Raw genomic sequence first — 461,373 nt, 5'->3', positions numbered from 1 at the left:
CCTTCGTGGGAAAAATTTGTGGAATTGGCACAAACGCTTGGTAAGCCGTTGGTAATGAGAATGAATCTCAACCAGCAAAGTCACGGCTATATGTGGGATGTTCATCGCAACCTCATGAAAAGCCTAAGCCCAATTGTAGATTGCGGTGTGCACTACATTGATGTAATGTGCCAAATGACGCGCTCAAAACCCGTGTGGGTATCGGCCATCGGGGCGCGCATGACCGAAGAAATTCCGGCCGGAAATTATAATTATGGACAACTGCAAATTCGCTTTGAAGACGGTTCCGTGGGTTGGTACGAAGCAGGGTGGGGGCCTATGATGAGCGAAACGGCGTTTTTCGTAAAAGACGTTGTTGGGCCAAAAGGATGTGTCTCCATCGTGGCCAAAGATGCAGGTGGAAGCGGGAAATCAGATAACGTAGATGCGCATACCAAAACCGAATCGTTGCGATTGCACCACGCGGATCTGGACGCAAACAACAATTTTGTGAAAGAAGACGAGTGGATAAACCTGACCGATGAACCGAATCACCAAGAGCTCTGCAACCGCGAACAAAACTATTTCCTGAAAGCAATTGCAGAAGATGTTGACCTCACCGACCACATGGCCGATGCTGTCAATAGTCTTCAAATTGCTTTTGCGTGCGATGAATCGGTGCGTTCGGGTGAAGTGGTGCGGTTGTAAATAACTTGTATTAATGTAAAATGTAAAACCGAGAAATGTAAAATATAGAAGGGATTTTTAAAAACAGAATACTCATTAACAAAGTATCACTTTTACATTTCTCGGTTACATATTTATTATTTTTCGGTTCTTAAGTAACCCTCTTCAAAAGGAAGACTTTATTAATTCACTACATATCGTTTCCCTTTTTCTGTTTTAAAGTCCAATGTAATTCCCTGAACAACAGGGGTTGCATTGGACTTTGTTTTGTCTTTGATGATGGGTGTACCTGCGTTGATAAAGCTAAAAAACGGATTCGGATTTTCGCCGTTTACAGTTTCGGAAGGCGTATTTTGCACGCTCATTTTTTGCATTGTTCTGACTCGGCAATGACCTCCCAACGTTGAATGAACAACAGCTTTGGTCAATTTGCCGTCTTTCCATTCCATATCAATTTCAAAACCGCCTCGGGCCTTTAGCCCTTTTACGCTGCCCGTATGCCATGCTTGGGGCAATGCCGGCAACAAATGGATTTCTCCCGCGTGACTTTGCACGAGCATTTCGGCAATACCCGCCGTTGCCCCAAAATTGCCATCGATCTGAAAGGGAGGGTGTGCGCAAAAAAGATTTGGGTACGTGCCGCCACCCTGCATGTGAGTCGAATTGGTTTTGACCAATTTAAACAGATTTGTAATGAGTTTTAACGCGCGGTTGCCGTCGTGTAGGCGCGCCCAAACATTGACTTTCCAACCCATCGACCAACCGGTGGCTAAGTCGCCTCGGCGTTCCATGACTCGCTCAACGGCCGCGGCTAATTCGGGCGTGGTTTGCCGATTGATCTGATTACTTGGGTGGATGGCGTATAAATGTGAAAAATGGCGGTGTTGCACTTCACCGTCTTCAAAATCCTCCTGCCACTCCTGCAATTGACCGTATTTGCCTATTTGATAAGGTAACAACTGCGCCAAATTTTGACGAACATCGTTGACCAATGGCTCATCTATTTCCAAAATTTTGCAAGCCTCCAAATAACGCGCAAAAGATTCGCGGATGATGGCCATGTCCATCGTGGGGCCGGGACTGAAAGTAGCTTGTTTTTTATCCTCGTAAATGAAATTATGCTCGGGCGAATGACCAACGGGCGTGACCAAATAGCCCTGTTCGTTTTTTACCAACCAGCCTTGATAAAACTGAACCGCGCCTTTCAGCAACGGAAAAACCTCTTTTTTCAGAAAGGTTCTATCGCCGTTATACAGGTATTTCTCCCAAAAATGGCTCGTTAGCCAACCGCCGGCCATCGGCCAAAATGAGCAGTTACAATTATCAATGGGCTCGGCATGACGCCAAATATCCATGTTGTGATGCGCTACCCAGCCATCATTGCCGTACATATTTCGAGCCGTTTCCTGCCCATTGACGGCAAGTTCTTTAATGGCTTTAAAAAATGGCTCCTGACACTCAGATAAATTGGTCAGTTCTGCCGGCCAATAATTCATTTGTGCGTTGATATTGATGGTATAAGCACCGTTCCAGGGAGGCACCATAAGGTCGTTCCAGATGCCTTGCAGGTTGAGTGGCTGCCCGCCCGGCCTTGAACCGGCAATCATCAAATAGCGTCCATATTGGAAATAAAGAGCGGCAAAGGAAGGGTCTTTTCCATTAGCGAAAAGCTCTACCCGTTTGTCGGTCGTCAACAGCGATTGTTCTGTTTCAGCCGCCAGATGAATGTCAACTCGGTCGAATAGTTTTTTATAATCGGCCAAATGCGCTTTATACAGATCAACATAGGTTTTCTTTTCGATCGCTTTAAAGTATTGATTAATAAGCAGTTTTGGGTTAGTGCCTTCATACGCCGGGCTTTTGTCAAAACCGTTGAAACTCGTGGCGGCGGTTAGCACAAAGATCACTTCGTCGGCATTTTTTATGCTTATCTTGCCTTTTTCATCTTTGATAGAGCCGCCTTTGTGGATCGTTTTTACCCGAGTTTCAAAGGTCATACCTAATCCTTCTGTTTTTTTATCGTATAACAAATTCTCTACTTCCGGCTTACGTTGGCCGTTTTTATCGTACAGTTCGGGATATTTATACTGATCTCCCAGTTTTTCCACCTGTTCAAAACTCCTTCGCAGGCCAAAACCCGGTACTTTCCCCTGCATGGTCAAGGTATTCCCCTGTACAGAATAGTGAGCAGTAGATTCGTGTGGGGTAGAAAAATGAAATGTGCCGTTGAGCTTACCACCTCCCTCGGCGGTCATTTTTACCACAATCACATGGTCGGGATAATTGGCAAAATAAGTTCTTTTGTAAGTGGTATTGCCCGCTTTGTATTGAGTATGAGCCGTGCCCGTTGCTAAATCCAAACTGCGTTTGTAATGAGTAATTGCCTCATTTTTATGGTCGATTTCTACCCAAAAATCGCCCATTGGCTGGTACAGTTGATGGTTTCGCCCCAGCCACTCTTTGGCAATAACCGCCTGTGCTTCTTGGTATTTCTTCGCTTTCAACAGATTGCTGACTTCTTTAAAGTCTTTGCGAATAGTGATGTTTTTGAACGTGCCTTTTGGGTCACCCGAGTATAATGTGCCTTCATTGAGTTGCAAATGTTCTTTCAAAGGGTCACCAAACACCATTGCACCCATGTAGCCATTGCCCAACGGCAACGCCTCCGACCATACAGCCGCAGGTCTATCGTACCATAAGGTCAGTGAACCGGTTTGGGCAAAAAGGTTGAAAGGGGAAAGAAAAAGGAATAGAAAAAATCGTGATTGAGGTCTCATTGTATCCTGCTTTTTAAAGCAAAGCATCCGTCCGACGGTTTATAACGCTACCCGTCCGACAGTTTTGAACTCTCGGACGGATGTATTTTATTTTTGCGAAGGTAATTTTAAAAGATAACCTGCTAAGTCGGACAGGTCTTTTTCTTTTAAGCCCAACGAAGAAGGCTCCGGCATGAGGCTGTTTTTGAGTTGTTGACGCGAGGCGATGGTACTTGCTTTGATTGAGGTTGTTTTTCCGGCAGCATCTTTTAACATGACCGTCGCGCCATCGCCTACCAAAAATCCGTAGTAGGTATTTTTGTCTTTGGTTTGGATGATCCAAGGTTCGTAACCAAATGCCAAACTGGCACTTGGATTGATAATGGCATCGAGCAGGCCGTTTTTATCAAATTTTTTACCAATTGAGGTTAAATCAGGGCCAATGTCTTTTCCATCTTTCTCAAAACGGTGACAGGAAGTACAATTGGTTTGGAAAATCTTTTTCCCGTTTTCTGTATTAAATGGCATGGCGGCGGCCAAACTCACCGATAGACCTTTGCCACTTGGGCGCGGAAAATAATCACCGGCCATCATCCGAACGCTTCGGTCAGGGTTGTTGAAAATATGTTCGGCAATGGTAGCTCTCACTACTTTCGGGATTTTGTATTCACTTGCAGACGCCAACAATAATTGCCCGCCGTAAAGGTCGGCAGCTAAAATCTTGGCGGCATTCTCACGTTCAGGAGTAGCAATTGTCGTATCCATCATTACTTTTTGCCACTCCAACATTTTTTTCTGCCCCGGTGAAAGTTGAGCAACGGTGGCTTCCTTCCAATCAAGCAAGTCTTGCCAATCGTTGGTTTTACGGAAATTGACCCAATAAAAAGCCTGCTCTGATACATCTTTCAGCGGACTTTTTGTCAATTCAAGCATACTCAAGGCTGCGGCTTTGTCTTTGATAAAGCCCAACGCTGTAATGGCACGTTTGCGCTCATCAGCTGATAATGTTTTGGCATTGGCCCGAAGCTGCAAATCCGTTACTGCACTTTTGGGATGCAATCGCCACGTTAGCCAAGCCTGTTTTGGTGACCATGTGGTTGGGTCTTTGGGCCAGGAATTACGTACTTCTTTATAAAATGCTTCTTCTTTTCCGTCTAAGCCGATGCCTAATGCTTCGAGATAGTAGCGGTCTTGTCCATCGAAAGCGGCTACGAGCTCCTTGAACTGATCTTTACATTGGTCATACGGAAGGTCGCGAAGGGAGATGGCTATTTCGCGCAAAACCCCTATCCCCAACCCTTTCCCCTCTGAGGGAAAGGGGGCTGTTACCCCGGACTGCCCGTCGGGATTTGCAATCCCGACGTTTGCTTTGGCCGATTTGTAATCGGCTTTTAAAGCCCTAAAAGCCGCAATCCGTAAATTTTCATCTTTATTTTCGTTCAATACTTTGAGCACTTCAGCTTTTCCCTGCCCACCCAATTGTGCAAGCAGCCATATTGCTCTTGCCTGTACGTAAGGATTTGGGTCATTTAATAACCCTTTTACCACAGGAACAGCGCTTTCTCCTTTCGCCTGTAACGCGACAAAACCTAAGTTTCTGACATTGATCGCAGGATTTCGGAGGGCGGCGATTTGACCTTCGGTAGTGCTTAGATCAATTTTGGGTGTTGTGAGTTTTTTGCCTTTGGGCGTAATTCGGTAAATGCGTCCGTAGCCTTTTTTATCGTGCATTTGGTGACCGCCTACGACGGGATCGTACCAGTCGGCCACGTAAATAGCACCGTCAGGGCCGGTAGCGGCATCGCTGGGGCGGAACCATTTGCGTTTGTCCTGACCGGTTTCGTTCCATATATAATGGGCCTCGACTTTTGGAAATGAACTTATCAGGTCAATGCGTTTGCTGAAATCATAACCCGCACCTTTGGGTTGCGGCCAATACGCCCACACTACATTACGCCCTGCTTCGCAACTGAGTACAGTACCACGGTATTTTTCGCCCAATGCATCGCCTTCGTACACAAGCATCCCTGTCGGAGAACCTGCCCCCGTGTTCTCACCTGCCGGGAGTACACCGGGGTCTTCCTGATGCCAATGTACCGTGAACATGTCTTGGTCGGGGCGGCGGTCAGCTTGCCAGAAACGTGAACCATCTGCGCTGAAATAACCTGCATTTGAACCTTCCATGACCCAACTTGTACGACAGGTAACGACTTGGTCATCGTTGTCGTTTTGCCAATAATTTCCGTAGCTGTCAATGGCGATCTCGTAGCTGTTGCGGAAGTTGTGGGCCATTACTTTCAAACCGGTTCCGTCGGCATTCATGCGTAAGGCCAAACCACCGACCCAGACGCGCCCGTCGTCGCTTTTTTGATTTGCTTTATTTTCTTTGTTATAGGGCGTGCCTCCTGTGTAGATACTTCCGGAGCGGAGTGCCCAGCCGCTTTTGTCTTTAACATTGTGCGGACCGGCGTTTCCCGTATTGAAGTGCCAACGTCCGTCAGGGCCGGCCGTGAGTGAGTGCAGCGAATGGTCATGGTCGAGGCCACCGAACCCGGTCAATAAGATTTCCTTTTTGTCGGGGATATCATCGCCGTTTTCGTCGGTATACACAATGATATTGGGAGCACAACTTACGATCACTTTATTTCCGATTACCCCAATTCCTAAAGGCGCCACCAAGTCTTTGTCCTGCACAAAAATCTTCGATTTGTCGGCTTTCCCATCGCCGTCGGTATCTTCCAAAATCATGACGCGGTCGCCTTCTGTAAAGCTTAGTTTTTGGTCAGGTTTATTATTGAAATTACGATAATTGACCGCTTCTGTGATCCAAACGCGCCCTTTGGCGTCAATATCCATGTTGGTCGGATTATAAAACAAGGGAGCTTCGGCCCAAAGTGTGGCTTCCAGATCGTCAGGAACATACACTTGGTTAGAATCAGCTTCCGTTTCTGCACGGTATTCATTTTGAATGGTATTGGTCCCGGTAAATGAAAGAACCGTGGCCAAACTCAGTAAGACAATGATTTTAAATGGTGCATTAGGCATCTTCATTGGGAGGTTTGAGTTTTTTATAAAAAGAGACGTACTGCTTCAACATACTTATCACTTATTATAATAAGTTGCGGGAAAGTATACCTTTGATAACGACTTCTTTTAAGTACATGAAAACATTAGCCGATCTGCTTCTTTTAGGCGACCCTCGTTTGTACGAAACCTGTTCTCCGATTTTGCCCGAAGAAAGCCATTTAGTGGAAGGTTGGGTAGCCGACCTGCACAATGTTATGCAGGAAGTGCGTGCCCAATATGGTTTTGGCCGAGCCATTGCCGCACCTCAATTGGGCATTATGAAGCGCCTGATCTACATGAACATTGACAGACCGGTCGTTTTTATTAATCCTGAATTGACGCATCTCAGCGAAGATTTGTTTGAATTATGGGACGATTGCATGAGTTTTCCCAACTTATTGGTCAAAGTGAAACGTCATAAATCCATTACCATCAATTACTTGGACGAACAATGGCAACCTCAGGAATGGACTATGGAAGACAGCCTTTCGGAATTGTTGCAGCATGAATATGATCACCTCAACGGCGTATTGTGTACCATGCGGGCCATTGATGCAAAGTCGTTTCAGTGGAGAAAGTAACCCATTTTTGTCATTCCGAAGGAATCTGAAATCTGCAAACAAATTATTCAGCCAATGCTCAGAAAAGTTGTTTTTGCTTTAGTGCTGTTGTTTGGTATTTATCTGCTTTGGTCGGTGATCGGAAAAACGCCGCCCGTCGCACCGCCGGCAAACATTAGCTATGTCCGATCTTTTGGAAAAGATACCGATAAAGGCAACTTATTGGGCATTCAGCCCTATGTGTTACCTGCCTGTTACGCTTCCGAAGCCAATTTTGAGCAATTTTTAGACGCTTATTTCGAAAGAGCCAAGACTGAAAATTGGCTGATTCCTCAAAAAACCATCGTCGTTTTACCCGAATATTTAGGAACATGGTTGGTGGTAGCCAACGAAAAAAGCAGCGTGTATGAAGCAAAAACGATTGATGAAGGACTTACCTCAATGGTAATGAGTAATGTATTCAGTTTTGTAACGCAATTGGCAAGCGTGCCTGATTCGACTAAAGATAGCGTAAAACACGCTGTTTTTGCCCTAAAAGCCCCGCAAATGGCGGAAATCTACCAACGAGTCTTTGCCAAATTAGCCAAAAAATATCAAGTTACCATTGTGGCAGGGTCCATTTTATTGCCTGACCCGCATGTGGTTGGAGGAGAGTTAAAAACGCATAAAGGAAGGCTGTATAATGTAACGGCGGTCTTTCGCCCAGACGGAAGTTTATACGATAAATTGGTTAAAAAAGCATTTCCTACCGGCGATGAACTGTCGTTTGTTTGTCCCGTTGATCCTAGGGAAAACCCCGTTTTCGACACACCTATTGGTCGTTTAGGGGTAATGGTTTGTGCTGATTCGTGGTTTAGCAGTGCGTATCAAAATTTAAAAACCAAAAAAGCCGATTTTGTGGTTATCCCTTCCTATTCATTGACTGACGGGGCTTGGGACAAACCATGGGGAGGTTACAGCGGAGCGCCAACGCCCGGCGATGCGAAAGCCGACATCGGCAAAATAACCGAAGGTCAGGCCTGGCTCAAACACGCGATGGGTGGCCGAGCCAAAGCCGAAGGAGGCCTTACAAAAGGCGTGAATGTGTTTCTTCGAGGTCAATTGTGGGATCTGGGGGCAGACGGCACCACGGTAGTGTTGGATGATTCCGCCACCGTAACCAAAAAAGTGAAAGGCGGAACGTTGGTCAATCTTTGGTTATGAACCAACGTTCCCGGACCGGTCAATACCGATCTTCTTTTCTTCGTATCTTAAAATAACCGTCTTTAATTTTAATGGGATTAGGCTTATGCTCAATGGGTTCGTTGGCTTTATAGACCGCAATCGCCTCCCCGCTGAACGTGCCTTCCACAAATCCCCCGACGGGATCATATCGGGTGACATTAATGTGGACACGTACCGGGCTGATGCTCCATTCACAACCGTTCCAACAGCCGATACCCGTTGAAAAAGTGGCAGTTTTACCCGACATTTCTTCCGAAGTCAATACGTCAAATTCACCCGTTTTTCGAATGAACGGAACCGTAATATCGGCAAATGGATACGGAGTGCGAAGTTTAGTGTCGCCATCTTCCTGAATAAGTAACCGAGTAACCGCATTTTGGGTTACGTTAGGGTCGGGATGATTGTTGCGCAGGTAGGCCTGCTCCATCGTTTCGGAATGTTTGATCATCACCTTTTGATTTGTAAACGGACCACCGTCAACGGTATACCAAAACACGTTTTTACCTTCAAGGGGTTTGACCGGCGGTTTTTCCTTGGCATTGGAAACCGTGATGACTTTTTGATTTAAGAAATTTTGTCCGATCAATGCCTTGAGTCCCTGTGTGTTCAACTTTTTGAGGAATTCTTCACGAATGGCAGGCGTGGTTTTAACGTACATTTTCAATGCTTGAATTTGCCCCATTGATACATCGGTACGTTTAACGGCTCGGCACGCAAGCTCTACGCCGTCGTCAGTGGGTTGATTTTTGGTCAATTTCCAATCTCCCAAAAAGAATTTTCCGGCTTTAGGGCCCCAAAGCGTTAGGTTGAAAGGCGCAATAGTTTTGGTTGCCGGTGCCGTTTTTGACCGGGTTTCGTCTTCAAAATAGTTGACCCAAATTTGCACTTCTACGCGCGTACCGGCCTCCAATTCTTCGACTTTCACCATCATATCTCGTGTGTCGCGCTCAAAGGCAGTGCGTCGGCGTTGGGCTTCTTCGGGCGTTAGGTCAATGACATACGTAATTTTATATTCGTGCTGAAAAGGATATTTACTCGCCTCGCTGCCTTCATGAAACCATTCCCGACCTTGCAATGCCGTTTCATCTTCTACCTTCCATCCTTTCCAGTCGCGGGGCAATGCATCGTGAATGGCCTGTAATACGCGCAGTTCTTCGGCGGTTTCGGCGGGTAGGGCAGGGCGACCTTCCTGAGCGAGGAGCAGGGTCGTTGATAAAATAAAAAGTATACCAAAAGATAGGTAGTTTTTCATTTCGGCAGGTATTACATTTTTACAAATTCAACACGTCGGTTCTTAGCTTTCCCCTCGGGAATGGCATTGTCGGCAATGGGTTTGGCTTCGCCGTAACCTTTGGGAGAAAGGCGGCTTGCATCAATGCCCATGCTGACCAATTGATTTTTGACGGTATCGGCCCGTTTTTGCGAAAGCGTTAGATTCGCGGCATCGTCACCGTCGGCATCAGTATAGCCGCCCACTTCAAATTTGGCACTTGCATTAGCTTTCATGAACTTGGCCACTTCATTCAAAACGCCCATACTTTCGCGCTTAAGTGTTGCTTTATTTACGTCAAACAGAATGGCGCTGGTAATGAATTTGCCATCGGTAAGGGCTTTGTCAATGAGGTTCATATCGCCTCCTTCGGCCAACCGAAAATTCTTGAAGAACATTTTTTTGCCGTCGCTGGCGTTGCCTTTGATGGTCAGGGAAGTAGCGGCAAATCCGACTTCCGGAACGCTCAGTACGCGGTGTTGGTTCACGTACACTTTGAGCTGATTGTCTTTGGCCGCTACCGCAATGTGGTTCCACTTGTCAAAAAAGAGTTCGTTGAGAATATCGGCGGGCATTTCGCCCGTTAAATTTCCGCCCGGGTACGAAAAAGTGACTTGAGCGCGGTCGGGGATCAATACCGCCACTTCGTCGCCTTTCATAAATCCAAGCATGATGCCCGGATTGCTGTCATATCCGGCATCAAGATAACAATCAAACTCGACGGTATAATTGGCAGGAAGGTACGTAGGCGTTTTTAAACGGGGAGAAATAACAGTGTAATATTTGGTAACAGCCATATACTTCTCGTCATTTTGAGTATTGATCACGCCTTGTCCCTCGATCAATTTCCAACGGGAAGGAAACTCACCGTCTTTATCCTTCGAAAAATCATCGGCAAAAATGAGTTTATCGCCCGCCACAAAATCATAATTTTGATACGCTTTAAGGTCTTGGGCATTGATCTGAGAAATCCACAAGGAACTGAAAAGGCAAAAAATGAAGACTTTTTTCATGAACAAAGAGTGTTTTTAGGGTAAACGATCCGGAGTCAAATGTAAATTGAGTTTAACAAATATGCAATTCCCAAAGTAAGAGGGAAATAGAATCTTTGGTGGTGGAAGGAGAAAAAATTACTTTTGCCCCGCGAGTTATTAATTAGTGACGAAGGCTAATTTTTCAATAACCCACTAACAAATAACGAACCTCAATTTCAATAACTCCATGAATCGCATTGTATCGCTTTTTCAAAACCACCCCACCCACAATCTTAACCTGTATTTTACGGCCGGTTATCCAAAACTGGAAGACACCCGCACGATCTTAAAAGCACTACAGGAATCAGGCGCTGATCTGGTCGAAATCGGAATGCCTTACTCTGACCCCGTAGCCGACGGCGAAACCATTCAGATCAGCAATCAACAGGCATTGGAAAACGGCATGAGTGTCAAAAAACTGTTTGAACAACTGCGCGGTATGCGTGAGGAAGTTTCATTGCCCGTATTGCTGATGGGATACATCAATCCGGTGATTCAGTTCGGGATCGAGAATTTCTGCCAACATTGCGCTGAAGTAGGTGTTGACGGACTGATCTTGCCCGATATGCCCGTCGATGAATACCTTGAATTCTACAAACCGATCTTTGACCGCTACGGTATCCTTAATATTTTCCTGATCACGCCTCAAACCTCCGAAAAACGCATTCGTCAGATCGACAGCAACAGCGAAGGGTTTATTTATATGGTTTCTTCGGCAAGCGTAACAGGCTCACAAACAGGCGTAAGCCAAGACATGGAGGCGTATTTTGCACGGGTTAACGCCATGAATTTGCGTAATCCACGCTTGATCGGCTTTGGAATCAAAGACCACGAAACCTTCGAAAAAGCCTGCCAACATGCAAGCGGTGCCATCATCGGAAGTGCGTTTATTCGGGTAATACAACAAAACGAAAACCTCGCAGAGGCAATTACTTCCTATGTATCAAGCGTTAAACAAGGTGCTTGATTTCATCTAAAGCTTGTTTTCGCTCTTTTATTTCGTTTTACCTTTCGCCTAAAATCGGCATTTTAATCGTTTTAAAAATATGAAAAAACTAATTGTACTAATTGCCCTCTTCGCAGGTACTGCGATGACGGTGGCAGCTCAAACCGCCGAAGAGATTTTAAACAAATCGATTCAGGCGAGGGGAGGAGCGGAAAAGTTGAACAGCTTGAAATCGTTGCGGATGGAAGGTACTTTGAGTGTAATGGGGATGGATATTCCCACCAAATCGGTCATTGTACACAAGCGTGGGATGCGGAATGAAATGGACGCAATGGGCCAATCCATCATTATGGCCATTGACGGAGACAAAGGTTGGATGATCAACCCAATGGCCGGTACAACACCCGTTGCGTTGCCCGAAGATCAACTGAAGGCCTCGGTAAGCCAACTGGATTTGTCAGGAATTACGAATTACAAATCGGTGGGCACAACGGCCGAATTATTGGGCAAAGAAACCATTGACGGAACCGAAGTCTATAAAGTGAAAATGGTTTCCAAAGATGGCACAAGCATGACCCATTTTATTGACAGTAAGAATTTTAATATCATCAAAACCGCCATTAAGGTCAATGTGAGCGGTCAGGATGTAGAAGTGGAAACCAAAATGTCCAATTATAAAGTTTTTGACGGCATTTCTTTCCCTACGATCACCGAGATCACCAATCCACAGGCAGGAGTGATCACTACCACTATCACAAAAGTAGAAGTCAATCCGACAATAGATGTGAGCATTTTTGCAATGCCTAAAAACTAGGAGGTTTTAGCCGATAGATAAAAAATCCGGCAATTACAGGCGGTTCGACACCTGTAATTGCCGGATTTTTTATTTAAGTACCCGTAGGCATTTATGTTAACTGTCACGCAAAGCTGCGGCTTTGCGTGAATAATTTTGTCGTATTACTTAAACGCAGGAAAATAATATTATTTGATCACCACTTTTCGGGTTAACACCTTATCGCGTTTTTCATAGCGAATCACATAAGTGCCTGAGGGAACGCTGTTAAGTGTAGTTTCGAAGAAATGCCTGCCCACGGGAAAAAGATCATTCGCTAAGGTTCTGATGACTTTTCCTTCCTCGTTGATCATTTGAATACTGATACGGGCAGGGAGTTTCATGGCGATCTCAATGGTGACCAATTCGTAGGCAGGGTTGGGGTATACTTTAAAATACTCAACGTCAGGATAAACCGTTGCTGATTCAGTAGATGAAGCCAAAAAATACGGTAGACTATTCACTGCCGGAAGCAAAGAAAAGCGAAAAAAGGTCATTAAAAAGAATAGTAGCACTATCTTCATATTAACCGGAAGCTATACAATAGTAATCGTTGCGTTAAAGGGTTCTGCACCTGCGAATGAAGATAACGGTATATTTTCAGAAAAAAAAATCCCACTCTTCAGCGCAATTTTCCCATATATCGAATAACCTGTCATTTTCAAATGCTGTAACTTTTAGGGATATTCTCCCGAAAGTGTTTAAAAAGCAGTCATTACGGCTGAAAGGCCCGGTAGTAGGTAGCTCCTGAACTAATGCACCTCTTCTTTGAAGTAATATCAGTAAAAGTGGTAAATAAATCAGTAATATATATAAACCGAAAGAGCGTTGTACATCCGACATTTGTACTGAGCATCAGTTGAACGTACGGTTGCTCTTCATTGTCAATAAAACCCATTCAATAATGCGCTTTTCAATAACACAAACAGTTTACAATGAGAACAAAATTACCGGCACCGGTGGCATTTATCGTATGTATAGTATCAATAACGGCTTGCAATAATCCTAAAAATCATACTGAAATGGCTGATCAAACCACCACTCCCATTTTTCCCAAAGGAGAAAGGATAACGAATGGATATTTTACCGGAAATGCGTATTTAAAACCTTTACTGGCAAAGGACAAAAACAATGAGTTTGCCTTGGGAAACGTAACGTTTGAACCCGGAGCAAGAACCAACTGGCATACACACCCGAAAGGACAGGTATTGATCATTACCGAAGGCGAAGGGTTCTATCAGGAAAAAGGCAAACCGGCACAGGTCTTGAAAAAAGGGGATGTGATAAACATTCCGGAAAATGTAGAACATTGGCACGGCGCTTCGGCCAACAGTGGAATGGTTCATATCGCTGTTACCAATTTCAAAGGCGATGAGAATGTAGTGTGGTTACAGGGAGTGTCTGAAGAGGAATACAATGAAGTCAATAAGAAATAAATCAAAAGTTACAATCTTACTTAGGAGTAGGAATGAATACCGGCCTTACCGAATATCAATTAGAACAGGTAGTTGTGGTAATAGAAAAACACGTCGGAAAACGCCGGGCAGCAGCGGCTAAAAAAGTGTTGGAGAAAGTCAAAGCCGCTGCTAAATCAAAGTGATAAGTACAACTGCAAAACAAACAAAACAAAATGAAGCAGAATATCATCCGTTTTCAACCTAAGGTTACTAAAACTGCCTTTCTTTTTCTATTAACAATCGGTCTGGTTTTTTCGTACAAAACAACGTCTGCTCAACAAAAAGAGATGATGGTACGTATTGCGGAAGTTGAAATTTTTCCTGACAATCTCGAAGAATACAAAGCGATCTTGAAAGAAGAAGCGGCAGCATCGGTAAAATTGGAGCCGGGAGTTCTGGCCATTTTTCCAATGTACCAAAAGGAAAATCCCGCACAAATAAGAATTTTGGAAATATATGCCAACCGAGAGGCGTACGAGTTGCATTTGAAAACGCCTCATTTTCAAAAGTATAAGACCTCTACCCTTAAAATGGTGAAGGCACTGAAGTTGGTGGATATGAATGCGCTGGATTTGGCAACAATGCCGGAAATATTCCTCAAACTGAAGTAACGTTTCTCATCAAAAATACCGAAAGCAATCAAACAAACACCTATAACGCAAAGGATATTGAACTCATCAATGTAGATCAGACCAACGAAGCCTTTGAACGTTTGGAAAGAGAAGATGTTAAATATCGTTTTGTTATTGATATGGCTTCTTTGAACAATTAGCAGCGGAAGACCCATATAAGGCATATAAATAAATAACATTACCTTATATGTCTTATATGGTTCAGTAAAAATAATCTCTACAAAATCTAAAGTAAAGTGGGAGTGAATGGCTGATTATAGAATCGCTTCCCTGTAGCTTTGTAAAGGGCATTGGCCAACGCACCGAAAACCGGGGGATAGGCCGGTTCTCCCATTCCCGAGGGAGCTATGACTACCAAAAAGGCACGCTGGTGTTCATCGCCCCCGGACAGGTGATTAAGGTGGAGAGCAGCGGAGAACCTGCGCTGCCGAAGGGGTATGCTTTGGTGTTCCATCCTGATCTGATTCATGGTACGCCCTTAGGAAAACATATTCAAGACTATACCTTCTTTAGTTACCAGTCCAATGAAGCCCTGCATATATCGGAGAGGGAGCAACAAATTGTGTTGGACTGCTTTTCTAAAATTGGCTATGAATTGGAACATGCCATTGACAAGCACAGCAAAATGCTGATCGTAGATAACATTGAACTGTTTTTGAAGTATTGTACCCGGTTTTATGACCGCCAGTTTATTACGCGTGATACGGTCCACAAGGGAATTTTGGAACGATTTGAGACGATGCTGAACGATTATTTTAAGTCAGAAAGCCTGCAAACCATTGGCTTACCTACGGTCGCTTATTGTGCAGATGCATTGAACTTATCTGCCGGCTATTTTGGCGATTTGATCAAAAGAGAAACAGGAAAAACAGCTCAGGAGTATATACAAACGAAAGTGATTGATGTGGCGAAAGAAACACTCTTTGACCAAAGCAGATCCATCAATGAGATATCCTATGAATTGGGCTTTAAGTATTCGCAGCATTTTACCCGCCTGTTCAAACAAAAGGTGGGGCAGTCGCCGACGGAGTATAGAATGCTTAATTGAAAGTTAAGTGACCTGATCAATTAGGGAAATACTCTTTTGATACAAATCCGGGCATTGGAAAAATGTTTGAGGTATATCAGGAAGTGAAAACTCTTCTGTGCCTTCCCGGCAATTCCCGGAATTTTTCCTTCAGGTAAAGTCAGGCTTATATAATGATGAATACGGCATTGACCCAAATAATGCAGATTCAGTAGCGACGATCGCATCGGCGCTCCGATTATGAATACGCATAAATCCATGCTCTTCCAATAACGTCGCATAAATACATAATGGTAATGAGGTCAACACCTGTTCGCCGGTTTCCAAATGAAAGACCGTATAGTTTCCCTGCGCACTCAGATACATAATGCGCCGCAGATCAATGACCGATTCTCTCGCTTTGGTTGGAAGGCGCGGCAAGCTTACCGCGCCTTCCAACCCATACACTCCGGCTCCACTCATCCTTCGTTATTTTTGAGAATCACTTAATACCTGATTGAGTATATTGGTCTGACATCCGCTGATGAGAGCTTGGAAAACGGCATTTGATGCACTGAAACCCGGCAACAGTGTCACCGACTCGCCGCCCCTATATTCTACCACGCCGCCTGATACTTGGTTGATGGCCGTGATCTTACCGGCCGTTTTCTGTACGTTTCCGCTTGAAATGTTTTCCGTTACGCTCAAGGTGGCAGGGCCTGCGCTGCCGATGCTTTGACTTTCATAGGCTCCCTTGTCAACCACGCCGGCATAGGGACGAAAAGTGCCGTCCAAATCTTCCATCGGAGCACCCGTATTGTCGCCGGAGTTGATGGCCGGTGAGCAGTTTTGCAGATGATAATCGCCCAAACCACCCAAAGGCGCCAAACCATTTGAGCCTGCATTGACAAATAACGGATTCTGACTGCTGTTACCCAAACCAACATAGCCGCCTTCAACGATGCTGTATGTAATGCCAATGGCGTCGGTAGTCTGCGGCGAGGAGTTCCCCCATAGGATGCTGTTGCGTACTATCGTTGCCGAATTGACAGTAAAGATACCGCCCGCTGTACCGCCGTTACCTTGATTGGCCGCAATTGTAGCATGAAGGATCAGTGGCTGACTGTGATTAATGTACAATCCGCCACCCAACGCTTTGTTGGTGACGATCAGCAGGTTTTCCAGTCGCGGCATGCTGCCGCCCAATACGTAAACGCCCCCGCCAAAGGTGGCTTCGTTGCCCCAAATGATCGTCTTGGTGATGCTCACCTTGCTGCTGTCCTGCAATAACAGTCCCCCCCCCGTGATGGCGCGGTTGTTGGTAACGATACAGTTCGTAATTAAACCCAGACTCCTATTGATCACTAAAATCCCCCCACCTGATGAAAGAATTGCCGGTTCGGTCAATTCGGTAGTTTGATTCCCCGTGACAAAATCGGCGTAGCCTTTTTCAATGGTAAGTCCATCCAGTCGGGTATCGGCATTGGTGGCGTTAAAGACTACGACGTGGTTGATGTTGTCATTCAGGGAATTGGTTGTACCGATCTCACCGCTGAGAATGGTTTTGTTGGTTTTCCAATTGCGTTGACTTAACTCGGTTTCTGTGCCGACAAAACCACCGTAGACCTGCACGCCTGAAGGGATTTCAAAAGCATCTTTTCGTTGGGTGCCGGGAATGTAAGTTCCCTGCGCTATCCATATTTCCAAGGGTGAATAAATCGAATTGCGGGCGGCTGTCAGGGCGGCCTGCAAATTTGCGAACGCTTTTTGCCAGGAAGTTCCGTCCTGAGTTAAGTTGACATTGGCCGCATTGACAAAAATTCGTTGCCCCACCGTGACGGTAACATCGGCCGTTTTGCTGCTCAAACAGTTTGTTTGTCCGCTGCTTTGCTGACAACGAGCGTAATAAGAAGTAGTGACCACCGGCGAGACAGGCATGGTTACTGACGTGTTATCCAAACTTTTATACCAAAGCAAAGTAAACCCTTCTCCCGAGCAACTGCCGGCCGTCAGAGTAGCGGATTGGCCGAGAGAAATGGTTGTGCCGGTAGGCGATGCGGGAGTCGATGGTGCCAACACGGTAACAGTCGCCGAGCCGGTTTGAGCTTGGGTACAATGGTTATTGTCGCTGACGCTCACTAAGGTATAGGCAAAAACGCCCCCAACGTTTGTCGTTTGGGAATAGGTCACGGAATTGCCGTTGGTAGTCGTGACGGTCAGATTGTTGGAAGTATTGAGGGTATAGGTAAAGGTGTAAGGTGCTGTACCACCGCTGCCGGTAAAGGTGATGTCAGGAGCGGTAGCGTCTTTGCAAACGGTACTTGTGCCGGTCATGGTAGCGGTAGGAATGGAGTTAACCGTTACAATTGTAGCAGTAGACGGTGCCGAACTACACCCTAAGGCTGTTACAATCACCGTATAACTCCCTGAAGTATTCGCAGAATAGATTGAATTAATGGCTCCGTTAAGGAGATTGCCATTCTTATACCACTGATTGCCGGAAGCCGAACTTGACGTCAGGCTCACCAAACCGCCTGCGCAGAAAGTCGTTGCGCTGCCTGCGGCAATAGTTGGGGTGGGCGGCAGCGGATTGATCGTCACAGAACCGGTGATGTTCTCCGAAACACAGCCGGTTGTTTCGTTTTTAACCGTCAGTGTAAACGAAATGGAACTTCCCGAAGCACCGCTGCTTAACTGAACGGTAATGGGGCCGGTCAAATTTCCATTGGTGACGCCGGTAATGCCTGCGCCCGAAATTGAGTAAAGATTTGGTGAGCCTACGGGGTTCGTAAAAGGAATACTGAATGTGTTGGTTCCGGCACAAATGGCCGAGATTGCCCCCACCGTCAGCGTGGGTTTGGCAGGGTCGCTCAATGTTGCTGAAACGGCATTACAGACACAGGCTCCGTAGACGGCCACAATCTCGGTGTAGCTGCCGGCGGTCAGGTTGGTTAAGGTAATGACTCCGTTGGCATTGGATGTAAAGTTAGCAGCAGCAACGTTGACAGCACCTTTGGTGTAGGAAACTGCGTAAACGGTATTGGCCAAGAACCCGCTCAGGGTGATAGAGCCATTGGTGCCTCCGCAGGTCGTTGGAGAGATTACATTGACCGTAGGAGTAATGGCCGAAGGTGAGGCGGCTTGGTATTCATATGCGCCCAAATCCACGCCGGTGAATTGAATACGGGGCTTGTTGTCTACATCTGTGGTGATCGATGACAAATCAGGCGTTTGACCGGCAGCAAAAACGCTGTTATCACCTGCATTGATGACCGGCGAACAGAGTTGCAGCCGCAGATCTCCTGCGGTGGTGGGGGCGTTATTAAAATCAGGCGGATTGACAAACAGGGGGGCTTCACTGCCGGTAAAACCGCCGACATTTTGTCCCCGAACCAACGTTTTGATGTAAACGGGGGTGCTGTTGTAATTATAAACCTCGACACTGTTGCCCCATAGGATACAGTTTTTCAGGATCGGGTTGGATCCTTCATTGCATATCCCGCCGCTGAGAAACCCTGTATTTCCGGCAAAGCTGCAATTGACCAAAGTTGGAGATGAATAGTAATTGTACATTCCACCGGATATAAACGTTGATTGGTTGCCCCAAAAAGAACAGTTGATCACCGAGGGAGATGAAAAGAAATTGTGCATCCCACCGGCGCCACTGGCACTGTTGCCCCAAAAAGAACAGTTGATCACCGAGGGAGATGAACTTTCATTGTACATCCCGGCGCCTCCGTCGGTCGTTATCGCAGCTTGGTTTCGCACAAAGGAACAGTTAATTACCGAGGGAGACGAACGAGCATTGTACATGCCTCCTCCAAAAGCCCCGCCCGAAGTGGTATTTCCCCCCTCAACCGTGAAGCCATCCAACAGCGCCGCCGAGGTCAAACCGTTATCATGGTTATAAATGACATGGTAGGAGTTTCCATGATAATTGCCAAAATCAGGTTGGTCGTTTTGGTCAATGTCGCCGCTGAGGATGGTTTGGTGCGTTTTCCAATCGCGCTCATTCATTGTCGGTGTACCCGTAGTGGGGAAACCTCCATAGATTTTCACTCCCTCTTTCATCACAAAGAATTGATTGCGGTTATTGTCGATCATCCCCGGCCCCTCATCAGGATAATACGTTCCCTTAGCTACCCAAATCTGCGTACCGGCGCAGGCCGCTTGCAGGGCTTTTTGCAGGGTTTTGAAGGGGGTCTGCCAAGAAGTGCCTGTGTTAGTATCATTGCCGTCGGTTTTGACATAGAGGGGCGACGGAGGTGTGTTTTGTTGTTCGTAGGCGCCCAAATCCACGCCGGTGAATTGAATACGGGGATTGTTGTCTACATCTGTGGTGATCGATGACAAATCAGGCGTTTGGCCGGCAGCAAAAACGCTGTTATTACCTGCATTGATGACCGGCGAACAGAGTTGCAGCCGCAGATCTCCTGCGGTGGTGGGGGCGTTATTAAAATCAGGCGGATTGACAAACAGGGGGTCTTCATTGCCGGTAAAACCGCCGACATTTTGTCCCCGAACCAACGTTTTGATGTAAACGGGGTTGCTGTCATGGTAATCCACAACCTCCGTACTGTTGCCCCAAAGGATACAGTTTTTCAGGATCGGGTTGGAAGGAGGATATAACCCCGGTTCATACGGAAAATTATCATTAAACATTCCATCACCCCTATTGCCTGAGATGGAACAATTGGTCAATATGGGACTGGCACTCCAATTGTATATCCCGGCACCCGCAACGGCTATATTACCTGAGATGGAACAATTCGTCAGGGTAGGTTTAGAATAACGATTACTTATCCCACCACCATAACCGGAAATTTCGTTGCACCGATTGCCCGTAAAGGAACAATTTATAATATTGGGATTGGAACCGTAGTTGAACATTCCCCCTCCATCAGAGCGAGACATATTCTCTACAAAGGAACAATTTACTACTGTAGGATTACTGAGTTGATTATACATTCCACCGCCAAGCGCAAAGTCGTAACTGCCATAATTAGCATTCCCTCCCTGCACCCTAAAACCGTCCAACAGTGCGTCCGATGTCATGATATCGTTGCTGTAATGGTAGTTATAAATGACATGGTAGGAGTTGTTGTCATAATTGCCAAAATTAGGTTGGTCGTTTTGGTCAATGTCGCCGCTGAGGATGGTTTGGTGCGTTTTCCAATCACGCTCATTCATTGTCGGTGTACCCGTAGTGGGGAAACCGCCGTAGATTTTCACTCCTTCTACCATCACAAAGAATTGATTGCGGTTATTGTCGATCATCCCCGGCCCCTCATCAGGATAATACGTTCCCTTAGCTACCCAAATCTGCGTACCGGCGCAGGCCGCTTGCAGGGCTTTTTGCAGGGTTTTGAAGGGGGTCTGCCAAGAAGTGCCTGTGTTAGTATCATTGCCGTCGGTTTTGACATACAGCACCTGTGTAATGCTTTGTCGTTCATATGCCCCTAAATCGACAGTGGTGAATTGAATGCGGGGATTGTTGTCCACATCCATGGTAATACCCATGGGAATAAGGCTGTTGTCGCCTTGGTTAATCAGAGGACTGCAGGGCTGCAGTCGCAAATCTCCTGCGGTGGTGGGGGCGTTATTAAAATCAGGCAGATGGACAAACAGGGGGTCTTCATTGCCGGTAAATCCTCCGACATTTTGTCCGTGAACCAACGTTTTGATAAAGACGGGATTGCTGTTGTTATTATAAACCTCGGAACTGTTGCCCCATAGGATACAGTTTTTTAGGATCGGATTAGAGGCGGAAAAATTGTATATCCCGCCGCTGAGAAGCCCTGTATTTCCGGCAAAGCTGCAATTGACCAAAGTTGGAGATGAATAGCTATTGTACATTCCACCGGATTTATGTGTTGATTGGTTGCCCCAAAAAGAACAGTTGATCACTGAGGGAGATGAAAAGACATTGTACATCCCGCCGGCGCCTCTGGCCCGATTGCCCCAAAAAGAACAGTTGATCACCGAGGGAGATGACTCGTTATTGTACATCCCGGCGCCTCCTTCGGTCGACATCATATCTTGGTTTCGCACAAAGGAACAGTTAATTACCGAGGGAGATGACTCGTTATTGCTCATGCCTGCTCCATTAGTCCCTACATCATTGATATTTCCCCCCTCAACCGTGAAGCCATCCAACAGCGCCGCCGAGGTCAATCTGTAATAATAGCCGTTATAAATGACATGGTAGGAGTTGTTGTCATAATTGACAAAATTAGGTTGGTCGTTTTGGTCAATGTCACCGCTGAGGATGGTTTCGTGCGCTTTCCAATCACGCTCATTCATTGTCGGTGTACCCGTAGTGGGGAAACCGCCGTAGATTTTCACTCCCTCTCTCATGATAAAAGAAAAAAAACGGGAATTATTGGTTGTACCCGGTCCTTCATCAGGATAATACGTTCCCTTAGCTACCCAAATCTGATCTCCTGCCGTCGCCGTCGCCAAGGCATTTTGCAGGGTTTTGAAGGGGGCAGACCAACTTGTGCCGGCGTTTGTGTCGTTGCCGTCAGTTTTGACATGATATACCGTGGCCTGCGCCGAGAGTCCCGTCAGGCAACTTGCCAGCAGAAGCAACACAAAACGGGTAAAGCTCCGGAAAGCGGCTTTTGGAGGCAAAGTGTGAAGGGCACACCATTGGGAGTAAACAGAACAGTTCATACGTGAGTGGAGTTAAGCGGCCGCAGAGGCCGGATGGTTTGGTAAATAATGATCAGCAGGCGGTAAGCGGTCAAGTTGCCAATCGTACCAATACCAGACCCCGAGCACGGCGGCGGCAAAAAGCAAAACCAGCAGCAGCAGCGCCAGTCTTTTTTTACGAAACAGAAAGGGAATGGGCATTGACTTTGGCATGGGTCAAAACTAGGGGGAGCGGCAGGTCAACACCAAAAAATCAGCGTCGCAAAAGCGTCACAGTGGCGTCACAAAAGCGTCACAATGCCTTGTTTCAGGCAAAAAGAGAGTAAAATGGCTGAGGCATGGTATAAAAAGCAGCCTGCCGCCTTTCATTTTGTATTGATATGTTGATTGAACCCATCGGCATTCAGCCATTGAATTCAGAACACTTATTTTTGATTGACTTTACTCATGACGCTTCTTTTCGGCCGGCATTTTCTTAGAAACTGCGTTTTCGTTTGGGTATGTTTATGCCTGACCGATACGGCGGCCGCTCAATACGAAAAGTATCTGCACAAAGACTATAAGCAAAGAGCGGCTCTCTTTGGTAATTTTTGGGAGGTTAAAACGACCAACGACAACTACGACTCCACGCTTTTTTTTAATGAAGTATTGGGGTTGCGACAAGCCGCCGCCGAGCACGACGATGCCGGTCTGGAGATGGATACTTACATGATGGAATTGAGCTTTTTTCTGTATCGAAAAAAATACGCCAATAACTTGGTAGTGGGCAAACTGGAGTTGGACAAAGCGTTACATTTCGCCCATGACAAAAAGTTGTTAAATGAAGCCTCCGTCGAAAAGCATTTCGGGCAGTTCTATTTTCGAAAGGTTAAAAACTATGAGTTGGCCTTTGAGCATTATCTCAACATGTATGAAATCATCAGGGACAAAAGTTTGGAGGAGTTTCCCGACAAGATCAACTGCATCAATCAACTCATCTATGCCTACTATGAATTCGCCGATTATGAAAAAGCGATACATTTTGCCAAAATAGCGCTCCACTATGAGCAGAAGTATCAACTGACTTCTGTTTTCTTCCGAAATTATGCGTTTATCGGCAATTGTTTCCGCGATCTGAATCAACCGGATTCGGCCATGTTTTATTACCAAAAAGCCCTGGACAATGCCCTTTCCGAAAAAGATACGTATGCGGTCGAACTCGCAAAGGGATGTTTAGGGTATATTCTGTACCGAAAAAATGACGTAAAAAACGCGATTCCATTGTTAAAAGCGGGCATTGAAGCAACCAACACGTTTCCCGCCTCCGATAAATACAAACACCTCTTTTCGCGGTCACAATTGGAAGAGCATGCCATGCTTTGTCGGATCGGATTAAGTGACATTGAGGCGGCTTCCGGTCAGTTAAGCAAAGCGGAAGCGTTGGCAGCGCAGGCCGTTTTTTACCAACGACAATCGGGAGAATGGACGTTAAAGGAAAAACTGTTTCCCCATTTGTCTAAATTGTACATCCGAAATGGGAACAAAGCATTGGCGTTGATGTACTTTGATTCGACAATGATGGTGCGCGATAGCCTTAGTCGGCAATTTAATACCCGAAAGATGTTACGAGCGCATCAGAAAGCAGAATTGGCCGAACGAAATGCCGAGTTGGAAACTCAAAAAAAGATCAAAAAAACAGAACGGAATGCGCTTATCGGGTTGTTGGCAATGCTGTTTTTGGCCTCTTTGTATATTTATTTTACCCAACGCCATCGGTTCATGCGAAAGCAGCGCCGGTGGAAAGAAAAGGAAGTGGAAATGCAGACGGCTACGGAACAATTGCAGGAATTTATTCAAAACGCCAAAAACCGATGGGCGGAAGATGCGGAGAATGTTTTGTTGAACACTTCGTCTCATCAGGCCATGCGACAATTGCAACAGGCTGTTATTACTACCGATGCCGAATGGGAACGCTTTCGTCGCTTATTTGATCAGGTACATCCGGGCTATTTACAACGGATGAAAGACAAACTGTCGCCGTTGACTCCGGCGGAGATCCGGTTTCTGGCCTTGGTCAGACTTGGATTATCTACAAAAGAAATGACATTTGTATTGGGGATTTCTTCGCAAAGTGTTCGAACGATCTGGTATCGTCTTCGTAAAAAACTCAATTTCCCCGAAGACAGTACGCCTGAACAACTGGCCGAGTCGATCTGATCATTATAAGGCTGATATACAAGCCTTAATAATAGCTTGTATATCAGCCTTATATCTCTGTTTTTTGAGTACATTTATACACTCTTTTTTTGAGGCAGATAAGTCACATCGGCTGTTAGACTTTTAGAGGTACTTACAATTTTCCTACCTCCCGCCAAACGTTCAATTCCTCTTTAAATCGATCCTTGATTAGCTCCAATTTAGTATCGATACGCATGGTAGACCGTTCCTTTAGATTATACGCTTTCCATTCGGGGGCATCTTTGGCAAACGGTTTTCCTGTTTTGGCAAAATTAGTCCATAACTCCGCAAAATTGTGAGAAGCGATGGCTTTCTCGGGTTTGTTCCCCCCCAAAAAACTCGGCTTGTTGGCGGTTTCATTATTGAATTTGAATGAAATATCCATGGCGTGCGGTGTACCCATCTCATAGTCGGTTCCCGGTATTTTCATCTCTGATTTATACCCAAAATTGTAAAGATATACCGGAGCACCCCCCTGTTTTACTTTTTTCTCCGCAATATCTATCGAACCCAAACCCATCAGGGTGATTGATGCTATGGCAATGTAAATATCAGCCGCAGAAGCAGTCGGCCTTGCTTTTCGGTAGGTGTCGATTATTTTTTTAGCATCGGTACCATACTGTGGTTCAAGCTTTTTCTGTAAGCTCTCAAAATCATATTTCACAAAGTCGGTTTCTTTTCTTTCCCAGGCAAAAAACGTATGTTCGTCTTCGTTCCAACCGACCAAAAGCGGTTTGTTTTTGGAAAGTGAGGGAGCTGAAGGGTCAAAAGGATGATGCGGCAACGCTTTGCCATCCACTACCGGTCCAAAACCTCCGTAGTTTCGTCGCATAAAACCTCCATTTTTATTTTTTTCAACGAATGGCGGTACAAATGGCAGTTTGCCCTGCATCGCCAAAAGATCCGCAACAGGTACATCGAGTAGTTTTTTCCAATCTTTCGGTTCGATATTCAGCTCTTTTAACAGCATCAGCGTGGTTTCTTGGGCGATTTCTTTGGGAGTCATTCGCACGCCGGGACCGCTTTCAATTGAGGCTTTATTAAAATAAGGAGCCGCCGCCGGCATTGCATAGAGGCAAGAGGTTTTGGCTCCGCCTCCCGATTCTCCCCATATCATGACGTTGTTGGGATCACCGCCAAATTGGGCAATATTTTTGTTGACCCATTTTAAACCCTCGACAATATCCAACATGCCATTATTGCCTGAACCTTCGTAGTCGGCACCACCGATTTCGTCGAGGTACAAAAAGCCCATTAAGCCTAAACGGTGATTGGTCTCTACAACTACCACGTCAAAATTGCGGGCTAAATTAGCCCCATCCTGTCCGGCAGAACCGCCCGAACCGATCACGAAACCGCCCCCATGGCTGTAAAACATCACAGGGCGCTTTTTAGTATCATTGGCAGGAGTCCAAACATTCAGGAACAGGCAATCCTCAGAAGGGGGTGGCTCATTTCGTCTCGGATTTTGGATGGCCGGAGCACCCAACTGCAACGCTTCGCGTACCCCTGGCCAAGGTTCAAGCGGAGCAGGACGACGGAATCTTCTATCCCCCGACGTTTTTCCGGCATACGGCACCCCCTTAAAAATACTCACCCCCTGCTCACGATATCCTTTTATTTTTCCATGCGTGATTTCAACTTCAACAAATTCTTCCATTAAACCTTTATTGGCAAAAAGAGTAGCAGCAGAGAGGGTAATCGCCCCGGCCGATAAAGACATTTGGGCTACAAATTGCCTTCTGTTCAGTGTTTTCATAGTTTCAGGTCTTATTGGTTTAGTTGATTTACTCCTTCTTTCAATCCAATCGTTTTGCCTTTCCAAATCAACTTACCGGTCACCGTCTTTGGCAATTCAATCTGTATTTTCCATTGGCCGTTTTCCAATTGATAACTTGCCGAAATCATTCCTTTGGAATGCGGGATACTGCCTTTGGCCTGAGTCAATACGCCCAAATGCGGCTCAATTTTGACTTTTGAGAAACCCAACCCGTCACTGTCGATGCCCAGAAGTGTCCGATAAAATTCAATATTCGGACTTGCTCCCCAGGCATGACAGTCGGAACGAGAGGTGGTAATGTCGGAGGTCTCGGCCCATGTGGTAAGCCCCATCCGGATATTTTCACGCCATTTGTCCAACCATTTCAGATAGTCATTGCCTTTGCCTGCTTTGATAAGTGCCAAGTGAAGATAATATTTAAAATAAATAGAAGCCGGGGCTAATGTGCTGTTGGTCACCAGTTGTTGGGCTGCTTCGGCAGACTGTTGAGGGGTAAACAACCCCGTTAAAATCGCCAACGAATTGGTATGTTGCGAAAACACATCTTTCTCGGCACGGTCGGCCAGCAGTTTTTTAGAACCATCCCAATATTTCGCCAAAATGGTCTTTTTAAGTTGATCAATAAGGGTTTGATAATGTGCTGCATACGCAGGAACGCCCAATTTGGTTTCCAGATCGGCCGCTACCTGATACGCCCACAAGAGTTGCAGGTCCAACACCGCAGAGGAACCGTCGGGACTCATGGGAGCAGTACCGGCCCGCCAATCTTTGGCCGTGACCCAGTCGGTAAACATCCATTGCGGCACGTTTTTCAGCGAACCATCTGCCTGTTGATAGCCTTTGAAATACTCCAGGATCTGGCGAGTCCCTCCGATTTTCTTTTTCACAAAATCCAAATCGCTCCCGTAGCGTGCATAGTCGTGCAGCATACCGATATACCACAACGAAAACGTAGGAATGTACTGAGGGGTGTATGATGGGTGACGGCTCAATGTAACACCTTCGGGCTGCCGTGAATAATCCATCAGATTGAGTGCATTTTTAACCATACGTTCATCCCCGCTGTTGTACAGCGTGACCAATGCCTGAATCCGTGCATCACCGATGTACTGAAGTTGCTCATAATAAGGACAATCCATGTAGGTCTCCCCCGCGCAAAGGCGGGCTGTGCGCCAACCTATCTCGGCAATTTTGTCAATATCGCTGTTTTGCGTGGTGATACCGGACTTCAACTCAAAGGGATAACCCGTAAATGTGCCATAAATATCGTTCAGAACCAACGGCTCGTTTTGGGTCGTGACCTTCAGTTGAATATACCGATAGGTGCGGTAGGCCAAAGGCACAAAATGCTGTTGGGCGGTACCGTCTGAGATCAAACTGTCGGCTCGGCCAACAAATACTTTACCTTTGGTTTCGTTCCGATTGCCTTTGCTTTGATTGCTGCTGTACAAAGCTTCGGTGTAGCCTACGGAAATTGTGGCATTTTTGCCGCCGCTGAACAGTACCGTTGGATAGGCATTTGTCAAATAGGTTTGGTCTAAAAGAAGTTTGACCGACGAGTTGGCAGGAATCGTAAGTGAAGTTGTTTTTTGGGGAAAACCATCGGGAATTTTTACTTCACCTATTACCTCCACTACTTTTTGGATGCGTTCATCCTTCATTTCCATTTGTGGAATCGTTGAAGGTACCAGCATCCAACCGTTGGGAGAACCAAAAGGCCCCAAGAGGCTTTTGGGCGTGCCATTGAACAGTCGTTTCGGAGCCGGCCATTTACTGTCATCAAAATCAGGTTTTTCCCATTGTTTGGGCGAGGCAGCCATTTGACGAATTTCCCCCGGGCCCGCTGCATAATACCCCCGTATCGTAAATTTTAGGGGAGCATAGCTGTCATCACGCACGCATTTCCACGTTTCGTTGGTATTGAGTGCGGCTTCGACATGGGTATTTCCCTGCAAAATAAACCCCGTTCGTAACGAGATTTGCGCTTCGGGTCTCAAATCACCTTCGTTCCAAACTTGGGCAGCAACAGTATTTTTACCGCTTTGAAGGTAGGGGGCAAGGTCTACGGTTTCAAAATTCCAATGACTCAAATCGCCCCGCGCGGGGCCCATTGAAATCATTTTTTCATTCACAAAAAGCTTGTAGCGATTATCGGCCGATACATGAACAACAAACGAACTTGGTTTGGACGGCAGTTCAACCGATTTACGAAATAAGTACACTCCGTAGCCGTCGGGCGTAGCATTGGAGGCGGTAATCCACCAGGCCGACCACCGTTTTTCTAAAATGGCAGGGTCTATTTTTTGGGCAAACGAAATTTCCGCCAAATAAAACATAAATGTGCAACAGAAGCTGCTCAGAAGTAGTTTTTTCATTAAACTTTGGTAGTAAAGGGTTATTGAACGAACGATTTCTTTAAAGGTTTCCTATGGTTGGTTGTATGATACTTTGCGGTTAAATCATTCGAATGGTTCTATTTTTACCCGTAATAAGAACAAATAACCGCTTAAGAATGAATAAAAGAATCATGTACTTACATGGTGTTCTGTCCTGAATCAGTTTTACACAACTACCGGAATGATGGATAATCAATTTCAGGAATTTAAAGACAAAAGTTCTTCCCAAGCCTTACGAGAGAAGTTTATTTATAGTGTTATGGGCATTCACCCCCGGACAAAAATTTACTCGGTTTAACACTGGTGTATAAAGATTCTAAACAGACATTCATTCTGAAACAGGTTGTATATCCCACAGCAAGAGCCCACCGAAAAAAGGGCGAGCGGACTCGAAAAAGCGTACAAAAGCACATTCTGAAATGGGATCAATCGGTACTCAAAAAATGTCTTAAATTTGTCAAGCTATTTCAGGGAGTTACAAGGCCGATGTTTTGAGGAAATTTCTTCTGGATAGTAGGTTGCTGTTCATGGTTCGTAATCAGTTGAACGCGGTTGCTGTTATGATTTGGGGGCAAACGCCCCTTTTTGGATCCACGTCAGCCACGCTTTTTTAAATTCTGCGTGACTCATCGGAGGCAATGTCCTTCCTTCACCGGGATTCCAGCCTGCCAGTACAAGGCCATCGTCAGCATGCTCAATAAGCTTCTTCATGTCCTTATTCCCATTTTGCTTCTTATCAACGAGCTGTTTAGCCAACTGATGCGGTGTTCGACCCTGAAAAACCATCTTCATCGACGCCGGCGGCAAGTGCCATTCAGGATTGCCGGGCGGGGTATGTAAGCCGGGTGTATTGGTAGGCTGGTGGCAGTTGGCACATTTCATGGCATAGAGCCCTTTGCCATTCGTGCCCCGTTTGGGAAGCATGGTATGCTCGTGGCTGTCATCCCCCTGAAGCGGCACATCGCCTGAGGGGTGACAGTTCATGCAACGGGGACTCATGAGCACTTTGTAGACCTGTGCAAATGCTTTGACGGATTCAATGCTGTCGGGGTTAATCAGGGCAGACTTTGTCGGGCTTTCCGGATCGTCATTCTTCACGTTAAATGCCGTCGTTAGAACAGCCGTTACAAAAAGAATGATCGACAGGGCGACCGTTGTTTTCAGAGAGAATGGATTCCGTCTTCCGGTTTCAGAAGGGTGTTTCATAATGAAGTTAAATTTAAAAACGAGCTAACAATTGCAATAGTCGTTTGTTATTTACTGCCCACTTTCCGCTCCATGCCTTCTGCCGCTAAATGAATCGCTTTTCGGATACGCAGATAAGTGCCGCATCGGCAAAGATTACCCGACATGGCATTGTCTATGTCCTCATCGGTCGGGTTGGGATTCTCCCGAAGCAACACGGCGGCAGACATGATCTGTCCCGATTGGCAATAGCAGCACTGCGGCACATCCACTTCCTGCCAGGCGAGTTGGAGAGGATGGGTGTTAGTTTGCGATAATCCTTCAATGGTAGTGATCTGTTGCCCTTCGACGCGACTGACTTTGGTGACGCAGGAACGCACCGCTTCGCCGTTGAGATGCACGGTACAGGCGCCGCATTGGGCTACCCCGCAACCGTACTTGGTACCCGTTAATCCGACTACCTCCCGCAGGGCCCACAGCAATGGCATTTGAGGATCTACATCGAGTGTTTGATTCTTGCCGTTGATTTTACATTTGATGATTGCCATAAACGTGATTTGTAGAAATTGAAACTGATTTTTTTTGAGTATAAAATCCGACTGATCGGCACCGGCATCTTTTCTTTGATTGACCAACTACAATTGTTTCACTTTTCAAGTTTTCTTTCAAAGTGCCAAAAAGTGTTAGCGACGGTCATTGTAAGAATCAAATGAATTTTGACTAAAAATCTATGCCAAAAGCCGATAACCGATTATTGGTCAATTAAAAAGTTCGTTTTTGAGCAAAAGAGAAATTATCTTTTATAAAAATCAGGGACTGCGATTCACAGCCCTGATCTGTTCATTTTTAACCTATAAAAAAGGGTACTCACTTAATGACGATTGGAAAGAAGCATCTAACCGCCTCTGATATTTACTGTTGGTCAGTATTGATAATTTTATGAAAATAATGTTGCATTTGAGTCAGTGTGTATTCAGCTCTCAGTATAGCGCAACTTCACCGGCGCTTCCTTTTTTGCGAGAGGTTGCTTATTGGTTCACCAAAATTGATTCCGGTGTACGCACACCCGCTACCTTAATTTTTGATAATTCAGTCCTGAAGTCAGTTAATTCTTTGAACGTAAATTTAACATCCCAAGCTCTGACATTTTCCTTCAAATGGTCTGCATTAGCACAAAGGCGATTCCGAGTTCCTGACAGGTATCTAAAAGTTGATTTTCGGCTACTCTCTCAATCAATGAATATTCGGTCGGTTGTATGGTGTGCGCCTTACGGATCGTAGCCGGGGAAACTTCCGACAGACCAAAATTCCTGATCTTGCCCTGTTGGATCAGGTCTTTCACCGTTCCCGCGACATCTTCAATGGGCGAGTTGGGATCGAGCCTGTGCAGATAAAACAGGTCAATGGTTGCTATTTTAATCGTTTTATGGTTCGATAGTTTAAAAGGCATAAAAAGTACCCGGAGAGTAAGACCCTGAGCGTAGCTTACTCAATTATCTATCTACAAATATCCTGAAAACGAAAATTATAGCATATACTAAACGATCATACCTGAAAGAAATGGCTCCGGATCAGACTTAATACAATTATTACTATTGAAGCCATTCGCTTCAATCTGTTCTATTTAAATGTTTGTCTAATGTAAATTCCCTGATTCTACCGCTTTTTCAATCACATCAAGCCTTGCTTTTTTGGGGTCCGGCTTTGCTACTGCTTTCCCATCCGATTGAAATTCAATCAATTCGTTCTTTTTGGGGTCAAACGCAGGCCATTCCGGTAATCCTTTCGCGTTGGGATTACCCGTTTTGGCAAAGTTTGCCCAGTAAACATTCATCAATCGGGCTACTTCCTCATCTTGTGGGGTTGCCGTTGAAATTCCTCGGCGTGCGTTCAAATTGTTAAATACGTAAGCAATTTCGGACGCATGCGGAGCTCCGTATTTAGCTCTTGCTTTCAATGCTTCAGGCACATAGGAGAAAAGATAGATGTAGGCCTTGTCGCCTTTTTGGGTTACCGCATTGGCCGTAAATCGGGCCGGCTCAGCCCATACTTTGTCGGTATTGACCCGGGTGAGCATTTCGGCCAATTCTGCGGTTCCCTCGGGGTCGTACACCTTTTTTGCCTCTTCTTTCATGTTACCAAACAAAGACAACAATGCTTCTTTTGATTGCGCATTGACAAAACCGGCCGGCACCTCGGCACTGTTGGAGCCAATCATGATTGGCACACGATTTTGCCGGCCGGCCTTATAGGCACTCTCGGCTGTTTCTACTACCTGCTTTCCGTCGAGAATGGGTCCGGAGTAGATCAATGGGCCGCCCTGCCCGTTGCTTTCCTGCCCTCCGTCAATTATATCGGCGGCTGACAGCGCCCTAAGTTTGGCTAATGCAGCGGCATCCGTCCCTTCTATTCCCTGTTTTTTGGCAAAGTTGATCCCGGTCGTTTCGGCGGAAATGGGGTAATAGTTGTCGGCATTTTCTTTGCTGATGGGCCGGCCCGTAAGCACGCCGTCCCGACCGCCGCCCGATTCGACAATTGCTTTGTGGAAAAGCCCTTTGGCAGACGGTATCGTTAGAAGTGACTGGACCGAAACCCCGCCGGCGGATTCGCCGAAGATGGTGACATTTTTAGGGTCTCCGCCAAATTCGGCGATGTTTTTTTGCACCCACCTGAGAGCGGCCATTTGGTCCATGTAGCCGTAGTTTCCTTTAGGTTCATTGGGGTATTCTTTACTTAAAGCAGGATGTGCAAAAAAAACAAGTCGCCCCAATCGGTAATTGAAAGTAACCAAAAGGACTCCCTGTTTGGCGAAAGGTATACCCGAATTTTCAGGACTTAAACCGCTGCCAAACACAAATGCTCCCCCGTGAATCCAGACCATTACGGGTAATTTTGCGCCTTTTGCGGCAGTGGCAGGTTTCCAAATATGTAAGAAAAGACAGTCTTCCGAAGCGTTAGGGCTGATTTTTGGAGCATTGGGTCCAAAAGCTGCCTGCCCGCAGTCTTTACAGGGCTTGGTTGCATCCAATTCACCTTCCCAACTTTTCACGGGTTGCGGCGGACGCCAGCGGTGAGGCATAGGGAATTGATTTAAAGATGGAAACCTCGCCTTCGATGGTTCCTCGAACAATACCGGATTCGGTTTTAACTTTCGGGGCATTGCTGTCCGGCTGTTGAGCCTGCAATGAACACGCAGTCAGCAAAAAAAGAAAAGGTATTTTTTTGGTTAAATTTTTCATACTGTATCTGTTATTTAACTGTGCCGGCGTAAAACCGCTTTTTCAAATTACCTGTGATTCTTACCTCATTTTGAGTTTCTGCAACCATTCTTTTACCTGCGTTTCTGCTTCCCCGGCCTTTTCATCTTTGATCCCCAAGTAGATTCCGTCCCTTTCCGATCCGCCTCCGGTTGTAAAACCTTCCAGAACTTTGCTGTCGGGACATAGTTTCTTCACCGTCTCGAAACTGCTTCCAATACCATAACCTGCATTCGTGTTAAAAGGAATAATGGTTTTTCCCTTTAAATTATAGTGCTTCAAAAAGCTTTTCATGGGTGGTGGCAGCTTCATACCCCACGTGGGAAAGCCGATAAACACCACATCATAGGTTTGAATATCGGCGATTTTAGTTTTTAAAGGGGGTAAAAATCCCGTTTCATTTTCCTTCACTACCTGATCTACGGTAGCTCGGTAATTCTCGGGGTAGGGCTTTTCCAATTCCAGAGCCACCAACGTTCCGCCAACCTGTTTTTGAATGATTTCCGCAATGGTTTTTGTATTATTTGTCCGCGACAAATACACGATCAGTATTTTGTCGGGAGCTAATGCAGATTCACCCGCCACCGGAATATCCTTCGTTTGGGTGGAAGAACAAGCGGAAATCAAAAGAAAAAGAGCAAAAAGCAGGTGTGTCATAGCCGTAATTATTTTCTTTCGCCCAACCATTTAACCATCGCGGGGTCGCGGTGGTCGAAGAAGCTGCTCGTTCCGGTATCCAATGATTTGATGGATTCCAACTCTTCGGTACTTAGTTCAAAATCGAAGACGTTGAAGTTCTCTTCCATTCGTTCTTTGCGAACGGATTTCGGGATAGCCACTATTCCCCGTTGGATAAGCCACCGCAACACTACCTGTGCCACGGATTTACCGTATTTTGTGCCAATAGAAAGTAATAGTTCATTTTCAAAAAGGTGATTTTTGCCTTCGGCAAAAGGCCCCCACGATTGGATTTGCACCTTGTTTTCTACTAAAAAATGTTGCGTCTCAATTTGTTGATTAAAAGGATGGGTTTCGATCTGATTGACGGCCGGGATGATTTCGTTGTGAACGATCAGGTCAATCAGTCGGTCCGGATGAAAGTTGCTGACACCAATGGCTCTGATTCTGCCCTCTTTGTACAACTCCTGCATGGCTCTCCATTCCCCATACACATCCCCAAAGGGTTGGTGCATCAGGTATAAGTCCAGATAATCCAGTTGCAATTGTTTTAATGAATGTTCGAAGGCCTTCAGGGTGCCTTCATACCCATTGGACTGAATCCACAATTTGGTCGTAATAAAGAGGTCTTCTCTTGGAACGCCGCTTCTTTTAATCGCCTTTCCCACCGCCTCTTCGTTTCCGTAAGAAGCGGCGGTATCAATCAAACGATATCCTGTGTTGATGGCATCTGCTACGCTTCTTTCACATTCTGCCAAGTCTACTACCTGAAAAACACCGAATCCGAGAATGGGCATTTGAATGCCGTTATTTAATGTAACCTGTTGCATAGCTGATTCTTTTACATTGCAAAGGTCTTACCTATTATTGGCCTGCGTGGTATACAGATTACGGATTCTTCTACCAATATTACTGATTGAGGGTGCTTCATTCATTAGAGAATGAATAAAATGTTAATTTTGAGTAGGTTAAAACAATAGTGATATGGACACCATGCGTCGGTTTGAGACCATAACTGATTATAACAAATTCAATAACAATGAAACACGCCACCCGTTGGTGAGTGTGGTTGACCTGTCGAAGGCGGCTCCCCGACAGGGTTCCCAAATGTATTTCGGCTTCTATACCATATTCTTAAAAGATGTGAAATGCGGTGATCTGGTCTACGGTCGACATACGTATGATTATCAGGAAGGTACGTTGGTTTTTCTGGCACCGGGACAGGTGGCAGGCGTTAGCAGTAACGGAGAAACCTATCAGCCAAAGGGGTATGCGCTGGTCTTTCACCCGGATCTGTTGCTCGGTACTTCTCTCGGACGACACATGCAGGATTATACGTTCTTCGGCTATCAATCCAATGAAGCGCTGCATTTGTCCGAGCGTGAAAGGGGCATTGTGTTGGATTGCTTCTCGAAAATTGACTATGAATTGGAGCACGCCATTGACAAGCACAGTAAACGACTGATTGTCTCTAATATTGAGCTGTTTTTGGACTACTGCGTCCGCTTTTACGAACGCCAGTTCATTACCCGTGATCATGTATATCAAGGCATTTTAGAAAAATTTGAAGCTTTATTGAATGATTATTTTCAATCGGAGAAACCGCAAACAAGCGGTTTGCCTTCCGTTGCCTATTTTGCTGACCAATTACACTTGTCGGCGAACTATTTTGGCGATCTGGTAAAAAAAGAAACGGGGAAATCCGCTCAGGAGCACATCCAATCCAAGTTGATTGAGTTGTCGAAAGAAAGAATCTTTGACCGAACAAAAACCGTTAATGAGATTGCCTATGAATTGGGGTTTAAATATCCTCAACACTTCAGTCGCTTTTTTAAAGACCGAACGGGACAATCACCCAACGAGTACCGGACGTTACATTCCAATTAATGCTTACCTTTTATCGTTTGAATTGTATAAGTATGTATTTGAAAATCGTAACTTTCTGAAGATAAATCCCATTACTTTTACAACTTTTAATATAATTTTTTTGCGCTCATGGCTAAATATAATCTTAAGATCAACGGTAAAATTCGCCCGGTGGATGTAGACCCTTCTACCCCCATTCTCTGGGTATTGCGAGACCATCTCAACATGCCGGGGACCAAATTTGGTTGCGGTATGGCTCAATGCGGAGCCTGCACGGTACATTTAGACGGAAAAGCCGTTCGCTCGTGCGTTTTGCCTGCCTCAGCCATCGGTAAGCAGGAAATCACCACCATCGAAGGCTTATCGGCCAACGGCGATCACCTCGTACAGAAAGCTTGGCTCGAACACGATGTGGCACAATGCGGCTACTGTCAGTCGGGGCAGATCATGAGTGCCGTGGCCCTGCTCAAAAACAATCCTCATCCGAGCGATGCCGATATTGAAGCCGGCATGAGTGGAAATATCTGCCGTTGCGGAACCTATCTGCGGATCAAAGAAGCCATTAAATCAGCCTCCAAAGCATAGCTGTGAAGCAGGGCGGTGCGCCGCTGCGCTTCTCAGAACCTGCCTGAGGTTGCTCACAACCTTGTTAAAATACCAAAACTGCATAACCGGTGCATTTGCAACACTAAAAAAAACAGTAAACATGGAAGAGAAAAACACATACAGCAGACGTTCTTTCCTTAAATCTTCTGCGTTGGCAGGAGGGGGAATGATGCTTAGTTTCAGTTGGTTCTCGAGTGCAAAAGCCGCCGAAAAAATACAGGAGCGGAACGACGCCCGCATGAACCTTCCTGAGCAATGGTCAGAACTGACGGCATACATCAAAATTACGCCCGACAACGTCGTTAAAATCATTTGCCCCAACCCCGAATTTGGCCAAAACGTCATGACGTCTTTGCCGATGATCATCGCCGAGGAGTTGGATGCTGATTGGAAAAATGTGATCGTAGAAATGGGGCCGCACGACAATGCGAAATTAGGTGCACAATTTACCGGGGGAAGCAATTCAGTAAGAATGTATTGGAGACCCCTGAGAAATGCAGGCGCATCGGCAAGGCAAATGCTCATCGAAGCCGCGGCTCAAACCTGGAGTGTTCCGGCCGGTGAAATCACGACCAAAGCAGGCGTATTAGCTCATTCGAGCGGCAAATCAGCAACATATGGCGAAATGGCGAGTAAAGCCGCTACCGTGGCGGTGCCGAAAGACGTGAAATTGAAAGCCCCCAAAGATTTTTCGGTGGTAAGAAAATCGAAGAAAAATGTGGAAGGACAAAAAATAGTCACCGGCAAGCCCCTTTTCGGGATGGATTATCGCGTTGATGGTATGTTGATCGCCATGATTCAACATCCACCCGCCTTCGGAATGAAATTGAAATCCTTCGATGCTTCGCAAACCCTCAAAATGCCGGGCATCAAAGATGTTTTCACCCTGAAATTGTATGAGGAAGGTTTCGAACAGGGAGGTTTTGATACGCGTACGTTCAACGATCTGCTGGTCGTGGTAGGCACTACTACCTGGGAAGTAATGAACGCCCGCAAAAAGCTGATCGTACAATGGGAAGCTACCGGTGATGTGAAAGATACCATGATGGGCAGGGGCGGGAAAAGAGAAGTGACCGTTCCGGGTAGATTGGAGACGACAGGCAGCCAATTTGAAATGATGGCGGAATATGCCAAAAAACCGGCCCAGCAATTACGCAAAGACGGCGATCCCGAGACGGCTTTCAAAAATGCGGCTCTGATCATCGAACGTACCTATAATGCTCCGTTTTTGGCCCATAACTGCATGGAACCGATGAATTTCTTCGCCCATGTGACAGATGAAAAAGCGATAGTGGCAGGGCCTTTGCAGGCACCGGGTTGGGTAGAACCTACGCTGTCAAAACTGTTGAATCTACCCGCCGACAAGATTGAAATTCAGATGACGCGCATGGGTGGGGGCTTTGGTCGCAGAGCGTATGGACAATATGTCTATGAAGCGGCTCGTATCTCCCAAAAAATCAAGGCACCGATCAAGCTCATGTATACCCGCGAAGATGACATGACTTACGGTATTTATCGGCCCATGTATACGGCCACGTATCGTGCGGCGTTGGATGCCAATAAAAACCTGATCGGGTTTCATGTAAAAGGGGGCGGTATTCCCGAAAATCCTGTTCATGCCAATCGTTTTCCGGCCGGGGCAGTGGATAATTATCTGGCAGAAGGTTGGGAGATTCCTTCGAATATCACGATTGGAGCATTTAGGGCACCGCGTTCCAACTTCAATGCCGCTGCCGAGCAATCGTTTCTCGACGAAGTGGCCGAAGCAATGGGTAAAGACCCCATCCAACTTCGCCTTGATTTGTTAAAAAGGGCAAAAGAAAACCCTGTTGGCAAAAACAATGATTACGATGCAGGAAGATACATCGGCGTTTTGGAACTGCTGAAAGAAAAATCGGGTTGGGGAAAACCCGAAAATGCCGGTAAAAAACGGGGAGTAGCCGCGTATTTCTGCCATGCCTCTTATGCCGGCCATGTGGTAGATATGGTCATGAGAGACGGACGGCCGTATGTGGAATCGGTAACTTCTGCCGTGGATTGTGGCGTGGTTGTCAACCCCGATGCTGCCCGAAATATGGTGCAGGGAGCCGTGGTAGATGGTATCGGCAATTCCTTTTATGGCGCTTTAACGCACAAAGACGGCGCCGCCGAACAAAGCAATTTTCATAATTACCGAATCATTCGTCACAACGAAGCACCTAAGAAAATAGATGTTCATTTTGTAGAAAATGACATTGATCCGAGTGGATTGGGTGAACCGCCATTTCCACCGGTTTTCGGAGCAGTAGCCAATGCTTTGTTTAAAACGACGGGTAAACGCTATTATAATCAGCCATTTGGAACTGAAATTGCCGGCCCGAAATCATAATTATGGCAATGTGACTTCTATCATTAAGAACTGTCATTTGCCGCAAATTCAGACTTTGAGTTCCCCAAGATGAATCAATTAAAAAGGCACCGAATTTCGGTGCCTTTTTAATTTTCAGGATACTATAGCGCTCTTTGCATTACTATCGAAGGCGCACTTTATTTACTTAGGACTAAGCCAGATCAAATCTGTCCAGGTTCATCACTTTATCCCACGCTGCTACAAAGTCTTTTACAAATTTGTCCTGAGCATCGGCACTTCCGTACACCTCAGCAATCGCTCTCAGTTCTGAACTGGAGCCAAATACAAGATCTGCACGAGTGGCTGTCCATTTGGGTTGACCGTTGGCACGATCACTGCCTAAATACAATGATCGGTCTTCAGACATGGCCTTCCATGCAGTACTCATGTCGAGCAGGTTTACAAAGAAATCGTTGGTAAGTTGGCCCGGACGTGAAGTGAAGACGCCATTTTTGGATCCGTCAAAATTGGTATCCAATACACGCATACCACCTACTAATACCGTTAATTCAGGTGCCGTAAGAGTAAGCAATTGTGCTTTATCGATCAATAAGGCTTCGGTAGATACCGCGAATTTTGATGATTGATAGTTGCGGAAACCGTCGGCGATGGGTTCCAGATGACCGATTGATTCAACGTCAGTTTGCTCCTGCGAAGCATCCATACGGCCCGGTGTAAAAGGAACGGTAATCGTATTTCCGGCGGCTTTTTCAACACCTGCACACCCTGCCAATACGATCAGGTCGGCCAATGAAACTTTTTTACCTCCTGACTGAGTACCGTTAAACTCTTCCTGAATGCTTTCCAGAATACCCAATACTTTTTGCAACTGTGCCGGCTTGTTTACCTTCCAGTCCTTTTGGGGAGCCAGACGAACACGGGCACCATTGGCACCACCGCGCTTGTCAGAACCACGGAAGGTAGAAGCAGAAGCCCATGCGGTTGAAACCAATTCAGATACGCTCAAGCCTGATGCCAATATGTTTGCTTTTAAAGCTGAAATATCATTTTCATCGATCAAAGCATGGTCTACTGCGGGAATAGGATCCTGCCAGATCAATATTTCTTCGGGCACATCAGGACCCAGGTAGCGGGCACGCGGACCCATATCGCGGTGCGTTAATTTGAACCAAGCCCGGGCAAAAGCATCGGCAAAAGCATCGGGATTTTCCAGAAAGTTTCTGGAAATCTTCTCATAAGCAGGATCAAACTTTAACGCGAGGTCGGTGGTAAGCATGGTTGGTGCATGCTTCTTACCACTGTCATAGGCATCAGGAATGATTTCTTCGGCATTTTTGGCGACCCATTGGTGAGCACCGGCCGGGCTTTTGGTTAATTCCCAGTCGAAAGCAAACAGGTTTTCAAAGAAGTTATTACTCCATTGGGTAGGCGTTTTTGTCCAGATCACTTCCAAACCACTCGTAATGGTGTCGGCACCTTTGCCCGAACCGTAACTGTTGTTCCAGCCAAAGCCCTGCAATTCAATGCCGGCCGCTTCGGGTTCTTTGCCAACATTATCGGAAGGAGCTGCCCCGTGCGTCTTACCAAAACTATGTCCTCCGGCGATCAGAGCAACCGTTTCTTCATCATTCATTGCCATGCGGCCAAATGTCTCGCGTATATCTCTTGCGGCGGCAATCGGATCAGGATTACCGTCGGGACCTTCCGGATTTACGTAAATCAGGCCCATATGGGCAGCAGCAAGCGGTTTTTCAAGGTTGCGCGAGTGGATGCCGCCATCAGCATTTTCATCTGATGATACCACACCATGCTCCGCCACGCCTGTCGAACCGTGAGCGTAGCGCTTGTCATTACCCAGCCAAGTGGTTTCAGAACCCCAATACACATCTTCCTCCGGTTCCCATACGTCGGCACGTCCGCCGGCGAATCCAAATGTTTTAAAGCCCATTGATTCCAGGGCTACATTACCGGTAAGGATCATCAGATCGGCCCATGAAATTTTGCGGCCATATTTTTGTTTGATCGGCCAAAGCAATCTGCGGGCTTTATCAAGGCTCACGTTATCCGGCCAGCTGTTCAATGGAGCAAAACGTTGTTGCCCTGCACCTGCGCCACCACGGCCATCGCCCACACGATACGTACCTGCACTATGCCATGCCATGCGGATGAACAAAGGACCATAATGCCCGAAGTCAGCCGGCCACCAGTCCTGTGAGTCGGTCATGAGGGCATGAAGGTCTTGTTTTACTGCCTCCAGATCTAGGCTTTTAAAAGCTTCAGTATAATCAAAACCTTCATCCATTGGATTTGATTTGGAAGAATGCTGACGCAAAATGCTCAGTTTTAACTGATTGGGCCACCAGTCACGGTTTCTGGTGCCGTCACCGCCAACATTTTGCTTCATCGTGCCATTGTGAAACGGGCATTTACTGATATCATCTGACCCTTTTTCCATGTTTTGTTCAAGGTTATTAGTGAATGAATGCTTAACTGCATTTGGTATGTATGCAACGCTGTAAAGGTAGGTTGTTGAAAAAAATATTCAAAATCAATTAATTCTATATTTAGATAGATAAAATCTATCAAGGTGTAATCAATCCGAGCCTGTGTATAGGTATTAAAAAAAATCTTTAACTCGGTAGAATTGTACTCAACCCCTTGCAGTAAAAAGCATAAATCCGGACTGTAAGCGCTATTGGGTTAAAAGTAAAATGGCTGAAATATCTTACTCTTTAACTTCAAAACAGGATTATCAATGAGAAGATGCGCCGATAAATATAATTTAAGAAGCTGCTGTACTTATGTTATACCAAATAAAAAAGCCGTTACAGATTTATTCTATAACGGCCTGATAATCAGTGTAGCGGGGAGCAGGATCGAACTGCCGACCTTAGGGTTATGAATCCTACGCTCTAACCATCTGAGCTACCCCGCCATTGTTTTGGTGGTGCAAAAGTAGTAGAAAAAATTTTAATGCACAAACAGATTTTGAATAATTGCAGGAAGTTTCTATTTTGCCGCTGCCGTTGAGAGACTTAACATCATTACAGACTTTACTATAGAAACTAAAAGCTGAGAATACAGAAGAAAGACAAACCTATTACCTTACCGAAGAAAAATAAACCGACCTTTTTTAAAACCTTAAACAAGCCAAATTACTATGCAAAAGTTCAAATACTCGAATGAATATGAACTAAGGGCTTCGCCAAAGATGCTTTTCCCTTACATAAGTTCTGCCTCAGGCTTGTCGGAATGGTTTTGTGATAAAGTCAATACCAAGCCTGACCATACCTTCGATTTTATCTGGGATAAAGAAAGTCATATAGCCGAGCAAAGCTCTCTTCGCCTTAATAAAAGCGTAAAATTTGAGTTTCTTAATACAAGTGAAAGTAATCGAGACAACAATTATATTGAGTTTAAAATTGACGTAAGTGATTTGACCGGTTCGACCTATTTACGGATTACGGACTATTCCGTCAACACTGATGCGGAAGAACTAAAAGACCTTTGGGACGGTTTAATAGAGAGTCTCAAAGAAATTGTGGGAAGCTGACGGAATACGAATGAAAAAAATTGATAAATTGGTATTACGGTCATTTTTAGGGCCGTTTGTGTTGACATTGTGCATTGTAGTTTTCATTTTTTTAATGCGCCTTATCTCGCAGTACCTGAATGAGCTGGTGGGAAAGGACATCGATTTCTTAAACTATGTTAAACTCTTCAGTTTTTTCAGCCTCATTACCATTCCGGTAGCTTTGCCCTTGGCCGTTTTGCTGTCGTCGTTGATGACCTTTGGGAATTTGGGAGAGTTTTTCGAATTAACAGCCATTAAAAGCGCGGGAATCTCTACATGGCGTGCTATGCGTTCGGTCATGGTGATGGTAGGCTTGATCACGCTCTTCTCTTTTTGGTATAACAATGAAGTAGCACCATGGGCCAACCTTAAAGGATATAGCCTCCTGTACGATATCAAAACCGCAAAAGCTACCCTTAATATTAAGGAAGGAATCTTCTACAATGATCTGCCGGGATACAATATTAAAGTTGACAAAAAATTCCCTGACCAAAAAAGCCTGAAAGGGCTGGTTATTTACCGACACCCAACCGCTGATTTTAATGCCGGCAATCGCGAGGTAACTTTAGCGGATTCGGGCCAGATGTTTATTATCAATAACCAAAGTTATTTGGTCTTTGAATTGTATAAAGGGAATCAATATTCTGAGAATGGCCAAACGGGAGGAACGGGCAGTTATGCGTCCAATGAAAGCAGACAGTTTACGCGTTCTTCTTTTGACCATTACAAGATGGTTGTAAGTCTGGAGTCATTTGGTCTCAAACGAACCGATGAAAATCAATTTCAGTACCACGAGTACATGAAGAATGCAAAAGAGCTGCGTAAAGTAGCAGATTCGCTTAAAAAAGAATACAGAAAGACCAAAGACGGGCTTTTTCCGCAGTCTAAACAATATTTCAGTTATGCTTTTCGGGCCGAAACACTGCCCAAACAGTCGGCTCCCAAATACGGAAAATGGGTTGATTCATTGCTGAAAAAGAAACCGATCGTTTTACCCTCTGAAAAAGAGCAGGTAATAGCCGGTGCGCTCAATCAGGCACAAAATGTAAAATCATATGCCCAAAGCAATAAGACCTATTTGTCGGAAAAAGGAAAAACGTGGTATCGCTACGACTTGGAAATGCACCATAAATATACCCAGGCAGTTTCCTGTTTTGTGATGTTCCTGCTGGGCGCACCCTTGGGCGCGATCATTAAAAAAGGAGGATTCGGAATTCCCGTGTTGGTGTCTGTGCTGTTCTTTATTTTATCCTATGTCCTTACCCTGCAAGGCGATAAATGGGCTAAGGACGGATTGATAATGGTTCCTTTGGGGGCTTGGTTTTCCAATGCCATTCTTATCGTGGTTGGATTTTATTTCGCTGACCGTGCCCTGAAGGATTCTCGGTTATTTGACAGTGATGTTTACGTGATCTGGTGGGAACGGATGACCAAAAAATGGAAACAAAGCACCTTTCTGAAAAAATGGCGTGGAGATAAAGCGGTTTATTCAAACTAATTTCTTACCTTTGCAGCCGTTTTTGTATAAATGTTCCATCTAAATTAATCTGAGGTTACAATCATGTATTTAACATCGGAAGTGAAAAAAGACTTGTTCCAAAAATATGGCAAGTCAGAAAGCGATACAGGTTCTCCGGAATCACAGATCGCATTATTTACTCACCGTATCAACCACCTGACCGAGCACTTGAAGCAGCACAAACACGATAGTGCCACTCGTCTTGGTCTTTTGAAATTGGTAGGTAAACGCAGACGGTTGCTGAATTATCTTCAAAGAACTGAAATCGGCCGTTATCGTTCTATCATCGCTGAACTGAACATCAGAAAGTAACGCGATACGCTCAAACAGGGAATTTCATTCAATGAAATTCCCTGTTTGTCATTTCTCTCCCTTTCAAAATACAAGTAGAAAATAATTTTTTGCGGTTTATTCAATAAATAGCTTGCGTTGTTGTCTTTATAAAGAAGTTAAATGTCAACGTGACATTCGGTTCACATTTAATAGATAACAGAAATAACAGTCTTAAGCGGAAGCGCAGGCACAAAGCGGTTTTAAATCTTCTTTCATGTTTAACATCATCACTAAGACCATTACACTTCCTGATGGTCGCACCATCACAATCGAGACGGGGAAACTAGCCAGACAGGCCCATGGGTCTGTTGTTGTGCGTATGGGCAACACCATGTTGCTTGCTACGGTTGTTTCCAATCCCGATGCCCGACCCGGTACTGATTTTTTGCCTTTGTCGGTAGATTACCAAGAAAAATTCGCATCAGCGGGACGTATTCCCGGAAGCTTCCAGAAGCGGGAAGGCAAATTGTCGGATCACGAAGTATTGGTTAGCCGTTTGGTAGACCGCGCCCTTCGCCCGATGTTTCCCGATGATTTTTATGCTGATACTCAGGTAAACGTATTTTTAATTTCGGCAGATGCCGAAGTATTGCCGGATGCTTTAGCAGCGTTGGCGGCATCGTCAGCATTGATGCTTACGGATGTTCCTTTCAACGGCCCTATTTCCGAAGTTCGGGTGGCAAAGATCAATGGCGAATATGTCATAAATCCGCTTACTTCACAACTCAAAGGCGCCAAATTAGACCTTATCGTTGCGGGATCTGCCAAAGATATCTGTATGGTGGAAGGCGAAATGAACGAAGCGTCAGAGCTGGAAGTCATTGAAGCCATCAAAGCAGCCCACGAAGTGATTAAATTGCAGTGTGCTGTTCAAAAAGAACTTGAAGCGGAAGCCGGCAAAACCGAAAAACGTACGTTTGAATACGTAGTTCACGATGAAGAACTTCGTGAAAAAGTACGTGCGGCTACCTACGACAAAATATACGCCGTAGCGCGTCAGGGAAGCGCAAATAAGCAAATTCGTAAAGATGGCTTTAAAGCGGTTATCACTGAATTCTTAGAGCAATATAAAGCGGAAAATCCCGAAACGTATGATGCAAAAGTAGGGCTTATCAAGCGTTACTATCATGATTATGAGTGGGAAGCTTCTCGCCGGTTGGTATTGGATGAACGCAGCCGTTTGGACGGACGTGCGCTTGACCAGATCCGCCCCATCATGTGTGAAGTTGATCTGTTGCCTTCTCCACATGGTTCCGCATTGTTTACCCGTGGCGAAACCCAGTCGCTAACTACCGTAACATTGGGTACTAAAATGGACGAGCAGATCATTGATACTACCATGTATTATGGTTATAGCCGCTTCATGCTGCATTATAATTTCCCCGGGTTTTCAACGGGTGAAGTAAAACCAAACCGTGGTCCGGGACGCCGTGAAGTAGGTCACGGAAACTTGGCGCACCGTTCGTTGAAAAAAGTATTACCTCCTGATGATGAAAACCCGTACACGATACGGATCGTGTCTGATATTTTAGAATCAAACGGTTCATCTTCAATGGCTACTGTTTGCGCAGGTACGCTTGCGTTGATGGATGCCGGGATAAAGATCAAAGCACCGGTAGCGGGAATCGCGATGGGCTTGATTACCGACAACGCCGGAAAATATGCAGTACTCTCCGATATTTTGGGCGATGAAGATCACCTTGGCGACATGGACTTCAAAGTGACGGGTACCGAGCAGGGAATCACGGCGTGTCAGATGGACTTGAAAGTGGATGGTCTTTCGTACGAAGTGCTTGCCGAAGCCCTTGATCAGGCGCGTCGCGGACGTTTGCATATATTAGGTGAAATGAGAAAAGCGATCGTTGAAAGTCGCGAAGAACTCAAACCTCATGCTCCTCGTGCGGTTGTTATTCAAATTGCCCAAGAGCAGATCGGTGCTGTAATCGGGCCGGGTGGTAAAGTGGTTCAGGAAATCCAACGGGTATCCGGCGCAACCGTAACCATCGAAGAACGCGACGGTGCAGGCTATGTCAGCATTTTTGCAACCAACGGGAACAGCATGGACATTGCGGTAAAACGCATCAAAGGCATTGTGGCTATTCCGGAAGTAAACGAAGTGTACACTGGTATCGTAAAAACAATTCAACCGTTTGGCGCCTTTGTAGAATTCATGCCGGGCAAAGACGGTTTGCTGCACATTTCGGAAATCACTTGGGAAAGACTCGAAGCGATGGACGGCGTGTTGCAAATTGGAGAAGAGATTCAGGTAAAACTTGTAGAACACGATAAAAAAACGGGTAAATACCGCCTTTCACGGAAGGTATTGTTGCCTAAGCCGGAAGGGTACGTAGAAAAAGCACCGCGCGAAGACCGCGGTGACCGCCGTGAGCGCGGCAATGACCGAGGCGGTGATCGTCGCAATGACAATCGTCGATAAAAATGGGGTCGAAAAGGGCTTTTAATCGAATGAAATCAAACTGATTTTCAGCGCATATAGGCTCTTTTCGGTATTTTTTACTAAAAATCCAAGATAGTCAGTAGATTTTAGGTTTTTTAACTTAAAGTTGAAAGTAAAATCAACTTTTGACTCTCTTTTTTCGTTACCAAATAGTATTAAGATAGCACCAAAGTTTATAAAATGAGACAGCTAAAAATCAGTAAGCAGATTACCAACCGCGAAAGCCAATCGCTTGATAAGTATTTACAGGAAATTGGTAAGGTAGATTTGCTGACTCCCGACGAGGAGGTGACTTTGGCGCAACGAATTCGGGAAGGTGATCAGCAGGCATTGGAGAGGTTGACCAAAGCAAACCTGCGTTTTGTGGTCTCTGTGGCTAAACAATATCAAAACCAAGGATTGTCGCTCGGTGACCTTATCAATGAAGGAAATTTAGGACTTATCAAAGCGGCACAACGTTTTGATGAAACCCGCGGTTTTAAATTTATCTCTTATGCTGTATGGTGGATTCGTCAGTCCATTTTGCAGGCATTGGCCGAGCAGTCCCGTATTGTGCGCCTTCCGCTCAACCGCGTAGGGTCTCTCAACAAAATATCAAAAACATTTTCGGATCTCGAACAAAAATTCGAGCGTGAGCCTTCTCCCGAAGAATTGGCAGAAGTTTTGGATATCTCTGCCAATGAAGTGGTAGATACGCTCAAAATATCAGGTCGTCATGTCTCAATGGACGCACCTTTCGTGCAAGGGGAAGAAAACAGCCTGTTGGACGTTTTGGAAAACGACATGGAAGAGAAGCCCGATCAAGGGCTGATCAACGATTCGCTTCGCAAAGAAGTAGCCCGGGCGCTTTCTACGCTTACTCAACGCGAGTCAGACGTGATTGCCCTTTACTTCGGATTGAACGGCGAACATCCTATGACGTTGGAAGAAATCGGTGAGAAATTCAATCTTACCCGTGAGCGTGTACGTCAGATCAAAGAGAAAGCCATTCGTCGTCTGCGCCATACCTCGCGCAGCAAAGCGTTGAAAACGTATTTGGGATAAATTAGATTCCTCCTGTCGTCGGAATGACAAAGTGTTGGAATGAAAAAATAATACAAAGAGACTGTCTCAAAAGGGCAGTCTCTTTTGCGTTTTAGGAGGTCGTTTATGTAAATCCACTTTTTGTTCTTTGATTTACATAAATAAAATATCGAAACCTGATAACTCGAACCTTGGTCTCTCGCCTGAGAAACTTCTTATTAAATTTTTCATACTATCGCTGACCGGCCCGAGGCAGTCGGAAGAAGCGACACTGCTGCGTCAGCTTTCGGGCAGTAATTGTAATTATTGGGCTGATGGCAGTTGGTGAAGTAAGCTGAACAAGGGCGTTGCCGAAATCAGCTGCAAATACAGCACGTTGTCGCAGCGTTGGGCAATGTTTAGATAATATCTTTTCCATCAAATGCTGATGATAAATAATTAAGGTAGCTTTTTTTGTATTTTTAGGAATAGTTTACTCCTTACTCTTTTATCTGCCGTATTTTGATGGTGAGAAATTTACTTATCTGCCTAACAACGCTCTTTATAGCGAGTTTCAGTACGCGCGCCCAAACGCTGACGGGAGTGGTAAAAGACAGCAAAACCAATGAGCCAATTCCTTTTGCGAGTGTATTTCTAAGCAATACGACCTTTGCCACTGAAACAAACCCGGAAGGAGCTTTTAATCTCAAAAACATACCTATTGGAAATCATACGTTGGTGATTCGCTTAATTGGCTACGAAACACTGTATAAAAGCATTAAAGTTGCGAATGGTCAAACTCTTACCTTTAACGAAAGTTTGGTGCCGTCGGCGCAACAATTGGCGGAAGTGAAAGTGCAGGCCAATCGGGATAAAACGTGGGAGCGGAATTATCGAACTTTTGCTCAGCAATTCATGGGAGAGACCGCTGCCGTGAAGTATTGTAAATTGATCAATCCGTGGGTGATTGATTTTGAGGAACGAAACAATGAACTGACTGCTAAGGCAGAAGAAGCGATTGAAATAGAAAATCGGTATTTAGGGTACCGTATATTGTATACGTTAAAAAGCTTCAAAACTGACGGTAACGAAACCAAATTTACCGGGCACGCGCAATTTGCCGAACTTTGGTCCGATAAGCCTGCCGAAAAATCGTTTTGGGCAGCCAATCGTGAGCAGGTTTTTGCTTCTTCGGATATTCATTTATTCCAATCCATCATTACCCGAAAAACGCAGGCCGACGGTTTTGAATTGTACGTAGATAAGCCCGGAGAAAACCCAAATGCACGAAACGCTTTTTTTTACCAAAATCAAAGCATAAAACTGCAAGCTGTCAGTTTCGATAGTTTGACCCTCAAAAAGACAAAAGATAATATCTATCAACTGTATTTGCCGCCACGGTCTGAATTACACTTGACCAATACAGAAGGAAGTTTTGCCATTTACCGCGATAAATTGGCACGTGTGTCCTGGTTGGAAACGCGCGGGCCTTTATTCATTGACCAAAACGGTTTAGTACTTAACCCGTCGGAATGGGTGGCATCGGGGTATTTGGTAAGCCAACGCATGGCCGAGATCTTACCGTTGGATTATCAGTCAAGCGCCGTCAAAATCAGCCAAAAAGCAGTACCGCAACGTTGGAAAAGATCAACGGAAAAGCCTTTTTTTACGTTGGATAAGCCCTATTATTACGCCAAAGATGTGGTGCAGGTCAGCGGAGTTATGCAGTATGAGAACCCACTGTTCGGGGATTCACTGAGCAAAATTGCCAGGCTTGAATTAGTGGATATTGTTCATCAAAAAGTAATTCTCAGTCAAAAAATAGCCATTGAAAACGGTTCTTTTCAGACCCGGTTCATGCTCAGAGATTCTCTGCCGGCGCAGGATTATCTGCTGCGAATCTACACAAGTTGGATGCAAAATTTCGGTAAAAATAGCTATTCGTACCGTTGGCTGCGTGTTTTGAACGAAAATGAACAGGTAAAACAGACGCAATTTGAGCCGGCCGGGCAATCGTTGTTAAGCGCTACCGTTCGAGACACAACCATCGAAGCTGTGTTGGATGCCGAGATAAGCAAACGCGCTAAATGGATGTCGGTGACGTTTTACGATACAGCGCTTATTAAACCGATGAATGACAGTTTGTTTTTTGCGCAGGATGTTAGTGTACCGGCAGATACTTCTCTGAAATTCAAGGTAGAAAGAGAAATTGAGTTAACGGGAACGGCGGCCAATGCGAAAGGAAAGACAGAAGAAGGAGACGTTGTAGTATTGGTTATTCCCGAACAAAAAACGACGCTGACCGCTTTAACGGAGCCAAACGGCCATTTTAGATTTGGTAATCTGTCGGTTACGAATACACAACCGGTATTGGTGAGTGTAACTTCCAAAAAAGGGAAAAACCTGCCCAACATAACCATCGTTCCGGATACGATTGTGATAGCATTGCCTGAAAATGTACTGCCACCGCCAATGGACACGTATTCGTTGACTGATAAAGCACAATCAACCCATTGGTCAGCGGCGGGAGTGGCCTTGCAGGAAGTAAAAGTAAAAGCAAAGCGGGCACCCATTGCCATTTCCAACATTTACAAAGAAGCAAATTACGTCGTTCAGGGGAAGGACATAGCGGAAGCAGCCGTTGGAATGAATATCTTGGTCGCCTTGCAGGGGCGCGTTCCGGGGCTTCGGGTAGTAGAAGTGGTAGACGGGGCCGGTTTCCAAAAGGTGGTTCTGCTGCTGCGTTCAAGTGTCACAGGGGAGGGGTTTCTGGCAAATGGGTTTGGGGCAGCAAAAACGGCAATTCCTTTGGTTTTGGTCGACGGTGTTCCGTTTGATAATGTGAGTCAAATTGCCAATATACCTCCGAGTCAGGTAGATAGGGTAGAGATCGTGCAACGAGCAGAGGCATTTTTGGGCTTGCGCGGCTACACGGGTGCTATTGCGATTTTTACAAAGAAAAAATCAAGCGAAGAAATAAGGGCGTATGAGAATGACCCCAACTTCATCAAACGACCGGTAACGGGTATAGCGGAAGTGACCGATATACCGAGAGATTCGCAATCGGTTTGGTTACCGGATTTAACTTTACAGCCATTTTCAGGTACTGCTTTTCAGTTGCCCAAGCCCAAAGAAAAAGGAACGTATGCCATTAAGGTAGAAGGAGTTGATTATAGCGGGAAGGCTATTCGTTTACTTCATTACGTTACAGTTAAGCCATAACTCATAAAAATAAAAACAACGTTATTTTTGAAGTATAAGAGCAGTTATGCCGAAAATTCAGTTCCTTCAGGCACATCGGTACTACTTTCAAAATCAAGTCGATAGCCATCGGGATCGGACAATGAAGTAACCCACATTGAATTGCCGACAAAGGGATTGGAAGCTTCGATGCCTCGGGCGGTAACTTCGTGATAAAAGGCCAACGCATCTTCACAGATAAAACATATAGAAATGCCTTCGCCCACTTTGCCCGGTGAAACGATGGAAGGGTGCCTTTCCTGTAGCATGATGGCCGCACCGCCGAGTTGGAGCCAACACCAGCGTAATTTACCTTCATCAATCCAATGGTTCGTCATTTCAAAACCCAACCCCTCGACGTAGTAACGGAGAGACGTTTCCATATTGGACACGATAAAAAAGGGGACGGCCTGTTTGATGTTTGCCTGAACTTGGGCTGTTTGTTGCATGGCTATGAATGGTTTTTACGTAAAGATACTGATAGCCAATAATATAGGCAAAAATCTTTTGGTAAAAATCAAGCTATTTCCAGATACCCAACTTAAATGTTTTCTGAACTCCCGTTGGATGAAACAAACTGGTGGTATGATTGTCAAGGTCGCCGATCAACAAAATATCCCTCGTGGGTTGATAGCCGGCTTTTTGTGCTTCCAAAGCAATACTGCTGACAAAAACAGACGTAGGACGCTCCGCCAACGTATCACACACGCAGGTGTGGCCTTTGTGTAAATCATGGATGGTAGCCAAGAGCGCTTTGGTATCTTCGACTTTGGCTTCTTTTCCGGCGGCGATCATGGCTTGAACGCGATTTTTGAAATAACGAACAAAAGGTTCGTATTCAAAACGCAAGCCGGGAAGTTTTTGTAAAAGCTCGGCAGAATTGGCAAAATACTGAACATGGTTCGGATCAACAAAACCAAGAAAATTTCCACCCCAAGTGAGTGAATATTGACTGCCGATTTGACCCAAAAACGTCTTATAATAATTGATATTTTGCAACTGCCGGCCTTTGTGGAGGATGGCAATGTCGGAAGCCAAACCAAATTGGTGTTGGGATAAAGGCGCAACGCTCTTGCCCATGGTCAGGTGGCGTTTTTGTTTACCTCCGCCCCGCAGATCCGACTGCACCCGAAGTTTGTATTTGGGGTATTGACGTAAATACGTCTGCATCATCGAATCCCTTTTCACCAAAAAAGAATCCCGCACGGCTTTCAAAAGCGGCTCATATCGGTTGTAAGGATAATCGTAACGGTCTGCTAATGACCACAGATAAGAATGGTCAAGGGCAGAAATAGAATCAAGGAATAACGAATCGGCAGGAAGCGACAATTGATAGGGATGTTCCTGAAAAGACCCAGCCGTCAGCGCTTTCCACGGCTGAATTTGACCGTTTTGAATGATGGTCACAAAAACGCGGGGAACAACAACAAGCACGTCTTTGAGGGTGTCCGCCTGTGAAAAAGGGAGTACCAGATCAATGAATTCGAACGATTCGAGGCGCTGAGTAGTATCGCAACGTTCTTTTTCCCAAGAACTTGTATCGGTGAGACTATCCACGACCCGGCAGGCAATGGATAGCAGCATGAGCGCTGAAATGCCGATACAAAAAGCGACTCTGCCCATGCTGCTCTATTTAGTTGATTCGGGAAAATCGCCCTTAAAACGCGGCGGCTTTCAGGCGCAGACCCGCATCTTCGGGCAAGCCGAAAAGCAGATTCAAATTTTGCACCGCTTGCCCCGAAGCCCCTTTGGTCAAATTGTCGATCTCGCTCGTTATCAGGAGATTGTCGCCGTGCTTTTGGAGTTGGATCAAGCACTTATTGGTATTGACCACCTGTTTCAGGTCAATGTCCTGCGTGCTTACGTGCGTAAAAGGATGCGATGCGTAGTAGGTTTGGTAAAGCGCGAGGGCCTCTTCCAACGTTCCCGAAAATTTAGTGTATACATTGGCCATGATGCCGCGCGCAAAATCTCCGCGATAAGGAATGAAATTGACTTCTTTGGCAAAATTGTGCTGCAAAGAAGTTAAACTCATTTTGATCTCTTTGAGGTGTTGGTGCGTAAAGGCCTTATAAATAGACATGTTGTTGTTGCGCCACGTAAAGTGCGTGGTCGCGCTCAACGCCTGACCCGCGCCCGTAGAGCCGGTAACGGCGCTTACGTGGACATCATCGGTCAACAGCCCTGCGGCCGCCAATGGCAACAACGCCAACTCAATGCTCGTAGCAAAACAGCCGGGATTGGCAATTTTGTCGGCGGTTTTAATGCGTTCGCGTTGCAATTCCGGTAAGCCGTACACAAATCCGTTGGATTGATCCCGAAAGTCGGTACTCAAGTCAATGATCTTTACTGAGGGAGGTACAGGATTGCTTTCTAAAAACTTTTTAGATTCGTTGTGCCCCGAACATAGAAAAATGGCGTTGAGGCCATCAATCGCCAATAGATCAGCGATTTCTGCTCCCGAAAAAGCTAGGTCTGTATCTCCAAATAAGTCGGTATGGGTGGAATAAATGGGTTTTCCTGCCTGACTTTTAGAGTGCGCCCAACTGATTTCAACGCTTGGGTGATTGAGTAAAATCCGTAGCAATTCCCCTCCCGTGTATCCTGCCGCTCCGACGATTCCGATAGTAACCATTGAATAATAAAGATAAATAAACGATAGACGTTTTATAACATGCTGAAAGAAAAACGATTGTATTATTGCCCTTTTTGGGCGGCCTGCATTTCTTTTTGAAGGCGTTTGCTCAGGCTCATGCCTACTTCATCAATTTGAGCGGCCATGATCTCGTCGCCGGTAGCATTGCGTAAGGTATCGGCCACGCAACCGAGCATTTCGATGCAAAAACGCTTCATTTCAGGCACTTCCATGTCTTTCGTCCACAAAGGGATAAAGAGCGTACCCTTATGGAAATGATCCCAAACTCCTACCGCAATCGCTTTGGTTTCTTCCAATCCTTCATTGGGGTTGTCGGTTGCTTCCCAATATATTTTTTCGGGAATCTTCTCGTGATCCTGTTCAATGGTAAAATGTATTTCTTTCTTTGTCATTGGTTTTATTCCTAATTAATAATGTAAAACTAAGAATTAGAACCTATGTATACGAAAAATAGTTCTGTCTTACCCTTGATATGTACGAGTGAAACAGACGATTAAGAAACATAAAAAGCCAATTTTACAGCTTCCCTACAATTTTAGTTTTAGCGCCGTTCAGCTCTTTGGACTGCAAATGGATTTCTCTTTTTGAAATATATCCGATCACTTCATTGGTCGTTATTTCGATCAATTGCACCTTATTTTGTTTGTGTAAAAGACTGCATATCGTTTCTACGGGAGTAGGTTCGGCGTGCTTCGGTCGAATATCGATCGTTAATTTTACGCGTAAGGCATTGATTTTTGATATACTGACGACGCCTTCAACATCGCGGACAGTATCCATTTTTTTATCAAAGACCTCAAGTTGGTCAATGGCATAATCGCCGGACAATTGAGATGCTAAATCCGGCTTAGTTTCAGAAGCTTTAGGTTTGAACGTAACGGTTTGATTTTCGATAGGCGTGAGTGATTGAAGGTAGCTGTAGATAGCGCCGAGATCTTCTTCGTTCATTCCGCCGTAAAAAAGCCACGGCATGGGCGTATTAAAACCACCCTGTGTTTCAAAAGAGTTAAACGTTTCGGGGTCAAAAGCCTTAAAACGGGCAATGAAAGCTTCTTTTGTCCAATGACCCAAGCCTGTTTTCAGATCAGGCGTTAAATTGGCCGACTGCACCGTACCGCCGGATAATGGAAAGGCCAGGCCACCCGCAAATGCCTTTTTTTTGACCGACAATCCCATACGTCGTTTGGTATGACAATCCCCACAACCCGCAAATGTGACCAGGTATTTTCCATACCCGATGGAATCCTGCAAAGCGGGTTTGGCCTGCGGCTCTGATTTTTGAGGCATTTTTTTCAAAATAGGTTTTAACCAAAAGTCGGGTTTGGATGCCGGAACGGTGTTTTCGATGGAAGGAACGGTACGTAAATAAGCGATGATGGACACAATGTCTTCGCGGTCCATTTTTCCGTAATTCAGGTAAGGCATCATCGGCAATAATGCTGTCCCATCTTTGGAAACGCCGGTGGTAATGGCGCGATAGAGTTCACCATCCGTCCAATTTTTTAGCGTTGCAGGTGTTAAATTTTTTCCGTAAAAGGTGCCCGGAAGCCCCATTTTTTTGTCAAATACTTCGCCGCCGGCGCCATGCGTTCCCGGTATTATGGGGCCGGCAAATTGAGAATGATCGCGTCGGGAATGGCAATCCATGCACACGGCGACGTGGTTAGCCAAATAGTCGCCCCGCTGAACGCGCTCGGGAGTGATGTTTACGGCTAAGTTGGCAGGCTGCCCTATGCGTGCCTGTGGGCTTTTACACCGCACAAGGGCAAAGCACACAACTACCTGCGTGAGGAGAATAATTGAACGAAATTTCATTGTTTTATGACTGTTTTTGAATTCGGACAACCAAATTAGAAATTTCCCCCAGTTAATTATCCGAATTTTTTGCTGTTTTATTAAACGTTCTCATCGAATTTAGATCATTATGGCATTGCGCAGGAATTGGTAGCCTTGAAGTTGGGTTTCAATGCCTTGCAAAGTAAACTCGAAAAAGTAGCGCCTGCCGAATCGCAGACCTTAACTCAACTGCCAGAACAATTAAATGAATCCTGTACGGAAGTGCGCAACATCGCGCACGTACGGCAAAAGCTTTGATTTTGAAGAAGCCAAGCGCAAAGGCAGCATGGGATTGTTGAATATTTTGAGTCGCATAAGTATTTTGGGTGGCATTTACACTTCCGAACCGGGGCAATCTTTCGGAACGATTTCGACAATACGAGTGCCGGTAGATTAAGGGGGTAGCCACTACGTGGCAAAACGCTCGACAATGTGTTTTATGCTACAAATAGGTAGTGCCTACGGCACAGAAATACCATGTAATGCCGAATGGCCTATGCGGCTATCTGTTTGCAGCATAAAACTATGGAATTTCAGCTAGCCTGATGGGGATGTAGGAAGTGGCTGCTACGTGGCATTTTTGTGCCGTAGGCACTATCTATTTGTAGAAAAAAAAGATTTTTAACATCAATATTCCTCGTAGAGGCTATCCTAAGCATTGGCGTTACACCAATTTGTGTTGCAGCGCAAACCGTACCAATCCCACAATGCCATTCACGTTGAATTTTTGAATGAGATTATTACGGTGAATATCTACCGTACGGGGTGAAATGAAGAGTTTTTCACCGATCTCAGGACTTGAATAGCCTTCAGCAATGAGTTTTAGAATTTCAAGTTCCCGTTGCGAAAGTTGTTCAAAGAGTGCGTTGGCGGGAGAATGCGAAGAATGCACCAAGACTGCGGCCACTTCACTGCTAAAATAGATATCTCCCTGCGCTACTTTGCGGATGGTTTCACTGAGTTCGGATTTGGACGTATTTTTAAACAAAAAACCTTTTACTCCTTTCTCTACGGCACGGTGAATGATATCTTTTGTGTTGAGCTGCCCGTTGGCGGCTTCTCCGACGATTTCTACAAATTCCAAACTCTCCAACAACGCCCGAAAACCTTGTCTGACCGGATGATGATCGTCGGCGAGGATGAGTTTTATTGTAGCCATTTCGTAACGTCAAGCAGAGGAAAGAAAGCTTATGCCTAACAAGAATACTAACTATTGGAGAGACAATCAATAGGCGTTCCCTACTTTTTAAACACCAGTGCCTGTATTGGTCGGATACGGCTGATGATCAGCGTAGGCAACAGCAAAATAAGCGCTATGAGCAGGATGATACCAACGTTAAGCAAGAGAATTGCTTTCCAGTCAAACACAATGGGAACCGTGTTCATGAAATAATTGGTAGGGTCGAGGGGAATGAGGTGAAAGTAAGATTGAATCATGCACAGACCTATGCCAATGATGTTACCAATAAGTAATCCTTTTACGGCCAATTGAATACCGACGTAGAAAAAAATGCGCCGTATTTGGGTGTTGGGGCTGCCGAGGGTTTTCAAAAGTCCGACCATTGGAGTGCGTTCCATCATCATCACGAGCAATACGGAAGCAATATTGAAACAAGTGACAAACAGTACCAATACCAGCAAAATGCTCGTATTTTGGTCCAGTAATTGAAGCCATTCAAACAAAGGCCGAAACCGATCCGTGACCCGTTCCATGCGCATGTCTGAGGGGAGTTGCCCGTAGAGTGCTTTGGCAGTGGTTTCCAATTGATCAAAATCGTTGACAAAGTATTCGTACGCACCCACCGAATCCGATCCCCAACCGTTGAGACGTTGTACCAACCCAATGTCGCCCAAAACCAACTGATTGTCAAATTCTTCCAGATTGGTTTCATAAATACCTACAATGTTGAGTTTACGAACGCGCGGCGGGTTTTGCACAAAATACATGATGATGTTATCGCCGACTTTCAGATTTAATTTTTGAGAAATGACGCGGCTCAAAATAATTTCCTCGGCATAAGATGTATCCGAAAACTGAATGGGACGACCTTCTACCAGACTTTCTTTCAGCAGTTGCCAGTCGTAGTCGCGTCCAACGCCTTTGAGAACGGCTCCCTGTATTTCATCGGATGTTTTGAGAATACCGGCCTTGTGCGCCACGGCCTGCCGATGGCGAATGCCCGGGATCTTTTGCCATTGGTCATAAACAGGTGTATGCAGCAAAATGGGCGATTCTTCAAACGATTGATTAAGCGTCAGTTTGGAAACCTGTATATGTGAGCCAAAGAGGAAAACTTTTTGGTAAATAGTACCTTTAAACCCAAATAATACGGCCAATGCCACGATACCCACAACCACACCCAACGCGATGGAAGCAATACCTACTCTTGAAACGGTCGCCGAAAAGGTGGCGTTTTGGGGCTGACGAATGCGACGGGCAACGAAAACGGGGAAATTCACAGCCTGCGTTTGGTTGAAAGATTGATAGTTTGTATGTTTGGAAAGTCCCTGCAAAGGAAGCACATTCTTTTTAATCAACCTAGCGGCCTGAACCGGCCTGAACCGGTCAAAGCCGGTCAGAGCATAATTGGAAGGTATTCAGAAAGAAATAATCACAGTACAGAGCGTGCTTGTGAAGCAACAATCAACAAAATTGTACATCCGAAATCAACAATCGAAAATTCGTTAAACCTATGAGCCTTACGTTTCTCTGTATCACTTGTTACTTTAAAGGAGGGGATTTTATGCGGGCTTGTAAAGAAGCCGGCAACACGGTCTATTTGCTTACCGCCAAAAGAACAGAAGGCAAGGCGTGGCCGTATGAATGCATCGACGAAACGTTTTACCTGGAAGACGATTCCAATACGCTCTCTAATTTTGAAAACATGATCAAGGGGTTGGCGTACGTAATGCGGACCCGTAAGATAGACAGAGTGGTGGCCTTGGATGACTTTGATGTAGAGAAAGCGGCCATTGTGCGAGAGCATTTTCGAATTCCGGGTATGGGTCAAACCACCGCCCGCTATTTCCGCGATAAGCTGGCCATGCGCGTACAGGCTCGTGACGAAGGCATTAATGTGCCGGTGTTTAGTGGATTGTTCAATGACGTTGAAATCACCGAATATTTGCGCGCCTCCACACCGCCGTGGGTCATTAAACCTCGCGCGGAAGCTTCCGCCGCAGGAATCAAAAAAGTATATAGTTTTGACGAAGCGTGGCAGACCATCCATAGTTTGGGGGAAGAAAGGCACCTTTTTTTGATCGAGCAATTTAAACCGGGTGCCGTTTATCATGTAGATGCGCTGACGTTGGGAGGGAAGGTCATTTTTCAGCGCAGCAGCGAATACCTCAATACTCCTTTTGAAGTGGCGCACGGCGGCGGTATTTTTCGTTCGGTAACGGTGGAGTTCAACTCCAAAGATGCCAAAGCGCTCAAAAAAATGAACGAGCAGGTGCTGAAAGCTTTCCATATGAATTACAGCGCTTCGCACACGGAAGTCATCAAATGCCACGAAGACGGCGAATTTTATTTCCTGGAAACGGCCTCCCGGGTAGGTGGGGCGCATTTGGCCGAAATGGTGGAAATGTCGTCGGGCATAAACTTATGGCGTGAATGGGCTAAAGTAGAAAATGCGCAGGCAATTGGCGAAAGTTATTCTCTGCCGGATGTTCGAAATGACTATTCAGGCATTATTATATCCTTGGCGCGCCAGCAATGGCCTGATTCTTCGCCGTTTAACGACCCTGAGATCGTTTGGCGAATGAACGAAGAATACCACGTAGGGCTTATTGTTCAGTCTGTGAGCCGGGCGCGTGTGCTTGAATTGATGGACAAATACGCCCAAATGATTCAAAACGATTACCACGCTTCGGCTCCTGCAAAGGATAAACCAACCCATTAATTAATGAGGAGTGAGTAAGCAACTCACTCCTGAACACTCACTCCTTCACAACATGTCTATTTTCGATCAAATCATTGATCTGCGCGATGTTAACAGTTATAAATGGGATAAATATGCCGATCCTGACGTAATTCCCGTTTGGGTTGCAGATATGGATTTTGCTCCCGCTCCCGCCATTACAGAAGCACTCAACCGAGTGACACAGAAGGGATTTTTTGGGTACACCCATGTGCCGGATGAATTAACTGAGGTAATGATCCAACACCTCAAAACGAAGCATGGATGGGAAGTGAAGAAAGAATGGTTTCTGTGGTTTCCGGGATTAGTACCGGGCATAGCGTTGGCCATTCGCGGTCTGACGCCCGAAGGCGCAGGAGTTATGATGACTCCGCCGGTCTACCATCCGTTCATGCTCGAAACCCGCAGTGCAGAGCGCGTACTTCAAAAAGTGCCATTGTGCGAAAAAGACAACCGTTGGACGTTTGATTTCGACAAAATAAAAGCAAGCATTATCCCCGAAACAAAGCTGTTTTTGCTCTGTAATCCCCATAATCCCGGCGGAACGGTATTCAGTCGGGAGGAATTGCAGCAGTTGTTGGACATTTGTTTGGAAAACAACATTTTGATCTGCTCCGACGAAATTCACTGCGATCTGATTTTGGACGAAACCAAACACCATATTTCGATTGCCACATTGAGCGAAGAAGCCGCCCAAAATTCCATTACGTTGTTGGCCCCTTCCAAAACATTCAATATTGCCGGTTTAGGCTGTTCATTGGCCGTTATCCCCAACGATGAACTGCGCGCCAAATTTATCAAAGCCAAAGCGGGTTTGCTGACTGCGGTATCGGGACACGCGTATGAAGCAGCGTTGGCCTCTTACCGTGACGGTGCCGAATGGCACAAAGAGTTGTTGGTCTATCTTCGGCAAAACTATAAATTGGTCGATCAGGCAGTGCAGGAATGCAAAGGACTGAAAATGCTGCCCGTGGAAGCTACTTACCTGGCATGGATCGACATTCGACAAACAGGCATGAGCGATGCAATTCAGCGATTGGAAAAAGCGGGAGTAGGCGTTTCGGATGGTATTCAATTTGATGGAGAGGGATTTATTCGCCTCAACTTCGCCTGCCCAAGGTCGCGCTTGGAAGAAGTTTTACGACGGATGAAAACGGTTTTTGTGTAAATTTACGTTTGAAGTAACCGAAATCATGGAAAATCAACCTAATTATATTCGCGGAATTGTAATTGAAAATGTTCGTTGCTTTGGTAATACTCAATGGATTTATTTTACTGAAAATAATCAATTTGAAGGTAAAATAGCAATGTGGAATGTGATTTTAGGAAATAATGGAACTGGTAAAACAACAATTTTAAGAAGTATTACAAAATTGCATTATGCATTTTTTGAAAATAATCAACCTGTTTTTCTGGAGACTAAACACAAAGAAAAGGAAGGAACATTAGCATTGCATGCTGCAGATCGATCAGTAGTTGCAATTAAAATTCAAAATTTTTTACTTAGAGAAAACACTATCATTAACGCTAACCAAGACTTGCCGCCTATTTTTGGCTATGGAGCTTCTCGGAAAATAGGCACATTTGGAATAGCAGAAGAACAGGATAACTTCCCAAGAACACTATTTAGTGATGAGGCTACACTTTTAAATGCAGAAGATTGGTTGATTCAGGCAGAATATTTATCCTTAAAAGAAGGAGATAAATACAAAAGAAGATATGAAATAATAAAAGATATTTTACAGAAACTCCTAAAAGATGAAATTTCAGAGTTTAGCATAAAAACAGAAAATAATACACCTAAGGTTTTTTTTAAAACGCATTATGGAGAAGTGCGTTTGCATGATTTAAGCTTGGGCTATAAAACATTAATAGCTTGGGTTACTGATTTAGCTCGTGGGTTAGTTGAAAAGTATCCTGATAGCATTAATCCATTAGCCGAACCTGCTATCTGTCTTGTTGACGAAATTGATTTGCACATGCACCCGCAAATGCAGCGGAATGTAATTAAGTTTTTACGGGAAACGTTTCCCAAAACGCAGTTCATCTGCACAGCGCACAGTCCTTTAATTGTCCAGTCGGGAGCGGATGCCAATCTTATATTATTACGCCGAAATGGAGAAGAAGTGGAAGTGGTAAATGCTGTAGATGATGCCAAAAACTGGCGTGTCGATCAGATATTGGACAGTGATTTGTTTGAAAATGTGAGCAGTTATGCACCATCAGTTCTACAAAAGGTCAACAAACGGCGTGAGATATTGCTCAAAGACAAGCCTTCTAAAAAAGATAAAGCCGAATTGTCAAAATTAGATGCTTCATTGGATAATCTTTCGGTGACTGAGTCGCCCGAGTACCTTCAAGCGCTCAAAATTCTGAGCAAAGTACAAAAGAATGGTTAAGATAGATAAAAGCAAGGTTAATATTCCTGCTATTTTAGGTGTTGAAGGAAAAGGAGGAGTCGCAACTAAAGAGCTGATTGAACTGTATGAGAACGGAAAACGCGATTTCAAAACCACTGATTTCTCTTCTAAAATTTATGGGGACAAAACTGTAAAAGCGCTTTTATTAGGTATTCAACACGGGAAATGTTGCTTTTGCGAGCAAAAACGCCCTTGCGGTCGTGAGGGTGATGTTGAGCATTTTCGCCCTAAAACCGGATTTCAAATAGATAATTCAAATGTACTTGTAAAGCCGGGGTACTATTGGCTTGCTTACGATTTCGACAATCTCTTTTATGCCTGTAAGGTTTGTAATCAGGAATACAAAAAGAATTTTTTCCCGCTTGCCGATGAGACAAAACGAGCTTACTCTCATCATAATGATCTTAGACTTGAAGAATGTCTGATAGTTCACCCTGAATTTGATAATCCGGAAGACCATATTGAGTTTGTAGCTGAAATAGCTAAACCTAAAAATAATTCACTTAAGGGAAAAACAACTATTGAATTGGCAGGATTAAATGATAATAGATTGGCAGATGAGCGATTAAAATATCTTAAACCACTCCTGATATTAGCACCGTTTGCCAGAGAAGGAAATCAGGAATCGCAAGAACATTTTAAAGAAATAGGAAAAAAAGAACACCTCTTCTCTCTCATGGTTCGCTGCAATTTTCCTGATTTGGTCTAATAAAAAGCCCTATATGTTTTGTCTGCTGATTTATTTTTCCCATTTTAAAAATCCACTTACCATCACTTTTTATTGGGTAAAGCAAAACTATCTTTACGTCAATTTATAAAATTGACATTTTGATAGATAAAATCTATGACAATCGTACAGCTCGAATATTTAGTTGCACTGGATACCTACCGACACTTTGCCCTTGCTGCCGAAAACTGTTTTGTGACGCAACCAACGTTGAGTATGCAAGTACAAAAGTTGGAGGATGAGTTGGGGGTAAAACTGTTTGATCGGAGCAAACAACCGGTGGTTCCGACCGAAATAGGGGAGTTGATCATACGCCAAGCGCGCGTCCTGCTGCGTGAATCTTCTAAAATAAAAGACATTGTCGACGAACATCGCGGCACCGTGGCGGGCGAAATTCGGGTGGGGATCATCCCCACGTTGGCGCCGTATCTGTTGCCTTTGTTTCTGGATAATTTCATCAAAAAATACCCGCAGGTCAAACTGAAAGTAATAGAACTGACGACCGAGCAACTGCTTTCCAAATTGAATAAAGATTTGCTCGACGTTGGCATTGTGGTGACGCCGTTGCAGGACGACAGAATCACGGAATATCCCCTTTTTTATGAAGAATTTGTGGCTTATCTGTCAGAATCAGAAAAAGCGTACCAAAAAGAATTTATCCTCTCGGAAGACATTGACCCCAACCATTTGTGGCTTCTGGAGGAAGGACACTGTATTCGCGGGCAGATCCTTAATATATGTGAATTACGGAAGCAGAACGCTCACATGCGCAATTTTGAATACGAAGCCGGCAGCATCGAAACGCTCAAACGAATGGTAGAGCACTACGGTGGGGTAACAATTTTACCCGAATTGTCACTGAAAGATCTAACCGACCGGCAGCGGTTGCAGATTCGGCGCTTTCATGCGCCGATCCCTATCCGGGAAGTAAGCATCGTCACGTTGCGACATCATATCAAGAAGGGCATCATTGAGGCAATGAAAACCGAAATTCTGAGCGTAATCCCCGAAAAAATGAAACAAAGCGATGCCGGGAAGGTGATAGATTTGGGTTAAACGGCATGTAAGCGCATTTACGAAGAATATCCCTATTAGATGCAATTTCGTCTAAATATTCGCGCTAAACGTCGCTTCGTTAAGGCTGATACATCCGTATTTCATAACTTTAAGGTAAAGGGTGGTTAAATTTTAATTAAATTTAACTATACCGCTAGCCTTTTATCGTTTTAAATCGTATTCGTATGATAGCTCAACCGATCACTTTACCTGCGCCTGCCAAAAAAATTCCCTGGAAGCAGCTTTTAGTTGTTATTACCCACATTTTCTTTTGGGCCTGCTTTATTTTTCTGCCCTTTATTTTGATTCAATCTCAGCAACCCTCTGCTGATACGCAACCAAAGTTGAGTGCAGAGCAACGGGAACGTATTTGGCAGCTTACCTTTTATTTTAGCCAACTTTTCTCCGTGTTGCTGTTTTATGCAAACTCAGAAGTATTCCTTCCAAAAATATTCAAAAAGCAGGGACTCGGAATTTACCTGCTTATCTTATTGACTTCATTTATCGTCATTTTGACAATAACCTATTTCTTTCGGTATGGTTTGATGGGTTTTGCACCACGGACGTGGTTTACGTATTCCACCTTCTATTCATTGATCTCTGTCATTGGAATCAGCACGTGTTTTCAGTTACTGAGTGATTATCAAAGAGAGCATCGACTTCAGAATGAACAGGAGAAAGTACGATTACAGTCGGAATTGTCGTTTTTACGTTCGCAGATAAGCCCTCACTTTATGTTCAATCTGATGAACAGTTTGGCGGCATTGGCGCGTAAGAAATCAGATATGCTTGAGCCCATGATCGTGAAAATGTCGGATCTGCTCCGGTATATGCTGTATGATTCGGATGATGCCAAAATTCCTTTGGACAAAGAGATCAATTATCTGAAGAGTTACGTAGATTTACAACAAATGCGTTTTGGTAATAAGGTGAAAGTAGAAATGGACTTTAATACACCCGTCAACGGATTGGCATTGGAGCCTATGCTGCTGATTCCTTTTGTCGAAAATGCGTTTAAACACGGGACAGGGTTTATTCGGGAGCCTTACATTCAAATTGCGCTGGCAACGGATCGGCACAAACTTCGTTTTAGGGTACAAAACCGCTTCAACAGTGATTTTGTCGAGTCAAAGGATGGAAGTTCAGGCATCGGATTAGCCAACGTTCGGCGGCGTCTGGAGTTACTTTACCCCGAACAGCATACATTTAAAATTTCGAAAGAAAAAGACATCTTCATTACAGAAGTAGAAATTATTCTAAAATAATTCGCTTTTTTTTGAAGGCCTTTTCATCAACTTAACCATTTTTTTATGCGTAAACTTCGCTGTATCGCCGTTGATGACGAGCCTTTAGCGCTTGAACTCTTGGAAGATAATATTCGTCAGGTTCCTTTTTTAGAATTGGCGGCCGGTTGTCAGAATGCTTTTGAAGCAATGGATATACTCCACGAACAAAATGCAGACTTGGTTTTTTTAGATATTCAAATGCCGGGGATCACGGGAGTTCAGTTCCTGAAATCATTACAGGGACAATCCACCTCGCCCATGGTCATTTTTATTACGGCTTATGAGCAATACGCCCTGGAAGGGTTTGAGTTGGATGTGGTTGATTATCTGTTGAAACCGGTTTCTTTTGACCGCTTTTTAAAAGCGGCCAACAAAGCATTTGAACTGTTTAAATTACGTCAGCAAACGCCTTCTCCGGAATTGTTGTCAACGCATTTTTTTGTCAACGCCAATTATGCATTGGTAAAAATACGGTACGACGAAATTACGTACATTGAAGGCTTAAAAGACTACGTAAAAATTTACCTGACCTCGGCGCGCCACCCCGTCATAACGCGTATGACGTTGAAAGGGATCGAGCAAAAATTGCCAACGCACGAGTTTATGCGGGTACATAAATCGTACATTGTTTCGCTGGATAAGATACAATCGGTACGCAATCTGAAGATCCATATTGGAGAGGCCATCATTCCGGTCGGTGAGCAATACGTGGAAGAGTTTATGAAATCCATTGGAGAAAGTTGATCGCTTCCTCTCTTTTTACGGTTTAATCGTCGCGACAATTCAGGTTTTGATATACATATACGTTTGTGGTATTGAACTTTTTACGACTTTAACATCTAAAGTTCACACCATCAAATCGTTCCGTTATCTGTACCATGAAATACGTATGCGTAAAATGCGACGAAGAATTGCCGTATGAGCAAGCCTTCAATGCTCATACTGAAATCCTTGACCGGAAAGATGAGACTGTATACCTTGAATCCGTAGATGATGAATGGATCGGCGAACGTTGCCAGATATGTTCTAAGATATGTTCGTTCGGCAACCTTTTTATCATTAACAGGATCAACCAATCCCTTAAAAGATAATACCCGGAAAAGGCTTTTTAAGTATAAAAAAGCCTTTTTGCCTTTTTATGGCTATACACTATATTGCATGAAATATTTCGTTTTCCCTCTTCTTTTTTCTTCTTTTTGTCTTGCCCAAAAAAGCCCTGTTCAGTACGTTAATCCTTACATAGGTTCTGCTCCCGCCACGACCGAAAGCGCTCGTAGACACAGCGAAGGTGCCAGTGAACTGCGCGGTCAAATTGCACCTGTCATCGGGCGTCCTCACGGCATGACCACGTGGACGCCTCAAACGCGTGCAACGGAAACAAAATGCATAGCGCCCTATTATTTCAACGACCCAAAGATCAACGGATTTCGGGGGAGCCATTGGCTCAACGGGAGTTGCGTACAGGATTATGGCAGTCTGGCAGTGATGCCGCTTTCGGGAAAATTAGTGGTTTCGGCTGAAGAAAGAGCCTCCCGTTTTACCCACGAACAGGAAGTAATTACCCCCGCTTATTACTCCGTTGAACTCCTCGATTCGAAGATCAAAGCCGAACTGACCGCTACCCAAAGAGCGGGGATTTTGCGTTTTAATTATAGAAAAAAAGAAGCGGCTTTTCTGGTCATTGAACCCAATAGTGATGAAGGTGAAGGCTACGTTGAAGTCTTTCCTGAGCGCAAAGAAGTGGTTGTTTATAATCCTGTACACCGCATTTATCAGGGTGCCGGCCAATCGGCGGGATTTAGTGGATATTATGTGATTCAGTTTGAAAAATCCTTCAAATCTTACGGGGTATGGAAATCTAACAGTGTTCAACCCAGTGAAAAACAGGCGAAAGGAAGCGGGAGGCGAGAGAAGGTAGGTGCTTATATAGAATTTGAACCGGAAGAGAATTTAGTGGTAAATGTGCGGGTAGGGTCATCCTTTACGGATTTGGAAGGCGCTCGGCGCAACCTTGCGGCCGAACTTCCGCACTGGAATTTTGACCAAATAAAGCGCAGCGCAGAGCAGGCCTGGAACCTGGAATTAGGCAAAGCGCAAGTAAAGGGCACGGAGCAGGATAAGGTCGTTTTTTATACTGCGTTATATCACTCTAAACATACTCCTAGACTTTTTTCTGACGTTGACGGACGCTATCCCGGCTTTGCCGAAGACGACCAAATTCATACGGCCAAAGGCTTTGATTATTACTGTGATTTCAGTCTGTGGGATACCTTCCGGGCGGCTATGCCGTTGCATGCATTGTTGGAACCCAAACGCTCCGCTCACATGATGCAATCGTTAGTAAAGAAAGCAGAGCAGGGAGGATGGATGCCCATTTTTCCGTGTTGGAATCACTACACCGCCGCCATGACCGGCGACCACGTGGCATCCGCGATGGCTGATGCCTACGCCAAAGGGATTCGTGGTTTTGACGTTGAAACGGGCTATCATTATTTACGGCAAAATGCGTTTGTGGCTAACCCCGATCCCAAGAGCTATGAGTCCGGCAAAGGCCGCCGAGGCATGGAAAGTTATTTAAAATACAACTACATTCCGTTGGAAGATTCGGTATGGCAGGCATTCCATAAACGCGAGCAAACGTCGCGTACGCTTGAATATGCTTATGATGATTTTTGCCTCGGTACGTTGGCAAAAGCGTTGGGGAAAACGGCAGATGAAAAAACGCTTGCACTGCATGCTTCCAGCTATCGAAATGTGATCGATCCGCAAACCGGTTGGGCGAGGGGAAGGTACGCGGATGGGCGTTGGAGTACCAATTTCAATCCTTTTGCTACGCGAGCATCTTTCATTACAGAAGGCTCCCCGGCACAATACACGTGGTTTGTGCCGCACGCTATTGGCGGCCTGATGAAGATAATGGGCGGCAAAGAAAACTTTGTTGCCAAATTGGATTCTATGTTTGAGAAAGGATACTATTGGCACGGCAACGAACCCGGACACCATACGGTTTATCTGTACGCTTATGGAGGTGCTCCCTGGAAAACGCAACGTTGGGTGCGCAAATTGATCAAAGAAGAATATACGGCTGAACCGGGCGGATTGAGTGGCAATGAAGATGGCGGTCAAATGTCGTCGTGGTTGGTGTTCAGCATGATGGGCTTTTATCCCGTGTGCCCCGGCAAGCCATATTATGTGTTGGGGAGTCCGAGTTTTAATGAACTGTTGCTTACGTTGCCCAATGGGAAATCGTTTAAACTTATTGCCACCAATAATTCACCCGAAAATTGCTATATTCAATCGGTACTATTCAATGGGAAACCGTTTACAAAGCCTTATTTAACGCACAAACAATTGACGGAGGGCGGAATATTGACGGTGAAAATGGGGCCAAAACCAAACACTGCATGGGGGAATAATGCGCCTGAGTTGTCATCTGATTTTTAGCCGGATTATGGTCATCCTAAACGGGTGTATTGAAAAATAACGTAAATTGGCCGCTAATAACATACTTCCTTTTCTAACAATATGAGCAACCTAATCAGTGGAATCCAGCAAGTGGGCATTGGTGTTCCGAACGCCAACGAGGTGTGGAAATGGTATCGAAAAACGCTTGGATTGAATGTCCCCATTTTCAATGATGAAGCAGAAGCAAAGTTAATGACGAAATATACGTCAGGAGAAGTGCGAAGTCGGCAAGCCATTATGGCATTAAATATGGCCGGCGGTGGCGGCGTTGAAATATGGCAATATAAAAATCGTGTACCGGTAGAGCCTGATTTTCAACCTGAATTAGGGGATCTGGGCATTTTTGCGATCAAAATAAAAAGTATAGACGTTGCGAAATTTCACGCTCAATTAGCGAAAGCTGAAAATAAATCGCCGCTCGGCATTTCTCCTGAACAACGCTCGCACTTTTGGCTGAAAGACTGTCGGGGAAATATGTTGCAGATCGTTCCGAATGATTCATGGTTTCGTCCCAACGAGTCACTCACCGGTGGCGTTTGCGGAGCGGTAATCGGAGTGAGTGATATGGAAAAAGCCATCCGGTTCTACGCCAATACGTTGCAGATCAGTCAGGTTGTATACGATAAAACAGGAACTTTTGATGATTTCGATTTCTTAGGTGTAAGACAACAAAAATTCCGTCGTGTGTTGCTTCGTAAAACGCTCGGAGATACCGGGGCTTTCGGGAAGTTGCTGGGTGGAATAGAAATTGAATTGGTGCAGGCGCTTGATCGCACTCCGCGCAAGATCTTTGAAGATCGAGATTGGGGCGATGCCGGTTTTATTCACCTGTGCTTTGATGCGCTTGACATGAATGCCCTCAAAGCCCGTTGCGAAGCCAATGGTTTTCCCTTTACGGTAGACAGTGCCGATTCGTTTGATATGGGCGAAGCGGCCGGACGTTTCTCATACGTAGAAGATCCCGATGGTACGCTTATTGAATTTGTAGAAACGCACCGAGTGCCTATTCTCAAAAAACTGGGCATTTATTTGAACCTCAAGAAGCGTAAAAAACAAACGCACCTTCCTGATTGGATGGTCGCAACGCTGGGTTGGGGCAAAGTGAAGGATTAATAGTGTAGACAAGATTTCAGGATTGACAGGATTATCCTGTTAATCTTGAAATCCTGTCTCAATTTACCGGATAAGCTTCTTCCAAAAAATCAATCACGGCATTGGTAAACGCGTGGTTGGAATCACCCGCCACCATGTGCCCCGCTCCCGAAACGGTCAGGCTGCGTACGTGCGGTACCGCATCCAAAAATTCAGCCATCACACGGTCACTGACCACATCACTCATTCCTCCCCGTACGATCATAGTAGGAGATTTAAGGTGTTGAGCAGCCGTAAAAAGGCGTTCTTCATACTCAATTTGTTGGTCGGGCGTAGTGTTTTTCCACACTTTCAACATCGTAGGGTCCCAGTGCCAATAATACCGCCCATTGCGCAGGCGCAGGTTTTTCTCTAACCGCGAATGATCGGTGTCTTTCGCGCGCTGCGGGAGATAAGCCGCCACCGCTGCCGCTGCTTCCTCCAACGAAGCAAAACCACTTTCCATGTGAGCACTCATGAAAGCAAAGATACGTTCAATGCCTTTTTGCTCGGCTTTTGGGGCAATATCCACCAACACAATGGCAGAAGTGAGCGATTCTTTGGACTCTCCTTCCAATAACATCGCCGTAATTCCACCCATGGATGCGCCGATGAGGGCAGGCGTCCCGCCAATTTGTTGGATGATGGCTTTCAAATCGCTGACCAGCGCATCTACCCAATAATGGCCTTCCGGCGACCAATCGCTGCTGCCGTGGCCTCGGGCATCATACGTGATGGCGTACCAACCACGTTCGGCAAGCCGCCGTGCCGTATCGCCCCAAGAGTGGTGAGTTTGCCCGCCTCCGTGCAATAAAAGAATGGGTGGAGCGCTTGAATCACCCCACCCTTCGGCATAAATGTAAAAATTGGGTTCCGTCTCAAAACGGATAACAGAAGATCGCATACGTTGATTATAAGGCAGGAACCAGTTCTAAATATACTTGAAAGGTTAAGCCGTTGTAGACGATATTATTCAGCAACACCATGCGCGAACGCTCCAATTTATTAATGGGAAATTGCCCTTTCAGGTCTTTGATATCAATGTCAAGGATTTTTTCATTATCTAAAAAATTCCAAGTACCGCCGTTAATGACCGTACGTGCAACAGGGTCAATGGCTCTTACCGTTTTGTCATCGCTGAATTGGATATTTATCCCGAAAAGTGCTTTAGATTGCTCCGGTAATGCAGCGGTGTTGATGACATTGCCGTTCAAATCCGTAATTTTGTCTACTTTCCAAGGGTTGGTTGTCAATACCCTTACCGTTGTTTCGTTGCTTGGCTCGCCGGTGGTCGTGCGATTGCAGCTCAGCAAAAAGAAAGTCAATACGAAAGAATAAATGAACGTCAGTTTTTTCATAGCTTGTTTTACGCGTTAGATTTGCACTCAAAATTAGTGCTTTTATTGTTTTATGCCGTATATATTGGGCTTAAAGTTAAGCGTTATGAATTAGGTATTCATTGTTTAAGCCCTGATTATTAATAAATAACGAGTTTTTATGCGACAAAATAGGGGTTGGTTAGCGGGACTGTTTGCGTTGAGTTTTTCTGCTTCTTTTGCTCAGGAATGCGGTACGCCTTTGCAGTGGACGCCCGTTCAGAGAAATAACGCTATTGAATGGGAAAAATTTCCGGACTTTTCACTTCCTTTTACGATAATTTACGAAGGGCCGCGCTTCGGCGACACCCGATCTTGGCCTTTACGGCGGGGGTTCAGCCACTTAGCAAGCTTTTCAGGCAATGAAAGTGCCGACCTCCCCGTCAGTAAACGCGCCATTACCTGGTACCACGTGGCCACGGATGCCAATACGCAACCTTGGTCCGAACGTAATTTGGAAAGCCCTTGGGCAAATGACCTTTCGCTGTATCGCAGTACTTGGAACAATCAGTTGCGGAATATGGCGAGCTTATTTAACGACTCCCGCGATACCGACCGTCCCGCGTATGACATTATAGCCCTTGACATTGAGCGTATTCATGATACCGACCGCGAAATTCTGACGATCAAAAGCAATCAACGCGTCCCTGAAAATTACCGAAATCTGAGCGATGCCCAGTTTGTGGACCGCTATAAGCGTGATATGCAACGTCTTTACGCGGCACCTACTGATTACGTACGCGAGCGTACCGACGCTGCTACAAAATTGGGAAGCTATAGCGATGTGATGATCAGAGGCAGTTTCAATAATTGGCTGGGAATGACGCTGACCCCTTGGAGCGACTGGACGACCGATCCGAGTCTGATTCTGCATGTAATGCGGGATACACTTACCGGAAAAGTCGGCGGTCCTTTTCATAACCAACTGAATTTTCTGACACCTTCGTGTTATTATTATTACGATTACACTACCTCGCCCTTTGGGAAAGATTACTTGGCGTACATATTATTTGTGATTGAAGCCAATCGCGCGTGGTCTACCAAGCCCATTATTCCGTTTGTTTGGTTGCGTTACCATGATGCCTTTAATCCAACCATTCCGTTTGTGCCCAATTTTGTGGCGGAAGCTACGGCTATTTTCCCGTTTTTTTCCGGTGCTAAAGGACTTTGGCTTTGGGATGCGCCCGTAGGAGATACCCGACAGGAAAACTACGCTACTTACGAATATTTCATTGCGGCGTTGCAGCGATTATCACAGTTCAAAGCATTTTTTGAAGGTGATAATGAACTGGTTATTCCTCAACCGGCAGTGGAATCCGCTAAAAATAAATCCGCTATTTGGCGGGGTGTGATCAAAGGCAGTGAAATTTTGATTGCTGCCCAAAATCCTTACGCTACTTCTGATACCCAAGTGACAGAAGTTAAGCTGTCTCACCAAAATTGGCAAAAAAACATTTCCCTGAAAGGAAGAGAGGTTTTTCTGTGCAAATTTGACTACAACACTATTTCATCGATCCCTAACATACCGTCTCTGTTGAGCCTTAAGGTAACACCCAATCCAACCACAGACAAGGTTGTGTATAGTTTTGAAAGTGCTACAAGTATGACCGGCAATGCTCAATTGGTTGATATGACCGGACGGGTGTTGGCTCAGGATGAGTTTACGGTCAATGTAGGCCTTCAAAAACACGAGTTTCGGGTCAATCAGTTGCCAACCGGGACCTACGTTCTACAGGTGCAAGCCGGGAAATATAGAATGAGCGAGCAGGTAGTGGTGGTCAGATAATAAAAAAAGGCTGTAGATTCAGCCCTAACGTTATTCCTACTATACTTTCCCTCCGAAAGGTTGCCCTGTGCGGGCGAGTGCTTCAAAAACTTTATGTTTACGTAGAGTAAAGGCTTCAAACTGCCGATACCAACTTTTTCGTTGCGAATCCTGAAAATAAGCAAAAATGTACTTGAAATTAATTGCGTTCATGGTGCTGATTGTTTGATGAATATGATACAAAGTTCGGAATAATACAATATATGTCCAAATATCAAATTTGAATAGTACAATTTATAGCTATTGAAATGCCGGAAACACCTCAAAGTTGTTAAGGAGATGCTGTAAGTTCTTGAAATAATTACATGCTATATTGTCTTACTATGAAGTAAATCCTTGTATTATGATGGTAATTTTAAATGAATTCTTGACAATTAAAGTCGAATAATTAATTTACATATTTCAGATCGGAAAAGAAAATATAACGCAGTTTTTGGAGAAACGCTAAAAATTGACGCGTAGAGCAATGATGATTCGCGTCAACTTTGCTTTATAGATAAGGCATTGGAAGTTTTACAGGCAATATGAATAAATCTTTTCAGGTCCGATTTTCTAAAATTTCACTTAAATAATCAGTTATGCAATTACTCCAATCGGGCACTTTCGAAATCGGTTATCAAAATGGTTTTCTTCGTCAGATCAAACATGAAGGGTCAGAAGTAGTAAGAATGGTCTATTTTGCCGTACGCGACCATAATTGGGGGACGTTTGCTCAGAAAATAGAAAATGAGAGCATTCATAGCAGAGGAGACAGCTTTTCTATTTCGTATAAGAGCATCAATATAAACGAAGCACAAGAGCCTGTTTTTGAGTGGAATGTAGGTATCAACGGTGGCGAAGACGGGACCATTGTTTTTGAAATTCAAGGGAAAGCCATACAGCCGATTCGCAGAAACCGTGCAGGTTTTTGCATTCTTCATCCAATTCAGGGAACTGCCGGGCAGCCTGTTTCGATCTTTCATGATGATGGTACAAAAACGGCGACTCATTTTCCGCATTACATTGCCGCGCAGGATCCTTTTCTGAACATTCGCACCATGCAGTGGCAGGCGGGAAACGGAGGCGGGTATCATCTGGAATTTGCAGGCGATCTGTTTGAAACCGAAGATCAACGCAACTGGGGCGATGCTTCGTATAAAACGTTTTGTACCCCGCTTTCACGGCCTTTTCCCGTTCAATTACAGGAAGGAGACAGTGTTTGGCAACGCGTTACGCTGCGCCCGATCTCCATACCGGAACCTTCTGTATTACCTACGCCGGACGAAAAGGCAGAAGCAGAAAAAAAGAAGGTAGTATTGGGAATTGCCGCTTCCGTGGAAACTGAAATTTTATCAGAGAAAGCGGTGGAGTTGTTGAAATCGCTTTCGTTGAGCCATTACCGTATCGACTTACAACTTTCGGCAGAAGATTGGATAAGCCAATTTTCAAATCATTGCGAAAACGCCGCGTTACTTAATCTTCCACTCGAAATAGCCTTGTTTTGTGCGGATGATTTTGAGTCTCAGTTAGCCGATTTTGCAGGTGTATGCCGCCAAAATAACTTGAAAGTGAAGCAAGTGTTGCTTTTTTCGGCCAAGCAATTAGTTACCCCGCAAGCGTTGATCGACTATATTCCAACGTTTAAGCAACAGCTTCCCAACGTAAAGATCGGCGTAGGAACAGACTATAATTTTACCGAGCTCAATCGCAACCGATTTGATGCGGGAGACGCCGATTTTGTGAGTTGTTCGTTTCATCCGCAGGAGCACGCATTTGATGACTTGACGATCATGGAAAATGCCGAAACGGTGAAATACTTAGTAGAAAGCGCCGAAAATATGTACCAAAAAACCGTTCACTTATCGTTTATTTCGCTGCGCAAACGCACCAATCCTTACGTAACCAACTCGACTGATTTTACATTACCGCTTAAAAGACAGTTGGATAGCCGTCAAAAAACAGAATTCGCCGGGCAATGGGCAACACAAGTGTTGGAGCATTTAGCTCAAACAAATGTTGCTTCCGCAACGATGTTTCGTACTGTGGGAGAATTGGGAATTATGAACGCGGAAGGGGAGAAATATCCGATTTTTGAAGCGTTATTACAACGATGAATAGCTGGTTACCACCAATGGTTGATTTATGAATTGTGTGACCCCGGATGGGGTCATAACGTCTATAGACGAACATTTTTCTATAAACGTATGACCCCATCCGGGGTCACACAATTTATTCAATTATAAACATTTTTATGAGACTTGCGCCGCCTGCTTTTTGCTCCGCAGCCACTCCGGACGATTGGTCTTTACGCGGGCGCCGAGTTCGTTGAGCATAGAATATAGCCCAAAATAGGTGCGATTTACGTACAGGCCGTCTTTAGAGCCGCGAGCCACTTTTGAATTACGGATTTCTTCCACTTTGCCCAATTCATCGGCAAAGGCATAAACCGTGTCAAAATAAGAATGGTCACCGAAATCAAACTCATCTACCGCGAAGGGCTGGCCTAATAAGCGAATCATTTTTTTAAATAACTCAGTGAACAACGCTTTTTCACGCGGAGCATCTTCTTTGACCAAAAATTCAAGATTGTAAAATATCTTTTCGGTCAATTCGTCATCATCAACAGTATCGGGATTGATGAGTGTGAAGTAATTATCGTAGAAATATTCAGGAATCACCTTTACGCAACCAAAGTCAATAACGCCCATTGTGCCATCTTCCCGCATCAGAAAATTGCCGGGGTGAGGATCGGCGTGAACCTGCCGCAATTGATGCACCTGATGGTCATAAAAATCCCACAACAACTGCCCGATACGATCACGCGCTTCCTGCGAAGGATTGGTTTGTAAGAAATCCTTCAAATGCAATCCCTCCAACCAATCCATCGTCAGGATGCGTTTGGAGGATAATTCAGGGTAATATTTCGGAAAAATAAGCCCTTCGATGTGTTTGCAGGCTTCGGAAATTTCGATGGAACGGCGCAATTCCAGATCATAGTCGGTTTCTTCCAACAATTTGGTTTCGACCTCTTCGGTATAGCGCTCTACGTCTTTTTCATTCAGTCCAAACAGCGTCACGGCCATTGGTTTGACCATTTTAAGGTCAGAGCTGATACTTTCGGCCACGCCGGGATATTGCACTTTGACCGCCAGGTGCTTGCCGTATTTCCACGCTTCATGCACTTGCCCAATGGAAGCGGCATTGACGGCATTGATGTCGAATGTATCGTAAAGTTCGTGCGGCGCTTTGCCAAAATAGCCGCGAAAGGTTTTGACCACCAATGGCCCCGAAAGCGGCGGCGCGGAATACTGCGACATCTGAAATTTGTCCACGTATTGGCGCGGCAACACGCTGCGGTCCATGCTCAGCATCTGTGCGACTTTGAGGGCCGAACCTTTCAATTCGCTCAATGACTCATACACATCCGTGGCGTTGTCCTGATGAAGTTCGTCGCGGGAAATGGTGGGGTCAATGATCTTTTTGACGTTGTATTTCAGGTAGTTGCCGCCAATTTTGGCCCCCGTTTTCAAAAACTGCGTGGCCCTTGCTACTTTGGAGGTGGGAATTTTATCTTGTTGTTTCATTGCTGAGAAATCAGAAATGAGTAGCCGGAAGTGAGGCGTAAATAAACTTTACCACCCATTTGCGGCGCCTCATTTCTATCTGTTTTGGTAGACAAATTTGGCTAGATCAACAACCGTGTCTACAAGGGAGCGGCCCATGAGATCAAAAGCGGTGTTGACGGTTTTTTCAATGGCGGTGTCGGTCAATTCAAAATTGCGGCTTGTATCTTTGACCCAAAAATCTAAAATGTATAAAGTGTTGAGCCATACGGCTTCCGGATAACGGCTTGATACATAAGGGCGTGCCACGATCTCTTGACTTTCGCGACCTTCGTACATCAGATCACGTGCGTAAGTATTGAACGCTTCCTTGAAAGGTCGCAATTCCTGCGGATTTTTGGCGGCTACGGGTTGAGCTAATTTACGGTAGCTGTAGGTCACAAAACTGCGGTTCGATTTCAGCACTTCCACCCACGTATAGTAAAATGCCAACAGCTTTTCCCGTACCGAATACCCTTGATACGTAGGGTCATTTTCGGCATTGGTGCGGGCCTGTTCAAAAAACGATACCCATAGATCCATGTCGATGGCTTCGAAAGAAGTGTAAAATTCGTACAACTCTCCTTCGGTCATTTTCAGTTTTTTGGCAAATGCGTAAAAAGAGGCGGGAGGCTGCCCGTGGTCGAGCACGTACTCAACGTATGCTTTGCGGATTTTTTCGGCTTTTTCCATGGAAAATGTTGTCTGTTGTTGTGGTATTGAATTGCGCGCTAATGGCTGAAATACAATTTATTATGACTGGTGAAACGTCTTTTTGATGTTGTTTTCGATTAAATCACAAAAACTGAACTGATTGGCTTTGCATTATTCTTTATTGACGACTAAACTACTCATTAGAGACAACGAACTGTGCCGGAAAAAGGTTTGTAAAAAAGCCATTTTTCGTAACTGAATGCCCTTTTTTCTGATTACGGTTTTTGCCGAATTTACACCCATTCTCCCCACCTTTTCACCAAATCCGCCGGTCTTACATTCTCTGTTTTCTGCGCTTGGCGCGGTATATACTTTTGTGCCATTCCATATCAAATACAAGCATGATTGGCAAGATCGCATTTTATTTATCGTTGGCATTGGCGGTGGTGATGGCCGGGTTTATTGTGGTCATCTATTTTATTCCCAAACCTACCGAGATGGCCCTTCAACGGGGATATTATGCGGTATTGATCGGGGCTGTGATTGCTTTGTTGTTGGGAGTACTCTCGCTCGTCAAAGAAGGTTTTCGTATCCAAACCATCGAAGCACTTATTTTTGCGGGGGTCATTTTATGGTTCTATTTTCAGCTAACTCCTTTATAATTATGTTGAGAACGATCTTTTCGCTGGGAATTGCCGCTTTTGCCCTGTTATTCAAAGGATGTAAGTTGCCGGAAGGAATGCGGAACGGCTATGCCTTTGAAGACGGAAAAGTGGTGCATTATGCCGGTTTTCCCGCTCGGAGAATTGTTATGGAGCAGGCGGATGCCGCCTCTTTCAAAGCAATTAATGACAATTATGGCAAAGATAAACACTACGTTTTTCTATCGGGAAAAGTAATTGAGAATGCTGACCCTGCTACGTTTGTGTTTTTGGGCGGCAGTTATTCCAAAGATAAAAACCACGGTTATACCCGCGATGAGATCATCAGTACGGACGCTGCTCATTTTGAGATCGTTCCCAATCCGGAGGAAACACCAACCAACGTAACTGCACAGGGCATTGCTTATGCAAAAGACAGTCGGTACATCTACAAGGGGAATTTTAAGATCACCAATGCCGATCCCGCTACGTTCGAATTCGTGCCGATGTTTAACGGCTATTACGTGTGCAGGGACAAAAACTACGTATTCTGGCAAGATAATCCGTTGGAAGGGATTGACGGACAGAGTTTTAAACGTGTATCGGAAATGTATTTTAAAGATAAGAACGGTGTTTGGTCGATCTCTTTGGGCCGAACTATTGAGTGGGTACCCGTTCCGAGCGCCGATGCGGAGACATTCACTGCGGTGAAACGCTTTTACGGCCGAGATAAAAACAGCGTTTTTTACGAAAATAGAAAAGTAGAAGGCGCTGACCCTGCAACGTTTGAAGAAACTGAAAATTACGGTGGAAAAGATAAAACCGGCAACTACCAATCGGGTGTTTTTATCACAGGCAAGCGCTAACCCTTTGGGGATATTGTTCGATGCCGTTTTTTTAGCGTTCAATTTTTTAGCAGAGCCTTTGCTGCACCGCTATTTATTGGATAGATTGTTTGCCGATACCGCAGCCAATAAACCTGATCTGATGGTGGGGGCACTGGTACTGGGAGCCATTGTTGCCCAAGGCTTAGGATTGTATTTACGTCGAAAAAGGGCTGCCGAAGCGGTGCAAAACAATCGTTTGTGGGATTCGTGGTTTGCGTTGCCGATCTTTTTTATTCTGATCTTTCATTTTGCCCTATTTGGAATATTTCTCGTGATTGTCGGGGTCGTAAGCATAGATCCCGACGCAAAAGGGTGGGAGTTTCTGCTGTGTGTCCCGGTCGTGCTGTTCATGACGTGGTGGGCCATCCAAAATACGCGCCCCGACCACTACCGGAAACCATCGCTTCAAGACCGCGTTGAAGATGGATTCGGGACATTGCTGCTGATATTTTCGGGAATTGTATTGACGACCATTGCGTGGAGCGGATTGATTACCAATAATGTACTTCAAGGCACATTTGCAGAAGATTCGATAGGAGATAAGGTGAGTTATACGCTGCTGTTGTTACTTTTCTTTGGAATGTATTACCTGCCGGCGCGACTGTCGTTTCTGGTGTGCGATTTCAATAAACCCCAAACATGGCTGCGGTACGGATTGGTCTTTTTGCCTTTAGCCCGAAAGATTTGGTTTGGATAAATACGTTGTCAAATGGCTGTTTCAACCCTATTTATGTTCATTATGAATTTTCTTCCTTACAAAACGATACACTACCGCACTTCCCTGACAGCGTCGGAAGTTCAGGCGCGGCTGTCGGCCAATGTCATCACGGGAATGAGCTTCCTGAGTGAAAAACCTTATTATGGAGAAATAACACCGTATGATTTCTCGGTACGAAAAACCTACAGCAGACTTAAGAAACAAAGCATGAGCCCAACCGTAGATGGTCGTATTCAGACAGTGGAAGGGCAAATCCTTATAACGCTTACGCTCAAGCCTCACATGATATTTATCGTGTCGCTTATACTGTTCTCCTTTCCCTGTATCATGTTTCTGTTCAGTGGTTTAAGTGCTTTTTTTAAGACGTGGGATTTCGGCATTTTTATTAATTGTTTCGTGCCGTTGGGGATGTTATACAGCATTTTCTACCTGATCTTTCATATCCAAAGTAGTGCTGCATTCCGCTTTTGGGAATATACTTTAGCGTTACAACCCATTCATTTATAACCGATAACTATTTATTTTTTCAGTCAATGTATACTTTTAAGATTCTCGCTTTGTGGATTGTGATCGGCATGGCCTTGGGCGGCCTGATCGCTTTTATTGTGACAAAATTCGATGGCTATTATGATGGCTTATTGGTGAAACAAACCATTCTTCTGGGTGCGCCGGGTGGTCTTTTGATTGCCGGGCTCTTTCTATACGTTCGGTCGCAGGAAGCCAAAGGAAATCCAATTACGACCCGGTCTGTGGTGGAATCCGTCCTTAAAAAGACTGCGAAAGTGGAGCAGCCAAAAATTCAGGCAACGCCGAAGCCTGCCAAACCAAAATCATTTTGGAGTTTTCTGTGGCGGGGCGGGTTGATGGGTTTTGTAGGATCAATCGCAGGGTTGGCCGCAGGGATAGCCTTTTGCGTAAATCAATACGAGGGCATGAGCAGTGATGCCAAAGCATGGGTGATCTTTTACGTCCCGTTCTTCTTTTTATACCTCTGTGTCGGCGCGGTGATCGGATTACTTCTGGGTAGTTTATCAGGAATTGTCTGGAATTATTTCAGGGCATAAACGCCACATTTTGTACAAAGCAAACCGATGTTTCAGTAATGCCCGCCGGTTATACATTCTCCCTTGCAGCGTGCTGAAATATGCCCCAATTTTGTCAGGCCATTTAAACAAATACATTCGTTAATCAACTTTAAAATTAATTATTAGGCTATGAAAACATCTGTTAATCAAATCGTTACTAGGTTTTTTGTGTTTGCACTTTTTTGCTCGGTAATCACTTTGTCCGGTTGTAAGAACAACGATGTAGCACCCGCTCTCGCCGATCAGGTGACGGGGAGTTATACCGTAAGTTCGATGTCGCAAAAAGGGTTAACCATCACGTTGCCCACCAACGGAATATCGGGAGAGTACACGGTCAAAAAATTGAGCGATGACAAAGTGAATGTCTCGTTTGTTTTGAAAGTTACCGGCAGTGCCGACGAAACCGGGCAGGAAGATGCCGAGCTTAAAAAAGCCGCCGACGGTAGTATTGAATTTTACCTGGCAGGCCAAAAAGCGGGAAGCTTTTCCAACAATACCATCAATTTTATGTTTGATGATCCCGATGGTACGCTCACGATCGTGGCAAAAAAGAAGTAAAATCTGGAAATATCAAAAACCCCGCCCTATGAACTAGCGGCGGGGTTTTTGTGTAAAATGGGTTGTTTATTGACATTGGCCCAGCACGTACCATAGAATGATAAAAATGAGGACAGTACTGAAACAGCCACCGCCTAATTTTTTTGCGCCATAACCGGCAAGGAGTCCTCTGAATAAGTTATTCATATATTGGGAATTATTTATGGTGAAATATATCAATTGTCTATAAAAAAAACAATCCAATTCCCCATTAAAAATCAATGGGGAATAAAATACTCGTTTTGGGGACTTTTTCTAACGCTCACACCATTCTGTGTTTCTCATTTGGGATGCGCCATTTCGCCCTTTTTCTACAGTCATCGTTCATTGCCTGTTTTTAGGAGCCGGGAGTTGATTTTTTTCATAATTTGGCTATTTTAGGGCTTTAATAGAAAAATATTTATCGGTTGCCATTGACCGTGAATGACCTGTAATTATCGTTAATCCTGATTATTGTCTTTTTTAGTATCCATGATTCAAGAAAATCTATTATTGATTGTTTCCCTGCTGGCTGCGGTTTCGATGCTGGCGATGCTCAGCGAAAAACTAAAAATATCGTATCCTATTCTTTTAGTTATTGCCGGATTATTCATCAGTTTTATTCCCGGTATTCCCGTCGTCAGCCTCAGTCCTGACATGGTGTTCCTGCTTTTTTTACCTCCTTTGTTATACGCAGCCGCCTGGAATACGTCATGGCGGGATTTTTGGGCCGCCCGTCGCGCCATCAGTATGTTGGCATTTGGGTTGGTGATTTTTACCTCTACGGCCATTGCGTTGGTTTCACAAGTGCTTATTCCGGACTTCCCGTTGGCGTTGGGTTTTTTATTGGGTGGGATCATTTCACCGCCGGATGCCGTAGCCGCTACGTCAGTTTTACAGGGGATAAAAGTGCCGAAACGCGTGGTCACGATTTTGGAAGGCGAAAGCCTGATCAACGATGCGTCATCGCTGATCGTTTTCCGTTTTGCACTGGCTGCTACGCTGACCGGTGAATTTACGCTCATGAAAGCCACCACCGATTTCTTTATGGTGGCAGGTTTGGGTATTGCCATTGGTTTGGCCATTGCACATGTGCTGTACGCTGTCCATAAGTTTTTGCCTACCACGCCAAGTATTGACACTTCGCTGACGGTCATTGCGCCTTATTTGATGTATATCGCGGCCGAGCATTTTCATTTTTCGGGTGTAATGGCGGTGGTCAGTGGCGGGCTGTTTTTGAGCTTTCGTTCCCACGAAATATTCAGTTACAATACACGCATTCAGGCCTATTCGGTGTGGGAATCGCTGATCTTTATTCTGAATGGATTGGTGTTCATTTTGATCGGATTACAGCTTCCTCAGATCATTACGGGGTTGGAGCAATATACGATTGTTGAACTTGTTTTTTATGCCTTGGTTATCAGTATTCTAACGGTTATTGTACGTATTGTATGGGTATTTTCAGGGGCTTATTTGTCTTGCATTTTGTCCAAAAAAGAAAAAAGGATGAAATGGGAAAACGAATTTCTGATCGCTTGGAGCGGTATGCGGGGCGTGGTGTCGTTGGCGTCTGCCTTAGCGGTACCGCTGACGTTGGATAATAAATTGCCGTTTCCGCACCGCGATCTGTTGTTGTTCATCACGTTCGTAGTGATCCTGTTTACGTTGGTGTTTCAGGGGCTTAGTTTGTCGCCTATCATTAAGTGGTTGAATATCAAAGACGAAGAAAACGAAGAAGCCGAACACGAAATCACCATTCGTTTGCGCCTTGCCGAAGCGGTGCTGAATCATCTTCAAACCAACTACACCGATGAACTTACGTCTATCGATGCTTACACCCGCATCAAAGATCGATACGAGCGTATGGTCGATATTGCTAATCGAAAGTTATTAAAAGAAGAAAACGCCGCTCCAACGCCGCATTTTCTACCCAAATACCGCCGTATGTTGCTGGAACTCGTCGCCATTCGAAGAAGTGAATTGGATAAACTCCGCAGTGAGAAACACTACTCCGATGAATTGCTGCGTACTAAAGAATATGAACTGGATCTGGAGGAGGCGCGGTTGAATGAGAATTAGAGGGATCTCCGACGACCATTTTATTGATACACAATCAGCTCTTTACCCGTTTCTGTTTTGATCGTCAACTTTTGTTTCCTGTTATCATAGGCAAAGACTGTTTCGTGTCCGTCAATCAGTACTTTCTTAGGGGAAGCAGTAGCATGAATAGTTAGAATAGAAGGCAATTTTTTGCCTTTGAATTGCAAGGTGAGCACATTGGCCTGTTGGTCAACGTATAAAGAAGTAGGTGTTTGGTCTTTGGTGTCGTATACGGTGAACTCACTTTTGCCTTTTGGATAGATCAGCCAAGTGAGATAATTGGCCGAAGTAGAATCGCCGATGCCGGTGTAAGAGCGTTGGATGTTGAGGGGAATAATGGCGCCTTCCCTGATGTACACGGGAAACTCTTCGAGTGGAAATGATTTGGTGAACGTTTTTGGGCCTGTAATGACTTCTTTGTCGTCAAACCAATACCGCCATTGGCCTTCGGGAAGGTGAATTTCGTTTTCCAACTCGTCTTTGTAGATAGGTGCCGCAAGGAGATTATCGCCAAACAGATAATGGTATTTGCCGTTGATCGGCCGTTGAAGCCGAGTGCCGCCTCGGTGTGCGGATACCACGTAGCTGTACATATAAGGGATCAATTCGGTATGCAGCCATGAAAAACGGCGGATAATTTCAAATTCCTGCGGGCTTCTTTTCCAAAGTGCCCGTTCGCCGTGGCCGCCGTTGAGAAACAGTCCGCAAAAGGTAGAGAATTGCGCCCACCGAATGTACAAACGCGGCGGAATATCGCCTCCCGAAAAGCCCGCCACGTCGGAACCGATGACGCTGTAGCCCAGTTTGGCACTTTTTAAGATGCTCTGAATGGCAGATTCAAACCCTTGAATACCTTCTAAAGCAATGTCTTTTTGCACTTCTCCTTTGGCCGTTGGCGGAGTTTTGCTTTGCCAATGATGTTTTTGGTCGCCCACCCAATTGACGGGTGATGCATCAATGGGTGCAAAGCCTTCGGGATGGTAGCCGCGATCCATGGCGCGGGCCAATGTCACAAACTCGGGATTGGTTTTGAGGCCGTTTTTGTATTCTTCGCGGTAATACAGATCCATGTATTGGCGAGTGGTCAACCAACCCGAATGGGCTTTTTGGTATAAAAAAGGAATTGGCCCTAATTGCTTACGAAAAAGCGTAGCAGTGCCGTCCAATTTCCAACCGTCGATGCCGTATTTAAGTACTTTTTGCTGCATGCCTTGCCACCATTTTTGGGCTTCCGGATTGGTATAGTCGATAAAGCCGCCTTTGCCCTTCCACCATTTGATCTCGTTCCCGTTGCCGATCATATAACCCTTGTCTTTGGCCGCTTGATAAAACGCGTCTGACGCCTGTACTTTGGTGTCTTTGTTGTGACTGTCTACCATAGATGTCATCCACAGCACCACCCGATAGCCTTGATCCTGCAAGCCGGTAAACCATTTTTCATAGCCCGGATAACGACTCGTATCGGTTTCAAAATCATTGTACCGCAGGCTCCACGGACTGTCGATCAGCAAGGTGCGAACGGGAATATCGTGTTCTTTATACCCCGCCAGCAATAAATCTTCGTAGGCGGCGGTATTTTGGTCGTCTTCCCACAGCCAGCATTCCAACGCCCACGCAGGTGTCAGGGGCGGATTCCCGTGTCGTTGGGTATTGAAAGGCATACCCCAAAAGGGAAGAATAAAGTAGAAATAGCCAAATACAGCTAAAAAGACCAAGGTATATGCCAGGAATTTGGCTGCTTTTTTAAGTTTTCTTTTCATTGTTTTTTATTTTCACGCAGAGGCGCTGTGTCTTTGACTTCTCTGCGCCTTTGCGTGATTATTATATGTGAAAAAGAAATTCAGAGGAATTGACCAGCGCATGCACCAACGCCGCATAAAAAACATTGTTGGTTTTCATGTATGTATAGCCATACGCCCAACCTGCCACGCTTGCCAATCCCACAAACAGCAGCGAACCTGCATGAAAATGTACCAATCCAAAAAAGATACTCGTGATCGCCAACGCGGTATAAGGACCATGCAGAAGCGTTTGTTTTTTCTCAATAAAGTACGCGGCAATAAAGATTAACACCGTGATAAGTACAGGAAACCACGCCATTTGGAGTTGGACGAAATAGCCGGTTATGAATGCCAAAACGATGAACAGCCCAAATCCATATTTCCAGTAAATGGACCATTTGCCGCTTTGGGTTATCTTTTTAGAAAGTATATTTTGTAAAAGCCCGCGCAGAAACAACTCTTCAAACAGCGCCGTTCCCATAAAAATACGGACGAAATCTTTCAGCCAATCGTACGCAAAGGTCGTTGAGAGGATATTGTGCCCGCTTAGTTGCAGAAAATTTCCGAAATAGCCCAACACCATTACCAATCCCACAAAAGCCAGCCAAGCGCCCAACGCGGTAAGAAATGATTGCCAACGAAAAGTCGGATAAAAGCCGATGTCGGGTAGGTTTCGAATGTAGCTGAAACTGTATACCGTCGAAATCATAATGACCAATCGCATGGCATTGCTGAAACCTGAACCGTTGAAGGGGAGAGAAGTGCCGGTGCCGAAAGACATGGCCGTGGCGGGAATGACGATCAGCAACACAAATACAATATCCGACCACGCTACGGGTAAAGCGGTCTTTTTGAAGGCTAAAAATCCCAATGTTGGAAACAGTAAATAAAAAATAAACAAACCCGCAGAGCCTTTAAATGGCGTGTGGCCGTGAACAATCAGATACGTGTAGAGGATTCCGATCAATGCAACGGGAAAAATCACGGTCTTTTCAGCGCTTCCTTTGAGTCTTGATTTCCAATGGGTTATACTGCTTGGGTTGCCGATGGTGAAAAGCAGAAAATAGATCACCAAAAAATACGGACTTGCCAATGCCAGTTCTTTGGCTGACAGTTTCCAATTGGTCACCAAAAACAGCACGAAAAGAAGTAGAGTTAAGGCGGCACTTGTCAACAAGGCCTTGGTGTAAGACGCAGCGGTTTCTTTCATGAATTGGTTTTCTGATAGTACCAGTACTGCCGGAAAACCAATAGGGCTATTTATGGTGAATAATTTTTTAGCGCATTGCTAAGTTTGAGCTGATCAATCTGTCCGTATACAATGTTTAATTGGCTGTATTTGCTTGATTGACTGTATAATTTGGTTGGATTTTGGCGGCATAAAACAAAATGAAAAAGCCTGTCAGAATGACTGGAAGGCTTAACCATTGCCCCATATTCAGTAACATTCCGTTTTCAAAACCTTCCTGAGGTGTTTTGAGAAATTCAACCATAAAACGAAAACTGAACAGCAAGATCATGAAAATGCCTGTAATGATACCCGTAGGAAGAATATGCCTTTTTTGTTTCCACAAATAAAAAGTCAGCGCAAAAAGGAACAGGCAGAAAAAAGCCTCGTATAATTGCGTCGGGTGACGCGGAACGAGCGGCAAAAGGCTGATGTCTGTTTCTCGCACAAACACAAAGCCCCAAGGCAGATTCGTTGGTGTTCCGTAGATTTCAGAATTGAAAAGATTACCCAATCGAATCAACGCCCCGCCAAGAGCAGCTGCAATGACAATGCGGTCTGCCAGCCATAAAAAAGGCGGATTATCCCTTTTACGTGAATATAGATAGAGGGCAATTAAAATGGCGAGCGTGGCTCCATGACTGGCTAAACCTCGAAAAGGAATGTGGATCATGGACAAAAGCCATTCCTGCGGATCACTGAAAAGAAGTTCCCATTCGTAAAACAAATAATGTCCCAATCGGGCACCTATCACGGTGGCGATGACCATGTACAACAGCAGAGATTCTATTTGTGTTACTTCGATAGAATCAGTACGAAAAAAATATGTCAGGATCATTTGGCCGATCAAAAAAGAGGAGGCAAACAGCAATGAATACCATTGAATGGGTAAAGAAGCGCCGAAAAGGTCAATAGTAATGAGATCGGGAGCGATGTCCCAAACAATATAATTCAGCATAAAACAGTGATTTTGAGGGTTTAACAGCCTGAAGTAATAGTGATAAGAAAGAAACTTACGCAAAAGTGGAGCATTGGTCGTTGAACCTTCCGGTACCAGCGCACAGGTACAGGATGGCTTTTTATCAGGCCTGAAAGCTCGGCTTGACTCCAGTTGTATTCCTCACCGATCTGCTCTTTATACGATTCCCACAGGGGTTTTAATTCGTCCGGATTCATGGTAATTGGTTTTTCAGCAGCTTTTCCAGTTGCGTTTTAATGCGATTGATCTTTGTACTGACATTCGTTCGGCTCAGATTCAAAATACCGGCGATTTCATCGTAAGAGTGTTCTTCCAAATAAAGCATAATAATGGCTTTATCAATGTCGGAAAGTTGCTCAATGGCCCGATACAGCTCTTCGGTTGCCTGCGTTAGTTCCAAGGACGATTCGGGCGATGAGATTTGATACGCATGTTCAGAATACGATTCGTTTTTGGGACGCCCTTTTTCCTTTCGCAATTTGGCAAACACGGTATTTAGTGCAATTCGATAGATCCACGTAGACACTTTCGCCCGGTGATTGAACGAAGGATACGATTTCCATAATTGCAGCACAATTTCCTGAAACATATCCTTTCGGTCTTCCGGCAGCGTAAAGTAGAGGCTGCAAAGGCTGTGGATCAGCTTTTGCTGAGCAGCGATGAGCTGAACAAATTCGTTCTGTAACGATACTTTTGCCACTGCGACCGGTTTCTGATGGATTTTAGAAGTATTAGTTGCAGAAAGTACAATAAAGTCACAGCCAATTAAAATTTTTATTGTATAGATGCTTTCTTTTGAACCATATGAGGATTATAAGTAAATATAAGGCATTGTTTTTCAGTTATTTAAAGCTTATATGGCCTTATATTTCTTATATGGTTGAATAAATTCACTTTATTGTGATTGACTGAGAATATTAAACTATTTTGAAAATTCCAGTTTCCAATGTCAGGCCCGGCCCGAAGGCGCAACTGAAAATGTGCTTGCCAATGTCTTCTTGTGTGCGTTCCTGAAGCAATTTTTGAAGAACAAATAATACCGTGCAGGAAGACATATTGCCATATTCTTGTAAAACCTCATATGCGTAGCGATTATCTTCAGGCGTGAGGCCAAGTTGGGATTCGGCAGCCTCCAATATAGCCCGCCCTCCGGGATGAATGGCATAAAAATCAAAAACAGGCAGGGACGCAGTTTGTCGCAATTGGGTCATCAATTCTCCAAGTCCACCTTTGACCAAACGCGGGATGTAAGAACTTAACACCATTTCAAAGCCAAAATCACCCACGTGCCAAGCCATATCGTTGCGGCCTTCAAAAAGCAGATCGCAGTAAAAAGATTGCATCGCCAGCGACAATCCCTGCGTATGAGTGTTTGGTTGCGATTCAATGATAACTGCCGCAGCACCATCGGCGAACAATGCATTGGAAAGCAAATAATTTTCGTCCACTTTTTTCTGAAAATGTAACGTACACAACTCAATACAAACCAACAGCACTTTGGCATGTGGGTCTGCCTGTACAATGGAGTTGGCGGCCTTCAAGCCGTTAAAAGCACCGTAACACCCCATAAAATTGATGGAAGTGCGATGCACCTGTCGGGACAGCCCTAAGGCTTCCACCAGTTCAATATCCAATCCCGGAGCGTATAAACCGGTGCAACTGACCGTAATTAGGTGAGTAAAACGGGGAATTGCGGAATGCTGGGGACTGATGGTTGAGAGTACATCCTTGTTTTTTAAGGCGGAAGCTACGGCTTTCAAGGCCAATGGCAAGGCGTATTTCCGATAAGCAAGCATCCGCTGCGATACGGTCGGGAAAGGTTCGAGATCAAAGGTGTTGGGGTAAAATTCGAAGTCGTCGGTTTTGCCGTAATCGGTTAAGACGGAATATCTTTTTTGGATCTTGGTGCTTCGATACAGGACACGTAGCTTACGAGCCTCTGTCGGATCCAACTGTGATGCGCGTATCATGAAGTCGGCGATGGACGATTGTTCTATGCAGTTTTCCGGAACGGCTGTTCCGATGGATGTGATGTATGCCGGCATTCGCGCTAGATGGATAATGATACAAATAAACCCTAATAAAAGTATGCCAAAAGTCAGCTGCCCGACCGTTGGATAACTTTTTGAAAGAACACGTAGTTTTACGCTAAACAATTTAAAAAAAAGGTAAGTCCTTTGTAGAACGAAACCCCAAAATACTGCTATATGAAGTCCTCTAAATCGTACCGCATCCACCCCGGTGATAGAAAAACGCCTTTGATTTTGGATCAAACTTTATGGTTAGCTGCCCTAACGCTCTTAGTGATCGGTTACATTGTGTTTTATTTCATTTATCCGATGTTAAGCAAAGGGTTATTGTTCTGATCTGTTTTCAGCCAAGAAACTGTTTTCTGAAAGAGCGGGTGTAAACCTGCTCTTTTGCATTAAAATAAACCTATAAGGTCTGTTTATCGCAGTCAATCAGACCTTATAGGTTTGACTGACGACAAAAACATGGTCCGGTTATCGCATCAATCAGACCTTACAGGTTTGACTGACTACAAAAAAAGGAGTGGTTGGGTCGCTTCTTAAACCTAATAAACGACTCAAACACCCCAAAAGATTTACAGACGCTGTCTAAAAAAACATCAAACCCTGCTTATTGTTCTAATTTAGTTCCTTCATCGACCGTAATGATGTACGGAATACCTCCTTCGCGCCGTATCGCTTCGGCTACTTCTTCGGCAAAATTGGGTGCGTACATAAACATGCAGCCGCCACCGCCGGAACCGTTGATCTTCCCGCCCAATGCGCCTGCATTCATAGATGCTTCCACCATTCGATTGATCTTTTCGGTAGATGTACGTTTATGATCGCGGAGATTTGCAAAATGGCGATAAAGCAATTGCCCGAAAGCCGTATCCACATCAGTTGTTTCCTGTTTAGAGGAAGAAGTGTATTGAAGTAGTTTTTTTCCCTCGATCAATAAGTCTCGGTCTTCTAAATTGGCTTTTAAAAGCCCCAATTCATCTGCTGAAAGCAAAGAGGAATAATCGGAAGCCTGTAAAAAGGGAGTATTGAAAATGGAAAAGGAAGGATCGTATTCGGTTACTTTTTTAATGATCGCTTCCATTCCAAACCGGCAACGGGCCAAAATACCCAGCGTATCTTTGGGCTGCTGAGAATCTCCCAATACAAAGGTGCCCAGTGTTGGGTGTAAGGCTTCTACGTAAATTTTCGGTGTAGATTCGAGGTAAATAACGTTGCCGATGGCGGTAGAATAATGGTCCATCATGCCGCCGGGTTCTCCAAATTCCAGTACTTCGGCTTCATTAGCTATTTCTCCCAATTCTTTAGACGAAATTACGGCAGGATTATCGGCGTGTCGGGTTAAGAAATTAGCCCATGAAACGATCAAAGCCGACGAACTTGACGTGCCCGAATTGATGGGGATATTGCCATGAACCTCACATTCTACGCCCCGACTGAACACAAACCCGCGACGGCGTAATACGTTGAGCGTACTGCGAAAATAGTCCCGGTCTTTTACGTAGGTCGATGCGTTGGAGAGTGTAAATGATTCCTCTTGGTGGAGATCGGGTAAATGGATGGTGATCCTGTCGTCTGCCCGATGGTTGCCTTCAACGCTGATACGGCGCGAAATGGCGGCGGCAATGGTGGGTAATCCTAAATAATCCTGATGTTCGCCAAAAAAACAAATTCGGCCCGGTGTGCTGATCTTCATAGCTAAAAAAATTCCCTCTCTTTTTGGGAAAGAGAGGGCGGCAAATTTAAATGAGGGAATTACCAACTGCGTTTTTTGTAGCCAATGAAGGCATAATACAGAATGAATAAGTATAACGGCATCATGACCCAATAGGCCTGTTGAGTGCTGTGAATAGAATCTGCGATATTGCCGTAGATCAATGGTAAAACGGCTCCTCCCGAAATACCCATGATGAGTAGGGCGGAACCGGTCTTGGTGAATTTGCCCAGTCCATCAAGCGCCAAGGGCCACATGGCAGGCCATACAAGGGCGTTGGCAAAGCCTAAAAAAGCAATACACAATACCGAAGTAAAGCCACCGGTTGTAACGGCCAAAACGGTTCCAATGACGCCCAGAACAGCCGAAGCCTGCAAACACAAATTTTGAGAAACGTATTTAGGAATAAGAATGATCCCTAAAACGTAAGCGGCCAACATCGACCACAACGTGTATGTTCCAAAAGTACTGGCTTCCGCTTCGGTAAAGCCCAATGAGACACCATAATTGATGATAGTATCTCCCGAAATCACCTCAACGCCCACGTAACAGAAAAGTGCAATGACACCTAATACTAAATTAGGGAACGAAAATACGCTGTTGCGCGCTACTTTTACTGTATTTCCGGGCGTTTCTTCCTGCTCTTCGCTTACTTCGGGAAGACCTTTGGAAAACCAAATGACGCCGGCCAACACCACCAATACCGCCGTCAGTATCAAATACGGCATTTCCACTTTTTGGAGTTCCTCCTGAGGAGTGGCTGCAGCGCCGCCTGCCAACAAAAGTCCTCCGAAAAGGCGCTGACTGAAAATGCCCGCAAATTTGTTGGCAATTCCCATAAAACTGATTCGTTGGGCTGCGCTTTCACGAGGTCCGAGGATGGTCGCGTAAGGATTGGAAGCCGTTTGCAATAACGTTAAACCAATACCAATGGTGAAAAGGCCAACCAAAAACAAAGGATAAGAAGCGATTTTGGCCGCAGGGATAAAGATCAACGTTCCAACGGCCATGATGCCCAGCCCAAGCGACATGCCTTTTTTGAAACCCGTCCGTTTCAACACTTCTGAAGAAGGAATGGCCATGACCGTATACGAGATGAAAAAGGCAAAAGTGACAAGGTAAGAACTGGTGTTATCAAGACTGAAAGCTTTTTTGAAGAAAGTGATGAGGGTGCCGTTCACCCAAGTAACAAATCCGAATACGAAAAATAACAAACCAATGATAATCAATGGTCCAACATAGCTTTGTTTAGGTTTTGACATGGTTAGTGTTAGGAGTTAGTGGGTCATTCAGAAGCCGAAAAAATGAATTTTTTTCCGCACTTGAAAGTTTTAGGGTTTATTTTTTAAATTTTTTTAAAATCAACTTAAAATCCATACACAGCAAAGCCGCCATCGACGGCGAGAATGTTCCCGGTAATGTAACTTGCAGCGGGTAAACACAGAAAAGCAATGGCAGAAGCCACCTCTTCGGGTTGCCCCACGCGTTGCATGGGTGTGCGGGAGATAATAGAAGCACGGGTTTCTTTGTTGGACAAAACAGATTCGGTCAAAGGAGTTTCAATGTACCAGGGAGCCACGGCATTGACGCGGATGCCGTCGGCCGCCCATTCACAAGCTAAATTTCGGGTCAGTTGATTAAGGGCGGCCTTGGTCATGCCGTAAATAGAGCCGCTTTTGAGAGAAGTCAGCCCCGCCACCGATGTTACGTTAACAATGCATCCTTTGGCACTTTTCAATAAAGGATATAATGCCTGCGACAACGAGAACGCCGACGTTAAATTGGTGGCAATGATCAAATTGAATTCTTCCGGCGTATAACCTGTGGTTGGCTTACGGATGTTGGTGCCTACATTATTGACCAAAATATCAAGTTTTTCCCAACGCAAACGTATGTGTTTTACCAATTCGGGAATGGCATTTTTGTCGCTCAGATCGACGGCGAAGCCCGTTGTTTTAAAGCCGTTTGCCTGATAATCAACGAGTTGTCGCTCAATCTCTACTTCATTGCGAGCCACTACGATCACTTCAGCGCCCAATTGAAGCAATGTTTGGACTGTGGCAAGGCCAATACCTTTGGTCCCGCCGGTCACAAGGGCAATTTTGCCCGTTAAATCCCACTTTGGAAGCATATTTTTACGAGTTAAAACTATACTATAAACGAATACGTTAATATAAGTACAAAACATGAATAAACTAACAAAGATGGATCGCCGTATTTTCATTCGTACTTTAGGAGGAGCAGTATTGGTAGGGCCGTTGGCAATGGCGCAACAGCAAAGTCAGGAGTTGAAGCGGGTCGTAAAAACAGATGCGGAGTGGAAAAAACTTTTGACCCCCATGCAGTATTACGTGACGCGCCAAAAAGGCACAGAACGCGCTTTTACGGGACCTTTCTGGAACAATAAAGAAAAAGGGACGTACAAATGCGTTTGTTGCGGCACACCCCTTTTCAGTTCCGATACAAAGTTTGAGTCCGGAACAGGTTGGCCAAGTTTTTATGCGCCATTGAACAAAAAAGTTCTGAAAGACGAAAAAGACAAAAGCTTGGGGATGGAACGTGAAGAGGTCATTTGCGCTACCTGCGATGCCCACTTAGGCCACGTGTTTGACGACGGCCCTCGCCCCACCGGCTTGCGTTATTGCATGAACGGTGCCGCCTTGGCTTTCGAGAAAAAATAACCGAACGACAACCAAACTAAACCGTTTGGTTGTCGTTTCTTGAAAAAAGCTCTATCCAATAACCGTCCGGATCTTGGAGAAACAGTTGACGTATCCCATCCGGACGAAATTTGATGGGCCGATGGGTCGTATTTGTTGCTTTAAAATGTGCTTCCCACGCATTCAGATCGACTACCTCCAGCGCAAAATGATTGCTTCGAGAGCCTGATACGACGTTCTCCGTTCGTATTCCTATCAAATGCAGTTCCTGCTCCGTTCCTATCTGAAACCAAGCTCCCGGAAAGTCAAATGCCGGACGGGCTAAAGGGGTTAAACCTACGATGTTTCCGTAAAATTCTATGCTGCGTTCCACATCAGCTACGTACAGCGCAACGTGGTTAATACCGATAATTGATAACATTTTTCAATAAAGATTACAACTTTTTAAAAAAGGGCTGCGTCCTGTTTAATAGACAGACGCGGTGTTTGTCGTATAAATGTATTATTTATTATTGCCATGAAAAAAGTAATCTTATTTGTTTTTTTAACAGCGGTAGGTTGTAAAACGGACAAAGTTGATGCTGAGAAACAAAATCTCAACGGAACATTAAGCTTAAAAGAAGAATTTAGCTTGAAAATCAAGCAACAAACTCAGGTAGATGCGTTCAAACTCTCATTTAATTCGGTGGCCGACAGCCGTTGCCCGGCCAACGCACTTTGTATCAGAGCAGGAGAGGTAGTGGTTGATCTGGCGGTCAATGATACTCAGAAAGTGCAGATGTGCCTTGGAGATTGTCAACAGGTTCGACCTTCTCAGTACAAAGGTTCGATAAGCCAAGATACCTTGGAAGTATCGATTCAAAACAAGCCTTATTTGTTCATTCTGAAACAAGTCTCGCCGTACCCCATACTTCCGGTAGATGCCGATGCGCAGAAAAATTACGAAGTGAAAATGGAAATTGTAAAGAAGTAAACGAGTCGAATAAGAAAAGCCTGACAGTAACGCACTGTCAGGCTTTTTTGTTTAGAACTAGAACGGCAAATCGTCGTCACCGCCGCCAAGGTCTGCCGCAATGGGCTCGGCCGGTCTGGGTGCAGGACGGGGAGCCGGCGTAGAAGCAACAGGCTGAGATGGTTGAGACTGATACTGCGGCTCATTGCTTTCGCCGCCGCTGTTTCGGCCTCCTACTAATTGCATCGTATTGGCTCTGACTGTTTTACCTTCGCGCTGTTTTCCTTCTTTATCCGTCCACGTTTCCGTGCGCAATTTCCCTTCAATGTAAACGGTATTTCCTTTCCGAAGGTATTGTTCGGCAATCTTGGCCAAATTGTCCCATAGTTCAATTCGGTGCCATTCTGTCTGCTCTACGCGCTCGCCGCTGCGGTTGGTGTAAGCTTCAGAAGTGGCAATATTGAACCGAGCCACTGCTGAGCCATTTTCCAAGTGACGCACTTCCGGGTCGCTGCCCAAATTCCCCAATAGAATTACTTTGTTTACTCCTGCCATTGTATTTATTAGATGTTTAAAGTTGCAAATTGGAACGAGAATATACGAAAAATAACGACAATAACCAACGTTTCAGGGATCTTGATTTGCCGGTTTTTTCGCGTCTCTTTACTACAAAAATAACTAAAAATTATGCTCTTTCCAATAAGACGTGACTAACACAGGTTTGGGTACATTTTCAATTTCATCTTCGGTTAAAAAAGTTAATTCAGGGGGCAAATGCAGCGTAGTTTCGGGCGCTGCTTCCAGCACCCAAAACTGCGCCTGAATCCGTTGATGAGATAAAATATGCGTAAAAATTCGCTTGGGCGGAGTAATGATTGTTTGCAAAAAAATGCTTTTAAGTGGTTGATTATCAGAAAATTCATCTGCTGATTCAACGGGTGCGTCACTCTCAATAAGGTAGAAATCATACAGTTGTTGCCAGATGTCTTTCGCGGTGCGTTGGCGCATGGCAACGCGGCCGTTTTGAACAATGACAAAATAATTGAAAAAGCGTTCGCGTACCTTGGTTTTTTTGATTTTGACAGGCAATAAATGAATGCGCCCGGTAGCAAACGCCAGACACTCCTGTTGGACCGGACAAAGCAGACAATCAGGCGCTGACGGGGTGCATTGTACTGCCCCAAATTCCATGATAGCCTGATTGTACGTGGCAGGTTGCTCCTGCGAAATAAGCTCGGCGGCTAACTTGGCAAATTGACGCTGCCCTTCTCCGCCGGTAATATCAGTATCTATGCCAAATACCCTTGCCAATACTCGATAGACATTTCCGTCCACCACGGCCACCGGCTCATCGTAGGCAAAAGAAGCAATGGCGGCGGCGGTATAAGGACCTATTCCTTTCAAACGAAGCAGACCTGCGTAGTTTGGAGGAAAGACACCATTCAATTCCTGTACAATGTATTTTGCCGTTTGGTGCAGGTTGCGGGCGCGGGAGTAATAACCCAATCCCTGCCAGAGACGAATCACCTCTTGTTCAGAGGCATTGGCCAAATCAAAGACGGTAGGGTAGGTGTTCACAAATCGTTCATAATACGGTAATCCCTGTGCGACGCGCGTCTGTTGAAGAATTATTTCCGAGAGCCAGATGTAATAAGGATCACGGGTCTGCCGCCAAGGTAAATCCCGGTGATGGTATTCATACCACTTAATGAGCTTTTTGGCAAAAAACTTGTTATTCAATGGTTTTCGAATGTTTATTTTGAAATAATGGCATAAAAGATTTTCGCAATTTGTCGAAATTATACTACTTTTGTGCGCTCAAAATAAGCCGATTGTAAAATAGATCGGCTTCGCAGGATTTTGAAACTAATATCACAAAGAATAACAGTTTTATAACCTTAAAGTTTAAAAAAGTGACGAAAGCAGACTTAATTGCAGCAGTTGCCGATCAAACCGGCATCGAAAAAGCACACGTTTCTGAAACAGTTGAAGCGTTTTTCACAGTAGTAAAAGACTCATTGGCCAAAGGCGAAAACATTTACGTCCGTGGTTTTGGTAGTTTTGTAAACAAAAAACGCGCTAAAAAAGTAGCTCGTAACATTTCTAAGAACACGGCTATCGTCATTGACGAGCATTATGTTCCAAGCTTTAAGCCTGCTAAAGTATTTGTTGAGCAAGTAAAAGGCTCAGATAAGTAATTTCAATGGTGTAGAGGGAACTGCCTGAAAATGTTATGAATCGTTCAATCCTGATTGTTATTTTATTGGCTTCAGTACTTACCGGCGGGCTTTACAGTTTGCCTAAGGTGGTGGTTAAAAGCCAGGACCGAAAATTATCGGAGGGAAAAGACAGCACTCAGGCTTCTGCGTCGGAAAACGTTGAAAAACCTTCGACGGCGGCAGAATCTCATACTACACCTTTGACTGCCGAACAGCAACATTCGGTCGCGGCACTGCATCAGCAGTTCTCGTCGGCGAGGGATCCGAAGCAAAAAATAAAAGCCATTTCACAACTTTCTGATTTTTATTTGGACATCAGAAAATTTGACAGCGCAGCAAAGTATGCCGAAACGCTTGCTTTGTTGGAGCCTTCCGAACCTAATTTGGTTCGTGCAGGAGACCGCTATTATGATGCATTTAGTTTTGCGGTAGATAACAGTAAATCGACGGCGTTAGGTGCTAAGGCTAGAGAATGGTACCAAAAAGCCCTTGATAAGAATCCTGCTCTTCTCAACGTAAAAGCGAATTTGGCCATGACCTACGTCTCCACTGAAACGCCTATGCAGGGAATTCTGTTGTTAAGAGAAGTATTGGCGAGTGATCCAACCAATGAAACGGCGTTGTTTAATTTGGGACTTCTTTCGATGCGTTCAAACCAATATGAAAAAGCGGTGGAACGTTTTCGTCAACTGTTGAAAGGGAATCCCACTAATTCCAAAGCACGTTTTTATCTGGGGGTGTCGTTGGCTCAAACGGGCAAGAACAAAGAAGCGCTGGAAGAACTGTCGGTTGTAAAAGGTCAGGAGAAAGATCCTACCATTCAGGCAGCAATTGCTGAATTGGAAAAAGACTTGAAATGAAACCGTTATTCGCGCAATAACAAATGAATGACGGGCGGCTTATGGCCGCGGTAACATAATAATTAACTTAAAAAATGTAAAGCTATGCCTTGCGGAAAGAAAAGAAAAAGACATAAGATCGCTACTCACAAACGGAAAAAGCGCCTCAGAAAAAATCGTCATAAGAAGAAGTAATTTACCCCAAAACCAAGGTGCTTTTCAACCTTGGTTTTGGGTTTTATGTGCTTCGTCAAATGCCTGTTTGACTATGTTGTTGTTTTGAACCATTCGTAAGATTTACAGAATGGTTTTCACCTTAGATCCTTTAAACCATTGAGTAGCGAATTAATCATCAGTGCCTCCCAAAAAGGGACACGCATAGCGCTTTTGCAACAGAAGCGCCTTGTGGAGTACCATGTGGAGGAGTCGGAAAACAGTTTTACGGTCGGTGATATTTACTTAGGTACTGTCCGAAAACTCGTTACCGGTCTGAACGCTGCTTTTGTTGACATCGGATATGAAAAAGATGCTTTTCTACATTACCATGACTTAGGTCCCAATGTTCAATCGCTTAATAAACTGACCAAAGAAGTCATTGCCAAGCGCATGAATTCCGGCAAATTGAATAACTTCAAGATGGAGCCGGAAATTGATAAACTTGGAAAAATTGACAAAGTACTGGGCAAAAATCAGCCCATACTGGTTCAGGTAGTGAAAGAACCCATTTCGACCAAAGGCCCCCGCCTCTCGTGCGATATTTCCATTGCAGGCCGCTACGCGGTGTTGGTTCCCTTTTCAAACTCGGTCAATATCTCTAAAAAAATTACGGATAAAGCCGAACGCACCCGTTTGCACCGACTGATGACTTCGGTGAAGCCCGCAAATTTTGGCATCATTGTTCGCACAGTAGCTGCCAACAAAGAAGTGGAAGAGTTGGATAGAGATATTCAAAATTCCATTCAAAAGTGGGAATCGGGCATGAAAATGCTGAGCGAAGCCAAACCGCGCGACCGAATAATCGGAGAGATGAACCGGGCGTCGTCCATTATGCGGGATCTGCTGAATGATACTTTTGACAGTATTACGGTAGATACCAAAGACATGTACGATGACATCAAAGGGTTTATTCATACCATTGCGCCTGACAAAGAGAAAATTGTCAAACTCTACAGCGGTAAAAACAAGCTGTTTGAGCAGGTAGGTCTTGAAAAGCAGATCAAATCATTGTTTGGACGCTCGGTAAGCCTTCCGGGAGGAGGGTATCTCATTGTAGAACATACCGAAGCACTCCACGTTATAGATGTCAACAGCGGCAACAAGTCCAATAACGAGGAAAGTCAGGAAGATACGGCACTGCACACCAACATCGAAGCGGCGAAAGAAATTGCCCGCCAGTTGCGCCTGCGCGATATGGGCGGAATCATTGTGGTAGACTTCATAGACATGAAGAAAGCCGAACACAAAAAGCAACTTTATGACGAAATGAAAGCCGAAATGAAGGCCGACCGTTCGAAGTTTACGTTGCTCCCGCTGACAAAGTTTGGGTTGATGCAGATCACGCGCCAACGGGTTCGTCCGGAAATTAACATTGTGACGCGCGAAGTGTGCCCAACATGTAATGGAGCCGGTACGATTCAGCCCAGTATCCTGATTTCGGATATTATTGAAAATAACCTTGAATATCTCCTTACTCGTCAAAACGAACAAAAGGTGTCGGTAGCCCTTCACCCGTACTTGCACGCGTACTTTACGGCGGGATTCCCGTCGCCCCGACTCAAGTGGTTGTTTAGATATAAATCGTGGGTTAAACTTTTGAAAGACAGCTCATTGGCTGTTACGGAGTTTAAGTTTTACGATAAATACGGAGAAGAAATAGAAATTGCGGCAACGTGATTTTTTAGAACATGAAAAAAGGGTTAAGAGTTACAAGTCAGAGGCTTACGTCATAATCAGCCTTCAACTTCTAACTTTTAACCCTTAACTTTTTACCTATGAAATTTACAACTTTAGCCATCCGCATATGGCGTTTATGCTCAATGCTTGCGGTATTTGGGACTTCTATCTATAGTTACAGCCTTTTCAGCAATGATGTCGGCGTTCATTTTGATGCATTGGGAAAGGCAGATGAGTTCATGAGCAAATCGGATATTTTCTATATTATCGTTGGTTTGATCTTAGTCAATAATGTACTTTTTCCTGCTTTAGGGCGTCAACTTACCAAATTGCCGAGCCACCTTTTACCCATTCCCAATCAATTGGAATGGGCGGCACAACGGGATGAACTCAATGAGCATCTTCTAAACTGGATCTATAGCTTAGTAGCCATGATCAATACGATCATTGCCATGACGGTTTTTGCCTTGGCAACGGTCAATAATGAATTTACCTTTAAGATCGGAGATTTTGAAGGGCTGTTTTATTTGGTTGTGGTACTGTTATTAGTGATCGTTCTGGCGCTTCCCGTTCGGTTGATGTTGAAACCGAAAGAAGAAGAAAGCTAGTTGTTGGAGCGCTTGTTATGCAAAATCTTCCCGAAATTCCACTCTCGGATTATCAATACGAACTTCCTGACGAACGTATTGCCCGTTTTCCGTTGGAGCCACGCGATACTTCCAAGCTGTTAGTTTATAAGAACGGTTCTATTCAACACGAACGTTTTTATGATCTGCCGCAATTTTTGCCTTCAACCACGTTTTTGGTCTTTAATAATACTAAAGTAATTCCTGCAAGGGTGTTTTTCAGAAAGCCAACGGGCGCAACGATCGAGGTTTTTCTGTTGCATCCTGAGGCACCTACCCGAATCATCAACGACATCATGCAACAAACACAATCCTGCGTTTGGAGTTGTATGGTCGGTAATAAAAAACGGTGGAAAGCAGACGAAAAATTAAGTATTGAGTGTGAGGTGCAGGGGGGTAAGTGCAGTATTGAGGCAAGATTAATAGATTATGATAAGAATTGGGTTCAATTCAGTTGGACTCCGGGATTCTATTTTGCCGATGTTATTCGTGCGTTAGGGGAAATTCCGCTGCCTCCTTATTTGGGACGCCACGCCGATGCGCATGATGCAGATACGTATCAGACGGTGTATTCAAAAGTGGAAGGAGCCGTAGCAGCGCCCACGGCAGGACTTCATTTTACGCAAAAGGTTTTTCAACAACTCTCAGAAAAAGGTGTTACCCACGATTTTGTGACGCTGCACGTTGGCGCGGGGACTTTTCAGCCTGTCAAAGTTCAAAATGTGGTTGAGCATACCATGCATTCTGAGCAGGTCGTATTTACAAAATCGTTTATTGTACAATTGCTTTCAAAAATACAGGATGTGGTAGTGGTGGGTACAACGTCGATGCGTTCGTTGGAAAGTTTGTATTGGATCGGGAATAAATTGCTGAATTCTTCTTTAGAAAAAAGAGATGACGGCGAGCATTTTTTTATCGAAAAACTGACCCCGTATCAGCAATATGAGTCAACGCATACCGCAATAGAAGCATTGGAGGCAATTTTAGAGTACATGACGGCGCATCAATTGGAAGAATTGGTGGGAGAGACCGAAATCATGATCTTTCCGGGCTATGAATTCAAAATCTGTAAAGGACTTATTACGAATTATCACCAGCCCGGTTCGACGTTGATGTTGCTTGTAGCGGCTTTTGTAGGTCCGCAATGGCGTACTGTGTATCAGGAAGCAATGACCAATGACTATCGTTTTTTAAGTTACGGCGATTCTTCGCTGTTGTGGCGAGCCGACTGATTTGCTCAGTTTTCTACCGGTAAATACATGAAAAAAGTGGCTCCTTTTCCCGGTTCGCTCGTGGCAGTAATGAAACCGTGATGATTCTCAATGATTTTTTTGCAGATCGCCAGACCAATTCCGGTGCCTTCATAAGCGTCTTTACTATGAAGGCGTTGAAATACCTGAAAAATTCGCTCGCTGAACTGAGGGTCAAACCCGATTCCGTTGTCGCTGAAGGTGATGAGATGATACTCAACGTGTGGGGATGCTTTTTGGATAGGGATGCCGTGTAAACGTTGGTATGTAACGGTGATCTGCAGAGGCGTGTCGGGTTTCAAAAACTTCAGAGAGTTGCTGATCAGGTTGGTAAATAATTGTTCGAATTGAAACGGAATTACCTCCAAAACGGGCAGGAAAGAAGATTGAATAATTGCCTGTTTTTGCTCAATTTGTTCATTTAGATGGTCTTTAACACTTTGCAGCAACACATTGAGATTGACCGGTTCGAAGTGTTTTTCGGAGGTATTGGTACGTGAATATACCAGTAGATCCAAAATAAGCTGCTGCATTCGGGTAGCGGCCGTCTGCATTCGACGGAAATAGTCACTCCCTTTCTCCGTTAAATTATCTTTTTCGATCTCGGCAATTCGGGAAGCAAGTGTTTGGATCTTACGAAGCGGCTCCTGCAGATCATGGCTCGCAACGTACGCAAATTGGGCCAATTCAGTATTTGTTTTCTCCAATTGGTTATTGATGGTTACCAACTCTTGAGTGCGGTCTTCTACCATTATTTCCAGCGAACCGGCCAACATCCGCAATCTGTTCTCGCTTTCTTCGATCAGTTGTCTGGATTGCTTTTCTTCAGTAACGTCAAGAACGGTTCCCAAAATACGGGCCGGCTCTTTTTGATCATCAAATTCAACCTTTCCCTTGACTTTTACCCAATGCAGCGATTGATCGCGGTGCACCACCCTAAATTCATAATTAAGAATGCCCGTTTTGTACGAAAGCGCGTGCGCTTTCTGACGTATATCAAGATCATTTGGATGAATTCGTTTGATGAATTTAACGTGATCAGCAGGAGCTTCTTCGGCAAAGTCAAATATTTCTAAAAACCGTTTGGACGCGTCCAATTTACCCGTCTTTAAATTGGCTTCAAAGGTGCCCAGATCGGTTGCTTCTACGGCAATACGCAATCGCTCTTCGGTATCTTCGATTTTTTTACGGGCCTCTGCTTTTTCGGTTACATCATACACGGTGACCATGATGCTCGAAACCACTTTTTCTGTATCGAATAAGGGGGCATATTCAAAATCAAGGTAGAATTTCTTCATACCGTCGTCGCCTTCAACGTAAGCAAGCGCCTCCTTTTCCCGGTAGGTAATGCCGGTATTGAATACTTGGTCCAACAATTGGGGAAAGGGTTGTCCAATGAGCTCGGGAAAAACGTCAAAAAGCTTTTTGCCCTGTACTTCTTCGTATTTTCGACGCCAAATGTTAGTTACCAGTGTTTCGTTAGCTAAGTCTATAAGGTAATCTCTGCCTTTGAAGATGGTCATGGCGATGGGTGACTGCATGACTAAATTTCTAAACCGACTTTCGCTTTGTTCAAATATATGTTTTGCATTAACAAGATTGGTCACCTCATTGGCTACTACAATGATGCCTGTTACGTTTTGTTCGGCATCACGTAAAGGCTGATAAACAAAATTGAAAAACGTTGCCTCTTTTTTCCCAAATCGGTTAAGCGGCACTTCAAACTCATTTCCGTAATAGGGAAAACCCGTACTCATAACTTCCTCTAAGAGAGGTTGTACTGCTGTTTTTACTTCGGGAAGTGAATCAAATAACGACCTCCCTACAAATGCTGACCTCGACCTGTCTACGATTTGGAGATATGTATCATTCGCCATTTCAACGATAAATTCCGGACCCTGCAGAATGGTGATCCCAACGGGAACCTGTTGTACAATATTGTCGAATTTTGTTTCGCTTTCCTGTGCTTCCTTACGGGCCTGCATCGAAAGCACTATTTGTTCCCTGATGCGTTCGTCCAATTGTTGGATAGTAACGTGTAAGTCGAGGAGTTCTTTGTAGTGAATGGTCAACTCGCCCGGCGATTCTTCTTTGCCGGGTTCTTTTTGTTGATCAATGGAGTGCTTCTCAACTGCCGCCAACAGTGCCGTAAGCTCTTGGGCGATCGATTCCATCTTCAACAGCCCTTCGCGTGCGATTTCCGGTTGGTTATTTTTGTAAAGTTTGATGAGTTCTTCGGCGCAGGTGTGAAGGTTTGTATGGATTTTTTCAAGTACATGCATCTCCGGAATATGTCCGTATTGGGGTAACGCATACTCATAGATCCATTTCCCGAAGCCACATTCGTGAGGAGACACGACAGGTAGTTCATCGATTTGCGCACCGTACAAAATGGCTCGAAGTTGTGTTTTAAACAAAATATGTCGCGTTTTTGCTTTCGCAAAATCCAATTCGATCCAATTCATACGTCGGACAATTTGTGGATAATCTAAAACGAAGCCTCGTCCTGCCGAAAATAGAATAAAATGTATCTTAAATGGTGCCGAAACAAACCTATTCAGAGCGTTATCAAAAAGTTTTCTTTGTCGCGCGCCGTTTTAGGATGATTCCAGTCAATGGCCAAAACCTTTTGAATGACAAGTTTCAGTTTCGAAAATGACCCCGGTTTGCATACGTAATAGTTGGCTCCCTGCTCATAGACCTTATTGATCGCTTCGGGCTGAGATGAAGTGGAAAATATTACAACAGGAATATTTTTGAGTTTTTCAATGTGTTTTATTTCCGTGAGACACTCAAATCCATTTTTTCGGGGCATGTTGAGGTCAAGAAAAATAACATCCGGCGGAGGGGGAACTTTGGAATCCAAAATATCCATCAACTCTATTCCGTCGTTAGCAGTAGTAAGTTTTGTCTGTTGGGAAACTTCTCGCAATGCATCTTCAAACAAAAGACAATCATCAGCGTCATCATCAGCCAAGAAAATAGATTTACCCGATTTTGAATTAAAGGTCATATTAATAATTTAGAATTATAACCAAGAACTGAAATAGATGTTTACGTTTTACGAATAAATGGCCGGTTATACTTCAATAATGAATGGTGTAAGGAAATGGGGGAACTTTACAAATATAATGTTATTGGTATATAAAATCAATGAAGGATAGAAGAGAAACTAAAAAACAGTCTGTTACTGTACAAAAAAAGCCGAAGTGTTGACTTCAGCCTTTTTTGTAAAATAAACGAATGACTATTTTCCGCACGCTTTCAATACATTGGTATGGTTTAGGATGTAGGCACCATCATTGGCTTTTTTGGCCAGCTCCAATCCTTTTTGGGCGTCGGCAATGGCTACGTCACATTTGCCTATTTTAGCCGCGATTTTACCGCGCAGATAGTAAGTCCAATATTCTTTTTCTTTCTCCACCACTTTATTGGCCCATTCGTAGGCTTTGTTCAAATCGCGGTTGGTGTCGTAATAATAATTTGCAGCAGCCGAGAGTGTTCCTTCGTTAACGTCGGCAGCAGTGGTCTTTTGTTGAATTTCAGCCATGATCTGCGCGTCAGGATCATGCGCTACGGTGAATTTTGCCTGTAGATTTTCCCACCGAATGGCAATTTTGGACGAAGTAGGGGTGAAATCGGTAAATTCAATCGTGAAATATTCTTCTGTTTTAGCGGGCTTTTCGGCTTTCACCTTAAAACGCACTAAATCTTCAGATTGCTTATACTCATAAGCGCCCCATTGATTGGCGTTTTTGCTCAAAATAACGGTCCATTCGGTTTCGGTTGGAATGGTAAATAAGCCATAGGTGCCGGCAGGAACCTTTTGCCCTTCGATGGTTACTTCCTGTGACAGGATCAAATTGGGTACTTTGTTGGCTCCTGTACGCCACACCTGCCCGTAAGGAGCTAAGGGTGTGCCGAATAGTTTGCGGCCTTTCAAAGACGGGCGGCTGTATTCAACGGTTATTTTAGCCAGTCCAACGCTTTGGGAGACAGTAGCTGAAGGACTTGGTGCAGGCGTGTTGATCTGCGCATTGGCGATTCCAACGCTTAAACAAAAGGCGGCGGCACATGCAATGGTAAAAAGTTTCATTGATTTTTTGGGTTTTATGACGTTAAAAACGTCGTAAAACAACAAAAACCTTTTACGCAGAACAACAGCCTTCGGCTGAATCGTCAAAAAAGCAGCATGGAAGGTTAATTCCAGCGAGGTTTGGTGATCAGAATCATAAGCAGGAATAAACCGTACAATAACCCGGGAACGGCCAAAATGGCGAGAACTATGTCTGCTAAATAAAGATATTGATGCGATTTTAGCCACAGGCTGCCAAGCATAATAGCTCCGATACCAATCACTATCAATGACCATAGGCCCATGTTGTAGGAAGACACAGAACCGTCGGCTAAACCTACGAAGAAAAAATACAACAGTACGAGTGAGATAACGGCATCAATACCCCAAAGAATCCAGAAAAGCAGCATCGTTTTGAATGATTAATTGTTGCAAAATTATTTTTCAGTAATGTCTATTACGAGTTTTTAACCATAATATGACACCGTAAATGGTAATAAGAACAGGCATGAGTGCCAATACGGCCGCAATGCTCATGCTCCAGCCGGTGTGAATGAACATAAAACCAATGTTGACGAGAATATAAATCCCTAATGCTAAGGTATAAACAACTCCTAAACCTTTCCCTGCCGGATCGGCGCCACTATCAGGAAACCAAATTTTGTAGAGCCAACACAGGAAAACGAGGATTTCTGCTGAGATGAGCGTCCGGGTAATTTGTTCAAAGGTCATAGCGAATCATTTATAAACTAGGAAGCGTCCCAAATCGTGACAATTTGATTGCTTATGAGGCTTTTGAATACGTAAAAAAGCGTATCGTACTCCGTACTTTCCTCATAGCTTTTAATGGCTTTGGCAGGCATATATTCGTCCCATAATTCATCCGCGTCTTCTTCGTCTTTTACGGTGTAATATAACGATAACTGAAAGGTCCATGCGCCGTCGTTGTTTTTGTCCAGTCGATTATACAAAGCCTTTGAACCATAGCCGATAAAGCTGCAATAATCCCCGTCAGCGCAGGGCCAATTCCAGTCCTGCCAACTGATAAGTTGAGGCGTTGTTTTTTCCAGTTCTTCCGTCTTTTCACGTACTATGTCTGCAATTTCATTTGACGCTAGGGCAGGGGAAAGCGTTTTAAGTTGCCGGCTTAATTCCTCGGTATCCCCTTCGCAGGTAGTAATGGCATAGGATTTCAGTTTCCCGTTGGCAAGGCAGTCGGAACAAATGGCATGAATGCTTTCTTCACCGTAAAATGCGGTGGCATCAAAGCAGCGTTTGGACTCCTCACAGATGGAGCAGTGCGTTTTTTCTTCTATGAAATGAGCGAATTTTTCCGGCTGTTCGAAATACTTAAATTTCATCGCAGTGCTTCGTTTGTGCCGATAAAACTAAGCAATGGAAGAGGTGTGCAAAAAAAAGGATTGCTTAGGCGTGGGGAATAAGGACTAAAGCGTTAAGTATGTGATTTGAAGCGTTTTTGTTTTAAACCATATAAGGCATATGAGGGAATATAAGCAAATCGGTCTTATATTCCCTCATATGCCTTATATGGTTTTATAAAACTATTTTACTTTACCGAAATCAGCCGCGATCTGATTGATCTTATCGTCTGATAATGTTTCGGAAGCAATGACAGTGCGGTAGCGGAACGTTGTCGATTCGCCGTTTTTAAGTTGCAGATTCAATTCTTCCTTTCCATTGCTGAATACTTTCATTCCCAGCGGATTAGCGGCGAAAAGGCCGTAGCCGCGAGCGTGCCAATAAGTAGGATAACCTACGTTTTTGGGGTGATCCAGAATGACGACGTTGACAGTTTCGTTGCCCATTTTCCCGCGCAGATTGCACCAACGCGCGCGTTTGCTCCATACATCTTCGCCTTCAATGCCCTCGCTGTTGCGGTAGCTGCCCGATACACCGGTATTGTCCATAGTAGGTACTTTGGTTGCAATACCGCTCGCATCTGTAAATACTTCAGGGCTTTTGGAAGGATGCTCCAATTGGCGGGCTACACGAATCGCAAACATCCCGTCTTTCACATCTTTGAACGTGACCAAATCCGTTTTGGCCGTGAGCGTGGTAATGCGGTCTATGGTGCGGGTGGTGGCATCGCCGCTGAATAAATAAGTGGTTGTTTCGGTCAGCATGAGCGCGCCGTTTTTGTCGAGCCAATCGGCCGTTACGGTCAATTCTCCCTGCTTTTTACCGCTTTTTATGCTTTTGATGCCCGTATGGACAATGGTTCCGTACGTTCCTTTGGAGTGATTGACGCTCAAAGAGTTGTTCCAAAAGTCGTGGCCGTTGACGGCTTCGTAGTTGAGCCACATTCCGACGTGGTGCGGGTGGTCTACACGCTCGCCCGGACGCGGATTGATCGGCCAACCGCGCGTAATGTCGGTGCCGTTGGCGGTGCGGAGTGGGTACAGCACGGCTTTTTTCAGCACGTCAGGCCCGGGATAAAAATAATCGGTAAAAGGTTTGCCGTCGATGGTGACCTCAACTTTTTTATCGGCCGATTTATCCGTCAAAACAACTCCCTTTTGGGCCATTGCACCAAGGGACAAAAGAGTCAGTACAGAACAAAGAATAGACTTCATGAAGGTTGTATAGTGGTTAATTTTACGTACAGTTTGCAGTATATTACGTATAGATAATGTTAATTAGATACCGGATTAATATTTTTAGTTTGAACCTGCTTTTGAAGTTGCTCTATTTTCTCATCCTTGTTTTTCATAGCCTGCCGTTGAAGCGAAATAAGCTCATCTTTAGTGATGGTGATGTAATTTTCGCTATGCTCATCCAATTTCGGCAAGGTGCCATCCTTAGTGCCTGTTCCTTTGAGAAGCCAGTCCAAACTCACTCCATACACTTCGGATATTTTGATAGCCAATTCTAATGACATTTGAGAGCGATTATTCTCAACGCTTGAGATATTGGCTGCTTTCACGCCAAGTTTTTCCGAAAACTCATTTAAAGTTTTTATGCCTCTTACTTCTCTAACTCTTTCTCCTACAGTCATTTATTAATGGCGATTGTTTATAATCATTAAAAATGATTCAATTATATTATAAATTACTTGCTTAATTATGATAACATTGTAATATTTATGATAATATTAAATAAACATCATACTCGCTTGTCAAGTATAACAAGCAAATATGTAAATATCAAATTATATGAATCAAGAAGAAGGAAGCGAACGGCCTGAAACCGGGCTGGAAGGCTCTAAGCGTATACCACGCCCTAAACCCATCATAGCATTATCATCTGTTTTTACTTGTTCTCAATTGTTTTCAACATAAACCGCTACTGAAATGCCGAATTCAGATCATCAGATGATGCCGATTCCACGTTTTCTCCGCGTAAACCGCGCTTTTCCTTATGTCGAACGCGTCATTGACAGTAAGGTTTATGGCTCGTATGCCGCCAATCCCATCCGAACCATCATGCTGTACGCCAATGATAATCAGGGTAATACAAAATCAAATACGCATAATTTGCTGCTTTGCAAGCTGGTTGTCAAAGTCGGCAATCGCTTCGAACCCGCATTCAATCCGGAGATTGTCGAACATAACGAAGAGGCAAAAAAAGCCTTAATGCAGCTGGTGGCATCTTAGCAATATACCAACGCCCGGTTGCCGGCAGTCGGAAGTACAAAGATTCATTCAACAATTCAATTGCTTCTTATTCCTTTAAATCACTCACTCGGGTTTCCTTAAAGAAACCTTGGTTTCCTGTCTAAAATAAAAGAACCGTCTGCCATTGGCAGACGGTTCTTATGTCATTGCCCCTTACTATTATGATGATTTAAAAAGGTAATGCCATCCGTCATTTCCTGAATGTTTTACTTCCATAAATCCCGGTTAACTCAAAAGCAATTTTGCCGCCAAGCCTATTCACGGAGCATCTCGTGTCATAAAAAAGTTATCAAGCGGTAGTTATCCCCCTTTACGATCATAGGAAACCAAGGATTCCTACGTATTTTTGAAGGATCAATGCCGGAGGTGCCCCGTATGTATATACGAAGCGACTGTGCTTATTTCATTCTTCAAACATGCGGGTGCCGATCCGGTAGAATTCACAAAAGGAATGCACTGAAATGCGCGTTTTGTTGAGGGCCTTGCGCACTTTTGCCATCATGTAGTCGGCATAACTCTCCGAGTAAACACCGTTTCTTGCCAGAAACTTCGCGTTTACTTCCACACTCTCTAAATTGGGTACTGAAGCCATTCAATTCTCACAGGTAAGGTTTCTAACGTCAGTGGGTGGGGGGTGCAGATGCAAGTTACTATGTTTCTTATTGTTCTCCAAAAAGCTCAGTTTCCTGGAGGGAACCCAAGGATACCTTAGGTTCTTCTCCCAATTCTTCATTTTTCTCCAAAAACCTTGGTTTCCTCAAGGAAACCAAGGTATCCTGCCTTTGGCGGAACCTTAGGAAACCTTAGGTATTCCGAGGGGGGTATTTTGACCCTAATCGGCAGCGTGTCAACTTCGTACACTCATTAAGCCCTTTGCCGATGTCCGTGTATCAAGCCCGTACCCGTGGCCCCTTCACCCAGCAGGTATCGCTCAAGATCGGAGCTACCCTGGAGAAGTATTTCATGCAGCTCCACGCCGAGTCCGGCTATCCGCTTAATACCATGGGCGTAAAACCCCTTTATCCTATGGCATCTGAAACAGACAATGAGTCCGAACAAACCGAGGCGAGACTCTTCCAATTTGAACAGCGACTTACGGGTCTGGCCCGCATCTCCATGATCACAGCTATCCTGGCGTGTATCGCAGTATTTATCATCGGTTGCCTCGGACTGGTCATGTCGGTCTTCTCCCGAAGAGTACGGCAGCGTTGGAAGTGGTGGTTGGGACTGGCGGCGGGCGGCACCGGCTTCATCGGAATGGTTTCCCGGGCCTTGGGTAAATTACCGACCTTTTTACGGCGGTAACCGTCTTTACTTTCCTGTTTTTTTTCATGTACTGCAGCAAAACGCCCTGCCAATTGGCGGGGCGCTTTTGTTTTTGTGTTCTTTTCTACGAAAATTCCGACGTTACTTCTATAGTTAGCATTGGAAGAGTATAACCGATAGTAAGGCCGCTTGCTTCTTCTCCGATCTGCTTTCTGATAAAACAGATTTGACAGCACTCTTACAACACGCCGGGTTTGTAAAATCACTTACCGGTTGTTTTTCCGAAATAAAGGCTCAGACTCAGCTGTGATGAAATTATTTTAATCTCGGAGTAACCGGTTTTTACCAAAGGAATTCTCCCTATCTCCAGATCTATTCTTCTTTTATAACTTATCCCGACGGAAAAAGTCAGTGCTGCATTAGCCTCATTAATACTTTTGGCACTTTCAAAATCAAAGGCGAAAAAGGGTCGTATGTTTCCACTGCCCATATAGGAGCCGAGTCCAAACGTGAACGATTTGACAGTTTGTTTTTTGGAATTAATTGGGGTGTTGGGAATCCACAGGTAGGAGGCTCTGATAAAACGATTATAGTTCTTCCCCGGAATGTTCACTCTCAGCTTTCCTCCATAGATCGGTGATTGATTATTGAAGTTGTAACCCACTACCGGCGCAAGATTCAAAAGCAATTTTTTCGCTGCTGATTGATAAGAGATAACATTGGGATCAAATTCCGAGTTATATTTTATGAAGTAATCTCTCAGGCTGCTTTCACGGTAGAGTGGAGTGGGCTGACTGAAATTGACGGCGTCGGATGTAAGGGCTTTAAGTTGAGATTTATAGTCGGCTTTGGTTAATTTATAGTTATTTCTGTTGGCATCGGAAACAAAATAGGTATAGTTGATCAGTTCTGTTACTTCAGAATTGCTCATTACATAATACCGTGTGATACCGTAGTTATCTTCGCCGGCATACAGAGAGGCTTTTGCTCCGCCCACTTTTTTTTGAATAAAGAGTTGCTTATAAACAGGATTAACGGACAGGGGTGAGGTGGCATAGGTGGCATTCGGGCTGATGTCACGAACAGGTAATTTCAAACTTTCGTATTCTTCCTTTAATGAACTCAGGAAAATCTTCTTCGCGTTTTCTGCTGCTACAGTTTCAGTTGCTCCCTCATTATTTCTTCTGAAATCAACACTTTCAAAAGGTTTTTCCATGCTTTTGTACTCCGCCATACCCCTTATTGTATCACCCTCTAAAGTAATATAGTAAGCCGGCAGGTATTGTTTCTGACCGAGAGCCATTGAGGACAAAAGTAATAAACACAGGGTTTTAAGTTTCATAAGTAATTGGTTTTGGTTTTTATGCTACAAAATTTACCCATGACCTTAACGTGAGAAAACCAAATCAACGTTGCCGTAAGGTAATATATCTGCCTGCTTCTCATTTTATTTTCCTTAACTGTTAACGGTGTTTCAATACATGTTTAAGAATATATAGCGGGGCAAAACAGGAAAATTGGACAGCAGAATCTAACGTGTGACGTTGTTAATTTTCTGATAGTCTAATAAAGAACAGTGGCGCATCCTCTTGATCATTTTCATCTATAACGATGCTTTCCCATTCTTCACCGCTGAATGCCTCATTACAGTATTCCCTGAAGTACGTATCCGTTTCAAAAATGTCCATTAGGGCCGGCACTGTAATGGGGTAGAGTATTGAATTACTGATTCGGGTAGCCAGCGAGCTATAATCATCCTTCAATGCAGCTTTATAATGAATTTTATATTGAGTAGGATGCTCTTCAAAAGGGGTAAAGGAAATTAAAGCTTCAACCAATAGTATGTATTAAGGGCAATCAAGCCTTTTATTGTAAATTAAAGTCTTGATTGACACAGAAAATTACCGAAACCCTTGAATTTCGACTTTTACAAAACAGCGCCGAAGTTAATAAACGTTATCTAAAAAGGAATAGTATAGCCATGTACAACGGTATTTGCCGAATAATCAGAATAGTACAAATTAAGCATTCTATGAGATTCGATCCACTGTAAACCATGAATGGTAAGAGAGCCGTTACTCAACCGTGTTGTCAGCGGACGGGATGTTCGAGTTTTCATGTCATATAACCAAACAGCAGCATAGCCGGACACGCTATTGAGATAGGCTATTTTCGATGCCTGATCTATTGGGGTAGGAAAACCAATTTCATGTAGTTGGGGATGATCCGTCAAACTTTCATAACTGCCTTTTGACAAATTAAAAACAATAGGGTCACTTGAAGTTGCCCCTATAACATGACTTACAGCGTTGTAGCCATGCACCCCTCCATTCAAACTGGTAGATCCCCCAAGGAGTAAGCGATTTTCATCAAGCCATACAAAACTATATTTGTCATATCTTGTAGGGCTGCCCGGGGCTGTAAGGCTGTCATTAGCAACAAACAGTTGTTGAACAGGTGACGGAGTGGGGATGGGGATATCTAAAAAGATTGACTTTTCGTCCTGACTCCAGATATAACCGGCGAGCCATGAGCTTGGAAGGCGGATACGTTTAATCAATCGTAAGCTGTCTTGCGATTGATCGAAATCAAAAATATCCATTGATGCCGGTATAGATTTGATGTCAGCATAATGAGTGCCGATAGCCACTTTAGTATTCGATTTACTCCAGGCGGGGTAACCCGCTTGCTCACTTAATTTTACCCAACGATTTGTTTTTAAGTTGTGAAGAAAGGTTCCTGTGCCCCAATAGCCAACCAGTACCTTCGTGGTGTCCTGAAAGTAAGATAAGTATTCGATTGGATTTTTGTTAAAAGTGGTGATATCTGCGGGTAAACGTACCGGTTTCAATGGATTGTATTTGCCGGGGATAGCCATCACATTTTCCGAATAACTGTAATAGGGATTATCGGTAATCAGATGTACTTTAAAGTGATATTGTTTGCCTGAAATCAGGCCCGTAAACTGAAGTAAAGTGTCCGTAACAGGTAGTGTTTTGTAAAGTGTCAAATCTGAAGGTAATTCACCAAAATATACGTCGATGCGCTTAGGGACAACTAAGGATACGGGACTGCGTGAATAATTTCCTGCGGAATAAGCGTATTTCCATTGCAGTGTAATGGCGGATTCAGACGGATCAGCCCAGACATGGGTCCATTGTGGATAAGGATCGAGCTCCGGTTCACGTTTGATACAGCCTGTTAATAGAAGGCAGAGCAGAGGTCCGATAAGGATGTATCGCCGCGATATATTATTCATATGTTACAATATTTTTCGGTATTCGTGGTGTCTGCAGAGCCCTGAATACTTTTCTGAATAGAGCTAATTACGATATGCATTCATTATAAATATGTTAAGCCCATGCAGTAACGGATATATTCAAATTTCATCATTTTTTTCGAAATAAAAGGCGGACTCTGAGATTTTATGTGTCAATCATAACTTTACCTAACAATATTAAGTAATTTGCCAATGCTTCAACCGTCTCAAAAAACGGGGGTATAAATGTACTGCAAAATGGAAATAAGAGGCTGAAATACAGGTTATAAAAGCGACCTGCAAAGCAGTTCAATAATGAATTTTATGAAAAATAGCCTCTTTGCCCGGCTTTTCAAATAACCGAAATGCTTCTCTCTTTTTTGCCCCGAGAAAAGTTTTACAAAAGCTTTTGCAAAACTTTTCTCATCGTTGTTTTCCTCCTTGCAGTATGATCAAAGCGGCTTTATCAACTCTTGCTCACAGTCTGCACACGGAAGTAGTCGGGTACTAACCGAAATTTCTTATTCATTTAACGACCTCTGAAAAAGCTACTGCCTTCATTTGGGGGTTGCCCTCAAACATGTGGCGCAAAGACTCAATATGGCCCATGCCGTACACCACCAGGACCCGTTCATCCTCAGGGCCGATATTGCGCATGATATTTGTGTAAATATGTAGGTTGCGAACAATATTGGAGATGGAACCCGTTACACCGAAATCGTGCGCATTTTTATCCATAATCATGATGTTGTTGGCATAATACAGCTTTTTGGAAAATTCCGGTGAGTTGAGGATTTTCAACGATTCTTTGACCGATAACGACGCGATCTCCCGATAAGTGGTCTTAAAATACGCAAGAACCGATTCTGCATTTACGGTCCACCAACCGTTTTCATCCACCTGAATTGTTTCGAAATGCCTGCTGACCGATTGTTGATACTCTCGGTACAACCGGTCGAAAGTCGAATTGTTTGTTGTGTCCGATAACTTCCAATGCACCCCGATCACTGCTTTAGGAAGCTTTAATCGTTGTGCTAACCGAGTCCCCAACTGAAAAGATTCACTGCCCGCCCATCCGTCGGTGGGTAACAACCCTTTCTCTGCCAACACATAAGCACTATCCCAGTGGGCCTGCAGGGAGGGCATCACTTCGACAAATATTTTCGTCGGACGAAATTTCTGTAACTGATCGAGTACTTCATTGATTTCCTGTTGGCGTTTGGGACTCAGCATATTATCCGAATCCACTTTTAACGGGTCGTCAGTACCGGCCATATGGTAAGAGCCTACCAATAGAATTTCTGTCTTCGGTTGAGCATGAACGGAAGATAAAATGCCTCCAATAAAGAGCATAAGCAATGGGATCTGTTTGTTGAACATATCAGCAGTTGTTTAATGTAAGAATGAAATAAGGGAGTTGAGAAAGATTCAGGTCACCGGCGGTGAAGCTGCACAGCGCCTATTTAGGACTCTTTTTCAGGTAGATATTGCCGTAGTAATTTTTAATCATGATCTCCGGACCACCCCCGTTGATCCTGCCGTGCAGCCAATCATCGAGGGTTGTCCTTTTTCGACCTGAATCATCCGAGTAAACAGTTTTAGTCTGACTTTTAGCAATATCGAAGTCGCTGAAAACTTCACCCCGTTCGGACTTTACTTTAACATTGGCTTTCAGCGAAGCCGGGCATGCGATATCAATTTGCCCGCCCATCGAAGAAAAAGCCATTGGTTTAGTAAGCCGGCCGGGTTGAAAAGACGCCTGTAAGCGGCCATTGTAGGTATTTGCCACGACTGATCCGCCTATATTGGTCAAGGTGATCGAACCGGTAGTGTTGTCCACTTCCATGTTGCCGATCACATTTTCAACCATGATATCCCCTTTATCATACGTGCGTAGTTTCAGCGACATTCGCTGAGGTACCCTGATCGTCAAATTGACCGGCATGAAAGCGCTGTTGGTGCTTACTTTAATGTGATTATTCTCTTCCTCAGCCAAAAGCCCCAACGGGTTGCCTCCGTCGATGCGTTTCATCCCTTTACTGTTGCTTTCATTCGTTCGACTCAGTAACTCACCGGTAGAGGCGGCATCAATAATTATTTCTTTGCCTGTATACCCTTTGACGTGTATATGTCCATAAACCAACTCAATTTCCAGCGTACCCGGCTTTTCAGGAATTGTTAATGCGACGGTTAGTCGGTCTTTGTGGTTGTTTTGGACAATGCCCGAGGTAAAGCCCGATACTACTAAAAAAAAGATAATCAGATAGTGATTCATTGCAGTAGGCAGTATAATTCAGAAAAGAAGTAGAAACAGTTTGAAGCTTTTTCAGGAAAGCAGCTTAATTGATTGTTCAATTTTAGCTTTAACCACCGGACGAACCCCTTTTTGTCGGAACAGTTGTTGAAGCGGCTTTATGGAGCGTTTTTCCTGCAATTTTACCATTAGGTCCGCCAGAGCCATTTGAACTAACGGAGAGTCCTGATGAGCCAGCGACCGAATGAGGCCTTCTCTTACCTGCGGATTGTCGGCATACTGTGTCAGGGCATCAAGCGTTACCAGGCGCACATTGATATTGGTGTCATAAGTGAGCGTGGTTAACAGTGCATCAATCACATTAGCATCAGCCTGATCCAGTTCGGCAGAAAGGCTGACGGCCTGAAGGCGTTCTGTGGCAGAAGGATTTTCCAATAATGAAAGCATCATCATCCGGCGCATCTGCTGTACCTGCACTTCCATTGTATCGATCCGCTGTTGAGCGGTATCGGACAGTGTATTCGGTTCACGCCACCGGTAGCCTGCCACCACTCCTATGCCCAGTAACAGCAGACAAAAAGCTATCTGCAACCCAATGACGGGTCTCCGGCCGAAGTGAAAAAAGTTCGTCAACCGTGATCGAAAATCGGGCATTGAAATGGGTTCTTCCTGCTCTATTGAATATAGCATTTCAAAAAAACGGGTCTGCATTTCGGGACCGGGGTTTGGTGCTCGGTCGGTGTGCAACCATTGCTGCAGTTGCCGCGTAACGGCTGCATCCTGCCGGCAGTCCGGACATTGAGCTATGTGGGCATCAAAATCCTTTTGATCCTTCGGCTCCAGATGATTCTTCAGTCCCTCCGGCAGCCACTCTTTTGCTTGGGAACAACTAAGGCGATTATCGTTCGTATTCATGATTGAGATAGATGGTCTTTAACTCATGGATGGCCCGGTGAACCCGGGTTTTGACTGCTCCTTCCGTTATATTCAGGATCTGAGCAATTTCTTTATATTTCAGTTCCTGATACTCACTCATCACCAATACCTCACGGTGAGCGGTACTGAGCCGGGCCAGCGCCACGTGAAGCCGGGCAACCTGTTCGGATTTCTGCAATGCTTCGTCGGCCGGAGTACCCCCCTCGATCCGTTCGGCGTAGTCTGCCAGATTATACTGTTGAGATCTTTGTTTATTTTGCTGAATCTCATCCAGCAACACGTTGCGGGCCAGCTGATACATCCAACTTCGAAAGGCCCCTTCACCGGTGAAAGATTGTCGGTATTTGATCATTCGATAGAAAACCGTCTGAACCATATCTTCACCGGCGGCGGAGTTACTGCACATATGGTAAAAGAAGCCGAAGAGCTCGCGATGGTAGCGTTTAAAAAGCAAACCCATCGGATGCAAATTGCCCTCTTTAACCCGGAGCATCAGTGCGTTATCAGTGAGTGAATTCAAGCGTGTACAGGATAATCGTTAGCAAATTCAGTGTGGAGACCGGCAAAATCGGAAAAGGTTACGAACACAACGAATTATTTTTTACCCGACCTGCCTTTTATTTCATCACCAAACTTCAAATCGTTTCTTAGAACTACATTTGCGACAAAATCCATGTGTGTCACGATGGCTTTCTTGCCCGGGATATTGAGGGCATCATGAAAGAATTAAATGTATTCTTGCTGATTGAAGAAATCAGAGGATAGCATGTATTCACCGGCCTATTCTGATTTTGTCATGCCACCGGTCAATGCCGTCAAGGAATTAAAGAAAAAATGATAAGTTGAAAAAAAGTAGAAGCTTAGCGAAAATGGTCGCGGATAAACAATAATCTGCTTCTGACATTAAGGTAGATGCTTCCTCTAAAAACATAATACCTAATATAAAACAGTCTCAGTAAAGGGGGGTATAAATGTACTGCAAACTGGAGATAAGAAACTGAAATACAGGCTATAAAGGTGGCTTGCAAAGCAGTTCGATATGGTACTGTTGACCAACTGATTATTCAAATGGAAAATAAAGTGGAACCAACATCACAAATCAATGTTTATTTTTGCCTTAGTACCTGAGTTTGTGATACGCTTTGTTCATATACAAATGACGGATCAATAATGAATACTAATGGCCGTAACTGACCACTTTTACTACTTTCCATTGATCGCCCTTTTTCTGCCAGATCATCACGAATTGCGGTGATGCTGTCACTTCTTCAGGGCTACCCTTAAAGCTGGTATAAAAACGATGCATCCCAACCTCCATGGCCCCAAAGCCGGGGATAGGAAAAACCTTCAGACTGTTTTTGTCGAGTTCTCTTCGTTCAACATAATTGGCTGCGGTATCGGTAAAGTGCTTCGCATTAATAGCCATGCTCGTCTTGTAATCCATCAAGCCGCTTTTGTCGTGATAGAATTCCAATGACTCATCATACATATTTTTCAGCGTGGCCAGATCCTTGTGATTGATGGCATTGAATAGCTTGGTGTCCATCTGTTCAATGATGGCGTACAGACTATCTTTGTGAGCGGCCTGGAAGTTTTCCAACGATATGAACTGTTTGGTCAGTTTCCAGTCTCCGTCTTTTAAAACCCAGGTGTTTGTAAAGCGGGAAACGTCTATCAACCGGTCGGGTTGCCCGGCTTTGGTCAGGAAATAGTTTTGGACACCCATTTGGATAGCCGTATTGTCGCTTGTCGTATAGGCTTGCAACGTGCCGGCTACAACCCTTCTTACTTTTTTAAAGGAAGCGGGGTCATTATTTCGGGTGCAATAACTTTTGAAGTCATTGATGAACCGTTCCCGGTCAACTACACCTGTATATTTCGGGCCACCATTATCCTGTAGAAATTGAAAGTCCGGTGCCAGTATAGACGACAATTCATTGAAGTTGCAGGTGTTTAGGATATCATTGAAAACGAGACTATCCTTGATGGCCAGTGTTTTGCAGAGTGCTGCTTCGCTGGCTTTGGTGGTACTCTGGGCATTAATTTGATAAGAGGTCGCAAAAACGAATAAGGCCGAAATGGCGATTCTCCATACTGGTTTGGCTGTCTTTTTCATGTACGGTTGATTTATTTGTTAGTGGATGAAAATCCGTAAGTCATCAGGTGAGCCAGCTTAGCATCCAGCTCTATTCCATGATCGCCATTGGTTAAGACAACATAGCCCAATTGCTTATCCCGGAAGAACATGAAGCCACCCGTGAAGTTGCCGTTATTGCCCGTATGCATGTAGCGGGTGCCAAAAGGCGTTTTTTCCACCGCGAAGCCATACGCATAGAAAACATTTTGGAGATTATTATCGGGAAAGCGGGTCTGTACCCTGGGTTTTAGTAAGGAATCAACATTGGCTTTGTTCAACCCCTTGCCTTTCATGATAGCCGTGAGGAACAGCGCATAATCATGTGCGTTGGTATGCAGCGTGTGTGCTGCCCCGAAATAATCGGGCACGGGGCGAAGTTCGCCTTTGCTGTCCTTGGCATTCGAATAATACCCATACGCTTTATGTCGAGCCAAATAGGGGTTGCCGACATAGCCAAAATGGTGCAGGCTCAACGGAATAGCCACTTCCTGTTGGAAAAGGCTGTCAAACGTACAGGAATTGGTATGCGTCAAATATTCTACGGCTTTAGCCAGGTATTCGAAGCCTTCGCCGGAATAGAAATACTGTAAGCCAGGCGTCAATTTGAATGTCAGTTTGCCATGTTCCCGCCAGTTGGGCAAACCTGACGTATGACTCAAGAGCATACTGGCTGTCACCCGTTCGTTTCGCTCGTCACCCACAATATCAGGATACGAAAAATAGTGATAGACGGGTTGGTTCAAATCTAACTGGAGCTTTCTATCCTGACGAAGTTTCAAAATGAAGTAGCCGAAAACAGCTTTGGATAGCGAAGCCGCTTCAAATATGGTCTGCTGGTCTACTTTTTTGAGGGAATCGATATTCGCATAGCCAAAAGACCTCTCATAGATGATTTTGCCGTTACGAATAATTGCTACTGATGCACCCGGTAGTTTCAAGGAATCCATCTGGTGGCGGATGAACAAATCCATTTGGGCGAACCTGATGACTTGTCCTGCCGCAGTTTTGATCTGCCCAAAAGCAGTAATCTTTAGGAGTGCTAAAAAAATAATGGCAGTAATGCGGACTGCTTCCATATATTATGATTTTGACGAAAAGACACCAAAAAGAATAAATAGTTGCATCTGCCCCCATTGGAAGAAGAAGGCCTATTAATGTTAAGCCGGCTTGTGGTGTTTTGTACAGCTACATACGCCCATTTGCATATGAACCCTTGAATTTTACAGACATACGACCAACATCATATGTTTGTAAAAGATGTAGTTTTAAAAATAAATCACAATTGATCCTTATTCAGAGGGTTTAGGATGCAAATCTAACTAGCGATAAACTGTGGCACGACTGAGGCCTAATAATTTGCCATTCTCAGCGACGGTCTTTTCCTGTTTTTCATATAAAGTTCCGGCGGCCTCCGCTTTTGATAAAGCATCTTTGCTCAATCCCTTCGGCTTACCTCCTAAACGCCCTCGAGCACGAGCAGCGGATAAACCTGCCTTTGTGCGTTGGCGTATTAAATCCCGTCGGTTCGCCGATGCGATCAAATTCGGCCAGTGAAGCAAAGATGTTGAACACTAATCTGCCTTGAGCAGTAATGGTATCAATAGCATCATTCAGGCTGCGGAAGCCTATGCTCTTTTCCTGAAAATCATTTTTAACTCCAAAATTGCTTCTTCCCGCCACTGCTTAACTTTGGCTTCGTTCTGCTGGCGAGCCTTTTTGACGGTCTTCTGCAAACTCCATCCAATCTTCCTCAACAGGCACCCTACTTGCGTTAAATCGTAGCTGACCCGCGGTGGCGTACCACCCAAACTTTTTGACAATCACTTCATTAACACGGGCTCGCGTCCAAATATGGTTAGGGAAGCCGTGGTTGACCGCCCCCAAGTTTAACTCTGCGGCTAATTGAGAGAGCTGCTCAGGTCCTAGCTTAGGGGGACAACCGGTAGGTTTGCGAGCCAAAAGACCATCTAACCCCTTCTCTCGGTGCTTCTTTAAAGTTTGGCTGACCCATCCTGCCGTCAATCCCAAGGCTAAAGCAATATCTTTCCGCTTCCAGCCTACTTGCTTCAACTCGAAACCGCGGCGGCGTAGCACTTCGTAATCCGATGGTTTGTAGTTTGTGATCATGATCGGAAAATACAAAATTTACAACTTTATTCATCCATCAATAAAAGTGGAGGTAACAATAAATTTTCAGCCGTTACATTCAATTCACAAAAGAGGCTACAATCTTTTGCGGGTTAAGGTCGCGATTGACACAAAAAACTATCTTCAAAGTAAAACCCGCACCCCCTTTATCTTTTCATTACTTTAATGTTCTGTTGTATTTATGAAACCATTGATCTATTTGAAAACGTATCCCTTTTTACCGGTTCATTTCTTACCCAATCTACAAAAAGTTACTTATAAAATTTGCAATTTTAAGCGGTATCTATTTTGTTTTTTATGCATGGCTCATCACCAATCCTATGCTCAATTACCCTCCATGGAATGGCAACAATGTATTGGCGGGTCGGGAGAAGAAAGAGCCGCATCCATTGCGCCAACTTTTGAGGGTGGATCTATTGTGGCAGGATACAGCTATACAAATGATTATTCGATTAAAAATGCTTTGGTCGTAAAGTTAAACAGTCAGGGGCAAATCCAATGGCAACAAACCATTGGAACTATTAATTATTTTAACGAAGCTTATCATATCAAACAAAGCCTTGACAGCAATTATATAGTTACAGGATCATCCTATTATAACGGCAATGAGTTTGGATGGATAGCCAAACTTGATAAACAGGGCAGTATTCTTTGGCAAAAAACCATTGATATTCTTCGTAACAGACCCACGGCCCTAGAGATCGCCGGTGATGGGAACATTATTATTCTGGGGTATTCTATTTTGAACGGTTCGTATTCAGATGCCGATTCCTGGATACTGAAAATGGACAGTGAAGGTAATACGATATGGCAACAAATGATTGAAACAATCGGTTTTGACATACTTCGATCTATATCAAAAACAATTGACGGAGGATATATAACTGCAGGCTTTCTGCAAACGACTTCCGATTCCAAAAACTTTTTGGTTGTAAAACTTGATTCTCAGGGGCAGGTTCAATGGAGACAACAATATGGCGGTTCAAATCATGATGATGCTTATTCGGTTAGTCAAACATCAGATGGAGGGTATATCATAGCCGGAGAATCAGCTTCAAGTGATGGGCACATAACCGGACAGCATGGATCATTGGATTACTGGGTCTTAAAACTCAGTAGTCAAGGACAGATCCAATGGCAAAAATCACTTGGCGGTTCAGGTCAGGAAGGCGCTCGGTCCATCCAGCAAACCCGAGATGAGGGATATGTTGTGGGAGGCTATACCCAATCTGTCGATGGAGATGTTACGTCAAATCACAGCCGTGATTATTCCAGTGATGCCTGGCTGGTAAAATTAAATGACTTGGGGCAGATCATATGGCAACAATGTTATGGCGGAATCCGTGGGGAGGAGGTTTTGGCCATTCATAAAACAGCTGACGGCGGGTGCGTTTTTGCAGGGTATACTTCTTCAAATGATGGAGATGTCTCGGGCAATCAAGGAGGAATCGATTTTTGGGTCGTCAAATTGAAGGGAATCCACATTACCGGATTTCAACATTCGGTAAACTTGTCGACTTCATCATCGCTTCAATTGCTGAGTGATATTCAACCTTTTAAAGTTTGTGCAGATGGCAGTAATGTTTCTGTGTTTACGCTTTCAGCGCCAGATTTTCAAAGCCCTTCCTATTGGAAGCTTCGAATAAAAGAAGATCCCAATGTAATCGATAAGGATCGATATGGTCATTTTGATTCGCCAAGCATCGCTTCTAACGGCATTCAGTTTATTTACAATCATCCAATCATCCCGCCTGCAGCCGGGCTGTATGAGGTATATCATATTGAAGCAGTCAATCAACAATATGGTAGTGTTGTTGATGTCTATGATCTCCATCTTTACAGACCTCCATTGTTAATGGTTCATGGCAAAGCGGATAAGGGATCGTCGTATATTGTGATGTATAATCAACTTCAATACGGGAATCTTTATACAAGAAATATAATGCTTAAAGCTGATTACAGGAAAACACATAATGACCATTTTGAAGTAAATAAAGAGGTAGTAAAAAACCATATTAACCGCCTGTTGGGGAATGCTGTCCATAAAAAATTTGCCGCTGGCAAGGTGGATATTGTCGCTCACAGTATGGGAGGGTTACTTTCCAGAATTTACCTTCAAAGCGATGGTTATCAGGGAGACATTAATAAGTTGATTACTCACAACACACCTCACTCAGGGGCGCATTCGGCGAACAGGTTGGCGGATCCTGCTTTTGCAGAAACGGCCATGGGAAGTATTGCCCGAAGTGCCGGCGATTGGGGAGGAGCTGCCTATGATTTACAGGTCGGTCACGGAAAGACCATCGCAAATACGCTGAATAATCAGGGCAGGTTAAATAAGAATAAAGTGCCTGTTCATGCCATAGGGACTGTTTACCCTCACACCCCTCCTCCCGAGCCTTCAGCTAAGTATAAAGGCGTCCGATTCGGATACAATATGTCATTAAATGATTTGTTTGGAAATGACCTGAGCGATTATGTCGTTTCATATGAAAGTCAATTGGGGGGATTAGCCGGAGATGCTACAAGTCTTATTAATCTGCAGGCTCACTCTCAGGCACAGGAAAACAGTCAACTTATCAGTAAAGTAATTGAGTTACTTAAATCCAGTCCAAAAACCGGTTCGTTTTCCACTAACGGGTATGCTCCGAAAATGCTGGAATATGTTGCTCCCGCTTCCAATGGCAATCCACCCAATGGTAGGGTTAGTGTTCAACTTCCCCTAAATGGTAAAACGGTTAACAAGGGAGGGCGACTGCAATTTTCATTGAGTGGCACCAATCTTGACAGTATTAATGTATTCATAAAAGCGAAGGAAGGTAACTGGGTACTTTTGGCATCTCAGGGAAACAGTCTTATTGAAGCCATAACCATAGATACTAAATATGAGGTAGGGAAATATACTTTTTTGGCATTGGGCTATTGCACAAATGGGGAACCCGTTTTTCAGGAAGGAACTTTTATGGTAGCCGATTGTAAAGAGTCTTACCCGGTTCTAAGTGGCGATATAAACAATTCGGAGTATCAGGCAAGAAATACCATTGTTAGTAATGGAAAAGTTGGTTTTGGAGAAACGATTTTAATGACTGCAGGAAAATCGATTGAATTCAAACCCGGTTTTGAAGCGGATCGTTTTACAATGATAGAGGCACGAATTGAAGGCTGTGACAGTAACTAATTGGAATTGTTATCTTCTTATTGAAATCATGACTTCGTTTGACAATTTCTACCCAAATTTACGTCTCATAAAACGGGCGTGGCTGTCGGCCGAGTTTGTCAGGCTTGATTCCCCTCAATTCAAGCATGGCCGCTATCAGAGACGTGAATATCGGTATCACTCTGAGCGGCCAAAACAAGCGATGAACTCTCTTATTGACCTGTTTCGTGATAAAAGCAAGGAGTTGGTTCACTTTTTGAATATCAAAAAAGTTTTAGGAGAAAGCCCTGAGAAAACAAACAAGCCTAAATTACGCACATTAGCCCGCCTTTTCGCAAACATAATGTTGTACGCAGCCCTAAAACGAGCTTCCTGTAGCACGGATTAAACGGTATGGCTGAAACCTATCTAAAATTATAAAGCCCTTTTTAGGGCTTTATAATTCGGTAAACTTCGGAGACTACATCTGTTACAAGTGGTAAGCAGCTTTCAAATACTCTTTTACTGACTGCGGCTTGCTTCCCATGATTGTTTCCAAATCGGTAGCTGGAAAATCAAATTCACCTTGTGCAATGGCCACACAAAAAGAAGCAGCACCTTGTATCATTTCATCAGCCACACCATAGCTTTTTAACTGTTCAGCATAGACTTCAGCCGAAGGAGAAACATACTGAATGCTTTTCCCTGACAGTTCACTAAGAATTTCTGCAATGTCATGAAAGGAATAAGATACAGGACCACCAAACTCATACACTTTATTCTCATGTCCTTGAGTAGTGAGGATGACAGCACCGGCAGCAGCTAAATCATTACGGCTTGCATAAGAAGATTTACCATTACCGGCAGGTAAAAAAACAGTACCTGTTTCAATCACCTTATCGCCCATAAACATCGGCAAAATATCCGTGTACAAACCATGCTTTAAAATGGTGTAAGTAAGTCCTGATCGGCTGATTAAATCATCTGTTTTCCAATGTGCATCCGCAATCAAAGCAACAGGAGATGTGCCATCTTCTGATTTGCGTTGAACACTGGTAAAAATAATATGACCTACACCCGCTTCAACAGCAGCTTTCACTACATTTTGATGTTGACCAAAACGGTTCATCACATCGCTACTTGAAACGAAGTATAATTTTTCTACATCTTTGAAAGCTGCAACTAAAGAAGCATAATCAGTATAATCTCCTTTTATAATAGTTACACCTTTTGCTTTTAAATCCGCTGCTTTTTCAGGAGTACGAACCAATACAGAAATATCACTTGCACTTACCTTTTGTAGCAACTCGTTCACGACTGCACTTCCCAATTGTCCGGTTGCGCCGGTTACTAAAATCTTATTCATTGTTTGTTGTTTTATATTTTGCGAACACAAAACTACTTACCTTAACTTACAAAAAGTAAGCACTATACAGAAGGTTAGTACTAACCTTTAGGTAAGTACTAACAGAAGCAATATGAAAACAGTAACAAATAAGAAAGCAGAAAAATCTACAACTCAACAGTGTACAGCCGGTTTGGGTGCTGTAGGAGTGTAAGTGTCCCTAAAAATCTACCAATTAAGAAGTGGAGAACTCTTTTGAAGTACTCCGTAAAAGCGTTCAATAATGAATTTTATTATAAGTAGGGTAGCTGAAACAAGCAAAAGTTTACCGAAATAAGCTAGTGGTTAAATCGGTACACCTATGATAAAAATCACCCGATTTCTTCGTAAAATTTTTTAATATTATCTCTAAACTTGCAGTATTTATCTAAATAAAAATTTTCTCCATATCTTGTTCCGGTAATGTGGGTTGTTGCATTGAATTTATCTACAATGATTGGGGCATTACCACCTACCATCGCATCCTCATTGCCTGTAACAACAAACTCTTCAGATTGGTAAAAAAAAATCCACCCATATTTAAACTCTATAATTTCACCTTCCATTATTTTCAGGTGACAAAGTGATTTTTTTTCCAATTCTTGCAATACATTTTCTACAAGTCTTTGCGCATGTTGAATACTTATCATATAGTACTCATTTAAATTTTATTGTGTTAATTAAAGTCAATAAGCTCTATGGATACATTAACTATAGAAATCAGGAATTGGTCGAACAATATACAGCCTAATTTACCGTCTCACATACTGAAAAAACACCTTAATTAATTGCAAAAAGTGTCTCATAATGTTATCTCATTTATCAATGTGTCATTTATTATATTTGCCTGACTTAATGATGGGAACCGTAGCAGGAATATTATTGTAATATGGCAGGGCCGCCTATGGGATGGTGCCACCATCCACCGCAGTCAGGCCGTCAAAGACTTCCTGACACATAAGAAGGGAAGAGTACATCTGGTCACTCTGCCCGGCTATAGCCCGGAGCTAAATGGCAGCGGCCAACCGTCCCGTCGAGTCGCTATGGAGTCAATTGAAACGAGAGTTGAAAAATAGGCGGGGCGGTCCTTTAGATTTGCAATCTGGTAAAATTCTAAGAATTAACATAACTTGTAGTTAGAAGAAAAAGGGCAGGGTTTCCTATGGGGTGGCCAAGATTTTGATCTATGCTCGGATTAAGGTCCTGCTCTTTCAGGCTTTCTTAAGCTCAAATGGAAATTCGAGTATAATGACTCATTAGTAAGCGGGGCGGTCCTTTAGGTTTGTAGTGTGGTAATATTTCAAGATTTAGTTTAGTTTGCTTTCAAAAACACAGGGTGGGTTACCTAGGGGGCGCCCGAGATATTGATCTAAGCACGGATTCAGGCCCCATCTTGTATTGCTTGGCTAATACTCAAATGGAAATTCGGGGAAAAGCCCCATTAGTAAGGGTTCGAGTTACAGGCTAAGCGACCAGTTTAAACTTTAACATATTACTATTATGACTACTCAATTTTACATTGGAGTTGATGTCTCAAAAGCTACGCTTGACTGGGCTGTCTCAGACGGCAAAACTATTATTTTACAAACACAATGCGTCAATTCTGAAGCCGGAATTAAAGCGGCTCTTAAACTTATTAAAGTTTTGCCGAATTTTAAAGTCTCTGAAGCTGTTTGTTGCCTGGAACATACGGGCATATATTGTGCTCATCTGCTATCCTATCTGCATAAGTTACACTTTCCTACTTGGCTGGAAAACAGTTTGCAGATTAAACGGGCAGGAGGTTTGCAACGTGGTAAGAACGATGCAATTGATTCGATAAGAATAGCTGAATATGCCTATCGCTTTCGTGATAAAATGCAGCTTTGGAGTCCACAACGCCTCGTTTTACAAAAACTGGCTGCTCTCAGTGTTCTACGTCAGCGTTTACTCTTGATACGTCAGCAATTACAGCAACCTATCAATGAACAAGAGCGATTCATTAATCCTTTACTCCAAAAAGAACTGGTTAAAAGCTGTCAGGCATCTATTAAGGCAATTGATGCAGATTTGAAAAGTACAGACAAGCGCATACATGATCTAATCCAAGCTGACGAGCAATTGAAAAAACTATTCTCATTAGTCACGTCTGTACCCGGTATTGGACCTACGACAGCGACAGAGTTAATTATTGCAACAGAAGAATTTAATACAATAAATAATCCCAAAAAGCTGGCTTGTCATGCCGGTGTGGCGCCCTTTGAATATCAATCAGGCAGTAGTATCCGAGGAAAAACCAAAGTGAACCAACATGCACGTAAACGACTCAAAAGCTTACTCCATTTGGGGGCGATGTCTGTTATTTGTGCTAAAGGGGAGCTACAAGATTATTACAAACGCAAAGTAGCTGAAGGTAAAAACAAAATGTTAGTTCTGAATTCGGTGCGTAATAAGCTTATTCATCGAGTTTGCTCGGTTGTTCACCGCCAACAGAAATATGATAAAAATTATACGCCTATGCTTGCTTAAACCATGGAAATCCGTGCCGTTTTTCTTTGTTTAAAAGATTTGGCCGAAGTGTTATTGGAAAAAATCGAAGAGGTCAGAAAAAATACAACATTGCTTGTATCATTCTTTCACAAGAAGGAGATTGCTTTCTTTACAGGCTAATTCACTTATCAATAATGTATTACAAACAAATACTCACAATAGACTATGATTAGAAGCGGGTATTCACTTTTTTTACCCACACTTTTGTAAGTTTGTGGCATGGCTAAAAAACAGAAATACTATGTTGTATGGGAAGGGCGTAAACGAGGTGTGTTTACGGATTGGACTGATTGTGAAGCGCAGATTAAAGGTTTTCCCGAAGCAAAGTTCAAATCATTTGATACGCTCAAAGAAGCCGAAGAAGCCCTGAAAGAAAATTATTGGGAGTTTATTTCGCCCAAAATCGCCAAAGCCCCGCTGAAAGAAGCTCCTGCCAAGATCGGAAATCCAAACCTGGAAAGCATTGCCGTAGATGCGGCCTGGAACACCGCCACGGGCGATGTGGAATACCAAGGCGTATACCTAAGGACAGGTCAAAAGATATTTCACCAGGGGCCATTTAAGGATGGAACGAACAACATCGGAGAATTTTTGGCGATTGTTCACGGCTTAGCCTACCTGCAAAAGCACCAAAGCAACCTGCCCATTTATTCAGACTCCCGAACGGCCATCAGTTGGATAAAACGCAAACACGCCAATACCAAGCTCGAAGTAACGCCCCGAAACAAGCAACTATTTGAACTGCTCCAACGCGCCGAAGAATGGCTTTCCAAAAACAAGTTTACGAATCAGATCCTGAAATGGGAAACCGAATTTTGGGGCGAAAATCCCGCTGATTTCGGGCGAAAATGATTCGATGATAAAAGATTGGTTAGTAGGATTTTGAATCGTATTTGTTTTTGACAAAATCCATGACAAAACCATTCAGCCCTCGGCCTGCTTTGGCCAGTTCTTTCATTTTCTCAATGTTGCTTTCCCCGGCACTTTCATACGTATAAAGGTAAAACGTGCCATCCTTAAATTGCACTTTGATGCTTTTGTCGTCAATTTCGTAGGCGTAAATGCCCGACTCGCCACTTAAATTTTGGTATCTTTCCATACGTTTCACTTTGTCCGATTGATAATGAAGCTGCTTTCCTGCTTGGTAAAACCTACTTTTGGGTAATATTCCATGGCCGTTGGCACCGATAATAACAAAACCATTGACTGTTCCCCGACTTTTTCTTTGGTCATTTCAATGAGCTTTTTTCCGATCCCCGCTTTTTTATAATCATGCCGAACGGCAAGGTCAGCGAGATAGCAACTCCACACCCAGTCGGTAATGGAACGCGAAACGCCCACGAGTAACTCACCGTCCCAAGCGGTTGCGATAAGGTTAGCATTATCAAACATTTTTTGGATTCTTTCTCTGTCGTTTGTGGGTCGTTTAAGTCCGCTGTTGGTGTACAATTCAATGACCTGTTCAGGAGTTGGAGTGATATCAAGGCGATATGTTATTTCCATAATGGCTGAAAAGAAGTTTGTTTGCGTTGATTTAATACTCTGCTAATTACCGGTTTATAACTACCGGGTTTACATTGATTTCTATCGTTTTGTGCGACCCCGGATGGGGTCAGACGTCTATAGAGGGATGGTTTTTCTACAAATGTCTGACCCCATCCGGGGTCGCACAAAATTTATTGTTAAAGCATATTCAAGGAAACATAATGGCACTTAGATATGTCCAGGCAATGAACAGGATTTGTAAAGGAACTCTGAACCATAAATACGTGATGCCTTTTCCTTCATAAGTGCCTTTTTCATAATCAATGCGTTTAATGGCCGCTTTGATATTGCCGGGTAATAATACGATAAAAAAGAGAATCAACGCCCAAGCAGCTAGTACTTTAAGGCCGGGAATGAGCAAACCGATGGCCGCCAACAGTTCAATGACGCCGGTAGCGTATACCATTTCGGTTTTGAAAGGAATAAAATCAGGCACCATCATGGCCATTCCTTTGGTAAAAGCAAAATGCCCAATGGCCGTAAAGACCAACATGGCCGACATCGCAATTCTTCCCGAAAGAGGATAATCAATGGCTTCGGTAAAAAAATAGGTCGCCAATAGGCTAATGCCAAATGTACCGAGTAATACAAATAACGGTTTCATGTATTTGTGGTAAGTCTGATTTCAAAAATAGGCTTGTGAAGCCAAATAAGCAAGAGGCGTTATTACGTTGTCTATTTTACCATTTTCAACCTCGAACCTCTACCTTTGCACAAAAAACAGTCATCAATGCCCCGCGTTCCGTCTCCTTTTTTTCGTTTTAAACAATTTACCGTTTGGCATGATCGCAGTGCGTTGAAGGTCTGCACGGAAGCGTGTATTTTGGGGGCGTATGCAGATGTAACGAGCGTAAAGCAAGCGTTGGATATCGGCACCGGAACGGGTTTGTTGGCGTTGATGGCGGCGCAAAGAAATACGTTGATGCACATTGACGCAGTAGAAATTGAAGCACAAAATTACCTGCAAGCCATTGACAACGTGGCTCAAAGCCCTTTTGCCGAACGCATTGCCGTGCATCATGCCTGCATTCAGGATTGGTCTTTCATGAATACTGGCGAGAGGTACGACCTGATCATCAGCAATCCTCCCTTTTTTTCCAACCACCTGCATTCGCCGTCTCAGGTGCGCAATCGTGCTTTGCATACGGATACACTTTCGCTGTTTGAGTTGGTGGTATCGGTAAAACGGTTGTTATCAACAGAAGGGCGTTTTGTGGTATTATTGCCACCTTATGAAACCCAACTTCTGACGGAAATTGCCGCAGAGTCAGGATTTTGGCCAACGCGCCAATTGCAGGTTTTTCAGCGGTCGGATAAGCCGTTGTTTCGGATGATTACCACTTTTGAGCGTAAACATGCCGAACCTATTCCCGAAACTCTCTATATTCACCGCCTCGACGGAGCATATTCCGACGATTTCCGGGCTTTATTACGAGAATACTACCTGATTTTTTAGAAGTCATTCAAAACCACCGAACACAACCGTAACATTCATGCGCGATACGATTGCCACTTACTTTCAACAATTACAGGATACCATTTGCCAAGCCCTTGAAACTGCCGATGGGTCGGGGAAATTCAAAGAAGATCAATGGAACCACCACAGCGGCGGCGGCGGACGTTCACGGGTGTTGGAAAACGGCAGCATCATTGAAAAAGGCGGGGTGAATTTTTCGGCCGTACAAGGCCAAACCTCCGAAGCCCTCATGCGTCAGATGAACCTGACCGAACAGGCCGATTATTTTGCCACGGGGGTGTCAATAGTGATGCACCCGCACAGCCCGAAGGTGCCCATCATTCACATGAACGTGCGTTATTTCGAACTGTCTAACGGCGTGAGTTGGTTTGGCGGTGGGATTGATCTTACACCGCATTATGTGGTGGAAGAAGATGCCCGTTGGTTTCATCAACAACTGAAAGCCTCTTGTGATAAACACGACCCGAGCTATTATCCCAAATTTAAAAAATGGGCGGATGATTACTTCTACATTCCGCACCGTCAGGAAACGCGCGGCGTGGGAGGTATCTTTTTTGATTATTTGAAGTCACAAGACAAAGAACCGCTTTTTCATTTCGTGCGGGAAGTCGGCGAAACGTTTGCCCCAACGTATACGTATCTGATGTTAAAAAACAAAGACCTTGCTTTCAGCGAAACGGAAAAAGAATGGCAGTTGGTGCGCCGGGGAAGGTACGCCGAATTTAATTTGGCTTGGGACCGGGGTACAAAGTTTGGACTGGAAACGGGTGGCCGCACCGAATCCATTTTGATGAGTCTGCCGCCGATGGCGCGTTGGATATACGATTATCACCCTACGGCAGACACTCCCGAAGGGCAAACAAATTTGTTGCTTAAAAAAGGGATTGAATGGGTTTAAATGCAATTTTTTACGCCTTTTTTTGTATATTTACGTTTTAAAATTTTGTGATTAACGGGTCATTCCGCTGTGCGACCGGGATTTTAGACACCTTTTATTTTACCCTGCCGGCTTGCAAGATCACTTAGTAAAAGACAATGAGCGATACCAACGAAACCTTACCTGAAGAAAAACATCCTAAAAAAGATTCTCTCCACAACCAGTCGGATGTGGGGGATATGTACCAAAATTGGTTTTTGGAGTATGCTTCCTACGTTATTCTGGAGCGCGCAGTCCCGGCGGTAGAAGATGGCCTTAAACCGGTTCAACGCCGTATTCTGCATGCCTTACGGGAAATGGACGATGGGCGCTTTAACAAAGTAGCCAACGTCATCGGAGCTACCATGCAGTACCACCCGCACGGCGATGCCTCCATCAACGAGGCCATTGTCAACATGGGCCAAAAAGAACTTATCTTTGATACCCAGGGAAACTGGGGCGATATTCGGACGGGCGACAGTGCTGCTGCTCCGCGTTACATAGAAGTACGGCTTTCGAAATTTGGCAATGACGTTATCTTTAACGACGACACTACCGAATGGCAATTAAGTTACGATGGCCGTAAGCGTGAACCTGTCACGTTGCCGGTCAAGTTTCCGTTGCTTTTGGCGACGGGGGTAGAAGGAATTGCGGTGGGTCTTTCCACCAAGATCATGCCGCACAATTTTGTGGAATTGATCGAAGCGTCCATTGCCATTTTAAAAGGGCAGACGTTTGCGTTATTTCCGGATTTTCCAACAGGCGGCCAAATTGATATTACCAACTACAACGATGGTTTGCGGGGCGGAAAAGTGCGGGTACGGGCCAAAATTGAAGAGTTGGATAAGAAGACGCTGATCATTCGGGAAATTCCGTTCAGCACCACGACCACGTCGGTCAAAGATTCCATCATCAAAGCCAACGACGAAGGAAAAATTAAGATACGGAAAGTAGAAGATCTGACCTCAAAGGACGTTGAAGTATTGGTGCATCTTGCCCCCAACGTTTCCCCTGATATTACGATCGATGCCTTGTATGCGTTTACGGAATGTGAAGTGAGTATTTCGCCCAACGCCTGTATCATCATCGACGAGCGCCCACATTTTGTTACGGTTTCCGAAATACTGAGAACGTGCAACGATCAAACCGTTCATCTGCTCAAAAGAGAGTTGGAGATCAGGCGGTTTGAGCTAAAAGAGAAATTGCTTTACAGTTCGCTGGAGAAAATATTCATTGAAAACCGCATTTATCGCGATATTGAAGAATGTGAGACCTTTGAAGCCGTTATTCAAACCATCGACGCAGGCTTAACACCTTTCAAAGCAGATTTTTACCGTGATATCACCGAAGAAGATATTCTTCGCCTTACTGAACTTCGCATCAAGCGTATCTCAAAATACGACGGCTTTAAAGCGGAAGAAGCCATGCGTAAGTTGGAAGAGGAACTGAAAGAAGTAGAGGACAATTTGGCCAATTTGACGCGTTTCGCCATAGCGTATTACAAAGACCTACTGAAAAAATACAGTAAGAACCGTGAGCGCCGCACCGAAATTCGTTCATTCAATACCATTGCCGCTACGGTGGTGGCCGCCGCCAACCAAAAACTATACGTCAATCGGGCGGAAGGGTTTGTTGGATACGGTTTGAAGAAAGACGAGTATGTCATGGATTGCTCGGATATTGACGATGTGATCATATTTAGAAATGACGGAAAATACAAAGTAGTACGCATTACGGAAAAGGTATTTGTAGGGAAAGACATTATTTATGTCGCAGTTTTCAAGAAAAACGATGAGCGTAAAGTCTATAACGTCACCTACCTGGACGGAAAATCGGGCGCAAGTTATGCCAAACGATTTGCCGTGACGGGCATTACCCGCGACAAAGAATATGATGTTACGCTCGGAACGCCTAAATCGAAGATCACCTATTTTACGGCCAACGACAACGGTGAAGCGGAAGTAATTACGGTGAGCCTCACGGCCCAAAGCACGGCGCGTATCAAGTTGTTTGATTTCAATTTTGCCCAATTAGCGATCAAGAACCGCTCTGCAATGGGCAATGTGTTGACGAAATATCCTGTGCGAAAAATCGTGTTCAAATCGGCCGGGGTATCAACGTTGGGAGGGGTAGATCTTTGGTACGACAGCGTGTTGGGGCGTTTGAACCGCGATGATCGTGGGCGGTATTTGGGGAATTTTGACAATGGCGATCTGATCTTGGTGTTGTATAAGGAAGGAACCTACGAATTGACCACGTATGATCTGACCAATCGATACGAGCCCAAGGATATTCTCCAGATTGAGAAATTTCTTCCCGGTCGCCCTATCAGCGCAGTCTATTTTGAAGCTACTCAGAAAAGTTATTTTGCCAAACGGTTCAAGATCGAGACGACCACCGTTGATAAAAAATTCTCCTTCATTGGAGATACCAAAGGGTCAAAATTGCTTTTTGCTTCCCTGGATGCGCATCCGCGGATGGAGGTAATTGTTGAAAAAAGCAAAACCGAGACGCAGAAGGAGATTGTGGTACTTGATGCCTTTGTTGACGTAAGAGGTTGGAAAGCATTAGGCAACAAAGTTTCCAATTTTAAAGTAAAAGAGATTAAACAGATACAATCATTGCCTGAAATTGAAAAACCGGCACCTGTGGCGATGATTGAGCCGCCAAAAGAATCACACGCTGAAGAAGATAGTATTGATGATGCTTCTTCTACCGATACTACCGATGAAAATGGACAATTAGGTTTATTTTAACGAAGCACATGAAAGAAGCATTGCTACATATTGACGCGATACGCCGCTCCAAAAAACTGCGGGTCTCCTTGGTAAAACAAATGATCAAGGGTGGATTCTGGGTGGTATTTTCGGTGGTCGTGTTGGTATTGTTATGCAATTGGATCGTTGTAGACACGACCCGTTCCAAAGTGTTTTTTGACATAAATACCTTGCCTTCCAATGATGTAGGGTTGGTACTTGGAACGAGTAAATACGTAGCACGCGGCAAAGAGAACCTTTTCTTTCGGTATCGAATGGAGGCTTCGGCACGGTTGTTCAAAGAAGGGAAAGTAAAATACCTGATCTTGAGCGGCAACAAAGAAGCCGAAACCTACGACGAACCCAAAGCAATGAAGCAGGCATTGACAAAACTGGGTGTGCCGGAAGATGTCATGCTGTTGGATACGGCAGGGTATCGTACCTATGATTCGGTGATTCGCTGCCGGGAAGTATATGGACAGGAACGGGTAACGGTCATATCGCAAAATTTTCATAACGCGCGCGCCCTTTACCTCGCCGACCATGAAGGACTGAACGCCGTTGGTTTTGCCGCGCAGGATGTTCCCAATGGTTATTCGATCAAGACCCTTATCAGAGAATATTTGGCGCGCCCTAAAGCCATGTTGGATGTGTACGTTCTCAAACCCGAAGCAGGTGTAAGAGAAGGTGCGTTGGAAAAAAACTTAGAGAAAAACAGGGTTACGAAGTTTTAGGAAAACCCTGAGCTTTATACTTGGGCATAGCATAACTATAGTATTACCGGTCGGACGGTCCGCCGGTCGGGTTGTGAGCAACCCTCTGCACAGTGTATCGGGTTGTGAGCAACCCGACCGCCTATACAGAAAAAGCGCGCAAAGGAAATCTCCTCTGCGCGCTTTTTCTGTATAAGCGGATGATCAGATTGAAAGTTGTTTCATCCACTCGGCATCTACTTTCATACTTTCGAGCGATGAGACCGGATATTCTTCCTGTTCAACGATATAATACTTGATCCCTGCCTTTTTTACTGCTTTCAGGATGGTTGGATAATCGACCGTGCCTTTTCCAAAGTCTTTCTGTACCACTTTATTGCCTTCTTTTACCATGTCTTTGATATGAACCAGCTCATAGCGTTTGGCGTATTTGTCGAGGTGAGCGTAAACATCTTGGCCTGAGGCAATGATCCAGCACAGATCCAACTCGAACATTACTTTTTTAGGGTCGGTATTGGCAAGCAATATTTCGTGCGGAATTTGGCCTTCAAGGGGTCTGAACGAATAATCGTGGTTGTGGTAACCAAACTTCATTCCGGCCTTGGTTACTTTTTCGCCGACTGTATTGAACAGCTCTGCTTTTTTCTTCCAGTCGTCAATGGTTTTTTGAGGACCGATGTACGGGCAAAGCATGTATTGAAGGCCTGCTTCGGCGCCGCGCTCAATATTTTTGTCCAGGTCTTTATTGATGTCGAAGTGAGTACTTATCATTTTAACGCCCAAGTCGCCTAAATAGGTTTTACATTCAGAGGGACTCATTCCCCACAGGAAGTCCGGACCACCGTAACTTTCAAACTGAGTATAGCCCAATTCGGCGAGTTTCTTCATGGTGCCTTTGGCGTCTTTCGGCATCAGGTCGCGAACGCTATAGAGTTGAACACCAAATTTTTTGAGCTTTTTTGCTTCGGCAAAGAGACTTGGTGCCAGTATCAGTCCGGTACCTAAGACGGCAGATTGTTTGATAAAATCCCGACGGTTCATGTAATTGAAATTAGTTAAATGTTTCCAACAAAAAAACGAACAGCGGGCTTTCTACTTGCCACGACTTGCGTATTTTTGGCAAAACTCAACGGAAGCACTTAAATCGAATGAGCGGAATTTGTGGAATCATCTATTTTGACGGACGCCAGGTAAGCACTGAACTTTCGCTCATGGTTGAGCAGCTTGCCCATCGTGGCCCTGACGGTATAAAATCATACCAAAACGAATCTGTCGGATTAGCGCATTTGATGCTGCATGTGACGCATGAATCCCTGTATGAACAACAGCCGTTGATCAGCCCCTCGGGAAGTATGCTGGTAGCAGATGCCCGAATTGACAATCGCCGGGAATTGTACAAGATACTCAATCTTTATCATACAAAATCGCCGTTACGACAGGCAGACGGAACCATTGTTGCGGAACAGCCTCTGAGTCATGCGATTGTAAAAAGCAGTTCTGACGAGCCGACGGATGCGGAACTGATATTGGCCGCTTACGAAAAATGGGGCGACGACATGGTATATCATCTGGTAGGTGATTTTGCCTTTGCGCTTTGGGATAATAATCGTCAATCGCTTATCTGTGGCCGTGATCACAGCGGCGTTCGACCGTTTTATTATTACCACAAACCCGGGGTTTTGTTTGCGTTTGCGAGCGAATTGAAAGCTTTGCTGGCCTTGCCTGACGTTCCTAAACGTATAAATGAAGCCAAAGCGGCTGTTTATTTGTCGGCGCTTACGGGCTATCGATTTTACCAAACCGATACAATGTTTCAGGAGATAAATTCCCTCCATTTTTCACAGGTAGGTATATTTAATAGGTCTTCTTCAGAACTGAAATTATGCATTGATCTTCAACTTGAACGTTTTAATCACCTCAAAACCCGCGAAGAATTTGCGGAGTGTTTCAAGGCTTATTTTGAAGAAGCCGTTGCGTGTCGACTCAGAACGCCGTTTGGCATTGGTTCCCATTTGAGCGGCGGTTTGGATTCATCGTCGGTAAGTTGTGTGGCCCAACAGTATTTGGAAAAACAATCACGATCATTGAATACCTTTCATTTTAGAACAAACCGGCCCGAAACGGATGAAACGGCTTATGTAGAGGCCGTTTTAAGGCATTATCCTTCCCTAAACCACGAATACATTGAGGCGCATTCTGATTTTTACGGCTCAATGAGTCTTTACCATCAGCGTGTTGGCTATCCCGAAACGCTCCCGTTAGATTTTCATAAGTTCAGGTTATTGTACGAAAAGATGCAGACGAGTTCAAATCGGGTATTATTGACCGGACACGACGGAGATACCGTCGTTGGGCACGGAAGGGCGTACTTAAGGGTTTTGTTAAAGGGCAAAAACTGGGAGGCATTTTATAGGGGAGTTACAGGGGCGATCACCAAAAACGGAGGTACAGACCAACAACGGGACAGCGCCGTTTTACGGTATTGTTTTGATGAACTGATGACTCAAGAGGTTTTGGAAAAATTTTACTACCTCAAAAAAATAGTTGAGGTTCTCATTAGGAGCCCATCATTACTGCTAAAATCACTGACTCATTGGTGGAGGAAAGACGCTGTAAAACTCCGAATTTCCCCCGGGGCTTCGTTGCTTCTGTCCGAATTTATAGCACCGCAGCGGCTCAGTGCTGCTTTACAACAGGTTCGAAAACCGGCATATCCCAATGAAAATTTGCTTATTTTAAAAGAGAACCTGCAAAACTCAGGCTCTTTGATCAATACAAACGAGTTGATGGCCACCCTCGGAAGCTATTATTCCTACAAGGTAACCCATCCTTTTCTGGATAAACGACTTCGGGAGTTGTGCATGGCAATCCCTTTGGAATATAAATTTGACGATGGATGGAGGAGAGGCCCTTTACGGAGAGCAATGGCAGGAACCTTGCCCGAAGAAGTACGGACTCGTATGTCGAAAGTGGAATTTACACCTTATTTATTCAATTTTTTGAAAGACCTTACCCCCACTTGGACAGATCATTTAGACGCGAATAAGCATTTGTATGAACACTTTTTAGCTATTGAAATACTGAAAAAAAATGAAGGTTTTCTCCAAAATGAAAAGTTGTCGATCATGGAAAAAGTTATTTTGTACCGGTCTTTGATGTATTCGTATTTCTTCGTTAATTGGGTCGGGAATTATGTCAAACAACCCTAACAACGTTATACAATATGAAAAACTCAACGGTAAAGCGACGTCGTCGCTATAAATCGCCTTCTCTTAAAAAATACGGTTCTATTGCTACCATTACCCGAGAAGATACGGGAGCATTGATCGATGCACTGGGGGATGCATACAACCCCTAGAACCGACAAAAACAACCGTTTCCAAACCAGTTCCTATGAAAAAACCTAAAGAAAAATTGCGCCGTTTGTATAAAGCCCCATCTCTCAAAAAATATGGTTCCATCGTCACGCTGACCCGTGAACCGGGTGCGAGTTAATTAAAGGAATAGCTTTTATACATCGAATGCATATTTACGAATGTGTCGGGGGAAGTATAAAATCCCCCATTTTTTTTCCTGAATTAGTGGAGAAAACGCCGGACATAAGCTCCTTTTTTGTAACTGTTTCTTATGACCCTCTGGAATTGCCTGAAACCGCTTCCCGTATCAGTGCTTATTGGGTAGATACTGAAACCTTTTTTTTTCGCTGGGACAATCAGGTAGCGTGCACTGTCTGCCGTGATACCGTTAAAGTACACTCCGAAATAACGACGGAATTTCAACGAATGATCTTGCTGAAATACGGCATCGGAACGGCCTTGTTTTTGCGCGGTTATTACCTGTTACACGGTAGTGCTGTACTGCTTAACAACAAAACCTTTGTATTTATAGGTGAATCGGGTGCCGGAAAGTCCACAACGGCAAGTGCTTTTGTCAGAGCCGGTGGCCAATTGGTGGCCGATGATCTGGTTGTGTTTGAACGGGTTGGACCCAATGGGGCTACTGTCTCTTCTTTTATTAAACAGTCTAAATTATGGGAAGACTCCGCCCATGAATTTCAATTTGCCGAAAGAAATAAGCTGTATTCAAACGCCTTACGGGGTGATAAATACGGCTTCATTTGGCAAGGCCAAGAGTTAAAAAATTGCCCCGTTGATTCCGTTTATTGTTTATATCCACCATCTTTGGGAGAAAAACCCTCCCTGCTAACGGGTGGTGAGGCATTTTTAGAGTTAATAAAGCACTTTCCATTGGTGAAAGAATGTTTGGTGAAGGATCGAATGCTTACCCATTTTCAGCAAACCAAACAACTGCTTGAACACGTTAAACTCTTGAAATTTCCCCGCCCCGACAGTTATCAGGCGCTAAAAACGTGGGTAGAACAGGTCTCCCAACAAGAGGAGATCGTACACTAAATCAGATCAATGACGTTTCCGCAAATTAGTTTAAAATCAAACCGTGACGAAGCCGTTCGTCGTTTCCATCCATGGGTTTTTTCGGGAGCCATTGCCTCCATGAAGGGTCAACCCGCCGACGGTGATATTGTTGAAGTCGTAGACAGTCGTAATAAGTACCTGGCAACGGGCCATTATCATAATGGTAATATTGCGGTCAAGTTGTTCAGTTATGAAAAAATACAGCCTGACGTAGCTTTCTGGAAGCAAAAACTGCAAAATGCGTTGGTTGTTCGAAAAGTTATTTTTGCCAACCAATCGACGAATGCCACCAATTGTTACCGCTTGGTGCATGGCGAGGGCGATGGACTTCCGGGATTGATCATTGATTATTATAACGGTGTTTTGGTCATTCAGGCGCATTCTATCGGTATGTATCGTGTGTTGGAAGATATAGCGTTGGCGTTGCAGGAGGTGTATGGAACTGCTTTAAAAGCGATCTATCACAAAAGTGCGGATACATTGCCCGAAAATTTTGCCAAAAATGTGCAGAATGGCTATTTGTTTGGAAACTGTACAGTACCGCACTCCGTGCAGGAAAACGGTCATACATTTTTGATAGATTGGGAAACGGGTCAAAAAACAGGGTTTTTTCTGGATCAACGAAATAACCGTGATCTGTTGGCTCATTACGCCAAAGACAAGAAAGTACTCAATGCATTCTGCTATTCGGGCGGATTTTCCATTTATGCGTTGGCCGCAGGAGCCGAAAGGGTAGATTCTGTCGATGTTTCCAAAAAAGCGATTGACCTGACGAACCAAAATGTTCAGGCTAATTTTGGCGAGATCGCTACGCACAATTCGTATGCGGAAGATGTGATGGCATTTTTGAAGCAAACCTCAGATACGTACGATGTGATGGTGTTGGACCCGCCTGCTTTTGCCAAAAGCATGGCCGCTCGGCACCGCGCCGTGCAGGGCTATAAAAGACTGAATGCCGATGGAATTCGTCATTTAAAATCAAACGGTATTCTGTTTACCTTTTCGTGTTCGCAGGTAGTTGATCGAGAGTTATTTTACAATACAATTGTAGCGGCGGCAATTGAAGCCGGCCGACAAGTACGGGTTTTACACCAGATCACTCAACCTCCCGATCACCCGGTCAATTTATTCCACCCCGAAGGAAGTTATTTAAAAGGACTGGTGCTTTGGGTAGAATAAAAAAAACAGGGACAAATGCTTGTCCCTGTTTCGACGTTTATCCAACCCTCTTACTACTTATTAATTCTTTTATAAACTGTAATTCGCTGTTAATGAGTCTTGATAGAGTATACAAGTTGCATTTAAATGCTTTCAGTGTATAACAAATTGGTTTTGCTTTTACTTACGGGAAAAGGATTTGCGACGGATTTAGATAGTTGTTATTTTTTTTTGATATTGCGCGTATATTAAAAAAAAGTAAAACCTAAGTCCATTTTTGTTGGTTGAGTGTATATACACGAAATAATAAAAGGTATTAACCGTACTATATGGGATTAAAATTGCCTAAATACGATGAAGGCGAACTCGTTGAAATGCTGCGACTTCAAGATCGAAAGGCATTCAACTACCTGTACGATAATTACTCCGACGCTTTGTATGGGGTAGTATTGAAGGTGGTTCGTACCGAAGAAACGGCGCAGGACTTGCTTCAGGAAATCTTCGTTAAAATCTGGAAGAATATTACCCAATACGATGTTGGAAAAGGAAGGTTGTTTACGTGGATGCTCAACATCGCACGAAATACTTCCATTGATTATCTGCGTGTCAACAGACCGGAAATCCAAGACATCGAATCCGCCGTATATTGGGTAGAAGAGCATCAGGAAATTTACAATGACTTGGATGCTAAAGAACTGAGAGAGATTGTGTCTCAGCTCAAACCGGAGCAGCAGACGCTGATTGAAATGGTATATTGGGGTGGCTATACGCACGAAGAAACGGCTCAGCGGCTCGAAATGCCGCTCGGGACGGTTAAAACTCGGGTGAGGAGCGCCCTTAGGGATTTAAGAAAATACTTTGGTACATGATTAACACAAAAGCATATATCGAATCGGGGATTTTGGAAGACTACCTTTCCGGGAATGTAACAGATCAGGAACGGCGGGAAGTAGAATGTCTTTCAAAAATATATCCTGAAATTAGAACCGAGTTGGACCAACTTGGTGAAGCCGTCGAACGTTACGCATTTGCTCACCGGGTGGCGCCGCCTGCTGATCTTAAAGATAAAATAATGGCGCAATTAGAATTCGCTGACGAAAAAAAGGAAGTTTCATCCAAGGATTCATCCTTGGATAGGGTAAGTGAGGAAGAGATAGATGAAACGCCTGTTTATACATTGAATTCACGCCAATCGTCGTTTCAATGGGGATGGGTGGCAGCGGCTTCGGTGGCTGCGTTGATCGGGTCAGCGGTTTATTTTAATGCGCGTTTAGATACAGTAAATACCACCTTAGCGCAGCAGAGCGTTGAACTGACCCAAAAGAATGAATTGATTGCCAATTTAAACAATGCTGATAATCAGTTTGTCACGTTGAAGGGAGTGGAGAAATCACCAAACAGTGCGGTACGTGTGGTATGGAACCCTAAAACACAGGAAGTTCGCCTCAATGTTCTTTCTTTGCCGACACCGGAAGCGGGAAAACAATATCAGTTATGGGGACTTGTGGGTGGAAAACCCGTTGATCTCGGAGTATTTGATGTCAATGGAGTGATGCAGAAAATGAAAGCCGCGCCGCAGGCAGAAGCTTTTGCCGTAACGTTGGAAAAACGCGGAGGAAGTGCAAGTCCTACTTTATCTGAAATGTATGTGATGGGTAAAGTGTCGAGTTGATAGGCTAACCAATTGTAAGTACATAAAAAAAACGCTGCTTTTCCAAGCAGCGTTTTTTTTATGCGTTCAAAACAAAATATTACTTCTGAATATTGGCATCGATCACTAATTCCTTTTCCCAAATAGCCTCATTGTTTTTCACAAACTCCTGATATTTAGGGTGATTTTGGAAGGTAGTGATGTCGTCTTCCGTACGGAATGTCAAATAATGCATGGCATCGTATTCAGGTTTTCCGGTGACACTAAGGGTTTTTCCACCTGAGTAAGCAACCATTTGAGGAATTTCACGTCTCAACTGAGCGAACTCGTTCATGTGATGCTCAATATTAGCGGCCGAAGTGCCCGATTTGAATTTGATGCAAACGATTTTTTGGATTTCGGCCTTCTGGCTGGGGGTGTAGGCTCCGTAAATGATGAGCATAAACACGCAAAGTCCAAAAATTGGTTTAATGTATCCGAAGAATTTTTTCTTGTCCATGATAAATAGTGAATTAAAAAGTACTGATAACGAATTTTCTGATTTTCTGATTTTTGAATACGGTGCAAAATTAACGAATGTAATTGAAAAATTGCATATTTTTAATAAAAAATTGTAATAATTCTGTTAAAATGTAATTTTGCCAAATCATATTATGAAAGTAAATCTAACTGCAAAACAAGGTTAGGGAGCTGATTTGGCAGAATTTTACCTTTTTGACACACTTTTAGCGGTTTTTGTTGACCAAGAAGCAGTTAGTGAAACTGATTTTTGCACATTTAACATTTTTTTTAACCCTAACCTCGCATTTTTAATGAATCTAAAGCCAATTTTACAAAATTTGTATTTTAAAATAAACAGAATAATATTTGGCATAATGCGCCGGTTTATGCTTAAAAAAAAGGCCGATAAATCATATTTTCTCCCAATTCTTCCAATATGTTTCTTTTTTTTTGCCTATACCTCGCCTGCTCTATGGGGTTTTTGGGCACACCAACGCATTAATCGTTTGGCGGTTTTTTCGCTTCCGCCCGAAATGCAGGTCTTTTTTAAGAAAAACATTGAGTACCTGACTGAAAATGCGGTTAATCCTGATAAGCGCCGGTACGCAGTAGTGGGAGAGGCCCCGCGCCATTATATTGATGCCGAAGCCTACGGCGATAGTGCATTGTATAAATTGCCGTTTTATTGGAATGAAGCCGTAAAACGCTACGGAGAAGATACATTGGCCTTGAACGGTACCGTTCCCTGGGCCATTCAACAGTATAAATTTCAGTTGACGGAAGCGTTTCGTCAAAAAAATGCCCGACGCATTTTACGCGTAGCGGCAGATCTGGGCCATTACATTGCCGATGCCAATGTGCCGCTCCATACGACCCGAAATTACAACGGACAGCGAACAGGGCAGGAGGGGATCCATGCGTTTTGGGAGACGCGTTTGCCCGAACTTTTTGCAGAAGACTATGATATGTTTGTCGGGCCGGCCGAATACGAAGAAAAAGTAGCGCTTCGGGCCTGGCGAGCCGTTCGACAATCCAATGCCGCGTTGGACAGCGTGCTCCAATTTGAGTCGCAACTGTCTAAGCAGATCAAACCGGAGCATAAATATGCCTTGGAAGACCGTAATGGGGTGGTTATAAAAACATATTCGCGAGAATTTTCGCAGAGATACCACGAAATGCTGCACCAACAGGTGGAGCGCCAAATGCGGGCATCTGTTAAAATGGTCAGTGATTTTTGGTTTACCTGCTGGGTGGATGCCGGCCAACCTGACTTGGCACATTTAGCTGCTCTCTCCCAAGATGAATCAGGGAAAGATGAAGAGATAAAAGAAAAACAGAGTTGGTTGCAACGCCTTTTTAACGTACGGTCCGAAAACGAAAATTAGCCCGGATCTGATTATATTCACAAGCGTTTGGGCTTTTATCTTAAAGAATCACAACTCTTAGCCTTAGGCATGAATCATGGAACAATTCGCCCGCGAAAACCTGAATGAGTGGAAACGTATATTAGCCTATTGGGAAAAATATTCGCCTGATTATCAGCGGGGAGGGTTTCACGGACAAGTCAATTACGATAATCAGCCCGTATTGGATGCTTCTCGTTCCATTATCCTGATCAGCCGTATTTTATGGACATTTTCGCTGGGCTATAAGTATTTTCATCGTCGACGGTATTTGGTTCTTGCCGACAGAGCGTATCATTACCTGTACAATCATTTTCGGGATACCAAAAACGGCGGGGTTTATTGGTCCGTCACGGCGGCCGGCGCTCCACTCGAAACGCGTAAACAACTCTACGGAAACGCATTTGCCATTTACGGATTGAGTGAATATTATGCAGCGTCTAACTTTAAACCGGCGCTTGAGTTTGCACAGGAGCTTTTTCAAACCGTAGATAAACACGGTTACGATGCCGAAAAAGGCGGATACTACGAAGCATTCGGTACAAATTGGGAGCCCGTTGATGATTTGATTTTGAGTAAAAGGCCGTGGATCAAGTCCCAAAATACCCATTTGCACATCATTGAAGCGTTTACCAACCTATACAGGGTTTGGCCGGATGCCGTTCTGCGTCAGCGTGTTGCACATTTGGCCGATGCATTCATGGAAAAGCTGGTAAGTCAGAAAACATATCGTTTACGTCTGTTTTTTGATCGTGACTGGAATCCAAAAGATGAAACCGTATCCTATGGGCATGACATTGAAGCTTCCTGGCTGTTGTGGGAAACGGCCGAAGTATTGAATGACCACGAGCGCAGTGAAAAGGTGAAGCAATTGTGTATCAATATGGCCAAAGCTGCCTGTACGGGTTTGGGCGAAGACGGAGCCTTGGATTATGAATTCGATCCTGCCACCAATCACCGTAACCATGAACGCAGTTGGTGGGTGTTGGCCGAACAAATGGTCGGATTTTACAATGCATATCAACTTACGGGCGAATCACATTATAAGGACAAATCGTTGAAAAGCTGGGAGTTTATCAAAAAATACGTGATGGATACCCAAAAAGGCGATTGGTTTGGAACAGTAAAACCTGATCTGACGCCGGTACGCAACGCCAAGATAAGCTTTTGGAAATGCCCTTATCACAATAGCCGGGCCTGTTATGAGATCGTCAGACGCTTAGAGAAGTAGTCAGGCAGTATAAAGTTGTCTTTTACTGCCTGATTGTATAGTGTTATTTTTCATGCAACACGAGCACGTCGTATCCAACAGCACGACCGCCGTCTTTTTCATCCAACGAGAACTGAACCCGATCGCCGATGATGAGGTCATTAAAATCATAATCTCGCAGGCTGGTATAATGGAAAAAGACATTGTTGGGAGGGTATTTTATAAACCCAAAGCCCTCTTTTAACGATAATATAAAGCTTTCCTTACGTTCTTCGTCGTTCAGTAATGCGGTGTTTGATTCTTCAAGCGCATTTTCAGCAGGAGCTTCACCCTGTTTGGTAAATACTTTCCCTTTATTTCGCGGCACAAACAGGGTATTGTTTAAGGCCTCTCCCCGTTCGTTTATAACATCCTGCATGGCAACAGGGTACGTTACTTCGGCCAGTAGATCTTGGGAGGTGCGGGTATAAAAACGACTGCCATCCTCGTCGGTATATTCAAAATCCCAGCCCAGCACCATAACTCGGGTTCCAAGGGTATTCAATTTTCGCACTAAGGGCACATAATCGCCGTCTGCGGCAATGAGTACCAATACATCGAAACGTTTGTAGAAAGCCATTTCAAATGCCTCCAGGGCCAGCCAAACGTCAATTCCCTTTTCGTGTTTTTTCCCGAGCGTACTGCGCACGGGCAGGTAATGGGTCGTTACTCCTTCAGACATCAGAATATCATCAAATACCCGCTCATAGTAAAGCAAATCTCCGCGTTGACTGGCTTCGCCTGCCGTGAGTCGACCCCGGAAATAATGGGCATCCACAATTTGACAGAGACGGGTTTCACAGGTTTCGACCTCAGCTACCTTCTGGCGGATAAAATCATGCAGCCCGTTGATGCTGATGCGACTGCGACGTTCATGGGTATAGTTATAGTAGTTGCTGACGTGTAAAAAATAGTTTCCGTCGTAAAATACTCCGATTCGGGTTAAACTGTTCGGATTTCTGTAATGCATGAGTTATGATAGAAGTTGAAAGTAGGGTAGTATTATGTAAAGGTATGTACGTAGGATAGATGTTATTGGTTTGTATGATAATTTTTAATGATGTTTTTTAGTTTAAAACTATTTTATGCTCATTCTTAAGGGGATAATCTTTCGATCTTCCAATTATCATTCTCCATTCGGTACCTGATTCTGTCGTGTAAGCGGCTTGGGCGGCCTTGCCAAAACTCAATTTCTTTAGGAATTACCCGATAGCCTCCCCAGTGCGGAGGCCGTGGTACGGGTTTTTCTGCAAATTTTTGCTCAATTTGAGCCAGTTTCTCGGATAAAAACGCACGATTCTCAATAATTTGGCTTTGTTCTGAGACCCAAGCCCCCAATTGACTTCCACGAGGGCGAATGCTGAAATACGCGTCGGATTCAGCTTCAGTCACCTTTTCTACAGTACCGATGATACGAACCTGGCGCTCCAATTCAGCCCACCAAAAGGTAAGCGAAGCCACAGGATGTATGTTTAGGTCAGCGCCTTTGTGACTGTTATAATTAGTATAAAACAAAAAACCGGCTGAATCTACCTCTTTTAAAAGCACTACCCGCCCATGCGGGTAACCATCTTCCCCCAAAGTGCTGACAACCATTCCATTTGGCTCAATCACTTCTGCCGATTGGGCTTCTTCGAACCATTTTTCAAATTGTTTGAAGGGATTCTCTAAAACATCTTGCTTACTCAATCCGTTTAAAGTGTAGTCTTTTCGGAGATTAGCCAGTTTTGTACTTGCCATTTTTGATTAATTGAGATTAAAAATTGAAAAACCGGTTTTGAAACATCGAAAAACGGTCATTATTATTATTTTTGCAAATCTAAGCGATGACTACCACATTTACGATGATTAACGACGGAGCAGAATTAAGCGAAAGCGAACAACTCACTCAGCAGAGTGTTGCAGCCATGGAAGAACTTGACGTGGTTGAAGAACAGTCAGTTGATTATACTCAACTTGACAAAAAGGGATTTGTGAATTTATTGGAAAGCCAACTTGTAACCGCAAAAAGCGAAGGGGCCAAGCCTGCCGACTTCAAGCGAACGGATGAAATACTCAAGGAGGTTAAAGGGTTCTTCGATCAAATCAAAAAGACGGAACGTGACGAAGCTGAACAACGCTATATCGCTGATACGGGCTCTGAAGAAGGGTTTGAGTTTAAGCCCGATGAATTAACCCAACGTTTTGAGTCCCTGTATCGTCAAATAAAAGACGTTAAGAATCATTATTTTCAGGACTTAGAAAAATCGAAAGACAAAAACTTCTCCGTCAAAACCCAGCTGCTGCAACGCCTGCGGGAACTGGTCGATGCGGATGAAGCAAATACCAAAAACCCCGGTTCCAGCTGGCAGGAGTTTAAGAAAATTCAGGATGAGTGGAAAGCAGCCGGTAACATTGCTTCTCCTCACAACAGTACCCTTTGGGCTACTTTCCATGCATTGATCGACCGATATTACAGCAATCGTAATATTTACTTCGAACTCAAAGAACTTGATCGTAAGAAAAATTTACAACTCAAGGGCGAGCTGGTCGAAAAAGTGGAAGCACTTGCCAAAAGCCTGGAAGGAAAGTCACTTAATCGTGGCGTGTTGGAAGAAGCAAATGCGCATTTTGAAGAGTATAAGCACATTGGGCCGGGGCCGAAAGCCGAGCAGGAATTACTTTGGCAAAGAATGAAATCGGCCTTAGACGTATTATACGATGCACGTCGGGCGCAGACAGAAGACCAAAAGCAATTGCTTTCTCAAAATTACGAGCTCAAATCCAAAATATACGAGGCATTGGTGCCGTTTACGGCTTTTACTTCCAGTAGCATTAACGAGTGGAATGAAAAGACCAAAGAGGTGGTAGCGCTGCAGGAGCAATGGGTAAATGCCAAAGGGCAGATGCTGCGGGATGAAGGCCGGGAGTTGAGTAAAAAGTTTTGGGCAACGCTTAAAACCTTTTTTCACAACAAAGGAGAGTTTTTCCGTCAATTGGAAGCTAAGCGCGAACAAAACCTTAAGTTGAAAACCGAACTGTGCGAAGCCGTAGAAGAAATTCTGGCAACTGGCGAGGACACTTCCAACAACACGGATAAAGTAATTGCGCTGCAAAAACAATGGAAACAGATCGGGCAAGTACCGGAGAAATTTAAGGATTCCATCTTTGACCGTTTTAAGAAAGCGTGCGATGCTTATTTTGACCGTAAGCGTGCTAAAAACACAGAAGTTGAAAAAGAATTTGTAGAGAATTTGACTAAAAAGCAAGCCCTTTGTGCAAAGATTGAAGCCGGAGCCAAAGCAGGTGAAGCAAGTTTAGGAGATCTTAATGCATTTAAGTCAGAATGGGCAGGGATTGGGTTTGTACCTAAAAAAGACATGCAATCCATCAATAAGCGGTACATTGATGCCGTTAATGCCTATGTGAGTGCGATTGGTAAATTATCTTCGAAGGAAAGAGAACAGGTAATTCTTGAAAACGAAGTGTCGATGGTATCAGACGGTGAGTCGTCGCGCAGCCTGCAACGCAAAGAAACCGATATTCGACGCCGCATGACTCAAATTGAAAACGATCTGACCATTTGGCAAAACAACATTGAATTCTTTGGCCGTTCCAAAAATGGCGAAAAAGTTCGTGCAGAGTTCGTGAAAAAAATCGAAGTAGCCCAGAAGCAACTTGCTGATTTAAAGCATCAATTGAAAATTATTCGCGAAGCATTATAAAAAAATGCCATTGAAATTTGTGCAAAACAGTATAAAGTACTACTTTTGCACCACGAAAAAACAAACAGAACAGTGTTCGTAAAGTTTGACTATTCGTGAAAAGGTTTGCCTCCATAGCTCAGCTGATAGAGCAACTGACTTGTAATCAGTAGGTCGCTGGTTTGATCCCGGCTGGGGGCTCAAAAGTGTTACTATTTACACTTAAAACAAATAGAGAATTGCCTCCATAGCTCAGCTGATAGAGCAACTGCCGGGAACGCCCGCCGCTTGTAATCAGTAGGTCGCTGCGGGGTCGTCCTTACGATTTGATCCCGGCTGGGGGCTCCAAAAAGTGTTACTATTTACACTTAAAACAAATAGAGAATTGCCTCCATAGCTCAGCTGATAGAGCAACTGACTTGTAATCAGTAGGTCGCTGGTTTGATCCCGGCTGGGGGCTCAAAAGTGTTACTATTTACACTTAAAACAAATAGAGAATTGCCTCCATAGCTCAGCTGATAGAGCAACTGCCGGGAACGCCCGCCGCTTGTAATCAGTAGGTCGCTGCGGGGTCGTCCTTACGATTTGATCCCGGCTGGGGGCTCAAAAGCCGATACGAACGTGTCGGCTTTTTCTATTTTGTCACTTGGCGGCCCGGCTGATAGAGCAACTGCCGGGAACGCCCGCCGCTTGTAATCAGTAGGTCGCTGCGGGGTCGTCCTTACGATTTGATCCCGGCTGGGGGCTCAAAAGCCGATACGAACGTGTCGGCTTTTTTTGTTTTCTGCCGGTTCTGTAAGCGTTTTTGACAAGTTATTTGTATTTTCACTTTGAAAATAGATTTTCAGCCTGTAAAACACCATTGAAAGATAATGAGAAAGTTGTCCGTTTTGTTGGTATTGATGTGTGGCTTGGGGGTGAGTGGATGTTGGTATCGTCAATGTCCGATAAAAGGCTGCAAAGTACGGCATGAGCATAGTCACGGAGGTGGAATTGTACGTGGTCGCGGTACATTTCCAAAGCCTCATATGTTTGGAAAACCGAGGACTGCGGCCGAAAAACGGGAGCAGGCAAATGAAAGACGACGTAAGCGGAGCTAGTTTTGCCATTATAAAGTATTTGGTGTATTTTTGTACAAAAGCATTTAATTCTTGTTTATGTCAGAAAACACCGGTAATATTATCCCTATTAACATTGAGGAAGAGATGCGTACGGCTTACATTGATTACTCAATGTCAGTCATTATTTCTCGTGCACTCCCTGATGCCCGCGATGGATTGAAACCTGTTCACCGTCGGGTGCTTTATACAATGTTTGAATCGGGCTTTTTACACAATCGCCCTTATAAAAAATCGGCCCGTACCGTCGGAGACGTTATGGCCAAGTACCACCCCCACGGAGATGCTTCGATCTATGATACCATGGTGCGCATGGCGCAACCTTGGTCACTACGCTATATGCTGATAGATGGCCAGGGAAACTTTGGTTCATTGGATGGTGACTCTCCGGCTGCAATGCGTTATACCGAATCCAGATTAAAGAGGATTGCGGAAGAGATGTTGCAGGATATCAATAAAGAGACCGTCAACTTCCAGCCCAACTACGATGATTCTGATGAAGAACCAACGGTATTGCCGGCAAAATTGCCCAACTTGCTTTTAAACGGTTCTTCAGGAATTGCGGTAGGAATGGCCACAAACATGGCCCCTCACAACCTCACTGAAGTAATTGACGGAACCATAGCGTACATAGATAATAATTCTATCACTGTTCAGGAATTGATCCAATATGTAAAAGCACCTGATTTTCCAACGGGAGCTATTATCTATGGATATCAAGGCGTTAGGTCTGCCTATGAGACCGGAAGAGGACGGGTGATCATGCGCGCCGTTGCCACATTTGAACAAACTAAAACGGGACGTGAGCAGATTGTCATTACGGAGATCCCTTACATGGTCAACAAAGCTGACATGATCAAGCGGATTGCCGATATGGTCAATGATAAGCGTTTGGACGGTATTTCAGCCATTCGTGATGAGTCAGACCGTGACGGGATTCGTATCGTGTTTGAACTTAAAAAAGACAGTATTCCCAATATCGTTCTTAATCACCTTTACAAGTTTACGCCGCTTCAATCATCGTTCAGCATCAACAACGTAGCCTTGGTAAAAGGCCGTCCGGCGTTGCTGAATTTGAAAGACCTGATCAAATACTACGTTGAGCACCGGGTAGAAGTAATCACGCGTCGTACACAATACGACCTGCGCGAAGCTGAAAAGCGTGCCCATATTTTGCAGGGACTCCTCATTGCGCTTGATAATCTGGATGCGGTTATTAAATTGATCCGTAGTGCCCGAGATCCTGAAACGGCGCGTAATGGTCTTATCGAACAGTTTAGTTTGAGTGAACCCCAAGCCCGCGCTATTCTGGATATGCGTTTACAACGCCTGACAGGGATGGAGCGTGATAAGATCATCGCAGAATACGAGGAATTGATGAAACTTATTGCCGATTTACAGGATATTTTAGGCAATGAAAGCCGTAAGCTTCAAATCATTAAAGATGAACTGACCGATCTGAGAGCTCGCTACGGAGATGCTCGTCGTTCTAAAATCGAGTACGCCGCTGAGGAGTTTGCCGATGAAGATATGATCGCTGATGAAGACATGTTGATTACTATTTCTCATCAGGGATATGTAAAACGCACGCCACTTGGTGAATACCGCACGCAGGGTAGGGGAGGAGTAGGTTCAAGAGGAGTAACCACCAAAGACGACGATTTTACCGAACATTTGTTTTCGGCAACCATGCTGAATTACTTACTGATCTTTACAGAATTCGGCAAATTGTTCTGGCTCAAAGTATACGAAATCCCTGAAGGGTCAAAAGTAGCCAAAGGCAGACCGATTCAAAACCTGATCAACATTGAGTCCGGCGATAAAGTCAGAGCCGTGATCAATGTGCGTACGTTGAGCGATGCTGATTATATCAACAATAATTACATCATCATGTGTACCGAAGAAGGAACCATTAAGAAAACCTTATTGGAAGCTTATTCGCGGCCAAGGGCCAACGGTATTGCAGCGATCACTATCAATGAAGGGGACCGCCTACTGGATGTGGCATTGACCAACGGCGATAACCAAATAATCATTGCTTCGAAAGAAGGGAAGGCGGTGCGTTTCCACGAAAGCCGGGTACGTCCTATGGGTCGTACAGCAGCCGGTGTCAAAGGTATTGAGCTTGGCGATGAAGGAACTACCAACAAAGCCATCGGAATGCTTTGCGTCAGTAATTTGGAAAAGCAGTTGATGGTAGTGTCTGAAAATGGCTACGGAAAACGTTCGCAAATAGAGGACTATCGGGAAACAAACCGTGGTGCAAAAGGAGTAACTACCTTGAATATCACGGATAAAGTCGGTAGTTTGGTCGCAATAAAAGAAGTTTCTGATAACGATGACTTGATGATTATCAATAAATCCGGGATCGCCATACGTATGTCAGTAGCTGAAATTCGGGTTGCGGGACGAAATACCCAAGGTGTTCGGTTGATAAAATTAAACGATGCGGATGAGATTTCATCTGTCACACGGATAGAGTCAGAAGAAGCAGTGATTGAAGGGAGTGAAGAGGCAGGCAACGTTGCGCCTGAGCCTCCAACCGAGCCACAAGCATAATATAATGTTTTTGAGGATAAGTAAGTAGATTTTAGATGTGAATCCTATTTATTTAACAGCTAATCACTGCTCACTTATCCTCATAATTAAATCCACACAATTTACAATAAGTCAATCAGTATCCCGTTTTCTTACTCAAATTTTAAACTTAACAACTTACCTCAAAATGAAAAAGTTGATCGTAACATCTGCTTTTAGTTTTTTTGCTATTTCTGCCTTTTCTCAGGTAGACAAATTACTACTGGAACAGAAAAAGAAAGACAAAGAAAAAAGCGACAAAGCAATTACAGACCCGAAAGCAGGTGCAAAATCAAGCACTTGGTTAGATCGTGGCAAATTGTATGATGAAATCGCCCGTTTATATACTGAAATGGATTCAAGTGCCGCACTTGTAGCATATGAGTCATTTAAGAAAGCAGTAGAAGTAGATGCTGCCAAGCCCGGAAAAGTAACCAAAGATGCACAGAAATACTTGAAGGGTGAAACGGATGATACCGGTACAAATCTGGGTACTGCCCTTGTGAAACAGGGTGCCGAAAAGTTTCAGACTAAAAAGTACGAAGAAGCTATCAAGTTTTTTAACATAGCACAGGAAGTAAATCCAAAGGATACGTTGGCCCCGTTGTACGGAGCATACAGTGCGATGCAAAGTCAAAAAAATGATATTGCTGCTACCATGATGGAGCAATACATTGAAAAAGGGGGGAAGGACGCAGGTAACTTTGCTCTGTTAGCCCAGCTATACCGCATCGAAAAGAAAAACGACAAGGCACTGGCTATTCTTGATAAAGGGATGCAGGTATTGCCTAATAACAAAACAGCTTTTAAAGCGGAGCGTGTCAATGTGCTTTTGGATACTCAACGTTTGGATGAAGCAAAAGTGGCATTGAATGAATTGATCGACTTAGATCCTAAGAATGCACAATATGCGCTTAACTTAGGAATTCTGAATGATAATGAAGTACAACAACTGACAGCAGAGATTAAAAAACTTTCGGAGGCCTCTAAAAAAACAGGAGGAAGCGAACGCAAAATCAAAGAAGCTGAAGAAACAGATAAAGTTTTTGCGGATGAAATTAAGCGTATTGCAGGCTTAATTGTGAAACAACCGAAAAATGCAGACTTGAAGCGTCAGAAAGCTGAAGTGGAAGTAAAGCAGAAAGAGAACAAAGTTGCGTTGGAAGAAGCAAAAGCTGAATTGGCAAAGACCAAAGACGAAATTGCTAAGCTAGGTGATACAAGTGTGAAGATTGCCGAATTGAATGGCAAGCTTAAAAAAGCACGGGAAGCCACAAAAACTGCTTATGACAGAGCATTAGTGGCAGACCCCAATAATTACGATGTGCTTTTCAACATGGGCGTATTTTATTTCAACGAGGCAGTAGAGATGAAAAGAGAAGTGGATGCCATGGACATGAAAGACTACAATGCCAAAGGAAAAGAGATCGAACCCAAGGTTTGTGGAAAATTCAAACAATCGTTACCTTATTTTACGAAGGCAAAAGCCATCAAAGAAGAGGAAGCAGTTGTTGAAACCCTCAAGCAGTTGGACGTGATTATGAAAGAATTTGAAGGAAAGAAAATCGTGTGCGAAGAGACAAAATAAGAAAATAAAGAGTGGGTTCAACTCACTCTTTATTTTTGAATGTTCTATTTAACATAATGTAAATTATATAACAATTTATTTTCTTTATAAATCATAATAATTATAGTATAACAGAGATAATTGGTACAATTTTGGATTGTATGCATTTATAAAGTTATTGACATTTAATATATTTATGTGCCTTTACATTACTCACGATGAAAAAAGAATTCTTTACCACCAAAAAAGTGCCCAAGCTTAAAAATCGGCGGCAACAATTGCCCATGCCTACTGATATTCAGGATTACCTGATGAATACTACGTCAGAATCTGAAGAATCGTTGGAAAATTCGCCGGAAGAGCTGATTATAGGGCAAAACAGCAATGTAAGGCATCTATGTGGCAAATATGAAAGATATTCGTTCTACGAGGATCAAAAGCGCATTATAAAGGAGATTGTCAATGTCTATGCTGACGGTAAGGTGGTTGTGCGATCAATGGCCGGGATTCAAAAAGGGGTTGCCACTTACTTTATGAACTCTATTTTAGCCATCAATTTAAATACACTCAACGATAAAGAAGAAATTTGTACCCAGTTATTAATGTATGTCGGACGTTTTGAATACAAAGACATTGAGTGTTTATATGCGGTTTGTTCCACCATCAATGCCCACAATATTCCGTTGGCTCGGCACGAAGTCTTAATTCCTACCAATACATTTGGTGTATTGTCAGAAAGTATTCAGCTCGACTCCCAGGCATTTTACAAATTGAATTATAAATACCCGCATTTGCTTAAAGCACTTCAGGCTCGTCAATTGCACACCTCCAACCGCATTTCCTGGTAATTAGGTAGCCCTAAAAAGGCCGTTTTTTAAAGTATTGATTACCAGTCTATTACATATTCACGTGAAACAGTGTGAAAATGTCGTGGAACAAAATGTTTTAATAGCTTAAAAGACAGACGCTTGTCTTTGCAAAAACGTTTCACAGTACCTTGTGCTACCTTGACATTTTAATGTAAAGAGAAAGAAGTTAAGCCCTAAAAATCCGGGTTTAAGCTTTTTACCGGTATAGACCTCCCTCCTGCTGCTCATTAATTAAATACTCGTTTTCTCCTTCTTCTTACTACGGATTTCTTCAACTATACTGTTGCTATGTACCTCAAAGAGGAAGATAGCCGTCAACAAATTTATTGCTTCAGGTCCTCTTGCTTTGAAAGAGTTTTTATTTCTATATATAAAAAAAGACCGGTAAATCTATAAATATAATAAGATAAATAGACTTTTTATTAACATAGTTAACATATATATATATCAGATTAATAGGCATATATTTTTTGGGATAATGTGTTCCCAAGAGATTTTTGATATGCTTCCGGTAAAATTTTTACGGATTGATCTTCGTCTTTCTACTGTCCCAAAAATTGATTGAACTTAGAATTTGGATCAACAGGAATGACTTGCGAGCTTCCATCGTCATAAACAATAGTTATGAGTACCGCCCGGCGCGGTTTTGTCAGTTCAAGAGAATGGTTTACGGCTACTTCAGCCTTCATTTGAACCGTCCGAGAATCGACTGAAGCAGACGGCTTAGCTGTATGATTTTTTTCACGCAATTCAGGCGCTGTTACATTGCTCACCTTTGCTCCACCATAGCCTTGATTTTCAATGAGTTGAGTGATTATTTGAGCCTCTTCCACTGACTGGGTGCGGAACCAATCCAAATTGTATTTTTCGTTCCATGCGACTATCTTCTCCAAAATATCGTGACTTGGTCGATTACGGTAGGCTAATATGTGTGAAATGGTAGAACGCTGCACTTTTATGGCATCGGCAAATTGGGAAGCATTCATATTGTTCTGATGAAGAATGACCCGAATCTTATTGTTCTTCAAGTAACGAAGGTCTGTAAAATCTGAAAATGTTGCCATGTTGTAAACATTAAATTCAATGGTACAAATATAATAACGTTTACAGTATTAACAAATGTTTACATGAATAATTTTTTTGTGTTTACGTAATATTACAAATGTATATATTGTGAACTTTGATTTGTTTACAAAATTGTATACAAATATACATTCTGTAAACAGGAGTAAACACTATTATTTGTTGATTATCTGTAGTTTGTCATCCCTTTTCGATAGTTTAACCAAGAGTTGCATATCTATTATTCCAATTGTTTATTTTTGTAATACTTGTAAATATTTTTAATTTTATTTGGAATTTACATTTCTATTCTATTATCTTTGTCTCAATCAAACAGAGAAGCATACGTCATTTGGTCAAATAGTGGAGAGAGTTGTGTAGAATGAAAGCCGATTTGCCAAACGATTTGTGGTTTGCTTGATGTCAAGTCGGTTTTTCCGATAAGACAGTAATTTTATGGGGTAAAGTTAAGCACGTAAAAAGCCACTCTTTTGGAGTGGCTTTTTCGTTTTTAATACTCTTCTATAGTTAAACGGCTACATTATTCTCTCTAAGCGCGTCATTGAGCGATGTTTTGAGGTCGGTGCTGGGCTTTCTTTTCCCAATAATAAGAGCACAGGGCACCTGAAAAGTGCCTGCCGGGAAGACTTTCGGATAACTTCCCGGAATGACTACGCAATCATTCGGTACATATCCTTTGTATTCGATTATTTCTTCTCCTGTAACATCCAAAATTTTTGAGCTCCCTGTAATGGTAACTCCTGCACCGAGTACTGCTCGTTTGCCAATGTGAGCCCCTTCTACTACGATGCATCTTGATCCTATAAAGGCACCATCTTCTATAATGACGGGAGCAGCCTGCGGTGGTTCGAGCACCCCTCCTATTCCAACGCCACCACTTAAATGTACATGCTTTCCTATTTGAGCGCAGCTTCCTACAGTAGCCCAGGTATCAACCATCGTTCCCTCGTCTACATAAGCACCTATATTTACATAAGAGGGCATTAGTATGACTCCTTTTGCTAAGTAGGCACCGTGTCTTGCTACAGCAGGTGGTACTACCCGTACGCCGGAAGCTTTGTACCCTGTTTTTAGTTTCATTTTATCATGATACTCAAAAATCCCTATTTCCTTTAGCTCCATTTGTCGTATAGGGAAATAAAGCAGAATAGCTTTCTTGATCCAGTCGTTTACGATCCAGCTGTCACCTATAGGCTCGGCTACACGGATTCTGCCTTCATTTAATGCGTCTATGACATTCTCAATGGCTTGAATCACCTGTGGATCTTTCGTTAGTTCTCGGTTGTCCCAGGCAGCTTCTATTTGTACTTTTTCGTTCATTTGTAATTAAAGTAAAACTTGACTTGTTTTGATACACTATTTTGATTATTAATGCTTTAGGTCTTACATTTTTCCCTATGTAGCTGACTTTTTAAAATGTACTATTATTAGGGATACGATTCTTTTGTGCTATATAGTACACTATCTTCCTGTTTTTCATTAAGGCCTTGAGGTGTACTCGCTCCTACTCTCTTTGCCTGTATGTATTGTATTTTGTTTTATATGTAATATTACTAATTTATTGTTAAATGAGGTAATGTTAATGGCATTTATTACCCTATATTATCCTGAATGTTTATATATGCTCATTCCTACCGCTAATAATGTTTAGTATTATACGAAACCCTTTGTTTTTAGCAAATTAATGGTCAATTAGCATTTGTTTAGCATAATTACTAATACAATACTACTTTATTTAGTGAATAATTAGTTAAAATACTAAACAATAAAGCCTGTATTAGCCATTTTGCTAATGTAATACTAAAAATGTATCGAACTTAAATAATTATACTAAACAAAATACTAAGGATATAAATAAAAAAAAGATAGGTATCTTTGCCATCGAAATAATGATGTTCCATTAAACCACCAAAAAATACCCATGACAAAAGTTAAAGTAGCTATCAACGGATTCGGACGCATTGGAAGACTTGCCTACCGCCAAATTTACAACATGCCGGACATCGACGTAGTGGCAATTAATGATTTAACCAGTCCATCTGTATTAGCACATCTCTTAAAATACGATACTGCACAGGGAAGATTCAACGAAAATGTTACATCTACGGATAACAGTATCATTGTAAACGGTGAGGAAGTACGTATCTACGCACAAAAGAACCCTGCCGAGATTCCATGGGGTACACATGAAGTAGATGTAGTACTTGAGTGTACAGGCTTTTTTACCGATAAAGATAAAGCAGCCGCTCACCTTGCAGCAGGTGCTAAAAGAGTTGTAATCAGTGCTCCGGCAACAGGCGACTTAAAAACAGTTGTATTTAACGTAAATCACAGCATTCTTGACGGTAGCGAAACCATTATCAGCTGCGCAAGTTGCACAACCAACTGCCTTGCACCTATGGCAAAAGCGTTGAACGATGCTTTTGGTATCGAAATCGGCAGCATGACTACGGTACACGCCTATACAAATGATCAAAACACACTGGATGCGCCGCACCCTAAAGGCGATCTAAGACGCGCCAGAGCTGCTGCTGCAAACATTGTTCCTAATAGCACAGGTGCCGCTAAAGCAATCGGATTAGTATTACCAGAACTAAAAGGTAAATTGGACGGTGGTGCGCAACGTATCCCCGTAATTACCGGTAGCTTAACTGAATTGACCGTAATTTTAAGCAAAAAAGTAACCCTTGAAGAAGTTAACGCTACAATGAAGGCCGCCAGCAACGAAAGTTTCGGATACAACGAAGACGAAATTGTCAGCAGCGATATCATCGGTACTTCATTCGGTAGTCTATTTGATGCCACTCAAACAAAAGTGATCAACGTAGGCGACAAACAATTGGTAAAAACAGTAAGCTGGTACGACAATGAAATGAGCTACGTAAGCCAGTTGGTTCGTACCGTGAAATACTTCGCTCAGTTGATTTCAAAATAAAGTACCCGTAAGGCCTAAGCAAAATTCACTTTCTTCGTTTTGTACTTACCGGCTACACTGACAAAGAAAAAGGCACTGGTGACAGTGCCTTTTTCTTTTGCCCTTACTCCTATTCATGGCGGTTAAATCATTAATTTAAGATACTGATTATCAATTAGTTATATTCAATAATGAATTAATTTTCATTATTGAATATTTATTCATTTAACATAGTCATTAATAAAAATCGCCCTCTTAAATAGTGAACAGGAAAGCCTTTTTCGGTAAAAATCTGTTCAAAACGGGTTTTAATTCCATGATGATCATCCTGCATTTCGGATTGGTAGAGGTCAAAAGTGGCCTCTAAATCCCTTACCCCAAAGTGCGCCAGCTCCTCTAACGTAAAATCAAACAGCTCCCGATTGTCGGTCTTCAAATGCAAAAAGCCATCCTGCTGCATGACAGCGCGGTATTTTTCCAAAAAATGGGGATGCGTTAAGCGCCGCCGAATTCGTTTTTTGAGATTGAAAGGGTCCGGAAACGTGATCCAGATTTCGGCTACTTCTCCTACTTCAAAGAAGTTTTGCAGAAATTCAATATTGGTTCGAAGAAAAGCCACGTTGGTCAATCCAAGTTCAGTGGCTCGCTGACTACCTGACGCCAGGCGATCTCCTTTCAGGTCAATGCCAATAAAATTCTTGTTCGGAAAAACTTGGGCCAATCCGACCGAATATTCTCCTTTTCCGCAGGCTAATTCCAGTACAATGGGATTTGAATTCAAAAAGTAGCTTTCATTCCACTTTCCTTTTATGGTTTCATAAAGGGGCTTTCCCACCTCTAATACATTGGTAGCCAGTGCGTTATTGGCAAATTTAATGCGTTTCTTACGGCTCAAGGTTTTAATAATTTTAATACGACAGTAATTAGGTACGGTATATTCAAATCTCAGACAGTTCAGAAACCACAAAAGTACTGCCTCCCACGTAAATAAAATCGTTAGAGGACGCATTTTGCAGCGCAGCTCCGAGTGCATTGTTTACATCACTATAACCCCTACCTATTAAACCAACTTTACCTGCTATATAGACTAATTCATTGGTAGGTAAGGCTCGTGGAGAATCAAAGCTGCAAAAATAAAACCGGGCGTTTGTCGGAAAAAGAGACAACACTCCTTGAACGTCTTTATCCTTCACAAATCCCAAGACTACGTGCAATTGAGCAAATTCATAACTTTGGATCTGTTGAACGATTTCGCTCAAGCCTCCGTAGTTATGGGCAACGTCAGCAACAATCATGGGTTTCTCCTGCACTACCTGCCAACGGCCTTTGAAAGAAGTAAGCGTTGTACAATTAGCCATTCCTGATTTCACTGCTTCCAATGGCAAATGAAAACCCGGTTGATTTAACAGTTCAACACTTTGCCATACACCGGCGACATTTTTAAGCTGATACTTACCGATCAAATCCAGTTCGACCGTTTCTTCCGCAAACATCGGGTCATGTTCATTTTTGACCGTCAGCAAACGTTTGCCTTTTTCCAATTGTTGCGATTGCACTGAGTAATGTTGATCGGCAAAATAGATCGGTGCCTCCATCTCCTTGGCTTTTTCGATAAAAACGGGGGCGGTTTCGGCTTGTGTTTCGGAGATCACCACCGGAACATGGGACTTGATGATCCCTGCTTTTTCAAACGCAATCTCTTTAAGCGTATTTCCTAAAAGATCCGTATGATCAAAGCTGATATTGGTAATGACGGATAAAACGGGGGTAATAATGTTCGTAGAATCCAGACGCCCTCCCAATCCTACTTCAATGATCGCAATGTCTACGTTTTGTTGTGCAAAATAATCAAAGGCCAAGGCAACACTTATTTCAAAAAAAGAGGGTTCGATCGCCTCGATCAATGCTTTATGTTTTGCCACAAAGTCAACCACTACCCTTTCGTCACACGGTTGGCCGTTGATCTTAAAGCGTTCGGTGTAGGATTTTAAATGCGGCGACGTATGTAGGCCAACGTTATAGCCTGCGGATTGAAATATGGCGGAGAGTAAATGTGATGTACTTCCTTTGCCGTTGGTTCCGGCTACGTGAATGCTTTTAAACCGCATTTGCGGGCTTCCTAAGGCTTCGCACAACGCAATGATGTTAGTCAGGCCGGGCTTTAACGCGGCCGCTCCTATGCGGTGAAAAACGGGTAATTTTTGATATAAATAATCAATGGTGCTTTGGTAATCCATGCGATTTATAAATGAAATAAAGGCAAAAATAAAGCGTCCGGAATTAACTTCCGGACGCTTTGACGTATATTATTATTTTTTTTACAAAAAGCTTATCGGGATTTGATATTGAACGTAATTGTTCCTTTTGAAGTAGACGGCACATTCTCCGATTTAGGGACTAACTTCATCTTGTTCACCGCCCGCTTATAAAGATCTACGATGGATTGACTCACGGTCGACTCTTTGACCCGAACGTTTACAATATCGCCCGTATCATCTACGGTGATTTCAAACACAATGCGGCCGGATTCGTCCGAATCATCATTGACCTGCGGACGGGCACCCATCCCCCAACCTGAAACGTTCAACGCCAAACCGGTAGCCGCCCCGCCCGGCTTTCCGTACAAACTCTTAGCGTCAATTTTTCCGTTTGGATTTCCCTGGTCTCCTACCGTTCCGGGTTTGTCTCCGTTATTGTTCCCTCCTATTCCCGAGGCGGTTCCCGTGGTGCCGTTGCTGCCTTTTCCACTGCCTGATGATTTTTTGAACAACGCATTTTCGTCCACTTTCTTAGGTTCAGGAGCGGGCTTGGTTGGCGTAACGGGTGCCGGAGTGGTTGCTTTCGATTCCGATTTGGTAGGTTTGGTTTCTTCCTTCACTTCCACGGGACTTTCTACTTTACTCGTTACCGGTGGCGTAACGGGTGCCGTTTTGACGGGCTTGGGCGTTTCCACTTTGGGTACCGGAGGAGGCGTCACCTTTGGGGTCGGTGTGGCTTTCACCTTTGGCGTATCGTCTGATTTCTTGACGTCTTCGGCCCGGGGAGAATCGCTGGCTTTGTTATAGGTTTGGACTTTGCCATAGCCTGCCGCGTCGGTTCCGAAGTTGACCTCTACGTATTCAATGGGTTCTACTTTAGGCAAGGTCTGGTATAATTTCACGAAAAATAACGTCACCAACAGCACCGACGTAATGATGGTCGAGCCGGCAAAGGCAACCATTTGGTGTTCGCGATCTTGGGGGGTTGTCACTAACATTGGTAATTCTTTATTGATTTTGTCTAATTAACGCAAAATAAAGGGAATTTGTATATGGACAAAAAAAAAGGGGCGAATTGCCCCTTTTTGATTTCATACAGTTAAATCTCATTGGCGAAGTACATAGGCATTCGCTCCCGATAAGAAACTGACCCGCGCCAGTTGTGATTTTGCTTTTTTAACATTCTCACACCCAATAGCCGCTACGATGACCAATTTACCATCGGTTGGTTCAGGGTTTAAAATATGAGCGTTTTCGTACCCGCTGCGTTGCAACTTACGTTCCAATTTACGGGCATTGTCAACGTTCGAAAATCCACCCGCAATGACAAGGAAACCTGCATTTTCGTCCGATTTATACGACAAAGGTGTTGCTTCAACGGAAGGAGCAATCCCATTTGTCTTGGCTACTTCTTCTTTTTTTATTGCAACGGGGGCTTTCAGCTCTTTAACGGCAACCGGTGGTGCCGGTACGGATTCTTTTACCGCAACAGGCTCATTTTCAACGGGCAAAGCAATTGCCTGTTGGGTAGCTGCCTGCGTCGTTTTAACACTGTTAGATTTTATATCAGAAGGAAACCATGATTTTACAGCCGTTACCAACTCAAAAGGATTGAGGCTTGACTTAAGACTGTCTGAAGGAAGTTGCGTAATTCCTCCTGCCAATGCACACCCGGCAATTAAAAGTCCCCCGATGTACATTCCCACCCGTGAGCGACGACGACGCGGAAGTTCATATGCTAACTCTTCGGCCTGCCGGTCTGACCGGGTCCAGTCCTGTTTGGCAGCAGTTTCCTCGATTTCCAAGGCAGGTTCTACCTGAGCAACGTGAATGGATTTCAGGCCGTAACTTTCAGCGTAAAAATTGACAAAAGGCAGCGGCTCAAATTGAAGTTTTCCTTCTTCATTGTTGGCCAGACTTCCAATGCCTTCCAACAAAAAGCTGCCATTTTCCCGGATCGATTGCTTGATCTCTTCTACGAATTGCCGAACACGTTTCTGTGCTTCGTCGCGCGTGATCTGTTCGTTGATGGTCAGATAATGCGCCAACAATCCGTCATCCAATTTAAGGGCTTCATTGAAGGCCACTCTCTTTTGAGGTGCATGGTAAAGTGCATGTTGCTCGCTGTAAAAAGCGTGGCTGAAATACACTAAAAAACCGCCTAAGTCAGGCAGAACAACACAGTCGTGTTCGAAAAGCAATTTTCGGGTATAGTCCAATACCGATATCATATCTTTGTTCAAACAGTTTATGGGGAATTGGGTACTAAGGTACATATTCAAAAAAAAAAAAGCAATAGCCCGAAGACGATTGCTTTATAAAATAACGAATATGAACGCCTAATTGCTTCTTACAGAACCCTATGGCGCATTCTGTTTGTCAAAACTTTTTTTACCTTAGAATTGCAGGGATAATCCGGCTAAGAAATTAAGCCCCTGCTGCGGATAATACAGGTACCGTTCGTAGCTTTTGCCCAATAAATTGTTGACGGAGGCAAAAACGGAGAAATTACGCGTCAGGAGATAATCCACCTTTAAATTCAAGTCCACAATGGATTTCAGATTGACGGTTTTGCCCGTTAAGAAGTTTCTGTTTTTCATACCGCCGATGTAATAGGCATCAATGGTGGCAAACATTTTCTTACTGAACACAAAGGAGTTATTCCAGGTGACAGTGGTGGTCGGGCGGCCCCAGGGCTGTTCCAGACGCTTAATGCTGTAATCATAAAAATCACCGCGCAGGGTTGAGCGAACAATGTTTTTGTATTGGTATCCGACCTGTGCCGAAACCGTTAACACATTGATATAATCGGCATCGTACACCACCGCAAACTTGGTTGAATCCAGCCAATCGTTGTTAAATCCGTAAAAATTCTTGAATAACGCATAGGACACTTTTCCTTCGAACTGGAAGGCCGGCCCTATGTCTCCCTTTAATCCTCCGTAGATATCACGGCTGCGCTCCGTATTGGCAACAGTGACATTCGGCGCCAACCAACGATTTTCCCCTAACAACGAACGAAGGGTATTGCGGTTCATGTCTCCCCCGTATCCCGCAAAGATGTGCACACTGTTGAACGGAACCGCATCTATTTCCAATTGCGGAAATCCTACCGTGCGGTTGATCTTGAGGCGGTCATCGGTTTCGTTAACGGCTTTAAAAGCGGCCGTGACCGTAAAAGCGTTGTACGCAAATTTAAATGCAGGCCTGATCGTGAACATATTACGTTTAAATGTTGCGGCATCCACCCGTTGCGACACGAATGCGTCGGCGTTCAACAACGCAAATATATTTTCGGTGATCGGAAGTGAACCCGAAAAATTGGTTCCCCAATCCGTTTCACTTGCACTGTAACGGTCGTTCAGGTGATAAAGAGACGTTTTAAGGGCATAATCAATGAATTTGTTATTGTCCGTATTTTCAAATCCTACCTGCAAACCATACGTATTGAGGGTTTGACGAATGTTGGCCTTTTGTACTTCCGAATTGGGTTGGTTACGATTGGCGTAGAAATAATAATTATCCCGGTCGTAAAATAAGGTTCCGCCCAATTTGAACGTTCCGGCCAAATATTGCCCATTGACCTTCAGACGGTTTTCGCTGTTGGCCGAATTTTTTCCGTCCACCGGACCGGTCTGATTGGAAAGATGCTTGAAGTGAACATCGTAGCCCAGGTCTTCGGTTTGACCGCTCACGAATCCTTCGCCGTAAATTTTGCCGTAATTTCCGCCCCCGAGTTTGGCGTAATTGTTCAGATTCCCATCTTCTTCTATTTTTTCATTCCCGTTGACCGGTAATACATTGGGCGTCATTTTGGGCGCTCCCAGGGTTAGCTTGGGTGCCCGGAATTCATAATTCAGCTTTCTGTCGTCGTCCTCATTGGTAAAAGGCTGCAACTTATTGTACAGACGGTTGGCCGGCGGAAGTTCGATCTTTTTCTTTTTTTCAACCTCAAACGTCTGGCTGTCAACTTCTCCCGTTGGTTTTTGTGCAAAAACATTCCGGGAACAAAAGGTAAACAGTACCGGGGTGACTATAAATGTTACGAGTATTTTTTTCATCGTTTGACCGTTTCAATTGGGTTGGTGATCCGTTTCGTGTATGAGCTGTGAGAGGATGTGGTTATTGTAAAGCGGCCAATTTTGCCTTGGCAAGTTCTAAGGCTTCTTTGTCGTCCGTGTTTTCAATGACCGATTGAAGCGTTGCTTTGGCCTGATCCGGGTCTTTCAGCCCAACATACACATCGGCCAATAAAATAAAGGCTCTCACCCGCCACTTTTCATAATCGGCAAACTGCTTGTTCAATTCCATCACCGACGCCTGTGCTTCTTTGTATTTCTCCTGACGGTACAGGGCTTCCGAAGCCCAATACTTGGCTTCTGCCCCGAATTCGTCTTTCGAAACGGTTAAAATTTTCTTCAATTCCGCGTCAGCCGTTTTGTAATCCCCTTTCTCAATGTACACTTTTGCGGTTTGCATCTGGGCTTTTTTGGTCGAACCCGGAATAACGTCTCCCGCATTGAGCACCTCACGGGCGAAATAAAGCGTTGAATCGTATTTTTTCATCACAAAATACGTATCCATCAACCGCATCAATCCCGTCACGCGGTCCGCCTTGCTATCCGACTGCGCGTACATAATGTAGAAATTACGCACTGCATTGGGGTAATTCCCCTGCAGATTTTCGATATCTCCGGCCCGTAAAGCGGCTTTGGGCGTAAATTTCTCATCGGCTTCGCCAATGACGATGTTAAACAACTTGATGGCATTAGGATAATCATTGGAACGGTAAAAGCTTTCCCCGGCCAAATAACGCGCTTCCGTTGCCGCTGCGCTGTTGGGATAATCACGAATAAAGTTTTGCAACGCTTTCAGGGCCTGCGGATATTTTCCATCCCCGTAAAGACCTTTGGCCGTTTCAAATTCAAGCTTTTCGGTTTCAGTACTTTGCGGATTCTTACGTTTATAATCCGACAACACATCTGACATTTCTTCCGTACGACCGGCGTTTTCCAGCGTGGCCTGAAGACCTAACAAAGCTTCTTTGGCCGCCGGAGCATCGGAGAATTCGCTCAGGATACGTTTATAATCGCGTACGGCTTCTTCATAGACCTGAATGTTATTGTACGCCAACGCCCGTTTCAAAAGTGCCGGCGGCACCAGATAGCTGCGCGGTTTGTCTTTGACCAATCGCGTATAAGCCCGAATGGCCGCCTGGTAATTGGCCTTTTCCAGATCAATGTTGGCCGATTGAAACAGCGCATCATCGGCATAGCGCGACGTAGGGAACTGAGCGATCACCTTGTCAAACTGCGCCTTGGCTTCACTGTCTTTTTCCTGATAGGTAAGGATCAATCCTTTCTGGTAAAGGGCGTAGTCGCGATCTAAACGGCCTTCATTGAGCGCTTTATCGTACATGGCCATGGCCTGTGCGTAATTCTTGTCGGTCAGGTATGAATCCGCAATTCTGATCGTAGCATCTTCGATGGTCTGCGGATCTCCGACGGTTTTGCCTTTGGCTACATATTGCTGAAAATTGTTCAGCGCTGATTTATAGTCTTTGGTATTATAATAGGCGTACCCTAAGGAGTACAGGCTGCGAATACCATACGAAGAACCTGAGTTGGAGCGAACCAATTGCTGGTAAATGGGAATGGCTTCGCCGTACCGATTCAACGCCGAAAAAGCTTCACCTTTTTGGAAATAAGCGGCCTGCTCTATTTCACGGTCGGGCGTGTATTTGAGCGACTTATCAAAGTTGACAATGGCCTGCGCGTAGCGTTCGGCGTTAAAGTCGCCAATGCCTAAATTCATCGTTTGGCGTTGGTACGCTGCTTTCGTAGCATCGTCGATTTTCTTCAATTTCTCAATGTAAGCCACCGCCGCCGCGCTGTTGTTGGATTTGGTCAGCGACAAAATGGACAACTTGGTCGCTTCGTCTTCAAAAGTGCTGCCCGGATATTTTTTCAGGAAATCCTGCAATTCCGTAAAAGCCGCCGAATGGTTGTTCAATTCCAACTGCACTTTGGCATGATTGAAAGAAGCTTCTTCCTGAATATTCTTATTAAAGGACAATTTAGCGGCATTGTCTAACGCCGTCAAAGCCGCCTGCGGATTTTTATTCTGTAAGTGACTGATACCGATAACGTACGAAGCAAATTGCCCGGTAGTATCTTTGCGCGTCGAAACACTTTTCAATTGGTCAATGGCACCCGCGTAATTGCCGGTACGGAACAATGAATGTCCATACCGAAATTGGATCGGTGCGGGAGCCGCGGTTTCACGTCCTTTCAGTTGGTTATACAAGGCGTAGTTTTTGGCAGCTTCGGCATAATTTCCTTTTCCGTAATATACTTCGGCCGTATACAGCGCCACATCATTCAATTTGACCCCGCCCCCCTGCTGACGGCGCAGCAACGGCTCGGCATAGGCAATGAGTTCGTCGTAACGCTCTGCCTGATACAGCGAAGCAACGATCCAATTGGGAATATCTGCCTTGTATTGCGGGCTTGTTTCGATCGTTTTGAAACTGCGGTACGCATCCATGTACTTCCCGTTCTGGTATTGGATCACCCCGGCATAATAGGCTGACGGAGCAAAATAGTCACTTGTAGGGTCTTGCTGTACTTCCGCAAAGTATTGAAGTGCCGAATTGTATTGTTTTAAACTGTAATACGACAACCCCAATTTGTAGCGGGTTTCGGCGGCAGCGTAGTAATTGGAATTTTTTTCCAACGCTTTGGTCAGGTACGTAACAGCGTTTGAATAATCGCCCCGATCAAAATAGTATTTTCCCAGATCGCTGTAGATCACGGCTGCTTTGGGGTGCTCGGGGTGATTCCGCACAAAGCGGTCCACGGCCAGTTCAGCCTCGGGCGCATCGGCGTACAGCGCACAGAGCGTGGTGTAGTACTCCGCCGTTACGGCCGTATAATCATTGGTATTCAGCAACGCGGGACGTTTCTCTAAATAATACCGAAATTCTTGCTTTGCGGCCGTATAATTTGATTTTTCGAACAGCTCAACGCCGTTCCGAAAGTGCACATCGGCTTCGGTATAGCCGAGGGTATTTTGTGCATGTATCCGTATAAATAAAAGGAAACAAATGGAGAGTGGAAGAACGCTGCGTCTTAAAAGCATGATGAGGGAATTAGGTTTCTTCAGTTGCGCAATACTAATAAGTAATTCTGATAATTTTGCGAAAGAACGAAAAACCACCCGTAAAACGTATATCTTGGCCGTTTTTATGTTAAATACCGACACTTCCATTCGTCTCTGTTTTTCCTCTCTATTCACTCGCTGTTTTTACGTGGACTTTTGCTTTTGAAATAGTTTAAGTTTAAAAATACGGATAGCAGAAATGCGCTCTATCGCTATCCTGTAAGCGCGGCAATACCCCCGACGATAAGTATAAGAATCTCAAGCCACAAATTTCACCAAAAGCTTGTTTTTTCGGTTAATATACTGTACTTTTGCGTTCCTTTTGTAGAAACAGATACAATATTTTCAATAAACCAATGGCAAATCACAAGTCAGCATTAAAGAGAATTCGGGCCAACGAAACAAAACGCCTCAGAAACCGTTACCAACACAAGACCACTCGTACAATGGTTCGCAAACTGCGCGATACCAAAGACCAAGTTGTAGCATCAGAACTTTACAAAACGGTGTCTTCAATGTTGGATAAATTAGCGAAGAAAAACGTCATTCATAAAAACAAAGCCGGTAACCTCAAATCGAAGTTAGCAAGATACGTAAACGGTCTTGCAGTAGCCGCTTAGTTTATTTTTGTACTATAAAAAACCTTCAAAGCGAGTAGTTTTGAGGGTTTTTTTGTATTTATGCAAAATTAACACTATCCCAAATCGTTTAATAACCTGAAACCACTGAAAAATTCCATGAAAAAATTGAGTGCAACATTGGGAATGGCTTTGTTGAGTTTAACTGCTGTTCTTGCCCAAAAACCCACCATTGAATTCAACGCCCGAGGCATCCTGGCTCTCTCTGACGGAGACATGGCCGCATCGGCAAGTATTGACGGAAAACTTTTAAAACAGACCGGCGTAAAAGATGCATTGACGGTCTATCCGCTTCCGCTTAAATTAGGACAGGAAGTGGGTTCATCGCCCGTTCCCAATTCAGCGTTTGGCTGGACCCGTAATGCTGCCATTACCTCCGACGGCCGTTATGCGTACGTGATCGAATCGCGCGCTCAAACTTCCGACAGCTTAAAAAGCGTCAAAAGTATTGCGGAATTACCCGCCGGAAGTACCATGTATATTGTTGATATCTCCAACATGGGCAAACCATCGGCCCGTAAAGTACCCGTTGGTAAAAACCCTACGGCGGTTGATATGCTGGGAAGTAACCTCTTGATTACCTCCGAAGAAACAGGGAAAGAATTACGCTTATTTGAGATCGGTGCCGGCGGCCTTCCAACCCGTAACGTACCTATCGCCCTGAACCTCCAAAATGCGCGTGCAACCGACGTAGTGTGGCACCCTGAGGGTGAATTCGTGGCCATTACGGTCGAAGAAACCAAAGAAATATGGCTGTTCAAAGCAAAACGTAATGCGCAAAATAAAATCGCTACGTTTGAAGCCTTTGGAACTCCTGCCAAAATTACCGGCAAACCGGGGCCCGGGGCATTTACGCCCGATGGAAGCCTGTTCATTGTATCGGATCTGAAAGACGGTGCCGGCGCAAGCGAACTGACGGTTATTCAATTCAATACTACCGCCACCGATCCAAAAACGGCCGAACATAAAGTAGTAGGGTCAACCGCCGTTGGAACAGGAGCTGAAAGTTTTGCCATCAGCCCCGACGGTTCGGCCATCGTTACGGCCAACAAAAATACCTCGGCTCAACCTTGGGAAGGCAACGTAGGTAAAGCGACCCTTTCACTGTTAACGTTGGCAAAAGACGGTAAAATCGCGAAAGTAGCGGATTATGACCTGGATGGTATTGCTCCTGAAAGCGTTATTTTTGACAAAACAGGCGATAACGTAGCCGTATCACTCTACGAATATTTTGATTATGGCAACCGTGATGGCGGCATTGAGTTTTTCAAAGTCACGAAAGGCGGTACCCCGGCTTTGACCAAACAACTGGCCAAGATCAGCGCGCCTAAAGGCTGTTATACCGTTAAGATCATTCCATAACGGACGGTCGGCAGCATACACATAAAATCGTAAAAAGGGAAGCTGTTTCTTGAAGAAGCTGCTTCCCTTTTTTATTTTTGTTTCTCCTCATTACCCCCTATTTTCCATGACCTTATCACAACTACAGGAAGCCACCGAATTTCTTAAGCAACAGACCAATCATTTCAGTCCACAGACCGGCATTATTTTGGGCACGGGCTTAGGGGCATTGGTGCAGGATATTGACATTGAATACGCCATTGATTACGAAAATATTCCGCATTTTCCCGTTTCTACCGTCGAATTCCACAAGGGACGCCTGTTGTTTGGAACGCTTACGGGCAAAAAAGTAATTTGCATGCAGGGGCGCTTTCATTATTACGAAGGTTATTCGTTGGCTCAGGTAACTTTTCCCGTCAGAGTCATGAAACTGTTAGGGATCGAACAGCTCATCGTCTCCAACGCCGCCGGTGGATTGAATGAAAACTATCAGATCAGTGATCTGATGATCATCAATGACCATATCAGTCTATTTTTACCGGAGAATCCACTTCGCGGCACCAATTTGGCGACCTTTGGCGACCGCTTTCCCGACATGAGTGAGCCTTATGCCGCTGATTTGGTCGCAAAAGCGCTTCACATTGCCCAAGCCAACGGAATTCGCGCCCATGCCGGCGTATATGCCGGTGTGACCGGCCCGCAATTGGAAACGAAAGCCGAGTACCGAATGCTGAGGATGTTGGGGGCTGATGCGGTCGGCATGAGTACGGTGCCGGAAGTCATCGTTGCGCGCCACATGGAACTGCCGGTTGTCGGTATTTCGGTCATTACCGACATGTGCATTCCCGAACAACTGGAAAAAGCCGAAATAGAAAAGATATTGGCCGCCGCCTATAAGGCAGAACCCAACATGACGTTTATCATCAAAGAGCTGCTTTCTCATTTCGTTTCCGGCAAGGCTAATTGAAAAAAGTATCTTTATTTTATGTTATGCACACCCATGAAAACGAAATTCCTGAAAAACTCAATCTGATCATCGACGAGAATCCTGATAATAAGGAAAAGCTTATAAAAAATATGCCTGCCATGATATAAAGTCTCTTTTTGAGACAATGCTGAGGTGCAATAATTATTATTTCCGTTTTTTTAGTGTTTTTTTTACACACTTCTTGCATTTTTAAAAAATATCATTTTATCTTTACATCCAAGTTCAATATAAAAGTGAACAAAAGAAAAATTTAACATCAAGTAATATTGAGAGAACGCTTTACTACAGTCATGAATTTAGGTTTATCGAGATTTAGTACAGTAGTTATACTGATTCTAGTAGCTGCACTTTCTCGGGTAGTGCCCCATCCTTTCAACTTCACTCCTATTGGAGCGATTGCTTTGTTCGGTGCTGCACAATTTAATCGCAAGGCTTTTGCATTCATGATTCCGGCGGCCGCTATGCTTTTAAGCGACGCCCTGCTTGGTAACCCATCTCTCCCTACCTACCTTTCTTTTGCACTTATTACCGTATTTGGTTTAATTTATCTAAAAAAAGTAACTGTAAGTCGGCTATTCGTTGCAAGTTTAGTGGCTTCTGTTTCGTTCTTTTTAATAACAAACTTTTTTGTTTGGTTTGGCGGCGCAATGTATCCGCAAACGTGGCAAGGGTTAGTTGTCTGTTATACCGCAGGATTAGCCTTCTACCAACAAACATTATTCGGTAATCTCTTTTTAAACACCGTCATGGGCGATCTGTTTTACACGACTCTGCTTTTTGGTGCTTATTATTGGATTCACAAAAACGCTTTCAAGCCCACAGTGGCATAAAAATATTTGTTTTCATGGCTGTTAATAGGTAGACAAATAGCTCCGATCTTCGGAGCTATTTTCTTTTTCCCTGCAATCCTCCCGTGTGAAGCGCTACAATCACCTCCCCTCTTTTGAAATATCCCTGCCTGACCAGGTCAACGATCCCAAACATCATTTTTCCCGTATAGACCTGCTCAAGCGGAATATTGGTCTGATGTTCGAAATCAGCGATAAATTCCATAAGTTCCTTTGTTTCTTTCCCATAGCCTCCAAAATGATAATCAGTTAGTATCTCTACCTTTTTATTCTGCATTGAAACCAATACTTCCAAGTGTTTTATTACTTCTTCCTGCTGAATTTTTAATGCAGAAAAAATAAGCACCCGCTCTTGTGTCGAGGCAGCAATCAAGCCGGCGGCCGTACCGCCCGTACCAAAGGGGGTGCATACATAATCGAACGAGCCTGACAGTTGCGTTTGAATTTCATCAATTACTTCTTCTACGCCTTTAACTGCCAATGTATTTGAGCCTCCTTCGGGAATAATATAACAATCGGTTCCGTACTTATCTGCTAACTTATCTTTATCTCGGTAAGTCTCTCTGGTCACAAACCTCAGTTGCATTCCGCAGTGAGACGCAAACTGCAGCGTTTTGTTGGAATGAGCATGCAATTCATCGCCTCTGATGATACCAATCGACTCAAATCCAGTGGCTTGTCCCGCCGCCGCTACGGCTGCAATGTGATTTGAATAAGCCCCGCCAAAGGTTAAAAGGCGTTTAAATCCTGCCTTTTCAGCTTCCAAAAGAGTGTATTTCAGCTTACGCCATTTGTTGCCCGAGACAACCGGATGCAGTAAATCATCCCGTTTTACATACAAAGTAATTCCTCGCTCGATAAATAAGGGCCATTCAACGATTTGAAGCGGGGATTGGGCGGCATTCTCCCAAAATCTATCTACTCTACTCACAATAACATTTGGTTTTATGTACATTTGTCTGTTCCAAACGCAAGTTTTAATACTTTTCACTTATCTTTTTACAATCATGAAAAAAATACTTTCAATCTTATTCGTATTTGGGGTAGTTGTCAATGTTTCAGCACAGGATACCCCTACTGCCGATGCCATTATCGATAAATACCTTGCGGCCATCGGGGGCAAAGACGCCATTGCAAAAATTGAGGATATAACCATCGCTACTTCGGCCGAAACCCAACGCGGATCGATGGAGTCAGAAATCAAAGTGAAGAAACCCAATAAATTCTCGTCAGTAATGTACATGATGGGCAACGAAGTAATGCGTGCAACCGGCGACGGAACAAAGGTAGAAACGGTTTCGGGATTTGGCGGTAACACCAACAATCGGGTAGCTGAAGGCAAAGATGCCATTGCTCAGGTACTGCAAAATGTTCCTTTCCCTGAATTACTTTATGCCCAATACGGTATCGAAAAAACAGTTTCCGGCAAAGAAGCCGTAAATGGTAAAGATGCATGGAAAGTAGACTTTGCCATTCCTGAAGGAAGAAAATGGAGCGAATTTTTTGACGTTGAAAGCGGCCTGAAAGTAAAACGTATGGCCAACATGGAAGGGATGGGCCGTGGTCCCGGTGGCGGGCAACGTCCCGAAGGACAACCGGGAGCGGCTCAAGGTGCCGGTCAGGGGCAAGGTACAACACCGGGCCAGGGACAGGGTGGCCAAGGCGGACAGGGACAACGTCCCGGTGGCGGTCAGCGTGGCGGAATGGGAATGGGTGGCGGAAATATGAACGTTGTTTTCAGTGATTATAAAGAGATCAAGGATGGCAACGGTGTTAAGATTCCGTATACCCGTGAACAGGGCAACGGTCAGTTTTCTTCGAAAGCGGAAGTACAATCTGTGAAAATCAACAAAGGCATCAAGGAAAGCAACTTTGTGATCAAATAACAGAATCAGTATAAACGAAATCGGGCAATGAAAGTATGCTTCATTGCCCGATTTCGTTTATCAATCAGCATCATTACTCTTTCTTAAAATGTAAGGTATTGATCAGGTAATCTTTTTCCGTGACCCGCATGAGAATATATACCTGAAACTTATTCCCGTTGACGGCCTGATAGGTTGCGGTGCAATAACGAACCTTGGAAGCCGTCCCTTGAAAACCGTACCGAAAATCTTTAGGCGGATATTTTTTAAAAAAATTTTTCAAGATCAGCTCAGCCTGTTCCTCTCCCACCCGACGAAAATCTACCCGTTCTGCATCAATCACCAATTCAAGATTGCGTTCAAAATGATCGGCCAATACATGCGCATTCCCCGTTTTGATGGAACCTTTGATCATTTCGGCTATTTCAATATCACGTGAGTCCCTACGTGAAGTAAACCCACAAAATGTGCTTCCTGCCAGTACTACCAAAAATATATTTTTAAAGATTTTCATAATGATTGAGCCATATGAGTTTGATTTCAACCAGTAGTTGGCTAAAATTGTGCCAAACTCAAAATTGAAATCAAAAAAAGCGTCAATCCAAACCGGCCATGCAAAAAACAATTCTTTCGTCAGACCAAACCTTACAAAAAATCAAACGTATTGCTTTTGAGATATATGAAAAGAACTTCGAAGAAGAAGGAGTAATCTTGGCAGGGATTACGGGAGAAGGGTACGAAATGGCTCGTTTACTGGAAGTTTTTTTAAAAGAAATATCTCAATTGAATGTTCGGCTCATGCGCATTGACCTAAACAAAGATCATCCGCATACGAGCCCTGTTCAATTTGATCTGGAGAAAGAACTTTTAAGCCGAAAAGTCATTATTGTGGTAGATGACGTACTCAATACCGGCCGCACACTCGCCTATAGCCTCTCGCCTTTTCTGGGGGTATCGTTGAAACGCCTGCAGGTAGCCGTTATGGTCAACCGAGCACACCATTCCTTTCCGATCTTTGCCGATTATGTAGGATATGCACTCAGCACTACGTTGAATGAACACATTCAGGTAAAGCTTTCCGGTGACGAGATCGGTGTTTATTTAAGCTAACGATCCGTTTACTTTCGGGAAGTCCGGAAACCTTCCCGAAAGTAGGTATTAGCTTCATCACCTCTTATTCAAAAACAATAGCAGTCCCGTTAGCGCTGACCATGAGCATGGAACCGTTTCCGCCAATGGTCTGAAAATCAAGGTCTACTCCAATGATGGCATTGGCGCCTAAGCGCTGGGCCTGTTCGATCATTTCTTTCAGGGCAATTCCCTTTGCTTCGCGTAGTCCCTGCTCATAAGCACCCGAGCGTCCTCCAACAATATCGCTGATTCCGGCAAAAAAATCCTTGACGAGATTCGCGCCGATGATGGCTTCTCCGTTGACCAAGCCAATGTACTTCGTGATTGTCTTCCCTTCAATGTTGTTTGTAGTTGTAATGAGCATCGATATAACGTAGAATGGTTAAAAGTGGGTGCAATATACGTCATAATGAAAGACTGTTACGATAGAAAACAGGAACAACGGTCTTTGTACCTTACTAACGCCTCAATTTATCCATGAACATGAAGCTAATCAATTTGTTTCTCGTTGGTTCTTTGTGGATTACAATCAAAAGTGCATACGCTCATACACCTAAATATGCCGTTCAGGTGTATGGATGTCGGGCCCAATTTGCCAAGGATATTCCGGGCACGCCGGCAAAATTCTAAACTATGGGCGTTAGTTACTTAGAAATCGCCTTTATTGAGCCGATTTTATAAACGATTGCAACAGCAACAGGTAGTCATCTATTTGCTGCTGTTTTTGCGCTTGGGTCCAGCCCAACTCCTGAGCCATTAGGTCGGCTACAACAGGTATGGCTTCCTGCGCAGCTTCCCAATCCATGATTTCAAGGCGCATGCGGCGGGCTAAAACATCGCGCAGCGTACAGGCCATTTCTTCCCGAACCTGATAAATGACCTCCGCCTGAATAAACGGAAATTTATCCACCAATCGTTGAGCCCACGTCACGTTTTCCTGGGTTAGGCGGGCGACTTTGTGCGCACGACTTCCGTATTTTCGTATCAAATGTTTGGCGATGTCTTTGGCCAAACGATATACCGTCTGAATGATCTTCCAGTCTTCAAACGCAAAGTCCTCTCCACCAACCAATAAATGATCTGCGGTTTGACAAGCGCGCTCTACACCTAACAGTTCACAGGCTTTGTCGATGGTATCTTTAGCCATGTAACGATAGGTGGTCCACTTCCCTCCCAACAAACTCAGCAGATTGGATGTTTCGTCATGTTCTACCTCATGATCACGAACAAGTTTTTTAGTGGAAGCAGACTCTCCCGCAGCCAACAGCGGACGTAAACCGCCAAATCCCGCTTTTACCTGACTTTTATCGGGTCGTTTGGCCAAATAAGGCGCTAACGTATCCAATAAGAATTCCACTTCTTTTTCTTCCAGAATGGGTTCTTTATCCAACTGAGTATAATCTGTATCCGTGGTTCCCAACAGCAATTGCCCTTCAAAAGGAATAGCAAATACAACCCGCCCGTCGCTGGTTTTAGGGATGAGCATGGCATCATCACTTTTCAGCACTTCATAGGGTAGCACCACGTGAACTCCTTTACTGGGTCGAATGCGGTGCATAAGCGAAGCGTTGGCTTTTAAGCGAATGTGGTCTGCCGTTGCGCCTGTACAATTGATAAAAAGAGTTGCTTTGATCGAAAAGGAAGCTTCCGGTGCATCCAAGGTCGAAGAAACAAGCGCCTCTTTGAGTTTACCCTCTTTATCTTTCTTAAAATCGATCAGTTGCAGGTGGTTCGCAACAGCGACTCCCGCTTCTGCCGACGCATGTACCAAGCCCAGGCAATAACGGGCATCGTCCAGTTGTCCATCAAAATAAAGAACGGCACTGTGCAGTTTTTTGGCATCCAACGAAGGCATTCGCAGCATGGTTTCTTTTTTACTCAGCCATCTGCTTTTCGGCAAAGAATCGCCTTTGGCAAAGAAATCGTACATCCGAAGGCCGATACTGAAATAGAGACCTTCCCACCAACTGAACACCGGTGTCAATAAAGGCAACGGTCGTGCCAGGTGCGGTGCGTTTTGTAACACGATCTGGCGTTCTTCCAACCCGTGACGTACCTGTTTCAGTTGAGCAAAGTCAAGATTCTTAAAGGCCTGTTCCAAATACCGTACTCCACCATGAATCAATTTGGTGGATTTGGAAGATGTTTCAGAAGCAAAATCATTTTTTTCGATCAAGGCTACCTTAAAACCCCGCAACGCTGCATCCAACGCACAGCCTGCTCCACTTGCTCCTCCGCCAATGATACAAATATCAAACGTTTCTTTTTGCAGTCGTTGCAGGTCTTGGGTACGATTCATGGAAATCAGGAGTGAGCGGTCAGCAGTGAGAAATGTATTAAGCGATAAAATTTAAATAAACGTATATGTCCTAAAGGATTGAAAAAGCCCGGCTAATCAATAATTCCAACACCATCGGTGATGGTGACCACATAAGTAGCCAAACTCCGTTTGTATTGATCAGCATATGCTGACTTCATGGCCTCAATGAAACCATCTACTGCTTCTACTTTTATAATGGAAATGGTACAGCCACCAAAACCGCCCCCCATCAAACGCGAGCCAAGTACATCTTCCAAAGGCAATTGACGCGCCTGTTCCACCAAAAAATCCAACTCTTCACAGCTGACCTCGTAATCTTTGCTTAATCCTTCGTGGGTCGCGTACATTTTTTGGCCAAAAGCAGCCAAATCGCCCTTTTTCAGGTCTTCACAGGCAGCCACGACCCGCTCTATTTCTCCCGTAACGTATCGGCAACGACGAAACACATTGTCGGTCAAATCTCCCTGATGGCTTTCTACTTGCGCCAATGTCACATCACGAAGGCTATCGATGGTCGGGTAAAATTGTTTTAGTTTCGCCACTCCTTCTTCACATTCCTGACGGCGTGTATTGTAGGCTGATTCAGCCAACGTATGTTTTACGCCCGAGTTACACAACACTATTTTATAATGAGAGAGGTCGAAAGGAAAATATTCAAAGCTTAGATCTCGGCAATCAAGGCGAATGACCGAATTTGCCTTGCCGTGAATGGACGCAAACATATCCATGATGCCACATTGCAGACCTGCAAAGTTATGTTCGGTACGTTGAGCAGTCAGCGCTAAGTCCAAACGACTCACCTTTAGATCAAACAAATAGCTCAATGCAAAGCCCATTCCGCTTTCCACCGCTGCCGACGATGAAAGACCCGCACCGTTGGGAACATCTCCGCCAAACGCCACTTCAAAGCCATTGCCGATCACATGACCGTCTTTTCGCAATTCACTAACCATTCCAATCAGGTAATTGGCCCAACTTTTGGAAGATTTAACGGGTTTATCAACGGAAAACTCATAAGCATCATCCAAATCAGCCGCGTAAAGTTTACACAACCGATCGGTGCGGGGACAAACGGCAAAATAGATAGCTTTGTCAATCGCAGCCGGCAATACAAACCCATTGTTGTAATCTGTATGTTCTCCAATCAAATTGATACGACCGGGAGCACGAACAATAAAAGAGGGATTTTTACCAAAAATAGCGCGAAAAGCCTCAGTAATCTTATGCGGGTAAGTATTCACAAGCACAAATAACGTTAGTTAAAAGAGAAATCAGGGGCACAAAAATAGAAAGATTGGCCGGGGTTTTACAATTTTTTAAGCGAATGTTGCCAAAAACCCATAAAAGGCTTACTTTTGCGGTCACATTTAAAAACGGTCCCATAGCTCAGTTGGATAGAGCAACAGATTTCTAATCTGTCGGTCTTTGGTTCGAGTCCAAATGGGATCACTTAAAAACTTCTTTTCTAATCGAAAAAGCCATTTAGCCCTCTCCCAGAGGGCTTTTTTGTTTTAACCTCCTGAACTTCTTTTACATAAAAGTACCCACTTTACCGGGTACACAAAATTAAAAATTGGGTACACGGTAAAATCAATAAGGCAAACATTAAACACCATATTTTATATCACAACAAATCCTTTTCACAGTTACTATAAAGAGTCATTATACCATTATGAGCTTTTATAGCAATTCAAATGGCAATTTACCGTTCGTTAATAAAACATATTTTTTAGGAATATTTTTTCAACCAATGTACCGTTTTTGTAATAGTCCCCAAGTTTCAACCAATTTGTTTATACAAAACTGTATGTTAATCAAAAAACCGGAATGAAAATTGTGATTCGCTTCCGGATTCGCTCAAAGAAGAATGCACCTAAAGACTCTCTTCATTACATCTATGTCCGTTTAAGAGTCAATGGTGTTGCAGCCCGAGCTGACATGGCAACCGGCGTCTGTTGCCTTCATACTGATTGGGGCAATAAAGCCCAACGTATTCGCGGACATTCCGAAACTGCTCGACAACAAAACGCAAAACTTACCCAAATCAGAAATGATATTGATACTATCTATAATGATTTACGGAAATATGACAGGCCAATTTCTGCTGAAATCATCAAGCAGGCCTATACCACAAAACAAGATCCAACCCCACGCACGTTACTTTGTTATTATGAGAAATATATTAATGAAGTCAAAGCCGAAGAAGTGCAGGAAGATACATTAAAGGTATGGAAGAGCCGATACAATACCCTGAAAAAATATATCTCCCAAAAACTGAAACGAAGGGACGTGAACTTAATTGAAGTCAATGGGCAATGGTTGAAGGGATATGTACAATACCACGCCGATTTGGGCAACAGCAAAAATCACTCAGCAAAAGCCGTTGAGTCAATTAAAGCCGTTTTAGAGTGGACAGTGGTAGAATCAGTATTGGCTTTCAACTCTACCATATCTTTTAAGTCAAAACGAGATAAAAAACGTAAGCCTATCAAATTTCTCACAAAGGAACAGGTTCACCAACCGGCAAGCTGCACATTTTACGATGATCGTTTGCAGAAAGTAGTAGACCGCTATTCTCTCACTGGGACGCAATAACCTTCTCTTTGATATAATGAAAGCTTAATAATGTGATAGCATCCGGGACATACCGGAAATCTATTTTTGCGTAAAAAATAGAATTTCAAATGTATACTGCTTTTTTTGTAAGAACCCGATCCATTAAACTCTTCATTAGTGCTTTCTCATGCCTGATCTTATTGCAGTCCGGTGTTCCATTGAATCAGGGAACTACCCCTGTCACTGTTAACAAAGCCCTATTTCTAAATGAAACCACTTCCGGAGGTTTTTCAGTTATTACCTATAATATTGCAGGTTTGCCTCAGTTGATTTCCAGTGCGGTTACCGAACGCGCAGGCAGCATTGCAGAGATTGGACGCAAGCTGAATCAGTATGACATTACCCACATTCAGGAAGATTTTAACTATAATCAACACCTTTATAATCAAGGCAACCAACATCCCTTTCGAACTCGATCCAAAGGGGGTGTTCCGTTTGGAGATGGCCTCAGTACATTATCAAAGTTTCCCGTCACCGATATCCGACGGATAAAATGGAATGACTGTACGGGTGCTGATTGTCTTACGCCGAAAGGATTCAGCTACAGCCGGGTAGAAATAGCAAAAGAGGTGTTTATTGATTTCTACAATGTACACGCCAACGCAAATAACTCCAGGCGTGCGGCCGCTGCCCGCTGCAAAAACATACAACAATTATCGACTTATATTAAAAAATACTCTGTCGGGAATGCCGTTTTTGTCATGGGAGATCTCAATGGACACTACAGTTACTCCTATGACAATATTAATCTGTTGCTGGAGGAAAACAATTTATCGGATACGTGGCTCATCCTGAAAGGGAATATCCAACTCCCTATACCTCTCAGTGAATCGCCTTCCGATGACATACTTAATATTGAAGAGAATCATGAAACGATTGATAAGATATTGTTTCGAAGCGGCAACCGGATACGATTACTGCCCTCTATGTATAAACTTGAAAAAGAGTTCTTTAAAAATAAAGCCGGTTTACCTTTATCCGATCACCATCCCGTGAGTGCTGAATTTATCTGGACTGTTGATTTGGAAGAGGACGCCGGTGTCCACGTTACCTCTCAAGATTCAAAATCTGATTTGAGATCAAAATTGGTAGGCGTTCGGGAACAATAGTTCTACAAAATGAATGGGGTAGGTATTGGTCTCAATAAAATGGTAATTGGGGCAAAATGGTTAGCCGGCTAAATTGTTTGCCCCACTGAATCTAATGGGCAGTAATTATCAGGAAGGTTTAACTGCTTTTTCCCTTTTCTTTGTTTTTGCCGTTTTCAGTGCTTTTTCTTCAATCTTTTTTGCTTCTTTTTCTTTTTCGTTATTTTCCTTTTGTTTAATTTTTACAATTCTCTTAGCCAATTTTTTCGACGTCTTATTGACTGCTTTTTTTATTTTTTTTGATATGCTCCCCTCTATAATTACATCTGCAATTTTTTGGGCGATTTCACCGGCCTGAGCTTTTATTTTTGATTTCATTTTGGTTTGAACAATTAGAAAATTGTGCGACTGATAAAATTTGCAAATAGGTAGCTATTTTTTGGCTAAAACAATAGCCTAACTGTATGTTTCCATTGAATTTATTTCAAATAATTGGTCCCTCTGAGTAGCAGGAACTAAAAATCGCCTATGTTTCTTCCCGATTACCCATCGATCAGGTGCTGCTGCCATGAAACGTTTATACCATTTAGCTAATTTTATTGGTAACCGGTCAAAATTTGGGGCATGGCTTAAAGGATTGTCAATTATAATCAGAGATCGCCTTATTAATTGAACGACCGGTAAGAAGTAAAATAGCGTAGTATGAATAACATCCATTTGGGAAGATGATCAAATCTCTACCCAAAATGCCCGCCAATGTAGTTCTTGGTCAGTTCCTGAGTCGGATTTTGGAAAATAACAGAAGTTGCCTCATACTCAATCAGTTCGCCAAGGTACATAAAAGCCGTATTCTCGGACACCCGCAATGCCTGCTGCATATTGTGAGTAACAATGACCACTGTATAATCCTTTTTCAGTTCCAGAATCAATTCCTCAATTTTTGCCGTACTGATGGGATCGAGTGCAGAGCAAGGCTCATCCATTAAGATGATTTCGGGATTGACCGCAATGGTGCGTGCGATGCACAGTCGCTGTTGTTGCCCTCCCGAAAGCCGGTTGGCGGGCTCGTGTAATTGGTCTTTTACTTCGTCAAACAAATAGCTCTTACGAAGCGATCCTTCTACAATGTCTTTGATTTTATGCTTAGGAAAACCATTGATTTTCAGTCCATATTCAATGTTCTCGTAAATACTCTTCGGGAACGGGTTCGGCTTTTGGAATACCATCCCTACTTTCTTGCGAAGCAAGTGAACGTTCGTGTTCCGGTCAAAAATATCTGCAGTACCAATTATGACCTTGCCCGTAGTTTTCACGTCCGGCGTAAGATCATGCATCCGATTGAGGGTGCGAAGCAACGTAGATTTTCCACACCCCGAAGGCCCAATCAAGGCAGTTACTTTTTTTTCGGGAATCGCTAAATTAATATTTTTCAAGGCTTGCTTTGTGCCAAAAAACAAGTTCAAATCGCTGATCTCGATAGCGGATTTGGTGGCGGTGAGTGTCTCCATAGTTATTTCGTACGATAACGATTCCGAATCACAATTGCAGTAAGGTTCAATAAAAACACCAAAATAATTAAGACAGAAGCTGTGCCATAAGCCAGCGGCCTGACCGTCTCAATGGACTGATGCTGCGTAGAAAGCATGTATAAATGATAGGGCAATGCCATAAATTCTCCTCTTAAATCGGTGGGAAGATCCGTAATAAAAAAAGCGACGCCCGTGAATAAAATCGGGGCCGTTTCGCCCGCCGCTCGCGACAAACTCAAAATAACCCCCGTTGCAATTCCGGGCACCGCCTGCGGCAACACAATGTCGCGGATGGTCTCAAATTGCGTAGCTCCCAAAGCCAACGCTCCTTCGCGCATGGATTGAGGGACTGTTTTAAGGGCTTCTTCGGTAGTGGTGATCAGGTAAGGCAAAGACAGCAAACCGAGCGTCAAACCCGCTGAAAGTAAGGAGGTCCCGAATTGAAACAGCTGTACAAACAAAGCCAAACCAAACAATCCAAATATAATCGAAGGCACTCCGGCCAAATTACGAATAGCCGCCCGAATGAGTTGAGTAAACCGATTGTTTTGAGCATACTCATTCAAATAAATGGCGCAGGCAATGCCGAAGGGCAGCGACACGACTGCCGTGATCAAAGTTAATAATAACGTACCCAAAACGGCAGGCAGAATTCCCCCTTGAGTCATGCCATTCGTTGGAGGTTTTGTTACAAAATCAAACGAAATGACTGACAGCCCTTTGGAAAAAACGGCAAATAAAATGCTGAACAGAAACAGGCATACAATCAGGGTACAGGCCAATAATATCAGAAAGGGTGCCCGACTTTCCTGACGTGAAGTATGGGTTAATGCTTTCATAGTCTACTGAAATTTTCGAATGTTGTTGGCAATTCGTTCGGCCAAAACATTGACCAACATCGTGATTAAAAACAGGACAAAGGCAATCGCAAAAAGAGCGTAGTAGTGGGTAGTTTGATAAGGCACTTCACCCATTTCGATGGCAATCGTGGCCGTAATGGTGCGAATCGAATCAAAAAAGCCTTTTGGAAAAGCCAACGAATTACCCGTTGCCATCAATACAGTCATGGTTTCACCAATAGCCCGCCCCATGCCCAACATGACAGCGGCAATGATACCCGGGTAGGCGGCAGGAAGTATTACCAGTCGGAGTGTTTGCCATTGACTCGCCCCCAATCCCAGGGAAGCTTCCTTCAACGAGTGTGTGACGGCATGAATAGCATCTTCAGATACCGTAATGATGGTAGGTAAGGCCATAATAGCCAGTAAAATGGCTCCGTTTAACGCATTAAGGCCGTTGGGTAAGCCAAAAACCATAGAAATCACGGGACTGATGACCACAATCCCCAAAAAGCCAATCACAACGGAAGGAATTGCCGCCAGCATTTCAACAGTTGGTTTCAAAACCCTCTTGATAGATTCACCCGCATATTCCGAGATAAACAGGGCCGTTCCAACGCCCAAAGGGACAGCCAACAGCAGGGCACCGACCGTAACCAACAAGGTACTTACCAACAGGGGTAACAGCCCATACACCGAATTGGTACCGGATGACGGGCTCCATTGCGAATCGGAAATAAAATCCCACAGGCTGATTTGGGTAAAGAAAGCGACTGTATTGTAACAAAGCATCACAAAAATACCCAACAGCACTGCAATACACAGCATGCCCGACGCCAGAAACAAAAAGCGGAGCCAGTTATCCGTCAGTATGCGAAATTGCGTTCTATTCACGGGTGGAAGATGTTATGGGGAAGTAGCCGTTGGCAACAATGATTTTCTGACCTTCTATGCTTTTTTCAAATTCCAATAAGGGCTTGGCTTTTGCATAAGCGCTTTTCAAAACATACTGATACAGCGGGCGCTGAAAATAATACCGCTTATGAAGCACTGCGTAATAATCCAAAGGAGAGCAGGCAGGTCGGTTTTTTTCATAGATTTTGAGAATTTTGTATCCGGAACCCTGTTGCTTCCCGTTCTTGACTACATATCCTGCTCCTACGTACCCAATTCCTCCTTTGTCGGCTTTCACGGCTTCAATGATTTGCGCATTTCCGTTCATTTCTTTGGCATAGAGTGAAAATTCAATACCCAGTTTATCTTTCAAATAACTATGCGTGCCGGAGTTGCTTTGGCGACCATAAAGCGAAATGGGAAATTGGTCGGATGCAGAAAATTGCCAACCGGCTTTTTTGCCGCTAAAAATCTTCCTGACTTCTTCAATGGATAAAGAATCAATGGACAAATCCTCATGAACAATGATGGCCAAAGCGTCCTGTGCAAAGACGAAGGATACAATTTCGGTGCCTTTTTGTTTGAATAGCTGCTGCTCGTAGGAATTAATAGGACGGGAAGAATTGGCAATATCAGCTAACCCGTTCAGTAGCGAAGCAATTCCCAAGCCCGATCCTCCTCCCGAAATAGAAAGCTGTCGGTCATCATGCCGTTGATGGTATGCTTCGGCCAACAACACCGACAAATTCACTTCCGTATCGGAGCCTTTGATTTTAAGCAGATGATTTTTTCCGTTGCACGCCAAAAGCGAAAATAGGAAAAAGTAAGACAGCCAATGAAGACGCATGCCGCTTTGAAAATGGTTCAATTCAAATTTCCTAATAAGATAGGACAAAAGACAGGGGGGAATGAAGAGTTAATCAAAAGATAATATGAACCCGGAATGCCTTTTCCAAACCGACATTGTATTCTTCAATTAGAAAATTCCCGCATTTATTATCCGTTTATTTTCTCAAAACAGAAAATATAACATTAAAAACATAATTGTATTAAAGTTCAATTAAAAAGTAATCTGCTAACATTCAGTTCATAAGTAATGTAAATTTTTGCCGGTCTTCAAAGTGCCTTCAGCATTTTTACCACCTAACAACTTATGTTTTATGAAACAGCATTTTACAGCTCGCTCCCAATTTTCACCCTTACTATTACAGGCAGTTTCTCTGCTGTGCTTAGTTCTGTTGCTTTTAAGCAATATGGCCTTTGGTCAAAATCGCACAGTTAAAGGTAAAGTAACTTCGGCAGACGGTGCCGGATTTCCCGGAGTAAATGTCATCCTGCGCGGTACCACTACCGGAACAAGCACTACGGGCGCCGGCGAGTACACGATCAACATCCCGAATAACGATGCCGTGCTCATTTTTTCGTTTGTAGGATTTAAAAGTCAGGAAATAAAAGTGGGCAACCAAACTGAAATCGAGGTATTAATGGTGCTATCGTAATTACGACCAAAAAAGGCTCGAAAGAACAAAAAGGTTGGCAGGCTGATTTCAACAGCAGCACCATGTTTGAAAAAGGATTTGTAGCAAATCCCGAAGCTCAAACCGAATACGGTCGTGGCAGTAACTTCCAGTATGACTTCAATAACGGCATCAAAAATGGTAACGGCCTGTATGACTGGGGACAGCGTTTGGCCGAATTCGGACCCCGTTTTGAAGGACAACCCATCCGTCAATACGATAGCCCCTATGACGTTGCGACAGGGGTAAGAACCCCGACCGGAAGATCGCCTCAATGCGATATTAATGGCTAATCCTGCTTATTTACAAAACACATTTGAAGTGATTGAAAAACAATTTGGTTCAATAGCGGTGTATTTGGAAAAAGAAATGGAGCTTACGCCTCAAAAGTTGGCAGCACTACGGGCAAAATATACTGAATAACGGTTTTTCAGTGTATAATTGATACTGCCAACCCTTATATTAGCATATTAGCATATTAGCGGCAGTTCAAACAAATAATACATTGCCTGTATCTGTAAATTTTGCAGTATAAAAAATCAGGACTTCGATTTACAATTTTCAGTGGACAATACTTAATTGGTCTATCTGTAAAAATATTTGTCGATTTACCTGATTTTTAGCTAAAAATCAGGTATTGAAATCTTCACATATCCTTAATCGGGAAAGTTTTTATACCCAAAAGCCGGATGATAGTTTTGCAGGCTTATAACTCCTTCATTCACTCTGATGAAAATATCTACGTTCCCGTCGGCATTAACGTTAAGTTGTGCCCTCATCGCAAGCTTTATGGTTGTTTCCTGTGATGACCATCGTTTGATCAACGTTTCCTATCCGGCTTATGCAGAAGCAGCTAACCCGAAAATTCTTTCTACAGCCGCAAACGGAACCGTCCTTTATAATGGAGGATTTGGATCGGCCATTGCGGCTGATCTCACCGATCCGAATGTTTTCTATTTGTTAACCGATCGGGGACCCAATGCTGCCGGGGTAGCTGCCAATTCCATTATCTTCGGAAAAGCGGATTTTACTCCCCAAATCGGCAAATTTCGTTTGATCGGAGATCAGCTGATTTTAGAGCAGACGATCTTACTTAAAAATGCGGCCGGACAGGTGTTAACAGGTCTACCTAACCCCGTTGGTCAGGGTAATACCGGTGAAACAGCTCTTGATCTTAACGGCAATCCTATTACACCCAGTGCCGATGGTCTTGATTCAGAAGGGCTTGTTCTGGCAACTGACGGGACTTTTTGGATAAGCGATGAATATGGACCTCATATTGTCCATTTTGATGCCTCCGGTAAAACAATTGAACGCATTAATCCCTTTGGTTCCGGTACGGGAGGAAGAACATTACCTAAAGTATTGGCGCGACGTCGGCCCAATCGGGGAATGGAAGGACTTTGTATTACACCGGATGGCAAAACATTGGTAGGTTTGATGCAATCACCTATGTATAATCCTACTTCTGCGGCAGTAACAGGCTCGGTAGTGTTGCGGGTAGTGACATTCGAAATTGCAACGGGTGCCACAAAACAATATGTTTATTTGATGGAAAATGCCTCACTGACAGGCTGTAGTGAGATAGCTGCCATTTCCAATACTTCTTTTCTGGCACTGGAACGGGATGGAGATTATGGCGGCAATCCGGCCAAACCGGCTACCTTTAAACGAATCTACAAATTTGATCTGGCCGGCGCAACCGAAATTTCAGATCCGGCCAACGGTGATGGCGGTAAACTCTTTGGAGGCTTAACTGTTGAGCAACTCAAGGATAAAACGGGATTAGCCAACGCAGGAATTTCACCCGTAGCCAAGACCTTGGTATTTGATCTGCTGCAGGGAATCTCTCCGGTATATCCGCATGACAAAGCCGAAGGCGTTGCGATTCTTGGAAGCAATCGACTGGCCATTTCAAATGATGATGACTTTGGTGTTGTAGACAATGGGCAGAATAGTTTTATGACGAAGATTTTGCCTTCCACCGGCAAGGTTGATCTCAATCGAATCTATTTTGTTACGCTCCCTGCCCCGCTAAAATAAAGAATTCGACGGCGAGAAGAAGGAAGAGATCATTATTTAAAATGGTCTCTTCTTTTTCATCAACTTTCAAGCAGTGTGCCAATCACGACTTTGATTGAAACCTATAAAACATTTAATTACTTGTATTGCATTCTCACCAAATCCTTGTTTCGACAGGCATAACTTCTTGATTTTATTAGCGTAAAGTGCAACTGTACCGATTTAAGCACCGGCTTATTTCGGTACGGTTTTTGTATGCTCAAGATATTGGACTAACCATAAAATTTATACTGAAAATGTATCACAAGTCACTTGTATTTCTTTGATTTTCAGTATATTATACACCCATTTTTTGAGGCGAAATAAAGAGCATTGGTGAAGTAGCAATAACTCAACAGTAGTATACCGGCCCCGCTTATGAATCCTGCACCAAAGTTTCTGCCAAACTCGTCAGCCTTCATAATACAAACCCCTATCGGATTTTATTTTTTTGTTTTGGCGGTGGTAATTCTTTGACTGAAATTCTGATCAGTTCACTTAGCCAATCCCTGTCTTCAATTTTGTCTTCTATTAAGAAACTTGGTTTGGCTCCTTGGTAGGGTGATGCTTCAATGACATTACCTATAAATTCTCGTCCCGAATTGGTTGGTTTTATGAATAATTTGTTGTCACAAATCATTCCGAATAATTTTCCGTCAGAGTAAATACCATATTCGCCAAACATTTTTTTAGCGGTTATTTCTCCTGCATTTTTAATTTGTTCCAAAACAAAGTCTACAAAATTTTGGTCGGAAGCCATTAGTCAGCTATTTAGTGTAAAGTTATTTCAGTGATACACAGACAAATAAATATAGTCATATTTTCTAAATAACGAAAAGTTATCAAAGGAATAATGCTCAACAAACCGTCGTTTATTGTACACTCCTAGCACTTGCTAACTATTGCTTGATTTTGCTCCGAAAAGTGTACAATTTCCCATCCAAGAATCAATGCGCAACAAACCTTTCGATTTTATGATTTTGTACTAGAAAGAGTTAGTATAGACCTACACTTAAATAAAAAAACAATGGCTCCGTCTATGCAGACAAGGCCATTGTAATAACTTTACCCTACTTTACTAATTCTTCAAATACTGCTCTCGCAGATTACTTTAACTTAATATAACGTTGAATAAAGCCGCATTTATATGCTGTTTTTGATTTGCTAATGCCAAAATCAAGGTTTATACCGCTTAGTTCTACTTACCTGACGGCGAAATAATGCTTTTTCAAAAGTACAGTTTTTCTTTTTTTGGGTATATTTTTAATAATCATACCGCGAAGCGGAAACTTTCAAAAAAACATCCCAATCAAAAATAAAAAAAATACGCAAAAAACGGCCGTACAACAAATAATGAGCAAATAATATACCGGTTGTGCATTTTCAGGAATGTTTATTTTTTTGTAAAATCAAGCATAATAAATAATGTGAAATATCCTTTTTTTTTCAGTTATTTGCACTCTATAGGATATTCCATTCGAAACAGTATCAATTTAACCGGTCGTTTTCTGAAACTGCCCGACTTGGACTCCTACCATTCCCAAAGCGTTCGTTCCTCTTAAATAACTAACCTAACTGCCTTTGTTATGTTCACTTTGATTTCTTCCGAATCAAAGCAGTGCCCCCGTTGCGGGAGTATTGCCTTTGAGCGTTACCCTCGACCGCTCTTAGTAAAAACCTTTCTGTTTTTTTTACCGCTTAAACGCTATCGATGCGATAACTGCCGAGACCGTTTCTATCAGTTCTAGTGTCCCAACAAACGTACATTTTTTGTACATGGGCTTTTTTCGATAAATCGGACTATACTCCTCCGATTTTGTATACAAAACCCTGTCTGTAAAAAGCTGAACAAAACTATACAGCCGGAAGAGCTATAGGTTATGGCAGACAGCATTCCATTATTGAGCTAAGTGTTATTTTAATTCATAAGATACAAATGATTCTTACACCGCCTTTGATTTACAGGGGCGGTGTTTATTGTTTAGCGATATATTTATTATCCACCAAAACAAATCATTTCACCGGCAAATAGTTAGGATTCACCGGCAAATAGGTTGATTTCACGGCTCTAAGGTCAAACCGAGTGAAAAAAATATACAATTGCTGTTATTTTTGTAATCGGAAGGGCTTTCTATTAACGCTCTAAAGTTCCTTCTTCAATGTTATGAAAAAGAAATTGGACCGGTAACATGGTCGGATAATTTAAAGTAGGGTAAAGTGTAACGCAAAACCCGGTCTTCATAAGGCCGGGTTTTGTTTTTTCTTGCATTCATTTACGTTATTCCTGCATTTCGTCGATAGAATACCGATAATTGTCTAAAATACTCCTGTTTTCTCTACCTTTTTCCTATATATTTAGAATATTTTATTTGAGTTAAGTGAGCTTACACCGCTGCTGCTATGTAGATGCGGTGTTTTTTCTTGGTCTTATATTTACCTTAAAGTAGTAGAGCCTTCGATTTTTATTTCGGCAAAGTGTCTTGTAGAGGTCATGTTTTGTATATTTACGGGTCCCACAGTATAATTATTTCAGAACAGTTAGTAGAACGAATATGTACCTACCCTTGAAAAAACCGGTATGTGCTCCAACTCTATTTTTATAATTACATTTGCCGTAGTAAATGAACAATAGAAAATTATATCAGGAAATTCGAGGATTGGTAGATGAAATTTCGCTTGATTGGGACAATGATATTTTATCCCGGCACCGCCTGAAAATCATTTCACTCACCCATTGTCTTGTATTCTCTGAAAGCCACGACCTGGAAGGGCTAATGGCGACTCAGTTATTTTTGGAGCAATTAAATGCCCTTGGACCGCACACAAGTACCTTTAAAGACAAACATTTACTTTTAATTCATCTTCGGTCAATGAATTTGTATTTAAGCTAGTCATTCATATAGCCTAAAGTCAGTAACCGGGCCAAATCAGGATCATTATAACATCCCTTCTTTTAAAAACGTTTGTCAGTCAGGCATATAGAAGTATCGCTTCTGCCCTGACCGGCTTGGCGTATCCATTGATACAACCCAAAGTTTACGAAAACCGTTTACCACTCCGACACTTTAGCACCACCGCTAAAGAAGGTGGTTTATCCCTTCCCCAAAATCCTTAAGTACAGCGGAGAAATCAAATGTATGGGAACCGCTTAATAACATACACCATTTAAATAAGCAGATATATACCAAAAGTATTTAATTAATATACGATATTTATGTCCTTTAAAATCAGCAGGAATATCTATGAAAGATTATGAGGTCAAAAAAATCAGAAAAAGTCCAAAATCGTGTTACAAACAGTCTGGCCGGCAATAAGGCAGACCGCCTTGCTCAAAAATCCTATTCTGAAAAAATGCTTGGCATCTTGGGCGATTTTGATATTTGGATCAGGGTATGGAGAAGCGGGCTTGGAGAAGTGCGCGTATATATCAACATAGGGCAGCCTTTAGACAAAAATTCGGTTGAAATAGCACGCTACTACAAGACCGGCAATGTAAAGGTTGCTCCGAAAACAATGCTGGAATCTTCTTGGTTACAATCAAAAGATAACGATACAAAAAATGCCTGTAAATTACTGTGCGACGAGATCGCCGTCTATTGGAAGGCGACAAAATTCTCTTGCCGGCAAGCCGTAAAAGCATAATTTGCTCACTTAAAACATATATTCGGATTGGTATATAAACTATTTGACGTTTCGATATAAAAAACATGCCTCCGCCTCAAAAAGGCGGGGGCAATGTATAGACTTTACCCTACTTTAAAAAACGGCCTAAGCAGTTCATTTTTTCTTTCATAACGTCGAATATAATTTATTGAAAATCGCTTGATTTTGCTGTTCTCTGATAAATTATATGCCATACTAAAGTAGCATAAATTTCAGGCAGATTGCCTGAAATTTTTAGGTCAAAACCGTGAATCCTATCAATTTGCCGGTGAAATAACTATTTTTATAAGCGAATTACCACCCATTAACAAACAATAGCGAATATCTCTCGGTAAATAAAAAGCAAAAGAACAGCTTAAAAAGCCATGTAAATTCTTTCCATATAAGAAGGAATAAAGTCAAAAGGGGACTGACTATATCCAATCAACATTAAAGTTTCTTAACTTCGTCCTGAATAAATTTTGCTCCTTTGCCAAAATCTTATTTCACGACTGCTTACGATTCTTTCATTGCATTTAACTTGAGTACCCCTATCCATTTTTATACTCTCCTAAACCAAACCATTCTGATGAAACGCCGTCTTTTACTTTTTTTTGTACTTGCATTTTCTTCGTTTGCACTTACAGCCCAAGTGGGTATCGGGACCAATCTACCTGACAATTCAGCCCAGCTGGAAGTACAGTCTACCTCAAAAGGCTTCCTTCCACCTCGAATGTCGTTACAGCAGCGTACCGGTATAGCAGCCGCCGAAGGCTTATTGGTCTATCAGACAGAGGCACCCGTTGGCTATTATTATTTTACCCAGGGGGCATGGCAAAAATTGGCCAATTTGACCGAGATAACCAATGCATTGCCTCCCGCTGTCAGTGGATTTGCAGCCAACAACACCGGCAACAATATAGATCTTAAAATACTTGGGGTCTTAGTTCCTTTGCCCGACGCAAAGAACTTGTCCGGTATCATTGCCAATGCCGACAATACGGAATTTACGGTCTCTGCCGCAGGACGCTATAATATTTCTTACACTGTCAATACAAGAATTGCTCAATCGTTTAATGCCCGAATCCTTGTAAATGGAGCCACTGCCCAAGGTACTGTTGTTACTCCAAGTATCGTTTCAAACATTTTACAATCCAATGCTATCCTGACATTACCCGCAAATGCAGTCATCAGTTTGCAATTTTATGGTTCTGTTGCCAATGCATTACTTAATAACAACAGTGGGGCTACGCTTACAATTATTCGCCTTCCCTAGTTTATGGTATATGCTTTTTTAAAACAGTGTGAAAAAAGCAATCAAAAGCATATAAAACAATGTCTGCCCGCTGATTCATCGGGCAGACATTTGCTCCCATTGTAACTATCAGGAATTAAGCAGTTTCTGCAAACTTTGCTCAATTTCTGTAATATCCACATAAATACTGTCTTCCAGCCCGTCAGACTGATGATCATTTTCCACATCGGCAGTGCCATAATAATACGCCGTATAACGAAGTTGCAGTAGTTCGGCCAAGTAGTGAAAATGCTCCGGAACATAGGTGGCTGAAAATAATTCAAAAAGGTAAGTGCCGGGCCGACACCAAAGTATGTTGGAAAACGACGCACCATGAGGGCCTATGATAAACCGGGCGTTCCGATAAATAGAAACTTGTTCGGCAATCGTACGAGGCACGTCTTCAATAATTTGAAAGCCATGATTCTTCAATACACCGACCAATTCTTTCTCATTGAGTATATGGCGACGACCGGCGCGGCTTATATAAATGCGGTTGCCCGCATAAGGGTCTGTTTCCGGCACTTTTTCCAGAATATATTTACGAATTAAGGCAATGTCAGCTGCATTTGGATAAAACCAATGTCCAATGTCGCCGAGAATACAACGATCAAATGTGATTTGGTGAGTACGACTGTCCACAACTCTTTCCGGCTCAATACCTAAGAGCAACAGATATTCGTGCTCGTAAGGTGTGTTGAAAAGCGGATACGAAACGATGGCCTCTTTAAAATCAGCCTCGGGCAATACATCCTTTATCCGACACAGTTTTCCGACCAATAAGATCAAATAATCATAATATCCTCCCCAAATGAAGCCATCCTGAAAATGGCTCCAAGGGGCAATCAGTATTTTTGCATGAAGTTCAGTGCGCTTCCGACGATGCCGAACATTTCGGTAGAAATCATGATGATCAGTATCATTGCAAAGCACTTTGTTGTTTATAACAACTCCTCCATAAGGCAGTTGCTTTGTACCGGCCTTGCCCGGCAAATAGCTCCAAACCCTGACAGGTTCATTATTGGCCAGATTCTGGGAAAAATACTGTTTCTCTGAATCCAATAGATCAACCGCTTCGTGAAGCAGAACCAAATTGGCCGGATAAAGTACAAGTTGGCCGGATTGCAAATAAGCTTCCGTTTGAGATTTGCTCAAAAACCGAAAAGGGAAGCTCACCCATTGTGCGCCTTTTGTTAATATAAGCCAGCGAATGGCCGCCAGTGATTCTCGGATTATTTTAGGGTAAGTTGACCAGGATAAAAACCCGGCGCTTTGTCCTGATTGGGTTAAGGTGACAGATCCGTCGGGATTGATTTTATTAAAATCAACAGTCATCTCCTGCTTGTCAGTTGATTCTAATTCCTGAGCAATTACAATCCCGGAATGACCGGGCACCTTATTTTTGGTGTACGGTTTCATAGTTCTTGAAAAGAAATGGAGTGATTTTCATGATGAGTTAGAGTAAGTATAAAACAGAAATGCCAAAAGCAGCTTTCCGGGCTGCTCGCTGCCCACAGGGGCAGGAAATCAAATTAAAAAAGACTGTATAAAAATGAGCATACTTCGCCCATGAAGAGGAGGTGCACTACTGTAAAAACGAGATACATTCGAAGAAACAACGCGATGAAACCAACCCGTTGAAGGAAAATACACGGGAGTAAAAAAATACACTCCTTCTAAAAACTGACTTAAACATCGCGGCGACCCAAGATCAGAAGAAGGGGTCTGAATTTTGTAAAAAGTAACTTTATCTAAGCAGCATTTACTCCGTTTGAAGCTCGTTTCGTTCTCGGTGCTTTTGAAATTTTCCGTTTCTTTTTGGCATCCCTGTTTATGAAGCAATGAAACGGTTTTTATGTCCATACTAACACACCAATGCTCGTGCATAGCAAAACCGGTGCTTGCAAACAGCACCTCAATTGCCAGAAAAAGGCAAACAGATTGTTTAACGAAGTAGGGCATGGTATACGTTACTATACTACAAATATAACTACATATACCAAATAGACAAATAGGTATCTGAAATATAATATTCAGGTAATCAGGCAAGAGCTGATTTCATTTATACCTATTTATTCCAAATTGGCATATAGAATGTTGGTAAGTAAAGCAAGGATTTGATATAGGCGTACAAACAGGGCACAGCTCTAAAACCCCAACTTTTATATATTTACGCCAGATCAATTTCTTTTGACAAATACACATCCTGTACGGCATTAAGCAACGCTACACCGTCGTCAAAAGGGCGTTGAAAGGCTTTTCTGCCCAAAATAAGGCCCGTTCCTCCGGCCCGCTTATTGATCACAGCCGTTTTGATCGAATCGGCCAAATCTGATTCTCCTTTTGATTCTCCACCGGAATTGATCAGCCCGATCCGTCCCATATAGCAATTGGCAACCTGGTAACGACACAAATCAATGGGATGATCGGACGACAAATCAGTATACATTTGGGGCGCACTTTTAGAAAAATCAATGGCCGTAAAGCCACCGTTGCTGTCCGGTATTTTTTGTTTGATAATATCGGCCTGAATGGTTACTCCCAAATGGTTGGCTTGTCCCGTAATATCAGCCGCCGTTTCGTAATTAATGTTGTCTTTCTTAAACGCATTGTTCCGGGTATAGCACCACAAAATAGTTGCCATGCCTAACTCATGGGCTTTTTCAAAGGCCTGAGCCACCTCGACCAGCTGCCGATTGGAGCCTTCTGAACCGAAATAAATGGTAGCTCCCACGGCAACCGCTCCCAAATTCCAGGCTTCTTCGACCGAACCAAACATAATTTGTTCGTATTTGGTGGGATATGTTAATAATTCATTGTGGTTGAGCTTCACTACAAATGGAATTTTATGGGCGTATTTGCGGGCAACTGTTGCCAGATTTCCGAAGGTAGTAGCCACTGCATTACAACCGCCTTCGATAGCCAGACGGACAATATTCTCAGGGTCAAAATAAATGGGGTTTTTCGCAAATGAAGCTCCCGCAGTATGTTCAATGCCTTGATCAACGGGTAAGATGGAAAGATAGCCTGTATCAGCCAGCCGTCCATGTCCGTACAATGTTGCCAGGCTTCGCAGCACGGGAATTTTGCGATTACTTTCCGCAAAAACAGCATCAATAAAATGAGGCGAAGGATGATGCAAAAGTTTTTTGGAAATGGTAGTACATTGGTGACGTAATAAATAGTCGGCATCCTTGCCGAGGTATTCTTCGATATAGTGATAATTCATGTATTGATAACGTGTTTTTGAAGGTGCAACGCATTAACTCTCTAAAAAATCATTCCGGAGTGTGCCGGAAGATTTGTAAAGCAGAAAAAAGTTGATCAGGCAGTCGATCAAAAAGAAACCCGCACGACAGCGCCACGCGGGTTTTTAAGCACTACTCAACGTTATGAAATATATTATAGTATACCTACGTATTTATCACAATTTCAGATGTTTACTACCCGATATTTTTATTTTTTTTCTTTTAATGTTTCAAAACTTATCGCTAAACAGAATAATTTTACTCGCTTTTATCTTTGCTCAAAACATAGGTATAATCATAAAACTTCTCTCCCGATTTAATACCACCGGTTGCGGCAAACAATCTTTGTGCCGCCCAATTGTCAACGGCCGTACCAAGCCAGGCTTCAGTAACTCCATCACGAAACAGGCAAGCCTTCACGGTTTCTATCAAAAGGCGACCTACGCCTTTTTGCCGATGTTCAGGTACTACATCAATATCGTACAAATAAGCCATATCTCCCGAAGCATACAAAGAAGGAAATCGGTAGGCAAGCGTATACCCCACCACTTTGTCATTAATAAGTACAACCAATAGATAACTGCGATCATCCTCCAGAAGCCGCTCTAAGGTTTCAAACGTTGGACGCTCGTCAAGGTGATCGGAACTGTCAATGTGATTTTCGAGGAGATCTTCCAAAACAGCTTGATCATTTTTTTCAACTCTTTTAATTTCCATATATAAAATTGGGGGCTTCGGCTCCCTCTTTATAAAATCACTTATAAAAAAGGTTCTTTAAATAAAAAATACTGTTTTTTTGAAAGAAACAAATCGGACACCGGCACCTTATTATTGTCAGATTGAGCTTATGCATTAGTAATAATCTGGGCCAATGAAGCTCTATAAATCATATCCTTAAAAGTCATATTTATTATATACAAATGAATAAGTTCAAATAAATATGCGAATAATAACATTACTGTAAATCCTTTTTACTACAGGATATTATTTAAGCTCTATTAATGGCAAAAAACGTCAATACAACAAAATTGAAGTATTTTTAGTCAAAATTATACCTCTCTCATATAAGGCAAAAATCTGCTTTTTTTGAAAAAAATACGCTTGCAGAATGCCATATTTAATAGTAGCTTTGTAATATGTCCCCTAAAGGTAATTCTTATTACTGATTGAAGTACCCTTGAAAGTATCTCTAATACTCAAATTTATACCCTTTGTTTATTTAAAAAAATAAACGTATTGAGGCATAAAAATAAGCACAGATTTAACATTTTTTTACGCGAAGGGGGCAAGGTATTATTCTCAAAATCTCGAAATGTAAGCCCGGCATTGAGCCGAGTTTGGCTCAGTCATTTGTTTTAGGTAAAATCAGCGGATAACCGTGTTTTGAGAATTTCACGAAAGGCATCACTCATAAAAAGGCTATCTTATACCTATAACTTAAGTGAAAGCATCGTACTAAAATATTCCGTTCCTTAATTAATAGTAAACCGAACTCAACATTATGAATTCCTCAGTCCTAACCACTCCTAAAGAGCAGAAATGCCCTTATTGTAAATCCGTGGCCATTGACCGGCGGCGGCGCCCTTTTATCATACGAACTGCATTATTCTTTTTGCCTCTGAAGTACTATCGATGCGATCGCTGCCAGCGTCGCTTTTATTTGTTTGATTGACTATTAAAATACATCTTTTTCAGCATCCGATTCATTCTCGACTGAGAGTCGGTTATCGGGAGTAATCGACTCTTTTCATCAATTCATGCTTTAGGTCGCAATCCACTGCATCATCAACCCCGTCAAATACCCGCAGTAGGTTCCAAGCGCATACCCCAAAATAGCCAGCAAAACCCCTACCGGAGCCAGAGATGGGTGAAAAGCCGCTGCCACAACAGGAGCCGAAGCAGCCCCTCCTATATTGGCTTGTGAGCTTACTGCCGTAAAGAAAAAGGGAGCTTTTATAAGTTTCGCCGCTGCGAGCGTCACCACAACGTGCACCAACATCCAAATAATTCCAACTACAAAAAGGCCCGGATTTTCAGCAACCGCCACCAGATCCATTTTCATTCCGATAGTAGCTACCAATAAATACAAAAAAAGTGAGCCTATTTTGGACGCCCCTGCAAATTCCAATTTTCGTAAACGCGTAAAGGACAAGCCTATACCGATCAATGTTACAATCGCTACTACCCAAAAGAACGAAGAAGTCAGACTAAATTTTTCGAGGGAAGGATAATGGGTTTTTATCCATGGAACAATAGAATCAGCCATTAAATGTGCCAACCCGGTAGCACCGAAGCCAACCGCAGCAATAAGCATCAGATCATATAACGTAAAAATTCGTTGAGACACTTTCTGTTCATTATCCAAGCGTTCTCTTAACGTATCAATTGCCGAGGCGTCAGCGTTAAAACGGCGGTCGATACGCGCCGCAAACCCTGCTCCATAGATCAAAACCGCCATCCAGATCTCGGCCGTAATGACATCCACCGCAACAACCTGTGAAAACAACCGATCGCTGGGTTGAAAGACCTCTTTCAAGGCAGTTTGATTTGCGCCTCCCCCAATCCAACTGCCGGCGATGGTTGCCAATCCGCGCCATACCGCATCGGCACCTTCTCCTCCAACCACGGCCGGATCAATTATTTTCATAATCCCCATAGCAATGGGTCCTCCAAGCATAACACCCAGTGTACCTGCCAAAAACACAATAAGCGCTTTAGGCCCAAGTCTTATTACGGCCTTAAAATCCATTCCCAACGTGTAATACACCAGACAAGCCGGCAGAAAATACTGAGAAACGACCGAATAAAGCTTAGATTCTTCCGCCGAAATCACGCCAAAGGTATTGAGGACACCCGGAATAAAATAACATAGCAATAAGGGCGGAACAACGCCGTAGAATTTTTGCCAAAAGGAATGTTTGAGCGAAGCAGTATGAAAGATAAGTGCCAAAATAACGAACAAAAGACCAAGCACTGCCGCGTCGGAATGAATCATTGGAAAAGGCGTTAAGGTAAAAGGAGGTGCAAATCAACGGAATCTTTTACAGCATCCCAATCTTTGAGGGATTTGATAGGCACAAAAAAAACACACAGGCCTCAAAGTTGAGCCTGCGTGTCGCAATTACACTTCATCAACAAACTAAAAACCAAATAGTTTCTTTTTTAGAGCTCGTGTCAAAACGACACGTCACCTTATATTTTAAAAGGATAACAAGTGGAAATATAGATCATCCAACAAGCTATCCTTCAATACGATTCAGTCAGTAAGCACTGACAGATTTTCCTTGCTGTAGGAGGGGGATTCGAACCGCCCACGGTGCAGTTAGCCGCGATACAAAGTTTGGTGGTCTACCCCAGTCGACTAGAGTGCCGGCATTATATCGTGTTTGTCCTGTGGTCACCACCCCCGAGACAGGAGGGCATGGCTGCCAAGTTTCATCATCCTACAGTATAAAAGAACTTTATTCATTGCATCTACTCATTGAGCTGCGTCTTTGAATAAAATGACGATGCAAAATTAACAGAGTTTCTTATTTATTACAAATTTTCCATAAATATTTTTAAAAATTTTGATTTCTTTCAACAAAAAGGCATTTTTGTTGAAAGAAATCAAAATTTATCACTTCATCATGGACAAAAATTTAGAAATTGATAAAATTGACGCAACAGACCTTAAAATTCTTTCCATTTTACTGGACGACGCCCATCTTCCTTATACTGAAATCGGCAAACGAGTGCATGTATCGGGTGGTACAGTACACGTCAGAATGAAGAAACTGGAGCAGTTGGGTATTGTTAAAGGGGCTCAGCTCTTAGTAGATCAGACAAAATTGGGCTGGGATATCAGTGCATTTCTTGGAATTTACCTTGACAAAAGCTCTCTGTATGAAGAAGTAGCGGTACAACTCGAAAAGATCCCCGAAGTCGTCAACATTCATTATACAACGGGCATCTACAGTATTTTTGCCAAAATTGTATGCCGTGATACCCAACATCTTCGGCAGGTATTACACGATAAAATTCAAAAAGTAGGCGGCATCCAACGCACCGAAACATTTATATCTCTCGAAGAACGCATAGCCCGCTCAATTCCGTTGGATGAACCGCATAGCGCTTAGAATACAACCTCCTATAGTGATTCTTTTGTAGAAAACTGCTTCCCGGTATAACGGAAAAATACCAAAATTACGTAGTTTTTGATACATTTGCGTAATCCATTCTTCAATGCCTGCAATAATAGGCTCGTCCCGATTCGTTGAAGGATGTAACAAAACTCCCCATCGGGACCGGGGTATCTGACATATATGAATTAACGTTTTGGGGGGCCGCCCAACAAGTGACGGGTAGCATGTATCTTCTCGAATTAGATGATGATTATCGGATTTTGATTGATTGCGGGTCTGATTTTGAAAGCGGTGATCGAAAGCGTACTCCCCCGGAAAACAGCCCATTTCCGAATGCTCTGTTCCCGTTTGATGCTTCCATTATCAATTTAGTAATATTAACGCATGCTCATATTGACCATTCAGGCAATATCCCAAATCTATACCGTGACGGATACGAAGGTCAAGTACTATGTACCGATCCAACCTTTGGCTTGACCACTATTTTGCTGAAAGATGCGGCAATGCTGAATCAAAAACGCCTGAACGAGATCAATAGCGCAGACAGTCAAAAAAAATACCGAAAAGGGCGTAAAAAAAAGGAGCTACCCAAAGATCTGTACTTGGAAAAACAAGTCCGCGATGCACTTGAAAACTTCGTTCCCTTGGCATTTAATCGTCGTTTCAAAGTAGCCGATCAATGTTTTGTGACATTTATTCCGGCCGGGCATTTATTGGGTGCAGCGCATATTTTAGTGGAAGTGTGGGAAAATGGGCAGAAGAAAACCATTGGTTTTTCGGGAGACATTGGCCGCAAAGGCTACCCTCTACTGATAGACCCGGGCACGCTTCCTTCCGTAGATTATTTGGTGTGCGAAACTACCTATGGAAATCGTGTCCATGAAAAAAACGTGACTCCGGAAGCCGCTTTGGCCGATGTTATTCAGCGTACATGCGTAGATATTCCGGGGCGGCTCATTATCCCCTCTTTCAGCGTGGGACGAACGCAGGCATTGCTCTACACGCTCAACAAGCTTTACAACGATCACAACCTCCCTCCTATCAAAGTTTTTGCCGACAGTCCGTTGGCGTTTGAGAGTTCGCGGGTATACCAACGCAACATCAGAATGCTCAATCGAGAAGCCCGTGAATTTCAGGAAGAGAACGAATCGTTGTTTGATTTCGAAAATTTAATCTACATCGAAAAGACCGAAGCAAGCCGCACCATTTCCAATCATGCCGAGCCGTGCATCATCATTTCATCGTCAGGAATGATACAGGGTGGCCGCGTCGAATACCATGTGGCTCAGAACATTAGCAATCCTTATTGTACCATTTTACTCATCGGTTATTGCGCCGAAGGAACCCTCGGTTGGCGCCTCATGAACGGGCAAACCACGTTACGAATCAGAGGGAAAGACGAACAAGTATTGGCCAATATCGAAAAAATTGACGTATTTAGCGGCCACGGAGACCGCGACGACTTGATCGAATTTGTCCAAAAACAATCGCCCGACCACTTAAAAAGAGTATTCCTTGTTCATGGAGAAATGCCAAGCATGCTCACATTTAAGGAAACACTCGAATCAGTCGGTTACAAAAACATTGAGATTCCCCACAAGGGACAAACTTTTGAATTGTAAGTAACTCTATGCCAACTTATTTAGATTTTGAAAAACCGGTGGCTGACCTTGAATCCAAGCTTATAGAGCTCAAAAAACTGGCCGAAACTACGCAGGTAGACGTCTCGGAAGCCGTAGCCCGACTCGAAGACAGCATCATACAATTACGGCAGGATACTGCCCAAAACCTCACCCGATGGCAGCGCGTCCAACTCTCGCGCCACCCGGACCGTCCGTATACGCTTGATTACATTGAGCTGATGTGTGAGGAATTTATTGAACTCCACGGCGACCGCACGGTGCGCGATGACCCTGCAATGGTGGGGGGCTTCTGTAACATGGATGGCCAAACTGTGATGTTGATCGGTCAACAAAAAGGACGCAACACCAAACAACGCCAGCAGCGGAATTTTGGAATGGCCAATCCTGAAGGATACCGTAAAGCCCTGAGACTCATGCAATTGGCCGAAAAATTCAACAAGCCTATCGTTACATTGATCGATACTCCCGGTGCCTACCCGGGCCTGGAAGCCGAAGAACGTGGACAAGGTGAAGCCATTGCGCGCAACTTAAAGGAGATGTTCATGCTGAAAGTCCCGGTCGTTTGTGTTGTGATTGGGGAAGGCGCTTCAGGTGGTGCCCTTGGGATCGCCATCGGCGACCGCGTATTGATGCTTGAAAACACTTGGTATTCCGTCATTTCTCCCGAAAACTGCTCTACGATCCTGTGGCGCAGTTGGAACTTTAAAGAGCAGGCAGCCGAAGCTATGAAAATAACAGCCAAGGATATGCAAATGGCCCGTTTGGTGGATGGCATTGTGGAAGAGCCCCTCGGCGGAGCGCATTTAGACCATAAGATAATGGCTGAAACGCTGAAAAAGATCATTTTGGGACATCTTCATGATCTTCAAAAACTGACGCCCGAAGAACGTATCACTCAGCGGATCGACAAGTTTTGTTCGATGGGTGTTTTCAGTGAATAATGATTTAAGCGTTATGATCAAAAATATTATCTTCGATTTAGGAGATGTTATCCTTAACATTGATGTCCCGCGAGCCGCACATTCGTTTGCGGAGTTGAGCAATCAATCGTTGGAAGATGTACATTTGCTTATCCAACAAAATGACGTTTTTAAGAAGTTTGAAACGGGAAATTTAACACCTCATGCTTTTCGAAGTTTAATCCGTGAACTGTTCCAATCGTCTGATTGGAGCGACCATTCTATTGACACTGCCTGGAATTCACTGTTATTGGATATACCAATTGATCGTATTCAAAAAATTCAGGAATTGGCGCAAAAGGGATATCGTTTGTTTTTGCTTAGCAATACCAGCTCCATTCATATTGATGAGGTCAACGCCATTCTTTTTCGTACCGCGGCCATTGAAAATTTGGGTCATTTGTTTGAGAAGCTCTTTCTCTCGTACGAAATGGGGGTGATGAAACCGAGTCCGGACATTTATAAAAGTGTTTTGAGTATTGCAGGAATTGAGGCCGACGAGACCCTGTTTCTGGACGATAACCTCGACAATATCCGCGCCGCCGGCGAATGCGGTATTCATACCATTCACGTTCAAAAACCTACTTCAATTGTGGAGTATTTACGTGATTACTAGTACGTTGGCTTTTTTGTATTTTCACAAGTAAACATTTCATGAAGAATCAACGTACCCTTATTCTCCAAATAACTCTGTTCATTGTCACTTTGGCAACTACCTCATTGTCAGGAGCAGAGTGGATGTTTGGGCGCCCCTTCGATCTGCCTTTTTTTAAAATAGAAAACCCACTGGGTTGGAGTGAATTTTGGCAGGGATTTCGATTCTCCATTCCATTTTTAGGAATTTTAACTGTGCATGAATTCGGGCATTATTTTGCGGCAAAGCGTCACAACGTAAAAGTGACTCTTCCCTATTATATTCCATTGTGGTTGGGTATTGGCCAAACGATCGGTACATTAGGCGCTTTTATTCGCATCAAAGAATTTATCCGTTCTCGCGTAAAGTATTTTGACATTGGCATTGCCGGCCCACTGGCGGGCTTTGTGGTAGCACTTGGTGTTTTATGGTATGGATTTGCCACCCTTCCAACACTGGATTATATCTTTACGATTCACCCCGAATATCGAAAATTCGGAATGGGATTTGCCCGGGTAGTGTACGCGAATCAAAGTATGACAGGTAATATTTTGTTGGGAGATAATTTGCTGTTCTCCTTCTTCAAAAATGTCGTTGCCGACCCAACTCGCCTGCCACCTCCCCAGGAAATCATGCACTATCCGCTTATTCTGGCAGGATATCTGGCCTTATTTTTTACTTCTCTAAATCTGATTCCCATTGGCCAATTAGACGGTGGGCATGTATTATACGGGCTCATTGGCGGTAAAAATTTTAAAATAATTGCCCCGATCCTTTTCTTTATTTTTATCACCTACGCCGGCTTGGGCTCCTATCGTCCGGAAGAATTCGCCATTGTTGACAATATTGTTTTCTGGAAAACGATCGGCAAGTTGGGCCTCTATGCGTTATTTTTGCAGATATGCTTCAGTCGCATCTCCGACAAAAATCCCCTTACGAGCTGGATGTTGGCCTTGCTTTCCATTGCAGTGCAATTTACCATTTCAATTCTTTTTCCAACAGTGGACGGATACTCAGGATTTCTTGTGTTTGGATTCCTGCTGGGACGAGTTTTAGGAGTGTACCACCCTCCTACGGAAGATACTCAACCGCTAAATCGTACCCGACAAATCTTAGGTTGGTTGACTTTGCTTATCTTTGTGCTTTGTTTCAGTCCAAAGCCGTTCATTATATTGTAAAATGGGACATGAGAAGATAGGCCAAAGTGCATATCAAACTTCCACTGTCCAATGTCACCTCAATGATCATTTCGCTCGCTCAACGCGCCACCCAAGCGCAGGAATATTATTTCTCGGTCAAACTCGCCGAAGTTCGTAAACTCATGGCGGCGGGTCACGATGTCATAAATATGGGCATCGGCAACCCCGACCAAGCGCCTTCAGAAGCTACCATTCAAGCATTGTATCAGTCTGCTTTACAAGCCAATAGTCACGGGTATCAGGCATACAAAGGCATTCCGGCTTTTCGACAGGGCATTGTTCAATGGTATAAAAGAGTCTATGGCGTAACGTTGGACCCGGAGACCGAAATCCTCCCCCTGATCGGTTCTAAAGAAGGAATTACACACATCAGCATGACTTTTTTGGACGCCGGTGATGAAGTGCTGGTGCCGGAGTTAGGTTATCCCGCTTATAGAGCTGTCAGTCAAATGGTTGGCGCGAATGTCGTTGAATATCCTCTGCTCGAAAATCAGGGCTGGCAGCCCGACTGGGAAACAATGGAATCGTTGGTAAGTCCCAAGACCAAGCTCATGTGGCTGAATTATCCTCATATGCCTACGGGCGCTCCGGCCACGCATGAATTGTTTGAAAACGCCGTAAAGTTTGCCCATAAACATAAAATTCTGCTTTGCCACGACAACCCATATAGCCTGATTCTCAACCAGAAACCTCCCATCAGCCTCCTTTCCATTGAAGGTGCCAAAGAGGTGGCCATTGAACTTAACTCCATGTCTAAATCGCATAACATGGCGGGTTGGCGCGTGGGTTGGATGTCGGCGGCCAAACCCTATATTGATGCTGTTTTGACCATTAAAAGTAACGTGGACTCCGGCATGTTTATGGGAATCCAACAGGCCGCCGTGGCTGCTCTGCAAAACACCGACCAATGGCACATGGTCCAAAATGACATTTACCGCAGTCGCTTAGCGGCAGCAAAAGCCTTTTTGGATGCGTTGGATTGCACCTACGACGAAAGCCAGGAGGGTATGTTTCTGTGGGCTAAACTTCCCGAATCGATCCCTTCCGCTGAACAGATCGTGGATGAATTGCTGTACCGAAAATACATTTTCATTGCTCCCGGCTTCATTTTCGGACCAAAAGGACAGCGTTATATTCGCTTGTCACTGTGCATGCCGGCCGAACGAATTTGGCAGGCCGTCCAACGACTTAAAGCGTAATCTCATCGGTGGTCTGTATTTTTTCAAACGGAAGTTGTCTTTCTCGCCATTCCTCTTCAAGTGCATTGTAGAAAAGCAGTACGCGCAACCAGCTTTCGATTCCGTTATCTAAATTGTTACGGGTTTTAAATAAATCAAGTTTGCTGCGCCAACGGCCGGTCTTTTGGCGGTACGTTTTTTTTAGAAAATGTTCCATTGAGCACAGATAAAGCCCATCGTGAACATAGTAACGAAAGACACTATGCTGGATCGGCTCATCGGGGAAATAATTATAGATCGGTCCAAAAGAACCCTTAGGCCGATTTCTTAAACACCTTTGTACTTCAACGGCTCCTTCTATAACAATCTCTACAATTGCCTCTCTGCCACTATCAGGCAATACGCTCGTTTTAAAACGTCGTAAAAATTTCCGTCGAATATCCTGAAAATGAAAGGATTGAATTTGGGCTGAATTATAGGCTTTAAGGGTTCCATCGCCCATTTTTAAGGATACAACCTCTGCATCGGAAGCAAAAACCAGCTCGCCTGCCAGCCGTTCGCCGTCGGCGAGTATTATCTCTCCTTTTGACCACGGCTCTTTCCATTGGGCCTGCGCAGACAATACCACCCACGCCAAGCCGATACTTAGTAAAAAAATTTTCATGATGTAACTAATAATGTGGTGTATATAATACTATTATTCCAAGAATAGTTATTAAAAAGCCTTTACAAAGATTTTCTATAACAATCTTTTATACCAAATATAACAACATTATCAAAACAAACAATATGTATTTTTTATTTTTTAAGTATATTATTTGTTTTTAATAACATTATCACCTAATAATACAATTGCATTATTTAAATATGATTTCTTTCTAAAAAAAGTAATCGTTAAAAGCGTTTATTTTCTTTATACAGCCATTTAAATTGCTTTAATTTGTATACTCACTTAGCGCTTCTCAACGATTACTTTCCGTTTGAATTCCATGTATGAAGTAATAAATAAAGCTCCGCTCAAAGTGCCTTCAACTTCATGGTCAACATTACTACCGATTGTAATGGTAGCTACTTTGCCTTTAATTCACTCTAAAACGGCCATTTACGGAACAATCGTCCACAGAACGTTATTTTTCTGGGCCATTGTTGATGCAATGATGCTGATAATGTGCCTGCGTTGGAAGAGCAAGACCATTGCTATAGACAAATCGCCATTAACAATCAGTATTTTGCTGTATACAGTCATTGTATTGATAGCTGATCTGGCGGGAGAAGATGTACGACTCAATCTGCTTTCCAATTTTGAACGAATGATGGGCTTTGTCAATCTTATACATCTCGTCGGGTTCTACTTTTTTTTCAGTCAAGTCCGGTTCAACCGGAAACAATGGGTCTATTTCGTTATAGTACTCACGCTTACAGGCGTTTATATGTGTCTTTTTGGTTTACTTGAACAAAATAGGTTTGCGGATAAACGAATTCAGTCTCTTTTATCCAATCCCATGCATTTATCGGGCTATTTACTTACGCTCTTTTTTATACTTCTGTTAGCTGCCGAGCCTATCGCTCTTACTTTTCGCTCACGGCTTTCTAAAGTGGGGCTTACAGGTCTTATTTCAACGATTTTTCTGCTTATTTATACCCTTTTTCTAACCAAGACCCGTTCGGGCGTTCTTGCCTTAGGAGTTGGCGTTTTTGTCACGGTCATTGCATCCGTTGTGCAGTATAAATCAAATCGCAACCGGCTCGTCGCTGTAATGGCAATATGTTTATTGATTCCCGTAATTTTATACATGCAACGAGAGGCTCCATGGGTCCAAAACAACGAAATATTGAATCGAGCCACCGATCTGAGTATCAACTCAAAAACCGTTGGTACGCGGCTTAACTTGTGGAAAATGGCCTTGGGAGGAATCAACGACCGTCCTGTTTTTGGATGGGGGCAGGAATCCTTTCCCTATTTTTACGTAAAACATTATACTCCCAATTTACACGGGGCCGGTTTTTGGTACGATAGCTCCCACAACTTTATTTTAGATAAACTTATTCAAACAGGTTGGGCAGGATTACTCGCTTATTTGTCCGTAATAGCCGCTTTTTTCTATGTCGTTTGGCAAAGCAGCGTATCTAAGTGGCAAAAAAGTGTATTAAGTGGGTATTTAACGGCTTATGTATTTTTTCTGTCGTTTGGGTTTGACAGTTTGGTGAGCCTTATTGGGTTCTTTGGTCTGGCAGCTTATGTAACGCAAAATACGACCGGGGGCTTTTACATCAGTTCAACATTCAGTTCAACAACTGTTATTAAATTAATCGTTTCAGGAGTAATTCTATGTGCTTTTTGGCAGTTTGTGGCAGTAAGTTTTATTACCAACCGACAAATAACGAGTGCATATAACCAAAATGAAATCGAAGCAATGATCTCCCAACATGAGCAAGCCTATCAACAGGCATTTATTGGGAAATATGACGTCGCGATCCAGTATGCACTCAAACATGATCAGGTGTTTCAAAGCGGCTTACCCATAGATTCCAAAAACAGGTATGCTCAATCAGCCAACTCCATGCTGGCCAACGCCTTGCACAACCATCCGGACAACCCCGTTTTATTATCTCAATCAGGTTTTGTACAATTTTCGGGAATCAGTCACTCGTTGGGCATCGAAACCTACCGAAAGCTGGCTATGATAGCCCCCAAAAGACAGGTAAATCTGCTTGATCTGGGTATTTTTTATCTTCAGGATAACCAATTTGATCAAGCATTGGCCATTTTTGATCAGGTTGAGAGACTTGATACCGCCTATCAAGTACCCGTCATTTATAAAGCTTATCTCTTAATGAAGCAAAATAAGGTCTTAGAAAGTATTCGGCTTTTAAAAACCGTGAATGTAAGCGTTTGGGTAGATTACCTGCATGTGCTTAGGGTTATGTTTGGTGAGACAAACCATTTGAAAGAATTGGCGGACTTCATTAACCAAACCTCTTTCGATGATCGTATCGTTTTCAAACAAAACACCTATTTAACGTGGGCTCAGATCGGAGCAGCGTTAAATGATAAAGTGCAGATCCGGACGGCTTATAACAGCTATGCAAATCATTTTTTAAAGAATCATACCCTTAAAAATGAACAGGAGTTAATTCAGGAATGCGTCAGTCTGGGTATACAGGCGAGTGAAGGGAAAATTCCCGTTGAAACAATGACGCAGTATTTTGATTATTTCCCAAGTCAATAACAAGGCTGTAAGCTTGAAAAGCGCCGCATAAAAAGTAATTTCTTTCAATGCCCTGTATTTTTTATTTACTTTGTGCTTAATTTTTCAAACCAATAATTTATTAACAAAACCTACCTGCAAATGAGTACAATTCAATCGGTACATGCTCGGCAAATCCTTGATTCACGCGGTAATCCCACAGTTGAAGTGGATGTTCGCACCGAAAATGGTTTCTTAGGCCGCGCGGCGGTTCCTTCAGGTGCTTCTACAGGCGTACACGAGGCTGTCGAACTCCGTGACGATGATAAAAGTGTATATCTGGGGAAAGGTGTTTTGAAAGCTGTTCAAAACGTCAATGAACTCATCTATCCCGAACTTTTGGGTCTTTCTATTTATGAGCAAAATCTGATCGATAAGATCATGATCGAATTGGATGGCACTTCCAACAAAGGAAAATTGGGTGCCAACGCTATTTTGGGCGTTTCTTTGGCGGTAGCCAAAGCAGCGGCGCAGGAAGCCGGCATGTCGCTTTTCCGTTACATTGGCGGCGTAAATGCCAATACGCTCCCGGTTCCGATGATGAACATCATGAACGGTGGTGCACACGCCGACAATGCCATTGATTTTCAGGAATTTATGGTCATGCCGGTCAAAGCGGAAAGCTTCTCGCAATCATTGCGTATGGGTACCGAAGTTTTCCACGCACTGAAAGGTGTGTTGAAATCAAAAGGATATTCAACCAACGTAGGGGATGAAGGTGGTTTTGCTCCTAACATCCAATCCAATGTTGAAGCCCTTGAAACCATCTTGATCGCTATCGAAAAAGCAGGTTACAAACCGGGCGAAGACATTTTCATCGCTATGGATGCCGCCGTTTCTGAACTTTGGAACGAAGAAAAAGGACGCTATGTGTTCAAGAAATCAAGCAAAGAAGAATTGACTTCGGCACAAATGGCTGATTTCTGGACGGATTGGGTCAACAAATATCCAATTATCTCCATCGAAGACGGTATGGCCGAAGACGATTGGGCAGGTTGGAAATTGCACACCGACGCCATTGGCAAAAGATGCCAGCTCGTAGGTGACGATTTATTTGTAACCAACGTAAAACGTTTGCAAATGGGTATCGAACAAGGTGTTGCCAACGCAGTTTTGGTCAAAGTAAACCAGATCGGTTCCTTGACCGAAACCATCGATACCGTAAATCTTGCCAAACGCAACAGCTACAAAAATATCATGTCGCACCGTTCGGGCGAGACCGAAGACAGCACCATCGCTGACTTGGCCGTTGCACTCAACACGGGACAGATCAAAACGGGTTCTGCGTCACGTTCTGACCGGATGGCTAAATACAATCAATTGCTTCGTATCGAAGAAGAATTGGGCGAAACAGCTTATTTCCCGGGATTGAAATTCTAATTTTCAAACCATGAATGAGTGAATACAGTAATGGTTCACTCATTCATTATTTCCCCTTGCTACGCATGAACTTTCTGTCACGCTTCCGCTTTTTCAAAAATTTCTATGTACTCAGTTCGATAGGTCTATTGGCTTGGCTGCTTTTGTTTGAGTTGAACAGTATTCCTGACCAACTCAAAAATTGGTGGAAATTACAGCGATTGGAAGACCAGAAAGAATATTATGTGGAGCAAATTGAATTATTGAAAAAAGAACAGGCATCAACGCTGGGCAATGATAAACTCATGGAGAAGTATGCCCGTGAGAAATATTTCATGAAAAAAGACAGCGAAGAAGTATTTGTTTTGGTGGATGAAAAAGGGGAACCTTTTGAGAAGTAATAATAAGGTATGAGAAGATAGTAGCGAGGAGTCAGCAGATCACTGCTCCCTATTCACTACACCGTACTGACTCCTATCCCTCTTATGATCAACGTTTTATTTGTTTGCCTTGGCAATATTTGCCGCTCTCCCCTTGCCGAAGGCGCTTTCAGAGAATTGGTAGCTCATCGTGGGCTGACAGAGAAGATCACCTGCGATTCGGCGGGTACGCACGGCTATCATATCGGTGCCCTACCTGACCGCCGCGCTCGCCGCGTAGCGGCCGATTATGGCATTCAACTTTCCCACTGTGCCCGTAAATTATGCAGCGACGATTTTGCCAATTTTGACTACATCGTGGCGATGGATGAGTCCAACCTTGAACATATCCAAACGCAGAGTTATCGCTCCACCGGCTTCTATCCCGAAGAAGGCCGTATTTTCAGTTTCCGCGATTTTGATCACCAAGCCGATGGGAACGGTGTTCCTGACCCTTATTACGAAGACATAGCAGCCTTTGAGAATGTATACCAAATCGTGACCCGATGCGGGGAGCAGTTTTTGGAATACTTGATCAAAGAGCATAATTTAGTGTAAATTTCAACCCACAACAATGACTCAAAAAGTAATATTAATAATCATGGATGGCTGGGGTATCGCCAAAGTTGGTGAAGAAAACCGTTCTGCCGTCATCGCTGCGAATACGCCTTTTTACGACCGCATTTTAGAACAATATCCTCATAGCAAATTGGAAGCCAGCGGTTTAGCTGTCGGGTTACCCGATGGTCAAATGGGCAACTCTGAAGTTGGACATACCAACCTCGGCGCAGGTCGGGTTGTGTATCAGGATCTGGTAAAGATCAATTTGGCCGTTGAAACAGGTACGTTGGCTCAGGAACCCAGCTTGGTAGAGGCGTTCAATTATGCCAAAAACAGCGGCAAAAAAGTGCATTTTATTGGCTTGGTTTCCGATGGTGGTGTTCACTCCCACATCAACCACTTGAAAGGACTCTGTACCTTTGCCCACGATTTTGGTTTGACCGACGTATACGTTCACGCGTTTACCGATGGCCGCGACTGTGACCCTAAAAGTGGTCTTGGCTTTTTGACCGATCTGGAAAACCATTTGTCTCAAACCACGGGTAAAATCGCCGGCGTTACGGGCCGTTTTTACGCAATGGATCGCGATAAACGTTGGGAGCGCGTGGCAAAAGCGTACAATGGAATGGTGCATGGTGTAGGTCAGGCGGCAAAAAGCAATGAAGAAATACTTTCGTTGATCCAAGCGTCTTACGATGCCAATATTACGGATGAATTTATTGAGCCTATCGTAGCCGTAAAAGAAGACGGGTCACCCGTTGCCACCATTGCCGAAGGAGACGTAGTGCTTTGTTTCAACTTCCGCACCGACCGCGGTCGTGAGATCACGGAAATGCTTACGCAGCAGGATTTTCCGGAACAAGGCACGCAAAAACTGAATTTGTATTACCTTACCATGACCAACTACGATGACGCGTTTGTGGGCGTGAAGGTCATTTATGATAAAGATAATCTCGAAAATACGCTCGGAGAAGTAGTGTCGAAAGCGGGCAAAACGCAAATTCGCATTGCCGAAACCGAAAAATATCCGCACGTTACGTTCTTCTTTTCAGGCGGGCGTGAAATTCCTTTTGACGGCGAAAAACGGCTTTTGTGCCCTTCGCCCAAGGATGTTAAAACGTATGACCTGAAACCTGAAATGGCGGCGTATGATATTCGCAATGCCATTGTTCCCGAAATTGAAGCAGAAACGGCCGATTTTATTTGTCTCAATTTCGCCAACCCCGACATGGTTGGGCATACAGGCGTTTTTGAAGCAGTAGTCAAAGCCTGCGAAACCGTTGACCAATGTACCGAAGCCGTTGCTACGGCAGGTATGGCGCACGGATATACTTCCATCATCATTGCCGACCACGGAAACTCGGACTACATGCGCAACGACGACGGAACACCCAATACTGCACACAGCACCAATTTGGTTCCCTGCGTATTCGTAGGAAATGAGTACAAAGGCCAACCGAAAGACGGAAAGCTGGCCGACATTGCACCCACTATTTTGGCGTTGATGGGTGTGCCTCAGCCTATCGAAATGACGGGCATTAGTTTGTTGTAATTCGAGTACTGTTTTCGGCAGAACTTTTTAAATGCTTCTTGGGTTAACTCCAAGAAGCATTTTTTGTATGAAACACATTTTTCTGATAGTTCTCAGCCTTGGTTTATTAGTAAACTGCACCAATCCGACAGACACCACAACTGTTGGTTCCTACTTTGACCTTAAAGGATTTATTGAAACACAGATCACCGAACTGAATAAACGTAAGCCTTTGGTAAACAAAGAAATGGCGCTGGGTGAGGAGAAAGAAAATAAACAAACTACCGAAATTGACTGGCGACAGGAGCTTGAATTGTTCATTCAGGCAGACCTCAATAAAAAAGCCTACCAACTCAGCTATACCATTGCTCAACCAACTTCGACTACGTATGTATATACCTTGAAAAACGGCGAAAAATTACCCGTAAAATCACTGAAAATCGTAGTGGATGAAGTTTCAAAACAGCCCAAATTGATCGAGGCGTTATTGCAGGAAGAAAATAGATTATACGATTCCGAAAAAAAGCTGCAACTCACCTGCACTATGCGCCCGGAAGGTATCTGGCTCGTCAAAACCTATGAGATCAGCGGTTTTCAGCATTTATCCATTACGGATAAGAAAACGTTTTCGGTCAAAGGAATGATCAATTAGTAAGACAGGTCACGAGTTCTTCATAAACTTATCTTAACTATCATACCAATCTGCGTTCTATAAATTCACTCACCTTCCTTCTTCATCCAAACCATTTTTTCGGGCACATCCTGTTCGATTTCCTTACGAACCCATTCCACGATCTCTTCTACGCTCATGGAATCATCAAATTTTATGGGAGCCTTGAATCGTATGCTCAGCGTAGTGTTGCGCTTTTTGAATCGCAGCCCTTTTTTATCAAACGCCCGGCGAAATCCATTGATGACCACCGGCACCACAATCGGTTGATTTTCCAGCACTAAGTGCCCCGTTCCTTTACGGATCGGCGCATACGGGCTTGTTGTTCCCTGCGGGAAGCTCACTACCCAACCGTGATCCAATGCCTCTGACACTTTGTTTCCCGCCGACGTATCGCGTTCACGTTTTACATTCTGTCCTTCAGCTCGCCACGAGCGCTCAACCGTCAAGGCTCCTCCCAAACCAAATAATTTAGGAACAATACCTGCTTTCATGGTTTCGCTTGCGGCTACGTAATAACTCCGCGCCCGAGGAGCCAACAAATAAAGCGGGGGCACGATCGTACTTTTGAAACCCCATTTTACACTGGAAAAAATATGATAGAACGAAATAACGTCGGCAAAATAGGTCTGGTGATTGGATAAGAAAAGGACACCGTTTTCAGGAAGGTCTTCCAGGTATTCGATTCCTTCGATGGTGGTTTTGTTAACTACCGTAAAACGCCAATACGTAAACCAGCCGATAGCCGAAATCATTATGCGTTTGATAAGCAGAGAATTGCCAAATGGGTCGCGTTCAAGCAGCCCCAAGAAGTCGAGCCAAGCGAGCCATTTAGGAAGATAACTAAACCGAGTAAGGGGTCGGTTGGAGGTCATAATTGCGGGATTGATACTTTCAACTGTGTAAAAGTAATAGAAGCCCGTAAATTTGCAAGAAAAAGCAGGGTTTCAATTGCCAACGATCGAAGAGCAATCTTTAAAAGTGAATTAAAAATTATTCTTCGACCGGTTTGTTATGCTAATTCAGGAATAGCATGCTTCACCAGAAATTGGTCAAGTAACTCATTAAAGCGATCAGGATGCTCCATCATGGGCGCATGGCAACATTTATCAATGAAGTACAATTCGGAATTGGAGATCAGGCGATTGAATTCATGGCCGACGTGCGGCGGCGTGATCGTATCGTTCAGCCCCCAAACCAACAAGGTAGGCGCTTCGATCTTGTGCAACTCTTTTGCTACGTTATTACGTTGTGCCGATTTGGCTATCCCCACAATGCTCATGCATTTAGGAATGCTTGAGGTTGTCTCAAATACTTCGTCGATCAACTCTTTGGTAGCTACTTTTGGGTCGTAAAAAGTATACGCAACACGTTCAGAAATATACTCATAACTCCCTCTTTTAGGATATGAACCTCCCATGCCGTTCTCAAACAAACCTGAGCTACCCGTCAACACCAATCGTTTCACCTGTTCAGGGTGCGTCAGGATGTACAGAATTGCAATATGCCCTCCCAATGAGTTACCGATAAGGGTCATATCTTTCAATTGCTTTGCCGCAACAAATCCCTCCGTAAAAGCAACCAATGCTTCCAGGCCCGCTTCACGGGGATTCATTTCATAAATGGGTAACATCGGGATTATGATGCGGTAATCCTTTTTGAAATAATTAATTACTCCGTCCCAGTTGCTCAATGCACCAAACAAACCGTGCAACAGCAACAGCACCTCTCCTTGTCCTTCATCAATATAGCGATAGCCATCAGATTCTTTTACCAAGTAGCTCATAATCAAGGAATAAGTTTTGTAAATATGGGATAAATCAAAGGGAAAATTAAAGTTTTCTATTGCTTTTTAATTGCCCTACGCACAAATATAATAAATTCCAATTCAACCTTTATATAAAATTTTCGTTAAACAGGAAATAATACCACACTTTCTAAACGAAAGTCAAATTTTACAACTATTTGTAAATAAAGCCTTTAAAGGCAATATTCAATCTATAGGCCGCCTACATTAAAATTGTACTTTTTTGATTCGTTAACTCAAAAAAATTATATTGTCTACCTAACTTACAGATTTACAGTCCGGTTTAGCCGTATACCAGACCCGATTTTCCTTTCTTCTACGATTAAAAACAAGTTCTGCCGGCTTTTATTGCCCTTTATCGGCCTAAACCTGCCTACCGAGGCATAAAAAAAGCGGCTGCGTTTCCACAGCCACTTAAACAGTATTCGTTGAAAAAGCGCTTATTTGGCGACTTCTTTCGGTTCCGCAAGCAAGTTCTTCTGCTTCAAGATTCGCTCAAAAAGACGCATATCATGTTCAGAGTTGAATACAGAATGCGGAAAATGCAGGAACTGTCCGCGGGCCATGATCAACACATAAGCATCTTTGGTTCGGTAAGCATTTTTAATTTGCTCCCATTGCATTATACCGCCTTCTTTCGGATTGGTTTTTACCAAGATCTGGCGACTGTCGATTTCATATAAGTATTTATCAAACAGCTGTTTATATTGTTCTAACTGCGTGACACCCGTGAATTGTACCCACCAAAACCCTACGTACAGCAGTGCGCCCAAGATGATGACAATGTATGCCCAAATGTTTGGATAAACCCCCGTAATCCCCAAGATCGCATTCACTAAAAGTAATCCTAAAGGTACAAGCGTCCACATTTTTTGCTGCTCCCACAATTGACCCATTGCAATGTTGACGTACTGTTTTTTATCTAACGCAAATTTTTTGGTCTTCACCGCCAAAGGTGAAGTCGGCATTTGATAGACAGGCTGGTGTTTGTTTACCGGAACTTTTGCCATTGATGTTTTTTGTTAACTGTTATTTTAATTGTGATCGCCGTTACGACGTAAGGTCGCTCTTGCGGTTATTTATGATTTATATTTTCGAACTTTGCGCCGTTGCAGTTTTGTAACTGCAAATTGATTTTACGTAAATCAGCCCACAAAATTAGAAAATAAAATGAAACCGATTGTCTTTTTATTACTGCTAACTTTCACGACCGGTCACGCACAAACATCCGTAGATTCGGTGGCCATTCATCAGGCAAAATGGGAAATTCAGGAGATTGCGAAAGGAATACAATGGAGAAAAACGCACTTCCAACAAAAAGAGCTTTTTAACGCCAACCAAAGTATCAATATTCTGGAAATACCCGTCAAGAACAGGCGTCATCGTTGGGCCGTTATTACAGCCGACTCTTTAGAAAAAAAAGATAAAGCCAAAGGGCAACTGCGCCCGACAAGCACCTTAGCCAAAGAACATAACGCACTCGTTGCCATCAATGGCGGATTTTTTGACGTTAAGAACGGCGGTTCGGTCGATTTTATCAAAGTCAACGGTAAGATCGTTGATACCACGCGTATAAAAAAAGGCCAAAAAGCTGCTTTCCACGGACAGGCTGCCATTGTGGTGCATCGAAATCGCTTACACATTCTCAAAGGGCAACCCACCGTGGGTTGGGAATATACACTTCCTTACCGTGATGTAATGCTTGCAGGGCCTTTATTAATGCTCAACGGAACCGACGAAGTTCTTCCCAAAAATGCCTTCAACGACAATCGTCACCCCCGCAGTTGCGCCTGCGTGACCAACACTAAAAAAGTATTGCTCATTACGGTCGATGGTCGCTCTGCCGAATCGTACGGGATGAATCTGGCGGAATTGACCTTTTTAGCGCGTCAGCTCGGATGTCGCGATGCCCTCAACCTCGATGGTGGCGGCTCCACTACCTTGTGGATTGACGGAAAAGGCGTCGTAAATTATCCCAGCGACAACAAAAAATTTGACCACGAAGGCGAGCGGGCGGTGAGTAATGCGTTGGTGCTGAAGCGGAAGTGAGTGATATTACTCGGCCTTGTGAACTCCCACGATCCACCATGTAAAAAGAATAAAAGTAATGCCCCCTTGATAGACCATCTTTTCACTACCCTCCTACCACTTGATAACATTTTCAGATTTTTCTTGCAAAAAATAATTCGGCATATTTGCAACATTATTGCCCTGCGATATCATGCAACATTATTATATTTAACTGATTATCAAAGCATAATAATATAATAACCTTTCCTCTAATAACACGTTGGGTGAAGAGTCCAAGTAATTGCTTGTATGCCGGCGGCTCGGCGACAGGTGGGACAGGTTGTTACTGACAAGTCAAACGCCCCGGTTGGACAACTTGACAAAAACGGATTCAGTTGCGTTTTGAGCTTCGCGCTTCGGCGTAAAACTGCATAGGGCGTTATTAGCAGCAAGTGTAACAGACGACAGTAACTACATAAAACAATGGAAGATTTATTATTTGACTTTATATCAAAATACATTTCTCTGACAGCAGATGAGAAGAACGCGATCGTTTCTTTGGACATATTTCGCTCGATAAAGAAAGGGACGACTTTACTCAAAGAAGGGCAAAAATCCAATGAAAGCTATTTTGTTTTAAAAGGCTGCATTCGAACATATTACATCATAGACGGAGAAGAAAAAACAACCGCTTTCTACACAGAAATGGACGCCTTAACACCTCATTGTGTTATAAGTAAAGCTCCTTCTCAATATTTCATCAGTTGTATTGAAGACAGTATTATTTTAATTTCAAATTCTGATATGGAAGTAGAAGTAAACAGCAAATTTCCAAAGTTTGAAATAATGTGCAGAATCTTGTCAGAAGAATTGTTAGCCAAAGAACGAATAGACTTTGACGAGTTTAAGACTTCTTCTCCCGAACAACGATACTTAAACTTAATACAAAAACGACCGGACCTTATTCAGCGTGTTCCACAACACCAATTAGCGAGTTATTTGGGTATAAAACCTCAATCTTTAAGCAGACTTCGAGCAAGAATTCTTGAAAAAAAGAGCTAAAACGCATTTCTTAACTTAAGTGAACGAGTTATAGTATCTCGCCAACCTACTTTTGCATCATCGTTTAACATCAATTAAAACAGCTATGCAAAAGAAAATTTTATGGTTTGGACTTGCCTTAATGTTGGCAAGCACTCTTCAAGTTAAAGCACAAAATGCCAAACAAGACCGCACCTATAAAAAGTGGTTTGTTGGTAGCACCTTGTATTTGTTGGGCAATTTTGTTGAAAAGCACAAGCCTGAGTATATACAAATAAATGTTGGATATAAGATAACCCCAAAAGACGTTGTTCATTTTAGATTTAAAAGATCCGTTTACGACTGGCCTTTAGGTACGCCTTGGGGAAAAATATTTGATGGAACAGAAGATACCTATCCGGGACATGCCCGCATACTTGCACCTACATTAGGATACCAACGGTTTTGGTGGAAAGGAGTCTATACATCCGTTTATGCATTGAATGCTTTTGAAAAATACATGGATGAGAATAATAAAAAGATTGGAAATGGATACACTTTATATCTGGACTTCTATTTAGGTTACCGGTTTACGTTTTTTAAAGACCGCTTCTTTTTTGAACCGGCTATTGGAATTAGTTATTGGCCTGTAAGAACTAATGTACCGGAATCATTTAAAGCAGTAGAACAAAAATGGCCTAACCACTTTATTCAACCCGGGCTTGATTTTGGATTTAAGTTTTAACACTACAATGATTCAATGAAAGCCGTTATTTGCAACTAATTTGGGCCTCCTGAAGTTTTGCAACTTCAGGAGGTTTCTAAATTAATACCCAAAGACAGTCAAGTTCTTAGCAAGTTTTTTAGGTATAAAGTTCAAGCAGACTTCGAGCAGGAATTCTTGAAAAAAAGAGCTAAAATGCATTTCTTAACTTAAGTGAACGAGTTATAGTATCTCGCCAACCTACTTTTGCAGTATCGTTTAATTTCAATTAAAACAGCTATGCAAAAGAAAATTTTATGGATTGGACTTGCCTTAGTGTTGGCAAGCAGTTTACCGGTGAATGCACAATATGACAAACAAAGCAGTACTTACAAACGGTGGTTTGTTGGCAGCACTGTATTCTTATTGGGCAATTTGGCCGGTACAAATCCCCCCAACTTCGCTCAACTCAATGTAGGCTATCGTATTACAGGAAAAGATGTAATTACAGTAGAACCAAAAACCTGGAAATATGCCTGGCCAAATGGTATTCACCCATTTTTTAACAAATCATACGGAAAGCCGGAAGAAAAATTTCCGGGGTATGTTCGTGAGTTTGGGGTATCAGTGGCTTACCAACGATTTTTGTGGAAAGGTTTATATGCCGAACTTAATGTAATGCCTACCTGGCAAATTTTTGTGAATGATGGCGGCAAAAAAATGGGCAATGGATTTCAGATTTTCAATACGTACCGCGTTGGTTATCACATCAAACTTTTTAAGGACAGATTTTTTATTCAACCGTCCATTGCCATTACCCACCGTCCTTATCACACAAAAATGCCTGATGGATTTAAACAGTTAGACGATAAATGGCCGAAATTTATCTTCGGAGAACCGGGATTTCATTTTGGGTTTAATTTTTAATCACTTGGAAGTGGACTGACAAAACTGACTTTAACAAACAATAAAGACAGATAGAACACCCGCCACCAACAAGGATTTGGCAACATTGGGGCAGATGTGCAAAATTCAACATTAGTAGTTCTGAAGAACATTTGTGCTAAATCCAAGCCGGCGTATTTCAAATGCCCCAACTTCGCCAAACCCTAAACCGTTAACGGTAACACTCTGACAAACAGACCATTAAAAGTTCAAAGTCAAAAAATTACTACCGCAAAACGGAAAGTGGTGGAAATAAATAAGTTAATTTTCTGTGGATAGACGGAAGAGGAGTCATAAATTATCCCGGCGACAACAAAAAATTTGACCACGAAAGCGAGCGGGCAGTGAGTAACGCGTTGGTGGTGAAGCGGAGGTGAGCGGCAGGCTATTTTTGTTACTTTTTCTATTTGTTTCGTCTAAAGGTCAAAAAGACCGTTTTCATGTTGCCATTTGTATAGTACTTTACTTTTAATGGTATATTCCGGTACATGCAATCGTACGAATTTATGCGATTCAACTGCTGATCTTTTCAAAAAAGGTAATTGGGATAGCCCGCGATGTTAAATTTCTTAACCACTTTTTCTTATGTTCAGAATAGCGTTTTACTCCCATTGAATAAAAAGGCATAAATTTATTTGCGAATATAAGTACAAGTTAACATTCTTATACATTTAATAATATAGTTTGCTTTAAGTGTAACAATTCTCTAAAACCACCTAGAAATCAATCCATTGCAGTGAAGTGGTTTTTTGTTCAATAACACGTTGAAAAATTTAAAAAATGAATAATATAATTTCTAAACTTGAGAAGTTTAACCTTACAACTGTATTCCTGACTGTTCTAATTTTACAAACAATTACTTCTTGGGGTTTTCATACAATTCTAAAATCATATTTTGGCATTAGCATTAAAAGTATGGGATTTGGTTTTTCAAATGGACTGGAATACTACATCACTATTTATCTTATTCCTACTTTCACAATTCTTTCAATAAACATAATTGGTATCAAAATTTTACAATATTTCAAAGTATCAGAATTGATATTTTTATTTTTAGTACCTTTAATTTTTGCGTTGATTTCTCTTACTGAAGGCTGGCATTTTGCGGTTTATGATTACATAATTGCCCTGCTTTACTGCATAGTTTTTCTTAAAGTTTTTAACAGATTAACTGTTACAATTCTTATTATTTCTATATTAGTTATTTGTTTCAAATTGTCCAATAATTATTTTCAAAGTGCCATTTAGTGGACAATTATACCATTTTTTAAGTACTTGTGACAGGTTGATAGCGAAGTTTTGCTGGGCCAACTTCGCAAAAACTTCTCCCCACCGTTGTTCGGGGTGTTCTGAAAGACAACCCCGAACCAACGATACACAGAGTGTTTGCAACACGGTAAGCACCAAACTATCTACCCAACAACCTTCCAAAATCATTGGGTCCGGTTTTGAAAAACGATTGCGCCAGTATAGTTTTACTACATAAAGCAGCCCAACCAAACGTGTGTTTAGTTAAAAAACTAAGATTTGACCAATCAGACAACCAAAATGTGGCGTGACTAAATCTTACAATTTTTCCCGGAACCCTTTTCCTCATCATCTTCTCTCAATCAGCAATGGAGAGGTTATGAGGAAAAGGGCGGTGGCGTCCGATGCTTGGAAACTATTTTCCGGATTCAAATATAGAGTTTTACAGTTTATAGGTTTGAATATAAGGTTCTTAACGTTTCAAAATCCCATTTAACCAAAGACCCATTTCAATCTGAACTGATTGAAACCCTGAACAACTTAGGTAATGTTGACTGGGAAATTATTTCTGTAGAAGGCATTAATGAAACCTCTCTTTTTTCAAATAGAGAGTGAAACAACTGATCTCCTGCTTTTTTTCAAGCGTAGAAGTCCTTAGAATGGGAGAAGGGTATCAGGACGAACAAAGCCGCCCGAGTGTCCTTCACAGTTCTCCCCCTCAATCCCTTACTTCACCCGATTAAAAACGAACAGATCAGCAAATACCCATTTTTCGCCTTCTTTTTTTCCACGTTGAATGACGAGTTGGTTTTCGCTGCGCTTTTCGTAAATGATCCGAATGGAGCCATCCTGTTTTTCAAACAATGCCTGATTCTTTTTGGCTTCGATAAAGCTGTAACGGTCTGAAATTTCTTTTTCTTCTACCGCAATGAGGCCGGGTTTGAAGTGTTTTACCAATACAATGGGCCCGTTGGCGGTTTGTTCAAAGATCAGCATTTCATACATCGTTACTTTCTCGTCTTTCATCATTCGCATAAAACCCGTGAGATTGTCCCCCGCAGGAGCTGCCCAAAAGGCCTCAATGGGACCGCCGTTGAAGGTGCCCAGCCAATGTCCCTGCATAAAAGCGACATCTGCCAGAGAAGCGGTCTTGGTTTGACTATGACCAACAGTTCCGATAAACAGTAAAATGGCAAAGAAAAAAGAGACAGGTTGGACAAAACGGAAGCGTGTAGAAAGATTCATTGCAACAAGACAATTTTTAAGTGTTAATTTGAATCTATAAGGCTGCCAAGCCTGAAAATTACTTTTACCTTTACAACGATGGAGGATTTGAGAACTGAAAAATTTCAAACTGAAAAATAATAAACCGAAAAAGTTTGAGTTGAAACGGTTTTTGAGAACTGAAAAATAATAAACCGAAAAGACTAATTTTCTTTAAACGACATTTCTTCTGATTTTCTATGTATAAGGTCATTTACTGTTTTTTCTTCATTTCTATACTTTCAATTTCAGCCCGAGGGCAGCAAGCCAAAGAACTGAAACGTTTTCAGCTGAAAGAAGTAAAGCAAGGTGTAGCGGTTGATGCCACACATTTTTACGTTATTAACAACACCTCCATCACCAAACATACCAAAACGGACGGCAAGCAAACAGCAGTCTGGAAAGATACGACAGGGATATTTAAACACCTCAACAGCGGAATCATGATTGGCAACAAACTCTACTGCGCTAATTCCAATTATCCCGATAAGCCAATGGCCAGTTCCATCGAAGTGTTTGACGCCGCAACGCTTAAACACCTTGACACGCATAGCTTTGGATTGTTTCCCGGCTCGGCTACGTGGGTCGACTTTTACCAAGGCCATTGGTGGGTGGCGTTCGCTAATTATTCCGACAAAAATTCGGACGGTGGGCGTGATAACCGCTGGACAACTTTTGTGAAATTTACGGCGCAATGGCAACAGGTAGAAGCTTGGGCGTTTCCACCACAGCTTTTAGAGGCTTTTGCCCCCAAAAGTACTTCCGGCGGCTCATGGGGAAAAGATGGATTGCTCTACTGCACAGGCCACGACAAACCCGAATTGTACGTTCTTCGATTGCCCGAACGCGGAGCAACCTTACAATACGTCAAAACCATTCCAACGACAAGTGAAGGACAAGGTTTTGCCATCGACAAAAGCGACAAAAATGCTTTTATTCTTTATGGCATCACGCGCAATGATAATTATGTGGTGGTGGCAAAGGTTGAGTAAAACGCCCTAATAGTAGATTCCATACACCCGAAATCCATTTTTAGTGTTGATCTCGATGGCCGGAAAAGGAAGTTTTATCATGAACATACTTTGGAAAATCTGATTCAAAAATTTATTTCGGGTCTTGATCTTTGTCCAGTCAATGTCTAATGAAAACAGAAATTGGCGATAGCGTTGGGTAGGTGGAATCACGACACTACCCCAACGCTTAATGTTTTCAAATTCGCCAAACATGCCGTTGGCTCCATAACCCACTGCTACATTGAGCCAATCGGGAATCCGTTCTGAACGAATGATGCGATTGAGGCCGATACTGAACCAATACGTATGGGCATTGTAGTCCTGCAAGATCTGTCCGGCGAAAGTGGTGCCTAAATACCCATTGGCCTGCTTGGAATAAGGCGAACGGCGAAAGCTGAACTTGTATTTCATGGGCTGACCGTCAAATAACAACTCCTGCCCTATCACCATTCCGCTTCCTACAGCGTTGGCGGCCATATCGCTCCATGAAAAGCCCCACCCTTCATAGAAACCGTCCACGATCTCAATCGGCGATTGCAACAAAAAACCCAACGTACCACCGTACAACAACGCTTTCTTCTTAGATGCTCCCGACCAACGCATGGCCCGATACCCGATATAGCTTTCCAGGTATGAACCATACGCATGACCGAATTTATCCACTTGCAGGTATCCTTTGGCGTCGTTGTAAAACTCAAAAGGCACCCGTTTTTCGTCTTTGTACCAAATAAAATTCAGGTATGACATCGTTCCGGCATACAGCGCTGCTTCCGTCGCCACCACTGCCGCAAAGCGGCCTTTGTGGAAAGTTGGTGCAGGTGGAGTGGCAATGGTGGAGAGCGAATCCTTCTGCGCAAAACTCAGCCGGTAAGCCACTGTTAATATCCAAATGATATGGAAGACCTTTTTCACGAACCTTTTGGTTTTTCTTTAAAATAAAGACATTCTTATGGATATCCAATATAATTTCCTGATGCTTATGTGGCCATGATTGCAACACTTCCACCCGGTGGAATAAAACCTATGGTTGCGTCATTAACAAAAGCATAAGCATATAAATGATCAGAGACACATTTAAAATAATCATTTAATTTTTGTGAAACTATCGTTGAAGCACCCGGTAAAACAGGAGTTATAGGAAGAGCTAACAGGGCTATTTCAAGATGGAAAGTTTTTATAGATGGAAAATCACCAATGAGTAAAATATTGATTGATGTTTGGACCAAAAAACCCGCACCTATACTTATTAACAGTATCTGTCCATTTTCTAAACGGCTACTATCTAAATTAAAGGTATCTTGATTATATCCATGAATTAAAGCAATAGCACTCTGGGAAGTTTGCGTATAACCATCTTTAGAAGACCCGCCCGTTAGTATCTTTGCCAATATTTCCTTTTTCAGTACACGTTCTAAAAGCCACTTAACGGCATCATTGCCTTTTGTGAGAATGGCATTACCGGAAAAACCCACAGTAAGGCCGACAATATCTCTTGATACTTTTTTGGGAGTACCCCAAAATTTAGTCTTACTGAATGAGCTTAGATAAGTATAAACACTATCGTAAAACTCCTTATTATTTACAGGCATTTTTTTTTGCTTTTGCTGCTCAATATAAACATCTGATAAACATCTGCTTTCTTCCATTTTTTCTAACGAGAAAATAAGTGGAACAAAAGGCAAATCAATTTTTCCCTTAGAGATTCCTAAATTAACGGCAATTGTAGTGAGATTGGTCAGACTGTTGCCGGATTCAAATGCTAAAATGACTGGAGAATTCATATAAATAAATTATTGAATATGAAAAAGAGGCCTAATTTCCAAAGAGTATTACATTATGAGCCTACAACACATCCTTTGATAAAGCACTACTTCTTAAAGAAAACCACCCCATACACTTGCCCCTTGTCACTGTACGTGGCTTGATGAAAGGTGGGAAAAGCACCAACCCAGCCCATTTGACCGGCATATCTTGCAACAGACCTTACCCACCCGGCCGTTCCGGCTTCGTTTTGATTAATTTTCTCCATATTGCTTTCCTTTACATCTCGAAATGTAACCGAACCTGCCTTGAACAGCATTGTGCCGCACACCATACCACTCCCATGGTTGGCATGATGAAAGGTAGGAATGCCTGCTGCGTAACCGTGGTTGCCCGCCCATGTCATGGATTGGCGGACTCGCTCCTGAAAATTGTTAAGATCTACATTTCCCAATTCTGACTGGGGAATGTCTTTGAATTCAACGTATCTCTTTGGAATCAGAATTGTTCCATAGACGATCTGTCCGTTTTTTTCACCGTTTTCAAACGTAGGAACGCCTGCTCCAAAACCGTAGCGGTTTGCGTAGGCCATGCTCTCACGCATTCGACCCTGTAAATCGTTGATATCCACACCGTTGAGTTCATTAACCGGCACATCTCGCCAGACGGTTTCTTGGGCGATGGCTGAAAGGCAGCTCAGGAAAAGCGCTGAGATAAAAAGAAGGATTTTCATATTAAAGGATTTAATAGGTTTTTAATTAATAGCAGGGAATATTTGAGACATTTGTGGCTTTGGCTCCGTTCTGATAAACGGTTTCATTAAGTTTGTTAAAATAAGCGCCGCAAGTAGGACCTGTTTTGACAGATCCTCCCTGAAAATCAACCGATTGTAAGTTATCTACCTTCCCCGCATCACAACTCGTTATGGGAAATTTCAACCAACCTCTTTCCCAATCCTGTGCTACCCACATTTTATATGCCTTGCCCCATACTGCTTGTGTTTTTATGGTGGGAGTGTTCCATATTCCCCCATTTTTAAAAGTGACAAATGTTCCTTTGTCTGTGCCTTGCGCGGGAGTCGGTAATACTCCTGAAGTAGGTAAGCCCAAAGGGCCGTCCCAACGGTTTACTTCTTTATATTTCTTATAAATATCGCCATAGATCAGGTTCTGACAAGTGATGATTCCTTCACTTCCATCAGTTGTCAAAATATCATTGTACGCACAACCGCCGGTAGCTGTACCTTTAGGGTCAGAGACCACCAAGGCAAATTTATCTTGTTCTGCATTGTCGTAGGCTACCATTTCTTCCGTATCCATCGCATATGCTCCTTTACCTTCAAAATAATAAATAGCGGTTTTACGGCCACCAAAGGCATAGTACTGTACGTAGCCTTTTCCCGCCGCTGTTTTAATAATGCCTGTACCTTGGAATGGTGCATGGCCATCTTTGTCCCAACCGAGTGCTTTGTATTTAGCTTCAATGGCGGTTTTATATTCGTCAACAGCAGGCGCCGGGTCTTTTGATTTCTTTTTGAAGCAAGAAGACAATTGCAGTAGACTTATCATTGACAGACAGGCCAATAAGAGACGGAAATTGAAAATAGTTTTCATGGTTTTGTGCGTAAATAATTCGCCGCCGCGGTTGTTTATGTAAGAAATTTGTTTTTCAGAAGGCATACCCTAACGATAATTTGACCGCAGGCAACAAGCCTACTTTCAATGCTTTGTCGGGATCAGAAAAAGTATCAGTGCTTGTTATAAACCCGTAAGCAGGTCCGGCCGCCACATCAAACACAAAGTGTCCGGACAAGAACTGGTAACCCGCCAACGCCCGCAGATTGAGTAGCAGAATGGTTGTTTTTTCAATCACTCCCGTTTCTTTGATCGGCACAAAATTGCCCATGGCACCCAACGATACATACAGCCCTTTGGGTGAGTAACTTTTGCCCAAATACTGCCGATAATCTATACCGGCGCGATAACCGCCTTTCAGTATGCCGTAGGCGTAGTAACCGCCCGTCAATACCACCGACGACTGGGGTGCAACTCTTTTTTCCAACTCTACATCAATTCCGCCCACAACGAGCCGCATAAAATTGAGTTTTAATACCGTTCCCACCTCCGGACGCTGCTCTACGGGAGCCACCACTACCGTGCGGCTATCTTGGTATTTATCATAAGCCTGTTGCGAGGGTGCAGGAGTCGGGGTAGTTGTTGCCGCTTGGGGCTTAGTTTTCAAGGACTCGTAGGTGGATTGAGTCGTAGTTTTCGGAGCGTTTGCAGGCGCTTTTTTGGGAGTAGTAGTTGCCGGGATTCCCTTTTTTTGTTGGGAAAAAGCCAAGGTGCTTGCACCTAAAATCAGTGCATAAACGACTAATGATCGGAAGTTATAAACTTTTTTCATGGTTTTTGGGCAGCAGAGGCCATAAGCCATTGCTACATTTTGGTTAAAATGTTGGAATGATCGGTTGTGTTTGTAATCAAAAATCAAATAGTAAAAATCGGTTTTCAGGGAAATACACCTCCCCTAGCGGTTCAAAGATTTCGCTTCATGCAAACGCTCAATACTCTGCGCTTTATCTTTTCCAAATACTTCGGGATGGAGGTATTTGCCCTTTTCTTTTCCCTGTTTTTCAACCTCTACCACTACGCGATTGGCTTCGGCGTAAGCATCTCTTCGGATACCGGTCACTTGCCAACTGACTTTGACATTGGGTTTGTCTGTTTTGATCCTGAACTGATTATTATTAATTTCTTCGGAAACAATGGCCTGCGCAAATTGCCCGATGCCGGTGAGTTGATAGCGAAAATCTTTGTTCAGACTCTCAAAGTAGGCGGGTAACGGTACCGCAACTTCACCGTTGACATCGGTAGTAACGACGCCATCGTAGATATTTTTCATGTCGGGGCTTTCGACGAAGCTATGGTACAGAAATTTATTTTCGGGGTCTTGCGGATGGTCTATTTTGAACGTGCCGCTGCCTTTGGTTAGATTTCCGGTGACTGACACATTGCCGCTAAAATAACCGGCATAACGAATGTTGGGGCCTAAATTTGCATCTGAGGTAGCATAAATACCAAACTGATTCAACGAACTGCCGGTAGCTATAAAATACCCTCCATAACTGTTCAATCCATTTCCGGCACCGGGATCGCTCACAATATTGGACCGGGCATATATACCATAAGAATTGTTCCAGGTAGAACCATCAACATCAAATCGGGCTCCATACCGATAGGAGGCCGCACCGGTCCCTTTTACATTGGATTGTAAACCATAAACGGTTGCGCTGTTTCCGGCTACGCCTGTATAATCCAACTTAGCCCCGAAGGTACTGTTTGAACCACCGGTTGTAATATTAGTATATAAGCCAATAACTTGGGAAGAATAGATACCCGAAATATCGGTCTGAAAGCCTATCCCACTTACGGCCGGCGTTGGACCGCTGTGATCGACCACTGAAAACACGCCCGTTTTTGCACCGGTTCCTAATCCTAAAGCGCCGAAATAGCCGCCGTAAGATGCTCCCGTAGCGCCGGAGGCGTTATGATACGTGGTCGCGTAAATACCATACCCCAACGAGTTTGTACTGCCTTCTCTTCGGGAGCTGAAAATTCCTCCGTAGCTTGTGGCATTACTGCTGACATTGGAGGCGTAGCCACGCACACCAACGGAGGTAGAACCGGCCGTTTGTGCATCGGCAATGCCCTGAACGCCGTAAGAAATTGTCTTTGAGTTTGCGAAGCCGATCACGCCCGTAGCCTGCCCTGTCTCCTGCGTTGGCGACCCTATCCTGAAATCTGAAATCCCGACGATGGCGGTCGTTTTTGTACCGTTGGTGGGTGCCGCAATGGCTTTAATACCCATCCGTTCAGAAAGGGGCATATAGTCGCTATATACTGATTGGACAGGCCCCGTTCCTTCCAACAAAAGTTTGGCTTGAGTCGGTGTAGTAGTTTTTGGATCAAGCGTGATAGCGTCTTGTGCTTTTACAGTAAAAACGCCTGATATAAAGAATGTTATTAAGAAAACAGTAGATACTTTTTTCATAATTTCAGCTAATTTAGAAAGCTTTTCAAGTTTATTTATGGGTACTGAAACCGGTCTTAAAATCGCCTGATACACCTGGCTGCGCAGTAAGTGGCTTTATCTAGGGTGTTTGAAATGCCATTTGCAAAATTGACATAATACGAAAGTGTTGGGCTGCTTTCCGTTGAACTCCAATATTTTTTGCCGGTATCAAAATTTCCAATTGTATTTCTCAGGGTATACAATAGGTTTAATTCTCCCACGGAGGGAACATACCAGTCTCCGTATGAAAATTTAGTTATACTGTTTTCTCCACCCCCAAAAGCTCTGCACGCTTGGGCCGGCGCATAAAAATAACCTTCATCCTGCTTATCTAACATACGCGCAGTGTTGAACTCCCCGCCATAATAGCCAAACGCATGAGCCCCGCAGTAAGGAGTAAATGATGAGTACGAATTAGGCCAATCCCAGCAGCCTCCATTCATAATGTCGTATTTATCAACCACCAAGCCATGCTGTCCGCCCGAGGCAGGGTCAACCCAAAACACCATCCCGCCCTGCGCGGCTTGCCCTACAGTATAGGTAATGGGCGAAACGGTCTGGGTCTGAAACATGGCCACCCACGAGCCTCCATCATAACTGTACGGCCCGGCAGGAGTGCAATCAGTACAATAGACCTGCAAACCCACTTGCAGCGCAATGACGTTTCTTTGGGCAACCGTCATGCGCGGCATGGCTACTCCTCCGTTTCCGTTGGTGCTTTTAATATCCACAATGGGGAGTGTATTTGCCTTAGGATCAATGAGAACACTTTGAGCAAGCGCAATGCTAACCACACTCCAACAGGAAAGTAACAGAATGAACTGAATGGATTGTTTTTTCATTATTTTATAGATTTTAAAAGTCAAAATGAGGTGTTTTTTTGCACTTTACGCATCTCACATGCTCTGCGGCGGCTCACATCAAACTTATGCCCTGTACTTAACTGTACGTAGCGCGAATAGCCCTTTATGTGCACCGCGTGCATGTAAGCGGTATTTACAACGTGTGTTTTGCTCAGTCTCAAAAACAAAGTTTCGGGTAAAAGTGCAAGCAGAGAAGCTATATTCTTAGCCAACAATAACCGACGTCCGTTGGTAAAAACGACATTCGTGTAATTGCCGTCACCTTCGAGATACAGTATTGTTTCTGCTTCAATGGGCGTGCGAAGTGCGAGTAAATTGCACATAGTTGTATTTTTTGTCAAAAAATTATTTTCGATACTAATTCGAAACTATCCGGCAGACAAATGTTCTCTTGGCGTTATTCTGTCATGAGAGGTTTGATCGAACGCTTACGTATCTATATATACGTAACCAAGATTTCGATTTAAACCTTTCCTGCCAAGCGTGCGACTCAACTGCTTATCATTGCACCATCCCGCTGATGCCTGCATGGTATATGGTTCCGTCTTTGGCTACTACGCAGGGCGAACTCTGATCAATGGTACGGCCTGTGTCGTATTCCCATTTTTTAGCCCCCGTAGCGGCATCAAAGGCATAGAGTTTTTTGCCGATTCCGAGGTAAACCAGCGCTGTTGCCACCACCGGCCCCGAAGTAATCAGGTTACCGACGTCGGGTTTGGCTTCCCATTTTTTAGTACCGGTGGCTGCATCAAGGGCGTAAAGCGTGCCCCCGGCACCGATATAGGCAATGCCGCCGGCCACCATGGGCGACGAATAATCGGAGCCACCATCGGGGGTTTTAAACTCCCATTTCTTCACACCGGTGGTTGCCTCCACTGCATAGAGTTTGTCATTGTCTTTGTTGGTTCCAAATCCGCCCGCACCCACATACACAACACCATTGGCAACGGTGGGCGACGAATAGGTGATCAAGCCACTATCAAACTTCCATTTCGTAGCCCCTGTAGTGGCATCAAGCGCTACCAAACCATTTGATTCTGAGCCCGCAAAAACGACTCCGTTGGCAATGGCAGGTGAGGATTCGGATAACTTAACATCCGTTGCAGGGCCCCATTTTACAGCACCGGTTGTTGCATCTAAAGCATACATTCCATATTTACCGCCGGTATTTCCCCGTATAATGCCATATACAATCCCATTTGCCACCATGGGGGAAGCCTGCCAACTATAAACGCCATCACCAACAAATTCCCATTTTTTTACGCCGGTACCGGCATCAAGGGAATATAAAGCAGTCTCTCCAACGTAATACAGGGCGTCATTGACCACCATTGGCGCGGCAAAAGGCTGCAACAATTTGACCGCCGTAGGGTTCGATTCCCATTTTTTTGCGCCTGTAGCGGCATCAAGGGCATAGATTTTTTTATCCCAACTTGCAAAAAATACCATGCCATTGACCACTGTTGGGGTAGAGTTAATGCTCCCTCCCGTCTTAAATTCCCATTTTTTAGCACCGGTTAGAGCATCTATAGCGTAAAATACTCCATCCAAATTCCCAATATAAACGGTTCCATTGTTAACGATTGAAACCGTTACCGTATATACTTGCGTAGTACCGTTTTCAGCGGTGACGGTGTAAGTAACCGTTTTGCTGAAATCCTGCGCTGCACCTGTAGCCGGTGAAACAGTGGCCTTGTCAGACACCGTAATCGTCGGCACTAACTTCGTGAGGTCGGTACCGATGGGTAACTCGGCTTTTATTGTTTTAGCCGAAGCGTCAATAGTCGCATTAATGGCAGGGCTGATACCGACAAAACTAAATTCGGTAATGTCTTTGGCTGAACTCTTGGTGACAGGAGTAGGTTCTGTTTTTTTCTTTATGCATCCTGCTAAGGAAACATTCAGCAGTACAAAGAGCAACAAGAGACCGTTAGTTACTTTTTTCATTTTGAGTAGATTCTAATGGTAAGAGAAAAATTAAAATTTAGGAAAGAGAAAGGTATTTAAGGCGTTTTCTGACTTTCCTTCGTTTACGGCGTGCAATAGCTACTCTGTCGTCGTTAAAAAGAGTCATGTAAGGCTCATCGGCAGTCCAGACAATGGCTTTAACTGTTTGCAGATTCACTAAATATGATTTGTGGGTGCGGATATAAAGTTCATACTCAGCTAACATCACCTCAAAATATCTGAGGGTATGTGATACCGTCGCTTTTTCCCCATTTCTAAAAACAATTTGAGTGTAATTACGCATTCCTTCCAGGTACAGAATATCCCCGAAGGGCAAACAGCAGGGTTTTACAATCCTTTTCATAAGAGAATTCCAAATGGTTTTATGTCAGTAAAGTTGTTACAAAAACCAAATGCTCTTTAACCCAAATGTGATAATGGTAGGTAATAACCGGAATTCGGCAGGATTAAGGATAGAATCGGAAGAGGCCGCCGGAAATTAATTAACCAACTACGGCCAGTAGATCTGCTTTTCGACGGCGGGAAACTTCCAATTCCTGTCCATTTGTGAGAATTACAAGCCCTCCTTCTCCTCTAACATACTCTTGCAAATGCTGTAGGTTAATAATAGTTGATTGGTGAATTCGGAAGAAATCAAGAGGAGTCAGAATATCTTCATATTCTCCAATGGCACGACTGGTGAGCAATTTTGCTCCGGAGGTCAAATGCAGGGTAGTATAATTATTATCAGCCTCAAGCCATAAAATTTCGTTAAGCGGGACAAAAAACATCCCTTTGATTGATGGAACCGCAATTTTATTGTACCTACTGTGCAGTTTTAGACCTTTTAACTGCTTTTCTTTCAACTTTTTTGTTAATCGTTCAATAGTTTTTACCAACTCATGGCGGTCAATTGGCTTCAATAAAAAGTCAAAAGCGCTTACCTGAAACGCATTTATAGCATAGCGCTGATGCGCCGTAGTATAAATGATTTCGGTGGTTTGCAGGTTTGCTTTTTGCGCAAACGTAATTCCATCAAGACCGGGCATTTCTATGTCTAAAAAAATAACGTCAGCATCCAAGCGATGCACATCAAAAAGCGCCTCCTGCGCTACCTGGTACGTTTTAATAATTTCCATCTGAGGTAAAAAAAGTTCGATCTTTGCCGCCAAAGATTCAATACACGAAGGTTCGTCGTCGATTATGATCGCTTTCATTGCTTTATTAATGGTAGCCATATATATACTATAGTGCCGGTATGCGGAGCGCTAAGGTCTTCGATTCGGGTTTGCATTTGTGCTCCATAAAGAGCCTGATGCGCTGCTATCCGTTCAAAAGTAACATTCATACCCATGGATTTATGGTACTCCCGATATTTTTCATTAAGCTCGGTCGAAGCTTTTCTACCAATCCCATTGTCCTCGATCCGGCAATACAATGCTTCATTGCCATTGATAAGTATAACTTCTAATTTAATGCTCAATATTCCTTTACGATCTTTTAAATGACGTAACCCGTGCAAAATGGCATTTTCAACAAAAGGTTGCAGCAACAGCGGCGGAATCTGGCAATTGCTGCTGAGTAAGCGCGGCATTGCCTCGATTAGGTACGTAAATGTATCCCCAAAACGCTCACGTTCCATTTCAATATACTGACGAAGAGTAGCAAGTTCTTTGTCAATACTGATGACCGGATATTCGGAATTTTCTAAAATTTGCCTTATGAGTTTAGAAAATTTCTGTAAACAATCTGAAGCTTCAACAAATCGCTTCCTCAGAATATAGGCATCAATGGTATTGAGACTGTTAAAAATAAAATGAGGGTTCATTTGAGCCCGTAGGGCTTTAATCTCCAGTTCGTGGCGAAGCGACTGAAAATGCAGTTGGCTACGGGTATTGTATAAAAAGAAAAAGTAGAAAACCACGCCGATTACCGCCATAGCCATAAGAAATATCAGTGGAGCAAACCACCATTGTTCCCAGAAAACAGGCTCAATATAAAAGTTCAACGTTGCCGTATGCCCATTTGTACCGTTTGTTACTTTTAATGTATACTCTCCTCCCAGCAGATTTGCGTAATGGATGGAATTACTTTTACCCAAACTTATCGTATTAACAATCGATGCCTGTACTTTCAATTCGCATTGATAGTCAGCTTTTGCAGAATCTGACCTGTCAACAAATTCAATACTTACCTGACTTGGCTGAAAATTAAGCTTTATTGGTTGTTTAGTATTCAAAGTATAGTCCACCCCAAGGGCTTGGGCAGTAAATTTCCTGAAAACAATACTAGTTTGTCCATAGCCATGAGTAGCGATCATACATAACAATAGGCAGATAAATCTCATCTAATGGCTTTTTTGAACGATAATGAGTAAAGAAAAATGGCGATCAGCTTAAAAAAATACTTGAGGTTAGCCATTTCAAAATAGACCCTATAGGTTGCATCAGTGTGTAATAATTTCTCTTTGAATAAACTGAAAACAAATTCGGCAAAAAAAGCCACCAACAATCCTATACAAATATAAACATTAGGCTCCTGCAAATAGGAATCAGGGGAACTGAAAGAATATTTAAGATACAGAAATGCCAACACCAATACCATAAAATTGATCGCTGAGCCTGAAAATCCATTTACTTCACTGAATCCGCTCAACCAAAATCCATCCATAAACAGCATAGCTACCCCCGCTCCAATTATATAAGATATCCATTTTGCCGGTGAGTGACCTTCAAATAAGATTTTAAAATAATAACCGAGCAAAACAACGACATTCAGCGAATCAAAATAATTCATAAAATGATTATGAATTCCTTTAAAGGCCAACCCAATTGAAATATTGGGTAAAATAAACGCTCCTACTAAAAAGCACCAAAATACCCATAGGGCTTTGGAAAGCGAACGTCGCCGACAAAGCCCTATGAGAATCGGAATAATAAGCAATTGCGAACAACCTACTGCAAAATAGAAACTAAAAGTGGCTAAATCCATACGACAGGTCTAGGTATGCCGGTAATTACAGTGAGCATTTTAACGACTATTATTAAGCGCGCGGTACCGGCTTTTTGCAATTAGTTACATAAGGAGGACAATCTACATCCGTTGGTCTGATATTCATTGAAGTAGCCCAATATTTTTCATTCGTTCTATCAATACTCGTTGTTCCCGCTTTATCGGTTTGGGTTTCAATTCGTGAAAAAATCAACTCCGTAGCATTATCCAGGATATTCGATTTCGGGATCGTATTAATATCATCATGCGGATCATCCTGTAAAAAGCCAAAGCATATTTGAAGGGCTACACAATTATCTCCTTCCAGCATCTCCAATAATTCTCTTTTTGAGATCGCAATTCCAAATCGCTGTTGTCGCTCGTCGGGGCGTTTTCCGTTTTCATCAACTTCATGAAATTTTCGAAACAGCAGTTTCATATCATTGACAATATTGGGACCCGGCTCATATAAGGTAGGTTCATCCACTAATTGAGTCAGCATCTCTTCATCTGAAAATTGTGGTGATAAAGGAGAATTAGTAATTGACATAGTAAAATCATTAAAGAGTGAGACCAAAAATTGATACTATTTTCAGCTAATCATAGAAAAACTTATCAAACGGTAGTTATTGCAACGCAAGATTATAGAACGATACTGTAGTTTTGCAAAAAACGCTTATTGGCTATGCAAAAAATTACCTCTCTAATCATCTGTTTACTATTTACTATTCAACTGATCGCTCAAAATAATGGGGAAAGAACAGTTATTATTAAATTTAAAAAACATATCGATCCTAACCAAAATGCAGAGATCGGGCAGATAAAAAATGATTTTAGGATCGAATTGATTCCGCTTTTTGAAGAAAGTGATCTGAGGGCTTTAGCAGCCAGAGTTCCTTTATGCAGGGATGCAGTAGATAGCCTGAACAGATTCTACCAAATAAAGGGATGCGTGTTTGATTCCCGGCTTCTGGCAACCCTTACTGCCAAATTCAAAAACTATGTTTCCCGAATGGATAGTTATGCTGTTGGAACCGTTACCGACGGTTCTATAACGTGCAATAAAAATAACAGCACCGGTAATATTACCAATACTTATATTACTGATATGGATTTGACCGGTTTGGATACCGGAGATTCAGCCGGTTTTTCTTTAATTGAATCTTCAACCTATCCCGTAAATCCATATATAAATTCAAAACGAACTGCTATGGGCAGTTCCATTTATATCCCTTTAAATGTTAGTCGTACCCGCCCTACTTTTAACCATTCTGATAAAACGTTGGGTGTTTTCTGGGCTGCACAATCAAACCCTTATTGCTGTACGGGCTGTAGCAACGGTATAGCTCCTAAAGGTAAACTCAGAACTTTTTTCTGCACTAACGATATAGATTGCAATCCCTCTTCCTCTGACTCGAATTTTTCCATTTCACGTGCCTTACTGCGTACCTTACTCCTATCCCAAGCAGGTGATATTCTTTTATTTGAGTTTGATGACAGTAATAATATCATTGAATCACAGCCTCAAATTCAGGAATTAATTCAAATAGCTACCGGGTGTCTGGGAATAATTGTTATTGAACCCGCAGGAAATGGCGATAGGCCTATAAATATAGCTACAGATTCAGGGGCGATTGTGGTAGGAGCTGCCTATAAAGATGGAACAAATAATTACTTTATTTTCCCGGGCACCAATTATGGTAATCGAGTGGATGTTTATAGTCTTACTAACTTCAAAAGTATTGTCACAAAACAAGGTGTTTGTCAACGTTACTCCTGCACGTCAGGGGCAGCCGCCGTTATTGCCGCGATGGCAGTAAGTTTTCAAAGTCAATATTTCAAAAGAAAACAAAAATATTTAACTCCTTTTCAAATGAGGGATTTGTTCAGGAATAACACCGGCGGATCGTACAAAGTAGCATCTACCGGTAAGTATGTCGCCGTAGGTACGTTATTAGTAAATGCGGTCAATGGCATGCGTTAAAATGGTCATTGCGGCAAAGTTAAGAAGACCCCAAAACCTCCTTTTTGTTCCTTTTCTTCCACAATCCTACTCAAAAACGTCACCGGCATACTATTGGTACCTATTTCAGCATAGATTAAAACAATAGTAAGCCATGAAAACAATAGCATTTGTAACCGCACTGGCCATCGCTTTTGCGAGTTGCACTACCGTAAAAGTCAACCGTTCGAGTGCCAATTTGGCTAAATATAAGTCGTACGCGTTTATGGAGCCGGACGTGAAAGCCGGACGAAATCCATTGTATTACAACGATATTGCCACTCAAAATGTAGAAGCCGTTGTTGATAATACATTGTTGGAAAAGGGATTGCAGAAAAACGAAGACAATCCTGATCTGTTGGTAGGATATCACTTTTTTGTACAGCAAAAAACCAGAACTGTTACCGATCCTGCGCCATTTTATGGCCCTTATATGGGTTGGGGGCGTTGGGGGTGGCGCGGGTGGTCTCCCGGCTATTGGGGATGGGGGCGTACAAGAACCGAAACCTATCAGGACGGAACATTGGTAGTTGACATGGTCGATGCCCGTTCGAAAAAATTGGTATGGCGAGGCTCTATCGAAAACGCCATCACAAGTCCTGCCAACATTACTGAGCGGCTTCCGAAAGAAGTAAATAAAATTCTGGAGAAATATCCGGGATAAGCTGAAAAGCAATTACAATAAAAGCCCCTTTCCTATACTTAACGTTGTGGAATCGGGGCTTTTCCTATTTTTAAAACTTCGCCTGCAATGTCAGGTAGAAACTTCGTCCGTCGGAAGGCAGGATTCCCGGGCCCGGATACCCCGTAGCTCGCCGAGTGAAATAGGCTTTGTTGGCTAAGTTATTGACAGTGCTCTCAATACGAAATTTACGAAAGGCATACGAAAGACTGACATCCATGATAGAATACGCCGGAATAAGCCCCACTACCGCCGAAACACCGCCGTCGCGCGCATTGGTTGCTTCCGTAAACTGATCCGAAAGATAGGTAAATTGGTAGGAGGCTTTCAGCTTTTTATAGCCTAAACGCAGCCCACTTTTAACGTTTAGCTTGGGAACAAATTCCACTTGTTTTCCCACTACAGCCGTTATCTCGCTGGCTTTGTAGGTCGAATGAATAACGGCGACATTGGCAAACACTACCCCGCTGAGGTTGGTATTTTGAGGATGAAGTAAGTGCAGCAGATCGCCTTCCGCATATGATTCCAGCCCAAAAATAACCGCCTGGCCAATGTTTCCACGGCGCCGTAAAACACGCTGGCTTTCATCATAAAACTGTACTTCTCCGATGCGATTGTTGTAATTCAAATAAAAACCGCTTATGTCAAAGTTATACAGCGTCGTTTGCGCGCTTCGCACTCCCAAGTCAACCGAGTACCCTTTTTCATCCTGCAAATTAGGGTCGATCACCGAAGAAGGGTTCGTGATGCGCATGTCACTGAAGGTAATGGAACGGTAATTTTGAGATATATTGGCGTATACATCCAACTGATTTACAGGCTTGTAGCTTACTCCTACCCCGCCCAGCACAAACTGCCGCCCGTTGGTACGGGTTTCGTTGGTGCGTGTAGAAGTGATGATATTTCCCGCCAGATCTCGTTGAATGGTACCGTAGAATCCTTTCGCTGTGGTATAAATGTATTCATAACGAAGCCCCGGCGTGATGGAAAGTTTATCGTTCAAATAAAAGATATTCTCTATAAATACCGAGACGTTGCGATTGGGAAAACGATAATCGGACGCAATGGTTTGCGGGTCGTCCGAAAAGACGAAATCCGCCTCTTTCCCTTTGCTGCCTAACCCCTGAATACTGTGGTTGAAACCATGATAAAAACGACTTCCCACCAACAAAATACCCTGTTTTTTGCCTAAAAAATAACGTTTCAAAAACCGCGCTTCAGCGCCCCGGTTGGTAAAATCGCCCGTGATCAGGTCGCGCTCGCTGTTATCATCTACGCTCGCTACGCGGTTGGGACGAAAGCCCAACGAATAACGATACGCCGATAATCCGAAGAGTCGCAGATTGAACTCATTTTTAGCATTAAACTTATGGTCAAAATGTACCGCTGCCATGTTCCATTTCACCTTAAACCAGTTACGCTCACGATTGCTTTGGCGGGGATCGTCACGAAACATTTGATCGGTCAAACCGCCGGGCTGTTGCGCCAGGTAACTCATGTGCGTAATATCCACCCCAACCGTCGATTTGTCCGACAGTTTATAATCGACGTCAGAATACAACGTATAGTTGTTAAAATGAGAATTGGGTCGCCAGCCATTGCCCTGTTTGTACTGAAAAAAGGTATAATAACTTACTTTGCCGACTGTCCCGCTTGCGCTCGTGAAGGCATTGTAAAACCCAAAAGAACCAACAGTTTGACGCGCCGTTACTTCCAATTTACGGTCAGCCACGGGTTTTTTCATGACAAAATTAAGCAAGCCGCCAAACTGCGTCCCGTATTGAAGCGATGCCGCGCCGCGCACCACCTGAATGCGTCCAACCCCTTCAATAGGTGGCGTATAATAACTTTCCGGATACCCCAACGCATCGGCGCTGATGTCGTAGCCATTTTGACGCACGTTGAAATTTGAACTGCGATTGGGGTCTAAGCCCCGACCGCCGATGCTGAGTTGCAGTCCCGCGCCTTCGTTTTCCCAAATATTCAGTCCGGCTACCCGAGCATAGATCTGGCGGGCATTATTAGTGGAAAGATTAGCGACCAGTTGCTCCGGAATAATCACTTCCGACTTTTTCCCTTCATAGATACCCATGCTTTCCACGCTCCGCATCCGTGTAAAACCAAAATCGGTTTGCTTTTCGGTGACGATCACCTCATTCAATGTCTCATTGCGTCCTGCCAATAAAATCGTGATGAATTGGTTCTGATTTGCGATTGAAACGGTCACTTTTGCGGCTTTGAAATCCGTACAGTTCGTCTGTAATTCATAAGTTCCGGGTGCTAACGTATTGAACGAAAAAACGCCGTTTTCGTCGGTAATGGACGTCCGTTTTCCGTTGGTCAGATAAACGCTGCATCCGTTGATAGCCACACTGTCGTGCCGCGCCAACAACCTACCCGAAAGTTGGAATTGAGCAACGACCTTTGTTGAAATAAGTAAGCATATCACTATGCTATAGGCCCGTAATTGTATCATCAAATGAAGTGATCCAGGTTTTATGTTTAAAAGAATCCTGCTCTTTGGCCAAATCAGTGGTGGGAGGCACCAAGGGTTTCCCCAAACGGCCATTGAGCGCCACGTACGAATCTACGTATACCTGAGGCTCGTGAAATCCTCTTTTAGCGTACTCATCCCGCAATAGATGAGCATATTGTAACAGCATATCAGGCTGCGTAGACATCATTTTTTCCTGTAAAGGCGTCAAAAAGGCACTATTATTAACGATCGTCCGATTCCCCTGATCGTCTACTACCGTAAACTGCGCATAGCCCGCTTTTTCCATCAACATCACCCGCCACGAAAAACGGTACCCTTCTTCCGTCCAAAATAATTCGCCCGGATAAAGTAAATACCGAAACGGCAACAGGAGTTGAATGAGAAAGAAAATAATAAATCCGGTGAGCAGTGATTTATTCACAACCGGCTGATATACAAACGTTTTTGCAGGTTGTAGAAATCGGTTTGGCAACGACAACAAGCGTCCGAGTTTATAAATAATTTTCTCATGAAATTCGGCTGAGAAAAAAATCAACGCCGTCACCATCATAATGTAGGGGAACATGCCAATGGGAAATAAAATGGCCGTTAAACCGTGAAAAATAACGACCCCTGCGTAGGCAACCGGACGCGTTTTGCGTTGCCACAATAAAAAAGGAATGCTTAGGTCATACAGGCAGCCAAACCAACTGAATACCAGCGGAATCCATGAATAATTAAATAAAAATCCAATGAGAGGAAGGTCATTTTTAGCAGGTAGCCAAATCCGCAAAGGTTGGGCGTGCAACAGCCAATCACTGTTTAGTTTGGCCAATCCGGCAAAAAAGTACAACATCCCCACAAAAAGTTTCAGCGCATCCAAACACCAAAGCGGAATGGTACCGGCCAATAATGAAGGACGCCGATAAGCATCAATGGAAAAATACCTGTGAGCAGGAAGAAAAATCAGCAAAAGGCAAACAATGCTCGTGAAATAATAGTGATTGAGGTAGGTGCTTTTGTCAATCAGTTCGATGTATGTAAAACTAAAAAAAAGAAGGGTGCTTGTCACTCGATAAAACAGCCCGAACGCTACTGAAAGCGCCGAAAGTCCGCACACTGCAAACATCAGATAGGTATATTCGCCCAACGGCCGGATGAATTCAAAGCCATAAAAAGGAAAATAGAAACGCGGCTGAATGTAAAGCGTTTCTATCCATCCGTTGCTCCAAAAGCGTACAATTCCTCCAAATAGCATCAATCCAAATGCTATTCTGAATCCTGCCAAAGGGGCAGCGGAAGTTGTGCGCTTGAAATAATCCTTCATGAAAATAGAAGGTGACCTAATCGCCGTCGTTATCGGTATACGTAATAACAATGCTCATGGCCGACGTCATATCCACTTTCAGCATTCGAACGGCCTTTTGCATTTCTGTATATACCGCCACCATTGCGGCATTGTTGGTTTTTACTTCTTCATACAAGTTCGGCTTTAAAACACTGATCTTTTGGTTAGCCGCATCAAACTGTTTATTAATGATATCCGCCAATGACATACCCGTGCTGCTGTCTTTAGCGCCCAGGGCAGTCAGATAGGTTTTAAAACTTGGGCCTTCCTTTCCGGTAGTTACCCCTTTCCCATTGAAGAAATCAACAGCTGCCTGATGAGCCGCTTGAGCCAATTGCTTAGAAAGATCTTTTTTATAAAATCCTTCCACTTTCTCGGCAGCCGCTACACCGTTAAGCATGGCTCCTGAAGGAATTCCAAATTTACCGGAACGAATAAATCGCTCATAATAAAGAACATAGCCATTTACTAACTGCCCCATTGGTGACCCGATGTCCAGGCCTGTCTTGGTAGTAAATTCAGTACGATACGTATCTTTCCAATCACCTGTTACTTTGGTGATCAACGCATTCATGTGATCAGTAATGCGTTTGATGTAAGCCAAACGTTTCGGCCCTTCGGTAGGCGCGGTATAATACGCCACGATCTGAGCGTCCGTGGTGCCTACGCCGTTCAATAAATAGTCCAGCGCCGGAAAGCCCTGTTTATCAAACGAAGCCGTTACTTCCAAATTGATCGTTGGATCGGCAATGTATTCGTTGATGCCTGACACACTCACCGGATAAATGTTAAAATAGTTGCGCATCGCCACTTTATTGGCGGGGCCAACATCAAACAATTCTACTTTTTGCCACTCAACATACGCATCGGCCCACGCCTGACGAAATTCGGCCAGAGTTCCGGCGTCTGGTTTCGTAGAAAATGCCTGCGATTTGGCCAGCATTACGTCCAATTTCGTTTTGAAATTTGCATAAGCAGGCACGATAATATTGTCGGCCAAATTCGTCAGAAGGGCTTGACGGTCTTTTGTCACGGGGTCCGGTTCGGGGTCAGCGGTTGAATCATTGCCACCACACGCCCATGTCATCGCTCCGATGAGACACAAAATACCGAATTTTACTTTTACCTGATTGAATGTTATCATTATACTTGCTATCTTCTTTCTAACTGAGATCGGAGGGCCGTTAACAACGAATTGTTATCAACCCTCCTCACTTAAAACAGTCTAAATAAAAACAAAATTACAATTTAAATTTTGCTTTTATCGCGTCTGAAGCGGTGGTAATTTTAGTAGGGGTCAGATCCCAGAACCCGTTGGGTGAATCTAACACCAAGCCTTTCAGCAGGTTATCTGAAAAAGCGGCATCTCCACCGTTAACGGTAGCGAAACGCAATGAGTACACAAAACCAAGTCCTTCGCCCATCGCGTGAATCCGTACGGCATCAGTAGTACCGGAAGTATATTTACCTAAATAACCCAATGCCGCACCGGCGATGGCTTTCTCTATTTCTGCTTTGATAAAATCAGCCTGCTTTTTCAGTTCAACTTTATCGTTGTTCACAATGGCAGCACGTCCTTTCAGGAAAGCAGGATAGATCTGCGCATACGCTGCTTTGTTATATTCCCAAACATAAGACCCTAAGGCAAATTCAGTTGTTCCTCTGGTTGCATCGGTTGACCCTTTCAAATAAACAGGATTCAAGGTCAACAAACCGTAAGCTTCGTCCCAATTTTGCTCAAGCTGCGTATAATTTTTGCCCGCAACCACTTTTGAGTTATCAGCATCCAATCCTTTGGTCAACAATACATTGCCGATATAATCGTATTGCAATGCACCGATCAGTGATTTTTGAATAAGTTGGATAGGCTCCATCCCTTTTTCATCCACTAAATAAGTACCTACTTTACCTGCTTTTCCTTTGGCACCCGTGGCAGTAACCGATTTACTGGCTTCTGCTACCGTTGTAAAGTATGTTTCAATCTGAGTTCTTACTTTCTCAGCGTCGGCTGAAGCCAGGGAAGAAGCTGTCACGTTACGAAGTTGAACACCCGAAGTATTTAATTTTGTGCTGTCAGCAAATGCATTTCCCGTATTTCCGTACATGTTTTTCAATACCGTTGCGTCAATTTGCTTATTGCCGCTGATCGACGAACTGATGTATGTATTCATCGCCTGAAACATTTTATAACGGTTATTTCCGTTGGTCAGGTCTACGGTTGTTTTACCCGTCTCATCCACAAACAATGAGCTGTAAGAAGTGGCAGTACTAAGGGCTGTATAGTCAATGGTCTTGCGAAGTTGTGGAGTTGCCTCATCTTCGTTGTTACAGGCGGCAAGTCCGGCTACAAGGATCATAGCTGCCGGAAGGCGAAAACGCAGAGTGTTTGTTAACATCGTTTTTGGCTTTTTATTAAAAATCAATGCAAACATCTATATTATTTAGACTAAGTACAAATTAATTTAAGAAAATATGTTGCCATACTTAGCCATAATCTTTGATGAACAGCTCTAACCTGCTCTGTATTAATTTAATGATAAAGCTAAATTCCGGAGGAAAAAAGCAGCTCCGTAAAGGTCTCTAAAACAAAAATCCCCTGACAGTCCGGGCGGATGTCAGGGGATTCGTTTTGGTATTTTTTTTACTGAAGGAAAGCCTTTTTCAATTTTAGCCAATCGTCAATTCTTCCAAAACACCGCGCATTTCTGCAACGCTCTTTACATCGGAGCACGTAACTAAAAGCCTGTTTTTGAGGTCTTTTAGGGCAAAACGACGCGGATTTCGTTGAATATGAGCAATGATATGGCCGAATTTGTCGGATTGAAAAAAGGCGTCATTGCCCGTTGTAAGGAAGTACCCTTTGAAAGTATTATTTTTGAGGGTCAATTTTTCCATAAAAAGCGCTTCGGCCATCCACCTGATTCGTACCATCTCTACCAACCCTTTCACTTCCTCAGGGAGCGGGCCGAAGCGGTCTGTAACCTCATCACCAAACGCACTTAACTCAGCTTCACTACTGATGTTGTCCAGACGAGTATATAACGACAAACGTTCGGAAATATTTTTCACGTAATAATCAGGAATCAAAATGGCAAGGTCTGTTTCGATCTGACAATCGGTTCTGACCAGCTCTGCAATCTCTCCAAGATCAAACAGATCCTTAAATGTCGTTTGCTTTAATTCCTGCACCGCTTCATCCAAAATCTTGTGATACATCTCATAGCCAAGGTCATTGACAAAACCGCTTTGCTCAGCCCCCAACAGGTTTCCGGCCCCGCGAATGTCCAGATCACGCATGGCCACTTTGAAACCATCGCCCAATTCAGAAAACTCTTCCAACGTCTGCAAACGCTTACGTGCATCGGATGTCAAATGCGAAATTTGGGGAGTCAATAAATAACAGAAAGCTTTACGGTTGCTCCGCCCTACCCGACCACGCATTTGGTGCAGATCGGACATTCCAAAATAATGCGCAGAATTAATAATAATGGTGTTGGCGTTGGGAATATCAATACCCGATTCAATGATATTGGTACTCACCAGTACATCGTACTCGCCTTCAATGAACTTCATCATGGCTTTCTCCAGCTTATCGCCTTCCATTTGGCCGTGTGCCACACCAATGCGGGCTTCGGGCACCAATCTCATGATAATATTGCCGATGGTGTCAATATCATTCACACGGTTATGGACGAAAAATACTTGTCCTCCTCGATTCAGTTCGTAGCTGACAGCATCCCGAATAAACACTTCATTAAAGACGTGTACTTCGGTCGTAACCGGCTGACGGTTAGGCGGTGGCGTACCGATCACCGAAAGATCACGTGCGCCCATGAGGGAGAAGTGCAACGTACGCGGAATCGGCGTAGCGGTCAGGGTCAACACATCAATATTAACGCGCAGCTCTTTCAGACGGTCTTTGACCTTTACCCCAAATTTTTGTTCTTCATCAATCACCAACAGCCCCAGATCCTTGAATTTGATGTCTTTATTAACAATTCGGTGCGTGCCGATCAAAATATCGATCTTGCCCGCTTCCACATCTTTCAGAATTTCTTTGATTTGCTTATCCGATTTGAAACGGTTGATGTATTCAACCCTCGCCGGAAAATCGGCCAAGCGTTCGCTGAACGTTTTGTAGTGCTGCATGGCCAAAATCGTTGTTGGCACCAACACAGCCACTTGCTTGCTGTCCGTAACGGCCTTAAAAGCGGCCCGAATTGCCACTTCTGTTTTTCCAAATCCAACATCACCACACACCAAGCGGTCCATTGGGTGCGGCTTTTCCATGTCTTCCTTGACATCCGCCGTCGATTTGGCCTGATCGGGTGTATCTTCGTACAAAAACGACGATTCTAACTCTATTTGCAAATACGTATCACGGGAAAAGGCAAATCCATTGGCCGAACGACGTTTGGCGTATAAGGCGATCAGTTCCTGCGCAATGTCTTTGAGTTGGCGTTTTACTTTTGACTTTTTATTTTCCCACTCCTGCGAGCCCAACTTGCTCATGGTAATGGTGCCTCCTTCTTTGCCCGTGTACTTGGCGATTTTGTGCAAACTGTGAATACTCACAAACAGAATGTCATTGTCGCGGTAAATGAGGCGAATGGCTTCCTGCTCCTTACCTCCCACATCTACTTTTTCCAAACCCGCAAAGCGTCCGATCCCGTAGTCAACGTGCGTAACATAGTCGCCTGACTTTAATGACTTTAACTCTTTAAGGGTAAGCGCTTTCGACTTACTGAATTTCTCTTTAACGTGGTATTTGTGAAAACGGGCGAATATTTGGTGGTCGGTATAACAAACGATTTTCAACTGCTCGTCAATGAACCCTTCCCGCAAAGAAACATTCATGGGGCGAAACCGCACATAAGGGTCCAATTCTTCGAAAATTTTCTCCAGACGCTCCAGTTGTTTGGGCGATTCGGCCGCTATCACGTTGGTAAATCCCTGATGCTGTCGCTCCGACAGATCGTCGATCAACCGTTTATAATCTTTGTTGAAAGAAGGCTGAGGTTTGGAAGAATATATTACCCGCGATTCAGGACGTTGACCGGACGGTTTTGTTCCTTCATCGTCCCCTTTTGAAACGGTATCTTTAAAGTAGAATCGTTTCCCGAATTCTATCGTTTTAAACGTTTTGATCTGATTCAGAAAACCGCGTCTTGTTTCAAATATCTCGTTGGGATCCGCCACCAACTGAATATCACCACCTTTGATACTTGTAAGTGCCTGCTCTGCTTTTTCGAAACACTCTTCGATCACTTCCAGAGTCAGTTCCACATCCTTAAACCACAACAACGCATTGGTAGGCAGAAAGTTAAGAAATGACTCGCGCGTTTCGAGCGTGAGTTTATTCTGAATATCCGGGATAATATTAACTTGATTGGCGGTTTCCACTGAAAGCTGCGTTTCAGGATTAAAAGAACGAATGCTTTCCACTTCATCCCCAAATAGTTCGATCCGATAAGGATACTCACTGGCATATGAGAAAACGTCAATGATACCCCCGCGCACGGAAAACTGCCCGGCTTCATACACAAAATCCGTAATCTCAAAATCGTATCCTAACAAAAACTCCCGTAAGAACTGCGCATCCAAACGTTCTCCAACCTTGACCGAAAACGTATTGGACAGCAAGGAGCGTTTATTAATTACTTTTTCAAACAACGCTTCCGGATATGTCACAATCATTAAGTCTTGCGGCGCGGTTACGTTGAGTTTATTCAGAATCTCGGCCCGCATCAATACGTTGGCATTTTCAATTTCTTCGTAATGATAGGGTCGTTTATAGGAAGTCGGATAATATAACACCTCTCTGCCCAGCAGGTTTTGCAGGTCATTTTGAAAGTAAGAAGCTTCTTCGCGGTCATTGGCTACCAACAGACACAACCGAGGCAGATGTTGGTACACCACAGCAGGCAATACGGCATCCAGACTTCCCGCCAGTCCTTTCACCTGAATATGAGGCTGTTGACCCGATATCTGATTAATGATCAATTGGACGAGGCTGTCCTCCGAATATAATTTAAGAAAATCTTGAGTTGAAAGCATTTAAATAATCGTCAAAAGCTCATTCCATACAGGAACGGAAGCAAAGATGAGTAAACAACAAAAGGCCGACGAGGGAGTTTCTCTCATCGGCGCCTATATATAACAAATGTAGAACAAAAAAGATTTAAAAATCAGAAAGCAAATCGCAGCCCTCCGGTCACATTGAGAACACCTACGTGTTGTTCAATATCAACCAACTGATTTACAGCAGGGAATGCGGGTGTCGTGATCTGATTATTCACGTTTTTAAACGTCGTACTGATCAGCGTAGCGTCGGCATTGACCACCAGTGACAGGCCGCCAATGAGGCCTAAATTAAGGGTTGCGCCTGCTCCGTAAGCCCAATCGCGGGCGTTTTGCGTTTTGGTCTGTACCCGAATGGCATAATTTTGGTAGCTACCCGTTGTCACAAACGTAGGGCTGTTCACGCTGGCGTAGCCAAACAAAACCCTTCCCTCTAATCCTAATCTTCTCCCTCCCAATCGCAGAGATGGCCCGATCATGGCGCTTAACGCATTCCAATCTTCCGACGATTCTACCACTGGATTAACCACTCCGTAATTGCCCGAAGCGATCAATTTAATTCCTTCTTCTCTGGTTCGGTTTTGGTTATAGGACAAACGGGCTGCCAACCCTAATCGGCGGGTTGGGTAATAAGCTGCAATGATCTGCGCTCCAATTCCATCATCGGCCAGTTCGCCGCGCGTTTCCCCGAATACTTTTGTGGCTAACTGTCGAACGGAAAGGCTTTTGCCCCCCGCAATGTTGAGCGAAAAGCGGTCATAATCATCATCCTGTGCAGTGGCTGTAGTGGCTGCCAATCCTGACAAAATAAGTACAAGTCCCCAAAAACGAACCATAAGATCTTTAAAATTTTTGAATTGAAACGATACCCTTTCCTGATAATTGTGGCTACAGGTACTTGAAACAACTATTTTTCTTTTGACGCGTGCTAAGTAAATAGGTCATCTTTATTTTCCGCAAGTTGCCTTTTTTAGGATTAAGGTATTATTAAAATTTAACACATGAGGGTTTTTAAAGTTCACGTTTCCATTAATTCCTTCCACATCTCCTATTCCTTCAACCCAATCATCTCCTTTTTTCAGAAATGCCACTTGACGCAATGAGGTGATTCCCTCTGACTTAAACGTATAATTGGCCAACAGGGTATCGCCGCTTATTTCCCCTTCAATAGTCCCTTTGTTGCTGTCTTTTTCATACAGCTTGTACGTTAAATTTCCGCTAACCTTAGTGCCGAGCTGCAACAGGCTCATTTGAACGGTATCTTTGTCATTGGCATAAACATAACAGCTTGAAGTCATATCTTTCACTTCATTCGTGGAAATTTCCTTCGCTGAATCCCGGTTGCTTGGTGTATTGCATGCACCTAACATAAAGGTGATCAATACGAATGTTAAATGATTTGTTTTCATGGTTGTTACATGAAATACACTCAGGGATCTACGAGTTTTTTTCTATTTGTGAGCTTATCAATCATCAAGACAAGTCGCTTGGCTCGTGTTTCTTCTTTTTTGGCTGACTCGATCCAATAAATGTATTCCTTCCGGTTGGTGTATGATAATGTTTCGTAAAAACTTCGTGCCACAGGGTGCTTTTCAAATAATTCTGCCACGTCCGTCGGCAATTCCACTACTCTCGCTTCGGTATCCTGCACCAATTCAACGTCGACTGTATCACCAAAAGATTTTCCCAATTGTTGTCGGATTGCTTTTGTCATGCCCAACAAATGACAATCTGTATTCATTTTGGCCAAACTTCCTCGGTATTCGACCCTTCCATCCATTAATGCTTTTATTTTAACCTGCCCTTTTACACCGAAAACTTCCTGAACACTGTAAGGAAACGCCACAAACCCGGCATCCATATCACCGTATTTTTCAATGACAGCACTGAATTGTATTTTTTTAGTTGGACTCATTGTATTAGATAAATTGAGGTTAAAAAAAGAAAATATCAAAGCCGGAGGAGACCGGCGGTAAAATTATGAATTTTAAGGAAATCTAATGTTCTGCAACTGAGACTGAATTTTTTTATGCAAATTTCAGTTTACATTTTACCTACCTACTAATAGGTAAGATTTTTATCAAAGATACTCCATGAGCACCCGAGAATCCATCCTCCAACTTGCCGACACGCTCATCCGTGATAAGGGGTATAATGCCTTTAGTTTCAACGACATTTCTAAATCCATCGGCATCAAAACAGCGTCCGTTCATTATCATTTCCCAACCAAGACGGATTTGGGAATTGCTATCGTCAGAACTCACATCGAACGGGTAACGGCCCTAAGAGCGGCTCAAAAAGATCAACCTCCACTCAAAAAACTGGAAAGTTTTCTGTCTATTTATACCAAAGTCAAAGCCGAAAACAAAGTCTGCATTGTGGGTTCTTTAGCTACTGACCTTCTAACGGTTGAGGAAGAAATGAAGTCGGAACTGAAAATACTTACAAAACTGATCCTGGAATGGGTGACTGAAATTCTGGAAGAAGGCCGCACAAAAAAGGTTTTTACTTTTGAGGGTTTGGCCCGTACTAAAGCGCTGATGGTCATTACTAATATGCTGGCTTCCGTACAGTTAACGCGGTTGACCGACAATCCCAACGATTTTGAAATCATTAAATCAACCATTCTCGCTGATCTCTTGCACAAAAAATGAAAACTGAAGTAAAACAAAAAATCGCTTTTGCCTTGATCATGGGCTCCATCACAACAGGCATTGTCTCCTTTACCCTCATTGCGGTCAACATAGGTTTTTCGCCGGCTTTCTTAAAAATATGGCTTCGATCATGGGGCATCGGTTATCTGGTGGCCATCCCGGCCATTCTCTTTATCGGGCCTCGCATTCAAGCCCTTGTCAATAAATTATAGCTTTTTTTTTAAATCGTCGACTTGTAAACGGTATGTGTATTTCTAAACCATATAAGGACATATAAGTCTGAATAACAACACCTTATATTAACTTATATTTCTTATATGGTTCGCTATTGTCAATCTTTACATCCAATCAGATTAATCTAATGAAAAGAGTAGTAGTAACCGGAATGGGTGCTTTGACGCCCATCGGCAATAATGTTCAGGACTTTTGGACATCGCTCATCAACGGTGTAAGCGGTGCTGCGCCTATCACCAAATTTGACGCATCTAAGTTTAAAACTCGTTTTGCATGCGAATTAAAGAATTTTGATCCGTTGCAACACATCGAAAAAAGCGAAGCCCGGCGCTACGATCTATACACGCAATACGCGCTGATCGCGGTGCGGGAAGCGGTAAAAAATGCCAATATAGACTTCGAACAACTCAATCGAAATCGCATCGGTGTTATTTGGGGAAGTGGAAACGGCGGCATCGGAACGTTTCAGGAACAAGTGCTGGAATTTGCCAAAGGCGATGGCACACCCCGATTCAACCCTTTTTTCATCCCTAAAATGATCGTTGACATTGCCTCAGGCGTCATTTCCATCAAATACGGCCTCCGAGGCGTCAATTTTACGACTGTTTCAGCCTGTGCCACTTCCAATACTGCCATCATTGATGCTTTCAATTACATTAAATGGGGCAAAGCCGACATGATCATTACGGGTGGCTCCGAAGCGCCCATTGTTGAAAGCGGCATTGGTGGATTCAACGCTTCCAAAGCACTTTCTACTCAAAACGATACACCCCAAATTGCTTCGCGACCTTTTGACGTCAAAAGAGATGGTTTTGTGATGGGCGAAGGTGCAGGAGCGCTCATTTTGGAAAGTTTGGAAAGTGCCCTGCAACGCAATGCCCCCATTTTCGGGGAGGTTGTTGGCGGAGGAATGGCGGCAGATGCATATCACCTGACAGGAACTCATCCCGAAGGAGAAGGGGCTTATTTGGGCATGCTGGAAGCCTTGTCAGATGCAGGCATTGACGCATCGGCCATTGATTACATCAATACGCACGCTACCTCAACGCATTTGGGCGATAACAGTGAGTTGATCGCCATTGAACGGGTATTTGGTACAAACCCCAACCTGAACATCAGCGCCACCAAATCCATGACGGGGCATTTACTCGGAGCAGCCGGCGCCATTGAGGCAATAGCCTGTATCAAAGCCACGCAGGAAAACATCATTCCGCCGACCATCAACACCAACGAAGTAGAACCCAATTTCGCTGATAAATTTGAGTTGACGTTAGGAAAAGCGCAGAAAAAGACCGTTAATTATGCCATGAGTAATACTTTTGGATTCGGCGGCCACGTTGCTACTTCAATCTTTAAGAAGTATGAGTCGTAAACTCAAATGAAATAACATAAATCTTATAGGTCTGTTTATCATCGTCAAACAGACCTATAAGGTTTGCCATAACAATCAGCACTCTATTCCTTAAAGATGGACAAACCAACAACGTTATTTCCCGCCGTGGCGGCCGCTATTTTTAACGAAAACGGAGAGATTTTGCTTCAACGCCGCCGAGATGTGGGGCAATGGGGTGTGATCTCGGGCCATGTAGAATTTGGGGAAACGGTCGAAAACGCCATCCTTCGGGAAATCAGAGAAGAAACCAATACCGAAGCGCACATCAAGCGCCTGATCGGCATCTATTCTTCCCCTGCTTCGCAAACCTATCATTATCCCGATAGGTCGGTCCAGTACGTTACGACGTATTTTGAAGTTCGGTTAACTGCACCGATCAGTCCAAATTATTCAAAGGATGAAACGCTGGAACTTCAATTTTTCAAAACGGATCAATTGCCGCAAGACCTTGCAATGATGAATCCTTATTGGCTCCAAGATGCTTTGAATCAAGGGGTTTTTATAAGATGAAAAAGAAAACAGCCTCTGTCATTGAGGCTGTTTTTGTGCTTATGTCAGATGGGTTTCTGCGAAAAATCGCATTGCATCACGCATAAAATGCGCATAGTCAGGATTGGGTTTTCCGTCAATTGTCGTAAATCGTTCGTCATTTACGTACAATTCTCCCAAACCGCTGTAAGCTTCTGCCTGTGGGTCAGCGGTTCCTGCCGTTCCCCAAAATTGACGAATATTGGCGTAATGGCACGCTATTTGTTCCTGAACGCGTACACTCTTTGGGTCTTCCTTCATTAAAGAAAGCAAAGTTTGTGTAATTTCCTGTTGCTCTGCTTTCAACGTTTCAAATCCCTTTTTTCCTGCCGCCCGCAAGTGATTTTCCGATTTTTCCACCGGTTCTTTGCCATACGCCGCAATGGCTTCTTTTCGATACGCTTCCGCTTTTTCATTCGGAAAGCCTTCGTATAGTTCTTCGTGTGTTAACATGATCTCACCTTTTAGTTTTAACATGGTTTTGTCAATGGTCAACAAAAGATCGGCAATGCGGCTTTGTCTGTTTTGCAGTTCTGTCTTATGACTTTCAAGCGCTTGAACTAAGTCAAAATCAGGTTTATCCAGAATGCTCTTTATGGCTTGTAATGAAAAATCCAGTTCTTTATAGAAGAGAATTTGCTGCAATCGGAATAACTCCTTTTCACCATACATTCGATACTTAGCCTCGGTACGAACGGATGGTTTCAGCAGTCCAACTTGGTCATACAGGTGAAGCGTGCGCACACTTACCCCTGCCATTTTTGCCAATTGCCTGACCGAATACTGTTTCATTGTAACGCCTTTTTTGTTGACGTTTCAAAAGTAAGGCATGACGTAAGGTAAGAGTCAAGCGTTTTTTGAATTATTTTCCAATAAAACACATAATTACTTGTTTTTCAGTACATTAAAAACAAAAAAGACCCTAATGTAATTTGGAAATTGTCATTTCATCGTGAATAACCCGATGAGTATATTGCTGTAGAAATGCCAACAACCGGTTTTCGAGTTCGTGCTGAACGGCGGGGAGTTTACCCATCAAATTTTGTTTAAGCATTACATCTTTCTTAAAATCAAACATACCAACCGTTTTACCGTCACGGTATTGCAACAAATAATTACGATTGAAGTATTGATAGGTGCCGTTATTGTAATTAAACGCCCAGTCCTCCCCCGACGCGTCAAAGGCATCCTTGCCGAACGCCACATAGGGCTTGGGATAATGCAGGTAATTCAGCACCGTAGGCATGATGTCGATCTGTTGCATCATACGATCTTTGTCCATCCCCTTCAACGCCGACCCGGGCTGATAGAAAATAATGGGAATGCGATAAATTCCGGCATCGGTCATGTATTCAGGGAAATGGGCCTGATTTGTATGATCGGCGGTGAGGACAAACAACGTATTTTTGAACCACGGCATTTGCGAAGCCGTTTGAAAAAACTTCCGCAGTGCCATGTCAGAATACCCAATGCACTGATGCACAGCCACCGTTCCTTTCGGAAATTTGCCTTCGTATTGGGCGGGTACCTTATTGGGATCGTGGGAAGAGAGCGTAAAGCACGTTGTAATAAACGGCGGTTTCATGGTATTGATCTTTTTAGCCATAAACTGCAAAAAAGGCTCATCCCAGATTCCCCAAACGCCGTCAAAATCAGCGTCGTTATTGTATTCATTTTTGCCAAAGTATTGATCGTAACCTACCTGTCGCAGGAAAGCCCAAAAACCCATCGAGCCGTTCGGCGCACCGTGAAAAAAGGCCGTTTGATAGCCTTCAGGTTTCAACAGACTTGCCATGCTGTTGAGGGTATTGGAAGCTGCATACGGAAACGTTACATACGGTTCTTTGATGTAAGGCAGACTCGTCGTAGCCGAGGGCAATGCATCTATTGATTTTTCGCCATTGGCAAAACTATACCAAAAGGTCTTGCTTTCTCCGATCAGAGAATCTAAAAAAGGCGTATAGCCACGGTATTTCCCACCGTCTAACTCTTTATTATAAATGCCAACGTATTCATAACTAAAGCTTTCCAGTACGATCAGCACCACATTGAGCGGCTGAAATGCCTTCGATGTATCAGGTTGATGAATGGGATTAAAAAGCTTTTCAAGCTCTGCCTGATCCTTAAATTGGTGTACTTCTTCAAGGTCATTGGTTTCGATGGTTTTATAGATCGAAAAGGGTGTATTCAACACAATCGCCATTTCAAGCGGCTTTTTGCAATATTCGCCCGCATTACTCAACGTAATCGGCCGCGTACTTTCTGTAAAACCACCGCGAAGACCTGCTACGATCAGCCCTGAAATGAGCAGCATCAACGTCAGTTGTATACCAAAAGAAGCGGCAGGTTTGGTAGATCTTAGAGGTTTGGGAATGGGCTTACCGTACGTAAAATACAACGATGCAATCAACGTGATCAAAACAAGCGTGATATGCCAGAAATTCAGAAATCCTCCCAGCAAAATTGTACCGACCTTTACTTCACTCCTGAATTCAGTAAGTATCGTAAACGACATTCGCCTTTTTACAAACTGAAAATAAACCGTATCCATGCAATTTGCCAGTATTGCAATAGAATTGAGCAACATGTATTGCCACTTCTGAAACGTCTGAAAACGCAGGTTATACCGAAAAGAAAACGGTAAAATGTATAGAAATAAATAGAGCAGATTGGTATACAGTACCGCAGTCGTATCAAATCGCAATCCCCCCAAAAGCATGGTGAATAATTCCGACGACCGAACATCTGAATAATAGCTGTGATTGTACCAAAAGAAAAGAAGACGGGTAAGCGTAAAAATGAACATCACGACGGCTATTCGTCGGAATGTAACCGCATAAAGGCTCAACCCTGAAAGGGAGCCTGTAAAATCCTTGAACATGTAATTGGTGTCTGTTAGAAAATGAAACGCCCCGAGAAGTACCCGGACACGAATCAGGCAAAAGCCGCCGCAAAATTAGAAAGCTTTTTTCTTCTGACAAACAACCTAAAATAGTTAATGTATTTTTAATCCGCTCCCAAAGGAGAAAAAATTAATTGGTTTACAATCAAAAAACAATTATCTGATTATAAGCCAATTAACAAAATACTCAAATCCCTTACTCAGCTTGCAGCAAATAGCGAGGACGAGTTTCGGTGGCACGTAAAGCCGGATTCAGGAAGGGTAAGGTTAGACCTGTTACGTGAAAATTTTGGGTAATATGCAACGTTTTAAAGGAAAGACCCGCTGTTTTGAGCGAATCCAACCCTTTTTCGTCGGTATAAATAAGTGTAGTATTCGGTACTAATTTCGATTTTAACTCAGGAATAGAGCGCAAAACGGGTGTGGTTCGTTCGGTATAATAATCTAATGCACTGTGAAAAATATTGTACTGAGTAGCGGGCGCTACCTCATATATATAAAAGGAATTTACATTTGATTTTTGTTCGTAAGCTACTTTCCTCCCCATCACTGATCCGGCCTGATACGTCAACAGCGTAGGATACACATGTGCATTTAAGAGAAGGTTTGCCCCGACCGCCGTCAGGAAAGGAGCAAAAACCAATTGAGAAAAAGCAGGACGTTTGCGATTATATAATCGCACGATCAACACTGCGACTAAGGCCGTTACGATCAGCAAAAGAATATTTTCCAACGGAAAAGCCCATGTACAAAGGATAACGATCGCCGTCGCCATCACACAGGAAGTAACGATCAACCCGATACGTACCCATCGAAAAACCTTCGTATCCTGTTGGTCAATGAGTTGATCCAAAAAGCGCCCCGCCAATACCGCAGCCAACGGAAACACGACAAATGTATAATGCGGCAATTGATATTGAGCCGTAGAAAGGGCTATAAACGGCAACAAAAATCCTCCAACGGATACTCCCTCGTCCGTTAAGGGAATCAAAAACCGAGCTTTAATGATGTCACGTACCCGCGTAAATAAGGCAGGAATAAAAGCCAAAACCCAAGGGAGAAAGCTCCAAAGGAAATTGTGCGATTGAAAAAACACCCCCGGGCTGTTATCCCAATCGCTTTCACCCGTAATGCGACCAAAGCTTTGTTCCCAAAAATAAAAATACAGGCCTTCTGAGCCATATTGACGATAAAGGCCAATGCAATAGGGCAACACCACCAACCCAATGATGGGAATACCGAGCAGCCATCGCCAATCAAAAATCCGGTTCCATTGACGCTTTAAAGCAAAATCAACAAAAAACGCCGAACCGATCACGATCAGACTGATCGGGCCTTTGGCCAACATTGCCAACCCTGTAAATACAAAGCTGATCACGAAGGGTTTCCAATCCCGTTTTTTTACGTATTCGGCCAATTGCCAAATAGAAACCATGACGCAGTTGGTCAGTAATGTATCGCACCGAACATCATGATTCATCAGAAAAAACGCCTGACAACTGCCCACGATCAAAGCAGAAGTATAAGCAACCCGTTCAGAATAATACAGCTTGCAAAAACGATAAACAGCATATATTCCCAGCAAAGCAGAGAGAATGGGAATCAGGCGATATGCAAAATTTGAAATACCTAAAACCTTAAAAACCAAGGCCGACAACCAAAAAAGCAAAGGAGGTTTGTCGAGATAATAATCCTTGCCTCGGAATTGTACTTCCAAAAATTGGTTGTTATCGGCCATTTCACGGCCAATGGAAGCGTACTGTGCCGCATCAATATCCATGATATCAATGCGAATGGCTCCAATTACATAAACGATGAGTAGCCCTAAAAACGGCAAATACTTGTTATTCCAACGCATTATGGTGTGTTTTAATAGCAAATATTTGCCTAAAATGCTTAATTAACAAATAGTTATCGGAAGTTTAACAATTATTTAAACGCCTGAAGGCCCGTAATTTCATGCCCTAAGATCAGCAAATGGATATCGTGCGTTCCTTCGTAAGTAATGACTGACTCCAAGTTCATCATGTGGCGCATGATGGGATAATCCCCCGTAATGCCCATTCCACCGAGCATTTGTCGGGATTCGCGGGCAATGTGGAGTGCCATGTCTACATTATTTCGTTTGGCCATCGAGATCTGAGCCGTTGTAGCTTTGCCGTCATTTTTAAGTGTACCCAACCGCCACGCCAACAATTGCGCTTTGGTAATTTCGGTCAGCATTTCAGATAATTTTTTCTGTTGTAACTGAAACCCGGCAATGGGCTTGCCAAACTGTTCGCGTTCTAAGGCATACCGAAGGGCCGTTTCGTAGCAATCTATCGCTGCGCCGATGGCTCCCCAGGCAATGCCATAACGGGCATTATCAAGGCAGCCCAACGGGCCGCGCAGGCCTTCAACATTGGGCAATATATTCGCTTTGGGCACTTTTACATTATCAAAAACCAACTCTCCTGTCACACTCGCCCGAAGCGACCATTTATTATGAATTTCAGGCGTTGTAAATCCTTCCATTCCTCGTTCTACCACCAATCCCTGAATACGTCCCTGCTCATTTTTAGCCCAAACTACCGCAATATCTGCCACGGGAGAATTCGTGATCCACAACTTTGAACCATTCAATACTACATGATCGCCGGCATCTTTAAAAGAAGTCAACATGCCGGCAGGATTAGAGCCGTGGTTGGGTTCGGTCAGGCCAAAACAGCCGATCATTTCGCCCGATGCCAGTTTCGGCAAGTATTTCATACGTTGTTCTTCAGAGCCGTACGCATAAATTGGCCACATGACTAACGAGCTTTGCACCGATACCGTAGAGCGCATTCCCGAATCACAGCGTTCAATTTCCTGCGTCATAAGACCATATGAAATATAATCAAGGCCGCCGCCACCGTATTCGACCGGTAACGTTGGGCCAAAGACCCCTATTTCGGCAAATTTTTTGATCAAATGCGCCGGGAATTCTGCCCGTTGCGCGTATTCTTCAATGATAGGCCGCACATCGCGGTTCATCATTTGCTGAACCGCATCCCGAACCATTTTGTGTTCTTCGGTCAGCAGATCATCCAATTGATAGAAATCGGTTTGGCGGGCAATGGTTGATATAGCAGTACTCATGATTTCCGGACTGTAAATGTTATTACAAAAGTATGACGGCCCAAATTACCACAAAATCTGCCTAAAATCACAAAAATCGTCGAAACCTATAACCAAAGTATTGGTCAAAACGTTATAGAATAGTATCTTTGAATAGAACTGACACCGCATAGCTATCGTGGAAACGTTTTTGTTGATCTTTTTGCTGATCCCTTATTTTATTCTTCGGTATTATCTTACCGATCACGATACGCCTACCGATAAAGAGCGTAAGCGGTTGGCCGAAGGAATCGAGCTTTTCAACAATCACAACTACACCGAAGCCTACGCTTATTTTGATCAAAAAATTAAGGAATACCGAAAATCGCCCATTGCTTATGCTTACCGAGGTAAATGCAATCTCAAAGACCTAAATCTATATTCTGCTCTTTATGATTTTGCGCAGGCGCTCAGTTTTGATAATACGCTCTCAGACGTGCATTTACAGAAAGGAGTCGCTCATTATCAATTAAAAGAGTACGAAACGGCCTTTTTATCGTTTGATAAAGCCGTGTGGTTCTCGCGCGGTGAAGAGCCCGATTCCCTGCGTTGGCGCGCTCTTGCCCGTTTGAAATTACATCAATTATCACAAGCGGAAAAAGACCTTTCCAAAGCCGTTGAACTGGGCGATGAAAGCGCCGCCTACGTGCTTAGTCAACCTCCCTTTCGTCGAAAAGTGATTTTGTGACTCCTCTCAACTTTTTTTACATAGTTTGTGTTAGGAAATGGCAAACCCAATCCAATGGTTTATCATCAGTAATCAGTTAAAACATGTTAGAAGTAACCCCCGACAATAAGCTTAAACGCCTCATAGTAGTAGGCGATCGCGTCCTGATCAAGCCCAAAAACCCGGTAGACCAAACTCCAACGGGTCTTTATCTTCCTCCTACCGTTACCGAAAAAGAACAAGTACAGAGTGGTTATGTCATCAAAGTAGGTCCCGGATTTCCCATTCCTTCTCCCGTAGAAGATGAATCATGGAAAGAAACGGAAGAGAAAGTCAAATACATGCCACTCCAGGCGCAGGAAGGTGACGTAGCCATTTATCTCCAACGCAACGCCATTGATGTCATCTACAATGATGAAAAGTACGTTATTGTCCCACAATCAGCGATCTTGATGCTTGAGCGTATCGAAGATCTGTTTAATTAAGCGTCGGATTTTACCGAAAAATCATAGCGTTAACGATTGGTCGGGTTGTGAGCAACCCTTTTCACGAGAAGTGTGGAGGGTTGCTCACAACCCGACCGACCATCCGGCCGTTTATTCAAAATACCCTATCAAACACTTAATTAAGCCGTCAACACTGTCTCTATTTTAGGATATTATAAGACAAAAGTCCGTTAACGATTAGCTAACGGACTTTTTATAGGAATGAATAAGGGATAATTGCGTATAGGTGTTATCTTCCGCTTTCCTGAGGACCGCCGCCGCGAGGATCATAGCCGGAAGCAAAGAGCGGGTATTGGTCAAAAATAGACCGTACTACGTTTCGATAGTAGCTGTTGGCAGCGTTGGGGTTTTTGAAAATTCCGGCGGCATAGCCTCTCCAAACTACCTGATCGGTATCGGCGTCAATGAGCGAAATGATGATCGTTCCTTTGTCCAATGAATAACGAATAGGTTCGTATTTGAACGAATCATCTTCGGTGTCTACCCAGTTTTTGATGACCGGCTGCATATAGCCTTGGTACCGTAAGTTATCGTAGAAAATTCCGTAATTGACCAGAAGGGTTGGCTTACTGGTACTGAGGCGATAGCCGCGAGCCTGCATTTGTCGGTGGATAGCATTATACACTTCTGTACATACGTTACCGGTATCGCGCTCACATTCCAAAAAAGCGTAAGTACTGTAAGCCTTGAAATTGGTTTCGTAGCTGTAGTCGTGCTCTACAAAAATCCGACGATTAGTATTGCAACCCGCCGCCCACACAACGACGCATACAAAAGGTAAAAATTTAGCAAGCTTCATGATGGTTGTTAGAGTTTGGTGTTACACCGTTTTTATTTGGATAAAAATACGAAATTTTCTACAAAAGCAAATTTTTTACCGTAAAACTTGTTTATAATAAATTATCCTACATAATATACTGCGGCTTGCTGAATTTCACTCGGGCTGACTTTTATATCAAACCCGCAACTTCCCACACCTGTCAACAACGAAAAACGCAATTCTCCGCCTTTATTCTTTTTGTCCTGTTGCGCCAGTTGAATCACCGTCGGTACGTCTGACAACTTTAAGTCTACTTTACCATACACCGAAAAAATAAACTCTTCTATCTGTTCTAAGGTTTGCAGATCGATCAGCTTTTTTCGATAGGCTATATACGCTTCCATGATCATTCCCGCCGCAATCGCTTCTCCGTGCAGGAGGCGCTCTTTGGGAGGCTTACTCAGAAAATAGGTCTCCACGGCATGACCGATCGTATGTCCAAAATTCAATATCTTCCGCAATCCTTTTTCCGTTGGGTCTTCTGCCACGACTCGTTTCTTGATTTCTACGGAATGAGCGATCAGATCCGGCCAATACTGTTCTTCAAAATCTTTTTTACGAATCTCCTCCCATTTGGCAGCATCAGCGATCAAACAATGCTTAATGATCTCACCAAATCCCGACCTCAATTCTATATACGAAAGCGTTTGCAAAAAGGATGCGTCGATCAAAACTATTTTTGGTTGTGTAAAAACGCCTAAATGGTTCTTAAATCCCTGAAAGTCTATCCCCAATTTTCCGCCCACACTGGCATCTACCTGAGAGAGTAAGGTGGTGGGAATCTGCACAAAATCAATGCCTCGTTTATAAGTAGCCGCGCAAAATCCGCCCATGTCGCCGATCACTCCGCCGCCCAGATTGAAGACCACCGCGTGGCGATCCAGTTGCAAACGGGTCATTTCACCCCAAATTTGCTCGGACGTAGTCAGGTTTTTGTGCTGTTCGCCCGCAGGAACCACGATGAGGTGATGTTTGGGCAAATAGGGTTTAAGTCGCGGATAACAATGTTTGCGCGTGTTGGTATCGGTAATGACCACATAATTGGAATATTCTTTGGTAGCTAAAAAAGCCGTAATTCCTTCTTGGATAGGTGCAATAGTTACAGACATACGTAAAAATTAAATTAGAAAGCCAAAAGTAAAACAATTACTGCAAATAACGAGAATAGACAATTTGTCATAAAAACGCATAAATCCGCACAATTAGCCATAATAAACCGCACACTTAGGCAATATTATTGGTATTTTTATTGTAAATTCTACGGGAATTTGCTTCTTTTGGAATATTTCCGGATTCTTTTACAAACAAACCAAAACCATTTTCAATACGCGTATGAAAAAATTTCTCCTCAAAAGCGGAGTCTTATGGGTATGTATGGGGTTTAGTTTTTCGCTTTTTGCGCAAGACCGCCTCATTACCGGTAAGGTCTCCGGTGCTTCCGACAACAGCGCCTTACCCGGCGTAAGCATCGTTGTAAAAGGTTCCACTCGCGGTACCACCACCGACAATAACGGCGAATACAAAGTATCGGCTCCTGCCAATGCTACACTGATCTTCAGCTACATTGGGTTTGTACGTCAGGAAATCAGCGTCGGCAATCGAACCGTGGTCAATGTTATTCTTGAAAGCGATGAATCGCAGTTGAATGAGGTTGTTGTGACGGCATTGGGTGTAAAACAGGAAAAAAGAGCCTTGGGTTACGCCGTGCAGGAAGTCAAAGGGCAAGCCCTGCTTGACTCTCAACGCGACAACTTTTTGATGGGCTTACAGGGTCGCGTGGCAGGTCTTCAGATGACTCCTACCAGTGGAACGGCAGGCGGCTCTGCAGTGATCCAGTTGCGCGGGGCCGGCTCTATCGGTAACAGCAATCAGCCCCTGTATGTGGTAGACGGTTTGCCGATTTCCAACAACACGTTTGGGCAAGGTGCACTCGTAACCGATCGCCCCAACCGCGATATGGACTACCAAAACCGGGCTGCCGACATTAACCCCAATGACATTGAGACCATCACTGTACTCAAAGGTCCGGAAGCGGCGGCGCTTTACGGCATCGAAGCGGCTAACGGAGCAATTGTCATTACAACTAAAAAAGGTACAACGGGCAGAGGGAGAATTACCTACAACGGCTCGCTCAGTACCCGCGATGTGTATCGTTTTCCTACCTCTCAAACCCAATACGGACGCGGCTTGAACGGCGTTTTTAACCCTAACAACTTTACTTATTTTGGAGCAGATGTTAAGGAAGTAGCCGAAGGCGGCGGAAAAGTCTATGACAATGTCAATAACTTTTTCCAACAGGGCGTACGTCAATCGCATAACCTTACCATGGAAGGCGGAAGCGAGCGCGCTACGTATCGTTTATCCACTTCCTACATTTCTGACAAAGGAGTGGTACCCACCAATAAAATGGATCAGGTCAATATCCGTTTGACGGGCGTAGGGCAAATTTCGTCCAAACTGACAGCTACGACTTCGCTCAATTACATTGGTACCAACAACCAACAGCCTCTTCGCGGAGCACAGGGCTTTTTGATCGGTATTTTAGCTTATCCTTTTTATTTGGACGCCCAAAACTACCTTACGGCTGACGGACGCCGTTTTCGCACGTTCGGGGAAGATGCCAACGATTTGGACAACCCTTACTTTAATGTCTATAAAAACACCAACAGCAACCGTACCAACCGTACTGTAGGCAATATCCAGTTGGATTATAACCCAACCGAATGGCTTAATCTGGCCGGTATCCTTGGAGCCGACATTTTTTCTACCCGATACAATCGGTTTCAACACCCGGAATCCAACGCCGGGATTACCGCGAAAGGATTTGTAGACAACGCTACGGAAAACAGCCAATTATTCAATGGTAACTTACGGGCAACTGCCAAAAAAGACTTCGGAAAACTGAAAACATCGTTGATGGTGGGAACGACCGTAGACGACCGCCGCTACGAAACGGCAGCTATTTACGGCGAGCAACTGTATTTACCTGATTTCAATAGTATTAACAACACGCTGCCTACCACTCAACGCAACAAAGCAACACTTTTGCAGCGCCGTTTGGTCAGTGTTTTAGGCTCATTGAACCTAAGTTACGCAGATATGCTCTATCTGACGGTCACGGGTCGTAACGACTGGTCGTCTACTCTTCCGGTTCAAAACAATTCCTTTTTCTATCCATCGGCCAGCTTAGGTTTCATCTTTACAGAATTGCCTGTGTTTACAGAGCAGCAGTTTTTGAGTTATGGGAAGCTTCGTTTTGCGTATGCTGAGGTGGGCAATGATGCTACGCCTTACCGTACCCGTCCGCGACTTGTTCCGCAAACGACCACAGGAGGTGGGTTTTTGTATGATTTCTACGGTGGTAACGAGAACCTTCGCCCGGAACGCGGCCAAAGCTTCGAGACAGGTGTTGAACTCCGTTTTTTCAAAAACCGTATAGGATTGGACCTAACCTATTTCAACAAACGTAATTATGACCAGATCACCTCACAACGTTTGAGCTACGGCACCGGTTTTATTTTCGGTCTATTGAACGGTGGCGAAATCACAAACAAAGGGTTGGAAGCTCAATTGAACATTACGCCTGTCAAAACCGGCAACATTCAGTGGGATATGAATATCAATTTTACCCGTTTGCAAAATGAAGTGATCAGTTTGCCGGGCAATGTAACTGAATATTACAACTCCGATACTTGGCTGTATGGCAACGTACGCGCAAGCGCTATGGCACCCAATCAGCTTTCCTTTTATCCTAACCTTTCTTACGTAACCACGCGCGGTGAAGGAAAAACCACTGCCTTGGCCGGGTACGGATATTTACGTAACAGCCGCGGACAGGTTCTCATCAGCCCAAGTACAGGGCTTCCTATTTCCAACCCTGTGTTTTTACCCATTGGGGATCGTAACCCTGATTTCATGATCGGTTTCCAAAACTCCATCCGCTTCAAAGACTGGTCGCTTTCAGTCCTTTTGGATATTCGCAAAGGAGGAGATGTCTTTAACGGCAATGAAATGTACATGTTCCGTAATGGACTATCTACCAGATTATTAGACCGAAGCACTCCCTATATTTTCGAAGGAGTTTTGCGCGATGGACGTGAAAACAGCGACACTCCTACCACCAATAATATTCAGGTTACTCCGCAATTCCGTAATGCCGATTTTTATGGGGCTTTTGCCGAAGAGAGTTTCGTAGAGCGCGACATCAATTGGGTTCGTTTACGTGACATCACTCTTCGTTATTCCTTCCCGCAAAGGTTGTTGGACAAGCAAAAAGTATTCCGTACAGGAAGTATATTTTTATCGGGTAACGAATTGTTCCTGCTCACCAATTATACCGGTGCTGACCCGGACGTAAACGGTACAAGTGCAGGAACGCTTGGTATCGGCGCACGCGGCTTTGACTACGGCACGCTGGCATTGCCCCGCACCATGACTGTGGGACTAAATTTTTCTTTTTGATATTACCAAAAGTTTCCATTGAACAGTTTTTCAATGGGTAACGGGTACACAAACGATCATTAAAAAATGAAAAAGATAAAAATAATATCACTTGTCACGCTGCTTGGAATAGGGTTGACAAGCTGCGAAAAATACTTAGACGTCAATTTTGACCCAAGCTTTCCTCAAGTATCTCAGGGGTTTGCGCTGTTACCTCCCATGCTGGGGCAAATGTCCCGTGCTGAAACTTTCGACGGGCGTTTTACCGGTCAATATTGCCAATATTGGTTGGCGGCGGCCGCAGGGAATGTATGGGATCGTCACGGTTACGCGGCAGGAAGCGACAATGGCGGCGAAATGTGGCGCTCGCTCTATTGGTCAATTGGGAAGAACGTAGACTTAGTGATCGAAGATGCTGCCTCCAAACAGCAATGGGATTACATGGGAGTAGCCAAAGCGATACGGGCCTGGGCTTGGCAAAGCACGACAGATGCCAACGGCGAGTTGATACTCAAACAGGCTTGGGAGCCAAATCGTTATGTATTTGATTATGATTCACAGGAAGATGTGTACAAAGAAGTGGTACGTCTGAGCAATGAAGCCCTGTCCGATCTCGGTCATACTGACGGTGGTGTATCGGCCGCCTCCTTAGGACGTGGTGACCTTGTTTATAAAGGAGACCGTACCAAATGGATAAAATTTGTCAATGCGATCTTAGCCCGTAATGCCAATCACCTCACGAACAAAAAAGGCAGCTACAATCCCGATGCCGTTATTAAATTTGTAGACGCCTCGTTCAGCAGCAACGCCGACAATTTCTACATCCCACACAACGGCGTCAGTACAACAGATGCCAATTTCTGGGGGCCGCTTCGCAACAATATGAACTCCTACCGTCAAAGCAATTACCTCGTCAGCCTGTTCGACGGAACGATCTTCCCCAACGCCATCGACCCGCGCATGGCGGCCATGTTAACCGCCAGCGATGACAAGGTTTTCAGAGGTGTCAATGTCAATACCGGTGATCCCAACAACGTTGCCGGACGAACCAATCGCGTAGCTAATTTCTGGGGACAGTCGCAGCCGACGGCCACCACTCCCGCTACGGGTAAATCCATTTTTGATAATGCGACGGCTCATCCGCTCATTACCTACTGGGAAATGCAATTCGTAAAAGCCGAAGCTGCGTTTATCAAAGGCGACAAAGCAATGGCGCTTGATGCGTATACCAAAGGGATCAATGCGCACTTGGATTGGGTGTTTTCGCTTATTTCGGCTACCGATGCCACAGCGCGCGCTACTTTTAATACCGAACGTGCTGCTTATCTCAAAAGCAGTGCCGTCGCTCAAACCGCCGCTGCACTTACCCTCAGTGACATAATGACCCAAAAATACCTCTCCATGTTTGTTCACGGCCACATGGAAAGTTGGGTGGACATGCGTCGTTACAAATACAGCTCGGATGTATTCAAAGGATTTACCGCACCTACAGGAACAACCCTGTTTCCGGACAATAATGGCAAATTAGCGTATCGTTTACGCCCTCGTTTCAATTCGGAGTATGTTTGGAATCAGGCAGCTTTGAATAAAATCGGTGCGTTGGATGCAGATTATCATACCAAAGAAATATGGTTTGTGCAGCCTTAATCGCACCGTCAGACTGACTGATCTTTAAACCATAAAAGACTCAAAATGAAACACTACCTTTTTATATTCAAATGCCTTTTGTTTGTCGGCATTAGTTCACCCGTTCTTTTTTCCTGTATAGGTGAATCCACTGACCAACTTGCCATTGTCACTCCGGCGTCGGGAGCGCGTGTAAAATTTCACCACACCATTGTCGATGGACCGGGCCTCAGTGTTTTGGTCAATAATCGTCAATTTACCGGCGTACTTACCGTCGCTCCGGCAACTCCGGGGGTAATCACTTACGGAAGTATTTATCCGGCAGTAGATTATGCTGTCATCGAAGCGGGCTCGGCCAAAGTGGAAGTCATTGTACCCGCCGTCGGGACAACGGCACAAACGACCGTTATGAGCGGTACCGTACCCTTGGAGGCCGACAAATACTACTCTGTATTTGCGGTTGGTTCGCCGGCCACTCCCGGCAGTTTGGAACCTTTGATTGTAGAAGATAAGCTTACCCCTGCCGATACCTCAAAAGCGTATTTACGCGTGGTCAATACCATTGTCAATACTGCGACAGGTTACGATGTAGGTTTCAACGGAACCTATCCCGCTGCTATGGCCAATGTACTCTATAAAAACGTATCAGACTTTGTACCTATTCCTCCCGTTGCTTCCGGTGGGGCGGCGTTGCCGATCCAGGTACGTCTGAATGGAACAACGGCCAACTTAGCGGCATCTACCTTTACTTTAGCGCCCGTCAAAGGTCGTTTTTATACAGTATTGTTACGCGGTCGGGTCGGTGGCACGGGTACACAGGTATTAACGGCGGCTTTGTTAACAAATCGCTGAGCATAGATTTCCAAATAAAAATTCCGCACTTCTCAGTGCGGAATTTTTGTTTTTATACTCTTTTAAATTACGCTCCAAACGTAGCAATACCGCTTTGTATCTCCGTTTTGAAGGAATTTATAAATTCGTCAAGCGTCATTGCTCCCATGTCCGGGTGACCTTTGCGGCGTACGGAAATAGTTCCGTCGGCTTGCTCTTTTTCGCCTACGATCAACATATATGGCAATTTATTGACTTCGGCATCACGGATCTTCCGACCGATCTTCTCATCACGGTGATCTACGTATCCGCGAACATCGGCTTCCTGCAATTGCAGAAAAACATCGTTGGCGTAATCCATGTATTTTTCCGAAATAGGCAATACCGCGATCTGGTCAGGTGAAAGCCACAACGGAAAATTACCGGCCGTATTTTCGATCAAAATTGCAATAAAACGCTCCAACGACCCAAACGGGGCGCGGTGAATCATGACAGGACGGTGCTTGTTTCCATCGCTGCCCATGTATTCAAGTTCAAAACGTTGCGGCAATTGATAATCCACCTGAATCGTTCCCAATTGCCATTTACGGCCCAACGCATCGCGCACCATAAAGTCAAGTTTAGGACCGTAGAAGGCTGCTTCGCCCAATTCAGTGACGGTGTTCAAGCCTTTTTCGGCTGCCGCTTCGATGATGGCCGATTCAGCACGATTCCAATCTTCGTCGCTCCCAAAATACTTTTCGGGCTTGGCAGGGTCACGAAGCGAGATTTGCGCGCTGTAACTATCAAAACCCAACGAACGAAATACGTATTGAACCAGATCAATCACGCGTTTAAATTCGTCTTTTACCTGATCATGGCGACAGAAGATGTGGGCATCATCCTGCGTAAAACCACGAACCCGGGTCAAGCCATGCAACTCACCGCTTTGCTCGTAACGATATACCGTTCCGAATTCTGCCAAACGCAAAGGCAACTCACGGTAAGACCGTGGACGCGCCTTGTAAATTTCGCAATGGTGAGGGCAGTTCATGGGTTTAAGCATAAACTCCTCCCCTTCTTCAGGTGTATGAATCGGCTGGAATGAGTCTTTTCCGTATTTTTCCCAGTGCCCTGAGGTTACGTACAATTGTTTACTGCCAATGTGCGGTGTCACTACGGGAGAATACCCCGCCCGTACCTGCGCCCGACGTAAAAAACTCTCAAGACGCTCACGCAGTAAGGCTCCTTTGGGCAACCAAAGCGGCAATCCGGCCCCTACTTTTTCCGAAAACGTAAATAGCTCCAGTTCTTTTCCGAGTTTGCGGTGGTCGCGGCGTTTGGCCTCTTCCAATACGTGCAGGTAGTCCTCCAGTTCTTTTTGTTTCGGAAATGTCACGGCGTATACCCGCGTCAGCATGGGGCGCTTTTCATCACCACGCCAATACGCTCCCGCCACATTCATGAGCTTAACGGCTTTGATAAAACCGGTATTGGGAATATGCGGTCCGCGACAAAGGTCAGTAAAGTTACCCTGTGAATAAAAAGTGATCTGTCCATCCTGAAGGCCGTCGATCAACTCCAGTTTATATTCATCGCCTTTTTCGGTAAAATACTCAATAGCATCGGCCTTACTGACCGCTGTTCGCTTGTACTCGCTTTTTTGACGGGCGAGTTCAAGCATCTTATCTTCTACTTTTTTAAAATCTTCCTGCGAAAAAGGCTTACCGCCCAGATCAATGTCATAATAAAAACCCGTTTCGATGGCCGGGCCAATACCAAATTTTGTTCCCGGGTACAATGCCTCAATTGCCTCGGCCAATAAGTGGGCCGAAGAGTGCCAGAAAGTAGCCTTTCCATCGGTATCATTCCACGTCAAAAGCTGAACGGTAGCGTCCGTATCAATGGGGCGCGTGGCATCCCACACTTGTCCGTTGACTTTGGCAGCTAATACATTTCGCGCCAGTCCTTCGCTGATACTCAGCGCAATGTCCATACTTGACGAGCCTTGGGGATACTCGCGCACACTGCCGTCGGGCAGGGTGATTTTGATGTTACTCATGTTAATTTGTTTGTTTAGTCACGCTTTATCGACTTCCCGCTATTACAAACTAGCACGAATCGCCGATAAATTTTCTGCAAAAATGGTTGTTTTAAACGTTACTGCCAACTATTGCGAACGAACTATTGACTACTGCCTGATTTTCAAGCTCCGTATCGTATCACTTTTCGTTTTCAATTCAAGGCGCGGAGTCAAAATATTGATTTTTACCCTTTCCGGATCAAGGGCTTTTTCGGAGATTTCTTTCTCTTCGTCGGTTTCTGACGTTATTTCAGGAGAAGCAGGCGGCAAAGTGCCGTACGTATCCAGGTAATATTTACGCTGTTGTGCGCGGTAAAGTCTTCCGCGAGAACGCCAATCATTGGCATCCAGTTGTGTGGCTAACGTATATTGTTCAATAGCTCCTTCTAAGTTTCCATGCTTGTCATACGCCGTTCCGAGCAGAAAATTGATCTGCGGATAGTTCGGGTTATAGCGCATGACTTTTTGAAAACTCTGAATTGCCGACGGCAAACTGTTCCATTTGAGATAAATGATCCCTGCCTGAAAATCAGCAGCATAATTGGAGGAATCAAATTTTATTGCCGCTCGGTAAGCGATCAACGCGCTATCCAAACGCTTTTGATTATGGTACATAATTCCGCGTGCGTAATGAAGCGCCGACTCTTTCGGAAAGTACCGCAGTCCTTGGTCATTAATATCTTTTGCCTGAATATAATCGTGCAATCGCGTATGGATGGTCGTTAACTCCACGTAGGCAGGCGCAAAACGCGGTTTCAATTCCAATGCCCGCTGCATAAGCGCAACGCCCGATAAGGTATCTCCCTGCCGGGCATCCAACAGGCCATTGTAAAAATAGGCTTCCCCTTCATAAGGAGCCATTTGCAGGGCTTTAGATAAATACAGTTTTGCCTGACGGTATTGCATTTTTTGCTGCGTCAGGTCACCCAACAGAATGTATAACTCGGGTGTATCCTGCTGCAAAACTTCGGCGCGCCGAGCCGCAGCCAGTGCTTCATCATTCCGTTTAAGTTGACGAAGAATACGCGCTTTAGAAAGAAGATAAAGGCCGTTACTGGGGCTGATGTCCAGGGCTTCATTGATATCCTCCAACGCACTCGGCAAGTTGCGAAGTACAACATACAATTCAGCCCTTTTGTGATAATTAAGAGAATTACGGGGGCTGCGTCGAATAACGGCCGTCAGGTAATTAACGCCGATTTCGGCACGCTTCAGGGCATCGTCGGAAGGAAGCGGTGGAATGCGGGTACTTTGACGTTCATCACTGCTACATCCTCCCAACCACATTGCCAGACAAATACTTACTATATACGTTAAAGCTCTCAAGTTGCTCGGTACAGATTAGGGTCACTCTTTGATGCAAAGTACGCGAAAGTTTTGGGCAAATGCACGATTATTCCGGAGCTTAGACGCTCGCAAAGCGATAAAATATCCCCAAGGGCAACTTCCGTTGTTTTTGATCGGCAAGATAAAGTTCTCCGCATTCTGCATTGGCCATCTTACCAAATCGATCCAAGATCAGATTTTCGGCCATTAATGCTGAAAACCCTAAAGAATAGAGATTCAAAATAAAAACATGATGCTCAGCATCTAACAACTCAGCACAGGATTTCAATAACTCGTTCAATTGCTCTTCCAATATCCATTTTTCGCCCGCCGGCCCGCGTCCATAGGCAGGTGGGTCAAGAATAATGCAGTTGTATTTTTTACCGCGACGGACTTCGCGTTGCACAAATTTGAACGCATCTTCCACCATCCACCGAATATTGTCTGCCTCACTCGCTTCCATGTTTTCGCGCGCCCATGTCACTACGGGTTTGATCGAATCTACGTGAGTTACATCCGCACCGGCTTGTTTGGCGGCTACCGATGCCGCTCCTGTATAAGCAAAGAGATTTAAAACGGCGGGTTTTTCAACGGGCAGCGCACGCAGTTTTTGGTCTAAATAATCCCAGTTAACGGCTTGTTCCGGAAAGATACCGACGTGTTTGAAAGAAGTAAGGGAGCATTTCAAGCGCAGAGAAAGACCGGCATGTTGATAACCGATCCACCATTTTTCGGGCATTCCTTTGGTCAATTGCCACTCTCCGCGCTCAGTAGCCTGCTTGTCACGCATGAAGGTGGCCTGCGCCTTTTTTTTCCAGTCGTTTTCAGAAAGAGATTTATCCCAAATGGCTTGGGGTTCGGGGCGGGCTAAGATGTAATCGCCAAATCGTTCCAATTTTTCGAAATTACCGCTATCAATCAGTTCGTAGTCTTGCCAGTGGAGAGGAGTCAGAAGTTGCATTTGTCTATTAAGGGCGATAGTCAACCGTTGTACATTAACGGTTGACTATCCGGCCACTTTATTAAAAAGATATTTTATTCAGGTAAAAAACATTCCTGCGGCCATCGTCGCCAGTAATACGTTGATAGCCAAACGCTAAATAATAATTATCGAACCAATATAACACTTCGTCGGTGTTGGTTTGGCGTACTTTATCACCGGCATCGGCGGTCATGATCGGAATAGGCTGGCGATCATTCAACACGCGATCTTTATCAAAAACTTTCGCCTTGATCGCTCCTTTATTGCTGTAAAACATGGAGACCGTTTGATCAAGGTTGGGCTTCACCTTCATTTTTTCTTTCAATTCCATGCTCCGCACATTTTCAAACGGCAGCGAATTGTCCCAGATCAAATCCCCTTTGGGGTTAAAACCGGCCACAATGGCGTGGGTATAAATAAAGCCATTGAATATCTGCCCGTTGTTCATCCGGCGTGCCCCGTACCAAGGATCCCAATAGTAAGGATTCCAAAGACCATACGAGGGAAACATTCCCATACCGCCAATGCCCCAAGGGGACATAACCGGTGAGCCCCACCATGAGTTCATGCCATACATTCCGTTCGAATTGTTGCGGTATTCGGGGTAGAAAACTTCTCCTGAGATCAGGTAATTACCGTTTTGCTCAATGATGTCGTGGACCAATAAACGATAATTCAGTTTTACATCATCGCCGTTTTCTTTTTTGCGTTCAATTTTGCGTTGCATCCGCTCCTGCTCACGCTCGCTCATGAAATTGAAGAAATTCTTAAAGTCCGTAAAACTGTGATATTGAGTAAATTCCACCTCATCATACACGATCTTGCTCAAAAATAATCCCTGCGACGCGCTGTTATTGTTTCCCTGCATATTGCGGAAACCGTACGTGCCGATCATCAGTTTGGTAGAATCGTTAAGCATAAAAAGACGCCCGTTGAGCAATGAATAATCAGGCTCAGGGCTAACCATCACCTGCCCTATCGATTGCCCGTATTCATCATACGTACGGGAAATAAGTTTGATTTCCCGTCCTTTACGTGCTGCATAACAAACGTTCACCATGTGGTGGGTTGTGTCAATATCTACTGATTGGATCACTGTGTTGGCTTGGGTAACACCGGGCAGGATCTTACTTTGTTTCGTAGCCAAATTGGTATATAACAACATCGGCTCGTCGCGCACCGTGCCCGCCATAAAAACGGAATAACCGATCGTTTGGAAATCTGTGATCTGAAAACGATCAACCGACGTAAGGTAAAATGTTTCCATAAAACCCGCGATTCCTACCTTCACAACCTGGTAAAAATCGGTCCGATTACGGGTAAAAAGAAGATATACCGATTGGCCGTCGTACGAAGACTTTACAAAATCAAGGTTATCTTCGATGGTGCCGTTTATGGACCAATCACGGTCCAGATCAACGTTGAACTTTTGAATGTTGAACGCATTTTTGGAAAGCTGAGAAACCAACACAACGCCTTTTGCACCCAACGAGATCGTATGGTACGATTCATTGGTGCCGGGAGTTGGCAACTCTATACGTTTCACGGTCTGCGCCTGTAATTGTGCAGGAAATAGGCCAAAAGTGGCAAATAAGAGGCAATAAAACGCCGAAACTAACATTGCTCCGCGCACTGCGAAAAGACGGCAGCGTGATCGGGAGCTATGGACAATTGATTGATTAGGTGTTTTCATCGTTGCTAAAACTTAAGATTAGGTCGAACTCTTCCCGCTTGATGGGCATGACCGACAAACGAGATTGCCTAATTAACGCTATTTCCTGCAATCTATTATCTGCCTTAATTTCCTGTAATGAAACAGGCCGTTTTAACTTCTCAACAGGCACCAGTTCTACCACTACCCAACGTGGGTCATCAATCGTCGGATCAGGATAGGCTTCACGATCCACCTGTGCGATGCCCACAACGGCAAGCCCTTCATTGCTGTGATAAAAAAACACCCAATCGCCTTTTTGCATGGCTTTCAGGTTGTTGCGCGCCTGATAATTGCGGACACCATCCCAAACACTTCTTCCTGCTTTTACAAAATCATCCCAACTGTAAACAAACGGTTCAGACTTTATTAACCAATGATTCATTCTTAATTCTCCATTTCAAAGGCTGATGTTGCATTCCTAAGACGCTTTACACTTCCCTTTTAACTTTACACTTCATATTATATCGACAACATTGCCGCGCCAAACACACCGGCACTATCTCCTAACTTAGGACGAAGAATTTTTGTTTCAACCCGACCGCTGTTAAAGATATATTTTTTTGCCCGCTCCACTCCTTCTGTATACAACAGTTCTATATTTCCAACGCCACCGCCCAATACGATGGCATCCGGATCCAAAATATTCATAAGTACCGAGACCGCTTTACCGAAATGCTCCAACATTCGATCAATGGTTTGGGAAGCATACGGATCAGTGCCGGCATAATGTCTTGCCACGATCTCTTTCATTTTCAATTCCTGACCGCTGATCTGCGCATAATAACGCTGTAGGGCCGGGCCGGAAAGAACTTGCTCAACACACCCTTTTTTACCGCAATAGCAATCATAGCCATTGGACTCCAATTCATTATGCCCCCACTCTCCACCAATTCCCTGCGTTCCGTTCAACACAAAGGGCTGCCCGTCCTTTCCTTTAATTACCACACCACCTCCTACGCCCGTACCCATAATTACCCCAAATACGCATTGATAATCAGGAACCACGTCCGGCACAACTCCCATCGTGGCTTCAGCTAATGCAAAGCAATTGGCATCATTGGCAATAAAAATGGGAATGCCCAATTTTTCTGACAGGTCTCCCTGAAGGGGCATATCATTGAGACAGGTGGTATTACAATTTTTCATCAAACTATTGGATGGCTCAACGGTGCCGGGAGTGCAAATTCCCAAACTCGGAGCTTTATATCCTGTTTCTCTTTCCAATTCCTGCACCAGTCCCACGATCCGACCGACGATGTGCTCATAGCCTTTGTGGGCTTCTGTATCAATTCTTTTGCGAATAATAATTGCATCAGGCGAAGGTGATGATAATACGACTCCTTCAATTTTAGTTCCGCCGAGGTCTATTCCCCAAATGGTTTGCATACTTTTATGAATGTATTAGTGAATGGTAAATCCGCTTAAGCGGTGGTTTAGTATATTATATACTGCAAAGTTTGTTCAGCCTCCTACAGTGAAAGGTACTTTTTTTGGCATAATTACGAACATTTAATGATTTGGCAAGTTTTCAGGATGTATTTATATTTTTGCGGTAAATAAAACCAAATCCAAATTATCATGTCATTACAAAAAGGCGACAAAGCTCCCTCATTTACGCTTTATAATACCGAGAAAAAGCAGGTTTCACTGGAAGATTTTAAAGGAAAAAATCTTATCATTCATTTTTTCCCCGCAGCATTTACGGGTGTTTGCACTGCACAATTGTGTACGATGCGTGATGACATCGAATATTATACCCGTTTAGGAGCCGAAGTAGTGGGTATTTCGGTCGATTCGTTATTTACGCTGGGCAAATTTAAAGCTGAACAAAAGTATAGTTTCGACCTGTTGTCCGATTTTAATAAAGAAACCTCTCAGGCCTTCGGTGCGTTCTATGATACGTTCGTATTCGGCATGAAAGGCGTATCACGCCGGGCCGCCTTTGTCGTTGATGGCGAAGGAATCATTCAGTACGCCGAAGTTTTGGAAAACGCGGGTGAACTGCCTGACTTTGTTGCTATCAAAGCATCGCTTGAACAGTTGTAGGCCTCCATTATATACCTAAGAGGCAAAAAAACATCCCATATTAGGCATAAAAAAGGCTTGATTAAACGTTGATCAAGCCTTTTTTATTGTTTGCCGTTTGGTTTTTAACGCTATTCTTTTTTAATTGTATATAATTTAACAGTGTAAAGTTTCTTCTAATCCATATTCTACCTCATGGGAATCATTGAACGTCGTGAACGATTGCGGAAGCAAGTCCGTAACGACATCCTCAAAACTGCCCGCGACATAGCTCGTGAAGAGGGTTGGCAGGCCGTCTCTATCCGAAAAATTGCTGAAGTCATTGAATATAGCCCTCCCATTCTTTACGAATATTTTGACAATAAAGATAAACTCCTGGAAACGATTCGAAATGAAGGCTTTGCCTATCTGCACGAAGAACTCCTCAAGCTAAAGACATTGTACCGAAGTCCGGAAAAACTGATCACCGAATTTGCGCAAATACAATGGCGATTCATGGTCACGCAAATGGAAGTCTTTCAGGTAATGTTCAATATGGAAGGGGGAATTTGTCAATCCAAACAGGCGTATCAAATAGAATTTGCCATGCTCAACAACCACCCTATTTGGGAAGCATTGGCCCTGATTCGCCCCCGCTCTGCCGATGCCGTTTCCAAAACTTTTTACGAATGGTGGTGCCTGACGTACGGTTTTTTAGTGGTAACAGGCGTAACACAAACTCGTCACACGCTGCCGAATTTTGAGCCTGTTTTTATGGAATCCGTCAGAAGATTTGTCAGAGGGCTGGCCTAGAAGAACTACTTCTCAGCCCTCCCAGCCCTCCTAAGCATTTCTAAAGTGACGTTTGCCGTATTTTCAGTTCGCTCTGATGATATACCTGCGAAAACGGCGGTACACTTGCGGTAAGCCATGCATTCCCGCCAATGATAGAATCCTTGCCGATCACCGTTTTGCCACCCAAAATGGTCGCATTGGCATAGATAACAACATTGTCCTGAATGGTTGGGTGGCGCTTGGTTTCGGCCATTGATTTTGAAACGCTCAAAGCTCCCAAGGTAACCCCTTGATATACTTTTACGTTGTTTCCTATATCAGTCGTTTCCCCGATCACAACACCGGTGCCATGGTCAATGAAAAAAGACTGTCCGATATTTGCTTTAGGGTGAATGTCAATACCGGTCAGTCCGTGCGCGTGCTCAGTGAGCATACGGGGCAACAAAGGCACATTGAGATCCACCAATGCGTGTGCCAACCGATACACCGAAATAGCATAGAAGCCCGGATAGACTGCGATGACCTCTTCAATGCCAACGGATGCCGGATCATTATCAGAAATGGCCTGTGCGTCCAGCAGAAGGTTTTCGTAAATAGCGGGAAGCTGAGCCAGAAATTGTTCCATGATGGTTTCCTTATCTGCATCCATATTTCTGTCCAGAGGGTCAAGCAGACACAACAAACGGGTTTGCAGGCGCCGATACGCTTCCGGTAAATCCATCGAAGTACGTTCACAATCCTGCGTAACGGGAAAAAGAAAACACATGATTTCTTCCACAAATTTCCCTACACTGCTTCGAGAAGGGAGTCGATGCCGATATTGGTTATTCTGCTCGGCAAGACGCTCCAAAAATGAAACGGAAAGTACTTGTTCAGTTAATGTCATGGCATTTTGGGTTGCAAAATAAAAGCCCTTTCTTCGGAAAAGGGCAGCTCAATTTCTTGATTATAATGAGTAAATCATTCCCCTTTCATTGCTTAGCAAAGGATACAGCAACAACAAACAGCGGCACGTTTGGTTTTCACAGGAATGATTTTTATAATTTTCATACCAAAAACCATGCAAAAAGGTTCATTATTTCTAAAAAAGTTAAAATTTATTTGTGACTTGAGCATTTTCACCAAATGATAAAATTACGATTCAAAGTATCCTACCCACAGATTACCCTTCAGTATTTAGCAATTATCGGCCTTTTATTACTTATAAGCAGTACGTCCGGTAAGGCACAAAAACGGTACGCTTATTTCCGCAACGCGATGGGTTCGGAATTCAATCTGGTTTTTTATGCCCCCAATGATTCCATTGCCAAAATAGCCTCCGATAGCGTATTTAAACGCATTGAATTCTTAACTACCATTTTAAGCGACTACCTGGATGGCAGCGAAACCAACCGGCTCTCGTCTACGGCCGGTTCCGGACAATCCTTCCCGGCCAGTAAAATACTCTTCGAGCTACTTCAGCAATCACTCAAGTTCAGTAAACAAACCAACGGCACCTTTGATGTCACGGTAGGGCCGGTCGTTCAGCTTTGGCGGCGCGCATTACGCCGAAATTATTTCCCCGACAGCGCACAAATACGCGAAGCGAAACAAGCCGTTGGATATAAAAAAGTACGTCTAAACGCTAAAAATCGCACGGTATTGCTTACTCAAAAAGGAATGCGCCTCGATTTTGGAGCCATTGGCAAAGGATATGCCGCCGACGAGGCCCTGCGTGTTTTGCGGTCTTTCAACATTACTTCTGCCTTTTTGGATGCCGGTGGCGATCTGGCCATTGGCGACGCGCCTCCTCAAAAAGCCGGTTGGGAGATCGAAGTAAGTTCAGGAGGAAAAGACTCGACGGCAAAAAAAGTAGTAACTCTTAAAAATTGCGGTGTGGCAACCTCCGGAGATACGTATCGCTTTCTGGAACACAATGGTATTCGTTATTCTCACATTGTAGATCCGCGCACAGGCATCGGCCTGATTACACACACCCGTACCACTGTTATAGCCACCAATGGCACGGCAGCCGATGCGCTTGCCACTGCTTTTAGTGTACTGGGGATTGGGGAGGGAAAGCAAGTCGCAAAAAAAATGAAAAACATTCGTATTTGGCTGCTTGAGCAAAACGGGCCTGAATGGAAAAAAGGTAATTTTTAGAATTGTCGAAAAACACAAAGGGCAACCGGTTTCCCGCTTGCCCTTTGGTTCTTACATCGTTTTTAAGCTCCCTAAGTTGCTCTCAACAAAATGTCTTTCGTTTGCGTTTTTATTTACGCACGTTTTACTTTGGTAGCATTCAAGCCTTTTTTGCCTTGTGCAGTTTCGAAAGTAACTACGTCACCTTCACGTACATTATCAACAAGACCTGATACGTGTACAAAAATTTCTTCGCCTGTGTTACTGTCTACGATGAAACCGAATCCTTTGGTTTCATTGAAGAACTTTACTGTTCCTGTGTTCATTGAAAAAAAAATAAAAAATGAAAAAAAATGGTAATTACCGTTACAAACATACTATTTTAAAATCAATAATTATTACATTGACAAAAATCATTTCAAAAATATACAAAAAAAGGTCAAATATAGCCCTAAATGAATCCCTTTACTGTACTTCTTAATCATTTTTACCTTACCATAGATGCTTCTACCTATCGTGCAATCAGCAGAAGCAGATTTTTGAGGGAACACTTCGCGCCCAATGAAATCCGCACTACGCACCGTACCGACCGCAGCTACACGGGACTCTATTTTTACGGTGCAAAAACGTATTTCGAATTTTTTGATGTCACGACCGAAACTACGCGGCACATTGGCGATTCAGCAATCGCTTTTGGTCTGGAGCACAAAGGTGTAACAACGCTTTTACAACAAAAATGGCCCAACTCAACGCGCCTGACCATTACACGGCCTTCCAACGAAAGGCAGGTAAATTGGTTCGAAATGTTGATTCCACCAAACTTTACTCTTGAAAGCCCGATAGCCGTTTGGAGCATGGAATACCTGCCGACTTTCTTAAAAGAATGGAAGAATTCGTCCGATATACCGGTTATGTCTGAAGAGAATATCAATCGCTCTGCTGTTCTGGAACGTTACAAGTCAATCATTCCTGCCATTAAAAATCCCATTCTCAAAAACGTCATTGGATTGACAATATGGGTTGATTCTGCGGTATATCAAGCATTTGAGCAATTTGCCGGTGATTTTGGTTATTTAACGACAGCTATCGAAAATGGTTTTTCCTTCTCAGATGCCGAAGGAGTAACCTATCAAATCTCTTTATCCGGCGGCCGTTTACACGGTATTACGGAAGTCAGATTTGAAGTAACCGATGTTCCCGGTCAACAGGTGTGGGAATTCGGAAATTCAACATTGACCTTTCAGGAAGAACATACGGCCATTTGGCGATTTAATGAATAAAAATAGCCATTGTCTATTATTGCCCCACTAAATAAACGGGTTTCTATGAGCCTATGCTATAATTTTATTCCTTTATAAAGCACTGACAACAGAATAGACTGTTCTTTCAAATGCAGAAACTGCTTTCGTTCTTCATCCTTCATAAATCCCAGAAAATCAGCCTCTGACTCGAAAGAAACCAAATGAATCTCGTACGGTTTTTCGATGCCTGTTTCGACGATCGTCTCATCCGTTGGGCGCACTCTCAACAGCAGTTGACCATTATATTTCGCAATGATCGGAATGGCAATATCTTCAAACCGGTGAAAAATGGCTTCCTGACCTTCTTTGACGTAAATGAGTTGGGTAATGTAAATCATATAATAGTTATTTCTTTCAATTACTTACATTTGCTACAATCTCCTCACACGTATATTTCGATAATAAGCCCGTTGCCCGTGGTGCTGAAACATCAGGTGCCCTTCGGTATCGGTATGGTAATTGGGGTTATTTTTGAATTTACTTTTGGCTAGAATAGCTTTCATTTCAGGGCTGCCGATTTGAAATTCCAGCACTTTTTTTCCATTCAACCAATGCTCTACGTGACCGTCTTTGTGAATCAACCGAGCTTGGTTAAATTGCCCGATGGGCTTCAAGGTCTTATTTTTGGGAACGATCAGATCATACAAAGAACCGGCTGAACGTATGGCGGCGGTATCGTTGAAATATTTATCATCCAATATCTGTATCTCAAAATTTTCCAGCCAGTTAGGGCTGTTTCCATTTCCCGATTCCATGGCTTTTTTTTCCTGAACGTGGAAAAATACGCCTGAATTGGCCGCTGTATCTACCGCCCATTCGTACTCCAATTCAAAGTCTTTGAAACGCTCTTTGCTGACCATATCCACGTTTTTTGTTTTGGGCACTGCGATCAGGGAGCCGTTTTTTACCGTCCAGACTCCTTCGGGAAAAGTATCCATTTTATAGCCTCTCAGCGCATTGGTAGACGAGCCATCAAATAAGACGATCCAATTCTTTTGGGCGAAAAGCGGGCCGGCCAACAAAGCAGCAAGAGCCATAAAATAAAGTTTTTTCATTTGTTATTGGAGTTGAGACGGTTTTAAAAGCAATTGAGAGTATAAGTTATAAATTGTTCCGCCGGCCTTTTTACACTAAAAGCCTAAAGCCAAACGAATTAACAAAAAGTACCTGTTGAAGAAGTGTTTAATTTTTAAGGGAATTGGTATGGCTTTCTACTTATCGGTAATCACTAAGATAAAAGTGAGTAAAAAGCGATAAAGGCCGACGGGTTTTCTTAAAAGCAAAAAATCCATTTCCCGGGTGGGAAATGGATTTGAAATTAGCTTTATGTCTGCCTATACTCCTTTTGCGATCTTATCCAGACGTACAATCGACTGAATCATTGAACGCACGTCGTGGTAGTTGATCTTCCACGAATGGCTCATGTGTTTCCAAATCAGTTCTCCTTCACGCGTCATAAGCGGCCACCATTCGCCCAGAGAGTGATTGATCATTTTATCAAAGACAAACCGGTGAACATTTTCGTACGCTTTCAGGTATTTTTCATCTTTCAGAAAACGGTACGCATCCAACATACCAATGAGCATTTCGGCCTGTTGCCAAAACTCCTTTTCTTTGTCGTATACCTGCCCGGCGTGTGAGCCTTCTACGTATACTCCTCCAAATTCCCAATCGACACCATTTTCTACGGCATGTGAATAGGATTTAGTGATTTGGTCACGGTACGTATCATACGGCAACCCTAAAATATCTAAGGCATGCATCAAAAGCCACGCAAATTCTGAATTGTGCCCATAACTGGTATTGTCTTCGGCTGCGGATTTAAGTCCGTCGGGATTAAATCGGTCCCATCCCCAAACAATATCAAACTTGATCTGCGGAGCCACGCTCCAATCCGCCCAAAACTGCGGAATACCGGTCCCGAATTCAGGGTGCATCACGCGATTAACCAACAATTCAATGGTTTCCAACAACTTACGTCGGTGAATCTCTTTGCCCGTACATTCATACAGCGTGGTATAGGCTTCCATGAGGTGCATGTGCACATCAAGGGTTTTGCGGTCGCCTCCCGCAGCTCCCGGGCCTTTGAGCGTCCAATCGCGGTTAAACATCTCAAAATAGCCCCCATAGTTTGTATCAACGGCGTACTTTTGGAGCAGGTCAAAGGTTTTTTCGGCGTATTCCTGACCACGCGGATCGCCGGTGGCAAGTGTATATTCGCTCAATGAGTAAATGCAAAAACTAAGGCCATACACGATTTTTTGGTCAATGGTCACTTCGCCTTTGCGGTTGGTCATCCAGTAAAAACCGCCGTACTCGTTGTCCCACATGTTGTTGATCAAATAATCGACCCCATGACGGGCCATTTCTGCCAATACTCCATCGCCATAACCTGCACGGTGCGCGGAAGAATAGGTAAAAACGGAACGCGATTGAGCAATCAGTGATTTTTCATCTTCGCCGGAATCATGGCCAAATTGGTCAAAATGAGTGAGAAATCCACCGTTTTCTTTGTCGACAGTGCGGGTAATCCAAAAAGGCAGTAAGCCGCCTGTAAGATACGTTTCAATTTCCTGACGGAGAGACGCTATTTTTTCAGAAGTCATAATTAAAGGTAATGATTGATGTATTTTTTCACATTAAAACGCCAAATAGTGAATAAAATACTGATACAACCTGTATTCAGGCTATTTTCAGCGGCATAACTTTCAACTTACCTTTGCGCATGTTCATTCAATTTCTCAACTCTTACGATTTTGGCCTGAATACTTTTATCACGGCTTCGTTCGCTTCCAAAAAAGGACCTCCGATCAGATCAATGCAATAGGGTATGGCAGGGAAAACGGCATCCAAACATTGACGAATGGCGGAGGGTTTTCCCGGTAAATTCACGATCAACGTTTTTCCGCGAATTCCCGCCGTTTGGCGCGACAGGATAGCCGTAGAAACGTACTGCAAACTCACCTGCCGCATCAGTTCTCCAAAACCCGGCATCATTTTCCGGCAAACCGCCTCGGTAGCTTCGGGCGTTACGTCTCGCGGAGCAGGGCCTGTACCGCCACTTGTTACCACGAGGCAACATTCTTCTTTGTCGGCCATTTCAACAAGCGCCTGACTGATAAGATGTTGTTCGTCGGGAATGACCCGATAGACCGGTTCCCATTCACTTTTCAAATATTCGTTAAGGGTAGAGACAATGGCCTTGCCCGGAATATCTTCGTAAATACCCGCACTGGCGCGGTCTGAAACATTGATGATGCCGATTTTTATCATGAATCCGGAAATTAAACGTTGTAATTTTGATAACTTCCTGAAAGTTGAGAACTTTCGGAGTGTTTAAAACAGTTTTACAGTAACAAGGTCGGAATTGGAACCTTTATAGAAATACATTTCCAATCCCGTACCGAATAACAATGATCGGCCAAGAAAGACCTTCCTATGAATACTTTCGCCAAAGATACATTACGTTTGCACGAATTGCGCCATACCGGCTGCCGTGAAGACATTTTAGCTATACTGCATAACCGCGACTCGGCGCTTTCGCACGGGGATCTGGAAAGTGGTCTGGAGGATCGCTATGACCGCGTAACCATCTACCGTACGCTCAAAACGTTTGTGGATAAAGGCATCATTCACAAGGTCTTGGATGAAGACGGGTTACGTTATGCGTTGTGTAAAGAAGTTTGCCATGACCATGACCATCACCACGATCATGTTCATTTCAAATGTGAACTCTGCGGAAAAACGACCTGCCTGGATCAGGTGCATATTCCTGCCGTAAAACTTCCGCAGGGATTTGCCACTAAAGAAATCAATCTGCTCATTCAGGGTACATGCCCGATTTGCAGTACCTAGCACTCTGCTTTAAACAAAAAAGCCGCCTTATCAGCGGCTTTTTTGTTTAATTTTATTTACGTGAAAACCATTTCTTTTTCGGTCGGTCGGCGGGGCGTTCTGACTTAAATGGTTTATTACCCCTCGGTGCAGCGTTAGATTGTGGTTTACCCATTTCTTCAATGGACTTTTTGCCCATCGGAAACGGATGCTCTTCTATCACCGGGATTACCTTGGCAATCAGTTTCTGAATATCTTTCAACGAAGCCCTTTCTTCATTATCACAAAAAGAATAGGCTGTTCCTTTGGCTCCTGCCCTCCCCGTGCGTCCGATCCGGTGAACGTAGGTTTCAGGAATTTCAGGAATTTCAAAGTTAATGACGTACGCTAATTCATCAACGTCAATCCCGCGAGCGGCAATATCGGTAGCAACCAACACACGCGTAGATTTCTCCTTAAAATTATTCAACGCATTTTGACGGGCGTTCTGTGATTTATTGCCGTGAATGGCTTCCGCCTTTATGTCATGCTTCAACAGTACTTTTACTACTTTGTCAGCACCGTGTTTGGTACGGGTAAAAACCAACGCCGTTTCAATGGATTTATCTTCCAAAAGATGGAGCAACAACGCATTTTTGTTATCCTTATCCACAAAAAATACGGATTGCTTAATAATATCAACCGTCGATGAAACGGGCGTCACTTCCACTTTTTCCGGTTTGATCAAAATGGTGTCGGCCAATTTTACGATTTCCGGAGGCATGGTTGCCGAGAAGAACAGCGATTGGCGTTTGGGAGGAATTACCGCAATAATTCGTCTCACGTCGTGCACAAAACCCATGTCAAGCATCCGGTCGGCTTCGTCCAGTACAAAGATTTCCAAGTGTTTCAAACTCACAAATCGCTGAGCCATCAGGTCAATCAAACGACCCGGCGTAGCGATCAAAATATCAACGCCATTTTGAAGCGCGTCGGTTTGGCGTAACTGTTTTACACCACCAAAAATAACGGTGTGTTTCAAACCGGTATGCCGGCCGTACGAGGCAAAACTTTCGCCGATCTGAATGGCCAACTCACGGGTAGGTGTTAAAATAAGCGCCTTGATCGTGCGTTTTTCGCGACGCGACGAATGTGTTTGGCGCTGCACCAACAACTGAAGAATGGGAATAGCAAAAGCCGCCGTCTTTCCGGTACCTGTTTGGGCGCATCCCAACAGGTCTTTTCCTTCGAGTACAATGGGAATGGCTTGTTCTTGAATAGGTGTGGGTGTGGTGTAGCCTTCTGTTTTTACTGCTCTCAGAATAGGCTCTATTAAATTTAATGAATCAAATGTCATAAGAATGTGATAATCGACCCGCCAAATCAACGCGTTAGGACTTGGTACGTCAGCATTAGGTACTGTTTAATAAAAAAACCTTCCATATCTTTCAGGCAAAGTTACCCGGATATGGAAGGTCTTTCTGCGAATTGAGTTCAAAGGTAGCGTTTTTTGGAATGAGATAAAAATATCTCCCCCTCAAAAACCTTATAACGACTTAATTACCAAGTTTTTCCAGTTTACTTTTATTCCTCCGCCATCGTGAATTTGGAGCGCAATGGAGCCATTTCCGGCCCCAAGTTTCTCATCGGTCAGGTCTACCATTTCATGTCCGTTGAGCCATGTCTGCACCCGAGAACCTTCGGCCCGGATCTTCAATGTATTCCATTCACCGAATTTTAAAAACCCTTCTTTTTCGTCCGGGATTTGTACGATCCAGCCACGTCCATATGATTCATAAATACCTCCCGTATCGTGGTTTGGCGGCGCTACTTCCACTTGCCACCCGCTGATCTTAGTGCTGCCGTCAGGGATATTTGAACGAATAAATACGCCACTGTTGCCGTTGGCGCCCTGTTTGAAATCAACGCTTAATTCAAAGTTTTTGTACGTTTTTTCGGTTGCCAGATAGCCATATCCTTTGTCGGGTCCGCTTTCGCACACCAACTCACCGTTTTCGACAAACCATTTCTCTGTTCCGTAGATCTTCCACCCTTTCAAGTCCTTGCCGTTAAACAGTTTCTCGTTCTTTTGAGCGACCGCAGAAAAAGTAAACAGGCAGCATGACACCATAAGTAATAGATAGACGCGTAGTTTAGATAGCTTCATTGCTTTTAAATATAAAGTGTTTATTTTATTAATTTAAGTCACTTCTAACTGTTTTTTACCGTGAAAACTTTCACTTTTATTCTTTCTACTCTCGTTATGGGCGGCCTCAGCACCGCTTATGCTCAAGACAGCGCTCCCGTTAGCCTGAATCAATTATGGAAATCCGACACGTTACTGCGCACGCCTGAATCCGTTCTTTACGACCCACAAGGCAAACGTTTGTTTGTGGCTAACATTAACAAAGTGAACGTTGAAAATCCTGACAGTGACGGCTTTATTTCTGTTTTGAGTACCGATGGTAAGATCAAAACCCTCAAATGGACTACCGGACTCAACGACCCCAAAGGCATGGGTATTCTGAAAAACTCGCTGTTTGTGGCCGATTTGAAAGACTTAGTGGAGATTGACTTAAAAACAGGCAGTATCATCAAGCGCTACCCTGCTGTAAACTCGGTTATGCTCAATGACGTAAGTGTGAGTCCCAAAGGAGAGGTTTTTGTGAGTGACTCCCGCGGGCATAAACTTTATCGCTACGCCGATGGCAACATGGAAATGTTCTTAGATGATCCTAATTTACAGGGTCCTAACGGCGTTTTTGCCGAAAAAGACCAACTCATTGTGGCTTCTGCGGGTTCGGGAAATCTCTGGAAAATGGATTATAACACCAAAAAATACACTTCCTGGGCCATGGCTAACAAAACCGCCGACGGTATTCTGCGCTACGGCGACGATTACCTGATCTCCTGTTGGCACGGTGAGGTATATTATGTAAAACCTGACGGAAAAGTATGGAAACTTATCGACAGTAAAGATCCTCAGGTCAATACTGCCGACTTCGGCTACATTCCACAATCAAAAACGGTACTTATCCCCAATTTTTATAAGAATACAGTAACCGCGTATGAGATAAAGAAATAGGACGTTCATTTGATGGAAGGCTGATTATGTATGATTTTTTAAGGTGATAGTATGTAATCATAAAAATCATATACAATCAGCGTTCCATTCCCACATTCATATACGCATGGAAATCTTTTTCAGCCTTTGTTTGGTCCAAATAGGGTGGAGGTAAACCCCACCCCTACGCGAGTACTTTTTGAATTTGCAGGTTAAACCAATTAGTTCTTACTAAATCTTCTTTTTTAAGATTGAATGAAGCCAGGCAGAATTTATCAAATTGCTCCTTCATGTCAAAATACTTGTAAAAGCGCTCTAAATCATCACTTTCCAAATCAGCTACTATTGATTCTGATTCTACGTCTTTATCTTTGAATTTAGGATTTGTTTTGAATTCTTCATACGTCTGGCGAGATGCTATCAGGGCAGGTAAAATCTTTCGATTTAATTTATGCTTTTTCTGTGCAATAATTTCTTTTAAATAACGCTCTTTTGAGTAATTGGGCGGGGCAATTTCAGCAATGTTGTCCGGGTGATAAAGGTAATTTTCAAAATCGTAATACGTCAGAATATGATGATGCGGATATTCTTCCTTAATCCGTTTGATTTCATCGTCACTCAAGAAGTCCCGATCACGAACAGAATGATAACGAGCATCTCTTTTTACGTGTAAAAAAACATCACGTGCATCCTTCACTCCTACAAAAATTGTATCAGGCAGGAGCAGCAGGTTGTAATATTCATCGTTTTGATTTTCACATACAACCAATTTTCGATCCTTCATTAACTCAAACAATACCACTTTAGGAATGGCGATTTCATATACTTCCAAGCTGCTTTTGGGCTGGGGGAAAAGCACTTGCGGCAAGTCAAAATCCAATAAATCAAAGTCAATAATAGCGGCCTGTTCAGATTTATTTGCATAATCTATAAAGCCAAGGGCATGAGTAGCTGTCCAGAGTTGTGCACTATCCGGAATCCATTGGGTCACAATTTCTTCCAATAAACGGTATTGAATGGAGGTGTTGAGGTGGCAGTCCATTTCATCAATAAAAATAATCGCATCCTCATAATACTTACGACGAACAATAAAGTTAAGCAGCAAAATCACGATTTGTTTTTCCCCGTGACTCAGCAGGTCATAATTGATTTTCGACTCTCCTTTTTTAAATATCAGTCTTGCATTTTTCTGAGGCCCGGCATCTTCAAACTCTGCAATTTGAATCGTAGTACGCCCTTCTTCTCCCAAAATATTCAAAAGCGAGACGTTAAGAGGTACGATAAACTCTTGAAATATTTGATATGTATCCGCCGAACGACCGCTAAAGATTGGTTCTCTGACAGCATTATTAATCTGTTGTATGTAGGAATAAACATCATTGATAAAACGTGTATCATTTTCAATGTAAGTTGCGGGAGAGTCAAAATCATTGATAATTTGATCAAGTCGAGGTTGGTTTAAAATACGAGGAATAATCCTAATACTACTTCTCCCAATAAACTTATAATTAAGTTTAGCGTCATAAAAATGGTTTTTTTGTAAAATACTTCCATTACTGAGTACCACTTCAGCAGAAGGCTCTAAATCTATATTTTTTGAATAATACTCTCTTCGATCTATTTCATTTTTGAAATAATCTTCTGGTTTTGTTTTTGAAACCAACCAATCAAACGCGTCAAAAACAGAAGATTTTCCCGACCCGTTGGAGCCTATTAAAAGTACTAATTTGGCCGACTCGGGAATTTGCTTAATAGATAAATCAGTAAAGCGCTTAAAATTTTCTATTTTTAGATTCGTAATACGCATATTGCATTTCAGATTAGTTACTCAAACCAAAGGTAATTAAAAGACCCTTATTCTTTATCATGGAAATCTTCCTCAGCCTTTGTTTGGGCGTTGGTTTGGCCGCCTGTTCGGGATTTCGGGTGTTTGTGCCGCTTTTATTGAGCAGCTTGGCCATTCATTTTGGTTTTGCCAATGTTACGACGGGCTTTGAGTGGATGGGCACCTGGACCGCTATCGCGATTTTAACTACTGCTACCACGCTTGAAATTGGCGGCTATTACATTCCGTGGGTTGATAATCTGCTCGATACCATCGCAACACCTGCCGCGTTTGCCGCAGGTACACTGCTGACTACTTCATTTGTTGAGATCGATAATCCCATCCTGCAATGGGGTTTAGGGCTTATTATGGGCGGTGGCACGGCAGGGTTTATTCAGGCGGGTACAAGCTTGGTTCGTTTGGCTTCTACGAAGTTCAGCGGCGGCGTTGCCAACCCGGTCGTTGCTACGTTTGAAAATCTTCTTTCGGTCGTATTTACTTTTTTTACCTTCTGGTTTCCAATTGTCGCCTTTGTATTTGTGGTTTTGTTTGTCACTTGGCTTTTACGTAAAATTCTTAATCGAAAAAGTAAGGCAACATCCTGAGTATAAATGTTTGAACGCTGATTTTTATGAGTGTTAGGAGGAATTTATGTTTTTTATAAATTCATAACTTGCGTCAACGCATTTTGTAGCGCTTTTTAGGTTCTTTCAAAATAACAAAATAATTTTCCTGAAACCAATTTACCCAACTAAACTTCATCCCCACTGACTATGAAAACAGACCGTCGCACCTTTGTCAAACAATTAGGTGTTGTTACTGCTTCTACCGCCGCAGTACCCCATTTTAATATCATCAAAAGCCTGAACGACAACAAAGTGCGTATTGCCACCATTGGAATGGGGATTCAGGGTTTTTCGGACACCAGGGCTGCTTTACGTACCGAAATGTGTGAATTGGTAGCTGTGGCTGACCTGTACGACGGCCGTTTGGCTCATGCGAAAGAAGTGTTTGGCAATCATGTGTTTACGACCCGCGATTACCGTGAAGTACTCGAACGCAAAGACGTTGATGCCGTCCTTATCGTTACCCCCGATCACTGGCACGACCGTATTTCCATTGCGGCTCTCAAAAAAGGGAAGCATGTATATTGCGAAAAACCGATGGTACAACACATCGAAGAAGGTGCTGCGGTCATTGCAGCGGCCAAAGCTGCGGGAAAAGTAATGCAGATCGGCAGTCAGCGCATCAGCGGAGCGGCTTTTAAAGAAGCTAAACGTCTCGTTGAAGCGGGCGATATCGGCATGATCAATTTCATAGAATCGACCAATGACCGTTTTAACGCCATTGGTGCGTGGCAATATTCCATTCCGACAGATGCCTCCCCAAAAACCATCGATTGGGAAACCTTTTTGGGAGATGCTCCCAAGCGGGCATTTGATCCTTTGCGCTTCTTCCGCTGGCGCAATTACCGTGATTACGGTACGGGTGTGGCGGGTGACCTATTCGTTCACCTTATCACAGGAGTTCATTTTGTGACGGGCGCATTGGGACCAAATCGAATTTTTTCTTCGGGACAACTCTCCTACTGGAAAGACGGCCGCGACGTACCTGATGTGATGATCGCCACCATGGAATACCCGGCAATGGGTAAACTGGATCCCTTCCAAATGGTATTGAGGGTGAATTTTGCCAACGCCGGTTCCATTAAAAATGTAACACGCATTGTCGGCAATGAAGGGGAGATCACGTTTAGTGGAGAATCTCTTACCTTGACCAAACGTAAGCTTGCGGCGGCTCCCGGCTATAGCAACGGCGAGAGTTTCGGTACCTTTACCACCGCACAGCAACAGGAATACCTGGCAACTTACGACGCCAAATACCCCGCCGAAACCCGCACGCCGGAACCTGTCAAAGAAGTAAAATTTGACGCTCCGCAAGACGACGACGCGCACAAAAATCATTTCAAGACCTTTTTTGACGGTATTCTGACGAATTCTCCCATTGTGGAAGACCCCCTTTTCGGATTCCGTGCGGCTGCTCCGGTGCTGGCCTGCAACAAAAGCTACTTTGAGAAAAAAGTAGTGAATTGGGATCCGACAAACCTAAAATTGACGTAGAAAAAGCTAATGCTTTTATTTTTTATATCTACAACTGCCTTGGCGATTGGGGTTAGGATTTTGGTAAACCCGGTGTCGAACGTTTTCCAAAAGTACCTAACCCAGCGCCAAGCCCATCCTCTCTTCGTTGTTACAAGTACTTATGGGTTGTTGAGTATTGGTTGCATATTTTATCTTTTTTTGAATCCGCCCATCGCCCTTCCTCTTTCATTTTGGTATAACTCAATTATTTTTAATATACTGGGTGTAGCCGGAAATTACTTTTTGGTCAAATCACTCCATCAGGGCGACTTGTCGGTACTGGGGCCTATCAACGCCTACAAATCACTGGTCAGTTTAGTTTTCGGGCTTTTTTTGTTGGGAGAAATCCCCAACGGTTGGGGCATCAGCGGAATGCTGCTGATCGTAGCGGGAAGTTATTTTGTGTTGAGTCAATCATCTTCTTCACAACGGTTTAGTTGGCAGATTTTTCAACAACGGGAAGTACAGTATCGTTTTCTGGCGTTGTTTCTTTCGGCCATTGATGCGTTATTTTTAAAAAAGATCATTGTAGCTACCAACGCCAATTTAGCCTTTGTTTCCTGGTGCGTGGGCGGTTTTCTATTTTCGTTTACGGCTTTCCTTTTTACGCTGCAAAGCACTTCTTTTCGAGCGCATTATTCTGTTTTAAAAACGTACAAATGGCAATTTTTAGCCTTGGGGTTTTCGGCGGGCCTAATGCAGCTTTCCACCAATTACGCCTTTGAAGGCATTCAGGTAAGCTACGCTCTGGCATTGTTCCAGATTTCGGCTTTGGTGAGTGTATTATTGGGTGTGCAGTTCTTTCAGGAAACGCAACTTTGGCGCAAACTTGCAGGAGCCGCTGTGATGGTAATTGGAGCAGTGTTGATTATTTTGTTTCGGTAAAATTCACGTTGGCCAATTTTTAAGTAGCCAGGTGAAAGTTTTCAGGTTTTACAAGGAAAGAATTGCCTTCAGTGGCCGGGTCGGGTTGTGAGCAACCCTCCACACAGAGAGACTGTCGTGGTGAGAAGGATTGCTCACAACCCGACCCGGCTACTGAAGATAACGCTAGCACTTAAACCGAAAAAGCGTCAGCCGCAGGAAAATCCTGTGGCTGACGCTTTTTCGTTATTTATTTCTTTTCAAAAATGGAAAACAGATTTCCGATGATTGAAGAAGAGGCTATTTTTTAATCGCTTTAGGAGTCAAAATCATGCTCATGCGCTTGCCTTCGAGTTTTGGTTCAAGTTCTACTTTGCCAACTTCTTCCAATGCTTTGGCAAAACGTTCCAAAAGTTTATAACCTTGGTCTTTGAACACAATTTCACGGCCTGAAAACTGCACATAAGCCTTTACTTTGGCGCCTTCTTTCAAAAAGTTGATCGCATGTTTCAGCTTGAAATCATAGTCATGATCGTCGGTTGTCGGGCTGAAGCGAATCTCTTTAATAACCACTTTCTGGGCATTGGCCTTGATCTCTTTCTGCTTTTTCTTTTGCTCGTATTTGAACTTAGAGTAGTCAATTACTTTGCAAACGGGAGGGACAGCGTTGGGAGAAATCTCTACCAGATCAAGGTTTTGTTCTTCTGCAAACTTTATAGCCTGCTGAATGTCATAAATACCTTGAGGGACATTTTCACCAACTAAACGAACTTGCGGGACACGGATACGTTCATTGATGCGGTACGGTTCTTCTTGTCTAACGGGTCGAAAAGGTCTGCGTTGTTGTTGAGCCATTCAGTACTTAAATTATGATAGTTTTATGTTTGGTGCGAAAACTAGTAAATAGTTGAAAGTTCTACAAGATTTCGCGTAAAAAAGTTTACTTACCGACAAAAATAACCTTTAAAAGTGATTATTAAGGGGTTAGTCCTAAAAAAGTTAAGAGTTAAAGGTTAATAAGTTAAGAATAGAGAACTTAACTCGTTAACCTTTAACTCTTATCGTATATTATTTACCTGAAAGTCTAACGTACTTTGAAGGTTGTGGTACCAATGCGGAAGCCTTGGCAATACAACTCGATGGTATGCTCACCTTTTTTGAGCGGAATACCGCCGCGTGAGTAAATGATCGAGCCCTGCGAGCCTTCGTTGTTGTAATTAAGGTTTTGCTTGGCCGTATAAACGGTTTCACGCCCGGCGTATACGAATGTACCCGAACCGGTAGCCATATCGGCCATTACAGCACCTTCAGGGTCCAAAATGCGGAGGTATACTTCGCGATCGCCGTTAGGAGAAATTGGATTGGCAGCAAGATCAAAATCTACTTTGAGCTTGTCAATGCGTTTTGCTCTGTAAGCTCCTCCATCCCGTTCTTTACCTTTGGCTGAAACCGCGTTCACCGCAATTTTTTCGGCTTTCAGGGCCGACGCAATCGTTACTTTTTCGGCTAGCTCACGGTTTTTGTTACTCAATGAACCTACTGAATCTTCAAATGTTTTTTGCAAGGTCACTTTTTCACCTTCAAGTCCTGAAACTTTGGTGTTTAGCTCCTGATTCTGAGCCGTTACAATGCCCAACTCTTCTTTCAGCTTGGCAATATCCGAGTCTTTTTGAACCAGAATAGCCTCGTAGTTCGCAATCTTTTGCTTGTATTTAGATATGTCAACAGATGCTGCGCTTGAGGCATTTCTTAAGGCCGCTTTATCTTTTTCAAGTTGTTGTTTTAATGAAACCAATGAATCAACCTGACCGCCTAACTGCTGAATTTCAGCTATTTTTGCGTCCAATTGTGCAGAAATCGAATCCAGTTTCATCTTGGCGGCTACGACTTCTTCGGTCTTAGCGGTAATAACGGTTTCCTGTTCTTTGTTCTTTTCCCGTTCTTTGTAAAAGAAATAGATAAGCACCACGTTTAGAAGGGCTAGAATTGCCAATGCAGCAAGAAGTAGGCTTTTACGATCTTTCTTTTGTCCTTGATTGTAGTCCATAAGTTAATCAAATATTAAGAGTAGTTATCAGCCCAAGAAACGCAATGCTTGGGATATTATTGCGAAATTTAAAAAAATATTTCAATGTCGGAAAATCAAGCGCTCCCCGCCGATGAGGAGGACGAATTGTACGAGCATCATCGAATCGTTGCGGATCGAGGGCAAACCCTCATGCGGATCGACCATTACCTTAAGCATCATTTGTCGAATGTTACCCGTACCAAGCTCCAAAACGCCATAGAAACCGAGTCGGTCAAAGTTAATGATAAAGCTGTAAAATCAAGTTATAAAATTAAACCCCTAGACGTCATCACTATATCGATGCCGCACCCGCCGCGCGAAACCGATATAGTGGCCGAAGATATTCCGTTGGATATTATTTACGAAGACGATGAAGTATTGGTCCTGAATAAACCCGCCGGTATGGTCGTTCATCCGGCGTATGGTAACTGGACGGGCACGGTCGTCAATGCATTGGTTTATCATTTTCAGCATCTACCCACGGGTCGAAACGGAGAGGCCCGGCCCGGCCTTATTCACCGCATTGACAAAGATACTTCGGGACTGTTGGTCATTGCCAAAACAGAATATTCAATGGCGCACATTGCCCGTCAGTTTTTTGAACATACTACCGAACGTACTTATAATGCGTTGGTTTGGGGTGAACCAAAAGAAACGGAAGGAACGATTGTGGGTCATATTGGCCGCAGTGCGCGCGATCGCAAAGTGATGGATGTGTATGAAGACGGCAGTCAGGGAAAGCACGCCGTAACGCATTATAAAGTGCTGAAATCGTTCAAGTATGTGTCGTTGGTTCAGTGTAATTTGGAAACGGGGCGCACGCACCAGATCAGAGCCCATTTTCAACATATCGGACATCCGCTGTTCAGCGATCCTGTGTATGGAGGGGACAAAATCCTGCGCGGTACTACGAGCGGCAGCTACCGAGCATTTGTCGAGAATTGTTTTCAGCTTATGCCCCGTCAGGCGCTTCATGCCAAGTCCATTGGATTCGAACATCCCCGCACCAAAAAGCGGATGCAGTTTGAATCAGAATTACCCGCTGATTTTCAGGCTGTTTTGGCCAAATGGGAGAAGTATGCTTCGGAGTAATTCATATAAGGCAGAAAAGAAGTCTGAACGTGCAGCAGGTTTCTCAAAACCTGCGCTGTCAGCACTTTCTCTGTTGTAGCAGCCTTGGGTTGTGAGCAACCCAATCGGCGGTGTGGTGGTGTTTGTGCAGCAGGTTTCTCAAAACCTGCACTGAGGTTGCTCACAACCTCGTGCAAACAATCATTTGAGCTATCGGGTCGTGTTGAATTGAAAGCAGCCAAGCCGTCGGTTTTGAGAAACCGACGACACAGAAAGTACCTCACATTTCTCACAATCCTCGGCTCTTCCGTTACGACTCGATCAGGTTCGTAAAAAGATAGAGCCAGATCAAACGTGCCATTCGAAAATTAAAAGGAAAGAGCACTAAAACAAATGCAATACAGATTCCAAGATTAGTAAAATCAAGGGCACTGATGCCGATTGAAATCGAAAAGATACAAGCCAATGCCATTTCCAGCGTAGCCAATCCGTAGCTTACGTACATCGCACCCCAGTAAAAACCGGGCTCTTTGCTGAAATTCTGATGACAATGCGGGCATTCGTCCTGCATTTTTGCGGGTTTGAAACTAAACAGATTTCCGGTATTGAACACCTGTCCCTGGTGACATTTGGGGCATTTATTTTGCATTAAATGAATGAGAGCCATGATCTTTATCTTTTTTATTATGCAAAAATAAAACCATTTACTATCTCAAATGATGCATATTTGTATCCAAAAACAGGATTATACGGACATTCATCGTTTTTCGCATGAAACAATTACCGATTTACGGCATTACCGAATTTACGGAGGCAAGTACCTCCCATTCCTTTTACGCCAATGAGTTAAAAGTACACCTCGAAACCCACCAATTCATAAATTCTCCGCATAAGCACAGCACCTATATTGCTGTCTTATTTACTGCCGGAACGGGTAAACATTCCATTGATTTCAATACCTATACTGTAAAAGCAGGAAGTGTTTTTTTGCTTACGCCCGGACAGGTACATAACTGGGAGCTTTCAGAAGATGTACAGGGATACGTATTTTTTCATACGCAGGCGTTTTATAATGACGTTTATCTTTCCAAAAAATTGGAGCATTTTCCGTTCTTCTACCTACAAACTAATTATCCTGTCATTTATCTGCAACCGCAGGAAACACCTTCGATCGAATCTTCATTTAAGGAAATCTATGACGAGCATCGCTCTAATTTACCCTTCAAATATGATCGTTTGGTTTCATTGGCAGACTTAGTGTATATTCAGCTTGCACGCCTTTATAAAGAAAAAAGCCTGAATGTTGACAATCAACACAGCCATTATGCTCGGCTCAAGCAGTTGGAAAAATGGATTGACAGTTACTTCAAAACCAAAAAACTTCCGAAAGAATACGCTGATCTCATGAACATGACCACGCGTCATTTAAACCGAATATGTCAGGAAGCTGTGCACCAAACTACGGGAGATTTGATCTTGAAAAGGATCATGATAGAAGCGCAACGGATGCTCATTTATAACGATGTGACCGTCACGGCCGTAGCGGATGAGCTTGGGTATGCGGATTACTCTTATTTTATTCGAATCTTCAGGAAATACGTAGGAGAATCTCCAAAGAAATTTCAACAGCGAATGAGTCATCCTTTATCTTATTAGTATACATTTTTTACATTTTCCAAAAAAGGTATTAATTCAAAAATAAATTGTATTTTATTTGGAAATTAAAGATAAAAAGATAACATTCATAGTGCCAACAAGCGCCTGATCAAAGGCCGTTTGGAGGGATACAAGGGTAAGTGCATATCTATTTTTCATCTAAAATGTATGTATTTATGAAAACAACACTTTTTGCCCTGTTATTCGTTATTGGTGCTTTTACTGCCTGCAAAGAAGCCGATAGCAAAACGAATTCGTCAATGACTTCCGTTGACGAAGAAAGAGAAACCAAAGCTATCATGCAAACCATTGAAAATGAGACTACCTGCTTTTTCAAGGGTGATTACAACTGCTGGAAAGAAAACTTCGTGCAGGCAAACTATGCGTTCCAAGTTTGGAGTAAAGATGGCTACTTTGACCCAAAAATCGGGTGGCTGGCGGTAGACGACAAAATTGGACGATATATTGAAGACAACAAGCCGGGAGCCGGCGGCAGCAACAACCCGAAAGTAGTCCGCAAAGACATGATCGTGAAATTCTTTGGCGACAACGTGGCGTATCTCATTTGGAATCAGTACAACAGTGACAAACAAATGAAGAATTACACCCACAGCACCGAAACACGCATCATGGAAAAGCAGGACGGAAAATGGAAGATCGTCAACGTAACGGCGTTATGGGACCGCAATCAACCCATTCCAATCGCAAGTCTGAAATAGAAAGAACAGTATTAAAACAAAGAAAGCAGACGCTTAGGCGTCTGCTTTCTTTGTTTTAAATAAAATACTTGTATTTACGCTAATTCCTGCGCAGTGGCACGGTATTTCACTTCTACGTTGTGAATTTCGATCAATGGCTTCAAGAACTCTTCCAAGTAATTGATATCCAACTGACTGGCTGCATCGCAAAGTGCTTCTGACGGGCACGTATGGGCTTCTACAAAGAGGCCATCTACGCCGGCTGCTACGCCGGCACGCGCCAACACCGGCAAGTACTCACGCGCACCACCTTTGCTGTCTTTCGAAGGAATACCGTATTTACGAATAGCGTGCGTTACGTCAAATACGACCGGATAACCCGTTTTGTTCATGTGATAAAAACTGCGTGGATCAACAATGAGGTCATTATAGCCAAACGTATAGCCACGCTCGGTCAGGATAATTTGGTCATTTCCACTGTCTTCTATTTTCTTAACCGGGTGCTTCATGTTTTCAGGCGCTAAGAATTGCCCGTGTTTCAAATTCACCACGCGGCCCGTTTTGGCGGCGGCTACCACCAACATGGTTTGCATACACAGATAGGCAGGAATCTGCAATACATCAACGACCTCGGCCACAGGAGCAGCCTGATCGGGATAATGAATATCGGTAAGCAGTGTAAACCCGAATTGCTCTTTTACTTTCGCCAAAATTTTAATACCGGCATCAAGCCCCGGGCCACTGTAATACTCAAGGCTGCTGCGGTTGTCTTTCATGAAAGAAGACTTGTAGATTATTTTGATGCCCAAACGCTCCGAAATCTCTTTGAGACGCTCGGCTACGGTCATCATGATCTTTTCGTCTTCAATTACGCACGGTCCCGAAATAAGGAACAATTCATCGGCTCCGCACTCAATATCGCCTACGCGAACAATTTTCTTTTGTTGCATTGCTTATACTTATAGTTGGTTCAATATGTTTTCAGTTTTTACTTTCAAGTCAGGGATATCGTTTTGTATTATATCCCATATAATTCGGCTTATACCCCAAAATATTCGTGTACTAAAATATTCCTAAGCCCTACAATTTTTCGCCACTCAATTTCTTTAAATTTTCCTCGAAATTCTTCCGAAATATGATTACCGGCTTCTCCAATAATCTCAATTTGCTTGATACAGGCAAAGCGCATCATTGAATTATTTAAAAACTCGTCAATGTCGCTATTTTCCGTATAAGACTCTATTTCTAATATGGCATCATAGATATGCTGAAGGCGTGCTTTATCTCCCGGCCTATCTTTCATAAATCATCTTCTTTTCCGCCTCAATGTAGGGACTAACGTATTTTGAAACGCTGTCGGTCGGTATTAAATCCACCTTTTTTTGAAGTAATTCCTCTAAATCAAAAACCATTTGAACAAAATGGAGGCCGATTCGTTGAGTGTAATCCAATTCAACCAGTAAATCCACATCACTGCTTTCAGTAGCTTCTCCACGAACATATGAACCAAACAGATAGGCTTTTATGACAGGTTGTGTCTTAAAATAATCCTGAAGTTGACGAATATGATTCTTGGATAATTTCATACCGAGTAAGATATTAATGCAAAAATGCTTCTTTTACAAATAACTTCAAACTTTATAATGACATTCCCCTATTGAGTTACACTCGATCCTCCTCCTCTATTTCTATAAATCTCTCATTTTAATTTCATGCTTCACTAATCAGGAAACTGCGTTTTGTCAATGCCGGGAATGATCCGCAACGCATTTTTATAATAGACTTTTTTCAAAACCTCATCGGACAACCCCATTCCGTACATTCGCCAAAATGCGTGGTACTTTTTGTGGTAAGGGAAATATTCATCTTCGGTTTCCAGCACTCTGAAATAGGTCGCGTATTCGGAAGGCACCCAACTGTCTTTTCCAAACAGAATTCGATCCTGCCATTTGGTAAAAAATGCCTTAGCAGCGCGCGGCTGACGGCCCAGTTCGGCAATGACCGCACCAATTTCGACGTTCATATTGGGGAACTTCTTCATTAGGCTGTCAAGTTTTTTCAAATCATTCGGATACCACCCCATGTGTGCATTGATAAAAACAGTCTTGGGATGGCGTGCAAAAACGGCGTGTTGTTCACGCATCAATGAATCAAACGGAACGGGGTCATTGTTGCTTCGTTTGCGTCCGGCGTGGGTTTTTAATTCCAACCAACGCTCATTGTAGCGGTCCATCGGGTCCCAAAAAGATTTAGGGTCGGCGGTGTGAATAATGACCGGAATGCCTAATTCTCCGCATTTGGCCCAAATAGGATCAAGACGCGGGTCGCTTACGGCTACCCGTTTTCCGTCGGTATCTTTGACACCGCTGAAACCGAGGTTCTTGTATACTTTCATTCCTACAGCTCCCGCTTTTACATCGTCTTCAATCTGTTTGGCGGCCCTCGCTCCCCAACCCGGCGAACCGATGTTTTTGAGTTCGGGATTGGTAAACACCAGAAAGCGTTTCGGATAATTTTTACGGGCATTGGCAATGGCGCCGTTGATGGTGGACGTACCTTCCTCCCACTGCTGCGAAAATCCTCGCCCGCTCAGGTTGACCATGATTCCCATGTTCAACGCGTCCATATCAGCTACCAATTTGGACAGATCCTGCGAATTCATGCCATACTGATGATTGTGCACATCAATGAATGGAAATTTAGAGCGTGTGACCTTGTGTTCCGTTACTTTAAGCGTAGAAATGGGATCATATTCTTCAAAACCGAGCGGTTGCTCAATAGAGCCATTATTAGTGGTTTGGCCGCAAGCTGCCAACGTAATCAGGCTACAGAGAAAGGTAAGGTGTTTCTTCATCATTTATGGCACTTAATTTTCAAAATGTTTTCTTAAATAATCAGAGATAGTATTGACAAATAAAGCAGCTTCTTCAAAACTACGAGTTGCTTCTTCCAACGAAACATTATAATCATTGTCATAGTCTCCATTTTGACGAAGACTGAAAGAATCATTGATGATATTATTGAATGAATCAGGAAAAATACTGCTTTTAATAAACAGCTCTCTAAATTTTGTATGTGCTCCTGTATGGGTTTTAGCGGCAGCATTTTGAAAGGCCAATCCTGCCTGAATCATATCAAAAATAGCGTAATAACTGCGATTGCAGGCGGCTTCAAACCTTTTTCCCTCTAACAAATACAGTGAATCAGAAAGGCAATCATGCGCTTTCTGAATGTACTTTTCGATTTCCTGTTGAATTGTAATCATATTTCCTTGCCCTCAAATCGAATAGTCTGATAAAAAGGAAGCGGAGACTCCACTACCCGATTCAAGCTGACCGGCAAAATAGCCACTAACTTATCATACTTTAAGGTCAATTTACTGACAACATCACTCAAAAAAAACACTTCCTTACCACTCTGTACTTTTTCATCATTCAATACCACCAAAAAGTCTACATCCGACTCTTCATGGAAATCTCCACGTGCATATGATCCAAATAAAATAAGCTTCGCAAAACGACTGCCATAGCGCTCGTTAAGACTTTGTTTAAACTCTAAAGCTAATTTTTGAATGATACTGTCCATTTCGATTATTGGCTTTTGCTATGATTCTCCCGGTTTATAAATCAGCGCAACACAGTGCGCGGCAATGCCTTCTTTCCGACCTACAAAACCCATCCACTCGGAGGTAGTAGCCTTGATGGAAATGTCTTCCACGGGAATGTTCATCACGTCAGACAGACATTCTTTCATGGCAGGAATGTACGGGTTCAGTTTAGGTTCCTGTAATACCACTGTGGCGTCTACATTTCCTACTTCATACCCTGCTTCCCGAATCATTTCCATCACTTTCGACAACAACAATTTACTGTCTACTCCTTTCCATTGCGGGTCTTTGTCCGAAAAATGAAACCCGATATTACGCATGTTGGCGGCTCCCAGCAGCGCATCACAAATAACGTGGCACACTACATCGGCGTCTGAATGCCCTTTAGCGCCGTGCGTGTGCGGAATTTTAATGCCTCCCAACCAAAAATCTCTTCCTTCTTCCAGTTTATGAACGTCGTACCCTGAACCAACTCTGAATTTCATCTTTCTTATTTTGTTACAACCTTAATTGACTGTCAGCACTTTAAGCATTTATCGCTTTATAATATAAGGTTGACGTATTCTCTTTTGTCAGCAACTCTTTTGCTTTCTCCTGAATTCCCTGCACACTGACCGCCTGAATTTTCTCCGCTTCCTGATTGACCAGATCGGCGTTGCCTGAATTGGCTGCGTAGGCCAAATTCATAGCGCGATTGAGCAGTTCGATCTCCGAAAACGCCAATGTGGATTCTGCCTGATTTTTCACTTTAGCCAACTCCCGATCAGGCATCTGAATTTCAGTCAATTCCTGTAATACTTCTTCAATGGCTGCATCTGCTTCTTCCAAAGGAACACCCGAATTCAGATTTCCCTGTATCACGAACAGTCCCGGGTCGATTGAAGATGTGGTATAAGCGTTGATATTGGCAAACAGGGGTCTTTCTTTTAATAATTTTTGGTACAAACGGGCGGATTTACCCCGGCCCAAGACGTCGGTCATTAAATCAACGGTATAAAAATCGTCGGCAAAACGCCCTGAGGTGTGGTATACTTTGTAGATCGCATTGAGCGGTACTTTAGCCTCTACTTCGGCAAATCGCGCCGCCGTTTGCAACGGTTCTTTCGGCAAATTCCGCACGTATTTTTCACCGGGAGCAATCGGCCCAAACCATTTCTCCGCCAATGCTTTGATCTGAGGAACGGTTACATCACCCGCCACTACCAATATGGCATTATTGGGCAAGTAATATTTGTAAAAAAAGTGGCGAACATCGTCCAACGTAGCGTTTTCAATATGGCTTATCTCCTTTCCGATCGTAGCCCAGCGGTACGGGTGGACTTGATACGCCAACGGCCTTAATTTGAGCCAAACATCGCCGTAGGGTTGGTTAAGATACCGCTGTTTGAATTCCTCCACCACTACTTTCTGTTGTACCTCCAATACTTTCGGGTCAAAAGAAAGGCTCATCATGCGATCAGATTCGAGCCAAAAAGCAGTTTCCAGATTGACCGAAGGCAGTGTAATGTAGTAATTTGTAATATCAGGAGAAGTAAACGCGTTGTTTTCGCCGCCTACTTTCTGAAGCGGTTCATCATAGGCCGGTATATTTTTAGAACCGCCAAACATTAAATGTTCAAAAAGGTGGGCAAATCCCGTACGGTTTTCTTCCTCATCGCGCGACCCGACATTGTATAGGATATTGACCGCCGCCATTGGCGTTGCATGGTCTTCGTGTACGTAAATTTTGAGTCCGTTGTCAAGGGTAAAATGCTCGTATTGTATCATAGTGTAATAAGTTCACAGTCAATCGTCTAGGGTCCACAGTCAATTATAAAAAAAATGTTGACATAAAAATCTGTGAATCTTTCCCGTAAAAAACAAAAATCACTAAACTCTTTATTGGTGATTTAACGTTAAGGACAAAGCTAAAGGTTTCAAGCCGAATGCCAAAAATTAGCAGTTTCTATCTATTTTATTTGTCCGCTAACAGCCACATGAATCGAATCATTTTATTTATTTTTTTAGTTAGTGCCCCTTTTGCCAACGCTCAACTTTTATATGATCCTCCTACTCAAAACTTAGTTTTGGAAGTCATTGATCATATCTATAATTACGAATTTGGAGAAGCAGAGCCTTTGGCAAAACAAATCAAGGCAAAATACCCCAATCACCCCGTCAATTCTTTATTGAAAGCCATTCAATTGCATTGGCAATACTTACCCGTAAAAGACAATAAAGCAGTCAGCGGGCAGTACATGAATTTGCTGGAAGATTGTATAAATAAGGCGAAAGTTTTGGAAAAAGATAAAAAAACACGCCCCGAAGCAGCTTTTTTTTCAATGGCGGGGCATGGCTATGTTGCCTTAATTCATAATTATAACGATGATAAAATCAAAGCCGCTTCTGAAGGAAAAAAGGCCTATAATTACGTCATGGATGGCTTCAAATACATGGAGACCAATCCTGAATTCTATTTCTCGTCGGGTTTGTATAATTATTACGTCATCCGCTATCCCGAAGACCATCCGATCGTAAAGCCCCTGCTCCTTTTCTTTAAAGACGGAAATCGTGAAGAAGGCCTTCGTCAAATGGAAGTGGCAGCAAAAAAAGGAATTTTTACGCGTACGGAGTCTGCTTTTTATTTGGCTCGTATTTTTCTAAAACATGAGCTACGCTACGAAAAGGCTTCGGGTTATTTGGCATCTTTAACTCAAAAATACCCAAACAATCCCGTTTTTTTAATGAAAAACATTGAGGCCCTGCTGCTTCTGGGAAAGTATGAAGAAGCAGAGCCTTTTCTGGAGCGGTTTAAAAGAAGAACAGATAAATTTTTCCCTATCGCCGTCCAAACCTTTGAGGGCTTGTACGAAGAAAAGCATCTCAAAAATGACGTAGAAGCGACCAAATCCTACCAAGCCGCGCTTCGACAACCTTACGATACTGAGTATACCAAAGAATACCATGCATTTTCCTACGCGGGACTTGCCCGCATTGCCCACCGCGCAGGCGACCTAAGAAAAGCGGCCGCTTACTATAGAAAAGCGGAAGAACTTGCTGAGTATAAAGCCCTTATCAAGGAAATTAAGACATATTTTAAGTAATTTCTATTCGGGATTTCCCAAAGATGCAGAAAGCGTAGGAGCCACGGGCGCATTTTGGGTGTGCCATTGAGCATTCACTCGTTCGAATGTGGTGCCATTCAAAGTGGTGATTTGTAAAGCGCCCGTAGATAGGCTTTTAATATTGACCAACGTTTCAGTCGTGGGGGAATTTTCGGCATTCCAACTCGTTCCATCCCAATGCAGTATGGTACCGCCACTGCCTGCTGCCCAACCGTTTTTATCATCCTGAAGAAAGACAGACAAAAGATTGGCAGAACTGAAAATCAACACTTCACTCCATTTTTCGCCGTCCCAGTGCAAAATCGTCGCATTTTGTCCGACAGCCCATCCGTTGTCAGCATTCAGAAATTGAAAAGCGCTTAAACGTGCTTCAACGTTATCCTCCGACATTTCCCAAGTTGCTCCTTCATTTAGAGAGAGCTGTAGTTTTCCCTGTTCGTTCAAACGCCATTTTTTAGCGGTGTTTGTCGTGTTTTGCGCCCATGAGAAGGTGCTAACCAATAATAAAGCAACGGCCAATTTCACAATTCTATTCATTATTGTAAGTGGTTAGAGTAATTTCATACCTCAACCACATAAACCGTGCCAAAATTTATTTTATTGCATTTTTACCTAAAAATAGTATAACACAATTCTATAACAAATTGACTTTCAATTGCTTTATTTTTATTTAATTTTCTATTTCAGCATCACTGTAACGCCACCAAAGCATCAAAATCTTCCGCCAGTTTTTGGCTCAATCGGTCAAAGATTTCGGTAAAACGCGCATACCGTTCGTGGTTTTCTGCACTTGGCTGATAGGTTTCTACCGAACGAATGGTTTTAGCCGCCGCTTCCAAATCACTGAAAACACCCAGATGCGTCAGCGCCAGTAACGCAGCCCCTGCACTTGCACTGTCATGCTTATCATTGACATACACTTTCTTACCAAACACATCCGACAAAATTTGCGCAAAAAGCGGTAGCGTTGCATAAGCGCCGTTGATGTACAGATTTTGAATAGAACGGTATTGTTGAAGAAGCTTACCAATACTGTGCATTTCATAAATGATTCCTTCAACGGTTGCCCGAATAAAATTCCGCCGTTCGTGGGTAATATTGACACCGATATAGGCACCGCGTGCATTGGCATTCCACAAAGGTGCGCGTTCACCTAACAAATATGGCAAAAACAGCAATCCACCCGCCCCTGCCGGCACGCGCTCGGCTTCAATCAGCAATTGTTTAACCGTATGTTCCAAATTCAAATGGATGCCCGAAGCTCCGAATTGCTGAACAAACCATTCAAAAACAACACCGCCATTGTTGGTCGGCCCGCCTGAGATATAGGTTCCTTCATTCAACAGATAGTTAAAAAAGCGCTGTTTCGGGTCTTTGATCACCTGTTTTCCCGCCACGCGCATCGCCCCGCTTGACCCAATGGTAATGGTTGCATCTCCTTCAGTAATAACGCCGGCACCCAATGTAGCAAAACATCCGTCGCTTGCACCGATGATTATCTTTGCGGCACTAGTCAATCTAAAAAGGCGAACGTATTCTTTTTTAAGTTTCAATTCCGCAAAATCAATCGGCACCAATTCCGACAACTGGCTCGGTTTGATACCCGCGTAATTCAGCGCCGATGCTTCCCATTGATGCGAATGAATATTGAAAAGGCCGGTAGAAGACGCAATACTCTGATCTACCGCCAATTGTCCCGTCAATTGATAAATAATATATTCTTTGATCGAAATAAATTTATAGACCTTTTCAAACCAAGTAGCGGGCGAATGGGTACGAAACCAACGAATCTTGATCAAAGGAGACATCGGATGCACCGGCGTACCCGTCTGCTCATAGATCAGTCGACATTCGTCGGAATTTCGCAAGGCGTTGGCTTCGTCACGCCCACGGTTATCTGCCCAAATAACAGCATTCCGAATGGGTACACCCTGCTTATCAATGGGCAAAACGCTGTGCATGGACGCCCCGAAAACCAACGCAACAGGCTTGTGTTTTTTGGTCAATTCATCGTTCAACAGGCTTTTTAAGGCATACAAAACCGTCAGAAAAATCTGTTCCGGATCTTGCTCGCTATAATTAGGCTGCGGGTGAAACGTAGGATACGTTCCCTGTCGCCAACCGATAAGATTGGCGGCCTGGTCAAAAGCCGATACTTTTACTTTTGTAGTACCGATGTCTATGGTGACAATGCAATCCATTCGTTAGAGGCTGAAAATTGTGAATGAAAAATTTAGAGATTTGAGCGTGCCGATCATTGGTTTAAATCTTTTTAAAGTGACTGAGTGAAAAAGATGAGAGCACTTCTTTTACAAAACGTTTACTGTTTCCCCCGCTTTCGAAACTGCCCCGGAGTATAGCCTGTCAATTTTTTAAACGTCGTGGAAAAATGTTGCGAAGAGTAAAAGCCGGTATCCAATGCAATATCCGTAAGGCTTTTGGTCGTTTGCCGGAGCTGCTTCATTGCTTCAGCTATACGTATGTTAATGAGATAGTTAAGTGGTGAAAAACCCGAGTAAGCTTTTACTTTCTCCGTAAAGGCAGTGCTTCCCAAACCCACAACGGCAGCCATTTCTTCCACCGTCCACGGGTGGTCAAGACTATCACGAAGCAGTTGTTCCAGTTGGGCGAACGCCTGAGGGAAATCGCGGCGTTGGTTTTGTTGTTGACTGAGTTGCCGTACGATGGTGACCAATAACTCATCCAAAAGTTGATTGACGCGGGTCTGATAAGCAAATTCAGCCTGTTTCAATTCGGCCTCAATTCGTTGTATCAATTCGTAAAGCTGCCTGAAGTTGTTCAACACCATTGGCGATTGTGTCATAAACAATCGTCCCATCAATCGCTGATCTGACTCTACAATGGCCGACCAATTCCCCAAATAAAGATCTTTCGTAATTTCAAAGGATGCAGGCTCTAACGTAATCCATGCCAGACTGCCGATCTCAAGGGTGTTGGTCGGGCTGCCGTATCCATGCCATGGACATAAAACCACTACATCATTTGGGTATAAAACATGCCGTTGATTGTCGATCAACCACTCAAATTTTCCTTCAAGAATACATACGATCTGCATCCCTCCCCTTACCTGCACCGGCCATTCACCCAACCGAACGGTAGGGTTTTTTAGCCGTATCAATTCTCTGATATGCGGAAAGTCGATCAACGAAAAAGAAGGTGGGTTTTGGAGACTCATTAGCCAAATATAGCTATTATTAAATTTTTTAAATTAAACATTGAAATATTGCAAAATTCTACATCGTCTAATCGTAGAAGTTTTTTGCACAATTCTATGTTTTTTTTGCAATCAGTTCAACACCCTCAAATCAACTGCACATACAATCTTACTTTAGAAAGATGAGAAAACGATTACTCCTGCCCAGAGCAACCTTATTATTGATCGCACTCTTGGCCCTACAAACTGCCCTATGGGCACAAACACGCGTTAGTGGAACCGTTACCAACACCGCCGACAAATCTGCACTGGCGGGTGTATCAGTTCTTGTAAAAGGAACCAACACCGGTACTTCTACCGACGGAAACGGAAACTATACCATTTCAGCCCCGTCAGGCGCTACATTGGTTTTCAGTTTTATTGGTTACGGCACGAAAGAAGTTGCCTTGGGCAACCAAAGCAAAGTGGATGTTTCTCTGACAGAAAGCGCCGAAGCATTACAGGAAGTTGTGGTAACTGCATTAGGTATTAAGAAGGAATCCAAAAAATTGGGCTATGCCACTACCACTATCAATGCCGATGCTCTTACCGAAAACCGTTCTCCTAACTTTATGAATACCTTGCAGGGAAAAATTGCGGGGGTAAACATCTCAGGGTTAGGTACCGGTCCTGCGGGAACTTCTAAGATCCGTATTCGCGGGCAATCTTCCATTTCGGGACAAAACAACCCACTTATCGTAATCAATGGTGTGCCGATTGACAATACCAACTTTGGTACCAACCCCAACAACGCGGGTTCTGATAACTCTATCGGTGTAAGAGGGGGCGGAAATACATCCGACGGTGGCGACGGTCTTTCCAGCATCAACCCCGACGACATCGAAAGCATGACTGTTTTGAAAGGTGCGACTGCTGCTGCCTTGTATGGCTCGCGTGCCAAAGACGGCGTTTTGATGATCACTACCAAAACCAGAGGTAACACAAAAGGCATCGGTGTCAGCTTTAACAGTAACTACACCAACGAAACTCCGCTGGATTTCACGGATTATCAGTATGAATACGGTCAGGGAGAAAACGGCGTTCGTCCTACCACTCCTAACCCAACTTCCGGCCAATGGTCGTTCGGTGAAAAATTCCAACCCGGTATGACGCAGGTATTGTTTGATGGAGTTACTGTTCCATACGAGCCTGTCTATAACCGTATTCGCAAGTTTTACAGAAATGCCTCCAATTTCACAAATACCGTTAGTGTAGCATCAAACAGCGACAAAGGCGGCTTCAATCTGTCATTTGCCAACATGGACAGTAAAGGTATTGTGCCCAACAACAGCTTCAATCGTAAAACCATTAACTTGGGTTTTGCGTATGATTTGTCTAAAAAACTGAGTGTTTCGGGTAATATGAATTACTCAAACGAATTCAACAAAAACCCGCCTAACATTGCCAACCAAGACAACTCTATTCCAACGGCAATTTCCAACATGGCCAATTCTATGCCGCTTGATTTGTTGGAGGCTAAGAAATTCAATGCTGCCGGTAATGAGTTTATTTATTCACGGTTCATGAACCGTACCAACCCTTATTTTACGCTTTCGGAGCAATTTCAAAACATTCGTCGGGATCGCATTTTTGGCAATATTTCGTTAAAATACAATCTCTTGCCTTGGTTGTTTGTGCAAGGTCGGGTAGGCCAGGATTACTGGTCACGCGATCAGGATTACAACAACTTCCCAACGGGACAAGCTTCTTTGGCAGCGGCTCCTGTCGGCTTTGTTAACGGAACATATACGCAGGAATCAAGACGATTTAGAGAAACCAACGCCGACATCTTGATTTCAGGATCAAGGAAGTTCGGTGACTTCGGAATTGATTTCAATGTGGGGGGCAATCAAATGTACCGCCGCTCCGACCTAAACAGCGTACAGGTTCAGGATTTCGTAGTGAGAGGTTTATATACAGTGATGAACGGACGGGTGAAAGACCCGCAATATGGACTTTCTGAAAGAGCGGTTAACTCCGTCTATGGTTCGGCAGAATTTTCTTACAAAAACGTTCTTTTTGTCAACGCCACTGCCCGTAACGACTGGTTTTCAACGCTTTCCCCTGAAAACAGAAGTATTCTATACCCATCTGTATCAGGTAGTTTTGTATTCTCACAAGCCTTTAATTCCGTTCCAACTTGGTTAAGCTTTGGTAAGTTGAGAGCCGCGTATGCTCAGGTGGGAAGCGATACCGACGTGTCGCCTTATTCAAACAACTTATTTTACGGAATCAACTCCAACCTTTTTGGAGGGCAACCTGTGGGAGGCTCACAGGGAACTACGGTACCTAACGCTAACTTACGACCCATGCGCACGGCCGAAACCGAGCTTGGTTTGGAGTTAAAGTTATTCAACAATCGGGTTTCAATCGATGCGGCAGTTTATAGAAAAATCACGACTGACCAAATCGTATCTGCCCAAATTTCCGACGCTTCCGGATTTGTCACCACCTTGATTAACAGCGGGAAAAGCCAAAACCAAGGCATGGAACTATTGCTGAATTTGGTTCCTGTTAAATCAAGAGATTTCCAATGGGATTTTACCATCAATACTTCTTATAACAAAACCAAAGTATTGAGCTTAACCACCGATGATAACGGTATTGGCGACCGCGATTATAACAAAGATGGTCAAGCGGAGAGAATTACCGTAGGAACGCACGTTTTCAATGGAGAATTACGTCAGGTAGTTGGTCAGGAAATGGGTCAGATCTACGGGTTTGGATTTCGCAGAGATGCCAACGGACAAAAGATATTCGGCACCAACGGTATTGCCCTCCGCACAGCTGATCTGATCTCTTTTGGAAGTGCACTCCCTAAATGGATAGGAGGTTTCAACAACGCTTTCAGCTACAAGGGTATCAATCTTTCCTTCTTGATTGACTACAAATTGGGAGGCAAGATGCTCTCTGGAACCAACTTTAACCTCATTCGGGAAGGTCTTCACAAAATGACGTTGGAAGGAAGAGATGGCATCATAGGGGCCGGGGTAAATGAAAAAGGCGAGCCTAATACGGTAAAGGCCAACATCCAACCGTATTGGGAAGTAGTTCGTTCACAAGCCTTGATCGAGCCGGTTATATACGATGGAGGCTACTGGAAACTCCGTCAGATCACAGCCGGCTACGATTTCACCAAGTTTCTGCCTGCCCGATTCCCCGTAAAATCAGTCAAATTAAGCTTTGTTGCCAACAACGTACTGATGCTTAAAAAATGGGTAGACAACATTGATCCTGAGTCATTTGGTTATTCGTCAGACAACTTGGTAGGGATGGAATCTACCGGTCTGCCTACTACGCGCAGTATGGGCTTTAATTTGAACGTTAAATTTTAATAATGATTATTGATCTAGTGAAGCTTAACCTGCTGCATTACATCTGAAATCACCAAAATATACATGCAATGAAAAAGACACTCAGAAATATATTATTTTCGATTCCTATCCTGATTTTAGGGAGTTGCGATAACGGTTTTGACGAACTTAACGTCAACAAAACCGCTGCTACTGCCGTAGACCCTGCTTTTATCCTTAACAACGCTCTTGTAAACGTTTCCCCTCCAAGCGGGGTGGTTATTTACGAAATAGGCATCGTTCAGCAAATGGTTTCCCCCAACTCGGGAGTATTGACCGGAGCTAACTTTAATCAGGACAGTCGGGACAACACTCAGCAAACGTGGCAGCGGTATTACCGAAGCGTAGTTAGAAATACATACGATGTCATTTTGAAAGCAAAAGCACTGCCCAACCGACCCAATCTGTTGAGCATGGCACGCATCACGCAGGCGTACGCTTATATGGTCCTGACAGACACGTACGGCGATATTCCTTACACACAGGCGGCAAAAGGTTTTACCGACCAAGTCGTGCTTCCTAAATACGATACGCAGCAAGCTGTTTACACAGACATTATTAAAGAATTGACGGAAGCAACCGCAGCGTTGGATGCGACAAAAACCATCGAAACTGCCGATATTTTGTACAGTGGTGATGTAGCAAAGTGGAAAAAGTTTGGTTATTCGCTTTTGCTCAGAGCGGGAATGCGGCTTAGCAAAGTAGATGCCACCCAAGCCCAGCAGGTAGTTCAGAAGGCAATTGCCGGAGGTGTAATGACTGCCAATACCGACAATGCGGCTATCAAGCACGATGCCAACTATACAAACGGCCCGGGCCAAATGCTGAACTCTACCGAAGCGGCAAACTTTTATTTAGCGGCACCTTTTGCAGATTATCTGAAAAAGACCAACGATCCGCGTTTGAAATCCATTGCTGTACGCTACGTAGGTGCCGCTTCCGGTCCCGAACAGGTAGCAGCAAGAGCTTCCACTGACCCTGCGGTTCAGATTGGAATGCCGTTCGGATACGATAACAGCTCTATCGCAAACGTTGTAAAAACATTAGGTTTGAAGAGTTTTTATGATTTCAGTCAGGTGGACAGAACTCGTCTGGCAAAAAATCAGGCGCCTATGTTTTTTGTTACCTACGCACAAACCCAATTGTTGTTGGCAGAAGCTGCTCAACGCGGTTGGACGACCGGCTCAGTGGAAGATTTTTACAACAAAGGTGTAAGAGGCCATATGGAACAATTGGCTTCCGTTGATGCCAATGCTGCCGTACCTGCCGCTTCAATTGATTCCTACCTGAAAGAAAATCCTTTTGTAGCCGCCAACGCATTGGAGCAAATCAATACGCAATATTGGATTGCCTCTTTCATGAATGGTCCCGAAGCATTTGCCAATTTCAGAAGAAGCGGTTTTCCTAAATTAACCCCTAATCCATTCCCCGGAAAAGGGATTAAAGGTGACTTCATCAGACGTCTAACTTATCCAAACTCAGAGATCTCAGTCAATAGTGCCAATGTAAAAGAGGCCATTGCACGTCAGGGAGCGGATGACCTGGATACCAAAGTTTGGTGGGATAAATAGGGTAAAAGAGTTATCTTTATCCATGTGCTATTATCTTTTATTAAGTGTTATTAACTAACCTTTCAATGAAGATAATAGCACATAGATAGTATTATAAAAATCAATATTAACATGCACTATTTCCACTATCTATATACTCCTAGTAACCATCTAAAACTCTATTATTTTGGCAAAAATTTTAATTAAATAAACATGAAAAAATTTAAATCAAGGAAAGAAAAAAATCTATATTTGCAATGCAACTTAACTAATAAATAAGACAATGAAAAAAACTACAAAAAACTCAGCCTTTATTAATTTAAGTTTATTAGTCATCACAATAACATTCTTTGCAAGCTGTAGCAAAGATAACATCTTAGCTACTAAAGAAAATCCCTCTTTAATATCTATAGAGCGTGAGATTCTTAACTTTAAAAGTTTCGATACTTTTAAAGCTCTAACTCAAAAAGAAGTAATGGAATTTAATGAGTTTGAGCAAAAAGAAGATTTTACTTCATTAAGAGAACTTTACAGAAAAGCTCTGAAATCTCAGGACGAATTTGTAACCAGTTTAAAAAAACAAAATTTGACTCTATCTATTCTTCCATACCCCGATCTGGTAAATTCAAGTAAGCAATCATTTTATTTTTATTCCGACTCTCCCAATTCTTTTTACATGAATATTTCAAACGAAAAATATTCACCATGGGTAAATAAATATGGGCTAGTTCGCATAGGAGATTATTTAGTACAATTTTTAAAAGATGAGACAAAAACACTTTATATCGGAAAAGGCACCCTTAAAACGGGCGATTTGAATAAGATCATGAATGCTCATAAAAGTAATTTTGAAGAAAAATTAGAAGTTAAGAAAAATTCAATTTCAAGATTGAGGCTCAGTGAAAATTCAACTTGCGAGAATATTTCTGGAGATGACAAGGTCAATGGTCGATTAGGGATTATTGTTAACTGGTCTCCTAAATACGAATACGATCCAGTAACTGACAATAATATATATTTAGGCATGTTTCCATTTACAACTGTAACTATGCAGGTTGAAGGATGCTATAATTTTTTAGGCTCAGGAGTTTACCTCCCTTCATCACCTGTTGTGCTTACAGCGAGTTTTGATTATGGTAGTTCATATATATCCTATTCTAGTGGTTGGATAAATTCTTCAAGTTATTCCGCAACAATTGTTGATCAAGAAGGCTATAATAATGTTGCAAATGCAACATTCCAATTTAGAATGCAATCAGCAAATTGCATAATTAGTTTCAGCAATTAATTGAATTAAATTTAGTATTACTACTTATTCTTTACAAAGAACTTATTTTAGTTTGCAAAATAATTTTTCATTATTGTGGAGTATTTTTAAACTAAAAATACTCCACAATAATGAAAAATTTTCAATAGCTAGATTTATTTTTCACCAAAATAGTTAAGCATAAAGTTTTACCCAAATGCAAAGTATAAATAATTAAATAAAATTTTGTACCCAAATCCTACAAACTAATTCCAAACAGTTACATATAGGGTTCCGAGCAACTGCATTATGTAATTTTATTTGTCTTACTTTAAAAAGTGGTCATTCTCTGATCATTTATCAAGTAGTCAAAAAAATTATTCCAAAGTAAATTTAACTAAAAACTTGATTTACAACAAAATTTTGTTTATGAGATTAATTTGATTAGAATTAGTATTCTTTTTTATTTCATCTTTTCCTAGTAATTTCGCATTCATATATTTTAATCTTTTTTCATTAATGAGTCAAATCGGATTCGTTGGCCTCGGCAAAATGGGGTACAATTTAGCACTTAACTTACACCGTCATGGCTATGAAGTAGTGGCGTACGACGTCGCTACCGCCAACATTACGAATATTTCGCTCGAAGGCGTAGCACCTGCCTATAGCCTTGCCGAAATGTGCCAACAATTGGACGGTCGAAAAGTGATATGGCTCATGGTCCCCGCCGGCAAACCCGTTGACGATTGTATCGAAGCACTCATTCCCAATCTTAATCCGAACGACATCGTGATCGATGGCGGAAATTCTAATTTTAACGACTCGATTCGTCGCTATAAGTACCTCAAATCCAAGAATATAGACTATTTAGATTGTGGTACAAGCGGCGGTGTGGAAGGTGCTTTGTACGGAGCCTGTACCATGATCGGCGGCGAAGACGAAGTATTCAATCATTGCGCATCGGTATTTCGGGATATTTCGGTCGAAAACGGTTACCTGCACGCAGGCGGACCAGGTAGCGGCCACTTTGTAAAAATGGTGCATAACGGCATTGAGTACGGCATGATGCAGGCCATCGCCGAAGGTTTTGAAGTGATGGAACAATCAAAATACGACCTTGACCTCCAACAGGTAGCAAAAGTATTTAATCACGGCTCTGTGGTAAGAGGCTGGCTTATGGAGTTGGTTGAAAGTGCTTTTTCCAAAGATCCGAAATTGGATACGATCAAAGGAGTGATGCATTCGTCGGGAGAAGGGAAATGGACGCTCGAAACAGCGCTTGATATGGGAATTCCTACACCGGTCATCGCCCTTTCCTTGATCATGCGCTATCGCTCACAGCAGGATGATACCTTTACGGGCAAAGTAGTGGCAGCCCTGCGTAATGAATTCGGCGGCCACGCCGTTGAAAAAGCAACACCTTAATAATACATACTTTACCTTATTTTATACCACTTTACATTCTGTTTTTATTTATTTATCTATCTCTTACCCAATAACCCCTTACAAAAAAGCCCTGCTCGTAAGAGACAGGGCTTTTTTGTTTAAAATCAGCAAAACATAGCTGTTAGTGATCTCTTTAATTAGTTAGCATTTCATCAGCGGTCTGCCCTTACGCGCCAAATAGTATTGCTGGCATCATCCGTCACCAACATTGACCCATTGGCCAACACAGCTACACAAACGGGTCGGCCACGCACTTCACTTTTGGAAGCATTGGCAATAAAACCTGTCAAAAAATCTTCCGGCTTGCCCGACGGACGGCCATTGGCAAAAGGCACAAAAACGACTTTATATCCTGACAGTTCTGACCGGTTCCAGGAACCGTGTTGTCCAACAAAAGCACCGTTGCGGTATTTAGCCGGAAAGGCGGTCTTTTCGTAAAAGGCCAATCCAAGTGACGCGGTATGAGATCCCAAAGGCACATCGGGAACTATTGTTTTTTGAACAAGCTCCATGTGCGGATCGTCCTTCATGCGGGGATCAGGATTTGGCCCAAAATAAGCATAAGGCCAGCCGTAGAATCCTCCTTCTTTTACGCTTGTCATATAATCAGGTACCAGATCGTCGCCAAGTTCATCCCGCTCGTTGACTGCCGTCCATAGCGTACTTGTGCCCGGTGCCCAGGCCATTCCGATTGGATTACGCAAACCGGAAGCGTATATCCGCTCTCCGCTCCCATCAGGATTGACCTCCAGAATGTTGGCCCGCCGAATTTCGTTGTCCATTCCGTGTTCGGCTACGTTGCTGCCTGAGCCTACACTGATGTAAATTTTTGTTCCACTCTTATTGGTAATGATATTTCTTGCCCAGTGATTATTATATCCTCCCGCGCGCAATGCTACGATCGGCTTGCCTTTACCCGCCGGTTCAGTCATTCCGGGTTTATAATCATACATCACCAAGGCGTCGGTGTTGCCCACATAAAATTTATTGTTCAAAATAAGCATTCCAAAAGGCTGATTCAGGTCTTCCAAAAAAACATGGCGACTTTCAAAAACGCCATCTTTATCGGCATCTCTGAACATCGTAATGCGATTGGCGCTTTCACCTATATTCTGGGTTCTGATCTTGGGGGCAATTTGGGCGCCTACTTTTTTTATGCCCGTTAATATCGTGTTGGATTCAGCCACAAAAATATCGCCGTTGTCGGCTACGTAGATCCAACGAGGATGTTCAAGACCGTCCGCAAATTTAGAAACGGTGAATCCTGCCGGTGCAGTGGGTGTTTGCCCTGCTTCCCAGCCGATCACCTTACTGAAATTTTTGACCGACTTTGTACTGAAAGGAGCCGGCAACGTATCAGCACTGCCGATCTTCATGGTAATACGGGTCTCTTTGGAGGTTGTACCCGAGGTTTGACCCTTACAGGAAATGGCCAATGTAAAAAGAATAAAGAGAATAATAATGTAGACGCTTACCTTATTCATAACGAAACCGTTTTTATGTTAAGAGCCGAAGAAAATACTGCCCAACCTTTATAAGAATTTAAAAAGTGCATTTTTGAATTGCTCCAAGTCTTGAATGTGAGGAATGTGCCCAATGCCATCCAATTCAACCAATTGCGAACCTTTTATTTGTTGGTTCGCCATTTTTCCCAAGGCCGGATAGTTTCCATGATTCATTTTTTGCTCAACTGTCAGCAGGTCTTTTCCAACCACGGTCCTGTCGGCTTGTCCAATGATCAATAAAGTGGGAACCGCAATATCTTTTAATTCATACACGATGGGCTGCTCATAGATCATCTCATAAGTAAGTGCATTAGCCATCGCTGTTTGAGGAAATTCGGGATCGGTCAAAGCTTCCGCCTGAGCTGCAACGTATTGCTCGTACTCAGGTTTCCAAATAGGATAATAGCTCTGTTGGTATTTCTTATAGGAATCGTACGTCGCATTCTTTTCTTTAACAACCAATTCTTCCAAAGGCTGATAGGGTACAAATGTTTTGTAATCTTCCAATCCAATGGGGTTTTCAAGCACCAATTTTTCAACCATTTTTGGGTAAAGCAGGGAAAACCGAGCCGCCAACATCCCTCCCATAGAATGACCCAACACAGTTACTTTGTCTATTTTCAACAGATCCAACAACGCCTTGGTATTGGCTGCCAATAAATGAAAGCTATAATGCACGTTCGGCTTGTCCGATTTACCCCAGCCGATTTGATCAGGCACGATCACCCTGTACCCTTTATTGGTCAGTGCCGAAATGACGTCTTTCCAGTAATACCCATTGAAATTTTTACCATGCAACAAAACCACCGTTTTACCCGTAGGAACGGAAGGCGCTATATCCATGTAAGCCATTTTAACATTTTGATTTTCTACCTTCAATGAAGCCAACCGTACTTCATAAGGGTAGTCAACCCGCATATAGCTCTTTACAATACCGACAAAAAAAAGCAGGGTAATAAAAAAATATTTCTCAAACATGATTTCTCCGAGTTTGTACACTGACAGAGGCTACCCAAAATGGGGAAAATCTTCCCTGATCCAACGGGCACAAAATTCCCTATACTTCCATTTCCGGGGATTTTTATTACCAAATAAGTAACAGTAAGCACCGGAAATGTTCATAGATCACCAGCTCCGATGATAGTAGTTAAAAAGCAGTGCCAATTCTTGGAAATATATTGATCTTCATCTCCCCGGGCAGAGTCGGATGAGATCTAATCTGAGAAAGAAGTGATTTTATAAAGTCGTACTGAAGAGAATCAGGTCTCTCTTAAAGAAAAGAGTGTTCGTTTGGACAAAAGAACGGACGTTGACCAACGTTTTGTCAGTCTTGCTTAAAATGAAATACAGGCAGTACTATCCCCTGACAAAATCAATGACGGCTTTCAACACATCTTTCGTGAAAGGGGCTTTTAAATAAGCCATCTTACCCGTTTCCATGTCCGGCAGCAATACACTTTCTTCCGACGTTCCAAGCATAATGATCGAAATTCCTCTCTTCATTTTTTGGGCCGTCAACAGTATAGTATTACTCAGAGAATCATGTCCAATGATAATGTTGGATTGAAGCACCATAATATTCAGACGCAGGTCTTCTTTAGGAGAAGCTAAAGCTCTGATAACTTCATAACCCGACGCCTTGATCATATTCTCAATCTGAGATATATTATCAAGTTTATCCTCGAACAAAAGGATTTTGGTGTTTAAAATACTCATATTCAGTGGGTAAAGTGTATACTTACAAACAAAAAAACACTTCAGTCGATATAGTAAAGAAAAGCGCTTTTTTTTAACCTTTCAGGGATTTGCAGTAAACCTCTTTTATCAAATAACCATACATTGTTAGCATAAATTATGCTTAAGTATGCTGCAAGTTTTAAAATTCCGCCTTAATAATCAAACCCGAGTTATTAAAAGTATACCAATGTCATTAAATAGTTATCAAACGGTCTTTTAAGGTACACGAACCGCCTGTTTCAGGCAGAATTATGTTTAATATCGGGCAAATAATCGTAATTTAAATTCACCTTGATCCGCTATACGTCGTTAACTAAAAAAAAGCCTGCCACCGGTCATAGCTTTATGGCAGACCGGTGCAGGCGGTGGCTGTTAATTAGTTTTGTTCTGCTTTTTCCAATTCTTCAATTTTATATACCTGAATCTCGGTTACATAAACCATTTTATCTTTTTTGTTCTTGTAGCTTCTATAATTGATCTTCCCTTCCACGGAAATGAGTTTTCCTTTTGAAGCCATCCGCTTACACACGTCCGCTACCTTTCCAAACGCCACGATGTTGTGCCAAGTGGTATTTGTTACTTCTTCATTGTTTTTATTGGTGTAGCTTTCGGTGGTTGAGATGGTGAAAGAAGCCAATTTGCCGTTGTCGAAGTTGCGTACAATTACTTCGTTTCCTACGTTACCAATCAATGTTACCTTGTTCATGTTCCTTAAAGTTTTGCGTTTTATGATCTTGTTTTCGTGTCAATGAGATTGTCCCGAATTGACAATACAAAGGTGCAGGATCAGTCAAAAAAGATTCGGTTAGTACACGTTTCCAGTTGGATAAAATTATTTGTAAACGTTTACAAATGGATAAGACTGTTACTCCGACATCGGAGAAATAACGCATAATCTTGAAATGAGGAAAATATTTTTTTTGTCAATAATTAAAAATTTACATTTACTCAATGGCTCCTTAACAAGTCAAATTTCTATCATTTGAGCAGAAATCTTTTGTTTTTTCGCCGGAGTCGATTACACTTTTCATTCAACAATTCATTTTAAAACAATTCAACCTAACTATGAGAAACTACCGTACAACGGCCGGTCTGCTTTTACTCACCGCACTACTGACTGTTCAATTTGCAATGGCGCAAACCGGTTATTATTATCCAAAAGCCACTAAGTTTGACCCCGCCGTTCCCACTCCGGAAAAATTTTTAGGGTACGCGATCGGAACCCATTATACCCGGCATGATCAGATAGTGGCTTATTTCAGAGAATTGGCCAAAGTAAGCAATCGCGTGCATGTTCAAACCATCGGCAAAACGTACGAAGAAAGAGAGCAGATCGTGGTCACCTTTACCGCTCCTGAAAATTACAGCCGTTTGGAAGAAATCAGAAAAGAACACATCACCTCCATTGACCCTTCCAAACCCGTTGTTGACAGCAAAGCGCCTGTTATTGTCATGCTCGGTTACAGTGTCCACGGCAACGAAGGCTCCTGCGGAGAAGTCAGTTTGTTGGCAGGTTATTATTTAGCGGCAAATCAAGATCCCGAAACCAACCAATGGCTCAAAGAATCTGTCATTTTTATTGACCCCTCGCTGAATCCCGACGGAAGAGATCGGGCGGCCAATTGGTTCAACAGTTACAAGTCATTCCCACCGGTAGCTGACCCTTTGGACAAAGAACACATGGAAGCATGGCCCAACGGACGGACCAACCATTACTTTGCCGATCTGAACCGCGATTGGCTCAACCTTGTCCACGTAGAAAGCCGCAATCGCGTTGAATTCTTTCATCAATGGTATCCAAACGTGCAAATTGATTTTCACGAAATGGGTCCTAACGCTACGTATTATTTTGAGCCAACCCCTAAGCGCCACGAAAGCCCGATCATTCCCCAATTTATTTACGATGAAAATGCCGTTTTTGCCAAATACCACGCCAAAGCATTGGATGAGATCGGCTCGCTTTATTTTACCAAAGAAAACTATGACAACCTATCCCCTATCTATGGCTCAACGTATCCTAAATTTTACGGCAGCATCGCCGCTACATTTGAAGAAGCCGGCAGCGGCGGCATTGCCAAAGAAACCGCCAATGGATTGTTAACCTTTTCCTTCACGATCCGTAATCATTTGTCAACGACCTTTTCTTCGCTGAAAGCCGCCGTTGCCGAAAAAACGAATCTCTTTAAAATCCAGAAAGACCTTTTCAAATACGGCTTGGAACAGGCCAGAATAAATCCCGCCAAAGCCTACGTTTTTGGCGACAGTCGGGATGAATCGCTCACGCAAAAGTTTTTGGGATTACTGTTACAACACCGCATTCAGGTATATGATGTTGCAGCAACTGCCTCCATCGATGGAAAAAGTTTTGAAAAAGGCAAAGCCTACATTGTTCCGGCAGAGCAACCTAACTTTCTGGTTATTCATTCACTGTTTGAGGAAATTGCCTTGAAAGACAGTCTTTTTTATGACAACACCGGTTGGAGCGTTATTCATGCGTACGGATTGCAATACGCCAAGCTCAAGACAAAGGATTTTGCCAAAGGCGCCCAAATAACCGCCACCGTTCAGGCAAAAGGCGGCATAGAAGGCGGAAAATCTTCGTACGCTTATTTGCTTGCCTATACCGATTACAACGCCGGTAAGGCCCTGTACCAATTGCTGAATAAAAATATTATGGTAAAAACGGCCTTTAAGCCCTTTACCGCCGCCATTGCAAATGATAAAAAATCGTACGGTTATGGCACGTTGGTGGTGCCCGTTGCGGGGCAATCCATGTCGTCTGATTCGCTTTATGCGCAATTACAGAAGATTGGCATTGCCTGCAATGTCAGTTTTACGGCGGCCGCTACGGGTTTCAGCGCCGCCGGCGTTGACCTCGGCAGCAACAACATAAAAACGGTCCGCAAGCCGGAAGTGGCGCTGGCTTTCGGGCAGGGTGTTACAGCAAGCGAAGCAGGGCAAATTTGGTTCTTATTGAATCAACAATTGGGTTTGCCCGTCGTGAAGCTTGACCTGCAATATTTCAGACAGGCAACGCTGAAAAAATACACGACCATTGTGTTGCCGGCCGGTAATTACAGCGCTTGGGACAAACCGGTGATCGATAAGCTCAAAGCATGGGTAGCCGACGGCGGAACATTGATCACGTTCCAAACTGCCACGGCTTGGGCCATTCAAAATGAATTGGTCAAAGAAAAATTAGTGGACTCAGATGAGAAAACTGCCGCTGCTAAAAGCACTGAGCGCCTGGAATTTGTGAGTAAACAGGACGTAGAAGGCTCAAAACGCATCAACGGCGCCATTTTTATTGCCGACATCGACATTACGCACCCCATCGGATTCGGACTCAGTGATCGTAAACTTTTTATCAATAAGAACGGCCCGACATTGCTCCAAAAAAGTACCGATAAATACGCGACCGTTGCCCAGTATGCCGATAAGCCTTTTATAAACGGCTACGCTTCCAAGCAAAATATCAGCAAAGTGAGCAACAGTGCCGCCATCATTCTAAGCACCGTCGGCAGCGGACGAGCAGTGTTATTTGCCGATGATCCTACTTATCGCAGTTATTGGCTGGGCACAGCCCGCCTGTTTTTCAACAGTATTTTCTTTGCCAATCTCGTCGAAGGTGCCGGAGCGTTTGGAGCCGAAGAAGAGAATAAATAATGAGTTTCTTCTAAAAATATCACCTTAGTGCCTTCGGTTGCTCACAACCGAAGGTATTTAATGCCAACGCAGCGTACCGATACGCTGCGTTTTTTTATGCAGGAAACATTATTTGTAAACGTTTGCAAACGGCTACATTTTCGTATATTGCGTTGCTGGCCGCAATTTTAGAAAATCACAAAATGGCATAAACGGTAAGGCCCAGCTTTACTAAAAGTCAAACCCATAAATGGACAAAACAAAAATTTTAATAAGCTTAATAAATAAAAGCGATGAAATCCCTTACGATTTATTATTGCTTTCAGATGATACCATTAAAGCCATTGACAAAAACTTAAACAATGGTGAGTGTTATTTAGCAAAATACCAAGAAAAAACCGTAGCGGTTTTCATTTTAAAAGTTGTGCAAGACGACAGCATTGAAATTAAAAACATTGCTGTAACAGAAGAGTTGCAGGGAAAAGGAATCGGCACCATATTAATAGATTTCATCATCGAAAATGCAAAAAAAAGAGGATTCGAAAAAGTATTAGTTGGAACCTGTGACCAATGTGTGAAAGAAATTAAATTCTATGAAAAATCGAGATTTGCAATTTTTGATATTCGTAAAAACTTTTTTTTGGATAATTACAGTAAGCCCATTTATGAAAACGGAAAACAAATCATAGATATGGTTTTGCTTAAAATAGATTTATAAACTACATAGTAAGGAGTTTACACTCAACGTGAATAAAAGAGAATGAACTTCAACGAACTAAAACCTTATCTAAAATCAGGAGACAATGAAAGAGTGCTTAGAGTGCGGCGAAAAGATCATCGGCAGGTCTGACAAAAAATTCTGCTCCGACATGTGTCGCAACGCCTACAACAATAAATTGAATTCCGATTCCAACAATTACGTTCGGAACATTAATAATACGCTTCGAAAAAATCGGCGGATACTGGAAGAAGCCTGCAAAGACGACAAAGCGAAGATCTCAAAAAATTCGCTGATCCGGGAAGGATTTGATTTCGGTTATTTCACCAATACGCGCACCACGCAAAAAGGCTCGACGTATTTTTTTGTGTACGAATACGGTTATTTGGCACTGGAAAACGATCTGTTTCTGGTCGTTAAAGACCGCAAACCATGATCCTGTTATTGCACCAATTGAGCGTATAATCGTGTAAGGGTTTCGGCGGCATTTTCACATAACCCCGGATGCACGGCCGAAGTTTGCACAACGGTGCTGCGCGCGGCGGTCAACCATCTAAAACGCTCTGCTCTTGACAGTTGCCCTATCGTACCGCCTGTAGCGCGGCCTTCGCAAATCCGTTCAAACGCCTGCAAACGCTCTGTTAATTCTTCCCGATCCACAGGACACGAAAACGCGCGTAGGCGCTCTTCGTTCAACTCAAACCGTGTTTGCAAAAATCCCTGAGCAGAACAGAATACTATCACCCCGACATTGAGAAATTCTTCGCGTTCGACGCGCGGCACGACGCGAATGACGGCGTACTCAAACAAGTTTTTTTCTTGCATCTTGCGCTTCTTTGACAAAAATTTCGGACGCGGCAATACGCGTTACTAAAAATTGAACATATACCTCCCGCCGTTCTTGAGGCGACATGGTTGTGGATTCATCCGTTAACCATTCATCAGGTACTAAAGATACAATCGCCTGAATCCGCTCGGGCGTTAATATCGACCGAAAATCGGCGTCGATCTCTTCCAATTCGGATGCCAAAGGCAACAAAACGTGATCTTTGATCGCCGTAAAAGGCCGCTTGGCCTGCTGTTCCCAATTGTCCCATGAATGATGAAAATAAAGCGAAGCACCGTGGTCGATCAGCCATAGGTCGCGGTGCCACATGAGCATATTGGTGTTGCGCGGGGTGCGATCCACGTTCGTGATCAGGCAATCCAGCCAAACGATCCGCGAAGCAAGTGTTGCATTGATGGTTGTGACCAAGGCATCAAAGGTGATAGCCCCTGAAAGGTAATGAAGCGCCAAATTAAGCCCTACGCTTTCGCGAAGCAGATCCTGAATTTCTTCATCGGGTTCCATGCGGCTAAACGCCTCGTCTAAATTGCAAAACACAATTTCGGGTACGCGCAAACCCAACGCCCGGGCTATCTCTCCGGAAATGAGTTCGGCAATAAGTGCTTTAGGACCCTGCCCCGCACCACGAAATTTCATAACGTATAAAAACTCATCGTCGGCCTCTACGATGGCCGGCAACGAGCCTCCCTCCCGCAAAGGCGTGACATAACGTGTCACATTGACGGTCCGAAGATTGATCTCATGTTCTGTCATTGTATCCTTTCTGCTTTTCCGGTGATAACTACTCGGTAAGTTGGGGCGAAAGTTAGGAAAACTTCCTAACCGACTTACGTTTCAGTTACTTTTTTACTTTTGATTGGTGCATTCCGGCGAAAGTTTCATGGTTCCTTTTTTCGCAAAAAATATTCATTAATCGCCGCGTTGAGAAACCAAACCACGCATGAATCCGTTCCCTTTTTAACCATTATACCTCAAAAAACCATTAAGTGTCATGGATGCCATTTTCGTTGTTCCTCTTATACTTACATTGTTTTTTCTTCATTATTATTTTACCGATCATGATACCGTCATCGACAAAGATCGCAAACGTTTTGCCGATGGTATTTCACTCTTTGAAGCCGGAAATTATACCGATGCTTACACGTATTTTGATCAAAAATTAAAAGAAAACCGCAAGTCTGCGTTAGCCTATGAATACCGGGGAAAATGCAATTTAAAAGACGGCAATCTTTACTCAGCCTTATATGATTTTACCGAAGCGCTGTCGTTTGACAATACTCTCGTGGATGTACATTTGGAAAAAGGAAAGATACACTACCAACTGCAAGAATTTAACGAAGCTTTTTTGTCGTTTGATAAAGCCGTTTGGTTTTCAAGAGGCGGCAATGCCGAAGCATTGGAACTGCGCACGAATGTATACCGGAAGTTACATCCTTCTGTGGAGACCGAAAAAGAAAGAAACAGCTAGGCTAAGCCGGGCCACGCATTACATTCTAACGGTTGTCTTCCGAAAGCCAGTGAAACTGCCGCTCTGCTAATTGGAAATGCCCCCTTCGCCGTTTAAGTACCACTCGTAAGGAATCATTTTTTATTTTGCCTTTCAACAAAAGGTTGTTTGTATCGGGCATGGAATAGTGTAACGTAAAGAGGGAAAGGCTATCGCCGGAACGTTTCCTGAACGAAATATTTTGCCGTAACGAATCGGTAACATACGCAAAATAAGCTCGGTTGTAGCGCTGCCTGAAAAGCGTATCAGCGGTATGAATACTCCCTCCATTATAGGTTTCAAAGACCATATCTTTCCAGCGCAGCGTATCGGTGTTCATTCGGCCGGTTGTCTCAAAAGAAACGACATCAAAAACACCCGTTGTAATGGGTTTCTTTTCCGGAGGAACAACCTCGTTGCTGATACTGCCCTGGTAGGTGCTATAAAAAGGCATGACGGCAAATAAAATAATAAAGGCCGTTTTCAAAATAATACGACCTATTCGCATCCATTTTTCCGGCAATACGAGCGCAGGTGTCGGAGCGGTAGCTTTGTTCAAAACAAAGAAATTCAGTAAACGTTTGGCATCGGCCAGCAACAGGATATTGCTGAAAACAAACAAATGAATTGAGAATAATTTGACGGGAATGTCATAACTGAGATTCAACACCGCCACGTTTAGAAATACGCTTGCCGCTACAAAAGCCCCCAACGTAGCCGTACGACGATAAAGTAAGAGCAATGCGGCAGCTACCTCCACGGCTCCCGAAAAGAATTGATACGGCGTAGAATACCCAATGAAAAGCCACGAAAAACGCATCGGCAGAAAATCACCGAGTGGTGTAGCCAGTTGACTGAGGCTAGGAAAAGACATCTGAAAACCAAACACTTTGATAATGCCATACAAAAAAGCGACCATCGACACGTAGTAGCGCAGGATAACGATCAGCCAGTAATAGGCCTTTTCATAGTTTTTTCGGCGGTCGAGCAATGACCATACCAGCGTCCCCAAAACCGATGCCAAGGTAAAAAAAGACAATTGGGCATAGCCATAAGAGGTGTCTCCGCTACCGCCCATTGGCACTAATACGTCTTTGATATGAAAAAGAGAACGATTGCTCCACTCCACCAGCCAACTTTCAACCTTATAGTAATACTCTGACAACGTGGGAACAATGGGCAAATCCCTTATCCACCCAAGAAAAGAGACGTAGAATCCTAAATAAATGGCCGTAAAACGAAAAATAACTTTACGCCACCAAGGCCATTGGACGGTAGATAATTCCTGCATCGGGTTTAGTTTGTTGTAGAAAATACGAATGGCAGCTATTCAAATCCATTCTTCTACAAGTCTATTGAATTAGCGTTAGAAAGGCAAATCTGTTCTAAAGTTTCATGCAAATATTGCCGAGATCACCAGCCGGGCTGATTTAGCGTATAAGGGTATAAAAGAGAAGCCTTAAAATGGCAGTTATTTACTACCATTTTGAGGCTTCTCTAAGAATTTTCACTTCCAACCTTTTTACTCAACCCTAAACGTCTGACTGATCTTGGTATCATTTACCGTCAATTCAACCTGATACTCCCCTTTCGACAGGCGGGCCGTGGGCAGATACTTAACCTGAGTACCCAGATTCTGGTAATAATCATCAATGATCGTGGCCAACGTCGCGCCTTTTTTATCTTTCAGCAGCAACTTGACCTGACCGGGTTTGTTCAATCGGAAAATGATGCGTTTGATACTGCTGTCTTCCGTACCTTCTGTCCCAAATTCAGTCGCGGTTGAATCACTTTTTTCCATCACCTGACTTTGGGCAAAAGCAGCCTGCACACACGCCTCAATTTTGGCCAAAAACGTAGCCCCCGAATTTACCTGAAATCCCGGCAACAACACGATACTGTTACCCGCCGTAAAGGCAATGTTTTGGGTGGCAGGAACTTTCCCTTCCGACAAAACTGCTTTTTTCGCTTTGTGTGGTGAGGCCAATATCGTGACCGAACCTGTTTTGATGGTATCTTCCAAACAGGCCAGTTTCACCCCTTTACAATTACAGTTCGCATCAAATTTATCGTACACCGTCAAGGGGTCGCCGTCGTCGCAGGTGGCTCCGTTTGATTGACAATCTACGGCGTCAAACGTAATTTTACTTAAACCTGCACACGTAGCATGCCCCCAGTTTGCCGTAGCCGTGATCAGGATATAGCGGGCTTTAAGGTTATTGAAATTAGGGCCTGAAAAGCCGGCATACTGAGCAGCCCCCGAGGCCACAGGCCAAGTATATACTCCGCCCAATTGCTTCCAAACGACGCCATCGGTAGAATAGTCCACATAAACTGTTTTGAAGCCTTTATTGGTTTCATTGACGACATTGTAATTCCACACGCGTGTTCCCTGAAACGAATAAAGGGCGCCAAAATCATACTTAGCCCAGTGATTTTGCCCTGTTCTGGCGGAATTGGGGTTGGCGGCAGCAGTGCAGGAAACCCAAGAGGCTTCACTTGCATTAGTAATATTCTGGGTAGGCGCACAGTAGTCATATTTTTGGTATTGCGCCGATATATCGTCACAATCCGGGCCGGAACAGGGTGCTCCCACGCATTCACAATTTACAAATTTATCATTCTTGGTAAAGGCATTGCCATCGTTACAGGGTGTATTGTTGGGGACGCACGAAATTTCACATTTATAGTCATATACATAAAAATCAGAAACCCGTTTCCAGGTTTTGAATTCATGAAAAGGCGTTTTCCAATACAGATTGAAATGATCCCGCCAACCGTTCTCTTTGTGTCTGATCTCGTAATAATAGTACTTGCCCTTCTCCATATAAATAGGGGAGGTACTTTGAATAGAATAGGTATTGTGCGCCGTTTCATCTACCCCAAACACGGCCATCGTCTGATGGTATTGTTTGTATTGAACAGAGTCATTTTTACTCAAATAAAATATGGTTTGATCATCGCCGGTCAGGTTAAATTCATACATCCCTGACGCCGGCACTGTCAGATACCCCTGTACCAATGAACCGTACGTATCTTTGGCATAGGAGGCATAAATGGGGCCTGAAACACCTTTTAATTTTTCTTTTCGGTCGGGCAACAGCGGAAATTTGGGCGCATTGATCAGATCAGGTTCGACGTAACTTCCGTTTATGTTATCGAAATAATACGCCTCTACCACACCTCGTTCTCCCACGCAGGCATTGGGGGTGGCTGCAATACCGACACAATTACAGAATCCATCCTGTTGGTCGTTAGTGGTATTGGAGTTGCCGTCGTTGCAGGCCGTTCCACGAACCGGACAGCTTTGCTCACAGGCGTATTCCTTGATATTATTAAAATCAATAACGCGCCAAGTCGTATCGGGATTGGCTGTTTTGCGCCAATACAATGTGGTATGATCACTGCAACAACCCTCAAAGGTGTAGATTTCGAAGTAATAATTTTGTCCTGCTACCAATTCGATCACTTGAGACGTTTGACTTGGAGTTTTGTTATATTGACCAACATCGGTATAAGATGTTACTTCTGCTCTCTTTTTTTTATTGCCCGGCGAATCATTCGTACTTAAATAAAACAGGGCAGTTTCATCACCCGTTAAATTGAATTTGTAGGTAGCAGTTTGATTGACATAAATATAACCCCGAATCATTGCCGCAAAAGTTTCGGTATAATTAACCGGTGCTTTCAATGAAGTCAACATTTGAGAACCTTCGGGGTGCGATGGAAAATTTTCAAGGGCCGCCAAATCAGTACTGTCGGGTAAGTAACCGTTAAACCCGGTCCAATAGGACCATTTTACCTGTCCGGGAGTTCCAACGCAGTTTTGGGCATTACTTTTCAGGAAAGTCCCTGCCCAAAACATCAATAACCAAAAAAGAGAACGCGTAGTACCTATATATTTTTTCATTGTAGCTTTTTTCACCTTTCTATAACCGATTACCTCAATATGTCAGGCAGTTTTGGGGATAATTTTCGGTGGATATGGCCGTTCCGTTGAAATTCATAAATCCAATTGGGTAGCGCCCGGGACTGTAACTGTAAAAATTACCAATATTGGGTAAAACATAGCACAGATCGCTTGGGCTGATGCCATACCAAAGCGCCAGTTCGGCGTAGAATTCATCGGTCGATACCGCAGGAATGAAATTACCTCGTAAAGAGATGTTTAAGGGATTGTTAGCATCCATTTTAGGATACGCTCCCATTATTTTTCCGCCGTTTACACCCCCACCCATGACAATTTGATTCCCTCCCCATCCATGATCCGAACCATTTCCGTTAGAGGTAATGGTTCGGGCAAAGTCTGAAATGGTAAATGTTGTTACTTTATCGGCCACCCCCAATTCTACCGTGGCATCGTAAAACGCCTTGAGTGCCTGACTCACCACCGGCAGTTTGCTGTCGAGTCCCGTCAGCAAGTCATCGTGCATGTCCCAACCGCCGTAATTGACAAAGAAGATCTGCCGTTTGGCGCCCAGTTGGCTCCGTACGCTGATGATCTTCGCAATAGCCAGTAAGTCGGTGGCTAATTTATCAGCAGGAAAAGCAGTAGTTATAGGGGATACTTTAGTCAGCGCCGCTTTGAATACTTCAAAGGCTGCCGTAGCTGTTTTTGTACCTGATGAATAGGATTCCTGCAGCAGGCTTGCATATGTTTGCGAGACTAAACTATCCATGGTTGAATTGCGTAGGTCGGTCATATAACCTGTATTGCTCCACCAGGAAGGCAACGCTTCAAAGCCCACACTACCGGGCTGAACGTTGTTGCTAATAGCATATTCAGAAATGTCTTGGCCTCGTTGAAACGTATTTTTTCCCGCCAATGAAATATTCATTGAAACCTTCGTATTACTATTGGCCGCGTTGAGCAGATCCGCCACTCGGCCGCCAAAACCAAGCGCATTGCGGCTTTGCGGCACTGATGTTTGCCATTGCATCATTTGGTCAGAGTGAGAATATAGGCCCACAGGCACTTTTTTGAGGCCACTGTTAAATTGCGTTTTATTGAGAAGCGGTTCGACCAATGTACCCACGTTGGAAATAAACGACAGTTTTCCGCTGTTGAACAGATCCCGCACGCCCGACATTTGCGGGTGTACACCAAAAGCACCGTAATTACAGGTAAAATCCCGAAATCCAACACATTGAGGGTTGCTGAGCGCAATGGGGTTCAATACTGACAAGGCTGTCCGAATGGCTTTATATTCATTAAAGCCATTATCGCCGGAAGCACTGACCCCCATGGGAATGAGCATATTATACGAATCTACGCCACCCGACAGCAAAATACACACCAGGGCTTTGTAATCTGTGGGATATCCCGCGCCGCCCGGTTGTTTGCCCAGCGCCCCGTTGAGCGAAGTCAATTGGGTCAGTGTACTCAGCAGGGTCGTAGAGCCCATGGCCGCACAACCGGCCTGTTTGATAAAATTCCGTCTGTTCATTGATAAAGAATAAAAACCAAAAATGAAAATAATCACACTGATCATTTCAGCGATTGATCAGATAATCAGGAGATGACAATATCAATACTAACATCAGCCTAACCCGACGGGAAGCGTAATCATTGTTTGGAACACCGTTCACGTCTTCTGAGTACGGCATTTTAATGACCATCGTTCGAATCAGGTCCAGCGTCTTGGCGGAGAGTTTTCCGCCCGTAAAAAGAAGATTATATTTATCCAGCAATTGCGGAATTTTATCATTACGGGTAAAGGCATAGTCGGCCGTCAGATTGAATCTCGAATCTTGGTCAGCCTTAGGAATCTCCCCATCAAAAAAAGTCCAAAACTCTACAGGGTCATCGTTAATGAGCCATTTATTGAGGGCATTGATATAACTTGTAATGGTTTGCGAATTGACCAGTTGGAATTCGGGGGCAAATTTACCAAGGGCTTTCAGTTGACCGTCGGGCTGAAAATCAGGTTGAAAGAAATTAAATACCGAAGGTGAACTTAACGGCCTTTGCTCTAGCCGATTATACAGATCGACCATTACATTGCGATAAATGCCCCCTTGAGTAGTCAGCGGCAATCCCCGCATGAGATTCATGTATCTTACTAAAGGCTCCCGCAAAGCACCGGCGGTGGCATTGGTTTGATCGGCTCCGCAATCGCGCGCCTCGGCATCCAGTAAAACCGCCCTGACAACCGCTTTCAGATCGCCGCGCACACCGCTGCCGTTGTTGTTGAAAACCGTCGCCACCCGTTGAATATACCCGGGCGAAGGGTTGGAGGTTACCAATCGCTGGATCAATCGTCGAGCTATAAATGGCCCGACATTCGGATGATTAAAAATGATATTTAAGGCATCCTGAATGTCCTGCTCGCCTTGCAATACGGGACGAGCGGCAATGGTACTGCCCAAAAACGTCTTGCTACCGGGCTCATGGCCGTTAACGATCAGAGGTTTAGTCTTCCACGGATTCTTTTTGGCGTCGCTTGAATCAATGGGAAAAAATTTCATGGGCAATGTATAGCTCCATTTGCTTTTATAATTATCTCCCAAATAGCGGCTGTCACCCCAGGATAAGCCGGTAAATACTTTCGCTAACCCCGCAATGTCGTTGTTGTTGTAGGTGGGAATAAGTTGGTTATTGGCATCGCGCATTTCGGTGCCGTCCAAATTGAGTTTGTAGAGTCCGATGGAAAATAATTGCATCATTTCCCGGGCGTAATTTTCGTCAGGATACACCTTATTGGTCGTATCGGTCGCATGATTGTTGAGAAAGGTCAAATAAACGCCCATAGCGGGATGATAGGTGATCTTATTCAGCAGCGTACGGTAATTGCCCAAACAATTGTCCAATAACAAATCATAATAACTTGCCAATGCATACGGATTATCGTCGAAAGCTGAAACTCGTGAGACAACAAACAACTCACTCAATGCCCAGGCAACCCGCCACCGTACCGCATCAGATGCCGTCATGGCGCCCTGAAACCAGGAAGCATCAAAATGTACAGTACTAACATACACATTGGAAAGGCTGTACGTATTGGCAGGGAATTTGACTTTCAGCGAATCTACCATCATCTGATGCAACTGCGTCAGATAGGTTTGTGTACGAAAAACAACAGGCAACGCAAGTTGAGTATCCAACCATTTCTCAATACCTACGTTGGTAACATCTTGAATATAAGTCAAATTGTGACCTAAGGTGGCTTGTGACAGGAAACGTGAAGCAGCAGCCGAATTAGGCAAATAACCAATCCCGGTCAAAGTACGCATCAGTGTGCTGTTATTGCTTTGCGACGAAGCGGTTACCGATATATTTGAGACGTTCCCCTGTCCAAATCTAATGGTTGATTGTGCGTATAAAAAGGAAACAGAGAAATAAGAGATGACTAAAAGCAAAGCGTTTTTCATACCGTAATAAGTTATTCAAGACAACTAAATCAGGTATTTTGAGAGACATGGAAGCAATACTATGGTGTCTTATTCACCCATACCCCACAACCTACCTGACATTAACACACCATTTTCAATACAAAAATACATAATTACATTGACAGTCAACGATAAATTGAAGAGAAAGTAAATCATCATTTACAGGCATTTTTCAGATGTCTGCGACGACTCAGCTGATAAAATTCAAATAAAAACGAAAATACCATGAAAACAAACAGGCATACCTTAATGCATAATCCTCATAACTTTGACTAAACGAGTAATCACAACCATCAAATTAACCAGCGCAGTTATCCCTAATCCAAGCATAATTTCCGGTAGCATCAGGAAGATACGCTCCCAACTTAATACCCGCCCGCTTATAGCTGTAATCAGCAAAGGAATAAACAGAAATAGAATAAACGGCAGAATCCTTAACAAAAGATACACCCACGAACGCCAAAGTGGGCGTTGGGCATAATTTTTCTGCCAGTGTTTCAATCTCAAAAGCCGCCGAATAGATAAACAGATGGATGCCACTAAAATAGCGCCCGCAAAAATTGCATAAAACCAATCCGGAAGAAAAGGCACTTCAGGCTCTTTATTGGTCAAAATATCGGCAATACCTTGGGTAAACGAATAATAATCGACAAAAGGGTTCAGACCGCCATTGAACAGCACAACGATTCCGTAACGGTCTTTCGTAATGATCATCTGTTCAGCACTGTACGTCCATAATATACCACTGTGATATAAATTAGCATTGGCGGTCAAAAACCAACCCATCCCGTATGAGTGCGCAGCTCCGGAAGGCGGGCGCTGCATCATCTTCGTATGGGTGCTGTCCAACAATTGAGTATTTCCAAAACGCCCGTGATTCATTTGCGGGATCAGCCAATGAGCCATATCATTTATACTCGAAGCCATTCCGGCAGAGCCCTCTATAAACCAATCAGGCTCCTGAAAGGCAATGGGTTTACCCAAAAAATAGATATGACCCTTGGTAAAATCATCCGATTTATAAAATGACTTTGTCACCGCCACCTCTTGGGTGGTAGTCATTCCTAACGGCCTGAAAATGTGCTTCTGCAAATAATCCGGAAACTTTTCGTGGCTGACGGCTTCCACCAATTTAGCCAGCACCTGATAGTTAGGATTGTGGTAATGAAAGCGTTGTCCGGGAGTACTTACCAAATGAGCATTTTTTAAGCGTAATACAGCTTCGTCCAAGGTAGTGGGTTGCTTAGTAAAGGAAAGTTCCGGAAACCCGGTATCGGCCAAACCACTCGTTTGATGCAGAAGTTGCTGAACCGTAACGGTTGCCCCACGGGCATCATCCGTTGCAAAAGAAGGCAGGTAATTGATTACAGGAGCATTTAATTCTATTTGGCGGGTTTCCACCAATTGCATAACCGCCATCGCAGTAAATGCCTTGCTTAGTGAAGCAATTGCAAATGGGCTGTTTGCCGTGACCACTCTCCCGTTTCCCGTAATTCCGTACCCTTTCGAAAGAAGAATCGAATCATCGTGCACAACCGCAACGGCCAAGCCGGGAACACTGCTTTTCGCCAGTTTTGCCTGAATATAGCCATCTATTTTTTCAGCTACTGTTTTGTTTTGAGAATAAACGGTATTGAAGCTACAACCTACACAGGCAACGAGCAGCATACTAAATTTACGATTTGGAGAATATTTCATGGCAAGTGACACTGACTCAGTAACAGGAAGCATCAAATTTCAGCCTGAATAAGACAGTATCCATTTACATAGGTAAAGAAATCAAGGCCGGGCTATTTTTTTTCTAACTCGGCTCAGTTGCGTCGGGGATATGCCCAGATAGGCGGCAATGTAATACTGAGGGATTTGTTGCTCCAGTTGCGGGTATTGCTTTTGGAAAATCAAATAGCGTTCTTCGGCTTCATGGAGAATGATTTCCAACTCTTTACGCTCTTTTTCGACAAAATAATTTTCGGCATAGCGTCTGCCCAGTCTTTCCAGGTCCGGACAACTGTCATACAATCCGGTAAATGCCCCATAATTCGCTACCAGAAGTTCGCAATCGGTCAATGCCTGTTGCATAATTTGATTGGGTTGCCCGGTGATGAGCGAAGTGTAGCCTCCCACTATAGAACATGGAGTAAAGAAATATTTAATATACTCCATGCCGCTGCGGCTTCTGTAAAAAGCCCTTATGACTCCCTTCTTTAAAAAGGCAAACTCCGTGGCAAACTGCCCTTCTTCAATAAAATACTCTCCTTTTTTTAAACTTGCTTCCCTGAAAAGTGGCTGTACTTTTAACCACGTTTCTTCCTTAATGGGCGAAAGCGAGTAAAGATATTGCTTTAAACCGGTCATGGCTTATTTGAGGAGGTTTGGGTAAAAGAGAATGTTATTTTTTAAGAAATGTACACATTTTTTCACCTGCTTTCCCGGAAATTACTGCAAACAGCAGAGTATGTACTTCATTGGATAGAGAAGCAGGAAATAAAGGCAGTTAAAAATATAGTATCCGTGCATTAGATCATCACTAATACCGGAACCATCTTCGATAATCCATAAAAAATCCATTGGCACGTTGCTTACGGCCAATGGATTTTTTATGTTGTTAAAATTCAATTGTACTGATATACAACTCTTTAGATCATGATTTCTTATTCAACCGTAAATGCCTGACTGATCTTTGTTTCATTCGCGGTCAATTCAACCACATATTTTTCTTTCGACAGCCGGGCGGTAGGCAGGTATTTTACCTGAGTACCCAGATTCTGGTAATAATCGTCAATAATTGTGGTCACGATTGCTCCCTTTTTATCCTTGAGCAGCAATTTGACCTGACCGGGTTTATTCAATCGGAAAATAATGCGCTTAATATTTGCCTGTTCAGTTGCTTCTGTTCCAAATTCAGCAGCCGTTGAGTCGCTTTTTTCTACCAGTTGACTTTCAGCAAAAGCAGCCTGTAAACACGCTTCAATTTTTGCCGAGAACGTAGCTCCTGAATTTACCTTAAAACCCGGAAGTAATACAATACTCTTCCCCGCCACAAAGGCCACATCTTGGGTAGTGGGCACATTCCCCTCAGAGAATATCGCTTTTTTGGCATTATGCGGTGAAGCCAATACCGTCACCGGCCCTGTTTTGATGGTATCTTCCAAACAGGCAAGTTTCACGCCTTTGCAGGTGCAGTTGGCGTCATATTTATCATATACCGTCAGTGGATCTCCATCGTCACACGTGGTATTGACCAATTGACATGGCGTTGCCCCAAATGTAATTTTACTGAATCCCGCGCACGTAGCATGTCCCCAGTTTTCTGTAGCCGTGATCAGGATGTAACGGGCTGTGCTATTATTAAAATCAGGGCCTGAAAACCCGGCATATTCAGAGGTGCCGGGAGCTGTAGGCCACGTATATACTCCGCCCAGCTGCTTCCATACAACACCGTCGGTGGAATAATCTACATAAACTGTTTTAAAGCCTTTGGTTGTTTCATTCACTGCGTTGTAGTTCCACACACGTGTTCCCTGAAACGAATAAATGGCACCGAAATCGTACCTTATCCAGTGATTTTGTCCTGTTCGGGCCGGATTGGGATTGGCGGCGGCAGTACATGAAGCCCAGCCGGTTTCATTGGTATTAATGATGTTTTGGGTAGGAGCGCAGTAATCATATTTTTGGTATTGGGCCGATGCCTCATCGCAATCCGGCCCCGAACAGGGAGTTCCCACGCATTCACAATTTACAAATTTATCGTTTTTGGTGTAGGCATTGCCGTCGTTGCAGGGTGTATTGTTAGGTATGCACGAAACTTCACATTTGTAATCGTGCAGGTAAAAATCAGAAACCAATTTCCAGTCTCTGAATTCATGAAAAGGGGTTTTCCAATATAAATTAAAGTGGTCGCGCCACCCATTTTCCTTGTGCCTGATCTCATAATAATAAAACTGCCCTTTTTGCAGGTAGATCGGTGAGGTATTTTGGAAAACGCCGGCGTTATGATCGGTTTCAGCTACGCCGAAAATGACGATGGCCTGATGGTATTGTTTGTACTGAATGGAGTCATTCTTACTCAAAAAAAACATGGTTTGGTCGTCGCCGGTCAGGTTAAATTCATACAATCCCGACATCGGTACTGTCAGATACCCCTGCACCAGCGAGCCATAGTTCTCTTTGGCATAGGAGGCATAAATGGGGCCTGAAACACCTTTTAATTTCTCCTTTCGATCGGGCAACAGCGGAAATTTGGGCGCATTGATCAGATCAGGTTCGACGTAACTTCCGTTTATGTTATCGAAATAATACGCCTCTACCAGACCGCGCTCACCTACGCAGGCATTGGGGGTGGCCGCAATACCGACACAGTTGCAGAATCCATCCTGTTGATCATTAGTGGTATTAGAGTTACCGTCGTTGCAGGTCGTTCCACGCACCGGGCAGCTTTGCTCACAGGCGTATTGTTTGATATTATTGGCATCTACTACCCGCCAAGTCGTATCCAGATTGGTTGTTTTGCGCCAATACAACGTGGTATGATCGCTGCAACAGCCATCATATGTATAGAGTTCAAAGTAATAATTTTGCCCCGCTACCAATTCGATCGCTTTGGAGGTTTGCCCCGGAAACTTGTTGTATTCTGTGATTTCAGTGTAATCCGTTACTTCGGCTCGCTTCCGTTTATTGCCCGGCGATTCGTTCGTACTCAAGTAAAAAAAGGCCTTGTCATCGCCGGTCAGATTAAATTTATAGGTAGCGGTTTGAGTGACATAAATGAAGCCTCGAGCCATGGCGGCAAAATGTTCATTGTAATTGACCGGAGTTTTCAACGAGGTCAATAGCTTAAAACCATTTGGACGACTTGGGAAGTTTTCGAGGGCTGTCAAGTCCAAACTGTCGGGCAAATAGCCGTTGAAACCGGTCCAGTACGACCATTTCACCTGCCCCGGTGTTCCGACGCAACTTTGAGCATTGACTTTCAGAAAAACGCTTGCCCAAATTGTCAATAATCCAAAAAAGAAGCGTATCGAATGTATATTTTTTCTCATAATATCAAACGGTTACTTACCGGCCGGTAAATCTCAATACGTCAGGCAGTTTTGGGGATAATTTTCGGTAGAGATCGTGGTGCTGTTGAAATTCATAAACCCGATCGGATAGTGACCTGCACTGTAGCTGTAAAAATTACCGAGATTGGGCAAAACATAGCACAAGTCGCTGGGGCTGATGCCGTACCAAAGTGCCAATTCGGCGTAGAATTCATCCGTCGAGACGGCAGGAATGAAATTACCTCGGAATGAAACATTTAAGGGATAGTTCTCATCCATTTTGGGATAGGCTCCCATGACTCTTCCGCCATTCACTGCCCCGCCCATGACAATTTGATTCCCTCCCCAGGCATGGTCTGAGCCTTTCCCATTGGACGTAATGGTTCGTCCAAAATCGGAGATGGTAAAAGATGTCACTTTATCGGCTACCCCCAATTCTACCGTGGCATCGTAAAAAGCCTTGAGTGCCTGACTCACCACAGGCAGTTTGCTTTCAAGACCAAACAACAGGTCATCGTGCATATCCCAACCGCCGTAATTGACAAAAAAAATCTGACGTTTGGCCCCCAATTGGCTCCGCACACTGATAATCTTCGCAATGGCCAGTAGATCTGCCGCTAATCTGCTTCCCGGAAAAGGCGTTGCTAATGTTGGTACTTTCGTGAGGGCTTCTTTGAATACGGCGAAAGCCGCCGTGGCCGTTTTGGTATTTGAGGCATAGGTTTTCTTCAAAAGATTTGCATAATTCTGCGAAACGAGGCTGTCCATGGTCGCGTTACGCAGATCGGTCAAATATCCCGAATTGCCCCACCATTCGGGCAACGCCTGAAAACCGACGTTGTTAGGCAGAACGTTATTGCTGATGGAATACTCGGAAATGTTCTGCCCGCGTTGAAAGGTATTTTTTCCCGACAGCGAAATATTCATCGACACCTCTGTAATACTATTGGCGGCATTGAGCAGATCAGCCATTCGGCCACCAAACCCCAATGCATCACGGCTTTGCGGTACCGATGTTTGCCACTGCATCATTTGGTCATTGTGGGAATATAAACCTAAAGGCAATTTCTTCAGGCCACTGTCAAACTGTGTTTTATTCAGGATCGGTTCTACCAATGTGCCGATGTTGGAAATAAAAGACAGTTTGCCGCTGTTGAACAGATCCCGCACGCCCGGCATTTGGGGATGGACTCCGAAAGCGCCGTAATTGCAGGTAAAATCCCGAAATCCAACACATTGGGGATTCGTGAGCGCAATGGGATTCAACACAGCCAAATCACTTCGGATCGCTTTATATTCGTTAAAACCGTTATCTCCGGAAGCATTGACACCCATGGGTATGAGCATGTTATACGAATCTACGCCACCCGATAGCAAAATGCAGACCAGGGCTTTATAATCCGTGGGATAGGCCGCATTGCTCGGCTGTTTACCCATCGCCCCGTTGAGTGAAGTCAATTGGGTCAGTGTACTCAGCAGGGTCGTAGAACCCATGGCCGCACAACCGGCTTGTTTGATAAAATTCCGTCTGTTCATTGATAAAGTGGTAAGGGTAAAGCAGTAGGTAGGTCAAAGATTAAAAGTAATTACGGAAGCCCCTTCTCTCAGCGATTGATCAGGTAATCCGGAGACGACAACAGCAATACCAGCGTCAATTTGACGCGATTAAGAGCTTGGTCAGCGTTAGGAACACCGTTCTCATCTTCTGAGTAGGGCATTTTGATCACCATCGACCGAATCAGGTCCAGCGTCTTGGCGGAGAGTTTTCCACCTGTAAAAAGAAGGTTGTATTTATCCAATAACTGCGGGACCTTATCATTGCGGGTAAAGGCATAATCGGCCGTCAGGTTGAATTTGGGGTCTTGATCAGACTTATAGGTTTCGCCGTTGAACAGTCCTGCATACTCGGTAGGGTCTTCTTCGATCAACCATTTGTTGAGGGCGTTAATATACCCAACAATGGTTTTTGAGTTCATGATCTGGAATTCGGGCGCAAATTTACCAAGGGCTTTCAACTCACCGTCGGGTTGAAAATCAGGCTGAAAAAAATTAAAAACCGATGGTGAATTCAACGGAAGTTGTTCGATGAACGCGTACAATTCTACCATCATGTTACGATATATTGCGCCTTGGGTGGTTAGCGGCAATCCTCGCATCAGGTTCATGTAGCGTATAAATGGCTCCCGTAATTCTCCCACTGTTGGGCCGGTTTGATCATTTCCGCAATCACGCGCTTCGGAATCCAACAAAACTGCCCTGACAACCGCTTTCAGATCTCCGCGCACGCCGCTGCCGTTGTTGTTGAAAACCGTCGCCACCCGCTGAATATACCCGGGCGAAGGGTTGGAGGTAATCAACCGCTGAATCAGTCTGCGCGCCATAAACGGCCCGACGTTGGGATGGTTAAAAATAATATTCAACGCATCCTGAATGTCCTGTTCCCCCTGTGCGACGGGCCGGGCAATAATGGTACTTCCCAGAAATGTTTTGGTGCCCGGCTCGTGGCCGTTAAGGATTCGAGGGTTGGTTTTCCATGTATTCTTTTTGGCGTCGCTTGAATCAATGGGAAAAAATTTCAGGGGCATTGTAAAGCTCCAAATATTCTTTTCCGTATCGCCCAAATAGTCACTGTCGTGCCAGGAAAGGCCGGTAAATACTTTTGCCAATCCTGCAATGTCGTTGTTGTTGTAGGTGGGAATAAGTTGGTTATTGGTATCGCGCATTTCGGAACCATCCAAATTGAGCTTATAAAGACCGATGGAAAACAGTTGCATAAGTTCTCGTGCGTAGTTTTCGTCGGGATATATCCGGTCGGTCGAGTCGGTCGCATGGTTATTTATATACGTCAGGTAAACGCCCATAGCGGGATGATAGGTGATTTTGTCCAGCAACGTGCGGTAGTTGCCTAAACTGTTTTCCAACAACAGATCATAGTAACTTGCCAACGCATATGGATTTCCGTCGAACGTTGATATCCGCGAAACCACAAAGACCTCACTCAATGCCAAAGCAACCCGCCACCGCACCAAGTCAGGGGCTGTCATCGCACCTTGGAACCACGAGGCGTCAAAATGACCGTTACCTGCAAATACGGTAGACAGGGTATACGTATTTTCAGGATATAGAAACCGCAACGAATCGACCATCATCTGATGCAGACCCGCCAGATAGTTCTGAATATTGAATGTATTGGGCAGGGCAAGCTGGGTATCCAACCATTTTTCAACTCCCACTGCCGTAACATTTTGAATAAGTCCCATGTTATGGCCTAACGTGGCTTGAGACAGAAAACGTGAAGCCGCTGCTGCATTGGGCAGGTAACCGGCGCCGGTCAGTGTTTGAAGCCCTGCACTGCTCTGCGAGGATGCTGTCACCGATATGTTCGGGACATTTCCCCGGCCAAACAATATCGTTGATTGTGCGTGTAAAAAGGAGAAAAAAAAACAAAAAAAGAGTGCGGGTAGAGTGTTTTTCATACAAAGTAGGGTTATGCCGAGCTTGCAATTAATGCAATTTAAAACAATTTGGTCTAAGCACCCAAAAGGCTCACAGTCTATGCATTAACAAAAGGCGAGTGCGTCAATTTTTATGCCGGATTGGTCGGTAATTATATATGAATGCCCTTCAAAATAAGGGCATTCATATATAAATTGGCACAAAAACGGTTCAAGGTTGTTAATTTATATCACCGAACACTGAACGTAACCGGACGGAGTAAGAAAATAAACCTTTTTAGCTAAATTATTCACCCTAAATCCGATCTTTCGACGGCGTGATTCGTTTAAGCAACTTTCTTGCCGGATTGGTATATTTATTTCTAAATATTTTACAAAATCTATGAACAATCTTTCAATCATTTTTCGTCGGCTCGCAGCTTTGCTTTCTTTGGCCATAGTTACCGCAAAAGCTCAAAACAACCCTGAAAAAGCATCATTTGCTCGCCTTGATTCAGTCATAACGAAATTAATGACCGATGCTAAGGTACCGGGCCTCTCATTGGCTCTTATTCGTAATGCTCAATTTGATTACAGTAAATCGTATGGTGTAACGAAAGCCGACTCAACTCAACGCGTGGATCTCAACACTGTCTTTGAAGCTGCCTCCCTCACTAAACCCGTATTTGCCTATGCGGTACTGCAATTGGTGGAAGAAGGAAAAATTGATTTGGACAAACCCCTGTATGAATACCTCCCCTATCCGGATGTTGCCTCTGACAAACGCTACGAAAAAATTACGGCACGCTTGGTATTGAGCCATCGTTCAGGTTTTCCAAATTGGCGTAAAGACAGAAAATCAAATCACCTTTCGATGCGATCTACACCGGGGGAACGCTTTGGTTATTCGGGAGAAGGTTTTGTGTACCTGCAAAAAGTGGTTGAAAAAATTACGGGTAATTCTATTAACGATGTGATGGAAGAACGGGTACTAAAACCTTTAAAGATGTCGAACAGTGGCTTTGTTTGGAAACCTTCTTTCAACGTCGATTATGCTTATCCGCACGATGAATCGGGCAAAGTAGAAGAAAAATATATGCCTTCTCAGGCAAACATGGCCTATTCGCTCCATACTACCGCCAACGATTATGCGCGATTTGTCTTGGCACTTCTCAACGCAACGGGGCTGAAAAGAAGCACCCTTGATCAAATGTTCAGTGCCCAAACCCAACTGCCATCACGTTTTTTCGGCTCTGATTTAGCACCCAATTCCTACTGGGGATTAGGCATCGGCCTTGAGAAAAATCCGACCGGCACCTACTTATGGCATTGGGGCGACAATGGTGCTTTCAAATGTTTCGTTATGGTCAACCTTGCCCAAACGGAGGGAGTTATCTATTTTTCAAACGGTTCCAACGGCTTGGATTTTGCCGACGAGCTAGTCCGCCAGACCATTGGTGGGCAGCATTCAGCTTTTGATTTTTTGGGGATCAATTGGCAAAAGGAACTGAACAAAAAAGCGAAATAAGTTCGTTTAGGATGTCGCTTGAAATGAAAGCATCCAAGATCGTTTTGCGAAAGAAATCATAATCACTGACATGAGGCAAATCCCTGCTATAAATACAAAAATGATGTTGGTATTTCCTGCCCGGTCAATGATAAATCCAAACAGTGGCTCACCGAGCGCGGCAAAAACATAACCGAACATATTCATAAAACCTATGCCGGTGCCGGTATACTCACGTCCAAGCATCTCGGGGCTTAAAGGCCAAAAACAGGACTGAGGCCCGTAGACAAAAAACCCAACCGACAACATTAAAAAACCACCCAACAGCAGATTATTAGCCGGCAAAATAAAAACCAACAGCGCAATGACCGCGCTTACTGACATGCCAAAACGAATCGAATTAATTCTGTTCTTTTTAAATAATGAATCTGATACAATTCCAAAACACAATGCGCCCGCCGCCATACCAACGGGCAACAGAAACGTCACCCATAGATTTCCCGGATTATCTTTCCAGTTTTTTCCGAGGTAATGCACGGGCACCCAAAAGATAAGCCCATAACGAGCCATATTTTCAAACCCAAAGGCAAAAGAAGTGAGCAAAAAATGGTTGTGAGAAAATACTGCTTTGTATCGACCCAACCAATTATCTTTTTCGGCATCGTGACTCCTGTCTTTCGCACCTGAATTTATAAAACCAACGTCAGAAGGCTTATCTCTGGCCACCAACAAAAAAATGGTAGCTGCCACCAGTAAAAATAATACCGGTATACGAAAAAGCATCCGCCACTCCATCCCTTGCTGCAACAACACAATGGACAGCAGATACGTTAAAACCGACGATAACCCTGCCGCCATGGTATAAAACCCAAAGGCTTTCCCCAATTCTGCTTCGTTCCACCAATTGGTTATCAATTTCCCGCCGGGCGCCCAAGCCATTGATTGAAAATACCCGTTCAACGCCCACAGGATAATGATGGAAGTGACCGAATTGCTATAACTGACGGCAATATTGGTCAGCACCGAAAGGTAAGCTCCCGTGGTCACCATCACTCGGGCACTTATCCTGTCGGCGAGATTACCGTTGATGAATTGCCCGATGGCATAGCCCAATAACATGGCAAAACTGATCCAACCAATGTAGGAATAGGAGACATTCAGGGAAGCAGCCATGCCTTTGGCGGCCCAACCAAAATTGTGCCGACCGGTATAAAAAAACAGGTAACAAAACATCGTTACCAACAGCATTCGCCATTGCTGACTTCTGAAAGATTTAGGCATGATTTATCTTTTAATAATTATTCTTCGATTCGAATACCCACCCGTAACGGTTTGTTTTTCAACGCATATTCAAAAGCCGACTTCGCATCTTTCAACAAAAACTCTTTCCCGACGATCTGCTCAAAAGGGAAACGTACATAGTTTCGAGCGATAAAATCCACCGCATAAACAAAATCATCGTAATTGTAATTATGCAGGCCTTTGATGGTAATCAATCGACGGATGACCTGCTCCGCATCAATCATAACTTTCCGTTGGCGAAAAACGGCTCCGATCCAAACGGCCACGCCACCGATGCCTAAGGTTTCCACTCCCGCCTCCATCGCATCGGGCGAACCACTCATATCAAATACCACATCAATGCTCGAATTTAAAACGGATAGCGGGTTATCACTTTTCATATCAGAAGGCAACGGTAACAGGCAAGTTTCATCCGCTCCGAAAGCTAACGATTGTTGCAGACGGTTTTTATCAATATCGGCCGCATATATTTTATGAGTACCGGCATCCTTACACATGGTCGCGCAAATGATTCCCAACAGCCCCATGCCCGTAATGAGCACCGTTTTATCCGTTAGATTACCCGCAAGCCTCAACGCTCCGGCCACCGTTGCTACGGCACAATTGATGGTTGCCGCTACGGGAAGCGGTACATTATCCGGTATTTTCAGGATTGCAGTGTGCGGTTTCAGGATACAATATTCTGCCAAGCCACCGTGAAAGGCGTCTTTCTCAGTAACCATTGCATGGCCGTACTTAAAAACGCCGACTGTTTTTTGAGGCATCCCTTTTTCAGACATTTCAGAGTGAGGATCGGCCGAAAATATACTCCAGGTAACCACATCCCCTTCCTGCAAAGGATTACCGGCATAGTCTTTCCCGGAATGGCTTTCGCTTATTTTCACCACTTTCCCCACGATCTCATGGCCCAGAATGGTTGGGGTATTTTCTTTTCGTAATCCACAATAGGTATGCAGATCACTGCCGCAAATGGTAGTATAAAGATTTCGGACCAACACCTCCCCGTCTCCCGGTTCGGACAGTTCGCGATTCAGCAATTGCAGTTCCTCGCCCGGGCCATTGAATATCAATACTTTCCCTGAAGCCATGCGATGTTTTAACTAATAACGTTTCAGTTTTTCAGTACAAAGGTCGTAAATTTCAGTTTACTTATTTTAAACATAAGTTTACCAAATGATTATTTTTTACAATTTCCCGCAGGCTCTTTATCTTGTTGATAACCTTTCTATTCACCTTGGTCTGTGTCTCCATAGACTCTTTATATTGTTAACAGTATTTCTATGGGACGGGCAACAATCGGAATACTAAAAAAGGTCTGTGCTTCCACAGACCCAAAGGTATTTTTATACTGCCAAGGACCTTACATTCCTTTCAACACTTTCCACATTTCATCAGCCACCAATTGATTACCCGCCTCGTTTAGATGAACACGGTCGGTGGTGAGAATATTTTTTTCGTCGTTGGCGGCGTTATTTTTAAGGTTATAATCCAGAAAGGATTTGCGTAGATCAATGAGCGGAAGGCCGTTTTTCTTAGCCAGATCCCGAATCATCTGTGAGTAGCGGTTGAGGTCGCCGTCCTGCTGATTGGAAAAATCGGTGCGCTCACCAATGGCGGCAGGAGTACAAAGTGCCACACGGATGTTGGCGGCTTGTAATTTCTTCAGAATCGCTTCGTAAAAACGCACAAACTTGTCAGGATCTGTGCCGGTACCTGAACTTGCCTTATGCCACACGTCGTTGACACCGATGTAAATAATGACCACGTTAGGCTGTTTGGCCAATACGTCGTCTTCCATACGCAGGTAAAGATCGTAGATCTTGTTGCCGCCGATCCCCGCGCCAATGAGTTCGTATTTGCTTTTCAGGTTTTGCTTTTCGAGCATTTCGCCCAATTTCACGATGTAACCACCCGGCCGTACACCCGCCTGCGTAATGGAATCGCCGAAGAAAATCACACGAATGGGTTTATCCTGTTGAGCAGCAAGTAGAGGAAGGGTAAAAAAGCTAAGTCTGAGGTAACGAAGAAATCTTTTCATTTTGATTGTTTAGAAATTGAACAGCATTTTCCTGTACAAAGGAAATTTACCGCCGATTCTAACATTTTTTTCACGCAAAGGCGCAGAGGAGCAAAGACGCAGAGAAAAAACACTGCCACTTTACTCCTCTGCGGCTTTGCGTGCATTCCTGTTTTCTTAACTAAAAAGCCCCAAAACATCATCCTGAGTAAGCTTTTTCAGGAAGCCCGCTTCGGTCGAAACAAGGTCATACTTACAATTTCAGAAAAAATCAGGCAGCTACCTGAATGGATATCTGATAAGAGGCCAATAGCTCGTTTAACTCTTTCAACAATTCCTGTCGCATAAATTCATACTGATTTCTCATTGAATCATCCTTGCTTTGTTCACGATGAAAAGCAATCATTTTATTTAATTCTTCAATGCTCTCCAGAATATCAGCAGCACGAGCGGCACGTTCAGAAATATTAAAAGTCATGACTTACGAAAAGTTAAGTTCCACAAATCCTTTATCAAATTTTTTCCCGGCACGATTGGCTTTCGTTTTACCAAACCAATTATTCCAAAATGAGAAAAACATTGCTATACTATCGTAACTAATACAAATATAATAAGATACTTAACTAAAAAGCCCCAAAATATCATCCTGAGTAAGCTTTTTCAGGAAGCCCGCTTCGGTCGAAACGAGGTCATCAGCGAGGGCGCGTTTGCGGTCCTGCAACTGTACGATCTTCTCTTCTACGGTGTCTTTACAGATCATTCGGTACGCAAATACGCGTTTGGTTTGGCCAATGCGGTGTACACGGTCAATGGCTTGCTGCTCCACGGCCGGGTTCCACCACGGGTCAACGAGGTAAACATAATCCGCTTCGGTCAGGTTAAGCCCTACCCCACCCGCTTTGAGGCTCATCAAAAACACGCGGCATTCGTCGTCGCCCTGAAAGCGATTGACGCGGGCGGCGCGGTCCTGCGTCTTTCCGTCAAGGTATTCGTACGGAATACGGTCGCGTTCGAGTTTTTGACGAATAAGGTCAAGCATTTTCAGGAATTGGCTGAATATCACAATTTTGTGGTGTGAGGCATTTTCCTCGATTTCGCGCACGATCTCTTCGAGTTTGACCGATTCCTGTCCATAATCTTCGTCGTCGGAAAGTAACGCAGGCGAGTCACAGATCTGGCGAAGTTTGAGCAATCCTTCCAAGATCAGGAAAGAGGCCTGTTCACGGCCAACTTCCGCCATTTTGCCCGCAATCATGTCACGGTATTTATCCCGAAACGCGTTATACACCTTTCGCTGACGCTTGTCCATTTCGCAATACAGCACCGTTTCGGTCTTTTCGGGAAGGTCTTTCGCTACTTCTTCCTTCGTCCGTTTGAGCATAAACGGATAGATCAACCGCCGAAGCTCCGCCGCGCGGGTCTTGTCCTGATACTTGTCGATCAACGTGGCATATTCGGTCCGGAAAAAATCTTCGTGTCCCAAAAAGCCCGGATTCAAAAAATCAAATTGTGAATAGAGGTCAAATGTATTGTTTTCAACGGGCGTTCCCGTCATTGTCAGGCGGTTTTGCGCATTGAGAAGTTTAACGGCTTTGGAGATCATCGAGTCAGGATTCTTGATGGCCTGCGCCTCATCAAGCACCACATAATGAAAACGAAACGAGCTCAACAATTCAATGTCTGAACGCACAGAACCATACGTTGACAGGACAATATCATAACGATTAAACACCTTCACATTTTTGGTCCGCTGCGGCCCGGTATGCACATAGAGCGTCAATTCCGGACAAAACTTAGCTGCCTCGGCTTGCCAGTTGAAAATCAACGTTTTAGGCACCACTACCAAGTGAACCCCTTTGGGATTTCGGTTTTTTTGTTCCTGCAAAAAGGTCAGCATTTGGAGGGTTTTGCCCAAGCCCATATCGTCGGCCAGACACCCTCCCCAACCGAATTCATCCAAAAAATGCAGCCATTTATACCCTTCTTCCTGATACGGGCGGAGAGTAGCGGTGATATTTTTTGGCAGTTTTATCTTCTTGATCTCGGTAAAATTCAGCAGTTTTTCGCGCTTTTCGTCGAGTTCATCCAACAATTGCGGATTTTCGATGTACTCTTTGTAGCGTTCCAAGATGGTAAAGTGCTGCTTTGAGAGGCGTAACACACCTTTTTTCTCGTCTACTTTTCCAAAACGGAACAACTGCGCGTATTGGGCTACCCATTCTTCGGGGAGCAGTCCATACGAGCCGTCTTTGAGTTCTACGTAATTTTGCTTTTTCAGAATGGCTTTACGCACATCGGCCAGCGCCACTGTTTGATTACCAAACGACACTTCCACCTGCAAATCAAACCAATCAATGCCCGAAGAATTACGGATCTTGAACGTTGCTTTATTGGGATTGTAGCGGAATTTTTTGAGATTATTGAATCCAAAAAGTTTTGTGCCGTAGTGATTCAATGCCTCATAAAACTGAAACAGCCAGCCGCCTTCCAACACCTGCTCGGAAGGCAGGTAAAAATATTCATCGGTTTGGTGCTCAAAAGCGGGATGCTGTTTTTGCAAAAACTGCACAAACGTTTCTTCCGCATCGCGGTCGCGGCGTTGGATCTGAACGGTATTGTTGTAGGCATTCACGCGCGCCTGTCGAAAATCACGCGGTAATTCTATCTCACCGGCATCGTCGGTAGTGTACACAAAAACGGGCACGATCATCAAATTATCGTCCGCTTCTTTAAGATAAACTCTTCCTTCCTGCCATTCGAGATCGGTCTGCAAAATGGCCTGGTTTTTATCAAATTCAACCGAAAATTGGTCGGCCAACGGAATGACAAATCCGTTGAAGAAGGCATCGTCCCGCACCGAACGCAAACGAATAGCTCCGCCTAAATCAAAGAAATGCCGAGCCACTTTGGCCGCTGCCGCCGAACGAAAACGGCAAAGTACATCACCTGGCAAAACCGCCAGCCAATAGGTCTCCAAATCCTGAATATCCTGAAACGGGATCAATGTATCACTGCCATGCCTCACAAACGCCTCCAGGATGGTTTCCTGCTCCGTACGCGAAAGTTGAAAATGCAGATCCAAAGGGGTTTCACTCACCGTAACGGCTGTTCCTGTGCTGTTTGAGCTGATTTTTTGGTTGACCCGCACCGCATGACCCACCAACAGCGGAAACAGTTTTTCCAACACTTTCCCCGTGATCTCAAGCGCCGCGTCCATGATCTCTTCGGTATACTTGACATTCCAGGAAGAGGTCGAAATTTTAAAACCGCGTTGGCGCAGGGTATCGTGCATAAAATCCTGTCCCAATAATCGGCTCGAATTTATGATCTCCAGATCGGTAGAATCAGCCGCAGGCCGATCTTTGTCGGTCCAGTTAATTCTGGTAAAATTAGTCACTTTACCCGTCTTGGAATTCAGAAATCCTTTCCCAACTTCCAACCTGAAAAAAGGCAATTCCTTAATCGTAAAATGTTCCAGCAGGTACACATAAACGGGCTTATCTTTGACGTTTTCAGCCGGAACAAAAGGGCTTGCGGACTTGATGGGCAACGTACTTTTAAACACATTTCCCCACTGCACACCCGCTATCGGTTGAATACTTTTGTCCAACACCACCAGTTCAAGCTCTCCGTAATGATTGAGCTTGAAATCAAATTTCCCCACCAGATTATCCCCTGACGAATAGCCGTATTTGGCAAGCAGCAGGTCTTTTTCGCGGTCCCAATTCTTGAGTAATTCCAACGCATAGAGACCGCGTTGTTGCTGTAGCCAAACCAGTAAACCCATCATGTGTTCGCAAAGAGGCGTACGAAGTTCCTGATGACACGTGCAGGAAAAATGGTATTTGAATTTTTCCAATCGCCTGATATCAATCGTATTGGTGCCGCTTTTACGAACAAACTGTTCAAATTTCTCAAATCCTTTCCCTTGCTCAACGGGCTTAACGTCCAAATAATGACGGCGGCTCGGCCAATAGGACAGTGGTACATTATTCTGTATCTGTTGGTCGTCTATGGTTCGTAAAACCACCGTTGTATCCGTCATTCGGTAGGTGGTCGGCTTTTGAAAAACGAGTTTTTTAGGCTCCGTCTGCCGTGACGAATCTGTAATGTCAATAATGATTTTTTTGAGGTCGTGAATCGTCGGTTTTGTTTTTTCAGCTCCTTCGCTCAAAAAATTCTCCAGTGCATAGGCCGCCGCCACACCGTGTTTGCAGGGATATACCTGTGATGGGCAACTGCAATAACACTCAATGGCTTCGGGATCGTCCATACTCGACAGTTCCACTTCGTATTTTTGCTGACTTGATTGGCTTTCTACGTTAAATTTTGCGGCGTAATAATCTCCGTCAAAACTTGCAATTTTTACTCCTCCACCCCGAAAAATATCATTCCCGCGTTGACGAACAGTGCTTGTTGCTTCTTTTCGCAAAGCAGTCAGGCTTTCTATGATCAATCCTTTAAAATAAGCCATTTCTATTTTCAATTTCCGAGTTGCCGTCGGTCGATATACCTATTTCGATTTTCGGGCAAAACGTTCTCAAACGGTGTAATTTTAATCTATTTCACTCAAATACTCTTCGGGTACATCGTAGAGTTCATTTTCAACATCCTTCATTTTGGGGAACAACTTTGTGTCGGGTTGTATTCCATAACGAAATTTAATTTCGGTGAATTCGAACGAAAAGTCGCTTTTAGTCGTCGATAGCAGTGGAAAGTCAACCCGTATCTGATACACCGTCCCTTCGATGGTCTCATAAGGCGGCTTTTTGTACAATGTAAATATGTCGATCTTCACCCTATCGCCGATGCGAAAAGGTGATTCAATGGTTGGAATTGGGAACAGTAGTTTCATAATAACGCGAATAACGATAAAACAGCACTCCTTTGCAACGAAGTCGTTACCTTCGCCGTATTATTGAACAATTCAAAACATAAATCGTTCTTCCTTTATTTAGCTTTTTAATGACACAACGGCTACTATTTTTAGGGATATTTTGGACCGGGCTCTTTCTAACGGCAGAAGCTCAAATTGAAGACTATTATCGTCCTTATAAACGTCAAAAAACCGTTTTTCTCACTCATCCTGACCTTGTTCGCTCCGACAGCCATTGGTATATCGGCATTGAAGGGGGCGGGAAATGGAACGGGGCAACCTTATCCGATAATCTGTATGGATTGTTAGCCTCCAAATCAGGTACTTTTGACAGTTATGCCGGCGGCCATCTGGGTTATTCGCACAACCTGCAATGGTCCATCGAATCGGGTTATATTCACAATCCCTCCAATGCTTTTTTGTTGGTCAATGCCGTACGCGGTTTTCGGGTTCGGGTCAACGAGCTTCAGCACAGCATTCCATTGCGGTTCAAGTGGCGGCTTTTCCGTTTAGGTGTTGTACAAAAACAATCCGGTATCTACATCGGCGGGGGCGTACTCTGGACACCCTCCCGCAAATATGAAGTGACCGAAGCTTTTTCATTGGCGGGACTGACCCGATCATCGGGGTCCCGCACTTCGCTTGATACCATTTTGGTCGAAAACCAAACCTTCTCTACAGGAAAGGCGAAATTGGAACTGGAAGGCAGTCTCGAATTTGTGGGGCGCGTTGCTACCCATATCGAATTCGTCGCCTACGGCCGAGTGCATTACGCAGGTGCTTCCGCCCTTCGGTCAGATTCTCAATTTTACATCAATCACATCCGAGAAGCTTCTTCTTCGCTCATTTTACGCCCCGTAAGCTACCAATTCGGCATTGCCATTCGGTACATTTACGGAATGCGTAAAGAGTACCGCAGCCGTTTTGAAGAATAGGCTTAAAACTGCTTCAAATAACTTATTTTGGCAATAACATGGTCTTCGGTTTGTTTTTTCAGTTGAACCATGTCAAAACCGCGATGATTGAATACCACATAAATGTACGACAACGGACGGTATTCCCACGAAAGACGAACATTATAGTTCTGGGATTTAGTGCCGGCATTTTTCTGGTAAAACCCGATCAATTGAACACGCGGATTAAGTGCAAAACGTCCTTCCAAGCTGTATAGATCCACATTTGTGGTGGTGCGGGCCTCTCCTACGTTAGTAAAATGATTTCGGTTAAAACGTCCGGTCATTGAAAGATGCGGCAGCGGTGCAAATTGCAGCTTGGCATCCACGGCGTTCAGTTTTCCGTCGAAATACGTTCCCCAGTTATAATCCATTGTAAAATTTAATACTTGCGACGGGTCAGTACTTGCGTAGATCTGGTGTCTTACATAGTTGTAATCTCCTTCCCGAATGGTGATTCCCAACGGCTCAAAAGGTTCGGTGAGTCGCTGAAAAGTTGGGTTAATTAAATAACCCAGAAAACCACCGTTTTGAAAATTGAACCAAACAGGATTGAGATTCAACTGACGTTCAATGAGTTTCCCCGTTGAAGCCTGATGATAAAACTCCGTCATGATGCCCGGCTCAAAGGCGCGGATGAACTTTTTGGGAAGCCATTTGCCACGGTTATAGAAAAAGATACCGGGCGTTGTTCCGATCACATCGGTACGCGAAACAAAGCCCATTTCAGGATTAAAGTCTTTGGTTACAATGGATTGCGTCCACCATATTTTCAATTGGTTGGTGGTGAAATAATATTGAGCAAAGCCCGAAAAACCTTGCTTTCCCGTGCCGGTAGAAGCGGAATGAACCACCATTGTATTAAGTGAATGCGAGGCACTTAACCGAAAGAATCCGTCAAGCGTACTCGTAATGTTGGTGCCGTCGGGGCGATTTTTAATGGTAACAAGGCCTCCGATACGGCTTTGTTTGCCAAAATTTTCCGAGAAACGTCCCACAAAAAAGTTAGTGGCGGGCGTATCTCCCACGCCACGTTGCCGCATTACAATGGCACCATAATTCCGCTTCAACGACCGATACACAAATCGTCCGCCAAAGTCGATGGGAATCGGATTTCCGCTATCATCCAACCCGATTCTGCGACTGAAAAAAGGCTGCACGCGCATTGTTCCACCCGATAAATCTTCATTTGGCCCCACTCCTACACCAAACAACGACGCATTTTCCAAAAAGAACGGGCGACGTTCGGGGAAAAACACAGAGAATCGCGTCACATTGTTTACCTGACGGTCGGCATCGGCCTGCGCAAAATCGGTATTGGTCGTCAGGTCCAGCACCGCGTTGGGGTTGATCGCCCATTTAAGTTCTCCCCCTATTTTAAATTTAGTATCCTCGGGTTTTACGCTCGGGTCATAATTTTTGAAACGATCATAGGCCGTTAAAAAGTAAGGAAGTATTCTGATATTAGGCTTAGGCGGCGGCGGTTGCAGGTTTTTTAACACGCCCGCATAATCCATCCGCATGGCCGTAAAAGAGCGTGGATAGGGCGAAAAAGCGGTTTGCTCATTGGTTAAACGGCGATTTCGGTACACGTTAAAACCCCAATTCTGAAAAGGGGCATCCGTTTTGGGATACCGCAATGTCTGCCACGGAATAGCAATCTCCGCTACCCAACCCGAATCAGAACGCGAGGTACGCACGCGCCAAAGTCCATCCCAGTCAATGTCGTAATACAGGTCGTCAAAAGAAAGCAAGTCGCGTTGTACACCGTAAGGATTGGTAATCAACGACATAGCATTACGTTTATCGTTAAACCCGTCAAAGACCAAACCCATAAGATCATGCTGACGAGAGTTGAAATCGCGCTTAAAATCGGTGGCCCGAATGGCTTTTTTACCCAATGAATCGCGCGAAAAAACGCCGACATATAAATAGTGGCGGTTATAAAGCACGCTTACTTCTGTGGCATGATTGGGGCTTTTGCCCTGAAAAGGTTCAATCTGTGTAAAGCGACTTGAAGGTTTAGCTAACTTCCACTCAGCATCATTCATAACGCCGTCGATACGCAAAGAAGAAGTTATCTGCACTGCTTCGATCTCCTTTTTAACGGAGTCAGGCTTAAAGATTTCGGCATCCTGCGCAAAAGAACAAAGGGCAAAGCAAACAAAAAAAAACGGTAAAATTCGAAGCATAAAATGGCTGGAAGTGATTTTAAGGCCGTAAATTTAGCAAATTTCAGGGGAAGTACCTTCATTTTTCAACGTTGAGTACAGCGTACCTTCTTTGGGATTTGAGAATCCCAAGCGTCGGGTTTGAGAACCCGACAGCACAATATACCGTGCATTCGGGTTCTCAAACCCGAATGTTGTGGTTTCTCAAATCCACGAGAACACAGTCAGTATATTGTTGAAAATTTCAAAAATCCCCTTTTATTCCGCACAGATGGCATACTTATTTTGTCCACACCCATACATTGATCTCATAAACTATGAAACAACATTGGCATTTACTCTCCACCGAAGACGCATTAAAACAGTTCAACACCTCTCCAACGGGCCTAACTACCTCAGCGGCACAGCAAAGACATCAAAGCGAAGGCCGCAATGAATTAACCGCCAAAAAGAAAAAATCCCCCATTTTTCTTTTTCTCCAACAATTTCTGAATGTTATGATTCTCGTCCTCATTGTGGCCGCCATTGTGTCGGGCATTGTGGGAGATGTGTCTGATACCTATGTAATTCTGATCATTATTGTATTGAACGCGATCATTGGTTTCGTGCAGGAGTACCGCGCCGAAAAAGCCATGGAAGCTTTAGGGAAATTGGCAGTACCCACTTCAAAAGTGTTACGCGATGGACAACCAGTCGATGTTCCTTCGCCCGAATTGGTGAAAGGAGATGTGGTTTTGTTAGAAGCCGGTGCCACCGTCCCCGCCGATCTGCGATTGATGGAAGTTCATTCATTGAAAATTGAAGAAGCAGGCCTGACGGGGGAATCCCAACCCGTAGACAAAACAACTGACCAACTTCAGGACGAATCCATGCCGTTGGGCGACCGCACAAACATGGCATTCAGCGGTACTAACGTGACCAACGGGCGTGCAAAGGGAGTAGTGGTAGCTACGGGAATGGAAACTGAATTAGGAAAAATTGCGGGGATGTTGCAGGAAGAAGGCAGCGAAACACCTCTCCAAAAACGTATGGCCGAATTTGGCCGACGATTGACGATCATTATCTTGATTCTTTGTGCGGCCTTATTTCTGGCAGGTTATCTGCGTGGAGAAGAAATAGGGAATCTGCTGCTTACCGCTATTTCGTTGGCCGTAGCAGCCATTCCTGAAGCTTTACCTGCCGTCATTACGGTTTCACTGGCCTTGGGCGCAAGTCGATTAGCTAAGCGCAATGCGCTTGTCAGAAAGTTATATGCTGTAGAAACGCTCGGGTCTGTTACGTACATCTGTACTGATAAAACAGGAACATTGACGAAAAACAAAATGGAAGTCAAAGAGCTTTGGCAGTCTAAAGAAGGAGATCAAACGCGTTTGCTGCAAGCAATGGCCTTGAATCAGGATGTTAAAAAACAGGATAAAAAACTGACCGGTGACCCGACCGAAATCGCCATGTTGGAGTATTCTCAAACGCAGGAAGCCTTCGACAAACAATGGAAAAAGCAAAACAAACGCGTGCATGAATTGCCGTTTGACTCGGATCGCAAGGCCATGACGACCATTCATGAATTGGATGGAAAGTTTTTGGTCATCACCAAAGGAGCCGCCGAGGCCATCGCAAAAATCAGCGTCGGCGATGATGCGCCTGTACAGGAGCAGGAAGAACGAATGGCAGCGGGAGGAATGCGTGTATTAGGATTTGCGACTAAAATTTTAGATAGACTACCCGCTGAGATCACCATTGAAGCTATCGAAAAAGACCTGGAGTTTTTGGGCCTTGCCGGACTCATCGACCCGCCAAGAGAAGAAGCGAAAAAAGCCATTCAGGAATGCAAATCGGCAGGAATCGTGCCCGTAATGATCACCGGCGATCACCCACTGACGGCGGCCAACATTGCCCGAGAAATCGGTATTTTGGACAATGACCAACAAAAAGTAGTGACGGGCAAAGACTTGGAAGCGATGGATGCAAAGACATTTGCCAAAGAAGTGCTCAATATCCGAGTCTACGCCCGCGTCTCGCCCGAACAAAAACTGAACATTGTCAAAGCTTTACAAAAACGCGGTCAGTTTGTTTCCATGACGGGCGACGGCGTCAACGACGCACCTTCGCTCAAACGCGCCAACATCGGCGTAGCGATGGGAATCACGGGCACGGATGTGACCAAAGAAGCCGCCCACATGATATTGTTGGATGATAACTTTGCCACCATCATCAAAGCCGTTCGCGAAGGCAGACGTATTTACGACAATATCACAAAATTTATCAAGTACATCATGACAGGAAATGCCGCCGAAATTTGGAGCATTTTTCTGGCACCCCTGATCGGGTTACCGATCCCGTTGCTTCCCGTTCATATTTTATGGATCAATCTGATCACCGATGGTTTACCGGCGTTGGCACTTGCCGCTGAACCTGCCGAAAAAGGAATTATGAATAATCCGCCGCGTGATCCGAAAGAAAGCATTTTTGCCAATGGCTTAGGACTTCATATCATCTGGGTAGGACTATTGACGGGAATATTGACCGTAAGCACGCAATGGTTTGAGCTGAAATCGGGAGATAAACACTGGCAGACAATCGTATTTACGGTATTGTGCATGAGTCAGCTTTGGTACGTAATGGCCATTCGCAGCCACAGAGAATCGTTGTTTAGTCAGGGATTACTGAGCAATAAAACGCTACTGGGAGCAGTAGTGTTAACCGTTGCCTTACAAATGTCGGTTATCTATGTGCCTTTTATGAACAATTTCTTTCATACTCAGCCGCTTACGTGGCAGGAGTTGGCCGTGGCCATCGGGGTTTCAAGCCTTACGTTTTGGGCGGTAGAAGTAGAAAAAATCTTTAAGAGAAGAAAAAATAAAGCTGATAAGGCCTAAAAAAATAAGACTTGGAAAGTTTTTGAAACTTTCCAAGTCTTAACTTACAAATGATTAAAAATCGGTATTTGCCTCTTTAATATCCATCTTTTGAATCCAAATATTGCGATAAAGCACATCATGGCCTTCGGCTTGGAGTTTTAACCCACCGGGCGTATCTGTGATGCCTTTTCCTCCATCATTGCCGCCGTCGATGCCTGAATTTGGCCCGCCCCAAACTTGGCTGATCTTTTGGTTCTTGTGTACTTTTTTGCCGTTGAAATACATCGTTACCATCGGTTTTTCGACAAGTTTTCCATCTTTAAAACGCGCAGCACGGAACATAATATCATACGCGTTCCATTTGCCCACGCCATTGTAAGCATAATACGGCGAAGGTGATTCGTTGATAACCGCCGCCATTCCGTGCGACGTAGTATCACCGTCGAGCACCTGAATTTCGTAGCGATTTTGGAGATAAACGCCGCTATTGCCGCCTTTTTTAGAAATATAAAACTCTACGTGCAAACGAAAATCTTTGAATTTATCATTGGTCACGATGTCGGCTGAGCCGTATTTGCCACCCGCCGCTGCCGGATCATTGGTATTGACTGCCGTTCCTTTATCCACAGGATCATTGACAATAAACCATTTAATTGGAAGTGTAGCCGACAAACGCGGGCCATCCCAATAAGTCCATTTTTCGTCGAGCATCTTGCGCGAACCGTCAAAATAGACTTCGGCTTTAGCGGGCGCTTTGACACCTACACCTACTTGGGCGATCACGGGCGAAACAAGTCCAACGGCAGCGATTGCTAAGGCAAAAACAAACGACTTGAAGGCATTTTTATTCATGAGAAAGGAAACGTTTTGGGTAGAACAACAACTTATTATCAAAGTACAAAACAGCACATTCTACTTTCTCTGCTTTATTTACCAAACCATTGATAATCCCTTGATTACTATTATCAACGCTTTACCCTCAACTTACCTACGGCTCATTTCTATTTATAGGGGTATAATTGGTGTATAGGTTAATTTTGAGAATAATCTTTTTGAGGATATGAACATACATCTAACCGTCAAATTTTCAATTGCTTTTGTTGCGTTACTATTTGTCATGAGCGAGGCACATGAGATCGTTCATATAACCGTTGGCAGGCTCCTATGCGGTTGTTGGGGTGCTCGAGATTTTAATGTGTGGGGTTTATGCGAAGAATGTGCTTCTCCTTATGCACTGTTCGCCACGTTTGCGGGGCCTTTGTTTACCTTCGGAATGCTTTGGATAGGTGCTTTTTATTTAAAGAAAACCAAATCTGAACAACAAAAGTCATTTGGATACGCGCTGATTTTTGCCAATATGCCTTTTGCCCGGCTCTTTCAACCGCTAACCGGAGGAGGGGATGAAGTTTGGGCGCTGACTCGGCTGCTTCACAATCATGGGCTGGCACAAGTAATCGGGTTCATCGGCATTTTCATCATTACCTTCTTCCCATTATATCGCGCCTATAGTATTGTAAAAAATAAAAACCGCGCTTTGTACTTTATCTTATTCTTTCTGCTGCCGGTTTTACTGGTTCATCTTGTTCTGTTGGGAGGAATGAACAGTTTGTTAAAACACGGCGTATTGAGCAATTATTGGTTGATGGGAACTCCTGTCCTTATCACTGTTTGGACGCTGATTATGCTGACTGTTTTTCTTCTCTTCCGAAAATCTATTTTTACACTATCGGTGACAGGATTTCAGGATTTACAGGGTGATTAAAAAAACCTGTAAATCCTGAAATCCTGTCTATTGAAAAACTGCCTGATAGACAAATAATGTTGACGCATCATCATCATCCGGCACAAAATAACCCCGTAACCCTGCTGCGGTCGTTTCAAGCCAAAAAGGATTGTTGGTCATGGGCGCACCGGTAGGTGACCAAAGCAGTAAAGGGATTTGAAGCACAGGACGATTATCCTTTAGATCAACCACTTCCAGCCCTCCTAATGCAAAAGTTGCTCCTTCTGAGGAGGGTCTGTATTTGCGAAGCCCTCCACAAAGCATTTTGTGTTGCCCCAGATAGTGGCAATCCTGATAATCAACGTAAAAAGAGGGATTATTGACCCGCAGTTTTCCGGGAGGAGTATCCGCATTGATCACCCTTCCCAGTGCGTTCAGTTCCCATTGGTAAAAATTTCGGGAACCCCAACTTACACCATTCAGCGTATTGGCTTCGGTATTGTGCACAATGCCTCCGATGTGCTCGTCGTACCGCATTACCTCAACAGCCTTCATTGTTTTTGGGTCTACTTTATAAATGATCGACCGGCTGTTGGGACGGTATTCGGCCACCGGCACCCAAATAAAAGTACCATCAAAATCAATGCCGCCCGGATGATACATTAACCCTTCGCCCAATGAAATTTGAGCGATCAATCTGCCTGTCGTGTCAAACTTGAAAAGATGGCCTATGCCCTCTCCTCCATCATTTATCTGTCGTTTACGTGTCACTTCCACGGAACTCATGAAAAAGGAATCACCGATCTTTACCATGCCCTGCGGATGAAAACTCGGAAACTGAAGTCGAACGGAAGTCATTAGCTTCCAGGGAGTATCAGGGCGTAATTTGGTAATTTTATCTACCAATTGCGCTTTCAGACAAAGATGATACAGCAAACAAAAGCTGAGTGCTAAATACTTCATAATATATGTTACGGGTAAAGAATGAGTCAATCTTTAAAGATTGTCCAACTCCTTTTCTTTGGTTGTTCATATACAGTTTAATGAATTATTAATTTTCAGTACACAAAGAAAAAGCTGCCCCTCAAGTGAAGGGCAGCTTTCCGACGTTTTCTTAACCTAAACTAAAATCTTATGTGTTTCCTGAATGTTGATACTCTCTAATGAGAAAAAAGTTACATCCATGACAGCTTTTTAATTATAATCTAATTCCTACTGACCTGCATTGGCACGATTGCGCAGGTCTTCGGTACTCGTGCTGCGTTGGCGGGCAGCTTTAACATTTTGATTGCCAAAACGATACGTAAATGACACACGCACCTGACGGCTCTCCCAACGTGAATTGACGGTAAAATTCAAATCCTGGTATTTGACCGTTCCGGCAAAGCGATTCATAAAGAAAATATCCTGAATGTTCACCCGAATCGACGCTTTCCGATTCCAAAGCGATTTCGCTAAACCGGCGTTGATCTGTCCCTGCGCTTTGACCGCCATGATATTGTATTGCGTAGGTGAGTTCCAAAAACCACCTAACTCCGCTGTATAGCCTTTTGGCAACGTGAAATTGTTTGTTACGAAAACCGTTGCTCCGAATTGACCCAGATCCAAGTCAGCACCGTAGTAGAACGAACGATAGCGATTGTAAAACGCACTGACGTTGTTTTGCATCGTCCACCATTTTTTGATGGTCACCGGAATGCTGAATGTTACGTTATAACTATCCTGATGGTCAAGGTTCTCCGTAGTTACGTACGTTTTGTTCTCGGCAGGGATCTGCTTCGGAATCTGGTCGGCAATCACGTCGTTGATGCGGCTGTAACCCAACGTTGTAGAGAACATCCCTTTAAATACGTGCGTTACCTGAAATGAGTTGGTAAACTGCGGTCGCAAATTTGGATTTCCCTGTTGGAACGTCAACGGATCTAAAAAGAACTGGAACGGATTCAAATTGCGGTAATTCGGGCGGTCGATACGGCGGCTGTACGACACGTTCAACACGTTGTTGGTATCCAATTGGCGAGACACAAATACGCTTGGGAAAAGATTGACATAATTGCGATCTACAATGCTGTTCAGCGTCACTGAATTTCCCTGCGAGTGCGTATGCTCTACGCGAACTCCCAATTGCAACTGCGTTCTTTTGTCAAGTTTTGTGCTGAAATTGGTGTAAGCGGCGTTGATATTTTCTTTGTATTTGAAACGGTTAGAGCGCGATGGGTCCAGTATCCATTGATTGTCAATTTGGGTTTCAAAACGCATATCGTTGTCCGAATTAACGATACTGCTCTTGGCTCCTGCTTCAAATTTTCCTTTTTTGAGCGGTTGAATGTAATCTACTTTCGCCGCCGCAATGCCGATGGTCGAAGGCATCACGTTCCGCACAATGTCTTTGTTTGTAATGGCGTCTTTCGGGTCGTAATAAATCGTATTAAGGTCATTGCCTGAATTGCCGTCGAAGTATGAATAATCCGCATCGGCGCTTAATTCGCGGCCTTTACCGAAATCATGTTTCAGGTTCAGATTTCCCGTGTAGTTATTTAATTTGTTGTAATTGTAAGCATCCGTGGCAAAACGGCCGGTGAGGGCAAGGTTTTTGTCCAAAAAGTCAGTACTTGAAATCCCGTTCATTTTGAATTGGTTCAAAAATCCGGAAGCTAATACGCCAATGGTCGTTTTCTTACTCACAAAAAAGTCCAGTCCCGCCCGAAAACTTAGGTTTTGCGGATTTCCAACGCGTGGACTGTTTTGATCCAAATACGTGATCTGATCTTTATACGCAATGGTGCGGTCGATGCTCTGGGTATTTTTGAAACGAGCGTGGAAAAGGCTTACATTACCGAAAGAATTAATTTTAGCATTGCGGTGGTTCAAACCAAGCGAAGCGTTCAATTTTTCGTATACGCCCACTCCGGCACCAAGCGTATAATTCCCGTTGGTACCGAAGTTTTTGTTTTTCTTCAGTACTATATTGATGAGTCCGGTATTTCCGGCAGCGTCGTATTTGGCGGGGGGATTGGTGATCAATTCAATTTTTTCAACGTTGTCGCTGGGCATGCTTTGAAGCATATTCATCAGGTCCTGCATTGAAATTTGCTGCAATTTGCCGTCGATCATCACCATTACTCCTTGGCGGCCTTTTAATTGAAGGCGATCGTTCTGACGGTCAATTGTCACGCCCGGTGCTTTTTCCAACACTTCCAACGCCGTTCCGCCGGCTGATACAATGCTGTTTTCAACATTGACCACCATGCGGTCTATTTGTTGTTCAACGAATGGTTTCTTGGCAATTACTTTTACTTCCTGCAATGTCTGGGTACTTTCATTGACCTGAATTACCGGAACCTGCACAATAGCCGCAGTAGCCGAAATGTCAAAAGGAGAAGAATATGTTTTTTGGTATCCGATCATGTTGGCGGCGATCAGGTAACGCCCCTCAGCCACATTTTCAACTTCGTAATACCCGGTTTCGCTCGTAATGGCGCCTTTGACAAGCGTAGAATCTTTTGCTTTCAATAAAAGAACGGTAGCAAAGGGAAGCGGTTTTCCGCTTTTCTCACGGATTTCTCCCGACACTTTTCCCCGAACAGGGCTTTGGGCAAATAAAGCAGTAGACAGCAGCAACATGGCTGCAACCAAACTCGTAAAAGTTTTCATGGCTGTTAGTTAAAATGGCTGTTTTAATTACTGCTTCAAAAGTATGGTACTTTGCAATGCAAGCTACCTTTTTTTACATAAGCGGTTTGTTTTTTTGGACGAACGGTTTTTGACGTCTGCCGGGGGATTTGAAGTAAGAACAGGCAGTAAAATCAGCTATTTCGGACGTATATGCGATTTGAAGCTAACCGATCTCTACTGCCTGTTCTACGTCATTCACTTTGTTTTCATGCTGCTAATTTCAATGATAAGATGTAAACAACCCCCTAAAGGTTGCATGAAGAGTAAAAAAAAGTTGATGAAAGGCAAAAATTGGTTTCCCATCTACGATTCTCTTTATTTTGCAGATCGTTTTATCACTCATTATGTCGCTGCCTTATTTTATTGATATGATCGGCGTTTTGGTATTTGCCATATCGGGCGCTTTGGCGGCTTCCGGTAAGAAAATGTACCAAGACCTGTTCGGCGTTTTTTTCACAGGATTCATTTCGGCCATCGGCGGCGGTACGCTTCGCGATGTCACACTTGGCGTGTATCCACTGGCGTGGGTGAAAGACATGAATTACCTGATCTTTATTACTGCCGGGGTTATTATCACTGTGCTGTTCAAACGCATTATCTTTCGTCTGCATAAGGTCATTTTTTTGTTGGATACCATTGGTATTGGGGTTTATACGATTTTGGGTGTTCAGAAATCATTACAACACGGGGTGAATCCCTTTGCAGCAATTATTTTGGGGATGATCTCAGCGGTATTTGGCGGTGTCATTCGGGATACACTCATCAATGAGATCCCGCTGATTTTTCAAAAAGAAATCTACGCGACGGCCTGTATGGCGGGTGCCGTTGTATTTGTTTTGTTGGACCACTACGGCATTCATACCGAATGGAATGCGATTGGATGCGTATTATTGATTATTATTGTTCGATTAATTGCGGTAAAATACCGTTTATCTTTGCCGAAAATTGACCTCTGACAACCTGACCTTTTATGAAAGAATCTTTAGCGGCGTTGGATTACATTCGTCTTGATTTCTCCGCCGAAAGTTCGGCCGTTATCAATGTTGCCTTGGCACTTATTATGTTTGGCGTTGCGCTCGACATCAAACCTGACCATTTCAAAAGTCTCATTCAAAATCCCCGACAACTCATTGCGGGTGTGTTGAGTCAGGCAGTACTGTTGCCCGCCGCAACATTTGGATTAGTAATGGCTTTGGGCGATACTATTACTACCGGAGTAGCCTTGGGAATGATTCTGGTAGCCGCCTGTCCCGGTGGGAATATTTCAAATTTCATTACTTCTTTTGCCAAAGGAAACGTGGCGCTTGCCGTAAGCCTGACCGCCATCAGCACGATATTGGCCGTGATCATGACGCCTTTTAACTTCACGTTTTGGGGCAATATGTATGCTCAGGCCAATTCCTTAGTGCGGCCAATCGAATTGGATTGGCACGAATTACTCAAATCCGTCATGATGATCTTAGGCTTACCGATGGCACTCGGAATGCTTTGTTCCATTTATTTACCGCGTATAGCCGAGCAACTGATTAAACCTTTACGCTGGGCCTCATTGGTGTTTTTCTGCGTTTTGGTGGTGGTGGCTTTTACCAAGAATTTCGACATTTTTGTCCATCACATTACGTATGTTTTTCTGTTGGTGCTGATCCACAACGGCATTGCGTTGGGTTTGGGTTATCTAACCGCGAGTGTATTTGGTTTGTCGGAAACCAATCGCCGTACATTGAGCATCGAAACCGGCATCCATAACTCAGGCCTGGGCCTTGCTTTGCTTTTTAATCCCGCCGTTTTTCCTGCCGATCTACCATTGGGCGGTATGGCCATTGTGGCGGGTTGGTGGAGCATCTGGCACATTGTCTCAGGCACTTCTCTGGCTTTTTATTGGCAACGCCGCAACATAGTAGAATACATTACTCCAAACTCAAAAATTGCAAACCATAAATCGTAAATTTGCCTTCATCACAATGTCCCACAATAGCTTATTTTATTCTATCCTTCGCGCTTACGTTCGTTTTTGGCACAATCGAATATTTTATCGTTCTGTAGAAATAAAGAATTTCCCCAAAAATATATCCCCAACCACTCCCCTTCTGATCGTCACCAATCACCAAAACACGTTGATGGATGCATTGGCGGTGGTGCTGAACGTGGGAAGTCGGCAACCGTATTTTTTAACCCGCGCCGATATTTTCAAGAAAGACTTTGTCCGAAAATTGCTCATGTCTTTGAAAATGCTGCCCGTTTATCGCCTGCGCGACGGCATGGATGAAATGCAGCAAAACGATGAGATTTTTCAAACCTGTGTTGATATCCTAAGCAGCGGCGGAACACTGGCGGCATTTCCGGAAGGAAACCACGGCGTGCAATATCATTTACGTCCGTTCAAAAAAGGCTTGGCGCGCATTGCGTTCAAGGCCGAAACTGAGCACGATTGGAACATTGGCCTGCAAGTTTTACCCTGTGGTCTGTACTATACACATTGCCAGAAAATGGGTGAGAAACTGGTTCTCAATTTTGGTGAGCCGTTTAAAGTGAGCGATTTTCAAGCAGCTTATGAGCAAAATCAACCGCGAACGCTGACCCAGATCACGCGACGAATGGCGGACGAGATCAAAAACCTGATGCTCCACTTCGACGACCTGCCCCACCACGATACACTCAAATGGCTGACCGACACCGAGATTCGAAAAGAGGGCGACCTTATTACCAATGTTCGTAAAAAAGCAACCGAATTGGAGAAATTACGCCTGAACAATACCGATGAGTATACCACGCTCATGGAAGAAACCGAAAAGAAGAGCAAAGAATTAGCGCAACAAGGCATTGAAGCTGAGATTTATGGGCAACCGAAATTGTCATTTTTTGAATTGAGCTTAAAAACAATAGGCTTAATTCTCACCTCTCCCATCGCGCTCTACGGTTGGCTCAATAGCGTCATTCCGTATTCCATTCCTTTCTCGGTCACCAAAAAGCTCAAAGACAAGCAGTTTTCCAGCGCCATCCGGATTGTCCTTTTTGCTTTGGTCACCTTCCCGTTCGTGTGGTTGATCCAGTGGGGAATCGTTTGGGGATTTACTGATTTCAAAACGGCCGGTTTATATGCTCTCAGCCTTCCGTTTACGGGGTATTTTGCGCACCGCTGGGCACGTTGGTGGAGCGCCGCAACCCAGCAATGGAAGTTACGATAATTAAATGATTCACGCAAAGCCGCAGAGTGGCGATCCGCCACTGCGGCAAAGAGGTAAATACATGATGATGAATACCTTAGCGACTTTGCGTGATAATTAAAATAAATGCCTACGAATACTTAGTGTTTTGAATACAACTCTAACAAAAGCAAAAAATGGGCAATCTGAGATCAATAATTGAGCAACCGGTTTCAACTTGTTTTTTGTTTTTGCTGTTTTATTCGGCAGGTTGTACAAGAACTTCAAGGCCCGCTAAAAACGAAAATGACCTCGCTTCCACTTGGCAATACGAACCTGCCGAATCCATCCCGGACTTACGAAAAGATGCGCTGTTTAAAGATGAAAATATAAAAAGCGACAGCATTTTTGGTGGTTTTTCCGGAATTGAGTACGTTTCTGACGCGCTGAATGCCCCAACAAAAGGAAGATGGTTTTTGATTACGGATGGCTATTCCAAGGTTACGCCACGCCATAACAGTTATCTGTACAGTTGCGGCAGTAATAATAGCGGGTTTCCTGATTGGAAAACCTGCCAAGCGCGCGCCTTACCCCTTATTTCGGCGGAATCTGTTCGGTATTCTAAAAATGAGCAGCAATTGTACATCGTCACCGAAAATGACGAGGAATCAACACCTTCATTCCATCAATTCAATCCGGAAAGTTCACAAACGACTCACCTACCTATACAAGTCAATTTTAAGCCGGACAGAGGGTTTGAATCACTGGCGTTGGGAACAGCAAACTTTATTTGGTCGATTCGAGAACAACCTGAAAAGCAAAGCGACACATTCACCAATCTAACAGCATGGAATAAGTCAGGGAAATTGCTGAAAGAATTTTCGTATAAGATCAACATTTCATCCTGCGCCCACGAAGAAAACGGCATCTCCGAATTATTGATCGATCCTGAAAAAGCCAATACTTTTTTGGTGTTGGAAAGGTGTTATGACAAAGATGACAAAGCCCAAAAAAACACCGTCATTCTGTACGAAGTTACGGCGCAACATCAGGGCTTAACTGAAAAAAAAGTGCTTTTTAATTTTAGAGACGGCTTGCCCGGTTTCAATTCCGATAATTTGGAAAGCATGACATGGGGCCCAAAAATCAGCGGTAAGCGTACACTTGTTTTTATTTCGGACGATAATTTCAGGAACTCAGGAGCCAACCCACAATTTACCCGCTTTTTAGTGTTGAAAGAAAAGTAGTTCACCATCCTCCACTTTTACTTTATATTGTCGCCCTCTAACCACACCACTTTTTGCTCAGATCGATGCGACTGCCCAATAATGTCGCGATACAGATCAGGGCGGCGGGCTTTAATGTAGCGAAAACCTCCCGCCTGCGTCAATTTTTCGGGTGTTAAGGTGGCCGTTACAAAATCATCACCTAATGTACGGCACTCTGCTATGACATCACCAAACGGGTCAAGGATCATGGAGCAACCATTCTTCAATTGGTCGTCGTCCATGCCGATAGGATTGGAAAACACCGCGTAAACGGCATTGTCGTACGCGCGGGCGGGTAGCCATTTCATGAGCCAGTCACGGCCTTTCATTCCGTCAAACTCCAACCGCAATGAGGTAGGATCTGCTTCGCGGTTTTCCCACAATTGAGCATCGACAAACCCTGCGCCGGGGCGGGTCGAAGGTGTACACATGGTAACGTGGGGCATGAAAATGATCTGAGCACCCAATAAAGCGGTAGCGCGCACATTTTCAATGACATTGTTGTCGTAGCAGATCAAAATTCCGCACTTCCAGCCGTATAATTCAAAGACGCAATATTGATCGCCGGGCGTTAAACAGGGATTGATAAAAGGATGCAGTTTTCGGTATTTCGCTACCAATCCGTTTTTGTCCACGCATACATACGCTTTGTACAAATGCTCATCCGCATCTTTCTCAAAAAGCCCTGCGAGAACCGCTACATCGTATTTTTCGGCTATTTCTTTTAATTTCTCAATGCTCGGCCCATCGGGAATAAACTCCGCCAAGTCAAGCATTTGTGCTTTGGAAAGATTCCTGGCAAAGGTGTATCCTGTAATGGAGCATTCATGAAAGGCAATGACCTTAGCACCCGATTGCGCCGCTTTTTGGGTCAGATTTTCAATCACGGAAAGATTATACGCTTTGTCGCCGCTCTTATTTTCAAATTGAACGGTAGCTATTTTTAAATTATTCATGTTTTAATATACAAAGTATGACCCCATCCGGGGTCAAATGTTTATAATAAAATATCGGTTTCCTATAAACTTGTGACCCCATCCGGGGTCATACAAAACGAATCACCCTTATTTGGGTTTGTCAATAACAATGCCCTCAAAATCATTTAATTTACGCAACCTAAACTCCAGATAACCGTTTTTCCACGAATACGCGATCGGTTGTTTACTGACCATTGAAAATACCTTTGACGGCTTGAATGGTGTTTGAATTTTAAACGACAGATCAGCCAGCGGCAACGGTTCAAAATACGTATTCCCGCTGAAACCGGTGATGTTGACAAGGTGCATCATCAGGCCATCGGATATTTTTTTGTCTTTATTTTCAGGGATATTTTTTACGTATTCTTTTAAGATCACTTCTACCCGTTCGTGCGCATTGGTTTGCAGCAGTTGAGTAGCTTCGGGATAAACGGAATCAATGACGTCCAACAAAATATTTTTATGTTCTTCATAACCGTGGAGATAATACAGGCGGCCCAAGTTGATGGGTAAAATCACCGCCTTACTGCGTGAATGCTGTTTCAGCCCCATGGCAAAATACCCCGTTGGCTCATGCCCGCCAATGATTTCGGGCGGACCGGGGCGGCCTTTGGTCAGAATAGGAAGAAATTTTTTATCCGTTCCGGAAAGGTCATACAGCCCCAAATTGAATTTCCAGAACAGCATTTTCTGTTTCAGGAATCGCTTAAAAAGGGCATTGTTATCGGGCGTCAGGTAAAATCCGCTCCCCTCATGGTCTTTGTTGACGATCTTGGCACCGAACAGTTCCTGCAACGCTTCCGGATTATCGAACATCGTCTGATTGGTAGCAATCAAATGTACGCCCTGCCGGCTTGCTTCTTTCAACACCTGCACTGATGCGCTGCTCAAATACGTAATATCGGGCAAAATCAAGAGGCGATAGTTTTTAACTTTATCGGCCAAGTTTTCTATTTGAGCATCTTCTACAATATCAAAGGGAATGTGGGCTTCTTTCAGCATCAGTTGAATACCGCGATATTCCTGCATGGGTGTACCGTTCGGCCACGCTCCCGGTGCTACTACCGCGATTTTGGCAACAGAGGTATATTTCCCAAAATAAGGCTCGTATTTTTTATGATGTGCGTAAATTTTTTTGATCACGTCATAATTTCGTTCATCTTCATAACCGCGCATATCGCCCATCATGCTGATATCCGGCCCTGAACCGTTGGCAATGTTTTCGTACAACCGGATGGAAACCTCTTCCGGCTCCACCGCATTGTAGCGCGACTGAAACGATATCTGCTGAATACTGCTGTTGCTGATGATATGGTCCGGAAAGGAATTGACAGCATTGCCTACATTGTCTGAAGCAGAATAAGGCCAATAGGGCAAGCTGTTGGTTTGTGATTCGTGGCGAATAATATCCACATATTTATCCATGTAGGTACAGATCGCGATTTGATTACTCTTCGATTTGACCAATTCATGCAGCCTTTTCGACCAATCTTCCACTGTAAACTTTTTGAACGTCAGGTATTTTTGAAAGACGGGGTCGGCTTTGTTCTCTTCCGTGGGCAAAGCCAAGCCGTTGCTGTATTCGGCAAATCGTTTTTTATCGTATTCATTTTGGTCAATTCCGTGGTATTTACCCTCGTACGGATTGTTGACCTGATAGCCGGGCATGTTCAGAAAAATACCGTCAATGCCATAATTATCAATCACTTCCTCAATGATCTTAAACGCACGATCCTGCACATACGGCGCGTTGATGGACACCACATACATATCGGTGTTGATAATACGCTCACCTTTAGGCGAGACATAACACCAATCAGGATGCGCCTTAAAGATACTTTCATGCACCCGACTGAAATCGAAACGTACAATGACCTTGATTCCACGCTGATGACACCGCTGAATGACATCGCCCAACATGTTTCCCTTCATGTACGGATTGGTATAATGAAAATCCAGCTTAGTCGGATAAAATGCCATGATACCTCCCGCGTTGATGAGCAACGTATTGGCCGAACAGGATTCCAAGTCTTTGAGTAACGAATCGGGATTTAACGTAGCGGCCTCATAGGCAGGCAGATTAGTTTGAATGACTCGTAGATTATTCTTTTTCCACCAAGGCATATCGGCGGGCCATTGTGCTTTATAAGGTATATTTTTTTGAGCAAAAGCGGCAACTGAAACCGAAAAGAAATAAAGCAGGTGCAGGCTAATCAACTTTTTCATGAATTAAGAGGGAGAGTACGTTGGGTTAATAAGTATTTACGCTCTTAAAAATCTTCCGCAGTCGCTCGCGTCCCGCGAGTGACGACTATTTACAGGCCTCCGGCCTATCTTGTTTCGGCTGGAAGGAAGAGAGTTGGAGGAGGTAAGAAAAGAACTTGAGCTGCCTCCGGCCTATCTTGTTTCGGCTGGAAGCCTTATAATAATCGTCGCTCGCAAGATGCGAGCGACTGCTGCTCAATACTTCTCTCCCGCACCGCCACCGGCAAAATCTCCGCCGCCAAATTCCACGCCGTTTTCTACTGAATGGATGTTATTGGTAATTTGAGAAACTACGATTGTTTCAATCGCCAAGCGTTCCTCATCGTCTTTTTCAGGGGCGTAACTAAAGCCATATTTTGGCATTTTAAGTTGACGAATGACGCCAAAAGCAACCAACGTAGCCGCAGCACCTCCCAAGATCATTCCCCACTCAACGGGCAATACCGTATGATAATAACGAAACGTCAGCACTGAAGCAACCATCCCCAATAACCCCAAAACAAACAACGTTCGGTCCCGCCAACGAAATCCGCCGTATAGGTACAAAAAAGGAATTAAAAATGTAAAGCCCCAAAATAACCCCGCAAACGCAATTTCGGGCGAGGGAGCAGGCAGATTGTTTAATTGGGCATTGGCTTCCCGAACCACAAAATAATTACCTCCTGCATAAAACACCACCAATGCCGTAGTATTGAGCCAATAGATAGCCGTTTTCCAATAAAAGGCCGTCGGTTGTTGGCTCAATTTTCGAGTAACTATAAAAAAGCCGGCCGCGTAGAGCATCAGCGCAAATGGCAGCAAAGCCTTGCCGATCGGGTTTTTCATCAATAAAGAAGCCACAATGAACAGACCGCACAAAAACATTCCCAAAGCGACCAACGGCTCGCCGAAACTGTATACCACCAAAACCAGAATAGGCAAACAAAGAGCAGCCGCTATCCACAGTTCGTCGATTTTCAGGGATTCATAAATCTCAAATATCAATGGCATGGTCGCCCCAATGACCCCATAAATAAGCGCATTGTCAATGCCTGAAAAATGCAGTTGCTTTTGTGGAATAAAGCGAACCAACAAAAAAGCCGTCGCAATGGCATACAAAAAGGAAACAATTGAAAAACTTACCCCGGCTCCTACCAATAAAAAGCCAAAAGAGCCGCCAAAAAAGAAACAGGCCTGCGCAAAAACGAATAATCCGATTTTGATAAACAGGTTAGGATTATAAGGCACTGCCGCATGAATTAATTGCGCCTCGGCCAACTGTTCAGTGGTCAGCATTCCCTCCAAATGCCATTTCCTGGCCATCTTTTGGGCGTATTCATTGCGAAGAAGCGTTTCGTTATAAACTTTCATAGAACGCTGATTATTAAGATTTTTAAGGTGTATTTATGTTTTTTGTTCTTAGCCGGCTCGCTTTTCACGCCTCTTTCAAAAGTTTTTTATAATTCATAAAAAACCAAATAACAGCCCCCGTACTTCCAAAAATGTAGAAAAGGCCGAAGAATGCCCACAAATCTTCATTCATGGTTTCAAAAAGCAAATAGGTAATTCCAATATATCCGTACACAACTGCCATCAACAGAAACAAAAACGATCGTGAGCGACGGGCATATTTCATGAACAGCCAGCTCCCGGTAACAATGGGTAAAATAAATCCGGCTGACCAACTTTCCGAACGGAACAACCCCGCCAAAGCGCCAATAAAAAATACATTTCCTCCCAACAACAGGTAGGTGAAGGCAAAGTGCTTTTTGAAATTCTTTTTCTCCGACCCCAACCCCACTCCAATATAAAAAGCACCTAAAAGAACGCCGGTCACAATGAGCTGTATGTCGTTAAAATCATTGTTGTTCAGCACTTCCAACGGAGCCACGGTAATTCCTACCCATGAAGCCAACGCCGTCAGACCCATCGAAAGAACGCCTCGGTGGTCGAACCGATAGGCGCAAAAAAGGAAAAGCACGGCCGGCAAAACGGTAGCCAAACCATAACGTGTGCCGAAAACAGTATAGCGCCATTGTACATAGCCTTCCAACAGCAGGAACAGCGTACAGGAAATGAGTAATGCGAAATCGCTGAATTTGGCTTCGTTTTCCACCATTCCCCAAGAAAATGGGACTCTCGTACGGTAAACATAGAAGAAGCTGCCCGCTGTCAGCACCGCCAACAGTGTAATGAGCGCCGTATGACCGATCGTGTCAATGTTGTTATAAATGAGCACGCCGACACCGGATGTAAATAAGACGATCCCAAGATATAACAGACTTCGTAACAGAATGTACAACGAAACAGGGCGGTTACGTTCATGCGTTTCCAATTGTTCGCGCTGTTCGTCGGTCAGGAGATGGCGTTGTTGCCACTCATCCAAAAGAATTGATAAAGGGTTCATGTAAACAAAGGTCACAATTTAGGCTGACATCAAAAAATGTACTTATTTACCGTACATTGCAATAAAACTCCAATTCAATAAATCACTATTAATCAACAAGTTACATATATTTACCACATCTGTTTTAGATATTTTGCAATTTTAATGCCTCAAAAAACATTTCCTCCCCTAATTTTGTGCAATTTTTGCAGCTACCCTGCTGCAGAAGTTAAAAGTTAGACGCGCGTCGTTTGGTTGAATTACCCCATTTCAGCCATTTAAAAAGACCCCGACGACCGGCGAATAACAGATAACTGATAACTTTCCATCAAAAAAATGCCAAAAAATCCAAACATCAACTCTGTCCTCATTATTGGTTCCGGTCCCATTATCATCGGTCAAGCATGTGAATTTGATTACTCCGGCTCCCAGGCCGCTCGGTCACTGAGAGAAGAAGGAATTGAGGTCATTCTGATAAATTCCAATCCGGCGACCATCATGACCGACCCCATCAACGCCGATCATGTGTATCTCAAGCCGCTCGAGAAAAAGTACATTGTTGAAATCTTAGAAAAACATAAAGTCGACGCCGTTTTGCCAACCATGGGAGGCCAGACGGCGTTAAATTTAGCCATTGATTGCGACAAAGCGGGTATCTGGAAAAAATACAACGTGCAGATCATCGGGGTAGACATCAAAGCCATCGAAACCACCGAAGACCGCGAGAAATTCCGTCTCAAAATGATCGAATTGGGTGCGGGTGTTTGTAAAGGTCGCACGGCTAAATCGTTTTTGGAAGGAAAAGAAATTGCTCAGGAAATCGGTTTCCCACTCGTAATTCGCCCATCGTACACGTTGGGAGGAACAGGAGGCGGGTTTGTCAACACCGCCGCTGAGTTTGACAAAGCCCTCCAACACGGCCTCATTGCCTCTCCCGTTCACGAGGTGTTGGTAGAACAAAGCGTAATGGGTTGGAAAGAATACGAGCTCGAATTGCTCCGCGACGGCAACGGAAACCTCATCATCGTCTGTTCCATTGAGAACTTTGACCCAATGGGAATCCACACCGGTGACAGCATCACCGTCGCGCCGGCCATGACGCTTCCGGATACACTCTACCAAAAAATGCGCGATCTCGCCATTTTGACCATGAACGGAATCGGTAAATTTGCGGGTGGCTGTAACATTCAATTCTCAGTCAATCCGGAAACCGACGATATCATTGTCATCGAAATAAACCCGCGTGTATCGCGCTCTTCAGCATTGGCGTCGAAAGCGACGGGCTACCCAATTGCGAAGATCTCCGCTAAAATGGCGATTGGCTACAATCTTGACGAGTTGATCAACCCCATCACGGGCAGCACATCCGCCTTCTTCGAGCCGACCATCGACTACGTGATCGTGAAAGTACCGCGTTGGAATTTTGACAAATTCCCGGGCGCTGACCGTTCTTTGGGACTCCAAATGAAGTCCGTAGGGGAAGCAATGGGTATTGGACGTAACTTTCAGGAAGCATTGCAAAAAGCCTGTCAATCGCTCGAAATTCGTCGCAACGGACTCGGTGCTGACGGAAAAGAATTGACCGACGTAGCAGCCATCAAACATAGTTTAGCGCATCCAAGCTGGAACCGTTTATTCCATATATATGATGCGTTCAAAATTGGTTTATCGTTCAAAACCATTCAGAACCTCACCAAAATTGACGCATGGTTCCTGCACCAGATCGAAGAATTGGTGGAATTGGAAAAAGAGATCCAAAAATTTGATCTGGAAGACCTGCCCGCGCACCTTCTACTTGTAGCCAAGCAAAAAGGATACGCCGACCGTCAGATCGCACACTTGCTGGGTGTGAAGGAAAGCAAAGTCTACAAACGCCGTCAGGAACTGAACATCAAACGCGTGTACAAATGCGTAGATACATGCGCGGCCGAGTTTGAAGCAAAAACACCTTACTACTACTCAACATTCTGTATCTCAGCCGATAATCCCGACAATGAATCCATTCCTTCCAACCGCAAAAAAGTGGTAGTGCTGGGTTCCGGGCCTAACCGCATTGGGCAGGGCATTGAGTTTGATTACTCGTGTGTTCACGGGGTTTTGGCCGCCAAAGAAGCAGGTTACGAGACCATCATGATCAACTGTAACCCCGAAACGGTGTCAACCGACCCCGATATTTCGGATAAACTATACTTTGAGCCCGTTTTCTGGGAACACGTCCACGCCATTGTGCAACACGAAAAACCCGAAGGTGTGATCGTGCAGTTGGGCGGACAAACAGCCCTGAAAATAGCCGAAAAACTTCATCAATACGGCATCAAGATCATCGGAAGCAGCTTTGACACGCTTGACTTAGCCGAAGACCGCGGTCGTTTTTCAGCCTTATTACGTGATTTAGGAATTCCATATCCACAATTTGATACCATCCGTACGGCCGATGCTGCCGCCGAGATCGGCAAGAAATTGGGCTTCCCGCTATTGGTTCGCCCAAGTTATGTATTGGGTGGACAAAGCATGAAGATCGTCATTAACGAGCAGGAATTGGAACAACACGTGGTGAAGATACTGAACGACATTCCTGACAATAACATCTTACTCGACCACTACCTCGAAAACGCCATCGAAGCCGAATCAGACGCGATCTGCGACGGGGAAGATGCCTACATCATCGGTGTAATGGAACACATCGAGCCGGCAGGTATCCACTCAGGTGACTCGCACGCTACGCTCCCACCGTTTGACCTAACGCCCGACGAGATTCGCCAGATCGAAGAGATCACGATGAAAGTGGCCAAGGCCATGAAGGTAAAAGGCCTCATTAACATGCAGTTTGCGGTGAAAAACGGCGTAGTGTACGTGATCGAAGCCAATCCACGTGCCTCGCGGACGGTGCCGTTTATTTGCAAAGCCTACCAAGAGCCGTACGTCAATTACGCCACGAAGTTCATGCTCGGCGACAAAAAAGTGAAAGACATCACCTTCAAACCCGTGAAGAAAGGCTGGGCCATCAAGATTCCGGTGTTCTCGTTCAACAAATTCCCGAACGTGAACAAAGAACTCGGACCTGAAATGAAATCAACGGGCGAAGGTATCTATTTCATTGATAGCCTCGAAGATGAATTCTTCCAAAAAATATACGGTGAGCGGAATCTGTATCTGAGCCGCTAACAATTTGTCATACTGACAAGCATCTGAAAGCCTTCGTGAAAACGAGGGCTTTTTTTATTAAACCAATCAACGGGTGGAAGCCGGTACATTATTCGGAAGTATAGTATTGTTTTTTGTCACTCTGAAAGAGTCAACATTCGCTTGATGAGACCCAAAAAAAGAGACCTGTTGGCACTTATAGTGTTACAAACACTTTGTTTATTTTTGGAGTCGTAGTTGCAACTACGACCAACTGGGGGAGCAAAATCTGTATTTGAGCCGATAAGCTCAACCCAACCGTTTGATAACTTTTTCCCTCATTTACTTGCTTTCGGCTAAGTAAATAAGGGTTTTTTGTTACTATGTGATTTTTATCTTGATTTATGTCATTTAAGGTAAAAACAGATGCCATATATTAAGGCTACGCACAACGGAAAACAATTATTGCAATGTTGTGTGTAGTGTTCTTTTGAACACTGGGTACTAAAAAATAAAAGAGCCGTCTGTGACGGCCTGCCAAGTTAACTTATCAAAAATTAAGCGTAATAATCATGCCGTTTGCACTCCGTATTCAAAACCACGAAAGGCTTTATTTTATTACATTTGCTACTGTACACTGCGCACAATGGAGGGTCTCCCGTGCGGTACTGCAAAAAATTTGCATTTTAGAGATTTAGCTGCAACAATATGGACAAACTAAATAACTACGCTGATGATCGATTGATACGCGGGTGCATCTATTGTGATGGCCCAGCCGACACACGTGATCATGTGCCCTCCAAATGTTTACTTGAACAACCCTATCCTCCAAATCTACCTATAGTAGGATGCTGCGACTCTTGTAATCAGAATTTTTCGAAGGACGAGCAGTACTTTGTCTGCCTAATAGAAAGCGTTCTTTGGGGTTCAACCGATCCGGAAAAAATTGGTCGCCCATCAGTCGCCAGAATTATGCAAAACTCACCACCTCTTAGACAACGTATTGAAAACTCAAAAATCGTAGTGGATGGTCAAATTGCTTTTGTTCCAGAAGTTCATCGTATTCAAAATGTAATGCTTAAACTCGCTCGGGGGCACGCAGCTTTTGAACTCAGTCAACCCTGTCGCGAAGAGCCCGACCATTTCTGGTGCGGTCCTCTTTTATCGCTACCTCAAGAGACTCAAAAAGCGTTCAATTCGGTTCATTTTCAACAGGGCTTTGGTGAAGTAGTCTCCCGAAATATGCAGCGCCTCCTTGTCACACAAATAACTCAACTATCTGAGAATGGCGAACCGCAAAATGTTGGAATACTTATCAATGATTGGCTTGATGTTCAGGATGACCGATATAGATACATCGCAATAGATGATATGGGTTCATTGGTTATTAGAATTGTAATTGCTGAATACTTTGCATGTGAAGTTGCTTGGGAACTCTAAACAACACCGTGCTACCGCTAACAGCAGCTTGACACTAACCCATGGTCTGTGTCTCCACAGACCTTCTTCTTCATTAATTATAGTTTAAAATCTTTTGTTAAGCTTATCGGTCTGTGCGGACACAGACCACGGTAAATATATCAAGATCACTATAATTCACTTTCTAACTTCAATTAAATTTCCAATGGCTGTCATACACTTTGAACCCTTTCATAATTATGTCGAATCAAAATCCTCATTGGCACTGAGCTCAGATGAAAAAGAGCTTATAGAGAGCGCTTTTAAAGGAAAACATTTACGAAAGAGGCAATATTTGCTACAAGAGGGGGATGTTTGTAAATATATGTCATTCATTATCAAGGGTTCAGGACGAATGTATGCTGTCAATGAAAAAGGGCTGGAGCATACAGTCCGTTTTGGCTTAGAAAATTGGTGGCTGGGCGATTATGAAAGTTACAACTTCAATACGCCGTCACTTTATAATATCGAAGTATTGGAAGATTCTGACGTACTTATGATAGACCAAAATCAAATGCTGAAACTTATTGCAGCAATACCTGCAATAGATTTAATGATTAAGCAAATAGACCGAAAAGGAACTGTAGCCACACAAAGACGCATCCATTCTTCGATAAGTCTGAGTGCTGAAGAGCGTTATGACAATTTGATTAAAACATATCCTGAGTTCCTAAATCGCTTTCCCCAAAGTATGATTGCATCCTATCTTGGTATATCACCTGAGACTTTGAGCCGTATTCGTAAAAATAGTTTGAAAAAATAATGTTTAGTAATCTTCTTGATAAATGTCAATGAAATTTCTTAGCAAATGTCAAGCTATGAATAGATGAGCTATCTTTAATTTTGCCATTGTAAAAATCACATTTGAAACCAATAGTATAATTTATAATTATGGAAGCATCATCAATGTTATTACAAGACAGCTTATTGGGCGTTTGGAATAATCGCAATTCAGTCGAAAGACTTACCTTAATGGAAAAAATCTACAATTCAGATATTTTGTTTTTTGAAGATGACAAAAGCGAACCAATTGTTGGGATTGAATCTATTGACAATCTAATTCAGAAATTACAGCAAGATTGGCCTGCTGATTTTGAATTTACCCTTACTGAAGCTCCAAAATCCAATCATAATGTTCAGCACATTAGTTGGCAGCTTGGTGCTTCAGGTCAGCAACCGGTAGCGGTCGGTGTAGATGTTGCTGTTATTGAAGACGGGAAAATTAAATCCTTATACCTTTTTTTAAGAACAGAATAATTAATACGGTTTTTCTATAAGGCTCATTCTCCAGAGCGCGATCTCCCTGTTCGTTCTCAAATAAATAGCGCGAGCGTCCCGCTCGCGCTATTTATTTGAAAGACTCCGGCTTTTTTTGTTAGGCTCTAAGCCTATCAATAGAGAGCACGAGCAAAATACTCACACTATTTAGTTTATATAAAACGCATTTTCTTACCAATGATTAATAAACGCCTGTTTTATAACTCAAAAAACGCCTATACTTTGATTTATAAAACACACTCGTATCGCTCATGCAATGGATTTGGCAGAATAAAGATTTCCCAAATTTTGAATACAATGCTTCTTTATTTTCAACTTTTGAAAAAGTTTTTTATAGAAATGCGGGAATTATTATCGGTATGTCAAGCCATTTGACTGTCGATAATTTGGAACAGCTATACGTAAAGTGGGCAGCGATGGTTACCATCTTTATCTTAGTGATGGGCATTGTTATGATTCACTTCAAAGAGGGTTGGTTTGTAGTGGGCGGTGGCCGAAACGGCGTTGAATTTAACTTTCTGCTGATTGTTGTTGTATTGGCTCTTTGGTTTCCCAATGGCCTTAGAAAAAACGGTCGCTGAGTAGGGAAGCCTACACAACCATCAGTAAGGCGATTCACATCATAAATGTACAGAACACCAAGTAATTTGCTGTTTGAAATAGCTTTAAAATCAAAGGGTTTAATTCCATAAAGCGAATGTATTTTATTCGCTTCAAGAGGTTTTTAGCGCCCATAATCCAATGAAAGTTCGATTCAGAATAGCTTTAATTACCGGTTTGCTGATTTCCTGCTTGTACGCCTGTGTAGCACCTTACGACGTAAAGTATCAGCTCAATGCCGATATATTAATTATAGATGGGTTTGTGTCCGATCAATTGGGTACAACTGTGAGCATCGCTATTGGCCGTAATGCGAACAAAAGCTATTATTCAGAAGCCGTAAAAGGTTGTGTGGCCGAAATTAGGGCCGGAGATGGCAGCACCATTCCGTTGCAGGAAACAGAGGCAGGAGTATATAATGCCCCAAGCAATTTTAAAGGAAAAATTGGACAAACCTATCAATTGCATTTTCGTACTCCTGATGGAAAAACGTACGAATCTCCCAAAGAACTTCTGAAGGCAACTGCTGAAATAAAAAATGTGTATCAACAGTATGATCCTATTGGTATTCTTGACAATAACGGCAATAATGTAATTGGCTCAACGGTAGATATTTACCTTGATTTTGACGACCCGAAAGAAACTCAAAACTTTTATTTATGGCGTTGGAAACTCTACGAAGAGCAAAGTATCTGCATTACGTGCGTTGCAGGGAAATTGGACCCGGTATCGGGTAAATGTGTACGAATATATTCTGTTTTTCCACCCGACTATGATTATTCCTGTGACAGTCCATGCTGGGATATATTTTATAATAAGAATTTAAACATTTTCTCGGATAATTTTTCCAATGGAAAATCTATCTCAGGAAAACTCATTGCTAAAATCCCATTCTATTCTTCCAACGGAGGTGCTTTACTTGAAATTGAACAATTGGGGATTTCACAACAAGCCTATCAATATTTCCGGTTATTGAGCGATCAGGCCCAAACGACAGGAACACTGACGGATACGCCTCCTGCGGCCATTATCGGCAACATTCAAAATGTGAACGATTCACAGGAAAAAACAGTAGGCTTCTTTGGAGCTGCAAGTAGCAAAAAAGTCCTTCATTGGGTAGAACGGGATCGTTATCCCAATCCCATCGTGACAAGCCTCTTAGGACGTCCTATTAATAGGGAGATGCCCGTAACGCCTCCTTCTCCTCCTTCTTTTCCCTGTCTGTTAAGTAAAAACCGAACGCCTGTTCGTCCTGAAGGTTGGCGATAAGCAAAAGTCAATCATAGTAAGCAAGATTACTTTCAGTGTAATTCCTGCCGACCCATGGGAGAAAGCAGGCAATCTAAAGTAAAGGAACTAACCGACTGTTACTTACTGTTGCCTTTTTCCACACTTAAACACATTTTCTATGCATGGTCTGATTGATTGGAAAGCGCTACTGCTGGGGTCCGAAGATTGGCATTTTTTAATAGAAATCTCCCTGCGAACGACCATTATGTTCGTTGTACTTCTGACGGGCCTTCGATTGCTCGGCAAACGTGGGGTAAAGCAGTTATCGGTCTTTGAGCTGGTTGCTATTATCGGGTTGGGCTCAGCCGCCGGCGACCCGATGCTGTACAAAGACGTAGGAATACTGCCTGCGTTGATCGTATTTGTAATCGTCGTCATTCTGTACAAGGTCGTAACGTACTTTATTGGTCAGAATAAGAAATTTGAACTGTTGGTAGAAGGCAAACCCATCTGCCTGATCAAAGACGGCGTATTTTCCATTGAAAATTTCAGGAAAGAAGCCTTGGGAGAAGACGAGTTCTTTTCGGAACTGCGGATGCAAAGTGTTTCTCATTTGGGGCAAATTGAGGAAGCTATCGTAGAAACATCCGGCGACATCAGCCTTTTTTTCTACGAAGACGATAAAGTAAAATATGGGCTCCCGGTGATGCCGTCAGTATTGAGCACTTCCACCGAGCGTATCTCGGAGCCGGGGCATTATGCCTGCACTTTCTGCGGCTATACGACCAAATCAGCTCCCATGGCAAAGAAAGTCTGCCCGACCTGCAAAAAACACAAATGGGTGAAAGCCGACAATAAAAAACGGATTAATTAAAGCCAAACCCGTGGCCTGTGTCTCCGGACAGGCCTTTTTCTTCAAAAAATAAAATTCGCTTTAAAGGTAATTTGTAATCTGTGTCTCCACAGATTATGGTGGTGATTGCACTAATCATACAATTCGATTCTCTATTGAGATTTGCGAAATAGTTAAACCTAACTATTTCGCATCATTGGCACTTTGCAGAAATTTGACCTATTGCTTTGCCGGAGTAAAGTCAGGTCTTACTACTTCTGTTTAAACACATACAAACCATGAAATACGAAAAAAGGAAATCCATCATTTATTATTCGTTTCTGTTTTACATTCTGTTTTTTTCAAACGGATGTAAAGAGGAATTGGATTCAGATTGTACGGGTGCAGAGGCCAACATTAATAAGGCAAAGGCAGAATATAATAAAAACCCTAATGTCCAAAACTGTCAAGCTGTAGTTGAGGCCTATACTTATTATATTGTCAAAACCGATTGCAGCGACATTGAATCGTACAGAAACTCAAGGGATTCCTTTCAGGAAGATCATTGCCCTTAAATTGTATTGCTATTCGCGGTGTATCAGCAATTTAGTTTTGTGTGTTTGATTTACTGATTTCGTTATATCTGTTTTTGAGTTTACTTCATGCCTTCCAATCCATGGTCAGTGTCTCCTCAGAACCTGGAAGAGCAATCATATGCTCTTAGCCTCCGATTTCCCATTTTGGCTACAACAATCCTCAGTTTGGCTAACTCCAAAATATGATTACGCTTCACCTTTGCATTGTCAAAAACAATCAAAAAATGGACAATAATATCAAAGGAAAAGTAGTGATCATCACGGGTGCCGGCAGCGGTATCGGATTAGCCACCGCCAAGCATTTGGCTGCATTGGGAGCAAACGTAAGTTTAGCGGGAAGACGTAAAGAAAAATTAGACAAACTTGCAGCGGAGATTGACCGGGCCGGCGGCAAAGCCATTGCTTTGGCTACCGATGTCAGTAAACGGGAAGAGGTAGAAGCACTCATTGCTCATACCATTGCGGCGTTTGGCAAAATAGATGTTCTCTTCAACAATGCCGGCATAATGCCCGTTTCAATGCTCGAAAACCTGCATTATGCCGAATGGGAAAGCATGATCGACATCAATATCAAAGGCGTATTGTACGGCATTGGGGCCGTTTTACCGCACTTTAAAGCACAATTGGGCGGGCACTTTATCAATGTGTCGTCAGTGGCAGGGCATCAGGTATCGCCGTCAAGTTCGGTCTATTCTGCCACAAAGTTTGCCGTAAGAGCGATCAGCGAAGGACTCCGTCAGGAGGTAAAACCGTACAACATTCGTACCACCATTATCTCACCCGGAATGACCGAAAGTGACTTGACCGACAGTATTACGGATGAACGAATAAAGCCGATGATAGGCGCCATCAAACAATTGGCCATTCCTGCCGAAAGCATTGCCCGCGCAGTTGCATATGTGATCAGCCAACCTGCCGAAGTGGACGTTAATGAAATTATTATACGGCCTACAGCTCAACCATCTTAACAATGCATAAGACTTTCCAAGTTTCAAAAACCTGGAAAGTCTCTACTCTCTTAATGAACTATGTTTCCTACATTTGTCTTTCTATCATGAAATGAAAAAGTCCAATCACCAACCCTATACGTTTCATTCCATTGCGGAGATGAACAAAGCATTGGGAATGCCGCCGCCTTTGCATCCGTTGATCGCGCTGAATGATTATAAAAACATTACGGCCGATATTTCAGACATTGTCAAAGGAATGTTGATGGATTTTTATAAGATATCTTACAAAAGAAACCTCAGCGGCAAGATAAAATACGGGCAACATTATTACGACTTTAACGAAGGCGGCCTGTCCTTCATTTCTCCCAATCAATTAATCGCCGAAGATGAAAGTAACGGCGAGTGCGACGGCTTTACCTTACTCATTCATCCTGATTTTTTGCGCGGCTATTCTTTGACAACCACGATTAAAAACTACGGTTTCTTTTCCTATTCTGCCAACGAAGCATTGCAACTTTCGGAGAAAGAAAAAGAGACTGTTCTGGGCATTTTCAAAAACATTCAGGATGAACTCGAACAACGTCTTGACAATTTCAGTCAGGATGTGATTATCAGCCAAATAGAGCTGCTGTTGAATTATAGTAACCGCTTTTATAACCGCCAGTTCATTACCCGAAAAGCGGTAAACAATAGTCTTTTAACCCAAATGGAAAAGTTGTTGGATGATTTCTTTACTACGCAGGAAGGTTTACCAACGGTTCATTACCTGGCCGATAAATTAAATGTTTCTCCAACTTACCTAAGCGATCTCCTGCGGAATCTTACCGGCATGAACGCTCAGCAACATATCCATCAAAAATTGATCGAAAAAGCAAAGGAAATACTATCGACCGGCAATTTATCAGTTGCCGAAGTTGCTTACCAATTAGGGTTTGAACATCCGCAATCGTTCAGCAAAATATTCAAACGAAAAACCAACCTAACGCCCATTGAGTTTAAGCAATCCTTTAATTAAATCCGAATTTTCATTTTTCAGGCGCATGCAACACAAAGCAGTAGTATGTCAGAGCATTTAAGAAGACATATAGAAAAATTTACGGAGATAAATCAGGAAGATTTTGCCGGCATTTTGGCGTTTTTTCACCCGCTGGAACTGAAAAAAAAGGAAAATTTACTGACTGAGGGAAAAATCTGCCGGTCTAACTACTTCGTTGTTGAGGGCTGTCTGAGAATGTTCTTCATAAATGATAAGGGCGTTGAACAAACCATCCAGTTTGCCATTGAAAATTGGTGGCTTGCCGACTACGCCTCTTTTGAGGCCCAAAAACCGTCTGAGTTTTACATTCAGGCAGTTGAAAAATGTGAGATCTTAGCCATTGACTGCCAAGCCCAAGAAGAAATGTTACAGGCATTTCCCCGAATGGAACGATATTTCAGAATGGTGCATCAAAGGGCGCATGCCGCTTCGCAATTTAGGATCAGAAGTTTGTATGATCTTTCAAGAGAAGAACTTTATTATCAATTCACTAAAAGGCATCCGGAATTTGTCCAACGTGTTCCTCAATATTTATTAGCTTCTTTTTTAGGATTTACACCCGAATACTTAAGCGAAATCAGAAGTAAAAAACTTTCTTAAACCGGTTTAAGAATTGGGCGTTTTCGGCACTCTACCTTTGTAAGGTCTAAAGAACTTATACAAATGGAACAACGAGTAACGATTGAAAAAACACAGCCGGATGCCTGGAAGGCAATGTACGGCCTGTCAGTAGTTGTAAGCAAATCAAACTTAACGCCTATTCAGAAGGAATTGATTAAGATCAGGGCTTCTCAGCTTAATGCATGCGCATTTTGCATTGATATGCACACCAAAGAGGCGTTAAAGATCGGTGAATCTCCGCAGCGGATTTTTCTGTTGAATGCGTGGAAAGAAACAGACATTTTTACCGAAGAAGAAAAAGCACTTCTTGCTATCACAGAGGAAGTTACATTCATTCACCACAACGGCGTTTCAGACGCAACCTATAAGCAGGCCGAAAGGTTCTTCAGCCCGGAAACAATTGCTCAGATCATTATGTCAGCCGTTGTTATCAATGCCTGGAACCGAATAGCGGTAAGTACACAATTACCCATTGGTAAATAAAACCCTTCTGTGCGCAGTTTCCCGGCGAATACTGCGCACTTAAACTTCCTGCCTTTTCACTTCTTTTTACTAAATTACCCGCTCAAAGTCCAAATTTGAAATGCCGAAACCCTGATAAGGTCAATGAATATTTTCACCGGTACATTTTTGCTTCGGTTGGCGGTAGCCATTATTTTGGTAATGCACAGCGTTCCGGGAATGTTCAATAACGGAATCAATGGCTTTGGCAATCTATATTTAAATCAAATTGGGTTTGCGCCGTTGGGTGTACCTCTTGCCTGGGCCATTAAATTGTCTCACATCGTTGCTGCATTTTGCTTTCTTTTCGAAAAATACATAAAGTGGGCAGCTATTGTTACCATCGTTATTCTGGTGATGGGGATTATTCTCGTTCACTTCAAAGAAGGTTGGTTTGTGGTTGGCGGTGGCCGAAATGGCGTAGAATTTAACTTCCTGCTGATAATCGTTTTGCTTACCATTTTATTTCCCAATGGAATCCGTCAAAACCGTAAGTAAGTCAATCCGGATTAATGCACCCGCATCAAGAGTTTGGGCCATTTTGACAGATCCGGATCGTATAAAAGTGTGGATGTCGGAGGCCGAGATCAACATAATTACTGATTGGGTTGTTGGAAGTCCGATCATTTTTCAAAGCAATGTGAACGGAAAGCATGAATACAAAGGAGTAATTTTGCAATTAGAACCCGAAAAAGTGTTCCGGTATAGTTCATGGAGCAAAATTTCAAGGTTGCCCGATCAACCCGAAAACTATTCTCTGATCGAATTCAGATTGACACCAATGGAAAATCAAACCACGCTAACCGTAACTCACAGTAATTTAATAGCAAAGGCCGCCATTGAGCATTCTAATTTCTACTGGAACGGCACACTTGAAATAATCCGACAACTGACTGAGGGATAACAGATTCTACACAAAGACTTCAGAAATGCTGATAGAGAATTTTGATCATACAATTGATTTTTGGATAATGGAGTTGGAACAATATTCGTTCACACAATTATGTACAAAACCCTCTTCCGCCGCTTGGTCGCTCGGACAACTGTATATCCACCTTATTAACGATACCCGGTTTTATATTGAACAACTAAGGAATTGCATAGCTACCAATGAAAATGCGGATGAAGAGGCCTCCGCTTTTGCCAAAGCTATGTTCTTTAACAATGAGTTTCCGGACGAAGCCATTGAAGGAGCGCCTTCAAACGCGTACATTTTACAACCTGATTCGACACTACAATTGATGAACGACTTTCTGAATTTGAAAGCAGATATTCGTACTGTTGGGCAATTGATTGCAGAAAACTCGTCTAAAGGCAAAACAAAACATCCGGGATTGGGTTATTTTAATGCGGACGAATGGTTTCAGTTTGCAGAAATGCATTTGCGCCATCATGTAAGACAAAAGAAAAGGATTGACCGGTTTTTGAAAATGTACCCCGAACAATGAACATAAAGATACTTGTCACCTTTTGTAACTTACTGCTGCTTTCTCAACCCGTTTTTTCACAACTAACTGATAATTCAAACGTTAGCCTGATTACCGTCGGCCCGGGCAACGAGGTATTTACGGCCTTTGGTCATAGCGCATTGCGTATTTCCGATCCGAACTTGGGCATCGACAACATCTATAATTATGGAACTTTCAGTTTTAACGACGGCTTTTATGTGCGCTTTACCAAAGGAGAATTGAATTTTTGGCTTTCCGTGGTTCCCTTTCACCGTGAATATTATTCCTGGGCAGCGTTGGAAAACCGCACGGTGGTTCAGCAATCGCTAAATCTTACCTTAACGCAAAAAAACGCGCTGTTCAACTACCTGGAAAAGAATGCTTTGGTTGAAAATCGTGTCTACAGATACGATTATTTTTACGACAATTGCTCCAACCGCATCGACACCGCGTTGAAAAAAGTGTTGGGCAACAGCGTAGTTTTCTCTCCGGAAATCATTGCCGAAAAACAACATACAACAGGCGCATCTATCAGAGAATTAACACATCGTTATTTATTACAGGACCCTTGGGGCGAATTAGGGATCGAGACGTGTTTGGGCATTGATATGGATAAGAAGATCACGCCTGAACAATTCAAGTTTTTGCCCGATTATTTGATGTGGAACTACGACGCAGCCAAAATAAACACAAACGGTGTATGGATGCCGTTGGTGAAAGACAAATCCGTTCTTTATCAATCACTTGGCAAGCCATCTTCTCAAAACCCTTTCAGCCCGACAGTTATTTTCAGCCTTGTTTTGGGTTTGGCACTCCTTGTAAGTCTCCCGGTCATTCACAAAACCGGCATAGCCCGAGCATTTGATGCTGCTCTATTTTTCACAAGTGGTATAGTTGGTTTATTAGTGCTTTTTCTTTGGTTTTTCACAACTCATCATTCGCAGGTAAATCTTAACATTCTTTGGGCAAATCCGGTAAATTTCGTTGCAGCGTTTATGCTCTTTTCTAAAAAATACCGCCCTAAATTATCGAATTATTTCCTTGTTTATGGCTTGTTATTGGTGTCAGTTCTTGTCTTTTGGGCCATTTTGCCTCAACGTCTCAACAATGCTTACCTCCCAGTCTGCTTCGCTCTCCTTTTAAGGGTTTTTGCTAACTATGACTTTACCAAACTGCGAACTGCTGCCTTTCGCCCGAAAAAACATACCGCCGTTTAGAGAATTTATAGGCTTGGAATGATTTTTTAGGTGCTGTTTTTTCAGCAGAGTACACCCGTAGAAAATTAATTGTAAAAAATATTGCGCAACCAATTAATTGCATTTATATTTGCAACCGATTAGTTGCACAACCAAAGAAATAGAGCAATGAGACGCGATGTATTTCAGGCAATAGCCGACCCGACCAGAAGAGCCATCATTGGATTGATCGCCCTACAGGCCATGACTCCCAATGCCCTTGCCGAGCATTTTGACACCAGTCGGCAGGCTGTTTCAAAACACATTAAAATTTTGACCGAATGCGAACTTGTACGTCAGGAGCAATCAGGGCGGGAAATATATTATCACTTCAATCCCGCTAAAATGAAAGAGATCGACCAATGGTTAGAAAAGTTCAGAACACTTTGGGAAGACCGTTTTAACCAACTTGACGATGTATTATTAACAATCAAAAACAAATAAAACGATGAAAAATGCCTTGCTAATGGACTTTGCGGTAGACAAAGCCAACAAATCAATTACGGTAAAAAGAGAATTTGCCGCCGAACTCCCTTTGGTGTGGGACGCTTTCACAAAAAGTGAGATCCTTGACAAATGGTGGGCGCCCAAGCCTTGGAAAGCCCGTACCAAAACAATGGATTTCAGAGAAGGCGGACACTGGCACTATGCAATGGTTGGGCCGGAAGGAGAAGAACATTGGGCGTTTGCAAGCTACGAGAGCATTCAACCGCAAAAGGGGTTTACTGCCTTTGATGGATTTTCGGACGCCGACGGCAAAATCAATACCGAAATGCCGCAATCAAAATGGAAAAGCAGTTTCCAAGATCAGGGAGAATACACTACTTTGGTAACCTTTCAAATCACGTACGATGATCTGGAGCAACTCGAAACAACGATTCAAATGGGCTTCAAAGAAGGCCTGACTTCAGCCATGGAAGGATTGGATGAGCTTCTTGCATCCAATAAATTATAAGCGCCGGCAATATATTCGATGTTATCAGTTTTCAAAAGCCCCGTGTAGTCATAAGCTGCCGGGGCTTTTGAAATTTATAGTAGGCTTTGCGCCGGTGGGCGCAGTAATGGCGTCTGTGAGCTAAGTTCCAGCTAAACTGTTTTTGTCTTGGTTGAAAACTTAGCCCACGAAACCAAATTTATTAATTTGATAGCATTATTTTATTTTTCTCAGCCGTCGTCAATCGAGAAAGAATAGTATTGATTTGACCTTGTTGAGATTCTATTCTTTCATGCTGTTGTTCAAGTGCCTTTTCCACTTCATTTAAACGTCTCAACAATGCCTGTGTAGCAGAAATATTGAGCATGGAAAGTGCCTCATAATCAACCGAACGAAAATCAGAGACTTCTCTTCCATAGACAAAAACAGACGAATGTACGATTTCTGAAGGTTGATTCAGGATTTTGAAACCGGCCTCATTTACCGATTCTACCTCAAAAGTCTCTTGTTTTTCACCAAAGATTAACCTCACTTTTTCACCTGCTTTTAAATTATGGTGAGGCAATTCTATGAAATCGTTTGATATTTTGGCCAATTGATAAATATCCGGAATACAATCGGTTAGTTTACTTACGGCTTGCGGATAAATGCTTTCTACCTGCTGTGCAATGACCTTTTTGTATTGCCCATTGCCTTTGCCGATTTTGTCTTTGAATTGATAATCAGTGATTTCGATTTTTGAAAGTGTTTCGAGGTCTTTTTCGTTGTCAGAAATACCTTTTATATCTTTAATACGAGCATCTGAAAAAGCATTAAATTCAGCGGCTGCGATGCGGTCAGAGGCATAAATGGAATAATAGTTTGTGCCACTCGCTGTACCGGATTTTCCTTGATTATTGAAATATCCATAGTTTAGTGTGTTCTGTTCCGAACCCGTAATCGTCAATTTGGCTTTTGTTAAATCGGCGGTTCCGATTCCGACATTACCTTTTTGATTTACTAAAAGTTGGAAATTATCAGAAGCATTTTTTATTAAAAACAAAGAGCTCTGAGTGCCTTTTACCGTAAAAACGACGTTGGAATTTACCTCATTAACTCCCACATTTCCTTCGCCGTCTATTCTTATTCCTTCATTGTCACCATCCGAAGAAATCCATTTGGCATTGGTTTTAAGATTATTGTCAAGATTTAAAATTCCGTTGACGGTCAAGGTGTTGTTGACACCGCCGTTGCTAAGTACTTTGAAGGATTTCAGATACAAGTCGCCATTGATGTTGGCACTTCCGTTTACATCTAATTTTTGGGTAGGGGTAGTATTACCAATGCCGGTTTTTCCGTCCTGTAGAATTGTAAGTCTGTTAATATCATTTGATTCAACTGTGAAATTATTGTTGGCATCCAGTCCTAAGTCAAAGAAACCGGTAGCACTATTGGTCTTATCCAAAAATCGGGTTTGTGGATTGGCATTATCTGCTCTATGTATTTGGGTAACCAAAACTTCATTATTTACAGTCCAATTGGGGAAATAAGAAGACCCATTTGTCATTTTTATGAGTAGCTTGTTACCGGCAGGCCCGGCCCCAATTCCTACTAAATCCCCGCTATCGAAGATCGAACCCGCTACCAATTTTGAGCCATCCCATTTTGCAAGATAATTGAATTGCTGAGTTCCAATTTTCGGGTCGGTTTCAGACTGCCACGCAGCGTTTCCAAGATTATCTGATGCAAGAATTTTACCTGCGGCAGCATTGATTGGTAACTTGAAGTATTTACTTTCAAGACTATCATTTACGACCAATTTTTTCTTTGCGAAATCGCCGTAGATTAATGTAGAATTTGAATTATTGGATATATAAAGTTTATTATTGCCTTTTTGGTCTGCACCTGCATAAGCCCCAATAAATATATTGCCACTTCCGATTGAAGAAAATCCTGAGAAGTGCCCCAGAGCAACATTATCTTCGCCCGAAACATTATTGACCAATGAATACGAACCAAGTGCTACGTTATTGGAACCGTTGGTGTTGTTGTTTAATGTTGCAAAACCCAAAGCTGTGTTAAAGATTCCTGATACATTATTTTGTAGTGATTGTCGCCCCACCGCTGTATTATATTTCCCGGTTTTATTGTATTGAAAAGCATTAGATCCGATGGCTGTATTATCGGTGGCTGAACTATACGTAGTGTCAATTCCACCTACTTCTTCTCCAACAAAAACATTTTTTCCTGAATCAAAAGTAAGTATACGTCCTCGCTCAACAAGAAGATTACCTCGCAAATGAAGTTTTTGTGATGGTGCTGCTTTGCCTATACCAATGAGCGCATTTGGTAAAGAATAGAGGTTGTTTGAGCTGTTTTGTTGCCAGAAATTATTTTGAAACATAGAAGGAGCAGCCCATAAACCGTTGCCATTATCATCCGAAATAAGTACTTTAAAAAGTCCGGCTCCCGAAGTCATTCTGAAAAACTTCGTACTTAGTGTATCCGAATTACTTTGTTGATTGGGTAAAATAGTAACGCTCTGAGCATTTAATTTCTGAAATGAAACGAAAGCCAGTATGAAAAAAATGTTTCGGAATATTATTTTCATGTTTATTAAAAGTTTGATAATCAACCAATTTTAGTTTTTCTTTTTATTTGCTGCCAAGATGTACCATCACTTACTAACCAAATAGAAATAGCCGAGGGAAGGTCCGGGTCGTCAGTTCCACTTTATTTGTTTTTAGATTTAAAAAAATCAGGTTTGGGAGTATCCAAACTTTAATTTTGGTTTGCTGTGCCACTCATAAAAAAGCCCATCCGGATCCCTTTTAGCTCTGATTTCCTGTACTTTCATTAGGTTTTCGTCTGTCATAAAGGCCGCCGTCCGGCGGTGTAAACCTTCATCGGCCAACTGAATACCGACTGCCAAATGCTCCATTTTTCGCATCATATCAAACGCCCAGTTGTTGTAGAGGTCGGTATCCTGAGCAGCTTTCCAACAGCTGTAAAGAGCCAGATAAATTTTATCTTCTTTGCTATATGCCATATTTGTATTAAGATTTCCGGGATGCCAATTGAGCCACAAAAAGTGGGAAGGAGCCGGCGGTAAGGTTTCGGAAATTTCTTTGATGAAAGGCAGTAAATCATCAATGCCGGCGTGCGTCCACATGTTATCTACGCCCCAATGGTGGTCTTCAGGGTAGTGTGACATGGTAGCTTTATAGAGCATTTCGATACCGGGGTTGAAAGCAGGAGTAGCAATGATGGCTTTTTTCTTAATCGGACTGTTGTGCATAAAAGCCTTGGCTTCCTCGAATTCATCTTCAGTATCGGCAAAAATCGGGGCGAATGCTTCAATTCCCATTCCTAAAATATTGAGCATCTTGCGACTCATGAGCATCTGAAACTCAACTGCTTTCGGAATCTCGGCCCCAACTTCATACGCCCAACGATATACATCCTCGAGGTGCCTGATTCCAAAATCATGCGCTATAATGGCTCGGTATTTTGGCAAATGATAAAGTTTCAGGTAAAACTTCACCACAATACCAAAGAAACCCGGCCCCGAACCACGGGCGGCCCAAAATAAGTCTGAGTTTTCGCTCGGACTTGTATGTACCAACTCGCCCTCTGCCGTTATGATGTCCATAGCCAAAATACTTTGGCAGGCAATTCCCAGTTTTCGGCCATTCCAGCCATAGCCGCCTTGAAGTAAATATCCTCCGATGCAAACGCCTTTGCAATGCCCCGCAGGAAAGAAGAGGTTTTCTTTGTAAAGTGCTTTCATCAAAACACTTCCGCCTACCCCGGGGCCGGCTTCGGCGGTCATATCATCCTTATTTACAGCGTACTGGTTGAAGTTTTTCATCAAAACCAAAATCGCATCTTCTCTGATGAAATTGGCACTGAAACTATGTCCACCCGAGCTGACAGTGATCCGTTTTCCTGCTGATTTGGCGTAACGGACGGTAGAAATTATATCGTCAATGTTGTTTGGAATAACTACCATCGAAGGGCGTTCTTTGGGGTCAACTTTGTTGAAAAGTGTTCCCATCACGATTTCATTAAAGCCTTTATCGCTTCTTAGGATTATATTTCCGGAAATTTTCAGATTTTCCATGATTCATAGCATTAGTGGTTCTCATTAAATTCTTTGTATAAATCGGGTAGAAAGGCCGCCAAATGATTCATTTCTTCGGAGCAATGTGTCATTAAGTCTTTGGCCTGTTGCTCGGGTAGTTTGACAAGCTTTTGCAGGGTTTTTGAAGCAGCCGCTCCAAGCAGATTCTGCGAACGGATGGCTATATACTTTCCACCCATCCAAAACCTTGAACGCATTTCTGCTCCATCCTCAGTTTTTCTGATTTGATGCACCAACCACCCAAAATCAATTGGATAATCGGTATATCCCAGCCTGGCACATACATAAACTACTTTCGATTTGTCAGCAATAGCTGCCGCTGAAAATCCCATATCTATTGGATTTTTGAACTGAATTGCTGCTTTTTCGAGCTTTTTGCCAATGTATTCCTGAATGTTTGAAGTGCGACCAATATAGGCTACATCCTCTCGGCCATCAGCCCAAACTGCCGACAAATGAGCTTTAGGATGCCATAACTTATAGCGATTATCTTGACTACCGTGCCACCCAAACCACCAATCCCACATTTCAGGGCTAACCTTTGGCATGGGTGTAACCACTGCTACATGAAGCGACCCATCATGGTTTAATACATATCCATTTTCCAATTCATGGTAGCCTTCATTGTGCAGGTCACGCACATTTTCGAGCGTAAGTCCCTGTTTTATTGATTTTTTGATTGCCTTTTCGACCAATTCGGGAATCGGTCTGATACTTTCATTATAAAATTTGGCATACGGCAATGCCATGTCCTGTGTTTGATAGCCGATGTATTTTTTATTACTTTTCATACAAACAAATATGTTCAACAAAATTGTTTAATGCAATCCAAAAAATTATGACTGAATCCAGTCATAGAAAAACAATACCCGGTAATGGTTATTTTTTAATCCCGTGAAGCACAAAAACCTTTATTTTTTCACGCCTCTGCTTCAAAAATTCAAACATTTGTTCATCATTTCGATTCTCTTTTGCTTTGATGTAAGGAATTCCTAAATATGGAATTGCACAAAGCGAATAAATATTTAATATCAGATCTTCGCCTGTGATGTTATCGATAACTGTGCCTTTTCTTTTTTCTACTGCTAACAGAGCATCCAGTTTTGCCGGAATATCGTCTTGTACATTGGTCACAATCATTGTCACCATATCGGGTGACTCATTGATGATATTGGCAACGAAATTCGGAAAAGTTGGTTTTTCTTCAAATAAGACGCACATGGTATCAATGATATGACAAATCAGATGCTCTAAATCCATTTCCTGCCCCAGAAGTCGGCTTAAATGCGGTATTACTGCACCAAGCGTTTTATTCAAAACTTCTTGAAAAAGGTCTTCTTTGGTACTGTAATAATAGTGCAACATCGTGCGACTGATTCCCGCTTCTTCCGCAATAGCCGTTGTCCGAGTTCCTTTAAATCCGCTTCGATGGAATACCTTTTCGGCCGCAGTAAGTATCTTTTCTTTAGTATCGTGGTCAATTTTGGGCATAAAGTATTTTTGTTCGACAAAAATGTTTAAAAAAAATAAAAAAAGCAAAATTCTGAAACCCTATTTCTAAAATTAATTTTATCCAAAAGATATTCAAACAAAATTGACCTTTTGGGATTGTGTGTGCAACCATCGTAGACGGAACGTATCCGGTCGTAATGTATACTATCGGTTGCAGATACACGAAAAGATACATTGCACCGGCGTTTTTTGACCTAACCACCGGACTGACGCGTGAAACCCTTCAAAATCCCTCAATTTTCGGTTGCGTTTAGCTATAATGGGAGATTTCGGCAAGTATCCCGTCATCTGATTCATCCCTGTCAAAAAATTTTAAAAATAATACGATTTTAACTTGGGTTAAAATTATCCTCCGAATTGTGCCGCACCTTTGTCTCAACAAAAAATCACTAAAAAACCAAGACAATGACACAATCTAAAACTATCGTATTTATTTTATTCATGGTTTGTTTGTAAACAACACCAGCTGGTCTGAATGGAAAGCTTATTTTGAAGCCCAAGGCTACACTTGCTACACACCGGCCAATCCTTATCACGAAGGGAATCCCGCCGATCTGCGCGCCAATATCAATCCTGCACTGAACACCGTTGGGTTTGAAGATGTGGTGATGAATAGTGCAAATTTCATTGATACTCTCCCTGAAAAACCCATCATCATTGGCCACTCTTTGGCCGGACTAGTGGTTCAAAAGCTAATTGAAATGGACAAAGCAGTAGCGGGGATCAGCATTGACGGTGCGCCTCCTAAAAATGTTCTTCCTCCCTTCCAAACCATCAAAACTGTCTTTCCGGTCGTAAATTTCTTTCGTTTCTCGGCCTTTATGGGAAGTAAAGATTGGTATCATTACGCATTTTTCAACAATATGACCCGTGCCGAAAGCGACAAAGAATTTGAAAAAATAGCCGTACCCGAAAGCAGAAAAATAGCCAGAGACACGCTGCTGAAATCCTTTGCCAATGTAGACCACAAAAAATCGCATAATCCGTTGCTTTTTATCGGCGGTGAAAACGACAATATCTTTCCTGCAAGTTTTACCAAAAGAATTGCCGGTGCTTATAAAGATAAAAACAGTATTACCGACTTCAAATCTTTTGCCAACAGAAGCCACTACATCTGTGGCGAAAAAGGATGGCAGGAAGTGGCCGATCATATACTTACTTGGTTGGCTAAGATTTAAAAAAGCAAAAAATACGTAACGCTGTTTTGGAGTAATCATAACTCCTACCCCAACATATCATTTTAACTGAGTTCATCAAGTAAACCTTTGATGCTGAACGCGCCCCGAATGGGGCGCTTTTCTTTTATAAAATTTTATAATAATTTGGCACAAACTTTGAGGTGCAGATTTTTGTCCGAAAAATTCACCCATAACAATGAAGCAGTTACTGCAAATAGGTATACTTAAAATCTGTTTAGCTTGCGTATGCGTGGCGCAAACTCAGGTGGTTCCTACTCAATCTCCCCGTGCTCAGATCGCTACCGATTGGGCTGACATGACCGTACGGATCATGACCAAAGCCCCTAAAAATACCCCAACGTATGGTTCCCGGGCAACCGGCTATCTGGGTCTGACCATGTATGAAACCGTGGTTCATGCCTCCCCTAACTACCGCTCTGTGCTTCGGCAGTTATGCGATACCCTTTTATTGCCCACACCTGACCCTAAAAAAGTATATTGCTGGGAATTGGCCCTGAACGCCGGTCAGGCTTATATGTTGAGAGCACTATACGCTTACACCCAAAAAACACAACCCGTTGATTCGCTGGAGCAGGCTGTTCACCAACATTATGCAGCACTGCTCAGCCCCGAAGTCGTTGAGCGGTCTGAGCAATATGGCAAGGCCATCGCCGAAAAAATATATGAATGGTCTAAAGTAGATGGCGGACATGAAGGCTATTTACTTAACTTCCCCGAAAGTTATATCCGGCCGGTTGGAGCCGGTATGTGGGTGCCGCCTTTTATAGGGCAGTCCAACTCTAAAATTCCGATGCATCCTACCTGGGGAGAGAACAGAACATTTGCCCGAAAAAACAGTGAACTACCCTTACCCAAACCTTTGGTCTACTCTACCGATACTACCAGTAAATATTATATTTATTATAAAGAAGTCTTTGACCGCAAAAAAACACTTACTGATGAAGATCGGGCTATTGTGATGTGGTGGGGTGATGATCCTACCGAAACCTGTTCTCCTCCCGGTCATTCCTACAATCTTGCCACCATTGCCATTCGCAACAGTCCTACCGATCTAATTAAAGCCGCCCAAACTTATGCCCGGGTGGGAATGGCTGTTGCCGATGCATTTATCTGCTGTTGGAACGTCAAGTTCAGGTATTCGATAGAACGTCCCTCTTCTTTCGCTCAAAAGAATCTCCAGTCTAAATTTTCGCCTAAATGGCTTCCTTTCTTTCTGGAACCTCCTTTCCCCGCGTTTTATTCCGGCCATGCAGTCCAATCAGCGGCGACGGCTACCGTACTGACAGCGTTGTATGGCAAGAATTTTTCCTTTACCGATTATACGCACGCCAATCGCCCTGATAAGATCATTGCTGTTCAAGCCGATTTACCTAATAATCCCACCCCTTCTGACTATTACACGTATATGAGACAGTCCAGTGTTCAATATACCTTAAAATATAAACCTCGACAGTATAAATCCTTTTGGGATGCGGCGCAGGAGTGCGCGAATTCTCGCCTGTTAGGAGGCATCCATACCCGTTATGACAACGAAGTGGGTTTAGTGGAAGGCGCAAAGATCGGTCGCAACATCAACGCAATTCGCTGGCAATAAAATCAATTACCCGAATTTATCCCCTTCAATGATCGTTGGAGGGAAATCGTTTTTTTTAGCCACAGCGATTTTTACCCTATTCCAAAAATAAATTGCGTGAAAACAGGTTTTGTCTACCTTGACCCGGACGATGTTAATTCAATTTTTTGAATAAATGATAAACAAAAAGACCAAAGACGGGAAATACACCATCACAACAGCTACCCCGGCAGACGCCGCACAAATGGCAGAAGTACAGGTTGTTTGTTTTCCAACGCTTGCCCCGCATGAATTATTAACAGAGGAACATTACGCCAATCATATAAAAGTATTCCCTGAGGGTCAACTTGTTGTAAAAGATCACGATAGAGTTATCGCCTCCTCAAGTACCCTCAGAATTCATTTTCCTAAACTCGACCATTCGTTTATGGAAATTACGGACAATCTATGGATCACAAAAGCACATATACCGAACGGGGAGTGGCTATACCAATTTGACATTGGCGTATTACCTGCTTACCGAGGCTTAAAACTGTCTACAGAACTGTACAACGCCCAACAGGAATTAGTTAGATCATTGGGAATGAAAGGACAAATTTTAGTCGGCATGACAATTGGTTATGGCAGCTACAAAGACCAATATTCTATTCAGGAATACTGCGAAAAATTAAAGAACAATGAACTCACAGATCCTACCATTACGCCCCAACGCAAAGCAGGATTTCAATGGATAAAACCCATCTTTAATTATTTGGAAGACCCTACCGCCGGAAATTGCAGCATCCTGATGGTTTGGCCACTTGAAGGTGTTTCCGTTGAAGAATACATTGGGTCAAATGTTGCCTAAAGATTCAAATCTGTTTGGCATCTGCACGAATTATAAATGAACAAACAGCGCCGCAACGGGTTGTTATTTCAGTAAGTTCACTATTGAAGTAATAATCGATCATGAAAAAAATAATTGCAGTCGCAGGTGGAACGGGCAACTTAGGAGAACGAATCGTCAAAGCGTTACTTGACCAAGGAGCGGAAGTTCGTGCTCTTGTTCGTTCAAACACCAACCTTAAAAAAGTAAACCGGCTCGAAAAACTTGGAGCCAAGGTAATAAAAGCAGATATGCAGAATACGGCCGAAGTGGCCGCTGCCTGCAAAGGAGCCACGTGTGTGGTGTCTGCCTTGGCCGGCTTGCGTGATGTGATCATTGATACTCAAAAAATACTCTTGGATGCTGCCATAGCGGCGGAAGTCCCTCGCTTTATACCCTCCGATTACTCGTTAGACTTCACCAAATTTCCGGACGGCGAAAATCGCAATTTGGACCTTAGAAGAGAATTTCATACCTATCTTGATACAAAACCAATTGCGGCCACGACCATTTTCAATGGAGCCTTTACCGATCTGCTCACCGATCAAATGCCCCTCATTGTGTTTAAACATAAATTAGTCCTGTATTGGGGGGACGCTGATCATCGGCTATGGTTCACCACCATGGACGATACGGCTACCTTCACCGCCCATGCCGCCCTCGACCCTTCCACTCCCCGCTTTCTCGTCATTGCGGGCGATCAACGAAGTCCACGGGAGATACGGGCAGATGTGAGTGATGTGACCGGAGAAAAATTTCGATTGCTCCGAGCCGGTGGGCCGGGGTTGTTGAGTCTGTTTATAAAATTGGCGCGTACGTTTTCACCGGCAAAAAACGACCTTTATCCGGCTTGGCAGGGGATGCAATACATGCGAAACATGATAGACAAACGGGCAAATTTAACGACAACCGACAATAATCGTTATTCCGGTATGCAATGGACATCGGTAAAAAAAATGCTTTCAGAGCCGCAGGCCAACAGTAAATGAGAAAAGCTATTTGGATAGAGAAACGGAGAAACATTGTGTCGTAATCACCACCTACAATTGACGTTATGCCCCTCAAAAATTCTCTCATTTTTCAGCTAAATTGCATCGGTGATTGAAGCAATCAATTAGGCATATATAATTGGTTAAAATCAGCCATTTACCTTTAACCAACATTTAAAAATGAAAAAAACAATTATTACGTATTGGGTGATTACAGGGCTCTTTGCAGCCTTTATGCTATTTTCAGCCATTCCTGATATTCTCCTTAGTCCTGATGCCGTAACCATGATTACAGGATTGGGCTATCCCAAGTACTTTATTGTTCTTATAGGCGTAGCCAAGGTATTGGGTAGCATTGCCATTCTTATTCCTAATTTCAACAGAATCAAAGAATGGGCCTATGCCGGGTTATTTTTTGACCTGATCGGAGCTGTCTATTCAATGATCGCCACAGAAGGATTTCAGCCACAAATGACCTTTATGGTGTTGCCTATCAGCTTTTTATTTCTCTCTTATTATCTGTGGCATAAGAAAACAGGCACCGTTTAAAAAATACTATAAACTGTCAACCGGTCGGTTTAATCCAAGGCCTGTGGAGACACAGGCCTTATTTTTTTACCCTTGATGAGTTGTAAAGACATAGTTTAAAATGAAGCAGCATAGCTCTACAATAATTGCATATGCAGCAATTGTTTTTTGTAGCAGGAATAAATTTAGGACAAAGTTCAAATCTAACTCTCGTCATTTTTTAAAAATTGAGAGGTAAAACGTTCTATTTGACTTCTTTAAATCATCATATATACCTGCACTTTCAAGGGCGTAAAATTCGGGAATAATATCTGCCAAATACACCACTATCAACGCATGGAAAAACTTAGAAAGAACTTTCAAATGATGGGTTTTGCAGGCGAGGAATTAGAAAAAATCCTCAGTGCTTTTACACTTCAGGTATTCAAAAAAAATGAGTTTGTGGTAGAAGAAGGCAAAATAAGCAAATACATCGGCTTTGTTGAAAGCGGTATGTTTCAGTACTATGTAGTGAAAGACGGCGAAGAAAAAACCAGCTATATATCCATTGAAAACACCTTTTTGGCTTCTTTATTAAGTTTTGTAAGTCAAACTCCCGCGCTTGAAAACATAAAAGCGCTGACTGACGGGAGCATTAGTTTGATCAGCAGAACCAACTTGAAAAAACTGGTCGATGAAATTCCTTCTTTCAAGGATTTCTACATTGGTCTTTTGGAAGCATCCATTTGCGGTATTGATGCCAGTCGCCATGACCTGATCGTGCTTTCGGGAGAACAACGTTATGAGAAAATGCTCAAAGAAGAACCCCACCTTCTACAGCGCATTCCTTTGCAGTATTTAGCTTCTATGCTCGGCGTAACTCCGCGCCACCTCAGCCGAATCAGAAATAATATTCGCTGATTTCCTTTTTAGACATTTGTCCGGTAGAAGCAATTCTACAGTGCTGAATTTTGCATCGTCAAATTAATTAAACGACGCTATGCAAATTCTCAAACACTTCTCCATTCTCATTTCTTCGATAGCCATTAGTGCAATGGCGCTTACCTCCTGTAGTCTCCATCCGCAGGCGTGGCAACCCATAAAAAGTCCTGAATTCGCCGGCACAACTGCCCTGAATGAAAAATTAAGTACTTCCGAAAAAATAGCCATCGCGGATTTATACGGCCCCGAGGACATTGTCTTTGACAAAGCGGGAAATCTATATTGCGGCGTTCATACCAAAGAAGATAATTTCAGCGATGGGAGAATCTTAAAAATTGACTCCGTTGGAAAAGTGGAGGTTTATTACGATGCGAAGTCATGGGTAGCAGGTTTGCACTTTGATACTGTCGGAAACCTCATTGCGTTGAGTCACCGAGAAGGATTGATACACATCAGCCCCGACAAAAAAGTAACACCATTGGCCAATAAAGATGAAAATGGCAATCCTTTTTTGATTCCCAACGGTTTGGACATTGCTTCTGATGGAAAAATATACTTCTCAAATACCTCCGAAATAACCCGCTACGACATCAATTATGGCAAAAAAGTAATTCTGGAAATGAATCCCATCGGTGGACTTTACTGCTACGACCCTGCCACAGGAAAAGTAAAGACGCTCATCAAAGGCACTTATTTCGGCAATGGTGTGGTGCTGTCCAAAGATGAAAGCTATCTGTTGATGGTAGAGACCGCCAAATACCGAGTGCTGAAATATTGGCTCAAAGGCGATAAGATCGGCCAAATCGAAACCTTCATTGATAATCTTCCGGGCTTCCCCAACGGTATTTCGATCCGAGAAAACGGCAGTTACTGGCTCGGATTTTCGACCAAACGTACCGAGGCCTTGGATAACATTCACCCCAAACCCGGCACGAAAAAGCTGGTGTATGCCTTGCCCAATTTCATTCAACCCAAACAGGAGAAGTTCGGAATGGTAATGAATATCTCCACCGACGGCAAAATACTTCAGTCGCTTTTTGATACTAAGGGCATCATTATGCCGGAAGCGGGCGCCGTCAAAGAGCATAATGGCTACCTGTACTTAGGCGGCGATACTGTGCCCTACATCGGCAAATACAAATTGTAAGATCACTATCGGCAATTGCCGCTTCACAAAGAAAAATCATTCTTAACAATCCATATTTTTAAACAACAAAACAAATGAAAACTTCCTTTATCGCATTGTTCTTATTGGTATCAACCGGCGCTTTCTCACAAAGCCGTTTTTCAAAAAATGAAATCAGCATCAATGGCTTTCGCAATCCCTCTATCGGCTTAGAATACCGTCGTAATCACCTCTCTTTTCACGCAGGTTACTACATAACTGCATTAGAGGCAGGCATCACCACAAAATTCTTAAAAACGGGCGTAACTGCCTGGTTCTTACCCGTCGGCAAAAAAGAAAACCCTTCTTCTTTCTACGCCGGCGCTTCCTACTTACGCGGTATCAATCTCGAGTACAACAAAGAAAATGCGTTGGGGTTGGAAGCAGGTTTCCGTTGGATGGTCTGGAAAGGGCTTAACGTGCGCATTGGCGGCATTGCATTGGTTGCTAAAGGCCACGATGTAAGAATTAATCCAACGCCGGGTATCAGTTATTCGTTTTTTAGCAGGTAAGGTTTATTGAACCATATAAGGATTATAAGTCAATATAAGATAGTATCATTCAAATACTTACATGACCTCAAATACCTTATATGGTTCATTAACTGTGCTGAATGGTTCCTCTGAACCGGCAATCCGCAAGAAAGGATATACAAAAATTATTCACCGAAAACTTTACATTAAAAATGAAGACGATATTAGGCACCGGTCAATTGGGAATTGCCATTATGGAAATTCTGTTGAAAAATAATTCCAATGAGCAAATTCTATTGGTCAACCGAAAAGGAAAAGTAGGCTTGGTGCTTCCCGGAAATGTTGGAATTATGGCTGCCGATGTAACCAACAAAACTGACATGGAGACCATTGCCCGCCAATCGGAGGTGATCTTTAGCTGCACCGATGTGCCATATCAGCAATGGGAAGATTTTTATCCCGCAACCGCTGTCGCACTGGCGTACGCACTCGGTAAAACCAACGCCAAACTGGTTTTTGCCGACAATCTGTATTCATACGGCAACGTGGCAGGTGCTGTAATGACGGAAGAAATGCCGCATAAAGCCAAAACAAAAAAAGGACAGATCCGAGCAGGGGTCATAAACACATTATTGAATTCAGGCGAAGAATTCAGTAATCGGGTCGCCTTTGTCAAAGCCGCCGATTTTATAGGGCCACGCATCTACAAGGGCCTTTTTGGAACCGATTTTTTGGACAAACTTTATCATAACAAAAGCATTATCCTTTCCGGAAAACCGGCATTACCGCACACCTTCAGTTACATCAATGACTTTGCCGCCGCCATGATCAATGTAGGCAACGCGAATGATTCTTTCGGACAAATCTGGCACGTACCGAATGCGCCGGCCATGAACTTAAAAGAATGGGTGCGCCTTTTTGAAACCGAAACGGGCAAAAAAGCCAAGTTGGTGGTATTGCCCAGATTCATTGTTTGGATCGCGGGGTTATTCGATTCTCTGATACGAGAATTTTATGAGCTCGGTTATCAGTTCGAATATCCTTATTTGGTCAATCATGCCAAATATATCAGCCGATTTGGCAACCATTCCAATGACCCGCAAAGGATTGTGAGAGAAACCGTTAAATGGTATACATCCACTCAAAAAAGCAAAATGCCGTAAAATCAAGCACCGGATTCCTTCAGCTTTTTGCACAAATTTGATGGAATGAAACTTAAACGGCCTCGCAATGGGTTTGTTGTAATAGCTGAAATCGGCTGATTAGCTCAAATCCCATGAAATTCGAATTTATCCCCCATACCGATTTTAATTTTTTGGCTCGCTTCGCGGAAGCGTTCAATATTCCGATGCTTGGCAATAAGCTGGAAATTCCGTCGGAGTTGGGAACCGGGACACTTCGCAAGATTGATTTTGATGCAAATTTCAAGTTATTGCTGCATCATTATACATTTAAGGAAGAGTTTGTGCTTAAACGCCAAGCGTCGCAGAAAAAGAATGACACCATAGCCATTTTGTTTTATAATACGGCTCTTCCTAATTACGCATTATCGAACAGCGAAAGACCGCATTTCAGTTGTTCTAAGACACTTAACGCCGCCGTCGAAATATCCACCGGCGATTTGAGTTCGGAAATCAGATTCCCTGCCGGAACCGAAATAAATTTTACCGTAGTAGGCATCAAATCGTCTGCATTGGCTGATTTGCTCGGGCTGGAAAGCTCCAATCCCATTCTGCAAACCATCACAAATCCCGACAGCACTTTCTTATTCTATGAGTACATGTCGGAAGAAATGCAACGGATTTTAAAACAACTGCCCGAGATCAGTGAACAAAATCCGCTCAGTCATTTTTACATAAAATTAAAGATACAGGAATTGATCTATCTGCTTTTCAGCAAGCTTCTCACCCGCGAAAACCAAAAGCAGCAACGGATCAATAATGCTGAACTGGATCGGCTTTTTGTGATACGCGCCACTCTTTTGGCTGATCTGAGTCAACCGCCGCAGTTGCCGGCGCTGGCAAAAATGGCGGGAATGAGTGAAACAAAAATGAAGCAATTGTTCCGACAGGTATTTGGCGACAGCATCTACAATTATTTTCAACAGGCCCGCATGGACGAAGCCGCCTTTCTGCTCAAGCAATCCGGCTATTCGGTTTCGGAAGTGGGCTATCGGCTGGGCTTTACCAATCTCAGCCATTTCAGTCGATTGTTTCAGAAACACTTCGGTAACACACCCAAGAAATACACGACTGCCGGATAGGACTATTTTTTCGTCTGAACGCGTTATTTTACTCTTTCGTGTTGGTCTAATTTTGCAGTATTAACCAACAAATTTACCACCACAAAAGATGAAAAAGATATTAACGGCTTTCCGGAAAAACGGTTTTGCGCTTAAAAACCACCTCGTAATGGCCCCCATGACCCGATGCAGAGCTATCGGCAATGTACCCAACGACCTGATGACAATTTATTACGGCCAACGCACAGGTGCCGGTTTGATCGTCACCGAAGGAGTGGCTCCTACCCCGGACGGCTTAGGTTACGCCCGAATCCCCGGAATATTCAGCGACACCCAAGTAGAAGGTTGGAAAAAAATAGCCAACGCAGTACACGCAGGCAGCAGCAAAATTTTCATGCAGATCATGCACACCGGGCGCATCGGACATAATGATAATTTACCCGATGGTGCAATACTGGTGGGCGTTTCCGACATTAAAGCGGCAGGACAAATATATACCGATACTGCCCACATGCAAGACCATTCAGCGCCCGTTGCCTTAACTACCAAAGGAGTAAAATCTGTGATTGAAGGCTTTGTAACCGCTGCTAAAAATGCCGTAAAAGCGGGACTTGACGGCATAGAATTACATGGTGCCAACGGTTATTTATTGGAACAATTCCTCAATCCCAACGTCAACAATCGCACCGATGAGTACGGAGGAAGCATTGCCAATCGGACCCGATTCATTCTTGAAGTTGCTCAACAGATCGCCGACGCCATTGGTCCCGAAAAAGTTGGCATTCGCTTTTCGCCGTATGCTGTTCTGGGTGATTTACAAGCGTATGACCAAGATGAAGTACACGAAACCTATGCATATTTAGCCAAAGAATTAAACAAGATCGGCATTACATACCTGCATATCTCAGTATCTGCCGAAATCCCTCAGAAAACCTTTGATGCTATCCGCTCCAATTTCACCAACACCATCATCTTATGTAACGGCCTAACCGCCGAAACCGGCGAAAAAGCCCTCAATACAGGCTTCGCTGACCTTATTGGTTTTGGGAGAGCATTTCTAGCCAATCCTGATCTGATAACACGCATTGAAAAAAATGCTCCACTGAACGATGCTGATCCCACTACTTTCTTTGGTTTGGACGGCGTCGGATACACCGATTATCCTACGTTGGAAATGGCGGAAACGCAATCGGTTTAGTATCCCAAAAACTGTTTTAAATAATCATTTTACAGCGAAGTTTATTCTTCAAAGAAATAACATAGTATCTTTCCCCTTTAATAGCGAACAAAGACTTTGTTCGCTATTTTTATTTTCCAACAACCTAACGCATTCACGCTTAACCTAAATACCAACCCTAATTTTAGTCATATACTCTTATGAATCAGGTAGTTGATTTTTTCAAAGGTTTATTTTCCACTGACCTGTGGCCGCCCAGATGGTATTGTGGCGAATGGTCTGATTTTCACGGGTGGCTCTACATCACAAGTGATCTCATGATATGGCTGGCCTATTTTCTCATTCCGGTCATCATTCTGCGGTATTTTACCGGCAAAAAAGACGTTATCAAATTCACACGGGTTTATTTACTGTTCGCAACATTCATCCTGCTCTGCGGTAGCACGCACTTTATTGATGCCATGATGTTTTGGGTACCCATGTATCGCTTAAATGCCCTCGTTCGGTTGGCTACGGGCATTGTAAGTTTGTTTACGGTCTATCATTTGTTTAAAATTCTGCCGCAGGCTTTTAAACAAAAAACCAATGTTGAACTCGAAAACGAAATTGCCAAACGGATAGAAGCGGAACGAAAATTGGCCGAAGCAAACTCAAATCTGGAAGCCTTTGCCTACGTTGCGTCGCATGATCTGCAGGAACCTTTACGAAAAATCAGGACTTTTACCTCTATGCTTTATCGTAATAACGTGCAAACCTTAGATGACGAAAATAAGGAATTGGCCGATAAGATCATGGTTTCCTCGGCGCGGATGCAAACAATGATCCAGGATGTACTCACTTTGTCGACCATTCAGGTCAATGATGATTTTAGTGAAGTAAATCTGAATGAAGCCATTGAGATTTCATTGGAAGATATGGAGATAAAAATAGCCGAAAAGAAAGCCGTTATCAGTGTGGCAACCTTACCGAAAGTAAAAGGCAACAAAGAATATCTTGCCCAACTGTTTATGAACCTGCTGAGCAATTCCATTAAATTTTCAAAGAACGTTCCGTTTGTCACCATCACAGGTTTGGTTAAGGCCGACAAAGTCCTCATTTATGTACGGGACAATGGTATCGGAATGAGTGCCGAGCATATTGACAAGATATTTTTTGCTTTTCAACGACTTCATTCGAGAGCCGAATACGAAGGTTCCGGGATTGGATTGGCCATTTGTAAGCGCATTGTTGAACTTCACACCGGGCGTATTCGTGTGGAAAGTACCCTTGGAGAGGGCACTACTTTTATCATTGAACTGCCCAAAGCGTAAAACAGGAGTATAAATAACAGATAACGGAATGGAACAGGTATTCATAGAAGAAAGAGTATTTGAAAAGATTGATTACACCATAAATTCTTGGGCAAAAGGGGAATACGAAAACTGCACTTTCAACAACTGCAATTTTTCCAACGTCAACCTTACAGGGAGTAAATTTATGGAATGTGCGTTTATCGGTTGTAATTTGAGTTTAGCTCAACTGACGATGACGGTTTTGAGTGATGTAAAATTCAGGGAATGTAAGCTTTTGGGGTTGCGATTTGATACCTGCAATAAATTTGGATTATCGGTTAGTTTTGAGGATTGTAATCTTAACCACTCCTCTTTTTACCAAACCAAACTAAAGAAAACGACATTCAAGAACTTGCAACTACACGAGGTCGATTTTACGGGCTGTGATCTGACCGGTTCTGTTTTTGACAATTGCGATTTAATGCGGGCAACATTTTCAAACACTATTCTTGAAAAAGTCAATTTTCGAACTTCATTCAATTATTCCATCAATCCTGAAAGCAATAAGATCAGGAAAGCCAAGTTTTCGCTATTGGGCGTCGTTGGGTTGTTGGATAAGTATGATATTGAAATAGATACAATACATTGAGGCAACGCCGAATGAAAAAAACTTGATGATAAAATTTTAGACAGGATTACAGGATAAACAGGATTTTTATAAAATGCCCAAATCAATTACTCCAAAATTAACGGAGGCTGAACAGGTAAGTGAGTACATGCGCTTGCTCAAACATCCTCTCAAGGCTGAAATAAACGCCGTTAGGGAAATTATTACAAATGCCCATCCCGCTATTTCAGAGCGCGTTAAGTGGAATGCTCCCAGTTATTATGCAGGTCCGGACCTGGTCACTTTCAATCCTCGAATGACTCAAAAAGTCCATTTGGTCTTTCATCACGAAGCTATTACAAAAATTTCCTCCGACTTACTCGAAGGAGACTACAAAGACCGGCGAATGATGTATTTTAAAAACATGGACGAAGTACATACTAATGCACAGGAGCTCAACCGAATCCTGAATGAGCTGGTCAATGCCGTCCAAGCATCATGATTTTAAAAATCATCTTTTAGGGCTTGGCAAAAATTCGTTTGCGATGCTGTAATCCCCAATTACGCAATTCATTGATGACACTGTCGAGCGAATCGCCGTATTCCGTAAGTGAATATTCCACCACCACCGGCACCGAATCGTAAACAGTTCGCTTTACCAATTCATTCATTTCCAAATCGCGCAATTCTTTAGACAACATTCGGTCGGTAATGTTCGGAATCTCCCGCGCCATTTCGCTGAATCGCTTATTACCAAAAGACAGCGATATAATGATCGGCAGTTTCCATTTACCATTTAGTACTTCCAGCGCATCTTTTACGGGGCGAATCATATTAAGGCATTCGCCTTCTTTGTGGATTTCTCTATTCATTCTCATTTTGATTGTCTCAGTCATTTTTTTTACTATTCAAAGATACAGTACTTACTTATTGATAGTTTTAAATATATAATAAAATAAGACCTTACTTGGTCTTATTTTATTATACGGTAAATTTTTTCAATCAAGCGACACCAGAAAGCCAATATATGTCGTCAGGGGCAGCGGGTCTATTTTTCCTTTCAGTCCCAAAATGATTTGGCCTCGGTGATACGTTCCATGATTGACCAAATGAGCCACAACTTCATAAACAGGAATCGTTCGCTCCTGATCCATGCCGGGGCGTTTGAACGTGACAGGCTTCCGCAAATCTTCGTCGGTAGCGTTGTTGATAAACTTCCGCCACATTTCGATGAATTTCGGCATTCTTTGCGCGCATTCTTCCAAGGTCCAATCGGGCCATAATCCTATAGAAGGCACTTCTTGACTTGCACGACTCAGCCAAATGGACTGTGGGGCTAATACGTGCGCAAACAATTGCAGGTTACGTTCGCCCGGTTCGTCGCATTGTTGCAGACAACGAAGAATAATGGCATTGGCCCATTCTTCGTATTGAATTGATTTTAGGAGACTTTCTTTCATTTTGATTGGGGGTTTAAAAGTAAATACAGACAGACTTGTCTATATTTTGGGTAAAAAATTTTACTGCTCAAGCATTTTGCGGGTCGTGTTTTTAGCGGTTCGAAACGGCCAGGAATGTTTATAGATTTTACCTTCCACAATAGCTCCTTCAAACAATAAATAGATACTGTCGGCCAACGATTGAGGTGAATTTGGTTGGTAGGACATCACCAAATGCGTAAAAAGGGTTCTCAATTTTGATTTATGCTCCACGATCTGTTCCCGCATTTTGGGACTGCTATCGCTTACTTCGCTTAAAAGATTAATGAATCGGCATCCTTTAAAATCACGTTTCGACTGGCTTTCTTCCAGAAAATCAAAACAAGCCAGAATTTTATCCAAGGGAGCCGAATAGTGGTCAAGGTATTTATAAAACATAGGAAACCATTTTTCACGCTCATGTTTTAAATAGGCCACCCCCAACTCATCTTTTGACCCATAATGCTGATATAAACTCGCCTTCGCCACCTTTGCTTCCTCAAGTATCTGATTTATACCTGTTTGCGTATATCCTTGTTCATAAAACAAGCGCGCAGCCGTTGCTAAAATTCGATCTTTGGGTCCGTTCTCTTTCATCTTTAAGAAGCAATGCACAAATATAGACAGATTTGTCTATATTTTAAATCAAATTAAGCACTGAGCATAAATTTCAGGAGATTTAAAAGATTGGTCACTCCATCCACCGGTCGGGTTGTGAGCAACCCTCTGCACGCAAGTATGTCTCAGTGTGTCGGGTTGCTCACAACCCGACCGGGCCTTTAAAGCAATACTTACAACTTTTACTCGACTTATCCTGCTTAAAACAACAAAAGCCCCGAAAATTCGGGGCTTTTGCGTTGGGAAATGTTTTGCTTACTTCTGTGCAGGAGCAGGTTGCTGCTGTGCCGGCGCAGGAGTAGAAGGAGCTGGCGTAGTAGGTACGGCAGGTACCGAGCGCTGATTTGCTTTTTCTACGTTAACACTATTGATACCGGCGTTATCCTGTGGAGAGCCGATGAACAAATTAGACACAAGACAAAGGATGGCTAATGCACCAACCAGTCCCCAGGTAATTTGTTCCAACAGGTCAGTGGTACGTTTTACGCCAAACATCTGCGTAGCGCCCATTCCGCCCAATTCGCCCGTTAATCCACCACCTTTTGAATTTTGTACCAAAACGATCAAAATCAATAATACGGCGATGATGGCAATTATTACAATAAATACGGTGAACATTGTAGTTTACAGTTTTGAGTCCAAAGTTTCAGTTTTCAGTTGTCGGTTTTCAGTTTTCAGGAAGCAGTTTCCGTTTAAAGTCAGGTTCTCTGTTTTTAACAGATGCCCTTTTACTCTCAACTTTTACCCTTTCTCTACACTTTACACGTTTAACGTTACACTTTTAACGTTCTACTCAGTGGTTAAATCTTTAATTTTTTCGGCAAAGTACGCTTTTTTTTCCGGTTTTTTCAACATTAGTTGCTCGTATATCTCAATAGCCCGTTCAATTTTTCCCTGACGCGCCATAATCTTGGCCATTCCTTCGCTTACGGCGCTTCCGGTGAAGTTCATATTTCGCTTTTTGGCGAGGTCTTCCTGCTCCTGGCTGGCCGGATCAATAAAATTAGCGCGAATCGGCCCCATACGGGCTTCATTCTCAATAAAGCTGTCAATAATTTGAATCTGACGCTGGCGCTCCTGCTCACGTTGGTCCGTTTGGATTTCATCCAACACTGAACTCTCGATCTGTTCCAATTCGGTTTGTAGTGCGTTTTCGCGCAAAGTAGTATCGTCTATGGGTGGTAATTCGGGAAGATTTTGTTTTGGCTGCGGTGTTTCCGGTTCGTCAAAAAAGGAAATTTTCGGCAATTCAGGTAGTTTCCATTCCTGTTTTGAATAGGAAGTAACGGAAGGTTTTTGGTAATCACCCGGCCAGATCAACACATTTTCAAACTGGCGGCTCCGCAAATTGGGCGACCATTCAAATTCGTTCTGAATCAGTTTCCGCAACGTATTGCGACTTAGCGAATAAGCTGCCGCTTTTTGAATGCCGGGCTCGGCTTGTTCAGGGTGATGAACGGCCATTGCCTTCGCAATTAAAATATGCAGCGATTGGCAGTAAGGATAGGTCCGGACCGCTTCCTCCAATTGCGAAATATCGCTTTCAGAAGTGTCGTCGGGGTGAGCCGTCCAATAAGAGAACGATTCTTTAACGTAACGATTATTCATAAAATGGGGTCAGTAATTCAATGCGACGTTTTCTTTCTTCCAGATAAGAAACGGTCATTTTTAACTATTAAGTAAGCGAAGATACTACGATTCACAGATAACAAATAACGATTTTTACAAAAACTTACCAGTCGCCCGCCGACTTGTTGAAGATGTCTTGGACAATTTGGTCCAGGATCAAGGGAATCAACCGACTTTCCACTTGGCTAAGTGTCTGATTTTGGGGAAAATCTTTAAAAAAGGTAAAACTCTGGTCGAAGTTTTTTTCTTCGTCTTTATTATTTGTGAATTTTACCTGAATTGTGATCGTCAAACGGTTCAACGCGGCCTGATCGTTAGCGGTTGGGGCAGCAGGAATAACTTCATAGCCTGTTATGCTTCCTTCCAATTGCAGATCTCCGTTGGAGGGCAACAACGCCAAATTGGTATTACGTTGGTAATACTCTTTCATTTTTTCGTTGAACTGTAACGCCATATTGGAAGGCCCGCCGGCGGTAGCCATCGTAAAATTCACGATCGTTACGCTCTTAATACTCGCATCCATAGTGGTGCCGGTAAAAGAGTAAATACCGCAGGAATTCAGTAAAAACAATGGGAAAATAAGCAATGCGGAAACGATAAAATACCTTCTGAATATTGCTTGCTTCTCGCTCCTCACTCCTATCTTATTCTTCTTCAATATCATATTGTTTGATTTTGCGATACAGCGTTCTTTCCGAAATCCCAAGTGCTTGTGCTGCATATTTTCGTTTGCCATTACTGCGCTGTAAAGCCTTGATAATCATCTCTTTTTCTTTTTGCTCCAGCGACAAAGATTCATCTTCAGCTGCTTCATGAGCAATGTCTTCCACCTCGTCGTAAGGAGATATCTGAATGATGCTCGGCGTAGTATTGGAAGAAGGCTGCCCATTATTTACCAACGGCTGATGCTGGCTTGGTAATAGTTTCGTGTCTGAATGAGGTTTCGTAAACGAGCCTTCTGCGTCAATGCCACTGAACAATCCATCGTGTTCGCGCAAAATATCACTTCCGTAGGCTTCATTGTTCAATACCTTCAAAACCAATTTTTTCAGGTCATTGACATCCCGACGCATGTCAAACAGAATCTTATAGAGCAATTCACGCTCATTGAACGATTCCGCTCCATTGCCACTTCCCGCCGGACTCCCCAAGAGTGTCATTGAACGCGTAGACGACGCATAATTGGGTAAATATTTCACCAATGTCTGTGGCGTAATCGGTACTTTATTTTCCGCTTCCAAAATTTGGATCTGCTCGGCAATGTTTTTCAGTTGGCGAATATTTCCCGGAAAATTATAGCTGATCAACATATCACGCGCCTCCGTTGTAAGCGTGACGGGCGTAATGCGATACCGTTCGGCAAAATCGGTGGTAAATTTCCGAAAAAGCATGTCAATATCGCTCCCTCTTTCCCGCAAAGGCGGAACCGCAATCGGCACCGTATTCAGACGATAGTACAGATCCTCCCGAAATCTTCCACGTTGAACGGCGTCGATGAGATTCACATTGGTGGCTGCCACAACGCGCACGTCCGTTTTTTGAACCTTGGAAGAACCCACGCGAATGAATTCTTTGTTTTCCAGTACCCGCAGAAGCCTTGCCTGTGTTCCGATGGGCATTTCGGCGATCTCATCCAAGAAGATAGTTCCGCCATTGGTGATTTCAAAATACCCTTTTCGGTCGTCAATGGCTCCGGTAAACGATCCTTTTACGTGCCCAAACAACTCAGAATCAATGGTTCCTTCGGGAATAGCCCCGCAGTTGATGGCAATAAAAGGACCGTGTTTGCGTGAACTGAGGTTATGAATAATTTTCGAGAACGATTCCTTACCGCTTCCGCTTTCTCCCGTAATGAGCACGGTCAAATCGGTAGCTGCTACCTGCAATGCTATATTGAGCGCATAGTTCAGCGCAGGAGCATTCCCGATAATTCCAAAGCGGTTTTTTATTGATTGTATTTCAGGATTTGCAAGCATTTAATAAATAGACAATGAACAACGGATGATTTGCAGCGTTTATAGATCACTCACTTTCAATCGGTTGCACATGTGTGCTTTTAGATAATATTAATAAAACATTCGTTGACGAACGCTGGCTGAAAACAATCAGGCAATAACCTGTTCAACCGCTTTCCCGATCAGTGTAGCAGAAGAACATTCCGTTACCAAAACATGTACATAGTCGCCTTTTTTATAATTCTCCCGTGGGAAAACAACCACTTTATTTTGATCGTTTCGGCCGCACAGATCGGCATCCGAGCGCTTGGAAGGTCCTTCTACCAATACTTTATAGACTTTGCCCAACGACATCTGATTACGCTCTCCCGAATGGCGGCGTTGTACATCTATGACTTCCTGCAAGCGTCGTTTTTTAACATCTTCCGGAATGTCGTCCTTGAATTTCTTGGCCGCAGGCGTGCCCGGACGCTCCGAGTACGCAAACATATACGCATAGTCATACTTCACGTACTCCATCAATGACAAGGTATCTTGGTGCTCTTCTTCCGTTTCGGTACAAAAACCCGTAATCATATCGGTCGAAATGCCGCATTCATCCCCCAAAATCTCACGAATACGGTCAATTTTTTGGATATACCACTCACGGTCATAGGTACGATTCATGATCTTCAACACGCGACTGTTGCCGCTTTGCGCGGGAAAATGGATGTAGTTGCAGATATTTTCGTACTTTTTCATGGTCCAAAGCACATCATCGGTAATGTCTTTGGGGTGTGAAGTACTGAAGCGTACCCGTAGATCAGGATCAATCAAGGCAACCATCTCCAACAACTGTGCAAACCCCACCCTAAATCCCTCCCCTGTGAGGGAGGGACTTGCATCTCCCCTCCCTACAGGGGAGGGGTTCCACTTATAACTGTCTACATTTTGCCCAAGCAATGTTACTTCTTTATAGCCATCGGCAAAAAGCAAACGTGCCTCTTCCACAATGCTGAACGGGTCGCGGCTGCGCTCTCGTCCGCGAGTATAAGGAACCACGCAGAAGCTGCACATATTATCACACCCACGCATGATGCTTATGTAAGCTGTAATACCGTTGGAATTCAGGCGAATCGGCGAAATATCGGCGTACGTTTCTTCCCTGGATAAAAATACATTCACGGCTTTTTGACCCGTTTCGGCTTCTTCCACCAAGCGCGGCAGATCACGATAAGCATCCGGCCCCGCCACAATGTCCACCATTTTTTCTTCGTCCAGCAGCTTAGTTTTCAGGCGCTCTGCCATACAACCCAGCACCCCGATAATTAAGCCCGGGCGTTTCTTTTTTAAATTATTCAGGTATTGAAGGCGATTTCGAACTTTTTGCTCGGCATTGTCACGGATGGCACAGGTATTCAGAAAAATCACGTCAGCATTATCTTCCGTAGAAGTGGTGGCAAAATTGGCATTTCGCATCACCGCCGCTACGATCTCACTGTCGGAGAAATTCATCTGGCAGCCGTAGCTTTCTATAAACAATCTTTTTTTATCAACTGTCAATTCCTCTTCGCTTACTTTGACCAGTTCACACGCCTCTTTATCGGCTTCCGAAAGTATCTTTAATGTTGAAGTAATCATTTTGTTAGTCAATGGTCGTTAGTTCGGGGTCGTCAGTGTTTTAACCTTATGCCCCGAATGAATGCAAAGTTACAAAGATTCCGTGAAAACGCTGACAAAGTGGCAGGGTTTAACATATTTTAGTAACAACGTCGGCGAGGTTTAAAACCTCGCCGACGTTAATCAGAACAAATATTCGTCCTGAAAACCGCGATAGGCGCGTTGGAGTTCTTGGTAGGTTTTGGTATTTTGCTGACTCAAAGCTAATTGCATTCCTTTTTGGTACAATTGTTCAGCATACTCAAGTTGTTCCAATTCAGCAAACAACGCCGCTGCGTGATAATAAGTGGGTAAATAATCGGGATGTTTATCAAGCAATAACCGAAAAAACTCCGCTGCTTTGGTCACATCACTTTGCTGATATTCCATCGCAAGCGCATAACTATTGAACGGATCGTTGGGATCTTCTTCAAAAAATTGCAGTAAAAAGGCGAGACGATTGTTATTCATAAAAAATTATTATGCAAGCATACTATTTTTAAAAACCTTGCTTTATATTCGCACCAACAAAATAAATCTCCTAAAAGTTATATTTCAAAACGTCAAAATAAGCACATGAAAATTTTAGTTTGTATTACGAATGTACCTGATACAACGGCCAAAATTAGTTTTACCGACAACAATACCAAACTTAATAAAGCGGGAATTCAGTACATCATTGGGCCTTATGATGATTATGCTCTGGCGCGCGCCGTTGAGTTGAAGGAACAACAGGGAGGAAGTATTACTGTACTCAATGTAGGAGAAGCGGAAAGTGATCCCCAGATCCGTAAAGCGTTGGCCATCGGCGCCGACGATGCCATCCGCGTAAATGCCGAGCCATCGGATTCTTATTTCACTGCATCACAAATTGCGGCCATTGCCAAAGAAGGCAGCTATGACCTGATCTTGATGGGCCGCGAATCCATTGATTTCAACAGCGGCGTAGTGCACGGACTGGTAGGGGAAATGCTGGGTATTCCGTCGTTTTCACCTGTTATGAAATTGGATATTGAGGGTACTACTGCCAAATTTTCTCGCGAGATCGAAGGAGGAAAAGAATTTTTAGAAGCTCCGCTACCCTTGGTTTTGGGTTGCCAGGAACCTATTGCGGAATGGAAAATCCCTAACATGCGCGGCATTATGACGGCCCGTACCAAACCGCTCAAAATCGTGGAACCTGTAGCGGTCGGCGATATGGCAACGCTTGATAAATATACATTACCTGCGCCAAAAGGTGCCTGCAAAATGATTCCTGCCGAACAGGCGGAAACGCTTATCTCTCTGTTAAAAACAGAAGCGAAAGTGCTGTAATCATTGAGCATTCAACAATTAACATTATTCCATATTGAGGGAAAGTATCACATACCGAATGTTCATTGTTAAATGTTTACTGTTAAATGTCAACTATTCACTGTTAAAAGTAATAAAGAAATGGTCTTAATATTTGTAGAACTTGATAACGGAAGCATCAAAAAAACTTCCCTTGAAGCCGTTGCATACGGTGCAGAAGTAGCAAAAGCAACAGGAACCACCGCAACGGCATTAGCCATTGGAACGGCCGATGACGCCGAATTAGCCAAAGCGGGCGCTTACGGAGCCACCAAAGTATTGCACGCTAATGACGGCAAACTGGCCAACGAAAATGCCATGGCGTATGCTTCGGTGTTGGCGGCTGCCGTAAAACAGGAAAATTCACAAGTGGTTATTTTACCAAAATCAGGCCTTTGCGACGCTATGGGTGCGCGTGCCGCTGCCAAATTAGGCGCAAGCATCGTTTCGGGCGTTACGGAATTGCCTGATTTATCCAACGGTTTCAAAGTAACCCGCAGTATTTATACCGGAAAAGCGTTTGCTACGGTAGATGTAAAAGGAGCCATCAAAATTTTGGGCATCAAAAAAAATGCTATTGAAGCTGCTGAAGGCACAGGCACCGCCACGGTAGAAGCCTTTGCTCCTGCGCTCAGCGACGGTGATTTCTCCGCGAAAGTAACGGGACAGGAAAAAGCCAGCGGTGAATTATCATTGACCGAAGCCGATATTATCGTATCGGGCGGACGTGGCATGAAAGGCCCTGACAATTGGCAACCGCTTTTGGATCTGGCTGAGGCGTTGGGTGCCGCTACAGGTTGCTCAAAACCCGTTTCTGACCTTGATTGGCGTCCTCACCATGAGCACATCGGACAAACGGGTATCAAAGTTGCGCCTAATTTGTACATCGCCTGCGGAATTTCGGGCGCTATCCAGCATTTGGCAGGCGTCAATTCTTCCAAAGTGATCGTAGCTATCAATAAAGATCCCGAAGCACCGTTCTTCAAAGCCGCCGATTACGGCATTGTAGGTGATGTATTCGATATTTTACCACGACTGACCAAGGCCGTAAAAGAAGGTAAATAAGGCATTCAGTAGGCAACTTTGAACAAACTTTTGCCTACGGGAACACTGAATGTACTTTCAAACGTTAATAAACCTGCGGGGAACGGAAAAACTTTCCATTTTCCCCGCAGGTTTATTATTTTTGCATGCTTTTTGAAAGAAGAGCTGTTATCTGTTGTATTTTCCTTCAATGAACAACCGATAACTGATAAAAGATAACATAACAAAGTAGTGGAAAAAATAAAATTGGAAATTTTGGGGCTCTCACCGAGTCAGTCACAAGCAGGTTCGTTTGCCTTGGTGCTTGGAGAAGAGTACGGCAACCGGCGTTTGCCCATTATCATTGGAATGTTTGAAGCACAGGCCATTGCGATTGAGATTGAAAAGATTCAACCCAATCGTCCTATGACTCATGACTTGTTCAAGTCATTTGCCAAAGCTTTTAATTATACCGTCAATGAAATTATCATCTCGGATTTACGCGAAGGTATCTTTTTTGCCCGTGTTCATTGTTCGAGTGCTGATGGATTAAGGGAAACGGTGGTGGATGCCCGTCCTTCTGACGCCATTGCGATTGCACTCCGTTTCAGTGTGCCTATTTACACCTATGAAACCATTTTGTCGGAGGCAGGAATTGTGTCGGGTTCGCAATCCGACCCGGATGATGCCATCGAAGAAATCGTACAGCAGTCAAAACCACGGTCATTGAGTGAGCAAATTAAAAATATGAGCCTCGACGAGTTGCATCGTATTTTGGACGAATCTCTCAATAATGAAGAATACGAGAAAGCGGCGAAAATTCGGGACGAGATTGCACGTCGTAACTAGAACTCAAAAAGGCATTAGATCATTGGCGTTGAAAACTGCAATAAATTAAAAGCTCCGACGATGAGTCGGAGCTTTTAATTTATTATACGTCACTCTTTCGGTTTTGAGAAACCGAAAGCACAAAACGTAGAAACCGAAAGCACAAAAATAACGTGAAGTCAGTTTCTCAAAACTGACGGTGAGGGTTCTCAAACCCGAACGACTTTCTCAGTACTCCAACTATTTCTTCTTCTTGATTGCTTTCAATGCTTCCGGTACCGGCACTTTTGCCAAATACTCGGTTGCTCCTTTTTCAATCGCGTCTTTAAAGAAAGGGAATGCGGTATCATTGCTTGATTGCCCCAGTTCAAGAGCTTTTTTAGCCAATGGTGCTGCTTCTGCGAAATTTCCCAATTTTGCTAAGATCTGAGCTTTGGTCCATACGTTACGGAAAGTTTCTTTGTACGCTACCGCCTGATTGACCATAGAAAGTGCTTTTTGCAGGTTAATTCCTTTACTCAACAAATAGCCTGCGCCGGCATTCATGTTATTGGCACTTGCTTCGGCGGCTTTGTCGATAGCACTTTCTACCATTTTAGTGGTACCTACACTCAGTTTAGGGCTTACTTTCACATTTGCCCATAGAATGTCCAGGGTAGCCGTAGAATCCGTAATATCAGAAAAACCGATCATAAATGACTCAGTGGTAGGTGCTTGGGTAGGTTTTACATTGACACGCACTACATCATCGGCTTGTTTGTATTGGTCAGGAGCAGTAGCGGCTGTTTTATTGATAATGACCGTCCAACTATCTGCTTTGGGAATGCTGTAAAGGAAGTACTTTCCGGCCGGTACATTTTGGCCTTCCAGCATGATATCCGTCGAAAATTCAATGGCGGTGGCTTGGTTGGCTCCGGTGCGCCAGAATTCGCCGTAAGGAACTACTTTTCCAAATATTTCGCGTCCTTTCATGCTTGGACGTGAGTACTTTACGGTAATATCAGTTACGCCAACGGTTTGCATTACGGTAGCCGATGAGCTGGGTTGAGGGGTACGAATTTGGGCAAAAGAGCATACGCTTACAAAAAATAGGGCTGTTAACGCCAATGATTTCATCATGATTTTTAGCAGTTTTGTTTGGTATTGATAAATTTTGAGCCGCGAAGATAGAGAAAAGAAGCACATACTCCCTAAACTCTATCTATTATTAAACTATTCATAAAACAACATACATGAAACGTCATTCTCTCTTAACACTCCTCCGACAACACACTCCTTTTGACGCCGAAGAACATAAAATGTGGCTGGATACGATTCAATTTGTAGAGCAAAATCCCGATTGTTTTGAACGATGGCTAGCCATTGGCCACATAACAGGCTCCGCATGGATCGTGAATGAAACTCAAACGTCGGTTCTGTTAATGCACCATCGCAAATTGGACAAATGGTTTCAGCCCGGAGGGCACGCCGACGGAGAGTCGGATATTCTACAAGTTGCTCTCAAAGAAGCCCGGGAAGAAACAGGGTTAGAAATCATTAATGTATTGGATACCAACATTTTTGACGTAGATGTGCATTTGATTCCTGCCAATGTTAAAGATCCTGCGCATTATCATTATGATATACGGTTTCTATTGCAGGCCGATAGCCAAAATCCGCTCATTATCAATAGCGAATCAAAGGATTTAGTTTGGGTTCCTCTACCTGAAGTGGGGCGTTATAACAATTCTGAATCCATTATGCGAATGGTCAGGAAAGTGGGATCAAAGTAAATTTTTCGGGCAGAAAGTGATTATAATTACCTAGTATTTTTACTTTAGCAGCAGTATTCCATTAATCGATAAAACATCATGAATTACACTGTCTCCTTTCGCTTGGGCGGATGGGCTGCGGCATTGTTCTTGCTTTCTGCCCCATTGCTTGCCCAACAAGTTAAAGAAAACCGTAATAATTACCCCAAACCGCTTCCCAAAGTGGAGAAACTTACGCTTTCTGTTCATCGTGCCGAGCCTTTTATTTTTTCTCCTCACTTATCGTACAAAGAGCAAAAACAAATTCAGTTGGCCAAAAAGAAGGCCGGGGGCATAACGTTTGTTTTAAAATCATCCGGTTCTTTTTCGGGGAAAAAGTCAACAGATAATTACAAGCGCCCGACGATCAATACCAACCCAACACTAACACCTTCGGAGCAGCGTATTGCAGATACAACGGCTCCGTTCGTACGTTATGAGTGGACGGATTCCCTTAAAAATCGATAATCTGTTCTGTTTTATTTTCTTTTCATGATTCCGCAAGAATCGGATTGAAGTACCCGCCGGGGTCAAGTACCTTTGTTGACATAAAAAGCTAAAAACATGGAAACTATCAACGATCAACAGGTACTTGACTATCAGCGCATCGAAAAAGCGATTCAATTCATTGAGCAGAATTTCAAACAGCAACCTACCCTCGGTCAGGTCGCCGATCACATTGCGTTGTCAGAATTTCATTTCAATCGCCTTTTCAGTCGCTGGGCCGGAACAAGTCCGCAGCGTTTCATGCGTTTTTTGACCAAAGAGTTTGCAAAGGAATGCCTTTCCAATTCTGACAATTTACTGGATGCCACGTTCGAAACAGGCCTTTCAAGTACCAGCCGATTACACGACCTGTTTGTTACCTACGAGGCCATGACTCCCGCCGAATACAAATCCAAAGGCGCAGGACTCACCATTCATTACGGCATTCACGAAACACCGTTCGGAGCCTGTCTCATTGCCGTTACTTCTCGAGGAATCACTGACTTGCGCTTCCTGAGTGAAGATGCCGCAGATGCGGTTTCAAATGAAGTGCGGCAGGATTGGGCCAATGCAGATTGGATAGAAAATCAGGCCGTTACACAGCCATACATTGACCAAATTTTTTACCAAACTTCTTCCAACGCTGTTCCCTTAACAATGCTACTGCGCGGCACCAATTTTCAGATCAAAGTATGGGAAGCATTATTGAGAATTCCGTTTGGGCAGTTGGTGAGTTACGATGATATAGCGCAACGAATCGGTCAGCCAAAAGCGCAACGGGCCGTTGGAACGGCAATCGGAAGCAATCGGATCGGCTACTTAATTCCCTGTCACCGCGTGTTGCAAAAAGTGGGCGGTATTGGTGGTTATCGCTGGGGACTCACACGCAAAAAAGCGATTTTAGGGTGGGAAATGAGCCATAGTTCATAAAAAAGGCGAACTTTGCCGACGATTCTCATTTTTAGTATACTTTTTAGCCGGTACTGTTATTTCATGAATGCACCATTGATTGCTCCTTCCGTTTTAGCTGCTGACTTTGCCAATCTTCAACGCGACGTAGAAATGCTCAACCGCAGCGCTGCCGATTGGATTCACGTAGATATTATGGATGGGGTCTTTGTCCCCAATATTTCGTTTGGTTTGCCCGTTACGGCAGCCATTAAAAAATACGCGCAAAAGCCGCTGGATGTTCATTTAATGATCGTTCAACCCGAACGTTACCTGGAAGCATTTCGTGATGCCGGCGCCGACATTCTTACCGTACATTACGAGGCCTGTCCGCACTTGCACCGTACGATTCAGCACATTAAGTCATTAGGTGCTAAAGCAGGGGTGGCACTTAACCCCCATACGCCGGTGAGTATGTTGCAGGAAGTCATTACAGATCTGGACTTGGTATTAATTATGTCGGTCAATCCGGGCTTTGGGGGTCAAAAATTCATTGAGCGAACCTATGAACGCGTTCGTCAAATGGCCGCGATGATTGCTGAATCAGGAAGCAGTGCCATTATTGAAATTGACGGTGGCGTTAATCAAACCAATGCTTCTCTCCTTTATCATGCCGGTGCCCGCGCATTGGTAGCCGGGAATTTTGTCTTTACTGCCGCTGATCCGGTGCAGACAATTGCGGAGTTGAAGAAGGTTTGGTAAAAAACACAGCTAACGAATGAAATTTGACGAATATGGGTATCTAATGCCTTATGACATAATCCCAGCCGATCTTGTGGTATTTAAACAAGTATTTGTTAATGGGTTTCCAAACTCAATTACCCGAACTGTCATTTTTTATGAATACGAACAATATCTTCTCCGCATACAACAAATCATAAATGGGCCGTTCTATCAGTGGGTTGATGGAAGTTTTACGTCTCAAAAACTAAATTCCCACGACATCGACATAGTTACATTTGTAGATGCCCCCATTTTTGACGCCAACGAAAATCTACTAAAAAATTGTAGGTTAAATCAGTACGTTGATGCTTATTTTGTAAGAACATTTCCAAAAGAGCCCCCCAAACGCTTTTTTACGAATCAGATTATTTACGGTGGTATCATTTATTCATCCGTAGTCGTGACAAAAAATCAAAAGGAATTATTCAACTTCAATTTTAAGAAGCATGAATTCGATAGGAAACTATGAAGAATGGGCAGTGAGGGTATCACGCCTGTTAGAACTGGTAGCAATGGACAATGATGCGATCAAAATGCATAAAGAAGGCGAAAGCCCTGTATCAATCATTGAGCAATATGAGCGTTTAAGAGATCAACATCTGAATGAATTACGCGAGCTCTTAAAAGATTCAGGCATGACGATACAATTACTGAATATGAGTAATGCTGCATAGCCGGCGCGCTCTCGTAGCGGGAAATTTTGTCTTTATGGCCGCTGACCTCTTACAGAAGATTGCGGAGTTGAAAAGTGTTTACTTTTACTAAGGATATAAAGCACACGAATGATTTTTTACATTCGCGTGCCCCTATGCTTGGTATCTTTCTTCCCCTTTACACTTGTCCATCTCTCAATGTTACAATATTTTGGAGTAATAGGGCAAAAAAATCCCATACCATTTTCACCAAAAAGGTCTGTGGAGACACCTAAAGTATATACACAAAATCGCCACTGACTTTTTCATCAAAATCGCAGATATACTATCTTGAACAAACCATCAAAGTGGGCTAAATTACCCATCAGATTTGTGTAAAATGGTATATTAAATACGGTCTAAGAGGTTGAAATGATGAACAAAAAAGATGTGTATATACTTTAGGTGGAGACACAGACCAAGGGTAAGAGTAAAAGAAGGTTTGGTAATTATAAAAAGCGCGAATGATTTTTCACATTCGCGCTTTTCTTTACGCGTTAGCCGGTAAAATATCTTCGTCTTCCAATATTTGTTGCAGGCAAAAAGAATAGTCATCAAAGAGAGGGACCGTTTCGTGCCATTGGAAAACCTCTACAATTCGGTGTGATTTAATCACAATAATTCGGCGCCCTTTAGTGAGAATCCACACAATACCTTCTACGCCAAAATCTAACAATTGTCCCGATTTTTCTAAAATGTAATCCATTTCCGTGCCTGTTGCCGATTCATCATCATACTCTTTAGGATCAATTTTTATATCAACTTCGACAATAAATTTGGGAGGAACATCACTGTATTTATCTGAAAATGGGTCTTTTAGCTTATTTTTCTCGACAATAACTATATCATTTGCCAAATTTTGTCGGTGATTAAGATGCAATCCTGCTTCATTGGTGGGTACCCAATACAGTTTTTTAGGTAAAATTGTTTTCAAATAAAACACAAGTGCCTGTATAATAAGCGATTGAAAAACGCTACTCCCCATAATTTCTTCTTCCGTTTTAAGTCCTGACAATACCTGACGATAGCCGCGGCGATAATACACACGACCACCAAACTCTTCATATTTCAGGCTCGCGGGGATTTGTTGCGTTGCAGTTGCCATTTTTTTGCGGTTAATTATCCAAATTTAACCATTTTTCGGAATCTCCAATAAAAACGCCGGCAGAACTGCAAATCTGCCGGCGTTTTTAACGTCCATTAGTTATGTATTAAGACTTAACTCATCAGTCTTCCCAACGAGTTATCATACAGGTCTTTTGCTTCTGAAGTTGAAATCACTTCCTGACCGTCAACCACAAATCCGCCCGATGTTACTTTTCCAAGCAATGCGTGGGTTGTTTTCAGTTCTCCACCCAATACTTTCTGGAATTTCGCTTGCTTATCGGGACTCACACTCACAATCACCCGACTTTGCGATTCTCCAAATAGGAACGCATCGGTGCGGTAGTCATCCATCGTTACGATGTCAAAACCTAAACCCGTTGGTAAGGCTGCTTCCGCAATTGCAATAAATAAGCCACCATCCGACACATCGTGTACCGATTGAACCAACTGTTTTTCGATCAATTGATTTACCGCTCCCTGCAAATTGTATTCTTCCTCCAGATCAAACGCCGGAGCAGGTGATGCTTTTACGCCACGGTAAGAATATAGATACTCAGAAGAAGCAATATCGTTTTGAGACTGGCCAACTAAGTAAATCAGATCTCCTTCGTTTTTAAAGTCAAGGGTCGTTTGGTTTTCCGGTTTTTCGATCAACCCGATCATACCAATCGTAGGTGTTGGAAATACCGGACCGTCGTCGGACGATTGGTTGTAAAAACTCACGTTTCCTCCCGTTACCGGCGTTTTGAATTTCAAACAGGCTTTGCCCATTCCCTGAACGGCATTCACAAACTGCCAATATACTTCAGGCACATACGGATTACCGAAATTCAGGTTGTTAGTCACCGCCAACGGCTCCGCGCCCGTACATACCAAATTACGCGCGGCTTCCGCCACGGCAATTTGTGCTCCGATAAAAGGATCGGCGTTGACGTAGCGCGCATTGCAATCTACCGTCATGGCAATAGATTTCTGATAATGAGGGCGTTTTACATCACGAATCCGCACAACACCCGCGTCTGACGGGCGGTTGGTGGTTCGATTGGCCGTTCCAACGGTAGAGTCATACTGCTCGTACACCCATTTTTTGGAAGCGATGTTGGGATGCGATAAAAGGTGCTTCGCTACTTTTCCGATCTCTTCACCCTTTACATCGCTAACATTATTTATATCAAATTTCTTGAATTCCTGATAATAGGCCGGCTCGCGGTATTCGCGGTTATATTGCGGAGCACCGCCTCCCAATACCAGATCGTGCGCCGGAACGTCGGCAATCAGTTCGCCATGTTGGTAGAAATGCAAACTGCCGCCTTCCACTACTTCACCAATTTGGGCGCAGTGCAGATCCCATTTATCAAAAATACTTTTTATATCGTCTTCTTTTCCTTTTTCGATCACCACAAGCATCCGTTCCTGCGATTCTGAAAGCAGGATTTCCCAGCCTTTCATGTTGGTTTGACGCGTGGGCACTTTGTCGAGGTCGATGATCATTCCGTGCTCGCCTTTGGCGCTCATTTCGGAAGTGGAACAGATAATTCCCGCCGCGCCCATGTCCTGAATACCAACTACATAGCCCGTTTCGATGATTTCGAGCGTAGCTTCCAGCAATAATTTTTCCATAAAAGGATCGCCCACCTGCACCGCCGGAAGTTTTTCGGTCGATTTTTCGCTGATGTCTTCCGAAGCAAAACTGGCCCCACCGATACCGTCTTTACCGGTAGCGGAACCAACGATAAACACGGGATTTCCGACCCCGTAACTGATCGCTTTGGCCACTTTTCCTGCCTCAACGATCCCGGCCGAGAAGGCGTTCACGAGCGGATTGGTATTATAACATTCGTCAAAAAAGACTTCTCCGCCCACGGTTGGAATCCCGAAAGCATTACCATAATCACCGATGCCTTTGACTACGCCTTTCACCAGCCATTTGGTTTTGGCTAATTTTGGATCACCGAAACGAAGGGAATTAAGCTGAGCTATCGGACGTGCGCCCATCGTAAAAATATCGCGGTTGATACCGCCTACGCCCGTTGCGGCCCCCTGATATGGTTCAAGCGCCGAAGGGTGATTGTGAGATTCTATTTTAAAACTACAGGCTAAACCATCTCCGATGTCCACCAAGCCGGCATTCTCCTCTCCTGCTTTCGCCAACATACGCTCAGAATCACGAGGAAGGGTTTTAAGCCAAACGATAGAGTTTTTGTACGAGCAGTGCTCAGACCACATGACCGAAAAAATACTTAATTCGGTAAAATTCGGTGTACGGCCCAGTATCTGTTTAATTTGTTCAAATTCTTCGGGAAGAATACCCAATTTCTTGGCAGTTTCAACGGTAGGAAGTTGTTCGACGTGTTCCACGAGGGGGAGATTTGGGATTGAATGATAAAAAAACAAGTTGGCAACGGAGTTCCGATGCGCTGTGTGACGAAATCACGGGGCAAAGGTAGGATTTTGAAGGCAGAGGCTCAACTATTTTGTATCTTTACCCTACATTTATCTGTTTCCGTTCGCATGAAAAAGTCATTTTTGTTCCTTATTCTTTCTCTTTCAGGCCATTTTTAGCGCGTTTATTAACGATCTTCAATCAAAAAAGGATAGATACCGGTATCGACGCTGATTTCAAAGCATAAAAACAATGTGCGGAAAAAATTCCCCGGTACTTAGAAGCATACTCTTCTTTTCGCGAACGACCGGGTTAGTGTAATAAAATTCAAAATAAATGAGTAAAGAGCATTTCAACTTTGCTTATTTTTCAATATTTTTACCTTTTTTTAGAGAAACAATCAAGGATTCATTCATTTATTTAAAAATTTGTAAATCTACCTTCGATTGCTTTATCAAATTGTAAAATTTCAAGATTATTTAATATATTCTTAATAACTCAGAATTTCAGGTACATTATTCGGCAAAAACGTTGTTGCACCAAATAAATTTTTGAGTATCTTGCGTGTGATTATTCAGAAAAACAAAGTGCCGATCATTGTTAAAGCCAAAGCGTAATTCAACACGTAATGGCCATTCACCCAACCCCAATACACAACAAAACCATGTCAGAGCCTGCCCAACTGGGGTTATATCGCCCCGAGTTTGAACACGACGCTTGCGGTATCGGTTTCCGCGCCAACATGAAAGGTCGTAAGTCGCACCAAATGGTAGCTGATGCTATCACCATGCTCGAACGCATGGACCACCGCGGTGCTTGTGGCTGTGACCCTAACACAGGAGATGGTGCGGGAATTCTTATTCAACTTCCCCACGAGTTTTTCGTGGAAGAATGCGCAAAGCTTAACATCACCCTTCCCTCCGCCGGAGAGTATGGCGTCGGAATGATCTTTTTTCCAAAAGACCAAAAGCTTCGTGAGGAATGCCGCGATATTCTGAATCGTAAGCTGAAAAAATTAGGTCTGGAGCTTCTTGGGTATCGACGCGTTCCTACGCTCAACGATACATTAGGAGAAGGATCGCTTTCTGTAGAACCGCAGGTTGAACAATTATTTATCAAGCGTCCTGATTCGGTCACGGATGAGCTTGGTTTTGAGCGCAAACTGTTTGTGTTTCGTCAATACGCCACCCGTCTCATTTATGAGTCGGTGTTGGGTTCAAAATCTCACTTTTACTTCTCTTCCCTCTCCTGTCGTACCATTTCTTATAAAGGACAATTGACGACCGGACAGTTGAAATATTATTTTCCGGATTTGCACCACGAATCGGTGGTTTCGGCTTTTGCCATTATCCACTCTCGTTTTTCGACCAATACTTTCCCGTCGTGGAAACTGGCGCAGCCTTTTCGTTATGTAGCTCACAACGGTGAGATCAACACCGTACGCGGCAACGTAAATTGGATTCGGGCAGGCGAGAAATCGTTCTGGTCGGATAAATTCACCAAGGAAGAAATGGATATGTTGCTGCCCATCTGCGACATTACCAATTCGGATACTTCAAACCTTGACAACGCTATTGAGCTTTTATACTTATCCGGACGTTCGCTGCCGCATGTAATGATGATGGTTGTGCCCGAAGCCTGGGACGGCAACGATGCCATGGACCCCGAACGCCGCGCTTTTTACGAATACCACGCCGCGATTCAGGAACCTTGGGACGGCCCCGCATCTATCTCATTTACAGACGGAAAGATCATCGGAGCAACGCTCGACCGCAACGGTTTGCGTCCTTCCCGTTATTGGGTGCTTGACGATGACACCGTCATCATGGCCTCTGAAGCAGGGGTATTGGACGTAGATCCCGCCAAAGTGGTATCCAAAGGCCGTCTGCAATCGGGAAAAATGTTTGTGGTCGATATGGAACAGGGCCGCATCATTCCCGACGATGAGTTGAAAGCCGATATTTGTTCACGTCAGCCATATCAACAATGGTTGGATGAAAATAAAATCAAGATCGTTGACCTTGAACCGTCACAACGCCCGTTTGCGGCGTATGATGATAAGTCGTTGCTGAAACGCCAAATTGCTTTCGGGTTCTCTTCCGAAGACCTTCGAATGGTACTCGGGCCAATGGCCGAAACCGGTTATGAGGCCATCGGTTCTATGGGAGTTGATACCCCTCTGGCCGTATTGTCGGAACAAAGTCAACACCTTGCCAATTACTTCAAGCAGCTTTTCGCGCAGGTGACCAACCCTCCCATTGACTCAATTCGGGAGCGTTCGATCATGTCGCTGATCGCGTTTGTGGGTTCAACGGAAAACCTGTTGACCGAATCGCCGCTGCATTGCCGTCAGATTGAATTGGATCAACCGGTATTGACCATTGAAGAATTTGATAAGCTTCGTTGGGTAGATAAAGCACATTTTCAGGCCAAAACCATCAATGCGTATTTCTCCGCAAGTGATGGCGGCAAAGGTCTGACGCGGGCGCTGGAACGCATCTGCCGCTACGCCGAAGATGCCATTGAGGACGGTTTTGAGATTTTGGTCATTTCTGACCGCGCCATCGACTCCGACCACGCCCCTATTCCGTCGCTTTTGGCTACTTCTGCCATTCACCATCACCTGATCCGCAAAGGATTACGCGGAAGGGTCGGTATTTTGGTAGAAGCAGGAGATGTATTTGAAACTCACCACGTTGCTACCCTCATCGGGTACGGAGCGTCGGGGGTTTGCCCTTACATGGCTTTCCAAACCCTGGCGTACATGAACCGCCACGGCATGATCAACGGAGAGTTTACCAACGAAAAACTGAACGCTAATTACATTAAGGCCATCAATAAAGAATTGTTGAAAATTTTCTCTAAAATGGGAATTTCAACACTTCAATCGTATCAGGGAGCGCAGATATTTGAGTGTCTCGGTCTTAATAAAGACGTCGTTGACCGCTATTTTACAGGGACCATTTCCCGCATCAGCGGAATGGGAATTGATGAAATTGCCCGGGAAGTATTGGTTCGTCATAAAGTGGCCTACCCTGAAACGCCCGTGGTCAACCCTCGCTTGGAAGTGGGAGGTTTTTACCAATGGAAACAACGCGGCGAAGCCCACATTTTCAATCCGCAAACGATTCACCTTCTGCAACAATCTACCCGTAAAGGCGGCGAAGAAGGCTATCAGATTTTCAAGAAATTCTCAAAACTCATTGACGATCAAACCCAAAAAGCGTTAACGCTTCGCGGTTTGATGCGTTTCCGAAAAGGAAAATCCATTCCTATTGAAGAGGTTGAACCCATTGAAAATATCTTCAAACGCTTTGCGACGGGTGCCATGTCGTTCGGCTCCATTTCGTGGGAAGCTCACACGACGTTGGCCATTGCCATGAACCGCATCGGAGGGAAATCAAACTCGGGAGAAGGTGGCGAAGATGAGCTTCGTTATAAACGACTGCCTAACGGCGATTTTATGTCGTCGGCCATTAAACAGGTAGCTTCCGGGCGTTTTGGGGTAACAAGCCATTATTTAAGCAATGCGGAAGAACTCCAGATCAAAATGGCTCAGGGCGCCAAGCCCGGAGAAGGCGGGCAATTGCCCGGCCATAAAGTAGACGACTGGATCGGACGGACGCGCCATTCTACGCCGGGCGTTGGATTGATTTCGCCGCCGCCTCACCACGACATCTATTCAATAGAGGATCTGGCCCAATTGATCTACGATCTTAAAAACGCCAACCGTGCCGCCCGCATCAGCGTAAAACTGGTGTCGGAAGCAGGGGTAGGAACGGTCGCAACGGGGGTGGCTAAAGCCCATGCCGACCATATTTTGATCGCCGGCCACGACGGCGGAACGGGTGCTTCACCTTTAAGCTCGGTCCGTCATGCCGGTTTGCCTTGGGAGCTTGGCTTGGCCGAAACTCACCAGACGCTTGTTAAAAACAAACTACGCGGCCGCGTCACCATTCAGGCTGACGGCCAGATGCGTACCGGTCGTGACTTAGCGATTGCCGCTTTGTTGGGCGCCGAAGAATGGGGTGTAGCTACCGCTGCCCTCGTCACTGCCGGTTGTATCATGATGCGTAAATGCCATCTGAATACCTGCCCGGTAGGGGTTGCTACCCAACGTAAAGAATTACGCGCGTTGTTTACGGGAAAACCGGAATACGTTGTCAATATGTTTACGTACATGGCCGAAGAATTGCGCGAGATCATGGCGCAGTTGGGCTTCCGTACCATCAACGAAATGGTAGGTCAGGTACAATACCTTGAAATGCGCGATGACATCAAGCATTGGAAATACAAAGCGCTGGATTTCCAAGCTATGCTTTTCAAAGAGCCGGTAAGCCTTGATGTTGCTCAGTTCAAACAGGAAGAACAGGATCACGGTATTGCCGATGTGATCGACTGGAAATTGATCGAAGCCGCTCAACCTGCCCTTCTGCGCTCGGAAGAAGTGTATGGTGAGTATACCATCAATAACCTCAACCGTTCGGTAGGAAACATGCTTTCCAACGAAATCTCTAAGGTTTTCGCGGGAGTAGGTTTACCGAAAGGCACGATTCACTTCAAATTCAGAGGAACGGCGGGACAAAGTTTCGGTGCATTCAACACCACCGGTATTCGCCTTGAACTTGAAGGAGATGCCAATGACTACTTCGGTAAAGGTCTTTGCGGGGCGGAACTCATCGTTTATCCCGACCGTGAAGCAACCTTCAAACCGGAAGAGAACATCATCATTGGAAACGTAGCCTTCTACGGAGCTACTGCCGGTGAGGCGTTTATTCGCGGAACAGCCGGAGAACGTTTTTGCGTACGTAATTCCGGGGCAAAAGTAGTCGTGGAAGGTGTAGGCGACCACGGTCTGGAATACATGACGGGCGGAGTAGCCATAATATTGGGAGAAGTAGGCCGCAATTTTGCCGCCGGTATGTCGGGAGGTGTGGCCTATGTGTGGGACAAAAACGGTGACTTTGCACCAAAGGTTAACCGCGAAATGGTTAATCTGGAGGAATTGGCCGAAGAAGACCACCTGATCGTCAAAGAATACATCGAAAAACACTTCCAATACACGACCAGTAACGTCGCCTTTATGATGTTACAGGATTGGGATACTTACATTGGTCAATTCGTGAAAGTGATGCCCGGCGATTTCAAAAAAGCACTTGCCAGTCGCGGTATCAGTTTGTCACAACAATTGGCTGACAAAAATGTGGTATACCAAGACATTGTCGTGGACGTAGCGCACAATTAATTAACCCATCCCTTAATACGTATGACCTTGCAGGCACATGCCTGTAAGGTCTTTGCAAAAGGGCAGGGTAAAAGATACCTTGATGAACGAATAAAGTATTGAACAAAGCTATTCGTTCCTTTACTCACTCACTCATCGCAGCGGCGAACCGCTTAATGATTTTACAAAAATGGGAAAACCCACCGGATTCATAGAATTTGGCCGTGAGTTGCCAAAAAAACGCAGCGTCGACGAACGCCGCACCGATTACAAAGAAATCGAGCCTATCGGCAGTGAAACGCAATCAAAACAACAGGCCGCCCGTTGCATGGATTGCGGCATTCCGTTTTGTCACAATGGTTGTCCGTTGGGAAATATCATTCCCGAATTCAACGATGCCGTGTATGAAGGCAACTGGGAATATGCGTACCAAATTTTGAGCAGTACCAACAATTTCCCCGAATTCACCGGCCGCATCTGCCCCGCTCCCTGCGAAGCTTCGTGCGTGTTGGGCATCAATAAACCACCCGTTGCCATTGAATTTGTCGAAAAATCGATCATTGAAACCGCCTACGAAAAAGGGTATGTGAAACCGCGTATTCCTTCAAAACGTACGGGTAAAAAAGTAGCCGTTATCGGTTCGGGCCCTTCGGGATTGGCCGCCGCCGCTCAGCTGAATTATGCCGGCCATTGGGTAACGGTCTTTGAACGTGCCGACCAAGTGGGAGGATTGCTTCGTTACGGTATTCCTGATTTTAAATTGGAGAAAACCGTTGTTTCCCGCCGTGCGGAAGTAATGGAGGCTGAAGGTGTAGTATTTAAAACCAACGTTCAGGTAGGCGTAACGATCAAGTCAGAAGAGCTTATGCGTGATTTTGACGCCATTGTTTTAGCCATTGGCTCAACCGAACCTCGTTCCATCACGATTCCGGGTTGGCAAACGTATTATGGCAAAGGAGTACACCCTGCGATGGAATTTCTGAGCCAACAAAATAAGCGTGTTTCCAATATCGACCGCATAGTAGATCATCAGGGAGAAAAATACGTCAATGGTGAACTGTTGGCGACAGACAAACATGTGGTGGTGATTGGTGGTGGTGACACGGGTTCTGACTGCGTAGGAACGTCTAACCGCCATAAAGCGGCTACGATCTCTCAGGTAGAAGTAATGCCGGCACCAAAATACGACGATAAAAACGAGCCGTTCTATAAAGTTCGCGATGAAAAAACACCTTGGCCTTTGTGGCCTTTGACCAAACGTACCTCTACTTCACACGAAGAGGGCTGCGAGCGTTTTTGGGCCATTGCCGTACAGGAATTCGTGGGCGACGGAGAAAAACTAACTCATTTACGCATTGCTGATATTACCGGCGAGCGCACCCTCGAAGACGGACGAAAGGCTCCAATCACCGAAAATGAGCGTCTCATTTCGTGTGATATGGCTTTGATCGCAGCGGGTTTTGTGCATCCTCAACAAAGTATTTTGGAACAGTTCGGTGTTGAAACCGATATTCGGAAAAACATCAAAGCAGCCGAAAACAGCTATGCTACTTCGGTGGAAAAGGTATTTGCTGCCGGCGACTGTCGCCGTGGTCAATCATTGGTTGTGTGGGCAATCTCTGAAGGACGGGAAGCCGCCCGTAAAGTAGATGAGTTCCTGATGGGCGAGTCACTTTTGGAAGCCAAAGAGATCGGAATGTTCAATCCGGCGTTTGCTCATGCTTAAAATTGTTCAGTCTTAAGTTTTATATATAAGCATTTATGATACACTAAGCCCTGCCAAGTGCAGGGTTTTTTTATGATTTCTCTCAGCCATATTTGTAAATACCTTCTCATTTTCAAACCCTTTACTAATTTCTCTTTTTTTAACCGGCACTTCAATAAACACCTTTGCAAGAAAAGCATTTCTTTTACGTTGTATTCAAAATAGCCATAGAATATGCGTTCTGTTTACTTATTCTTTTTTCTGTTTTTTGCTTTTTTTACTTCATCCGCTCAAACCATTTTGAGCGATAAAGAGCTTTTCTTAAAACAAAACCCCCGTTTTCAGACCTACCTTCAAACGGAGGGCAGGTATTTGGTGTTGGATGTATATAGAATGGGGCAGATTCGGCGGCATCGTTTCTATGTCGGGGATGAGTTGGTTTTCACGATCAAAGGGCAACGAAAAAAAATACGGGAGAATATCACCTCTGTTTCCGACAGTTCCTTCACGTACACGGAATTCAATGAAATTCTAAACGAGCATATTCATACGGAGGTGCCGCTGAGTAATGTACGAAAAATCAGGATTTACCGAAGAATTCCGTGGGTAACGCAGGGTGCATACATGCTGCCCTTGGCAGGAGGAATTTTCTTTCTGAGTGATACTTTCCGGTACCGAGGCGGCATGGAATTTCATGTACAGTTTGATCCTAAATCGACTCTGATCGCGGGCGGAATCGCCTCTTTAGGTTTTCTTTGCAAACGCCTCAGTTTTCCGACCTACCATGTTGGAAACCGACATCGTTTGCATGTATTGAGAGTAAAATAACTAACTGGCGGACAGTTCGCAAAACCATTGATAGCAGGATACCGCAACTAATCAAAGAACTGACAATTAAACGCAAAATATGAGAAAGCTAATTGCCGCCATCAATATGACACTTGACGGATTTTGCGACCATACAGCAATAACCCCGGATGAAGAAATTCATCAACATTACGCTGACCTGTTAGCTAACGCAGACGTTATTCTCTATGGAAGGACAACCTATCAGCTGATGCAATTCTGGCAAACGCTCGTAAAAAAACCCTCAGGTGAAAAATCAATGGACGACTTTGCGATGGTAATGGACAAGACTCCAAAAATTGTCTTTTCGCATACATTGAAAAATACAGAATGGGACAGTGCAAAACTGGCCGATCAACCTGTCGAAGAAACGGTTAAAGAATTAAAGCAACAATCGGGCGGCGACATTTTAGTTGGCAGTCGGAGTTTAATCATACAGTTGTTGAAGCTTAATTTGATTGATGAATTCCAACTTTGTATTCACCCTGTCGTTGCAGGAGGCGGTTTGCCATTATTTGAAAATATAAACGACAAAGCTATTTTTAAGCTCATAAAGACTAAGACCTTTAGTGGTGGTGCAGTAACGCTATACTATGAGCTGTCAGGGCAATAAACAACGAACCGCTGACAAAGCTTTGGTAACTCATACTTTTATATGAACGTAGAAGAACAAATCAAACAGTACATTAACAGCCAACCTGAATCAAAACGTACTGATATGGAAACGTTGCACCGGCTCACACTTCAAGTTTTACCGGCATGCAAATTATGGTTTTTAGATGGCAAAGACGATAAAGGTCGAACCGTTTCTAACCCTAATATAGGATATGGAATGCATACCATAAAATATACTGATGGAACAACCAAAGAGTTTTATAAAATTGGTTTGAGCGCAAACAAAACCGGCATCTCTGTCTATATTCTTGGTATTAAGGATAAGACATACTTATCTCAAACGTATGGGGACAAACTAGGCAAAGCGAGTGTGAGCGGATATTGCATTAAGTTCAAAACTCTGCAAGATATAAACGTTGATATACTTGAAGCGGCAATACGCTATGGGGCCTTCAATAAGTAGTGTTAAATCAGGAGAGTTTTTTTTTGGCTTTATTATTCTTTGAAGGGTTGTACAACAGCCACATTTACTTTTTCGCGGTTTCTCAACCCGAAAGCACATTAAGAGTGTTCAATAAAAAACGTTTTTCCTTCTTCCGCAATTTCGGTCGCGGGGAACACCGATTGGGCATCTTCCAGAAAACCACTGAATTCTTTGTAACGCGACGAAAAGTGACCGATCAGTAATTTTTTAACGTTGCTTTTCGCCGCAATGATCCCTGCCTGTGTTGCCGTAGAATGATAACGTTCAAAAGCCTGGACCGCCAATTCGTCCCGAAAAGTAGCTTCGTGATATAACAAATCGGCACCATAAATTACTTCAGGAATGCTTTCAAGGTAGCGCGTATCCGAACAATAGGCATAACTCCGGGGAGGAGGCGCCGGAGTAGTAAAATCCAAACATTTGTACAATACATTGCCTGCTTCATCAATGACATCCTCCCCATCCTTCAACTTCCGAAGGTATTCGTGAGGCATATCGTCAGAAAGTTTTTCTTTGATGAGTTTTCGCTTGAGAGGCTTTTCTTTAAAAAGATAACCGGCACAGGGAATACGGTGATCCAACGGAATGGTTGTTACGGTAAAATAGTGATTTTCAAATACCTGATAACTCAATTCGGTATCGGTTGCCGTAAATTGAATGGGAAAATGGAGAGGGGTATGTGAATATTTAAAATGCATGGTGATGATGTCATCCAACCCGCGCGGTCCGATCAGAAAAAGCTCCTCGGTGCGCCCTCCCAAGTTGAAACTGGAAAGCAATCCGATAAGCCCAAAATAATGGTCACCGTGCAAGTGACTTATAAATACCCCCCGCAAACGACTCGGCCGAATTTTATGTTCGAGCAGTCGATATTGGGTTCCTTCGCCGCAGTCGATGAGATAACATTCGTTTTCGAATGTGAGCAACTGCGCCGAAGGATATCTATTCACTGCAGGCGTGGCAGAGCCTGCCCCCAAAATCATCACCGAAAACTGCATCAGGGTTGTTCGCTCTTAGTAAAGCCATCTTCGCCGAAATCTTCATCGTCGAAGTCGTCGCTTTCGGCGCCGAATTCATTTTCCAAATCATTCATAAAAACCGCATCAATTCCTTCTTCCACCGTTGGCAAAATGGTCACATCACGAATTTTACCTTCAATCAACTGATCAACAAAATCATCGTCGTCAGAAATTAAAACCATCAATCCAAGCTCCCGCGAGCAAAGCATGTTGATTTTTTTCAGTACGCTGATCCCCGCCGCATCAATGGTTTTGGTCGGCGTAAAATCAACGATCAGGTTATGGAAACCTTCACGAAACAAGTCACGGGAAAGGTTCTCTAAATCAGTCGCAAGTGTTCCTTCAAAGTCAGTTTCTTTAACGTTGATAAGAGAATATTGCTCGTGTTTTTGTATGGCGTAATTCATAATGTGGTATAATGGTTAAGAGCTAACAATCAAGAGATCCAAAGATCAGTTTAGGAACGCAGGTATTGGTAACGGTTAACAATCAGCAATTTTTAAATAGTGCGCGAAGTTAATGAACGCAGCACATTTTCTTCAATTCTACTTAAAATATCTTGCGTATTGGCCTTTATAAACGTTTTTCCGGTTACTTTCTCGTACAATTCTATGTAGCGCGCCGAGATCTGTTCCACCCATTCGTCCGACATTTCGGGAACGGTTTGTCCATCTTTGCCCTGAAAACCGTTTGCGATCAACCATTCGCGCACAAATTCTTTTGATAATTGTTTCTGGGGCAATCCATTTCGCTGATTTTCAGCGTACACATCTGCATAAAAATAGCGGGAAGAATCAGGCGTATGGATCTCGTCGATAAGGTATATTTTGCCGCCTGCATAGCCAAATTCATATTTTGTATCTACGAGGATAAGTCCCTGCTCGGCAGCCATTTGGGTGCCCCGGGCAAACAGCGCCAACGCGTATTTTTCCAATTGGATATATTCTGCTTCCGATACAATCCCTCTTTCCAAGATCTGCTCCCGCGAAATATCTTCATCGTGCCCTTCGTGAGCTTTTGTGGTTGGCGTAATAATAGGCGTTGGGAGTTTATCATTTTCTTTCAATCCCTCGGGCAATGTCACCCCGCAAACGCTGCGTTTTCCGGCTTTGTATTCCCGAGCCGAGTGCCCTGCCAAATAACCGCGCACTACCATCTCAACGGGGTACGTTTCACATTTCCTGCCAATACTTACGTTTGGATCAGGCACTTCCAACAGCCAATTGGGCACAATGTCGGCAGTAGCCGTCAGAAAATGAGCCGCTATTTGGTTAAGTACCTGCCCTTTAAATGGAATAGCCCGGGGCAATATGACGTCGAATGCCGAAATACGGTCGCTGGCCACCATTGCCACGGCGTTTTCAAAACTGTAAACATCGCGAACTTTGCCACGGTAAAAACCTGTTTGGCCCGGAAACCGGAAATTGGTTTGGGTAAGTGTTTGCACGGTTGAATTGTTACTATTTATTGAATGGATAAATTCTTTTGAGTTGACTTTCCAAGTTTGTACAATGATAGAGTTGAAAACTTGGAAAGTCTTTTTTGGTAAATTCTTTTAGGTACTACCATTTCCCCTTGCTTTCGTCATCGGGCGTGGGAGAACGGTGTTTTTGTTGTTGTAAATATTGAATTTCCGACGCTTTGAGCGCATCGAGTATCATCATTGCCTGCGCCTCGCTCATTTTTATGTTTTGCAAACGGGTAAGCAATTCTTTTTTTTCTTCTGTTTTCAACACCTCCTGCCCAACTTTAGGCGCAGGAGCGTTTTGCACAGATTGCTCCTTTTTTTGAGGAGCGTTTTTGGGCGGTGTTACGTCGTCGTTACCGCTAAAACGTTTCTTCAAATATTCGTAATTGAATCCGGCGATCTGATTGTCCGGATTTTTCCGAAGTCCTTCTTTAAAATACCGCAATGCTTCTAAGGTATCTTTATCAATGGCCTCAATAACACCCAATTGTGAAAAGGCTCGAGAGGCAATCCAAGGATCATCCACTACTGCCAATCGTTTGTAATAACGCTTTGCATTTTGCAGTTGCGCCAACTGAAAATACGCATGGGCCAAATTCAACCGTGCCGAAGGTTCGGTAAACAACGAGTTGTTGGAAACATTTCGGTAGGCTTCCACCGCTTTATTAAAATCTGCTTCTTTGTACGCTTCCTGAGCTTCCAGTTTGGCACGATTGCTCCTTGAAATAGTGTCGAATGACCGATTATCCCAAATCCACAGAAGAATATATATCAAAAGTGATGGCAGCAAAGTCGTATCGTTAAGGCCTATAGTAACCGGAATTGCAAAGATACGAGTTTTTAAATTTTGGCACAGTTTTGGTGAATTTGGCTATATCGCTTTATTTTGGAATGTTATACAATACCGGTAAATATGTCTAAAGCTAAAAAAGGAACAACGCCAACTCATAAAGCACCTCAGAAACAGAGCATTGCAGGTGAAACACCTTCCCCATCCCCTGTTTTTAAACCTGCCTTAGACCTGCCGCCTACCCACCAAACACCCCCATTGAACGATGAGTTATTTCGTAAAATATTTTGGGGAATTGCATTGGCCCTTCTCATCGGTATGCCTGTTTTGAGTACTCAGTACGGCATCACGGCAGACGAATGGGGAAATAAAGCCTATGGAGAATTATGTCTTGATTATTTTACGAGCCTCGGTCAAAAGAAAGAGGCACTTTCGTACGCACCGCGCGGTGGGGAAGTAATGTATTGTTATGGCCCTACCCTCGACCTCATATCGGCCGCCGTTTATCGTACCACCGGCGCTGACCCGTACACCGTCCGTCACATTATGCTTTCGCTGATGGGCGTCCTGATCATTGTTTTCAGCGGATTAACGGGGCGCGTGGCAGGCGGCAATTGGCGAGTTGGCCTGATTGCGCTGGTGTTTGCGTTGTTCTCTCCCCGCATCTTTGGGGATTCCATGAACAACCCCAAAGACATTACCTTTGCTGCCGGCTATATTGTGACCATTTGCTTTCTGATCAAGTATTTACAGGAACTTCCCCGTCCTACTTGGCGCTCTACGCTGCTGTTGATTGTCGGCATCGGCATTGGCTTGGGCAGCCGCGCGCCGGGCTTGGCGTTGGTGGGATATGTTCCCTTTTTTGTGTTGATGGAAGTATTTGTTCGAACCGGATTACGCAAAACTATTTTCAGCGATAAACAATTGGTCCGTGATGTAGCACTTAAAACCACCGCTGCAACATTGGGCGGTTACACCCTTGGAATTGCGTTCTGGCCTTTTGCCTTAGCCAATCCGCTCAAAAATCCGTTGGTGGCACTCCAAACATTGACCAACTTTCCGATAAGTATCAAAACGCTTTTCGACGGCACCAAAATTTATTCAACCTCATTGCCGTGGTACTATGTGCCTAAGTACATGATGGTTTCTACGCCGTTATATTTCCTGTTGGGTTTATTGGTTTTTGTGTTGATTTTTCCGTTTGTCCGCAAGCAATTCAACCGCCGCTATTTGCTGATTGTTCTTTTTGTGGGTGTTTTCCCGCTGATCTACGGAATTTCTAAAAACTCTGCGTTTTACAACGGTTGGCGTCATACTACGTTTATTTACCCCCCGCTGGTAGTGCTTTCAGCGATTGGCGTTGAATACCTGTTACGCCGTTTTTCGGGTGTTGGTCAAAAGATATTTTTGGCAATCATCGCCTTGTTAGTTGCTCTTCCTCTATGGTTTATGGTCAAAAACCATCCTTATCAATACACCTATTACAATGAATTGACCGGAGGCGTAAAAGGTGCTTTCGGTAAATACGAGACCGATTATTTCGGCACAAGCACGCGTGAAATTGCCGACTGGATGAAGCAAAACATTCCCAATATCCAAAAAGACAGCGTCATTATTGCGAGTGATTATTACATTCCCCTCAAAGATTATTTTACTGATTATCCCAAGATCAAAATGGCGTATCGTCGCTATTATCAACGCTCCGAACACGATTGGGATTATGCCGTCTTTTTAACCGGACACCTCACGCCCAGCCATTTCCGCAATCCAAACGTATTTCCACCGGCCGGTACAATCCATAAAATAGAAGTAAACGGTGCACCCATCGGCGTCATTGTGAAACGCATTTCCCGAGATGATTTCATCGGAATATCCCGTATTAAAGAAGGGAAAATTGAGGAGTCTATTCCGTATTTGGAAAAAGCCAAGCAATTAGACCCCAACAATGAAGTTGTCAGGTTGTATTTGGCGAACGCTTACATCAACGTGGGCAGATTCCAGGAAGCATTGCAGGAATGTCAAAAGGCACTGGAGATTTTTCCTGATTATCTGGGTGCCATGACAACGATGGCTATCGCATACATTAATCTCAACCAGAGCGACAACGCCATTTTTATGTTGAGCGAAGTGCTGTCGCAAGACCCCTCCAACCGCGACGCGGCCCAATACCTCGCCATGGCTTACGAACGTAAAGGAGACGTGGCAAGTGCCAATCAGATCCGGGCACAATTGCAGCAGAGGCAATAGTCTCAGAAGCGAGAAGTCTGAAATTTGACCTCATAAGGTCATATGTCTATAGAAAATAAAATAATCATTCCATTGACCTCCGCGAGGTCACACGTTTATAAAATGCTTAGCCACGACAACAATGCTTCGGTAGATTGTGATGTAGTTTTGATCGGTGCAGGTGTGATGAGCGCCACATTAGCCGTATTTTTGAAAGAACTCCAACCCGATCTGAAAATTGAAATATTTGAACGCCTCGACCGTGTAGCCGGAGAAAGTTCGGATGCCTGGAACAACGCCGGAACGGGCCACTCGGCCCTGTGTGAATTGAACTATACGCCGCAACGGGAAGATGGCAGCGTTGATATTTCCAAAGCCCTGAAGATCATTGAATCATTTGAGGTCTCTAAACAATTTTGGGCGTATTTGATGGGTGATGGCTATTTTAGTAGCCCAAAATCATTTATCAACAGTATTCCTCACATGAGTTTTGTGTGGGGAGATGAAGATGTAGCCTTTTTACAAAAGAGATACGAAGCGTTGCAAAAGAACCATTTGTTTCAGGGAATGGAATTCAGTGATGAATTTGAGACCCTGAAAACGTGGATGCCGTTGGTCATGCAGCATCGTAAAGAGAACCAAAAGCTTGCCGCCACACGCATTGAATTAGGAACTGACGTCAACTTTGGGGAGCTTACACGTTGTTTATTTAACCACTTGAAAGAAGGCCACGAAATAGACGTTTTTCTGAATCATGAAGTAACATCTTTGGAGCAGGACGACGAAAAATACTGGCTCGTAAAAGTGGAAGACGAAGCCAACAACGAGAAAAAAGAGATACGCGCCAAATTTGTGTTTATCGGGGCCGGTGGCGGTTCGTTACGCCTGTTGGAAAAATCGGATGTGAAAGAAGGAGACGGTTTTGGCGGTTTTCCCGTGAGCGGACAATGGTTGGTTTGTAAAAATGAAGAACTCATTGCGCAACACCACGCCAAAGTCTACGGCAAAGCCAAAGTAGGCGCGCCGCCCATGTCGGTTCCTCACTTGGATACGCGCGTGATTGAAGGCAAAAAAGAACTCCTTTTCGGGCCTTTTGCGGGTTTTTCAACCAAGTTTTTGAAAGAAGGTTCTTACCTGGATCTGCCGTTTTCCATTACCACCGACAACATCTTGCCCATGCTCAGTGCGGGCATTCATAATTTGCCGTTGACGAAGTACCTGATCGAACAGGTCATGCTGAGTTTTGACGATAAAATAGATGAATTGCGGGAATTTATTCCCAACGCCAAAGCAAGTGACTGGGAATTGGCCATTGCCGGCCAACGTGTGCAGGTCATTAAGAAAGACGAGGAAGAGGGCGGAACGCTCGAATTCGGCACCGAAGTAGTTGCTTCGGCAGACGGTACGCTGGCGGCTTTGTTGGGCGCATCGCCGGGAGCTTCTACTTCCGTTTCCATCATGCTTGAACTCATGCAGAAATGTTTTAAAGACCAAATGAATTCAGAAGCATGGGCCGGTAAACTCAAAGAAATGATTCCATCCTATGGAAAGCATTTGGCCGACGATCCTGAACTCACGCGTCGCATCAGAACATGGACACACAACACATTACAATTAAACCCCATTGATACCGTTTGAAAAATTAACAACGTTTGACTATAAGTACTTTAACAGCCAATATGAAAATCTCCCGTTTGCACTTCATCCTTTTTATTTGTTTCGTTCTGACTCATTCAGCTTTCTCACAAACCCTTACGATTCGATTAACAGATACGTCCAATAATCCCGTCATAGGCGCAACGCTGCGACTGACCGAGCGCGCCGACTCTACCAAGAGGCTGTTCAACGTAGCCGACACGTCGGGCTTGGCTAAATTCAGCATCAAATCTGAAAAGCAATACCTTTTGGAAGCTACTTCGATCGGGTTTAAAACGCTGCGCAAAAGCCTCTCTCCTACCGGCGGCTCAAATGCTTTTACATTTGTTATGGAAGCCGACAAACGCACGTTGAATGAGGTGGTGGTCACTGCCCCAAAGCCGTTGATGTTGCAGGAAGACGATAAAACCATTGTCGATCCGGAGCCTCTTGCGGCCACGAGCACTAACGCCATGGAAATTCTGGAAAAAATTCCGGGATTGTTTGTAGATCAGGACGGAAATGTATACCTCAACAGCTCTACGACCGCAACCATCTACATCAACGGGCGGGAACAAAAGATGAGTACCGCCGATATTGCTTCTATTTTGAAGAATCTTCCTCCCGGGAGCATTTCAAGAATTGAAATCCTGCGCACTCCTTCGGCCAAATTTGATGCGAGCGGGAGCGGCGGTGTGGTCAATGTAATTCTCAAAAAAGGCGTAAAAATTGGAATAACGGGCAGTCTTACTGCAGGTATGAATCAAGGTCGTTACGGCAATCAGTTCATCGGGGGTACGATCAATAACAACAATGGCCGCCAAACTTCGTACCTGACGCTCAATTATAATCGTCGAAATACCTACGATCAGGTACAAACCGACCGGCCGTTTTCTGCCGATTCGTTGCTGAGCCAACGGTCATTCACAACCACTCCGAGCCAAACCTATTACAGCGGTTTTGGATTTGGTTTTACGCCCAACAAAAAGTGGGACATCAATTTTGACGACCGCGTTACTTTTAATAATTATCAGTCTTTTGCCGACAACCAAAATCAGATCAGTCGCATCAGCGAACCCATTATTTTTACTGAAAACACCAATACGCTTCAGAACAAAACCACCGCTTTTGCTTTCAATCAGGACATTTCGGCCAAATACAAATTGGATTCGATCGGTTCAGAACTTACAGCTGATGTTACCTACAGTTTTTCAAAAAGCGACGGTACACAAGTCTTTAATACCACTTACCTGAAACCCATCAGGAACCCCATCGGTGGCGATGGCACCATTGGCAACCAACGCCATTCGTTTTCTGCCCGTACTGATTTAAAATTTCAGTTACCCAATAAATTGGTACTGGAAACCGGTCTGAAAACCTCCCTACAGCGTTTTACTAACGAAACACAATATTTTAGCAAAGTAGGAGCCGTTCGCAAACCTGACACCTTCCGAACCCGTTCGTTTGAATACGACGAAAATATCAGCGCAGCCTACGTGCAAGCTTCGAAAACCTTCAATGCGTTTATTCTTAAATTTGGAACACGCCTTGAAAGCACCATCATGAATGGTCATCAGCGCAGCCCCGGCGATACGTCATTTCATATTCGGCGCATCGACCTGTTTCCTTATGTGTACCTCAGTCGGGGTATTACCAAGATCGCAGGCTATGAATTGCGAGGGTATTTGGTGTATCGCCGCTCCATTACGCGGCCCGTATACGAATACCTGAATCCTTTTCCGCGTTATCTCGACCAATATTTGTACGAGACCGGAAATCCGACACTTCGCCCGCAGTTTACGCAGAACATTGAAGCTAACATCAGCGTGCAGGATCGCCCGATCTTTGCCATCGGTCGCAATTATACGAGCGATATTTTTACGAATGTGGTGTATCAGGATGTCAAAAATCCGAGCCTTGCCTACCGCACTTACGACAATTTAGGCAAAAATCAGGAAACCTATTTTCGTTTGATGGGTGCCATTCCACCGGGCGGAAAATACTTCTTTGTGGTAGGGACGCAATACAATCACAACAAATACGATGGCCTGTATGAAGGCAAACCGCTGACGTTTCAGCGCGGCTCATGGTCAATCTTTACTTTCCATCAACTCAAAATTGACGCCCGTTCCACCCTTAGTCTCAATGGTTATCTTCGTTTGAAAGGTCAATTGCAGTTTTATGAATTGAGCAATTTCGGAGCGTTGAATATCAACGTTAACCGTCGTTTCTTCGAACGTAAACTCACTGTGACACTCTCCGCCAACGATGTTTTCTTTACGTCCAACAATCAATTTACGTTAAAACAAGGCAGCGTTTCTGCGTCAGGCATGCGCCAAAGCGATACACGCCGCTTTGGTTTCAATCTGGTCTATAACTTCGGTATTCGCAAAAAAGAAGAAAAAAACAACATGATGAATTTCGAGAGTCTGGAAAAAAGTGTGAATTAGCAGTCGCTTGCGTCCCGCGAGTGACGACTATTAACAGGCCTCCGGCCTCATTTGAATGGTAGGCCGGAGGCCTAATGATAATCGTCACTCGCGGGACGCAAGCGACTGCCCTTCACCGATTTTCAAAATACGGTAAGGCGTCCCGTACTGCTTTGCATATTTCTCAAACTCGTGCGGATCTTCGGTATTGAAGGTAAACAGATCATAATGGTGCGGGATGACGAGTTTTGCGCCGATCTCTACGCCCAAACGAGCGGCTTCTTCGGCAGAAAGGTTTCCTGCCACGCGGCGTTCGGGCTTATTGCCGTTGATGGGCAAAAAAGCCACATCAACCGCGAAAGGCTTTAATACCTCCACCATGCCATCGTACCAAAGTGTATCCCCTGAATGATAGACGCGATAACCGCCGAACTCAGCCACAAACCCCATATATTTACAACGTCCCTGTGCATCGCGTTCCAACGCATTGTGCGCGGCGGGTACGCCGTACAGTTTAAAACCGGCAACTTCCATACTTTGCCCGTCATTAAGGCCAATCGGAAAAGTTTCGGGGCATTTCAGCCGCTCGCAAACAAAAGCGCGATTGGCTTCGGGAATCACAAATTGAATGGCAGGATTGGCCGCAAACAACGGCCCTAATGTTTCTGCATCCAAATGGTCGGTATGATTATGGGAAGAAGTCACTACATTGATCATATCCAAACGGGCGGGGTTAATCACCAACTCGCTCATGCGGGTATGCGGCTTATCGGTCGCTGCGTATTTGATCGTCAGTGAATCAGATAAATAAGGGTCAAAGAGCAGATATTTCCCTTTCCATTGAATCAGAAAGCCACTTTGACCTAGCCACCAAATCCGAAAACCTTCGGTCAATGGGGCGTATTTTTTAATGTCCTTGAGAAGGTCTTCGTCTTTTTGAAAGGCAGAAATCAGCGTCATTTTTAATAATCAATTTAAATTTTAACTATCACGCAAAGGTGCTAAGATACTTCTCCTTGCGACTCTGCGGCTTTGCGTGAATATTTTGTCGTCTTACTTAGTATCAAGTCATTTTGTTAAAAAATCATAACATACGTTAAAAAGATAGTTAGGGCCATAACCTAAGGCTAGTTTTGCAAAGTTTATAACCTCAATCAAATGCCGTATGAAATATATCTTCTTTTTCTGTCTGATTTCTCTTCATGTAATAGGCCAAACTCCCGCCGTTCCTTTTGATGCCCACACGTGGGTTCCTCCGTATCAGCTTACCATTCCCGATCAATGGGGCGTAGAGCGCATCGCTTTTCCCATCGAATTTGCGCCGGAAATCCCTTACAAAGGAACGGAAGATCTGCGTTTTGCCCCCGGGTGGGCTAAACCTGAAAGCGATGACTATTGGTCTTATACTTTCCTTTGGTGGTTGGAAGGGTCGCCGACCATCGATGCAACCACTTTACAGGAAAACCTAAAAGCGTATTATTCAGGACTTGTAGGGAGAAATATCTCCGGCAGGAATATTCCTGCTGACAAAGTGATTCCAACAAATGCGGTTATTAAGAAAATAAAAGCTACGGCCAATGGTGAAACAGCCTATGTCGGCACCATCCGTATGTTGGATTATATGGCACAACGTCCCATGACTTTACAATGTTCGATTACTATCAAACCTTGTAAGGATCAAAACCGAACCGCGGTTTTTGTTGCATTATCTCCTAAATTGCCAAACCATCCGATTTGGAAGGAGCTAACTAACATCAAGGATAGCTTTAAGTGCTCAAAATAGCCCGGCGATTCCTTATTGATAACTACTTTTATGCCGGTCAGCAGTACCTTTTCCAATGAGCACGAATTTTTCATGGCTCGATGCATTGAACTTGCACTTATTGCCAAACAACGCGGCGATGCTGCCGTAGGCTCAGTACTGGTATTGAAAGGAAAAATCATTGCCGAAGGCATTGAAGGTGGCAAAACCTACCAAGACATCACCTGCCACGCAGAAATGGAGGCGATCAGACACGCCCGACTGCTGTTAAAAACCCATATTCTGTCGGAATGCATCCTGTATACCACACACGAACCCTGCATCATGTGTTCTTACGCCATCCGCCATTCTCAAATAAAGACGATTGTCATGGCCTTGACGACAGGCAACATCGGCGGGATGAGTTCACAGTATCCTTTGCTTTTAGATACCTCTATCGAAAAATGGGGAAACCCACCTACGTTAGTCACCGGAATTTTGGAAGACGAATGCAGAAACTTAAAAAGTTAATTCAAGTTGCGCTTAACTGAGTGAGGCAACTTGAATTAACCTACCATTTAACTAACTACCCATTGGCAATAAAGGGCGCTTTTTTCCAAAAAGCGGTATCAGCAATTTGCCCAATAAGAAAATCCGCCAAGTCCGTTGTGCTGATCAAGTCACCCAAACAATCGTACAAATCGACTTTTACGGTGTGTCTTTCGTCTGATTCTTCGATCATGGGAACCCGTACCAATGTCCAGTTCAACTCACTTTTTGCTAAAAGTTCGTATTCCGCCTGCCGATTGGCCACAAAGGTCGGAAAATTGGTTCGCATCCATTCCGTCTTCATTTTTGTGGTTTCACTCTTTTGATCACTCGGCAGATCAACGTTCAATCCTGTTACCAAAATGTATCTTTGAATACTATTCTCACGCATGGCCTGAATGACATTGGACGTCACCTGCGTTGCTATCGGAACAGGTTCTCCTTTGGTTTGTCCGGACGTACTGAGCACAGCATCGCAACCTTTGACCAATGCGCGAATGGTTTCAATGTCTCTGGCATCGCCTTTAATGATCTCTATGAGCGGGTTTTTAAGCGTAAACGTTTCCGGGTTTCGAAGAAGAATTTTGATCGGGAATTTTTGAATCAGCAATTGTTTGACCAAATATTTCCCTGCTTTCCCGGTGCCGCCAATGACGGCTATTTTTGATTGTTTCATTGTTCTCTTTGTTAACGATAAAAAAACGATTTCTGGCGGTGTTGAAAAACATCGCAATTACAAAAGCTTTGTGCTTTTGACGGAACGTTTTGATATGTCAGCAAGAGAGTTTAATGCGATAAAAATAGCGATATAATTCAAAAAGTCAATAAAATGCCTCAAATTCATTAGAATGATCTCTTTTTTGGCTTTATCTGAATGCTGAATCAGTACAACAGAATACCATGAAAATTCACATTTTTGGCGCTTCCGGCAGTGGCGTAACTACCTTGGGGCAAATACTTTCCAAACAACTTGCTCTCCCCTATTTTGACAGCGATGATTTTTTTTGGACAAAAACAGAACCGCCTTATCTCATAAAAAGAGAACCGGAAGTAAGGAATCAATTGCTGAAAAGCCAGCTTGAAAGCCATGATAATTGGATCTTGGGTGGTTCTGTTCTTAAATGGGGTGAAATTGAACTATCGCCTTTTGACTTGGCGGTGTTTTTATATATCCCTCACGAAATCCGAATGGAGCGACTCAAAAACCGCGAATTCGGGCGTTATGGAAGCGTTATTTATGAAGACAAAGAAAGGAATAAACAATATACCGCATTTATAGAATGGGCTTCGGGCTACGACGACAACAGCACGGACGGTCGTAATTTGGCGGCGCATGAATCCTGGATTCAAACCTTATCCTGTCCGCTGTTGGAATTACGAGGCGATTTTTCCGTAGCGGAAAGAGTTAATGTAATTCTCACCAAACTGGAAGAATTAAATGACAAAGCTACTTACTGACCGCCAAATCCTGCAATTCATTTCGGATGGATACATAAAACTGGAAAACGCGTTTCCGCAGGAAGTGGCGGAAGAAGGCCGCGCTATTTTGTGGAAAGACACCGGCTGCGTACCTGATGACCCAACAACGTGGATTCATCCTGTGATTCGACTGGGGAATTATGCACAGGAACCGTTTCAAAAAGCCGCCAATACTGCCATTCTTCATGCAGCTTTCGATCAATTAGTGGGTAAAGGTCAATGGCTTCCCTGCAACAGTCTTGGAACATTTCCGGTACGGTTTCCGAGCAGAGAAGATCCGGGCGATGCGGGTTGGCACGTAGATGCGAGTTTTCCGGGAGACGACCCTACAGATTATTTCAGTTGGCGCATCAATATCAATTCGAAAGGGCGGGCACTGCTCATGCTTTTTCTATTTTCCGATGTGAGTGATACAGACGCTCCTACGCGAATTCGGGTAGGTTCACACATAGACGTTGCCCGAATGTTAGCGCCGGCCGGTGACGCCGGAATGTCTTTTATGGAACTGGCGCAGCAACTGGACCAAACCAATCAACGACGCGAAGTATTGGCTACCGGTAAGGCAGGCACGGTGTATCTTTGCCATCCTTTTTTGGCCCATGCCGCTCAGCCTCACCACGGCACCACACCTCGTTTTATGGCCCAACCTCCCCTATTGTCTGCCGAGCCGTTTCAACGCTATCGTCACGACGGCAATTACTCTCCCGTTGAAATTGCCATTCGATTGGGAATCGGTATTTAAATCAACTATCAGTGGCTCGGTCATAAATCATTCTTATCTTTAAGAGGTTTTTGTTCGAATAACAGCAAGCTTTTCTTTTCATCGACAAAGGGCGACAGACGGCCCATCCACCTTTTACTCTTTACCTGAACAATGATGATACAACGGCTTCACTCTCAACAATTAGTACTGTGGGCATTGTTCATAGGACTGGCAACTGCCTGTCAACCCCGCCGGGAAACTGCCTATACGCAAACCACCGCTCAGATTATTTGCCGGACTCAGCCAACCGACAAAGCCTGGTATACCTCCGGGGCGAAAGCGGTATTGTATGACAGTCTGGGAGATTTGAATTTTCCGATCACGACGAAGAACCAACAGGTTCAACAGTATTTTAATCAAGGACTTATGTTGGCCGTTGGCTTCAATCACGCAGAAGCTGCCCGCTCGTTTTATGAAGCCATTCGATTGGACTCAACCTGCGCCATGGCTCATTGGGGTTTTAGCTACGTTCTCGGACCTAACTATAACGCAGGGATGGAACCCGATAATTACGAGCGAGCCTACGCTGCCGTTCAGCGGGCAATTCAATTATCGGCAAATTGTACCGACAAAGAAAAAGCCCTGATCAATGCCTTGGCAAAACGTTATCCGGCAAAGCCCGTCGCAGACCGCAGACCTTATGATGAGGCGTATTCGAAATCCATCCGTCAGGTACACGAACAATTTCCGGACGATGCTGACATCGCGGCATTCTACGCCGAATCGCTGATGGACCTGCATCCGTGGGATTTATGGGAGCATGACGGTCGCCCAAAACCGTGGACGCCCGACATCGTCGCGACGCTGGAAAAATTACTTGAACGCAACCCCAACCATATCGCCCTTAACCATTATTACATTCACGCCGTAGAAGCGTCCCGAACACCCGAACGAGGGCTAAGGAGTGCGGCTATCCTCGGAAAGGTAGCCCCCCGGGCCAGTCATTTGGTACACATGCCCTCGCACATTTATATTCGAACCGGTCACTATCATGAAGGCTCGCTAAGTAATTGGGCGGCGGTTAAGGTTGACAGCTTATACCTAATGGGAAGCCATGCCGAGGGGGCTTTTCCGTTGTATTATTTTCCCCATAATTACCATTTATTGGTAGCAACAGCCACGCTTGAAGGCAACTACCAATGGGCTATGATGTCGGCGCGGCAAGTTGCCCAAAACACCCATAAAAAGTTGATGGCTGACGATGCCTGGGCCTCGCTTCAACATTACTATACCATTCCCTATCATGTGGCTGTTAAGTTTGCCAAATGGGATGAGTTACTTGAGATGTGCCGGGCCGATACGGTCCGCTTGAAATATCCGACGGCTGTTCGTCACTATGCCCGCGGGATGGCCTTGGTTGGCAAACATCGCCCGGCGGAAGCTGAATCGGAATTGCGGCAACTCGAAAAACTGACGACCGACCCGGCCATTGTTCCCTTGACCATTGCCGGCATCAATCCTATGATTTCAATTCTGGAAATCGCCCATCGGGTGCTGAAAGCCGAAATTTTGGTGGAGCAGGGAGATATATCTTCCGGTATCAAATTGCTTCGGGAAGCAGTCGTTTTGGAAGACAAACTGAATTACCAGGAACCTCCTGATTGGTTCTTTTCGGTACGCCATACGTTAGGCAATACCCTCTTAAAAGCCAAACGTTACGTTGAAGCGGAAGCAATATTCGCGGAAGATCTAACCGTATTTCCACGTAATGGCTGGGCATTAGCCGGTCTTTATGAGGCACAACAGCATCAGGGTTTGGCGGAAAAAGCGAAGCAAACGAAGGTTTTATTGAATGAAGCCCAAAAATGGGCCGACAATGATTTGAAGGTAAGAGCAATTAACGGCATATAGGTTCGTTTTTAAAGGCAGATCTTCGGTCAAAGTAAAGCCGGAAACAGCTGCTGCCAACCGGCCGCAAAATTGATTTTATGATACACCGAAAAAATTGTATTTTTGACTGATTATGTCGTAATTTCATAATAATCTCAAAAAACGCTGCTTTTTATAATTTGCCATTATCAGACGTCTTGTAAATAGGGATCATTAGCCTTTTTTGTAAAACTGATGAATCAAACTGTGTGGAGGAGTCAGTTATAAAAATGAATTGTTACCTTAATAAAGATATCGTATGGCATTTATAGACCATGTATTACAGGTTCCTTCCTATGGATGGAAAGACGAAACAGGCAAGTTGATCAAGCCCGGCATAAACCAAATTTTCAGCGAATTTTTTTCCCGATTGAATGTCTTCAAAGACCGCAAAAATTGGTTGCCCTTAATGAGTTGGTTAAAAGTGTTGTGCATGGTTCCATTCCTGTTGCTCTTTATCGTTACGTTTTTCAGTCTGCCCCTGCTCGTCGCAGCCTTCGTGTACAGCATGCTCATCATGGGAACGCACGGGACGATCTGGCACCACAGGTATTGTACTCATCGAGCATATAAGTTCCGGAACAAATTCTGGCGTTTTGTAACGCAAAACCTGACTATCAGCATGATACCTGAAGAAATCTACGTAATTTCTCATCACGTTCATCATGCAAAATCGGACCAACCGGGCGACCCCTATAATGCACAGGCCGGATTTCTATACTGCTTTTTGGCGGACGTCAACCATCAGCCCATTGCAAAAGACCTTAGTGAAGCAGATTATAATCGCGTAAAACTGTTGATGAAGCATACCGGTATCACGGCTAATACCTACCCGCAATATCAAAAATGGGGTTCATACGTAAATCCTCTGCGGGCGTTGGCAACCTGGGCACTTAACTGGTCCTTTTGGTTCCTTGCATTTTATTTAATCGGTGGTTTTCCGCTGGTTTGCTGCCTGTTCGGAGCTGCGGGTTTTTGGGCCGTAGGAGTTCGCACTTTTAATTATGAAGGGCATGGCAAAGGAGAAAATGTGCAGGTTACCGGAGTGGATTTTAACACTAAGGATAATTCTGTCAACCAAATCTGGCCCGGGCTTGTTGCCGGTGAATGGCACAATAATCACCATCTGTTCCCAAAAAGTGCGCGCAGCGGCTTTAAGCCCTACCAGATCGATTTGGCTTGGTATTATATTAAATTTATGAGTATGATGGGGGCCGTTTCCAGTTACAGAGATTCAAAAAAAGATTTTTTAGAGCAATACCATTTGCCATATCTGGAAAGTAAACGAAAGGTTTAATTAAGGAACAGTGGATACTTGATTTTATTTAAAATGCTCATTTATAAGCGTTTTGACAAGCCCGATTTCATCTTGGGTTTTCAGCAACAGATCGGTTACTGTCTCAGGATCAAAAACTTCCAAATGCTCAATTTTTCCGGCAAACGCCGCTAACTCTATTGTCCCTGCAGTTAAAGCCGTTCCGTACAATTTATGTCCCAGCGCTTTCAACCCGGCCAAATCCTTTTCTTCGGCTTTGTCACGCAGGGCATTGTACGACTTTTCCAATTCAGTGATTGCCAATAATAAAAACTCACTCAGCACTTCTTCATCGTCGCCCACGTAGGTTTTCATCGTCTCAATGTTAAAATGGGCACTGACCTCATCCAACGAGCGGGCTATTGGTACTATTTGGTCCTTTTGCTTTTCACCGATCCATTTTTCAAACAGCTCAATAATGGCCTCTTCCACAAACGGCTTGGCAACAAAATCATCCATGCCCGCCTCCAGACATTTCTCCTTTTCCCCTTTCAGGTTCCCCGCCGTCAGCGCGATGATCGGTAGGTAATTGTCAGCCTGAAGCTCCCTTATTTTCTGCGTGGCCTCGTACCCGTTCATCTCAGGCATCTGCACATCCATCAGGATGATATCCGGCAATTGCCACTGACATACCTTCAGCGCTTCCAGACCGTTCAACGCTTCCAGAATCACCGCATTCGGCGCCACCCTACCAATGATCGTTTTGGCTAACAGCATGTTCACCGGATTGTCTTCTGCGATCAATACCCGAATCGGGGCCGATTCTGTTTTACTTTCGACCGATTGGCTAACTATCGGCAGCACCTCTCCTTTGCGATTCAACCGCGAAAGCGCATCGTACATTTCCTGCATTTTGATCGGCTTCACCAACCGCTGATTGACCTTCAATTCCTCACATCCTTTGATGATGGTGCCGTCGTCCGAGGAGCTGTGCAACAGGATCACCGGCTGCTCTTCGGGCAATTTGTTGAAACTGCTGCGGATCTTCTTGATCGTCTCCAAACCATCCATGTAAGGCATGTGATAATCCATCATGATCACATCGTAGCGTCGGCCTTCGGCCAACAGTTGAAGCGCTTCAAAACCGTTTTTGGCTTCTTCCGAAACGATCTGTTTCAACAACAGCATCTGCCTCAAAATCACTCGGTTGTTGCTGTTATCGTCTACAATAAGCACTTTTTTGATCAGGTCGATATTTTCCCAGTTGATCGATTCTCCGACTTCGGTTTTGAGCGTCAGATCAAAATAAAATGTGCAACCCTGCCCGGGCACACTGATCAATTGCAGTTTGCTGCCCATCAACCCCAACAACTTATTGGAAATGGCCAGCCCCAGACCTGTTCCGCCGTATTTTTTGGTGGTGGAAACATCTTCCTGCGCGAAGGCCTCAAAGATCTTTTCCTGCTTGTCGGGCTGAATGCCGATACCGGTATCACGCACTTCAAAACGCAGCGTGATGACTTCCTGCCTCGTGTCGGTCAATGGCTCGACCTTCAACTCAATTTCTCCCTCTTTGGTAAATTTGATGGCATTACTCAAGAGATTGACCAACACCTGCTTGAGGCGCACTTCGTCGGTCCAAATGAAACGGGGCAGGTCCAGGGAAATGTTCAATAACATTTCCAATCCTTTGCTTTGGGCCTGATAGGTAATGATATCGGCTGCCTGGCTTCCCAGTTCAAAGAGGTCACATTTATCAATGTCCAGTTCGAGTTTGCCGGCTTCGATCTTGGAAAAATCAAGGATGTCGTTGATGATCGTCAGCAGGGAATTGGCCGATTGGTTGACGATGGAAAGGTATTGTTGCTGAGTTTCGTTGAGGGAGGTTTTCAGTAACAGGTCCGTAAACCCGATCACGCCGTTGAGGGGTGTTCGGATCTCGTGGCTCATGTTGGCGACAAACTCGGATTTTGCCACGCTGGCCTGTTCGGCCTGCAGTTTGGCTTTTTTGAGTTCTTCGCGTTGCAGGCACATTTCGGTGATGTCCTGGGTGAACATCATGATGCCGCCGATGGAGCCGTCGAATTGATACCAGGGGCGTACTTCCCAGCGCACAAATTGGTCGTGGTCCCAGCCTTCGGGGCGCCAGCGGTCTTCGTCACTTTTTTCTACAGCACCCAACAGGCTTCGTGAATGGATATCCTTCCATTCCTGAGAAATATTCGGAAATACCTCATAATGGCTCAACCCAACAATATTTCTTCCTTTCAGTTGGTAGTCCTCCAGCCAGCGGTTACTGACGGTGATAAATTTAAGATCCTGATCAAACATGGCCACTGAGGCAGGAGCATTTTCCACAAATGCCATGAGTCGGGCCTTTTCAGTCAATAATGCTTTCTCCGTTTTTTTACGGTCCGAGATATCGGTAGCAATACCTAAAAAGCCCGTAATGACATCTTCTGTATTTCTGATAGGGTGCAATACCAGAGATGCCGAAAAGCGCGACCCGTCTTTACGAACATACGTCCATTCCCGTTGCTCAAACCCATTACGCATGGCCACATATATCATTGTTTGAGAAATGGGGATGGATTCATTGTATTCCGCGCACAATTCCCTGTTTCGCTGCAACACTTCTTCCGTATCATAAAAGAAAGATGGGTTTGCCTTTCCAATTACTTCTTCCGCAGTATAGCCCAGCATTCGCTCGGCGCCGCTGTTAAAAATGTTAATAATTCGGTCAGCATCGGTCGCGATAACGATGACCTCATAGGCTGATTGGAGCACATCGTTGAGCAATTTTCGAGAACGATTGACTTCAAGAAGGGCTTTTTTCTGAACGTCAATGTCCTGAAAAGTACCATAAATTTTTCGACATTCACCGTTTTCGTACTCAACGTTTCCCAATGCCCTTACCCAACGGTCGTTTCCCTTGGCCGTAGTGATCATCAATTCCAGATCCCAAGGGGTTCCGGTTGAGGCCGCTTTGTTTAGGGCATCGGTAATTTTTACACGGCTTTCTCCTTCTTTATAAAAAGCAATCGCCTTTGGCAAATCAGGTTCAAAATCAGGCTCTACTTCATGAATCTTCTCTGTTACTTCTGTCCAAACCAATTTTTGTGTGTTCCAATCCAGCTCCCATCCTCCCACTTGGGCGATCTGGTTGGTTTGCTCCAGCATCTCTTTGGTTTTCTTTAGATCTTCCTCCAACTCATGCCTTTTGGTAATATCCAGCGAGTTACCGATCACATAATAGTCTCCATCTAAGCCTTTCTCACAAATGTTATTGAATATCCATATCCGCAGGGTGCCGTTTTTATCATGGGTATGCATCACTCCTCCGGCTTTACCGTCTCTTTTGATGACTTTCAGGTAGTGCCCCAAGGCAGCGTGGTAGTTTTCAGGTACAATATCGTAGAGGCTCATGGCCAAAATCTCGTTGACTGTGTATCCTAAAATAGCGGCTCCCGCCTCATTGACCGAGAGAAATTTCCCCTGCAAGTCGTGCGTACACATTAAGCCCTGTGAATTTTCAAAAAATGCCCTGAACCTATCTTCGCTGATCTTAAGCTGTTGTTCATTTTCTTTCTCCATCGAAACATCGCGGGCAATGGCAAAGACGCTGTCGGTAGATCGTTCAAGAGCTCCTGTCCACTGTAGATATTTATACGATCCGTCCTGAGTTCGGAAGCGACACGTAAAACTTTCGGACGTTCCCTGTTCCCACAAAACGGCCATTTTCTGTTGACTTTGTTTTACATCCTCCGGATGCACAAAGTCAAAAAAGGGAGTTTCCAGCAGCGTTTTTTCGTCCCAGCCCAATAATTGCTGAAAGGCGGGATTGATTTGCTTAAAGTAACCATTGGCGCCGGCTACACAGATCAGGTCATTGGAAGAATCAAACAGCTTTTCAAAATGCTGTTGTTCTTCGCGTTGTCTGCGCTCAACGATCAGTGAAATGGCCGTTTCTCCCAATAATTTTAAGGCACGTTGCTGTTGGTCTGTCAGCTTACCCGGCAAAAAATCAATCACACACAATGAGCCAATGGCATACCCATGCGGGTCAATCAGCGGATAACCGGCATAAAAACGAACACGCGGGTCATTGGCTACCAATTCATAGTCTTTGAATCGTTCATCCTTGGTCGTATCCTGTATCTGCATTACCTCCGTTCCCATAATGGCATATTGACAAAACACCATATTTCTGGGAATTTCAGGCGCATCCAGTCCCACTTTGGATTTGAACCATTGTCTTTCTTCCTCAATCAAGGACACGAGTGAGATAGGCGTTCCGCATATCATAGCAGCCAACTCCGTGATTCTGTCAAATTCACTTTCGGGCAGGGTGTCTACGATATGGTAATTTTTAAGCGCTTTTAATCGTTCTTTTTCGTTGAGGGGAAGCGGGAAGTTTTCCATTTCAAAAACTTTGAGAGGTCATATTACTACATTTACCGATCGATAAATATATTTATTGATCATAAAGCAGTTAAAAATCGGCATGGCAAAAGAAGTGACATAACAGTTCAGAGCTCTATCGGTTACGTAATGTCTTTTGCATGATCGGCAAGTTATTACTGATTTTTGGGCTTGAGTTGTAAAAAACAGTTACGATCGTTTAAATAAAACAGTCTCCCGATTGATCGTTTTGTGATTGGCGGTAATATACTGTTAAAACAATGATCAAATAAATGACTTTACGGGTGAAATTGGTCTTCTCCGGAAACCATAAAGCCTATTATTTTTCGAGATAATTTTTCATTTGCTGTGCTTAGTGTTATCTCTGTCAAACAATGTACATTGTAAAAAGGGATACGCTCTTCTTTCACTGTTTGATGAGCAAGGGCTGATTTTCGGCTATTTTCCAATATCCACGATCTTTTTTTGTTCAAGAGACCAATACGAATGGATAGGTCTTGGTCTTCCTTAAGTAAGTCTGATACCTTCATCCATACCAGTGTAGTTTTCATAGCGTATTTGACGGACTAATTTCACGGAAAGATAAAAAAATAACTGTACATTTTTCTATCCCCAAAGATAACAATAACGTTTCCCGAAGAGATTCTTTAACTATTTGGTAAGGTATAAAGGAGCAGACTTCACCAAGGGCAGACTATCAAAATTGGAGCCCCCAAAATTGAGCGTACCGTTTCTCGAAAAGCCCTTTCGGAATCAGAGAATTTTTTATTGCGGCAAAAATGATCACTTTTTACACACGAAGAAGCAAGGTTCTACTTCACAAAACGAATCACTAAAATTTCTAACAATAAGAAGAGCAACGCGGCCCAGAGGAAATAACTCCAAAGGCTTACGCCGACATTCTGTTTTTGAAATTCTTTCACAAAATCACCGTCGGCTACGTTGTCAAAAACCTGCACATTGGGCTGATTGGCAAACAGTCTGCGTAATTCGGTTGGCGTATAATAATCCAGTTGCGATTCCAGGTTGTCGTGGTTAAACGCCAGTAGCTGCACCAACTGACCGTCTTTCTGAAGTTCATAATAGCCTGCTTCCAAGTCTTGATCAGCATTCAATTGATTGCTCTTGGGGAGTTCAAGCGTCAGTTGGTTGCCGTTGAGGCGTTGAACCGGAATCAGTTCAATTTTATCTTTTTTGAGTTTAAAAACCGTATTTTGAGAGGTTTCAGGGACGGTAAGTGCAATGGTATTTTCGTCAAACGAATAGGCGGTTCGCTGTTCGCGCACGCTTTGCGCCGCAATTTTGTACATGACCGGAACGAATAAAGCATTTTGGGCAAAACTGCCAAACGACTCCGTCAATGGATTGGCCATCACGTATACTTTGCCGCGCTGCACGGCGGATTGACTCAAAAATACGTCTCCGCTGCGCAGATTAAGTAACTTTGCTCCGCCGGGTTGCCATTGCCAAACGGGTTTAGAGACGGGCATTTCAAGGTTTTCCTGTCGAACGGATTGCTCAAAAACATCACTGAAAAAAGGACTTCCACGCTCGGGATTGGCCAATGGAATGGCCTCGTCAGAAGGTCTTTCCTGCAAACCGTTGATTCCTAAGGATGACAAAAAGCCGCCGTAAGAAACCATATCGGGGTTGGAAGGTGGAATGACAAGTACACTTCCTCCGCGCTTTACAAAATTTTCGATCTCGCTGCGTATAGCTCCTTCGACGCGTTCTACGCTTTCCAACACGACCAAATCAGATTGTTTCAACAGACCAATATCAGCATTGTTGACACTCAGACTGCGCATGGTGAAAAGGCTGTCGTTGGCAAATACCTTTTCGACCGAACGCTCCGGATTGGGCTGCCCCCGGAGATGCAGTACCCGAATGACGGGTGAAGCATTCAACACAAAGAAGTACTCGTTGTCAAACGTGATCGGCAGATCATCAAAGGTTACGCGCCCGCGCTTAAAACCTTTGCCCCGCACGTTGAAATTAAAGGCCGCAGTGGCAGAGCCTTTCGGCGCTAAACTGACGGGAGCCGTAGAAACCTGTACATCGTCGAGAAAAAGCTTTACAACCAGATCCTTTACGTCGTCGTTACCCGCATTGCTGACACGCACATACACGACGTTGTTTTGAAATTCCCGCACAAAAGGCGTATTGAGCCACACCGAATCTACGTATACATTTTGAGAGGCCGTTGCCTGTACAGGAATGACAAACAGGCGATTAAGGGAATCCACTTTGATATTGGCCAAGTCACCGGAAGTACTTTTTTGAAAATCCGAGAACCAGAACAACTGGTTTTTGCCGCTTCCGGCATACCGCGCCAACAGGTTGGCCTGACGTTTGTAGATACTTGCAAAATTACGCGGGGTATGTGCCAGTTTGAGCGTGGTCAACCGATCTTTGATGCGGTCGGTGGTGGTCAATTGCTGTTCTTCCGGGCTGAAATCATTGGTGATCAGTTGCAGACGCGTGGCGTTGCGAAACAGTGTCAGCAATTGATCCAGTTTGCCCGTGGCTATGTCCAGATAACGTTGATTGTTATCCTCATTCTGCATCGAAAATGAGTTATCAATATAGGCACTTGTGACACTTTGGGCGTTGGTGCCCGCTTTGTTTTTGCTGGGTAAATAAGGTTGAGCAAACGCAAAGACCAAAGCTGCAATAGCCAATACGCGCGTAGCCAGAATCAGGTATTGTTTTAACCGCCGAAACGAACTCGTTTCCATTTCGACGTTTTTCAGAAGCGATACGTTGGAGAATAATACGCGTCGAGTACGACGGAAGTTGAATAAATGGATGGCAATCGGAACGCCTACCGCCAATAAACTCCATAAAAAGGTCGGAAAAAGAAACTGCATTCGGGTTTGGGTATTATTGGTGTTATATAGTCGCGGCACGACCTAAAGTTAGCTGCCGGAGTGTACGTTAATTTTAAATATATAACTAACGCAAATATCGTGCAAAACGTTTGTGGTATAAACGCCAACCACGATTATCTTCCCAAATTACGACTATTTTCGTGATAAAAACGCATCGGACAGGCATATCCGAAGAACTTCCCCGTCGGTTTTGAGAAACTGACGTCACGGCATAAAACATGCTTTCGGGGCGAATGTGTTTTCGGTTTTTCAAAACCGAAAGAGCACCCTCTCATTCGTTGGTCTCTCAAAACCGTAAAAATCTTGTCCTAAATTCCGGCAATAACTTTATTGATCTTTGCCAATCCCGTTTTAGCTACGGCAAGCGCATCCTGAGCGTAGTACGTTTTATTGAATACTTCCAACGAAAGTACAATGGGGCGCTCCGGATTTTTGATGATTTTCAGGATTTGGGCAATCGGTGCCACGCCGTCGCCGGGATAAACCCGGTCGGCATCAGTGATCGCTGCCGGCGTCAGGGTAGAAGGATAATCATTGACGTGAAAAATTTCAACGCCCGGTTTTCCCACTAATTTTAAGCTATCCAAACTTGAACCGCCTTTGTACAGGTGATACACATCCAACAAAACCCGCGCCGATGGATGCCCGCTTTCGATGGCAACGTACATTACTTCACTCAATTTATTCAGGTTTTTCGAAAAGCCCCACAGCTCTAATTGAGGAATAACGCCCGTTTGGTCGCTGATCTCAAGAATAGCACGATAACGTTCCGCCGCTTTCAACAGATCAATACGAGGCGATTGCGGCGTTTGCGCCCCTACCGAAGGCGTGGCTACGCGCATACATCCAACCTGCGCCAAAAGCTCCATTTCACTTTTGAGCTGCGCAACACCTTTGGCCCTGGCAGCTTCATCATCAATGATCCAGGGAGCAAACCCAATGGCATTTTCGGCGGTAATGCCCAGATCGCCCATAATCTTGCGGGCTTGGGCAGGTGTTCCGCCTTCTTTTATAAATGTCTGTAAGGAATCAATCCAGATTTCAACTGAGCGAAAACCTGCTTTCGCAGCCGTTTCCAGCTCTTTGACAAAACCCAACTTCTGTCCTCGAATGGTACTCATGTTGAGGCAGGGAATAAAAGCAGGCGTTTTGGCAACGGTCGCATTTGCGGTATCAGGCAATAAACCGGCTCCTGCGGCAGAAGCCAATGCGGCAAGGGTTTGACGACGTGTAGTGGGCATACAATAAAGATTAAGACGTTTAGCTATTAAAAGCCAACGAGGGTAAAAATTTAGTGTTGAAATGGCAAAAAAAAAGCCCAACGCTAAGGCCGGGCTACATTGTATGCTTTTGGTGAGTCATTAAAACTGCAACGGAACCGAAAATCCGGCCGTATCCCACATAAATACCAATGCGTTGTCTTTTACTTCATAGGTCAGTTTTTCAACCGGCTCTTTCAATGTCATGGCCGGCACTGTGATACGAAGTACGTCTTTGTCCTGCTTATAGTTGTAAGCGCCCCATTGTTTTGGTTCGCTGTTCAGAATTACTACCCATTCTTTTTCACCGGGAATCGTAAAGAAGCCATAATCACCTGCTTTTACGGCCTTGCCACCAAACATACCGTCTTTTTTGAACGTAATAACGGTTGCTTCATCGGCACCTGTACGCCATACTTTGCCGTATTTTTCAAGGCTTTGACTGCCGTCTGCTCCAAAAATAACTCGTCCGCGTTTTGAAGGCTGTCCATAAACAACTTTTACATCTTTGCCTTCAACCGTCAGGTGAGGGCTTTTAGGAGGGTTTTGGCTGCAGGCAAAATTGAGGGCAATAAGCGAGAGGAATAAAGCAAAAATTGAATTTCTCATGTTTGTTTATGATTTATTTAATGAACTTACTGTGAAACGTTATTCTTTCTGAAAAGTTGTAACAAGGCTAAAAAAAAACACTGTTTTTCCTTATAAAGAATCATAAAATTTAAAGAGCGAAACCAAACTGTGTTCTGTACCGGGACTGATTCCTTTGGTTTTTGCGTAGTTTTTCACATCGTCGGATTTGGCGCCAAATAACCTGAAAAGGCGGTTCTTAGCGGGCAGTTCCCGTAATTTATTTCCCTCCTTCAAATAATACTTTGCACTTTTCAAAAAATCCCCATCGTACTCATTGGCACCGCCTTCGACTTCGTAGCCCGTTCGCTGCTCGGATTTACTAAAGTGCAGCGTGCATTCGTACTTCTTCCAGAGTTGGCTTTCGCCTTCATAAATGACCTCGTAATATTGGTTTTTAAAGTACCTGAACGTATGCCCCTGCATCGAAAATGAAGGCGGCCGCATCACCGTGGCATCCTGACTGGGACCACCGGAAAGGTAAATCTCTTCTTTTTGAATATTGTACGCCATTAAAAACTCCCATTCCATCCCGGTATCCGTTTGGAATTTCCCACGATACCATCCATTTTTAAAAAATGGAGTGCCTTTATATGTTTTAATAAAATCCTGATTGCTGCCGTTGATCTGGTTCTGTTCTCTGTAGTGAGCAATAAAAACGGTATCTCCTTTCTTATTGACTTCTATGTTATGACCCAAATCAGTAATTCTCGCCTCTCGCACAAAGTAATTATAGGGTTGCTGTTTTTCCTGTGCTATTGCCCAAAAGCACCAAAAAAAGAGTAAGATCAAGCATTGTATCCTTTTCATGAGCTGAATCGATAAAGTGAACTGTATGCAACAACGTATTAGCCTCTAAAGCTAAGGACTGAAATCAGGACCAATAACGGGTGGAAAAAACACTTAAGTTATTCTGAATCGCAACCTGAAAAACAGCTTTGAAAACGTTACGCTTTTTCTAACTTATTCAAAACCTGCGTTTAACTTAGCCACTATTCAAAATAAGAATGAGAATAACACAAAGTTATATAAGAAAGTTGAAATTTAACTACTCCAAAATAATCTTATCCCTTAATAACCAACTACTTTAGTCCTAAAGAAAAACAAAAGGATAATTTTCTATTCGAATATTTCTATTATTTTAATCTGTCTGCTAATATTGTACCACTACTTCCGTACAGATCAATGCCCATCCCGCACGACGAACCCCTT

At 43.7% G+C, this 461,373-nt stretch carries 417 protein-coding genes, 6 tRNA genes and 2 pseudogenes (2 of these 425 only partly in view); 207 read left to right on the top strand and 218 right to left on the bottom strand.

Going from position 1 to position 461,373, the window contains the following annotated elements:
* A protein-coding gene (locus ACQY73_RS03110) for a Gfo/Idh/MocA family protein (RefSeq protein ID WP_428661304.1) crosses the window boundary here: on the top strand, positions 1-687 show its 3' portion. The gene continues 396 nt to the left of window position 1, outside the view; only the last 687 of its 1,083 coding nucleotides appear in the window; its start codon lies off the left edge, out of view; the stop codon is at positions 685-687.
* Between the two features lie 161 nt (positions 688-848).
* Here ACQY73_RS03110 and ACQY73_RS03105 read toward each other — a convergent pair whose 3' ends face one another.
* On the bottom strand, positions 849-3,443 hold the full coding sequence (locus ACQY73_RS03105; RefSeq protein ID WP_428661301.1) for a glycoside hydrolase family 95 protein: 2,595 nt from the start codon (positions 3,441-3,443) through the stop codon (positions 849-851).
* A gap of 87 nt (positions 3,444-3,530) precedes the next feature.
* Positions 3,531-6,467, bottom strand: a complete 2,937-nt coding sequence (locus ACQY73_RS03100) for a PVC-type heme-binding CxxCH protein (protein ID WP_428661298.1) — start codon at positions 6,465-6,467, stop codon at positions 3,531-3,533.
* Between the two features lie 116 nt (positions 6,468-6,583).
* Between ACQY73_RS03100 and ACQY73_RS03095 the strand changes: the two genes are divergently transcribed.
* Both ACQY73_RS03095 and ACQY73_RS03090 read left to right on the top strand, forming a co-directional pair.
* Positions 6,584-7,069 (top strand): peptide deformylase, encoded by a 486-nt coding sequence (locus ACQY73_RS03095; RefSeq protein WP_428661295.1) that lies wholly within the window; start codon positions 6,584-6,586, stop codon positions 7,067-7,069.
* Between the two features lie 54 nt (positions 7,070-7,123).
* Positions 7,124-8,251 (top strand): carbon-nitrogen hydrolase family protein, encoded by a 1,128-nt coding sequence (locus tag ACQY73_RS03090; protein ID WP_428661292.1) that lies wholly within the window; start codon positions 7,124-7,126, stop codon positions 8,249-8,251.
* Positions 8,252-8,270: 19 nt separating this feature from the next.
* Here the strand turns inward: ACQY73_RS03090 and ACQY73_RS03085 are convergent, their stop codons facing one another.
* Both ACQY73_RS03085 and ACQY73_RS03080 read right to left on the bottom strand, forming a co-directional pair.
* Positions 8,271-9,524, bottom strand: a complete 1,254-nt coding sequence (locus ACQY73_RS03085; RefSeq protein ID WP_428661289.1) for a hypothetical protein — start codon at positions 9,522-9,524, stop codon at positions 8,271-8,273.
* Between the two features lie 11 nt (positions 9,525-9,535).
* A complete protein-coding gene (locus ACQY73_RS03080) occupies positions 9,536-10,555 on the bottom strand; it encodes an OmpA family protein (RefSeq protein ID WP_428661286.1) in 1,020 nt (339 codons plus the stop codon).
* A gap of 208 nt (positions 10,556-10,763) precedes the next feature.
* Here ACQY73_RS03080 and trpA point away from each other — a divergent pair, with 208 nt between their 5' ends.
* Complete coding sequence (trpA, locus tag ACQY73_RS03075) at positions 10,764-11,543, top strand: tryptophan synthase subunit alpha (RefSeq protein ID WP_428661283.1); 780 nt, start codon at positions 10,764-10,766, stop codon at positions 11,541-11,543.
* Positions 11,544-11,622: 79 nt separating this feature from the next.
* The gene (locus ACQY73_RS03070) at positions 11,623-12,336 is read left to right on the top strand and encodes an outer membrane lipoprotein-sorting protein (protein ID WP_428661280.1); all 714 of its coding nucleotides are present in this window, start codon (positions 11,623-11,625) and stop codon (positions 12,334-12,336) included.
* A 167-nt stretch (positions 12,337-12,503) separates the two neighbouring features.
* Here the strand turns inward: ACQY73_RS03070 and ACQY73_RS03065 are convergent, their stop codons facing one another.
* Entirely contained in the window at positions 12,504-12,797 is a 294-nt protein-coding gene (locus ACQY73_RS03065; RefSeq protein WP_428661277.1) for a T9SS type A sorting domain-containing protein, read from the bottom strand.
* Positions 12,798-13,289: 492 nt separating this feature from the next.
* Between ACQY73_RS03065 and ACQY73_RS03060 the strand changes: the two genes are divergently transcribed.
* The 4 genes and pseudogenes from ACQY73_RS03060 to ACQY73_RS03045 all read left to right on the top strand — a co-directional run.
* Positions 13,290-13,790 carry a (R)-mandelonitrile lyase gene (locus ACQY73_RS03060; RefSeq protein WP_428661274.1) on the top strand — a complete coding sequence of 167 codons (501 nt, stop codon included), beginning with the start codon at positions 13,290-13,292 and terminating at the stop codon, positions 13,788-13,790.
* 32 nt (positions 13,791-13,822) lie between these two features.
* On the top strand, positions 13,823-13,954 hold the full coding sequence (locus tag ACQY73_RS03055; protein WP_428661271.1) for a hypothetical protein: 132 nt from the start codon (positions 13,823-13,825) through the stop codon (positions 13,952-13,954).
* Positions 13,955-13,984: 30 nt separating this feature from the next.
* Positions 13,985-14,422 (top strand): putative quinol monooxygenase, encoded by a 438-nt coding sequence (locus tag ACQY73_RS03050; RefSeq protein WP_428661268.1) that lies wholly within the window; start codon positions 13,985-13,987, stop codon positions 14,420-14,422.
* Between the two features lie 358 nt (positions 14,423-14,780).
* A pseudogene (locus tag ACQY73_RS03045) lies at positions 14,781-15,491 on the top strand (helix-turn-helix domain-containing protein); the annotation flags it as partial.
* Between the two features lie 129 nt (positions 15,492-15,620).
* Here ACQY73_RS03045 and ACQY73_RS03040 read toward each other — a convergent pair.
* Genes ACQY73_RS03040 through ACQY73_RS03030 form a run of 3 tightly spaced genes read right to left on the bottom strand, consistent with a single transcriptional unit; the run spans position 15,621 to position 22,316 of the window.
* Positions 15,621-15,932, bottom strand: a complete 312-nt coding sequence (locus tag ACQY73_RS03040) for a hypothetical protein (RefSeq protein WP_428661265.1) — start codon at positions 15,930-15,932, stop codon at positions 15,621-15,623.
* 6 nt (positions 15,933-15,938) lie between these two features.
* A complete protein-coding gene (locus ACQY73_RS03035; protein ID WP_428661262.1) occupies positions 15,939-22,124 on the bottom strand; it encodes a choice-of-anchor Q domain-containing protein in 6,186 nt (2,061 codons plus the stop codon).
* Between the two features lie 12 nt (positions 22,125-22,136).
* Entirely contained in the window at positions 22,137-22,316 is a 180-nt protein-coding gene (locus tag ACQY73_RS03030) for a hypothetical protein (RefSeq protein WP_428661259.1), read from the bottom strand.
* Between the two features lie 234 nt (positions 22,317-22,550).
* On the opposite strand from ACQY73_RS03030, the gene ACQY73_RS03025 reads away from it, so the two are divergent.
* Complete coding sequence (locus ACQY73_RS03025; protein WP_428661256.1) at positions 22,551-24,299, top strand: hypothetical protein; 1,749 nt, start codon at positions 22,551-22,553, stop codon at positions 24,297-24,299.
* A 133-nt stretch (positions 24,300-24,432) separates the two neighbouring features.
* On the opposite strand, the gene ACQY73_RS03020 is transcribed toward ACQY73_RS03025, so the two are convergent.
* From ACQY73_RS03020 to ACQY73_RS02980, 9 genes are all read right to left on the bottom strand, one after another.
* Positions 24,433-26,079 carry a carboxylesterase/lipase family protein gene (locus ACQY73_RS03020; protein ID WP_428661253.1) on the bottom strand — a complete coding sequence of 549 codons (1,647 nt, stop codon included), beginning with the start codon at positions 26,077-26,079 and terminating at the stop codon, positions 24,433-24,435.
* Positions 26,080-26,090: 11 nt separating this feature from the next.
* Entirely contained in the window at positions 26,091-28,475 is a 2,385-nt protein-coding gene (locus tag ACQY73_RS03015; RefSeq protein ID WP_428661250.1) for an alpha-L-rhamnosidase C-terminal domain-containing protein, read from the bottom strand.
* Between the two features lie 579 nt (positions 28,476-29,054).
* Positions 29,055-29,702, bottom strand: coding sequence for a hypothetical protein (locus ACQY73_RS03010; protein WP_428661247.1), 648 nt, complete (start codon positions 29,700-29,702; stop codon positions 29,055-29,057).
* A gap of 47 nt (positions 29,703-29,749) precedes the next feature.
* Entirely contained in the window at positions 29,750-30,229 is a 480-nt protein-coding gene (locus tag ACQY73_RS03005; protein ID WP_428661244.1) for a (2Fe-2S)-binding protein, read from the bottom strand.
* A 605-nt stretch (positions 30,230-30,834) separates the two neighbouring features.
* A complete protein-coding gene (locus tag ACQY73_RS03000) occupies positions 30,835-31,131 on the bottom strand; it encodes an aldo/keto reductase (protein WP_428661241.1) in 297 nt (98 codons plus the stop codon).
* Positions 31,132-31,317: 186 nt separating this feature from the next.
* A complete protein-coding gene (locus tag ACQY73_RS02995; RefSeq protein ID WP_428661238.1) occupies positions 31,318-32,760 on the bottom strand; it encodes a carboxylesterase/lipase family protein in 1,443 nt (480 codons plus the stop codon).
* A complete protein-coding gene (locus ACQY73_RS02990) occupies positions 32,711-32,920 on the bottom strand; it encodes a hypothetical protein (RefSeq protein ID WP_428661235.1) in 210 nt (69 codons plus the stop codon). The genes ACQY73_RS02995 and ACQY73_RS02990 overlap by 50 nt, the downstream gene beginning before the upstream one ends.
* Positions 32,921-32,980: 60 nt before the next feature.
* Positions 32,981-33,595 carry a flavodoxin gene (locus ACQY73_RS02985; protein ID WP_428661233.1) on the bottom strand — a complete coding sequence of 205 codons (615 nt, stop codon included), beginning with the start codon at positions 33,593-33,595 and terminating at the stop codon, positions 32,981-32,983.
* A gap of 8 nt (positions 33,596-33,603) precedes the next feature.
* Complete coding sequence (locus tag ACQY73_RS02980; RefSeq protein WP_428661230.1) at positions 33,604-34,446, bottom strand: aldo/keto reductase; 843 nt, start codon at positions 34,444-34,446, stop codon at positions 33,604-33,606.
* 154 nt (positions 34,447-34,600) lie between these two features.
* Here ACQY73_RS02980 and ACQY73_RS02975 point away from each other — a divergent pair, with 154 nt between their 5' ends.
* From ACQY73_RS02975 to ACQY73_RS02965, 3 genes are all read left to right on the top strand, one after another.
* Positions 34,601-35,503 (top strand): helix-turn-helix domain-containing protein, encoded by a 903-nt coding sequence (locus ACQY73_RS02975; RefSeq protein ID WP_428661227.1) that lies wholly within the window; start codon positions 34,601-34,603, stop codon positions 35,501-35,503.
* Between the two features lie 108 nt (positions 35,504-35,611).
* The gene (locus tag ACQY73_RS02970; protein ID WP_428661224.1) at positions 35,612-36,067 is read left to right on the top strand and encodes a (2Fe-2S)-binding protein; all 456 of its coding nucleotides are present in this window, start codon (positions 35,612-35,614) and stop codon (positions 36,065-36,067) included.
* 190 nt (positions 36,068-36,257) lie between these two features.
* Positions 36,258-38,456, top strand: coding sequence for a molybdopterin cofactor-binding domain-containing protein (locus ACQY73_RS02965; RefSeq protein ID WP_428668408.1), 2,199 nt, complete (start codon positions 36,258-36,260; stop codon positions 38,454-38,456).
* A gap of 172 nt (positions 38,457-38,628) precedes the next feature.
* Here the strand turns inward: ACQY73_RS02965 and katG are convergent, their stop codons facing one another.
* Positions 38,629-40,893 (bottom strand): catalase/peroxidase HPI, encoded by a 2,265-nt coding sequence (katG, locus tag ACQY73_RS02960; RefSeq protein WP_428661221.1) that lies wholly within the window; start codon positions 40,891-40,893, stop codon positions 38,629-38,631.
* A gap of 406 nt (positions 40,894-41,299) precedes the next feature.
* Positions 41,300-41,373 (bottom strand) — tRNA-Met (locus tag ACQY73_RS02955).
* A gap of 225 nt (positions 41,374-41,598) precedes the next feature.
* Between ACQY73_RS02955 and ACQY73_RS02950 the strand changes: the two genes are divergently transcribed.
* The 5 genes from ACQY73_RS02950 to ACQY73_RS02930 all read left to right on the top strand — a co-directional run bounded on the left by ACQY73_RS02950 (position 41,599) and on the right by ACQY73_RS02930 (position 47,366).
* Complete coding sequence (locus tag ACQY73_RS02950; RefSeq protein WP_428661218.1) at positions 41,599-41,991, top strand: START-like domain-containing protein; 393 nt, start codon at positions 41,599-41,601, stop codon at positions 41,989-41,991.
* Between the two features lie 10 nt (positions 41,992-42,001).
* Positions 42,002-43,510 (top strand): LptF/LptG family permease, encoded by a 1,509-nt coding sequence (locus ACQY73_RS02945; RefSeq protein WP_428661215.1) that lies wholly within the window; start codon positions 42,002-42,004, stop codon positions 43,508-43,510.
* A gap of 63 nt (positions 43,511-43,573) precedes the next feature.
* The gene (gene rpsO / locus ACQY73_RS02940) at positions 43,574-43,843 is read left to right on the top strand and encodes a 30S ribosomal protein S15 (RefSeq protein WP_013930259.1); all 270 of its coding nucleotides are present in this window, start codon (positions 43,574-43,576) and stop codon (positions 43,841-43,843) included.
* Between the two features lie 235 nt (positions 43,844-44,078).
* Positions 44,079-46,301, top strand: a complete 2,223-nt coding sequence (gene pnp, locus ACQY73_RS02935) for a polyribonucleotide nucleotidyltransferase (RefSeq protein ID WP_428661213.1) — start codon at positions 44,079-44,081, stop codon at positions 46,299-46,301.
* Between the two features lie 201 nt (positions 46,302-46,502).
* On the top strand, positions 46,503-47,366 hold the full coding sequence (locus ACQY73_RS02930; RefSeq protein ID WP_013930257.1) for a sigma-70 family RNA polymerase sigma factor: 864 nt from the start codon (positions 46,503-46,505) through the stop codon (positions 47,364-47,366).
* A 211-nt stretch (positions 47,367-47,577) separates the two neighbouring features.
* Here ACQY73_RS02930 and ACQY73_RS02925 read toward each other — a convergent pair whose 3' ends face one another.
* Positions 47,578-47,763, bottom strand: a complete 186-nt coding sequence (locus tag ACQY73_RS02925) for a hypothetical protein (protein WP_428661209.1) — start codon at positions 47,761-47,763, stop codon at positions 47,578-47,580.
* 86 nt (positions 47,764-47,849) lie between these two features.
* On the opposite strand from ACQY73_RS02925, the gene ACQY73_RS02920 reads away from it, so the two are divergent.
* Positions 47,850-50,546, top strand: coding sequence for a carboxypeptidase-like regulatory domain-containing protein (locus ACQY73_RS02920; protein ID WP_428661206.1), 2,697 nt, complete (start codon positions 47,850-47,852; stop codon positions 50,544-50,546).
* A 44-nt stretch (positions 50,547-50,590) separates the two neighbouring features.
* Here the strand turns inward: ACQY73_RS02920 and ACQY73_RS02915 are convergent, their stop codons facing one another.
* From ACQY73_RS02915 to ACQY73_RS02895, 5 genes are all read right to left on the bottom strand, one after another.
* Entirely contained in the window at positions 50,591-51,013 is a 423-nt protein-coding gene (locus tag ACQY73_RS02915) for a VOC family protein (protein ID WP_428661203.1), read from the bottom strand.
* Between the two features lie 73 nt (positions 51,014-51,086).
* Entirely contained in the window at positions 51,087-52,187 is a 1,101-nt protein-coding gene (locus tag ACQY73_RS02910) for a M15 family metallopeptidase (RefSeq protein ID WP_428661200.1), read from the bottom strand.
* Positions 52,188-52,221: 34 nt separating this feature from the next.
* A complete protein-coding gene (gene argC, locus ACQY73_RS02905; protein ID WP_428661197.1) occupies positions 52,222-53,199 on the bottom strand; it encodes an N-acetyl-gamma-glutamyl-phosphate reductase in 978 nt (325 codons plus the stop codon).
* A 62-nt stretch (positions 53,200-53,261) separates the two neighbouring features.
* Complete coding sequence (gene gldC / locus ACQY73_RS02900) at positions 53,262-53,612, bottom strand: gliding motility protein GldC (RefSeq protein ID WP_428661194.1); 351 nt, start codon at positions 53,610-53,612, stop codon at positions 53,262-53,264.
* Positions 53,613-53,736: 124 nt separating this feature from the next.
* Positions 53,737-55,035 (bottom strand): c-type cytochrome, encoded by a 1,299-nt coding sequence (locus ACQY73_RS02895; RefSeq protein WP_428661191.1) that lies wholly within the window; start codon positions 55,033-55,035, stop codon positions 53,737-53,739.
* A gap of 226 nt (positions 55,036-55,261) precedes the next feature.
* Here ACQY73_RS02895 and ACQY73_RS02890 point away from each other — a divergent pair, with 226 nt between their 5' ends.
* A complete protein-coding gene (locus tag ACQY73_RS02890) occupies positions 55,262-55,453 on the top strand; it encodes a hypothetical protein (RefSeq protein ID WP_428661188.1) in 192 nt (63 codons plus the stop codon).
* 267 nt (positions 55,454-55,720) lie between these two features.
* Here ACQY73_RS02890 and ACQY73_RS02885 read toward each other — a convergent pair whose 3' ends face one another.
* Positions 55,721-56,215, bottom strand: a complete 495-nt coding sequence (locus tag ACQY73_RS02885) for a response regulator transcription factor (protein WP_428661185.1) — start codon at positions 56,213-56,215, stop codon at positions 55,721-55,723.
* An 80-nt stretch (positions 56,216-56,295) separates the two neighbouring features.
* Positions 56,296-57,516, bottom strand: a complete 1,221-nt coding sequence (locus ACQY73_RS02880) for an ABC transporter permease (RefSeq protein ID WP_428661182.1) — start codon at positions 57,514-57,516, stop codon at positions 56,296-56,298.
* A 233-nt stretch (positions 57,517-57,749) separates the two neighbouring features.
* On the opposite strand from ACQY73_RS02880, the gene ACQY73_RS02875 reads away from it, so the two are divergent.
* From ACQY73_RS02875 to ACQY73_RS02830, 10 genes are all read left to right on the top strand, one after another.
* A complete protein-coding gene (locus ACQY73_RS02875; protein WP_428661179.1) occupies positions 57,750-58,958 on the top strand; it encodes an ATP-grasp domain-containing protein in 1,209 nt (402 codons plus the stop codon).
* A gap of 52 nt (positions 58,959-59,010) precedes the next feature.
* The gene (locus tag ACQY73_RS02870; protein WP_428661176.1) at positions 59,011-60,144 is read left to right on the top strand and encodes a MalY/PatB family protein; all 1,134 of its coding nucleotides are present in this window, start codon (positions 59,011-59,013) and stop codon (positions 60,142-60,144) included.
* A gap of 25 nt (positions 60,145-60,169) precedes the next feature.
* Entirely contained in the window at positions 60,170-61,375 is a 1,206-nt protein-coding gene (locus ACQY73_RS02865; RefSeq protein WP_428661173.1) for an AAA family ATPase, read from the top strand.
* Complete coding sequence (locus ACQY73_RS02860) at positions 61,368-62,105, top strand: hypothetical protein (RefSeq protein WP_428661170.1); 738 nt, start codon at positions 61,368-61,370, stop codon at positions 62,103-62,105. The genes ACQY73_RS02865 and ACQY73_RS02860 overlap by 8 nt, the downstream gene beginning before the upstream one ends.
* A 135-nt stretch (positions 62,106-62,240) precedes the next feature.
* On the top strand, positions 62,241-63,179 hold the full coding sequence (locus ACQY73_RS02855) for a hydrogen peroxide-inducible genes activator (RefSeq protein WP_428661167.1): 939 nt from the start codon (positions 62,241-62,243) through the stop codon (positions 63,177-63,179).
* A gap of 185 nt (positions 63,180-63,364) precedes the next feature.
* Positions 63,365-64,444: a sensor histidine kinase gene (locus tag ACQY73_RS02850; RefSeq protein ID WP_428661164.1), complete on the top strand. Its 1,080-nt coding sequence runs from the start codon at positions 63,365-63,367 to the stop codon at positions 64,442-64,444.
* 45 nt (positions 64,445-64,489) lie between these two features.
* On the top strand, positions 64,490-65,209 hold the full coding sequence (locus ACQY73_RS02845; protein ID WP_428661161.1) for a LytR/AlgR family response regulator transcription factor: 720 nt from the start codon (positions 64,490-64,492) through the stop codon (positions 65,207-65,209).
* A 134-nt stretch (positions 65,210-65,343) separates the two neighbouring features.
* Positions 65,344-65,556 carry a hypothetical protein gene (locus tag ACQY73_RS02840; protein ID WP_428661158.1) on the top strand — a complete coding sequence of 71 codons (213 nt, stop codon included), beginning with the start codon at positions 65,344-65,346 and terminating at the stop codon, positions 65,554-65,556.
* A gap of 67 nt (positions 65,557-65,623) precedes the next feature.
* Complete coding sequence (locus ACQY73_RS02835; protein ID WP_428661155.1) at positions 65,624-67,909, top strand: GH92 family glycosyl hydrolase; 2,286 nt, start codon at positions 65,624-65,626, stop codon at positions 67,907-67,909.
* Positions 67,910-67,990: 81 nt separating this feature from the next.
* The gene (locus ACQY73_RS02830) at positions 67,991-69,043 is read left to right on the top strand and encodes a VOC family protein (protein WP_428661152.1); all 1,053 of its coding nucleotides are present in this window, start codon (positions 67,991-67,993) and stop codon (positions 69,041-69,043) included.
* Between the two features lie 58 nt (positions 69,044-69,101).
* On the opposite strand, the gene ACQY73_RS02825 is transcribed toward ACQY73_RS02830, so the two are convergent.
* Both ACQY73_RS02825 and ACQY73_RS02820 read right to left on the bottom strand, forming a co-directional pair.
* Positions 69,102-69,965, bottom strand: a complete 864-nt coding sequence (locus tag ACQY73_RS02825; RefSeq protein WP_428661149.1) for an alpha/beta fold hydrolase — start codon at positions 69,963-69,965, stop codon at positions 69,102-69,104.
* Between the two features lie 7 nt (positions 69,966-69,972).
* Positions 69,973-70,419 carry a hypothetical protein gene (locus ACQY73_RS02820; RefSeq protein ID WP_428661146.1) on the bottom strand — a complete coding sequence of 149 codons (447 nt, stop codon included), beginning with the start codon at positions 70,417-70,419 and terminating at the stop codon, positions 69,973-69,975.
* Between the two features lie 139 nt (positions 70,420-70,558).
* Here ACQY73_RS02820 and ACQY73_RS02815 point away from each other — a divergent pair, with 139 nt between their 5' ends.
* Positions 70,559-72,223: a T9SS type A sorting domain-containing protein gene (locus ACQY73_RS02815; protein ID WP_428661143.1), complete on the top strand. Its 1,665-nt coding sequence runs from the start codon at positions 70,559-70,561 to the stop codon at positions 72,221-72,223.
* Positions 72,224-72,262: 39 nt separating this feature from the next.
* On the opposite strand, the gene ACQY73_RS02810 is transcribed toward ACQY73_RS02815, so the two are convergent.
* Positions 72,263-72,415, bottom strand: coding sequence for a hypothetical protein (locus ACQY73_RS02810; protein WP_428661140.1), 153 nt, complete (start codon positions 72,413-72,415; stop codon positions 72,263-72,265).
* A 425-nt stretch (positions 72,416-72,840) separates the two neighbouring features.
* Here ACQY73_RS02810 and ACQY73_RS02805 point away from each other — a divergent pair, with 425 nt between their 5' ends.
* Positions 72,841-74,355 (top strand): hypothetical protein, encoded by a 1,515-nt coding sequence (locus ACQY73_RS02805; protein ID WP_428661137.1) that lies wholly within the window; start codon positions 72,841-72,843, stop codon positions 74,353-74,355.
* Positions 74,356-74,490: 135 nt separating this feature from the next.
* On the opposite strand, the gene ACQY73_RS02800 is transcribed toward ACQY73_RS02805, so the two are convergent.
* Positions 74,491-75,825, bottom strand: coding sequence for an ABC1 kinase family protein (locus ACQY73_RS02800; RefSeq protein WP_428661134.1), 1,335 nt, complete (start codon positions 75,823-75,825; stop codon positions 74,491-74,493).
* Positions 75,826-75,900: 75 nt separating this feature from the next.
* A complete protein-coding gene (locus ACQY73_RS02795) occupies positions 75,901-76,536 on the bottom strand; it encodes a TetR family transcriptional regulator C-terminal domain-containing protein (RefSeq protein WP_428661131.1) in 636 nt (211 codons plus the stop codon).
* A 362-nt stretch (positions 76,537-76,898) separates the two neighbouring features.
* Between ACQY73_RS02795 and ACQY73_RS02790 the strand changes: the two genes are divergently transcribed.
* The 7 genes from ACQY73_RS02790 (at position 76,899) to ACQY73_RS02760 (ending at position 82,483) form a co-directional block, all read left to right on the top strand.
* Complete coding sequence (locus tag ACQY73_RS02790; RefSeq protein WP_428661128.1) at positions 76,899-77,159, top strand: hypothetical protein; 261 nt, start codon at positions 76,899-76,901, stop codon at positions 77,157-77,159.
* A 2-nt stretch (positions 77,160-77,161) separates the two neighbouring features.
* Positions 77,162-78,004 (top strand): DKNYY domain-containing protein, encoded by an 843-nt coding sequence (locus ACQY73_RS02785; RefSeq protein WP_428661125.1) that lies wholly within the window; start codon positions 77,162-77,164, stop codon positions 78,002-78,004.
* On the top strand, positions 77,946-78,722 hold the full coding sequence (locus tag ACQY73_RS02780) for a hypothetical protein (RefSeq protein WP_428661122.1): 777 nt from the start codon (positions 77,946-77,948) through the stop codon (positions 78,720-78,722). Before ACQY73_RS02785 ends, ACQY73_RS02780 begins: the two co-directional genes overlap by 59 nt.
* A 12-nt stretch (positions 78,723-78,734) precedes the next feature.
* Positions 78,735-79,250 (top strand): hypothetical protein, encoded by a 516-nt coding sequence (locus ACQY73_RS02775; protein WP_428661119.1) that lies wholly within the window; start codon positions 78,735-78,737, stop codon positions 79,248-79,250.
* Positions 79,251-79,276: 26 nt separating this feature from the next.
* Positions 79,277-79,807, top strand: coding sequence for a hypothetical protein (locus tag ACQY73_RS02770; RefSeq protein WP_428661116.1), 531 nt, complete (start codon positions 79,277-79,279; stop codon positions 79,805-79,807).
* Positions 79,808-79,957: 150 nt separating this feature from the next.
* A complete protein-coding gene (locus ACQY73_RS02765) occupies positions 79,958-80,386 on the top strand; it encodes a hypothetical protein (RefSeq protein WP_428661113.1) in 429 nt (142 codons plus the stop codon).
* A 510-nt stretch (positions 80,387-80,896) separates the two neighbouring features.
* Positions 80,897-82,483: a Na+/H+ antiporter gene (locus tag ACQY73_RS02760; RefSeq protein WP_428661110.1), complete on the top strand. Its 1,587-nt coding sequence runs from the start codon at positions 80,897-80,899 to the stop codon at positions 82,481-82,483.
* A gap of 20 nt (positions 82,484-82,503) precedes the next feature.
* Here the strand turns inward: ACQY73_RS02760 and ACQY73_RS02755 are convergent, their stop codons facing one another.
* The 6 genes from ACQY73_RS02755 to ACQY73_RS02730 form a co-directional block, all read right to left on the bottom strand.
* Complete coding sequence (locus tag ACQY73_RS02755) at positions 82,504-84,264, bottom strand: TIM-barrel domain-containing protein (RefSeq protein WP_428661107.1); 1,761 nt, start codon at positions 84,262-84,264, stop codon at positions 82,504-82,506.
* 61 nt (positions 84,265-84,325) lie between these two features.
* Positions 84,326-85,495 (bottom strand): CPBP family intramembrane glutamic endopeptidase, encoded by a 1,170-nt coding sequence (locus tag ACQY73_RS02750; protein ID WP_428661104.1) that lies wholly within the window; start codon positions 85,493-85,495, stop codon positions 84,326-84,328.
* Positions 85,496-85,610: 115 nt separating this feature from the next.
* A complete protein-coding gene (gene lgt, locus ACQY73_RS02745; protein ID WP_428661102.1) occupies positions 85,611-86,471 on the bottom strand; it encodes a prolipoprotein diacylglyceryl transferase in 861 nt (286 codons plus the stop codon).
* 20 nt (positions 86,472-86,491) lie between these two features.
* On the bottom strand, positions 86,492-86,689 hold the full coding sequence (locus ACQY73_RS02740) for a hypothetical protein (RefSeq protein WP_428661099.1): 198 nt from the start codon (positions 86,687-86,689) through the stop codon (positions 86,492-86,494).
* Positions 86,686-87,192 carry an RNA polymerase sigma factor gene (locus ACQY73_RS02735; protein ID WP_428661097.1) on the bottom strand — a complete coding sequence of 169 codons (507 nt, stop codon included), beginning with the start codon at positions 87,190-87,192 and terminating at the stop codon, positions 86,686-86,688. Before ACQY73_RS02735 ends, ACQY73_RS02740 begins: the two co-directional genes overlap by 4 nt.
* Before the next feature lie 217 nt (positions 87,193-87,409).
* Positions 87,410-88,537 carry a type III polyketide synthase gene (locus tag ACQY73_RS02730; protein ID WP_428661094.1) on the bottom strand — a complete coding sequence of 376 codons (1,128 nt, stop codon included), beginning with the start codon at positions 88,535-88,537 and terminating at the stop codon, positions 87,410-87,412.
* Between the two features lie 162 nt (positions 88,538-88,699).
* On the opposite strand from ACQY73_RS02730, the gene ACQY73_RS02725 reads away from it, so the two are divergent.
* Positions 88,700-88,858 (top strand): hypothetical protein, encoded by a 159-nt coding sequence (locus tag ACQY73_RS02725; RefSeq protein WP_428661091.1) that lies wholly within the window; start codon positions 88,700-88,702, stop codon positions 88,856-88,858.
* Positions 88,859-89,132: 274 nt separating this feature from the next.
* Here ACQY73_RS02725 and ACQY73_RS02720 read toward each other — a convergent pair whose 3' ends face one another.
* The 3 genes from ACQY73_RS02720 to ACQY73_RS02710 all read right to left on the bottom strand — a co-directional run bounded on the left by ACQY73_RS02720 (position 89,133) and on the right by ACQY73_RS02710 (position 92,367).
* Positions 89,133-90,218: a mevalonate kinase family protein gene (locus ACQY73_RS02720; protein WP_428661089.1), complete on the bottom strand. Its 1,086-nt coding sequence runs from the start codon at positions 90,216-90,218 to the stop codon at positions 89,133-89,135.
* A 59-nt stretch (positions 90,219-90,277) separates the two neighbouring features.
* Positions 90,278-91,498, bottom strand: a complete 1,221-nt coding sequence (locus ACQY73_RS02715; protein ID WP_428661086.1) for a sugar MFS transporter — start codon at positions 91,496-91,498, stop codon at positions 90,278-90,280.
* A gap of 104 nt (positions 91,499-91,602) precedes the next feature.
* Positions 91,603-92,367 (bottom strand): SDR family oxidoreductase, encoded by a 765-nt coding sequence (locus ACQY73_RS02710; RefSeq protein ID WP_428661084.1) that lies wholly within the window; start codon positions 92,365-92,367, stop codon positions 91,603-91,605.
* Positions 92,368-92,500: 133 nt separating this feature from the next.
* Between ACQY73_RS02710 and msrB the strand changes: the two genes are divergently transcribed.
* On the top strand, positions 92,501-92,917 hold the full coding sequence (gene msrB, locus ACQY73_RS02705) for a peptide-methionine (R)-S-oxide reductase MsrB (protein WP_428668406.1): 417 nt from the start codon (positions 92,501-92,503) through the stop codon (positions 92,915-92,917).
* Between the two features lie 16 nt (positions 92,918-92,933).
* On the opposite strand, the gene ACQY73_RS02700 is transcribed toward msrB, so the two are convergent.
* The gene (locus tag ACQY73_RS02700) at positions 92,934-93,317 is read right to left on the bottom strand and encodes a VOC family protein (protein ID WP_428661081.1); all 384 of its coding nucleotides are present in this window, start codon (positions 93,315-93,317) and stop codon (positions 92,934-92,936) included.
* A 96-nt stretch (positions 93,318-93,413) separates the two neighbouring features.
* On the opposite strand from ACQY73_RS02700, the gene ACQY73_RS02695 reads away from it, so the two are divergent.
* Positions 93,414-93,869, top strand: coding sequence for a hypothetical protein (locus ACQY73_RS02695; protein WP_428661078.1), 456 nt, complete (start codon positions 93,414-93,416; stop codon positions 93,867-93,869).
* A 57-nt stretch (positions 93,870-93,926) separates the two neighbouring features.
* On the opposite strand, the gene ACQY73_RS02690 is transcribed toward ACQY73_RS02695, so the two are convergent.
* Together ACQY73_RS02690 and mutY are read right to left on the bottom strand one after the other, a co-directional pair.
* The gene (locus tag ACQY73_RS02690) at positions 93,927-94,403 is read right to left on the bottom strand and encodes a single-stranded DNA-binding protein (RefSeq protein ID WP_428661075.1); all 477 of its coding nucleotides are present in this window, start codon (positions 94,401-94,403) and stop codon (positions 93,927-93,929) included.
* A 123-nt stretch (positions 94,404-94,526) separates the two neighbouring features.
* On the bottom strand, positions 94,527-95,588 hold the full coding sequence (gene mutY / locus ACQY73_RS02685) for an A/G-specific adenine glycosylase (RefSeq protein ID WP_428661072.1): 1,062 nt from the start codon (positions 95,586-95,588) through the stop codon (positions 94,527-94,529).
* A 173-nt stretch (positions 95,589-95,761) separates the two neighbouring features.
* Here mutY and ACQY73_RS02680 point away from each other — a divergent pair, with 173 nt between their 5' ends.
* The 5 genes from ACQY73_RS02680 (at position 95,762) to ACQY73_RS02660 (ending at position 100,657) form a co-directional block, all read left to right on the top strand.
* A complete protein-coding gene (locus tag ACQY73_RS02680) occupies positions 95,762-96,046 on the top strand; it encodes an HU family DNA-binding protein (protein WP_013930219.1) in 285 nt (94 codons plus the stop codon).
* 35 nt (positions 96,047-96,081) lie between these two features.
* Positions 96,082-96,927: a tetratricopeptide repeat protein gene (locus ACQY73_RS02675; protein ID WP_428661068.1), complete on the top strand. Its 846-nt coding sequence runs from the start codon at positions 96,082-96,084 to the stop codon at positions 96,925-96,927.
* Between the two features lie 312 nt (positions 96,928-97,239).
* Positions 97,240-98,799, top strand: coding sequence for an Rne/Rng family ribonuclease (locus ACQY73_RS02670; protein ID WP_428661066.1), 1,560 nt, complete (start codon positions 97,240-97,242; stop codon positions 98,797-98,799).
* Between the two features lie 98 nt (positions 98,800-98,897).
* On the top strand, positions 98,898-99,407 hold the full coding sequence (locus ACQY73_RS02665; RefSeq protein ID WP_428661063.1) for a hypothetical protein: 510 nt from the start codon (positions 98,898-98,900) through the stop codon (positions 99,405-99,407).
* Between the two features lie 17 nt (positions 99,408-99,424).
* Complete coding sequence (locus ACQY73_RS02660) at positions 99,425-100,657, top strand: S-adenosylmethionine:tRNA ribosyltransferase-isomerase (RefSeq protein ID WP_428661060.1); 1,233 nt, start codon at positions 99,425-99,427, stop codon at positions 100,655-100,657.
* A 5-nt stretch (positions 100,658-100,662) separates the two neighbouring features.
* On the opposite strand, the gene ACQY73_RS02655 is transcribed toward ACQY73_RS02660, so the two are convergent.
* From ACQY73_RS02655 to ACQY73_RS02620, 8 genes are all read right to left on the bottom strand, one after another.
* Entirely contained in the window at positions 100,663-103,140 is a 2,478-nt protein-coding gene (locus tag ACQY73_RS02655) for an ATP-binding protein (RefSeq protein WP_428661058.1), read from the bottom strand.
* 92 nt (positions 103,141-103,232) lie between these two features.
* Positions 103,233-103,688 carry a response regulator gene (locus tag ACQY73_RS02650; RefSeq protein WP_428661056.1) on the bottom strand — a complete coding sequence of 152 codons (456 nt, stop codon included), beginning with the start codon at positions 103,686-103,688 and terminating at the stop codon, positions 103,233-103,235.
* Positions 103,689-103,922: 234 nt separating this feature from the next.
* Positions 103,923-104,771, bottom strand: a complete 849-nt coding sequence (locus ACQY73_RS02645; protein ID WP_428661053.1) for a DUF2911 domain-containing protein — start codon at positions 104,769-104,771, stop codon at positions 103,923-103,925.
* Positions 104,772-104,875: 104 nt separating this feature from the next.
* Complete coding sequence (locus ACQY73_RS02640; RefSeq protein ID WP_428661051.1) at positions 104,876-105,160, bottom strand: osmoprotectant transporter permease; 285 nt, start codon at positions 105,158-105,160, stop codon at positions 104,876-104,878.
* A 34-nt stretch (positions 105,161-105,194) separates the two neighbouring features.
* Positions 105,195-105,482, bottom strand: a complete 288-nt coding sequence (locus ACQY73_RS02635; RefSeq protein WP_428661048.1) for a hypothetical protein — start codon at positions 105,480-105,482, stop codon at positions 105,195-105,197.
* Positions 105,483-105,499: 17 nt separating this feature from the next.
* Positions 105,500-106,111 carry a CbrC family protein gene (locus ACQY73_RS02630; protein WP_428661045.1) on the bottom strand — a complete coding sequence of 204 codons (612 nt, stop codon included), beginning with the start codon at positions 106,109-106,111 and terminating at the stop codon, positions 105,500-105,502.
* 201 nt (positions 106,112-106,312) lie between these two features.
* Positions 106,313-107,344: a PmoA family protein gene (locus ACQY73_RS02625; RefSeq protein ID WP_428661043.1), complete on the bottom strand. Its 1,032-nt coding sequence runs from the start codon at positions 107,342-107,344 to the stop codon at positions 106,313-106,315.
* A gap of 59 nt (positions 107,345-107,403) precedes the next feature.
* Positions 107,404-107,766, bottom strand: a complete 363-nt coding sequence (locus ACQY73_RS02620) for a helix-turn-helix domain-containing protein (RefSeq protein WP_428661041.1) — start codon at positions 107,764-107,766, stop codon at positions 107,404-107,406.
* A gap of 295 nt (positions 107,767-108,061) precedes the next feature.
* Here ACQY73_RS02620 and ACQY73_RS02615 point away from each other — a divergent pair, with 295 nt between their 5' ends.
* Positions 108,062-108,364 carry a hypothetical protein gene (locus ACQY73_RS02615; RefSeq protein WP_428661039.1) on the top strand — a complete coding sequence of 101 codons (303 nt, stop codon included), beginning with the start codon at positions 108,062-108,064 and terminating at the stop codon, positions 108,362-108,364.
* 424 nt (positions 108,365-108,788) lie between these two features.
* Here ACQY73_RS02615 and ACQY73_RS02610 read toward each other — a convergent pair whose 3' ends face one another.
* Positions 108,789-108,977: a hypothetical protein gene (locus ACQY73_RS02610; protein ID WP_428661036.1), complete on the bottom strand. Its 189-nt coding sequence runs from the start codon at positions 108,975-108,977 to the stop codon at positions 108,789-108,791.
* Between the two features lie 287 nt (positions 108,978-109,264).
* Between ACQY73_RS02610 and ACQY73_RS02605 the strand changes: the two genes are divergently transcribed.
* Positions 109,265-109,690, top strand: coding sequence for a hypothetical protein (locus ACQY73_RS02605; RefSeq protein WP_428661033.1), 426 nt, complete (start codon positions 109,265-109,267; stop codon positions 109,688-109,690).
* Positions 109,691-109,913: 223 nt separating this feature from the next.
* On the opposite strand, the gene ACQY73_RS02600 is transcribed toward ACQY73_RS02605, so the two are convergent.
* The 12 genes from ACQY73_RS02600 to ACQY73_RS02545 form a co-directional block, all read right to left on the bottom strand.
* Positions 109,914-110,993 carry a hypothetical protein gene (locus ACQY73_RS02600; RefSeq protein ID WP_428661031.1) on the bottom strand — a complete coding sequence of 360 codons (1,080 nt, stop codon included), beginning with the start codon at positions 110,991-110,993 and terminating at the stop codon, positions 109,914-109,916.
* A gap of 205 nt (positions 110,994-111,198) precedes the next feature.
* Positions 111,199-111,489 carry a hypothetical protein gene (locus ACQY73_RS02595; RefSeq protein ID WP_428661029.1) on the bottom strand — a complete coding sequence of 97 codons (291 nt, stop codon included), beginning with the start codon at positions 111,487-111,489 and terminating at the stop codon, positions 111,199-111,201.
* Between the two features lie 122 nt (positions 111,490-111,611).
* Entirely contained in the window at positions 111,612-112,910 is a 1,299-nt protein-coding gene (locus tag ACQY73_RS02590) for a hypothetical protein (RefSeq protein ID WP_428661027.1), read from the bottom strand.
* Between the two features lie 525 nt (positions 112,911-113,435).
* A complete protein-coding gene (locus ACQY73_RS02585) occupies positions 113,436-114,290 on the bottom strand; it encodes a DUF5694 domain-containing protein (RefSeq protein ID WP_428661024.1) in 855 nt (284 codons plus the stop codon).
* A 79-nt stretch (positions 114,291-114,369) separates the two neighbouring features.
* Positions 114,370-115,185, bottom strand: a complete 816-nt coding sequence (locus ACQY73_RS02580; protein WP_428661022.1) for a DUF4097 family beta strand repeat-containing protein — start codon at positions 115,183-115,185, stop codon at positions 114,370-114,372.
* Positions 115,186-115,236: 51 nt separating this feature from the next.
* Positions 115,237-116,079, bottom strand: a complete 843-nt coding sequence (locus ACQY73_RS02575; RefSeq protein WP_428661019.1) for a HEAT repeat domain-containing protein — start codon at positions 116,077-116,079, stop codon at positions 115,237-115,239.
* Positions 116,063-116,620, bottom strand: coding sequence for an RNA polymerase sigma factor (locus tag ACQY73_RS02570; protein WP_428661016.1), 558 nt, complete (start codon positions 116,618-116,620; stop codon positions 116,063-116,065). Before ACQY73_RS02570 ends, ACQY73_RS02575 begins: the two co-directional genes overlap by 17 nt.
* A gap of 657 nt (positions 116,621-117,277) precedes the next feature.
* Positions 117,278-118,216 carry a nuclear transport factor 2 family protein gene (locus ACQY73_RS02565; protein ID WP_428661013.1) on the bottom strand — a complete coding sequence of 313 codons (939 nt, stop codon included), beginning with the start codon at positions 118,214-118,216 and terminating at the stop codon, positions 117,278-117,280.
* A gap of 11 nt (positions 118,217-118,227) precedes the next feature.
* Positions 118,228-119,313: a serine hydrolase domain-containing protein gene (locus ACQY73_RS02560; protein WP_428661010.1), complete on the bottom strand. Its 1,086-nt coding sequence runs from the start codon at positions 119,311-119,313 to the stop codon at positions 118,228-118,230.
* 373 nt (positions 119,314-119,686) lie between these two features.
* Positions 119,687-119,839 carry a hypothetical protein gene (locus tag ACQY73_RS02555; RefSeq protein ID WP_428668404.1) on the bottom strand — a complete coding sequence of 51 codons (153 nt, stop codon included), beginning with the start codon at positions 119,837-119,839 and terminating at the stop codon, positions 119,687-119,689.
* Between the two features lie 23 nt (positions 119,840-119,862).
* Complete coding sequence (locus tag ACQY73_RS02550) at positions 119,863-119,970, bottom strand: hypothetical protein (RefSeq protein ID WP_428661007.1); 108 nt, start codon at positions 119,968-119,970, stop codon at positions 119,863-119,865.
* A complete protein-coding gene (locus ACQY73_RS02545) occupies positions 119,921-120,364 on the bottom strand; it encodes a helix-turn-helix domain-containing protein (protein ID WP_428661004.1) in 444 nt (147 codons plus the stop codon). The genes ACQY73_RS02550 and ACQY73_RS02545 overlap by 50 nt, the downstream gene beginning before the upstream one ends.
* Before the next feature lie 322 nt (positions 120,365-120,686).
* Here ACQY73_RS02545 and ACQY73_RS02540 point away from each other — a divergent pair, with 322 nt between their 5' ends.
* A complete protein-coding gene (locus tag ACQY73_RS02540; protein ID WP_428661002.1) occupies positions 120,687-123,563 on the top strand; it encodes an esterase/lipase family protein in 2,877 nt (958 codons plus the stop codon).
* A gap of 448 nt (positions 123,564-124,011) precedes the next feature.
* Here the strand turns inward: ACQY73_RS02540 and ACQY73_RS02535 are convergent, their stop codons facing one another.
* Both ACQY73_RS02535 and ACQY73_RS02530 read right to left on the bottom strand, forming a co-directional pair.
* Complete coding sequence (locus ACQY73_RS02535; protein WP_428660999.1) at positions 124,012-124,887, bottom strand: SDR family oxidoreductase; 876 nt, start codon at positions 124,885-124,887, stop codon at positions 124,012-124,014.
* A gap of 350 nt (positions 124,888-125,237) precedes the next feature.
* On the bottom strand, positions 125,238-125,555 hold the full coding sequence (locus ACQY73_RS02530) for a YrhB domain-containing protein (protein WP_428660997.1): 318 nt from the start codon (positions 125,553-125,555) through the stop codon (positions 125,238-125,240).
* A gap of 228 nt (positions 125,556-125,783) precedes the next feature.
* Here ACQY73_RS02530 and ACQY73_RS02525 point away from each other — a divergent pair, with 228 nt between their 5' ends.
* The 4 genes from ACQY73_RS02525 to ACQY73_RS02510 all read left to right on the top strand — a co-directional run bounded on the left by ACQY73_RS02525 (position 125,784) and on the right by ACQY73_RS02510 (position 128,286).
* Entirely contained in the window at positions 125,784-125,981 is a 198-nt protein-coding gene (locus ACQY73_RS02525; RefSeq protein WP_428668402.1) for a transposase, read from the top strand.
* A 424-nt stretch (positions 125,982-126,405) separates the two neighbouring features.
* Complete coding sequence (locus ACQY73_RS02520; RefSeq protein ID WP_428657729.1) at positions 126,406-127,413, top strand: IS110 family transposase; 1,008 nt, start codon at positions 126,406-126,408, stop codon at positions 127,411-127,413.
* 3 nt (positions 127,414-127,416) lie between these two features.
* A complete protein-coding gene (locus ACQY73_RS02515) occupies positions 127,417-127,554 on the top strand; it encodes a hypothetical protein (protein ID WP_428660995.1) in 138 nt (45 codons plus the stop codon).
* 99 nt (positions 127,555-127,653) lie between these two features.
* The gene (locus tag ACQY73_RS02510; protein ID WP_428660992.1) at positions 127,654-128,286 is read left to right on the top strand and encodes a viroplasmin family protein; all 633 of its coding nucleotides are present in this window, start codon (positions 127,654-127,656) and stop codon (positions 128,284-128,286) included.
* A gap of 19 nt (positions 128,287-128,305) precedes the next feature.
* Here ACQY73_RS02510 and ACQY73_RS02505 read toward each other — a convergent pair whose 3' ends face one another.
* The 3 genes from ACQY73_RS02505 to ACQY73_RS02495 form a co-directional block, all read right to left on the bottom strand.
* On the bottom strand, positions 128,306-128,533 hold the full coding sequence (locus ACQY73_RS02505) for a hypothetical protein (protein WP_428660990.1): 228 nt from the start codon (positions 128,531-128,533) through the stop codon (positions 128,306-128,308).
* Positions 128,534-128,538: 5 nt separating this feature from the next.
* Positions 128,539-128,937, bottom strand: a complete 399-nt coding sequence (locus ACQY73_RS02500) for a GNAT family N-acetyltransferase (RefSeq protein ID WP_428660987.1) — start codon at positions 128,935-128,937, stop codon at positions 128,539-128,541.
* A 190-nt stretch (positions 128,938-129,127) separates the two neighbouring features.
* Positions 129,128-129,583: a DoxX family protein gene (locus ACQY73_RS02495; protein WP_428660984.1), complete on the bottom strand. Its 456-nt coding sequence runs from the start codon at positions 129,581-129,583 to the stop codon at positions 129,128-129,130.
* Positions 129,584-129,709: 126 nt separating this feature from the next.
* On the opposite strand from ACQY73_RS02495, the gene ACQY73_RS02490 reads away from it, so the two are divergent.
* The 4 genes from ACQY73_RS02490 (at position 129,710) to ACQY73_RS02475 (ending at position 134,862) form a co-directional block, all read left to right on the top strand.
* Positions 129,710-130,435, top strand: coding sequence for a tRNA1(Val) (adenine(37)-N6)-methyltransferase (locus ACQY73_RS02490; RefSeq protein ID WP_428660981.1), 726 nt, complete (start codon positions 129,710-129,712; stop codon positions 130,433-130,435).
* A gap of 37 nt (positions 130,436-130,472) precedes the next feature.
* On the top strand, positions 130,473-131,354 hold the full coding sequence (gene hemF, locus ACQY73_RS02485) for an oxygen-dependent coproporphyrinogen oxidase (RefSeq protein ID WP_428660978.1): 882 nt from the start codon (positions 130,473-130,475) through the stop codon (positions 131,352-131,354).
* Positions 131,355-131,491: 137 nt separating this feature from the next.
* Positions 131,492-134,128 (top strand): DNA gyrase/topoisomerase IV subunit A, encoded by a 2,637-nt coding sequence (locus tag ACQY73_RS02480; RefSeq protein WP_428660975.1) that lies wholly within the window; start codon positions 131,492-131,494, stop codon positions 134,126-134,128.
* A gap of 8 nt (positions 134,129-134,136) precedes the next feature.
* On the top strand, positions 134,137-134,862 hold the full coding sequence (locus ACQY73_RS02475) for a SanA/YdcF family protein (protein ID WP_428660972.1): 726 nt from the start codon (positions 134,137-134,139) through the stop codon (positions 134,860-134,862).
* Positions 134,863-135,045: 183 nt separating this feature from the next.
* Here ACQY73_RS02475 and ACQY73_RS02470 read toward each other — a convergent pair whose 3' ends face one another.
* Positions 135,046-135,882 carry a sugar phosphate isomerase/epimerase family protein gene (locus ACQY73_RS02470; RefSeq protein WP_428660970.1) on the bottom strand — a complete coding sequence of 279 codons (837 nt, stop codon included), beginning with the start codon at positions 135,880-135,882 and terminating at the stop codon, positions 135,046-135,048.
* Between the two features lie 107 nt (positions 135,883-135,989).
* Between ACQY73_RS02470 and ACQY73_RS02465 the strand changes: the two genes are divergently transcribed.
* The 6 genes from ACQY73_RS02465 (at position 135,990) to ACQY73_RS02440 (ending at position 142,104) form a co-directional block, all read left to right on the top strand.
* Complete coding sequence (locus ACQY73_RS02465) at positions 135,990-138,050, top strand: asparagine synthase-related protein (RefSeq protein ID WP_428660967.1); 2,061 nt, start codon at positions 135,990-135,992, stop codon at positions 138,048-138,050.
* 14 nt (positions 138,051-138,064) lie between these two features.
* On the top strand, positions 138,065-138,199 hold the full coding sequence (locus ACQY73_RS02460; RefSeq protein WP_428660964.1) for a hypothetical protein: 135 nt from the start codon (positions 138,065-138,067) through the stop codon (positions 138,197-138,199).
* A 163-nt stretch (positions 138,200-138,362) separates the two neighbouring features.
* A complete protein-coding gene (locus ACQY73_RS02455) occupies positions 138,363-139,253 on the top strand; it encodes an HPr kinase/phosphorylase (RefSeq protein ID WP_428660961.1) in 891 nt (296 codons plus the stop codon).
* 9 nt (positions 139,254-139,262) lie between these two features.
* Positions 139,263-140,453: a class I SAM-dependent rRNA methyltransferase gene (locus ACQY73_RS02450; protein WP_428660958.1), complete on the top strand. Its 1,191-nt coding sequence runs from the start codon at positions 139,263-139,265 to the stop codon at positions 140,451-140,453.
* A gap of 308 nt (positions 140,454-140,761) precedes the next feature.
* On the top strand, positions 140,762-141,301 hold the full coding sequence (locus tag ACQY73_RS02445; RefSeq protein ID WP_428660955.1) for an RNA polymerase sigma factor: 540 nt from the start codon (positions 140,762-140,764) through the stop codon (positions 141,299-141,301).
* Entirely contained in the window at positions 141,298-142,104 is an 807-nt protein-coding gene (locus ACQY73_RS02440) for an anti-sigma factor (RefSeq protein ID WP_428660952.1), read from the top strand. The genes ACQY73_RS02445 and ACQY73_RS02440 overlap by 4 nt, the downstream gene beginning before the upstream one ends.
* 79 nt (positions 142,105-142,183) lie before the next feature.
* Here ACQY73_RS02440 and ACQY73_RS02435 read toward each other — a convergent pair whose 3' ends face one another.
* Positions 142,184-142,582, bottom strand: coding sequence for a Dabb family protein (locus ACQY73_RS02435; RefSeq protein WP_428660949.1), 399 nt, complete (start codon positions 142,580-142,582; stop codon positions 142,184-142,186).
* A gap of 388 nt (positions 142,583-142,970) precedes the next feature.
* Between ACQY73_RS02435 and ACQY73_RS02430 the strand changes: the two genes are divergently transcribed.
* Positions 142,971-143,969, top strand: coding sequence for a zinc dependent phospholipase C family protein (locus ACQY73_RS02430; protein ID WP_428660946.1), 999 nt, complete (start codon positions 142,971-142,973; stop codon positions 143,967-143,969).
* Positions 143,970-144,045: 76 nt separating this feature from the next.
* Positions 144,046-145,218: an AGE family epimerase/isomerase gene (locus tag ACQY73_RS02425; protein ID WP_428660943.1), complete on the top strand. Its 1,173-nt coding sequence runs from the start codon at positions 144,046-144,048 to the stop codon at positions 145,216-145,218.
* A gap of 43 nt (positions 145,219-145,261) precedes the next feature.
* Here ACQY73_RS02425 and ACQY73_RS02420 read toward each other — a convergent pair whose 3' ends face one another.
* The gene (locus ACQY73_RS02420; RefSeq protein ID WP_428660940.1) at positions 145,262-146,206 is read right to left on the bottom strand and encodes an NYN domain-containing protein; all 945 of its coding nucleotides are present in this window, start codon (positions 146,204-146,206) and stop codon (positions 145,262-145,264) included.
* A 125-nt stretch (positions 146,207-146,331) separates the two neighbouring features.
* Positions 146,332-146,976, bottom strand: a complete 645-nt coding sequence (pdxH, locus tag ACQY73_RS02415) for a pyridoxamine 5'-phosphate oxidase (protein ID WP_428660937.1) — start codon at positions 146,974-146,976, stop codon at positions 146,332-146,334.
* 86 nt (positions 146,977-147,062) lie between these two features.
* Between pdxH and ACQY73_RS02410 the strand changes: the two genes are divergently transcribed.
* The 9 genes from ACQY73_RS02410 to ACQY73_RS02370 all read left to right on the top strand — a co-directional run bounded on the left by ACQY73_RS02410 (position 147,063) and on the right by ACQY73_RS02370 (position 155,029).
* On the top strand, positions 147,063-148,940 hold the full coding sequence (locus tag ACQY73_RS02410) for a DUF349 domain-containing protein (RefSeq protein ID WP_428660934.1): 1,878 nt from the start codon (positions 147,063-147,065) through the stop codon (positions 148,938-148,940).
* A gap of 107 nt (positions 148,941-149,047) precedes the next feature.
* Positions 149,048-149,120, top strand: a tRNA-Thr gene (locus tag ACQY73_RS02405).
* Between the two features lie 40 nt (positions 149,121-149,160).
* Positions 149,161-149,267 (top strand) — tRNA-OTHER (locus ACQY73_RS02400).
* A 39-nt stretch (positions 149,268-149,306) separates the two neighbouring features.
* A tRNA-Thr gene (locus ACQY73_RS02395) sits at positions 149,307-149,379 on the top strand.
* Positions 149,380-149,419: 40 nt separating this feature from the next.
* Positions 149,420-149,523: transfer RNA gene (locus ACQY73_RS02390), tRNA-OTHER, on the top strand.
* Positions 149,524-149,791: 268 nt separating this feature from the next.
* A complete protein-coding gene (locus tag ACQY73_RS02385) occupies positions 149,792-150,019 on the top strand; it encodes a hypothetical protein (protein WP_428660931.1) in 228 nt (75 codons plus the stop codon).
* Between the two features lie 57 nt (positions 150,020-150,076).
* Positions 150,077-152,596, top strand: coding sequence for a DNA gyrase subunit A (gene gyrA, locus ACQY73_RS02380; RefSeq protein WP_428660928.1), 2,520 nt, complete (start codon positions 150,077-150,079; stop codon positions 152,594-152,596).
* Positions 152,597-152,762: 166 nt separating this feature from the next.
* Entirely contained in the window at positions 152,763-154,202 is a 1,440-nt protein-coding gene (locus ACQY73_RS02375; RefSeq protein ID WP_428660925.1) for a tetratricopeptide repeat protein, read from the top strand.
* Between the two features lie 197 nt (positions 154,203-154,399).
* On the top strand, positions 154,400-155,029 hold the full coding sequence (locus tag ACQY73_RS02370; protein WP_428660922.1) for a hypothetical protein: 630 nt from the start codon (positions 154,400-154,402) through the stop codon (positions 155,027-155,029).
* A 563-nt stretch (positions 155,030-155,592) separates the two neighbouring features.
* Here the strand turns inward: ACQY73_RS02370 and ACQY73_RS02365 are convergent.
* Together ACQY73_RS02365 and ACQY73_RS02360 are read right to left on the bottom strand one after the other, a co-directional pair.
* Positions 155,593-156,114, bottom strand: coding sequence for a helix-turn-helix transcriptional regulator (locus ACQY73_RS02365; RefSeq protein WP_428660919.1), 522 nt, complete (start codon positions 156,112-156,114; stop codon positions 155,593-155,595).
* A 526-nt stretch (positions 156,115-156,640) separates the two neighbouring features.
* Positions 156,641-157,453, bottom strand: a complete 813-nt coding sequence (locus ACQY73_RS02360; RefSeq protein ID WP_428660916.1) for a 2,3,4,5-tetrahydropyridine-2,6-dicarboxylate N-succinyltransferase — start codon at positions 157,451-157,453, stop codon at positions 156,641-156,643.
* Between the two features lie 601 nt (positions 157,454-158,054).
* Between ACQY73_RS02360 and gap the strand changes: the two genes are divergently transcribed.
* Entirely contained in the window at positions 158,055-159,068 is a 1,014-nt protein-coding gene (gene gap, locus ACQY73_RS02355) for a type I glyceraldehyde-3-phosphate dehydrogenase (protein ID WP_428660913.1), read from the top strand.
* Between the two features lie 196 nt (positions 159,069-159,264).
* Here gap and trmB read toward each other — a convergent pair whose 3' ends face one another.
* The 6 genes from trmB to ACQY73_RS02325 all read right to left on the bottom strand — a co-directional run bounded on the left by trmB (position 159,265) and on the right by ACQY73_RS02325 (position 168,445).
* Positions 159,265-159,942, bottom strand: a complete 678-nt coding sequence (gene trmB, locus ACQY73_RS02350) for a tRNA (guanosine(46)-N7)-methyltransferase TrmB (protein ID WP_428660910.1) — start codon at positions 159,940-159,942, stop codon at positions 159,265-159,267.
* 43 nt (positions 159,943-159,985) lie between these two features.
* The gene (locus ACQY73_RS02345; RefSeq protein WP_428660907.1) at positions 159,986-161,284 is read right to left on the bottom strand and encodes a bifunctional folylpolyglutamate synthase/dihydrofolate synthase; all 1,299 of its coding nucleotides are present in this window, start codon (positions 161,282-161,284) and stop codon (positions 159,986-159,988) included.
* Positions 161,285-161,376: 92 nt separating this feature from the next.
* A complete protein-coding gene (locus tag ACQY73_RS02340) occupies positions 161,377-162,303 on the bottom strand; it encodes a hypothetical protein (RefSeq protein ID WP_428660905.1) in 927 nt (308 codons plus the stop codon).
* A 108-nt stretch (positions 162,304-162,411) separates the two neighbouring features.
* Positions 162,412-163,536, bottom strand: a complete 1,125-nt coding sequence (locus tag ACQY73_RS02335) for a hypothetical protein (RefSeq protein WP_428660902.1) — start codon at positions 163,534-163,536, stop codon at positions 162,412-162,414.
* 165 nt (positions 163,537-163,701) lie between these two features.
* Entirely contained in the window at positions 163,702-165,366 is a 1,665-nt protein-coding gene (locus ACQY73_RS02330; protein WP_428660899.1) for a TonB-dependent receptor, read from the bottom strand.
* A gap of 61 nt (positions 165,367-165,427) precedes the next feature.
* A complete protein-coding gene (locus ACQY73_RS02325) occupies positions 165,428-168,445 on the bottom strand; it encodes a tetratricopeptide repeat protein (protein ID WP_428660896.1) in 3,018 nt (1,005 codons plus the stop codon).
* Between the two features lie 377 nt (positions 168,446-168,822).
* Here ACQY73_RS02325 and rpsT point away from each other — a divergent pair, with 377 nt between their 5' ends.
* The 4 genes from rpsT (at position 168,823) to ACQY73_RS02305 (ending at position 172,263) form a co-directional block, all read left to right on the top strand.
* Complete coding sequence (gene rpsT, locus ACQY73_RS02320; protein ID WP_428660893.1) at positions 168,823-169,086, top strand: 30S ribosomal protein S20; 264 nt, start codon at positions 168,823-168,825, stop codon at positions 169,084-169,086.
* A gap of 117 nt (positions 169,087-169,203) precedes the next feature.
* Complete coding sequence (locus ACQY73_RS02315) at positions 169,204-170,466, top strand: WD40 repeat domain-containing protein (protein ID WP_428660890.1); 1,263 nt, start codon at positions 169,204-169,206, stop codon at positions 170,464-170,466.
* Positions 170,467-170,572: 106 nt separating this feature from the next.
* Positions 170,573-171,412: a purine-nucleoside phosphorylase gene (locus tag ACQY73_RS02310; protein ID WP_428660887.1), complete on the top strand. Its 840-nt coding sequence runs from the start codon at positions 170,573-170,575 to the stop codon at positions 171,410-171,412.
* 287 nt (positions 171,413-171,699) lie between these two features.
* Positions 171,700-172,263 (top strand): DUF6580 family putative transport protein, encoded by a 564-nt coding sequence (locus ACQY73_RS02305; RefSeq protein WP_428660884.1) that lies wholly within the window; start codon positions 171,700-171,702, stop codon positions 172,261-172,263.
* A gap of 55 nt (positions 172,264-172,318) precedes the next feature.
* Here ACQY73_RS02305 and ACQY73_RS02300 read toward each other — a convergent pair whose 3' ends face one another.
* On the bottom strand, positions 172,319-173,212 hold the full coding sequence (locus ACQY73_RS02300) for a 1-aminocyclopropane-1-carboxylate deaminase/D-cysteine desulfhydrase (RefSeq protein WP_428660881.1): 894 nt from the start codon (positions 173,210-173,212) through the stop codon (positions 172,319-172,321).
* Between the two features lie 76 nt (positions 173,213-173,288).
* Here ACQY73_RS02300 and ACQY73_RS02295 point away from each other — a divergent pair, with 76 nt between their 5' ends.
* On the top strand, positions 173,289-174,167 hold the full coding sequence (locus ACQY73_RS02295) for a hypothetical protein (protein WP_428660878.1): 879 nt from the start codon (positions 173,289-173,291) through the stop codon (positions 174,165-174,167).
* A gap of 73 nt (positions 174,168-174,240) precedes the next feature.
* Here the strand turns inward: ACQY73_RS02295 and ACQY73_RS02290 are convergent, their stop codons facing one another.
* Complete coding sequence (locus ACQY73_RS02290; protein ID WP_428660876.1) at positions 174,241-174,660, bottom strand: DUF4783 domain-containing protein; 420 nt, start codon at positions 174,658-174,660, stop codon at positions 174,241-174,243.
* A 98-nt stretch (positions 174,661-174,758) separates the two neighbouring features.
* On the opposite strand from ACQY73_RS02290, the gene ACQY73_RS02285 reads away from it, so the two are divergent.
* Positions 174,759-175,256, top strand: coding sequence for a phosphoribosyltransferase family protein (locus ACQY73_RS02285; protein WP_428660874.1), 498 nt, complete (start codon positions 174,759-174,761; stop codon positions 175,254-175,256).
* A gap of 64 nt (positions 175,257-175,320) precedes the next feature.
* Here ACQY73_RS02285 and ACQY73_RS02280 read toward each other — a convergent pair whose 3' ends face one another.
* From ACQY73_RS02280 to galK, 3 genes are all read right to left on the bottom strand, one after another.
* The gene (locus ACQY73_RS02280) at positions 175,321-175,641 is read right to left on the bottom strand and encodes a heavy metal-binding domain-containing protein (protein WP_428660871.1); all 321 of its coding nucleotides are present in this window, start codon (positions 175,639-175,641) and stop codon (positions 175,321-175,323) included.
* 297 nt (positions 175,642-175,938) lie between these two features.
* Positions 175,939-177,576, bottom strand: coding sequence for a glycerol-3-phosphate dehydrogenase/oxidase (locus ACQY73_RS02275; protein WP_428660869.1), 1,638 nt, complete (start codon positions 177,574-177,576; stop codon positions 175,939-175,941).
* Positions 177,577-177,668: 92 nt separating this feature from the next.
* Positions 177,669-178,838: a galactokinase gene (galK, locus tag ACQY73_RS02270; RefSeq protein ID WP_428660866.1), complete on the bottom strand. Its 1,170-nt coding sequence runs from the start codon at positions 178,836-178,838 to the stop codon at positions 177,669-177,671.
* Between the two features lie 134 nt (positions 178,839-178,972).
* Between galK and ACQY73_RS02265 the strand changes: the two genes are divergently transcribed.
* The 3 genes from ACQY73_RS02265 (at position 178,973) to ACQY73_RS02255 (ending at position 181,322) form a co-directional block, all read left to right on the top strand.
* Positions 178,973-179,046, top strand: a tRNA-Arg gene (locus ACQY73_RS02265).
* 378 nt (positions 179,047-179,424) lie between these two features.
* Positions 179,425-180,192, top strand: a complete 768-nt coding sequence (locus tag ACQY73_RS02260) for a phage integrase SAM-like domain-containing protein (protein WP_428660863.1) — start codon at positions 179,425-179,427, stop codon at positions 180,190-180,192.
* Between the two features lie 89 nt (positions 180,193-180,281).
* A complete protein-coding gene (locus tag ACQY73_RS02255) occupies positions 180,282-181,322 on the top strand; it encodes an endonuclease/exonuclease/phosphatase family protein (protein ID WP_428660860.1) in 1,041 nt (346 codons plus the stop codon).
* A gap of 108 nt (positions 181,323-181,430) precedes the next feature.
* Here the strand turns inward: ACQY73_RS02255 and ACQY73_RS02250 are convergent, their stop codons facing one another.
* From ACQY73_RS02250 to ACQY73_RS02230, 5 genes are all read right to left on the bottom strand, one after another.
* Positions 181,431-181,679 carry a hypothetical protein gene (locus ACQY73_RS02250; RefSeq protein WP_428660858.1) on the bottom strand — a complete coding sequence of 83 codons (249 nt, stop codon included), beginning with the start codon at positions 181,677-181,679 and terminating at the stop codon, positions 181,431-181,433.
* A 359-nt stretch (positions 181,680-182,038) separates the two neighbouring features.
* Positions 182,039-182,809: a phosphate ABC transporter ATP-binding protein PstB gene (gene pstB / locus ACQY73_RS02245; protein WP_428660855.1), complete on the bottom strand. Its 771-nt coding sequence runs from the start codon at positions 182,807-182,809 to the stop codon at positions 182,039-182,041.
* A 2-nt stretch (positions 182,810-182,811) separates the two neighbouring features.
* On the bottom strand, positions 182,812-183,669 hold the full coding sequence (pstA, locus tag ACQY73_RS02240) for a phosphate ABC transporter permease PstA (RefSeq protein WP_428660853.1): 858 nt from the start codon (positions 183,667-183,669) through the stop codon (positions 182,812-182,814).
* Between the two features lie 3 nt (positions 183,670-183,672).
* Positions 183,673-184,563 carry a phosphate ABC transporter permease subunit PstC gene (gene pstC, locus ACQY73_RS02235; RefSeq protein ID WP_428660851.1) on the bottom strand — a complete coding sequence of 297 codons (891 nt, stop codon included), beginning with the start codon at positions 184,561-184,563 and terminating at the stop codon, positions 183,673-183,675.
* Positions 184,556-185,410: a PstS family phosphate ABC transporter substrate-binding protein gene (locus ACQY73_RS02230; protein ID WP_428660848.1), complete on the bottom strand. Its 855-nt coding sequence runs from the start codon at positions 185,408-185,410 to the stop codon at positions 184,556-184,558. Before ACQY73_RS02230 ends, pstC begins: the two co-directional genes overlap by 8 nt.
* Before the next feature lie 313 nt (positions 185,411-185,723).
* On the opposite strand from ACQY73_RS02230, the gene ACQY73_RS02225 reads away from it, so the two are divergent.
* From ACQY73_RS02225 to ACQY73_RS02210, 4 genes are all read left to right on the top strand, one after another.
* Positions 185,724-186,062, top strand: a complete 339-nt coding sequence (locus ACQY73_RS02225) for a carboxypeptidase-like regulatory domain-containing protein (protein ID WP_428660845.1) — start codon at positions 185,724-185,726, stop codon at positions 186,060-186,062.
* Between the two features lie 62 nt (positions 186,063-186,124).
* Positions 186,125-186,373: a hypothetical protein gene (locus tag ACQY73_RS02220; RefSeq protein ID WP_428660842.1), complete on the top strand. Its 249-nt coding sequence runs from the start codon at positions 186,125-186,127 to the stop codon at positions 186,371-186,373.
* Complete coding sequence (locus ACQY73_RS02215) at positions 186,366-186,503, top strand: tyrosine-protein phosphatase (RefSeq protein WP_428660839.1); 138 nt, start codon at positions 186,366-186,368, stop codon at positions 186,501-186,503. Before ACQY73_RS02220 ends, ACQY73_RS02215 begins: the two co-directional genes overlap by 8 nt.
* Positions 186,504-186,809: 306 nt before the next feature.
* The gene (locus tag ACQY73_RS02210) at positions 186,810-188,123 is read left to right on the top strand and encodes an esterase-like activity of phytase family protein (protein ID WP_428660836.1); all 1,314 of its coding nucleotides are present in this window, start codon (positions 186,810-186,812) and stop codon (positions 188,121-188,123) included.
* A gap of 451 nt (positions 188,124-188,574) precedes the next feature.
* On the opposite strand, the gene ACQY73_RS02205 is transcribed toward ACQY73_RS02210, so the two are convergent.
* Positions 188,575-188,901 carry a TfoX/Sxy family protein gene (locus ACQY73_RS02205; RefSeq protein ID WP_428660833.1) on the bottom strand — a complete coding sequence of 109 codons (327 nt, stop codon included), beginning with the start codon at positions 188,899-188,901 and terminating at the stop codon, positions 188,575-188,577.
* 1,861 nt (positions 188,902-190,762) lie between these two features.
* On the opposite strand from ACQY73_RS02205, the gene ACQY73_RS02200 reads away from it, so the two are divergent.
* From ACQY73_RS02200 to ACQY73_RS02190, 3 genes are all read left to right on the top strand, one after another.
* Complete coding sequence (locus ACQY73_RS02200) at positions 190,763-191,032, top strand: hypothetical protein (protein ID WP_428660830.1); 270 nt, start codon at positions 190,763-190,765, stop codon at positions 191,030-191,032.
* A 361-nt stretch (positions 191,033-191,393) separates the two neighbouring features.
* A complete protein-coding gene (locus ACQY73_RS02195; RefSeq protein ID WP_428660828.1) occupies positions 191,394-191,783 on the top strand; it encodes a hypothetical protein in 390 nt (129 codons plus the stop codon).
* Between the two features lie 589 nt (positions 191,784-192,372).
* The gene (locus ACQY73_RS02190; RefSeq protein WP_428660826.1) at positions 192,373-193,059 is read left to right on the top strand and encodes a BclA C-terminal domain-containing protein; all 687 of its coding nucleotides are present in this window, start codon (positions 192,373-192,375) and stop codon (positions 193,057-193,059) included.
* Between the two features lie 108 nt (positions 193,060-193,167).
* On the opposite strand, the gene ACQY73_RS02185 is transcribed toward ACQY73_RS02190, so the two are convergent.
* The 5 genes from ACQY73_RS02185 to ACQY73_RS02165 all read right to left on the bottom strand — a co-directional run bounded on the left by ACQY73_RS02185 (position 193,168) and on the right by ACQY73_RS02165 (position 199,320).
* Entirely contained in the window at positions 193,168-194,496 is a 1,329-nt protein-coding gene (locus tag ACQY73_RS02185; RefSeq protein WP_428660824.1) for a glycosyltransferase family 61 protein, read from the bottom strand.
* A gap of 108 nt (positions 194,497-194,604) precedes the next feature.
* The gene (locus tag ACQY73_RS02180) at positions 194,605-195,039 is read right to left on the bottom strand and encodes an HYC_CC_PP family protein (RefSeq protein WP_428660821.1); all 435 of its coding nucleotides are present in this window, start codon (positions 195,037-195,039) and stop codon (positions 194,605-194,607) included.
* A gap of 208 nt (positions 195,040-195,247) precedes the next feature.
* Positions 195,248-196,306 (bottom strand): class I fructose-bisphosphate aldolase, encoded by a 1,059-nt coding sequence (locus ACQY73_RS02175; RefSeq protein ID WP_428660819.1) that lies wholly within the window; start codon positions 196,304-196,306, stop codon positions 195,248-195,250.
* A gap of 277 nt (positions 196,307-196,583) precedes the next feature.
* Positions 196,584-197,042 carry a GNAT family N-acetyltransferase gene (locus ACQY73_RS02170; RefSeq protein ID WP_428660817.1) on the bottom strand — a complete coding sequence of 153 codons (459 nt, stop codon included), beginning with the start codon at positions 197,040-197,042 and terminating at the stop codon, positions 196,584-196,586.
* 1,045 nt (positions 197,043-198,087) lie between these two features.
* Entirely contained in the window at positions 198,088-199,320 is a 1,233-nt protein-coding gene (locus ACQY73_RS02165) for a DUF819 domain-containing protein (RefSeq protein WP_428660814.1), read from the bottom strand.
* A 634-nt stretch (positions 199,321-199,954) separates the two neighbouring features.
* On the opposite strand from ACQY73_RS02165, the gene ACQY73_RS02160 reads away from it, so the two are divergent.
* The 6 genes from ACQY73_RS02160 (at position 199,955) to ACQY73_RS02135 (ending at position 206,083) form a co-directional block, all read left to right on the top strand.
* Entirely contained in the window at positions 199,955-200,443 is a 489-nt protein-coding gene (locus ACQY73_RS02160; RefSeq protein WP_428660811.1) for an Lrp/AsnC ligand binding domain-containing protein, read from the top strand.
* A gap of 230 nt (positions 200,444-200,673) precedes the next feature.
* Entirely contained in the window at positions 200,674-202,071 is a 1,398-nt protein-coding gene (locus ACQY73_RS02155; protein ID WP_428660809.1) for an MBL fold metallo-hydrolase RNA specificity domain-containing protein, read from the top strand.
* Between the two features lie 8 nt (positions 202,072-202,079).
* Positions 202,080-203,033, top strand: coding sequence for an acetyl-CoA carboxylase carboxyltransferase subunit alpha (locus ACQY73_RS02150; RefSeq protein ID WP_428660806.1), 954 nt, complete (start codon positions 202,080-202,082; stop codon positions 203,031-203,033).
* A 13-nt stretch (positions 203,034-203,046) separates the two neighbouring features.
* Positions 203,047-203,667, top strand: a complete 621-nt coding sequence (locus ACQY73_RS02145) for an HAD family hydrolase (RefSeq protein WP_428660804.1) — start codon at positions 203,047-203,049, stop codon at positions 203,665-203,667.
* A 38-nt stretch (positions 203,668-203,705) separates the two neighbouring features.
* A complete protein-coding gene (locus ACQY73_RS02140) occupies positions 203,706-204,863 on the top strand; it encodes a site-2 protease family protein (protein ID WP_428660801.1) in 1,158 nt (385 codons plus the stop codon).
* Between the two features lie 62 nt (positions 204,864-204,925).
* The gene (locus ACQY73_RS02135) at positions 204,926-206,083 is read left to right on the top strand and encodes a pyridoxal phosphate-dependent aminotransferase (RefSeq protein ID WP_428660798.1); all 1,158 of its coding nucleotides are present in this window, start codon (positions 204,926-204,928) and stop codon (positions 206,081-206,083) included.
* Here the strand turns inward: ACQY73_RS02135 and ACQY73_RS02130 are convergent.
* Entirely contained in the window at positions 206,073-206,726 is a 654-nt protein-coding gene (locus ACQY73_RS02130) for a hypothetical protein (RefSeq protein ID WP_428660795.1), read from the bottom strand. The two genes, ACQY73_RS02135 and ACQY73_RS02130, sit on opposite strands and share 11 nt — an antisense overlap.
* A gap of 325 nt (positions 206,727-207,051) precedes the next feature.
* On the opposite strand from ACQY73_RS02130, the gene ACQY73_RS02125 reads away from it, so the two are divergent.
* From ACQY73_RS02125 to ACQY73_RS02100, 6 genes are all read left to right on the top strand, one after another.
* The gene (locus tag ACQY73_RS02125; RefSeq protein WP_428660792.1) at positions 207,052-209,292 is read left to right on the top strand and encodes an O-antigen ligase family protein; all 2,241 of its coding nucleotides are present in this window, start codon (positions 207,052-207,054) and stop codon (positions 209,290-209,292) included.
* A 120-nt stretch (positions 209,293-209,412) separates the two neighbouring features.
* Positions 209,413-210,690 carry a phosphopyruvate hydratase gene (eno, locus tag ACQY73_RS02120; protein WP_428660789.1) on the top strand — a complete coding sequence of 426 codons (1,278 nt, stop codon included), beginning with the start codon at positions 209,413-209,415 and terminating at the stop codon, positions 210,688-210,690.
* 14 nt (positions 210,691-210,704) lie between these two features.
* The gene (locus ACQY73_RS02115) at positions 210,705-211,070 is read left to right on the top strand and encodes a septum formation initiator family protein (protein WP_428660787.1); all 366 of its coding nucleotides are present in this window, start codon (positions 210,705-210,707) and stop codon (positions 211,068-211,070) included.
* Between the two features lie 84 nt (positions 211,071-211,154).
* On the top strand, positions 211,155-211,646 hold the full coding sequence (locus tag ACQY73_RS02110) for a low molecular weight protein-tyrosine-phosphatase (protein WP_428660784.1): 492 nt from the start codon (positions 211,155-211,157) through the stop codon (positions 211,644-211,646).
* Positions 211,647-211,662: 16 nt separating this feature from the next.
* Positions 211,663-213,201, top strand: a complete 1,539-nt coding sequence (gene gpmI / locus ACQY73_RS02105; protein WP_428660781.1) for a 2,3-bisphosphoglycerate-independent phosphoglycerate mutase — start codon at positions 211,663-211,665, stop codon at positions 213,199-213,201.
* Between the two features lie 67 nt (positions 213,202-213,268).
* Positions 213,269-213,832: a hypothetical protein gene (locus ACQY73_RS02100; RefSeq protein ID WP_428660778.1), complete on the top strand. Its 564-nt coding sequence runs from the start codon at positions 213,269-213,271 to the stop codon at positions 213,830-213,832.
* 65 nt (positions 213,833-213,897) lie between these two features.
* On the opposite strand, the gene ACQY73_RS02095 is transcribed toward ACQY73_RS02100, so the two are convergent.
* The 3 genes from ACQY73_RS02095 to ACQY73_RS02085 all read right to left on the bottom strand — a co-directional run bounded on the left by ACQY73_RS02095 (position 213,898) and on the right by ACQY73_RS02085 (position 216,667).
* On the bottom strand, positions 213,898-214,725 hold the full coding sequence (locus ACQY73_RS02095; RefSeq protein ID WP_428660776.1) for a lysophospholipid acyltransferase family protein: 828 nt from the start codon (positions 214,723-214,725) through the stop codon (positions 213,898-213,900).
* A 137-nt stretch (positions 214,726-214,862) separates the two neighbouring features.
* The gene (locus ACQY73_RS02090) at positions 214,863-215,636 is read right to left on the bottom strand and encodes an alpha/beta fold hydrolase (protein ID WP_428660773.1); all 774 of its coding nucleotides are present in this window, start codon (positions 215,634-215,636) and stop codon (positions 214,863-214,865) included.
* A gap of 461 nt (positions 215,637-216,097) precedes the next feature.
* Positions 216,098-216,667: a YcxB family protein gene (locus tag ACQY73_RS02085; RefSeq protein WP_428660771.1), complete on the bottom strand. Its 570-nt coding sequence runs from the start codon at positions 216,665-216,667 to the stop codon at positions 216,098-216,100.
* 160 nt (positions 216,668-216,827) lie between these two features.
* On the opposite strand from ACQY73_RS02085, the gene ACQY73_RS02080 reads away from it, so the two are divergent.
* From ACQY73_RS02080 to ACQY73_RS02055, 6 genes and pseudogenes are all read left to right on the top strand, one after another.
* On the top strand, positions 216,828-217,706 hold the full coding sequence (locus tag ACQY73_RS02080; protein WP_428660768.1) for a phosphodiester glycosidase family protein: 879 nt from the start codon (positions 216,828-216,830) through the stop codon (positions 217,704-217,706).
* 444 nt (positions 217,707-218,150) lie between these two features.
* On the top strand, positions 218,151-218,729 hold the full coding sequence (locus ACQY73_RS02075) for a Crp/Fnr family transcriptional regulator (protein WP_428660765.1): 579 nt from the start codon (positions 218,151-218,153) through the stop codon (positions 218,727-218,729).
* An 85-nt stretch (positions 218,730-218,814) separates the two neighbouring features.
* Entirely contained in the window at positions 218,815-219,432 is a 618-nt protein-coding gene (locus ACQY73_RS02070; protein WP_428660763.1) for a hypothetical protein, read from the top strand.
* Between the two features lie 258 nt (positions 219,433-219,690).
* Positions 219,691-220,317 carry a hypothetical protein gene (locus ACQY73_RS02065; RefSeq protein ID WP_428660761.1) on the top strand — a complete coding sequence of 209 codons (627 nt, stop codon included), beginning with the start codon at positions 219,691-219,693 and terminating at the stop codon, positions 220,315-220,317.
* Between the two features lie 798 nt (positions 220,318-221,115).
* Entirely contained in the window at positions 221,116-221,583 is a 468-nt protein-coding gene (locus ACQY73_RS02060) for a hypothetical protein (RefSeq protein ID WP_428660758.1), read from the top strand.
* Between the two features lie 468 nt (positions 221,584-222,051).
* Positions 222,052-222,198, top strand: a pseudogene (locus ACQY73_RS02055) (hypothetical protein); the annotation flags it as partial.
* A 111-nt stretch (positions 222,199-222,309) separates the two neighbouring features.
* On the opposite strand, the gene ACQY73_RS02050 reads toward ACQY73_RS02055, so the two are convergent.
* Positions 222,310-222,828, bottom strand: a complete 519-nt coding sequence (locus ACQY73_RS02050; RefSeq protein WP_428660756.1) for a DUF6265 family protein — start codon at positions 222,826-222,828, stop codon at positions 222,310-222,312.
* Between the two features lie 218 nt (positions 222,829-223,046).
* Between ACQY73_RS02050 and ACQY73_RS02045 the strand changes: the two genes are divergently transcribed.
* Entirely contained in the window at positions 223,047-223,838 is a 792-nt protein-coding gene (locus tag ACQY73_RS02045) for a hypothetical protein (protein ID WP_428660754.1), read from the top strand.
* 6 nt (positions 223,839-223,844) lie between these two features.
* Here ACQY73_RS02045 and ACQY73_RS02040 read toward each other — a convergent pair whose 3' ends face one another.
* The 14 genes from ACQY73_RS02040 to ACQY73_RS01975 form a co-directional block, all read right to left on the bottom strand.
* Entirely contained in the window at positions 223,845-224,771 is a 927-nt protein-coding gene (locus ACQY73_RS02040; RefSeq protein ID WP_428660751.1) for a DUF2279 domain-containing protein, read from the bottom strand.
* Between the two features lie 65 nt (positions 224,772-224,836).
* Entirely contained in the window at positions 224,837-225,640 is an 804-nt protein-coding gene (locus ACQY73_RS02035) for a hypothetical protein (protein WP_428660748.1), read from the bottom strand.
* Positions 225,641-225,726: 86 nt separating this feature from the next.
* Positions 225,727-226,353 carry a hypothetical protein gene (locus ACQY73_RS02030; RefSeq protein ID WP_428660746.1) on the bottom strand — a complete coding sequence of 209 codons (627 nt, stop codon included), beginning with the start codon at positions 226,351-226,353 and terminating at the stop codon, positions 225,727-225,729.
* A gap of 25 nt (positions 226,354-226,378) precedes the next feature.
* Entirely contained in the window at positions 226,379-227,233 is an 855-nt protein-coding gene (locus ACQY73_RS02025; RefSeq protein ID WP_428660744.1) for an LGFP repeat-containing protein, read from the bottom strand.
* A 55-nt stretch (positions 227,234-227,288) separates the two neighbouring features.
* Positions 227,289-228,026: a hypothetical protein gene (locus ACQY73_RS02020; RefSeq protein WP_428660742.1), complete on the bottom strand. Its 738-nt coding sequence runs from the start codon at positions 228,024-228,026 to the stop codon at positions 227,289-227,291.
* Between the two features lie 123 nt (positions 228,027-228,149).
* Positions 228,150-229,673 (bottom strand): hypothetical protein, encoded by a 1,524-nt coding sequence (locus tag ACQY73_RS02015; RefSeq protein ID WP_428660739.1) that lies wholly within the window; start codon positions 229,671-229,673, stop codon positions 228,150-228,152.
* Positions 229,674-229,729: 56 nt separating this feature from the next.
* Positions 229,730-230,536 (bottom strand): hypothetical protein, encoded by an 807-nt coding sequence (locus tag ACQY73_RS02010; protein WP_428660737.1) that lies wholly within the window; start codon positions 230,534-230,536, stop codon positions 229,730-229,732.
* Positions 230,537-230,556: 20 nt separating this feature from the next.
* Positions 230,557-230,880 (bottom strand): LytTR family transcriptional regulator DNA-binding domain-containing protein, encoded by a 324-nt coding sequence (locus ACQY73_RS02005; protein ID WP_428660734.1) that lies wholly within the window; start codon positions 230,878-230,880, stop codon positions 230,557-230,559.
* 178 nt (positions 230,881-231,058) lie between these two features.
* A complete protein-coding gene (locus ACQY73_RS02000; RefSeq protein ID WP_428660731.1) occupies positions 231,059-232,504 on the bottom strand; it encodes a PQQ-binding-like beta-propeller repeat protein in 1,446 nt (481 codons plus the stop codon).
* A gap of 37 nt (positions 232,505-232,541) precedes the next feature.
* A complete protein-coding gene (locus ACQY73_RS01995) occupies positions 232,542-232,868 on the bottom strand; it encodes a LytTR family transcriptional regulator DNA-binding domain-containing protein (protein WP_428660728.1) in 327 nt (108 codons plus the stop codon).
* A gap of 139 nt (positions 232,869-233,007) precedes the next feature.
* Positions 233,008-233,721 carry a LytR/AlgR family response regulator transcription factor gene (locus ACQY73_RS01990; RefSeq protein ID WP_428660725.1) on the bottom strand — a complete coding sequence of 238 codons (714 nt, stop codon included), beginning with the start codon at positions 233,719-233,721 and terminating at the stop codon, positions 233,008-233,010.
* Positions 233,718-234,824 (bottom strand): sensor histidine kinase, encoded by a 1,107-nt coding sequence (locus ACQY73_RS01985; RefSeq protein ID WP_428660722.1) that lies wholly within the window; start codon positions 234,822-234,824, stop codon positions 233,718-233,720. The genes ACQY73_RS01990 and ACQY73_RS01985 overlap by 4 nt, the downstream gene beginning before the upstream one ends.
* Before the next feature lie 23 nt (positions 234,825-234,847).
* Positions 234,848-235,495, bottom strand: coding sequence for a hypothetical protein (locus ACQY73_RS01980; protein WP_428660719.1), 648 nt, complete (start codon positions 235,493-235,495; stop codon positions 234,848-234,850).
* Between the two features lie 52 nt (positions 235,496-235,547).
* On the bottom strand, positions 235,548-236,045 hold the full coding sequence (locus tag ACQY73_RS01975) for a hypothetical protein (RefSeq protein WP_428660717.1): 498 nt from the start codon (positions 236,043-236,045) through the stop codon (positions 235,548-235,550).
* Positions 236,046-236,180: 135 nt separating this feature from the next.
* On the opposite strand from ACQY73_RS01975, the gene ACQY73_RS01970 reads away from it, so the two are divergent.
* Together ACQY73_RS01970 and ACQY73_RS01965 are read left to right on the top strand one after the other, a co-directional pair.
* Entirely contained in the window at positions 236,181-237,479 is a 1,299-nt protein-coding gene (locus ACQY73_RS01970; RefSeq protein WP_428660715.1) for a hypothetical protein, read from the top strand.
* 133 nt (positions 237,480-237,612) lie between these two features.
* Positions 237,613-238,161 carry a DUF4136 domain-containing protein gene (locus tag ACQY73_RS01965; protein WP_428660712.1) on the top strand — a complete coding sequence of 183 codons (549 nt, stop codon included), beginning with the start codon at positions 237,613-237,615 and terminating at the stop codon, positions 238,159-238,161.
* Positions 238,162-238,231: 70 nt separating this feature from the next.
* Here ACQY73_RS01965 and ACQY73_RS01960 read toward each other — a convergent pair whose 3' ends face one another.
* The 8 genes from ACQY73_RS01960 to ACQY73_RS01925 form a co-directional block, all read right to left on the bottom strand.
* Positions 238,232-240,655: a TonB-dependent receptor domain-containing protein gene (locus ACQY73_RS01960; protein WP_428660710.1), complete on the bottom strand. Its 2,424-nt coding sequence runs from the start codon at positions 240,653-240,655 to the stop codon at positions 238,232-238,234.
* Positions 240,633-241,982, bottom strand: a complete 1,350-nt coding sequence (locus tag ACQY73_RS01955; RefSeq protein WP_428660707.1) for an HTTM domain-containing protein — start codon at positions 241,980-241,982, stop codon at positions 240,633-240,635. The genes ACQY73_RS01960 and ACQY73_RS01955 overlap by 23 nt, the downstream gene beginning before the upstream one ends.
* Positions 241,983-241,998: 16 nt before the next feature.
* A complete protein-coding gene (locus ACQY73_RS01950) occupies positions 241,999-243,147 on the bottom strand; it encodes an imelysin family protein (RefSeq protein ID WP_428660704.1) in 1,149 nt (382 codons plus the stop codon).
* Between the two features lie 97 nt (positions 243,148-243,244).
* A complete protein-coding gene (locus tag ACQY73_RS01945; protein ID WP_428660701.1) occupies positions 243,245-244,399 on the bottom strand; it encodes a DUF4856 domain-containing protein in 1,155 nt (384 codons plus the stop codon).
* A 271-nt stretch (positions 244,400-244,670) separates the two neighbouring features.
* Positions 244,671-248,060 carry a transcription-repair coupling factor gene (gene mfd / locus ACQY73_RS01940; RefSeq protein ID WP_428660699.1) on the bottom strand — a complete coding sequence of 1,130 codons (3,390 nt, stop codon included), beginning with the start codon at positions 248,058-248,060 and terminating at the stop codon, positions 244,671-244,673.
* Between the two features lie 131 nt (positions 248,061-248,191).
* Positions 248,192-248,920, bottom strand: a complete 729-nt coding sequence (locus ACQY73_RS01935; RefSeq protein ID WP_428660696.1) for a hypothetical protein — start codon at positions 248,918-248,920, stop codon at positions 248,192-248,194.
* A gap of 111 nt (positions 248,921-249,031) precedes the next feature.
* Positions 249,032-249,493, bottom strand: a complete 462-nt coding sequence (locus ACQY73_RS01930) for a hypothetical protein (RefSeq protein WP_428660693.1) — start codon at positions 249,491-249,493, stop codon at positions 249,032-249,034.
* A gap of 20 nt (positions 249,494-249,513) precedes the next feature.
* Positions 249,514-249,999 carry a YdeI/OmpD-associated family protein gene (locus ACQY73_RS01925; protein WP_428660691.1) on the bottom strand — a complete coding sequence of 162 codons (486 nt, stop codon included), beginning with the start codon at positions 249,997-249,999 and terminating at the stop codon, positions 249,514-249,516.
* Between the two features lie 178 nt (positions 250,000-250,177).
* On the opposite strand from ACQY73_RS01925, the gene ACQY73_RS01920 reads away from it, so the two are divergent.
* The 4 genes from ACQY73_RS01920 to ACQY73_RS01905 all read left to right on the top strand — a co-directional run bounded on the left by ACQY73_RS01920 (position 250,178) and on the right by ACQY73_RS01905 (position 252,875).
* Complete coding sequence (locus ACQY73_RS01920) at positions 250,178-250,738, top strand: TetR/AcrR family transcriptional regulator (protein ID WP_428660689.1); 561 nt, start codon at positions 250,178-250,180, stop codon at positions 250,736-250,738.
* Positions 250,735-250,950 (top strand): DUF2798 domain-containing protein, encoded by a 216-nt coding sequence (locus ACQY73_RS01915; RefSeq protein WP_428660686.1) that lies wholly within the window; start codon positions 250,735-250,737, stop codon positions 250,948-250,950. The genes ACQY73_RS01920 and ACQY73_RS01915 overlap by 4 nt, the downstream gene beginning before the upstream one ends.
* A 149-nt stretch (positions 250,951-251,099) precedes the next feature.
* Positions 251,100-252,344 carry a beta-ketoacyl-ACP synthase II gene (fabF, locus tag ACQY73_RS01910; RefSeq protein ID WP_428660683.1) on the top strand — a complete coding sequence of 415 codons (1,245 nt, stop codon included), beginning with the start codon at positions 251,100-251,102 and terminating at the stop codon, positions 252,342-252,344.
* Between the two features lie 96 nt (positions 252,345-252,440).
* Positions 252,441-252,875 (top strand): NUDIX domain-containing protein, encoded by a 435-nt coding sequence (locus ACQY73_RS01905; protein ID WP_428660680.1) that lies wholly within the window; start codon positions 252,441-252,443, stop codon positions 252,873-252,875.
* 39 nt (positions 252,876-252,914) lie between these two features.
* Here ACQY73_RS01905 and ACQY73_RS01900 read toward each other — a convergent pair whose 3' ends face one another.
* The 4 genes from ACQY73_RS01900 to ACQY73_RS01885 form a co-directional block, all read right to left on the bottom strand.
* Complete coding sequence (locus ACQY73_RS01900; RefSeq protein ID WP_428660677.1) at positions 252,915-253,685, bottom strand: MerR family transcriptional regulator; 771 nt, start codon at positions 253,683-253,685, stop codon at positions 252,915-252,917.
* Positions 253,686-253,815: 130 nt separating this feature from the next.
* Positions 253,816-255,774, bottom strand: a complete 1,959-nt coding sequence (locus ACQY73_RS01895; RefSeq protein WP_428660674.1) for an LTA synthase family protein — start codon at positions 255,772-255,774, stop codon at positions 253,816-253,818.
* Positions 255,775-255,991: 217 nt separating this feature from the next.
* Positions 255,992-257,653, bottom strand: coding sequence for an ArnT family glycosyltransferase (locus tag ACQY73_RS01890; RefSeq protein WP_428660671.1), 1,662 nt, complete (start codon positions 257,651-257,653; stop codon positions 255,992-255,994).
* A 71-nt stretch (positions 257,654-257,724) separates the two neighbouring features.
* Positions 257,725-258,912, bottom strand: coding sequence for an acyl-CoA dehydrogenase family protein (locus tag ACQY73_RS01885; RefSeq protein ID WP_428660668.1), 1,188 nt, complete (start codon positions 258,910-258,912; stop codon positions 257,725-257,727).
* A gap of 157 nt (positions 258,913-259,069) precedes the next feature.
* On the opposite strand from ACQY73_RS01885, the gene ACQY73_RS01880 reads away from it, so the two are divergent.
* Positions 259,070-259,618, top strand: a complete 549-nt coding sequence (locus tag ACQY73_RS01880) for a tetratricopeptide repeat protein (RefSeq protein ID WP_428660665.1) — start codon at positions 259,070-259,072, stop codon at positions 259,616-259,618.
* Between the two features lie 83 nt (positions 259,619-259,701).
* Positions 259,702-260,082 (top strand): co-chaperone GroES, encoded by a 381-nt coding sequence (locus tag ACQY73_RS01875; RefSeq protein ID WP_428660662.1) that lies wholly within the window; start codon positions 259,702-259,704, stop codon positions 260,080-260,082.
* A 250-nt stretch (positions 260,083-260,332) separates the two neighbouring features.
* On the opposite strand, the gene ACQY73_RS01870 is transcribed toward ACQY73_RS01875, so the two are convergent.
* Positions 260,333-260,902: a DUF4136 domain-containing protein gene (locus ACQY73_RS01870; RefSeq protein ID WP_013930139.1), complete on the bottom strand. Its 570-nt coding sequence runs from the start codon at positions 260,900-260,902 to the stop codon at positions 260,333-260,335.
* A gap of 101 nt (positions 260,903-261,003) precedes the next feature.
* Positions 261,004-262,032, bottom strand: a complete 1,029-nt coding sequence (gene aroB / locus ACQY73_RS01865; RefSeq protein ID WP_428660658.1) for a 3-dehydroquinate synthase — start codon at positions 262,030-262,032, stop codon at positions 261,004-261,006.
* A 223-nt stretch (positions 262,033-262,255) separates the two neighbouring features.
* On the opposite strand from aroB, the gene ACQY73_RS01860 reads away from it, so the two are divergent.
* From ACQY73_RS01860 to ACQY73_RS01850, 3 genes are all read left to right on the top strand, one after another.
* Positions 262,256-265,384 (top strand): SusC/RagA family TonB-linked outer membrane protein, encoded by a 3,129-nt coding sequence (locus tag ACQY73_RS01860; protein ID WP_428660655.1) that lies wholly within the window; start codon positions 262,256-262,258, stop codon positions 265,382-265,384.
* Positions 265,385-265,450: 66 nt separating this feature from the next.
* Complete coding sequence (locus ACQY73_RS01855) at positions 265,451-267,010, top strand: SusD/RagB family nutrient-binding outer membrane lipoprotein (protein ID WP_428660653.1); 1,560 nt, start codon at positions 265,451-265,453, stop codon at positions 267,008-267,010.
* Between the two features lie 45 nt (positions 267,011-267,055).
* A complete protein-coding gene (locus ACQY73_RS01850) occupies positions 267,056-267,841 on the top strand; it encodes a DUF4397 domain-containing protein (RefSeq protein ID WP_428660650.1) in 786 nt (261 codons plus the stop codon).
* Positions 267,842-267,908: 67 nt separating this feature from the next.
* On the opposite strand, the gene thrS is transcribed toward ACQY73_RS01850, so the two are convergent.
* The 6 genes from thrS to ACQY73_RS01820 form a co-directional block, all read right to left on the bottom strand.
* Positions 267,909-269,861, bottom strand: a complete 1,953-nt coding sequence (thrS, locus tag ACQY73_RS01845) for a threonine--tRNA ligase (RefSeq protein WP_428660648.1) — start codon at positions 269,859-269,861, stop codon at positions 267,909-267,911.
* Positions 269,862-269,990: 129 nt separating this feature from the next.
* A complete protein-coding gene (locus ACQY73_RS01840; RefSeq protein WP_428660645.1) occupies positions 269,991-271,208 on the bottom strand; it encodes a tetratricopeptide repeat protein in 1,218 nt (405 codons plus the stop codon).
* A 79-nt stretch (positions 271,209-271,287) separates the two neighbouring features.
* Positions 271,288-272,169 (bottom strand): class I SAM-dependent methyltransferase, encoded by an 882-nt coding sequence (locus tag ACQY73_RS01835; RefSeq protein ID WP_428660642.1) that lies wholly within the window; start codon positions 272,167-272,169, stop codon positions 271,288-271,290.
* Between the two features lie 61 nt (positions 272,170-272,230).
* Positions 272,231-273,736: a hypothetical protein gene (locus ACQY73_RS01830; protein WP_428660639.1), complete on the bottom strand. Its 1,506-nt coding sequence runs from the start codon at positions 273,734-273,736 to the stop codon at positions 272,231-272,233.
* Positions 273,737-273,869: 133 nt separating this feature from the next.
* On the bottom strand, positions 273,870-274,286 hold the full coding sequence (locus ACQY73_RS01825; protein ID WP_428660637.1) for an EVE domain-containing protein: 417 nt from the start codon (positions 274,284-274,286) through the stop codon (positions 273,870-273,872).
* Between the two features lie 77 nt (positions 274,287-274,363).
* Positions 274,364-275,290 (bottom strand): ROK family protein, encoded by a 927-nt coding sequence (locus tag ACQY73_RS01820; protein ID WP_428660634.1) that lies wholly within the window; start codon positions 275,288-275,290, stop codon positions 274,364-274,366.
* Between the two features lie 192 nt (positions 275,291-275,482).
* Between ACQY73_RS01820 and ACQY73_RS01815 the strand changes: the two genes are divergently transcribed.
* Both ACQY73_RS01815 and ACQY73_RS01810 read left to right on the top strand, forming a co-directional pair.
* A complete protein-coding gene (locus ACQY73_RS01815) occupies positions 275,483-275,950 on the top strand; it encodes a redoxin domain-containing protein (protein ID WP_428660631.1) in 468 nt (155 codons plus the stop codon).
* Positions 275,951-276,124: 174 nt separating this feature from the next.
* Complete coding sequence (locus tag ACQY73_RS01810; RefSeq protein ID WP_428660628.1) at positions 276,125-276,721, top strand: TetR/AcrR family transcriptional regulator; 597 nt, start codon at positions 276,125-276,127, stop codon at positions 276,719-276,721.
* Between the two features lie 40 nt (positions 276,722-276,761).
* Here ACQY73_RS01810 and epsC read toward each other — a convergent pair whose 3' ends face one another.
* Positions 276,762-277,589 carry a serine O-acetyltransferase EpsC gene (epsC, locus tag ACQY73_RS01805; RefSeq protein WP_428660626.1) on the bottom strand — a complete coding sequence of 276 codons (828 nt, stop codon included), beginning with the start codon at positions 277,587-277,589 and terminating at the stop codon, positions 276,762-276,764.
* Between the two features lie 239 nt (positions 277,590-277,828).
* On the opposite strand from epsC, the gene ACQY73_RS01800 reads away from it, so the two are divergent.
* The gene (locus ACQY73_RS01800; RefSeq protein ID WP_428660624.1) at positions 277,829-278,845 is read left to right on the top strand and encodes an FAD:protein FMN transferase; all 1,017 of its coding nucleotides are present in this window, start codon (positions 277,829-277,831) and stop codon (positions 278,843-278,845) included.
* 113 nt (positions 278,846-278,958) lie between these two features.
* Here ACQY73_RS01800 and ACQY73_RS01795 read toward each other — a convergent pair whose 3' ends face one another.
* Positions 278,959-279,150 (bottom strand): cold-shock protein, encoded by a 192-nt coding sequence (locus ACQY73_RS01795; protein ID WP_428660621.1) that lies wholly within the window; start codon positions 279,148-279,150, stop codon positions 278,959-278,961.
* Between the two features lie 129 nt (positions 279,151-279,279).
* On the opposite strand from ACQY73_RS01795, the gene ACQY73_RS01790 reads away from it, so the two are divergent.
* Positions 279,280-280,104 carry a DUF5829 family protein gene (locus ACQY73_RS01790; protein ID WP_428660619.1) on the top strand — a complete coding sequence of 275 codons (825 nt, stop codon included), beginning with the start codon at positions 279,280-279,282 and terminating at the stop codon, positions 280,102-280,104.
* A gap of 56 nt (positions 280,105-280,160) precedes the next feature.
* On the opposite strand, the gene ACQY73_RS01785 is transcribed toward ACQY73_RS01790, so the two are convergent.
* The 4 genes from ACQY73_RS01785 to mog form a co-directional block, all read right to left on the bottom strand.
* Positions 280,161-280,463, bottom strand: a complete 303-nt coding sequence (locus ACQY73_RS01785; RefSeq protein ID WP_428660617.1) for a DUF1330 domain-containing protein — start codon at positions 280,461-280,463, stop codon at positions 280,161-280,163.
* Between the two features lie 33 nt (positions 280,464-280,496).
* Positions 280,497-281,180 carry a 3-keto-disaccharide hydrolase gene (locus ACQY73_RS01780; protein ID WP_428660614.1) on the bottom strand — a complete coding sequence of 228 codons (684 nt, stop codon included), beginning with the start codon at positions 281,178-281,180 and terminating at the stop codon, positions 280,497-280,499.
* Positions 281,181-281,459: 279 nt separating this feature from the next.
* Positions 281,460-282,731, bottom strand: a complete 1,272-nt coding sequence (locus ACQY73_RS01775) for an AGE family epimerase/isomerase (protein ID WP_428660612.1) — start codon at positions 282,729-282,731, stop codon at positions 281,460-281,462.
* Between the two features lie 142 nt (positions 282,732-282,873).
* The gene (mog, locus tag ACQY73_RS01770; protein WP_428660609.1) at positions 282,874-283,398 is read right to left on the bottom strand and encodes a molybdopterin adenylyltransferase; all 525 of its coding nucleotides are present in this window, start codon (positions 283,396-283,398) and stop codon (positions 282,874-282,876) included.
* Positions 283,399-283,563: 165 nt separating this feature from the next.
* Between mog and ACQY73_RS01765 the strand changes: the two genes are divergently transcribed.
* Entirely contained in the window at positions 283,564-283,980 is a 417-nt protein-coding gene (locus ACQY73_RS01765; protein ID WP_428660606.1) for a Fur family transcriptional regulator, read from the top strand.
* A gap of 52 nt (positions 283,981-284,032) precedes the next feature.
* On the opposite strand, the gene ACQY73_RS01760 is transcribed toward ACQY73_RS01765, so the two are convergent.
* Both ACQY73_RS01760 and ACQY73_RS01755 read right to left on the bottom strand, forming a co-directional pair.
* On the bottom strand, positions 284,033-285,295 hold the full coding sequence (locus ACQY73_RS01760; RefSeq protein ID WP_428660604.1) for a DEAD/DEAH box helicase: 1,263 nt from the start codon (positions 285,293-285,295) through the stop codon (positions 284,033-284,035).
* Positions 285,296-285,484: 189 nt separating this feature from the next.
* The gene (locus ACQY73_RS01755) at positions 285,485-286,069 is read right to left on the bottom strand and encodes a 3-keto-disaccharide hydrolase (RefSeq protein ID WP_428668603.1); all 585 of its coding nucleotides are present in this window, start codon (positions 286,067-286,069) and stop codon (positions 285,485-285,487) included.
* 96 nt (positions 286,070-286,165) lie between these two features.
* Between ACQY73_RS01755 and ACQY73_RS01750 the strand changes: the two genes are divergently transcribed.
* Positions 286,166-287,023, top strand: a complete 858-nt coding sequence (locus ACQY73_RS01750; protein WP_428660601.1) for an SMP-30/gluconolactonase/LRE family protein — start codon at positions 286,166-286,168, stop codon at positions 287,021-287,023.
* A 163-nt stretch (positions 287,024-287,186) separates the two neighbouring features.
* On the opposite strand, the gene ACQY73_RS01745 is transcribed toward ACQY73_RS01750, so the two are convergent.
* Positions 287,187-288,809: an AAA family ATPase gene (locus ACQY73_RS01745; RefSeq protein WP_428660598.1), complete on the bottom strand. Its 1,623-nt coding sequence runs from the start codon at positions 288,807-288,809 to the stop codon at positions 287,187-287,189.
* 59 nt (positions 288,810-288,868) lie between these two features.
* Between ACQY73_RS01745 and ACQY73_RS01740 the strand changes: the two genes are divergently transcribed.
* The 3 genes from ACQY73_RS01740 (at position 288,869) to ACQY73_RS01730 (ending at position 291,853) form a co-directional block, all read left to right on the top strand.
* Positions 288,869-289,432: a DUF4126 domain-containing protein gene (locus tag ACQY73_RS01740; protein WP_428660596.1), complete on the top strand. Its 564-nt coding sequence runs from the start codon at positions 288,869-288,871 to the stop codon at positions 289,430-289,432.
* Positions 289,433-289,600: 168 nt separating this feature from the next.
* Complete coding sequence (locus ACQY73_RS01735) at positions 289,601-290,947, top strand: Gfo/Idh/MocA family protein (protein ID WP_428660593.1); 1,347 nt, start codon at positions 289,601-289,603, stop codon at positions 290,945-290,947.
* Positions 290,948-290,956: 9 nt separating this feature from the next.
* Entirely contained in the window at positions 290,957-291,853 is an 897-nt protein-coding gene (locus ACQY73_RS01730) for an EamA family transporter (protein ID WP_428660590.1), read from the top strand.
* 279 nt (positions 291,854-292,132) lie between these two features.
* Here the strand turns inward: ACQY73_RS01730 and infC are convergent, their stop codons facing one another.
* Together infC and ACQY73_RS01720 are read right to left on the bottom strand one after the other, a co-directional pair.
* On the bottom strand, positions 292,133-292,687 hold the full coding sequence (gene infC / locus ACQY73_RS01725; RefSeq protein WP_013930115.1) for a translation initiation factor IF-3: 555 nt from the start codon (positions 292,685-292,687) through the stop codon (positions 292,133-292,135).
* Between the two features lie 229 nt (positions 292,688-292,916).
* The gene (locus tag ACQY73_RS01720) at positions 292,917-293,879 is read right to left on the bottom strand and encodes a hypothetical protein (RefSeq protein ID WP_428660587.1); all 963 of its coding nucleotides are present in this window, start codon (positions 293,877-293,879) and stop codon (positions 292,917-292,919) included.
* Between the two features lie 84 nt (positions 293,880-293,963).
* Here ACQY73_RS01720 and ACQY73_RS01715 point away from each other — a divergent pair, with 84 nt between their 5' ends.
* Positions 293,964-294,992 (top strand): RluA family pseudouridine synthase, encoded by a 1,029-nt coding sequence (locus ACQY73_RS01715; protein WP_428660584.1) that lies wholly within the window; start codon positions 293,964-293,966, stop codon positions 294,990-294,992.
* Here ACQY73_RS01715 and ACQY73_RS01710 read toward each other — a convergent pair.
* Both ACQY73_RS01710 and ACQY73_RS01705 read right to left on the bottom strand, forming a co-directional pair.
* Entirely contained in the window at positions 294,950-295,213 is a 264-nt protein-coding gene (locus ACQY73_RS01710; protein ID WP_428660582.1) for a hypothetical protein, read from the bottom strand. The two genes, ACQY73_RS01715 and ACQY73_RS01710, sit on opposite strands and share 43 nt — an antisense overlap.
* 68 nt (positions 295,214-295,281) lie before the next feature.
* Positions 295,282-295,638, bottom strand: a complete 357-nt coding sequence (locus tag ACQY73_RS01705) for a DUF983 domain-containing protein (protein ID WP_428660580.1) — start codon at positions 295,636-295,638, stop codon at positions 295,282-295,284.
* 104 nt (positions 295,639-295,742) lie between these two features.
* Between ACQY73_RS01705 and ACQY73_RS01700 the strand changes: the two genes are divergently transcribed.
* Positions 295,743-296,627: an AraC family transcriptional regulator gene (locus tag ACQY73_RS01700; RefSeq protein ID WP_428660578.1), complete on the top strand. Its 885-nt coding sequence runs from the start codon at positions 295,743-295,745 to the stop codon at positions 296,625-296,627.
* A gap of 176 nt (positions 296,628-296,803) precedes the next feature.
* The gene (locus ACQY73_RS01695; RefSeq protein ID WP_428660576.1) at positions 296,804-297,346 is read left to right on the top strand and encodes a hypothetical protein; all 543 of its coding nucleotides are present in this window, start codon (positions 296,804-296,806) and stop codon (positions 297,344-297,346) included.
* 74 nt (positions 297,347-297,420) lie between these two features.
* Here the strand turns inward: ACQY73_RS01695 and kdsA are convergent, their stop codons facing one another.
* The 8 genes from kdsA to ACQY73_RS01655 all read right to left on the bottom strand — a co-directional run bounded on the left by kdsA (position 297,421) and on the right by ACQY73_RS01655 (position 302,699).
* A complete protein-coding gene (gene kdsA, locus ACQY73_RS01690; protein WP_428660573.1) occupies positions 297,421-298,275 on the bottom strand; it encodes a 3-deoxy-8-phosphooctulonate synthase in 855 nt (284 codons plus the stop codon).
* A gap of 89 nt (positions 298,276-298,364) precedes the next feature.
* A complete protein-coding gene (locus ACQY73_RS01685) occupies positions 298,365-298,628 on the bottom strand; it encodes a HepT-like ribonuclease domain-containing protein (RefSeq protein ID WP_428660570.1) in 264 nt (87 codons plus the stop codon).
* Complete coding sequence (locus tag ACQY73_RS01680; protein WP_428660568.1) at positions 298,618-298,911, bottom strand: nucleotidyltransferase family protein; 294 nt, start codon at positions 298,909-298,911, stop codon at positions 298,618-298,620. Before ACQY73_RS01680 ends, ACQY73_RS01685 begins: the two co-directional genes overlap by 11 nt.
* Positions 298,912-299,045: 134 nt before the next feature.
* Entirely contained in the window at positions 299,046-300,179 is a 1,134-nt protein-coding gene (locus ACQY73_RS01675) for an amidohydrolase family protein (RefSeq protein WP_428668601.1), read from the bottom strand.
* Positions 300,180-300,191: 12 nt separating this feature from the next.
* Positions 300,192-300,590: a HEPN domain-containing protein gene (locus tag ACQY73_RS01670; protein WP_428660565.1), complete on the bottom strand. Its 399-nt coding sequence runs from the start codon at positions 300,588-300,590 to the stop codon at positions 300,192-300,194.
* The gene (locus ACQY73_RS01665; RefSeq protein ID WP_428660562.1) at positions 300,587-300,910 is read right to left on the bottom strand and encodes a nucleotidyltransferase domain-containing protein; all 324 of its coding nucleotides are present in this window, start codon (positions 300,908-300,910) and stop codon (positions 300,587-300,589) included. The genes ACQY73_RS01670 and ACQY73_RS01665 overlap by 4 nt, the downstream gene beginning before the upstream one ends.
* Before the next feature lie 18 nt (positions 300,911-300,928).
* Positions 300,929-301,417 carry a 2-C-methyl-D-erythritol 2,4-cyclodiphosphate synthase gene (gene ispF, locus ACQY73_RS01660; RefSeq protein ID WP_428660560.1) on the bottom strand — a complete coding sequence of 163 codons (489 nt, stop codon included), beginning with the start codon at positions 301,415-301,417 and terminating at the stop codon, positions 300,929-300,931.
* 40 nt (positions 301,418-301,457) lie between these two features.
* Entirely contained in the window at positions 301,458-302,699 is a 1,242-nt protein-coding gene (locus tag ACQY73_RS01655) for a M16 family metallopeptidase (RefSeq protein ID WP_428660557.1), read from the bottom strand.
* A gap of 209 nt (positions 302,700-302,908) precedes the next feature.
* Here ACQY73_RS01655 and ACQY73_RS01650 point away from each other — a divergent pair, with 209 nt between their 5' ends.
* Entirely contained in the window at positions 302,909-304,015 is a 1,107-nt protein-coding gene (locus ACQY73_RS01650; protein WP_428660553.1) for a tetratricopeptide repeat protein, read from the top strand.
* Positions 304,016-304,018: 3 nt separating this feature from the next.
* Here the strand turns inward: ACQY73_RS01650 and ACQY73_RS01645 are convergent, their stop codons facing one another.
* The 3 genes from ACQY73_RS01645 to ACQY73_RS01635 all read right to left on the bottom strand — a co-directional run bounded on the left by ACQY73_RS01645 (position 304,019) and on the right by ACQY73_RS01635 (position 307,232).
* The gene (locus ACQY73_RS01645; RefSeq protein ID WP_428660551.1) at positions 304,019-304,573 is read right to left on the bottom strand and encodes a WD40/YVTN/BNR-like repeat-containing protein; all 555 of its coding nucleotides are present in this window, start codon (positions 304,571-304,573) and stop codon (positions 304,019-304,021) included.
* A 152-nt stretch (positions 304,574-304,725) separates the two neighbouring features.
* A complete protein-coding gene (locus ACQY73_RS01640; protein ID WP_428660549.1) occupies positions 304,726-306,237 on the bottom strand; it encodes a gluconokinase in 1,512 nt (503 codons plus the stop codon).
* A 119-nt stretch (positions 306,238-306,356) separates the two neighbouring features.
* Positions 306,357-307,232: a helix-turn-helix domain-containing protein gene (locus ACQY73_RS01635; RefSeq protein WP_428660546.1), complete on the bottom strand. Its 876-nt coding sequence runs from the start codon at positions 307,230-307,232 to the stop codon at positions 306,357-306,359.
* 161 nt (positions 307,233-307,393) lie between these two features.
* On the opposite strand from ACQY73_RS01635, the gene ACQY73_RS01630 reads away from it, so the two are divergent.
* The 4 genes from ACQY73_RS01630 to gnd all read left to right on the top strand — a co-directional run bounded on the left by ACQY73_RS01630 (position 307,394) and on the right by gnd (position 314,824).
* Positions 307,394-310,585 (top strand): SusC/RagA family TonB-linked outer membrane protein, encoded by a 3,192-nt coding sequence (locus ACQY73_RS01630; RefSeq protein WP_428660543.1) that lies wholly within the window; start codon positions 307,394-307,396, stop codon positions 310,583-310,585.
* A gap of 68 nt (positions 310,586-310,653) precedes the next feature.
* Positions 310,654-312,174 (top strand): SusD/RagB family nutrient-binding outer membrane lipoprotein, encoded by a 1,521-nt coding sequence (locus ACQY73_RS01625; RefSeq protein WP_428660541.1) that lies wholly within the window; start codon positions 310,654-310,656, stop codon positions 312,172-312,174.
* 262 nt (positions 312,175-312,436) lie between these two features.
* On the top strand, positions 312,437-313,441 hold the full coding sequence (locus ACQY73_RS01620; protein ID WP_428660538.1) for a hypothetical protein: 1,005 nt from the start codon (positions 312,437-312,439) through the stop codon (positions 313,439-313,441).
* Positions 313,442-313,918: 477 nt separating this feature from the next.
* Positions 313,919-314,824, top strand: coding sequence for a phosphogluconate dehydrogenase (NAD(+)-dependent, decarboxylating) (gene gnd, locus ACQY73_RS01615; protein ID WP_428660536.1), 906 nt, complete (start codon positions 313,919-313,921; stop codon positions 314,822-314,824).
* Positions 314,825-314,997: 173 nt separating this feature from the next.
* Here gnd and ACQY73_RS01610 read toward each other — a convergent pair whose 3' ends face one another.
* The 4 genes from ACQY73_RS01610 to ACQY73_RS01595 all read right to left on the bottom strand — a co-directional run bounded on the left by ACQY73_RS01610 (position 314,998) and on the right by ACQY73_RS01595 (position 318,793).
* The gene (locus ACQY73_RS01610) at positions 314,998-316,329 is read right to left on the bottom strand and encodes a PQQ-dependent sugar dehydrogenase (RefSeq protein WP_428660533.1); all 1,332 of its coding nucleotides are present in this window, start codon (positions 316,327-316,329) and stop codon (positions 314,998-315,000) included.
* 48 nt (positions 316,330-316,377) lie between these two features.
* Positions 316,378-317,328, bottom strand: coding sequence for an alpha/beta fold hydrolase (locus ACQY73_RS01605; protein ID WP_428660531.1), 951 nt, complete (start codon positions 317,326-317,328; stop codon positions 316,378-316,380).
* 378 nt (positions 317,329-317,706) lie between these two features.
* Positions 317,707-318,066, bottom strand: coding sequence for a hypothetical protein (locus ACQY73_RS01600; protein ID WP_428660529.1), 360 nt, complete (start codon positions 318,064-318,066; stop codon positions 317,707-317,709).
* Positions 318,067-318,463: 397 nt separating this feature from the next.
* Positions 318,464-318,793: a single-stranded DNA-binding protein gene (locus ACQY73_RS01595; protein ID WP_428660527.1), complete on the bottom strand. Its 330-nt coding sequence runs from the start codon at positions 318,791-318,793 to the stop codon at positions 318,464-318,466.
* Between the two features lie 359 nt (positions 318,794-319,152).
* Between ACQY73_RS01595 and ACQY73_RS01590 the strand changes: the two genes are divergently transcribed.
* The 3 genes from ACQY73_RS01590 to ACQY73_RS01580 all read left to right on the top strand — a co-directional run bounded on the left by ACQY73_RS01590 (position 319,153) and on the right by ACQY73_RS01580 (position 322,886).
* The gene (locus tag ACQY73_RS01590) at positions 319,153-321,753 is read left to right on the top strand and encodes a M14 family zinc carboxypeptidase (protein WP_428660524.1); all 2,601 of its coding nucleotides are present in this window, start codon (positions 319,153-319,155) and stop codon (positions 321,751-321,753) included.
* A gap of 229 nt (positions 321,754-321,982) precedes the next feature.
* Positions 321,983-322,450 (top strand): GNAT family N-acetyltransferase, encoded by a 468-nt coding sequence (locus ACQY73_RS01585; RefSeq protein WP_428660521.1) that lies wholly within the window; start codon positions 321,983-321,985, stop codon positions 322,448-322,450.
* 85 nt (positions 322,451-322,535) lie between these two features.
* Positions 322,536-322,886: a hypothetical protein gene (locus ACQY73_RS01580; protein WP_428660518.1), complete on the top strand. Its 351-nt coding sequence runs from the start codon at positions 322,536-322,538 to the stop codon at positions 322,884-322,886.
* Positions 322,887-322,891: 5 nt separating this feature from the next.
* Here ACQY73_RS01580 and ACQY73_RS01575 read toward each other — a convergent pair whose 3' ends face one another.
* On the bottom strand, positions 322,892-323,275 hold the full coding sequence (locus tag ACQY73_RS01575; protein WP_428660516.1) for a DUF3037 domain-containing protein: 384 nt from the start codon (positions 323,273-323,275) through the stop codon (positions 322,892-322,894).
* Positions 323,253-324,050 carry a HipA family kinase gene (locus ACQY73_RS01570; protein WP_428660513.1) on the bottom strand — a complete coding sequence of 266 codons (798 nt, stop codon included), beginning with the start codon at positions 324,048-324,050 and terminating at the stop codon, positions 323,253-323,255. The genes ACQY73_RS01575 and ACQY73_RS01570 overlap by 23 nt, the downstream gene beginning before the upstream one ends.
* A gap of 238 nt (positions 324,051-324,288) precedes the next feature.
* Here ACQY73_RS01570 and ACQY73_RS01565 point away from each other — a divergent pair, with 238 nt between their 5' ends.
* Complete coding sequence (locus ACQY73_RS01565; protein WP_428660510.1) at positions 324,289-324,765, top strand: tetratricopeptide repeat protein; 477 nt, start codon at positions 324,289-324,291, stop codon at positions 324,763-324,765.
* 25 nt (positions 324,766-324,790) lie between these two features.
* Here ACQY73_RS01565 and ACQY73_RS01560 read toward each other — a convergent pair whose 3' ends face one another.
* From ACQY73_RS01560 to ACQY73_RS01520, 9 genes are all read right to left on the bottom strand, one after another.
* Positions 324,791-326,074 carry a hypothetical protein gene (locus ACQY73_RS01560; RefSeq protein ID WP_428660508.1) on the bottom strand — a complete coding sequence of 428 codons (1,284 nt, stop codon included), beginning with the start codon at positions 326,072-326,074 and terminating at the stop codon, positions 324,791-324,793.
* Positions 326,075-326,305: 231 nt separating this feature from the next.
* On the bottom strand, positions 326,306-328,693 hold the full coding sequence (locus tag ACQY73_RS01555; protein ID WP_428660505.1) for a PA14 domain-containing protein: 2,388 nt from the start codon (positions 328,691-328,693) through the stop codon (positions 326,306-326,308).
* Between the two features lie 34 nt (positions 328,694-328,727).
* The gene (locus ACQY73_RS01550) at positions 328,728-330,230 is read right to left on the bottom strand and encodes a DUF1501 domain-containing protein (RefSeq protein WP_428660503.1); all 1,503 of its coding nucleotides are present in this window, start codon (positions 330,228-330,230) and stop codon (positions 328,728-328,730) included.
* Positions 330,231-330,276: 46 nt separating this feature from the next.
* Positions 330,277-332,154, bottom strand: a complete 1,878-nt coding sequence (locus ACQY73_RS01545) for a DUF1800 domain-containing protein (protein ID WP_428660501.1) — start codon at positions 332,152-332,154, stop codon at positions 330,277-330,279.
* Between the two features lie 267 nt (positions 332,155-332,421).
* Complete coding sequence (locus ACQY73_RS01540) at positions 332,422-333,873, bottom strand: serine hydrolase domain-containing protein (RefSeq protein ID WP_428660498.1); 1,452 nt, start codon at positions 333,871-333,873, stop codon at positions 332,422-332,424.
* Between the two features lie 81 nt (positions 333,874-333,954).
* Positions 333,955-334,530: a Crp/Fnr family transcriptional regulator gene (locus ACQY73_RS01535; protein WP_428660495.1), complete on the bottom strand. Its 576-nt coding sequence runs from the start codon at positions 334,528-334,530 to the stop codon at positions 333,955-333,957.
* A gap of 296 nt (positions 334,531-334,826) precedes the next feature.
* Positions 334,827-337,214, bottom strand: a complete 2,388-nt coding sequence (locus ACQY73_RS01530) for a PA14 domain-containing protein (protein WP_428660492.1) — start codon at positions 337,212-337,214, stop codon at positions 334,827-334,829.
* Positions 337,215-337,247: 33 nt separating this feature from the next.
* Positions 337,248-338,750, bottom strand: a complete 1,503-nt coding sequence (locus tag ACQY73_RS01525) for a DUF1501 domain-containing protein (protein WP_428660489.1) — start codon at positions 338,748-338,750, stop codon at positions 337,248-337,250.
* Between the two features lie 68 nt (positions 338,751-338,818).
* Positions 338,819-340,690, bottom strand: coding sequence for a DUF1800 domain-containing protein (locus ACQY73_RS01520; protein WP_428660486.1), 1,872 nt, complete (start codon positions 340,688-340,690; stop codon positions 338,819-338,821).
* Positions 340,691-341,051: 361 nt separating this feature from the next.
* On the opposite strand from ACQY73_RS01520, the gene ACQY73_RS01515 reads away from it, so the two are divergent.
* The gene (locus tag ACQY73_RS01515; RefSeq protein WP_428660483.1) at positions 341,052-342,176 is read left to right on the top strand and encodes a serine hydrolase domain-containing protein; all 1,125 of its coding nucleotides are present in this window, start codon (positions 341,052-341,054) and stop codon (positions 342,174-342,176) included.
* 6 nt (positions 342,177-342,182) lie between these two features.
* Here the strand turns inward: ACQY73_RS01515 and ACQY73_RS01510 are convergent, their stop codons facing one another.
* From ACQY73_RS01510 to ACQY73_RS01485, 6 genes are all read right to left on the bottom strand, one after another.
* Complete coding sequence (locus tag ACQY73_RS01510; protein ID WP_428660480.1) at positions 342,183-343,436, bottom strand: MFS transporter; 1,254 nt, start codon at positions 343,434-343,436, stop codon at positions 342,183-342,185.
* Positions 343,437-343,453: 17 nt separating this feature from the next.
* The gene (locus tag ACQY73_RS01505) at positions 343,454-344,545 is read right to left on the bottom strand and encodes a zinc-binding dehydrogenase (RefSeq protein WP_428660478.1); all 1,092 of its coding nucleotides are present in this window, start codon (positions 344,543-344,545) and stop codon (positions 343,454-343,456) included.
* 272 nt (positions 344,546-344,817) lie between these two features.
* Positions 344,818-345,495 (bottom strand): SGNH/GDSL hydrolase family protein, encoded by a 678-nt coding sequence (locus ACQY73_RS01500; RefSeq protein ID WP_428660476.1) that lies wholly within the window; start codon positions 345,493-345,495, stop codon positions 344,818-344,820.
* A 250-nt stretch (positions 345,496-345,745) separates the two neighbouring features.
* Positions 345,746-345,952, bottom strand: coding sequence for a hypothetical protein (locus tag ACQY73_RS01495; RefSeq protein WP_428660474.1), 207 nt, complete (start codon positions 345,950-345,952; stop codon positions 345,746-345,748).
* A gap of 141 nt (positions 345,953-346,093) precedes the next feature.
* Positions 346,094-349,948 (bottom strand): SNF2-related protein, encoded by a 3,855-nt coding sequence (locus ACQY73_RS01490; RefSeq protein WP_428660471.1) that lies wholly within the window; start codon positions 349,946-349,948, stop codon positions 346,094-346,096.
* Between the two features lie 81 nt (positions 349,949-350,029).
* Positions 350,030-350,329: a hypothetical protein gene (locus ACQY73_RS01485; protein WP_428660468.1), complete on the bottom strand. Its 300-nt coding sequence runs from the start codon at positions 350,327-350,329 to the stop codon at positions 350,030-350,032.
* A gap of 110 nt (positions 350,330-350,439) precedes the next feature.
* Between ACQY73_RS01485 and ACQY73_RS01480 the strand changes: the two genes are divergently transcribed.
* Positions 350,440-351,285, top strand: a complete 846-nt coding sequence (locus ACQY73_RS01480) for a hypothetical protein (protein ID WP_428660465.1) — start codon at positions 350,440-350,442, stop codon at positions 351,283-351,285.
* Positions 351,286-351,287: 2 nt separating this feature from the next.
* Here ACQY73_RS01480 and ACQY73_RS01475 read toward each other — a convergent pair whose 3' ends face one another.
* A complete protein-coding gene (locus ACQY73_RS01475; protein WP_428660462.1) occupies positions 351,288-353,495 on the bottom strand; it encodes a DUF5916 domain-containing protein in 2,208 nt (735 codons plus the stop codon).
* 296 nt (positions 353,496-353,791) lie between these two features.
* Here ACQY73_RS01475 and ACQY73_RS01470 point away from each other — a divergent pair, with 296 nt between their 5' ends.
* Positions 353,792-356,350 carry a cation-translocating P-type ATPase gene (locus tag ACQY73_RS01470; RefSeq protein ID WP_428660458.1) on the top strand — a complete coding sequence of 853 codons (2,559 nt, stop codon included), beginning with the start codon at positions 353,792-353,794 and terminating at the stop codon, positions 356,348-356,350.
* A gap of 54 nt (positions 356,351-356,404) precedes the next feature.
* Here ACQY73_RS01470 and ACQY73_RS01465 read toward each other — a convergent pair whose 3' ends face one another.
* Positions 356,405-357,184 (bottom strand): 3-keto-disaccharide hydrolase, encoded by a 780-nt coding sequence (locus ACQY73_RS01465; protein WP_428660455.1) that lies wholly within the window; start codon positions 357,182-357,184, stop codon positions 356,405-356,407.
* A gap of 208 nt (positions 357,185-357,392) precedes the next feature.
* Between ACQY73_RS01465 and ACQY73_RS01460 the strand changes: the two genes are divergently transcribed.
* On the top strand, positions 357,393-358,094 hold the full coding sequence (locus ACQY73_RS01460) for a hypothetical protein (protein ID WP_428660452.1): 702 nt from the start codon (positions 357,393-357,395) through the stop codon (positions 358,092-358,094).
* A 27-nt stretch (positions 358,095-358,121) separates the two neighbouring features.
* Here the strand turns inward: ACQY73_RS01460 and ACQY73_RS01455 are convergent, their stop codons facing one another.
* Positions 358,122-359,018 carry a DUF6454 family protein gene (locus ACQY73_RS01455; protein WP_428660449.1) on the bottom strand — a complete coding sequence of 299 codons (897 nt, stop codon included), beginning with the start codon at positions 359,016-359,018 and terminating at the stop codon, positions 358,122-358,124.
* Between the two features lie 249 nt (positions 359,019-359,267).
* Positions 359,268-361,709 (bottom strand): TonB-dependent receptor domain-containing protein, encoded by a 2,442-nt coding sequence (locus ACQY73_RS01450; protein ID WP_428660447.1) that lies wholly within the window; start codon positions 361,707-361,709, stop codon positions 359,268-359,270.
* Positions 361,710-362,074: 365 nt separating this feature from the next.
* Between ACQY73_RS01450 and ACQY73_RS01445 the strand changes: the two genes are divergently transcribed.
* The 4 genes from ACQY73_RS01445 (at position 362,075) to ACQY73_RS01430 (ending at position 366,120) form a co-directional block, all read left to right on the top strand.
* A complete protein-coding gene (locus tag ACQY73_RS01445) occupies positions 362,075-362,686 on the top strand; it encodes a trimeric intracellular cation channel family protein (protein WP_428660444.1) in 612 nt (203 codons plus the stop codon).
* 14 nt (positions 362,687-362,700) lie between these two features.
* Positions 362,701-363,675, top strand: coding sequence for a bile acid:sodium symporter family protein (locus ACQY73_RS01440; protein ID WP_428660442.1), 975 nt, complete (start codon positions 362,701-362,703; stop codon positions 363,673-363,675).
* 16 nt (positions 363,676-363,691) lie between these two features.
* Positions 363,692-364,915, top strand: a complete 1,224-nt coding sequence (locus ACQY73_RS01435; RefSeq protein ID WP_428660439.1) for a 1-acyl-sn-glycerol-3-phosphate acyltransferase — start codon at positions 363,692-363,694, stop codon at positions 364,913-364,915.
* A gap of 155 nt (positions 364,916-365,070) precedes the next feature.
* The gene (locus ACQY73_RS01430; protein ID WP_428660436.1) at positions 365,071-366,120 is read left to right on the top strand and encodes an esterase-like activity of phytase family protein; all 1,050 of its coding nucleotides are present in this window, start codon (positions 365,071-365,073) and stop codon (positions 366,118-366,120) included.
* A 17-nt stretch (positions 366,121-366,137) separates the two neighbouring features.
* Here the strand turns inward: ACQY73_RS01430 and ACQY73_RS01425 are convergent, their stop codons facing one another.
* From ACQY73_RS01425 to ACQY73_RS01410, 4 genes are all read right to left on the bottom strand, one after another.
* Positions 366,138-367,097, bottom strand: coding sequence for a nitrilase family protein (locus tag ACQY73_RS01425; protein ID WP_428660433.1), 960 nt, complete (start codon positions 367,095-367,097; stop codon positions 366,138-366,140).
* A 108-nt stretch (positions 367,098-367,205) separates the two neighbouring features.
* A complete protein-coding gene (locus ACQY73_RS01420; RefSeq protein ID WP_428660430.1) occupies positions 367,206-369,344 on the bottom strand; it encodes an alpha-amylase family protein in 2,139 nt (712 codons plus the stop codon).
* 234 nt (positions 369,345-369,578) lie between these two features.
* Complete coding sequence (locus ACQY73_RS01415) at positions 369,579-370,733, bottom strand: hypothetical protein (RefSeq protein WP_428660427.1); 1,155 nt, start codon at positions 370,731-370,733, stop codon at positions 369,579-369,581.
* Positions 370,734-370,797: 64 nt separating this feature from the next.
* Positions 370,798-371,769: a DUF2157 domain-containing protein gene (locus tag ACQY73_RS01410; RefSeq protein ID WP_428660424.1), complete on the bottom strand. Its 972-nt coding sequence runs from the start codon at positions 371,767-371,769 to the stop codon at positions 370,798-370,800.
* Positions 371,770-372,084: 315 nt separating this feature from the next.
* On the opposite strand from ACQY73_RS01410, the gene carB reads away from it, so the two are divergent.
* The 18 genes from carB (at position 372,085) to ACQY73_RS01320 (ending at position 387,611) form a co-directional block, all read left to right on the top strand.
* Positions 372,085-374,913, top strand: coding sequence for a carbamoyl-phosphate synthase large subunit (carB, locus tag ACQY73_RS01405; protein WP_428660421.1), 2,829 nt, complete (start codon positions 372,085-372,087; stop codon positions 374,911-374,913).
* A 666-nt stretch (positions 374,914-375,579) separates the two neighbouring features.
* On the top strand, positions 375,580-376,311 hold the full coding sequence (locus ACQY73_RS01400; RefSeq protein WP_428660419.1) for a hypothetical protein: 732 nt from the start codon (positions 375,580-375,582) through the stop codon (positions 376,309-376,311).
* Positions 376,312-376,495: 184 nt separating this feature from the next.
* Positions 376,496-377,092, top strand: coding sequence for a Crp/Fnr family transcriptional regulator (locus ACQY73_RS01395; RefSeq protein ID WP_428660416.1), 597 nt, complete (start codon positions 376,496-376,498; stop codon positions 377,090-377,092).
* A gap of 128 nt (positions 377,093-377,220) precedes the next feature.
* The gene (locus tag ACQY73_RS01390; protein WP_428660413.1) at positions 377,221-377,586 is read left to right on the top strand and encodes a hypothetical protein; all 366 of its coding nucleotides are present in this window, start codon (positions 377,221-377,223) and stop codon (positions 377,584-377,586) included.
* 272 nt (positions 377,587-377,858) lie between these two features.
* Complete coding sequence (locus ACQY73_RS01385; protein ID WP_428660410.1) at positions 377,859-378,188, top strand: DUF4172 domain-containing protein; 330 nt, start codon at positions 377,859-377,861, stop codon at positions 378,186-378,188.
* Positions 378,189-378,348: 160 nt separating this feature from the next.
* Positions 378,349-379,476 (top strand): DUF4249 domain-containing protein, encoded by a 1,128-nt coding sequence (locus ACQY73_RS01380; RefSeq protein WP_428660407.1) that lies wholly within the window; start codon positions 378,349-378,351, stop codon positions 379,474-379,476.
* Positions 379,477-379,615: 139 nt separating this feature from the next.
* Positions 379,616-380,311, top strand: a complete 696-nt coding sequence (locus ACQY73_RS01375; RefSeq protein WP_428660404.1) for a DUF421 domain-containing protein — start codon at positions 379,616-379,618, stop codon at positions 380,309-380,311.
* A gap of 257 nt (positions 380,312-380,568) precedes the next feature.
* Positions 380,569-380,844 carry a hypothetical protein gene (locus ACQY73_RS01370; RefSeq protein WP_428660401.1) on the top strand — a complete coding sequence of 92 codons (276 nt, stop codon included), beginning with the start codon at positions 380,569-380,571 and terminating at the stop codon, positions 380,842-380,844.
* A 203-nt stretch (positions 380,845-381,047) separates the two neighbouring features.
* Positions 381,048-381,833: an SDR family oxidoreductase gene (locus tag ACQY73_RS01365; RefSeq protein WP_428660398.1), complete on the top strand. Its 786-nt coding sequence runs from the start codon at positions 381,048-381,050 to the stop codon at positions 381,831-381,833.
* Positions 381,834-381,924: 91 nt separating this feature from the next.
* The gene (locus ACQY73_RS01360; RefSeq protein ID WP_428660396.1) at positions 381,925-382,830 is read left to right on the top strand and encodes a helix-turn-helix domain-containing protein; all 906 of its coding nucleotides are present in this window, start codon (positions 381,925-381,927) and stop codon (positions 382,828-382,830) included.
* A gap of 45 nt (positions 382,831-382,875) precedes the next feature.
* Positions 382,876-383,451, top strand: a complete 576-nt coding sequence (locus tag ACQY73_RS01355) for a Crp/Fnr family transcriptional regulator (RefSeq protein WP_428660393.1) — start codon at positions 382,876-382,878, stop codon at positions 383,449-383,451.
* Positions 383,452-383,514: 63 nt separating this feature from the next.
* Positions 383,515-383,955, top strand: a complete 441-nt coding sequence (locus ACQY73_RS01350; RefSeq protein WP_428660391.1) for a carboxymuconolactone decarboxylase family protein — start codon at positions 383,515-383,517, stop codon at positions 383,953-383,955.
* Between the two features lie 123 nt (positions 383,956-384,078).
* Positions 384,079-384,471, top strand: a complete 393-nt coding sequence (locus ACQY73_RS01345) for a DoxX family protein (RefSeq protein WP_428660388.1) — start codon at positions 384,079-384,081, stop codon at positions 384,469-384,471.
* Positions 384,446-384,877 carry an SRPBCC family protein gene (locus ACQY73_RS01340; protein WP_428660385.1) on the top strand — a complete coding sequence of 144 codons (432 nt, stop codon included), beginning with the start codon at positions 384,446-384,448 and terminating at the stop codon, positions 384,875-384,877. Before ACQY73_RS01345 ends, ACQY73_RS01340 begins: the two co-directional genes overlap by 26 nt.
* Positions 384,878-384,902: 25 nt before the next feature.
* Entirely contained in the window at positions 384,903-385,421 is a 519-nt protein-coding gene (locus tag ACQY73_RS01335) for a DinB family protein (protein ID WP_428660383.1), read from the top strand.
* Entirely contained in the window at positions 385,418-386,638 is a 1,221-nt protein-coding gene (locus tag ACQY73_RS01330) for a DUF4105 domain-containing protein (RefSeq protein ID WP_428660380.1), read from the top strand. The genes ACQY73_RS01335 and ACQY73_RS01330 overlap by 4 nt, the downstream gene beginning before the upstream one ends.
* 147 nt (positions 386,639-386,785) lie before the next feature.
* Entirely contained in the window at positions 386,786-387,100 is a 315-nt protein-coding gene (locus ACQY73_RS01325) for an ArsR/SmtB family transcription factor (RefSeq protein ID WP_428660378.1), read from the top strand.
* Between the two features lie 4 nt (positions 387,101-387,104).
* The gene (locus ACQY73_RS01320; protein ID WP_428660376.1) at positions 387,105-387,611 is read left to right on the top strand and encodes an SRPBCC family protein; all 507 of its coding nucleotides are present in this window, start codon (positions 387,105-387,107) and stop codon (positions 387,609-387,611) included.
* Between the two features lie 181 nt (positions 387,612-387,792).
* Here the strand turns inward: ACQY73_RS01320 and ACQY73_RS01315 are convergent, their stop codons facing one another.
* The 4 genes from ACQY73_RS01315 to ACQY73_RS01300 all read right to left on the bottom strand — a co-directional run bounded on the left by ACQY73_RS01315 (position 387,793) and on the right by ACQY73_RS01300 (position 393,204).
* On the bottom strand, positions 387,793-390,180 hold the full coding sequence (locus tag ACQY73_RS01315; RefSeq protein ID WP_428660373.1) for a tail fiber domain-containing protein: 2,388 nt from the start codon (positions 390,178-390,180) through the stop codon (positions 387,793-387,795).
* A 147-nt stretch (positions 390,181-390,327) separates the two neighbouring features.
* Positions 390,328-391,692 (bottom strand): FAD-binding oxidoreductase, encoded by a 1,365-nt coding sequence (locus ACQY73_RS01310; RefSeq protein WP_428660370.1) that lies wholly within the window; start codon positions 391,690-391,692, stop codon positions 390,328-390,330.
* An 11-nt stretch (positions 391,693-391,703) separates the two neighbouring features.
* The gene (locus ACQY73_RS01305; RefSeq protein ID WP_428660368.1) at positions 391,704-392,504 is read right to left on the bottom strand and encodes a DAPG hydrolase family protein; all 801 of its coding nucleotides are present in this window, start codon (positions 392,502-392,504) and stop codon (positions 391,704-391,706) included.
* Positions 392,505-392,592: 88 nt separating this feature from the next.
* Positions 392,593-393,204: a TetR/AcrR family transcriptional regulator gene (locus ACQY73_RS01300; RefSeq protein WP_428660365.1), complete on the bottom strand. Its 612-nt coding sequence runs from the start codon at positions 393,202-393,204 to the stop codon at positions 392,593-392,595.
* Positions 393,205-393,653: 449 nt separating this feature from the next.
* Here ACQY73_RS01300 and ACQY73_RS01295 point away from each other — a divergent pair, with 449 nt between their 5' ends.
* From ACQY73_RS01295 to ACQY73_RS01230, 14 genes are all read left to right on the top strand, one after another.
* Positions 393,654-394,403, top strand: coding sequence for an alpha/beta hydrolase (locus ACQY73_RS01295; protein ID WP_428668599.1), 750 nt, complete (start codon positions 393,654-393,656; stop codon positions 394,401-394,403).
* A gap of 196 nt (positions 394,404-394,599) precedes the next feature.
* Positions 394,600-396,018, top strand: coding sequence for a vanadium-dependent haloperoxidase (locus tag ACQY73_RS01290; protein ID WP_428660362.1), 1,419 nt, complete (start codon positions 394,600-394,602; stop codon positions 396,016-396,018).
* 154 nt (positions 396,019-396,172) lie between these two features.
* Complete coding sequence (locus ACQY73_RS01285) at positions 396,173-396,844, top strand: hypothetical protein (protein WP_428660360.1); 672 nt, start codon at positions 396,173-396,175, stop codon at positions 396,842-396,844.
* Positions 396,845-396,945: 101 nt separating this feature from the next.
* Positions 396,946-397,851: an NmrA family NAD(P)-binding protein gene (locus ACQY73_RS01280; protein WP_428660358.1), complete on the top strand. Its 906-nt coding sequence runs from the start codon at positions 396,946-396,948 to the stop codon at positions 397,849-397,851.
* Positions 397,852-398,031: 180 nt separating this feature from the next.
* Complete coding sequence (locus ACQY73_RS01275) at positions 398,032-398,400, top strand: DoxX family protein (RefSeq protein WP_428660355.1); 369 nt, start codon at positions 398,032-398,034, stop codon at positions 398,398-398,400.
* 315 nt (positions 398,401-398,715) lie between these two features.
* Entirely contained in the window at positions 398,716-399,279 is a 564-nt protein-coding gene (locus ACQY73_RS01270; RefSeq protein WP_428660352.1) for a Crp/Fnr family transcriptional regulator, read from the top strand.
* Positions 399,280-399,358: 79 nt separating this feature from the next.
* Complete coding sequence (locus tag ACQY73_RS01265; RefSeq protein WP_428660349.1) at positions 399,359-400,447, top strand: SMP-30/gluconolactonase/LRE family protein; 1,089 nt, start codon at positions 399,359-399,361, stop codon at positions 400,445-400,447.
* 74 nt (positions 400,448-400,521) lie between these two features.
* On the top strand, positions 400,522-400,977 hold the full coding sequence (locus tag ACQY73_RS01260; protein ID WP_428660347.1) for a hypothetical protein: 456 nt from the start codon (positions 400,522-400,524) through the stop codon (positions 400,975-400,977).
* 173 nt (positions 400,978-401,150) lie between these two features.
* Entirely contained in the window at positions 401,151-402,101 is a 951-nt protein-coding gene (locus ACQY73_RS01255; protein ID WP_428660344.1) for a hypothetical protein, read from the top strand.
* 113 nt (positions 402,102-402,214) lie between these two features.
* Positions 402,215-403,201, top strand: coding sequence for a helix-turn-helix domain-containing protein (locus ACQY73_RS01250; RefSeq protein ID WP_428660341.1), 987 nt, complete (start codon positions 402,215-402,217; stop codon positions 403,199-403,201).
* Between the two features lie 88 nt (positions 403,202-403,289).
* Positions 403,290-404,378 (top strand): alkene reductase, encoded by a 1,089-nt coding sequence (locus ACQY73_RS01245; protein ID WP_428660338.1) that lies wholly within the window; start codon positions 403,290-403,292, stop codon positions 404,376-404,378.
* A 179-nt stretch (positions 404,379-404,557) separates the two neighbouring features.
* Positions 404,558-405,667 (top strand): sensor histidine kinase, encoded by a 1,110-nt coding sequence (locus ACQY73_RS01240; RefSeq protein ID WP_428660336.1) that lies wholly within the window; start codon positions 404,558-404,560, stop codon positions 405,665-405,667.
* Positions 405,668-405,695: 28 nt separating this feature from the next.
* Positions 405,696-406,277 (top strand): pentapeptide repeat-containing protein, encoded by a 582-nt coding sequence (locus tag ACQY73_RS01235; protein ID WP_428660333.1) that lies wholly within the window; start codon positions 405,696-405,698, stop codon positions 406,275-406,277.
* A gap of 73 nt (positions 406,278-406,350) precedes the next feature.
* Positions 406,351-406,737, top strand: coding sequence for a DUF1801 domain-containing protein (locus ACQY73_RS01230; RefSeq protein WP_428660330.1), 387 nt, complete (start codon positions 406,351-406,353; stop codon positions 406,735-406,737).
* 16 nt (positions 406,738-406,753) lie between these two features.
* Here ACQY73_RS01230 and ACQY73_RS01225 read toward each other — a convergent pair whose 3' ends face one another.
* From ACQY73_RS01225 to ACQY73_RS01185, 9 genes are all read right to left on the bottom strand, one after another.
* The gene (locus ACQY73_RS01225; protein WP_428660328.1) at positions 406,754-407,107 is read right to left on the bottom strand and encodes a winged helix-turn-helix transcriptional regulator; all 354 of its coding nucleotides are present in this window, start codon (positions 407,105-407,107) and stop codon (positions 406,754-406,756) included.
* A 126-nt stretch (positions 407,108-407,233) separates the two neighbouring features.
* Positions 407,234-407,695, bottom strand: a complete 462-nt coding sequence (locus ACQY73_RS01220; protein ID WP_428660325.1) for a DinB family protein — start codon at positions 407,693-407,695, stop codon at positions 407,234-407,236.
* A 60-nt stretch (positions 407,696-407,755) separates the two neighbouring features.
* A complete protein-coding gene (locus ACQY73_RS01215; protein ID WP_428660322.1) occupies positions 407,756-408,310 on the bottom strand; it encodes a TetR/AcrR family transcriptional regulator in 555 nt (184 codons plus the stop codon).
* Between the two features lie 276 nt (positions 408,311-408,586).
* Positions 408,587-408,949: a preprotein translocase subunit SecG gene (gene secG, locus ACQY73_RS01210; RefSeq protein WP_428660319.1), complete on the bottom strand. Its 363-nt coding sequence runs from the start codon at positions 408,947-408,949 to the stop codon at positions 408,587-408,589.
* 171 nt (positions 408,950-409,120) lie between these two features.
* A complete protein-coding gene (locus ACQY73_RS01205; RefSeq protein ID WP_428660317.1) occupies positions 409,121-409,939 on the bottom strand; it encodes a hypothetical protein in 819 nt (272 codons plus the stop codon).
* Between the two features lie 124 nt (positions 409,940-410,063).
* Positions 410,064-410,618: an LPS assembly lipoprotein LptE gene (gene lptE, locus ACQY73_RS01200; RefSeq protein ID WP_428660315.1), complete on the bottom strand. Its 555-nt coding sequence runs from the start codon at positions 410,616-410,618 to the stop codon at positions 410,064-410,066.
* Entirely contained in the window at positions 410,605-411,936 is a 1,332-nt protein-coding gene (locus ACQY73_RS01195) for a sigma-54 interaction domain-containing protein (protein WP_428660312.1), read from the bottom strand. Before ACQY73_RS01195 ends, lptE begins: the two co-directional genes overlap by 14 nt.
* A gap of 129 nt (positions 411,937-412,065) precedes the next feature.
* Positions 412,066-413,535 carry a tRNA (N6-isopentenyl adenosine(37)-C2)-methylthiotransferase MiaB gene (miaB, locus tag ACQY73_RS01190; protein WP_428660310.1) on the bottom strand — a complete coding sequence of 490 codons (1,470 nt, stop codon included), beginning with the start codon at positions 413,533-413,535 and terminating at the stop codon, positions 412,066-412,068.
* Positions 413,536-413,697: 162 nt separating this feature from the next.
* Positions 413,698-414,024 carry a tetratricopeptide repeat protein gene (locus ACQY73_RS01185; protein WP_428660308.1) on the bottom strand — a complete coding sequence of 109 codons (327 nt, stop codon included), beginning with the start codon at positions 414,022-414,024 and terminating at the stop codon, positions 413,698-413,700.
* Between the two features lie 105 nt (positions 414,025-414,129).
* Between ACQY73_RS01185 and ACQY73_RS01180 the strand changes: the two genes are divergently transcribed.
* The 3 genes from ACQY73_RS01180 (at position 414,130) to ACQY73_RS01170 (ending at position 416,757) form a co-directional block, all read left to right on the top strand.
* A complete protein-coding gene (locus ACQY73_RS01180) occupies positions 414,130-414,867 on the top strand; it encodes an electron transfer flavoprotein subunit beta/FixA family protein (protein WP_428660305.1) in 738 nt (245 codons plus the stop codon).
* 120 nt (positions 414,868-414,987) lie between these two features.
* Positions 414,988-415,950 carry an electron transfer flavoprotein subunit alpha/FixB family protein gene (locus ACQY73_RS01175; protein ID WP_428660302.1) on the top strand — a complete coding sequence of 321 codons (963 nt, stop codon included), beginning with the start codon at positions 414,988-414,990 and terminating at the stop codon, positions 415,948-415,950.
* Positions 415,951-416,160: 210 nt separating this feature from the next.
* Complete coding sequence (locus tag ACQY73_RS01170; RefSeq protein WP_428660300.1) at positions 416,161-416,757, top strand: bifunctional nuclease domain-containing protein; 597 nt, start codon at positions 416,161-416,163, stop codon at positions 416,755-416,757.
* A gap of 219 nt (positions 416,758-416,976) precedes the next feature.
* Here ACQY73_RS01170 and ACQY73_RS01165 read toward each other — a convergent pair whose 3' ends face one another.
* Positions 416,977-417,855: a DUF2911 domain-containing protein gene (locus ACQY73_RS01165; RefSeq protein ID WP_428660298.1), complete on the bottom strand. Its 879-nt coding sequence runs from the start codon at positions 417,853-417,855 to the stop codon at positions 416,977-416,979.
* Positions 417,856-417,968: 113 nt separating this feature from the next.
* Here ACQY73_RS01165 and ACQY73_RS01160 point away from each other — a divergent pair, with 113 nt between their 5' ends.
* From ACQY73_RS01160 to ACQY73_RS01135, 6 genes are all read left to right on the top strand, one after another.
* Positions 417,969-418,508 (top strand): NUDIX hydrolase, encoded by a 540-nt coding sequence (locus tag ACQY73_RS01160; RefSeq protein ID WP_428660295.1) that lies wholly within the window; start codon positions 417,969-417,971, stop codon positions 418,506-418,508.
* Between the two features lie 78 nt (positions 418,509-418,586).
* Positions 418,587-418,994, top strand: a complete 408-nt coding sequence (locus ACQY73_RS01155; protein WP_428660292.1) for a hypothetical protein — start codon at positions 418,587-418,589, stop codon at positions 418,992-418,994.
* Positions 418,995-419,090: 96 nt separating this feature from the next.
* The gene (locus ACQY73_RS01150) at positions 419,091-419,942 is read left to right on the top strand and encodes a methylated-DNA--[protein]-cysteine S-methyltransferase (protein WP_428660290.1); all 852 of its coding nucleotides are present in this window, start codon (positions 419,091-419,093) and stop codon (positions 419,940-419,942) included.
* 63 nt (positions 419,943-420,005) lie between these two features.
* Entirely contained in the window at positions 420,006-420,662 is a 657-nt protein-coding gene (gene rpe, locus ACQY73_RS01145) for a ribulose-phosphate 3-epimerase (protein ID WP_428660287.1), read from the top strand.
* A 16-nt stretch (positions 420,663-420,678) separates the two neighbouring features.
* A complete protein-coding gene (locus ACQY73_RS01140; RefSeq protein ID WP_428660284.1) occupies positions 420,679-421,152 on the top strand; it encodes a DUF6932 family protein in 474 nt (157 codons plus the stop codon).
* On the top strand, positions 421,130-421,357 hold the full coding sequence (locus ACQY73_RS01135; RefSeq protein WP_428660281.1) for a hypothetical protein: 228 nt from the start codon (positions 421,130-421,132) through the stop codon (positions 421,355-421,357). The genes ACQY73_RS01140 and ACQY73_RS01135 overlap by 23 nt, the downstream gene beginning before the upstream one ends.
* A gap of 508 nt (positions 421,358-421,865) precedes the next feature.
* Here the strand turns inward: ACQY73_RS01135 and ACQY73_RS01130 are convergent.
* Entirely contained in the window at positions 421,866-422,480 is a 615-nt protein-coding gene (locus ACQY73_RS01130) for a hypothetical protein (protein ID WP_428660278.1), read from the bottom strand.
* Positions 422,481-422,593: 113 nt separating this feature from the next.
* Positions 422,594-424,840 carry a phosphoribosylformylglycinamidine synthase subunit PurL gene (gene purL, locus ACQY73_RS01125; protein ID WP_428660276.1) on the bottom strand — a complete coding sequence of 749 codons (2,247 nt, stop codon included), beginning with the start codon at positions 424,838-424,840 and terminating at the stop codon, positions 422,594-422,596.
* Positions 424,841-425,529: 689 nt separating this feature from the next.
* On the opposite strand from purL, the gene gltB reads away from it, so the two are divergent.
* From gltB to ACQY73_RS01100, 5 genes are all read left to right on the top strand, one after another.
* Positions 425,530-430,110 carry a glutamate synthase large subunit gene (gene gltB, locus ACQY73_RS01120; RefSeq protein ID WP_428660273.1) on the top strand — a complete coding sequence of 1,527 codons (4,581 nt, stop codon included), beginning with the start codon at positions 425,530-425,532 and terminating at the stop codon, positions 430,108-430,110.
* A gap of 169 nt (positions 430,111-430,279) precedes the next feature.
* Positions 430,280-431,815, top strand: a complete 1,536-nt coding sequence (locus tag ACQY73_RS01115; RefSeq protein ID WP_428660271.1) for a glutamate synthase subunit beta — start codon at positions 430,280-430,282, stop codon at positions 431,813-431,815.
* 213 nt (positions 431,816-432,028) lie between these two features.
* Positions 432,029-432,622 carry a hypothetical protein gene (locus ACQY73_RS01110; protein ID WP_428660268.1) on the top strand — a complete coding sequence of 198 codons (594 nt, stop codon included), beginning with the start codon at positions 432,029-432,031 and terminating at the stop codon, positions 432,620-432,622.
* Positions 432,623-432,701: 79 nt separating this feature from the next.
* Positions 432,702-433,253 carry a dihydrofolate reductase family protein gene (locus ACQY73_RS01105; protein WP_428660266.1) on the top strand — a complete coding sequence of 184 codons (552 nt, stop codon included), beginning with the start codon at positions 432,702-432,704 and terminating at the stop codon, positions 433,251-433,253.
* A gap of 42 nt (positions 433,254-433,295) precedes the next feature.
* Positions 433,296-433,718 carry a DUF1801 domain-containing protein gene (locus ACQY73_RS01100; protein WP_428660263.1) on the top strand — a complete coding sequence of 141 codons (423 nt, stop codon included), beginning with the start codon at positions 433,296-433,298 and terminating at the stop codon, positions 433,716-433,718.
* 98 nt (positions 433,719-433,816) lie between these two features.
* On the opposite strand, the gene ACQY73_RS01095 is transcribed toward ACQY73_RS01100, so the two are convergent.
* From ACQY73_RS01095 to ACQY73_RS01080, 4 genes are all read right to left on the bottom strand, one after another.
* A complete protein-coding gene (locus ACQY73_RS01095) occupies positions 433,817-434,737 on the bottom strand; it encodes a ribonuclease Z (protein ID WP_428660260.1) in 921 nt (306 codons plus the stop codon).
* A complete protein-coding gene (locus ACQY73_RS01090) occupies positions 434,737-435,165 on the bottom strand; it encodes an STAS domain-containing protein (protein ID WP_428660257.1) in 429 nt (142 codons plus the stop codon). The genes ACQY73_RS01095 and ACQY73_RS01090 overlap by 1 nt, the downstream gene beginning before the upstream one ends.
* 92 nt (positions 435,166-435,257) lie before the next feature.
* Positions 435,258-436,205: a phosphoribosylaminoimidazolesuccinocarboxamide synthase gene (locus ACQY73_RS01085; protein WP_428660254.1), complete on the bottom strand. Its 948-nt coding sequence runs from the start codon at positions 436,203-436,205 to the stop codon at positions 435,258-435,260.
* 115 nt (positions 436,206-436,320) lie between these two features.
* The gene (locus ACQY73_RS01080; protein ID WP_428660252.1) at positions 436,321-437,016 is read right to left on the bottom strand and encodes a tetratricopeptide repeat protein; all 696 of its coding nucleotides are present in this window, start codon (positions 437,014-437,016) and stop codon (positions 436,321-436,323) included.
* A gap of 123 nt (positions 437,017-437,139) precedes the next feature.
* Between ACQY73_RS01080 and ACQY73_RS01075 the strand changes: the two genes are divergently transcribed.
* From ACQY73_RS01075 to ACQY73_RS01065, 3 genes are all read left to right on the top strand, one after another.
* Entirely contained in the window at positions 437,140-439,263 is a 2,124-nt protein-coding gene (locus ACQY73_RS01075; RefSeq protein ID WP_428660250.1) for a tetratricopeptide repeat protein, read from the top strand.
* A gap of 102 nt (positions 439,264-439,365) precedes the next feature.
* The gene (locus tag ACQY73_RS01070) at positions 439,366-440,880 is read left to right on the top strand and encodes a malate:quinone oxidoreductase (protein ID WP_428660248.1); all 1,515 of its coding nucleotides are present in this window, start codon (positions 439,366-439,368) and stop codon (positions 440,878-440,880) included.
* 41 nt (positions 440,881-440,921) lie between these two features.
* The gene (locus ACQY73_RS01065) at positions 440,922-443,327 is read left to right on the top strand and encodes an outer membrane beta-barrel protein (protein ID WP_428660246.1); all 2,406 of its coding nucleotides are present in this window, start codon (positions 440,922-440,924) and stop codon (positions 443,325-443,327) included.
* Positions 443,328-443,411: 84 nt separating this feature from the next.
* Here the strand turns inward: ACQY73_RS01065 and ACQY73_RS01060 are convergent, their stop codons facing one another.
* Complete coding sequence (locus ACQY73_RS01060) at positions 443,412-444,266, bottom strand: MBL fold metallo-hydrolase (protein WP_428660243.1); 855 nt, start codon at positions 444,264-444,266, stop codon at positions 443,412-443,414.
* Between the two features lie 205 nt (positions 444,267-444,471).
* Between ACQY73_RS01060 and ACQY73_RS01055 the strand changes: the two genes are divergently transcribed.
* Entirely contained in the window at positions 444,472-445,089 is a 618-nt protein-coding gene (locus ACQY73_RS01055; RefSeq protein WP_428660240.1) for a hypothetical protein, read from the top strand.
* A gap of 30 nt (positions 445,090-445,119) precedes the next feature.
* The gene (locus ACQY73_RS01050; RefSeq protein ID WP_428668597.1) at positions 445,120-445,578 is read left to right on the top strand and encodes a nucleoside deaminase; all 459 of its coding nucleotides are present in this window, start codon (positions 445,120-445,122) and stop codon (positions 445,576-445,578) included.
* A 55-nt stretch (positions 445,579-445,633) separates the two neighbouring features.
* On the opposite strand, the gene ACQY73_RS01045 is transcribed toward ACQY73_RS01050, so the two are convergent.
* On the bottom strand, positions 445,634-446,272 hold the full coding sequence (locus ACQY73_RS01045; RefSeq protein WP_428660237.1) for an NAD(P)-dependent oxidoreductase: 639 nt from the start codon (positions 446,270-446,272) through the stop codon (positions 445,634-445,636).
* Positions 446,273-446,496: 224 nt separating this feature from the next.
* Between ACQY73_RS01045 and ACQY73_RS01040 the strand changes: the two genes are divergently transcribed.
* From ACQY73_RS01040 to ACQY73_RS01025, 4 genes are all read left to right on the top strand, one after another.
* Positions 446,497-447,054, top strand: a complete 558-nt coding sequence (locus ACQY73_RS01040; protein WP_428660235.1) for an AAA family ATPase — start codon at positions 446,497-446,499, stop codon at positions 447,052-447,054.
* Positions 447,035-447,817: a phytanoyl-CoA dioxygenase family protein gene (locus tag ACQY73_RS01035; RefSeq protein ID WP_428660232.1), complete on the top strand. Its 783-nt coding sequence runs from the start codon at positions 447,035-447,037 to the stop codon at positions 447,815-447,817. Before ACQY73_RS01040 ends, ACQY73_RS01035 begins: the two co-directional genes overlap by 20 nt.
* 132 nt (positions 447,818-447,949) lie before the next feature.
* Complete coding sequence (locus ACQY73_RS01030) at positions 447,950-449,689, top strand: hypothetical protein (protein WP_428660229.1); 1,740 nt, start codon at positions 447,950-447,952, stop codon at positions 449,687-449,689.
* A gap of 277 nt (positions 449,690-449,966) precedes the next feature.
* Positions 449,967-451,004 carry a fatty acid desaturase gene (locus tag ACQY73_RS01025; protein ID WP_428660226.1) on the top strand — a complete coding sequence of 346 codons (1,038 nt, stop codon included), beginning with the start codon at positions 449,967-449,969 and terminating at the stop codon, positions 451,002-451,004.
* A 24-nt stretch (positions 451,005-451,028) separates the two neighbouring features.
* Here the strand turns inward: ACQY73_RS01025 and ACQY73_RS01020 are convergent, their stop codons facing one another.
* From ACQY73_RS01020 to ACQY73_RS00995, 6 genes are all read right to left on the bottom strand, one after another.
* Positions 451,029-455,384, bottom strand: coding sequence for a PAS domain S-box protein (locus ACQY73_RS01020; protein WP_428660224.1), 4,356 nt, complete (start codon positions 455,382-455,384; stop codon positions 451,029-451,031).
* Positions 455,385-455,662: 278 nt separating this feature from the next.
* Positions 455,663-455,935 carry a hypothetical protein gene (locus ACQY73_RS01015; RefSeq protein WP_428660221.1) on the bottom strand — a complete coding sequence of 91 codons (273 nt, stop codon included), beginning with the start codon at positions 455,933-455,935 and terminating at the stop codon, positions 455,663-455,665.
* Positions 455,936-456,196: 261 nt separating this feature from the next.
* On the bottom strand, positions 456,197-458,254 hold the full coding sequence (locus ACQY73_RS01010; protein WP_428660218.1) for a BatA domain-containing protein: 2,058 nt from the start codon (positions 458,252-458,254) through the stop codon (positions 456,197-456,199).
* Between the two features lie 329 nt (positions 458,255-458,583).
* On the bottom strand, positions 458,584-459,516 hold the full coding sequence (locus tag ACQY73_RS01005) for a sugar phosphate isomerase/epimerase family protein (RefSeq protein WP_428660216.1): 933 nt from the start codon (positions 459,514-459,516) through the stop codon (positions 458,584-458,586).
* A 120-nt stretch (positions 459,517-459,636) separates the two neighbouring features.
* Positions 459,637-460,143 (bottom strand): DUF2911 domain-containing protein, encoded by a 507-nt coding sequence (locus ACQY73_RS01000; protein WP_428660213.1) that lies wholly within the window; start codon positions 460,141-460,143, stop codon positions 459,637-459,639.
* Positions 460,144-460,233: 90 nt separating this feature from the next.
* Positions 460,234-460,971, bottom strand: a complete 738-nt coding sequence (locus ACQY73_RS00995) for a hypothetical protein (RefSeq protein ID WP_428660211.1) — start codon at positions 460,969-460,971, stop codon at positions 460,234-460,236.
* Between the two features lie 375 nt (positions 460,972-461,346).
* On the opposite strand from ACQY73_RS00995, the gene ACQY73_RS00990 reads away from it, so the two are divergent.
* Positions 461,347-461,373: the beginning of an RNA polymerase sigma factor gene (locus ACQY73_RS00990; RefSeq protein WP_428660209.1), read on the top strand. It continues 582 nt past the right edge of the window; only the first 27 of its 609 coding nucleotides appear in the window; it begins with the start codon at positions 461,347-461,349; the stop codon falls past the right edge of the window.

This window comes from Runella sp., assembly GCF_965279615.1.
Classification (GTDB): domain Bacteria; phylum Bacteroidota; class Bacteroidia; order Cytophagales; family Spirosomataceae; genus Runella.
The sequence above is the reverse complement of the archived record's forward strand: the minus strand, read 5'-3'. Positions and strand labels throughout refer to the sequence as shown.

Excerpts from the sequence above, each read along its gene's own strand:
- ACQY73_RS01895 (WP_428660674.1), bottom strand. The coding sequence starts at position 255,774 with ATGTTCAAGGATTTTACAGGCTCCCTTTCAGGGTTGAGCCTTTATGCG.
- ACQY73_RS02140 (WP_428660801.1), top strand. The coding sequence starts at position 203,706 with ATGAAGAATCAACGTACCCTTATTCTCCAAATAACTCTGTTCATTGTC.
- ACQY73_RS01625 (WP_428660541.1), top strand. The coding sequence starts at position 310,654 with ATGAAAAAGACACTCAGAAATATATTATTTTCGATTCCTATCCTGATT.
- ACQY73_RS02160 (WP_428660811.1), top strand. The coding sequence starts at position 199,955 with ATGGACAAAAATTTAGAAATTGATAAAATTGACGCAACAGACCTTAAA.
- ACQY73_RS02635 (WP_428661048.1), bottom strand. The coding sequence starts at position 105,482 with ATGACCTTTGAACAAATTACCCGGACGCTCATCTCAGCAGAAATCCTC.
- ACQY73_RS03000 (WP_428661241.1), bottom strand. The coding sequence starts at position 31,131 with ATGCCTTTTAAACTATCGAACCATAAAACGATTAAAATAGCAACCATT.
- ACQY73_RS02580 (WP_428661022.1), bottom strand. The coding sequence starts at position 115,185 with ATGAATCACTATCTGATTATCTTTTTTTTAGTAGTATCGGGCTTTACC.
- ACQY73_RS02425 (WP_428660943.1), top strand. The coding sequence starts at position 144,046 with ATGGAACAATTCGCCCGCGAAAACCTGAATGAGTGGAAACGTATATTA.
- ACQY73_RS02020 (WP_428660742.1), bottom strand. The coding sequence starts at position 228,026 with ATGAAAAAAGTTTATAACTTCCGATCATTAGTCGTTTATGCACTGATT.
- ACQY73_RS01980 (WP_428660719.1), bottom strand. The coding sequence starts at position 235,495 with ATGGATTTAGCCACTTTTAGTTTCTATTTTGCAGTAGGTTGTTCGCAA.
- ACQY73_RS01720 (WP_428660587.1), bottom strand. The coding sequence starts at position 293,879 with ATGGACTACAATCAAGGACAAAAGAAAGATCGTAAAAGCCTACTTCTT.
- ACQY73_RS01060 (WP_428660243.1), bottom strand. The coding sequence starts at position 444,266 with ATGACGCTGATTTCTGCCTTTCAAAAAGACGAAGACCTTCTCAAGGAC.
- ACQY73_RS02655 (WP_428661058.1), bottom strand. The coding sequence starts at position 103,140 with ATGAATTGGATCGAATTGGATTTTGCGAAAGCAAAAACGCGACATATT.
- ACQY73_RS03030 (WP_428661259.1), bottom strand. The coding sequence starts at position 22,316 with ATGCCAAAGTCAATGCCCATTCCCTTTCTGTTTCGTAAAAAAAGACTG.
- ACQY73_RS02185 (WP_428660824.1), bottom strand. The coding sequence starts at position 194,496 with ATGAAACCGTACACCAAAAATAAGGTGCCCGGTCATTCCGGGATTGTA.
- ACQY73_RS03090 (WP_428661292.1), top strand. The coding sequence starts at position 7,124 with ATGCTCAGAAAAGTTGTTTTTGCTTTAGTGCTGTTGTTTGGTATTTAT.
- ACQY73_RS02115 (WP_428660787.1), top strand. The coding sequence starts at position 210,705 with ATGAGTGAATACAGTAATGGTTCACTCATTCATTATTTCCCCTTGCTA.
- ACQY73_RS01925 (WP_428660691.1), bottom strand. The coding sequence starts at position 249,999 with ATGAGTCCAACTAAAAAAATACAATTCAGTGCTGTCATTGAAAAATAC.
- ACQY73_RS01765 (WP_428660606.1), top strand. The coding sequence starts at position 283,564 with ATGAATACTTTCGCCAAAGATACATTACGTTTGCACGAATTGCGCCAT.
- ACQY73_RS02575 (WP_428661019.1), bottom strand. The coding sequence starts at position 116,079 with ATGAATACGAACGATAATCGCCTTAGTTGTTCCCAAGCAAAAGAGTGG.
- ACQY73_RS01030 (WP_428660229.1), top strand. The coding sequence starts at position 447,950 with ATGATGATACAACGGCTTCACTCTCAACAATTAGTACTGTGGGCATTG.
- ACQY73_RS02215 (WP_428660839.1), top strand. The coding sequence starts at position 186,366 with ATGGCTAATCCTGCTTATTTACAAAACACATTTGAAGTGATTGAAAAA.
- ACQY73_RS02945 (WP_428661215.1), top strand. The coding sequence starts at position 42,002 with ATGAAAAAAATTGATAAATTGGTATTACGGTCATTTTTAGGGCCGTTT.
- gyrA (WP_428660928.1), top strand. The coding sequence starts at position 150,077 with ATGTCAGAAAACACCGGTAATATTATCCCTATTAACATTGAGGAAGAG.
- ACQY73_RS01885 (WP_428660668.1), bottom strand. The coding sequence starts at position 258,912 with ATGAGTACTGCTATATCAACCATTGCCCGCCAAACCGATTTCTATCAA.
- ACQY73_RS02630 (WP_428661045.1), bottom strand. The coding sequence starts at position 106,111 with ATGAAATTTAAGTATTTCGAACAGCCGGAAAAATTCGCTCATTTCATA.
- ACQY73_RS01745 (WP_428660598.1), bottom strand. The coding sequence starts at position 288,809 with ATGCGTATTACGAATCTAAAAATAGAAAATTTTAAGCGCTTTACTGAT.
- ACQY73_RS02220 (WP_428660842.1), top strand. The coding sequence starts at position 186,125 with ATGTTTGAAAAAGGATTTGTAGCAAATCCCGAAGCTCAAACCGAATAC.
- ACQY73_RS01000 (WP_428660213.1), bottom strand. The coding sequence starts at position 460,143 with ATGAGAAATTCAATTTTTGCTTTATTCCTCTCGCTTATTGCCCTCAAT.
- ACQY73_RS02815 (WP_428661143.1), top strand. The coding sequence starts at position 70,559 with ATGCGACAAAATAGGGGTTGGTTAGCGGGACTGTTTGCGTTGAGTTTT.
- ACQY73_RS02750 (WP_428661104.1), bottom strand. The coding sequence starts at position 85,495 with ATGAAAGAAACCGCTGCGTCTTACACCAAGGCCTTGTTGACAAGTGCC.
- carB (WP_428660421.1), top strand. The coding sequence starts at position 372,085 with ATGCCAAAAAATCCAAACATCAACTCTGTCCTCATTATTGGTTCCGGT.
- ACQY73_RS02130 (WP_428660795.1), bottom strand. The coding sequence starts at position 206,726 with ATGAAAATTTTTTTACTAAGTATCGGCTTGGCGTGGGTGGTATTGTCT.
- ACQY73_RS02675 (WP_428661068.1), top strand. The coding sequence starts at position 96,082 with ATGAATCGTTCAATCCTGATTGTTATTTTATTGGCTTCAGTACTTACC.
- ACQY73_RS01215 (WP_428660322.1), bottom strand. The coding sequence starts at position 408,310 with ATGAAAGAGAACGGACCCAAAGATCGAATTTTAGCAACGGCTGCGCGC.
- ACQY73_RS02865 (WP_428661173.1), top strand. The coding sequence starts at position 60,170 with ATGGAAAATCAACCTAATTATATTCGCGGAATTGTAATTGAAAATGTT.
- ACQY73_RS01755 (WP_428668603.1), bottom strand. The coding sequence starts at position 286,069 with ATGGTGTCATGCTGCCTGTTTACTTTTTCTGCGGTCGCTCAAAAGAAC.
- ACQY73_RS02515 (WP_428660995.1), top strand. The coding sequence starts at position 127,417 with ATGGAAATCCGTGCCGTTTTTCTTTGTTTAAAAGATTTGGCCGAAGTG.
- ACQY73_RS01335 (WP_428660383.1), top strand. The coding sequence starts at position 384,903 with ATGCTGATAGAGAATTTTGATCATACAATTGATTTTTGGATAATGGAG.
- ACQY73_RS01960 (WP_428660710.1), bottom strand. The coding sequence starts at position 240,655 with ATGATACAATTACGGGCCTATAGCATAGTGATATGCTTACTTATTTCA.
- ACQY73_RS02665 (WP_428661063.1), top strand. The coding sequence starts at position 98,898 with ATGAAATTTACAACTTTAGCCATCCGCATATGGCGTTTATGCTCAATG.
- ACQY73_RS01090 (WP_428660257.1), bottom strand. The coding sequence starts at position 435,165 with ATGAATTACGCCATACAAAAACACGAGCAATATTCTCTTATCAACGTT.
- ACQY73_RS02725 (WP_428661091.1), top strand. The coding sequence starts at position 88,700 with ATGAAGTCCTCTAAATCGTACCGCATCCACCCCGGTGATAGAAAAACG.
- ACQY73_RS01860 (WP_428660655.1), top strand. The coding sequence starts at position 262,256 with ATGAAAAAATTTCTCCTCAAAAGCGGAGTCTTATGGGTATGTATGGGG.
- ACQY73_RS01700 (WP_428660578.1), top strand. The coding sequence starts at position 295,743 with ATGAAACAATTACCGATTTACGGCATTACCGAATTTACGGAGGCAAGT.
- ACQY73_RS02015 (WP_428660739.1), bottom strand. The coding sequence starts at position 229,673 with ATGAAAAAAGTATCTACTGTTTTCTTAATAACATTCTTTATATCAGGC.
- ACQY73_RS01665 (WP_428660562.1), bottom strand. The coding sequence starts at position 300,910 with ATGGACAGTATCATTCAAAAATTAGCTTTAGAGTTTAAACAAAGTCTT.
- hemF (WP_428660978.1), top strand. The coding sequence starts at position 130,473 with ATGCGCGATACGATTGCCACTTACTTTCAACAATTACAGGATACCATT.
- ACQY73_RS03035 (WP_428661262.1), bottom strand. The coding sequence starts at position 22,124 with ATGAACTGTTCTGTTTACTCCCAATGGTGTGCCCTTCACACTTTGCCT.
- ACQY73_RS01580 (WP_428660518.1), top strand. The coding sequence starts at position 322,536 with ATGAAAGAGTGCTTAGAGTGCGGCGAAAAGATCATCGGCAGGTCTGAC.
- ACQY73_RS02765 (WP_428661113.1), top strand. The coding sequence starts at position 79,958 with ATGAAAACATCTGTTAATCAAATCGTTACTAGGTTTTTTGTGTTTGCA.
- ACQY73_RS01650 (WP_428660553.1), top strand. The coding sequence starts at position 302,909 with ATGAATCGAATCATTTTATTTATTTTTTTAGTTAGTGCCCCTTTTGCC.
- ACQY73_RS02615 (WP_428661039.1), top strand. The coding sequence starts at position 108,062 with ATGCCGAATTCAGATCATCAGATGATGCCGATTCCACGTTTTCTCCGC.
- ACQY73_RS02990 (WP_428661235.1), bottom strand. The coding sequence starts at position 32,920 with ATGAAAAATTTAACCAAAAAAATACCTTTTCTTTTTTTGCTGACTGCG.
- ACQY73_RS02075 (WP_428660765.1), top strand. The coding sequence starts at position 218,151 with ATGGAAGATTTATTATTTGACTTTATATCAAAATACATTTCTCTGACA.
- ACQY73_RS01175 (WP_428660302.1), top strand. The coding sequence starts at position 414,988 with ATGGTCTTAATATTTGTAGAACTTGATAACGGAAGCATCAAAAAAACT.
- ACQY73_RS02225 (WP_428660845.1), top strand. The coding sequence starts at position 185,724 with ATGAAACAGCATTTTACAGCTCGCTCCCAATTTTCACCCTTACTATTA.
- ACQY73_RS01025 (WP_428660226.1), top strand. The coding sequence starts at position 449,967 with ATGGCATTTATAGACCATGTATTACAGGTTCCTTCCTATGGATGGAAA.
- ACQY73_RS02790 (WP_428661128.1), top strand. The coding sequence starts at position 76,899 with ATGATTGGCAAGATCGCATTTTATTTATCGTTGGCATTGGCGGTGGTG.
- ACQY73_RS02290 (WP_428660876.1), bottom strand. The coding sequence starts at position 174,660 with ATGAAAATCTTTAAAAATATATTTTTGGTAGTACTGGCAGGAAGCACA.
- gltB (WP_428660273.1), top strand. The coding sequence starts at position 425,530 with ATGTCAGAGCCTGCCCAACTGGGGTTATATCGCCCCGAGTTTGAACAC.
- ACQY73_RS01685 (WP_428660570.1), bottom strand. The coding sequence starts at position 298,628 with ATGAAAGATAGGCCGGGAGATAAAGCACGCCTTCAGCATATCTATGAT.
- ACQY73_RS02980 (WP_428661230.1), bottom strand. The coding sequence starts at position 34,446 with ATGCAACAGGTTACATTAAATAACGGCATTCAAATGCCCATTCTCGGA.
- ACQY73_RS01150 (WP_428660290.1), top strand. The coding sequence starts at position 419,091 with ATGGAAACTATCAACGATCAACAGGTACTTGACTATCAGCGCATCGAA.
- ACQY73_RS02370 (WP_428660922.1), top strand. The coding sequence starts at position 154,400 with ATGAAAAAAGAATTCTTTACCACCAAAAAAGTGCCCAAGCTTAAAAAT.
- aroB (WP_428660658.1), bottom strand. The coding sequence starts at position 262,032 with ATGTCTGTAACTATTGCACCTATCCAAGAAGGAATTACGGCTTTTTTA.
- ACQY73_RS01785 (WP_428660617.1), bottom strand. The coding sequence starts at position 280,463 with ATGATTTACATTACCCAACTCATTTACGTCAAAGAAGGTCAGGAAGCC.
- ACQY73_RS02465 (WP_428660967.1), top strand. The coding sequence starts at position 135,990 with ATGAGCGGAATTTGTGGAATCATCTATTTTGACGGACGCCAGGTAAGC.
- ACQY73_RS01510 (WP_428660480.1), bottom strand. The coding sequence starts at position 343,436 with ATGCCTAAATCTTTCAGAAGTCAGCAATGGCGAATGCTGTTGGTAACG.
- ACQY73_RS01565 (WP_428660510.1), top strand. The coding sequence starts at position 324,289 with ATGGATGCCATTTTCGTTGTTCCTCTTATACTTACATTGTTTTTTCTT.
- ACQY73_RS01225 (WP_428660328.1), bottom strand. The coding sequence starts at position 407,107 with ATGAATAGAGAAATCCACAAAGAAGGCGAATGCCTTAATATGATTCGC.
- ACQY73_RS02080 (WP_428660768.1), top strand. The coding sequence starts at position 216,828 with ATGAAACCGATTGTCTTTTTATTACTGCTAACTTTCACGACCGGTCAC.
- ACQY73_RS01850 (WP_428660650.1), top strand. The coding sequence starts at position 267,056 with ATGAAACACTACCTTTTTATATTCAAATGCCTTTTGTTTGTCGGCATT.
- ACQY73_RS01410 (WP_428660424.1), bottom strand. The coding sequence starts at position 371,769 with ATGAACCCTTTATCAATTCTTTTGGATGAGTGGCAACAACGCCATCTC.
- ACQY73_RS01600 (WP_428660529.1), bottom strand. The coding sequence starts at position 318,066 with ATGAGTATTTTAAACACCAAAATCCTTTTGTTCGAGGATAAACTTGAT.
- ACQY73_RS02460 (WP_428660964.1), top strand. The coding sequence starts at position 138,065 with ATGAAAAACTCAACGGTAAAGCGACGTCGTCGCTATAAATCGCCTTCT.
- gap (WP_428660913.1), top strand. The coding sequence starts at position 158,055 with ATGACAAAAGTTAAAGTAGCTATCAACGGATTCGGACGCATTGGAAGA.
- ACQY73_RS01220 (WP_428660325.1), bottom strand. The coding sequence starts at position 407,695 with ATGAAAGAAAGTCTCCTAAAATCAATTCAATACGAAGAATGGGCCAAT.
- ACQY73_RS01705 (WP_428660580.1), bottom strand. The coding sequence starts at position 295,638 with ATGGCTCTCATTCATTTAATGCAAAATAAATGCCCCAAATGTCACCAG.
- ACQY73_RS01250 (WP_428660341.1), top strand. The coding sequence starts at position 402,215 with ATGAAATTCGAATTTATCCCCCATACCGATTTTAATTTTTTGGCTCGC.
- argC (WP_428661197.1), bottom strand. The coding sequence starts at position 53,199 with ATGGTTACTATCGGAATCGTCGGAGCGGCAGGATACACGGGAGGGGAA.
- ACQY73_RS01740 (WP_428660596.1), top strand. The coding sequence starts at position 288,869 with ATGGAAATCTTCCTCAGCCTTTGTTTGGGCGTTGGTTTGGCCGCCTGT.
- ACQY73_RS01300 (WP_428660365.1), bottom strand. The coding sequence starts at position 393,204 with ATGCCCAAAATTGACCACGATACTAAAGAAAAGATACTTACTGCGGCC.
- ACQY73_RS02825 (WP_428661149.1), bottom strand. The coding sequence starts at position 69,965 with ATGCGATCTTCTGTTATCCGTTTTGAGACGGAACCCAATTTTTACATT.
- ACQY73_RS01265 (WP_428660349.1), top strand. The coding sequence starts at position 399,359 with ATGCAAATTCTCAAACACTTCTCCATTCTCATTTCTTCGATAGCCATT.
- ACQY73_RS01905 (WP_428660680.1), top strand. The coding sequence starts at position 252,441 with ATGGACAAACCAACAACGTTATTTCCCGCCGTGGCGGCCGCTATTTTT.
- ACQY73_RS03105 (WP_428661301.1), bottom strand. The coding sequence starts at position 3,443 with ATGAGACCTCAATCACGATTTTTTCTATTCCTTTTTCTTTCCCCTTTC.
- ACQY73_RS01975 (WP_428660717.1), bottom strand. The coding sequence starts at position 236,045 with ATGTCAATTACTAATTCTCCTTTATCACCACAATTTTCAGATGAAGAG.
- ACQY73_RS01325 (WP_428660378.1), top strand. The coding sequence starts at position 386,786 with ATGAGACGCGATGTATTTCAGGCAATAGCCGACCCGACCAGAAGAGCC.
- ACQY73_RS01040 (WP_428660235.1), top strand. The coding sequence starts at position 446,497 with ATGAAAATTCACATTTTTGGCGCTTCCGGCAGTGGCGTAACTACCTTG.
- ACQY73_RS01165 (WP_428660298.1), bottom strand. The coding sequence starts at position 417,855 with ATGATGAAATCATTGGCGTTAACAGCCCTATTTTTTGTAAGCGTATGC.
- ACQY73_RS01475 (WP_428660462.1), bottom strand. The coding sequence starts at position 353,495 with ATGCTTCGAATTTTACCGTTTTTTTTTGTTTGCTTTGCCCTTTGTTCT.
- ACQY73_RS02610 (WP_428661036.1), bottom strand. The coding sequence starts at position 108,977 with ATGGCTTCAGTACCCAATTTAGAGAGTGTGGAAGTAAACGCGAAGTTT.
- gpmI (WP_428660781.1), top strand. The coding sequence starts at position 211,663 with ATGACTCAAAAAGTAATATTAATAATCATGGATGGCTGGGGTATCGCC.
- ACQY73_RS01655 (WP_428660557.1), bottom strand. The coding sequence starts at position 302,699 with ATGATACAATACGAGCATTTTACCCTTGACAACGGACTCAAAATTTAC.
- ACQY73_RS03010 (WP_428661247.1), bottom strand. The coding sequence starts at position 29,702 with ATGAAACACCCTTCTGAAACCGGAAGACGGAATCCATTCTCTCTGAAA.
- rpsO (WP_013930259.1), top strand. The coding sequence starts at position 43,574 with ATGTATTTAACATCGGAAGTGAAAAAAGACTTGTTCCAAAAATATGGC.
- ACQY73_RS01675 (WP_428668601.1), bottom strand. The coding sequence starts at position 300,179 with ATGAAGAAACACCTTACCTTTCTCTGTAGCCTGATTACGTTGGCAGCT.
- ACQY73_RS01365 (WP_428660398.1), top strand. The coding sequence starts at position 381,048 with ATGATTACGCTTCACCTTTGCATTGTCAAAAACAATCAAAAAATGGAC.
- ACQY73_RS02295 (WP_428660878.1), top strand. The coding sequence starts at position 173,289 with ATGAAAAAAATACTTTCAATCTTATTCGTATTTGGGGTAGTTGTCAAT.
- ACQY73_RS02800 (WP_428661134.1), bottom strand. The coding sequence starts at position 75,825 with ATGAAACAACAAGATAAAATTCCCACCTCCAAAGTAGCAAGGGCCACG.
- ACQY73_RS01385 (WP_428660410.1), top strand. The coding sequence starts at position 377,859 with ATGCAATGGATTTGGCAGAATAAAGATTTCCCAAATTTTGAATACAAT.
- kdsA (WP_428660573.1), bottom strand. The coding sequence starts at position 298,275 with ATGCAACAAAAGAAAATTGTTCGCGTAGGCGATATTGAGTGCGGAGCC.
- ACQY73_RS01800 (WP_428660624.1), top strand. The coding sequence starts at position 277,829 with ATGATAAAATTACGATTCAAAGTATCCTACCCACAGATTACCCTTCAG.
- ACQY73_RS02830 (WP_428661152.1), top strand. The coding sequence starts at position 67,991 with ATGAGCAACCTAATCAGTGGAATCCAGCAAGTGGGCATTGGTGTTCCG.
- ACQY73_RS02560 (WP_428661010.1), bottom strand. The coding sequence starts at position 119,313 with ATGGAAGCAGTCCGCATTACTGCCATTATTTTTTTAGCACTCCTAAAG.
- ACQY73_RS02845 (WP_428661161.1), top strand. The coding sequence starts at position 64,490 with ATGCGTAAACTTCGCTGTATCGCCGTTGATGACGAGCCTTTAGCGCTT.
- ACQY73_RS01330 (WP_428660380.1), top strand. The coding sequence starts at position 385,418 with ATGAACATAAAGATACTTGTCACCTTTTGTAACTTACTGCTGCTTTCT.
- ACQY73_RS02180 (WP_428660821.1), bottom strand. The coding sequence starts at position 195,039 with ATGCCCTACTTCGTTAAACAATCTGTTTGCCTTTTTCTGGCAATTGAG.
- lgt (WP_428661102.1), bottom strand. The coding sequence starts at position 86,471 with ATGCTGAATTATATTGTTTGGGACATCGCTCCCGATCTCATTACTATT.
- pstB (WP_428660855.1), bottom strand. The coding sequence starts at position 182,809 with ATGGAGACACTCACCGCCACCAAATCCGCTATCGAGATCAGCGATTTG.
- ACQY73_RS01140 (WP_428660284.1), top strand. The coding sequence starts at position 420,679 with ATGAAATTTGACGAATATGGGTATCTAATGCCTTATGACATAATCCCA.
- ACQY73_RS02030 (WP_428660746.1), bottom strand. The coding sequence starts at position 226,353 with ATGAAAATCCTTCTTTTTATCTCAGCGCTTTTCCTGAGCTGCCTTTCA.
- ACQY73_RS01500 (WP_428660476.1), bottom strand. The coding sequence starts at position 345,495 with ATGAAAAGATTTCTTCGTTACCTCAGACTTAGCTTTTTTACCCTTCCT.
- ACQY73_RS01575 (WP_428660516.1), bottom strand. The coding sequence starts at position 323,275 with ATGCAAGAAAAAAACTTGTTTGAGTACGCCGTCATTCGCGTCGTGCCG.
- ACQY73_RS02385 (WP_428660931.1), top strand. The coding sequence starts at position 149,792 with ATGAGAAAGTTGTCCGTTTTGTTGGTATTGATGTGTGGCTTGGGGGTG.
- ACQY73_RS03100 (WP_428661298.1), bottom strand. The coding sequence starts at position 6,467 with ATGCCTAATGCACCATTTAAAATCATTGTCTTACTGAGTTTGGCCACG.
- ACQY73_RS01050 (WP_428668597.1), top strand. The coding sequence starts at position 445,120 with ATGCCGGTCAGCAGTACCTTTTCCAATGAGCACGAATTTTTCATGGCT.
- ACQY73_RS01820 (WP_428660634.1), bottom strand. The coding sequence starts at position 275,290 with ATGCAAACCATTTGGGGAATAGACCTCGGCGGAACTAAAATTGAAGGA.
- ACQY73_RS01465 (WP_428660455.1), bottom strand. The coding sequence starts at position 357,184 with ATGAATAAAAATGCCTTCAAGTCGTTTGTTTTTGCCTTAGCAATCGCT.
- ACQY73_RS02715 (WP_428661086.1), bottom strand. The coding sequence starts at position 91,498 with ATGTCAAAACCTAAACAAAGCTATGTTGGACCATTGATTATCATTGGT.
- ACQY73_RS02915 (WP_428661203.1), bottom strand. The coding sequence starts at position 51,013 with ATGCAACAAACAGCCCAAGTTCAGGCAAACATCAAACAGGCCGTCCCC.
- ACQY73_RS02730 (WP_428661094.1), bottom strand. The coding sequence starts at position 88,537 with ATGCCGGCATACATCACATCCATCGGAACAGCCGTTCCGGAAAACTGC.
- ACQY73_RS02755 (WP_428661107.1), bottom strand. The coding sequence starts at position 84,264 with ATGAAAAGAAAACTTAAAAAAGCAGCCAAATTCCTGGCATATACCTTG.
- ACQY73_RS02260 (WP_428660863.1), top strand. The coding sequence starts at position 179,425 with ATGAAAATTGTGATTCGCTTCCGGATTCGCTCAAAGAAGAATGCACCT.
- ACQY73_RS01610 (WP_428660533.1), bottom strand. The coding sequence starts at position 316,329 with ATGAATAAGGTAAGCGTCTACATTATTATTCTCTTTATTCTTTTTACA.
- ACQY73_RS02440 (WP_428660952.1), top strand. The coding sequence starts at position 141,298 with ATGATTAACACAAAAGCATATATCGAATCGGGGATTTTGGAAGACTAC.
- mog (WP_428660609.1), bottom strand. The coding sequence starts at position 283,398 with ATGATAAAAATCGGCATCATCAATGTTTCAGACCGCGCCAGTGCGGGT.
- ACQY73_RS02150 (WP_428660806.1), top strand. The coding sequence starts at position 202,080 with ATGCCAACTTATTTAGATTTTGAAAAACCGGTGGCTGACCTTGAATCC.
- ACQY73_RS01065 (WP_428660246.1), top strand. The coding sequence starts at position 440,922 with ATGAAAATCTCCCGTTTGCACTTCATCCTTTTTATTTGTTTCGTTCTG.
- miaB (WP_428660310.1), bottom strand. The coding sequence starts at position 413,535 with ATGATTACTTCAACATTAAAGATACTTTCGGAAGCCGATAAAGAGGCG.
- ACQY73_RS03050 (WP_428661268.1), top strand. The coding sequence starts at position 13,985 with ATGAAGCAGAATATCATCCGTTTTCAACCTAAGGTTACTAAAACTGCC.
- ACQY73_RS02810 (WP_428661140.1), bottom strand. The coding sequence starts at position 72,415 with ATGAACGCAATTAATTTCAAGTACATTTTTGCTTATTTTCAGGATTCG.
- ACQY73_RS02135 (WP_428660798.1), top strand. The coding sequence starts at position 204,926 with ATGATCATTTCGCTCGCTCAACGCGCCACCCAAGCGCAGGAATATTAT.
- ACQY73_RS02740 (WP_428661099.1), bottom strand. The coding sequence starts at position 86,689 with ATGAATCCGGACGAATTAAAACCCCTGTGGGAATCGTATAAAGAGCAG.
- ACQY73_RS01245 (WP_428660338.1), top strand. The coding sequence starts at position 403,290 with ATGAAAAAGATATTAACGGCTTTCCGGAAAAACGGTTTTGCGCTTAAA.
- ACQY73_RS01780 (WP_428660614.1), bottom strand. The coding sequence starts at position 281,180 with ATGAAAAAACTTTATTTTATGGCTCTTGCTGCTTTGTTGGCCGGCCCG.
- ACQY73_RS01595 (WP_428660527.1), bottom strand. The coding sequence starts at position 318,793 with ATGAACAAGGTAACATTGATTGGTAACGTAGGAAACGAAGTAATTGTA.
- ACQY73_RS02475 (WP_428660972.1), top strand. The coding sequence starts at position 134,137 with ATGAAAGAAGCATTGCTACATATTGACGCGATACGCCGCTCCAAAAAA.
- ACQY73_RS02840 (WP_428661158.1), top strand. The coding sequence starts at position 65,344 with ATGAAATACGTATGCGTAAAATGCGACGAAGAATTGCCGTATGAGCAA.
- ACQY73_RS01350 (WP_428660391.1), top strand. The coding sequence starts at position 383,515 with ATGGAACAACGAGTAACGATTGAAAAAACACAGCCGGATGCCTGGAAG.
- ACQY73_RS01340 (WP_428660385.1), top strand. The coding sequence starts at position 384,446 with ATGGAATCCGTCAAAACCGTAAGTAAGTCAATCCGGATTAATGCACCC.
- ACQY73_RS01445 (WP_428660444.1), top strand. The coding sequence starts at position 362,075 with ATGTCGCTGCCTTATTTTATTGATATGATCGGCGTTTTGGTATTTGCC.
- ACQY73_RS03005 (WP_428661244.1), bottom strand. The coding sequence starts at position 30,229 with ATGGCAATCATCAAATGTAAAATCAACGGCAAGAATCAAACACTCGAT.
- ACQY73_RS02540 (WP_428661002.1), top strand. The coding sequence starts at position 120,687 with ATGGCTCATCACCAATCCTATGCTCAATTACCCTCCATGGAATGGCAA.
- ACQY73_RS01775 (WP_428660612.1), bottom strand. The coding sequence starts at position 282,731 with ATGACTTCTGAAAAAATAGCGTCTCTCCGTCAGGAAATTGAAACGTAT.
- ACQY73_RS01375 (WP_428660404.1), top strand. The coding sequence starts at position 379,616 with ATGCATGGTCTGATTGATTGGAAAGCGCTACTGCTGGGGTCCGAAGAT.
- ACQY73_RS01380 (WP_428660407.1), top strand. The coding sequence starts at position 378,349 with ATGAAAGTTCGATTCAGAATAGCTTTAATTACCGGTTTGCTGATTTCC.
- ACQY73_RS01070 (WP_428660248.1), top strand. The coding sequence starts at position 439,366 with ATGCTTAGCCACGACAACAATGCTTCGGTAGATTGTGATGTAGTTTTG.
- ACQY73_RS02850 (WP_428661164.1), top strand. The coding sequence starts at position 63,365 with ATGATAGCTCAACCGATCACTTTACCTGCGCCTGCCAAAAAAATTCCC.
- ACQY73_RS02710 (WP_428661084.1), bottom strand. The coding sequence starts at position 92,367 with ATGCTTCCAAAGTGGGATTTAACGGGCAAAATTGCCCTTGTGACCGGC.
- ACQY73_RS01240 (WP_428660336.1), top strand. The coding sequence starts at position 404,558 with ATGAATCAGGTAGTTGATTTTTTCAAAGGTTTATTTTCCACTGACCTG.
- secG (WP_428660319.1), bottom strand. The coding sequence starts at position 408,949 with ATGTTCACCGTATTTATTGTAATAATTGCCATCATCGCCGTATTATTG.
- ACQY73_RS02065 (WP_428660761.1), top strand. The coding sequence starts at position 219,691 with ATGCAAAAGAAAATTTTATGGATTGGACTTGCCTTAGTGTTGGCAAGC.
- ACQY73_RS02085 (WP_428660771.1), bottom strand. The coding sequence starts at position 216,667 with ATGGCAAAAGTTCCGGTAAACAAACACCAGCCTGTCTATCAAATGCCG.
- ACQY73_RS02325 (WP_428660896.1), bottom strand. The coding sequence starts at position 168,445 with ATGCTTTTAAGACGCAGCGTTCTTCCACTCTCCATTTGTTTCCTTTTA.
- ACQY73_RS02820 (WP_428661146.1), bottom strand. The coding sequence starts at position 70,419 with ATGAAAAAACTGACGTTCATTTATTCTTTCGTATTGACTTTCTTTTTG.
- ACQY73_RS01160 (WP_428660295.1), top strand. The coding sequence starts at position 417,969 with ATGAAACGTCATTCTCTCTTAACACTCCTCCGACAACACACTCCTTTT.
- ACQY73_RS01155 (WP_428660292.1), top strand. The coding sequence starts at position 418,587 with ATGAATTACACTGTCTCCTTTCGCTTGGGCGGATGGGCTGCGGCATTG.
- ACQY73_RS02855 (WP_428661167.1), top strand. The coding sequence starts at position 62,241 with ATGACAATCGTACAGCTCGAATATTTAGTTGCACTGGATACCTACCGA.
- ACQY73_RS02930 (WP_013930257.1), top strand. The coding sequence starts at position 46,503 with ATGAGACAGCTAAAAATCAGTAAGCAGATTACCAACCGCGAAAGCCAA.
- ACQY73_RS02345 (WP_428660907.1), bottom strand. The coding sequence starts at position 161,284 with ATGGATTACCAAAGCACCATTGATTATTTATATCAAAAATTACCCGTT.
- ACQY73_RS01320 (WP_428660376.1), top strand. The coding sequence starts at position 387,105 with ATGAAAAATGCCTTGCTAATGGACTTTGCGGTAGACAAAGCCAACAAA.
- ACQY73_RS02170 (WP_428660817.1), bottom strand. The coding sequence starts at position 197,042 with ATGGAAATTAAAAGAGTTGAAAAAAATGATCAAGCTGTTTTGGAAGAT.
- ACQY73_RS01270 (WP_428660352.1), top strand. The coding sequence starts at position 398,716 with ATGGAAAAACTTAGAAAGAACTTTCAAATGATGGGTTTTGCAGGCGAG.
- rpsT (WP_428660893.1), top strand. The coding sequence starts at position 168,823 with ATGGCAAATCACAAGTCAGCATTAAAGAGAATTCGGGCCAACGAAACA.
- ACQY73_RS01995 (WP_428660728.1), bottom strand. The coding sequence starts at position 232,868 with ATGAAAAGGATTGTAAAACCCTGCTGTTTGCCCTTCGGGGATATTCTG.
- ACQY73_RS01370 (WP_428660401.1), top strand. The coding sequence starts at position 380,569 with ATGAAATACGAAAAAAGGAAATCCATCATTTATTATTCGTTTCTGTTT.
- ACQY73_RS01870 (WP_013930139.1), bottom strand. The coding sequence starts at position 260,902 with ATGAAGCTTGCTAAATTTTTACCTTTTGTATGCGTCGTTGTGTGGGCG.
- ACQY73_RS01280 (WP_428660358.1), top strand. The coding sequence starts at position 396,946 with ATGAAAAAAATAATTGCAGTCGCAGGTGGAACGGGCAACTTAGGAGAA.
- ACQY73_RS01525 (WP_428660489.1), bottom strand. The coding sequence starts at position 338,750 with ATGAACAGACGGAATTTTATCAAACAAGCCGGTTGTGCGGCCATGGGT.
- ACQY73_RS02430 (WP_428660946.1), top strand. The coding sequence starts at position 142,971 with ATGCTTAAAAAAAAGGCCGATAAATCATATTTTCTCCCAATTCTTCCA.
- msrB (WP_428668406.1), top strand. The coding sequence starts at position 92,501 with ATGGCGCAACAGCAAAGTCAGGAGTTGAAGCGGGTCGTAAAAACAGAT.
- ACQY73_RS02895 (WP_428661191.1), bottom strand. The coding sequence starts at position 55,035 with ATGAAATTTCGTTCAATTATTCTCCTCACGCAGGTAGTTGTGTGCTTT.
- ACQY73_RS01115 (WP_428660271.1), top strand. The coding sequence starts at position 430,280 with ATGGGAAAACCCACCGGATTCATAGAATTTGGCCGTGAGTTGCCAAAA.
- ACQY73_RS02480 (WP_428660975.1), top strand. The coding sequence starts at position 131,492 with ATGAGCGATACCAACGAAACCTTACCTGAAGAAAAACATCCTAAAAAA.
- ACQY73_RS02340 (WP_428660905.1), bottom strand. The coding sequence starts at position 162,303 with ATGTTAGTGACAACCCCCCAAGATCGCGAACACCAAATGGTTGCCTTT.
- ACQY73_RS03025 (WP_428661256.1), top strand. The coding sequence starts at position 22,551 with ATGACGCTTCTTTTCGGCCGGCATTTTCTTAGAAACTGCGTTTTCGTT.
- pstA (WP_428660853.1), bottom strand. The coding sequence starts at position 183,669 with ATGAAAGCATTAACCCATACTTCACGTCAGGAAAGTCGGGCACCCTTT.
- ACQY73_RS02875 (WP_428661179.1), top strand. The coding sequence starts at position 57,750 with ATGAGCCTTACGTTTCTCTGTATCACTTGTTACTTTAAAGGAGGGGAT.
- ACQY73_RS02785 (WP_428661125.1), top strand. The coding sequence starts at position 77,162 with ATGTTGAGAACGATCTTTTCGCTGGGAATTGCCGCTTTTGCCCTGTTA.
- ACQY73_RS02045 (WP_428660754.1), top strand. The coding sequence starts at position 223,047 with ATGTATAAGGTCATTTACTGTTTTTTCTTCATTTCTATACTTTCAATT.
- ACQY73_RS02720 (WP_428661089.1), bottom strand. The coding sequence starts at position 90,218 with ATGAAGATCAGCACACCGGGCCGAATTTGTTTTTTTGGCGAACATCAG.
- trpA (WP_428661283.1), top strand. The coding sequence starts at position 10,764 with ATGAATCGCATTGTATCGCTTTTTCAAAACCACCCCACCCACAATCTT.
- ACQY73_RS01890 (WP_428660671.1), bottom strand. The coding sequence starts at position 257,653 with ATGCGTTGGAATAACAAGTATTTGCCGTTTTTAGGGCTACTCATCGTT.
- infC (WP_013930115.1), bottom strand. The coding sequence starts at position 292,687 with ATGGCTCAACAACAACGCAGACCTTTTCGACCCGTTAGACAAGAAGAA.
- ACQY73_RS02950 (WP_428661218.1), top strand. The coding sequence starts at position 41,599 with ATGCAAAAGTTCAAATACTCGAATGAATATGAACTAAGGGCTTCGCCA.
- rpe (WP_428660287.1), top strand. The coding sequence starts at position 420,006 with ATGAATGCACCATTGATTGCTCCTTCCGTTTTAGCTGCTGACTTTGCC.
- ACQY73_RS02890 (WP_428661188.1), top strand. The coding sequence starts at position 55,262 with ATGAATCCTGTACGGAAGTGCGCAACATCGCGCACGTACGGCAAAAGC.
- ACQY73_RS01430 (WP_428660436.1), top strand. The coding sequence starts at position 365,071 with ATGGGCAATCTGAGATCAATAATTGAGCAACCGGTTTCAACTTGTTTT.
- ACQY73_RS01520 (WP_428660486.1), bottom strand. The coding sequence starts at position 340,690 with ATGAAAAACACTCTACCCGCACTCTTTTTTTGTTTTTTTTTCTCCTTT.
- ACQY73_RS01010 (WP_428660218.1), bottom strand. The coding sequence starts at position 458,254 with ATGCAGTTTCTTTTTCCGACCTTTTTATGGAGTTTATTGGCGGTAGGC.
- ACQY73_RS02700 (WP_428661081.1), bottom strand. The coding sequence starts at position 93,317 with ATGTTATCAATTATCGGTATTAACCACGTTGCGCTGTACGTAGCTGAT.
- ACQY73_RS01570 (WP_428660513.1), bottom strand. The coding sequence starts at position 324,050 with ATGACAGAACATGAGATCAATCTTCGGACCGTCAATGTGACACGTTAT.
- ACQY73_RS02530 (WP_428660997.1), bottom strand. The coding sequence starts at position 125,555 with ATGATAAGTATTCAACATGCGCAAAGACTTGTAGAAAATGTATTGCAA.
- ACQY73_RS02640 (WP_428661051.1), bottom strand. The coding sequence starts at position 105,160 with ATGCTGCTTTTCTGGATTCTTTGGGGTATTGATGCCGTTATCTCACTC.
- ACQY73_RS01900 (WP_428660677.1), bottom strand. The coding sequence starts at position 253,685 with ATGAAACAGTATTCGGTCAGGCAATTGGCAAAAATGGCAGGGGTAAGT.
- ACQY73_RS01915 (WP_428660686.1), top strand. The coding sequence starts at position 250,735 with ATGAAAACTGAAGTAAAACAAAAAATCGCTTTTGCCTTGATCATGGGC.
- ACQY73_RS01400 (WP_428660419.1), top strand. The coding sequence starts at position 375,580 with ATGGACAAACTAAATAACTACGCTGATGATCGATTGATACGCGGGTGC.
- ACQY73_RS02450 (WP_428660958.1), top strand. The coding sequence starts at position 139,263 with ATGACGTTTCCGCAAATTAGTTTAAAATCAAACCGTGACGAAGCCGTT.
- ACQY73_RS02535 (WP_428660999.1), bottom strand. The coding sequence starts at position 124,887 with ATGAATAAGATTTTAGTAACCGGCGCAACCGGACAATTGGGAAGTGCA.
- ACQY73_RS02025 (WP_428660744.1), bottom strand. The coding sequence starts at position 227,233 with ATGAAAACTATTTTCAATTTCCGTCTCTTATTGGCCTGTCTGTCAATG.
- ACQY73_RS01795 (WP_428660621.1), bottom strand. The coding sequence starts at position 279,150 with ATGAACACAGGAACAGTAAAGTTCTTCAATGAAACCAAAGGATTCGGT.
- ACQY73_RS02285 (WP_428660874.1), top strand. The coding sequence starts at position 174,759 with ATGCAAAAAACAATTCTTTCGTCAGACCAAACCTTACAAAAAATCAAA.
- ACQY73_RS01715 (WP_428660584.1), top strand. The coding sequence starts at position 293,964 with ATGTCGGAAAATCAAGCGCTCCCCGCCGATGAGGAGGACGAATTGTAC.
- ACQY73_RS01255 (WP_428660344.1), top strand. The coding sequence starts at position 401,151 with ATGAAGACGATATTAGGCACCGGTCAATTGGGAATTGCCATTATGGAA.
- ACQY73_RS01825 (WP_428660637.1), bottom strand. The coding sequence starts at position 274,286 with ATGAATCATTGGTTAATAAAGTCTGAACCGTTTGTTTACAGTTGGGAT.
- ACQY73_RS02975 (WP_428661227.1), top strand. The coding sequence starts at position 34,601 with ATGGACACCATGCGTCGGTTTGAGACCATAACTGATTATAACAAATTC.
- ACQY73_RS02835 (WP_428661155.1), top strand. The coding sequence starts at position 65,624 with ATGAAATATTTCGTTTTCCCTCTTCTTTTTTCTTCTTTTTGTCTTGCC.
- ACQY73_RS02885 (WP_428661185.1), bottom strand. The coding sequence starts at position 56,215 with ATGGCTACAATAAAACTCATCCTCGCCGACGATCATCATCCGGTCAGA.
- ACQY73_RS02995 (WP_428661238.1), bottom strand. The coding sequence starts at position 32,760 with ATGCCTCACCGCTGGCGTCCGCCGCAACCCGTGAAAAGTTGGGAAGGT.
- ACQY73_RS01855 (WP_428660653.1), top strand. The coding sequence starts at position 265,451 with ATGAAAAAGATAAAAATAATATCACTTGTCACGCTGCTTGGAATAGGG.
- ACQY73_RS02650 (WP_428661056.1), bottom strand. The coding sequence starts at position 103,688 with ATGACCTTTAATTCAAAATCGGGTAAATCTATTTTCTTGGCTGATGAT.
- ACQY73_RS03070 (WP_428661280.1), top strand. The coding sequence starts at position 11,623 with ATGAAAAAACTAATTGTACTAATTGCCCTCTTCGCAGGTACTGCGATG.
- ACQY73_RS01015 (WP_428660221.1), bottom strand. The coding sequence starts at position 455,935 with ATGAAAACTACACTGGTATGGATGAAGGTATCAGACTTACTTAAGGAA.
- ACQY73_RS01605 (WP_428660531.1), bottom strand. The coding sequence starts at position 317,328 with ATGTTTGAGAAATATTTTTTTATTACCCTGCTTTTTTTTGTCGGTATT.
- ACQY73_RS01985 (WP_428660722.1), bottom strand. The coding sequence starts at position 234,824 with ATGATCGCTACTCATGGCTATGGACAAACTAGTATTGTTTTCAGGAAA.
- fabF (WP_428660683.1), top strand. The coding sequence starts at position 251,100 with ATGAAAAGAGTAGTAGTAACCGGAATGGGTGCTTTGACGCCCATCGGC.
- ACQY73_RS01275 (WP_428660355.1), top strand. The coding sequence starts at position 398,032 with ATGAAAAAAACAATTATTACGTATTGGGTGATTACAGGGCTCTTTGCA.
- ACQY73_RS02035 (WP_428660748.1), bottom strand. The coding sequence starts at position 225,640 with ATGAATTCTCCAGTCATTTTAGCATTTGAATCCGGCAACAGTCTGACC.
- ACQY73_RS01535 (WP_428660495.1), bottom strand. The coding sequence starts at position 334,530 with ATGACCGGTTTAAAGCAATATCTTTACTCGCTTTCGCCCATTAAGGAA.
- ACQY73_RS01540 (WP_428660498.1), bottom strand. The coding sequence starts at position 333,873 with ATGAAATATTCTCCAAATCGTAAATTTAGTATGCTGCTCGTTGCCTGT.
- ACQY73_RS01560 (WP_428660508.1), bottom strand. The coding sequence starts at position 326,074 with ATGCAGGAATTATCTACCGTCCAATGGCCTTGGTGGCGTAAAGTTATT.
- ACQY73_RS01360 (WP_428660396.1), top strand. The coding sequence starts at position 381,925 with ATGAAAAAGTCCAATCACCAACCCTATACGTTTCATTCCATTGCGGAG.
- ACQY73_RS01055 (WP_428660240.1), top strand. The coding sequence starts at position 444,472 with ATGAAATATATCTTCTTTTTCTGTCTGATTTCTCTTCATGTAATAGGC.
- ACQY73_RS02970 (WP_428661224.1), top strand. The coding sequence starts at position 35,612 with ATGGCTAAATATAATCTTAAGATCAACGGTAAAATTCGCCCGGTGGAT.
- ACQY73_RS01545 (WP_428660501.1), bottom strand. The coding sequence starts at position 332,154 with ATGAAAAACGCTTTGCTTTTAGTCATCTCTTATTTCTCTGTTTCCTTT.
- ACQY73_RS03040 (WP_428661265.1), bottom strand. The coding sequence starts at position 15,932 with ATGAGTGGAGCCGGAGTGTATGGGTTGGAAGGCGCGGTAAGCTTGCCG.
- ACQY73_RS02010 (WP_428660737.1), bottom strand. The coding sequence starts at position 230,536 with ATGAAAAAACAATCCATTCAGTTCATTCTGTTACTTTCCTGTTGGAGT.
- ACQY73_RS02230 (WP_428660848.1), bottom strand. The coding sequence starts at position 185,410 with ATGCGTCTTCATTGGCTGTCTTACTTTTTCCTATTTTCGCTTTTGGCG.
- ACQY73_RS01790 (WP_428660619.1), top strand. The coding sequence starts at position 279,280 with ATGAATCCCTTTACTGTACTTCTTAATCATTTTTACCTTACCATAGAT.
- ACQY73_RS01290 (WP_428660362.1), top strand. The coding sequence starts at position 394,600 with ATGAAGCAGTTACTGCAAATAGGTATACTTAAAATCTGTTTAGCTTGC.
- ACQY73_RS02770 (WP_428661116.1), top strand. The coding sequence starts at position 79,277 with ATGTATACTTTTAAGATTCTCGCTTTGTGGATTGTGATCGGCATGGCC.
- ACQY73_RS02090 (WP_428660773.1), bottom strand. The coding sequence starts at position 215,636 with ATGAGCTACTTGGTAAAAGAATCTGATGGCTATCGCTATATTGATGAA.
- ACQY73_RS02280 (WP_428660871.1), bottom strand. The coding sequence starts at position 175,641 with ATGCTCATTACAACTACAAACAACATTGAAGGGAAGACAATCACGAAG.
- ACQY73_RS01450 (WP_428660447.1), bottom strand. The coding sequence starts at position 361,709 with ATGAAAACTTTTACGAGTTTGGTTGCAGCCATGTTGCTGCTGTCTACT.
- ACQY73_RS02200 (WP_428660830.1), top strand. The coding sequence starts at position 190,763 with ATGAACAATAGAAAATTATATCAGGAAATTCGAGGATTGGTAGATGAA.
- ACQY73_RS02445 (WP_428660955.1), top strand. The coding sequence starts at position 140,762 with ATGGGATTAAAATTGCCTAAATACGATGAAGGCGAACTCGTTGAAATG.
- ACQY73_RS01585 (WP_428660521.1), top strand. The coding sequence starts at position 321,983 with ATGGACAAAACAAAAATTTTAATAAGCTTAATAAATAAAAGCGATGAA.
- ACQY73_RS01645 (WP_428660551.1), bottom strand. The coding sequence starts at position 304,573 with ATGAATAGAATTGTGAAATTGGCCGTTGCTTTATTATTGGTTAGCACC.
- ACQY73_RS02600 (WP_428661031.1), bottom strand. The coding sequence starts at position 110,993 with ATGAAACTTAAAACCCTGTGTTTATTACTTTTGTCCTCAATGGCTCTC.
- ACQY73_RS01550 (WP_428660503.1), bottom strand. The coding sequence starts at position 330,230 with ATGAACAGACGGAATTTTATCAAACAGGCCGGTTGTGCGGCCATGGGC.
- ACQY73_RS01345 (WP_428660388.1), top strand. The coding sequence starts at position 384,079 with ATGAATATTTTCACCGGTACATTTTTGCTTCGGTTGGCGGTAGCCATT.
- ACQY73_RS03055 (WP_428661271.1), top strand. The coding sequence starts at position 13,823 with ATGAATACCGGCCTTACCGAATATCAATTAGAACAGGTAGTTGTGGTA.
- ACQY73_RS02050 (WP_428660756.1), bottom strand. The coding sequence starts at position 222,828 with ATGAATCTTTCTACACGCTTCCGTTTTGTCCAACCTGTCTCTTTTTTC.
- ACQY73_RS01390 (WP_428660413.1), top strand. The coding sequence starts at position 377,221 with ATGGAAGCATCATCAATGTTATTACAAGACAGCTTATTGGGCGTTTGG.
- ACQY73_RS01620 (WP_428660538.1), top strand. The coding sequence starts at position 312,437 with ATGAAAAAAACTACAAAAAACTCAGCCTTTATTAATTTAAGTTTATTA.
- ACQY73_RS01490 (WP_428660471.1), bottom strand. The coding sequence starts at position 349,948 with ATGGCTTATTTTAAAGGATTGATCATAGAAAGCCTGACTGCTTTGCGA.
- ACQY73_RS02690 (WP_428661075.1), bottom strand. The coding sequence starts at position 94,403 with ATGGCAGGAGTAAACAAAGTAATTCTATTGGGGAATTTGGGCAGCGAC.
- ACQY73_RS01105 (WP_428660266.1), top strand. The coding sequence starts at position 432,702 with ATGAGAAAGCTAATTGCCGCCATCAATATGACACTTGACGGATTTTGC.
- ACQY73_RS01760 (WP_428660604.1), bottom strand. The coding sequence starts at position 285,295 with ATGACATTTGATTCATTAAATTTAATAGAGCCTATTCTGAGAGCAGTA.
- ACQY73_RS02760 (WP_428661110.1), top strand. The coding sequence starts at position 80,897 with ATGATTCAAGAAAATCTATTATTGATTGTTTCCCTGCTGGCTGCGGTT.
- ACQY73_RS01935 (WP_428660696.1), bottom strand. The coding sequence starts at position 248,920 with ATGGTTCGTTTTTGGGGACTTGTACTTATTTTGTCAGGATTGGCAGCC.
- ACQY73_RS02145 (WP_428660804.1), top strand. The coding sequence starts at position 203,047 with ATGATCAAAAATATTATCTTCGATTTAGGAGATGTTATCCTTAACATT.
- ACQY73_RS03080 (WP_428661286.1), bottom strand. The coding sequence starts at position 10,555 with ATGAAAAAAGTCTTCATTTTTTGCCTTTTCAGTTCCTTGTGGATTTCT.
- ACQY73_RS01515 (WP_428660483.1), top strand. The coding sequence starts at position 341,052 with ATGAACAATCTTTCAATCATTTTTCGTCGGCTCGCAGCTTTGCTTTCT.
- ACQY73_RS01425 (WP_428660433.1), bottom strand. The coding sequence starts at position 367,097 with ATGAATAATTTAAAAATAGCTACCGTTCAATTTGAAAATAAGAGCGGC.
- ACQY73_RS01415 (WP_428660427.1), bottom strand. The coding sequence starts at position 370,733 with ATGAAAGTTTATAACGAAACGCTTCTTCGCAATGAATACGCCCAAAAG.
- ACQY73_RS02310 (WP_428660887.1), top strand. The coding sequence starts at position 170,573 with ATGACCTTATCACAACTACAGGAAGCCACCGAATTTCTTAAGCAACAG.
- ACQY73_RS02205 (WP_428660833.1), bottom strand. The coding sequence starts at position 188,901 with ATGGCTTCCGACCAAAATTTTGTAGACTTTGTTTTGGAACAAATTAAA.
- ACQY73_RS01180 (WP_428660305.1), top strand. The coding sequence starts at position 414,130 with ATGAAAATTTTAGTTTGTATTACGAATGTACCTGATACAACGGCCAAA.
- katG (WP_428661221.1), bottom strand. The coding sequence starts at position 40,893 with ATGGAAAAAGGGTCAGATGATATCAGTAAATGCCCGTTTCACAATGGC.
- ACQY73_RS02620 (WP_428661041.1), bottom strand. The coding sequence starts at position 107,766 with ATGACTGTAGGAGAAAGAGTTAGAGAAGTAAGAGGCATAAAAACTTTA.
- ACQY73_RS01965 (WP_428660712.1), top strand. The coding sequence starts at position 237,613 with ATGAAAACAATAGCATTTGTAACCGCACTGGCCATCGCTTTTGCGAGT.
- ACQY73_RS01005 (WP_428660216.1), bottom strand. The coding sequence starts at position 459,516 with ATGCCCACTACACGTCGTCAAACCCTTGCCGCATTGGCTTCTGCCGCA.
- ACQY73_RS02375 (WP_428660925.1), top strand. The coding sequence starts at position 152,763 with ATGAAAAAGTTGATCGTAACATCTGCTTTTAGTTTTTTTGCTATTTCT.
- ACQY73_RS01590 (WP_428660524.1), top strand. The coding sequence starts at position 319,153 with ATGAGAAACTACCGTACAACGGCCGGTCTGCTTTTACTCACCGCACTA.
- ACQY73_RS01505 (WP_428660478.1), bottom strand. The coding sequence starts at position 344,545 with ATGGCTTCAGGGAAAGTATTGATATTCAATGGCCCGGGCGAGGAACTG.
- ACQY73_RS02490 (WP_428660981.1), top strand. The coding sequence starts at position 129,710 with ATGCCCCGCGTTCCGTCTCCTTTTTTTCGTTTTAAACAATTTACCGTT.
- ACQY73_RS01230 (WP_428660330.1), top strand. The coding sequence starts at position 406,351 with ATGCCCAAATCAATTACTCCAAAATTAACGGAGGCTGAACAGGTAAGT.
- ACQY73_RS02420 (WP_428660940.1), bottom strand. The coding sequence starts at position 146,206 with ATGCATTACAGAAATCCGAACAGTTTAACCCGAATCGGAGTATTTTAC.
- ACQY73_RS01495 (WP_428660474.1), bottom strand. The coding sequence starts at position 345,952 with ATGACTTTTAATATTTCTGAACGTGCCGCTCGTGCTGCTGATATTCTG.
- ACQY73_RS01815 (WP_428660631.1), top strand. The coding sequence starts at position 275,483 with ATGTCATTACAAAAAGGCGACAAAGCTCCCTCATTTACGCTTTATAAT.
- ACQY73_RS02125 (WP_428660792.1), top strand. The coding sequence starts at position 207,052 with ATGTATGAAGTAATAAATAAAGCTCCGCTCAAAGTGCCTTCAACTTCA.
- ACQY73_RS02920 (WP_428661206.1), top strand. The coding sequence starts at position 47,850 with ATGGTGAGAAATTTACTTATCTGCCTAACAACGCTCTTTATAGCGAGT.
- ACQY73_RS02470 (WP_428660970.1), bottom strand. The coding sequence starts at position 135,882 with ATGAACCGTCGGGATTTTATCAAACAATCTGCCGTCTTAGGTACCGGA.
- ACQY73_RS01730 (WP_428660590.1), top strand. The coding sequence starts at position 290,957 with ATGCTTTTATTTTTTATATCTACAACTGCCTTGGCGATTGGGGTTAGG.
- ACQY73_RS01460 (WP_428660452.1), top strand. The coding sequence starts at position 357,393 with ATGAACATACATCTAACCGTCAAATTTTCAATTGCTTTTGTTGCGTTA.
- ACQY73_RS01130 (WP_428660278.1), bottom strand. The coding sequence starts at position 422,480 with ATGGCAACTGCAACGCAACAAATCCCCGCGAGCCTGAAATATGAAGAG.
- ACQY73_RS02095 (WP_428660776.1), bottom strand. The coding sequence starts at position 214,725 with ATGACCTCCAACCGACCCCTTACTCGGTTTAGTTATCTTCCTAAATGG.
- pnp (WP_428661213.1), top strand. The coding sequence starts at position 44,079 with ATGTTTAACATCATCACTAAGACCATTACACTTCCTGATGGTCGCACC.
- ACQY73_RS01945 (WP_428660701.1), bottom strand. The coding sequence starts at position 244,399 with ATGTTAACAAACACTCTGCGTTTTCGCCTTCCGGCAGCTATGATCCTT.
- ACQY73_RS02330 (WP_428660899.1), bottom strand. The coding sequence starts at position 165,366 with ATGAAAAAAATACTCGTAACATTTATAGTCACCCCGGTACTGTTTACC.
- ACQY73_RS02315 (WP_428660890.1), top strand. The coding sequence starts at position 169,204 with ATGAAAAAATTGAGTGCAACATTGGGAATGGCTTTGTTGAGTTTAACT.
- ACQY73_RS02625 (WP_428661043.1), bottom strand. The coding sequence starts at position 107,344 with ATGAAGTCTATTCTTTGTTCTGTACTGACTCTTTTGTCCCTTGGTGCA.
- ACQY73_RS02925 (WP_428661209.1), bottom strand. The coding sequence starts at position 47,763 with ATGGAAAAGATATTATCTAAACATTGCCCAACGCTGCGACAACGTGCT.
- ACQY73_RS02070 (WP_428660763.1), top strand. The coding sequence starts at position 218,815 with ATGCAAAAGAAAATTTTATGGTTTGGACTTGCCTTAATGTTGGCAAGC.
- ACQY73_RS02190 (WP_428660826.1), top strand. The coding sequence starts at position 192,373 with ATGAAACGCCGTCTTTTACTTTTTTTTGTACTTGCATTTTCTTCGTTT.
- ACQY73_RS02000 (WP_428660731.1), bottom strand. The coding sequence starts at position 232,504 with ATGAAAAAAGTAACTAACGGTCTCTTGTTGCTCTTTGTACTGCTGAAT.
- ACQY73_RS03060 (WP_428661274.1), top strand. The coding sequence starts at position 13,290 with ATGAGAACAAAATTACCGGCACCGGTGGCATTTATCGTATGTATAGTA.
- ACQY73_RS01970 (WP_428660715.1), top strand. The coding sequence starts at position 236,181 with ATGCAAAAAATTACCTCTCTAATCATCTGTTTACTATTTACTATTCAA.
- ACQY73_RS01315 (WP_428660373.1), bottom strand. The coding sequence starts at position 390,180 with ATGAAAATAATATTCCGAAACATTTTTTTCATACTGGCTTTCGTTTCA.
- ACQY73_RS02495 (WP_428660984.1), bottom strand. The coding sequence starts at position 129,583 with ATGAAACCGTTATTTGTATTACTCGGTACATTTGGCATTAGCCTATTG.
- ACQY73_RS01810 (WP_428660628.1), top strand. The coding sequence starts at position 276,125 with ATGGGAATCATTGAACGTCGTGAACGATTGCGGAAGCAAGTCCGTAAC.
- ACQY73_RS02545 (WP_428661004.1), bottom strand. The coding sequence starts at position 120,364 with ATGATCACAAACTACAAACCATCGGATTACGAAGTGCTACGCCGCCGC.
- ACQY73_RS01735 (WP_428660593.1), top strand. The coding sequence starts at position 289,601 with ATGAAAACAGACCGTCGCACCTTTGTCAAACAATTAGGTGTTGTTACT.
- ACQY73_RS02175 (WP_428660819.1), bottom strand. The coding sequence starts at position 196,306 with ATGAATTATCACTATATCGAAGAATACCTCGGCAAGGATGCCGACTAT.
- ACQY73_RS02510 (WP_428660992.1), top strand. The coding sequence starts at position 127,654 with ATGGCTAAAAAACAGAAATACTATGTTGTATGGGAAGGGCGTAAACGA.
- ACQY73_RS01435 (WP_428660439.1), top strand. The coding sequence starts at position 363,692 with ATGTCCCACAATAGCTTATTTTATTCTATCCTTCGCGCTTACGTTCGT.
- ACQY73_RS02455 (WP_428660961.1), top strand. The coding sequence starts at position 138,363 with ATGCATATTTACGAATGTGTCGGGGGAAGTATAAAATCCCCCATTTTT.
- ACQY73_RS01695 (WP_428660576.1), top strand. The coding sequence starts at position 296,804 with ATGAAAACAACACTTTTTGCCCTGTTATTCGTTATTGGTGCTTTTACT.
- ACQY73_RS02585 (WP_428661024.1), bottom strand. The coding sequence starts at position 114,290 with ATGTTCAACAAACAGATCCCATTGCTTATGCTCTTTATTGGAGGCATT.
- ACQY73_RS02505 (WP_428660990.1), bottom strand. The coding sequence starts at position 128,533 with ATGGAAAGATACCAAAATTTAAGTGGCGAGTCGGGCATTTACGCCTAC.
- thrS (WP_428660648.1), bottom strand. The coding sequence starts at position 269,861 with ATGAGTAACATCAAAATCACCCTGCCCGACGGCAGTGTGCGCGAGTAT.
- ACQY73_RS01420 (WP_428660430.1), bottom strand. The coding sequence starts at position 369,344 with ATGAAAAAGTTGATTAGCCTGCACCTGCTTTATTTCTTTTCGGTTTCA.
- ACQY73_RS02910 (WP_428661200.1), bottom strand. The coding sequence starts at position 52,187 with ATGGGCAGAGTCGCTTTTTGTATCGGCATTTCAGCGCTCATGCTGCTA.
- ACQY73_RS01355 (WP_428660393.1), top strand. The coding sequence starts at position 382,876 with ATGTCAGAGCATTTAAGAAGACATATAGAAAAATTTACGGAGATAAAT.
- ACQY73_RS01395 (WP_428660416.1), top strand. The coding sequence starts at position 376,496 with ATGGCTGTCATACACTTTGAACCCTTTCATAATTATGTCGAATCAAAA.
- ACQY73_RS02100 (WP_428660778.1), top strand. The coding sequence starts at position 213,269 with ATGAAACACATTTTTCTGATAGTTCTCAGCCTTGGTTTATTAGTAAAC.
- ACQY73_RS02165 (WP_428660814.1), bottom strand. The coding sequence starts at position 199,320 with ATGATTCATTCCGACGCGGCAGTGCTTGGTCTTTTGTTCGTTATTTTG.
- ACQY73_RS01950 (WP_428660704.1), bottom strand. The coding sequence starts at position 243,147 with ATGATAACATTCAATCAGGTAAAAGTAAAATTCGGTATTTTGTGTCTC.
- ACQY73_RS01075 (WP_428660250.1), top strand. The coding sequence starts at position 437,140 with ATGTCTAAAGCTAAAAAAGGAACAACGCCAACTCATAAAGCACCTCAG.
- ACQY73_RS01035 (WP_428660232.1), top strand. The coding sequence starts at position 447,035 with ATGACAAAGCTACTTACTGACCGCCAAATCCTGCAATTCATTTCGGAT.
- eno (WP_428660789.1), top strand. The coding sequence starts at position 209,413 with ATGAGTACAATTCAATCGGTACATGCTCGGCAAATCCTTGATTCACGC.
- ACQY73_RS01480 (WP_428660465.1), top strand. The coding sequence starts at position 350,440 with ATGACACAACGGCTACTATTTTTAGGGATATTTTGGACCGGGCTCTTT.
- ACQY73_RS02985 (WP_428661233.1), bottom strand. The coding sequence starts at position 33,595 with ATGACACACCTGCTTTTTGCTCTTTTTCTTTTGATTTCCGCTTGTTCT.
- ACQY73_RS02275 (WP_428660869.1), bottom strand. The coding sequence starts at position 177,576 with ATGAATCGTACCCAAGACCTGCAACGACTGCAAAAAGAAACGTTTGAT.
- ACQY73_RS02110 (WP_428660784.1), top strand. The coding sequence starts at position 211,155 with ATGATCAACGTTTTATTTGTTTGCCTTGGCAATATTTGCCGCTCTCCC.
- ACQY73_RS01530 (WP_428660492.1), bottom strand. The coding sequence starts at position 337,214 with ATGAGAAAAAATATACATTCGATACGCTTCTTTTTTGGATTATTGACA.
- ACQY73_RS01305 (WP_428660368.1), bottom strand. The coding sequence starts at position 392,504 with ATGAAAAGTAATAAAAAATACATCGGCTATCAAACACAGGACATGGCA.
- ACQY73_RS01875 (WP_428660662.1), top strand. The coding sequence starts at position 259,702 with ATGTTAGAAGTAACCCCCGACAATAAGCTTAAACGCCTCATAGTAGTA.
- ACQY73_RS02410 (WP_428660934.1), top strand. The coding sequence starts at position 147,063 with ATGACTACCACATTTACGATGATTAACGACGGAGCAGAATTAAGCGAA.
- ACQY73_RS01235 (WP_428660333.1), top strand. The coding sequence starts at position 405,696 with ATGGAACAGGTATTCATAGAAGAAAGAGTATTTGAAAAGATTGATTAC.
- ACQY73_RS01930 (WP_428660693.1), bottom strand. The coding sequence starts at position 249,493 with ATGAAAACAAATCATTTAACATTCGTATTGATCACCTTTATGTTAGGT.
- ACQY73_RS02965 (WP_428668408.1), top strand. The coding sequence starts at position 36,258 with ATGCTTAGTTTCAGTTGGTTCTCGAGTGCAAAAGCCGCCGAAAAAATA.
- ACQY73_RS01110 (WP_428660268.1), top strand. The coding sequence starts at position 432,029 with ATGCGTTCTGTTTACTTATTCTTTTTTCTGTTTTTTGCTTTTTTTACT.
- ACQY73_RS01205 (WP_428660317.1), bottom strand. The coding sequence starts at position 409,939 with ATGAATAATCGTTACGTTAAAGAATCGTTCTCTTATTGGACGGCTCAC.
- ACQY73_RS02590 (WP_428661027.1), bottom strand. The coding sequence starts at position 112,910 with ATGAATAATATATCGCGGCGATACATCCTTATCGGACCTCTGCTCTGC.
- ACQY73_RS01835 (WP_428660642.1), bottom strand. The coding sequence starts at position 272,169 with ATGCAACTTCTGACTCCTCTCCACTGGCAAGACTACGAACTGATTGAT.
- ACQY73_RS01135 (WP_428660281.1), top strand. The coding sequence starts at position 421,130 with ATGAATTCGATAGGAAACTATGAAGAATGGGCAGTGAGGGTATCACGC.
- ACQY73_RS03015 (WP_428661250.1), bottom strand. The coding sequence starts at position 28,475 with ATGAAAAAACTACTTCTGAGCAGCTTCTGTTGCACATTTATGTTTTAT.
- ACQY73_RS02210 (WP_428660836.1), top strand. The coding sequence starts at position 186,810 with ATGAAAATATCTACGTTCCCGTCGGCATTAACGTTAAGTTGTGCCCTC.
- ACQY73_RS01640 (WP_428660549.1), bottom strand. The coding sequence starts at position 306,237 with ATGGATTGCATTGTCACCATAGACATCGGTACTACAAAAGTAAAAGTA.
- ACQY73_RS01100 (WP_428660263.1), top strand. The coding sequence starts at position 433,296 with ATGAACGTAGAAGAACAAATCAAACAGTACATTAACAGCCAACCTGAA.
- ACQY73_RS01670 (WP_428660565.1), bottom strand. The coding sequence starts at position 300,590 with ATGATTACAATTCAACAGGAAATCGAAAAGTACATTCAGAAAGCGCAT.
- ACQY73_RS02695 (WP_428661078.1), top strand. The coding sequence starts at position 93,414 with ATGAAAAAAGTAATCTTATTTGTTTTTTTAACAGCGGTAGGTTGTAAA.
- ACQY73_RS02060 (WP_428660758.1), top strand. The coding sequence starts at position 221,116 with ATGAATAATATAATTTCTAAACTTGAGAAGTTTAACCTTACAACTGTA.
- ACQY73_RS01185 (WP_428660308.1), bottom strand. The coding sequence starts at position 414,024 with ATGAATAACAATCGTCTCGCCTTTTTACTGCAATTTTTTGAAGAAGAT.
- ACQY73_RS01195 (WP_428660312.1), bottom strand. The coding sequence starts at position 411,936 with ATGCTTGCAAATCCTGAAATACAATCAATAAAAAACCGCTTTGGAATT.
- ACQY73_RS03095 (WP_428661295.1), top strand. The coding sequence starts at position 6,584 with ATGAAAACATTAGCCGATCTGCTTCTTTTAGGCGACCCTCGTTTGTAC.
- ACQY73_RS01095 (WP_428660260.1), bottom strand. The coding sequence starts at position 434,737 with ATGCAGTTTTCGGTGATGATTTTGGGGGCAGGCTCTGCCACGCCTGCA.
- ACQY73_RS01285 (WP_428660360.1), top strand. The coding sequence starts at position 396,173 with ATGATAAACAAAAAGACCAAAGACGGGAAATACACCATCACAACAGCT.
- ACQY73_RS01310 (WP_428660370.1), bottom strand. The coding sequence starts at position 391,692 with ATGGAAAATCTGAAAATTTCCGGAAATATAATCCTAAGAAGCGATAAA.
- ACQY73_RS02005 (WP_428660734.1), bottom strand. The coding sequence starts at position 230,880 with ATGTGCAATTTACTCGCACTTCGCACGCCCATTGAAGCAGAAACAATA.
- epsC (WP_428660626.1), bottom strand. The coding sequence starts at position 277,589 with ATGACATTAACTGAACAAGTACTTTCCGTTTCATTTTTGGAGCGTCTT.
- ACQY73_RS01045 (WP_428660237.1), bottom strand. The coding sequence starts at position 446,272 with ATGAAACAATCAAAAATAGCCGTCATTGGCGGCACCGGGAAAGCAGGG.
- ACQY73_RS00995 (WP_428660211.1), bottom strand. The coding sequence starts at position 460,971 with ATGAAAAGGATACAATGCTTGATCTTACTCTTTTTTTGGTGCTTTTGG.
- ACQY73_RS02335 (WP_428660902.1), bottom strand. The coding sequence starts at position 163,536 with ATGATATCGGTATTGGACTATACCCGAAAATTGCTTTTCGAACACGAC.
- ACQY73_RS02660 (WP_428661060.1), top strand. The coding sequence starts at position 99,425 with ATGCAAAATCTTCCCGAAATTCCACTCTCGGATTATCAATACGAACTT.
- ACQY73_RS01470 (WP_428660458.1), top strand. The coding sequence starts at position 353,792 with ATGAAACAACATTGGCATTTACTCTCCACCGAAGACGCATTAAAACAG.
- pdxH (WP_428660937.1), bottom strand. The coding sequence starts at position 146,976 with ATGGCAAGTACAAAACTGGCTAATCTCCGAAAAGACTACACTTTAAAC.
- ACQY73_RS02775 (WP_428661119.1), top strand. The coding sequence starts at position 78,735 with ATGGCTGTTTCAACCCTATTTATGTTCATTATGAATTTTCTTCCTTAC.
- gldC (WP_428661194.1), bottom strand. The coding sequence starts at position 53,612 with ATGACAAAGAAAGAAATACATTTTACCATTGAACAGGATCACGAGAAG.
- ACQY73_RS03020 (WP_428661253.1), bottom strand. The coding sequence starts at position 26,079 with ATGAAAACACTGAACAGAAGGCAATTTGTAGCCCAAATGTCTTTATCG.
- ACQY73_RS02605 (WP_428661033.1), top strand. The coding sequence starts at position 109,265 with ATGTCCGTGTATCAAGCCCGTACCCGTGGCCCCTTCACCCAGCAGGTA.
- ACQY73_RS02645 (WP_428661053.1), bottom strand. The coding sequence starts at position 104,771 with ATGAAACTTTTTACCATTGCATGTGCCGCCGCCTTTTGTTTAAGCGTT.
- ACQY73_RS02795 (WP_428661131.1), bottom strand. The coding sequence starts at position 76,536 with ATGGAAAAAGCCGAAAAAATCCGCAAAGCATACGTTGAGTACGTGCTC.
- ACQY73_RS02870 (WP_428661176.1), top strand. The coding sequence starts at position 59,011 with ATGTCTATTTTCGATCAAATCATTGATCTGCGCGATGTTAACAGTTAT.
- ACQY73_RS02250 (WP_428660858.1), bottom strand. The coding sequence starts at position 181,679 with ATGAAATCAAAAATAAAAGCTCAGGCCGGTGAAATCGCCCAAAAAATT.
- mfd (WP_428660699.1), bottom strand. The coding sequence starts at position 248,060 with ATGCTTTCAACTCAAGATTTTCTTAAATTATATTCGGAGGACAGCCTC.
- ACQY73_RS02500 (WP_428660987.1), bottom strand. The coding sequence starts at position 128,937 with ATGGAAATAACATATCGCCTTGATATCACTCCAACTCCTGAACAGGTC.
- ACQY73_RS02195 (WP_428660828.1), top strand. The coding sequence starts at position 191,394 with ATGAGGTCAAAAAAATCAGAAAAAGTCCAAAATCGTGTTACAAACAGT.
- ACQY73_RS02365 (WP_428660919.1), bottom strand. The coding sequence starts at position 156,114 with ATGGCAACATTTTCAGATTTTACAGACCTTCGTTACTTGAAGAACAAT.
- ACQY73_RS01485 (WP_428660468.1), bottom strand. The coding sequence starts at position 350,329 with ATGAAACTACTGTTCCCAATTCCAACCATTGAATCACCTTTTCGCATC.
- gnd (WP_428660536.1), top strand. The coding sequence starts at position 313,919 with ATGAGTCAAATCGGATTCGTTGGCCTCGGCAAAATGGGGTACAATTTA.
- ACQY73_RS01920 (WP_428660689.1), top strand. The coding sequence starts at position 250,178 with ATGAGCACCCGAGAATCCATCCTCCAACTTGCCGACACGCTCATCCGT.
- ACQY73_RS01955 (WP_428660707.1), bottom strand. The coding sequence starts at position 241,982 with ATGAAGGATTATTTCAAGCGCACAACTTCCGCTGCCCCTTTGGCAGGA.
- ACQY73_RS02360 (WP_428660916.1), bottom strand. The coding sequence starts at position 157,453 with ATGAACGAAAAAGTACAAATAGAAGCTGCCTGGGACAACCGAGAACTA.
- ACQY73_RS01555 (WP_428660505.1), bottom strand. The coding sequence starts at position 328,693 with ATGAAAAAATATATAGGTACTACGCGTTCTCTTTTTTGGTTATTGATG.
- ispF (WP_428660560.1), bottom strand. The coding sequence starts at position 301,417 with ATGAAATTCAGAGTTGGTTCAGGGTACGACGTTCATAAACTGGAAGAA.
- ACQY73_RS01680 (WP_428660568.1), bottom strand. The coding sequence starts at position 298,911 with ATGAAATTATCCAAGAATCATATTCGTCAACTTCAGGATTATTTTAAG.
- ACQY73_RS01455 (WP_428660449.1), bottom strand. The coding sequence starts at position 359,018 with ATGAAGTATTTAGCACTCAGCTTTTGTTTGCTGTATCATCTTTGTCTG.
- ACQY73_RS02435 (WP_428660949.1), bottom strand. The coding sequence starts at position 142,582 with ATGGACAAGAAAAAATTCTTCGGATACATTAAACCAATTTTTGGACTT.
- ACQY73_RS01020 (WP_428660224.1), bottom strand. The coding sequence starts at position 455,384 with ATGGAAAACTTCCCGCTTCCCCTCAACGAAAAAGAACGATTAAAAGCG.
- ACQY73_RS02255 (WP_428660860.1), top strand. The coding sequence starts at position 180,282 with ATGTATACTGCTTTTTTTGTAAGAACCCGATCCATTAAACTCTTCATT.
- ACQY73_RS02520 (WP_428657729.1), top strand. The coding sequence starts at position 126,406 with ATGACTACTCAATTTTACATTGGAGTTGATGTCTCAAAAGCTACGCTT.
- ACQY73_RS01260 (WP_428660347.1), top strand. The coding sequence starts at position 400,522 with ATGAAAACTTCCTTTATCGCATTGTTCTTATTGGTATCAACCGGCGCT.
- ACQY73_RS02565 (WP_428661013.1), bottom strand. The coding sequence starts at position 118,216 with ATGAAAAAGACAGCCAAACCAGTATGGAGAATCGCCATTTCGGCCTTA.
- ACQY73_RS01635 (WP_428660546.1), bottom strand. The coding sequence starts at position 307,232 with ATGAGTCTCCAAAACCCACCTTCTTTTTCGTTGATCGACTTTCCGCAT.
- ACQY73_RS01630 (WP_428660543.1), top strand. The coding sequence starts at position 307,394 with ATGAGAAAACGATTACTCCTGCCCAGAGCAACCTTATTATTGATCGCA.
- ACQY73_RS02805 (WP_428661137.1), top strand. The coding sequence starts at position 72,841 with ATGCAATTACTCCAATCGGGCACTTTCGAAATCGGTTATCAAAATGGT.
- ACQY73_RS02155 (WP_428660809.1), top strand. The coding sequence starts at position 200,674 with ATGTATCTTCTCGAATTAGATGATGATTATCGGATTTTGATTGATTGC.
- ACQY73_RS03085 (WP_428661289.1), bottom strand. The coding sequence starts at position 9,524 with ATGAAAAACTACCTATCTTTTGGTATACTTTTTATTTTATCAACGACC.
- ACQY73_RS01440 (WP_428660442.1), top strand. The coding sequence starts at position 362,701 with ATGAAAGAATCTTTAGCGGCGTTGGATTACATTCGTCTTGATTTCTCC.
- ACQY73_RS02860 (WP_428661170.1), top strand. The coding sequence starts at position 61,368 with ATGGTTAAGATAGATAAAAGCAAGGTTAATATTCCTGCTATTTTAGGT.
- ACQY73_RS01990 (WP_428660725.1), bottom strand. The coding sequence starts at position 233,721 with ATGAAAGCGATCATAATCGACGACGAACCTTCGTGTATTGAATCTTTG.